General features: G+C 45.0%; 374 protein-coding genes, 3 pseudogenes and 1 riboswitch (2 of these 378 running past the window's edge). Of the genes and pseudogenes, 265 read left to right on the forward strand and 112 right to left on the reverse strand.

Going from position 1 to position 461,373, the window contains the following annotated elements; genetic code table 11:
- The 15 genes and pseudogenes from AC0VYE_RS01475 to AC0VYE_RS01545 all read left to right on the forward strand — a co-directional run.
- Window positions 1-3,148, forward strand: the 3' portion of a protein-coding gene (locus tag AC0VYE_RS01475) for a polysaccharide lyase family 8 super-sandwich domain-containing protein (RefSeq protein ID WP_475445571.1). Its footprint begins 2,141 nt before the window's first position; 3,148 of the gene's 5,289 nt are visible here — the last part of the coding sequence; its start codon lies beyond the left edge, outside the window; it ends in the stop codon at window positions 3,146-3,148.
- 18 nt (window positions 3,149-3,166) lie between these two features.
- Window positions 3,167-4,294 carry a glycoside hydrolase family 88 protein gene (locus tag AC0VYE_RS01480; RefSeq protein ID WP_475445573.1) on the forward strand — a complete coding sequence of 376 codons (1,128 nt, stop codon included), beginning with the start codon at window positions 3,167-3,169 and terminating at the stop codon, window positions 4,292-4,294.
- A gap of 184 nt (window positions 4,295-4,478) precedes the next feature.
- Entirely contained in the window at window positions 4,479-5,993 is a 1,515-nt protein-coding gene (locus AC0VYE_RS01485) for a CehA/McbA family metallohydrolase (protein WP_475445575.1), read from the forward strand.
- A gap of 354 nt (window positions 5,994-6,347) precedes the next feature.
- Window positions 6,348-10,175, forward strand: a complete 3,828-nt coding sequence (locus AC0VYE_RS01490; protein ID WP_475445577.1) for an S-layer homology domain-containing protein — start codon at window positions 6,348-6,350, stop codon at window positions 10,173-10,175.
- A gap of 250 nt (window positions 10,176-10,425) precedes the next feature.
- The gene (locus AC0VYE_RS01495; protein ID WP_475445579.1) at window positions 10,426-12,618 is read left to right on the forward strand and encodes an ABC transporter ATP-binding protein; all 2,193 of its coding nucleotides are present in this window, start codon (window positions 10,426-10,428) and stop codon (window positions 12,616-12,618) included.
- Complete coding sequence (locus AC0VYE_RS01500; RefSeq protein WP_475445581.1) at window positions 12,615-13,148, forward strand: DUF1854 domain-containing protein; 534 nt, start codon at window positions 12,615-12,617, stop codon at window positions 13,146-13,148. Before AC0VYE_RS01495 ends, AC0VYE_RS01500 begins: the two co-directional genes overlap by 4 nt.
- Window positions 13,149-13,320: 172 nt before the next feature.
- Complete coding sequence (locus tag AC0VYE_RS01505) at window positions 13,321-13,833, forward strand: TlpA family protein disulfide reductase (RefSeq protein WP_076270678.1); 513 nt, start codon at window positions 13,321-13,323, stop codon at window positions 13,831-13,833.
- A 13-nt stretch (window positions 13,834-13,846) separates the two neighbouring features.
- A complete protein-coding gene (locus tag AC0VYE_RS01510; RefSeq protein ID WP_475445583.1) occupies window positions 13,847-14,662 on the forward strand; it encodes an MBL fold metallo-hydrolase in 816 nt (271 codons plus the stop codon).
- 157 nt (window positions 14,663-14,819) lie between these two features.
- Window positions 14,820-15,503 (forward strand): response regulator transcription factor, encoded by a 684-nt coding sequence (locus AC0VYE_RS01515; protein ID WP_475445585.1) that lies wholly within the window; start codon window positions 14,820-14,822, stop codon window positions 15,501-15,503.
- Entirely contained in the window at window positions 15,500-16,759 is a 1,260-nt protein-coding gene (locus AC0VYE_RS01520; RefSeq protein WP_475445587.1) for a HAMP domain-containing sensor histidine kinase, read from the forward strand. Before AC0VYE_RS01515 ends, AC0VYE_RS01520 begins: the two co-directional genes overlap by 4 nt.
- Window positions 16,760-16,903: 144 nt before the next feature.
- Window positions 16,904-17,665 carry an ABC transporter ATP-binding protein gene (locus tag AC0VYE_RS01525; protein ID WP_475445589.1) on the forward strand — a complete coding sequence of 254 codons (762 nt, stop codon included), beginning with the start codon at window positions 16,904-16,906 and terminating at the stop codon, window positions 17,663-17,665.
- Window position 17,666: 1 nt separating this feature from the next.
- Window positions 17,667-20,009: an ABC transporter permease gene (locus AC0VYE_RS01530; RefSeq protein ID WP_475445591.1), complete on the forward strand. Its 2,343-nt coding sequence runs from the start codon at window positions 17,667-17,669 to the stop codon at window positions 20,007-20,009.
- A gap of 145 nt (window positions 20,010-20,154) precedes the next feature.
- A complete protein-coding gene (locus AC0VYE_RS01535; protein WP_076270672.1) occupies window positions 20,155-21,111 on the forward strand; it encodes an alpha/beta fold hydrolase in 957 nt (318 codons plus the stop codon).
- Between the two features lie 150 nt (window positions 21,112-21,261).
- Entirely contained in the window at window positions 21,262-21,582 is a 321-nt protein-coding gene (locus tag AC0VYE_RS01540; RefSeq protein ID WP_475449825.1) for a hypothetical protein, read from the forward strand.
- Window positions 21,506-21,711 (forward strand): annotated as a pseudogene (locus AC0VYE_RS01545) (transposase); the annotation flags it as partial. The gene AC0VYE_RS01540 and the pseudogene AC0VYE_RS01545, both read left to right, overlap by 77 nt.
- A 151-nt stretch (window positions 21,712-21,862) precedes the next feature.
- Here AC0VYE_RS01545 and AC0VYE_RS01550 read toward each other — a convergent pair.
- Window positions 21,863-23,956, reverse strand: coding sequence for a GxGYxYP domain-containing protein (locus tag AC0VYE_RS01550; RefSeq protein WP_475445593.1), 2,094 nt, complete (start codon window positions 23,954-23,956; stop codon window positions 21,863-21,865).
- A 420-nt stretch (window positions 23,957-24,376) separates the two neighbouring features.
- Here AC0VYE_RS01550 and AC0VYE_RS01555 point away from each other — a divergent pair, with 420 nt between their 5' ends.
- The 4 genes from AC0VYE_RS01555 (at window position 24,377) to AC0VYE_RS01570 (ending at window position 29,612) form a co-directional block, all read left to right on the forward strand.
- Entirely contained in the window at window positions 24,377-24,853 is a 477-nt protein-coding gene (locus AC0VYE_RS01555; RefSeq protein WP_076268615.1) for a CcdC family protein, read from the forward strand.
- Window positions 24,854-25,129: 276 nt separating this feature from the next.
- Window positions 25,130-26,032: a phosphatase PAP2 family protein gene (locus AC0VYE_RS01560; RefSeq protein WP_475445595.1), complete on the forward strand. Its 903-nt coding sequence runs from the start codon at window positions 25,130-25,132 to the stop codon at window positions 26,030-26,032.
- A 49-nt stretch (window positions 26,033-26,081) separates the two neighbouring features.
- Entirely contained in the window at window positions 26,082-28,355 is a 2,274-nt protein-coding gene (locus AC0VYE_RS01565; RefSeq protein ID WP_475445597.1) for a glycoside hydrolase family 3 C-terminal domain-containing protein, read from the forward strand.
- 258 nt (window positions 28,356-28,613) lie between these two features.
- Window positions 28,614-29,612 (forward strand): LacI family DNA-binding transcriptional regulator, encoded by a 999-nt coding sequence (locus AC0VYE_RS01570; RefSeq protein ID WP_076268612.1) that lies wholly within the window; start codon window positions 28,614-28,616, stop codon window positions 29,610-29,612.
- Between the two features lie 96 nt (window positions 29,613-29,708).
- On the opposite strand, the gene AC0VYE_RS01575 is transcribed toward AC0VYE_RS01570, so the two are convergent.
- Window positions 29,709-29,855 (reverse strand): hypothetical protein, encoded by a 147-nt coding sequence (locus AC0VYE_RS01575; protein ID WP_475445599.1) that lies wholly within the window; start codon window positions 29,853-29,855, stop codon window positions 29,709-29,711.
- 422 nt (window positions 29,856-30,277) lie between these two features.
- Between AC0VYE_RS01575 and AC0VYE_RS01580 the strand changes: the two genes are divergently transcribed.
- From AC0VYE_RS01580 to AC0VYE_RS01605, 6 genes are all read left to right on the forward strand, one after another.
- Window positions 30,278-31,174 carry a carbohydrate ABC transporter permease gene (locus AC0VYE_RS01580; RefSeq protein WP_076268610.1) on the forward strand — a complete coding sequence of 299 codons (897 nt, stop codon included), beginning with the start codon at window positions 30,278-30,280 and terminating at the stop codon, window positions 31,172-31,174.
- Window positions 31,171-32,052 carry a carbohydrate ABC transporter permease gene (locus AC0VYE_RS01585; RefSeq protein WP_076268609.1) on the forward strand — a complete coding sequence of 294 codons (882 nt, stop codon included), beginning with the start codon at window positions 31,171-31,173 and terminating at the stop codon, window positions 32,050-32,052. The genes AC0VYE_RS01580 and AC0VYE_RS01585 overlap by 4 nt, the downstream gene beginning before the upstream one ends.
- Window positions 32,053-32,111: 59 nt before the next feature.
- Complete coding sequence (locus tag AC0VYE_RS01590; protein WP_179089816.1) at window positions 32,112-33,452, forward strand: ABC transporter substrate-binding protein; 1,341 nt, start codon at window positions 32,112-32,114, stop codon at window positions 33,450-33,452.
- Window positions 33,453-33,536: 84 nt separating this feature from the next.
- Window positions 33,537-34,529, forward strand: a complete 993-nt coding sequence (locus AC0VYE_RS01595) for a LacI family DNA-binding transcriptional regulator (protein ID WP_475445601.1) — start codon at window positions 33,537-33,539, stop codon at window positions 34,527-34,529.
- 28 nt (window positions 34,530-34,557) lie between these two features.
- Window positions 34,558-35,529 (forward strand): N-acetylglucosamine kinase, encoded by a 972-nt coding sequence (locus AC0VYE_RS01600; RefSeq protein ID WP_076268607.1) that lies wholly within the window; start codon window positions 34,558-34,560, stop codon window positions 35,527-35,529.
- Window positions 35,530-35,741: 212 nt separating this feature from the next.
- Window positions 35,742-37,067, forward strand: coding sequence for a family 43 glycosylhydrolase (locus tag AC0VYE_RS01605; RefSeq protein WP_475445603.1), 1,326 nt, complete (start codon window positions 35,742-35,744; stop codon window positions 37,065-37,067).
- Between the two features lie 66 nt (window positions 37,068-37,133).
- On the opposite strand, the gene AC0VYE_RS01610 is transcribed toward AC0VYE_RS01605, so the two are convergent.
- The 4 genes from AC0VYE_RS01610 to AC0VYE_RS01625 form a co-directional block, all read right to left on the reverse strand.
- Window positions 37,134-37,526 (reverse strand): carboxymuconolactone decarboxylase family protein, encoded by a 393-nt coding sequence (locus tag AC0VYE_RS01610; protein ID WP_475445605.1) that lies wholly within the window; start codon window positions 37,524-37,526, stop codon window positions 37,134-37,136.
- 72 nt (window positions 37,527-37,598) lie between these two features.
- Window positions 37,599-38,276, reverse strand: coding sequence for a Crp/Fnr family transcriptional regulator (locus AC0VYE_RS01615; RefSeq protein ID WP_475445607.1), 678 nt, complete (start codon window positions 38,274-38,276; stop codon window positions 37,599-37,601).
- Between the two features lie 147 nt (window positions 38,277-38,423).
- Window positions 38,424-39,476 carry an LLM class flavin-dependent oxidoreductase gene (locus AC0VYE_RS01620; RefSeq protein ID WP_430056216.1) on the reverse strand — a complete coding sequence of 351 codons (1,053 nt, stop codon included), beginning with the start codon at window positions 39,474-39,476 and terminating at the stop codon, window positions 38,424-38,426.
- Window positions 39,477-39,941: 465 nt separating this feature from the next.
- A complete protein-coding gene (locus AC0VYE_RS01625; RefSeq protein WP_475445609.1) occupies window positions 39,942-40,697 on the reverse strand; it encodes a class I SAM-dependent methyltransferase in 756 nt (251 codons plus the stop codon).
- Window positions 40,698-40,843: 146 nt separating this feature from the next.
- Between AC0VYE_RS01625 and AC0VYE_RS01630 the strand changes: the two genes are divergently transcribed.
- From AC0VYE_RS01630 to AC0VYE_RS01640, 3 genes are all read left to right on the forward strand, one after another.
- Window positions 40,844-41,632, forward strand: coding sequence for an arylamine N-acetyltransferase family protein (locus AC0VYE_RS01630; protein WP_475445611.1), 789 nt, complete (start codon window positions 40,844-40,846; stop codon window positions 41,630-41,632).
- 570 nt (window positions 41,633-42,202) lie between these two features.
- The gene (locus AC0VYE_RS01635) at window positions 42,203-47,284 is read left to right on the forward strand and encodes an AAA family ATPase (RefSeq protein WP_475445613.1); all 5,082 of its coding nucleotides are present in this window, start codon (window positions 42,203-42,205) and stop codon (window positions 47,282-47,284) included.
- Entirely contained in the window at window positions 47,281-47,934 is a 654-nt protein-coding gene (locus AC0VYE_RS01640) for a response regulator transcription factor (RefSeq protein WP_475445615.1), read from the forward strand. The genes AC0VYE_RS01635 and AC0VYE_RS01640 overlap by 4 nt, the downstream gene beginning before the upstream one ends.
- Window positions 47,935-47,943: 9 nt before the next feature.
- Here AC0VYE_RS01640 and AC0VYE_RS01645 read toward each other — a convergent pair whose 3' ends face one another.
- Window positions 47,944-49,710, reverse strand: a complete 1,767-nt coding sequence (locus AC0VYE_RS01645; RefSeq protein WP_475445617.1) for a sulfatase family protein — start codon at window positions 49,708-49,710, stop codon at window positions 47,944-47,946.
- Between the two features lie 153 nt (window positions 49,711-49,863).
- The gene (locus AC0VYE_RS01650; RefSeq protein ID WP_475445619.1) at window positions 49,864-50,526 is read right to left on the reverse strand and encodes a hypothetical protein; all 663 of its coding nucleotides are present in this window, start codon (window positions 50,524-50,526) and stop codon (window positions 49,864-49,866) included.
- 155 nt (window positions 50,527-50,681) lie between these two features.
- On the opposite strand from AC0VYE_RS01650, the gene AC0VYE_RS01655 reads away from it, so the two are divergent.
- From AC0VYE_RS01655 to AC0VYE_RS01745, 19 genes are all read left to right on the forward strand, one after another.
- Complete coding sequence (locus AC0VYE_RS01655) at window positions 50,682-51,398, forward strand: response regulator transcription factor (RefSeq protein WP_339206184.1); 717 nt, start codon at window positions 50,682-50,684, stop codon at window positions 51,396-51,398.
- A 1-nt stretch (window position 51,399) separates the two neighbouring features.
- A complete protein-coding gene (locus tag AC0VYE_RS01660; RefSeq protein WP_475445620.1) occupies window positions 51,400-52,752 on the forward strand; it encodes a sensor histidine kinase in 1,353 nt (450 codons plus the stop codon).
- A gap of 180 nt (window positions 52,753-52,932) precedes the next feature.
- The gene (locus AC0VYE_RS01665) at window positions 52,933-54,465 is read left to right on the forward strand and encodes a spore germination protein (protein ID WP_475449387.1); all 1,533 of its coding nucleotides are present in this window, start codon (window positions 52,933-52,935) and stop codon (window positions 54,463-54,465) included.
- A complete protein-coding gene (locus AC0VYE_RS01670) occupies window positions 54,462-55,562 on the forward strand; it encodes a GerAB/ArcD/ProY family transporter (protein ID WP_475445622.1) in 1,101 nt (366 codons plus the stop codon). The genes AC0VYE_RS01665 and AC0VYE_RS01670 overlap by 4 nt, the downstream gene beginning before the upstream one ends.
- A complete protein-coding gene (locus AC0VYE_RS01675) occupies window positions 55,559-56,671 on the forward strand; it encodes a Ger(x)C family spore germination protein (RefSeq protein ID WP_475445624.1) in 1,113 nt (370 codons plus the stop codon). Before AC0VYE_RS01670 ends, AC0VYE_RS01675 begins: the two co-directional genes overlap by 4 nt.
- 123 nt (window positions 56,672-56,794) lie before the next feature.
- Window positions 56,795-57,892 carry a LytTR family transcriptional regulator DNA-binding domain-containing protein gene (locus tag AC0VYE_RS01680; RefSeq protein ID WP_475445626.1) on the forward strand — a complete coding sequence of 366 codons (1,098 nt, stop codon included), beginning with the start codon at window positions 56,795-56,797 and terminating at the stop codon, window positions 57,890-57,892.
- A gap of 173 nt (window positions 57,893-58,065) precedes the next feature.
- Entirely contained in the window at window positions 58,066-58,914 is an 849-nt protein-coding gene (locus tag AC0VYE_RS01685; RefSeq protein WP_475445627.1) for an ABC transporter ATP-binding protein, read from the forward strand.
- Entirely contained in the window at window positions 58,911-59,621 is a 711-nt protein-coding gene (locus AC0VYE_RS01690; protein ID WP_475445629.1) for an ABC transporter permease, read from the forward strand. Before AC0VYE_RS01685 ends, AC0VYE_RS01690 begins: the two co-directional genes overlap by 4 nt.
- 197 nt (window positions 59,622-59,818) lie before the next feature.
- Window positions 59,819-61,444, forward strand: coding sequence for a response regulator transcription factor (locus AC0VYE_RS01695; RefSeq protein ID WP_475445630.1), 1,626 nt, complete (start codon window positions 59,819-59,821; stop codon window positions 61,442-61,444).
- Window position 61,445: 1 nt separating this feature from the next.
- Window positions 61,446-63,230: a cache domain-containing sensor histidine kinase gene (locus tag AC0VYE_RS01700; protein WP_076268591.1), complete on the forward strand. Its 1,785-nt coding sequence runs from the start codon at window positions 61,446-61,448 to the stop codon at window positions 63,228-63,230.
- Between the two features lie 15 nt (window positions 63,231-63,245).
- Window positions 63,246-64,232 carry a substrate-binding domain-containing protein gene (locus AC0VYE_RS01705; protein ID WP_475445632.1) on the forward strand — a complete coding sequence of 329 codons (987 nt, stop codon included), beginning with the start codon at window positions 63,246-63,248 and terminating at the stop codon, window positions 64,230-64,232.
- A 29-nt stretch (window positions 64,233-64,261) separates the two neighbouring features.
- On the forward strand, window positions 64,262-65,545 hold the full coding sequence (locus tag AC0VYE_RS01710) for an extracellular solute-binding protein (RefSeq protein WP_475445634.1): 1,284 nt from the start codon (window positions 64,262-64,264) through the stop codon (window positions 65,543-65,545).
- 189 nt (window positions 65,546-65,734) lie between these two features.
- Window positions 65,735-67,102 (forward strand): ABC transporter substrate-binding protein, encoded by a 1,368-nt coding sequence (locus tag AC0VYE_RS01715; protein WP_083682071.1) that lies wholly within the window; start codon window positions 65,735-65,737, stop codon window positions 67,100-67,102.
- 87 nt (window positions 67,103-67,189) lie between these two features.
- On the forward strand, window positions 67,190-68,092 hold the full coding sequence (locus AC0VYE_RS01720; protein WP_475445636.1) for a carbohydrate ABC transporter permease: 903 nt from the start codon (window positions 67,190-67,192) through the stop codon (window positions 68,090-68,092).
- Between the two features lie 13 nt (window positions 68,093-68,105).
- Window positions 68,106-68,951 carry a carbohydrate ABC transporter permease gene (locus AC0VYE_RS01725; RefSeq protein ID WP_475445638.1) on the forward strand — a complete coding sequence of 282 codons (846 nt, stop codon included), beginning with the start codon at window positions 68,106-68,108 and terminating at the stop codon, window positions 68,949-68,951.
- Window positions 68,952-69,146: 195 nt separating this feature from the next.
- Entirely contained in the window at window positions 69,147-70,223 is a 1,077-nt protein-coding gene (locus AC0VYE_RS01730; protein WP_076268587.1) for a copper resistance D family protein, read from the forward strand.
- A 155-nt stretch (window positions 70,224-70,378) separates the two neighbouring features.
- Window positions 70,379-71,476: a polysaccharide deacetylase family protein gene (locus AC0VYE_RS01735; protein WP_475445640.1), complete on the forward strand. Its 1,098-nt coding sequence runs from the start codon at window positions 70,379-70,381 to the stop codon at window positions 71,474-71,476.
- A gap of 18 nt (window positions 71,477-71,494) precedes the next feature.
- Entirely contained in the window at window positions 71,495-72,646 is a 1,152-nt protein-coding gene (locus tag AC0VYE_RS01740) for an MFS transporter (protein WP_076268585.1), read from the forward strand.
- A 327-nt stretch (window positions 72,647-72,973) separates the two neighbouring features.
- On the forward strand, window positions 72,974-73,249 hold the full coding sequence (locus AC0VYE_RS01745; protein WP_475445642.1) for a hypothetical protein: 276 nt from the start codon (window positions 72,974-72,976) through the stop codon (window positions 73,247-73,249).
- A gap of 42 nt (window positions 73,250-73,291) precedes the next feature.
- On the opposite strand, the gene udk is transcribed toward AC0VYE_RS01745, so the two are convergent.
- Window positions 73,292-73,927, reverse strand: a complete 636-nt coding sequence (udk, locus tag AC0VYE_RS01750; RefSeq protein ID WP_076268584.1) for a uridine kinase — start codon at window positions 73,925-73,927, stop codon at window positions 73,292-73,294.
- Window positions 73,928-74,072: 145 nt separating this feature from the next.
- Between udk and AC0VYE_RS01755 the strand changes: the two genes are divergently transcribed.
- The gene (locus AC0VYE_RS01755) at window positions 74,073-74,993 is read left to right on the forward strand and encodes an aldo/keto reductase (RefSeq protein WP_441959073.1); all 921 of its coding nucleotides are present in this window, start codon (window positions 74,073-74,075) and stop codon (window positions 74,991-74,993) included.
- A gap of 66 nt (window positions 74,994-75,059) precedes the next feature.
- Here the strand turns inward: AC0VYE_RS01755 and hflX are convergent, their stop codons facing one another.
- The 3 genes from hflX to AC0VYE_RS01770 all read right to left on the reverse strand — a co-directional run bounded on the left by hflX (window position 75,060) and on the right by AC0VYE_RS01770 (window position 80,922).
- Window positions 75,060-76,325 (reverse strand): GTPase HflX, encoded by a 1,266-nt coding sequence (hflX, locus tag AC0VYE_RS01760; RefSeq protein ID WP_475445644.1) that lies wholly within the window; start codon window positions 76,323-76,325, stop codon window positions 75,060-75,062.
- A gap of 431 nt (window positions 76,326-76,756) precedes the next feature.
- On the reverse strand, window positions 76,757-79,714 hold the full coding sequence (locus AC0VYE_RS01765) for a DEAD/DEAH box helicase (protein ID WP_475445646.1): 2,958 nt from the start codon (window positions 79,712-79,714) through the stop codon (window positions 76,757-76,759).
- Window positions 79,711-80,922 carry an SWIM zinc finger family protein gene (locus tag AC0VYE_RS01770; RefSeq protein WP_475445648.1) on the reverse strand — a complete coding sequence of 404 codons (1,212 nt, stop codon included), beginning with the start codon at window positions 80,920-80,922 and terminating at the stop codon, window positions 79,711-79,713. Before AC0VYE_RS01770 ends, AC0VYE_RS01765 begins: the two co-directional genes overlap by 4 nt.
- Window positions 80,923-81,116: 194 nt before the next feature.
- Between AC0VYE_RS01770 and AC0VYE_RS01775 the strand changes: the two genes are divergently transcribed.
- The 9 genes from AC0VYE_RS01775 to AC0VYE_RS01815 all read left to right on the forward strand — a co-directional run bounded on the left by AC0VYE_RS01775 (window position 81,117) and on the right by AC0VYE_RS01815 (window position 87,347).
- Entirely contained in the window at window positions 81,117-81,434 is a 318-nt protein-coding gene (locus AC0VYE_RS01775) for a thioredoxin family protein (RefSeq protein ID WP_083682069.1), read from the forward strand.
- A 145-nt stretch (window positions 81,435-81,579) separates the two neighbouring features.
- The gene (locus AC0VYE_RS01780) at window positions 81,580-81,810 is read left to right on the forward strand and encodes a hypothetical protein (protein WP_053373130.1); all 231 of its coding nucleotides are present in this window, start codon (window positions 81,580-81,582) and stop codon (window positions 81,808-81,810) included.
- Window positions 81,811-82,060: 250 nt separating this feature from the next.
- Entirely contained in the window at window positions 82,061-82,240 is a 180-nt protein-coding gene (locus tag AC0VYE_RS01785; protein ID WP_076268579.1) for a hypothetical protein, read from the forward strand.
- Window positions 82,241-82,440: 200 nt separating this feature from the next.
- Complete coding sequence (locus tag AC0VYE_RS01790) at window positions 82,441-83,094, forward strand: polysaccharide deacetylase family protein (protein WP_475445651.1); 654 nt, start codon at window positions 82,441-82,443, stop codon at window positions 83,092-83,094.
- 190 nt (window positions 83,095-83,284) lie between these two features.
- Window positions 83,285-83,677 (forward strand): hypothetical protein, encoded by a 393-nt coding sequence (locus AC0VYE_RS01795; protein ID WP_475445653.1) that lies wholly within the window; start codon window positions 83,285-83,287, stop codon window positions 83,675-83,677.
- 136 nt (window positions 83,678-83,813) lie between these two features.
- On the forward strand, window positions 83,814-84,854 hold the full coding sequence (locus tag AC0VYE_RS01800) for a serine hydrolase domain-containing protein (protein ID WP_475445655.1): 1,041 nt from the start codon (window positions 83,814-83,816) through the stop codon (window positions 84,852-84,854).
- A 54-nt stretch (window positions 84,855-84,908) separates the two neighbouring features.
- The gene (locus AC0VYE_RS01805) at window positions 84,909-85,637 is read left to right on the forward strand and encodes a metal-dependent hydrolase (protein ID WP_475445657.1); all 729 of its coding nucleotides are present in this window, start codon (window positions 84,909-84,911) and stop codon (window positions 85,635-85,637) included.
- A complete protein-coding gene (locus tag AC0VYE_RS01810; protein ID WP_475445659.1) occupies window positions 85,621-86,181 on the forward strand; it encodes a nucleotidyltransferase family protein in 561 nt (186 codons plus the stop codon). The genes AC0VYE_RS01805 and AC0VYE_RS01810 overlap by 17 nt, the downstream gene beginning before the upstream one ends.
- A gap of 179 nt (window positions 86,182-86,360) precedes the next feature.
- The gene (locus AC0VYE_RS01815) at window positions 86,361-87,347 is read left to right on the forward strand and encodes a cation diffusion facilitator family transporter (protein WP_475445661.1); all 987 of its coding nucleotides are present in this window, start codon (window positions 86,361-86,363) and stop codon (window positions 87,345-87,347) included.
- Window positions 87,348-87,483: 136 nt separating this feature from the next.
- Here AC0VYE_RS01815 and AC0VYE_RS01820 read toward each other — a convergent pair whose 3' ends face one another.
- From AC0VYE_RS01820 to AC0VYE_RS01850, 7 genes and pseudogenes are all read right to left on the reverse strand, one after another.
- Window positions 87,484-88,317, reverse strand: a complete 834-nt coding sequence (locus tag AC0VYE_RS01820) for a PIG-L deacetylase family protein (RefSeq protein WP_076268572.1) — start codon at window positions 88,315-88,317, stop codon at window positions 87,484-87,486.
- A gap of 36 nt (window positions 88,318-88,353) precedes the next feature.
- Window positions 88,354-89,199 carry a carbohydrate ABC transporter permease gene (locus AC0VYE_RS01825; RefSeq protein WP_475445664.1) on the reverse strand — a complete coding sequence of 282 codons (846 nt, stop codon included), beginning with the start codon at window positions 89,197-89,199 and terminating at the stop codon, window positions 88,354-88,356.
- Window positions 89,200-89,241: 42 nt separating this feature from the next.
- Complete coding sequence (locus AC0VYE_RS01830; protein WP_256710918.1) at window positions 89,242-90,111, reverse strand: carbohydrate ABC transporter permease; 870 nt, start codon at window positions 90,109-90,111, stop codon at window positions 89,242-89,244.
- Between the two features lie 96 nt (window positions 90,112-90,207).
- On the reverse strand, window positions 90,208-91,482 hold the full coding sequence (locus tag AC0VYE_RS01835; RefSeq protein WP_475445666.1) for an ABC transporter substrate-binding protein: 1,275 nt from the start codon (window positions 91,480-91,482) through the stop codon (window positions 90,208-90,210).
- Window positions 91,483-91,611: 129 nt separating this feature from the next.
- Window positions 91,612-92,838, reverse strand: coding sequence for an ROK family protein (locus tag AC0VYE_RS01840; RefSeq protein ID WP_475445668.1), 1,227 nt, complete (start codon window positions 92,836-92,838; stop codon window positions 91,612-91,614).
- Between the two features lie 85 nt (window positions 92,839-92,923).
- Window positions 92,924-93,817 carry a hypothetical protein gene (locus tag AC0VYE_RS01845; protein WP_475445670.1) on the reverse strand — a complete coding sequence of 298 codons (894 nt, stop codon included), beginning with the start codon at window positions 93,815-93,817 and terminating at the stop codon, window positions 92,924-92,926.
- A 42-nt stretch (window positions 93,818-93,859) separates the two neighbouring features.
- Window positions 93,860-94,039 (reverse strand): annotated as a pseudogene (locus AC0VYE_RS01850) (family 4 glycosyl hydrolase); the annotation flags it as partial.
- A gap of 364 nt (window positions 94,040-94,403) precedes the next feature.
- Here AC0VYE_RS01850 and AC0VYE_RS01855 point away from each other — a divergent pair.
- The 3 genes from AC0VYE_RS01855 to AC0VYE_RS01865 all read left to right on the forward strand — a co-directional run bounded on the left by AC0VYE_RS01855 (window position 94,404) and on the right by AC0VYE_RS01865 (window position 97,374).
- Window positions 94,404-95,348: an acetamidase/formamidase family protein gene (locus AC0VYE_RS01855; protein WP_475445672.1), complete on the forward strand. Its 945-nt coding sequence runs from the start codon at window positions 94,404-94,406 to the stop codon at window positions 95,346-95,348.
- A 177-nt stretch (window positions 95,349-95,525) separates the two neighbouring features.
- Window positions 95,526-95,951 carry a MerR family transcriptional regulator gene (locus AC0VYE_RS01860; RefSeq protein WP_339206240.1) on the forward strand — a complete coding sequence of 142 codons (426 nt, stop codon included), beginning with the start codon at window positions 95,526-95,528 and terminating at the stop codon, window positions 95,949-95,951.
- A 4-nt stretch (window positions 95,952-95,955) separates the two neighbouring features.
- A complete protein-coding gene (locus tag AC0VYE_RS01865) occupies window positions 95,956-97,374 on the forward strand; it encodes an MDR family MFS transporter (RefSeq protein WP_475445675.1) in 1,419 nt (472 codons plus the stop codon).
- 42 nt (window positions 97,375-97,416) lie between these two features.
- On the opposite strand, the gene AC0VYE_RS01870 is transcribed toward AC0VYE_RS01865, so the two are convergent.
- From AC0VYE_RS01870 to pyk, 3 genes are all read right to left on the reverse strand, one after another.
- On the reverse strand, window positions 97,417-97,791 hold the full coding sequence (locus tag AC0VYE_RS01870; RefSeq protein ID WP_076268564.1) for a hypothetical protein: 375 nt from the start codon (window positions 97,789-97,791) through the stop codon (window positions 97,417-97,419).
- A gap of 242 nt (window positions 97,792-98,033) precedes the next feature.
- On the reverse strand, window positions 98,034-98,330 hold the full coding sequence (locus AC0VYE_RS01875) for a hypothetical protein (RefSeq protein ID WP_076268563.1): 297 nt from the start codon (window positions 98,328-98,330) through the stop codon (window positions 98,034-98,036).
- Between the two features lie 206 nt (window positions 98,331-98,536).
- Entirely contained in the window at window positions 98,537-99,952 is a 1,416-nt protein-coding gene (gene pyk / locus AC0VYE_RS01880; protein ID WP_076268562.1) for a pyruvate kinase, read from the reverse strand.
- Between the two features lie 105 nt (window positions 99,953-100,057).
- Between pyk and AC0VYE_RS01885 the strand changes: the two genes are divergently transcribed.
- Both AC0VYE_RS01885 and AC0VYE_RS01890 read left to right on the forward strand, forming a co-directional pair.
- On the forward strand, window positions 100,058-100,840 hold the full coding sequence (locus AC0VYE_RS01885) for an AraC family transcriptional regulator (protein WP_076268561.1): 783 nt from the start codon (window positions 100,058-100,060) through the stop codon (window positions 100,838-100,840).
- A gap of 119 nt (window positions 100,841-100,959) precedes the next feature.
- Window positions 100,960-101,589 carry a type 1 glutamine amidotransferase family protein gene (locus tag AC0VYE_RS01890; protein ID WP_475445678.1) on the forward strand — a complete coding sequence of 210 codons (630 nt, stop codon included), beginning with the start codon at window positions 100,960-100,962 and terminating at the stop codon, window positions 101,587-101,589.
- Here the strand turns inward: AC0VYE_RS01890 and AC0VYE_RS01895 are convergent.
- Complete coding sequence (locus AC0VYE_RS01895) at window positions 101,569-102,954, reverse strand: MFS transporter (RefSeq protein ID WP_475445679.1); 1,386 nt, start codon at window positions 102,952-102,954, stop codon at window positions 101,569-101,571. The two genes, AC0VYE_RS01890 and AC0VYE_RS01895, sit on opposite strands and share 21 nt — an antisense overlap.
- A 113-nt stretch (window positions 102,955-103,067) precedes the next feature.
- On the opposite strand from AC0VYE_RS01895, the gene AC0VYE_RS01900 reads away from it, so the two are divergent.
- Window positions 103,068-103,955 (forward strand): LysR family transcriptional regulator, encoded by an 888-nt coding sequence (locus tag AC0VYE_RS01900; protein WP_475445681.1) that lies wholly within the window; start codon window positions 103,068-103,070, stop codon window positions 103,953-103,955.
- 80 nt (window positions 103,956-104,035) lie between these two features.
- Here the strand turns inward: AC0VYE_RS01900 and AC0VYE_RS01905 are convergent, their stop codons facing one another.
- On the reverse strand, window positions 104,036-104,440 hold the full coding sequence (locus tag AC0VYE_RS01905; RefSeq protein WP_076268557.1) for a CBS domain-containing protein: 405 nt from the start codon (window positions 104,438-104,440) through the stop codon (window positions 104,036-104,038).
- A gap of 504 nt (window positions 104,441-104,944) precedes the next feature.
- Between AC0VYE_RS01905 and thrS the strand changes: the two genes are divergently transcribed.
- The 5 genes from thrS (at window position 104,945) to AC0VYE_RS01930 (ending at window position 110,956) form a co-directional block, all read left to right on the forward strand.
- Complete coding sequence (gene thrS / locus AC0VYE_RS01910) at window positions 104,945-106,858, forward strand: threonine--tRNA ligase (RefSeq protein WP_475449389.1); 1,914 nt, start codon at window positions 104,945-104,947, stop codon at window positions 106,856-106,858.
- 293 nt (window positions 106,859-107,151) lie between these two features.
- Window positions 107,152-107,976 (forward strand): MetQ/NlpA family ABC transporter substrate-binding protein, encoded by an 825-nt coding sequence (locus tag AC0VYE_RS01915; RefSeq protein ID WP_076268555.1) that lies wholly within the window; start codon window positions 107,152-107,154, stop codon window positions 107,974-107,976.
- Window positions 107,977-108,049: 73 nt separating this feature from the next.
- Window positions 108,050-109,078: a methionine ABC transporter ATP-binding protein gene (locus tag AC0VYE_RS01920; protein ID WP_475445683.1), complete on the forward strand. Its 1,029-nt coding sequence runs from the start codon at window positions 108,050-108,052 to the stop codon at window positions 109,076-109,078.
- Complete coding sequence (locus tag AC0VYE_RS01925; protein WP_076268553.1) at window positions 109,068-109,742, forward strand: methionine ABC transporter permease; 675 nt, start codon at window positions 109,068-109,070, stop codon at window positions 109,740-109,742. Before AC0VYE_RS01920 ends, AC0VYE_RS01925 begins: the two co-directional genes overlap by 11 nt.
- Window positions 109,743-109,966: 224 nt before the next feature.
- Window positions 109,967-110,956, forward strand: coding sequence for a cache domain-containing protein (locus tag AC0VYE_RS01930; protein WP_076268552.1), 990 nt, complete (start codon window positions 109,967-109,969; stop codon window positions 110,954-110,956).
- Here the strand turns inward: AC0VYE_RS01930 and AC0VYE_RS01935 are convergent.
- Together AC0VYE_RS01935 and AC0VYE_RS01940 are read right to left on the reverse strand one after the other, a co-directional pair.
- Complete coding sequence (locus AC0VYE_RS01935; protein WP_076268551.1) at window positions 110,944-112,731, reverse strand: sensor histidine kinase; 1,788 nt, start codon at window positions 112,729-112,731, stop codon at window positions 110,944-110,946. The genes AC0VYE_RS01930 and AC0VYE_RS01935 overlap by 13 nt on opposite strands.
- Complete coding sequence (locus tag AC0VYE_RS01940) at window positions 112,712-113,968, reverse strand: response regulator transcription factor (RefSeq protein WP_475445686.1); 1,257 nt, start codon at window positions 113,966-113,968, stop codon at window positions 112,712-112,714. The genes AC0VYE_RS01935 and AC0VYE_RS01940 overlap by 20 nt, the downstream gene beginning before the upstream one ends.
- 316 nt (window positions 113,969-114,284) lie before the next feature.
- Between AC0VYE_RS01940 and AC0VYE_RS01945 the strand changes: the two genes are divergently transcribed.
- The 11 genes from AC0VYE_RS01945 (at window position 114,285) to AC0VYE_RS01995 (ending at window position 133,581) form a co-directional block, all read left to right on the forward strand.
- Window positions 114,285-115,214, forward strand: a complete 930-nt coding sequence (locus AC0VYE_RS01945; protein ID WP_218639591.1) for a carbohydrate ABC transporter permease — start codon at window positions 114,285-114,287, stop codon at window positions 115,212-115,214.
- An 11-nt stretch (window positions 115,215-115,225) separates the two neighbouring features.
- Window positions 115,226-116,110 carry a carbohydrate ABC transporter permease gene (locus AC0VYE_RS01950; protein WP_076268549.1) on the forward strand — a complete coding sequence of 295 codons (885 nt, stop codon included), beginning with the start codon at window positions 115,226-115,228 and terminating at the stop codon, window positions 116,108-116,110.
- A 150-nt stretch (window positions 116,111-116,260) separates the two neighbouring features.
- On the forward strand, window positions 116,261-117,724 hold the full coding sequence (locus AC0VYE_RS01955; RefSeq protein ID WP_076268548.1) for an ABC transporter substrate-binding protein: 1,464 nt from the start codon (window positions 116,261-116,263) through the stop codon (window positions 117,722-117,724).
- Between the two features lie 132 nt (window positions 117,725-117,856).
- A complete protein-coding gene (locus tag AC0VYE_RS01960) occupies window positions 117,857-118,966 on the forward strand; it encodes a hypothetical protein (RefSeq protein WP_475445689.1) in 1,110 nt (369 codons plus the stop codon).
- Between the two features lie 52 nt (window positions 118,967-119,018).
- Window positions 119,019-123,644, forward strand: coding sequence for an S-layer homology domain-containing protein (locus AC0VYE_RS01965; protein WP_475445691.1), 4,626 nt, complete (start codon window positions 119,019-119,021; stop codon window positions 123,642-123,644).
- Between the two features lie 244 nt (window positions 123,645-123,888).
- The gene (locus AC0VYE_RS01970; RefSeq protein ID WP_475445693.1) at window positions 123,889-126,114 is read left to right on the forward strand and encodes a GH92 family glycosyl hydrolase; all 2,226 of its coding nucleotides are present in this window, start codon (window positions 123,889-123,891) and stop codon (window positions 126,112-126,114) included.
- Window positions 126,101-128,155 carry a hypothetical protein gene (locus AC0VYE_RS01975; protein WP_475445694.1) on the forward strand — a complete coding sequence of 685 codons (2,055 nt, stop codon included), beginning with the start codon at window positions 126,101-126,103 and terminating at the stop codon, window positions 128,153-128,155. Before AC0VYE_RS01970 ends, AC0VYE_RS01975 begins: the two co-directional genes overlap by 14 nt.
- Before the next feature lie 287 nt (window positions 128,156-128,442).
- On the forward strand, window positions 128,443-129,366 hold the full coding sequence (locus tag AC0VYE_RS01980; protein ID WP_475445696.1) for a PLP-dependent cysteine synthase family protein: 924 nt from the start codon (window positions 128,443-128,445) through the stop codon (window positions 129,364-129,366).
- A gap of 1 nt (window position 129,367) precedes the next feature.
- Window positions 129,368-130,504, forward strand: a complete 1,137-nt coding sequence (locus AC0VYE_RS01985) for a bifunctional cystathionine gamma-lyase/homocysteine desulfhydrase (protein WP_475449391.1) — start codon at window positions 129,368-129,370, stop codon at window positions 130,502-130,504.
- Window positions 130,505-130,590: 86 nt separating this feature from the next.
- The gene (locus AC0VYE_RS01990; protein ID WP_475445697.1) at window positions 130,591-131,718 is read left to right on the forward strand and encodes a copper amine oxidase N-terminal domain-containing protein; all 1,128 of its coding nucleotides are present in this window, start codon (window positions 130,591-130,593) and stop codon (window positions 131,716-131,718) included.
- A 282-nt stretch (window positions 131,719-132,000) separates the two neighbouring features.
- Complete coding sequence (locus AC0VYE_RS01995) at window positions 132,001-133,581, forward strand: ATP-binding protein (protein ID WP_475445699.1); 1,581 nt, start codon at window positions 132,001-132,003, stop codon at window positions 133,579-133,581.
- Between the two features lie 60 nt (window positions 133,582-133,641).
- Here the strand turns inward: AC0VYE_RS01995 and AC0VYE_RS02000 are convergent, their stop codons facing one another.
- Both AC0VYE_RS02000 and AC0VYE_RS02005 read right to left on the reverse strand, forming a co-directional pair.
- Complete coding sequence (locus tag AC0VYE_RS02000) at window positions 133,642-134,463, reverse strand: hypothetical protein (RefSeq protein WP_475445701.1); 822 nt, start codon at window positions 134,461-134,463, stop codon at window positions 133,642-133,644.
- A 176-nt stretch (window positions 134,464-134,639) separates the two neighbouring features.
- Window positions 134,640-135,446 carry a DUF6597 domain-containing transcriptional factor gene (locus AC0VYE_RS02005; protein ID WP_475445703.1) on the reverse strand — a complete coding sequence of 269 codons (807 nt, stop codon included), beginning with the start codon at window positions 135,444-135,446 and terminating at the stop codon, window positions 134,640-134,642.
- Between the two features lie 117 nt (window positions 135,447-135,563).
- Between AC0VYE_RS02005 and AC0VYE_RS02010 the strand changes: the two genes are divergently transcribed.
- The 6 genes from AC0VYE_RS02010 to AC0VYE_RS02035 all read left to right on the forward strand — a co-directional run bounded on the left by AC0VYE_RS02010 (window position 135,564) and on the right by AC0VYE_RS02035 (window position 142,110).
- Entirely contained in the window at window positions 135,564-136,013 is a 450-nt protein-coding gene (locus AC0VYE_RS02010; protein WP_430055861.1) for an SRPBCC family protein, read from the forward strand.
- Between the two features lie 447 nt (window positions 136,014-136,460).
- Window positions 136,461-137,240 (forward strand): Cof-type HAD-IIB family hydrolase, encoded by a 780-nt coding sequence (locus AC0VYE_RS02015; protein ID WP_430055858.1) that lies wholly within the window; start codon window positions 136,461-136,463, stop codon window positions 137,238-137,240.
- Window positions 137,241-137,521: 281 nt separating this feature from the next.
- The gene (locus AC0VYE_RS02020; RefSeq protein WP_475445706.1) at window positions 137,522-139,285 is read left to right on the forward strand and encodes an ABC transporter ATP-binding protein; all 1,764 of its coding nucleotides are present in this window, start codon (window positions 137,522-137,524) and stop codon (window positions 139,283-139,285) included.
- Window positions 139,282-141,072 carry an ABC transporter ATP-binding protein gene (locus tag AC0VYE_RS02025; protein ID WP_475445708.1) on the forward strand — a complete coding sequence of 597 codons (1,791 nt, stop codon included), beginning with the start codon at window positions 139,282-139,284 and terminating at the stop codon, window positions 141,070-141,072. The genes AC0VYE_RS02020 and AC0VYE_RS02025 overlap by 4 nt, the downstream gene beginning before the upstream one ends.
- A gap of 12 nt (window positions 141,073-141,084) precedes the next feature.
- Window positions 141,085-141,621, forward strand: coding sequence for a GNAT family N-acetyltransferase (locus AC0VYE_RS02030; protein ID WP_475445710.1), 537 nt, complete (start codon window positions 141,085-141,087; stop codon window positions 141,619-141,621).
- Window positions 141,622-141,726: 105 nt separating this feature from the next.
- Window positions 141,727-142,110, forward strand: a complete 384-nt coding sequence (locus AC0VYE_RS02035; RefSeq protein ID WP_475445712.1) for a GNAT family N-acetyltransferase — start codon at window positions 141,727-141,729, stop codon at window positions 142,108-142,110.
- 229 nt (window positions 142,111-142,339) lie between these two features.
- Here the strand turns inward: AC0VYE_RS02035 and AC0VYE_RS02040 are convergent, their stop codons facing one another.
- The 3 genes from AC0VYE_RS02040 to AC0VYE_RS02050 are packed head-to-tail and all read right to left on the reverse strand — an operon-like array spanning window position 142,340 to window position 145,592.
- Complete coding sequence (locus AC0VYE_RS02040) at window positions 142,340-142,861, reverse strand: GNAT family N-acetyltransferase (protein WP_475445714.1); 522 nt, start codon at window positions 142,859-142,861, stop codon at window positions 142,340-142,342.
- A 17-nt stretch (window positions 142,862-142,878) separates the two neighbouring features.
- Window positions 142,879-145,038, reverse strand: coding sequence for an ABC transporter transmembrane domain-containing protein (locus AC0VYE_RS02045; RefSeq protein ID WP_475445716.1), 2,160 nt, complete (start codon window positions 145,036-145,038; stop codon window positions 142,879-142,881).
- Between the two features lie 23 nt (window positions 145,039-145,061).
- Entirely contained in the window at window positions 145,062-145,592 is a 531-nt protein-coding gene (locus AC0VYE_RS02050) for a hypothetical protein (RefSeq protein ID WP_256710915.1), read from the reverse strand.
- 175 nt (window positions 145,593-145,767) lie between these two features.
- Between AC0VYE_RS02050 and AC0VYE_RS02055 the strand changes: the two genes are divergently transcribed.
- The 10 genes from AC0VYE_RS02055 (at window position 145,768) to AC0VYE_RS02100 (ending at window position 157,205) form a co-directional block, all read left to right on the forward strand.
- Window positions 145,768-146,586, forward strand: a complete 819-nt coding sequence (locus AC0VYE_RS02055; protein WP_076268529.1) for a protein-glutamine gamma-glutamyltransferase — start codon at window positions 145,768-145,770, stop codon at window positions 146,584-146,586.
- Between the two features lie 147 nt (window positions 146,587-146,733).
- Entirely contained in the window at window positions 146,734-147,414 is a 681-nt protein-coding gene (locus tag AC0VYE_RS02060; RefSeq protein WP_076268528.1) for a response regulator transcription factor, read from the forward strand.
- Window positions 147,411-148,787: a sensor histidine kinase gene (locus tag AC0VYE_RS02065; RefSeq protein ID WP_475445719.1), complete on the forward strand. Its 1,377-nt coding sequence runs from the start codon at window positions 147,411-147,413 to the stop codon at window positions 148,785-148,787. Before AC0VYE_RS02060 ends, AC0VYE_RS02065 begins: the two co-directional genes overlap by 4 nt.
- A gap of 224 nt (window positions 148,788-149,011) precedes the next feature.
- On the forward strand, window positions 149,012-149,878 hold the full coding sequence (locus AC0VYE_RS02070; protein ID WP_076268526.1) for an AraC family transcriptional regulator: 867 nt from the start codon (window positions 149,012-149,014) through the stop codon (window positions 149,876-149,878).
- A gap of 143 nt (window positions 149,879-150,021) precedes the next feature.
- Complete coding sequence (locus AC0VYE_RS02075) at window positions 150,022-150,975, forward strand: ABC transporter permease (protein ID WP_076268525.1); 954 nt, start codon at window positions 150,022-150,024, stop codon at window positions 150,973-150,975.
- A 22-nt stretch (window positions 150,976-150,997) separates the two neighbouring features.
- Complete coding sequence (locus tag AC0VYE_RS02080; RefSeq protein WP_076268524.1) at window positions 150,998-151,891, forward strand: carbohydrate ABC transporter permease; 894 nt, start codon at window positions 150,998-151,000, stop codon at window positions 151,889-151,891.
- 59 nt (window positions 151,892-151,950) lie between these two features.
- On the forward strand, window positions 151,951-153,600 hold the full coding sequence (locus tag AC0VYE_RS02085) for an extracellular solute-binding protein (protein ID WP_339206308.1): 1,650 nt from the start codon (window positions 151,951-151,953) through the stop codon (window positions 153,598-153,600).
- A gap of 149 nt (window positions 153,601-153,749) precedes the next feature.
- On the forward strand, window positions 153,750-154,745 hold the full coding sequence (locus AC0VYE_RS02090; RefSeq protein ID WP_475445723.1) for an N-acetylglucosamine kinase: 996 nt from the start codon (window positions 153,750-153,752) through the stop codon (window positions 154,743-154,745).
- On the forward strand, window positions 154,730-156,034 hold the full coding sequence (locus AC0VYE_RS02095) for a 6-phospho-beta-glucosidase (protein WP_475445724.1): 1,305 nt from the start codon (window positions 154,730-154,732) through the stop codon (window positions 156,032-156,034). Before AC0VYE_RS02090 ends, AC0VYE_RS02095 begins: the two co-directional genes overlap by 16 nt.
- A gap of 184 nt (window positions 156,035-156,218) precedes the next feature.
- A complete protein-coding gene (locus AC0VYE_RS02100) occupies window positions 156,219-157,205 on the forward strand; it encodes an oxidoreductase (protein WP_475445726.1) in 987 nt (328 codons plus the stop codon).
- 52 nt (window positions 157,206-157,257) lie between these two features.
- On the opposite strand, the gene AC0VYE_RS02105 is transcribed toward AC0VYE_RS02100, so the two are convergent.
- A complete protein-coding gene (locus tag AC0VYE_RS02105; RefSeq protein WP_475445728.1) occupies window positions 157,258-157,680 on the reverse strand; it encodes a DUF4395 domain-containing protein in 423 nt (140 codons plus the stop codon).
- 201 nt (window positions 157,681-157,881) lie between these two features.
- Here AC0VYE_RS02105 and AC0VYE_RS02110 point away from each other — a divergent pair, with 201 nt between their 5' ends.
- The 11 genes from AC0VYE_RS02110 to AC0VYE_RS02160 all read left to right on the forward strand — a co-directional run bounded on the left by AC0VYE_RS02110 (window position 157,882) and on the right by AC0VYE_RS02160 (window position 173,037).
- Window positions 157,882-160,497 (forward strand): SLC13 family permease, encoded by a 2,616-nt coding sequence (locus AC0VYE_RS02110; protein WP_475445730.1) that lies wholly within the window; start codon window positions 157,882-157,884, stop codon window positions 160,495-160,497.
- Window positions 160,498-160,523: 26 nt separating this feature from the next.
- Window positions 160,524-162,287 (forward strand): CHASE2 domain-containing protein, encoded by a 1,764-nt coding sequence (locus AC0VYE_RS02115; protein ID WP_475445732.1) that lies wholly within the window; start codon window positions 160,524-160,526, stop codon window positions 162,285-162,287.
- A complete protein-coding gene (locus AC0VYE_RS02120; protein WP_475445733.1) occupies window positions 162,284-164,773 on the forward strand; it encodes a FecR family protein in 2,490 nt (829 codons plus the stop codon). The genes AC0VYE_RS02115 and AC0VYE_RS02120 overlap by 4 nt, the downstream gene beginning before the upstream one ends.
- Window positions 164,774-164,793: 20 nt before the next feature.
- Window positions 164,794-166,257: a stalk domain-containing protein gene (locus AC0VYE_RS02125; RefSeq protein WP_475445735.1), complete on the forward strand. Its 1,464-nt coding sequence runs from the start codon at window positions 164,794-164,796 to the stop codon at window positions 166,255-166,257.
- Window positions 166,258-166,298: 41 nt separating this feature from the next.
- Window positions 166,299-167,120: a class I SAM-dependent methyltransferase gene (locus AC0VYE_RS02130; protein ID WP_076268515.1), complete on the forward strand. Its 822-nt coding sequence runs from the start codon at window positions 166,299-166,301 to the stop codon at window positions 167,118-167,120.
- Window positions 167,121-167,264: 144 nt separating this feature from the next.
- The gene (locus AC0VYE_RS02135) at window positions 167,265-167,864 is read left to right on the forward strand and encodes a TetR/AcrR family transcriptional regulator (protein ID WP_475445737.1); all 600 of its coding nucleotides are present in this window, start codon (window positions 167,265-167,267) and stop codon (window positions 167,862-167,864) included.
- A 231-nt stretch (window positions 167,865-168,095) separates the two neighbouring features.
- Window positions 168,096-168,872 carry an ABC transporter ATP-binding protein gene (locus AC0VYE_RS02140; RefSeq protein WP_475445739.1) on the forward strand — a complete coding sequence of 259 codons (777 nt, stop codon included), beginning with the start codon at window positions 168,096-168,098 and terminating at the stop codon, window positions 168,870-168,872.
- Window positions 168,873-168,919: 47 nt separating this feature from the next.
- Complete coding sequence (locus AC0VYE_RS02145) at window positions 168,920-169,945, forward strand: aliphatic sulfonate ABC transporter substrate-binding protein (RefSeq protein WP_475445741.1); 1,026 nt, start codon at window positions 168,920-168,922, stop codon at window positions 169,943-169,945.
- 79 nt (window positions 169,946-170,024) lie between these two features.
- Window positions 170,025-170,825, forward strand: coding sequence for an ABC transporter permease (locus tag AC0VYE_RS02150; RefSeq protein ID WP_475449393.1), 801 nt, complete (start codon window positions 170,025-170,027; stop codon window positions 170,823-170,825).
- A gap of 26 nt (window positions 170,826-170,851) precedes the next feature.
- Entirely contained in the window at window positions 170,852-171,646 is a 795-nt protein-coding gene (locus AC0VYE_RS02155) for an ABC transporter permease (RefSeq protein ID WP_475449395.1), read from the forward strand.
- A 35-nt stretch (window positions 171,647-171,681) separates the two neighbouring features.
- Window positions 171,682-173,037: an LLM class flavin-dependent oxidoreductase gene (locus AC0VYE_RS02160; RefSeq protein WP_475445743.1), complete on the forward strand. Its 1,356-nt coding sequence runs from the start codon at window positions 171,682-171,684 to the stop codon at window positions 173,035-173,037.
- Between the two features lie 421 nt (window positions 173,038-173,458).
- Here the strand turns inward: AC0VYE_RS02160 and AC0VYE_RS02165 are convergent, their stop codons facing one another.
- The gene (locus AC0VYE_RS02165) at window positions 173,459-173,656 is read right to left on the reverse strand and encodes a sporulation protein Cse60 (protein WP_076268509.1); all 198 of its coding nucleotides are present in this window, start codon (window positions 173,654-173,656) and stop codon (window positions 173,459-173,461) included.
- Window positions 173,657-173,771: 115 nt separating this feature from the next.
- Complete coding sequence (locus tag AC0VYE_RS02170) at window positions 173,772-174,389, reverse strand: carbohydrate-binding protein (protein WP_475445745.1); 618 nt, start codon at window positions 174,387-174,389, stop codon at window positions 173,772-173,774.
- Window positions 174,390-174,843: 454 nt separating this feature from the next.
- Here AC0VYE_RS02170 and AC0VYE_RS02175 point away from each other — a divergent pair, with 454 nt between their 5' ends.
- Together AC0VYE_RS02175 and AC0VYE_RS02180 are read left to right on the forward strand one after the other, a co-directional pair.
- Window positions 174,844-176,193 (forward strand): asparaginase, encoded by a 1,350-nt coding sequence (locus AC0VYE_RS02175; protein WP_475445746.1) that lies wholly within the window; start codon window positions 174,844-174,846, stop codon window positions 176,191-176,193.
- Between the two features lie 20 nt (window positions 176,194-176,213).
- Entirely contained in the window at window positions 176,214-178,439 is a 2,226-nt protein-coding gene (locus AC0VYE_RS02180; RefSeq protein WP_475445748.1) for an asparaginase domain-containing protein, read from the forward strand.
- Window positions 178,440-178,614: 175 nt separating this feature from the next.
- On the opposite strand, the gene AC0VYE_RS02185 is transcribed toward AC0VYE_RS02180, so the two are convergent.
- Together AC0VYE_RS02185 and AC0VYE_RS02190 are read right to left on the reverse strand one after the other, a co-directional pair.
- The gene (locus AC0VYE_RS02185; RefSeq protein WP_475445750.1) at window positions 178,615-180,135 is read right to left on the reverse strand and encodes a glycoside hydrolase family 43 protein; all 1,521 of its coding nucleotides are present in this window, start codon (window positions 180,133-180,135) and stop codon (window positions 178,615-178,617) included.
- Window positions 180,136-180,243: 108 nt separating this feature from the next.
- A complete protein-coding gene (locus tag AC0VYE_RS02190) occupies window positions 180,244-180,945 on the reverse strand; it encodes a peptidylprolyl isomerase (protein ID WP_475445752.1) in 702 nt (233 codons plus the stop codon).
- 401 nt (window positions 180,946-181,346) lie between these two features.
- Between AC0VYE_RS02190 and AC0VYE_RS02195 the strand changes: the two genes are divergently transcribed.
- Window positions 181,347-182,636 carry a histidine--tRNA ligase gene (locus tag AC0VYE_RS02195; protein ID WP_475449397.1) on the forward strand — a complete coding sequence of 430 codons (1,290 nt, stop codon included), beginning with the start codon at window positions 181,347-181,349 and terminating at the stop codon, window positions 182,634-182,636.
- A 103-nt stretch (window positions 182,637-182,739) separates the two neighbouring features.
- Here the strand turns inward: AC0VYE_RS02195 and AC0VYE_RS02200 are convergent, their stop codons facing one another.
- The 5 genes from AC0VYE_RS02200 to AC0VYE_RS02220 all read right to left on the reverse strand — a co-directional run bounded on the left by AC0VYE_RS02200 (window position 182,740) and on the right by AC0VYE_RS02220 (window position 186,200).
- Window positions 182,740-183,237, reverse strand: coding sequence for a MerR family transcriptional regulator (locus tag AC0VYE_RS02200; protein ID WP_475445754.1), 498 nt, complete (start codon window positions 183,235-183,237; stop codon window positions 182,740-182,742).
- 248 nt (window positions 183,238-183,485) lie between these two features.
- Window positions 183,486-183,962, reverse strand: coding sequence for a glutathione peroxidase (locus tag AC0VYE_RS02205; RefSeq protein ID WP_475445755.1), 477 nt, complete (start codon window positions 183,960-183,962; stop codon window positions 183,486-183,488).
- Window positions 183,963-184,141: 179 nt separating this feature from the next.
- Window positions 184,142-184,633 carry a hypothetical protein gene (locus AC0VYE_RS02210; RefSeq protein ID WP_475445757.1) on the reverse strand — a complete coding sequence of 164 codons (492 nt, stop codon included), beginning with the start codon at window positions 184,631-184,633 and terminating at the stop codon, window positions 184,142-184,144.
- A gap of 86 nt (window positions 184,634-184,719) precedes the next feature.
- Window positions 184,720-185,697 carry an aldo/keto reductase gene (locus AC0VYE_RS02215; RefSeq protein WP_475445759.1) on the reverse strand — a complete coding sequence of 326 codons (978 nt, stop codon included), beginning with the start codon at window positions 185,695-185,697 and terminating at the stop codon, window positions 184,720-184,722.
- 53 nt (window positions 185,698-185,750) lie between these two features.
- A complete protein-coding gene (locus tag AC0VYE_RS02220; protein WP_076268501.1) occupies window positions 185,751-186,200 on the reverse strand; it encodes a MarR family winged helix-turn-helix transcriptional regulator in 450 nt (149 codons plus the stop codon).
- A gap of 204 nt (window positions 186,201-186,404) precedes the next feature.
- On the opposite strand from AC0VYE_RS02220, the gene AC0VYE_RS02225 reads away from it, so the two are divergent.
- Together AC0VYE_RS02225 and AC0VYE_RS02230 are read left to right on the forward strand one after the other, a co-directional pair.
- Window positions 186,405-186,641, forward strand: a complete 237-nt coding sequence (locus tag AC0VYE_RS02225; RefSeq protein WP_054026129.1) for a DUF6953 family protein — start codon at window positions 186,405-186,407, stop codon at window positions 186,639-186,641.
- A gap of 224 nt (window positions 186,642-186,865) precedes the next feature.
- Window positions 186,866-187,231, forward strand: a complete 366-nt coding sequence (locus AC0VYE_RS02230) for an IDEAL domain-containing protein (RefSeq protein WP_076268500.1) — start codon at window positions 186,866-186,868, stop codon at window positions 187,229-187,231.
- A gap of 129 nt (window positions 187,232-187,360) precedes the next feature.
- On the opposite strand, the gene AC0VYE_RS02235 is transcribed toward AC0VYE_RS02230, so the two are convergent.
- The 3 genes from AC0VYE_RS02235 to AC0VYE_RS02245 are packed head-to-tail and all read right to left on the reverse strand — an operon-like array spanning window position 187,361 to window position 190,610.
- On the reverse strand, window positions 187,361-188,350 hold the full coding sequence (locus tag AC0VYE_RS02235; protein WP_475445762.1) for a 2,3-diaminopropionate biosynthesis protein SbnB: 990 nt from the start codon (window positions 188,348-188,350) through the stop codon (window positions 187,361-187,363).
- 48 nt (window positions 188,351-188,398) lie between these two features.
- Window positions 188,399-189,346, reverse strand: a complete 948-nt coding sequence (gene sbnA, locus AC0VYE_RS02240) for a 2,3-diaminopropionate biosynthesis protein SbnA (protein ID WP_475445764.1) — start codon at window positions 189,344-189,346, stop codon at window positions 188,399-188,401.
- A 13-nt stretch (window positions 189,347-189,359) separates the two neighbouring features.
- Window positions 189,360-190,610: a phenylacetate--CoA ligase family protein gene (locus AC0VYE_RS02245; protein ID WP_076268498.1), complete on the reverse strand. Its 1,251-nt coding sequence runs from the start codon at window positions 190,608-190,610 to the stop codon at window positions 189,360-189,362.
- 193 nt (window positions 190,611-190,803) lie between these two features.
- On the opposite strand from AC0VYE_RS02245, the gene AC0VYE_RS02250 reads away from it, so the two are divergent.
- Window positions 190,804-191,601 (forward strand): YheC/YheD family protein, encoded by a 798-nt coding sequence (locus AC0VYE_RS02250; protein ID WP_076268497.1) that lies wholly within the window; start codon window positions 190,804-190,806, stop codon window positions 191,599-191,601.
- Between the two features lie 206 nt (window positions 191,602-191,807).
- Here the strand turns inward: AC0VYE_RS02250 and AC0VYE_RS02255 are convergent, their stop codons facing one another.
- Window positions 191,808-193,478 (reverse strand): PucR family transcriptional regulator, encoded by a 1,671-nt coding sequence (locus AC0VYE_RS02255; protein WP_076268496.1) that lies wholly within the window; start codon window positions 193,476-193,478, stop codon window positions 191,808-191,810.
- A 218-nt stretch (window positions 193,479-193,696) separates the two neighbouring features.
- On the opposite strand from AC0VYE_RS02255, the gene AC0VYE_RS02260 reads away from it, so the two are divergent.
- The 8 genes from AC0VYE_RS02260 to AC0VYE_RS02295 all read left to right on the forward strand — a co-directional run bounded on the left by AC0VYE_RS02260 (window position 193,697) and on the right by AC0VYE_RS02295 (window position 203,895).
- Entirely contained in the window at window positions 193,697-194,458 is a 762-nt protein-coding gene (locus AC0VYE_RS02260) for an ABC transporter ATP-binding protein (RefSeq protein WP_076268495.1), read from the forward strand.
- A gap of 41 nt (window positions 194,459-194,499) precedes the next feature.
- A complete protein-coding gene (locus tag AC0VYE_RS02265; protein ID WP_076268635.1) occupies window positions 194,500-195,354 on the forward strand; it encodes an ABC transporter permease in 855 nt (284 codons plus the stop codon).
- Between the two features lie 57 nt (window positions 195,355-195,411).
- A complete protein-coding gene (locus AC0VYE_RS02270; RefSeq protein WP_076268494.1) occupies window positions 195,412-196,485 on the forward strand; it encodes an ABC transporter substrate-binding protein in 1,074 nt (357 codons plus the stop codon).
- Between the two features lie 203 nt (window positions 196,486-196,688).
- On the forward strand, window positions 196,689-198,062 hold the full coding sequence (locus AC0VYE_RS02275; RefSeq protein ID WP_076268493.1) for an allantoinase: 1,374 nt from the start codon (window positions 196,689-196,691) through the stop codon (window positions 198,060-198,062).
- Window positions 198,063-198,090: 28 nt separating this feature from the next.
- Window positions 198,091-199,377, forward strand: a complete 1,287-nt coding sequence (gene allC / locus AC0VYE_RS02280) for an allantoate deiminase (protein ID WP_076268492.1) — start codon at window positions 198,091-198,093, stop codon at window positions 199,375-199,377.
- Complete coding sequence (locus AC0VYE_RS02285; RefSeq protein ID WP_076268491.1) at window positions 199,374-200,600, forward strand: pyridoxal-phosphate-dependent aminotransferase family protein; 1,227 nt, start codon at window positions 199,374-199,376, stop codon at window positions 200,598-200,600. Before allC ends, AC0VYE_RS02285 begins: the two co-directional genes overlap by 4 nt.
- A 129-nt stretch (window positions 200,601-200,729) precedes the next feature.
- Entirely contained in the window at window positions 200,730-201,602 is an 873-nt protein-coding gene (locus AC0VYE_RS02290; protein WP_475445769.1) for a hypothetical protein, read from the forward strand.
- Window positions 201,603-201,888: 286 nt separating this feature from the next.
- Window positions 201,889-203,895 carry a copper amine oxidase gene (locus AC0VYE_RS02295; protein ID WP_475445771.1) on the forward strand — a complete coding sequence of 669 codons (2,007 nt, stop codon included), beginning with the start codon at window positions 201,889-201,891 and terminating at the stop codon, window positions 203,893-203,895.
- A 72-nt stretch (window positions 203,896-203,967) separates the two neighbouring features.
- Here the strand turns inward: AC0VYE_RS02295 and AC0VYE_RS02300 are convergent, their stop codons facing one another.
- The 3 genes from AC0VYE_RS02300 to AC0VYE_RS02310 all read right to left on the reverse strand — a co-directional run bounded on the left by AC0VYE_RS02300 (window position 203,968) and on the right by AC0VYE_RS02310 (window position 207,600).
- Window positions 203,968-206,106 carry an ATP-binding response regulator gene (locus tag AC0VYE_RS02300; RefSeq protein WP_475445773.1) on the reverse strand — a complete coding sequence of 713 codons (2,139 nt, stop codon included), beginning with the start codon at window positions 206,104-206,106 and terminating at the stop codon, window positions 203,968-203,970.
- Entirely contained in the window at window positions 206,084-206,800 is a 717-nt protein-coding gene (locus AC0VYE_RS02305; protein ID WP_475445775.1) for a winged helix-turn-helix domain-containing protein, read from the reverse strand. Before AC0VYE_RS02305 ends, AC0VYE_RS02300 begins: the two co-directional genes overlap by 23 nt.
- A gap of 185 nt (window positions 206,801-206,985) precedes the next feature.
- Window positions 206,986-207,600, reverse strand: a complete 615-nt coding sequence (locus AC0VYE_RS02310; RefSeq protein WP_076268489.1) for a PH domain-containing protein — start codon at window positions 207,598-207,600, stop codon at window positions 206,986-206,988.
- A 273-nt stretch (window positions 207,601-207,873) separates the two neighbouring features.
- On the opposite strand from AC0VYE_RS02310, the gene AC0VYE_RS02315 reads away from it, so the two are divergent.
- Window positions 207,874-209,313 carry an amino acid permease gene (locus tag AC0VYE_RS02315; protein ID WP_475445777.1) on the forward strand — a complete coding sequence of 480 codons (1,440 nt, stop codon included), beginning with the start codon at window positions 207,874-207,876 and terminating at the stop codon, window positions 209,311-209,313.
- A 74-nt stretch (window positions 209,314-209,387) separates the two neighbouring features.
- Here the strand turns inward: AC0VYE_RS02315 and ytxJ are convergent, their stop codons facing one another.
- The gene (ytxJ, locus tag AC0VYE_RS02320; RefSeq protein ID WP_475445779.1) at window positions 209,388-209,726 is read right to left on the reverse strand and encodes a bacillithiol system redox-active protein YtxJ; all 339 of its coding nucleotides are present in this window, start codon (window positions 209,724-209,726) and stop codon (window positions 209,388-209,390) included.
- Window positions 209,727-209,968: 242 nt separating this feature from the next.
- Between ytxJ and AC0VYE_RS02325 the strand changes: the two genes are divergently transcribed.
- Together AC0VYE_RS02325 and AC0VYE_RS02330 are read left to right on the forward strand one after the other, a co-directional pair.
- Window positions 209,969-210,544, forward strand: a complete 576-nt coding sequence (locus AC0VYE_RS02325) for a TetR/AcrR family transcriptional regulator (RefSeq protein WP_076268486.1) — start codon at window positions 209,969-209,971, stop codon at window positions 210,542-210,544.
- A 76-nt stretch (window positions 210,545-210,620) separates the two neighbouring features.
- Window positions 210,621-212,858 (forward strand): YhgE/Pip family protein, encoded by a 2,238-nt coding sequence (locus tag AC0VYE_RS02330; protein ID WP_475445780.1) that lies wholly within the window; start codon window positions 210,621-210,623, stop codon window positions 212,856-212,858.
- Between the two features lie 229 nt (window positions 212,859-213,087).
- Here the strand turns inward: AC0VYE_RS02330 and AC0VYE_RS02335 are convergent, their stop codons facing one another.
- The 7 genes and pseudogenes from AC0VYE_RS02335 to AC0VYE_RS02365 form a co-directional block, all read right to left on the reverse strand.
- Window positions 213,088-213,348 carry an HPr family phosphocarrier protein gene (locus AC0VYE_RS02335; RefSeq protein ID WP_339206371.1) on the reverse strand — a complete coding sequence of 87 codons (261 nt, stop codon included), beginning with the start codon at window positions 213,346-213,348 and terminating at the stop codon, window positions 213,088-213,090.
- Window positions 213,341-215,074: a phosphoenolpyruvate--protein phosphotransferase gene (gene ptsP / locus AC0VYE_RS02340; RefSeq protein ID WP_076268484.1), complete on the reverse strand. Its 1,734-nt coding sequence runs from the start codon at window positions 215,072-215,074 to the stop codon at window positions 213,341-213,343. Before ptsP ends, AC0VYE_RS02335 begins: the two co-directional genes overlap by 8 nt.
- A gap of 5 nt (window positions 215,075-215,079) precedes the next feature.
- Window positions 215,080-216,252, reverse strand: a complete 1,173-nt coding sequence (locus tag AC0VYE_RS02345) for a mannitol-1-phosphate 5-dehydrogenase (RefSeq protein WP_076268483.1) — start codon at window positions 216,250-216,252, stop codon at window positions 215,080-215,082.
- Window positions 216,249-216,686 carry a PTS mannitol transporter subunit IIA gene (locus AC0VYE_RS02350; RefSeq protein ID WP_076268482.1) on the reverse strand — a complete coding sequence of 146 codons (438 nt, stop codon included), beginning with the start codon at window positions 216,684-216,686 and terminating at the stop codon, window positions 216,249-216,251. The genes AC0VYE_RS02345 and AC0VYE_RS02350 overlap by 4 nt, the downstream gene beginning before the upstream one ends.
- 2 nt (window positions 216,687-216,688) lie before the next feature.
- Complete coding sequence (locus tag AC0VYE_RS02355; RefSeq protein ID WP_475445783.1) at window positions 216,689-218,389, reverse strand: BglG family transcription antiterminator; 1,701 nt, start codon at window positions 218,387-218,389, stop codon at window positions 216,689-216,691.
- Between the two features lie 189 nt (window positions 218,390-218,578).
- Window positions 218,579-218,746: pseudogene (locus AC0VYE_RS02360) on the reverse strand (HTH domain-containing protein); the annotation flags it as partial.
- A gap of 67 nt (window positions 218,747-218,813) precedes the next feature.
- Window positions 218,814-220,250, reverse strand: a complete 1,437-nt coding sequence (locus AC0VYE_RS02365; RefSeq protein ID WP_076268480.1) for a PTS mannitol transporter subunit IIBC — start codon at window positions 220,248-220,250, stop codon at window positions 218,814-218,816.
- A gap of 201 nt (window positions 220,251-220,451) precedes the next feature.
- On the opposite strand from AC0VYE_RS02365, the gene AC0VYE_RS02370 reads away from it, so the two are divergent.
- The 26 genes from AC0VYE_RS02370 (at window position 220,452) to AC0VYE_RS02495 (ending at window position 250,067) form a co-directional block, all read left to right on the forward strand.
- Window positions 220,452-221,561: an ABC transporter ATP-binding protein gene (locus AC0VYE_RS02370; protein WP_076268479.1), complete on the forward strand. Its 1,110-nt coding sequence runs from the start codon at window positions 220,452-220,454 to the stop codon at window positions 221,559-221,561.
- Window positions 221,551-222,369 carry an ABC transporter permease gene (locus AC0VYE_RS02375; protein ID WP_076268478.1) on the forward strand — a complete coding sequence of 273 codons (819 nt, stop codon included), beginning with the start codon at window positions 221,551-221,553 and terminating at the stop codon, window positions 222,367-222,369. Before AC0VYE_RS02370 ends, AC0VYE_RS02375 begins: the two co-directional genes overlap by 11 nt.
- A complete protein-coding gene (locus AC0VYE_RS02380; protein WP_076268477.1) occupies window positions 222,353-223,153 on the forward strand; it encodes an ABC transporter permease in 801 nt (266 codons plus the stop codon). The genes AC0VYE_RS02375 and AC0VYE_RS02380 overlap by 17 nt, the downstream gene beginning before the upstream one ends.
- On the forward strand, window positions 223,153-224,226 hold the full coding sequence (locus tag AC0VYE_RS02385) for an ABC transporter substrate-binding protein (protein WP_475445787.1): 1,074 nt from the start codon (window positions 223,153-223,155) through the stop codon (window positions 224,224-224,226). Before AC0VYE_RS02380 ends, AC0VYE_RS02385 begins: the two co-directional genes overlap by 1 nt.
- 95 nt (window positions 224,227-224,321) lie before the next feature.
- Window positions 224,322-225,251: a DMT family transporter gene (locus AC0VYE_RS02390; RefSeq protein ID WP_475445789.1), complete on the forward strand. Its 930-nt coding sequence runs from the start codon at window positions 224,322-224,324 to the stop codon at window positions 225,249-225,251.
- A 326-nt stretch (window positions 225,252-225,577) separates the two neighbouring features.
- Window positions 225,578-226,837 carry a Glu/Leu/Phe/Val family dehydrogenase gene (locus tag AC0VYE_RS02395; RefSeq protein WP_076268474.1) on the forward strand — a complete coding sequence of 420 codons (1,260 nt, stop codon included), beginning with the start codon at window positions 225,578-225,580 and terminating at the stop codon, window positions 226,835-226,837.
- 33 nt (window positions 226,838-226,870) lie between these two features.
- The gene (locus tag AC0VYE_RS02400; RefSeq protein ID WP_076268473.1) at window positions 226,871-227,848 is read left to right on the forward strand and encodes a diaminopimelate dehydrogenase; all 978 of its coding nucleotides are present in this window, start codon (window positions 226,871-226,873) and stop codon (window positions 227,846-227,848) included.
- A 196-nt stretch (window positions 227,849-228,044) separates the two neighbouring features.
- A complete protein-coding gene (locus tag AC0VYE_RS02405) occupies window positions 228,045-228,830 on the forward strand; it encodes a tyrosine-protein phosphatase (protein ID WP_441877746.1) in 786 nt (261 codons plus the stop codon).
- Window positions 228,831-228,950: 120 nt separating this feature from the next.
- Window positions 228,951-231,053 (forward strand): S-layer homology domain-containing protein, encoded by a 2,103-nt coding sequence (locus AC0VYE_RS02410; RefSeq protein WP_475445792.1) that lies wholly within the window; start codon window positions 228,951-228,953, stop codon window positions 231,051-231,053.
- Between the two features lie 160 nt (window positions 231,054-231,213).
- Entirely contained in the window at window positions 231,214-231,981 is a 768-nt protein-coding gene (locus AC0VYE_RS02415; RefSeq protein WP_475445794.1) for a YveK family protein, read from the forward strand.
- The gene (locus tag AC0VYE_RS02420; RefSeq protein ID WP_076268469.1) at window positions 231,962-232,654 is read left to right on the forward strand and encodes a CpsD/CapB family tyrosine-protein kinase; all 693 of its coding nucleotides are present in this window, start codon (window positions 231,962-231,964) and stop codon (window positions 232,652-232,654) included. Before AC0VYE_RS02415 ends, AC0VYE_RS02420 begins: the two co-directional genes overlap by 20 nt.
- A gap of 41 nt (window positions 232,655-232,695) precedes the next feature.
- Window positions 232,696-234,519: a polysaccharide biosynthesis protein gene (locus tag AC0VYE_RS02425; RefSeq protein ID WP_076268468.1), complete on the forward strand. Its 1,824-nt coding sequence runs from the start codon at window positions 232,696-232,698 to the stop codon at window positions 234,517-234,519.
- A gap of 32 nt (window positions 234,520-234,551) precedes the next feature.
- Window positions 234,552-235,184, forward strand: a complete 633-nt coding sequence (locus AC0VYE_RS02430) for a hypothetical protein (protein WP_475445797.1) — start codon at window positions 234,552-234,554, stop codon at window positions 235,182-235,184.
- A gap of 171 nt (window positions 235,185-235,355) precedes the next feature.
- Window positions 235,356-235,988 carry a sugar transferase gene (locus AC0VYE_RS02435; RefSeq protein WP_475445799.1) on the forward strand — a complete coding sequence of 211 codons (633 nt, stop codon included), beginning with the start codon at window positions 235,356-235,358 and terminating at the stop codon, window positions 235,986-235,988.
- Window positions 235,985-236,836 (forward strand): NAD-dependent epimerase/dehydratase family protein, encoded by an 852-nt coding sequence (locus tag AC0VYE_RS02440; protein ID WP_475445801.1) that lies wholly within the window; start codon window positions 235,985-235,987, stop codon window positions 236,834-236,836. The genes AC0VYE_RS02435 and AC0VYE_RS02440 overlap by 4 nt, the downstream gene beginning before the upstream one ends.
- Complete coding sequence (locus AC0VYE_RS02445) at window positions 236,837-238,000, forward strand: CDP-glycerol glycerophosphotransferase family protein (RefSeq protein ID WP_475445803.1); 1,164 nt, start codon at window positions 236,837-236,839, stop codon at window positions 237,998-238,000. It begins immediately after the preceding gene.
- A 25-nt stretch (window positions 238,001-238,025) separates the two neighbouring features.
- On the forward strand, window positions 238,026-238,418 hold the full coding sequence (tagD, locus tag AC0VYE_RS02450; RefSeq protein WP_475445805.1) for a glycerol-3-phosphate cytidylyltransferase: 393 nt from the start codon (window positions 238,026-238,028) through the stop codon (window positions 238,416-238,418).
- A gap of 203 nt (window positions 238,419-238,621) precedes the next feature.
- Window positions 238,622-239,740: a glycosyltransferase gene (locus AC0VYE_RS02455; RefSeq protein WP_475445807.1), complete on the forward strand. Its 1,119-nt coding sequence runs from the start codon at window positions 238,622-238,624 to the stop codon at window positions 239,738-239,740.
- Window positions 239,737-240,891 carry a glycosyltransferase gene (locus AC0VYE_RS02460; protein ID WP_475445809.1) on the forward strand — a complete coding sequence of 385 codons (1,155 nt, stop codon included), beginning with the start codon at window positions 239,737-239,739 and terminating at the stop codon, window positions 240,889-240,891. The genes AC0VYE_RS02455 and AC0VYE_RS02460 overlap by 4 nt, the downstream gene beginning before the upstream one ends.
- A gap of 8 nt (window positions 240,892-240,899) precedes the next feature.
- A complete protein-coding gene (locus AC0VYE_RS02465; RefSeq protein ID WP_475445810.1) occupies window positions 240,900-242,396 on the forward strand; it encodes a hypothetical protein in 1,497 nt (498 codons plus the stop codon).
- Between the two features lie 17 nt (window positions 242,397-242,413).
- Complete coding sequence (locus AC0VYE_RS02470; protein ID WP_475445812.1) at window positions 242,414-243,463, forward strand: glycosyltransferase family 4 protein; 1,050 nt, start codon at window positions 242,414-242,416, stop codon at window positions 243,461-243,463.
- Between the two features lie 186 nt (window positions 243,464-243,649).
- Entirely contained in the window at window positions 243,650-245,071 is a 1,422-nt protein-coding gene (gene wzx, locus AC0VYE_RS02475; RefSeq protein WP_475445814.1) for an O-unit flippase-like protein, read from the forward strand.
- A gap of 201 nt (window positions 245,072-245,272) precedes the next feature.
- A complete protein-coding gene (locus tag AC0VYE_RS02480) occupies window positions 245,273-246,634 on the forward strand; it encodes a mannose-1-phosphate guanylyltransferase/mannose-6-phosphate isomerase (protein WP_475445816.1) in 1,362 nt (453 codons plus the stop codon).
- A gap of 112 nt (window positions 246,635-246,746) precedes the next feature.
- Window positions 246,747-247,799 carry a UDP-glucose 4-epimerase GalE gene (gene galE / locus AC0VYE_RS02485; RefSeq protein ID WP_475445818.1) on the forward strand — a complete coding sequence of 351 codons (1,053 nt, stop codon included), beginning with the start codon at window positions 246,747-246,749 and terminating at the stop codon, window positions 247,797-247,799.
- Window positions 247,800-247,907: 108 nt separating this feature from the next.
- Window positions 247,908-247,992: riboswitch (cyclic di-GMP riboswitch) on the forward strand.
- A 356-nt stretch (window positions 247,993-248,348) separates the two neighbouring features.
- On the forward strand, window positions 248,349-249,083 hold the full coding sequence (locus AC0VYE_RS02490) for a hypothetical protein (RefSeq protein ID WP_475445820.1): 735 nt from the start codon (window positions 248,349-248,351) through the stop codon (window positions 249,081-249,083).
- A gap of 24 nt (window positions 249,084-249,107) precedes the next feature.
- Window positions 249,108-250,067: a copper amine oxidase N-terminal domain-containing protein gene (locus AC0VYE_RS02495; protein ID WP_475445822.1), complete on the forward strand. Its 960-nt coding sequence runs from the start codon at window positions 249,108-249,110 to the stop codon at window positions 250,065-250,067.
- A gap of 99 nt (window positions 250,068-250,166) precedes the next feature.
- Here the strand turns inward: AC0VYE_RS02495 and AC0VYE_RS02500 are convergent, their stop codons facing one another.
- Window positions 250,167-255,314 (reverse strand): S-layer homology domain-containing protein, encoded by a 5,148-nt coding sequence (locus tag AC0VYE_RS02500; protein ID WP_475445823.1) that lies wholly within the window; start codon window positions 255,312-255,314, stop codon window positions 250,167-250,169.
- Between the two features lie 151 nt (window positions 255,315-255,465).
- Between AC0VYE_RS02500 and AC0VYE_RS02505 the strand changes: the two genes are divergently transcribed.
- Together AC0VYE_RS02505 and AC0VYE_RS02510 are read left to right on the forward strand one after the other, a co-directional pair.
- Complete coding sequence (locus tag AC0VYE_RS02505) at window positions 255,466-256,971, forward strand: alpha/beta fold hydrolase (protein ID WP_475445825.1); 1,506 nt, start codon at window positions 255,466-255,468, stop codon at window positions 256,969-256,971.
- Window positions 256,972-257,011: 40 nt separating this feature from the next.
- Window positions 257,012-257,206 carry a hypothetical protein gene (locus AC0VYE_RS02510; protein ID WP_441878029.1) on the forward strand — a complete coding sequence of 65 codons (195 nt, stop codon included), beginning with the start codon at window positions 257,012-257,014 and terminating at the stop codon, window positions 257,204-257,206.
- Here the strand turns inward: AC0VYE_RS02510 and AC0VYE_RS02515 are convergent.
- On the reverse strand, window positions 257,199-257,330 hold the full coding sequence (locus tag AC0VYE_RS02515; RefSeq protein ID WP_256710911.1) for a hypothetical protein: 132 nt from the start codon (window positions 257,328-257,330) through the stop codon (window positions 257,199-257,201). The two genes, AC0VYE_RS02510 and AC0VYE_RS02515, sit on opposite strands and share 8 nt — an antisense overlap.
- Window positions 257,331-257,623: 293 nt before the next feature.
- Between AC0VYE_RS02515 and AC0VYE_RS02520 the strand changes: the two genes are divergently transcribed.
- Together AC0VYE_RS02520 and AC0VYE_RS02525 are read left to right on the forward strand one after the other, a co-directional pair.
- Entirely contained in the window at window positions 257,624-258,151 is a 528-nt protein-coding gene (locus tag AC0VYE_RS02520) for a VanZ family protein (RefSeq protein WP_475445827.1), read from the forward strand.
- A 106-nt stretch (window positions 258,152-258,257) separates the two neighbouring features.
- Entirely contained in the window at window positions 258,258-259,442 is a 1,185-nt protein-coding gene (locus AC0VYE_RS02525; RefSeq protein ID WP_475445829.1) for an acyltransferase family protein, read from the forward strand.
- A 133-nt stretch (window positions 259,443-259,575) separates the two neighbouring features.
- On the opposite strand, the gene AC0VYE_RS02530 is transcribed toward AC0VYE_RS02525, so the two are convergent.
- The gene (locus AC0VYE_RS02530; protein ID WP_475445831.1) at window positions 259,576-260,460 is read right to left on the reverse strand and encodes an AraC family transcriptional regulator; all 885 of its coding nucleotides are present in this window, start codon (window positions 260,458-260,460) and stop codon (window positions 259,576-259,578) included.
- A 162-nt stretch (window positions 260,461-260,622) separates the two neighbouring features.
- Between AC0VYE_RS02530 and AC0VYE_RS02535 the strand changes: the two genes are divergently transcribed.
- The 5 genes from AC0VYE_RS02535 (at window position 260,623) to AC0VYE_RS02555 (ending at window position 267,887) form a co-directional block, all read left to right on the forward strand.
- A complete protein-coding gene (locus AC0VYE_RS02535) occupies window positions 260,623-262,032 on the forward strand; it encodes an MATE family efflux transporter (RefSeq protein ID WP_076268448.1) in 1,410 nt (469 codons plus the stop codon).
- Between the two features lie 101 nt (window positions 262,033-262,133).
- A complete protein-coding gene (infC, locus tag AC0VYE_RS02540; protein WP_475449400.1) occupies window positions 262,134-262,622 on the forward strand; it encodes a translation initiation factor IF-3 in 489 nt (162 codons plus the stop codon).
- Window positions 262,623-262,887: 265 nt separating this feature from the next.
- Window positions 262,888-265,242, forward strand: a complete 2,355-nt coding sequence (locus AC0VYE_RS02545; protein ID WP_475445834.1) for an FdhF/YdeP family oxidoreductase — start codon at window positions 262,888-262,890, stop codon at window positions 265,240-265,242.
- A 57-nt stretch (window positions 265,243-265,299) separates the two neighbouring features.
- Entirely contained in the window at window positions 265,300-266,109 is an 810-nt protein-coding gene (fdhD, locus tag AC0VYE_RS02550; RefSeq protein ID WP_339206430.1) for a formate dehydrogenase accessory sulfurtransferase FdhD, read from the forward strand.
- A 59-nt stretch (window positions 266,110-266,168) separates the two neighbouring features.
- Window positions 266,169-267,887: an ABC transporter ATP-binding protein gene (locus AC0VYE_RS02555; RefSeq protein WP_475449401.1), complete on the forward strand. Its 1,719-nt coding sequence runs from the start codon at window positions 266,169-266,171 to the stop codon at window positions 267,885-267,887.
- A 227-nt stretch (window positions 267,888-268,114) separates the two neighbouring features.
- On the opposite strand, the gene AC0VYE_RS02560 is transcribed toward AC0VYE_RS02555, so the two are convergent.
- Window positions 268,115-269,098 carry an alpha/beta fold hydrolase gene (locus AC0VYE_RS02560; protein WP_475445836.1) on the reverse strand — a complete coding sequence of 328 codons (984 nt, stop codon included), beginning with the start codon at window positions 269,096-269,098 and terminating at the stop codon, window positions 268,115-268,117.
- Window positions 269,099-269,593: 495 nt separating this feature from the next.
- Window positions 269,594-270,241: a YitT family protein gene (locus AC0VYE_RS02565; RefSeq protein WP_475445838.1), complete on the reverse strand. Its 648-nt coding sequence runs from the start codon at window positions 270,239-270,241 to the stop codon at window positions 269,594-269,596.
- A gap of 151 nt (window positions 270,242-270,392) precedes the next feature.
- Here AC0VYE_RS02565 and AC0VYE_RS02570 point away from each other — a divergent pair, with 151 nt between their 5' ends.
- From AC0VYE_RS02570 to AC0VYE_RS02590, 5 genes are all read left to right on the forward strand, one after another.
- Window positions 270,393-270,830 carry an Lrp/AsnC family transcriptional regulator gene (locus tag AC0VYE_RS02570; protein WP_076268444.1) on the forward strand — a complete coding sequence of 146 codons (438 nt, stop codon included), beginning with the start codon at window positions 270,393-270,395 and terminating at the stop codon, window positions 270,828-270,830.
- A 30-nt stretch (window positions 270,831-270,860) separates the two neighbouring features.
- Complete coding sequence (locus tag AC0VYE_RS02575; protein WP_475445840.1) at window positions 270,861-271,964, forward strand: threonine aldolase family protein; 1,104 nt, start codon at window positions 270,861-270,863, stop codon at window positions 271,962-271,964.
- A gap of 270 nt (window positions 271,965-272,234) precedes the next feature.
- Entirely contained in the window at window positions 272,235-272,594 is a 360-nt protein-coding gene (locus AC0VYE_RS02580; protein WP_475445842.1) for a hypothetical protein, read from the forward strand.
- A gap of 117 nt (window positions 272,595-272,711) precedes the next feature.
- Window positions 272,712-273,047, forward strand: a complete 336-nt coding sequence (locus tag AC0VYE_RS02585) for a hypothetical protein (RefSeq protein WP_076268441.1) — start codon at window positions 272,712-272,714, stop codon at window positions 273,045-273,047.
- A 35-nt stretch (window positions 273,048-273,082) separates the two neighbouring features.
- Window positions 273,083-273,493, forward strand: a complete 411-nt coding sequence (locus AC0VYE_RS02590) for a VOC family protein (RefSeq protein ID WP_076268440.1) — start codon at window positions 273,083-273,085, stop codon at window positions 273,491-273,493.
- Window positions 273,494-273,708: 215 nt separating this feature from the next.
- Here the strand turns inward: AC0VYE_RS02590 and AC0VYE_RS02595 are convergent, their stop codons facing one another.
- A complete protein-coding gene (locus AC0VYE_RS02595) occupies window positions 273,709-274,818 on the reverse strand; it encodes an ATP-binding protein (protein WP_475445845.1) in 1,110 nt (369 codons plus the stop codon).
- Between the two features lie 152 nt (window positions 274,819-274,970).
- On the opposite strand from AC0VYE_RS02595, the gene AC0VYE_RS02600 reads away from it, so the two are divergent.
- Window positions 274,971-275,876, forward strand: coding sequence for a DUF4275 family protein (locus tag AC0VYE_RS02600; protein WP_475445847.1), 906 nt, complete (start codon window positions 274,971-274,973; stop codon window positions 275,874-275,876).
- On the opposite strand, the gene AC0VYE_RS02605 is transcribed toward AC0VYE_RS02600, so the two are convergent.
- Complete coding sequence (locus AC0VYE_RS02605; RefSeq protein ID WP_475445849.1) at window positions 275,854-276,606, reverse strand: DUF6843 domain-containing protein; 753 nt, start codon at window positions 276,604-276,606, stop codon at window positions 275,854-275,856. The genes AC0VYE_RS02600 and AC0VYE_RS02605 overlap by 23 nt on opposite strands.
- A 162-nt stretch (window positions 276,607-276,768) precedes the next feature.
- Here AC0VYE_RS02605 and trpS point away from each other — a divergent pair, with 162 nt between their 5' ends.
- Window positions 276,769-277,752, forward strand: coding sequence for a tryptophan--tRNA ligase (gene trpS, locus AC0VYE_RS02610; RefSeq protein WP_475445851.1), 984 nt, complete (start codon window positions 276,769-276,771; stop codon window positions 277,750-277,752).
- A 347-nt stretch (window positions 277,753-278,099) separates the two neighbouring features.
- Here trpS and AC0VYE_RS02615 read toward each other — a convergent pair whose 3' ends face one another.
- The 8 genes from AC0VYE_RS02615 to AC0VYE_RS02650 form a co-directional block, all read right to left on the reverse strand.
- Window positions 278,100-278,840: an ABC transporter permease gene (locus AC0VYE_RS02615; RefSeq protein ID WP_076268437.1), complete on the reverse strand. Its 741-nt coding sequence runs from the start codon at window positions 278,838-278,840 to the stop codon at window positions 278,100-278,102.
- A 1-nt stretch (window position 278,841) separates the two neighbouring features.
- Window positions 278,842-279,570 carry an ABC transporter permease gene (locus AC0VYE_RS02620; protein ID WP_076268436.1) on the reverse strand — a complete coding sequence of 243 codons (729 nt, stop codon included), beginning with the start codon at window positions 279,568-279,570 and terminating at the stop codon, window positions 278,842-278,844.
- Complete coding sequence (locus tag AC0VYE_RS02625) at window positions 279,567-280,478, reverse strand: ATP-binding cassette domain-containing protein (RefSeq protein WP_076268435.1); 912 nt, start codon at window positions 280,476-280,478, stop codon at window positions 279,567-279,569. The genes AC0VYE_RS02620 and AC0VYE_RS02625 overlap by 4 nt, the downstream gene beginning before the upstream one ends.
- Before the next feature lie 83 nt (window positions 280,479-280,561).
- Window positions 280,562-281,920, reverse strand: coding sequence for a HAMP domain-containing sensor histidine kinase (locus tag AC0VYE_RS02630; protein ID WP_475445854.1), 1,359 nt, complete (start codon window positions 281,918-281,920; stop codon window positions 280,562-280,564).
- Between the two features lie 26 nt (window positions 281,921-281,946).
- The gene (locus tag AC0VYE_RS02635) at window positions 281,947-282,621 is read right to left on the reverse strand and encodes a response regulator transcription factor (RefSeq protein WP_475449403.1); all 675 of its coding nucleotides are present in this window, start codon (window positions 282,619-282,621) and stop codon (window positions 281,947-281,949) included.
- A 191-nt stretch (window positions 282,622-282,812) separates the two neighbouring features.
- A complete protein-coding gene (locus AC0VYE_RS02640; RefSeq protein WP_076268433.1) occupies window positions 282,813-284,036 on the reverse strand; it encodes a cation:proton antiporter in 1,224 nt (407 codons plus the stop codon).
- 2 nt (window positions 284,037-284,038) lie between these two features.
- A complete protein-coding gene (locus tag AC0VYE_RS02645; RefSeq protein WP_076268432.1) occupies window positions 284,039-284,530 on the reverse strand; it encodes a cation:proton antiporter regulatory subunit in 492 nt (163 codons plus the stop codon).
- Window positions 284,531-284,578: 48 nt separating this feature from the next.
- Entirely contained in the window at window positions 284,579-284,941 is a 363-nt protein-coding gene (locus AC0VYE_RS02650; RefSeq protein WP_076268431.1) for a hypothetical protein, read from the reverse strand.
- Window positions 284,942-285,152: 211 nt separating this feature from the next.
- Between AC0VYE_RS02650 and AC0VYE_RS02655 the strand changes: the two genes are divergently transcribed.
- Window positions 285,153-285,614: a cupin domain-containing protein gene (locus AC0VYE_RS02655; protein ID WP_441910527.1), complete on the forward strand. Its 462-nt coding sequence runs from the start codon at window positions 285,153-285,155 to the stop codon at window positions 285,612-285,614.
- 76 nt (window positions 285,615-285,690) lie between these two features.
- Here AC0VYE_RS02655 and AC0VYE_RS02660 read toward each other — a convergent pair whose 3' ends face one another.
- On the reverse strand, window positions 285,691-287,238 hold the full coding sequence (locus AC0VYE_RS02660; protein ID WP_475445857.1) for an HD domain-containing phosphohydrolase: 1,548 nt from the start codon (window positions 287,236-287,238) through the stop codon (window positions 285,691-285,693).
- Window positions 287,239-287,376: 138 nt separating this feature from the next.
- Between AC0VYE_RS02660 and AC0VYE_RS02665 the strand changes: the two genes are divergently transcribed.
- Complete coding sequence (locus AC0VYE_RS02665) at window positions 287,377-288,573, forward strand: MFS transporter (RefSeq protein WP_083682029.1); 1,197 nt, start codon at window positions 287,377-287,379, stop codon at window positions 288,571-288,573.
- Window positions 288,574-288,605: 32 nt separating this feature from the next.
- Here AC0VYE_RS02665 and AC0VYE_RS02670 read toward each other — a convergent pair whose 3' ends face one another.
- On the reverse strand, window positions 288,606-290,267 hold the full coding sequence (locus AC0VYE_RS02670) for a PAS domain S-box protein (RefSeq protein WP_076268418.1): 1,662 nt from the start codon (window positions 290,265-290,267) through the stop codon (window positions 288,606-288,608).
- Window positions 290,268-290,549: 282 nt separating this feature from the next.
- Between AC0VYE_RS02670 and deoC the strand changes: the two genes are divergently transcribed.
- Window positions 290,550-291,239: a deoxyribose-phosphate aldolase gene (gene deoC, locus AC0VYE_RS02675; protein WP_083682025.1), complete on the forward strand. Its 690-nt coding sequence runs from the start codon at window positions 290,550-290,552 to the stop codon at window positions 291,237-291,239.
- A 144-nt stretch (window positions 291,240-291,383) separates the two neighbouring features.
- Here the strand turns inward: deoC and AC0VYE_RS02680 are convergent, their stop codons facing one another.
- Together AC0VYE_RS02680 and AC0VYE_RS02685 are read right to left on the reverse strand one after the other, a co-directional pair.
- Complete coding sequence (locus AC0VYE_RS02680; protein ID WP_475445860.1) at window positions 291,384-292,256, reverse strand: aldose epimerase family protein; 873 nt, start codon at window positions 292,254-292,256, stop codon at window positions 291,384-291,386.
- 398 nt (window positions 292,257-292,654) lie between these two features.
- Window positions 292,655-293,791, reverse strand: coding sequence for a peptidylprolyl isomerase (locus AC0VYE_RS02685; protein ID WP_475445862.1), 1,137 nt, complete (start codon window positions 293,789-293,791; stop codon window positions 292,655-292,657).
- Window positions 293,792-294,082: 291 nt separating this feature from the next.
- On the opposite strand from AC0VYE_RS02685, the gene AC0VYE_RS02690 reads away from it, so the two are divergent.
- The 6 genes from AC0VYE_RS02690 (at window position 294,083) to AC0VYE_RS02715 (ending at window position 304,819) form a co-directional block, all read left to right on the forward strand.
- Window positions 294,083-295,528, forward strand: a complete 1,446-nt coding sequence (locus tag AC0VYE_RS02690; RefSeq protein WP_256710908.1) for an HD-GYP domain-containing protein — start codon at window positions 294,083-294,085, stop codon at window positions 295,526-295,528.
- Between the two features lie 109 nt (window positions 295,529-295,637).
- Window positions 295,638-296,633 carry an L-glyceraldehyde 3-phosphate reductase gene (gene mgrA, locus AC0VYE_RS02695; protein WP_076268415.1) on the forward strand — a complete coding sequence of 332 codons (996 nt, stop codon included), beginning with the start codon at window positions 295,638-295,640 and terminating at the stop codon, window positions 296,631-296,633.
- A gap of 167 nt (window positions 296,634-296,800) precedes the next feature.
- Entirely contained in the window at window positions 296,801-300,649 is a 3,849-nt protein-coding gene (locus AC0VYE_RS02700; protein ID WP_475449405.1) for a response regulator, read from the forward strand.
- A gap of 102 nt (window positions 300,650-300,751) precedes the next feature.
- Window positions 300,752-301,480: a response regulator transcription factor gene (locus AC0VYE_RS02705; RefSeq protein WP_076268413.1), complete on the forward strand. Its 729-nt coding sequence runs from the start codon at window positions 300,752-300,754 to the stop codon at window positions 301,478-301,480.
- A gap of 224 nt (window positions 301,481-301,704) precedes the next feature.
- Window positions 301,705-303,018 (forward strand): putative bifunctional diguanylate cyclase/phosphodiesterase, encoded by a 1,314-nt coding sequence (locus tag AC0VYE_RS02710; RefSeq protein ID WP_076268412.1) that lies wholly within the window; start codon window positions 301,705-301,707, stop codon window positions 303,016-303,018.
- Between the two features lies 1 nt (window position 303,019).
- A complete protein-coding gene (locus tag AC0VYE_RS02715; protein WP_475445866.1) occupies window positions 303,020-304,819 on the forward strand; it encodes a methyl-accepting chemotaxis protein in 1,800 nt (599 codons plus the stop codon).
- Window positions 304,820-304,947: 128 nt separating this feature from the next.
- On the opposite strand, the gene AC0VYE_RS02720 is transcribed toward AC0VYE_RS02715, so the two are convergent.
- The 4 genes from AC0VYE_RS02720 to AC0VYE_RS02735 all read right to left on the reverse strand — a co-directional run bounded on the left by AC0VYE_RS02720 (window position 304,948) and on the right by AC0VYE_RS02735 (window position 307,842).
- Entirely contained in the window at window positions 304,948-305,166 is a 219-nt protein-coding gene (locus tag AC0VYE_RS02720) for a hypothetical protein (protein WP_076268411.1), read from the reverse strand.
- A 189-nt stretch (window positions 305,167-305,355) separates the two neighbouring features.
- Window positions 305,356-306,036, reverse strand: coding sequence for a TraX family protein (locus AC0VYE_RS02725; RefSeq protein WP_475445869.1), 681 nt, complete (start codon window positions 306,034-306,036; stop codon window positions 305,356-305,358).
- Between the two features lie 114 nt (window positions 306,037-306,150).
- Window positions 306,151-307,047, reverse strand: a complete 897-nt coding sequence (locus AC0VYE_RS02730; protein WP_076268410.1) for a manganese catalase family protein — start codon at window positions 307,045-307,047, stop codon at window positions 306,151-306,153.
- Between the two features lie 126 nt (window positions 307,048-307,173).
- Window positions 307,174-307,842 (reverse strand): hypothetical protein, encoded by a 669-nt coding sequence (locus AC0VYE_RS02735; protein ID WP_475445872.1) that lies wholly within the window; start codon window positions 307,840-307,842, stop codon window positions 307,174-307,176.
- Window positions 307,843-308,006: 164 nt separating this feature from the next.
- Here AC0VYE_RS02735 and AC0VYE_RS02740 point away from each other — a divergent pair, with 164 nt between their 5' ends.
- Window positions 308,007-308,429 (forward strand): hypothetical protein, encoded by a 423-nt coding sequence (locus tag AC0VYE_RS02740; protein WP_475445874.1) that lies wholly within the window; start codon window positions 308,007-308,009, stop codon window positions 308,427-308,429.
- A gap of 650 nt (window positions 308,430-309,079) precedes the next feature.
- Here AC0VYE_RS02740 and AC0VYE_RS02745 read toward each other — a convergent pair.
- Both AC0VYE_RS02745 and mscL read right to left on the reverse strand, forming a co-directional pair.
- Complete coding sequence (locus AC0VYE_RS02745; RefSeq protein ID WP_475445876.1) at window positions 309,080-309,715, reverse strand: NUDIX hydrolase; 636 nt, start codon at window positions 309,713-309,715, stop codon at window positions 309,080-309,082.
- Window positions 309,708-310,190 carry a large-conductance mechanosensitive channel protein MscL gene (mscL, locus tag AC0VYE_RS02750; RefSeq protein WP_076268407.1) on the reverse strand — a complete coding sequence of 161 codons (483 nt, stop codon included), beginning with the start codon at window positions 310,188-310,190 and terminating at the stop codon, window positions 309,708-309,710. The genes AC0VYE_RS02745 and mscL overlap by 8 nt, the downstream gene beginning before the upstream one ends.
- Window positions 310,191-310,470: 280 nt before the next feature.
- On the opposite strand from mscL, the gene AC0VYE_RS02755 reads away from it, so the two are divergent.
- The 4 genes from AC0VYE_RS02755 (at window position 310,471) to AC0VYE_RS02770 (ending at window position 315,520) form a co-directional block, all read left to right on the forward strand.
- Entirely contained in the window at window positions 310,471-312,273 is a 1,803-nt protein-coding gene (locus AC0VYE_RS02755) for an ATP-binding protein (protein ID WP_475445878.1), read from the forward strand.
- 139 nt (window positions 312,274-312,412) lie between these two features.
- Entirely contained in the window at window positions 312,413-313,180 is a 768-nt protein-coding gene (locus AC0VYE_RS02760) for a sporulation protein (RefSeq protein WP_076268405.1), read from the forward strand.
- A 148-nt stretch (window positions 313,181-313,328) separates the two neighbouring features.
- Window positions 313,329-314,456, forward strand: coding sequence for a DNA alkylation repair protein (locus tag AC0VYE_RS02765; RefSeq protein ID WP_475445881.1), 1,128 nt, complete (start codon window positions 313,329-313,331; stop codon window positions 314,454-314,456).
- A complete protein-coding gene (locus AC0VYE_RS02770) occupies window positions 314,453-315,520 on the forward strand; it encodes an FUSC family protein (RefSeq protein ID WP_441908227.1) in 1,068 nt (355 codons plus the stop codon). Before AC0VYE_RS02765 ends, AC0VYE_RS02770 begins: the two co-directional genes overlap by 4 nt.
- A 111-nt stretch (window positions 315,521-315,631) precedes the next feature.
- On the opposite strand, the gene AC0VYE_RS02775 is transcribed toward AC0VYE_RS02770, so the two are convergent.
- From AC0VYE_RS02775 to AC0VYE_RS02800, 6 genes are all read right to left on the reverse strand, one after another.
- Window positions 315,632-315,931, reverse strand: coding sequence for a transposase (locus AC0VYE_RS02775; RefSeq protein ID WP_076268402.1), 300 nt, complete (start codon window positions 315,929-315,931; stop codon window positions 315,632-315,634).
- Between the two features lie 25 nt (window positions 315,932-315,956).
- Window positions 315,957-316,100 carry a hypothetical protein gene (locus AC0VYE_RS02780; protein WP_179089810.1) on the reverse strand — a complete coding sequence of 48 codons (144 nt, stop codon included), beginning with the start codon at window positions 316,098-316,100 and terminating at the stop codon, window positions 315,957-315,959.
- A gap of 121 nt (window positions 316,101-316,221) precedes the next feature.
- On the reverse strand, window positions 316,222-316,602 hold the full coding sequence (locus AC0VYE_RS02785; protein WP_475445884.1) for a zinc ribbon domain-containing protein: 381 nt from the start codon (window positions 316,600-316,602) through the stop codon (window positions 316,222-316,224).
- An 11-nt stretch (window positions 316,603-316,613) separates the two neighbouring features.
- Window positions 316,614-317,222, reverse strand: coding sequence for a TVP38/TMEM64 family protein (locus AC0VYE_RS02790; protein WP_076268400.1), 609 nt, complete (start codon window positions 317,220-317,222; stop codon window positions 316,614-316,616).
- 15 nt (window positions 317,223-317,237) lie between these two features.
- Window positions 317,238-318,431 (reverse strand): MFS transporter, encoded by a 1,194-nt coding sequence (locus tag AC0VYE_RS02795; protein ID WP_475445886.1) that lies wholly within the window; start codon window positions 318,429-318,431, stop codon window positions 317,238-317,240.
- A gap of 18 nt (window positions 318,432-318,449) precedes the next feature.
- Entirely contained in the window at window positions 318,450-319,613 is a 1,164-nt protein-coding gene (locus AC0VYE_RS02800; RefSeq protein WP_475445888.1) for an MGDG synthase family glycosyltransferase, read from the reverse strand.
- Window positions 319,614-319,746: 133 nt separating this feature from the next.
- On the opposite strand from AC0VYE_RS02800, the gene AC0VYE_RS02805 reads away from it, so the two are divergent.
- Window positions 319,747-320,724, forward strand: coding sequence for an aldo/keto reductase (locus AC0VYE_RS02805; RefSeq protein ID WP_475445890.1), 978 nt, complete (start codon window positions 319,747-319,749; stop codon window positions 320,722-320,724).
- Between the two features lie 59 nt (window positions 320,725-320,783).
- Here the strand turns inward: AC0VYE_RS02805 and ilvA are convergent, their stop codons facing one another.
- Window positions 320,784-322,052: a threonine ammonia-lyase IlvA gene (gene ilvA, locus AC0VYE_RS02810; protein ID WP_076268397.1), complete on the reverse strand. Its 1,269-nt coding sequence runs from the start codon at window positions 322,050-322,052 to the stop codon at window positions 320,784-320,786.
- 122 nt (window positions 322,053-322,174) lie between these two features.
- Here ilvA and AC0VYE_RS02815 point away from each other — a divergent pair, with 122 nt between their 5' ends.
- Window positions 322,175-322,765: a hypothetical protein gene (locus AC0VYE_RS02815; RefSeq protein ID WP_076268396.1), complete on the forward strand. Its 591-nt coding sequence runs from the start codon at window positions 322,175-322,177 to the stop codon at window positions 322,763-322,765.
- Window positions 322,766-322,842: 77 nt separating this feature from the next.
- Here AC0VYE_RS02815 and AC0VYE_RS02820 read toward each other — a convergent pair whose 3' ends face one another.
- Complete coding sequence (locus tag AC0VYE_RS02820) at window positions 322,843-324,105, reverse strand: exosporium glycoprotein BclB-related protein (protein ID WP_475445892.1); 1,263 nt, start codon at window positions 324,103-324,105, stop codon at window positions 322,843-322,845.
- A gap of 374 nt (window positions 324,106-324,479) precedes the next feature.
- On the opposite strand from AC0VYE_RS02820, the gene AC0VYE_RS02825 reads away from it, so the two are divergent.
- The 5 genes from AC0VYE_RS02825 (at window position 324,480) to AC0VYE_RS02845 (ending at window position 328,561) form a co-directional block, all read left to right on the forward strand.
- On the forward strand, window positions 324,480-325,280 hold the full coding sequence (locus tag AC0VYE_RS02825) for a hypothetical protein (protein WP_076268394.1): 801 nt from the start codon (window positions 324,480-324,482) through the stop codon (window positions 325,278-325,280).
- Window positions 325,281-325,310: 30 nt separating this feature from the next.
- The gene (locus AC0VYE_RS02830) at window positions 325,311-325,763 is read left to right on the forward strand and encodes a flavodoxin (protein ID WP_076268393.1); all 453 of its coding nucleotides are present in this window, start codon (window positions 325,311-325,313) and stop codon (window positions 325,761-325,763) included.
- Window positions 325,764-325,788: 25 nt separating this feature from the next.
- Window positions 325,789-326,505: a hypothetical protein gene (locus AC0VYE_RS02835; protein ID WP_076268392.1), complete on the forward strand. Its 717-nt coding sequence runs from the start codon at window positions 325,789-325,791 to the stop codon at window positions 326,503-326,505.
- Between the two features lie 392 nt (window positions 326,506-326,897).
- Window positions 326,898-327,749 carry an AraC family transcriptional regulator gene (locus tag AC0VYE_RS02840; RefSeq protein ID WP_076268619.1) on the forward strand — a complete coding sequence of 284 codons (852 nt, stop codon included), beginning with the start codon at window positions 326,898-326,900 and terminating at the stop codon, window positions 327,747-327,749.
- A gap of 140 nt (window positions 327,750-327,889) precedes the next feature.
- Window positions 327,890-328,561 carry an SOS response-associated peptidase gene (locus tag AC0VYE_RS02845; RefSeq protein WP_076268391.1) on the forward strand — a complete coding sequence of 224 codons (672 nt, stop codon included), beginning with the start codon at window positions 327,890-327,892 and terminating at the stop codon, window positions 328,559-328,561.
- Between the two features lie 480 nt (window positions 328,562-329,041).
- Here the strand turns inward: AC0VYE_RS02845 and AC0VYE_RS02850 are convergent, their stop codons facing one another.
- Window positions 329,042-330,034 carry an electron transfer flavoprotein subunit alpha/FixB family protein gene (locus tag AC0VYE_RS02850; protein WP_475445896.1) on the reverse strand — a complete coding sequence of 331 codons (993 nt, stop codon included), beginning with the start codon at window positions 330,032-330,034 and terminating at the stop codon, window positions 329,042-329,044.
- 1,123 nt (window positions 330,035-331,157) lie between these two features.
- Here AC0VYE_RS02850 and AC0VYE_RS02855 point away from each other — a divergent pair.
- The gene (locus AC0VYE_RS02855) at window positions 331,158-331,478 is read left to right on the forward strand and encodes a hypothetical protein (protein WP_475445898.1); all 321 of its coding nucleotides are present in this window, start codon (window positions 331,158-331,160) and stop codon (window positions 331,476-331,478) included.
- Window positions 331,479-331,579: 101 nt separating this feature from the next.
- Here the strand turns inward: AC0VYE_RS02855 and AC0VYE_RS02860 are convergent, their stop codons facing one another.
- A complete protein-coding gene (locus AC0VYE_RS02860) occupies window positions 331,580-332,428 on the reverse strand; it encodes an electron transfer flavoprotein subunit beta/FixA family protein (protein ID WP_475445900.1) in 849 nt (282 codons plus the stop codon).
- A 233-nt stretch (window positions 332,429-332,661) separates the two neighbouring features.
- Between AC0VYE_RS02860 and AC0VYE_RS02865 the strand changes: the two genes are divergently transcribed.
- The 13 genes from AC0VYE_RS02865 (at window position 332,662) to AC0VYE_RS02925 (ending at window position 349,089) form a co-directional block, all read left to right on the forward strand.
- On the forward strand, window positions 332,662-334,929 hold the full coding sequence (locus AC0VYE_RS02865; protein WP_475445902.1) for a (Fe-S)-binding protein: 2,268 nt from the start codon (window positions 332,662-332,664) through the stop codon (window positions 334,927-334,929).
- A 31-nt stretch (window positions 334,930-334,960) separates the two neighbouring features.
- A complete protein-coding gene (locus AC0VYE_RS02870) occupies window positions 334,961-337,402 on the forward strand; it encodes a 3-hydroxyacyl-CoA dehydrogenase/enoyl-CoA hydratase family protein (RefSeq protein WP_475445904.1) in 2,442 nt (813 codons plus the stop codon).
- Between the two features lie 24 nt (window positions 337,403-337,426).
- Window positions 337,427-338,647 carry an acetyl-CoA C-acyltransferase gene (locus AC0VYE_RS02875; protein WP_475445906.1) on the forward strand — a complete coding sequence of 407 codons (1,221 nt, stop codon included), beginning with the start codon at window positions 337,427-337,429 and terminating at the stop codon, window positions 338,645-338,647.
- A gap of 74 nt (window positions 338,648-338,721) precedes the next feature.
- A complete protein-coding gene (locus AC0VYE_RS02880; protein ID WP_475445908.1) occupies window positions 338,722-340,509 on the forward strand; it encodes an acyl-CoA dehydrogenase family protein in 1,788 nt (595 codons plus the stop codon).
- A gap of 15 nt (window positions 340,510-340,524) precedes the next feature.
- Window positions 340,525-342,309 (forward strand): long-chain-fatty-acid--CoA ligase, encoded by a 1,785-nt coding sequence (locus tag AC0VYE_RS02885; RefSeq protein ID WP_475445909.1) that lies wholly within the window; start codon window positions 340,525-340,527, stop codon window positions 342,307-342,309.
- 5 nt (window positions 342,310-342,314) lie between these two features.
- The gene (locus AC0VYE_RS02890; RefSeq protein ID WP_475445911.1) at window positions 342,315-342,743 is read left to right on the forward strand and encodes a PaaI family thioesterase; all 429 of its coding nucleotides are present in this window, start codon (window positions 342,315-342,317) and stop codon (window positions 342,741-342,743) included.
- Window positions 342,744-342,881: 138 nt separating this feature from the next.
- Complete coding sequence (locus tag AC0VYE_RS02895; RefSeq protein ID WP_076268381.1) at window positions 342,882-343,103, forward strand: hypothetical protein; 222 nt, start codon at window positions 342,882-342,884, stop codon at window positions 343,101-343,103.
- 181 nt (window positions 343,104-343,284) lie between these two features.
- Window positions 343,285-343,473 carry a hypothetical protein gene (locus tag AC0VYE_RS02900; protein WP_076268380.1) on the forward strand — a complete coding sequence of 63 codons (189 nt, stop codon included), beginning with the start codon at window positions 343,285-343,287 and terminating at the stop codon, window positions 343,471-343,473.
- A gap of 448 nt (window positions 343,474-343,921) precedes the next feature.
- On the forward strand, window positions 343,922-344,674 hold the full coding sequence (gene map, locus AC0VYE_RS02905; protein ID WP_475445913.1) for a type I methionyl aminopeptidase: 753 nt from the start codon (window positions 343,922-343,924) through the stop codon (window positions 344,672-344,674).
- Between the two features lie 530 nt (window positions 344,675-345,204).
- Window positions 345,205-345,999, forward strand: coding sequence for an ABC transporter ATP-binding protein (locus AC0VYE_RS02910; RefSeq protein ID WP_475445915.1), 795 nt, complete (start codon window positions 345,205-345,207; stop codon window positions 345,997-345,999).
- Window positions 345,999-346,862, forward strand: a complete 864-nt coding sequence (locus AC0VYE_RS02915; RefSeq protein WP_475445917.1) for an ABC transporter permease — start codon at window positions 345,999-346,001, stop codon at window positions 346,860-346,862. The genes AC0VYE_RS02910 and AC0VYE_RS02915 overlap by 1 nt, the downstream gene beginning before the upstream one ends.
- Before the next feature lie 25 nt (window positions 346,863-346,887).
- Window positions 346,888-347,943, forward strand: coding sequence for an ABC transporter substrate-binding protein (locus tag AC0VYE_RS02920; RefSeq protein WP_475445919.1), 1,056 nt, complete (start codon window positions 346,888-346,890; stop codon window positions 347,941-347,943).
- A gap of 270 nt (window positions 347,944-348,213) precedes the next feature.
- Window positions 348,214-349,089: a pentapeptide repeat-containing protein gene (locus AC0VYE_RS02925; protein ID WP_475445921.1), complete on the forward strand. Its 876-nt coding sequence runs from the start codon at window positions 348,214-348,216 to the stop codon at window positions 349,087-349,089.
- Window positions 349,090-349,182: 93 nt separating this feature from the next.
- On the opposite strand, the gene AC0VYE_RS02930 is transcribed toward AC0VYE_RS02925, so the two are convergent.
- The 3 genes from AC0VYE_RS02930 to AC0VYE_RS02940 all read right to left on the reverse strand — a co-directional run bounded on the left by AC0VYE_RS02930 (window position 349,183) and on the right by AC0VYE_RS02940 (window position 353,565).
- Window positions 349,183-349,359, reverse strand: coding sequence for a hypothetical protein (locus AC0VYE_RS02930; protein WP_475445923.1), 177 nt, complete (start codon window positions 349,357-349,359; stop codon window positions 349,183-349,185).
- A 1,002-nt stretch (window positions 349,360-350,361) separates the two neighbouring features.
- Window positions 350,362-351,099 carry a class I SAM-dependent methyltransferase gene (locus AC0VYE_RS02935; RefSeq protein WP_475445925.1) on the reverse strand — a complete coding sequence of 246 codons (738 nt, stop codon included), beginning with the start codon at window positions 351,097-351,099 and terminating at the stop codon, window positions 350,362-350,364.
- A gap of 222 nt (window positions 351,100-351,321) precedes the next feature.
- Complete coding sequence (locus AC0VYE_RS02940) at window positions 351,322-353,565, reverse strand: AraC family transcriptional regulator (RefSeq protein WP_475445927.1); 2,244 nt, start codon at window positions 353,563-353,565, stop codon at window positions 351,322-351,324.
- Window positions 353,566-353,910: 345 nt separating this feature from the next.
- Here AC0VYE_RS02940 and AC0VYE_RS02945 point away from each other — a divergent pair, with 345 nt between their 5' ends.
- From AC0VYE_RS02945 to AC0VYE_RS02960, 4 genes are all read left to right on the forward strand, one after another.
- Window positions 353,911-355,926, forward strand: a complete 2,016-nt coding sequence (locus tag AC0VYE_RS02945) for a beta-galactosidase (RefSeq protein ID WP_475445928.1) — start codon at window positions 353,911-353,913, stop codon at window positions 355,924-355,926.
- A gap of 256 nt (window positions 355,927-356,182) precedes the next feature.
- Window positions 356,183-357,106, forward strand: a complete 924-nt coding sequence (locus AC0VYE_RS02950) for an ABC transporter permease (protein ID WP_083682713.1) — start codon at window positions 356,183-356,185, stop codon at window positions 357,104-357,106.
- A gap of 43 nt (window positions 357,107-357,149) precedes the next feature.
- Window positions 357,150-358,043 carry a carbohydrate ABC transporter permease gene (locus AC0VYE_RS02955; RefSeq protein WP_339206543.1) on the forward strand — a complete coding sequence of 298 codons (894 nt, stop codon included), beginning with the start codon at window positions 357,150-357,152 and terminating at the stop codon, window positions 358,041-358,043.
- Between the two features lie 64 nt (window positions 358,044-358,107).
- Complete coding sequence (locus AC0VYE_RS02960) at window positions 358,108-359,715, forward strand: extracellular solute-binding protein (RefSeq protein WP_475449407.1); 1,608 nt, start codon at window positions 358,108-358,110, stop codon at window positions 359,713-359,715.
- Window positions 359,716-359,778: 63 nt separating this feature from the next.
- Here AC0VYE_RS02960 and AC0VYE_RS02965 read toward each other — a convergent pair whose 3' ends face one another.
- From AC0VYE_RS02965 to AC0VYE_RS02975, 3 genes are all read right to left on the reverse strand, one after another.
- Complete coding sequence (locus AC0VYE_RS02965) at window positions 359,779-360,759, reverse strand: alpha/beta hydrolase (RefSeq protein WP_475445931.1); 981 nt, start codon at window positions 360,757-360,759, stop codon at window positions 359,779-359,781.
- Window positions 360,760-361,040: 281 nt separating this feature from the next.
- Window positions 361,041-361,745 (reverse strand): purine-nucleoside phosphorylase, encoded by a 705-nt coding sequence (gene deoD, locus AC0VYE_RS02970; protein WP_475445933.1) that lies wholly within the window; start codon window positions 361,743-361,745, stop codon window positions 361,041-361,043.
- A 186-nt stretch (window positions 361,746-361,931) separates the two neighbouring features.
- Window positions 361,932-362,648, reverse strand: a complete 717-nt coding sequence (locus AC0VYE_RS02975) for a Crp/Fnr family transcriptional regulator (RefSeq protein WP_441908194.1) — start codon at window positions 362,646-362,648, stop codon at window positions 361,932-361,934.
- 142 nt (window positions 362,649-362,790) lie between these two features.
- Between AC0VYE_RS02975 and deoB the strand changes: the two genes are divergently transcribed.
- From deoB to AC0VYE_RS03020, 9 genes are all read left to right on the forward strand, one after another.
- Entirely contained in the window at window positions 362,791-363,990 is a 1,200-nt protein-coding gene (gene deoB, locus AC0VYE_RS02980) for a phosphopentomutase (RefSeq protein WP_076271626.1), read from the forward strand.
- 20 nt (window positions 363,991-364,010) lie between these two features.
- Window positions 364,011-365,048: a BMP family lipoprotein gene (locus AC0VYE_RS02985; protein ID WP_339206548.1), complete on the forward strand. Its 1,038-nt coding sequence runs from the start codon at window positions 364,011-364,013 to the stop codon at window positions 365,046-365,048.
- Between the two features lie 72 nt (window positions 365,049-365,120).
- Complete coding sequence (locus tag AC0VYE_RS02990; RefSeq protein ID WP_475445936.1) at window positions 365,121-366,656, forward strand: ABC transporter ATP-binding protein; 1,536 nt, start codon at window positions 365,121-365,123, stop codon at window positions 366,654-366,656.
- Entirely contained in the window at window positions 366,649-367,719 is a 1,071-nt protein-coding gene (locus AC0VYE_RS02995; RefSeq protein WP_441962645.1) for an ABC transporter permease, read from the forward strand. Before AC0VYE_RS02990 ends, AC0VYE_RS02995 begins: the two co-directional genes overlap by 8 nt.
- Before the next feature lie 3 nt (window positions 367,720-367,722).
- Complete coding sequence (locus tag AC0VYE_RS03000) at window positions 367,723-368,676, forward strand: ABC transporter permease (RefSeq protein WP_475445939.1); 954 nt, start codon at window positions 367,723-367,725, stop codon at window positions 368,674-368,676.
- A gap of 15 nt (window positions 368,677-368,691) precedes the next feature.
- Window positions 368,692-369,978, forward strand: coding sequence for an NCS2 family permease (locus AC0VYE_RS03005; RefSeq protein WP_441877947.1), 1,287 nt, complete (start codon window positions 368,692-368,694; stop codon window positions 369,976-369,978).
- Between the two features lie 318 nt (window positions 369,979-370,296).
- A complete protein-coding gene (locus AC0VYE_RS03010; protein ID WP_475445941.1) occupies window positions 370,297-371,538 on the forward strand; it encodes a molybdopterin-dependent oxidoreductase in 1,242 nt (413 codons plus the stop codon).
- 135 nt (window positions 371,539-371,673) lie between these two features.
- Complete coding sequence (locus tag AC0VYE_RS03015; RefSeq protein ID WP_475445943.1) at window positions 371,674-372,531, forward strand: alpha/beta hydrolase family protein; 858 nt, start codon at window positions 371,674-371,676, stop codon at window positions 372,529-372,531.
- A 27-nt stretch (window positions 372,532-372,558) separates the two neighbouring features.
- Window positions 372,559-373,176 (forward strand): sulfurtransferase, encoded by a 618-nt coding sequence (locus AC0VYE_RS03020; protein WP_475445945.1) that lies wholly within the window; start codon window positions 372,559-372,561, stop codon window positions 373,174-373,176.
- Window positions 373,177-373,760: 584 nt separating this feature from the next.
- Here AC0VYE_RS03020 and AC0VYE_RS03025 read toward each other — a convergent pair.
- Window positions 373,761-374,480 (reverse strand): DUF4386 domain-containing protein, encoded by a 720-nt coding sequence (locus tag AC0VYE_RS03025; RefSeq protein WP_475445947.1) that lies wholly within the window; start codon window positions 374,478-374,480, stop codon window positions 373,761-373,763.
- A 156-nt stretch (window positions 374,481-374,636) separates the two neighbouring features.
- Here AC0VYE_RS03025 and AC0VYE_RS03030 point away from each other — a divergent pair, with 156 nt between their 5' ends.
- The 5 genes from AC0VYE_RS03030 (at window position 374,637) to AC0VYE_RS03050 (ending at window position 385,641) form a co-directional block, all read left to right on the forward strand.
- Window positions 374,637-375,638, forward strand: a complete 1,002-nt coding sequence (locus AC0VYE_RS03030) for an AraC family transcriptional regulator (RefSeq protein ID WP_475445950.1) — start codon at window positions 374,637-374,639, stop codon at window positions 375,636-375,638.
- Window positions 375,639-376,710: 1,072 nt separating this feature from the next.
- Complete coding sequence (locus AC0VYE_RS03035; protein ID WP_475445952.1) at window positions 376,711-377,223, forward strand: GNAT family N-acetyltransferase; 513 nt, start codon at window positions 376,711-376,713, stop codon at window positions 377,221-377,223.
- 1,635 nt (window positions 377,224-378,858) lie between these two features.
- On the forward strand, window positions 378,859-379,914 hold the full coding sequence (locus AC0VYE_RS03040) for a DUF4303 domain-containing protein (RefSeq protein ID WP_475445954.1): 1,056 nt from the start codon (window positions 378,859-378,861) through the stop codon (window positions 379,912-379,914).
- Window positions 379,915-380,505: 591 nt separating this feature from the next.
- A complete protein-coding gene (locus tag AC0VYE_RS03045) occupies window positions 380,506-383,646 on the forward strand; it encodes a hybrid sensor histidine kinase/response regulator (protein WP_475449409.1) in 3,141 nt (1,046 codons plus the stop codon).
- 255 nt (window positions 383,647-383,901) lie between these two features.
- Window positions 383,902-385,641, forward strand: coding sequence for an ABC-F family ATP-binding cassette domain-containing protein (locus tag AC0VYE_RS03050; RefSeq protein ID WP_475445956.1), 1,740 nt, complete (start codon window positions 383,902-383,904; stop codon window positions 385,639-385,641).
- A 127-nt stretch (window positions 385,642-385,768) separates the two neighbouring features.
- Here the strand turns inward: AC0VYE_RS03050 and AC0VYE_RS03055 are convergent, their stop codons facing one another.
- Window positions 385,769-386,143 carry a hypothetical protein gene (locus AC0VYE_RS03055; RefSeq protein WP_475445958.1) on the reverse strand — a complete coding sequence of 125 codons (375 nt, stop codon included), beginning with the start codon at window positions 386,141-386,143 and terminating at the stop codon, window positions 385,769-385,771.
- 257 nt (window positions 386,144-386,400) lie between these two features.
- Complete coding sequence (locus tag AC0VYE_RS03060) at window positions 386,401-387,480, reverse strand: NAD(P)/FAD-dependent oxidoreductase (protein ID WP_475445960.1); 1,080 nt, start codon at window positions 387,478-387,480, stop codon at window positions 386,401-386,403.
- A 187-nt stretch (window positions 387,481-387,667) separates the two neighbouring features.
- On the opposite strand from AC0VYE_RS03060, the gene AC0VYE_RS03065 reads away from it, so the two are divergent.
- The 5 genes from AC0VYE_RS03065 to AC0VYE_RS03085 all read left to right on the forward strand — a co-directional run bounded on the left by AC0VYE_RS03065 (window position 387,668) and on the right by AC0VYE_RS03085 (window position 395,988).
- Window positions 387,668-388,693, forward strand: a complete 1,026-nt coding sequence (locus AC0VYE_RS03065; RefSeq protein WP_475445962.1) for a helix-turn-helix transcriptional regulator — start codon at window positions 387,668-387,670, stop codon at window positions 388,691-388,693.
- Window positions 388,694-388,940: 247 nt separating this feature from the next.
- Window positions 388,941-389,891, forward strand: coding sequence for an ABC transporter substrate-binding protein (locus AC0VYE_RS03070; protein ID WP_475445964.1), 951 nt, complete (start codon window positions 388,941-388,943; stop codon window positions 389,889-389,891).
- 86 nt (window positions 389,892-389,977) lie between these two features.
- Complete coding sequence (locus AC0VYE_RS03075; protein ID WP_475445966.1) at window positions 389,978-391,912, forward strand: ABC transporter ATP-binding protein; 1,935 nt, start codon at window positions 389,978-389,980, stop codon at window positions 391,910-391,912.
- Complete coding sequence (locus tag AC0VYE_RS03080) at window positions 391,909-393,648, forward strand: ABC transporter ATP-binding protein (RefSeq protein WP_475445968.1); 1,740 nt, start codon at window positions 391,909-391,911, stop codon at window positions 393,646-393,648. Before AC0VYE_RS03075 ends, AC0VYE_RS03080 begins: the two co-directional genes overlap by 4 nt.
- A 522-nt stretch (window positions 393,649-394,170) precedes the next feature.
- Window positions 394,171-395,988, forward strand: a complete 1,818-nt coding sequence (locus AC0VYE_RS03085; RefSeq protein ID WP_475445970.1) for a family 43 glycosylhydrolase — start codon at window positions 394,171-394,173, stop codon at window positions 395,986-395,988.
- Window positions 395,989-396,172: 184 nt separating this feature from the next.
- Here AC0VYE_RS03085 and AC0VYE_RS03090 read toward each other — a convergent pair whose 3' ends face one another.
- Entirely contained in the window at window positions 396,173-398,449 is a 2,277-nt protein-coding gene (locus AC0VYE_RS03090; RefSeq protein WP_475445972.1) for a preprotein translocase subunit SecA, read from the reverse strand.
- Between the two features lie 830 nt (window positions 398,450-399,279).
- Here AC0VYE_RS03090 and AC0VYE_RS03095 point away from each other — a divergent pair.
- The 7 genes from AC0VYE_RS03095 to AC0VYE_RS03125 all read left to right on the forward strand — a co-directional run bounded on the left by AC0VYE_RS03095 (window position 399,280) and on the right by AC0VYE_RS03125 (window position 407,199).
- Window positions 399,280-400,119, forward strand: coding sequence for a phosphotransferase family protein (locus AC0VYE_RS03095; RefSeq protein ID WP_475445974.1), 840 nt, complete (start codon window positions 399,280-399,282; stop codon window positions 400,117-400,119).
- A gap of 180 nt (window positions 400,120-400,299) precedes the next feature.
- Complete coding sequence (gene trpB / locus AC0VYE_RS03100; protein ID WP_475445976.1) at window positions 400,300-401,460, forward strand: tryptophan synthase subunit beta; 1,161 nt, start codon at window positions 400,300-400,302, stop codon at window positions 401,458-401,460.
- A 265-nt stretch (window positions 401,461-401,725) separates the two neighbouring features.
- Window positions 401,726-402,580 carry a sulfurtransferase gene (locus AC0VYE_RS03105; protein WP_475445978.1) on the forward strand — a complete coding sequence of 285 codons (855 nt, stop codon included), beginning with the start codon at window positions 401,726-401,728 and terminating at the stop codon, window positions 402,578-402,580.
- A gap of 346 nt (window positions 402,581-402,926) precedes the next feature.
- Entirely contained in the window at window positions 402,927-403,472 is a 546-nt protein-coding gene (locus AC0VYE_RS03110) for a 50S ribosomal protein L25 (protein WP_475445980.1), read from the forward strand.
- A gap of 183 nt (window positions 403,473-403,655) precedes the next feature.
- Window positions 403,656-404,249, forward strand: coding sequence for a DJ-1/PfpI family protein (locus tag AC0VYE_RS03115; RefSeq protein ID WP_339206579.1), 594 nt, complete (start codon window positions 403,656-403,658; stop codon window positions 404,247-404,249).
- A 358-nt stretch (window positions 404,250-404,607) separates the two neighbouring features.
- A complete protein-coding gene (locus AC0VYE_RS03120; protein ID WP_475445983.1) occupies window positions 404,608-405,471 on the forward strand; it encodes a CPBP family glutamic-type intramembrane protease in 864 nt (287 codons plus the stop codon).
- Between the two features lie 297 nt (window positions 405,472-405,768).
- Entirely contained in the window at window positions 405,769-407,199 is a 1,431-nt protein-coding gene (locus AC0VYE_RS03125) for a VanZ family protein (protein WP_475445985.1), read from the forward strand.
- 155 nt (window positions 407,200-407,354) lie between these two features.
- Here AC0VYE_RS03125 and AC0VYE_RS03130 read toward each other — a convergent pair whose 3' ends face one another.
- A complete protein-coding gene (locus AC0VYE_RS03130) occupies window positions 407,355-408,158 on the reverse strand; it encodes an AAC(3) family N-acetyltransferase (protein ID WP_475445987.1) in 804 nt (267 codons plus the stop codon).
- 352 nt (window positions 408,159-408,510) lie between these two features.
- Between AC0VYE_RS03130 and AC0VYE_RS03135 the strand changes: the two genes are divergently transcribed.
- From AC0VYE_RS03135 to AC0VYE_RS03170, 8 genes are all read left to right on the forward strand, one after another.
- A complete protein-coding gene (locus AC0VYE_RS03135) occupies window positions 408,511-408,975 on the forward strand; it encodes a MarR family winged helix-turn-helix transcriptional regulator (protein WP_475445989.1) in 465 nt (154 codons plus the stop codon).
- A gap of 73 nt (window positions 408,976-409,048) precedes the next feature.
- Window positions 409,049-409,417 (forward strand): VOC family protein, encoded by a 369-nt coding sequence (locus AC0VYE_RS03140; protein ID WP_475445991.1) that lies wholly within the window; start codon window positions 409,049-409,051, stop codon window positions 409,415-409,417.
- A 38-nt stretch (window positions 409,418-409,455) separates the two neighbouring features.
- Window positions 409,456-410,082: a hypothetical protein gene (locus tag AC0VYE_RS03145; RefSeq protein ID WP_475445993.1), complete on the forward strand. Its 627-nt coding sequence runs from the start codon at window positions 409,456-409,458 to the stop codon at window positions 410,080-410,082.
- Between the two features lie 244 nt (window positions 410,083-410,326).
- Window positions 410,327-411,253 (forward strand): hypothetical protein, encoded by a 927-nt coding sequence (locus tag AC0VYE_RS03150; RefSeq protein WP_475445995.1) that lies wholly within the window; start codon window positions 410,327-410,329, stop codon window positions 411,251-411,253.
- A gap of 92 nt (window positions 411,254-411,345) precedes the next feature.
- Complete coding sequence (locus AC0VYE_RS03155) at window positions 411,346-411,708, forward strand: BlaI/MecI/CopY family transcriptional regulator (protein WP_076268671.1); 363 nt, start codon at window positions 411,346-411,348, stop codon at window positions 411,706-411,708.
- Between the two features lie 2 nt (window positions 411,709-411,710).
- A complete protein-coding gene (locus tag AC0VYE_RS03160; protein ID WP_475445997.1) occupies window positions 411,711-413,675 on the forward strand; it encodes a M56 family metallopeptidase in 1,965 nt (654 codons plus the stop codon).
- 508 nt (window positions 413,676-414,183) lie between these two features.
- A complete protein-coding gene (locus tag AC0VYE_RS03165) occupies window positions 414,184-414,894 on the forward strand; it encodes a lysoplasmalogenase (RefSeq protein ID WP_475445999.1) in 711 nt (236 codons plus the stop codon).
- Window positions 414,895-415,187: 293 nt separating this feature from the next.
- Window positions 415,188-415,628 carry a hypothetical protein gene (locus AC0VYE_RS03170; protein ID WP_076268674.1) on the forward strand — a complete coding sequence of 147 codons (441 nt, stop codon included), beginning with the start codon at window positions 415,188-415,190 and terminating at the stop codon, window positions 415,626-415,628.
- Window positions 415,629-415,849: 221 nt separating this feature from the next.
- Here the strand turns inward: AC0VYE_RS03170 and AC0VYE_RS03175 are convergent, their stop codons facing one another.
- Window positions 415,850-416,173, reverse strand: a complete 324-nt coding sequence (locus AC0VYE_RS03175) for a 2Fe-2S iron-sulfur cluster-binding protein (protein ID WP_076268675.1) — start codon at window positions 416,171-416,173, stop codon at window positions 415,850-415,852.
- A gap of 413 nt (window positions 416,174-416,586) precedes the next feature.
- Between AC0VYE_RS03175 and AC0VYE_RS03180 the strand changes: the two genes are divergently transcribed.
- The 8 genes from AC0VYE_RS03180 (at window position 416,587) to AC0VYE_RS03215 (ending at window position 428,419) form a co-directional block, all read left to right on the forward strand.
- A complete protein-coding gene (locus tag AC0VYE_RS03180) occupies window positions 416,587-417,450 on the forward strand; it encodes an AraC family transcriptional regulator (protein ID WP_475446002.1) in 864 nt (287 codons plus the stop codon).
- 77 nt (window positions 417,451-417,527) lie between these two features.
- A complete protein-coding gene (locus tag AC0VYE_RS03185; RefSeq protein ID WP_475446004.1) occupies window positions 417,528-419,324 on the forward strand; it encodes a sensor histidine kinase in 1,797 nt (598 codons plus the stop codon).
- A gap of 3 nt (window positions 419,325-419,327) precedes the next feature.
- Entirely contained in the window at window positions 419,328-420,968 is a 1,641-nt protein-coding gene (locus AC0VYE_RS03190) for a response regulator (RefSeq protein WP_076268677.1), read from the forward strand.
- Between the two features lie 124 nt (window positions 420,969-421,092).
- Complete coding sequence (locus AC0VYE_RS03195; protein WP_076268678.1) at window positions 421,093-422,679, forward strand: extracellular solute-binding protein; 1,587 nt, start codon at window positions 421,093-421,095, stop codon at window positions 422,677-422,679.
- Window positions 422,680-422,712: 33 nt separating this feature from the next.
- On the forward strand, window positions 422,713-423,669 hold the full coding sequence (locus AC0VYE_RS03200; protein ID WP_441878841.1) for an ABC transporter permease: 957 nt from the start codon (window positions 422,713-422,715) through the stop codon (window positions 423,667-423,669).
- A 16-nt stretch (window positions 423,670-423,685) separates the two neighbouring features.
- Entirely contained in the window at window positions 423,686-424,582 is an 897-nt protein-coding gene (locus AC0VYE_RS03205; protein ID WP_076268680.1) for a carbohydrate ABC transporter permease, read from the forward strand.
- Between the two features lie 38 nt (window positions 424,583-424,620).
- Window positions 424,621-426,642, forward strand: coding sequence for an alpha-L-arabinofuranosidase C-terminal domain-containing protein (locus tag AC0VYE_RS03210; RefSeq protein ID WP_475446007.1), 2,022 nt, complete (start codon window positions 424,621-424,623; stop codon window positions 426,640-426,642).
- Between the two features lie 10 nt (window positions 426,643-426,652).
- The gene (locus tag AC0VYE_RS03215) at window positions 426,653-428,419 is read left to right on the forward strand and encodes a glycoside hydrolase family 2 protein (protein ID WP_475446009.1); all 1,767 of its coding nucleotides are present in this window, start codon (window positions 426,653-426,655) and stop codon (window positions 428,417-428,419) included.
- Between the two features lie 147 nt (window positions 428,420-428,566).
- Here the strand turns inward: AC0VYE_RS03215 and AC0VYE_RS03220 are convergent, their stop codons facing one another.
- Both AC0VYE_RS03220 and AC0VYE_RS03225 read right to left on the reverse strand, forming a co-directional pair.
- A complete protein-coding gene (locus AC0VYE_RS03220) occupies window positions 428,567-429,412 on the reverse strand; it encodes an AraC family transcriptional regulator (protein WP_475446011.1) in 846 nt (281 codons plus the stop codon).
- A 181-nt stretch (window positions 429,413-429,593) separates the two neighbouring features.
- Window positions 429,594-431,129 carry a sulfatase family protein gene (locus AC0VYE_RS03225; protein WP_475446013.1) on the reverse strand — a complete coding sequence of 512 codons (1,536 nt, stop codon included), beginning with the start codon at window positions 431,127-431,129 and terminating at the stop codon, window positions 429,594-429,596.
- Between the two features lie 259 nt (window positions 431,130-431,388).
- On the opposite strand from AC0VYE_RS03225, the gene AC0VYE_RS03230 reads away from it, so the two are divergent.
- From AC0VYE_RS03230 to AC0VYE_RS03240, 3 genes are read left to right on the forward strand one after another with little or no spacing between them, the layout of a single operon-like run.
- Window positions 431,389-432,006: a chromate transporter gene (locus AC0VYE_RS03230; protein WP_475446015.1), complete on the forward strand. Its 618-nt coding sequence runs from the start codon at window positions 431,389-431,391 to the stop codon at window positions 432,004-432,006.
- Window positions 432,007-432,030: 24 nt separating this feature from the next.
- A complete protein-coding gene (locus tag AC0VYE_RS03235; RefSeq protein WP_475446017.1) occupies window positions 432,031-432,561 on the forward strand; it encodes a chromate transporter in 531 nt (176 codons plus the stop codon).
- Window positions 432,562-432,589: 28 nt separating this feature from the next.
- On the forward strand, window positions 432,590-433,564 hold the full coding sequence (locus tag AC0VYE_RS03240; protein ID WP_475446019.1) for a formylglycine-generating enzyme family protein: 975 nt from the start codon (window positions 432,590-432,592) through the stop codon (window positions 433,562-433,564).
- 132 nt (window positions 433,565-433,696) lie between these two features.
- Here AC0VYE_RS03240 and AC0VYE_RS03245 read toward each other — a convergent pair whose 3' ends face one another.
- Window positions 433,697-435,433 (reverse strand): ABC transporter ATP-binding protein, encoded by a 1,737-nt coding sequence (locus tag AC0VYE_RS03245; protein ID WP_475446021.1) that lies wholly within the window; start codon window positions 435,431-435,433, stop codon window positions 433,697-433,699.
- 217 nt (window positions 435,434-435,650) lie between these two features.
- Here AC0VYE_RS03245 and AC0VYE_RS03250 point away from each other — a divergent pair, with 217 nt between their 5' ends.
- The 4 genes from AC0VYE_RS03250 to AC0VYE_RS03265 all read left to right on the forward strand — a co-directional run bounded on the left by AC0VYE_RS03250 (window position 435,651) and on the right by AC0VYE_RS03265 (window position 441,229).
- On the forward strand, window positions 435,651-437,093 hold the full coding sequence (locus tag AC0VYE_RS03250) for an ABC transporter permease (protein ID WP_475446023.1): 1,443 nt from the start codon (window positions 435,651-435,653) through the stop codon (window positions 437,091-437,093).
- A 14-nt stretch (window positions 437,094-437,107) separates the two neighbouring features.
- Entirely contained in the window at window positions 437,108-438,616 is a 1,509-nt protein-coding gene (locus AC0VYE_RS03255; protein ID WP_475446025.1) for an ABC transporter permease, read from the forward strand.
- 222 nt (window positions 438,617-438,838) lie between these two features.
- Window positions 438,839-440,671: an ABC transporter substrate-binding protein gene (locus AC0VYE_RS03260; RefSeq protein ID WP_475446027.1), complete on the forward strand. Its 1,833-nt coding sequence runs from the start codon at window positions 438,839-438,841 to the stop codon at window positions 440,669-440,671.
- A gap of 102 nt (window positions 440,672-440,773) precedes the next feature.
- Window positions 440,774-441,229, forward strand: a complete 456-nt coding sequence (locus AC0VYE_RS03265; protein WP_475446028.1) for a hypothetical protein — start codon at window positions 440,774-440,776, stop codon at window positions 441,227-441,229.
- A 174-nt stretch (window positions 441,230-441,403) separates the two neighbouring features.
- Here AC0VYE_RS03265 and AC0VYE_RS03270 read toward each other — a convergent pair whose 3' ends face one another.
- Entirely contained in the window at window positions 441,404-442,609 is a 1,206-nt protein-coding gene (locus AC0VYE_RS03270) for an S-layer homology domain-containing protein (protein ID WP_076268690.1), read from the reverse strand.
- A gap of 396 nt (window positions 442,610-443,005) precedes the next feature.
- Between AC0VYE_RS03270 and AC0VYE_RS03275 the strand changes: the two genes are divergently transcribed.
- From AC0VYE_RS03275 to lgt, 5 genes are all read left to right on the forward strand, one after another.
- A complete protein-coding gene (locus tag AC0VYE_RS03275; RefSeq protein WP_144376785.1) occupies window positions 443,006-443,332 on the forward strand; it encodes an ArsR/SmtB family transcription factor in 327 nt (108 codons plus the stop codon).
- A gap of 60 nt (window positions 443,333-443,392) precedes the next feature.
- Window positions 443,393-443,926 (forward strand): SRPBCC domain-containing protein, encoded by a 534-nt coding sequence (locus AC0VYE_RS03280; protein ID WP_076268692.1) that lies wholly within the window; start codon window positions 443,393-443,395, stop codon window positions 443,924-443,926.
- Window positions 443,927-444,109: 183 nt separating this feature from the next.
- Window positions 444,110-444,541, forward strand: coding sequence for a BlaI/MecI/CopY family transcriptional regulator (locus tag AC0VYE_RS03285; RefSeq protein ID WP_076268693.1), 432 nt, complete (start codon window positions 444,110-444,112; stop codon window positions 444,539-444,541).
- Window positions 444,538-445,338, forward strand: coding sequence for a M56 family metallopeptidase (locus AC0VYE_RS03290; protein WP_475446030.1), 801 nt, complete (start codon window positions 444,538-444,540; stop codon window positions 445,336-445,338). The genes AC0VYE_RS03285 and AC0VYE_RS03290 overlap by 4 nt, the downstream gene beginning before the upstream one ends.
- 84 nt (window positions 445,339-445,422) lie before the next feature.
- Window positions 445,423-446,208 carry a prolipoprotein diacylglyceryl transferase gene (gene lgt, locus AC0VYE_RS03295; protein ID WP_475446032.1) on the forward strand — a complete coding sequence of 262 codons (786 nt, stop codon included), beginning with the start codon at window positions 445,423-445,425 and terminating at the stop codon, window positions 446,206-446,208.
- 162 nt (window positions 446,209-446,370) lie between these two features.
- Here the strand turns inward: lgt and AC0VYE_RS03300 are convergent, their stop codons facing one another.
- Window positions 446,371-449,838, reverse strand: coding sequence for a galactose-binding domain-containing protein (locus tag AC0VYE_RS03300; RefSeq protein ID WP_475446034.1), 3,468 nt, complete (start codon window positions 449,836-449,838; stop codon window positions 446,371-446,373).
- 751 nt (window positions 449,839-450,589) lie between these two features.
- On the opposite strand from AC0VYE_RS03300, the gene AC0VYE_RS03305 reads away from it, so the two are divergent.
- The 3 genes from AC0VYE_RS03305 (at window position 450,590) to AC0VYE_RS03315 (ending at window position 453,372) form a co-directional block, all read left to right on the forward strand.
- The gene (locus AC0VYE_RS03305; RefSeq protein WP_475449411.1) at window positions 450,590-450,778 is read left to right on the forward strand and encodes a CsbD family protein; all 189 of its coding nucleotides are present in this window, start codon (window positions 450,590-450,592) and stop codon (window positions 450,776-450,778) included.
- 286 nt (window positions 450,779-451,064) lie between these two features.
- The gene (locus tag AC0VYE_RS03310) at window positions 451,065-451,781 is read left to right on the forward strand and encodes an ABC transporter ATP-binding protein (RefSeq protein ID WP_475446036.1); all 717 of its coding nucleotides are present in this window, start codon (window positions 451,065-451,067) and stop codon (window positions 451,779-451,781) included.
- On the forward strand, window positions 451,765-453,372 hold the full coding sequence (locus tag AC0VYE_RS03315; protein ID WP_475446038.1) for a hypothetical protein: 1,608 nt from the start codon (window positions 451,765-451,767) through the stop codon (window positions 453,370-453,372). Before AC0VYE_RS03310 ends, AC0VYE_RS03315 begins: the two co-directional genes overlap by 17 nt.
- A 139-nt stretch (window positions 453,373-453,511) precedes the next feature.
- Here the strand turns inward: AC0VYE_RS03315 and AC0VYE_RS03320 are convergent, their stop codons facing one another.
- Window positions 453,512-453,715: a DUF378 domain-containing protein gene (locus AC0VYE_RS03320; RefSeq protein ID WP_339206614.1), complete on the reverse strand. Its 204-nt coding sequence runs from the start codon at window positions 453,713-453,715 to the stop codon at window positions 453,512-453,514.
- Window positions 453,716-454,040: 325 nt separating this feature from the next.
- Between AC0VYE_RS03320 and AC0VYE_RS03325 the strand changes: the two genes are divergently transcribed.
- Window positions 454,041-454,796 carry a YheC/YheD family protein gene (locus AC0VYE_RS03325; RefSeq protein ID WP_475446040.1) on the forward strand — a complete coding sequence of 252 codons (756 nt, stop codon included), beginning with the start codon at window positions 454,041-454,043 and terminating at the stop codon, window positions 454,794-454,796.
- 51 nt (window positions 454,797-454,847) lie between these two features.
- Here AC0VYE_RS03325 and AC0VYE_RS03330 read toward each other — a convergent pair whose 3' ends face one another.
- From AC0VYE_RS03330 to AC0VYE_RS03340, 3 genes are all read right to left on the reverse strand, one after another.
- Complete coding sequence (locus AC0VYE_RS03330; protein ID WP_475446042.1) at window positions 454,848-455,957, reverse strand: LysM peptidoglycan-binding domain-containing protein; 1,110 nt, start codon at window positions 455,955-455,957, stop codon at window positions 454,848-454,850.
- Between the two features lie 353 nt (window positions 455,958-456,310).
- Entirely contained in the window at window positions 456,311-457,285 is a 975-nt protein-coding gene (locus AC0VYE_RS03335) for a hypothetical protein (RefSeq protein WP_475446045.1), read from the reverse strand.
- Window positions 457,246-457,836, reverse strand: coding sequence for an RNA polymerase sigma factor (locus AC0VYE_RS03340; RefSeq protein ID WP_475449413.1), 591 nt, complete (start codon window positions 457,834-457,836; stop codon window positions 457,246-457,248). The genes AC0VYE_RS03335 and AC0VYE_RS03340 overlap by 40 nt, the downstream gene beginning before the upstream one ends.
- Before the next feature lie 603 nt (window positions 457,837-458,439).
- On the opposite strand from AC0VYE_RS03340, the gene AC0VYE_RS03345 reads away from it, so the two are divergent.
- The 3 genes from AC0VYE_RS03345 to AC0VYE_RS03355 form a co-directional block, all read left to right on the forward strand.
- Entirely contained in the window at window positions 458,440-459,147 is a 708-nt protein-coding gene (locus AC0VYE_RS03345; protein ID WP_475446047.1) for an ABC transporter substrate-binding protein, read from the forward strand.
- A gap of 146 nt (window positions 459,148-459,293) precedes the next feature.
- Window positions 459,294-460,937: a helix-turn-helix domain-containing protein gene (locus AC0VYE_RS03350; RefSeq protein ID WP_475446049.1), complete on the forward strand. Its 1,644-nt coding sequence runs from the start codon at window positions 459,294-459,296 to the stop codon at window positions 460,935-460,937.
- A 125-nt stretch (window positions 460,938-461,062) separates the two neighbouring features.
- Window positions 461,063-461,373: the 5' end (the start) of an ABC transporter substrate-binding protein gene (locus AC0VYE_RS03355; protein WP_475446051.1), read on the forward strand. Its footprint extends 670 nt past the window's final position; 311 of the gene's 981 nt are visible here — the first part of the coding sequence; it begins with the start codon at window positions 461,063-461,065; the stop codon falls past the right edge of the window.

The raw sequence follows: 461,373 nt of genomic DNA on the forward strand, positions 1-461,373 counted from the left end.
GGGCTGGTACACCGGAATCGGAATGACAAATGTGTACAATAGCGACTTGAAGCAGTTTAGTGATCATTATTGGCCAACGATTGATAGCTATAGGCTGCCAGGAACAACAACAGATCGTTCTTACAGAGAGCCCGCAGAATGGGGCAATTATATGAACGGCAAGGATTGGGTTGGCGGTTCTGTAATCGATGATTACTATGGAGCTGTAGGTATGGAATTCTCGCTTGCAGGCAGTACAGGAAGCTCCTTGCAAGGGAAAAAATCATGGTTCTTGTTCGATGATGAAATGGTTGCATTAGGCTCTGATATTGTTAACAACACAGTGAGCATGACTGAAACAATCGTTGAGAACCGTCAACTGACCGAAGCGGGTACCAATAAGCTTATTGTGAACGGTCATGAGATGCCAATAAGCTTAGGCTGGCAGGAGCAAATGACGGATGTAAAATGGGCCCATATGGAGGGCAATGCGGTCGGTTCTGATATTGGATACGTATTCCCTTCGGGAGAAAAAGTGACAGGCAAACGTGAAGCGCGCGAGGGAGCATGGAGCGAAATTAATAAGGGCGGCCCAGCGGATGTAGTGAAGCGTAATTATTTAAGCCTTGCCATTGAGCATGGCATATTGCCGACAGCTGGCACTTATGAATATGTGCTGCTCCCGGGCAAGACGCCGGAGCAAACGGCTGCATATGAAGCGAATCCAGACATCCAAGTACTGGCAAAAACGGAGAAGGTTCATGCTGTAAAAGAAACGAAGCAGCAGGTTACAGGTTTGAATTTCTGGCAGGCGTCTGCTTTCCAGTATGTAAAGACGGATAAACCTATTTCCATGATGATGAAGGAAAAAGGCAGTGAGCTTACCCTTGCGATTGCTGAACCTACACAGAAGCAGGGCATGGTAACGGTTGACCTCGGTAAAATAGGATTGCAGATCATTGCACAAGATCCGAGTATTCAGGTCGTACAAACTTTCCCGTATACTCGCTTGGCAATTCATACGCAAGGAGCCGCAGGAAAAGTCCATACGATTACGTTGAAGGTTGATCCGAGCCAAACGATCGATATGGAAGCCATGCAGCCGGAAGAAGGCAAAACCTTTAAAATTCCGGTGATAGAGGATACCTTCGTTCGTAGTGGAGCAAATCATGCCAATGTGAATAATGGCTCCAAAGATTATGTTGAAGTGCGTGAATATGGCGAGGGGTATACACAACGATCCTTTATGAAGTTTGACCTCAGCAGCATCTCTGGTGATATGGAGTCTGTAAAGCTGAAGGTCTACGGAAAAATAAATGATGGCGATGCCAAATACGATTCTAATTTGATCGGTATTCACCGCGTTGAGGACGATTCTTGGAAAGAGACCGAGATGGTGTGGGGCAATCAACCGGCTTATGGTGATGCCATCTCCACAATTGCTTTCCAAAAGGTTGATAAATGGCGTGAATACGAGCTGACAAATACCGTAAAAGCGGAGCTGCTGCGTGATCAGCGTTTAAGTTTAGCATTGATCGAGCAGCCAGGCGTGAAAGGCTTGAATACACAGATCAAGAGTAAAGAAAACGCTGAGTTTGCGCCATATTTGGAAGTGAAGATGAAGGCATCTGAGGGTGCAAAGGTGACGGAGATTACTGTTACACCACCAGAAGCAGCGCTAAAGCAGGGTAAGCAAGTGAAGCTTGAAGCGGCTGTAAAACCCGATCATGCAAAAAACAAACAAATCGTTTGGACGATGAGCGATGAGCATCGTGCCTTAGCAACGATGCAAGTTAATAATGGACAAGCCGTTGTTACAGGCGTGCTGCCCGGCAAGGTGGAGATTATTGCAGCTTCGGTCGATGGAGGGTATCAAGCGACGGCGACTATTGTAATTGAGGCGGCGGAAGTAAAACCAGATCCGGAGCCAACGCCAAAGCCTGATCCGACACCAACACCAACACCGACTCCTGATCCAACGCCGAGCCCGGCAGTTGGAGGTTCAGGTTCAAATGAGATAACGATAAAAGAACGGGTTCAAGGCATGCTTGGCAGTGAATTAAAAATGGTCAGTACAGACGAGCAATTGGCGGCTGGGCAGATTTTAGTTTCACTACCGAATGGAGCCCAGAGCGTTCAGCTCACCTCCGCTGCCGTTTCGAAGCTGCTGGAGTGGAACCGTGAAGCTATGCTAATTGTGAGCGGGTCCAATATGTTTATTACTTTTCCACTAAAGCAGATGGCTAATCTTCAAGAGGCAAATGGTGTGCGAGTCGGAATGGAGCCTATTGCTGAAGACGCAGTTACAACAATTACAGACCATGCCAAAAAATTAGGTGCTTCACTCGTTCATATTGCAGACCAAGTTGTAGTGGAGGCGGACTCCTTGCAGCGAATGTACGGCAGCTTGATTAATGCTGGAAAGCTGGAAATGAAATGGAAGATAGAAACGAAAGCAAATCCGGCTCATTTGGCGGGGCTGCGTTATGACGAGGAGCGCAAAGCGCTTGTTCCAGTTCCAATGAAGCTAAAAGCGGTTGGGAGCGGTGTAGAAGCAACCTTTGACGGCCTGTCAGGCGAAACCTACCTGTTGGTTGAAGCAAACAAGACATTTGCGGATCTTGGGAAGCACTGGGTCAAGGATGATGCACAATATTTGGCATCTAAGTTTATTATGCAAGGAAGAAATGCAGATACCTTCGCACCTCAAGCGGAAATTACTCGCGCAGAGATGGCTGCTATAATTTCTCGAATGTTGGATCTCGGTGTGAAAGGCTCAAATCTAACATACACCGATGCAAGCGACATGCAGGGCAGTTGGTACGAGAATGATATTATTCGAGTGCATGAGGCTGGACTGATGAACGGTTATGCAGACGGCTCGTTTAAGCCAGAGCAAACCATTACGCGCCAAGAATTGGCGGTGCTGATTGCTCGCGTCATGAGTAAGATTCAACCAGACTGGATGACGGGGGCAGATACTGCTCAACTTCATATTTTTACGGATTCTCAAAATATAGCACCATGGAGCGTAAAGGAAATAGCATCAGCGGTAAATAATAGACTGTTGCAAGGGGACAAGCAGCAAAGATTTAACCCTGCGGCTTTAGCGACTCGTGCGGAAGCAGCCGCTATTGTAAAGAGAATGCTGGATCAGATAAATCGGTAGCTGAGAGGATGGAAGGACATGTGGAAATCGGCAATTGAAGATGCAATGGAGAAGACGAAAAAGAACATCCAGCGTTTTGGGGTTCGCTTCCCGCATGTCAGTGTCAACGACAAGTATGAACTCAATGACAATGAAGATTGGACAAACGGATTTTGGAGTGGAATGCTGTGGTTATGCTACGAGTATTCCGGAGATGAAGCTTACCGTGATGCTGCTCGGCTCACGGTAAAGAGCTTCAAGCATCGTATGGAAGAGCATATTGTGCTTGATCATCATGACATCGGTTTCTTATACACCTTATCCTCGAAAGCACAGTGGATTTTGGAGAGGGATAAGGAAGCAAGAGAGCTGACATTACAGGCAGCAGACGTGCTTTTGCGCCGCTTTAGAGAAAAAGGACAATACATTCAAGCTTGGGGACTGGCTGGAGACGAGAAGCATGGCGGGCGCATGATTATTGATTGCCTCTTGAATCTTCCATTGTTATTTTGGGCTTATCAACAAACGGGTGATGAGCGTTATTATAAGGTTGCCGTTAAGCAGGCAGATCAAAGCCGCCGCTACCTTGTACGAGGTGACGACAGCTCCTATCATACCTTCGTTTTTAATGAAGAAACCGGTGAGGCGCTAGGCGGCGCAACACATCAAGGGTACACAAACGGATCGACATGGGCTCGCGGCCAAGCATGGGGTATTTATGGCTTTGCACTTGCCTATCGCTACACCGGGAATAAGGCATATTTGGATACAGCGAAACGGATGGCAGCTTACTTTCTTTCCCGGCTACCTGAGGATGATGTGGCTTACTGGGACTTTGATGTTCAGGTCGAGGAAGGGACGTACCGAGACAGCTCTGCCTCTGCGATTACAGCCGCGGGCTTGCTGGAATTAATGAGCCATCTGGACGATAACGATCCAGATCGCGCAGAATTTGAACGGAAACTGATTTTGTCGATGACCTCACTTGTTCGTCATTACTCCACGATGGGAGAAGAGGCAGAAGGGTTATTAAAGCATGGTTCTTATTATGTAAGAGGCAATACAGCGCCGGATGATTTTATGATCTGGGGAGACTACTTTTACCTTGAGGCACTTATGCGAATGGAAAAAGGAATAAAAGGTTACTGGTACGAGAAAATGGAGTAAGAGAGCAGGCTCTATTTTAAAATTGCAGTGAGTCCCTTTCTACTTTTTGGATGGGCAGGTTTAATGGTTACTATTTTTGGCATGATCCGCATCGGCGGCTTTAAGCTGAATCGGAAATTAATAGGCACTCTTGGATAGTTACAGAATTACACGAATAAAAGTAGGATATGGAAGGTGAATAACCATGAATAAGGGACAAATTTCCGTTAAGCTGGAGCAGAATAACAGCTATTTTCCGATTGCAGTTGAAGAAGAGTACGACTGGCTTGCGATTCGCTTTACGTATGAGAAGGAAAATTCATGGGGAAGATTGCATTTATTCGATGCGGAGAACAATATTCGCTTCTGCTTCCTAGATGGTGGAAACGAGCGGCTAATCGTCGTTCATAAACAGGTAGAATTTACGAGTCCCATAGCGATGCCGGGTCCCATCGTTCAAGGCATATGGACGCTTGAGGTTTCAAATGAAGAGGGCAGAATGTTCGAAGCAGAATGGGAGCTTGGATATGGCGCTCTGCCGGCAGAATATGAATCAACACAGATGCAGGGTGAGCGCGAATATTGGAGCACTGGCAATTTGAATGCTGGCGTCACGATGGACAAATACGACTGGGCGAAGGTGTGGAAGATGGGGAGCCGCTATTATAAAGGAGATTTCCATACGCATACCATATTGTCCGATGGCAAAATGACGCAGCTAATGAACCGTGAGCAAGCGGTGAAGCAGGGTCTGGATTTCTTTGTAGCGACGGATCACAATGTACTGTCTACATCATGGGCGAAAGGAGATGCACTTGTCATTCCCGGCGTGGAGGTCACAGCTGGTGACGGGCATTGGAATGCACTTGGTCTAAGGAAATGGATTGATTGGAGAGCGACTGCACAAGACGGTGGCTTGACGACGCAGCAGGGAATGGACCGATTGATGAAGGAAGCAGCAGAGCTAGGAGCGGTCTGCTCCATAAATCATCCGATGCTGGCACCTTGGGCATGGCTATATGGGGAGACGCAGCTAAAGGGATTACACTCCATGGAAATATGGAATGATCCAACCTTTTCTCCGAACACTGTCGCTACAGAGAAGGCATTGCAGCTATGGACGGCAAGCTGGAATGAAGGATATCGTATTACGGGGATTGGCGGTTCTGACTCTCACATGCTGCCTACAGATAAATATGAAGATAGCCCTATTCCTTCTTTAATTGGCGACCCTTCCACGTATGTGTGGTGTGATGATTTGAGTGCCGACAACATATTAGAAGGCGTGAAAAATGGTCATGTTTATGTGTCGCGCGGACCCGTGCTTAAAGCATCCATTCAAGTCGGCGGCCGCGATTACCGATTCGGCTGTGATTTGTCTGATGCGTTTAGTTTGGGGAAAAGCGAGGCTGCATTCCATGAAGTGAACTGCACATTAAGTGTAGCGAGTGATGTGTTCGCTCGAGTAACCTTAATTCACAACGGTATTGCTGAATCCGTGAAGGAAGTTTCTGCGGCGGCTGCGGGAGTAGCGCCAGCGGCGCTGGAATGGAATATACCTTTGGAAGAAGGCGCGTATAACTGGTATCGCTTTGATATTCGCGATGAAGCGGGAATGCTGCTCGCCTTTACGAACCCATTCTATTACGGATCTAAGGAGCCGCAGATTACAACTTACAATGAGCTCTTGGCAAGCGCGAATTTGACGCAAGTGAGTTAGAATACTTTTATCTTGTTATTTTGCCATCCTAAATTCAATAACAAAGAAGCCCGTAATGACGGTGATTATGTAAATCACCGAATTACGGGCTTCTTTTCTAATTATCGTTTTGTCCGCGCCTATTGAGGAGGGCTAATCCCTCTAAGTATATCAATATAATTATTTCCATTTTTTAAAAATTAAATTGATATAATTGGTAAAAGCAAATATAATTTATTTTATAATATTAATTGATTTTTTTTATTAAATGTCAATTAAGAGTAGTTTTTAAGAGAAGGTTTAAATCGAATAATTTATTGGAAATGATTCAAAAGATCGTTTGATTACAACTTTATGAGGGAGTGAAAAAATCAATTGTTTTACAAACAAAGCTTTAAAAATAGTTGTTTAATTATGATGTTATTTTTCCTCATTCCATTTGGAAATATTTACGGTAATACGGACCAAATCAAAGATATTAAGGGACATGGGGCTGAAGCGGATATACAAGAATGGCTTGATAAAGGATTAATAAAAGGTTATCCAGATCAAACATTTCGACCGGATAACGTAATATCTAGAGGCGAGTTTGTGGCACTTGTAAACAGGGTATTCAAATATTCGGATAAAAGCACTATTAGCTTTAAAGATTTAAAGCAGACAGACTGGGTATACATAGATGTACAAAAAGCTATTGCACAAGAATATATTAACGGATTTGAAGACAATACATTTCGCCCTAACAAACAGATAACAAGACAAGAAACTGCTGTAATACTATCAAAGATTTTAAAACTCAACGATAAAGGTGCAACAAACCTAACTCCCCCAAAAGACTCGAACCGCATACCTTCTTGGAGCAGATCGGCTATCCATAATATTTTAGATAAAGGTATTATGAGTAATTATTCAGACGGAACGTTTCAATCTCAGCGCCAAATGACTCGTGCAGAATCTGTCGTAGCTATTAAGAAAGCACTTAGCTCAAGTACGGTCATTTATAACAAACCCGGTGTCTTTGGTGAATCTTCTTTAAATATTGTTCATAGTGATGTACTCATCCAATCATCTGATGTCACTCTTAAGAACATGCATATTCTGGGAGACCTCATTTTTTCTAAAGAAATCGGTGATGGCAACGCTTATATAGACCAGGTTAAAGTTGATGGTATGACTCGTATTGAAGGCGGCGGGTCAAATAGTATTCATATCAAAAATAGCCAGTTAGGAACGGTGTCTGTAAATAAGCCAGAATCAGTTGTCAGAGTTGTGGCAGAGGGAACAACAAGGATTCAACTCACACAAATTTTATCTAGCGCAATTATAGAAGAACAGAATGTTTCGGGAGAGGGTTTTGTTAATCTGCATGTTCTCCCTGAAACGAAAGAAAATAAATCGAGGAATATATCAATTGCGGGCGACTTTAACGATATCAACGTGAATGCTAGTCTCAATGCATTAACTGTTCTTTCTGGAACTATAAATAGCTTGTTTATTAAAGAGAAATTAATTATTCCAAGTATCGTCTTGAATAAGGGCGTAACTGTCCAGACACTTGATTTAAAAAGCACTTCGACGGTTTCAGGAGATGGCCAAATAAATAAGGTTATACTTTCTGAAGATGCAAAGGAATCTGTATTACCAGACGTGAAGAAGCCAACTATTCCTTTGCCTGGCGGCGGTGGAGGTGGAGGTGGAGGCCTTCCTGGCGGTGATGGTGGGAGTCCAGAGCCCGAAACTCCTACTTTATCGGTTGCTTCCATAGTTGCCGCTAATGGAAGTATTGATGTTTTGTTCAATAAGAGCTTAACAGATACTCCTAACGCATCGGATTTTATCGTGTCAAGAAAAATCAATAATGGAGCTTTTCAGAGAGTGGACATTAGTCTGGTTAAATTATTGGAGAACAAAACAACGGTTAAATTAACTATCCCATCTATTGGCAGCGTTGATCAAGATCAAGTAGTTGTGTATTCCCTATCTTATAAGAACGCAAACGTTGTGGAAGCTCAAGCCTTTACCGTCGCCAAATCAACTACAATTGTAAAAGGCTCATTATACTATTTGAAATATAACGGGACGAAGCCATTGCCTATAAATGAAATGTTAATTCATTTAACAGGAGTTAATGAAACGACAGGAATCTATAAAAGCATAACAAATAAAACCGGTAGTTATACGTTCAACAATGTATCTTCAGGTACTTATGTTATTAATATCTATATTGGCCTAACCAAATATTACACTGATGAATTCACTGTAGAAGCGGGACAAACTCTGGAGATTCCGGATATCATTATTGAGGAAGACGCTCCATTGCCATCAATAAATGAGACAACATTCTCGGATATTGGATATCTAAGTGGAAGTGTCCAATTTTTAAAAGAGAGATTCTATGTGAAAGTGGAATTGGAGAACGGGACGGAACTTAAAACAGGTCAATTGAAGTTTAATAATACTTTTGGCTTTAATCTGTTTGATTATAATCCAGGCTTGATACTGAGCGGGAATGATAAACTGTTTGTTACTCTCTATACCGACGGAGGTTGGGAAAGTGAGCGGTTCTTGGTCAATGTTGTAGAAAGACCGAAGACCAAGTCTCCAAGTATTACAAGTGTCGTTTACGATGATACTAAATTTATTAAAGGTTCGCTTGAAGACTGGTCCAACCGAATTACTGTAACAAGAATGGATGAAACGTTGATTGGTCAGTTTTACAACCACTTAGGCAACGATTTTAGTGTGTATCTATTTGATGGTAGTGTATTAGCTGTCGGGGAAAAATTAAAAGTGTACGCGCAGGCTGATGGAAAGAGAAAGAGTGACCCTACCTACATTACAGTTATAGCACCCACGGTTGTGACAACTCCCCCTAAAATAGAGGGGATAATCTATGAGGATGCCCTATATATTACAGGTACAGCAGAAGCTAAGTCCCTCATTGTCGTTAAACGATCCGATGGAACGGTTATTGGTGAAGGGCAAGCAAGCGAGGAGTACTACGGAAATAAATTTAGCATTCGATTATCATCACCGCCAATTGCTGGGGAAACGTTATATTTATCCGCTAAAGGGTATGAAAAAATCATTAGCGAGCTTGCATCTGTAGTCGTCGAAAATAGGCCAATTACAGCTACTCCTAAAGTAATTGGCGAAGTTTTCAGTGATTTTACTTATATTCATGCGACTGTTGTATCTAGTCCGCAAGTAAAACTATTTTTGAAAGACATGAATGGTACCATTATTTCAGAGGGGTACCTCCTTCCAGAAGGATCGATGACTTTCTGGGAACTAGATTTAATTCCAAATGCACAATACCAATTGACTGCAATTGCTCCAGAGATGAAAGAAAGTGCTCCATTTATTTTTACTGCGATTGCTCCAACGGAAATTACGTCTGTTCCTGTTATTACCGTGCCCATTTACGCGGATGCAGATTATAAATTGTCTGGAATAACGGATCCTTATGCAACGGTATACTTATATTATGAAGACGGTAAGCTTTATTACAGTGTTCCAGCTAACCAGCTAGGTGAGTTTACCTTCGTTCTGCCAACCTATCCTCCATTGTTACCTGGAGCTAAACTGATCATTAGATCCGATGCAAGAGGTAAATTAATAAGTGAAGAACTTGTCCTTACTACAACGGCACCAATTGAAAAATCTAGCCTGCCTGTGATTAATAATCAGATCTACGGATATACAAATGAAATAAAGGGTACTGCAGCTACAACTGCATTAATAAAATTATTCCATGAAGATGGTCGCCAAATCAATTCAGGCTCTTATCCCGACATGAATACTGGACGTTGGTCCATTGGATTAGTCTATACTATTCTTCGGGGTGGAGACCAAATTTATGTCATTACTGACGAGCCAGGTAAATTGCCAAGTGATCCTTACTATATCACCATACAATCTGCTCCAAAATCAAATGTACCTGTCGTCACAAGTACGGTTAATGCTCAATCCTCAAATATTCAGGGAACTTATGACGGGATGGCAGTAGTTAACCATATTCTTACAACTATTCTGCTTGTCGATGAGAACAATGAAGTAATTGGAGTGGATTGGGTTAAGAGTGATGGCACTTTCTCGCTTGATATTAGGTCCAATCATTTAATTGCAGGTCAAATTATTAGAATCATTGCAAAAGAAGGTCAAAAGGAAGCTGGCGATCCTCTAATTATTACTGTGAATTAATGCATAAGATTAAGAGTATGAAGCTAAAGTCAATATAGGGAACAATGCAGCACACCTAAACAATATCAAAACCCTACAACCGAAAGAGGTTGTGGGGTTTTGGTTTTTCTTTCTCAAAAATGTGAAAGCAAAAGGGAGAGACGCAACGATGCAGAGGAAATGAGCAGTAATAAACAGCTATAGTCATTTTCCATCTTTACCCATATGGAGATATGTGAGTAAATAGGGTGGTAACGAAAGGGGGAAGAATATGACCTTTATTAATAAGCTTCCTAAGGCGATAGAAGCACAACTTAGAGAGAAAACGCTGTTTCATGCCGTATCAGATTTAATGAATGATGGTCAGTTTGGGGAAGAATGGCTGGTACTGACTGAAAAGGAAGTATCGGTGTGGAGTTCGGATGGGGTGTTGGTGACTACACTCGCATTTTCGGATATTACAGATGCCCGGGCTGTTGGCGGAGTAGGCGGCGGCTCATTGCTAGCGGATACCAAGAACGGTCCGATTATCCTTATACGCTACACAGCATCGCTTACTTCTATATTTGGATACGCATCTAAATTAATGGGTGCAGTGGCAAAAGGCGAAGAGCGGCCAACGGTTTCTGAGAAAGAATTCCCGAGAAACTGTCCAAAATGCCGCAATCCACTGCCGGACGATTCTCAAGCTTGCCCCGTTTGTAAAAACAACGGCAAGGTTCTGTTTCGAATGCTGAGCTACGCGAAACCTTACAAGCTGCAAATGGTTGCGGCAGCGATTATGTTGATTTTTACAACATTGGTTGAGCTTATCCCGCCATTTTTGACCAAAATGATTGTGGATGATGTGCTGACTCCGAAGGATATGGGCACCACGCTTTTGTGGATTGTTATCGGCCTTGCAGCGACCTCGCTGGTAGTCACCCTCATGCAGACCGTGCGCGGTATTATTGGCGTGTGGATCGGTTCCAAATTAATGGGCGATCTTCGGCACGATGTCTATAATGCCTTGATGAGATTGTCGTTATCCTTCTTTGACCGAAGACAATCCTCGCAGTTTATTGGACGGGTAAACAATGATTCAGAGGCGATGCGGCAATTCATGACCGATGGTGTCATCTGGGTCTCGGGTGAGTCACTGCGTGTCATTGCGATTTTCATCATTATGTTTAGCTTTGATTGGAAATTAACGCTGCTCGCCATGCTGCCTATGCCGCTTATGATTATTTTGTCCAGTGTATTATGGCCGATGATCGGTCGGCGGTGGTATCAGCAGTGGAGGTCTATTTTCAGACTAAATGCTTTAGTTGGCGATTCTTTGCAAGGTATTCGTGTGGTTAAAGCGTTTGGTCAGGAAAAGACGGAAATGTCGCGTTATACGGCAGCGAATAAGGAACTCGTTCGGCATAATATTCGAATTGAAGGTTTGTGGCAGGGCATGTTCCCCGTCTTCGCTTTAGTCGCTGGAGCGGGTACCTTATTGATTTGGTATTTTGGCGGCAAAACTGTGCTTCAGGGCAATCTATCTATCGGTACTTTGATCGCTCTAGTTACCTATTTGGGCATGCTTCTTGGACCATTGCAGTGGGTAAGCCAAATGATCAACTGGGCAACGCATGCCATTTCGGCAGCTGACCGCGTATTTGAAATTATGGATACCCCGTCTGATGTACCCGATACTGTAAACCCAGCACAGATTGGCCGCGTAAAAGGCGAGGTTGAATTCAAAAAGGTGACTTATGGATACGAAAAGCATCACCCTGTGCTCAAAAGCGTAGACTTAAAGGTAGCCGTAGGCGAGATGATCGGATTAGTCGGACATTCCGGTGCCGGAAAATCGACGTTTATTAACATGATCTGCCGATTCTATGATTCGGATGAGGGTACGATTACGATCGACGGCACGAACATCCGCAATATTAGTCAGAACGACCTGCGCAAGCAGATTGGCGTCGTGCTGCAGGAGACGTTTCTGTTTGACGGGACGATAGCAGAAAATATTGCTTACTCTAAACCGGACGCTACAGAGCTGGAAATTATGCGCGCAGCCAAAATCGCTAATGCACATGATTTCATCGTACAGCTGCCGGATGGTTACGACACGAGAGTAGGTGAACGCGGCCATAAGCTGTCTGGTGGAGAAAAGCAGCGGGTATCTATTGCTCGCGCCATTATTCATGATCCGCGAATTCTCATTCTGGACGAAGCAACGGCCTCCGTAGATACGGTGACGGAGCGTCAAATTCAAGAAGCGATATCGCGTCTGGTTAAAGGAAGAACAACGTTTGCGATTGCCCATCGATTGTCGACTTTGCGCAATGCAGACCGGCTTGTCGTGCTGGATCACGGCAAAATTGTTGAAGTAGGAACACATGAGGAGCTGCTGGCTTCCGAGGGTGCATACTACAAGCTAGTTGAGGCGCAAAAGGAAATGTCCAAGATCAAGGGGGTTGAAAATGCATGATTGATTCCAATGACATTGGTGTTGAAATAAACACGAAGGACCCTTTTGAGATTAATCTATTGGAACCAAGCGCGGTCTCATTTTCCCGCAGCCAAGGCGGCGTTTTTCAAGGCGTTGTAGAAGGAAAGGCTTATGAAGAAATCACACTCTTTCGTATATTTCCTTTCCAATACACGACCCAGTATATATCCGTCCGTGATGCCAAGGGTGAAGAAATCGGCGTTATTCAGGATATTGAGCAGCTGGATGAAGAAAGCCGAACCGAAATGGATAAAGAGCTGAAGCTTCGGTATTTCCTTCCGCTTGTAACTCATATTGATTCCATTAAGCAAAAAGCCGACATGTGGATTTGGGAGCTGCAAACGAATTTGGGACCGACCCGCATCGTCATGCGGAACTTGCATGAGCATATGCAATACCCGAGTGATAATCGCATTATTCTTACCGACATCAACGGCAAAAGATGCGAGGTTCGTGATTGGAAGAAGCTAGACGGTCACAGTCGCGGTCAGTTGAAGGATGTCTTATAAGGCAACGAATATCGTGCTGTCTCTCTTTTTTAAAAAAGAGGGCAGCACTTTTGTATTGTCTTATGTTGCTCGTGTAGAAAAAAAGTAGAATGCATGTGAAAATCATCGTAAGATAGACTGAATATCCACTTTAAACCAACAGCCCTATGATCAATGGAAGGAACATGTGTAAATGAACAAAATAGTTAAAATAACGACAGGCACAATTATTGTTGCGGCGTTTAGCTTGATGGTCTATCTTGGGTATAGCTATCTCAACAAACTCAAAACCGAATTATCCAGTATCGCCTTGTCGGAGCTCAGTACAGGGGAAGAAGTGGCGGTTGATTTTGCGGAGAAACCAACGGTTTTATCCATCTTTACTTCATGGTGCCCTTATTGTAATGAGGATGCCCCAAAAATGGTCGCTTTGCATGAAAAGTATAAGGATAAAATTAATGTATACGGTATAAATGTTACGAATCGTGATGAATTATCAGAGGTGAAAAACTATGTGGAGCAGCATCAAATTACATACCCGGTCCTCCTGGATAAAACGGGGGATGTATACAAGTACTATGGTGGAGATGGCTTCCCAGCTCTGTGCTTTGTGAATACGGACGGGGAAATCATTGATTACATTATCGGATCGCTTGACCAAGATGAAATAGAAGCTTCGTTTAAGAAGCTTCTCGGCGAGACCTAAAGGAGAGATACTTTTGATTCAATACAAAAATGAACAGGTAACCGTGTTCCAAAGTGAGTTATATCAAACGACAGCGACGGTCATTCAGACGGAGGAAATGGTACTCATCGTAGATCCGAACTGGCTTGCGGGAGAAGTTGAGGCGATAAAAGAGTATGTAAATGAGATCAAAGGTGATCGAGCTCTGTATCTATTATTTACTCACGGAGATTTCGATCATATTATTGGTTATCAAGCGTTCCCTGATGCCATTACCATCGGCAGTACCGGGCTGCAGCATCATGCGCAAAAAGAAGAGAAGCTTGAAATGATTCGAGAGTTTGATCGTAAAAACTATATTGTAAGAAATTATCCTATCGCATTCCCAAGCCTTGATATCATAATTAAAGAGGATGGACAGCAGCTGCACGTAGGAGATACGACAATGACTTTCTATCTTGCGCCGGGTCATACGGAGGATGGATTAATAACGATCGTGGAGCCGTTAGGAATCATGATTGCAGGAGACTATTTATCCGATTTCGAGCTGCCTTTTATTTATCAAAGTGCGAAGGCGTATAATCAAACCCTTGAGAAGGCTGGCCGTATCTTTGCAACGCATTCCGTTCACTTGCTTATACCGGGTCACGGAAAAGCGACAGCCGACTCGTCAGAGATGAAGAGACGTTTGGCTAGGGCATCGGATTATTTAAACCGCCTTTGTGAGGCAGTTATGGCAAATAACGAGACTGCTCTTGCTGCGCTTTACCGTGAGCATGCCTTCTTATCCACTTTTACGGAATATTGCCACAAGGAAAATGTATCGATTATACAACGTGAATATCAGTAATATTATAATCAACGAACATTAAAACACCCTAACGAGGAGCCGCTTGCGTGCTGCGCGATAGGGTGTTTTTGGTTTATTTACGTTTAAACTTCCTTTTTCATAGTATATTATGGAAGTGACTAATGTTTACTATTCTATCAACTAACGGAGAACGCATATGAACTATGATTGCTTAATTGTGGATGACGAGACGGTTCTTGCAGAAACGACGAGTGAATATTTTAATATGTTTGAGGTCAAATCGGCGTACGTGACAAGTGCGGAGGAATGTGAGCTCTTTTTACGGGAAAATGAAACATCGCTTATCCTGCTCGACATTAATCTTGGTCATACTTCCGGGTTTGATTTGTGCAAGAAGCTCAGACAAACGACACAAATTCCGATTCTGTTTATTAGCGCTCGGTCTAGTGATAACGATATTCTTATAGCCCTTAACATAGGCGGCGACGATTATATACAGAAGCCTTATACGCTTAGTGTGCTGCTTGCTAAAGTGAAGGCTGTCCTCAAAAGATACGGGAATCAAAGCCCCTCCGAAATGCTGGAGTTTGGTGAAGTAAAAATTGATTGCAATCTTTGCCGCATTCGTGTGAACGGTGTAGATATGAAGCTCAAAACGATGGAATTTAAATTGCTCTGTTACTTGGCGAAAAATAAAAACAGAGTCGTTTCAAAAGAAGAGTTGTTTGACAAGGTATGGGGTGACTCCTTTGCCGGAGATGGAACTCTTAATGTACATATTCGCCACTTGCGCGAGAAAGTCGAACCGAATCCCAACCAGCCGCAATATATTAAAACGGTATGGGGGACGGGATACGTCCTGGAAGATAACAAGTTATGAGAATTAAATGGCTGTTCATCACTATCCTCTTTGTATTTGCAACAGGCAGTGCAGCTTCTTGGCTCGTTATGAATAGCAAGACGGATACCGAAGTGGATATGGTAGCTATAAATGAGGTGTTAAAAAAGCTTGAGAGCCACTGGGGGCAAATCGATCAAGCGGATTTCAGCACGATAAAGCAGCCATTCAGCGTTATCGATACTCATGGCCAAGTACGCTTTCAAACATTCGAGGGGCAATCTCCTGCCATTAATGAAGCAATTAAAAACAGAGATACGATAACAGATGTCGTGGTAGAGGGTACTTTAGTTGGCAAGCTTATTGTGCTAAACGATGATAAAAAAGTAATTCAGCAAATGAAACGGCAGCTTATTATCGTGCTCTTTATCACTTTTACCATGTTTGCAATGCTAAGTGTCATCTATGTTTTGTTTTTAAATTATAAGGTTTTCAAACCATTTCATAAGCTGCAAAGCTTTGCAGTTAACGTGGCGAGAGGGAATCTGGATATTCCTTTGAAAATGAGTCAAAACAACCCGTTTGGCGCTTTTACAGAAAGCTTCGACATTATGCGCGAGGAACTGGCTCTAGCCAGGCAAAGTGAATATGAGGCAAACCGCAGCAAGAAGGAGCTTGTTGCCAGCTTAAGTCATGACATTAAGACACCAGTCGCCTCGATTAAAGCGGTGAGCGAATTGATGCTGCTTCGAGCTGACGATGAGAAAGTAACGAAGCAATTAACGACGATTTATTCAAAGGCAGAGCAGATCAATCTATTGGTGAGCGATATGTTCACGGCGACTTTAGAGGAGCTTAATGAGCTGAAAGTAACGGTGACGGAGGAAGAAAGCAGTGTTTTAAACGGGATTATCGCTAACGTGAATTATGATGATCAAATCAGCTGCTCATCCGTTCCTGCATGCCTAATCCTAACGGATGTATCGCGTTTACAGCAGGTATTTGATAATATTTTGAGCAACTCTTACAAGTATGCGGGTACCTCAGTTACCATTTTGTCTGCAATAAAACACAGCTATTTAGAAATAAGCATTATGGATTATGGAAAAGGTATTCATCCGGACGAGTTGCCGCTCTTGTTCAATAAATTTTATCGAGGAAATAATGCAGAGGGACGAAGTGGATCAGGGCTTGGGCTATACATATCCGAGTACTTGATGCAAAGCATGCAGGGCGATATAACATGCCATAACCGTGAAGATGGTTTTAGTGTAACGTTAAAAATTAAGTTAGCTTAAAGAATTAAGAATTGGCTAAGAATTGAACAAAGCTTAACTAAGAATTGGTTTTGTATGATAGGACTGTAAGCTACATTACAGTCTTTTTTGCTTGGGGCTAGAGCGAAGCAATCATACAATTGCAGGATAAAGGAGATTTAATTTATGCCAAGCCAAATGTTAAGAACCGAAAAATTGTGCAAAACGTTCTCAAGCGGGGGAAATCAGCAGCATGTGCTAAAAAACCTCGACATTAGTTTAATGGAGGGTGACTTTACCGTTATTATGGGAAGCTCGGGCTCGGGCAAATCGACCCTGCTCTATGCGCTTTCTGGAATGGATAAACCGACATTAGGCGAAATCTATTTTGAGGAGAAAAAGATTTCGAAGCTAAATAACGATCAGCTGGCGATTTTTCGAAGGAACAATTGCGGCTTTGTATTCCAAAAGGTTTATTTGCTCGACAATATGAGCGTGCTGGATAATGCGCTGGCAAGCGGTCTGCTTGTTAGCAAAAACAAGCGGGCTATCGTAGCCAAAGCAAAAAAACTGCTTGCCCAAGTGGGATTAAATGAAACCTCATGGGGCAAATTTCCGGAGCAGCTCTCCGGAGGAGAGGCGCAGCGTGCTGGCATCGTGCGCGCGTTGATCAATGATCCCAAAATTGTGTTTGCAGATGAACCAACCGGCGCGCTTAATTCCGCTGCAAGCGACAGTGTGCTGGATGTCATGACGGAGGTTAATAAGAGCGGACAAAGCATTGTTATGGTTACACATGATATGAAAACCGCGTTAAGAGGGAATAGAATACTTTACCTGCGTGACGGCGTTATTTTCGGGGATTTGCAGCTTAGTCCGTTCCTTGTGGAAAATAACCATAAACGGCATGAGCAGCTAAAAGCATTTTTGGCTGAAATGGGGTGGTGAGATGAATATCGTCAACCTAGCCTGGGCCAACATCAGAAAAGGCAAAAGCGCGGCATTTTCCCTTTTTATTTTGATATTTATCGCAGCGCTGCTGCTTAATGTGGGAATGACGGTTATTTTCAAAATCAATACGTTTTTTGATGATAAGGTGGCGGAACTACACGATCCTCACTTGAACATCATCACGGACAGTACAAGCTATACGAATGCCAAGGGCGACTTTTTGAAAAACTATTCTGATGTGAGTGAGTTTGAGCTCGAAAACATCGTGTTGATGAGTTCAGCCAAATTTCGTTATGGAGATAGCGACATGAGCCATGGCGCTGTTATCCTTAATGCGGATACTGATCGCGCGATTGCGCCATTAAAACTAATTGAGCAGATAGCCTTGAGCTCTGAGCCGGATATATACCTCCCTTACAGCTTTAAAGTAAGCGGCGGGTATAAGCTGGCTGACAGCTTCGTCTTTACCTATCAGGACAAGGAATATCGTTACCGGGTTGCAGGTTTTTTTGAGACAACCATGCTTGGCACCACCAACATAACGCTGATGAAATATTTTTTGCCGGATACGGAATATGAGCAGCTGCTCAGCCAGCTCAGCCCCAAAGAGGAAGGCACCTTCATATCTGCCAAGTTAAAAAACAGCGAGCAATCGATTCAGCTGCTTAAAGATTACGAAGAGCAATTTCCCTTTTCCCATAATGAGGCAAGCTCCTTTTACTCTTCATTAGACGTTATGACGATGAAGGGCATAAGTACAATGACGATCAATCTGGTCGCTATGATTATGGTTGCTTTTGCGGCGGTTATTGTTGTGGTGTCATTGCTTGTTATTAAGTTCCGTGTCACAAATAGTATTGAGGATGGCCTTGTTAATATTGGTGTTCTGAAAGCAGTGGGCTATACGAGCCGGCAAATTATTTTATCTATTATGATGCAGTTTATGATCATTACCTTATTGGCAAGCATTATGGGGGTGGCGGTCACTTACACCGTTATGCCTGTATTCGGAGGCATTATTTCTACGCTGTCTGGACTGCTATGGAATCAGAGCTTTAATGCTGTAATTAATCTAGCCAGTATTCTAATTGTAGTTGTACTGGTCGTAACTGTAACCCTTCTCGCTTCAATTCGTATTAGAAAGCTGCATCCAATAGCGGCGCTGCGGGGAGGCATTGTGACACATAGCTTTAAGAAAAACCGTTTCCCTCTAGATCAAGCCAAGGGTGGATTAAGCTTTGTGCTTGCTTGCAAAACCATCGTGATGAACATCAGGCAGAACATTATGATCACTTTTATCGTTGCCGCCGTTACCTTTGCCTCTGTTTTTGCTATCGTTCTTTATTACAATATAGCAACAGATAAAACAGCGTTTATTCACCTCGTTGGTGCAGAAACCTCGAATGTCAATGTTCAGGCTAAAGAGGACGTAGATAGTGAGGCGCTGTTTGCATCCATTAAGCAAATGGATGGTGTTGAAAAAACGGTATTACTGGACTATTTAATAGCGAAAGTTGACGATAAACCGTTTGCTATGACGATTTCCGATGATTACAGCGGGTTGGAAAACCAAATGGTGTATGAGGGACGATATCCGCAATACGATAACGAAATTGTCGTTTCGTGGGCAGTATCGCAGCTGCTTGAAAAAAACATAGGCGATACGGTCAAAGTAGATATAGGGGAAGGAAGTTATTCTTTTTTAATTACCGGTCTGAGTCAGTCTATTAGCAATATGGGGCAAATATCATCTGTCACTTTGGAAGGTGTTCGGCACCTCATTCCAGATTATACAGGCAAGATGCTCAACGTTTATTTAAATGGTATCGATAATGCGAGCTTTATCAAAAATAGTAAAGTACAATACGGTAGCTCAGTAGAGGAATTTGTTGATGTAGACGAGACGATAAACAGCCAAAGCAGCGTCTATATTTCCGCGGTGTTTGCTGTTATGGTGCTTGTTCTCGCTATCACTGTATTGGTAGTCGTTCTCATTCTCTATCTTGTTATTAAAACCATGATTCTCAAGCGCAAGAGGGAGCTCGGAATATTTAAAGCAACAGGATATACGACGAGCCAGCTAATGACGCAAATCATGCTCAGCTTTGTACCGATTGTCATTATAGGGGTTGCTATTGGCGGTGTGCTGGGCAGCCTGTATACCAATTCCATGCTGACCTTGCTCCTCTCTGGAGCAGGAATTCACAACGTTCAGTTCATTATTAAATTTCCCCTTGTTATTGCGCTTTGTTTCGGAATCGTTATGTTGTCTTATGTTGTTTCTATTCTTGTGTCGCGGAGAATTAAAGGAATTTCCGCTTATGAATTAATTACAGAGTGAGAATAAAGATATTGCTTTAATCAAAGCTTTTGCAGGCGGCCTTTCGAGGTCGCTTTTTTGTGTTGTTGCAGGTGTCATTCGTATGCTACCATACGCTAAACGCCTACTTTAATAAATCGATTATATTTGAGAGGAATGAGTGTAAATGCCAGTAGTAGACATGCCGCTTGAGAAGTTAAAAGAGTACCAAGGAATTAATCCTCGCCCAGCTGATTTTGATGCTTATTGGGATCGTGCGATCTCTGAGATGCGTGCTGTAGATCCGCAAATTAAGCTCGTTCCAAGCTCATTCCAGACTCCGAACGCGGAATGCTTTGATCTCTACTTTACGGGCGTTCGCGGGGCTCGTATCCATGCCAAATATGTTCGGCCAAAACATATGGCAGAGCCGCATCCGGCTGTCGTATTATTCCATGGCTATACGGGAAATGCAGGCGATTGGAGTGACAAGCTGGCTTATGCCTCATTAGGCTTCTCCGTTCTAGCTATGGATTGCCGTGGTCAAGGCGGGGAGTCTGAGGATTCCGGCAATGTGAAGGGAAATACACATCAGGGTCATATTATTCGGGGATTAGATGATCATCCGGACAATCTGTTGTTCCGTCATATCTATTTGGATACTGCACAATTGGCGGGCATCGCACTGGGCTTGCCTGAGGTTGATCCAGAACGTGTTTATGCAGCTGGCGGTTCGCAGGGCGGAGCGCTTACGATTGCTTGTGCGGCGCTTGAACCGAGAGTAAAGAAGCTAGCTCCTGTTTTCCCATTCCTTTGCGATTATAAACGCACGTGGGAGATGGATTTGGCGAAGGACGCGTATCAGGAGCTTCGTACCTTCTTCCGTTATTTTGATCCGCTGCATGAGCGCGAGGATGAAATTTTTGAGAAGCTGGGTTATATCGATCTTCAATTTCTTGCAAACCGCATTCGCGGCGAAGTATTGATGTTTGTTGGCCTCATGGACACCATTTGTCCGCCTTCCACACAGTTTGCAGCTTATAACAAAATAACTTCTCCTAAGCAGTTAGCCATCTATCCGGACTTCGGGCATGAGCATTTGCCGGGTTCGTCGGATCGTACGATTCAATTTTTCTTGAACTAATAGGAATGAAATAAAGGGGCTGTCTCAAAAGTCATTTTGCGATTTTTTGAGCACTACTTAGAACTTATTTTCATCGAGAAAAAGGACCTCAAGCTCCACTATACAGTGGAATTTGAAGTCCTTTCATTTGAAAACGGGGATGTTTCCCTGATGCAAAGACTTTTGCGGCAGCGCCTGCAGCAGCTTCATCTAAGTGCAGAAATGCACTTATTTAACCAAATTTTCTTCAAATCTGATCAATTAGAGGTATTAGTACACCTATTTGCAACATTCCAATCTTGTTTGTTAAAAACAGGTGCACTTTTACACTTATTTGCTCTCCACTATTGGTTCGCGCACATTACAATCATACGACGATCATCGATGATGCTGGATATGGTCAGTCTGAGTTATTATGCGCTACAAGCAGCAAGCAAGGGAAAAACTGAGCTGCGAGGAAGGATATTCGCTGTCGGTAAGACGAATGATTGAACCCGAAAGTATTTTAGGACAGATAAAGAATAACCAAGGATTCCGACGTTTCTGCTTCGCAGCTTACCTAAGGTAAGTCTGGAGGTCGGGTGGCTTTCGCTTGCCCATAATCCTATGAAGCAAGCATAGACCAGAATAGAAAAATAGCAGTACAGGAATAGCTCTCCTGTACTGCTACCAATACTCCCGTTCAAAGCGAGCTATTCCTCAGCGAGCTTGATGCTTATGGGACAGCCCCTTTTTGGTTCCACTTTTAACAAAAGCCACGTCCACTTTAAATCTAATCCTCGTTTTCGTCCTCCGCTAGCTGCGATTTGGCTGGCAGTTTATTGTAATCGCGGATAAGTGAGAAGTAGTGGTCAGCCCGTACAGCTTGATATTCCGGTCCGAGCGATTCTGTTATCGCCACAACATCAGAAGGTGTCATGCTCCATGCGAGCAGCCCGAGTGATACGAACAATGGTGATTTGCCATCCCATTTTGCTTTGGCTGCTGCCAAAATGTTTTTCCCGTCTTGTACGGTACTTATGCCTTGAATCGTGGATACGGGCAGTGTACCGTTTATAATTTCGACGCCATAATGATCTTCCCAGCTTAGGAATAGTCCTTTTGCCTTATAAAACTTCTCATAGGCAGCTGCCTTTGATGCGCTGAGCGGAACATTCTCGCTGTTCACACGATTCAGCACATACGGAACGGTCATTCCTGTTTGCTTCATATACGTATAAGACTGCTTAAGGAAATCAGAGAATGTGGCTTCCGGCCATGCTTCGGGATAGAAGTAGCCTGATCCAGAAGGGCCAGCAATGATGAGGTCATTCTCTGTCGCTGTCTTTTGGAAATAGTTCAGAATAGCGGGTGCGCCGTCATAAAGAAGCGGGCTTGATGTCCAGTTGATCGGTGCTTTTCCGCGAGCAGGATCATCCCATAGGATACGCATTCTATGCTGATTGTATTGGAAGTTGTCGCCTTCGCTGAAGGTGTATGTGACGTAAATTTTATTTGCAAGCTTAGGCGCCTTAGGTGTTTTGGCTTTGACTGCCTTTGCCTTTGTACCCGAGAAAACCGTTAAGTTGCTGAACCAGTCGGCCGCAAGCACGTAGACACTATAATTGGATGTAATTTCTACGGAGCTGAATTCGCCTTCAACGTCATTATTGAACCAGCCTAAGTAAGGGGTGCCTGGCTTGACGCCTGATAAGATTTTTTCGAAAAGCGCTTTCTGTTCCGGCACGTTGGAATCAAGCCAGAATACCATCGCTTTGTTCGCAACTGCATAATCACGGAGGTAGCCGTAAGGCTCCTTCTGGTCTGAGGTTGGCGGCTGGATATTGCCTGCCGATACCTTAAATTGATTCCACATAAGAACGGAGGCAGTTAACTGCTTTGTACCTGCAGGCGGCGTAAACTTATAGACGAAGTATCGGCCATTGTCTGCAAATCGGTGTCCGCCTTGGCCTGTTGATACTTGAGAGCTTTGGCGGTCGTACAGAAACGCTTCTTCCTCAGGCGTACCTGGAATGAACTGCGCGATTGTTTGCCCGTCTGCCTTCACGGTTACTTCATGAACGGCGGATCCCCAGCCATCCTGAGGGAAAGCGTCCTCGAAGCGAAGAAATACGGACTCTTTGCCCAAATTGCTCGTCAAATCCAGCTCATACGTATTTTTATTTTTGCCATCGCGCTCCTGCGTGATGTCTTCTGCAATGGTCTTGAACGATTCAGGGAGTCCGGGAGGTATTCTAACGGATGTGTCAGGGCTTAATCCGACTAACATCCGATGTGTCGATTTGGCCCATAGATTCTCATATTGCCATGTGTAAGCATCCAAACGGTCTTTGAATTTGCCTTGTAAATCATCGAGCACTTTTAGGTTGAAAGGTGCTGCTTTCAACTGCGCGGCGAGAGCAGGGCTAGCGACAACGGCATCCTTTAACCCAGCAAGAGTAGTCGCTACATTGACGGTATCAGCAACCTTCGGATCGTAAACAATGATGCCTTTTACTTCTTTTTTATATTTCTTGACGATATCCCAGTAATCTGCATGAACATTGTAGGGAACCTTCAAATCTTTTAGCCAGGTCAGTTTGCCTTCTTCTTGGTTTTCCAGCAGATAGATTCGAGGCTCCTCACGGTTAACGATACCCTGCAGCGTTGCAAGCAGAAGCTTGATGTCCCCTGGCGCATCATAAATATCAGCTACATCTAGTTTTTTTGGGGTTGCAAAGGATGGAAGCGCTTGCTTGTTCGGCCAGCTAATGGAGCTTTTGCCGGATTTGGATTCCGCAGTTGCTGCAGCTGGTGCTGAAGCGCCAAGCGTTAAAGACAGCGTACATACGATAGCCAGACATGTGACAGTAAGTTTTCGAATCACGATCTTACACCTCGTCTCATCTGATTGGGTAATACCATCGTCATAGCGCCTTTTCCATTCCCTCCTTCTTAGGCGGCTTCGCTATTGTGCATACGGCAGTACCTAAACTATATATTAAATATATTTATGTTTAATACAATCGTTTCGACAAAGGTTCCAACAGAAGACAACTCGAGACCTAAAGGATTATAGCGCAAAAGAGATAGACAATAGTCCCTTTTACATAGTCAAATCATAAGAAATGCATACAATAATTGTATATATTAAATATATATAATTGGCGGAAAATAGGCATGCAGCATATACTTCACATAGCGATCCCTTTATATCCAAAGGAATCGTATTGCAGGTATTTCATTCGAATAGGTATAATATAAATTATGGAAATTTAATATTTAATTTTTAGAAAGCGGTGTTGAAATGGATCGTTCATTTTATGTGTTTGTCATTGCCATTGCTGCCCTCGTGCTGTGGAGACGAACAAGGAGCTTTTACCGCCCCATAAGAGGAGACGGCAAAAGGCTGTTGTACCCGATTCTATTTATGCTGCCGGGCCTGCTGTTGATATTTAATTCCAACGTCCATGCGCCGTTTTACGAATTTTTGATTGCTGCGGCTATCGGTATTATCCTCTCGATTCCTCTAATATGGACCACAAACTATGAAATTCGTGATGATCATCTTATATACGCCAAGAAGAACTGGGGATTCATCGTCGCTTTTCTTGTTGTCATTGCTATTCGTTTCGAGCTTCACCATTACATGTCCACAATTGAACCTCAAACGCTGGCTGCTTTGTTTATGATTTTAGCGTTCTTCTACGTCATCCCATGGCGAGTCGTTTCTTATATTAAATTTCGGAGATTAGTACAGCTTCAAACGGTACGAAAAGTATAATCGTTATTCTGCCACTCAAGGAGCCCTTTTAAAGGAGCTCCTTTTTTTCTGTTTTCACGACACCTCATTAAAATACTATTTTTCTAAAATTTATACCATATTTTGTGGAATTGGCATTTTATAATCAACGTATTGGGATGGAACAATGGAGATGAGGGGGAATTTGAAAAAGAGGCATGACCATGCTGGAAGTAATGGTGTAGTCGCAGCTTCTATCTTTTTTGAATAAATGTAAGCGCTTGCTGTAATGTGCATTTTTCGAAAAGGGGTATGGATATGACATCAAAAGGAATGCGTCTCTTTATTTGGGGATTTGCGCTCTTGTGGGTCGCAGTCATGATCGTTTTTAGTTTTGCTGATTTGAGCTTGTCCAAAGCGATATATAACGAGGAACACTCCTTGTTTGGACAGTTTTTTGAAAACTTCGGCGAGCACCCTGCATTTATTGTCCTATTTATCGCGGGCAGCATTCTCTTTAGTACGGCTAGGCATGAGAAAACAGGCAAAAAAATCTTCATTCGTTTTGTGAGCGGTTTGTTTGTCATCTTAGGCGGTTTTGCTTCCACTTCGATTGCGTTGTCACGAGGCTTTGAGCTGAGCGGCGGCGGTGTGATGCTAATTTGTTTGCTTGCCACAATCGTAGTTGCGGCAATTATTCAGCGGTTATTGAATTTGGTGCCAGCTCATACCTTGAAGATGTACAATCGTGCGGCTTGGGCAGGCATAGTCATTATTTTTGTTGAAATCATGCTCGTAAATGTGCTGAAAATATTTTGGGGCAGAATGAGGTTCCGAAATATGGACGGGGATTATTCACAATTTACAAGCTGGTTTATGCCGCAGGGAGTTCAAGAAAATGGTGTCAAATCTGAAGTTTATAAATCATTTCCTTCAGGGCACTCTGCGAATGGATGGACGATGATGGTATGGATGCTGTTTATGCCGTTTGCGAGCAAATGGCGTAATATTATGCTCTCAATAGCGATTGTATGGGGAGGCTGTACCTCATTCAGCCGAATTATTATGGGCGATCATTTTGCAACGGATGTGTTGTTTGGCGCGTTTATTACAATCTTTAGCATGCTCTTCATATGCAAGCTGTTTAAAGTTGATTTGTATCCGGCTTCCTTCTTGCAGCAGCGTTCAGAAATTAGTCCTAATGCTGTATTTAGAGCTTAAGGTGTCTAAACATAAGTGTAATGAGAAACATAATAGAGGAGGATTTTAAATGAAAATGGATATTCAAGCGCTTATTGACCAAATGACTTTAGAAGAAAAAGCAGGTATGTGTTCGGGGCTCGATTTCTGGCATTTAAAGGGTGTTGAACGACTAAATATTCCTTCTATAATGGTAACGGATGGACCTCATGGGCTGCGTAAGCAAAAAGGTTCTTCTGACCATGTGGGTATTTTTGATAGCGTTCCTGCTACCTGTTTTCCATCAGCGGCGGGGCTTGCCGGCTCTTGGGACCGTGAATTAGTTGGAAAGGTAGGCGTGGCTCTTGGCGAGGAATGTCAAGCGGAGGATGTGGCTGTTTTACTTGGGCCAGGCGCGAACATCAAGCGGACGCCGCTATGCGGACGGAACTTTGAATACTTTTCTGAAGACCCTTTCTTATCCTCGGAAATGGCGGCAAGCCATATTCAAGGGGTACAAAGCCAGGGTGTTGGCACTTCACTCAAGCATTTTGCACTCAACAATCAAGAACACCGCCGGATGTCAGTCGATGCGGTTGTCGACGAGCGGACGATGCGTGAAATTTATTTGGCAAGCTTTGAGGGTGCGGTGAAAAAAGGGAAGCCATGGACGGTCATGAGCGCCTACAACAAAGTAAACGGAACGTATGCTTCGGAAAACGAATTTTTGTTAACGGATATTTTGAAGGAAGAATGGGGCCATGAAGGTTTTGTTGTCTCCGACTGGGGTGCGGTAGATGAGCGAGTAGATGCGCTTGCAGCGGGGCTTGAGCTAGAAATGCCTTCCAGCAACGGCAGTGGCGATAAAAAAATAATAGAGGCCGTTCAAAGCGGCAAGCTATCCGTGGAATTGCTCGATCAAGCTGTTGCAAGACTGCTTCGGATTATCTTTATGAGCGTTGATCAGAAAAAAGAGAACGCTTCCTACAATGTGGGAGAGCATCATCAGCTAGCTCGCACGGTTGCTAGTGAATGTATGGTGCTTTTGAAAAATGAACAACAGCTGCTGCCGCTTAGCAAAGGAAAAAAAGTGGCGGTCATTGGCGCATTCGCTCAAAAACCTAGGTTTCAAGGCGGTGGCAGCTCGCATATCGTGCCGACTGCGCTCGATAATCCGCTGCAGGAAATGAAGCAGCTGGCTGGAGACTCGTCATTCATTTTATATGCTGAGGGTTACTCGCTAGATAACGATAATATTGATGATGCGCTCGTGGAAGAAGCGAAGAAGGCTGCTAGCGAGGCCGATGTGGCCGTTGTATTTGCGGGTCTTCCCGACCGTTATGAATCTGAGGGATACGATAGAAAACATCTAAATATGCCGGGTAATCAGAATCAGTTGATTAAGGCTGTAGCGAGTGTGCAAAGCAACGTCGTTGTTGTCCTTATGAATGGTTCGGCTATCGAGATGCCTTGGGCTGACGAGGTGGGAGCCATTTTGGAGGCTTACTTAGGAGGGCAAGCGGTTGGCGGTGCAATTGCTGACGTCCTGTTTGGAGAAGCGAATCCATCCGGCAAGCTGGCAGAGACATTTCCTGTTAAGCTAAGCGACAATCCTTCATTTCTATTTTATCCAGGCGAGGCAGATCATGCGGAATATCGGGAAGGCATTTTTGTCGGATATCGCTACTATGATTCGAAGAGCGTTAAGCCGATGTTCCCGTTTGGGCATGGTCTGAGCTATACAACATTCGAGTACACAAATCTGTTGATAGACAGCAAGGAAATAAAGGATACGGAAACGGTAAACGTTCACGTCACGGTTAAGAACACAGGAACACGCTCCGGCAAAGAAATCGTTCAGCTGTACGTTCAAGATGTCGAGAGCACCGTGATCCGGCCGGAGAAAGAGCTTAAAGGATTTGCCAAGGTAGAGCTGCAGCCTGGAGAGCAGAAGAAGATAAGGTTTACGCTGGATAAACGATCTTTCGCTTATTACAATGTTGCTCTAAAAGACTGGCATGTCGAGAGCGGAGACTTTGTTGTTCTTATTGGGCGTTCATCGGAGGATATTGTCCTAGGCGAGACGCTGCGCGTTCAATCCACTGTCCCTCTGAAAGTTGTGTATCATCGCAATAGCCTTCTCGGTGACTTAATAAGCGATACGGAGAAGGGTCCAATCGTGCAAGGCATTATGCAGCAGGTTCAAGCAGGAATGGGAATCTTGATGTCTGAGGAGAACGAAAATGCAGACATGATGGCCGCGATGATGAAATTTATGCCTCTTCGCAGCTTGGTGTCCTTCAGCCAAGGGGCGTTCACTGACGAAATGCTAAACGGCTTGCTTCACCAATTAAACCATTCATAGTAGGAGCAAAATAGATTTTACAAAAGGACCGTCCTTCCGCGTGACGGTTCTTTTTTTCTATTCAATTAATGCAAAGCTTTTATATGCCGATCCACAATTGAGCAGGGATGTGAGGTGCCTTTTACGGTCAAAACCAGAATATAGACCTGTCAATGGAATAAAACATAAATTTACTCTAATAAAGTCTCAACTTATGTGAAATCTAGTGGTAAATGTGGTATGTTTATGTAAATTGCGTTTAACAGGAGCGGTTCATCAATGAAGGTTAGTATATTCGATGTTGCCAAGAAGTCAGGATTGTCGGTTGTAACGGTATCCCGAGTTCTTAATAAGTCGACATCCGTGCGCCAGAAAAATAAAGAAAAAGTGTTGCAGGCCATGAAGGACCTGGACTATCATCCGAACGCCTCAGCCCGCAGTCTTGCAAGCGGCAAAACCGGTATTATCGGTCTAACTTTGACGACATTGCATGATACTGTTCTTGACGCTGTAGTCAAAGAAATTAATGATAGCTTGGCAGAGCAGGGTTATTTCCTGGCACTCTCCATCTCGCAGGGGGACGAGGATTCATTTGATCGTTCGATGTTTCAAGAGGACCGTGTAGATGGAGTTATTTTGCTCTCGCCAATTAATGCAGATATATATGTGATGGAGCTGAAGAAGCGGAAAATTCCTTTTGTCATCCTTGATAATCAGCAGCGCAATCCGACGGTTCCTTCTGTTATTGTTAATAATTTCAAAGGCGGATATGATGCAACCAAACATCTCATTGACCTTGGACATACCGAAATTGCTCATATTAGCGGACCAGATCCGTTTCTGAGCAGCCGTGAGCGTGAGAGAGGGTTTATGTTCGCGCTCGAAGAAGCAGGCTTGCAGCCTTTTGAAGTGGAGCAAGGATCGTTTGATATTCCTTCAGGCTACGCCATTGCCAAGCGCTGGATCGATGCAGGCAAGCTGCCTACAGCGGTATTCGCAGCAGATGACTTTATGGCACTTGGTGTAATGGATGCTTTCAAAAATGAAGGGGTTCGCATTCCTCAAGATGTATCCGTTGTAGGTTTCGATGACCAGATCTATGCGGAAGAATTTCATCCTGCGCTGACAACCATCCGTTTGCCATTTGAGAAAATAGGGCGGCAGGGTGTAGATATTTTGCTGAAGCTAATCAAGGATTCTCCAAAAAGAAATACGATCATGGAGTTTGATCCGGAGTTAATGGTGAGGAAATCGACGGGAGCGCCTAGAGGGCGTTAAGTTTAAGAATAATGAGCAAAAGAGCCAACGCAATTACTATTTGTATAGTAATTGCGTTGGCTCTTTCTATTTATTTTGGCTGCGTCGCTATTAAGTCTAATAGCAAGCCTGCTCAAGTGATTGAAGCGCGGTTATTAACTCCTGCTTTAATGGGGAATCGGTAATCATGCCTTCTTTATTTAGCTTCAAAGTAATATGTGGAATAATTAATGTCCCGCCCTCGACAATATCAGCATTAATCATTTTAAGAGAACCCGATAATTGAATAGCGCTTTCACATAATAAAGTTAAAACGTTTAAACAAAATATATGACAAAATTTACGTTTGGCACTTAGAAGAGACAAGTAAAGACAAAAACAGAAACCGTACGTTTTTGTACTAGGTAAAGGGAATATATAATCCATAATAAACAAAAAAAATATTAATTGACATATTTTGAATGTCGGTATAAACTCATGTTGAATATTAAAGCGGTTTAACTTTCGTGAATAAAAAGCAATAACAGAGAGAAAAAGAGGTGATTTGAAAAGCGATTTCGAGGAAATGCAGAAGCAAAGTAATGGTGGAAAAAAGGGGACATACAAGAGAGCGATTAAGAGTTTTTTAAATTTGCTTCTTTTAAGGCCAAGAGGAATAGGAAACCAAATGGAAGGGGGCGGTTTTACTGAAGAACAGCAAATTTCAGAGACGGGAAAACAAACACTTTTATTTATTTATTTCGCCATGGATTATTGGTTTTCTCATATTTGCTTTATATCCAGTAGGCGCATCATTGTACTACAGCTTCACAGACTACGATATTATTAACCCGCCTGTTTTCGTAGGATTAAACAATTTCAAAGAGCTCTTTCAGGATGAACAGTTTTATAATTCGATAATGGTTACGCTCAAGTACACGCTTATTAGTGTTCCTATTACGTTGTTTTTATCACTTATGTTTGCAATCTTGATCAATCAGAAAATTCCTTTTAACGGTTTTTTTCGAACAGCGATGTATTTTCCAAGTATGATTTCAGGCGTATCCATGGCCTTGTTATGGTTTTGGGTATTTAATCCACAGGCGGGATTGTTCAACTATGGATTATCTTTTTTCGGAATTGACCCCATTCACTGGTTCCTGGATGAGAATTACGCTTTGTGGGCGCTCATCATTATGTCGTTCTGGGGACTCGGCGCAGGCATGCTTATTTTCTTAGCGGGTCTTCAAGGTGTGCCGGCTCATCTGCTGGAGGCAGCAAGGCTCGACGGTGCTGGCCGGTGGAAAACATTTTGGAATGTAACCTTTCCAATGATTTCGCCCGTTTTTCTATTCCAGCTTATCATCGGTGTCATTGAATCCTTCCAAGTGTTTACACAGGCCTATACCATCACGCGTGGTGGACCGAACTACTCTACATGGTTTTACGTGTACAACATTTACATCAATGCGTTCAAAAATTTCCGCTACGGATACGCGTCTACCATGGCCTGGATCCTACTCGTTGCAGTACTCGTTGTCACCTACTTTATCATGAGGACGTCGAAACGTTACGTTTACTACGAAGGAGGGGGCAGTAAATGAGTGAAGTGACCCATGACGCGAGCTCAAAGCGGATTATTGTCAAAAGAAAGCTAAAGCTTTCGCAAATTGTCGGATTTCTTATTTTATTAGCGGTAACAATTACGATGCTGTCACCGGTTTGGTTTATGCTCTCGACATCCTTGAAGACGACGAAAGAAATGCTTATGTTTCCCCCCACAATTATTCCAAAAGTGTTTGCGTGGGAAAATTTCCGTGAATTGTTTACCAATACCGAAATTAAATTCGGACAGCAATATAAGAACAGCTTGATTGTTGGCATATTCACAGTTATTGGAACGGTGCTGTCTTCATCATTCGTTGCCTTTGGATTTGCTAGATATAAGGGAAAAGGCAGCGGGCTGATGTTCATGCTAGTGCTCAGTACATTGATGCTTCCTTATCCAGCGATTATGATTCCGCAGTTCCTATTATTTATGAATCTTGGACTGCATGATTCGTTATTGCCGCTGATTCTGCCCGCTTTCTTTGGGTCAGCTTATATGATTTTTTTATTGCGACAGTTTTTCTCTACGCTGCCTGACGAGCTTTATAACGCCGGCCGGATTGACGGCTGCAGCGAGTTTAGACTGTACTGGAATATTACGCTGCCTTTAGCAGGACCAGCACTCGCTACGGTTGCTATATTTTCATTCATTTGGAGTTGGAATGACCTGCTCACCCCTGTACTTTACTTAGATTCGCAGGAGAACTTCACGCTTCCAGTAGGGATGGCTGCTATGCTGTCATCAAAGTTTCGTTTAGCGCCTTGGAATTTACTGATGGCCGCTTCGATTCTTTCCGTACTGCCGATTATCGTGTTGTTTGCGGTAGCACAGAAGAGATTCGTTGAGGGAATCGTACTTACAGGCATTAAATAGTTTGTTAAGCGTTTTAGCTTGCTTGTATGAAATCTAATAAAACCAAGGGGGAAATTAGAATGAAGAACAAGAAATGGTTATCCATTACCGCTATTCTCGCACTATCGATGTTTGCAACCGCTTGCTCAAACGGCGGAAACGAGGGTTCCGGCAAAGAAAAGCAGGTAACGATCACGCATTATACGATTGACTCGCCGGACAGAACGTTTGTAGAGAAGCTGATCCCTGAGTTTGAAGCAAAACATCCGAACATCAAAGTAAAAGTGACTAAAGCACCTTATGAACAGTTTGACTCCAAGCTGCAATCGTCTATTGCCGCGAAAAACGCGCCGGACGTAACCTCTCACTGGGGTTATGGCGGTTTTATGGAATATTACAACAAAGATATGCTGATGGATATGACCCCTTATTTTGAAGACTTCAAAGCAGCGGATTACAATATTCCGGAAGACGTAATGAACATCTACAAGGTTGATGGTAAAACCTATGGTATTCCGTTAAATAGCTACGTGACTGTCATGCTTTACAACAAGGATCTTTTTGATAAAGCGGGACTTCCTTACCCTCCAACCGATTATGAGGATAAAAGCTGGACTTTCGACAAAATGGTCGAATATGCGAAGAAGCTGACCGTAGACTCTGAAAATTTGGAGGAAGCTCAATATGGCGTCGACTTTGGATTTGGTGAACGTGACCAACGTCCTCAATATTTTGGTGCAAATGTCTACTCCGATGACACATGGACAAATGGCGGTAAGCCTTCAGAGATCAATCTAACTAAGCCTGATGTTATTGATGCGTACAAAACACTTTATGGTCTCATTCATGATTTGAAAGTGTCGCCAACACCAGCATTCTCCCAATCCGTATCCGGGCAATTCGGCGATCCGTTCCTATCGGGTAAAATCGCGATGTCTGTCGTTGGTTCATGGAGCCTTGCTGCCGCTGCAGATTTCAACTTTAAAGTAGGTGTTGCTGCGGTTCCAGTAAGTCCAAAAGGCGATGTGCGAAGCGTGCTTTACGTTGATCCATTGTTTGTACTTAAGGATTCGAAGCATCCGAAGGAAGCTGCGGAGTGGATTAAGTTCTTGGTTACAACTGAAATTCAGGAGAAATCGATCGAGCTTAGCGGAGGCAATCCTCCGGTCAACCAAGCAGCTGCAGAAAAGTATTACAGCAACTTTGAAGGCATTGATCCAGCAGGCATTAAGCAAGTATTCGAAGGTGCTTATAAATACGGCTTCGAATCGTACAATCATTTGATTTCCAATTACTCTCAAATCAATGAACTGTTCATCAATGAACTTTCAGGGGTAGAGAACGGAAAGCAGAAGGTTGAGGATGTGCTGCCAGTCATTGAACAGAAGCTGAAGGATCTTTTGGCAAGAGTGAATAAGTAATGAGTTAAGGGGAGGGGCGATTGAGGCTGCTCCCCTCCATTTTATACAAAGCATGATTACTACTAGTCTGAGGAAGGCGTTCTTATGAAGGTAAGCATTGTGGACGTTGCCAAAAAATCAGGATTATCCATTGTGACGGTATCAAGGGTATTAAACAATTTGCCAAGTGTCAGAAAGAGCAACCGGGAGCGGGTTCTTCAGGCTATGAAGGAGCTTGATTATCACCCTAATGCGTCTGCAAGGAGTCTTGCACGAGGAAAAACAGGCATAATCGGACTAGCGTTAACAACTTTGCATGACTCATTTCTCGATGCGGTCGTGAAGGAGGTTAATGATCGGCTTGCGGAAAATGGCTATTTTCTTGCTTTATCGATTTCAACAGAAGAAGACGATCACATCCATCGATCATTATTTCAGGAAGGACGTGTCGATGGCGTCATCTTATTGTCACCCATACGTGAGGATGAGTACGTACTAGAGCTTAAGAGAAACCGAATTCCATTTGTCATGCTCGATAATCAGCAGATGAATTCGCCAGCTACCTCTGTCATCGTAGACAATTTTTATGGTGGATATGAAGCAACCAAACATTTAATCGATTTGGGGCACAGGGATATCGCGCATATTAGTGGTCCAGAGCTGTTTCTGAGCAGTCGAGAGCGTGAACGAGGATACTATGCCGCATTGGAAGAAGCGGGCATAACATCCTTCTGTGTGGAGCGCGGAGACTTTGAAATATCTACGGGCTATCGAATTGCTCGGAGCTGGATGGACGCTGGCAGACTGCCGACTGCGGTATTTGCGTCCGATGATAATATGGCGCTCGGCGCTATGAATGCTTTTATAATTGAAGGAATTCGGATACCTCAGCAAATTTCGATCATTGGATTTGATGATCAGATTCTTGCCACGGAGTTTCACCCGAAGCTGACGACGATGCGCCAGCCGGCCGCGCAAATTGGAAGGATGGGGGTTGAACTGCTGCTGAAGAGCATAAGCGGTGCAGCCAAAAGAAATGTCACTGTTCAATTGAGCCCAGAGCTAGTTATTCGGGAGACAACTTCTTTGAGGCAATAACAAACATGAAATCAAGGGAGTGTATCCGTTGAAATATTACTTGGGTGTAGATGGCGGCGGCAGCAAAACGTACACGCTAATTACAGATGAGTCGGGCAGAATTGTAGGAAAAGGGAATAGCGGGAACGGTAATCATCAGGTTGATTATGAGGCGGCTAAACGCAATATACGCGAATCGGTTGAGATGGCATTACGCGAAGCAAATGTAGTACACAGTGACATTCAGTTCGCTTATTTTGGTTTAGCTGGTGCTGATAGGGAAGCGGATTATGAAATATTGAGACCCATGATCGCAGAACTGGGATTTGCGAAGCATGAAGTGAATTGCGATACAGCGATAGCTCTTCGAGCGGGAACGGATCAGCCGTATGGCGTTGTACTGATTTGTGGTGCCGGAACGAACAGCGCGGGCGTTAACTCTCGGAATGAGTTTTATCAGTGTGGAGGCTTCTCTTATGCTTTCGGAGATTTCGGCGGCGGCAGCGACTTAGGCATTGAAGCTTTCCGCTCGGTTATCCGGGCTTGGGATGGGCGCGAGCGGCCGACTATATTGACGAACCTCCTGCTGCAGGACCAAGGCTACGACAGTGTGGAGAGCATGTTCAATGATTATTTGAATCACGATAAAACACCTCCGCTTAGAACGGTAAAGCTGCTGTTTCAAGCAGCAGAACAGGGAGATAAGGTTGCATTAACGATTTTGCGAGTGCAGGGGGAGGAACTGGGCAAGTCGGCGCGGGCTGTCATTCAACGTCTGAGGATGGAGGCGGACAAGTTCGATGTTGTCCTTGCTGGTAGCGTACTTACTAGGGGAGAGGCAAGTTTTATTCACCCGTATATCGAACAGGCTGTCAAAAGCTGTGCTCCAGATGCATCATTAGTTAAGCTCGAGATTGAGCCGGTTGTCGGAGCGGTGTGGCTTGCTTTTGAAGCTGAAGGGAATACGCTGCCGCGTGAAGTCTACGACCGTTTAAGATCCGTGTCGGAATATAGTTATTGATTTTTTGGAGGGCACCGTTGATGGTGCTCTTTTTTTATTTGGCCTTTTAAAACAAATGTAATAAACGTGGGATACGAAGATGCTATTCAAATCGACTAGATTGTTTAATATCGTCTCATGGTGACGTATAGGTAAGTCGAGTTATGCTGGAGTAAGCTAATCATTTGGTTAAGTTTATAAAATATAGGCCGGAGAGCGAGGAGTATATGAACATGATAAAAAATGATGGTATTCCAGTAGAACGTGAACGTGTGAAATTAACATCTCAAAATCCGATAATAACTGCAATATATACGGCTGACCCTTCTGCTCATGTTTGGGAGGACGGCAAGGTTTATATTTATGCTTCACATGATATGGATCCGGCAAGAGGCTGTGATTTAATGGATCGATATCATGTGTACTCCTCTTCCGATATGGTGAACTGGTTGGATGAGGGTGAAATTCTTCGTTCGGACGATGTAGCATGGGGCAGGCCGGAAGGCGGCTTCATGTGGGCGCCCGATTGTGCCTACAGAAACGGAACCTATTATTTCTATTACCCGCATCCCAGCGGATCAGATTGGAATAATACATGGAAAATCGGTGTGGCAACCAGTCAAAAACCAGGAAGCGGTTTTAAGGATCAAGGTTATATCTCGGGACTGGGCGGATTTGCACTCATTGATCCGTGCGTGCTCGTTGACGATGATGGACGTGCTTATATGTATTACGGCGGGGGCAGCAGATGCGAGGGCGGCGAGCTGAACGACGATATGATGTCCATTAACGGCGAGATGCGCGAGATGGAAGGACTGGAGGATTTTCATGAGGCAGCTTGGGTTTTCAAAAGGGCTGACCTCTACTATCTGACCTACGCCGATAATTTAGATGGAAACAACCGCATGAGATATGCTACCAGCAAGCACCCGCTTGGACCATGGACCTATAGAGGTATTTTTCTAGAGCCGACTGGCTGCTCAACTACTCACGGTTCTGTGGCGGAATTTAAGGGGCAGTGGTATTTGTTTTACCACAATCAGGAAATTTCGGGCCAAGGCAATTTAAGAAGCATGTGTATTGATTATTTGTATTTTAATGAAGATGGAACAATCCAGACCGTCGTTCAAACCAAAGAAGGCGTTAAGTCTGTAGGGGATGCTCCGGCTCCCAATACAAATCAGAGAACCTACTCTGCCAGCCGTGTGGACGGAGGAGCGGTTGTTGAAACAAACGAGCAAGGAGAAAGTGTCGTTAATCGTTTGGATATCGCTGGCTCTTATTGCGAGTTTCAAGCTATCGACGGAGAAAAAGGCGGAAGAGCGGCCATTCATATTCGTTATGCAACGGCAGAGCGACTCGCCAAACTAAACCTGACCGTGAACGGTCATGATTATTCCTTGCTTAATGCACTGTCGACAGGAAGTCTGCTGGACTATAGCGGCCTTGCTAGCATTACCGTTCAGCTAGAGCCTGGTGCTGATAATACCATTAGGCTCACAGGCGGCAATGGCGAGATTAGTGTCGAAAGCATAACGGTTAGCCCGTTTCTGGATTAATAGAATATGACGCAGCCCCCACGATGACAAGCGGGGGCTGCTGCTTTTTATTTTGAAGAAATAAACTTAACAGAAGCAGTCCGGTGCTGAGGATGATTGGTCTGCTTTCTTGTGTGATCGTTTGTCATCGTCTTCTTCAAATGAGATTAAGGCATGGGTCGCATGGCTGAGAATGGCGCCTGCTCTTGTGGATGCTGCAATCAAAACAGCCTCTACTATTTCCTCCCGCGTGCCTCCTAGCTCCTTGCATTTCTTCACATGCACATCAATGCAATAGGGGCATCCTGTCACGTGAGCAACGGCTACAGCAATGAGCTCTTTCATTTTTGCAGGTATGGCATCAGAAGCATGATAAACGTCTTTTTCAAAAGCTAAAAAGGAACCTGCAGCCTGCGGAACGAGCTTAATCAGCTCTGGAATCCGGCTTAAATTCGAACGATCATAATAATGAGTCATCATATACCCTCCCGTTAAATAAAATTGATCTCTTATTAATTGTAGGGGAGAGCGATTCAAATCTCAGTGACATTGTCACAAATGCTGTTCTATTATACGGTTTAAGACGCCGCGATCCAATATGGTGATCTTTCCTCTGCTTAATGCAATCGCTCCTTGCTCCGCAAAGCTTTTTAAAATGCGGGTAATGACCTCGCGTGATGTCCCAATTTCTATAGCTAGTTGTTCATGAGTAAGCCGCAAGCAATCACCCTTCACAGATTCCGAAATTAAATAGTCCGCAATGCGATAAGGGAGCGGCTGGAAAGCGACATTTTCCAGCAGCTTTGTCACATTCGTCATTCGATCAATAAATTGTTTATAAATATATTGCCTAATGGGTTTGATTGTGTTCATCCATTCTCGAAATACGGAAACGGGCAGCAGCAACACGTCCGTTTCTTCCTCTATGGCTACCGATGCTTCATATTCAGTCTCACCCAATATGCTTGCCATCATAAGGACGCAGCACTGACCGCTATGCACCCGGTATAAAGTAATTTCTCTGCCTGCTTGACTCAGCTTAAACACTCGAATTTGACCGCTGACAATAAACATAGCATGCTGCAAAATATGGCCTTCGCGAATGGAATGCGAGGTAGCCGGATTAATGGATAATAGCTGCGCAGCTTCCCAGCTCTCTGCAGGAAGATGGGCGAATGAGGGAAACATATGCTGAATTTGCTGTATTTGTTTGCGAGAAAGATGATTCATACAGAGGCTCCTTAAGTGTCGGATTGTGTACTATTTCTCTGTCTTTTTCGTTTTTCCTTTTATTAGAAGATTTACTCAACCTAAAAAAAGAAGTGCACTGGCATCTCAGGCCCGCACACTTCTATTTTTAGATAATGGCTATCTTTATTATTGCTTTCCTTCGCTTCTTGCAAGCTCCTTACGTACAATTGGGGCGACCTTAGTGCCGAGCAGTTCAATGGCTCGCAGTACCTCGCGGTGCGGCATCGTACCTACATTCACATGCAGGAAGAATCGAGTGACCCCTAGATTTTTGCGCAGCAAAAGAATCTTCTCCGCAACATATTCAGAATCACCCACATATAGAGCGCCTCGAAGGCTGCGGGCAGAGTCATAAGCTGCACGGCTGTAATGCTGCCCCCAGCCGCGTTCACGTCCAATGACATTCATCTGTGCCTGAGTTGGCGGGAAAAATAAATCGGCTGCTTGCTCCGTTGTTTCGCCAACAAAACCGTGGGAATGTGTGGCGATTTGCAGCTTGCTGGGATCATGTCCAGCTTTTGCAGCTGCCTCCTTGTAAAGATCGACCAGCGGTGCAAAATTTTCAGGCATCCCGCCAATAATAGCGAAGGCGATAGGAAGGCCGAGCAAGCCTGCGCGAATTGCAGATTGTGCGTTGCCGCCGCTTGCGATCCAAACGGGAAGCGGGCTCTGAACTGGCCGCGGGTATACAGGTAGATTATGAATAGCAGGACGATGTCCACCGCGCCAATTGACCTTTTCGGAATCTCTGATAGCAAGAAGCAGCTCTAGCTTCTCTTCAAACAATTCATCATAATCTTCTAAGCTGTACCCAAATAGCGGGAAGGATTCAATAAAGGATCCCCGTCCTGCCATAATTTCGGCTCTGCCGTTAGAGAGCCCATCGAGTGTGGAAAACTGTTGAAATACACGAACCGGGTCGTCTGAGGACAGAACGGTAACAGCGCTGGTGAGTCTAATGTTTTTGGTCATCGGAGCTGCTGCTGCCAGTACAACCGCAGGCGCAGTGCCGGCGTAATCAGCACGGTGATGCTCTCCAATACCATAAACATCTAGTCCAACTTGATCTGCGAGCACAATCTCCTCAACCGCGTTGCGCAGACGTTCAGCATGGCTCATGATTGCTCCTGTCACAGGGTCAGGTGTCGTTTCCAAAAAAGTACTAATTCCAATTTCCATGTTTGCTGCCAAATCGGCCATAAGCATACGCCTCCTTTATTACCTATAGTTTACTCAATTTTTTATGGTTTCTCAAATTTAGTAAGCAGATAATTTCAGCTAATCACTTCTCTAACGAATCGTATTATGCTTATTAGGTCAAAGACTGCATCTTTTAAGTTTTAACGAACCTTATTAACGTTATGGCATGCTGTATGAGAGGTTAGGTGCTGTTTTTCTTAAAATAGCGACGCTGGAGTTCGTTACAAATTCAAATCATTCCAAATGGCTTAAATAAGAGCTGCTGGGTTCGTTAGCGATAAATCCAATCCAAATTCCGGGCAAAGGACCGCCTTGTTAAAAGCGATTCACTCTGGCATTCGCTTTGTCTAAGCCTCCATAAACAAAACAAGGGCTGTTCCAAATGTAGATTTCTACTTTTGGGACAGCCCCTTACAGATATATAGCAGTACGTTATTACTTGATTTAGACGTTACCCATATAGCTGCGTGTTAGATTCGGCATGATAAGCACATCGTTTTTGCTGTATTTTGCATACAGCTCGGAGAGGGATTGAATAAACGGTTCATATTGTTCGTCAGTCTCTTTTGGCGCATAGGAGCCGGATAAATTACGTCCAATAAAATGGTCTAAATCAAACTCCAAATGGTATTCAAATACTTTAAATTCATAGCGGCCGTTGCGGAAAAACTGCTCATACACGTCAGGAGTCTTATCGATACCGCCGCTAAATCCTTTAAATGCAGGGCAATACTTTTGGCAGATCGCTGCGTTTTCAATAACGAGCTCGCTTGAAGCATCTCTGCTATTCCACACTAAGGCAACGTTAGCATCTGGTTTTAGTATTCTTTGGCACTCGAGCTTAAACTGCTCCTTGTCAAACCAATGAAAGGCTTGGGCAACCGTAATTAAATCTATACTTTGGCCTTGCAGCGGCGTATGCTCAGCAGCGCCATTTATAGAGGTAAACTTAGCATAATGAGTTAATTCTTTTTCTGCGGTGGATCTCATATCCTCATTAGGCTCAATGGCAATGACCTTTAAATCTTGATCCAGCAGCTGCTTCGTAAGTATTCCAGTGCCGGAACCAATATCAGCTACAGTATGATCCGGTGATAGGTTATTGCTCTGAATAAGGTAGTTCATATAAGCCATAGGATAATTGGAACGGTATTCGGAGTAAATCGCGGCTTTGCCTGTAAAGTTATCTTTTGTCCCCAAAATAAATAGCCTCCCGTATATAATTTATTTTGAATACAATAATTTTACTGATTTTCTTTAATTGTAGCGCTTGTCTTGCCATTAGTCGATGCAGGAAGATATGATAAAATAAATAACAAGTCTACGAACAGCGAGGGGTAGATAAAATGGTAGTTGACCACAAGCAATGGAAACCTGAAGTATTGGCGTATCTTGAACGAATAGGTTATAAGGGCCCGATCGATAACAGTTTGGCAACACTCACAGAGCTCCAGAACTGCCATGTACATACCGTACCCTACGAAAACTTAGATATTATAAACCTTGTTCCGCTATCATTGGAAATTCCCGACCTGTTCAATAAAATCGTTACAAAGCATCGCGGTGGCTATTGCTTTGAGTTGAATGCACTGTTTGGTTGGTTGCTAGCCGAGCTCGGCTTTAACGTGACGAACTATTTTGCCCGGTTCTGGCGTGATGAAACACAGACACCGCCAAAACGCAGACATCATATTTTACAGGTAGTAGCTGAAGGAAAGCCGTATCTATGCGATGTGGGAGTAGGCGGTATTGCACCACGAAACCCGATTCTATTGGCTGAAAATGTCGTCCATGAGCAAAAGGAAGAAGCGTATCAGCTGGAGCGGGATGCCTTTTTTGGCTGGGTGCTGCTGGAGAGGAAGAAGGGGGAATGGAGCCGCCTTTATACCTTTACCGAGGAACCGCAGCTGCCGCAGGATTTCATTATGACTTCCTACTGGTGCGAGCATGCACAAGATTCGATATTTGTGAGCACGCCGATGGTGGCCATTCGGACAGCTGAAGGAAGAAATACAATCGCAGGCGAAGAGTTTCGTATATTTACGGCAGAGGGCGTTCAGGTAGTTACACCTTCTACACAAGAGGAATATGCGGAAGCATTACGTAAATATTTTGGAATTGTCATATCCGTATAGCTTGCTAAGCAATCGGATCATCTTTTATATCTCTATCATACTAGCGGGCTGTCTCAAAAGTAGATTAATCTACGGTTGGGACAGCCCATTTTTTACGTATATGCTGACAGATTGTTGTCATATGACAAAAAAATGACAACTCTCACTATATAAAAGGGATAATTTGGATTATACTGTTTATAGGTAATTAGTATCATGTAAATGATAGAAATGCTAAAGGTAAATAGATAATAGGAATTATTTTTGAGGTGAAAACAATGGCTGAGTATATCATGTTTCGAGAGATTTGGACGCCTTTCCGATTGGTAGGCATTCGACTGTTTAAGGATGAACATACTAAATATTGGTATAAAATTGGGGGCAATCATCGAAAACGAATGTTTAAGTGAATGTAACGAGCAGACTTTCCATCGGATGGTCTGTTTTTTTATTCCGAGCACGAACGCGGTATTCATAGTAGAAGAGCCAATGCTATAATGAAGTTAAATTTCTTCGGGGCTTCCTTTAATTGATTACTTTTGTTTAAATAATGAATTCTTTCCATATCTAGCAACTGGGGAGTGCGGCTTCTTGATTGAGATATCAGGTTATCAAATGATCGATGAAATAGGCAGTTATGATGATATAAACCTATATAGAATGATTCGCCAAGCGGATAACATTGCTGTTATCGCCAAAACCACATGTGACATCTATCCAGGACCGAACGTGGTTGCTGCATTTCAGCATGAGTATGAGCTGCTCGTTAAGCTCGGCGGACGAGGAACGTTAGAAGCATATAGTCTGGAAATGTTAGCAGACAGACCTGTTCTGATTTTGCAGGATATCGGAGGCAGTACACTAGATCGGGTATTACGCACGCGCGATAACCCTTTTATGCATGAAGCGTTGCTGGCCATCGCAGTATCGGCAGCAGATAGCCTGATGCAAATACATCGTGAAAAAATAATACTCAATGAAATAACCCCCTTTCATCTCATCGCTAATCCCGATACCTATGAAGTGAAGTTTATTGATATTCGAATGTGTTCAACTGAACTTAACAAGAGTCCGCTTCCATTAACAACAGGCAGGCCTGACTTCATTTTGTCCTATATCTCCCCAGAACAGACGGGCAGAACGGGAATGATCCCCGATTACCGCTCTGATTTCTATTCGCTCGGCGTCACCTTATACGAATGGATGTCGGGAAGCCTTCCTTTTGAATCACAAGATGTAATGGATGTTATATATCGGCATATTGCCAGCACGCCTGAACCTCTGCATAAGAGGTATTCCTCTATACCCGAGATGGTATCTGCTATTGTAAGCAAGTGTATGGAGAAGATGCCTGATGCGCGGTATATCAGTGCATTCGGGTTGAAGTCGGACTTGGAAGAATGTCTGAATCAATTCCAGTTATCAGGAGAAGTAGAAGCCTTTGCACTGGCAAGCCGTGATATTTCAGATCTTTGGAGGACTTCAAACCAGTATTACGGCAGACGCTCCGAGCAGCAATGCTTGCAAGATGCACTGCAGCGAGCGTCGTTAAGCGCTGCGGAGGTTATCTGGGTTAGCGGCAACGGAGGAATAGGAAAAACGTCCTTTGTGAATGAAACGCTTAGAAAATCGATGCCGCTTGAAGTTTATTTTGTTACGGGCAAATTCAATCCGCAACAAACGGCAAAACCCTACGACGTATGGATTCAAGCCATTGATGAATTGGTTAGCCTAATGCTCATGGAGAGCAAGCTGCAGGCAGAGGTTTGGAAGCTGCGCATAATAGATGCCTTAAATGGGTATGGACAGCTGTTGATTGAATTGGTTCCAAAGCTGGAGCTGCTGATTGGAGAGCAGCCAGCGGTACTTTCATTGCCGCCAGTGGAAGCGCAGCGCCGTTTTCACCTTATTTTGAGCCGTTTTATTCATCTCTTCCTTCACCGGGACTGCCCGTTGGTTTTGTTCTTTGATGATCTGCAATGGGCGGATGAAGAATCGCTTCAATATCTTGCTTATCTTCTAGAGGATAGGGACATCAATCATTTACTCATCATCTTGGCTTATCGGGATGGAGAAATTACGCCGCTACATCCGCTGAGCCGTTTGGAGAATCATTTTGAAGAGCACAACACAAAGAACAGCCGTATTCATCTGGAGGCTTTAGAAGCCGCTGATTTAACCTGCCTTCTAAGCGACACCATGGGCTGCGAAGCTGCTGAAACCGATGAGCTGGCTGCTGTATTGCTCCATAAGACGGAAGGCAATCCTTTTTTTCTAAAGCAATTTATTCAGGATTTGGTTGATGATGAGCAAGTTATGTTTGATGAATCGAGCAGGCGCTGGCAGTGGGATTTGCAGCTTATTGCTGAAAGAAACGTTCCGGCCAATACGGCTGATTATATATCGGGTAAGATGAAGCTTTTCCCGGATCAAATGGTTTATGTGCTTGGGCGGGCAGCTGTTCTTGGCACCAGCTTTGATGTAGATATGCTTGTTTCCATTACGAATCTACCCTTGCAGGAGTTTGAAGAAGTGCTGGAGAAAGCCGAGCGTGAACAATTATTGCAGCCAGTTAAGCTCGGGAACGGAAACATTTATCAATTTCAGCATGATCGCATTCAGCAGGCTGCCTATCATCTTGTATCCGAGGATGAGCTTCCCGCACTGCATTGGAGAATCGGATCGCTGCTTGCGGACCGGATAGCATTCACCGAAGATGCGAATATATTCGAAGCCGTCAATCATTTCAATCAGGCATCGAAACAAATAGAACGTCTAGAGCAGAAGCTGTTCCTGGCCGAGCTGAACTTAAAGGCGGCCTTGAAAGCGAAACAGTCGACCGCATATGAGACTTCACTAGGCTATTTGCGTCATGCTGCTGCCCTTATCGAAGAGGAATGTTGGAAAAACAGCTACTCGCTTGCCTTCCCAATATTCAGAGAACGCGCCGAGGCGGAATATTTATGCGGTCATTTTGCGAAAGCACATGATTTATTTAATTTGTTGATCAGCAAAGCGGAAACTAATTTAGATAAAGCGCTCGTTTGCACAATGAAGATTCAATTGGAGGCAACGAATGACAATTACGACGAGGTCCTATCTTTAGGCCGTCAAACGCTGGAGCTATTGGATATTCACCCTCGTTTTGAGCCAAGCACATTGGAATTGACTGTGCAGTGGTTAAAGCTCAGAAGGAAAATTAAGAAACATTCGATAGCATCGCTGCAGCAACTGCCGCCAATGACAGATGAAGTACGGAAAGCGGCTATGACCGCGATGGTCTATACGAGCAATGCCAGTTTTTTTGTAAATCAAAAAGGCTGGCTTGCTACTACGTTTACCATGGTCGAAATGACACTGGATTACGGCATGGCCCCGGAGTCTTCAATCGGTTTTGTCGGTTATGCCATGTTCCTGAATTTTCAGTTTCGGCATTATAAAGAGGCATTTGAATGGGGGATGCTCGCCTGTGAATTATCAAAGCCGTACCCTATACTGCATGTTAAGACGCTTACTTCATTCACCCTTTGTTACGACAGCTGGCGCAAATTTGATCCGATGATGCTGAAGACCTTTACCGAGCATGCTGGGAAAGTAGGATTGGAATCAGGAGATCTGTGGCACAGCAATCAAAGTGTATTGATCAATTGTGCGACTCTGCTGCAATATGGTCATCCGCTTGGTGATATTTATAACCGGTTAATTGCGCATTCAGGCGATTTTTTGCGCCATAATAATACGCTTCATTGGAAGCAAGCCGTTTTGCTTGCTACTCTCCTTGTCCGTTTAACGGGATATCGCGCGCCGAATGATCCATTTATGGAAACGGATATTTTTAGCGAGGATTTCGCCGGGGCGGTGCACGGAGACCAATTTAATACGATTCAAGAGCTGGTTTGCACGCTTCATTATTTGCCTGGCTATTTATTTGGTCAGTATCAGGAAGCAAATGAGGCTTTGAAGAAAGCAGCCGCAATTATTTCTTCGCGTAATGATAACTATGAGAGCACCGTACAATATTTTTATGAATCGTTAGTGCTGGCACAGCTTTATGAGGATGTTTCCGTACAGGAGCAAAAAGAATTTTTGACAACGATTAAGAAACATATGAAAAGAATGAAAGTGCTCACTTCGCGTTGTCCAGAAAACTATAAGCATAAATATTTGCTCATTAAATCTGAAATGGCGCGAATTACACGAAAGAGCCGTCAAGCGGAGGAACTGTTTGAGCAGTCGATTGAGGCAGCGCGTGCTTATGGATATATACATGATCTTGCAATAGCAGCGGAATGTCTTGCGAAATTTGCCCTTCGTCAAGGCAGGCAGCAGCTCGCGAAAATCTATATGACGGAAGCGTATGAAGCTTATATTGAATGGGGGGCGGCTGCGAAAGCGGCTGATCTGGAACAAAAATATGGGCATCTGCTCCACATTAGACGGGAGTCGGGCCTTGAAAGTGTGGATTATCTCTCAGCAGTCATGTCCGCGCAAGCATTATCGGGCGAAATGGAAATGAATCGTTTGCTCGATACGCTGATGCGTATCATGCTTCATAACGCTGGCGCGGAATATGGTGTGCTTATTTTTGGTCACGAAGACAATTGGGTTGTTGAGGCGTATGGAACAGCAGAGGAGCTTCACATTGAAACCGTGCCCCTTGCGGAAGAATCGGAAATCGCCTCAGCGGCGATTATTGGCTATGCAGCACGAACGAAAGAGGAAGTTGTCCTGCATGATGCAGCCCATGAAGGGATGTTCGTCCGAAATCCTTATGTTAAAAATAATGGATTAAAGTCGGTTTTATGTCTCCCTATCATGCATCAGAATAAGCTGATTTGCTTGCTTTATATGGAGAATAAGTTATCGACGAGCGTCTTCACACCGCAGCGGCTTGATGTTCTGAAGCTGCTCGGCTCCCAGTGCGCCATTTCCATAGAAAACGCTAAGCTTTATTCGGGGATACAATATCTCAAAAATAACTTAGAGGCACAAGTCGTGGAGCGGACTCGCAGTCTTGAGAGGTCCATGCAAGAGACGTCTGCTGCTCTTGCCGAAGCTTCTGTTTATGAGGAACGGAGCCGCATTGCCCATGATATTCATGATATTGTCGGCCATTCGCTTACCTCGACGATCCTTCAGATTGAAGCTGGAAAGCGTCTGCTGCACAAGGACATGGAGGGCGGCATGCAGCGGTTGAAAGAAGCGCAGGATCTAGCAAGGCATAGCCTGAATGAGATTCGCGGCTCTGTCCATATGTTGAAGGAGGACAAGTTCGCTGACCTCGGACAAATGCTGAACCGGCTCATTCAAGATACAGAGCGCAATATGGAAGTAGAAGTTCATGCAGTGATGCAGCCTTTGCCGAAGCTGTCGACAGCGCATAAGAAGGCGATCTATCATGCGCTCCAAGAAGGGCTAACCAATGGCATCCGGCATGGGGGGAGCAAGGAATTCCGCTTTAGTTTGCAAACCGTCGGCACCTATTTGCAGTTCAGGCTCGAAGATTGCGGAATTGGAGCACCTGAGATTGCGCTCGGATTTGGGTTAAAGGCGATGAAGGAGCGAGTGGAACAGCTCGGCGGAAGCCTCTCTATTGAATCATGGCCAAATCAAGGCTGTCTGTTAAAGATCGATTTGCCCTACAAGATACGTTTGAATGGAGAGAGGGAATGAATAAGATAACGATAGTAATTGCGGATGATCAGATGCTGACACGGGAAGGGCTTCGAACCATATTGGACTTGGAAGATGATTTCGAGATCGTTGGCGTAGCTAAAAATGGGGAAGAGGCGTGTGAAATGGCAGAGACGCTTCAGCCACACCTTATGCTGCTGGATATTCAAATGCCGATTATGGATGGAATCACCGCTTTAAAACGAATTAAGCAGAGCTCGCCCAACATTTTTATTTTGTTTTTAACGACATTCATAGATGCGGATTATATTGTAGAGGGCATGGCGCATGGGGCAAGCGGCTATATGCTGAAGGATATGGATATCGATAAAATGATTGCCGCGATTCGGGATACGATATCCGGGCAGTTCATTCTTCCAGCCGCGGTTGCAGCCAAACTGGCTGAGAGGATGAACCGGTTTACAGAAGATCACGAGCAATGGCAAAAACCGAGCCGGCGCCACATCCAGCTGACCGATCGCGAGAAAAAATTGGCACAGCTTATTATACGCGGACTGAACAATCGAGAAATTGCTGATGCATTGTTCATAGCCGAAGGTACAGCTCGCAACTACATCAGCAATCTCTATAGCAAACTGGAAGTCGTCGATCGTGCACAGGCGATTATTCGCCTGCAAGGCTTGATTTGATTCATGGCTTTAAGTGATGCCCGTATCCGCTGGGACAAGTCGTTTTTGCATGCGCTGCTCATTCAGCAGCTCCATCATCCATGTTTCAATTTCTTTCGTATGCTGCGTGGCATAGGCTGGATTCGCAAGGTTGCGAGCTTCTAGCGGATCCTCGGTTAAGTTGTACAGCTCAAATTCCTCTGGAGCCGGCTCCGTTTTCACTTGTGTCGCCCACAGCGGGTAAGGTTCACCTTTTGGAGCATCAGCTTGCAAAAAGGTTACATCCTGTACGCCTGGTTGGCTCCAAAATTGCACGTTGTCATAGTAACGGGAGTATTTCCACAATTGTTTCTTGCCATCGGTAATGATCGTCATGAGGACAGACTCAATATGATTAGGCTGAACAACGGATGAATAGGGCTCCCCAAGTGGATTGACTTGGTGCTGGCCTCGTGTCACGTCGTCATCGGTCATGAAATATACAGGACTATCGTCGGTTACCGCCGGTTTTTGTTCCAAAATAATAGGAGTGAGGTCGCGCCCAACAAAAGGGCGGGCTTCGCTGAATCTCTTTTGCAAGCAGCATTGAATGGTATGGATGTCCACATTCGCAAGTCCAAGCATAGTAGGCAGCAAATCAACATGGCTTGTAAGGGTATCCACATTTTTATTACGTGGAAAAAGATGTTTATTATGAATAAGGAAAGGCACATGCAGAAACTCTTCATAGGCACAGTACCATTTCTGATGAAGATTTCCGTGAGATCCGAGCAAATCTCCATGGTCTGAGGTGAAAATAACGATCGTATTGTCATAAAATGATGAGCGAGCAAGCGCCTCGTATACTTTTAACATTTGCTGATCGGCATTTTTTTGCAGCTGGTAATAAAGCTGACGGTAAAATGGATTGTCGATGATCGGCTGCAGCGCTTTAGGGTAAGTATCGCGATAGCTTGCTTGGCAGCGTGGTTTCGTAAGCAGCGATTCGTTCATCGTTGGCGACGGAGAAACGGATGGTACGGTAGGCTCCACTTCGAAACGGAAGGCGGGCAGATGCGCGGTGAGCGCACCGTACAAAACAATATCGTGCGGGTTAACGAAGGAAGCAATGACTAACCATGGCTTGGCATTTTTGTCATTGCTTTTTTGACGATCAAGGGTTTCAAGCAGCATCACAGTTTCCTCACCATAAACCACATCGCGTCCGCTTATTCCGAAACCTGCAGAGGAGGCGGAATTACGCGGATTTTTTCCATTTGGCTCCGGACCAATCCAGTCAGAGAAGCCGAAGTCATCTAGGCGATTAGCTTGGTAATATAAGTCGGTTCGCTCTCTGTCAGGTACGCCTGTCAAAGAATCAAAGCTTGGAATGCTGTTGTGGGTGCCAGGGACGATAATGTCTGCATTGGTTATATGCCATTTCCCTTTGTAGTGCGTCTGATAGCCGGCTTCGCGGAAATAGTCGCCCATCGTAGGAACGGTGTTTTTATCCAGCCAATGCACATCGGAATCGAAAGACTCTTTGGCGATTCCGACCGTTTGGCTGACGCCGTGGAGCGATGGGTAATGTCCGGTAAACAAGGTTGCCCGGCTTGGGCAGCATGCGGAGCTCCCAATGTAGTGCCTATGGAACTCCATAGAGTTTTCTTTCAACAGCTCCTGTACGATTAGATTTTTTTTGCGCCATTTTTTTATTTCGGCGTTCTCATATACAGGGGGATAACGTTCCTCATCCACCAGGATGACAAGAAAATTAGGCTTATCGAGCTTTCGTGAGGCTTGCTGATTACGTTTCATGGCATACACACATCCTTGGCTAAGACTTCACTTTAAATTATGCTGCAAAGCTTAGAAACAGTAATTTTCCACCGTTAGACGCGTAAGCATATGCGAAAAAAGAAACAAGCTCACCTCAACAAGGAGGTGAGCTTGTTTCCTTTTCTATAGGTTTTACTTCTCTGCTTTCCAATCAGCGATTTGCTGTTTGTATTGTACAAGAAGCTCGCTCAGTGATTGCTTTATAGCAGCAGCATCTTCAGCTTGAACCGCTTGCGCCAGCTTAATCTCTGCTCTAATAAACGCCATGTCAGCGCTGTCGGCTTCGCTAATAGTCGCCTCAGTCATTTGAACTGCCGTTCCTGTATTCTTATCAAGCTGAACGACATCAGCTGTTGCAATATTTAGTTTAGTGGACTCTGAGATTTTCACTGTAGCAGTGCTCATTGATAAAGTTCCGACATTCTCCGATTTAGAAATAGAGATCGTTTCCTTGCCAGCTGAAATTGCTGGTATTGCTTCAACAGATGAAATGAGGTTTTTCATCGTGCTGCCGATCGTTTTCTCATATTGGTCTAATGTATCCTGCCAGTCCGCTAGTGTGTCAGGTGCATATTTTTTGGCTAAGTCGAGCGGATTAGTAAAGCTGTTGACCACAGCTACACCAGTCGTTGCATCTGCGGAGATGGAAGTGCTTGCTGTTACGTTTTGCAGCATTGAGAATTTTTCAGGTGCTGGCGCTTTAGACGCTGCATTCGAGATGGCAGGGCCTGCAACAGCGGACATTAATAAAGCAGATGAAAGGACAACTCTGGAAATAATCAACTTATGGTTCATGGTTTCACGCTCCTAATGGGTTTGTCTTACTCGTCTTACTCTACAAGAAGGCTGTGTCAGAACATTGGTGTATTTGTGGAAAAACGATGGCACAACCCCATTGCGATTGTGGGCTTGGTATACTTATAGAAGAAATGTTCAGGGGGTTAGTGAAGGTGAACAGCAATTATCGCATCGCCGTTGTGGATGATGACTTTCATATACGTAATTTAGTCGAGATTTATTTGCAGAAGGAAAATTACCAGACAATCGGTTTGGAAAATGCAGAGGACGCATGGGAGCTGTGGCAAACCAATCCTCCCGATCTGTGGGTGCTCGATATTATGCTGCCGGGAATGGATGGCTATGAGCTATGCAGGCGAATTCGGAATGAGGCAGAGGTGCCTATTATTATGATTTCAGCCAAAGATACAGAGGTTGATAAAATATTAGGCTTGGAGCTTGGGAGCGACGATTATTTAGTTAAGCCGTTTAGTCCTCGGGAGCTAATGGCACGCATAAAGCGGCAGCTCCAACGCTGGTATAAAATTAACCAAGCCGAAGAAAACACGGCGAATGCTGCAACGCCATTGTCACGGCTGGAGCTCGGTGAGCTTCAATTGATGCTGGAGGAAAGACGTGTATTCTGGCAAGGCGAGGAAGTGGACATGACGAGCAAGGAATTCACGATGCTCAAGGTGTTTATTGAGCAGCCGAACCGTGCTTTTGCTAGAGCTGATCTGCTCACACTCGTATGGGGCGACGATTATTTCGGCAGCGATCGTGCAGTCGATCACCTTATTAAACGTATACGAAAAAAAATAGAGCATTTACCGATAGAGTCGGTATGGGGGCATGGCTATCGAATGAGAACGGATCGGGGTGTGTATTAATATGAAGCTCGTTCATCAGATTAATCTCGCATTTGGCATCGCGCTTGTGCTTGTGTTATCGATCACTGCGCTATTAATTCATTATGTGTTATTAGATCACTTTATGGTAGCGCAGAAGGAAGAATTGAAGATGGCAAGCGCAACGCTGTCCGCTACTATGAAGACGGAAATGGTGACCCAATCAGCGAAAGATAGCGGGGTGACTCTATCTGCCAGTGCATTGTCAATTAACCCATCCATTAAAGCCGTCGTTACGGATACCCAAGGAAACATTATGCAAGAGGTATTGCCGATGCAAACCTTGCAGGCCGTTAAAGCATCGAGCACGGAGACAGCAGCCATTACGAGCGTTGGTAAGGTAGTAGATGGTACGGATAAAGGGTTTCTTGTTGAAGTGAACGCCATTCCGCAGGGTACCTTGACGCTCTTTACGCCAGTCAGCAAAATCAAAGAAATTGAACAGGCGCTGCTGAAACGTTTGCTTCTTGTATTCGGTTTAGGCGGAATGCTGATGCTGGTGCTCAGCCATTTGATCACGAGGAAGCTAATCAAGCCGCTCATGAAATTAAAGGAAGAATTAACAAAGGTGAAGAGCCGCCAGTTTTCAAAGGTGAAACGCGTAAAGGCAGGGGGAGAGATCGGTTCTGTTGCACAGGTCGTTTTTGAAATGGCTGATGAGCTTAATCGATTTAACCGTGCGCAAAAGCAGTTTTTCCAAAATGCTTCACATGAGCTGAAATCACCTTTAATGTCCATTGCGGGTTATGCGGAAGGCATTAGAGACGGTGTTTTTGAAGGTGAAAGTGTTTATAAAGGCTTGGACATTATTTTAAGTGAAAGTGACAGGCTGAAAAATCTGGTGACCGAAATGACGTTGTTAGCGAAGCTGGACAGCGAGGAGGATATTTATCAGCCCTCGTTGGTGTGTTTAAAGGATTTGCTCGCTGAGACGATTGAACGTGTAAACCCTATGCTCGTCAAAAAAGGAATTACACTGCATCCAAGCTATGATGAGCATGAACAGCTGATTGTACGAGCAGACCAAGACAAGCTTCTGCAAGCGATGCTTAACGTTGTAACTAACGCGATTCGACATGCGGATAAAAATATTTATATTCATGCTTCGGCTAAGAAAGGCCGCATAGAAATATCGGTGTCCGATGATGGCGGCGGCATTCCGGATGAGCTCCTTCCTTATTTATTTCATCGTTTTGTGAAAGGCAAGGATGGGGAGTCTGGCCTCGGCCTCGCCATATCGCGAGCGATTGTGGAACGATGCGGGGGCCTCATTACAGCAGGCAACCGCAAGGGCGGCGGTGCTATATTTTCTCTTGGATTTCCAATAGCCGCATGAGTAAGAGTAAGCCATAAGGAAGAAGCTTTCAAAACCACAATAGGAGTGGGATTGAGGGCTTCTTTTTATATCCAGTAAGACACGCGGAGTATCTTTTAGTCGCTTTTTGTCGATCCTTGGAATGACTATTTTAAATCCATAGACAGAAACGAGATAGGATGATTCCTTGTGTTTTCATACATGAAATTTTTTAGAGGAAACCGAAAATCAAAATATCGGATACCGACTAATAGTGCCTCATCTCTTCAAGATCCTCCCATTAGCAATAATATGTCAACTAATATTGGTTACCTCAAACAGCTGTTCACATTGACGCCAGATTTGATTATCAGACAGATCCAAACGAATCAAGACGAAAATGGTGCAGCACTTGTCTATTTGGAGGGGTTAGTCAATAAGGAATACATTCACAATAATATTTTGCATGCTTTAATTAACGGCGACTCTGGCCAATATTTCCGATTGCCTGAAGTAAGCATAGGAACAATCCGGGTGGAATCGACCTGGAATCAAATTGAAAATGCCATTTTACAAGGGGATAGTGTGCTTTTTGTCGAGGGTCAAACTAATGTCTACGTCTATGATACAAAAGGTTGGCCGCAAAGAGCAGTTGATGACTCTCGTATCGAAGCCTCCCTTAGAGGAGCGCATCAAAGCTTCGTGGAGACAGGAAGCCAAAATATTGCCTTGATTCGCAGATATATTCCCGATCGTGAATTGAAAATCAAGGAGATGATTGTAGGCCAGCGCGGAAAGTTGAAACTATCAATCTTGTACTTGGCTGACGTGGCTAATCCGGAAATTCTTAAGGAGCTCGAAACACGGATAAACCATATTGATATTGATGCGATTATGAATACAGGGGAGCTTGCTGAATTCCTCGAGGATAATCCATATTCTCCGTTCCCGCAAGTTATTTTGACAGAGAAACCAGATACAACCGCATCGCATATTCTTCAAGGAAGATATGCAGTTGTTGTGGATCGGTCTCCGACCGTGATGATTGCTCCCGTCAATTTTATCGCCTTCTTTCAAAGCGTGGATGACTACAGCAGCCGCTGGCTCATCTCTTCTTTTATACGACTTCTTCGTTTTTTTGCTATGTTTATTGCTTTGTTTTTACCTTCTGCGTATATTGCGTTCATTTCGTTTAATTACGAGGTTATTCCGGTACAGTTCATTCTATCAATTGCGGAGACGAGGTCCCGTGTACCCTTTCCGCCGATTATTGAAGCGATTTTGATGGAAATTATGCTCGAAATGATGAGAGAAGCAGGACTTCGTTTGCCTGCCATGATCGGTCAAACCATCGGTATTGTAGGAGGTATTATTATCGGTCAGGCAGCTGTTCAAGCCGGGATCGTGAGCAATATTATGGTTATTGTCGTCTCTTCTACTGCGATTGCTTCATTTATTATTCCCAACTATGATATGGGCGCTGCTATTCGACTGCTTCGATTCCCTATCATGATACTGGCTTCTATGTTTGGCATTGTGGGCATTGTTATTGGAGCCATGGCTTTAGTTGCTCATTTTGTTTCTATCGAATCGATGGGTGCCCCATATGGAAGCCCATTAGCACCCTTTAAGTTTAGCCAAATGAAGGATGTATTTGTTCGTTTTCCTGTATGGGCAGTGCTTAAGCGGCCCAAGAGCGCGATGCCTGTTCAATCTATTAGACAAAGAGATCATCGGGATGGTGATCAAACGTGAAGGTACAAGAGCGAAATCAGATTTCTATCACGCAGTTTATATTTATTATCCATAGCTGCCAAGTCGGAACGGGGATATTTTCGCTCCCTAGAACGCTTGCGGAGAAAGCGGGGACAGACGGCTGGATATCATTATTGCTCGGCTGGTGTATTAACCTGACTGTTTGTGTCCTCATCGTAAAAATGTTTGAAAAATATCCTGATGATACGATATTAGATTTGTTCATCCGCCTCTTTGGCAAGGTTGTAGGGAAAATCTTAACCATCCCTATTATTTGTTATTTCGCTTTTTTTGGCTGGACGATTCTTTCGATCACGATGTTATTTATTAAGCAGTGGTTTTTGCAAATGACCCCCGATTATGTCTTGATGATTCTGCTTATCGTCCCGGGCTTTTTCATTATTGGGAAAGGGCTGTATATTTTGGGCCGATATTCAGAGCTTGTTTTTTATATGACAATCTGGATGTATTTACTGCTGATTATTCCTTTGAAAGACAGCCACTGGGTTCACCTGCTGCCTCTGATTAAAGAGGGGTGGATGCCTATTTTTAACGGAGTAGGATCGGCTATCTTTTCATTTCTCGGTTTTGAGATTGTATTGGTCCTATATCCGTTTTTGAAAACAAAGCAGTTGGCGGTACGCGGAGTTGTCATTGCCAACACCATCACTTTTATTCTCTACCTTGGGGTTACCTTGATTTGCTACGCCTACTTTAGTCCGGACGGGATTACAGATTATAATGAGCCTCTCTTTAATTTATTGAAAATGATCGAGCTGCATTTTTTGGAGCGGTTTGACATGGTTTTTTTGGCGCTGTACTTGTTTGTTATTTCTACTGCATGGCTTCCGTATCTTTATGGAGCGGTCTATAGCACAAGCCATCTGCTGGGAACGAAGAAAAAGGCGCCATTTGATTCAATTCTACTCATATCCATTGTTGTAATCACCGCTTTTCTTCATCCATCATGGAATCAAACGGGACAATGGATAAAGTTTATAAGTAAAACAGGCATTGGGGTCGCTTATGTTTTTCCTGTATTCCTTTTCCTATACGTGAGTATATATAGTCGATTTCAACGGAGTGGCAGCCAATGAGAGCGGTATTCTTTTTTTGTCTATTGATGTTGCTTACGGTGCTTCCGGGCTGTATGGATACGATCAATATTGAAGATGTATCGCTCGGCTTATTAATAGGGATCGATTTAAATGAGGATGAGAACCTTGTTGTTACATCTTCTAGTCCTGTCTTTTATGAGGAAGCCAAAGATAAGGAAGAGAATACCATCGTTATATCGAATACACTTCGTGAATCAAGAGAACAATTTGATGCCACTGTTACCGCCTTGTCCCGAAGAGGAAAGGTGCAGGTCATATTGATCGGCAAGCGTGTTTTACAGCATAAAGACTGGTTTAATATTTTGGACACGGTGTACAGGGATGGGAAAAACACGACGATGTCTCGGGTGGTCATGGTGGATGGCCCCGTCTCGGACATAGCGATGTTCACGCCTAAGGATAAACCGCGCCTTCCTATGTATTTAGTGAAGCTAGTCGATACGACAAGCGAGCAGAATCTTTCGGTTAAAACGACGATTCAAGAGCTCCATCGTCAGTTCACAGAAAAAGGAATGACGCCGAGTTTGACAGAGATGCATAAGGATGATCAAGTCAAGGTAACGGGTACGGCACTCTTGGATCATTCCGGTAAATATAAATTCACGCTCGATATTAAACAATCGAAGCTGTTAAAAATTTTACAAGGAGAAACAGGCGGCATATTTTCATTTACGCTTAGCCTACCGGAACAGCCGGAGAAGGGATTGGCTCAAAAAAATAAATTAAGCTTTTATCCTACCACTCTCCAGGTAAAGACGAAGGTTGACTTCGCTGATAACCGATTCGTCTTTCATACTGCAGTGAAGATGGGAATTGTGATGACGGAGCGTCTTTTTAAATTTGACGTGGAGAAAAATGCGCCTCTCTTGGAGAAACAAATTGCAGATGAGATACAAAGGCAAATGCAGCAGTTAATTAAGAAAATACAAAAAGCAAAAATTGATCCGATGGGGTACGGGTTATATGCAAGAGGCCACGAATATAATCACTGGAAGAAAGTAAAGGATAACTGGGGTGAAGCTTTAGCGGAAGCGGATGTAAATGTAAAAATAAAAATTAAAATTCAAGATATGGGCTCCAATCGTTAAACGCAATCCACAACCTCACCTGGTTGTGGATTTTTTACATTCATTGCAGTGATTAGGTCATGTATAATAAACAAGTTAAATGAAAAATATGGATTTTAAACTATAGATAAGCTAGGTGATCATATGGCGGTTCTTACCATCAATGAGTTAGAGAGATATACCGAAAACGTACTCGTATTTCCTGCCTTTCATATTGAAATAGCTCGTCATGAAGTGGTCGCGCTTTATTCGAGCATGAATGTCCGAAATACGTTATTAGCGATGCTGACAGGAAAACTACCGATTTCCAGTGGAGAAATTAAGTTGAATGATCTGTCATTTGCAAATAACAGGAAAGGTTTTCTTAGTCAGATAGGTCTTTTGCTGTTGGAAGAAGGTTCTTATGAACGGCTGACGGTCAAAGAAAACTTTAGCTTCTTTAAACAGATATACGGTTCAAGCCTATCCATCGATGAAGCTGTCCGAATCGTCAATCTTGATCTGAAAGCCAATAAGCGCCTAACGAAGCTGAGTCTGTCAGAGAAAAGGCGGGTTCAGTTTGCACGCTTATTATTTCAAGATCCTGCTCTTTACATTTTTGAGGAGCCAGATCAGAACGTTGACCTCGAAACAAAGCTTGTTTTTCATAAAATGGTTCATACGCTCGGGGAAAGCGGCAAAGCGATTCTCGTGCTCACGGGGAATATGGAAACAGCGCTTAGTGTGACAAGCCGTGTCTATCGTCTGGATGAGAAGGGACTCAAAGCTTTTGATGTTCAAGATACAGAAGAGGAACCGAAATCCGTATCTCCAGAAGATGCGGATAAAAAGGAAGAACCTATGCCTTCGCATGCAGAGAGTGATGAGGACCTTGAAGATGATGAACCTATCGTTCAGCACGTCAAATTCGAGAAAATTCCGACACGAATGAATGACAAAATTATATTGTTCAATCCTCCGGAAATTGATTATATCGAAAGCAGTGAAGGACAAACAAATCTCTATATTAAAGGGGAGATGTATCCAACCTCCTTCAAAATTAATGAGCTGGAAGAAAGACTGCAGACGTATGGTTTCTTTCGTTGCCATCGTTCTTACATCGTTAATTTGCAAAAGGTAAGAGAAGTCATCACCTTCACTCGCAATAGCTATAGCTTGGTGCTTGATGATCATTTAAAGACTAACGTACCGTTGTCAAAAACAAAAATGGCTGAGTTAAAGGAAATGATCGGGCTTAAATAAGCGCCATTCACCGAAACCGCTGCTCCAAACCACGTGATTATTGCGCTATTCAGCCCGAAATACGCATCATTCACCCCTTTGTATGCTCCATTCAATGCGATTATAATGCGCCTCTTCCTCCTCTCACCTAAGCTGAAGGTAGACCAGATAAAACAACGGAGGTTGAGAGCGGCATGCAAAATATAATTGAAGTGACTTCATTAGAGAAATCATTTTCGAATTCGAGGGCGTTAAAGGACGTTTCCTTTAACGTAAGGAAGGGTGAGATTTTCGGTTTTCTAGGACCAAGCGGATCGGGCAAAACAACAACCATCAAAATATTAACAGCGCAGTCGAAGCCAACCTCGGGGAGTGCCTACGTATTTGGAGTACCCACGAGTAAATTGCGAGAAGAGAAGTATCGCAAAAAAATGGGGATCATTACCGACAATACGTCTTTGTATGCCCGCTTATCTGTTTACGATAATTTGAAGTTTTTTTGTGATTTATACGATGTGCCCGAAGGCCGGATTCATGTCGTGCTGCAGATGGTGAATTTGGAGCAAGAGAGCAAGAAGATGGTATCTAAATTATCCAAGGGCATGCTTCAACGGGTCATTCTCGCTCGGGCTTTCCTGCATGAACCAGAGCTCTTGTTTCTGGATGAGCCCACTTCAGCGCTTGACCCTGTGAATACGAAGCATATTTATGAAGGCTTGTTACAATTGAAAGCAAAGGGTACAACCATTTTTTTAACGACGCATGATATGAACGAAGCCGAAACTTTATGTGACCGCGTTGCTTTCCTAAACAATGGAACGATTCAATTGCTCGATGAACCAAAGAAGCTGCGAGAGCAACATAGCGATGCAACCATTACAGTAGAGCTAACCGATGGGTCAACGATTATTGTATCAAAGGGAGCTGACGGGGCGCAGAAGGTGTTTGACTATATGAGCAAAAACCAAATTGCATCCATTCAATCGAACTTTCCAACATTAGGCGATATTTTTGTAGAAGTGACTGGGAGGAAACTATCATGACATTTTCAATGAAGCGAGTAAGGGCCATTTTGCAAAAAGACTACAAAGACGTATCTCGAAACATGTATATAACCTCGACATTGTTCCTTCCTTTAGTCCTGGCTGCTTTATATGGGCGCATTGGTGTGAATACCATTGATGTACAATATCTGGTCATCAATATGGCTTTAATTTTAGTAGCTACGTATGTGCAGTCGGCCTTGGTAGCTGAAGAGAAAGAAAAAAATACACTGCGCGGACTCATGCTGTCACCGGCGAGTATTTTCGAGATTTTTTGCGGCAAAAGCTTGCTAAGCTTTATTGCGGGCACGGTCATTATTGTTTTCTCTGCTTTACTTTCTAATTATCATCCGAAAAACCTATTGGTCATTATCATCGCTATATTTTTATCATCCGTTTTTTATTTGGGTTTAGGCACGTTCATCGGTTTGTTAACTAAATCGGTGATGGAAGCCTCCGTTGCGATCATGCCGGCTTTTGTCATTTTTGCTTTTGGGTCATTGATTACACCGTTGATGGATCAGTATCCAATCCTGACCATTGCCAATTATATGCCAAACCTGCAGCTGATTGAACTAGCGAAGCAAGTAGAGGCTGGTGCGGGGCTGGCAGACGTATTGTCCCACTTAGCTATTATTTTTGTGTGGATTGTTGCGATGTATGCTTTATGCTTGTACGTATACAAGAAACGTATGGTTGACGAATAAAGCAAAGCAGTTGATTAAATGGTGGGAGGAGCAGCATGATTTTGCTGCCGCTCAAGCCAAGAAAACCCGAGTCGCTAGCGGCCGGGTTTTTCGACATTTTCCTGAATCAAAGAATTGTAAGCTGGTGTATTCTCATGCATAATTGGAGTATATTGTTACTGCTCGTATATTGGCATTTACAGACTGGAGAGGCTTCGATGTATAAAGTAATTATTGTCGATGATGAAGCGGTTGTCCGAATCGGATTAAAAAATACAATCAATTGGAATGAGCATGGCTTCGAATTGATTGGTGATTACGCTAACGGTCGAGAAGCGTGGGATGCCGTAGAATTGGATAGGCCGGAGCTCGTTATTTCAGACATCAGTATGCCGTTCATGGACGGATTAGAGCTGGCTGGTTTAATTTCCACTCAATTCCCGTATATAAAAATGATTATATTAACGGGCTATGACGAATTTGAGTATGCGCAGCAGGCGATTCGGCTTAAAATTTCTGATTTCATTCTGAAACCGATTACAGCGCAAGAAATACGTCAGCTCCTGGATCGAATAAAAGCAGAGATGGATGAAGAGAAGCAGCGTCGTGAAGATCTGGGCAGGCTAAACAACCAGCTGGAGCACAGTCTTCCGCTGCTTAAAGAGCGATTTCTAGAGCGTTTAGTTGCGGTTGGTTTAGGGAAAGTGGAAATCGCAGAACGTTTTGCTTATTTCAACCTGCCGCCGATATCACCGCTATATTTGGTCATGGTCGTAGATATCGACGATTTTGGCGACCGAGAACTGTCCTCCTATGAGCATGATGTCGAATTTTTGCGATTCGCTGCTTATGATATTTTTAATGAAACGCTGGACCGAGAGCATGTGCTGACCTTCCGAACCCGTGAGGAGCGGATGGTTGCCATCATTTATGGACATGACAGTGAAAGCCTGCTATATGAACAAGGATTTTCGCTTGCTGAGGAGGTCCGCTATCATATTGAGAAATATTTGAAGTTTACAGTGACGATAGGAATTGGACGAACATGTACGCTCGCTGAACAGCTGCCGTTATCTTACAAGAGCGCATTGTCGGTGCTGGACTATCGTTTCCTGCTAGGAAAGAATAGAGTGCTGAGCATCATTGATATAGAAGGAAAACCTTCCGGATACATGCCGCTGAGTCATGACCTCGACCGCAAGCTGGCTGCTGCTGTGAAGACAGGCGCCATTCAAGAAGCCTACCAATTGATTGAACAAGGGGTAGCGGAGCTGAAAACCTCTCTTGTTCCAGTAGAAGCCTGTATGCTGCAAATGCAAAAGGTTGTTCTCTCGCTGATGAACTCTGTGCAGGAGCTAGCCGTTCGAGAGCAGGAATCACCGTTTGAGCAGCAAATGAAGCTGATGAACATATTCAAGTTCAAGACGCTGGACGAGGTTGAGATTTGGCTAAAGGACATGGTAAGCTCCGTTATTTCTACTATAGCGGATAACCGTAATTATTTGACCAACATGCAAATTCATCGCGCGGTGGAGTATATTGATACGAATTACGCGAATGAAAAGATGTCGTTGCAGGACTTATGCCGTCATGTGCTCATGAGCTCAAGCTATTTCAGTCTCGTGTTTAAACAGCATACAGGAGAGACATTTATTGAATATTTGACCGGCGTAAGGGTGGCTAAGGCGAAGGAGCTGCTTCACAATTCGGCGATGAAGCTGTATGAAATTGCGGAGCAGGTGGGGTATAAGGATCCGAATTATTTTAGCATTTTATTTAAGAAGCACACAGGTATAACGCCAAAGGATTATAGAGAGAAACAAATAAAGGGGAGCGGAGCCTAACATGCTCAAAGATCGGTTCTTTCCTTTGTTTCCGCTAAAAAGCATTCAATCCAATATATCTTTGGCGTTTTCTATGCTGATTTTGGCTGCAATTGTATTAACAACTCTAGTAAGCTATCAGGTTTCCGTCGCGGCGGTTGAGCGGAATTCGAAGGGCTACATTGAGGAAATCATTAAGCAAGTCAATTTAAATATTCAATCGTATGTCGACAATATGGAAAATATATCACTGCTCGCTTTAACGAATAAGGACGTCAAGTATTACATATCGGACAATAATTTTATTAGCGCAGAGAACCGCCGCACGTACGAGAAACAAATTTCCGACTTGTTCCAGGCGATTTTGTATACGCGCAAGGACATTGCATCCATCATGGTGTTTGGATACAATGGTCGATTTGTTTCTGACCGCCGAATAACTACCTTAAATCCAAATACGAAGATAGAGGATCAAGAGTGGTATCAGCTGGCAAAAGCGGCAGGCGGCAGGTCCGTCGTTTCTGCACCTCATGTACAAAGCTTAATTGAAAACGAATACCGCTGGGTTGTTTCTCTGAGTCGAGAGCTTAAGAGCACAGATGGGATTAAGGCGGATGGCGTACTCCTCGTTGATCTAAACTTAAGTGTCATTAATGACATTTGCGAAAATATTAACCTCGGCAAAAAAGGTTATCTCTTCATCGTGGATAACGAAGGCCATATCGTTTATCATCCGCAGCAGCAGCTCATCGATAGCAAACTGCGTACAGAGCGTATTGCAGAAGTTTTGCAGGCTCCAAGCGGTCAATCCTTCGTCGTGAACGAGGGTGGAGACAAACGTATTTACTCCGTGCAGGACACAAACTTTGGATGGAGAATTGCCGGGGTGGCTTATTCAGATGATTTGATTGCAAACAAAGAGGGGCTGCGTAATTCCATTATCTTTTATTCCTTATGCGGCTTAGCTGTCACGCTGCTGATTTCTATAGGATTGTCACATCGCTTATCCAAGCCTATTAAAGTATTGCAATCCGACATGAAGCAAGTAGAGAAGGGCAACTTCAATATTCAGACGGAAATTGGCCAAATGAATGAAATTGGACAGCTGGGTCGATCTTTTAACTTAATGGTCAGCAGAACCAAGTTTCTAATGGAGGAAACGATTTTAAATCAGGAAAATAAGCGAAAAAGCGAGCTTCTGCTGCTTCAATCGCAAATCAATCCCCATTTTCTATACAACACTCTCGATTCGATTGTGTGGATGGCCGAGCAGAAGCAGCATGAGGAGGTCGTTCTGATGACATCCGCTTTAGCTAAGCTGTTCCGCGCCAGCATTACGAAGGAAAAAGAGCTCGTTCCAATTCGAGTGGAAATTGAGCATATTACGAACTACTTGCTTATACAGAAAATGCGCTATAACGATGAGCTTAATTATGTCATTGATATGGAAGAATCAATTCTCGACTATAAAACGTTAAAAATATTGCTTCAGCCTTTTGTAGAAAATGCGATATATCATGGCATCCGGAACATGTATGGCATGGATGATGGATTAATTACGATACGTGGAAGGCAGTCTGGCGATCAAATTATTTTTGAAGTAGAGGATAACGGCCAAGGGATGTCAGCGGAACAGCTAGGGAAGCTTCTCTACAGCAACTTGGAGGATAACGCCAACCAGGGCATCGGAATACGCAATGTAAACGAGCGGATTAAGCTCTATTTTGGACATGAGTATGGCATCCAAATTCGCAGCGAAATTGAAGAGGGCACCTGTATTACGATCGTAATACCGAAGCTCGATTAAGGGGGAAGCAAAATAATGCGAAAGCATCGATTTACGCTGCTGCTAGTCGTGGCAATTGCGATGATTGCCATCTATTTTGTATTCAACTTTAATCTGCTTTTTGGCGTTAACCGTGAGGAGAAAAATGTTACGGTCATTTTGAAATCCTTAAATATTCGACTTGATTTCTGGCAGGCAGTCAATCAGGGTGCGGAAGCAGCAGCCAAAGAGACGGGGCTAAACCTAAGTGTAGAAGGTCCGCTTATTGAAGGCGCTTCCAATGCTCAGATTCAAATCTTGGAGGATGCGATCGCACGGAAGCCGCAAGCGATTGTCATAGATATGGTAATGGATAATCGAATGCCAGCTATTCTTGCCAAGGCGCGCGCTGCAGGCATCAAGCTGGTCATTATTAATCATTCTCCGAGTATGAAGCCCTCTCCTATCGTTGTTTCAAGCAACCATAAAGAAGCAGGACAACTAGCAGGACAAACCTCCATTCAGGAAACGGACGGCGATCCGAATATTGCCGTTATTAGTGATTACGCGAGATCGGTTATTTCGCAAGAGAGGCTGGAGGGAATGCGCCTTGCATTAAAGGGCTACAAAGCGAGTGCAATGGAAACCTATTATGCAGATGATTCCGAGGATCAAGCCTATGAAATTGCCAAGCGGCTGCTTCGAAGTGATTCCGGCATTAATACATTTATTACGCTCAATCAATCCGCGTCACAGGGGGTTGCAAGGCTGCTGAAGGAGTATAACAAGGCAGGTGCTATTAATCTTATTGGATTTGATAGCACCAGTGATGAGGTTCAGTTGCTGGAGTCGGGCATTATGACAGCTTCTATTGTACAAAAGCCATTTAATATGGGTTATCTTGGCGTGAAAGCGGCGCTAAAGCTAATTGATGGAGAAAAAACCGAGCCTATCACCTATATCGAATCCAATGTCATTACGAAAGAAAATATGTACACAACGGAAAATCAGAAGCTGCTATTCCCATTTATAACGAGTAAGTAGATCCCTATTCGGAAGGATAATATAACTTTATGCAGCGAAAACGGTATGGAATTAAACCTCTTATGGTTGCTATCAGCCTTTTGTTAATTACAGTAGTTTCCTCTTCGTGCATGAACGAGAACCCAGAGCCCGTTGCAACTCCGAAGGAGGAGCGGGCGTTGATTCGGTTTGTCGCCTCCGAATACAGTACGGAAACGAAGCCGCTGCTTGAGAAGCTGGTAAAAGAGTTTGAGAGGAAAAACCCTCTCATTGATGTAGAGCTGCAAGTAGCCAACTGGGATATACTTGATGGAATCTATACGACTATGATTAGCAAAAACCAGCCTCCCGATCTTCTGAATACGAATGTGTATGCCCATTACGCCAAGGATGGCTTGTTAAATAATATGGATGATATTATATCGCCTGAACTAGCGAATCGGCTGTATCCGAACTTAGTAGATATGGATCAGATAGACGGGGTGCAATACGCAATTCCATACGTTGCTACTACACGGAATTTATACTATAACAAGGAGCTGTTCCGCAAAGCGGGCATTGCTGCCCCTCCGACAACGTGGTCGGAGCTAGAGCAGGCCGCAATGAAAATTAAAGCGCTTGGCGCAGCAGACGGCTTCGGAATTGACCTGTCGGACAATGAGACACAGGCGACTTTGTCTTATATATTTTTCGGTTCGGGTGGAGATTGGATTAAAGATGGGAAATGGGCCATTAATTCACCGACCAATGTGGAAGGATTGACTTTTTTTAAAGAGCTGTTTGATAAAGGCTTGACTGAGCCAGAGCCGAACATAACGACTCGCGACGAGAAGCAGCGAATTATGGGCGGAGGCAATCTTGCTATGATGATATCTGGCAATTATTTCTCGGCAGTCGTCCCCAAAGAGTTTCCGGAGCTGGAATGGGGAAAGGGTCCGATTCCAGTAAAGGATGGTACATCGCCAATTACGTTTGGTGTACATGATCTGCTCGTGTCCTTCAAAACTGATCATACCAATAAAGAAGCGTTGTCCAAGTTTCTTGACTTCCTTTATGAGGACCGAGCTTATGAAGAAATGATTAAACGCGAAGGGTTTCTTCCCGTTACGACGACGGTGGGTACCAAGCTGTCGGAGAAAAGCGAAGTGATCAAAAGCGATTTGGAAGCGTTAAGCAAAGCGAGGTTTTATCCGGCGAAGGAGCCTGCTTGGCAAGCGGTGCTTGATTATACCCGTAAGCTAGGTGAAGCTGTTCTATATGAGCAAATGACGCCAAAAGCGGCATTAGATGAATTGCAGTCTTTTGCAGAAAATAAGAGCAATCAGCAAAAATAAGCGCTATCTTAGCGAAATTACTCGAAAAATAGCTTTATATGCACGGAAGAGAAGATAATAAAGAATATATGGAAGATATTCAATAGAGATTATAGCCCTCCCAATTTATGATGAAATTACACGATGGAGCAGCAAGATGAGCCCCTAGGTACAGTGTAAAAAACATCATTTTTGGGAGGGTTTGCTTTAATGATTATGAAGAAAAAGATTGCAGCGCTTGGTATCGCCGTTATTTTGGCTGCCGTATCGTTAGTTGGATGTGGCTCGAATAGCAATAATGGTGGAGCAGCTACTAATGCACCTACAAAGGAGCCGGCTGCTGAAGCGACGGACGCACCTGCTGCAACCGACACGACGGTTAAGCTGACAGGCGATTTCGAAATTCAATATTTTGTGGGCGGGTATGGCGATAAATGGTGGAAAAAAGTTATTGCTGATTTCCAAGCTGCAAATCCGGAGCTTAACATTAAAGAATCCGCAGGACCTAAAATTAACGATCAAAATAGACCGCGCTGGATCGGCGGCAACCCGCCAGATTTCGTATACATCGATGGTCCGGTATTGAACGATCGCCAAATGGTTGAAGACGGCCAGCTGGAGGATTTGACGGATTGGCTGAAAGATGCCAAAAACGTTGACGGTGATCTAATCAGCGACATTTTGGCTCAACCTGCTCAACAATTTGACGGTAAAGTATACAACATTCCACTCGTACTCAACTCATGGGGTGTTTTCTGGAACAAAGCGCTCTTCAAGGAAAAAGGCTGGGCTGAGCCAACTGACTTCCCATCGTTCCTTGCTGTAAGCGAAAAAATCAAAGCAGACGGCATTACGCCGTTCATTCACACAGGTAAATACCCGTACTATATCAATGGCTCGTTCCTGTATCCAGCTATCGTATCAGCAAACAACAACGATTTCTCTATTCTTCAAGATATGGCAGCTAACAAAGTAGAAGCATTTGAGAGCCCTGCTGTTCTTGCTGCATTGAACAAAATCGTAGAAATGCGCGATAAGGATTACATCGACAAAGCTTCTATCCAAATCAATCACACGGATTCACAAATGCTGTTCCTGCAAAACAAAGATGCTTTCATTGTGAATGGCCTTTGGCTGCCTAATGAAATGGCTAAAGACGTTCCTGCTGGCTTTGACTTTGGTTTCATTCCTTCCATTACGCAAGAAGCAGGCGGTAAAGTGGTTGCGAATACATCCACAGCTACAGTTGCCATTGCGAAAAAAGCGAAAAACAAAGAAGCAGCTAAAGCGTTCCTGCAATTCATTTTCTCGAAAGATCAAGCTTCACAATGGGCTGAGCTAAGCGGCGCGCCTTCCAACATTAAAGGCGACATCAGCAGCTCCAATGCGCCAAGCCATGTTAAAGATGCTGCTAAATATTTGACAGATCCTAACACGGTTGTAATCCCAACAATCACTTACAACGCTGACGTTGATAAAGCGATGATGGATGCAACAGATGCACTGACAATTAGCAAAATTACGCCTGAAGAGTGGGTTAAGCGGGTAACTGACGTGGTGAAAAAGGTTAGCAAATAATAAGCCTTCAAAAGATTGACGGCAGAGATTGATCGAGGCATAACGCCTCGATCACTTTCTGTGAATTTACTCGGAGGGATGGAAGGTATGAACTCAGGGACAGTAAAATGGCAGAGAAATATATTTATCGCATCATTCATCATCCCAACTCTTTTATTTTTCGGCGTATTTACAATCTATCCGGTAGTGCAAAGCTTGTATTATTCATTTTTTGACTGGTCCGGCATGTCGGAGACAAAAACGTTTGTTGGCCTTGATAATTTCAAAGAGATGTTCCATGATCCCATTGTGTGGAGAGCGATCGGCAACGACTATTTTCTTGTTGCTGGCAAAGTAATCGGAATTATGCTTCTCGCGACGTTTTTTGCAGTAGCGCTCACTAGGTTTGGCTTTAAGCTGGCTGGATTTTTTCGGTCGATTTTCTTCATTCCGAATGTAATTTCCGTCGTTGTTATTGGCGTATTGTGGAATTTCATATATAATCCGCAAATTGGCTTCCTGAATGCATTTTTGTCGTTATTCACGAGTGAAAAAGTATCGATAACGTGGCTCGGTTTTTCCGATCATACCATATGGATGCTTCTGCCTCCGGCTATTTGGGCGGGTATCGGCTTTTATATGATTCTTCTCATTGCAGCTATTCAAAGCATTCCTGCTTCCTATTTTGAAGCAGCAAGCATTGAGGGCGCAGGGGAATGGAAACAGTTTTGGAGCATCACGCTTCCGCTCGTTTGGGAGCAGATGAAAGTGTCCATTCTTAACATCATGATGACTACGCTTAACGGTTCCTTCGTAATCGTATGGATTATGACAGAAGGCGGACCAGATAACAGCACACAGGTTATGGGCTCCTACTTGTATCAAATGGCATTCCGGCAATTCCACTTTGGGTATGGTGCTTCGATAGGGTTTATCATCCTGGTCCTGTCCTTAATTACGACAATCGTACTTCAACGGCTTATGCGTCATGATCCCGTTGAGATGAGCTAAGGGGGATAAAGAGATGAATATACAGATTAAAAATCCGGTCGCCAAGCTAATCATCTATGCCATTTTGATCCTATGGGGCATATCGGTATTGTACCCGCTCATTTGGACCTTGCTTGATTCTCTAAAAAATAATGAACAATTTTTCTTGAATGCACCGTGGGCTTTGCCTGAGATTCCGCTTATTTGGTCCAACTTCTCGTATGTGTGGAGCAAATACCACTTTGATACTTATTTCGTGAATTCCCTTGTCATTACGACAGGATCGACGATATTAGCTCTGCTTTTATCCGCAACGACAGCGTATGTGCTGGCGAGATATAAATTTAGAGGAAGCAATGCGTTGTTTCTGCTTTATATTTCCTCAATGATGGTACCGTTTGTACTAGCGCTCATTCCGTTATTTTTCTTGATGAATTCGCTCGGCTTAATTAATACGAAGCTTGGATTAATATTTGTTTATACGTCCAGCTTGCTGGCCTTCGGCATCTTTGTGCTCGTCGGGTTTTTCAAGTCGCTGCCGAAGGAACTGGAGGAAGCAGCGATCGTGGATGGCGCTTCTTATTACGGGACATTTTTCCGAGTTATGCTTCCGCTGGCGCAGCCAGGTTTGATCACGGTTGGCATCGTCAACATCCTGAACATCTGGAACGAATATATCGTGGGTACGATACTTATTAATGATCCGACCCAGTATACGCTGCCGGTGGAAATTGGCGTTATGCAGGCCGAGATGCAGTATCGTACAGAGTGGGGTCCGTTGTTCGCAGCGCTGTTGATCACCATTATTCCGGTTCTTATTATTTATATTATTTTTCAAAGGCAAATCGCAAGCGGGATTACAGCTGGGGCGGTTAAATAAGCTAATATTTGAATAATCCAATAGCAGCTGGCAGCTCTTTTCTCTTCCGAGGAAGGAGCTGTTCGTTTATGGAAGACGTACTCGAGTGCGGGCATTCCTATTTTTCAAACAAATATCATATGAGCATGCATTCATTTGTTTTTATTTATGATATGATGACTTTTGAGTTGAACCCTGTGCTTGGAGTTGATCATATTGTACATTTATTTGTTTGAAACGCTGCTTTATTTGTCCTTTGCTTTGACCGGCGGTTATCTATTGCTTCAATTCATTCCAGAGAAGTCCAAACCGCAATTAAAGAACATCACTGATTTATTTCAATATGCTTTATTGGCAATCCCGCTGTTTTCATTTATGTCGATTCTTCGATCAGCGCTTGTTTTACGCGATTTTGCGCAGGACATGCCCTTTATTCAGGTTTTATTAATAGTTGTAAAAGATTATTCGTACGGCAATGCATGGGTTTGGAATCTCATTATATGTACCGTGATGTACATGATCACACAGTTTAAAGGCATGCAGGGTAAAATGACCAAATGGGTTCTAGCACTCTTATGGTGTGCCAGTATTCTAGCTCATGGCTGGGCCAGCCATCCGGCAGGCTTCTCGCCTTTCTGGGGCGTACTTTCACAATCCGTTCATGTCGCTGCAGTTTCTCTTTGGCTTGGCACGCTTCTTATTGTTGCTTGGTTTACAAATGGGGAATGGAACTGGAAGGCGTTTGTACGATGGTTTACGCCAATGTCGATCAGCAGCATCGTCCTTATTGTAGCGGCTGGTATTGTGATGATGTTTCTCCTAGTCGATGGTTATATCAACTCATGGGGAATCAATTATGGACAAGCGCTTCTACTTAAGCATCTTGTTTTCTTGCCGCTTGTTCTTCTAGGCTTTATGAATGGGTTTCTATCAAAAATTACAGATAATGGTCGGCATAAAAGTAGATTGCAATGGTGGCTTCGAGCGGAAACGTTACTTGCACTAGTCATCCTCATCACAACCGCCTACATGGGTGTACAGGAGCCGCCTCATGAAGGGGAGTTCGAACAGCCTTCTCCATCTCCGTTATTTACTTTTTTGCATGGCGATTTGCAAGACGTGTCGCTGCAGTGGAACTGGAATTTGGTATATATCAGCATGATTGTTATTGGAATTGCAGCACTGGCCTTATTATTTCCCAGCTATAAAAAAGAGAAACGCAGCATGTTTGCTGCCTTTGCTTGCATAGCTGTCTTATTCCCGTTTTTTGGCATACTTTTATCTGTTCAATAGAGCAGATAGAAGGAAACTCGTTTTTGCTTTTTAAGCAGGACGAGTTTTTTTTGTAAGACAGTAGGATTGTATTAGATAAGGAGAGGAGAGTATTGGAACATTTTTTTATTCTCAACTATAATACAGGAAACTAACGAGAGAATAGGGGTTATCACATGACAATTGAAGCGTTTTGGAAGGGAAATAACGACCAGCCGATATGTGCATTTACGTTTGATGACGGGCCTTCACATCTACCACTTGAACTTTGGCTTTCTGTTCTAGAGGAAGAAGAAGCGATTGGCACCTTCTTTTTTACGGGCGAGTGGATAGATAGATATCCAGATAAAGCTAGAGAAATACTTTCACGCGGTCATGTGCTTGCCCCGCATACGTACCATCATCGTCGAATGGCAGAGGTGCCTAAGGCTGTATTTTTGGAGCAGCTTAAGCTGACCGAGCTGGCTTATCAGGATGCGACAGGCCTTGCTTGTCCAACTTTTATGCGTTTTCCTTATTGTTCTTTCCGCGAAGAAAACTTGGATTGGCTGGATGAATGGGGCGGCTACCGGGACATTGAAGGCGTCGATTCAGGAGATTGGCGGGGCGTTTCTTCGGAAGATATAATTGCAAAAGTCGAACCCGTTCTAGATAAAGGGACGATTGTCGTCATGCATAGCAATGATATTGCGACAGGCACTCCGGAGGCTTTAAGAGCACTTATCCAAACCGCTAAGCAAAGAGGACTACGATGCGTCGGTATTCCCGAAATGCTCGAGTCAGCAGGGTTAGAAGTAGGCTACAAGCCTTGGAAAATAACGGTTGAGGTCCCGTCTGAGCTGGATTATCCTTCGGAGGGCTGGGCTCCCTTTGCAAATAAAGAGGAGCTGTCTGCGCTAGCTGCTCAGACCATAGCATGGAACGTTCCACAATATACGCTTCAATTCAATTCCGAGCTGGAATGGCTTGAGCATTTGGAGAATCCAATTCATGAATTCGGTGTTATGGAGAATCGCGAGCTGTTCCATATATGGCAGTTTGAAGGCTCCTATTGGGGTTTCGTACGCGCAGGCGTCGTAGAAGATACGCTTGTACTACTCGACTTTGCGGCTAAGGAAGCGCAAGCGGATACGCTCGTGTATTTGCTTCGGTGGGCTGCTAAGACTGCGAAGGAATTAGGGTTAACCCGCATTGAAGCAAGGCGGGATATTCGCAATATGCATGAGATGTGCAGGCAGCTCGGCTGGCAATCGGAGATTAAGGAAGAGTTGTAGAGAGAAGGTACGTACCCGGTGAAGTCATTAGCAACCTATTATTTTTTATGGTATCTGGCCATTTCTGTCGTTATGCCTTACACCAGTCTATATTTCAGTGATCGCGGCTTTAGCCATACAACGGTTGGTCTCATCCTGTCCTTATGGGCATTGGTCAGCGTCATTGCCCAGCCCGTGATGGGCATGATTAATGACCGAATCAACAACCCGCGCAAAATTATCATGATCTGCGTCATCATTGCTCCGATCCTCGGTCTTGGATTTCAGCTCATGGAGGGACTTGCGGGGATTCTCTTCTTGTCTATTTTCTTTGCATGGTTTCAATCCTCGGGCGGGCCGATAGGCGACGCGATGTCTGTAGAAATTGCCAGCAAAAAAGGTTTTTCCTTTGGCAGCGTCAGGTTATGGGGAGCTTTAAGTTATGCGATAGGTACCTTTGCTACAGGCATTTTATACGAAAAATACGGCTACAACGATATCTTTATTTATTATCTTATTGTGAGTTTAACCGTCTGCTTGGCGCTCATGCTGCTTCCAGCAACGAAGGTTACTCGTAGAAATGTGACGTTATTCGGCCAAATGGGCGAGGTTGTTCGCAATAAGCCGTTTATGATCTTTGTCGCTACAAGCATGCTGATGATGATGTCTGCATCAATTAATATGAATTTTTTGCCATTATACTTTAAGGAAATGGGCTTTGATAAGAGCTGGATCGGCAGTGCTTTTGCGATAGCCGCTATTATTGAGGTGCCGATGTTCTGGGTGGCGACGAAGCTAAGCAAGCGAATAGGCAGATACCAGCTGCTGTGCGTCGCGGCTTTGATCTATGGCATCCAATATTTTGCAATGTTTTTCTTCGACAACGTTTCATTGACGCTGGCGGTGCAACTGCTAAATGGGATCGCATTCGCTTTTGTCGCGGGCACAGCTGTTGAAATCGTACAAAGCTATGCGACTGAGGGCACGAAAGCGACTTTGCAAACGGTATATGCGGCTGTAACCTGGGGACTCGGAGGCATTGTCGGAAATGCGATGGGCGGCGCGGTGGTCGATTACTTTGGAGCGCCATTTCTTTATTTGATTCTGTTCTGTTTATGTCTGACGGCTTCGGTGCTGTTTTTCGCAAACAAGCATCATGAGCGCGGAAGCCAAACAAACTCTATTGTTTAGTGGTTGCTCGCTGAAATAGATTTTGAGAATAGACATATTGCTGCTGAGAGGCAGCCAAATGGCGCAGTATGCGTGCTTTAAGCGAAAATAGCGCTAGAAAAGAGTCTTATTATCATCGGATGAGCTCAATTTGCTGAAATAGAACTAGAAAGTAGTCTTATTGTTGCTGAGAGGCTTCCAAATGTCGCAGTATACGTGGTTCAGGTGAAAATAGCACTAGAAAATAGTCTTATTATCATCGGATGAGCTCATTTTGCTAAAATAGAACTAGAAAGTAGTCTTATTGCTGCTGAGAAGCGACCGGATGGCGCAGTATGCGTGTTTTAAGTGAAAATAAAACTAGAAAATAGTCTTATTATCCTCGTATTAGCTCATTTTGCTGAAATAGAACTAGAAAGTAGTCTTATTGCTGTTGAGAGGCAGCCAAATGGCGCAGTATACGTGGTTCAGGTGAAAATAGCACTAGAAAATAGTCTTATTATCCTCGTATTAGCTCATTCTGCTGAAATAGAACTAGAAAGTAGTCTTATTGCTGCTGAGAAGCTGCCGAATGGCACTTTAAACTTACATTTGCTAAAAAAGGGGCAGTCCCTCATGGTCTGAAATGACCGGAGGGACTGCCCTTTTCCTATGTTTAGAGCGCAATTAACCGAGAATCGGCGGCTCGTGATCTGTCATATATTTTTCAGTCAGTATGGACAGCAACTGGATACCGACCTCATTGTGTCCGCCTTCGGGAATGATTAGATCGGCATATTTTTTGGATGGTTCGATAAAAGCCTCGTGCATTGGCTTAACCGTCTTCAAGTACTGGTCATGAACGGACTGGATCGTCCGGCCGCGCTCCTCAATATCCCGAAGCACACGACGGAGAATACGCACATCGGGGTCCGTATCGACGAATACTTTGATGTCGAGCAGCTTCCGAATGCTCTCTTCCGCGAGCACATGAAGTCCTTCCAATATTACGATATTGTTCGGCTTAAGCTCTACCGTTTCTGTTGTGGATGGAGCATAAGCGGCGAAGTCATAGACTGGCGCGTAAACGGTTTTCCCTTCTTTTAGAAGCAGCAGATCTTGAGCGAGCAGCTCGATATCGAAAGAGAGAGGGTGATCATAATTGATCAATTCACGTTCAGCCATGCTGAGATGCGAATAGGTTTTATAGTAGTTATCCTGAGATATGAAAGTTACTTTTTCCGATCCAAGACGTTCAATGACAGAGCGTGCAACCGTAGTTTTTCCCGAACCGGTGCCGCCAGCGATACCAATAATAAGCATGGTGATTCAGTAAACCTCCCTAATAAAATTGCCATAGCAATTTCAGTATTGTAGCACAGAATACGGAAGCATGCTATTTCTTACTCATGGTTTAAAATGTTAAAATGAAAAGGACAGGCTACATCATTTAGAAGGAGTGTTGATCTTGAAGTATAGAAGACTCGGAAGCACAGAACTAAATGTGTCGGTAATCGGCATCGGAACCTGGCAGTTTGGAGGAGAATGGGGCCGAGAGTATTCGCAGAACGAAGTCGATTTGATTCTCGATAAAGGGCGTGAGCTTGGCATCAATCTGATTGATACCGCTGAATGTTACGGTGATCACCTCTCAGAGTCACTCATTGGAGATTATATCAGCCGCCGCAACCGCGAGGATTGGATCATAGCAACAAAGTTTGGCCATCATTTCCACGAGCGCTTCACGCGTACCGACGTATTTGACGCCGAAGGTGTTGTAGCTCAGCTTGATGCTTCACTGAAGGCGCTAAAGACGGACTATATTGACCTGTACCAGTTCCACTCAGGACCAGACCAAGCATTTGATAATGACGTGCTGTGGACCACTCTGGATAAGCAAATTGCAGCCGGGAAAATCCGTTTTCTTGGGACGTCTATCGGCAGCAATGACAATCTGCATCAGACAGAAGCATCAACAAAGGTGAACTCTCGCGTCATTCAGGTCGTATATAATCGACTCGACCGTCAACCGGAGGAAAGAGTATTTCCAGCATGCGAGCAGCAGGATTTGGGCGTGCTTGCACGTGTTCCGCTGGCGAGCGGCTATTTGAGCGGCAAATATAAGCCGGGGGCCGTATTCGGTGATACCGATGTACGCCACAGGCATGATAAAGAGAACACGCGACTTAAGCTGCTGGAAGTAGAACACATTCAGCGTGAAGAGGTGCCGCAAGGTGTCGATATGGCGAGCTGGGCGCTGGCTTGGTGCTTGAAGCATCCTGCCGTAACGGCTGTCATTCCGGGCTGCAAGGACCCGGCTCAGGTTGAAGCGAACGCAAAGGCGGCAATGCTTGCAGTCGAGCCTCACCCGCAGGATCGCAGCAACTAGATATTTTCGACATAAGAAGAGGCTGTCGCAAAAGGTTATTACCCTTTTGGACAGCCTCCTTTTTTCTTAAAGCACTGTTACTTCATTCCGGTACCTTTCAAAATCAGATACCCGGCATTCCAGCTTCATCCGAGTACCTTCTACTTCGTATTCCGTTGCATGCACATGCGCATGCTCGTTAAAGTAAGCAACCAAGCGCCCTTGGTTGAACGGAATCAACAGCTCGCATTCCATATAGTCGTCAAAGACATGATCGCGAATAAGCTGAATAAGCTCATTTAGTCCAATATTCTTTTTGGCGGATAGATAGACGTTGTTATCACGTACTTCCGGATAAGGATGCTCCGTCAGATCACATTTATTGTAAGCATAAATCGTTGGGAGATTGTAAGCCCCAAGCTCCTTTAACGTCTCATTCGTAACCGCAACAAGCTGCTCATAATCGTCATGGGCGTAGTCGACGACATGTACGAGTAAATCAGCTTCAGTTACTTCCTCTAAAGTTGAGCGGAAGGCCTTCACCAGGTGGTGGGGAAGCTGGCTTACGAAGCCGACCGTATCTGTGAGCAGGAATGATTTGTTGTCAGGCAAATCAATGCTGCGAACCGAGGTCTCCAGCGTTGCAAAAAGCATATCCTTGGCAAATACCTGCTTGGTTGTCTCTGGATTATATTTCTCAAGCAAAGCATTCATCAAGCTGGATTTCCCCGTATTCGTATAACCGACGAGACAGACGACAGGCACCTCGTTCTTCTGCCGCTGCTTCCGCTGAATTTGACGGCGAGCTACCAGCTTCTCAAGCTCGGCTTGCAAAGCAGTGATACGCTCTTCGATGCGTCTGCGATCCAGCTCAAGCTTCGTTTCACCAGCGCCCCTGTTTTTGAGACCAGCTCCGCCGCCTTGCCGCCCCAAGGATGCGCGAAGTCCGACAAGCCTAGGAAGCATATATTGAAGCCGAGCAACTTCGACTTGCAGCTGGGCTTCTCTTGTTTTGGCGCGCTCCGCAAAAATATCCAGAATGAGTATCGTTCGGTCAATGACCGTCCGCTCCAAAGCGGCTTCCAAATTACGAATTTGAGAGTGGGAGAGCTCATCGTTGAAAATAACGACATGCGCGTCATGCGCTTCGAGCAGGGCCAGCAGCTCTTGGATCTTTCCAGTCCCAATATAGTGAGATGGGTTAATGCGTGCTGCCTTTTGGCTTAGTTCATCAACGACCTCGATATAACAAGCGGAAGCTAGATTGCGAAGCTCCTCCATGGAGTATTCAAAGTCGGTTTGATTTTGAAGCTGAACTCCGACGATAATCGCCTTTTGTTTTGGTTGTTCCATTATTCATCATCCTTTTAACGGTTATTTAAAAAATAAAAAACACAGGCAGCTCTGCCTGTGTTCACCGTTATAGGTAAGAGGGTATCAGTAAAAATATCCATAAGGAATCGAGTATCCCTTATCAATATGGATTGATGGCCTTCCATATACGCTGAAATAAACGTATGGAAATTCCGCTCTAAAGGCGAATACGCGAGTTGGGATGCTCCCTACAATAGTCGACGTATTCTGTTTATATGGGTTACCTTCAAAATGGGCAGACCTATCCTGAGTCCCCTGCACACAGGCAGAGCTTTGGCGCTATTCAATTAGCAGCTGCGCAAAGACCTAACTCGGATATAGTCTATCACACGTAACCCTCCGTTCATTTAAATTAGCATCAGTGTAGCACAAAGGGCTATTTCACGGCAAGTCAAAAGGAAAAGAATCCCTTATGAATCGCTCCAATCCTGACGCAAAGTGAAGAGCTCCTTCAGCTCATCGGTTGACAGCTCCGTGATCCAGCCCTCAGAGCTGGAGATGACATTTTCGCTGAGCTGCTGCTTATTTTCGAGCATCTCATCGATGCGTTCCTCCAACGTGCCAAGCGAGATAAATTTATGAACCTGAACGTCACGCGTTTGACCCATGCGGTACGCGCGGTCGGTTGCTTGGTTCTCCACAGCAGGATTCCACCAACGGTCAAAATGGAATACATGATTAGCAGCGGTCAGGTTAAGCCCGACGCCGCCAGCCTTAATCGACAGAATGAACACATTAGGCTGCTCTTCCGGCGGCAATTGTTGCGATTGGAACCGCTCAATCATGCGGTCCCGCGCCAGCTTGGAGGTGCTGCCATTCAAATATAATATCGGCTCCTGCAGCTCCTGCTGCAGCACGCTTTGAAGCATTTCCCCCATACCGAGGTATTGCGTGAAAATAAGGCAGCGTTCGCCTTCATCTCGCAGTTCTCTCACCATGGCGAGCAGCCGCTCAAGCTTAGCTGATCGGCTTATGATCCGCTCTGTATCCATTTGCTCGCCAGCGGGCGCAGAGCTGTCCACCAAAGGTTCTTTTGTTAGCAGCATCGGATGATCGCATAGCTGCTTCAGCTGCATAATGGACGATAAAATGGCGCCTTTACGTTCGATGCCTTCAAGCTTTTGCATGCGATCCATAAGCTGATTAACGGTTTGATTATAAAGCGCGCCTTGCTCGGCTGTGAGATGAATATACGTTTTCATTTCGTTTTTGTCCGGCAAATCAAGCTGGATCGCGGGGTCCTTCTTCTTGCGCCGCAGCATGAATGGCTTAACTAGCTTCTGCAAGTCTGCGGTGCGCTGAACATTGCGTTCCTTTTCAATAGGATTGCTGAAGCGGTGCTGGAAACCATGTGCACTCCCCAGAAACCCCGGATTCATGAAATCATAGATGGACCACAGCTCCGATAAACGATTCTCGATCGGCGTGCCCGTCAAAGCGATACGATGCTTCGCAGTAAAGCTGCGAACGGCTGCGGATTGTTTCGTTTGTGCGTTCTTTATATTTTGTGCCTCATCCAAGCAAATCGCTGCAAAGGTAATATCCTTCAGCATGTCCTGATCAAGTGTAGCGGTGGCGAATGAAGTTAGTATGACATCAGCGTTCCGCATTTCCTCAAGGAAATGTTCTCCTACGAGGCGCCTGCTTCCGTAATGAAGCATGACGCGCAGTGAGGGTGCAAAGCGGCTTATCTCCTTCTGCCAGTTGCCCAGAACAGAGGTTGGGCAAATGATGAGCGATGGCATGTGTTGCTCCGACTCTGCTGCGCTCTCCTTGAGATTGAGCAAATAGGCGATAAGCTGAACCGTCTTGCCAAGACCCATGTCGTCGGCCAAGCATGCGCCAAGTCCGAATCGTCGTAAAAAGGACAACCAAGCGTAACCTTCCTGCTGATAAGGTCGAAGCTCGGCACGCAGCCCGGCAGGAACAGCAAGCATAGGCCATTCGGTTCGTTGATTTAGCTGGCTGACCAGCGTCATCAAATGCTCGTTCAGCTCAACTTCCAGTTGAATACGATGCTCTTGCTCTGCTTCGTTTTCTTGCTCAGGCTGATCTTCCCCATGCTCGTTGCCGCTTCCCAAAAGATGCAGCTGAAGAACATCTTGAAATGATAAACCTTCGGCGCGGTCAATGCCCGACATCGCTTTGCGAATTTGCGCAAGCAAGGCGGGATCAAGCGAAACCCACTGTCCTCGGAAGCGAACGAGCCGCTCATTCCGGGCAACAAGCTCATTAAACTCGGATTCAGTCAGGTCAGTGTCTCCAATGGCAATGCGCCAATCGAATTCGATTAGTGTATCCAGTCCAAATAATGATTCACCGGAGCCCTCTTCTCGTTTACTCGTGCTGACCTTAGCGCGAAGGCGTGGTTTCTTACGGCTGGCGGTTTCCCACCAAGCGGGAAGCAGTACCTGCCAGCCCGCGTCTAATAAACGGGGGCTATCTACGGCAAGGAACCGCCAAGCGGCATCATTTTTCAAGGGGACGTTTAAAATATTGTCACGATTGCCCGCTAGCAGGTTTGTTGGCAGGCAAGCACGCAGACGCTCCAACCAGCCTGAGGAACGCTCACGAATAGAAGGCGACCAAGAAGCAGGCCACGAGCCGTAAGCTTCGCCTGTATCAGACAATTTAACGGGTACAATAACCGCTTGATCGAGCTTGTCCTGCAAAATAAGCTTAAGCTGCCACGGGTCATCCACAGCAACGGGCTCGACAAGCTGAAGCATTGGCCGAAATGGAGCTTGATCGGCTTTCCAGCCAATGGCGATCAGCCATGCCTGTGCATCAAGTCCGGCGGTTATGCCATCCTTGGCAAAGAGGAGCGGGTATTCCCTGCGCAAATCAGCAGCAGTCGTTTCTGTGCCATAATAAGCGTCAAATACAGCAGCAGAAAAAGCAGCAAGCAATCCCGTCTTAAAGCTATCGTCTGTTTGCGTTTTTCTGATCATGCTCTGAATTTGTTCGTTTATTGCAGCATTATCCCAGCTCCATTGGAGCTTTCCTGTACGGAAGGTCGAGAAGCTTGGTATAAAGCGATGCGCAGTTATTTCAGGTGCTAACAAGGGGGCAAGCGCAACAAGCATTCCGGCTTGCTCTTCCCATATCCATTCCACATGCTCAAGCACCGTGTTTTCCGCAAAAAAAGGAATAACCTGCTCGGCTGGAAGCAAAACAAGCTCTAGTCCTTCAACCTGCTGTACTTCGAGTTCTGTGCCGTAAAAGGAAGGCGTATGCCAGGCGAACAAGCTGTGCTTCAAGCTGACGCCGGGCAGGAAGTCGCTCATGCCGCTCATTCCGTATAGGAGAGCATCGCCATGAGTCGTTAAACTAGCGTATACCGTAATTGTTTTTGTAAACTTGCTCATGGTATAAGTTTTCCTTTCCGAAGCTCTTCCTGAAGCGCACGAAGGCGGCTATGGTTAGAAGCGAACGCTGTAATAAACGTTTCCCAGCGCTCCTCGTCTTTCCTTTTCTTGTACAGCTTAGCCAGCCGTTTGAGCAGCTTCACAGCAGTTTTGTAGCCAGGCCTATTTTTGAGCAGCACATATCTTTCCACAGCCTGATGATAAAAGGGCAGCAGCAGCTCCGGCGCATGTTTCTCAATAGGGGCGAACACTCCAACGCGATAGTCAAGCGGCTCGGTTCCCGTGCTGAGCTGATAATCGATCCATTGCTGCCATTTGGCATGACGGAGCAGTTTTCCTTCGTAAATAGAACTAGCGTAGGGAAGCGATTGAATGAGAGGCGCCCACATCAGCTGCTCCGCATCTGGAATATGTTCAATTACATCGTCCCAGTAGCTATAAAAGATTTCCAAGGCGTTAATTCGGCTTTTCTCTATATACGGCTTCGTTTCCACTAACCAATTCGATAACCGCTGCCATTGCTCTTTTTCAGACATTATGGTTAAGACATGGAATAAGTCACTTGGACGAAGCTCGTTACCGCTGCTTATTTCCTTTAGTTTGCTCCACGCTTCTTCGTCGCGTTGTAAGAAGAAGTTCATCCACACCTCGGCAAGCAGAAAAGGGTAGCGGGAGAGAGCTGAGCCGGGCTTTAAAGATGCGGCATTCAATTGCTGCAGCTCTTCTAGACATAGGCTCATATCGTTCTGGTTAGGGATAATCCAGTATTGCCATAACCAAAAATAAGGATCGGAGAAATACGTCTTTGATCCTGATTCCGCCAGCATGAGCCTGCGCAAAAAGGCTAATGTTTCTTCTAGGCACTGCCAATAGCCGGGCCCATCGGCAGGATCGGATTTTTTTTGCATGAGCTCAGCAATAGCAAGCTGTACATCAGAAATAGCAGCATGTGTATGGAAGCCGATAAAGGAGCCGGAATGTCCCTTTTGATCGGGAATAAGATTAAGCAGCAGCATCAGAATATGAAGATGAGCATGCAGCTCGAATAGATTATTTTGTGCAGAAGAAAGCGTAGGCTTTATCTGATTAATTGCTGTAATTGCACGATGTACATATGAGGCATTTCGAGTAAGGTCAGACAGAGACTCGGTACGAGATTTAAACAGTGCGTGCCACTCTGCGACGTTCATTTGTTCAATTGGTTTCATGACGAAGTGGTCTCCCTAACGAATAAAATCATTTTACGAATCAGCTAATTATACCATTTATTTCGTTTATAGCTTGGAGTATAAAGTGCATGTACGCTTCAGTTTGTCTTTCCTAAAGCACCAAAACATTTTACAATATAAATACGGCAACAAATGAACGACTGTCTTTAAACGGCAGAAAGGAAAGATGACAGATGGCAATTCAAGAAATCCAAGAAGAAGACTGGCTAAAGCTTAATCGGATAGGGAATGGTAAGGATGCGCTGCTTTTTTCTTCACCATTTTGCGGAACCTGTAAGGTAGCCGAGCGGATGCTGGAAATTGTGGAAGCTGCTGAGGTTCCAACGACCTTGTATAAAATAAATATAAATTACGCCCCCCAGCTGCGAAATGCTTGGAAAATTACGAGTGTGCCTTGCCTTGTTTTATTGAAGAACGGAGAGCCTTATCAGTTTGAATATGCGATGCGTTCAGTTGATTATTTGTATAAACTTATGAAGAACATGGATTAACGGGGATGATTTCTCCGTAGAACGGCCGAAATATATTTTTATTTACTATAAAATTTTTATCAGGCGAAGATTATAGTGCTGTTCGTGTTATAATTGAGAGGTGCAGTCAATAAAGACCATTGACTATGATAAAGGAGTCGGAAATATGCAGGTAGTATTTGAAGACTGGGATCAAAAAGTAAAAAAAACATTTAACGCAACGAGCAAGCAGGTTGTATTAACCGTTACCGAGGCCGGTGACCTGTTAGGCCTGACTAAGGACCAGATGAAGGTTTATGTGCTTAAGCATAACCTCACTAAGGTTGCGATCAATCGCAGCGTCCACAGATATCTATTACTGAAAAGCGAAATAGATGAGATCCTAGGTAAAGCCTAATAATTGCGATAAACCACAGCCAAATATGGGCTGTGGTTTTTTGTTGTGTTTACATCCCATCTGAGGAGGTGTGGACGTTATATGGAGGATATGGCAGGATGTTTTCGAATGACTGCTGCTCGTTTCCGCTCAGTCCGCCTTAGTCAGCATTATTAGAAATAACGCCACTGGTTGCTGTTTTTCAATAGGAGTCGTATTCGTTATACTTAAAACGACCGATTGGAAAACATTATCTGGAGGGTGATTTTACTTGACTTATATGGACATGTTAGGACGTCGGAGCATCATTTTGAAGCGGAATATCGGCAATTTAATTATTAAAGACAACAAGCAGGGACTCAGCACGCAGGAAAGTCATTTTTACCAAAGCATGCTCAAGGAATGGCATCAGAATGCCAATGAATTGAATTCAGCTAGAAAACATTCTTAGTTGATAGGTAATTATTGAAATTACATGACTTGCAAAAAAAGCCGGGTGTCATTCTGACATTCGGTTTGCTGTGTGTAATTTTTGTATATAGCTACAAATGAAGTTCTTTTAGGAATGAAGAGTAAATGAAAAGGAATGCTTATGGTATACTACATAGATGATAAAGGTTGGCAGCAATAATTAAACGGGGGTTTCTTGCTATGTTGGCGGTTGAAAAAGCGGTGTACCTCACGATAGATGAAGGTCCTGCTGAAGATTTTATGCAAAAGGTCAATTTTCTGAACACAAAAGAGATTCGGGCGATTTGGTTTTGTGTAGGCGAAGCATTGGAAAGCTGTTCTGAGGAAGCGATAGCTGCGATTAAAGCAGGTCATATCATTGGGAATCGCGGTTATGATCATGCAGATTTCTCTGTTATCGGCTTACAAGACGTAAGAGGGCAGATCGAGCGAACCGACCGTATTATAGATGAGCTGTACAATAAAGCAGAAACGATCAGGCCTTCCAAGCTGTTTCGTTTTCCATTTATGCAGCAGTTGTTAGACGAAATGAATGATGATCATTTCGAAGGTATTCAGCGTGTACTGGATGAGCTGGGCTATCAGCAGCCGTCCTTCGAGAATGGCAGCCCAAAAAACGGACTGCATGTGGATTGTACTTGGGATACGTTCGATTTTGAGCCGGCGGACGTTATGGACCAGCATCATGATTTACAAGCAACAAGCGGACAAATTATTATGATACACGACTGGATCTCGGTTGCTCCTTTTCAAGCATTAATGGATAAGCTGCTTGCAAAAAATGTAGTTTTTCAGCTTCCTAAGGAAACGGCTCTTCAAATCGCAGCCATTTAGCAAGCAAATCGCATAATCAAAAAGGAGTACAGCTCGTCTCTATGATTTCATAGCAGCGGCGAACGGTACTCCTTTTTTGCTGCGAGCAGTTATTGCTGAGTTCATGCTGGGCAAACCAGAATGAACGAAACAAAGTAAGCGCTTCATGCGTTTAAGTAAAAAAGAACATTTATTCAAGAGGGGGCAATGGTTGATGCACTGGATTCCCGCTGACAGAAGCGGCAGGTGGTGGCTACTAGCTGGAGCATCCACCTTGCTTGTTAGCCTGTTATTATGGTTGATTCGTTTTGTTATATTAGGCCAGCCTTTCACAGGCATGCACGCTTTCCGATTTATGCTGCTCGCAGCCATAATATCTTTTTTATTCGGTTTTATCGGCTGGCTTGGAGCGAGAAAGCTGTGGCTGTTCTCCAATCTTGGGATGCTAATTGGTCTTATGCTGATGGCTATGTATTCCAAAGGTTTGACTGGATGGGAGGACCTGATTAGTTTCCTCGTATTTTTAGAAGCAGTAGCAGGAGGTTTTATGGCAGGGCTGATTGTTGAGGGCGTTTATTTCTTTAGACGGATATCGAAGAAATAATAGGCTGCCATAAAAATGTTGCAACTGGCTGTTGCTTTTTCCCGTCATACAGAGTGAAATGGAATAATGAGGTAAAAATTATTCTAATTTGTTTGGTGACGGAGCTGATCTTATGTGCCAAGAGGCAATGATAAGTTTGGAAATAGAAGAAAAAATGAAGTTGAATGGTGTTCCGGGATTAGGAATTGCCGTTCTTCAGCATGGACAAATGGTGTGGCAAGGAAGCTATGGCGTACTTGAAGCGAGCATGCAGCAGAAGGTGACAGAGGAAACTTTGTTTCCTGCCTGCTCCATCAGCAAAATGGTTACGGCTATTGGTGTGCTTCGTTTAGTCCAAGAGGGCGTGCTTAGCTTGGAGGAGGATGTTAATCGTTACTTAGTTTCCTGGCAGGTGCCCGAAAACCAGTTCACTCAGCAGAGGAAAGTAACGCTGCGCAGTTTGCTGGCACATCGATCGGGAATTGTGGATGCACGGGGGAGCTATGAACCGTTGCAGAAGCAAGACCCTTTCCCTACGCCTAGAGAGCTGCTCTTAGGAGCAACGAAATATCATTCCAAACCAGTTGAGGTTGCTCACCTGCCAGAGAGTCGATTCTCTTACTCGGATACAGGTTATTCTGTTTTGGAGCAAATTCTTGAGGATGTGTCAGGAGAAGCCTTTTCGGCTGCTATGGAGCGGCTTGTTATGAAGCCGCTTGGCTTAAAACGAACTATTTTCTGGGATGGTATCGCAAATGAGCCACTGAACACACCCATGGGTCATGATAAACGGGGACAGGTGGTTGAAGGGAAGAGAGCGCACTATCCTAATTTATCCGGAGCCGGCTTATGGACAACGCCTTCTGAATTGCTAGTATTGGCACGCGAGATCGTGAAAGCTTGGAATGGCGATCCTAATGGTATTTTACGGCCAGCGATGGCTAGAATAATGCTTACGGGTTATGCGAGCGATAAAGGTGCAGGCTTAGGCGTATTTCTTCCTGATGCTGGAGAGCAGCTCTGCTTCGTTTCTCAAGGCTGGGGAGTTGGTTCTCAGAGCAAGCTGGTTGGATATCCGCGCCAAGAAAGCGGTATTGCAGTAATGATGAATGCAGAGCCAGGTAAACCTCAAAACGAGTCGTTGGTCGGTGAGGTCATTCGGGAGTTGTGCAAGCATTATGAACTGCCGATAGTGTAGGCTGCTTCTTCGAGAATCATATATCAAATTTTATAATTTGATTGAAAGGTGAATATGGAGAATATTTCAGGTCATATCATACACGTCTTTTTACATTTTGTTGTAGGCGCTAGCTTGGCCTATTTAGTTTGCGGGAAAGCGGCTGCATCCACTGTGAATCGCAAGGTTCTCTTCATTTTCGGCGGTGCAGCTGCTATTTCTCCTGATATTTCGAAGCTTTACGGAGACCTGCTTGGCCACTCCATTTGGCTCGTACCTGTGATTGGTTTGTTTTTTGCTGCATGTTATTACGCATTCCAGAAGAAAATTTCGTTTAAGAAGGCTTGGCTGATATTGTCTATATGTGTTTTTAGCCATTTATTTATAGATTTTATCGGCAATGGCGTAGCTCCCTTTTATCCCTTTATTAAAACGGAGTCTGATTTCTTTATTGTAAATAGAAACGACCCTGTTCTTTTAATTACGCTGACCACTGCTCTTATTATCGGGGCATCTACTCGGAGAAGAAGGCGTATTTTTTTATCAGGACTAATCCTTGTTGCTTTGTATCTTGGAGGGTTGTCGTTCTCGAAGCTGCAATTGCAGCATGCATTAGAAAAAAAGTATAAGAACGAAAACATCTATGTCATGCTCACCTTTCCAAGAGAGGGCTTTAAGTGGTCATTCATGGTGAGGACGGATGAAACAAGTGTCGACGGTTATTCGCCAATTGCAGGCTTGGACATACATATTGAACAAGAAATGAACAAATCAGGAGAGTGGATCAATGTTGATAAACAGTGAAGAGGATATTATGCAGCTTGTATATAGAGATGAGTGGATGATGAACATCTTACGAGAGGTTAGTACGCTCGAGCTTCCAGATTGGTGGGTATGTGCAGGTTTCGTTCGCAGCAAAATTTGGGATACCCTTCACGGATTTACGGAACGAACGCCGCTGGCCGATGTTGATGTCGTTTATTTCGATCCTTCCAACATAGACGAGCAGATAGAGAAACAGCTGGAAAACACATTAAATCAGATGAACCCTCACGTACCTTGGTCCGTTAAGAACCAAGCTCGAATGCATGTAATCAATAACAATCCTCCGTATTCCAGCTCCACAGATGCCATTTCCAAATTTCCAGAGACCGTAACCGCTTTAGGTTTGAAAATAGATCAGCATGACAAACTCGTGTTAACTGCTCCTTGTGGGATAGAGGATGTTCTAGAAATGATTGTTAGACCATCACCTTTTTACTTGGATTACGAGGATCGAATCGCCATTTATGAGAAGCGGCTTGAGCAAAAGAGGTTTCAAGAGCGCTGGCCTAAAGTACGCCAATGAAAGCACGGTATTATTTTAAGGACATCGATAACGCAAGAAGAAAATTGTCTCTGACATAATGAAAAGCTTTTGTCCGTTTATCTTATTGCCTGTGTGGGTAAGCATAAAATAGCAGTGCTGGGATTGAAAACAGGCAATAGTGGAATGGTAATGGTAAATAAAATGTTGCGGGGGAGAAAATGGAGCCTAAAGCAGAACGTCAGAGTTTTATGCAGCTTATAAAGAAAGGGAATAAATCTTCCGCTGTAGCGATGATCGGCAATGCGTTTATCGCCGCCATAAAAGGGTTCGCAGCGGCCTTCAGCGGCAGCGGCGCGATGTTTGCTTCCGCCATGCATTCATTGGCAGATGCGATAAACCAAGGGTTTGTTTTTGCCGGAAGCATTCTTGCCGAGAAAAAACCGACGCCGAGGTTTCCAACCGGCTTTGGGCGTGTCATCAATATTTTTTGTATGATTGCCGTCATCGTCGTTACCATTATGGCTTATGAAACGATTCGTGAAGGCTGGCATCTCATTTTGCATCCAGTTGCAAGTGAAGGTTTTTGGCTAAACATTGGGGTTCTGGTTGTTAATCTAGTTATTGACGGGCTTATATTAGTCAAAGCAATGAAGGAAATTATACACGAAGCGGGATCGGAGGGGAAAGGTCTCGGTATTTTCTCAGCTGCCTTCAAAAATGTAGGGCGTTCCGCTCCTGCTACACGATTAGTTTTCTATGAGGATCTTGTCGCCGTTTCGGGAGCTGCCTTGGCGATGATCGCGGTCATTATTGCTGCATTTACCTCGTTTAAAACGGTTGATGGCGTTGCAACCCTGTTGATTGGTCTGTTAATGGTTGGTGTTGCTTATCGTGTGGGATACGACAATATGATCGGACTCATTGGTGTTTCTGCCCCGAAGGAAGTAGCAGACAAGGTGTCCCGTATTATTTTTTCCGAACAGAGCGTAACCGATATTTATCAAATGCGCATTCTACAAGAGGGCCGCTATTACCACGTTGAGGCGTACTTGGAGCTGCAACCTGGTTTAACGCTTGCGGTAGCCGATGATATTAAGTTTCTCGTTCGCGCCAAGCTGCTTGAGGACAAGGATATTGCAGATGTGACGTTAGGGATTTTAGAGGATGACGGCAAAAGAAGCTGGAATCCTATTGAATCCAAATAGAAAAGCTGCACCTCCAAAGTTAGATGGTGTCTAACAATGGAGGTGCAGTTCATAGGAGCTGGCTTTTGCTATTTACATGCATTGCAGCTGCCCTGCAACAACGATCCGTTCACGAAGTATATCAAGGTATTTCCTCTTATTGACTCAGCATGGGAAACAACTGCTTCAGCTCCGTATCACTCGGTCTTCTGCCATAATCTGCAATCTCGAATGGCTCTGCATATTTTGTTTTTTCTGACTTCCCATCTTCGTATAGTCGATCCAGCGTCGGAAGCATCTCCGATGAAACCTCAATAAAGCTGCTCCAATATTGCAAAATATAATCCTTCCTAGCATCCCACGTCTGTGGAACCTGATCTAGCAGATTACGCTGCCATGGCGCAAACTCATAGAATTGGGAAGCGTGCGCATCACAGCCAAGCAGCTTCTTCTCAATAACAGAACCAATATCGACGACCAGATCGGGTGAGTAAGCATGCCTCTTTCCGTAGTCCGGCATAAGCAAGAAAAGAGGGGATTGCTCTAAATATGGGGCATCTGGCACAGAATTAGGTACCTTCGCTATAAAATCCGCAGCATCTCTCACAATTCTTCCTGCATTGCGATTATCTACATGTCCTGCACCTTCAGGATGGAAGGTAATGACGACATCGGCCTTCCAATTGCGAATTTGGCGAATAACTTCTTCTCTCACTTCAAAGCTATTCGTCAGACGGCCATCAGATATATTCAATATGCTATAGTCAAGAACACCCAATCGTCTAGCAGCCTCATAGGCCTCCTGCGTTCTTCTATCCACGAGCTCTTGTCCGCTAATTGAGTAGTGTCCGCAATCTCCATTGGTTAAGGAAACGAATTTCACTCGGTGTCCCATTTCTGCGAATAAAGCAGAGGTTCCTCCCGCATAAATTTCCGGTTCATCCGGATGTGCAGCAATGACAATTATATTTTTTTGTTGTTGTGTAGACATCTTTTTTCTCTCCTCCTGTATGGTAACCCAAAACCATTATCCCTTTACTGCACCTGCTGTCAGCCCTTTAATAACCGTTTCTTGTGAGAACATGTACAAAACAAGCAGTGGTACGATTGAAATCGTGATGGCTGCCATCATAGCGCCATAATCTGTACCATACGCATTCGATACGAGCGACAAGAGGACAGATATAGGCTGCATCTCTCTTATTGGCAGGTAGACGAGTGGTAGCAAAAGCTCGTTGTATGACCAAAGAAAGACCATAATAGACACCGTTGCAAAAATAGGGAAGCAAAGCGGCAGCGTTATTTTATAATATATTTTCCAAATGGTTGCCCCATCCATGACCGCCGCTTCCTCTAGTTCTCCAGGCAAAGAAGCCATGAAGCCTGTTATCATTAGAATAGCAAAGCTCAAATTGCCAGCTACTTGTGGGAGAATAACGGATAAATAGGTTCCATTCAAACCCAGCTTCTCGATGATAACGAAATTCGGAATAATAACAGCGAACTGCGGCAGCAGCATGCAAATAACAAATATAGACGTGAAATACCCTTTAAATGCAAATTGAAATCTCGCTAGTACAAAAGAAGCCAACCCGCCAAAAAGGGAAACACCTAATACAACGGATCCCGAAATGATCATACTGTTCATAAAGCCTTTAACGACGTTAATATTGCCATACTCGTTCAACTTCAAAAAGTTAAATAAAGAGTAGCTTTGTGGGAGAGCGAATGATTGCGTTAAAATTTCTTCGGACGTTTTGAAGCTATTGATCAGCACCCATAATAGCGGGATGATCGTTGTGCATGCCCATAAAAGCAGGAGTGCATATACGCCGAACTTGACCGCACCAGGCTTTACTAGTCTGTTAACCATCTAAAATATCACCTTCTCAATTGGGCTGTTTGTAGTTTATCATCAGTAGCTGACAGCCTCTTTTTTAACTAATTTATTTAACACAACGGTTATGACAATACCGAGTATCATCATCGCAATGACGATTGTGCTGGCATAGCCTGCGTTTTGCCCATTAAATGCCTTCGTGTACATGTAAGTACTGAGCAGCTCACTGGAATTCAATGGACCACCCTTGGTCACGATATATACGACATCAAATACTTTCAATGCTCCTGCCGTGGCGAGCGTAAGGCAAGAAGCAATGACATCACGTAATAATGGAAGTGTAATATAGATGGATTTTCTTATTCCTGTAATACCGTCCAGCATAGCTGATTCATAAATATCCTCTGGAATCTTTGACATCCCGGTCAGGAATATAACAAAATAAAATCCAACATACTGCCATAGAATCGGTATGAGTACCAAATAGATAGCGCTTTTCTCCGTCAGCCATATTTGCTCAGACAGACCGAGCCCTCTCATAATGGCATTTAAGAGTCCATAGTCGTAGTTGTAAATGAGCGAGAACATGAGGCCAATCGCCGTACCTGAGATAACAATTGGAAAGAAAAAGACCGTTCTAAAAAACTTAAATCCTCGTTTGATGCTGTCGGTTAGCAACGCGAGGACCAAACCTCCTCCAGCCTGCAGGAATACGGCACCGATTACCAATATAAACGTGTTTTTTAGCGCTATCCAAACAACGGGGTCGTGAATGAGCTGGTTGTAATTGCCAAATCCTATGAACTTCTTCGTATTTGAGAAGTTATACCATTCGGTGAAGCTATAATAAACGGATTGTACGAGTGGATATAAAAGAAAGGTGAATAATAATAGCATCGTTGGCGCCAGGAAAAGCACAATGTATCTCTTGTCCCTGAATATCACAACTGAACGCCTCCTCTTCATAAGCAATAGCTTGGATTACATACTGCCATTTGCCCGGGAGCCGGTGATCCGATATCCCGGGGCATGTTGAAAGAACTACTTGTTTCTGTTGTTTAATTTTGTGGCTTCATCTAGAATTTCCACGGCTGTTTTTCTTCCTGCTGACACATAAGCAATACCTTTTAAGAACTCGGTATACGATTCCCTAGAAACGTAAGAATCGATGGGCATAACGAAATCCTTTGCCTCACTCACCATCTTGTTGCCGTCAATCAGAAGCTGTGCGGTGCTGCTGGATTGTTGTGTATCGACTGCATAAGTTCCGCCTATTGCTGCAAATTTTCCAGCCGTTTCAGGAGATGTCATGAATTTCACAAAAGCTAGAGCCGCATCATATTTGGCTTGATCGGTATTTTTCTTCATATACCAACCAGAACCAAATCCAGATACAATCATATTCTCACCCTTACCACCCGGTACGAGTGGAAATGGTGTAATTTGAAAAGCAGGATTGGTACTCAGACCAGCAGCTGTCCATGAACCGTTGAACATCATTCCCGCTTTCCCGCCTGCAAATAAAGATTGCGCTTTTTCATCATCCAGCGTGAGTGCGTCTTTAGGAAACGCTTTCTTATCATTCAACTCTTTGAAGATCGTTAGAGCTGGCGCCCATGATGGATCGTAAGCCTTTTGTTGTCCCTCTGGCCCAACCTGTGAAAGAACCAAAGCTTCTTGCAGATATGGAGTTGTGAGCGATGTAGCGAATGGTACAATATTATTAGCTGCAAACGTATCTATCGCTTTTATAAAAGCATCATAGGTTGTTGGAGCTTCGAGTTGATACTGGTCGAATAACTCTTTATTCCAGAACAAGCCTTCATAGAAGCCGATATAGGGGAGAGAATAGAGTTTGCCTTCATACTTGACCTTCTCGATGATCCCGCTATTGAATTGCTTCGCCCAATCTGGATCTTTAGCAAATTCATCTTCCCAGGGAACAATTTCTTTCGATTCGGTTAGAATAGCTGTCTCGCTGCCATTGAAATAAAACATCACATCGGCTAGATTGCCAGTTGCTGCATCCGCTTTCACTTTCGTACGCAATGCTTCTTGATTGACCGGCGTTGACTCATCCGTAATTTTGATGCCCTTGTTTTCCTCTTGGAACTGTTTAATAGCTTCCGTCCAAGCTGGAACCCATGGATCAGATCCAGCGAATGATGTCGCTACCCGAAGCGTTATCTCTTTTGTTTTACTCTCGGATGCTCCATTCTCTTCTTGTTTGGATCCCCCGCATGCTGCCATCAGTGCTGCAAATACTACGAAGATAAGTACTAGTGCTGTTGCCTTGCTTGCCACCTTTTTCTTCATTACTCAACTCTCCTTTTAAAATGAATTCATATATTGAAACTTGAACGCGTTCATTTTAAACGTCCAAGGAACAATCTAATTTATCATTGATTAATAAACTTAATTAACTAATTGAGGAGATAGGAGGCTTTAAGCCTCCTGCTCCTCCAGCAGTTCACTAAACATAGTCTCCAATCCAATGGCAATCCCGCCAATCAAAACAGCTTTCGTCTTGAGCGCTGTATCCACGATAGCCGTATTTCCTAGCCCTAATCGCCTAACTTCATTCCGTATTGTATCGGTGTAAGCCGAACCGAGGGTGACGAACCCACCACCCAATATAACGGTATCCAAATCAAGTAAAAATAGCATGTTTGCTATGAAGGCAGCCATAATCTTTGCACAGCGCTTCACATGCTTTACGCTTAGGGCATCTCCTTCTAATGTCGCCTTTATAATGTCATTAAAATCGACCTTAGCAATGTCACCATTCACAGCTTTAAGCAGTCTGCTTTCGCCCCCAGCCTCCAGCTCTGCTCTAACCGATCTGACCAAAGCTTCTATTGTAACCAAATCGCGCAACCGAGAGCTCTCAAATATCTCATCTTGTCGTTCCGTATTCTCTGCCTCTACGTTTACGATGTAATTTTCTATTTCACCTGCAAGATGAAATTTCCCCGGATACAACGATCCTCCAAGCACAATACCAAGACCCACGCCCACGTCAACGCTTACAAACACAGCATTTGCGTGTCCCTGTGCAGCTCCAAATTTTATCTCACCTAGAACAGCAGAATTGATATCCTTTTGTACCAGTACTCGAACACCGAATTTATTTAGAAGCGGTTCTCTGAAATTCACAGTGCCGAGTCGCTCCAGATACGAGCCACACTTTACGATACCTAAATCATTATCCACTTGACCCGGTATAGAGATAGATATAGCAAGCAATTGATTTACTAATACACTGCTCTTAACAAGAAGTTCATCAATCTTGCTTATGATTAGCTCCATTAACTGGTTGATGTCATATTGTTCAATATCGAATTTCACTTCTTGAATAATGATTGGATTTAGATTTGAAATGCCCACCGTAATACAAGGATTGCTTAGATCAACGGAGATGATATAGCCAAAGTTATCATTCAACCGCAAACGGCTTGCTTTTCTTCCCACACCTGTGAAGCCATCCTCTGTTTCCCTTAGAATGCCTAACCTAACCAATTGATCTGCGTTCGTGCAAACGCTAGGTACACTCAGCTTCAACAGCTTTGACAGCTCACTTCTTGTAGCGCTTTCATCTCTTCTAATCGCATCTATGATTAAATTTTGATTCATGATTCTTACATGTTTCTGCTTTGCTGATACTTTGGACAAACGACAACCTCTCTTCTGAAATTGATTAATAAATAAACTTAATTAAATAATAAGATTTGCCATTATGATTGTCAATAACTTTTATTTACATATTCACAAACACAATGGCGAGCAAGCCAATGCCTATTCCGATGATGCCGCCACGAGACATTTTTTCTTTAAATAAAACAGCGGAGAGGATCGTTAGAAGCACAATCATACTTCCATTGACGAGCGGAAACAAATGAAGGCCTGACATTCGTCCTGACAAATACGTTATTATCGCATTTCCAGTACCGGTTGATCCTGCTATGGCTACAATGTACAGTGTCAAAATACGAAGCTCTCGTGCAGTAGGAATTGCCTTGCTTTGTCTTTGGAATCCCCCAGTGAAAAGAATACCGATAAGTGAAAATAAGAACGCAGATCCAAATCCTACACACATAAAGGGAATCAGCTCATGCCCCGCAAGTAACGTCTGCTGCCATTTCATGATGATTGGCAAGGTACCATTTAAAATAAAGGCAAGAAGACAATAAACTAACCATTTCAGTCCTGCTGCTTCTTGCCCTTTGCTTCCAAACACGTTGATGAAATAGAAGGATAGGATAAAAAGAGCAATACCCATAAATTTCATGCCGGTCATCGGTTCATTCCAAAGTACTACACTTGCAACAACAGGCAGAAGCAGGCTTGCTGAGAAATAAAAAGCAGAGTAAGATAACGGTCCCGTATTCATAGCGCAGGAATAAAACAAAACAGTAAGTACAAAAACAAGCCCATAAAACACTCCAAGCACAAGCGTAGCGGTATGGATGCCATTCAAATCTGACATGAGCCATGATACAAAAAAGCCAATAGCAATTATCGCCGTATAAGCCGAACTCCGTTTAAAAAAGGAGGATAATCCCTCATTGTTATTCGTGCTTCTCATTTGTTTCAAAGCTAGCGTCTGAATAATGAACATCAGAACAGCGCAAAAGGCCAACAATATATTCAATAGATTCCATCCTTTTTATTCATCTACCATGCAGCGGTAACCTAAACCTGATTTTTTGACCATTCTTTTGGCTAGTTCACCAACAATCTCCAGCTTATGGCGGCCTTCTTCACTATCAAACAGTCACAGCCCACGTATGGGCATTTCATCATATTTATTTATAAAAACCTCAATAATCTCAGGAATGTATGAGGAACCGCCTCCAATAATCGCTATTTTCAACCCATTTTTTCTGCTCCGTCATGGTTTGAACTCCTAAATGGTTGTAACACTAAAACATACACATCACTAATCTATATCTGTTTTTTGGTTCACACTCCTATTCAAATCAAAAAGATATTGGCAAGCGCGTGATCTTCATCCCGCTTAGCCTTACTTCTATTGTAAAATAAAAAAAATCGTTCTTCTTATGATAAAGAACGATTTTATAATACTATCTTACTGTATGTAGTTCATGGGGGAGGTTCCAGCCGTATGGACAAACAATGTACTAAATTGAGATGGACCCTCTTAATTTAACTATTAATTTTCCAATTATGGTAATATAAATTCGAAAGGCAATTTAGCTTTTTTGGAGGGATCATTCATGACCGTTCACGAAATTGAATTGGCGCAAGGCTCCCTAATTGGCTCGTTTACAACAGAAGTGACTCCGCTGCTCACGATCGAATCAGGTGATTCCATTCGTTTCCAAACGCTGGATGCTGGATGGGGTACGGGTACAAGCAATCAAGATCGCTATAAACCTTTTTCAAGAAGACAGGATATCGATAGTGGTCATGCTTTAATTGGCCCCTTATTTATTAAAGAAGCAAAAAAAGGAATGACCCTTGAGATTAGATTTAATGATATCATTCCAGGATCATATGGCTTTACAGCAGCAGGCCAATATCCAAATTGGCAAAATCAAAAGCTAAAGCTAACCGAATATAAAGAGATTTCGCTCGATTGGAAATTAGACAAGGAATGGATGAGGGGAACCTGTCTCATTAATGACAAATCGTTTACGGTAGAGCTACAACCCTTTATGGGCGTGATTGGGATGCCCCCTGATAGTCCAGGTATTCATTCCACTTTTCCTCCTCGCGCCTGCGGCGGCAATATCGATTGCAAGGAGCTTGTCAAAGGAAGCACATTATATTTGCCGATCTCTGTAGACGGAGGTTATTTATCCATAGGAGATGGCCACGCTCGTCAAGGCGATGGGGAGATTAGTTGTCAGGCGATTGAGTCTCCAATGGATTTGGTTGACGTAACGATAACGGTGAAGGAAGACATCGTTTTGACGAATCCTAGAGCGAATACACCTTCAGGCTGGATTACGTTTGGCTTTCATGAAGACTTAAATGAAGCCACCGTAGAGGCGCTGGATGGGATGCTTGATCTTATGGGTGAATTATATGGTTTAAACCGAGTGGAAGCGATCGCACTTGGAAGCTCGGTTGTTGACTTAAAGATTACTCAAATTGTAAATGGCATTAAAGGCGTTCACGCTTGCTTGCCGCATGGCGTTTTCAAGTCATCGATATAACTGAGATCAAAAAACAGTTTGGAACATGCAGCTATGTTTCAGATTGTTTTTTTGCTTATGAACGGCAAGTTATATGCACAGCTGCTGCTCCATCACTATTGCACTCCTAAAAGTTAACGTTGACGTTAACTGTCACTGAGAGTATGCTTATTGTAGAAAATTCGGAGGTGCTCGACATTGGATTTGCTAAAAATTGAAGAAGTAGCGAAGCGAACTGGATTAACGAAACGCGCCATTCGGTATTATGAGGATTTTGGCTTAATCTCTGCACCGGAGCGGACGCAAGGCGGTATTCGGTTATATTCAGAGGAAAATATAGAGAAAATTAACAAAATACTGCTCGTAAAAGAGGTGCTCGGCTTCTCGCTTGCAGAGCTTCAGCAGTATATGGAGTTTCAATCGCTCATCGAGCAGCAGAAAAGTGAATATCGTACGAGTGAGGATCGCGAAGCGCGAAAATTGAAGCTTTTCGAAATATCACAGGTGCTCCATAAGGAAAAAACGATGATCGACATGAAAATTAAACGTATGGAGCAGTTTAAAGAAGAACTTACCGAAACAGAGAAGCGGGTACAGAAAGCTTTAGATCAATTACAGGAATAGGAGCATGAATGTGGATACCTCGCAAAAAGCAGCTTCGTCATTTTGGACCATTATGATTGCCGTTTTTTTCGGTAACTTCATGGCCTCTTTGAGTACAACTACGATAAATGTGGCGTTGCCTATCTTTATGGATGATTTCCATGCCAGTTTAAACACGGTGCAATGGATGTTATCCGGTTTTATGATGGCAACAGGTATTATTGCTCCGATTATCGGTTTTATGGGCGATAAGTGGAGCTACAAAAAATTATATGTGATCGCACTAGCCGGTTTTACTTTAACGTCTGCGCTTTGTACCTTCGCTTGGAGTATTGAATCCCTTATTGCGTTTCGGATTTTGCAAGGATTCTTCAGCGGAATTATTATGCCCACTACGATGACAATCATTTACCAGACCATCGAGAAATCAAAACAGGCTGTTGCCGTCAGCTTCTGGAGCGTATCAGCGATGCTTGCTCCTGCGCTTGGGCCGACGATAGGCGGATGGCTTGCTGAAATTTACGGCTGGAAATCATTATTTCTAATGAACATTCCGATTGGCATTATTGCTGTGCTTATTGCCGCCAAGTACATTCCTAATTATCGATTAAGCACGGGGATTAAGCTGGATTGGATCGGATTTGGCGCGGTTCTCATCGGAACAAGCGCGCTGCTGGTCGCATTTAGCGAGGCGCATAATTGGGGCTGGGCAGGATGGCAAACACTCGGAATGATCGCGGCTGGTATAGTCGTGCTTGCTTATTTTGTGGTGCGGACACTGCGAGTCAGCAATCCTTTATTAAATTTGCGAGTACTGAAGATCCCGAGGTTTACTTACGGAGTCATCCTAAACTGCTGTATAACGATTTCCTTATATGCAGGCACGTTACTCGTTCCAATCTTCATGCAAAATATTAAAGGGGAGTCGAGCTTTACTACAGGCATGGTCATGCTTCCAGGTACGCTTGCGATGGTATTAATCTCGCTTGCAGCAGGCAGGCTTTATGGCAAAATAGGACCATCGAAGCTGATCTTCATCGGTCTCCTGCTAATGGGATTAGCTACTTGGGAGCTTAGCCATGCGAATGTGGCGACAAGCGCGGCATTTATTACGGTATGGGTGGCTATTCGTTATATGGGGATTGGCTTCAGCAATATGCCTGTGACGAACGCTGCGATGTCTGCTGTACCAAGCGTGAATTCAGGTCATGCCTCTGCGGTGATGAATTGGATCAGGCAGGGGACATCCGCGCTATCGATTAGTTTGTTCAGCACGATCCTCTCAGCGCAGACGATTGCTCACTTGGAGGACGGTGTATCGTCCAAAACCATTGCGCTGTCGCTTAGCGTTCAGGATGTTTTCCATCTGGGGACGATTATTATTATCTGTTCTATCCCGCTAACACTATTGCTGCGGAAACGAAAGGCAGCTGCAGTACAATAAGAAAGAGCGCCGATTGCGGCGCTCTTTCTTATTTCATGTAAGTTAAAATACATGTGCGCCTTCCAAGGCGACCTTAATTTTGCCGTTAGTCTCCAGCACCTTCACCTTTACTTTGCGGCCAGGCTGATACTGAGGAATATTAACCATATAAATGGCGGTTTTAATGATTGCGCGATAGGGATCTGCATGCTCTCTTGGAATCGTTAATCCGATAAAAACCTCAGGATGACCGTTAATCTCCGTATTGGTTTTTTGTATGGAGCTCACAGTCGCGTCAAAGGATTCGCCATGTTTCAAAATAAATTTAGTTTCCCGAGTATCCTTAAACGATTGCCGAATGACGATGAAGGCAAGCAGGAAAAGCGGCACGGAAATGAGGGTAATGACAACTAAGGTGATACTTTCATTTGTACTCACGAATCACCAACTTTCATGGATCATGAACGGTATAGCTTCATGCTGACTCTAAGCTTTTATAATCCTAGAAGAAGCATAACACAACCAATTCAACATGAAAATATTTCCAAAGCCTTATTAAGGAATAGGTACTTTAGCAGCTGTCAAAGTGGTAAACAGTTTATTTTGTACGATAAAAAAAGGCTGTTTCATGAGGTCATTTGACCTGAAACAGCCTTTCTGCTCCTATTCTAGTAATATTTCTATAGGAATGGCGTCTTTTTTACAAAGCTTTGTGCGAGATGGTCAGCATGTAGATCTTTGTCGTTTTTCTTATAGTTTTCAAGAACGTCGATCAAATAGTCGTCTGCTGGGTTGTTGGAGCGGAAAATAAACTGCTCTTCATTCTCGATATGTACATCATGTCCGCATTGTTTCAGGACTTCTTGATAATCTTGAACAGTTGGTTTTGTGTTTTCTTCTAGGTACATGAGTCCGGTTAGCGTCTTGGTTGCCGAGCCATGCATAATTTTGAAATGAACGGTATGTTCTTTTTTCATACCCATTCCCTCCTAAGTGTAGAAACGATGTGTTGTTATTATTATAATATGCTCCAAAAGGCATAGGAAAGCATGTCATTTGTGAAAGCTTCATGAAAGTATCGTTATGTTGAGTCGTTCGGGCTGCATTTATATGTGTAAAAAGCTGCATCGTCCTTGGACGGCGCAGCTTTTTGATATCATGCCATTTTTGGCGAAATACTTACTTATACTTGTGCTACTTTGATAAGATTGGTTGCCCCGGCTTGGCCGATTGGCACGCCAGCGGAAAGCACGATAATATCGCCTGTATCAATAAGCCCAGTCAGCTTGGCATTGCGGATAGCGGACTCGAACATTTCGTCTGTTGTTGTTACTGCATCGCCTTTAACCGGAATAACGCCGGAGAGCAAGCAAATTTTTGGAAGCACATGATCATGCTGCGTAATTGCGATAATTGGTGACATCGGACGGTACTTGGATACCATGCGAGCTGTAAAGCCGCTTTCCGTTGAAGTAAGGATTGCTTTGGCGCTCAGCTCAAGCGAGGAGCTAACGACACCTTGGCTAATTACCTCCGTAATGTTCGTGCTTTGCTGTGATCTCTTTTTATCGAATTGCTCTTTATAATCGATCATGGATTCGGCTTTTCTAGCGATGGAAGCCATTGTCCGTACGGATGGGATGGGGTATTTTCCAGCAGCTGTCTCGCCGGAGAGCATCACGACGTCAGCGCCTTGAATAACCGCATTGGCTACGTCGCTTACTTCAGCCCGAGTTGGACGCGGGTTAACCTGCATCGATTCGAGCATATGTGTAGCAACGATAACCGGTTTGCCTACAAGATTACATTTGTTAATCATCTCACGCTGCATCATCGGCACGTCTTCGATCGGTACCTCTACGCCTAGATCACCACGCGCAACCATAATGCCATCGGATGCTTCAATAATTGCATCAAGGTTTTGCATGCCCTCAGCGTTTTCGATTTTTGAAATGATTTGTACATGGCTTGCATTTGCTTCTTCAAGAATGTTGCGGATTTCCAAGATGTCCTCTGCTTTTCTTACGAAGGAAGCAGCAATGATCTCAACATTATGTTTGATGCCAAAATGAATATGAACCACATCGCGCTCCGTTACGCCTGGCAGCGTCGTTTTGATGCCTGGCAGGTTAACGCCTTTGCGAGGTTTCAATATGCCGCCGCTCACGATTTTGCAACGAATATCGTTACCTTCAACCGACATTACCGTCAGATCTACAAGTCCATCATCTATGAGAATCCGGTCTCCTGTTTTTACAACAAGTGGAAGCTCGGAATAGTTTACAGGAAGACGAGTTGCATCGCCGAGTACATCCTCCGTCGTGAGAATCAATTCTTCACCGATAACCAGCTCGCAGGATGCTTCCTTCAGCTTGCCGATCCGCACCTCAGGACCTTTAATATCCATCATAATGGGAACAAAAGTGTTCAGCTCGCGTGCAGCCTGCCGTATATTGTTCATTCGCATAACGTGATCTTCTAATTCGCCGTGAGCCATATTCAGTCTACCAACGGTCATCCCTGCTTGGATCATTTCTTTAATCGTCGAAACGGAGTCGCAAGCGGGCCCCATTGTACAAATAATTTTTGTTTTTAGCATGTTGTAGGCCTCCTTATTTTTTTCATTGTAACGTGAAAAGTCGAAAGGAGATAAGAACTATAGTACAATGAATGTACAATAGTACGGTTCTAAGGAGCGTTCATTATGCTGGCAATTATGGATGTGCATCAGGACAACGGGGCGGATTGGTACGAGGAAGGTGAGGGGCGCATGTTATCCTTTCATCTCTCGTTAGTGACTTATGGGAAATGTGTATATTGGGTGAACGAGGAGAAGGTGATTTTGGAAAAAGGAGATTTGCTCCTTATACCGGGACATATTCCATACTATGGGAAAAGCATTCCAACGGTCGTCCACACGAAGTATGTGGTCAATTTTTGCAAAATCGCTACCGAGTGCAGCCTTCCTCTGCTTCAGCTGGAAGAGCCGTTAAAGCAACGGCTCGGGCGCTTTGAAGTGATACAGGAGAGGCTGCGGGGAGTATGGACACAATACAAGGAGAAACCGCCTTACTATGAACTTATGGCAGAGGCGCTGCTTACGGAAGCGCTGGTCTATCTCAATCAAGAGAAGGATCGCGGAATGATTTCCTCGGAGAAGCATCGGCGTGTGGACAGCATGAAGCAATATATTTCGACGCATTATCGCGAGAGGGTGACGAAGGAGGAGCTGGGGGATGTCATTAATACGACACCGAATTATGCGGCTACTTTGTTTAAGGCGGTTACGAACCAGACGATCAGCGAATATGTACACAATCAGCGGATGAAAACGGCGATCTACATGCTGACCGAATCGCAGCTGATGATTAGTGAAATCGCCGACTATTTAGGTTATAACGATGTTTCGTATTTTTACCGCATATTCAAGCGCATTGTTGGCAGCTCTCCATCTGATTTCCTGCATGAGCGCTCTTCAACCGTTTAATGGAAGATCTATATGAGTTCATTGATTTTTATCAAATTTAAAAAACTTCACTGACGGAGAATGTCAGTGAAGTTTTTTTATAATAGGGGTATTCAGATATTACAAAAGGAGTGTTTATTATGCAGACAAAAAAAGTATATCTTTATGTTTTTGATACGATGGCAGATTGGGAAGTAGGTTATTTAACTGCTGAACTTAACTCGGGGAGGTATTTTAAAAAAGAGGCAGCACCTTTAGAAGTTATTACAGTCGGCGTGGATAAAAATCCTGCTACTACAATGGGCGGATTGAAAATATTGCCTGCTATTTCTGTTGAAGAGTGTAGTTTGGAAAGTACGGATGTTCTCGTTCTTCCAGGCGGAGATACTTGGATGGAACCCATTCACGAGTCTATATTGAAAAAAGCTTCAAAAGCATTAGAAGAAGGAAAAGTAGTTGCAGCGATTTGTGGCGCTACAATGGGACTTGCAAAGATGGGAGCGCTCGACTTAAGAAGACATACAAGCAACGATCTTGAATATTTGAAAATGATTTGTCCTAATTATACGGGAGAAAAATATTATGAAACGGAGCCTGCAGTAACAGATGGAAACTTAGTTACTGCATCTGGTATAGCCCCGCTGGAGTTCACGATGCATGTACTGCAGCTGTTGGATGTTTTTGCGCCAAATATATTACAGGCTTGGTTCAAGCTTTATCAGACTCATGAATCAAAATATTTCTTCGAATTAATGGATTCCGTATCGTAATGAATTCCGGCGCCGCCGGTTCAGAAATACCAAAGACAACGCAATGACCGTGAGAGTAATTCCAAGCACGTGAAATCCCTCGAAGCTGAACGTATCGCCCATAACGATACCTATCAGCAATGAGGAGAGGATGGTTCCAAAGTATCTGGATGTATTAAATAATCCGGATGCTACACCGATTATTTCTTTTGGAGAGCTTTGGAACAAGGATGCTTGCATCCCTACATTGTTCAGCCCGTTGCTAATACCGAATGCAGCCAAAGCCAAACATACGCTAATAACCGGTGAATTTTGATTCAATGTGACGAGCCACACTGACCCAAGTGTCATCAGAATGGCAGATACCAGCAATGCTGGTCTTGGTCCTGATTTATCGATCCATCGTCCTGCGATTGGAGAAGTAACTAGCGAGCATAAGCCTAAGCTTAGCATAAGAATTCCGGTTTGGAACTCACTGACATGGCGTACCATTTGCAAGTAGGATGGTAGCCCAAAAAAGAGCGAGTAATATAGTACGTTAACGAGCATGAATTCTACATTAACCCAAGTCATCGCAGGATATTTGGCGAATGTGCGTAGTGGAATAAAGGGTGACGCCGCTTTTAACTCATGTCGTACAAATGCCCCGAGCGCAGCAAGGCCGATCAGCAAGAAAATAACATTTCCGAATGAGAGATGTCCAGATGATTTGGCTGAGAGCAATGAAGCGAGCAGGGTAACCAGACCTACTGTAAAGAGCAGGATTCCTGGCGCATCTATCAAGTCAAACCACATACGAAAAGACATGCCCTTTGGAGTGTGCATTCGAGGTTCATCCTTAGGAATAGTTCTCCAAGCTAATAGAAAGCTAGCCACTGCAAATGGAATATTGACAAAAAAGATAGCCGTCCAATCCCACGAATGAATCAAGACCCCGCCAATAAAGGGGCCAATGGCTGCCGCTCCGGATAGAAAGATGGACAAAACAGACAGCGCAGTCGCTTGTTTCTCCGTAATATGAATGCGCACAATGGCCATTCCAACGGCAACCATCATGCTTGTTCCAATGGCTTGCACAATGCGGAACACAATGAGCCATCCAAAGTTTGGTGACAGCGGAGCTAGTAATGATGCAACGAAGGCTACAATAAGGCCGGCAAGAAAGATCTTCCTGCGCCCGAATAAATCGCTGGCCTTTCCCATAATAGGCTGAGCGATGCTGCTTGCAATGTAAAAGGAAAAAATAATCCAAGAAACACTTGTAAAATCAAGTTGGAATACATGCTGTAGACGTGGAATAGCAACTGAAACCATCGAAGAATTTAATGGGTTCAATAGTATCCCTAGACCAACGGAGATCATTAACCACCTGCTGCGAACACTCATTTTTGAATCGCCCCCAAATCGTATTAATGTCATCGTACGTGAAATTATGTATTCATTCCAACGCATTTGATGCTATAATTTCATTGACTTGAGGGAATGAATGGGGGCGCAAAATGGAACTTCTTCAACTGCAATATTTTCTCACGGTAGCTCGTTTGGAGCATATGACCGAAGCTGCACGCAATCTGCACGTTACTCAGTCTTCACTAAGCAAGACGATTGGGCGCTTGGAGGAGGATTTAGGGGTTCCCTTATTCGATCGAATAGGGAGAAATTTGCGATTGAATGAGTATGGCAGCCTATTCCTCCGCCGTGCAGAAAGGGCATTGTTTGAATTGGAGCAGGGGAAGCAGGAGCTTAGCGATTTATCCAGCCCGGAACATAGCACGCTCAAATTAGCAGTGACCACTGCAAGTAAATTGCCCAATATCCTTCGTGAGTTTCGGAAAAAACGTCCTGATATTCAATTTCATGTGCAAATGCTTGCCACACAGGAAATGGTTACGCTTCTGGATAGAGGAGAAGTGGATTTTTGCTTGTCCTCACCTCCTATAGAAGGAGATGAGATCGAATGTCAAATCGTGTTTATCGACCCGATCCTTGTAGCTGTTCCAAAGGGGCATCGGCTGGCAAATCGAAGCAGCGTATCTTTGGCAGAGCTAAGGGATGAATGGTTTGTTGGAGTGAAAAGAGGCTACGGTACGCGCGATTTAGTTGACTCTTTATGCGAATCGATTGGATTTGTACCAAAATATGTGTATGAGGGGGATGAACCTGCAAGGCTTAGCATGCTTGTGGAGGCTGAAATAGGTATAGCCTTCATACCCAGCACGGCAAGGAATTCGCGGGAACAAATCCATTATCTCCAAATAGAGAATCACGAATTAGTACGGGAAATAGCGCTATTATGGCATAGAAATCGGTATATTTCGCGAGCTGCTCTGGAATTTCGTGAGGTCGTTGCAGCGTATTTTGAAGCGTTATCCAAACAAAGCATTTAAGCACGCTCTACCACTAATTCATCATAAAAGGCTGCCGGCGACGGCAGCCTCCTTGAATTGCATGATCTGGCTTTTCCAAGCTAATCAGAAATATTTCGGGTATAGTATTCGATGATATCTTTGCGGCGAATAATACCAAGAAAGACGCGATCGGTGTCTACGACGGGAACGAAGTTCTGATCGGCCGCCAGCGCCAGCATATCGTCCAAATCGGCGTTGATCGCGACACATTCGACTTTCATCCGTTTTTTGATGGAGACGACAGGAATTTCGTGCATCGTATCGAAAGTGAGGCCAGGAGTGGCTTTCAACTTCCATAACAAATCCCCTTCGGAAAGAGTTCCGAAATATAAGCCATTGTCGTCCAAGATCGGAATGGCGGTATAGTGGCTAGCCTCTAATTTATCTATGGCTTCTTTCATATTAGAGGATGTCATGAGGTAAGAGACCTCGTTTTTTGGAAATAGAAACGATTTGATGTCCATTGAATCACGCTCCTTTGGTATATTAAAGCATATTTTGTCCGATGGTGCATGTGGAAGTGACTGGGCACGTCTAAAATAATCGAATAAAAATGCTAAAAATTATGCTTATTTCCATGAATACTTGGCTGCAGTTGACTTATTGGAATATTCGAATTACAATTTACCCATAAATAGGCTTTGACCAAAGACATGATTACCTTATACGAGCTGTCCAGAGAGAGAAGCTAAGGCTGAGAGCTTCTCCAGCAACCGAATGTGTAATTACCCCTTTGCAGCCGTGTTATTGAACCCGCTGTTTCCATAAAGCGATTGTAAATAACACCGATTCATCCTCGTTACCGGGTGCTCAATAAGGATCTTGCTGTAACTTTAAGTCTGGCGAATAGCCAGTCATATAAAGCAGCAGATCGAATGAGGGTGGAACCACGAGCTGAACGCACTCGTCCCTTGGTGGGAGAGATGTGTTTTTTTTGCGTTCAACTACATTCGATCGGAGGCTGCATGATGAGTATTGCAATTACATTACCGGATGGAACAGTTAAGGAGTATCCACGGGGGACAACCGCCGCGCAATTGGCGGAATCAATCAGTACTGGACTTGGCAAAAACGCAGTCGCGGGAAAAGTCGATGGCAGGCTTGTCGATCTGAACGAGCCCATTCAAGCAAGCAGCAGCGTTGAAATTATAACGCTTGATGGTGCTGATGGTTTAGCGATTTACCGTCACAGTACAGCGCATGTGATGGCACAAGCCATAAAGCGTATCTATGGGGAAAAGGCCGTGAAGCTCGGGATTGGTCCTGTTATTGAGGATGGCTTCTACTATGACATTGATATCGAGAAGCCGTTGTCTACAGATGATCTTGCTGCGATAGAAGCAGAGATGAGCAAGGTTATTCAAGAAAACCTGCCGATTACGCGCCGTGAAGTGAGTCGCGAGGAAGCGACAGCTTTATTCGCACAGGAGGAAGAGCCGCTCAAGCTGGAGTTAATTCGTGATTTGCCGGACGATTCCATTATTTCGCTGTATGAGCAAGGCGAGTTTGTTGACCTTTGCCGCGGTCCTCATTTACCTTCCACAGGACGCATCAAGGCGTTCAAGCTGCTAAATGTAGCAGGCGCTTACTGGCGTGGCAATTCGGACAACAAAATGCTGCAGCGCATATATGGCACGTCCTTCCCGAAAAAAGCGCAGCTTGATGAGCATTTGCACCTGCTGGAGGAAGCGAAGAAGCGTGATCACCGCAAGCTTGGCAAGGAATTGGAGCTGTTCATGTTCTCAGAAGAGGCGCCGGGCATGCCGTTCTACCTGCCGAATGGCATGACGATTCGTACGGAGCTGGAGAGCCTGATTCGCGAGAAGCAGCGGCAGCGGGATTATGAGGAAGTTCGCACGCCATTTATGATGAACCAGCGGATGTGGGAGCAATCGGGTCACTGGGATCATTATAAGGACAATATGTATTTTACAAATGTGGATGATACGGCTTATGCGCTTAAACCGATGAACTGCCCGGGGCATATGCTGATTTTCAAAAACAGTCTGCACTCGTACAGAGAGCTGCCGATTCGGATGTCGGAATTTGGTCAGGTTCATCGCCATGAGTACTCGGGTGCTCTGAACGGCATGATGCGGGTGCGTACGTTTTGTCAGGATGATGCTCATATATTCGTGCGGCCTGATCAGATTGAAGCAGAGATCAGCCATGCGATCGCATTGATCGACCATATCTACGGGGTATTCGGTTTTGATTTCAAAATTGAGCTGTCGACTAGACCTGAGGACTCAATGGGTTCTGAGGAGCTCTGGGATCAAGCGGAGCAATCGCTGCGCAGCGTACTGGACAGCCGCAATATTCAATATCGCGTAAATGAGGGCGACGGTGCATTTTATGGGCCGAAAATCGACTTTCATATCCTCGATGCATTGAAGCGGAGCTGGCAATGCGGCACGATTCAGCTTGATTTCCAGATGCCTGAGAAATTTGATTTGTCCTATATTGGCGAAGACAACCAGAAGCATCGCCCTGTCGTTATTCATCGTGCGGTATATGGATCGATTGATCGTTTTATCGGTATATTGACAGAGCATTATTCAGGAGCATTCCCATTATGGCTCGCACCAGTACAGGTTAAGCTGCTGCCTGTCTCGGAGAAATATATCGATTATGCCTTGCAGGTGAAGGAAGCACTCGCTGAAGCGGGCATTCGCACTAAAGTGGATACACGGAATGAGAAGCTGGGTTATAAAATTCGCGAGGCTGGCCTTGAAAAGGTGCCTTATACATTTGTGCTTGGTGAGAGTGAGAAAAACGCGGGCAGCGTTGCCATCAGGAAAAGAGGCGAAGGTGATCTCGGATCACTAGCGATTGCTGAGGCTGTGCAGCGGATTAAGGATGAGGTGCTGGCTAAATCGTAAGATGGGTAGCGCGGCTGCAGCGTGGTGCAATAACCGAGCGGCAGCCGTTCCACGTTGGAATTGGTCATCCATGGAAGAGCTAGCGCTTGAATGACAAATAAAATCGTTGACAGAAGCAATAAATATAATCTATAGTAAGCTCATCGGAATTATAAGATATTGAGCTGATTAGACGACTAAAAGCTCTTATTTCACGGAACGGCGCAAGCAGCCGGCATCGTGGAATAAGAGCTTTTCTGTTTTTCTAGACATGTAATCAGCTTGAAAAACAAATAGGAAGCAGGGGAGATCATATGAAACAAAAGCTCGTATTGATTATGCTGACACTGGTATTAACCGCTGTGCTTGCCGCGTGCGGCAACAAATCAGAATTGAGTGGTGCAGAGGGAGAAGGAGAGAAAGCAAAGCTTAAGGTAGGCATTTCGGCAGGCGTTGAGGAAGAGATTTGGAAGCAGGTGCAGGAAGTTGCGGCAAAGGATAACCTCGATATTGAGCTTGTTGTATTCAATGACTATGTACAGCCGAATAAAGTGCTGGCGGAAGGCGAGCTTGATGCCAATGCATTCCAGCATGAGCCGTATCTCGATCAATTCAAGAAGGATAACAACCTTGATTTGGTGAAGATCGCGAACACGCTTAATTTTCCAATCGGCTTCTACTCCAAAAAAATCAAAGACGTTTCTGAAATAAAGGAAGGCGATGTTATCGGCCTGCCTAATGATCCGACAAATGGCGCGCGCGCGTTGATTCTATTTGAAAATGCTGGACTGATCAAGTTAAAAGAAGGCGTTGGCATTAAAGCGACTGTTCGCGACATCGCAGAAAACAAGCTCAAATTGAAATTTGAGGAGCTGGATGCAGCATTCATTCCGAAAGCGCTTGGCGATCTGACGGCGGCAGTAATCAACACTAACTATGCGGTAGAAGCGGGTTTTGTGCCAACGAAGGATGCCATTTTTATTGAGCCAAAGGATTCTCCTTGGGTAAATATTATTGCAGTAAGAACCGAGGACAAGGATAAGCCGGTATTCCAAAGATTGATTAAGGCTTATCATTCCGACCAAGTTAAGAAATTCGTAGAAGAAAAATACGGCACGTACATTGTCGCATCTTGGTAACTCGAAAATAGACCTTGGTCTCTTCTTAGATGAAGAGACCTTTTTAACATTTTAGCAGAGGCGGGGTTGTACAGTGATCTGGATCGAAAATGTCAGCAAAACGTATCAACAGGGCAAACAGAACATCCATGCAATTAAGGACGCGAATCTGCATATTCGTAAAGGGGAAATATTCGGCATTATCGGCTACAGCGGAGCAGGCAAAAGCACGCTTCTGCGCTGCATCAACTATTTGGAGCGGCCGACTGCTGGCAGTATACGTATAAACAACACGGATCTGGCATCGCTTAGCGAGCAGGAACTGCGCATTATGCGGCGGAAAATCGGGATGATTTTTCAAAACTTCAACTTGCTTATGTCGAGTACCGTCTATGAGAATATAGCCTCCCCGCTCGTGCTTGCAGGTGTCCCCAAAAAACAAATTGAAGCAAGGGTAAACGAGCTCCTGAAGCTTGTGGATCTAGCGGATAAACGAGACAGCTACCCCGCTCAATTGTCTGGAGGACAGAAGCAGCGTGTAGCGATTGCAAGGGCGCTTGCCAACGAGCCTGAAATCTTGTTATGCGATGAAGCGACATCGGCACTTGATCCGCAGACGACCGATTCGATCTTGCATTTGCTGCTCGACATTCATCGTTCCTATGGAATTACGATTGTGCTTATCACCCATGAGATGTATGTGTTGAAAAAGATATGTGATCGAGCAGCCGTAATGGAGAACGGTATCATTGTAGAGCAGGGCTCTATTTTGGAGCTGTTTACGAAACCGCAAACGGATACGACCAAAAAATTTACGAAAAGCGTGTTTGATGCGGATTTGCCGCAGGAGCTGCTTAACAAAGCCAACCACCCCGCAGAGCCAAAACATCTGCTTCGCATCTCCTTCATTGGGGAAACGGTAAGCGAGCCTATACTCGCAGATTTGACGCTGCGCTATCAGCTTCGGCCAAGCATTTTGTACGGGAATATAACGAAAATTAAAGATACCGTGTTTGGTTTTCTCTTAATTAGTCTGCCGGGCGAATCGACTGCCATAGAAGAAGGAATTGCATACATGGTACAAAACGGAATGCAGGTGGAGGTGCTTAAGCATGCTGGATAGCTTCTTCAGAAGCCTCGCCGAGAACCATGATCTATACACAGAAGCGCTAGGGGAAACGGCGGCGATGGTTGTCTATTCCTTGTTTTTCTCCACTATTATTGGCTTGTTTCTGGGCATTTGCCTAGTCGTGCTGCGCCCAAATCATATTTATGAGAACAAGGTGCTTTACCATCTGTTAAACGCAGTCATCAATGTGCTGCGGTCTGTCCCGTTCATCATTATTTTAATAGCGATCATTCCCATTACGAAATGGATTGTGCATACGACAATCGGGGTGAAAGGAGCAATCGTTCCGCTTGTCTTTTATACTGCGCCTTATATTGCGAGGCTTATTGAATCGGCTTTGCTGGAGGTGAATCCCGGTGTTATTGAAGCATTTCAAGCGATGGGAGCCTCGCGCCGGCAAATCATTTGGCGGGTTATTTTGAAGGAAGCAAGACCTGGGATCGTGCTTGGTTTAACCATCGCAACGATTGGATTAATCGGCGCAACAGCGATGGCGGGTGTACTTGGCGCAGGCGGTTTAGGCGATGTGGCGATTAGGTACGGCTACCAGCGCTGGGAGCCCGACGTGATGTACGTTTGTGTCATTATTCTTATTTTACTCGTACAGCTGATGCAGTCGGCGGGCAACCGCATATCGAAGAAGCTGCGCAAGCACTAGTTGAAACGTTATATCGGCCTGCCCACCTTCTGCGAATGAACTCCTGATATAATCGGGAGTTTTTTTCGTTTATCCTTCGATCCTGCGATTGCAAACCATTTCGCAGCTTTAACGGCTTTTTTATAAGCAGCTTGTATGGTACTATCGATGGGCAATAAAAGAAAGCGCTTCATTATAGCTTGCGTTAAAATAGAAATAAGGACAACTGGGAACGAGGGGATACGGTGTTCAGATCGCTTGATAAGAAAATGAAAATTATTTTGCTATCGGTCATTGTTTTATATGTAATCTTGTCCAGCATGCTCGTATTTCGGACCATGGAGAACAAAAGCTCGGAAATGCAGCGTCAGCTTTCCCTTCAATATACAGGCCAGCAGCACAAAAACGCCCAGCTGTTTATGAAATGGATGGAGGAGATGGCTAGTTTGGTGACAAACAATACAGCCGTTCATGCTTCCCTCACAAGCAGCGAATATGACAATACCATTCCGCCGATATTGGACGGCATGATTTCATCCAACCTCTATATTTTAGATATGGTGATGTACGGGAATAGCGGCAGCGTGTACGCATCAAGCAACGTATCGGCGATACGCTCGTTCCAGGAGACTCAGAAGCTTCCCGAATATACGAAGTTTTTAAGCTCAGATTTAACGTCCGAATGGATTGTACAAGCTTCGAGCTCGCTCGTGTACAAGAACACAGATCCACGCAGAAAGCTGGTTTATGTGGCCAAAATCATCGATACAAACGAGAAGATAACGGGTCTGCTTCTCATGAATGTGGATTTGAAAAAGATGAGCAGCTTCTATCATGCCGACGATCCTGAATTGTATGGCCGTCATCCTACCTATATTATTACGCATGATCATGCGATTTTGAATGCAAATGGCTTGCAGGAAGAGCCTAACGATGTGATTTGGGAAACGCTGCAGGAGGATACACAAGAAGAAGCGAATGAGGAAATGACGATCAATCAGACGGAAGAGGGCATTGTTTTGTTATATCGCTTGTATCATTCCGATGATCGAATCGCGATTCTAATCTCAGGCGAGCCGATCAAAAGCGAACTCCGACTGCTAAGAAATACGCTGATCGGAGTTGGCGCTTTTATTTTGGCACTATTTTTTATACTGATTAAGCGGCTGTCCCGCAGCATTCTAGATCCATTAAAGGATTTGTACAAAAAAATGCGCAGACATCATGAGATTTGATCTAGGCTGAGGCGAATCCGAATAAGGGCAGTCGTTCCTTTTCCGGGTTCGCTCGTTATCGTGAGTCCCGATTCCTTGCCGTATTCGAGCTTAATCCTCTCGTCAACGTTTCTTAGGCCGTAACCGCTTTGAAACAACACATTTTTGTCGGTGCTTTGAATGTTGGATTTGCTTTTAAACCCTACCCCGTCGTCCTTAATTTCAAAATACAGATAGGTCTCGTCTCGCCAGCTTTTAACCTCGACTAATCCTTTTCCTTGTTTCTCACTCATGCCATGTTTAATGGCGTTCTCCACTAATGGCTGAAGAATAAGCTTCAAGATGCGAATTTTCCGAAGCGGCTCTGGGATATCGTAGGTGACATCATATTTGTCTGGAAAACGCATCAGCTCAACCGTTACAAAGCTTTTTACTAAGCGAATCTCTTCCTCAACGGGAATATGCTTGTCCCCTTTATGCAGGCTGATTCGGAAGAAGGTTGCTAACGCAGAAATCATTCTCTCGATTTCAGGTTGTTTTTTCAGCCTGGCCGTCCAAGTGATCGCATCGAGCGTATTGTACAAAAAATGCGGATTGATTTGCGATTGTAACGCGGTTAGCTCCATCACTCGCTGCTTTTCCTTTTCCTCATTGTTTTCGTGAATGAGGTTGTTAATTCGATCAATCATCGTGTAATAGCTGTTTTCGAGCTCACTGATTTCATCGCTCGGTTTGTTTCGATCATTCATGAGCTGCAGCCCGGACTTTCCTATCGCACCCAGCTTCTTTGTTAGATTGAAGACAGGCTCCGTAATTTTGGACGCCAAATAAAAAGATAGAGCTAAGAGACCAACAAAAACGAGCAAAGCGAAATACAGCGCATTGCGGTTTCCTTCCGTAATCGCTGCAAACAATTGTGGCCGCGATACAACGGAAACAAGCTTCCAGCTGACGCCGAATCGGTTCAGGCGGTCGCTCAGCGGATACGTGCTCAAAACATAGTTTTCATGCCCCGATGATACGTTTCGATAACCTGCCGTTTCGCCGGGATGGAACGAATCCGATTCTAGAAGAGTATTGCCGACCACCCGTTTATCCGGATGTGAAATCACTTCATTAGTGACCGAGGCGATATAGGAATAGCCTAGCCCCTCAAACGCTGGCTTATAAAGATTAAACAGCGAAGATTCCTTCACATAGACGAGTATTGTTCCAATGTTTTGGCCTGTATTGAAATTGCGATATTTTTGTCCGAAAACGATATAGGCGTCACCTTTAGCGTTATGCTTCACCTTGCCGATAACAGGCAAAATAGACTCCTCGATTTTGGATAGCAGCAGATCATCCGGATCTTCAAAAATTTCTGTATCGGCGACATATCGGTAACGGGTGCCTTCATTTGTAATGATCACCACGTCGCCGATTAGCTCGTTCTTGGCAACGATGCCTTCCATCAGCGAACGAATACGCGTTTTTTTCTCATCCTCTGCAATGGACAAGTCGCCGATTAGGCGGTAAATGTCTGTATTGACGAGGAAACGGAGCGAAAGCATTTGGATATCATCGACGATCAGCTCTAAGCTGAGCCCGATCTCTTTTTGAATATTGCCAATGTGATTGTACAAATTGTTTTTGAGATACGTGTGCGCGTAAATGTTGAACACACCCAGCATCAAAGTGAGATGCAGCGTCAATCCGGCGATGATGACAAAGACGATTCGGGTTCTAATGTTCATTTTACGCAAAATAGAGGACGACTTGTCGCTGCGATCCTGCTTATTGTTGATATTTGGCATATTCGCTAGGAGACATCCCGGTCATTTTGCGGAAAATTTGGCTGAAATATTTGGAATCGCCGAAGCCAACATGCAGACCGACCTCATAAACGCGGTAGGAGGAGTAGCGCAGCAAACGCTTAGCCTCATCGATGCGATATTCCGTCAGGCACTCATAAAACGTTTTGTTCAGATCCTTCCTAAACAAATGCATCAGATGAGTTGGGCTGACATGAACCTTCTCGGCAACCATGTCGGCTGTAATGTTATCTGCATAATGAAGTCTAATATAGGCGAGCGCGTCCCGAACCTCGCGTCTTGAGCCTAAACGTTCATTTTCTGATTCGAATAAAACGCCACCTAATCCAGAGATGGATTTGCGTGCCGCCTCGCGCGCTTTCACAAACGCAGTGTGTATACCCGCATAGTGGTCAGCAGCTTCAGTGAAGCCTACCGTCAATTGGAAGCCGGCAGAATCTTTTATTTCTTTAATGATAGCGTAACCAAAAGTATACATGGTGGAAGCAAAATCGGTAATTGGCAGGCTCGAAGCCGCGATGACTGTCCATTCTGTCGGTGCACTTTGCAAGAGCGCTATAGTACTCACTGAATGGCTGTTTAAGATCTGGCGAATTTGCTGTTCAATTGCCGACCATTTGGATTGATCAACAAAATCTATCGCTGTAACGGTGTCTGGAATGATAGAGATGACAGCAGCAATCAGCTTATCCTCAGGCGCAATTGCGATACTCAGCCAATCATATTTCTCCTGAATCAATGTGGTGTCAGAGAGTCGCCCGTAAAATAAATCAAGCCAAAATTGCGAGGAGATGGCGCTCTCTTCTTTTTTATATTTTTGAAATTGCATGCGATTTGCTCGTTTTTCAATCGTTTGCCGCCCAATTTGCTGGACCGTTTCTGCCAGCTCATCAATATTTACCGGCTTAAGCAGATAACTGGCTGCGCCATGGCGAAGCGCCTCCTGGGCGTATTGAAATTCATCGTATCCACTGAGCACAATAACGCCGCAATGCAGATTATGCTCTTTTATTTTCTCCAAAAACTCGAGCCCGTTCATATAAGGCATACGCACATCAGTCACAATGACATCGGGCTGATGAAGCAGTGCGAGCTCCAGCCCTTCCACGCCATTGCTTGCATCTCCAATAATCTCTACCCCATATTCGGCCCAATCGATGGTCTCGCGGATTCCTGTCCGAACTAAATATTCGTCGTCGACGATAAGCGCTTTCAACATGGTGTCCGACTCCCCCATAACCCATTGTTGTCGATCCATTTTATTATAATCTATCGTCCTTATTTCGTCAGTGCCATGGAAGGTTCCGACAGAATAATCCACCCTTTCGCAGGATAACAACCTACTGGCAAATCTTTTTACTATGCTACCATGAGCTAAAGCAGCGATTGTCATGAAGAAGGGGAACAACGTTAGCAGCAATCGGCGCTTATATTTCATACCATGTCAAACCATTTCGCAGGGTTGAAGGATGTCGCTCTTCGCAAGGAAGCGTTATCATTTTAATTAAATACATCATTTAGGAAAGGAAGCCAACATGAGCGTAAACGCCGGTACACCCACGTATACTCCTAAGCAGAAAAAATCGACTTTTTTTATGTATTGGATGAAGGAATGGTCCTCGTGGCTTTTAATTATTCCCACGCTGCTTTTTTTCTTTTTCTTTTCATGGCAGCCGTTATTGTCAGGCATTTGGTTATCCTTTTTTAAGACAAAGGGATTTAAAGCGGAGTCATTTATCGGGCTGCAAAATTATATCGATGTCATTACCAATTCGGTATTCCAGCAAACCTTGATCAATACGTTTATGTACGTTTTTTGGTCTCTTGTTATTGGATTTGTCATTCCGATCGTCGTTGCTGTCATGATTAATGAAATGCGGCATTGGAGCTCTTTTTTTCGGTTTTCAGCTTTTTTCCCAAGCATGATTCCGGGAATTGCAGCATCGATGCTGTGGATGTTCCTCTTTGAGCCGAGCGAGAACGGTTTGGTCAATAAAATAATAGGCATGGTCGGCATTCATCCGCAGGGGTGGCTGCAGGACCCAAGCTTGACGATTATTACAATCGTGCTCACGATCACATGGAGAAGCTTCGGGGCAACAACGCTGCTATTTCTAGCCAGTTTGCAGGGTGTGAATAATGAGCTGTATGAGGCGGCTTCAATTGATGGCGCAGGCATATGGCGAAAATTTTGGAACATTACGCTTCCGCAGATATCACCTTTAATAGGCTTAACGCTGATTTTGCAAATTAGTGGTGTTTTCCAAATTTTCAATGAGCCTCTCGTTTTGACAGAGGGCGGCCCTAATAATTCGTCTATGACTCTGCAGCTGCAAAGCTACTTCTATGCCTTCCGATATTTCGAGGCGGGTCATTCGGTGGCACTTGGCGTCATTACCTTTATGATTTTGATGGTTATGACCGTCTACTATTTCAAATTGCAGAAAAAATGGGACAAGGAGTAAGGAGTGAGTAAATGAAAACGGCTAAGTCATCAGGAATTATTGGGGATCTGGAATATAAAACACCTAAGGTTAAAATTATGTATTGGCTATTTTTTGCGATCATGACGATCATTTCACTCGTATGTCTTCTGCCTCCTGTCTGGGTTATTTTGTCCAGCTTCAAGGATGTGAAGGAGTTTTACGAAATTCCGCCTACCATTATTCCGCGGTCTTTTCACATCGAGAAGCTTTGGGACACATGGAATGAGTTCAAGTTTATGCGTTATTATGTGAATACGTCCTATGTGACAATCGGAACGCTTGTATTTACGGTGTTGTTTAATGGATTGGCAGGTTACTTTTTCTCCAAGCTGAAGCCAAAAGGAAGCGCCTTTTTCTTTTTGCTCATACTTTGGACAGTGCTGCTGCCAAGTACAGTCGGAATTGTTCCTTTGTTCGGCAATATTGTCGATTTTCCACTGTTCCATATTAACTTTACGAATACGTATTGGCCATTATGGTTTTTGGCGGCGGTCAATCCCGTTGTCATTCTTATTTTCAAAAACTTTTTCGACACGATTCCAGCTTCCTTGGTCGAATCTGCCCATATTGACGGAGCTTCCAAGCTAAGTATTTTTCTGCGAATTATTTTGCCTTTGAGTGGACCCGTGCTCATCACGATCTCGATCTTAACGATCAACGGCGTATGGAATGACTTTTTCTGGCCGTATATGATTCTGAAAGACCAGTCGCAGTGGACAGTCATCGTTGCTATTTTTAACTTAAAAGCTACGCTGCCTGCAGATATCCAGTTCCTTGGCTTAACGTTTGCCATCGTTCCGCCGGTTCTACTATTTCTAGTCTTCCAGCGCTATATTATGCAGGGCTATTCGATTGCCGGAAGCATCAAAGGTTAAGGAAGCGCGCAGAATATTAAACGGTTTCGCAGATTTGTGCCCTACTGAATGCGATAATGAGTGTGATAGCATTTAGTTGCCGGCAAAATAAGAAAGCGCTTTAAAAGCTCGTAATGTCATCATTCCAAATAGAAGGCTGGGGGATTACAAATGAATTTGAAAAAAAGAAATACTTGGCAGCTTACGTTTATAATGTTGTGCGTGTTTGTTCTCGTTATCGCAGGCTGCGGCAAAAATAGCGGCAATAATGCTGTGGAGCCGACGGCAAGCAGCAATAGCGGTGAAAATAATCCAGCGACGGAAGCGCCTTCCGAAGCTAAGCCTACAACGATCAAAGTCAGCAACTGGCCGAAGCCGAATGAGGAAGCTCAGGTCAAAATTTACACCGATTATGTTGCCAAAATGAAAGAGAAATATCCGCTTATTACAGTGGATAAGGATGAATGGGGCTATGATGTAAGCTCGTTCCTTCCAAAGGCGGCAAGCGGTGAGCTTCCTACCGTGTATGAAACCTTTTTTACTGAAGCAGACAAAATTATCAAGGCTAATTATGCCGCTGATATTACGGATATTATGACTAAAAATGAGTTCGACAAAGCGCTTAACCCAGATTTGCTGAAGCTGGTGCAAAAAGACGGCAAATATTACGGCATTCCAAAAGACGGATACGTGATGGGCCTTATGTACAACGTAAACCTGTTCAAGCAAGCAGGCCTTGTAGATGACAAAGGGGTGCCGAATTTCCCGAAAACCTATGAGGAGCTTGCGCAAACCGCTAAAACGATCAAAGAGAAAACAGGAAAGTCCGGCTTTTTCTTCCCAACCAAAAACAATCAAGGCGGCTGGATGTTCATGAATATCGCATGGGCATATGGCGCTGATTTTGAACAGCAGGTAGATGGCAAATGGAAAGCTGTATTTAATTCCCCAGAGGCTGCTGAAGCGCTTCAATACGTAAAGGATTTGAAATGGAAATATGACGTGCTCCCTGCAAACAATCTAGTTGATGTCGGTACTGATTTATTCCAAATGTTCGGAACAGAGCAAGTGGCGATGAGCTTTGGCATATCCGATTGGGGTAATGCGATCGTTCAAAACATGAAAATGCCAAAGGATAACCTGGCTATGTCTGCACTGCCGACAGGACCAAAAGGAAATGCGACGCTTCTAGGCGGAGGACTATACATGTTTGCGCCGGATGCGACGCCTGAACAATTGGATTCAGCCTTCAAATGGCTGGATGTGAAGGGCTTCTCGCCGCAAACGAGTGAAGAGTCGCTGCTTGGACTTGAAACGCAATCCAAAACAGCTAACGAGCAAGGTTTAATCGTGGGCCCGCACGGACTTCGCGTATGGGTGAACGAGGATCGTATTAAAGCAGAGCAAGCTATTCTTGATAAATACACCAATGTAAATATGGATATGTTCAATGATTACATGACGAATGGTTCGGTTGGTCTTCGCCCTGAGGTGCCAGTCAATGCGCAAGAGCTTTACAAAACGCTTGATGTGGCTATCCAAGCTGTATTAACGAACAAGAATGCAGATCCGAAAGCACTGCTTGAGAAAGCAGCTGCCGATTTCCAAAAGGACTATCTCGATAAAGTGCAATAAGCATCGGAAGTTTTCGGTGAACTCTAAATCCCCAAGGGCAGTCAGCCTTGGGGATTTACAATCAATAGGGCAGCGGCGGAGCCTCTGCGAATGGCAAAGGACAACAGGTGGTGTGGAAGGAGAATGGATGTCGTGAGGAAGCAGAAGGATCAAACTATAAAGGGGCTGCGTGCGAAACAAAAGCAGTTTTTCATTTTGTTTTTATTGATAACGCTTACAGCAGTTTTCTTCTTGGTCGGCGCTTCGCAAAAACGATCGAGCATGGCTTCCGAACCCTTAATCGTTAACGGCCATACAGCTTCAGCAGAACAATTCGGAATGTATTTAGGGTTGAAAAAAGCGCTCGTAGCTGATTATTTCAAGCAAACCTACGGAGCTGAATATACAGATCAGTTCTGGACGACTTCCTACTCCGGCGAAATGCCTTTGCAGAGGTTAATTGATGAAGCTAAAGCGGAGCTGACGAAAACGATAGCTTTGCAGCAGCTGGCGAAAAAGAGTGGAATTGCTGTGGATGGCAGCTACGTATCGTTTCTTAGCGGGATGGAAGCTGAGAATAGCAGGCGCAGCAAGGCTGCAGCAGACGGTGAAATCGTATATGGACCCACTTCCTTCGAAATTGAAGCTTATTACAGCTATTACATGAGCAATTTGGAAAGCGCGACACTTGAAGCAATGCAAAAAAGCGGCAAGCTCTCTGTTCCAGATGACAAAGTAAAACAGGCATATGAAACGGATAAGCAGACGAAGTATTCGCTCTCGGGGCATGTAAAGCTTAAATGGGCGGTGCTGCCCTATGGAAAAGGAGCCGCTTTGATTAATAAGAACGAGGCTCTCCGCGTTATGGAACAGTTGAAAAAAGCAGCTGTAGACCAAGCAAGCTTCATCGATTCTGCCAAGCAGCTTGCGATAGAGGTGATGGATGCAAGCTTAACGAGTGCAACTCGTCGTACCGCGGCTCTAGAGAGTCCAATAGCGGTGCAGCAAGCAGAGCGTATCCAGGAGGATCAATTGAGCGATATTTTCGAAGAGAACGGAGAGCTGCATCTACTGTATTGCATTTCTAAAGGAGAGCCAGGTCTCCAATCCTATGAGAAAGTGAAAGACGCGATAGCAAGCCAGTTGTTGTCTGAACAATTTCGCGAAATCGCTCAGCAGGAATCAAGACTAGCGACGGTTGAATGGGATAGCGAGCGTGCAGAACGTCTTGCACGAGGCTGGTTAGGCATAACGAAATTATAGCTTTTCATTAATAAATGAATTTCTATTCTTTTTTAAGAAGGAGCCATGAAAAATGTTGAAGAAGTGGATGAATGCGATGCTGGTCCTCACGCTGCTCAGCATGCTGGCATTGCCAGCTGCGAGCGTATCTGCGCATGATGCAGTATCGATTGAAGATGCGTTAACGGATAACTCCAAGATGTTTGCGAGTTCGCCAAACTGGACATTTGACAATACGAATCCGCATTTTTTTGGAGGCGATGAATCTAGGGCGGTTAGAACGTCAACGACGACGGAGTATGCTGTGTATAAGCTGGATGGCATTCAGTCCTTTGCCTTGCAAGCTTATTATTTCTCCGGATCAACTGCGGTCGTTACGTTTTATGGCTCAGCGGACGGTTCTGCTTGGACAGAAATTCCTTCCCAATATTCAGATCCTGTAGGAACAGGCTCCGGCTGGTATGGCAAGGAATACAGCTCTTCGGGAGCACTGCCAAGCGGAATCGATTATTTGAAAATTGAAGTGAGCGGAGACATCGATACTTGGCTTATGCAGCTTGGATCGATTACGGTTTCCAATCTGTCAACGGCACCTCAGACGATTGACGATAAGCTTGATGACATTTCCAAGCTTGCTTCGTTTACGGCTAATTGGTCGATTGACACCACCAATCCGGCTTTTTTTGGCGGGGATGCTTCTAGAATCGTGAGAACGGCTGTGTCGGATGAGTCAGTCGTTTATCATCTGCATGGCATTAAGCATTTTGCAGCAAGGCTTCACTCCTTCGCAGGTTCAACGGGCGTTATTACGTTTTATGGCTCGCCGGATGGCGCGGTGTGGACAGAGCTTGCTGCTATACATGATACGCCTGAATCGACCGGGGACGGGGCTTGGTCAGGAGCTACATATACGCCGGCTGATCCGCTGCCCGCAGACATTAATTATTTAAAAGTAGAATTATCTGGCGATCTGGCGAATTGGCTCATGCAGCTGGGCTCTGTAACGCTTGCGAATGTGGTGCCTGGAAACGGCGGCGGCACAGGAGGCGATGGCGATTATTTCGTAGATGCCGCGGCTGGCAGCGACAGCAATGACGGCAAATCGCAAAACACGGCATGGAAATCGTTTGCGAATGTCAATAATACGACTTTTGCAGCGGGTGACCGCATCTTGCTCAAAAAAGGCAGCGTATGGAACGAGCGGCTGTATCCCAAGGGCAGCGGGACAGCGGAAGCGCCGATAACGATTACGACTTACGGCAGCGGCAGCAAGCCAATCATTAACGGCGGCGGCATGGCCGGGGGTGCTGTATATCTTCGCAATTCTTCGAACGTTGTTATTCAAAGTTTGGAAGTAACCAATTACGCCGCTGAACGCGGAACGACATACCGAGAGGGCATTCTTGTTGAAAATGCAAACGCGGGTACGCTGACAAACATTCAGATTTTGGATAACTACGTGCATGACGTATCAAGCAGCTTCAGATATCCGACCGAATCAGGAGCAGAGGGCGGACCCCATGCCTTTGGGGGAATTTCCGTATATGTAGGCGGCACTACCGCAACGGATAAGTTCGATCAAGTGCTCATTCAAGGAAATACGGTGGAGCGTATTGGACGAACGGGCATTGTCGTATGGGATCAGCGCTGGAATGGACAGGATTTCGCTTCAACTGGCGTGAAAATCCGTCAAAACTATGTGAAGCAAGCCGACAGCGACGGCATTCTTACTTTCGGCGTCGATGGCGCGTTAATTGAACATAATGTGGCGGAAGGCGGCGGCAATTACTCTGAGGTCGGTGAGTTTAACGGTTCAGCTGCGATTTGGCCGACTCGTGGCAAAAACAATGTGGTGCAGTTTAATGAATCCTTTAATACGAATAAGCCGGAAGGCGACGGCCAAGGCTTCAATTTAGATATTGATACGAACAACAGCGTCGTTCAATACAACTACAGCCATGACAATAAAGGCGGCTTTATTCTCTTTGTAGATGCGCGCTTAACTCCGGGCGTGCTGGTCGGCTCTTCAAACAATGTGGTTAGGTACAACATCAGCCAAAACGACCTGACTCATACGTTTAACTTTGCGGGCGGAGTTTCGCCTAATACGCAAATTTACAACAACAGCATTTATATCGGAACAGGTCAAAATACAAAAATTATGGATCATGAGTGGAATGAAGCAGGGGACCTGCAGGCTGCTTTTTCATTCAAAAACAATCTCATTTATAATCTTGGAACAGGTGATTATCATGTGCCGGGCATGAATGGCGTTTTTGACCATAACTTGTTTTATGGCAACCATCCAATCAATGAGCCTGCTGACCTGAACAAAGTTACGGGTAACCCGATGCTCGTTTATCAAGGCGGCGGCAGCAAAGGCTGGAACACAGTTGATGGTTACAAGCTAAGAGCCGGCTCTCCTGCTTTGGGTGCTGGTACGCTCATTGCTGACAATGGCGGTCTTGATTATTGGGGTAATCCGGTATCCAGCACGGAATCTCCGAATATTGGCGCTTATAATGGAGCAGGCTTAGATCCGGCGACGCTGCCGGAGCCGCCTGTCGATGATTTGAGATTGTATTTCCAAGGCTTGAAGGTCATACCGAGTATTACCGACGACGATGGCGGCAGCAAGTCGCTCCGTCTTCAGTTCGTAAATAGCTCTGAAAAAGACAGCTTAAGGGTTGGAAAAATTGCTTGGGAGGTTGGTAAAGGTTCGGGCTTTGGCACAATCAGCGGCACGGATACGAAAGTCCCTGTCGTCGCGCCAAGCGGGCAATCGACGTATGTCATTCCTTTGCCGGGCTTGGCTGAAGGGGTTAAATATCCGCTTGATTTGAAGGTTGAAATTGCCGGATATGAGAACATTCATATGACAAGAGAGATTGATTTTAACCGCATATTGCATGAAACGGACAGCCGCCATCCTATAACGATTGATTTGGCAAAAGGCAGCAATGTGATCACAGGTTTTCAAGGCGACGATGACTTAAGCGGTACAGCCAAGCTGCGCTGGGATGAAGGCTTTTTCTATCTCTCAGCAAGCATAAAAGATGATGTGTTTAACCATGCAGCCTCAAGCAGCTCGATTTGGCAAAACGATGGTATTCAGTTCAGCGTAGCGCCTGGTGTTCCCGGCGAGAGCCAGTCCTGGTATGAATACGGCATTTCGCAGACGCCGGACGGGCCGCAAATTTATCGCTGGCTTACGATGCAAGGCAAAGCAACAGGTTCAGTAACGAATGGAACGCTTAACGTAACGCGAAATGAAGAGACGAAGATAACTTCCTATGAGCTGAAGCTTCCTTGGAGCGAGCTTTATCCGATCCAAGCCGCTGCGAATCAAGCATTAAGCTTCTCGATGCTGGTCAACGATAATGATGGCGCAGGCCGCAAAGGATATATCGAGTGGGGCTCGGGTATTGGCGGAGTGAAGGACCCGGCGCTATTCCGTACCTTCCAGCTGCTGGCTAAAGCAACGGTCACTCCACCGACACCAGATGGAAGCACAGGCGGCAACGGCAGCAATGGCAGCTTGAACACGATTAACAAGGGCATCATTACAGCAAAAGGAGCTAGTATCGACAAGGGGATTACTCAAATCAATATTTCCAACGAGGAGCTTAACAAAGCACTCGAAGGGGCGAAAGACGGGCAATTGGTCATTAATGTGGTACCGTCTGGAGCAGATGCTAAGGGTGCTTCCATTCACATTTCCGCAGCAGCGTTAAAGGATGGGAAAGCCGGGGGAAAAGAATTGATCGTCACCGCAAATGGCGCATCGCTTTCCATTCCAGTAGAAGCTCTCTTAAGCCGCCTGCCAGCTGGATCGAAGCAGGTGGAGATCACGATTGTCCAGCAAGGAGACGCTTCGCTTCCGCAAAGCTTACAGCAAAAATGGAAAGGTAATCCGATTTACGATTTCTTCGTTAAGGCTGATGGAGCAGCTGCCCGCAAGTTTGATTCGAAGTCGCCGATAAAGGCGACAATGAAATACGAGCTGAAGCCAGATGAGCAGGCTCATCAGGTTGTTGTATATACGATTCTAGAAGATGGCCGTGTAGAAGCGGTGAAACAAGTAAAATACGATTCCGTTACGGGGACAGTAACTTTCCAGACTAATCTTTCTAGCCGTTACACAGCTGCCTATGCAAATGTACATTTTACAGACGTCAAAGCTGCATCGCGGACAATTATTGAAGCTTTAGCAGCTCGTGAAATTGTGAAATGTGTGGGGGAGAGCAGGTTTGAGCCTAATCGTTCCATTACCCGCGGCGAGTTTGTTCAGCTTCTCGTCAATGCCCTCGATTTGGCATCTGCTGCTGCTGGGTCTAGCAGCTTTACGGATGTCCGTAAGGAAGCATGGTATTATGCTGCGGTTTCCACGGTCCAGGCGCTGGGTATTGTAAACGGAAAAGGAGACGGCTCGTTTGGCGTATCGGATGTCATTACCCGTGAGGAAATGGCTGTCATTGCTTTCCGCGCAATAGAGGCGGTTGTGAAGCTGCCAAAAGCGGCTGGCGAATCGGATATTTTTAAGGACCAGAGCCAAATAAGCGGTTACGCTTTGGAGGGAATTATTGCTTTGCAGCAGGCGGGATTCATCAAAGGGTACGAGGATGGATCATACAAACCAAAAGGCTTTTCTACCCGCGCGGAAGCAGCAGCAGTTATTTACCGGTTGATGGGGTTATAGGTTTGTTGAAAGGACTGCACTCTTGTTGAAAAACAGGAGGGCGGTCTTTTTTTCTATAGTAAAATCGGCTGATTGCTGGAAATTTGCAAGGAGAACAAGGATTTTGAAGGAAATTAAGCAAAAAAGGAAGCCTACTTAACCATTTCGCAGGGTTGTCGGATATTATCCTACGATATAAAGCGCTATCATAAAATGAAAATGGCAGGCCAAATCAACATTAGCCAACTACTCGGAGGTCGTTTCCATGAACTGTTTGTCTTATGTTAATCCGCTGCAAGGAACGGATTCTGTGTATACGTTCTCGAACGGAAATACGCTCCCGCTCGTTTCAAGACCTTGGGGTACTGCTTCATGGAGTCCGCAATCCCATGAGGACGGAGCGGGATGGTTTTACCATCCCTCCCACCGCAGATTTCAAGGCCTGCGGCTAACGCATCAGCCTAGCCCGTGGATAAGGGATTACGGGCATCTTGTTGTCATGCCGCAGAGCGGACCTATTTATTTAGATGCGGATTCCCGTGCTTCCTCCTATAGATCAGATGAAATGGTCGTGCAGCCGCATTATTTTCGAATTCGGCTTCCTCGTTACGAAGCATCGCTGGAGCTGGTTCCGGGAATGAGGAGTGCGCGCCTTACATTTACTTTCGACAGGAGAGAGGACTGCAGAGTTATCGTATCTCCTTTTGAAGGGGAGTCCTCAATTTTAATTGATAGCGCCAATCGCCGCGTGACGGGCTTTACTCGTGCTCATCACGGGGAAGTACATGAGAATTTTGCGATGTACTTTGTTATGGACTTTGATTGTGATTTGCAGGATGAGCAAAGCGGTACATTTAATGGGGATTTCACTGCGCGCGAGCAGCTGGCAGGAGCGGGAGAACGAGTAGGCGCTTTCGCTGGACTTGCTGTCCCTGCGTCTGGGATCGTCAATGTTCGCTTGGGCACTTCCTTCATCAGCCATGAGCAGGCGCTTTGGAATATGCAGCAGGAGCTGGGCGATTTAAGCTTTGCGCAATTGCAGGAACAAGCTGCACAGGATTGGGAGCAACGACTGAGCACAATAAAGGTGGAAAGTGAAGATAAGGATGAGATGAGCACCTTCTATACATGCTTATATCGCACCTGTCTATTTCCTCGGACATGGCATGAATACAGCCCTGCTGGAGAACAAGTACATTTTAGTGCTTATGACGGTAACGTTCATAAAGGCCCTATGTATATGGATATTGGTTTTTGGGATATCTATCGTACGAGCCTTCCGCTGTACAGCCTTTTATTTCCTTCCCTGCTGGGTGAAATGACAGAAGCATGGGTTCATATTTATAAGGAAAGCGGCTGGATGCCCAAGTGGATTTCGCCTGCGGAACGAAGTGCCATGCCGGGTACATTAATCGATGCTGCAATAGCAGATGCTTATGTGAAAGGCATTCAAGGGTTTGATGTGCAAGCGGCATACGAAGGGCTGCGCAAGCATGCCACACTCGCTTCAAGTGATGGGAAGCATGGACGAAAAGGATTGGCAGCCTACATCGAATATGGCTATTTGCCGGATAATCTTTTCCACGAAAGCGTAAGCAACGCCTTGGATTATTATTACGGTGACTTCTGCATTGCTCAGATGGCGAAAGGCCTCGGCAAAGAGGAGGATTATCGTTTCTTTATGGAGAGAGCGGCGAACTATAACAAGCTGTTTGACGCTGGCGAAGGTTTCATGAAAGGCCGCAATGAGCAAGGGCAGTGGCAGGAGCACTTCGATCCATTGCAGTGGGGCAATCCGTTTTGCGAAGGCGGAGCTTGGCAGTGCAGCTGGTCCGTACCGCATGATATAGCTGGGTTAGCAGAGCTGATGGGCGGAAATGATGCTTTTGCGAAAAAGCTCGATGAACTGATGACGATGCCACCTCTGTTCAAAACAGGCACGTACGGCACGGAAATTCATGAAATGTCGGAAATGGCTGCGATAAATTTTGGCCAATTTGCCATTAGCAATCAGCCTAGCTTCCTTATTCCCTATATTTATACCGTAATCGGCAAGCCGTCCCGAACGCAATATTGGGTGAGAAAAGCGATGAAGGAACTGTTCAGCAGCAGGCCGGATGGACTGCCTGGCGATGAGGACAATGGGAGCCTGAGCTCTTGGTATATATGGAGTGCGCTTGGCATGTATCCATTCTGTCCCGGAACTCCGGAATATGTCATGGGCAGCCCCTTGTTCCGCAAAGTGACCATTCAATTGGAGAACGGCAAGGAGCTTGTCATTGAAGCGGAGAACAACGGTGCTGAAAATGTATATTGGGATAAACTAAGTGTAAACGGCGAACCGTGGCATAAGCTGTCGATCAGTCATGATCAGCTGGCGGCTGGAGCGGAGCTTCAATTCCATATGGTGAACGCGCCTTCTGGAAGAGTAACACTGAGTAATGCTTTGCCATACTCGATGAAAAATGAGGCTGCTTATGCGCCCGAATAATTTGATTTTTGCTCCTGGCCGTTATGTCCCTATTAGCCCATTTGCTATTCTTGACGGTACCTCGTCGTTCGCAGATATAAAGGTGAACCCGAAGCTTTTAGCAGCTCTTACGGAAAGCGAAGCAACGATTAAAGCGGCTCGTTATACGGATAAAAAGGTTGATTATTTGGAAGTAGAGCAGGTGGATATGAATGGCGGAATTGTTCGCATACCATCAGTGACAGCGGGTATTTATACCATTGTCACAGAGAAGCTGCATAATGATTTTCCGATTGTGACAAATTGGAATGCCGCATTAAATGGCGGCAGAGGCGGTTCACAGGCAGGCGGCACCGATGGAATCGGCGTTCTTCGACTGCATGAGGAAACGGGCGAATGTAAAGTCGAACTGCCGCTGCAGGACAATGATATCGCCAGTCCTTATTATTACCGGACGGATGCTTATGCTTTGTTCGCAGCGGAAAAGGACGGCGAGCATCAAAGGACGCCAGCCTATGAACGGTATATTGGCGAGACGTATAGCGTGGTTCGCGTGACAGATGAAGCAGCTTTGAAGCTATCGGATGAAGTGATGAAACTTACGGGTTATCCTGTCATTTTCCGCAATCCGGGGACAGCACTTGACGAGCTAGAAGGAGTACCTGCCTTTCAGCTTGTACATGGACGTATTGCGGGTCAAGGCGAGCATCGCAGTATGGTTAGCTACATCCTTCCTCCGGAGTGGTCTCGTACACCTGAAGCACGGTATCCTGCTTTATTCAGCGGGTTTTATGATCAGAATGAAAATGTGTTTGCAAACGTTGGGCCAGCTCTTCTAAACGTGCTTGGCCAGACGTTATTGGACACAGGGAAAGGTGCAGTCGGCATCATATGGAACGGCGGGGGTTCGTTCGGTACGAGAACGATGCACGGCTCTTTGTATGAGAACTTGGACGATCTGTTCCTAACCGCTATAGAACAGTTCGCCGTGGATGGGAATGCCATTGTGACGGTTGGCGGCTCACGCGGAGGCATAACAAGCTTAATTGCGGCGGGTAATCCGAATAGCAGTGTGTACTCCGTTCGTTATGCCATCTGCTATAATGTGCCGCTCGCTTTTGGAGAACCTTTTAAGGAAATGCTTAATCCTACCTGTCCGGTATGCTGGCGCGCGGTTTGCGAGGATACGGGTTATAAATACGCGTGGCAGCCTGGCTGGCAGGATGGGGACGGCCGCCGCGCAGTTGATCTATTTTTCACAACGCTGCTTGGTACTGATGATATGGAGCTTATTGCGAGCGAGCGAAGCCCAGCGTCGAATCAAATCATACATGCCTTGAAGTCCAAAGGGACTAAGGTTTGGCTGACGCACGGAACGCATGACGCGTATACCTCGAGCTGGCTGTCCTTTGAGTGGGCAGATCGCGCCCGCAGGCATGGCGTGGACGTTAGGCATGAAATCGGCTACCGTTACGGACATAACAATTGTACAGATCCATTCCAAAGCGCAAAAACCTGCTTAAAAGCTCTTCTGAATCAAGTGGATTTGCCAATAGAGGGAACATGGCATTATCGCAGGGCTAGCGAAGTGCAGGAAGAGTGGGAGCGATCGGAGCAATTCGAGCCGACACATCAGCCGGTATTTGTGGAAGCGCCTAAAATTGCTGTTGTGGGACTGCCTATTCTTCTTATCGTCTATGGCGAGCCGGGCATGGAATACGAGTTGATCTTGCATCCTTCGAGCGAGGTGGAACGGGCGGAGCCTGTTGTTCTCATGGCAGGTACGATGAGCCAGTTGGAAGGCTATCGCACGACATTTTCCTTTGAGAAAACCGTTCAGATCGTGTCAGAGCAGATTAAGCCGGGGTTGTATGATTACCGTTTGCTTTTTAGAAGAAATGGCTCGGAGAAGTGGGAGAACACGGCTGTATATTGCCCACATCCCGGCTTTGAAGGACAGGCGACGCTTACGGTAACAAAGGACATTCCGAACTTCGCAAGCAATGAGTGGCTTGAACAGACGACAAAACATGCAATTGGTTGGGGACTAAGCGAGGCTTAATAATAAGGGGATGCTCCTTAAGTAGACTTTTCTACTTGAGGAGCATCCCTTTTTTAAAATATAAGAATTTATAAGTTTTTTAGCTAATATAGGGTTTATATTTCTCCGTCAAAGCTGCTTCAGCATCCAGAGGACGCTGAAGGCGTTTTTGCTTGTAGGCTTGAATAACGCCTAAAAGTAGGCATACGGGACATAAACACAAAGAGATGCAGCTTCATATGATGAAGAGTATAGCCTGAGTAAAGGATGCGCGTAGGAGGAAATAGGAGTCGTGGGAGGGAATGCAAATGGCGTTGTATCACAATATCCACGCACTAATTGGCAATACGCCGCTAGTTGAGCTTACAGGTTTTGCGCTGCCAGAAGGTGTAACGCTTTATGCGAAGCTTGAGTATAAAAATCCGGGAGGAAGCGTCAAGGATCGGCTTGGCGTCGAGCTGCTGAATGCCGCGTTCGCAAACGGACAGCTGAAGCCCGGAGGAACCGTTATCGAAGCGACAGCAGGCAATACGGGAATAGGTCTGTCATTGGCGGCGATCGGACGGGGAGTATCGACGATCTTTGTTGTCCCCCATAAATTCAGCATAGAGAAGCAGCAATTGATGAGGGCGCTTGGCGCACAAATTGTAAATACGCCAACAGAGCTTGGCATAGCAGGTGCGGTGCAGAAGGCGGAAGAGCTGATGAAGGAAATCCCCGGTTCCTATTCGCCAAGACAATTTTCTAATGCAGCAAATCCGTTAACCTATTACAAAACGTTAGGACCCGAGATATGGCAAGACTTGAATGGTGCGGTTGACGTTTTTGTTGCCGGAGCGGGAACGGGGGGCACCTTCATGGGAACAGCGCAGTATTTGAAGGAGCAGAGCCCAAAGGTGAAGACGGTTATTGTTGAGCCGGAAGGCTCCATACTTGGCGGCGGAGCACAAGGGCCGCACAGAATAGAGGGAATTGGCGTGGAGATGCTGGCTCCATTTATGGATAGCAGCTATTTCGATGCCATTCATACGATAAAGGATGAGGATGCTTTTGCAAGGGTGAAGGAGCTGGCGCAGCTCGAAGGAATGCTTGTCGGCAGCTCATCGGGCGCCGCACTGCATGCGGCGTTGCTTGAAGCGGAAGCAGCTGCGCCCGGCAGCCGAATCGTTACTATTTTTCCAGATGGCAGTGAGCGGTACTTAAGCAAACAGATTTACAACGGAGGTGCTTAAGCTGAGGCGAAAAACAAAGCTCATTCATGGAGGCAGCCCTTTTGACCCTTTTACAGGTGCGGTCAGCGTTCCCATTTACCAAGTGAGCACCTATAAACAGGACGACATCGGCGTTCATAAAGGGTATGAATATTCACGTACGGGCAATCCAACACGTCATGCACTGGAGCAGTATATTGCTGATTTAGAGGAAGGTGCAAGAGGTTTTGCTTTTAGCTCAGGCATGGCAGCGATTAACGCTGTATTTTCGCTACTGAGCGCTGGCGATCATATTATTTTGACGGATGATGTGTATGGGGGAACGTATCGCATTGTGACGAAGGTGCTGAGCCGACTGGGGATTGAAGCGACCTTTGCGGATACGACGAGCCTAGAAGATATGGAGAAGGCGCTTCAACCGAATACAAAAGCATTGTTTGTGGAAACACCGACAAATCCGCTGCTTAAAGTCACGGACATTGCAGGTGTAGCCGCTTGGGCCAAAGCGAGGCAGCTGCTATTCATTGTGGACAATACGTTCAGCACGCCATATTGGCAAACCCCGATAACACTAGGCGCTGATATCGTGCTGCATTCCGCTACCAAATATATTGGCGGGCATAGCGATGTTGTCGCTGGTCTGGCTGTTGTGAACGACGATAAGCTGGGCGAGGAGCTGCATTTTGTGCAAAATGCGACGGGAGGCGTGCTTGGTCCTCAGGATTCGTGGCTGCTCATCCGCGGGTTGAAGACACTTGGCCTCCGCATGGAAGCTCATGAAGAGAATGCTGAGGCAATCGTCGCTTATTTATCGCGTTTGGAAACCATTCAAAACATCTATTACCCTGGGCTGCCGAGCCATCCGCAGCATGAGCTTGCGAAGAGGCAGGCACGCGGCTTTGGCGGCATTATATCATTTGACGTAGGCAGCGCGGAGAAAGCGTCTGCGATGATCAGAAAGTTGAAATATTTTACGCTTGCTGAGAGCTTAGGTGCTGTAGAGAGTCTTATTTCCGTTCCCGCGAGAATGACGCATGCATCTATACCAAGCGAGCGGCGGAAGCAGCTTGGCATTACGGATGGTTTAGTGCGAATATCAGTCGGGATTGAAGATAGCGAGGATTTGCTTGAAGATCTAGAGCAGAGTCTTAAGTCATGAAAAATTAGCCTATTGCAACTTATATTCATCTTTGTTCGTTAGTTTGGGTACGCACCAAAAGACTAACAACAAAGGATGGTAGACAAATGGCCTTTAAACAATTGTTAAATAAAAACCTCATGATAGCATCTCTTTCGTCCGCTTTATTTCTTAGTGCAGCAGTTAGCGGAGCAACCGCTTATGGCGCTTCAGCCGTTTCGCCTGCTCCTCTTCAATTTCAAATAGGAAGCACCAAATCGATTGATTACCGCGGAGAGCATAAGCTTGCGGTGGCGCCTTATTTACAGAACGGTATTGCGATGGTCCCTGTCAGAGCGCTGGCTGAGGGATTGCAAGCAAACATTCAATTGGATGCGGCAGCGAAACAAATTATTTTAACCCGTGCTGGACTTGCAGTGACTCTTACTCAAAATAGCGATGCGGTAGTTGGGAGCTTCATTAAAAACGTGAAGCTGCCTGCCAAAGTTGTTGTTATTAAAGGCACGACCTTCATACCGGCAAAAATGGTAGCACAGCTGTTAGGAGCAAAAACGAGCTGGGACGCGAAGCAGAAAAAAGTTACCGTGCAAACGAGTGAGGCTGCGCTATCGCTCCATTATAACTTTGACCAGGGCGAGGAAGGCTGGAATGGAGCTTTTGCCGATTTGCCAGTAGACTACAATCCGGATATTTACGAGCTGCAATACGCTAGAGAACTGCTTCCTCTTGCGAATAACAAGACTAATTACGCACTGAAGCTTAAAGGGATGAATCGTAGCGATGATTTGTTTATGTTCGCGACGAAGAAGATCGACGGGCTGAAGCCAAACACGGTATATCAAGCATCATTATCCTTTAAGCTGTATACGGATCAATCGGGCGGCATGATGGGTGTTGGCGGCGCTCCTGGAGAGGCTGTCAGCATCAAAGCAGGCTTTGTAAGCAAGGAGCCTCAAGCTGTCAAGGTTGATAGCGGTGGCGATCATTACTATCGAATGAATTTGGATAAAGGCAATCAGAAGACCGAAGGCAAAGATATGAAGATCGTTGGAAACATGGTGCAGCCGGATGATTCGCTGAAAGGCTTTCAGCCAGTCGCCATGGATTATACGGCAACATTGCAAACCAACGAGAAGGGTGAGCTTTATGTCATTGTGGGCAGCGACTCCGGCTATGAGGGTCTGACAACTTTGTACCTCGATGACATGAAAATTGAGCTTTCGCCAAAGGGCTAATCATAACATTGCATAACATTGCATAACATTGAAAAAAAGCGATTTCTTAATGGTTCTTAACTATTAAGCATCGCTTTTTTTTGTTTTAGGATTGATTTGGTGCAAATTTCGAACGAAGGGCTGTCGCTTTTAGGGGTCTCGACGCTGATTTTGGAGATTATTGTAGATAATAAGTGATTTTTAATGAATTTGGGAAGGAATATGCCAGGTTAAACTAGAATATTGGATAATGTCCAACAAAATGGAAGCTAGCTGTCCTGGAAAGGTTAATTGGTATACCATATGATAAATAACGATTTAATCATAGAATCACATCGAAAATGCGAGCGGTATGGACTTAATCGTGATGAACTACCTGTATTTACCCAGCGGTTTACGGATGCGGAGCTTAAAGCTCAGCAGGGCCATTATAAAGAAACGATTGAAGTTATCAGCGTGTTTGTTGAAAAATTTTTATCGACCGTTGCAGATGACCCTTTTTTCCTTGCCATATCAGACAATGAGGGGTATATCCTTGAGTTCAGAGGCAATGCTTCTATTATTAATCAGGTGCGCCAGCTAGGTATTGTTGAAGGCGTGCGATACTGTGAAGAGATCGGTACGAGCTCGGTTGATCTATGTTTGCGTGAACAGCTGCCTATTCAGCTCGTAGGCGAAGATCATTATCAGAAAGTACTACATCAGCTAGCTTGTTATACAGCTCCTTTTTTTATGGAGGACAGCGGTCAGCTGCTTGGTTCGATTTCGATCATGACGGAAATTCAGTTTGCCCATCCTCATTTGCTTGCACTTTTATGCACAATCGTTGATTCTATCGAGCGAGAGCTGCTGCTCCGTAAACACAATACACAGCTTCAAATCTTAAATCAGGTTCTTCTGGAAACGAATTATTATGGTGTCATTATTGCCGATGCGCAAGGTGCAATTGTAGAAATAAACAAATACTGCGCTGCGATATTGAACAGTTCGGATCATGAAAAAAATGGCTGCTTAGGCACAAGTGTATTTGAAGTCGGCATCATTGGTACTTATTTTGAACGGGTTATGAAACGCAATGAGTCCTGTGTAGGGATCGAGCTATCTATTCTAGTTGAAGAGAAGCTGCGCTACTATATGCTGGATGTGGTTCCTATCTACGACAGCGAGCGCCAGCTTACGCGGGTTGTCGGCAGCTTGCGGGATATAACGGAAATGAAGATCGCGGAAGAACTGCTTCGCAATAGTGAGAAGCTTGTGTTTGCAGGCCAGCTGGCTGTCAGCATCGCGCATGAGATTCGAAACCCTATGACTACAGTAAAAGGCATGCTTCAATTGTCCAGCAAAACGACAAACCCCCATCACTACAACTTGATGATGTCAGAGCTGGAGCGGATGAATGCGATTGTGGGCGAATATTTAATATTGGGAAGACCGCAAGCGATTCAGTATAAGGAAGAAGATTGTGATGTTATTTTGCAAGAGGTCATATCGGTGTTCGAGCTTCAATTTGAGATGAACGGCATTCAAATACGGAGCGCAAAAGTAGGCGAGACAAAAATTCTATGCGACCGCGATCAAGTCAAACAGGTATTTTTAAACATTTTGAAAAATTGCATGGAAGCTCTGCCCTTCGGCGGAGAAGTTAATATTAAGCTCGATGTGGTGGACAATTATCAACGCATTCAATTTATGGATAACGGCGTAGGTATGACGGATGAAGTAATGCGGCGTATTGGACAACCGTTCCATACGACAAGACGGGACGGGAACGGCTTAGGCATGATGATTGTAGATAAAATAGTATCGTCGCATGGTGGTCGTTTATCGTTGTCCAGCGAGCTTGGTGTAGGTACTATTGTTGAGGTATGGCTCCCTACTGTATAAAGATGACGAATCATAGATGGAAGCGCGTTTCGGATGCCGAGACGCGCTTTTTTGCTTTACTTACTTGATAGCTGCTATTTGCGCGTCGACTTTAGCTATAATGCTCATTGTCTGCTGCTCATAGTTGTATGTTTTTTGTTTCTGTTCGTTAATTTGCTTTGTGTAAGCGAGCATGCGAGTAAAAGAGCTTGAGGTTGCTGTTGAATCGCCTTTTTTCAACACTTGGTTCAAAATCGATGTCTCCGTCGTGAACTGTTTCTTTATACTGCTGATGGTGCTCTTGGAAGCTTTGATTTTCACCTTAAGCGGGTCAATGCCGCTCAGCAGCTCGCGCAAATCTTTAATCGTTTTGGCGGTGCTCGCTTTGGCTGTTCTAAGTGCCGTTTCTTTGCTGCGTATATCTAGCTTGGCAAGCTGAACGGCAGCTTTAGTCGTTTCGACCTGCGGCTTCAGCGCATTACTAAGCCACTTATCCTTGAACGATTTAGCAAGGCTCAGCTGTTGATTCAAGGAATCATAAAGGTTGAATAGGGCTTCGTATTTCTTTTTGGTTTGCACGACAGCTGCCTCTAGCTGAACCAGCTTCTCCGCACCAACTTCTTTAATCCGCTTGCGAGTAGCGAGAACGGTCTCCTCATTCTGGTAATGGAGCTTGTCTATCCGCACATCCCAATCAAGGGTCAGCTTCTGAATTTCTTGCAATTCCGTGTATTGAGACGTTAACTTGGCAGAGGTACATTTATCCGCGGTTCCTTTCATTTTGTCAAAAGCTGTTTTGGCAGTCACGCTGAATTCAAACGGTGCGGCAGCAATAGTAGCTGGACTGAGAAACGCAAGCAAGAGCGCAAACAAAACTACGGTTAATTTGGAAGCAGATGGCATGATCGATAAAACCTCCTTTGGTTTTGGGCAAACAACGCAAAAAAAGCACCTGCAAGATAGGCGTAATACGCCTTCTCTTACGGGTGCTTCCATCGTAAGCCGTGCTTATTTTATTGATTTTTATAAATATACAGGATCATTCAAGCCTCAGTCAAATTGGCTAAGCAGCAGGCGAACTACAAAGCTTGTCGCTTTGCATATTCATCTGGCGTTTTCCCAATAATGGATTTAAAGTCCTTAATAAAATGTGATTGATCATAATAGCCAAGCTCTGCTGAGAGCTTAAGTGAATCATAATGAGTGCTCTTATCGATCGCTTCCGCCGCATTTTGCAGCCGGTACAGCTTAATCACCCACTTTGGCGTTATTCCGACATATTGACTGAAGAGGCGCTGCAGCTTCCTTTTGTTAATATCGAAGGTTTCACATAGCTGCTCTACCTTGGTCAGTTCTTGATCCTCGTGTATTCGTAAGATGATTTGATTGACGAGTGTAATCGACTCATCCGGCTGCGGGAGATGACGTAGAAGGAAGGCCTCGGTAAGTTCGATCATGCCGGCAGGATCTGCTGCCAACCTTAGCTGCTGCTCGTACGCGATAGCTTCCGTCCCAAAAACAGCTTGAATCGACAACGCTTGATCTGTGAGGCCAGATAAAGGTGAGTTTAAAAAAGGATAAAAACCGCCAGGCTGAAACTTAATGCCGAATACTCGTCCTTTGCCTTCAATTTTTTTCGTATACATTTGACTGGCAACGCCATAAATGCCGCTTTGGTGGTCTTCGACAACGAGATTGACGCAAGGATTCGGGACGACATCCTGAAAATAAGGAGCATGGCCTTCTAAATCCCAGTTTATTATCCAGTAATGCTTAATGAATGGCAGGAGAGGATCGGAAGGAGCATAACGGGAAAGCTGAAATTTTTTCTCACTCTCACTCCGCTGTAAAATACCCAAACTGCGTTTTTGGTCGATAGTGTTCATTACTATATCACTCCTATTGATCAATTTGTCGCGTTTTTACAATACGATCCTAGCAGATAGTTTTATACTACGAGTAGAAAACGTCAACCATTTTAAATAGAAAAAGGAGTGTAATACATGGAGTTTAAATATGAGTTTTATATTGGTGCAGCTCCCGAGAAGGTATGGGATGCATTCGTATCGCCTGAGGGAACGCGTCAAACGTTTTTTGGCTGTATTATTGAATCAACTTTCGAAGTAGGCTCATCGCTTAAATATGTTGGGCCAGGTACGGAAGGCGATGAAACCGTTCATATCTATGGTACTATTTTAGCATATGAGCCAAGCAAAATACTTAGCTTTTTGGAGCATCCAGGTCCTTCTTATCGGTCGAATCATGCAGAGCTGGAGTCAAGGATCACTTTTACGCTAGAAGAGGTTGGGGCTACGACGAAGCTAACTTTGGTTAATGACCAATTTACTGAGGACCATCCTTCGATTCCAACGACGGATAGTCAGTGGTGGATGATTCTAAGCAATTTGAAAACCTTTGTTGAGACGGGTAAGGGATTGGATTATGGTTGGTAACGATATTAAAAATTTAGTAGCATCAGCAGCCGCTGGTGCTATTTTTTTGTAGAATTCGGTAAACGCTTGTCGAAACTCTTAACAACAAATAAGGTCAACGGACATGAGATGCGTTATTCTGCGAAATTCCCCACTTATTGCTATGCTTACGGACATATAGGCCCTTATTTGGGTTAAAAAGAAGATTTGACACCCCAATCCGCCCGTATAGCGTATCGTATGTCCGTTACCCCGCCACTTTTGCCTTTATTTCATGAAATAGCGGATCCTATGTCCGTTAGATGATAAGTGCCATGCTGTACACTGCGGGCTGTGAGGCAGGTTTTTTGATGGCGGGTCGAGCTTGCAAAATAAGGCGAAAGATTTCTTTTCATGGCTTAATTCTTTATACTGTATAAAAAGGACAGGCGTCATACGTCTGCGACTACGGATAGGAGAGAACAGAGAATGGGGTATAAAATCGTTTTTTTTGATATCGATGGCACGCTGATTAATGAGCATAAGGAAATTCCGGCAGATACGATCAAAGCTATTGCGGAGCTGAAGGAAAGTGGTGTGGAGCCGGTTATTGCAACAGGCAGAGCGCCTTACTTTATAAAGCCGCTTGCTGAGCAGCTTGGCATTGAGTCATTCGTATGTCTAAACGGCGGATATGTTGTGTACAAAGGAACTCCGCTATATAGACGAGAGATCGAAAAAGGCCGTTTGGAGCGACTTGTAAAGGTTGCAGCTGAGCATAATCATGGACTCGTATTTGAAGGGGAGCACAACTTTTTTGCGGACAAAGAGGATCATCCCTTTATTATAGATTCGGTAAACTCATTAAAGGTAGATCTGCCAGGCTATAATCCGGAATTTTGGAAAACGGACGATATCTTTCAAGTGTTTCTACACTGTGAGAGCCACGACGAGCATCTGTATGATGGATTGCATGACGAGCTGAAGCTTATTCGCTGGCATCCACAAGCGATTGATGTTCTTCCCGCAGGCGGCTCAAAGGCTCAAGGAATTGAGGCATTGCTCGAGAAACTCGGCTACACGACTGCCGATGCGGTCGCTTTTGGCGATGGCTTGAATGATATTGAAATGCTGGAGACAGTAGGCCTAGGCATCGCAATGGGCAACTCGCATCCAGACCTGCTGCCATTCGCAGATTATGTAACAACGCATGTGGATGATCAGGGGATTCGCAACGGATTAATCAAGGCTGGTTTGTTAAAGGGATAAGACTAAGATTGTGTGAATATATGCAAAAATAGAATTGAACAAAAAAGCTGACGCATATTTATAGCGTTGGCTTTTTCTTATTAATAGTGGCATGAATCTACATCCTCAGATAGAAACGGCGGAATCCTTTCGTGTCCTCTTTTGCCCCTTCCCCACTTTAATCTTTAACAATCGCTTTCTGTGCTAAGCGGCTATAACTGTTCTTTACCTTGCCACCAGTCCTCTCCTCATTTTAAGATAAATATGAAATATATGGATGGTGTGTTTGGAGGCAATAGAAAATGAATATCCCCATTAAACAATATTGGAGACTGTTAAGCACTTATTTAAAGCATGAGCGGCACAAGCTCGTTCTGCTCTCTATACTGCTGCTTGCCAGCATTGGTTTGCAACTTTGGAATCCGCAGATCATACGGCATTTTATTGATAGCGCGCTGCAGCCTGGCATTCAGATTAATGCTCTTATCGGCAGCGCTTTGCTTTTTATTACAGTTGCGCTACTGCATCAACTCGCTAGTGTTTCCTCAGGCTATATTGGAGAACAAGTCGGCTGGACAGCAACGAATGAGCTAAGAGGTGATTTGGCGAAGCATTGCCTGCACCTTGATCAGAGCTTTCATAAGGAGAGAACGAGCGGTGAATTAATTCAGCGAATCGATGGCGATGTGAATGAGCTGTCGCATTTTTTCTCCAATTTCATATTTGTGCTCGTTGCGAATCTGCTGCTCATAGCAGGTGTACTCGTATTGATGTTCCGCGAGGATTGGCGCTTAGGGGCAGGCATGACGGTGTTCGTTGTATTGACGATATTTGTGCTTCAACGAATACGAACGGCTTTTTCGCCTTTTTGGGTGAAATCAAGCGAAGTGCAGGCGGAGTTTTATGGGTTTGTTGGCGAGCATTTGGCGGGAACAGAGGATACACGCGCAAATGGAGCAAGCGAATTTGTGATGAGGCGATTTCATGGACTGCTCCGCAAAATATTTCCGATTACGCTAAAAGCAAGCATAGGCGGATATTCGATGTGGGTATCCACTATTTTTGTATTTACGCTTGGCCGATCACTTGCGTTATTATATTGCGCATATTTGTGGACAACGGATTCGATGAGCCTTGGCACGATTTATTTGGTCTTTACGTATACCGAGCTGCTCAATCATCCGCTTGAGCAAATCCGTACACAAATTCAAGATTTACAACGGGCGGATGCTAGTATTGTAAGGGTTAGCGGGCTATTCGCTACGGAATCGAAGCTAAAAGAGAAAGAGATAGCGGCTGATATGCCTGAAGGTGCGCTTTCAGTAAGCTTTTCGAATGTCGCATTCGCTTACACAGGTGAGGACGGGGACGGGGAGCGAGTGCTCCGAGATGTCGATTTTAAACTTCAGCCCGGTCGAGTGCTCGGTTTGCTTGGACGAACGGGGAGCGGTAAAAGTACGTTGGCCAGACTGCTTGTTCGTTTCTATGATGTGAAAGCAGGGTCTATTGAGCTGGGCGGAACAGATATTAGGGATTATACGCTAGCTGATCTGAGAGGCCGAATTGCAATGGTATCTCAAAATATTCAGCTGTTTCAAGCGACCGTGCGAGATAATCTCACGCTTTACGATCCATCGGTTTCGGATGAGCGGCTGCATGATGTATTAGAAGATTTAGGGCTGGGCGCCTGGTTAGCTTCGCTTGGCGAAGGGCTTGATACTCAGCTGGCCTCAGGAGGAAGCGGTTTGTCGGCTGGAGAAGCGCAGCTGCTTGCATTTGCCCGTGCTTTTCTCTCTAACCCGGGTCTCGTCATTCTTGATGAGGCGACTTCAAGGCTCGATCCTGCTACGGAAGCGCATATTGAGAGGGCAATCGATAAGCTGCTAGAAGGGCGCACTGCCATTATTATTGCCCACCGGCTTGCAACAATTAAACGAGCGGATGACATCCTAATTTTAGATGCTGGAACGTCCGTGGAATCCGGCAATCGATCGCAATTAGCGGCTGATCCAAGCTCAAGGCTATACCAATTACTGCAAACCGGCGCTGTGGAGGTGCTTGTATGAACAGCAAAGAAATGACAACGGTGCAAGCGATGTGGCGGCTTATTTGCTATCGCCCGGTTCTCTATTCTGCCAATGCGATCCTTTGGGCGACCATTCATCTATTCCCGCTGCTGCCCGGCTTAATCATTCAGCAATTTTTTGATTCGCTCACAGGTCATGCCAGCTGGTCGCTTAGCGCATCAAATCTAGCCATCTTGTTAATGGCTGTAGCTGTCGCGAGAATCGTTACGATCTATGCGGGTGCTTTAACGGATACGATCCACCGCTTTAGCATGGGCTCATTGCTTCGGTGGAACATGCTGCGCTGGATTTTGCGTCAGCCGGCAGCGGCGGCCATTCCGATCTCGCCAGGCGAGGCCGTTACACAATTTCGCGATGATGCCAATCAAGCAGAGGATGCCATCAGCTGGACGCTTGATTTTATTGGCAAATTGTTATTTGCGGCAGCGGCAATCTTCATTTTACTGCGGGTTAACGTCAGCATTACTTGCTATGTATTTCTGCCGCTTATACTCGTTGTATCAGTCACCCAGCTTGCTTCCAAGCGCCTGCAGGCCTACCGTGCTACCAGCCGCGATGCTACGGGCAAAGTTACGGGTATGGTTGGTGAAATGTTCAGCTCGGTGCAAGCCATTCAACTTGCTGGCGCGGAGAAACGGTTTATCGACAGACTTCGCTTATTGAATAAGCAGCGCAGGCAGGCTGCGCTTAAGGATCGATTATTCACATCTATACTTGATTCGGTATTTTCTAATATCGTGAATATAGGAACAGGATTTATTTTGCTGCTGGGCGCTTCTGCAATGCAGCGCTCGGAGCTGAGCGTCGGTGACTTTGCATTATTCGTCTATTATTTAACGTTCGTGACCGATTTCACTGCGTTTTTTGGCAGATTTTTAGCTACGCTGCAGCAAACAGGCATTTCGTTTAAGCGAATGGTGCAGCTGTTGCAAGGCGCATCAACCGAAAAGCTTACCGAGCATACCCACTTGCAGCTGGGCGGTGCATTTCCTGAAAACGATCGCGCTTCAAAGGAGCAGGAGGAGGCTCCATTTCGTACGCTTTCAGTACGGGGACTCAGCTATCGGTATAAGGATTCCGGCAGAGGAATTGAAGATATAAGCATGGACCTGACAAGTGGCAGCTTCACCGTTGTAACGGGACGGGTTGGCTCAGGCAAAACAACGCTGCTTCGCTCTGTACTTGGGCTGCTGCCTCCTCAGGCGGGAGAAATTTGGTGGAATGACGAGCGCGTAGCAGATCCGGATTCTTTTTTTGTTCCGCCGCGCAGCGCCTATACCTCGCAGGTTCCTAATTTGTTTAGCGAAACGCTTGAAACGAATATTTTGCTTGGTATGCCAGATGTACCAAGCCGCACGCAGAAAGCCATTCACACCGCTGTGCTGGACAAAGATATTTTGCAGCTTGAGCATGGACTCGAAACGATGATTGGGCAACGCGGCGTGAAGCTGTCTGGCGGTCAAGCACAACGTACAGCGGCTGCCCGCATGTTCGTTCGTGAGCCGGAGCTGCTCGTATTTGACGACTTATCGAGCGCGCTGGATGTGACGACAGAGAAGCTGCTTTGGGAACGAGTGGAACAGACGCCGCATGCGGCATGCCTCATTGTTTCCCACCGCAAAGCCGCTTTGCAACGTGCCGATCATATTATCGTCATGAAAAATGGGAAAATAGAAGCGCAAGGCAGTCTACAGCATTTGCTTGCGGTTTCAGCGGAAATGAGATTGTTATGGGAAGAAGAAAATATGGAAGCAGCAGAAGATTAAGGGGATGATCGAATGCGTGAAGACATGCAAATAAGAGCGATGGAAAGTGATGATGTCAATGTCATTTTTCATGCGATTGAACATCAAGATATTAGTAAGCGATTAGATTATATTGCAAGATGCTGGGAAGAAAATAAAACGGGACAGCGCGTCACCCTCGTCGCTTTCTACGAGGGTCAGTTCGCTGGATGGCTGCATCTGCTATCACAATCGTATTATCCCTATTTTCAGCAAAGCAACATTCCTGAAATAAACAATTTTGATGTGATCCCAGCCTTGCGGCGCAAAGGGATTGGAAATGCTTTGATGGATGGCATTGAGCAGATCGCATTTGAAAAATACGGAATTGTAGGGATCGGTGTAGGGCTCTACCCTAGCTATGGCAGTGCACAGCGCATTTACGCTCGCAGAGGCTATATTCCTGACGGTAGAGGAATTTCGTACGAGAATGTTATTGTGAAGCCCGGCAGCATGGTTCGTGTCGACGATGAACTAGTGTTATACATGGTGAAGGAAGCGCCTAATTCCTCTTCGGACAATAGCAAATAGATTGCCATACGATTCATTGTTCCTCTATCGGGGTAAGAAGTAGTAGACCGATAGCTTGACCATAAGAAGCTATAACTAACAGCTTTCTAGGAGGTGCAGGCAACAATGGATACAGATAGAGACTTGTATGGCGAAGTAGAAGAGGAAATATTGGCACAAAAGCAAGGCAACAGCTACGTGCTGACTACAACCAAAGGAACTATCGGTAAGATCACTTACACGATGGTCGACGTAGACACCTGGGTCATTGACCACACATATGTGGATGGCGATTATCGCGGCCAGCATTTGGGGCGGCAGCTGCTTGATTTTGTAGTAGAAGAGGCTAGGGAGAAGGGGAGGCAGATTATTCCTTCTTGCTCCTATGCGTTAGCCGAGTTCAAGCGGAATCCCGCATATGAGGATGTATGGGATAAAACAAACACGGAATATTCCGATTCGTACAGCTCCAGCGGAGCGGGTGCAGCAAGCGGCGGTTTGTCCAACTAATAAGCAATAAAAAAAGAGCTGTCTACCTACAAAGGTGGATGGCTCTTTTGCAGCCTATAACGATTACTTCGCAGTAGTTACTCGAGCTTGTTCATTCAGCTTAAGCAGGTTTGAAAATTGAAGAGGTTTGCGGTCGGTTTTATTGTTTAGATCTACTCTTGGGGGATACATGTAAAGACCTCCTTTATTAATAGAATATATTCACAGTAACATATGGAATAAAGTGGCGTCAATTGTCATTTTTTGTTTGATTTAAGTAGTGAAGAAGTTGGTTGAAATCAGTGGAATAGGCATTTTCTAATTCATGGTACCCATCTCTTTGTCCTACTATAGTCGCGAATTTGGAATAAAGTCTGTTCAGATAGGCATGGCTTGCTAGCGCGTGAAATTCAAATGTCCTGACCTTCGGATTCTCAGCGGCGATATGGTTTGCTAGAAAACGAAAGCCGTTAATGAACAATCGGCCGCTTCGATAGGCGTCGTTTATAATGACGGAATCTACGAAAGCAATTTCCCCTTCGCGAACAGGCTCATATTCCGTAGACAAATATCTATAATGCGCCCATCCAATCGTGTCGCCCTCCAGGCTCAGGATTAGCATTACTTTGGATTGCTGTATAGACTGTAAAATATGATATAAAGTATCCGGAAGCGAAAACTTGCTGCTGAAATCGGTGCGATGCCTGATGAAATATAGGGCATACTGTGCTAAATCAGCATCATTTTTACAAACGCGGTACTGCGCAAGCATCGTTAGGCAACCTCCTTCTATTTTCGTTCCTTCAGCGTTTGCCTGACTCGGTTATTAATTTCAGGATGTTTAGATAACACGTAATGAAGCCCTTTCCGCTGCAAGGTAAGGAACACGCAAGGCGTAATGGCTGCGATATCGGCTGTACGCGGCACATTGTTAAGCAAAGCAATTTCGCCAAAATGGTCTCCGTCCTCTAATATGGCAAGTCGAAGCTTTCCATCAATCGCATTTGCGTCCTTGCGTGATACTTCAACCCGGCCGCGTGCAATTAAGTAAAATTTCTCGCCCTGATCTCCGGCATGAATGACAGGTTGGCCTGGGCTAAATGTCTCCGTGTTGAACAGACTTCTAATTTCTTTCAGTACTTCGTGATCAATACCTTGAAAGAAAGGAAGCTTTGCGAGCCTTTCCTCATCAATATCAGCTTCCTGCCCGCTATTTGAAATCAGCATACCATTCTGCTTTTCCCATAACTCTTTATAATAGCCTTCGCGTGCAAGCATTTTCTCGTGAGTCCCCATGTCGACCAGCTCACCTTTATCAAACACAAAAATGCAATCTGCACCTGTAATAGAAGATAAACGATGCGTAACGGTAATAACGGTTCGATTGCGTGATAAATCCCTAAATGTCCGATTAATAGATGCCTCAGCTATCGGGTCTAGCGCAGAGGTAGCTTCATCCAACAATAATAGCTGGGGATCTTTTAATATCGCGCGAGCAATGGCGAGCCGCTGCCGCTGCCCTCCAGACAAATTAGACCCATCATCCAGCACCAGCGTATCGTAACCATTTGGCAGCGTCATGATGAACACATGAATTTCAGCTTGTTTGGCAGCTTCCATGATTTCTTCCCTCGTTGCCGTTGGTTTGCTGATGCGAATATTGTCCATAATGGAACCTCGAAAGAGAAAGTTATCTTGAAATACAACGCCGAGCTGATCTCGGTAAGAGCTTCGACTGAGTTCCTGCATGGGAATACCATTGATTTCGAGCTGACCTGCACTCGGGTCATAGAAGCCCAGCACCAGCTGTACGAGCGTGCTCTTGCCAGAGCCGCTAGAGCCTACGAATGCAGCTGTTGTTCCAGCTTTAATATGTAAATTAATCTTTTTTAGTGCTTCCTGCTCCTCGTTATAGCGAAAGGAAACGTCTGAAAAGCGAATATCCGGCAACTGATTTAGGGGGCTCGTCATAAGTGCTTTACCCGTTGTTTCCTTAGGCGCATGCAGCAGCTTGTTCATTCGCTCAATGCTGACGGAAGCATCCGTAAAGACTGGAATCGTTGCAGTTAAACTAAAAACGGAATTCCCCATTGAAGTATACATCGTGAAAAAGGCAACCAAAGCCCCAATCGTAATATGTCCGTGAAGCGCGAGATAAGAGCCAAGCCCAATAATGGATAAATTGATCAGGAGTAAGCTGATCAGCGGAATTCGCTCGAGCTGAGCGTTAATCACATTTTTTCGATAGTGAATGAGAAACATCGTTTGCAGTCTGCCCACAAATTTATGTGTCATCGCCTGCTGGAGATTAAAACCTTTGACTACTTTTTGCGCTCTAATGTTTTCCTGTATGTCGCCTGTTAAATGATCGAGTTGCTCCTTATGAGCGACGTTAATGGCTTGCGCGCGAGCGCCCAGCAAGTAAGGTCCGGCAAAAATAAGGGCAGCCCCAAGCAATATGGCTAGTGCCATACTCCACTGCAAATAAAACAAAACCGCGGTGCTAATGACTACAACGGAAAATGATTGTATTCCTACCGTCAGAATTGCATTCATTGCTCGCTCAATGGCAGGCAGATCGACTGTGAAATAGGAGAGCAGCTCACTTGAGCGCGTCTTCTGGAAGAAAGCGAGGTTCACTTGCTGCATATGCTCAAATAATTGTTTGCGCAAATCCTGCTGCACCCTTGCACTCAGCTTGGCAAGAGCATAATCGCTGAAAACGCCAGCACTGAGGCAGAATATGCCGCTAGCCGCCAGAATGATGATGATAAGAGAAAAGGCATGCAGATCCTTAGGAAGAATGGCTTTGTCGATTAGAAATTGAAAGCTCAGTGGCGCTAGTGACATGAAGATGAGATCTAAAAATAGCGTAACGAAAAAAAATATAGCCAGAGGCTTGTAGGCACGCATATAGCCTGCTAAGTGCTTAAGAACAATAAATACCATGACGGATTGTGCTCCTTCTGAGCTTAGAAATAAATTTCATGAGGGTATTTCATCACATCATCGTGCCATTGGGTGAAATCCATTACATACTCTTCAATAACGCCATGATCCGTATTCTGAACCGCCACTTTCCTCGCTGACTTCGCGCAAAGGCGTTTAAGATTCGGCTGTGCGGGTATCCAGAACCGAAGCTCTGTAACAGGCTGTTTCAACTGCGCTAAGTATTGAGCGAGAAACTGTGAAGCTTGGAGAAATAATCGGGTGCTACGATATCTTTCCTTAATAAAAACCGTCTGAATCTGAACGATATGCTCATTTTCATAGTTTTGATCTCCGGTGCCGTGTATGTACCCTATTGCGCCTATGATTTCATCATCGGGATTGCGAAATAGAATAGATTCTTTCTCCATAAACAGAGGGCTTGAAAGGTAGCTGAGAGAGACAGGAAAGGAATAGGGCAGGTTTAGCTGCACGAAATGTTCCAGCAAAAAAGCGATGTAGGCCTCTTGATACTTGGCAGTAGAGCAAATGTTGAAATAATAGCTCATAGGCATAATTACCTTCCTTCAAGATATTGGCCAAATTATACCATGATCTGACAATGAACAGAAGATTGATTGTGTATTCGACAATATTTGCAGCGCTCCTATTCCACATCCATACTCACATTTTTTCAATTTACACGTACAATAACCTAATCGATTTGGAATGAAATGGAGGGAAACTAAGGTGATACTTGTTGCGGATAGTCCTACGTTTTCGATTAATCCTTTGACGTTATCGGAGATTGAACGCAAAATATTGCAAGAGAAGCAGAAGAGCCAAGTTGTCTATCGCTATCCATCGGTTGATGCGCTCGAATTTGAGCTGAAGACGCGCATGCATACGGTTGAGGCAGCCAAAGCGCTTTATGCCAGTGGAGTGAGCTTTGCGACCTTTGCAGGGTCAAAATGCAATGAGCAATACTGGACGCGTACGGAAAACGGCGGCTTTCAGCTAAAGGGAGGCGTACTGCCTTCGGTTGGCATTAACGATATTTTTGAAAATGGACATTTGTACGGCTTTGAATGCGCAGGCGCCATTATCATTATCTTTTATAAGGCAGTTCTTGATACGGTTGGAGACGCTGTGTTCAACGCTTATTTTAAAAACCTGTTTTTAAGAGACTGGCAATACGACCGTGATTTAAGCTTAATAACTACCTATGATAAAAATGAAGCCTACCCCGGCGACGCGCTCTATTTCAAGAACCCTCAGCATGATCCGGATACACCGGAATGGCAGGGGGAGAATGTCATCATGCTGGATGATGATTTGTATTTCGGCCATGGCATCGGCATTGAATCCGGCCAAGATATTATTAATGCGCTGAATCGCATGCGCTATGAGAATGCCTCTATATCTGCGTACTTGCAGGATATTGTGGTCCATCCAGATTATGAATACTTGCGCGGCTTAAACGTCAGGGACGTTTGGTGGGACGGGGCAAGCGATTCCGAACAGCTCGGCATTGCGGCAAGAATAGGCACGGGTTCGGCTATTTATTAAAATGATTCGGGTCTTTGAAATTGGTGAAAAGACACCTGTAGGAGATGCGTTTGCTGCTCTCTTATACAGGTGTTTTCGCTTCGCGTGCATGGAGGAGTATAATGGAAGCAGCTATGATAAATATGATTATTTGTAGGGAGCAAGCCAATGAGAATGCATGTGTTAATTGTAGATGATGATCCTTCCATTCGGGAGCTTTTGCGTTTTGTTTTGGGCAAAGACGGCTATGTCGTTCTCGAAGCGGAAAATGGACAAGCAGCGTCCATCTTGCTTGAGAATGAACAGGTACATCTTGCTGTCGTCGATATTATGATGCCCGGTAAAAATGGGTACGAGCTGTGCCGCGAAATCAGAGAGCATTATGACATTCCCGTTATGATGCTGACTGCAAGAGCGGAGATGGAGGACAAGGAGCAAGGGTTTGACTCCGGGACGGACGATTATTTAGTTAAGCCGTTTGAGCCAAAGGAGCTTTTGTTTCGTATAAAAGCGCTGCTGCGCCGCTATCGCCTTGTATCCTCTGAGGTTATTAAGCTCGGGAACGTCTCCATTGATCGAAGAGGCTATGAAATTAAAATAGGCGATGAAGTGATTACCCTGCCGCTGCGGGAATTTGAGCTGCTGTCACAGCTTGCAAGCCACCCGGGCCGCATTTATACACGAGAACAGCTTATTCAGCTCATCTGGAGCGCGGATTTTAAAGGGGACAGCCGCACGGTTGATGTTCATATCAAACGGCTGCGCGAGCGCTTCGCGGATTGTCAGGACGATTTCACGATAACAACGATCAGGGGTCTCGGCTATAAGCTGGAGGTGCATGAGGGATGAAGTCGCTGTATGTGCGAATTGTGTTCACTTTTGTGATGGTCGCAATGATTAGCCTTATTTTAGGCTTGCTATTTACGGGTCTGTACTACCAAAATAATCAGCAATCCAGCAATGAGCAAAAAATGATCGCAATCGCACAAAACATCAGCACCCAATATGAGCAAAATCCGCAAATGGATCTGGACAGCTATCTGACGCATATTGCAGCACTTGGCTTTCAAATTTATTTGGTTCATGACCATTTGCAAGGACAAGCCTATGGCTCGCCGTTCAAGCATGGAAAGCTGAGCGAGCAGCAAATGCAATCGGTGCTGGACGGAGCGGTTTATCGGGGGCTGGAGGAGCAGAAGGGGCGGCTTGAGCTGTTCTCTTATTTCAAAAATAGTGTTTTGAACACAGCGGGTATGAGAGTTCAGACGCAGGATGGGTATGCAGCGCTGTTTATCCGTCCTGACTTGCAGCAGCAAATTGGCGAAATACGTATTATTGCAGCGATATTGATCGGCGCTACCTTCGTCATCAGCTTGCTGTTAATTGTGTTCTTATCGCGCCTCATTGTGAAGCCGGTCAATGAGCTTACGAGAGCAACAAAAAAGATTGTTGCAGGTGATTTTGAAGCGGGGCTGCAGCTCTCGCGCAAGGATGAGATCGGCGAGCTGGCACGTAACTTCTCGGTGATGTCGGTGGCGATTAAGCAGCTGGATCAGATGCGGCAAGAATTTGTGGCGAATGTCTCGCATGAATTTCAGACGCCGCTTACATCCATGCAGGGGTTAGCTCGGGCTGTGCTCGATAAGGAAACGACGCCGGAGCAGACGGATAGCTATATGGCCATTATAGAAAAAGAAAGCAAGCGTCTATCCCGCATGAGCAAGCAGCTTCTAACACTTGCTGCTCTCGACAAGGATAATAAGCCGCTCCATAAGACAAGCTTTCGCTTAGACGAACAGCTGCGCCAGCTGTTAATTACACTCGAGTGGCAATGGACGGAGAAAAATTTGCAATTGGAGCTTGAGCTGCCGGATACGACGATCCATGCTGATCAAGAATTGCTCTATGAGGTGTGGTTGAACCTGATTGCCAATAGCATTAAGTTTTCGGATGCAGGCAAGCCGATCAGCATTAAAATAGTGGAGAGCGACGTCATTACTGTTGTCATCGAAGATCAGGGAACAGGCATATCAGAGGATGATCTCCCATTCATTTTTGACCGTTTCTATAAGGCGGACAAAGCTCGCAATGATGCTGCTTCAGGCAGCGGACTTGGACTTTCTATCGTGCAGAAATTGGTGGCCTTGCATCAAGGCAGTATCGATATTCAAAGCAAGCGGGCAGTTGGAACAACGGTTACCGTTACCCTTCCGCGAGCATAAGTTTTTATATAATTATCGTTGTCAATATAGAAAGTGCCTCATTCCTCTAAATATAAGGGGAATGAGGTATTTTTATTTTGTAAATATGTATCTTTTATGTGAGGTTATTCGGTTGAAAATCTTGTAACATGAATAAAAAAGGTTTTTAATTATTTAATCTTATGTTAGTTTTATGTCATTTACATGCTTTGTGAAGCTCATTTTCATGCTGAGGAGTGGTTTTTATGACAGAGTTGTTAAATATGGATATTCCGAAAGAAAAGCTCATATTGGCTAAGCATTATCCCATTCAAGTATTGGAAACGATAGGCGTCAATGCGACCTATCAGAAGCTTCATTGGCATGATGTGCTTGAAATCAATTTAATTAAATCAGGAACCGGCTATTACATCATTAACGGGCAAACGTTTGAGTTTCAAGAGGGTGATATTTTGCTTATTAACTCGAATGATTTGCACTGTGCTTACGAAACCAAGGATTTGGTCATGCAAGTGATCTGCTTTGATGCTTCTTGGCTGCTTAATATTGTCCGTTATGATTCAGAAATTTTGCATCCCTATAAGGAAATGGGGGTGCATTTCACTAATTTGCTGGACCGCAATGAGCCTCATATGAACGAGCTTAGAAGTCTGCTTCTTGAAATTCAGGATGAACATGATCAGGAGCAAACCTCTTACGGTTCTTTGGTTTATTCAAATTTAATCCGCTTTCATGCATGCGTAAATCGTTACTTCCGCAGAGAAGGGTTAAATCGGGGAAAGGACAGCATCGGCGCAAGGCAGCTGGACAAGATGCGCAAGGTCATTTACGACATGCAAAAAAACTTTGCCTATCCATGGACGCTTGAGGAACTCGCAGGACTTGTTTACTTAAGCCCCTCCCGTTTTAGCGATATTTTCCGGCGTACAGTAGGGACGCCTCCGCTGCTTTATTTGATTCATATTCGCTTAGAGCATGCCGTCATGCTGCTCGAAACCAGCGATATGAAAATTACAGAAATCGCACTGGAATGCGGTTTTCGCAGCTTATCTAATTTCAACCGTTTATTTAAGAAGCACATTGGCTCCTGCCCGAAAATCGCAAGAGGCTAAATTATATGGAAACAGTAAGATAGTGTTAGTTATCAATCGTTTAAGAGGAGAATCAACACAGCGGAAAAGATAAAATAAACACATGACGAATGGATAACACATTTATGTTACATTAACTAACATTAGAAAAAAAGGGGGGGAGCATGCTGCAAACAGATCTAGAAACCAAACAGCATGTGTACAAACAGCCCGGGCAGACGAAACGCTTTATCAAACAATGGGATATTCAGCTCATGGTTATACCAGCGCTGCTCTTCATTTTTGTCTTTAATTACATTCCCATGTATGGGGTGCTGATGTCCTTTCAGGATTACAGCATTTTCAAAGGGTTCATGCACAGTCCGTGGGTAGGGTTTAAACATTTTGAAATGTTTTTTAATGCTCCCGAGTTTTGGGTGGTTATGCGAAATACACTCGTCATCAGTTTGCTGAAGCTGGGCATTGGATTTCCAGCGCCAATCTTACTGGCACTGATGCTGAATGAGATTAATAACCGTACGTTTAAACGAATTATTCAGACGGTTAGCTATTTGCCTCATTTCTTGTCATGGGTTATCGTATCGGGCTTCGTTATATCGATGTTATCCACTGATAACGGAAGCTTAAATATGCTGCTGGAATCCGTGAATCTCATTAAAGAGCCAATCAATTTCTTATCCTTGCCGGAGTATTTCTGGGCGATCCTTGTCACAACCGGTGTTTGGAAGGAAATTGGCTTTGCTTCTATCGTTTACTTAGCTGCTATTGCAGGCATTAACCCGCATTTGTATGAGGCGGCTTCAATTGATGGAGCCAGCAGAGTGAGACAAATTGTTACGATTACGATTCCATCGATTATGCCCGTTGTTGTTGTGTTCTCGATATTAGCAATTGGCAACCTGTTGAATGCCGGATTTGAAGATATTTTGCTGCTAGCTGGGAACCCGGTGCTGCGTGATGTAAGTGATGTTATCGATACTTATGTGTATAGGCTGGGTATTCAAAATTCCCGTTTCTCTTATGCAACGGCTGCCGGTCTATTCAAAGCGATTATTAGCGTCGGCTTATTAGCAGGAGCAAACTATTTGGCTCGCCGATCAGGCAACAGCTTGTGGTAAAGAGAGAAAGGGCGGCGAAACGATGAAATTATCCTTTGGCGACAAAACATTTATGGCAGTCAACTATTTTCTATTGTTTGTGTTAGGCTTCACAGCCTTCTATCCATTCTGGAATGCTGCAGTGATTTCCTTTAATGCGGGAACCGATACGATGCTCGGTGGAATCACATTTTGGCCGCGCGTCTTCTCGTTGGACAATTATGAGGTCGTTTTCAAGGATAAACGACTTATAGATGGATTTATTATTTCTATTCTTCGTACGGTCATAGGTACGCTCCTATCCATTGCAGCAACAGCGATTTTTGCTTACGGAATGAGTAAGCGGAATCTAGTTGGACGAAAGTATTACATGATCTTTTGCGTGTTGACCATGTACTTTAGCGGCGGCTTAATTCCAAGCTACCTGCTCATTCGTGAGCTTCATTTGATGAATTCGTTCTGGGTTATGATCATACCGGGAATTATCAGCGTATGGAACATGATCATATTCCGGACCTTCTTCCTTGGCATTCCCAATGGACTTGAGGAATCGGCACAAATTGACGGCTCCAGCAACTGGGGTATTCTATTTCGCATTGTTCTTCCTCTATCGGGGCCTGTCATTGCAACGCTTTCGTTGTTCACGGCGGTGTATCACTGGAATGATTGGTTTTCACCGAGTCTTTATATTTCAGATATTAACCTATTGCCGATTCAAACGAAGCTGCAGCAAATATTGAACTCCAATATTATGCTGGAGCAAATGTCCCAAATGGATTCAGCGGCACAAGGCCGAATGAGTGCAATGAAAGCGGTGACTTCAAAGTCGTTATCCATGGCAACCATGATGGTGGCGACCGTTCCAATACTTTGTGTGTATCCTTTTGTACAAAAGTATTTCGTGAAGGGTGTTCTCGTTGGTTCTTTGAAGGAATAACCAAGGGTTTAAAGCGTTAGCTTTAACCATAGATAGACAAGCAGAAGGGAGTTTAAGCGATGGCTAAATTCAGTAAAGCTTTTCATGCAGCATTGTCAATCACACTTGTCGTTGTACTTGCATTAACAGGATGTTCAAGCAATAATGGGGCGAATTCCGGGGTAAAGGAAGGAACCGACAACAAGCCGGATTCAAGCAAAGCTGCGTTTGTGCTGGGGGATCAACCGCTCGAGTTTTCTTTTTACGGCCATTATGATTGGTATACGATGCCTCCTTGGGGCGACGATTTATCGACGAAATGGATTAAGGAGAATAAGAAAGTAAATGTGGTGCCAATCAGCTCAGGAGGCAATGCGAAACAAAAGTTCAACACGATGATTGTAGCGGGAGAGCTGCCTGATGTGATCTGGATGGAGCGCAACGCAGACGTAGAGAAGCTGCGCTCGGAAGGAATGCTCGTTGCTTTTGACGATTACTTAGATAAATATCCGAATTTAAAGAAATGGGCTGGTGAGGCTACGCTTGATATGCTTCGCTCATCCGACGGCAAGCTGTATCAGTTTCCGAACTGGTATACGACGCAGCCTAATGGCAATGCAGGTTATTTGGTAAACAAGAAGATCCATGATGAGCTTGGCAAGCCGAGCTTGGAAACGACGGACGATCTTTATGCTTACTTGAAGCTGGTGAAAGAGAAATATCCGGATGTAGTCCCTCTGGAAGTAGGACAAAGCGCTTCGGGTATCGACATTATGGCATCCGCTTTTGCTGAAAACCGTCCTTATACGTACAATGCAATGATGGCTGTACCGTCAGGCGATAAGCTGGTATCGATCTTTACAGATCCTGTCTACCGGGAATCGATTCAATACGCAAGCAGATTATACCGTGAAAGACTGATTTCGCAGGATAGCTTTACGCAAAAGGCTGAGCAGGTTGAGCAGAAGATTGTAACGGGAAAAATAGCGGTTTACGCGGCTTCCAGCCCGACGGAGTATGGTGCGAAGGGCAATGCGCTATTGGCGGCCAAGGACCCAAGTGCGGGATATTTCATCACATGGCCGGTTCATAAAGCGGGACTTGATAAAAACAAAATATTCCCTGGCGATTACAAGCAGCTAGGTTGGAACGTGAGTGTCATTACGAAAGCAGCTAAAAACCCAGAAGCGATCTTCGCATTTTTGGATTGGTTCACGGGTCCAGAAGGACAGCGCCTAAGTATGTGGGGACCAGAGGGGATTTATTGGGACGGAGTGGATGCTGATGAAGCGCCATTGTTCACCGATAAGTTTGTAAATGACGTGGAAGAGCGCGAGGCATTAATGGCTTCAATCGTTAACTTTCAATGGGTAGGAAATACGGTATATGTAGACAACTCGAAGATGAAGTTTGAATCTACGCTGCCTGTGGAGAAACGGAGCTGGGAAACGTACTGGCAATCTGAAATTACGTGGAAAACGCAGCTCGATACGACAGAGTTCGTTAACTTGGACCCTGCTGGAGATACAGATGAGGGCATCGTTGGTTCAAGCGTATTCTCAATCTATGAGAAGTCGAGAGCGAAAGCGATTATGAATGCATCTTCCGATGCAGAAGTTAATCAAATTTTGGATAAGGCTGAAGCCGATGCACAGCAAGCTGGTTATGAGAAGCTTTTGAAATACAAGACCGAGAAGTGGCAAGAAAACGTAAGCAAATTAAAAAAATAGTGTTTTTAATTACAGGCTAGCTGGATTCAACTGCAGCAGTGGGATTGGAGGCTATATTCTCTATTGTTCATGCTTAAGCGATAAGTTTGCATGCATGGCGAGAAGAGAATAGCCTTCAAAACCAAGTATTCGCATGGGAGAGAATATAATTGACATATTATTTGGGTGTGGATGGTGGAGGCAGTAAAACGATCGCTGTTGTATGTGACGAAATGGGGAGGGTTGTGGGCGCTAGTGAGAGCGGCTGCGGCAATCATCAATTAGGAGTAGAGCTTGCTAGAAGCAATATTCAGGCAGCTGTTATCCATGCCATGATGCATGCAAAGGTAACACAGGAGCAAATTGCCTATGCGGTATTTGGTTTGGCGGGAGCAGATCGCGAGGCTGACTTTCAAATATTAAGGCCGATGATCGCGAAGCTTGGGTTTGAAAACTACGAGATCGTTTGCGATACGGTAATCGGTCTGAGAGCCGGTACGAAGCAGCCGGATGGGGTTGTTGTCATTTGCGGCAGCGGGACGAACAGCTTTGGCGTTAATCGCCATGGCGAGAGCTTGCAATGCGGCGGATTCGGTTATGCTTTCGGTGATTTTGGCGGAGGAAGCTTGCTGGCAGTGGAGGTTTTTCGTTCAGTTATACGCTCATGGGAGGGCAGAGGGCAAGCTACCTTGCTTACGGATCTGACCCTTGAACAACTAGGCTACGACACCGTTGAAAATATGTTCCACGACTACTTGAATCAGGGCAGGATGATTCCTCACCAGCTTGCGAAGCTGCTGTTTGAAGCGGCGGAGCAAAAGGATGAGGTAGCTTGCAGCATTCTGCAGAGGCAGGGTGAGGAGCTTGGCATGACGGCGAGTGCTGTCATTTCGAAGCTGAATATGAATCATGATGTATTTGATCTCGTTATGGTTGGCAGTGTGCTGACCCGCGGCGACAGCCGCTACGTTGCGCCTTATTTGGAGGAGCATGTGAAACGGGCAGCTCCAAATTGCAGCTTGACCGTGTTGACGATGGAGCCTGTGGCAGGCGCGATTTTATTAGCTATGGATAAAACGACTTCTTCTATTGAAGAGTCTGTATATGCTTGTTTACAACAATGTTTATCAGTGAAGGAGGCGCAAGCAGAATGGGTGATCGATTAAAGGTAGTCGTTATTGGCGGAGGATCTTCTTATACGCCAGAGTTAATTGAAGGTTTTATATTAAACTATGCGACCTTTCCTGTGACGGAGATTGTGCTGGTAGACATACCGGAGGGACGGAATAAGCTGTCTATTGTCGGTCAACTTGCCAAACGCATGATTGAGAAATCAGGCTTGCCTATTAAGCTGGATTTGACGCTGGATCGACGTTCGGTGCTGGCGGATGCTGACTTTGTAACGACGCAAATGCGTGTCGGCCGATTGGAAGCGCGCGGCTGGGATGAGTCTATTCCACTCAAATACAATATGATTGGGCAGGAGACGACGGGTGCAGGCGGGATGATGAAGGCTCTGCGCACCATTCCTGTTCTTCTTGAAATCTGCAAGGATATGGAGGAGCTTTGCCCAGAGGCATGGCTGCTTAATTTCACCAACCCGGCCGGCATGGTTACAGAGGCTATCCATAAGCATTCACGCATCAAATCGATTGGGTTATGCAACTCTCCAATAGCTGCATATAAATGGCTGTCATCGTTGTACCAAGTACCGGTTGATAGCATTAGATGTGAATTCGCTGGGCTTAATCACCTGCACTGGATTAGCTCCATTACAGTTAATGGTGAATCCAAGCTGGATGAGCTCTTGAGTAACCAAGATGGGTACTCCGCCAAAAACGTACCTCAGTACGCTTGGAATGGCAGTTTGCTTCGTTCATTGCGAGCAATCCCGTCCTATTATTTAAAATATTTTTATTTGCAGCGCGAAATCTTGGCCGAGCAGCAAGCAGCGGCTGCCAAAGGTGAAACGCGGGCGGAGACGGTTCAGCGGCTTGAGGATGAGCTGTTCGAAATCTACAAGGACCCGAATCTGTCGGAGAAACCAAAGCAGCTTGAACAGCGCGGCGGTGCTTATTATTCGGAGGCGGCTGTAAAGCTGATGAACTCGCTATATAACGACAGCGGTGATATTCAAACGTTAAACGTGCCAAATCAAGGGGTGCTGGACTTTCTGCCGGATGACGCTTGTATTGAAGTAAACTGTGTCGTTACGAAGGAAGGTCCAATTCCGCAGCCTGTAGCTATTGTGCCAGCGGCAGCGAAAGGACTCATTCATGCTGTGAAAGTGTATGAGCAGCTGGCTATTGAGGCAGCTGTATCCGGCAATAGGGATACGGCATTGCTGGCACTCGCGCATCACCCGCTCGTTGATTCAACAAATGACGCGCAGCGTATGCTGGATGAAATGCTGGAGCAAAACAAAGCGTATTTGCCGCAGTTTTTTGCAGAGTAAGCAGAATATGAATGAACGAAGACGTCTTCGCCGAATAGGGTGAGAGACGTCTTTTTTTTGCGCTTAGTAAGCTCAGTCGCAATCGCCAGCAATAACTGTTACATTAGAATTAAACTATAAGTTAGGCATAGGTTCCGTATAATTTCAGCTTGTTTATAAGCCTATATAATGGAGGGTTGCGTATATGTCATCTTTTAAAGCGCTTGTGATTAACAAAGTAGAAAATGAGATTATCGCAAATACACAGCAGTTGGACTTAAACGATTTGCCGCAGGGTGAATTGCTTATTAAGGTTGCGTATTCCAGTGTGAATTACAAAGATGCGTTGGCTTGTTTGCTTAATGGCGGTATTGTGAAAAGTTATCCTTTTGTACCGGGTATTGATTTGGCGGGTACGGTTGTATCGAGTGAAGATGAGAAATTCCAAGAGGGCGACGAAATTGTGGTCACGGGATTTGGGCTCGGCGTCAATCATTTCGGCGGTTTTAGCGAATATGCCCGTGTGCCTGCGGAATGGACAATCAAGCTGCCGAAAGGTTTGTCGATGAAGGAAGCCATGATACTGGGGACGGCAGGTTTTACTGCGGCTTTGTCCGTATATGAGCTTGTGCAAAATGGCATTCGGCCAGAGGATGGTCCTATTCTCGTGACTGGTGCAACTGGAGGAGTAGGCAGTATTGCTGCTGCAATTGCGGCGAAGCTTGGATATGAGGTGGCAGCGAGTACGGGGAAACTGGATAAGCAGCAGTATTTGCTTGATTTAGGCGTGAAGCGAATTCTGCCAAGAGAAGAGCTTCTTTCTGGTTCCAAGCAGCCTCTGGACAAGCAGATATGGGCAGGAGCTATTGATTGTGTGGGCGGGGAGACATTAACCGCGGTGCTGTCTCAATTAAAATATGGCGGCGCCGTAGCGGCGAGCGGTTTGACAGGCGGAGCGGGCCTTTCGATGACCGTATACCCATTCATCATAAGAGGAGTACGGCTGATCGGTATTGATTCTGTCATGGCAGGGATGGAGATTCGCAGCAAAATATGGGCGCTATTGGCTGATGCCTATAAGCCAAGTATGATGGGCGAATTATTCTCGGAAATTAGTCTGGACCAGGTGAGCCACCAGGTAGCTACCCTCTTGAATGGGCAAGCTAAAGGCAGAGCCATTGTAAAGCTATAACGACAGAAAAGAGCAATTGCCTGCATGCGGGCAATTGCTCTTTTTGTTAAAGCTAACCTCGTTTTAATCTCCGTGCGCGGAATTGTTTGTATTGAAAATAGATCGTGCAGCCGATGCAAAAGCCGAGAATGGCGGCTAGCGCAGCAGCTCCCATCATCCCAGCAAATATATAACCGGCTGTAGACCAGCCGAGCATAAAGCTAAGCAGCGAGAAAGTGAGGAAACCTACACCTAGGGAGTTGTTGAAGCGCTGCAGCTCAGCTGCTTCTGTTTGTGCGGAAGAAATTCGACCGTTTAGGAAAGGGCGAGCCGCAATAATGAATAAATTAGCTTTGGGACCGAAAATAAGTCCAATTATTTGAATAATCCAAAGTGCTGCAATAAGCCAAGGCAACTGCAGGCCTATCGCAAGAAGAAGTACGGCTACGATACCGACTTGATTACTTCGAACAAATGGAATGGGAATCTCCTTCATTATAAAAACCAACTTTCCGTATTGGATTTATATAATTAATAGTAGATAATTTAAGCTCTTTTGGCAATAACCAAATGATTAATCGATCAAAAATATTATTAAATGACAACTTTCGATAACTACCAATTTTTTTCAATATTCATATATAATAGATTAATAATACTAAAGAACTAATTTCTTTGATAAGAGGTAGATAGATTAGTGAAGCTCACAGGTATCGATATGTTTAAAGGGCTCTCTAATGTAGAGCTTGCGAAGCTGCTGGGGATGCTTGATAAACAACAGATTCCTGCGGGAACGAGGTTGTTCCATCAAGGCGAGCATGGAGATCAAATGTTCATCATAGAAAGCGGCACGATTGAGCTATTCTCAAAAACGGATGACAGCGTTCGGCGTTCACTTGCCGTGCTTGGGCCAGGCGAGGTTTTTGGTGAAATGGCTCTGCTTACTGGGGAAGCGCGGTCTGCTGAGGCCGTAGCTGCGGAGGATGCTGTGCTGCATATCATTGACAACAGGATGTTTGATCGCCTTGTTGCTGAGAATGCAATTTTCTCATCCTATTTCATCAAGCTGCTTTCGCAACGATTGACCGCAACGAATGCGAAGCTTCAAGCATCTAAGAAAACGGAATCCGAGCGAATTGCGTATGAGCTTGGACAATTGCGCGAGCTAACGGCTCGTTTTCTGCAGTGGTGCGCACATGTTCCTCTTATTAGCAGAGGGCTTGTGGAGCATACCTATGGCATGACGATGCAAAGGGAGCTTTCAGAGAATCTCTTCCTTCGGGAGTGCTTTCAAGATGATCCGTTAACATCGGAATGGTTGACTCTTATAAGCGGTATTAAACCAGTTCTTAATGATATAAGCAAGGAGCGTTATGGGTACGAGGAGATGGCTGGTTGGCTGGAAAATGCGACCTCGTGGTATGTTTCTCAAGGCAACTGGGTGGCATTCATCATGATCCAAGCGGATAAAGGGAACTGGCCGGCAGCGCTAGACACGTATGCTCGCATAGAAGGAGAGGTTACGGATCATCAGCGCGCAGAGCTTTTTCGTACCATTAGCCGCTGCCCTAGAGATATACTCGCAGGAAATTACACGGTGCTGCAAACCTATCTTCCTTACTGTGAGAAAAATGCGCCGGAAATTGGGCTTGCTGTTATAGAAGCCTCATTAAACCAGCCTAACAAATTTCAATCGCATGAGCTTTTGTTTTTGTACGAGTGCGGAACGGAGCTTAGCAGACGTGTTGGCAGAAACAATCAAGCGTTGGATTATTTGAAGCTGGCTGATGCATTAGCTAGCACTTTATCCTTCAATAAAGTTGAATTGCCGGATGCTGATCGGGCGTATGGATTAGCCAAACAAAAGCTGGCTAGAAAACGCAGCGAGGTGCTTGTGAAAGGCGCCGGACGTTTATTGAAGGGGAATCGCGCTGCAGAAGCAGGGGCTGTCATGGCGGCGCTGCTCTGCATCATACTTTCTTTCCTATTAGATCCTATTGGCGGTTTATCTGAGGCGGGCATGCGGTTTATCGGAATTGCGCTAGCTGCAGTTATTATGTGGATTGTTCCGATTATGCCGGATTACATTGTGGCGCTTGGCATGATTATGCTGTGGGTGCTGGGGGGCGTTGCCTCTCCGGAAACGGCACTCTCGGGATTTGCATCAAGCTCGTGGCTCTTTATGATTTCTATTATGGCGATAAGTGCGGTAATAACAAAATCAGGCATTTCTTACCGCTTTGCACTCCATGCTTTAAAAAGATTTCCTGCCCATTACCGCGGACAGCTTTGGGGCATTATTGCAGGCGGGGTCCTGCTTAATCCGCTGCTTCCTTCATCCTCTGCCAAGGTATCGCTTGGCGTTCCGATGGCACAGACGCTCGCCGAATCGCTCGGCTTTGAAGAGAGAAGCAAGGGAGCCGCTGGCCTTGGGCTGATTGCTATGATTTTCTTTGGCTTTACCGCGCCTTTTGTTATGACAGGCTCATACACCAATATTATGGCTTATGGCCTTGCTTCTACAGAGCAATCGGTATCGTGGCTGCAATGGTTATTGTATGCGCTGCCAGCGTTTATTATTTTTGGCACTGTGTTGATTATCGTATTGCTCTTTATGTTCCGTAAGATCGAGCCTGCCAAAGTTGTCACAGGCGAAGTGCTGAGTGAACAGTTGAGGCTGCTTGGCCCGCTAACAAAGGATGAGCGTGTATCGCTCTGGACGATTATATGCTGCATTGGGCTTATGGTGCTTCAACCGCTTCACGGTATTGAGAGTACGTGGATTATGCTGATGGGTTTTGCGGTTTTAGTTATTAGCGGCGTGCTCGATAAACAGACGATTTCGACAGGGATAGATTGGACTTTTTTATTGTTTCTCGGGGCTGCATTCAGCTTTGCGGGCGTCGCCGAGCAGCTAGGAATTGCTGAGCTGTTATCCTCCTTTCTTGGAGAGCATATGTCTGTTTTTGTCAGCACGCCTGCCTTATTCCTTGTTGCAGTCATTCTCGTTTCCTTTGTCGTTACGCTAGTCATTCGAGATGATCCAGCTGTTATTTTACTTATCACCGCTATTGTTCCTTTAGGAGAGACAGTAGGCATTCATCCATGGGTGCTCGTATTTGTCATATTGCTTGCAACAGATCCGTTTTTCTTTGCCTATCAGTCCCCTACCTATTTAACTGCCTATTATAGCTCGGAGGGGAAAGCGTTTACCCATCGTCAAGCCGGAAAGCTTGCACTCGGTTATGCATTTGCAGTTCTACTTATAGCTGTGCTCTGTGTTCCATATTGGAAGTGGCTTCATCTCATTTGACGGAAAAGAAGGGAAAGGAGGATAGTATGAAAATAAAGCTTATACATATTATGGCCCTGCTTGCTGTACTGGCTATTTTCTTCATGTATAGAGGAACATTTGATCGAATGGACTATTTTTTCCAAGATCGTTTTATGCAAAAGGAAAGCCCTGTCGAAACTCAAATTGCCATTATCGCTATTGATGATGAAAGTGTGAGTGAATTTGGGAGCTGGCCTTGGAATCGAAATGTTCATGCTCAATTAGTTGGTATGCTCTCCGAAGGAAAACCGGCAGTTATTGCGTTTGACGTCACTTTCCCTGCACCGTCGGCAGATGATCCATCATCGGATGAAGCGCTAATCAGCGCAGTGAAAAATGCGGGCAATGTCGTTTTTCCCGTATATGGAACATTTGAAGCTTCAGCCAAGCAGGGCGCAATTGACGCACTTGAAATATCTGAGCCGTTTCCGGCACTTAAGGAAGCAGCAGCGGCGGTTGGACATATCAACACGATACCGGACCGCGATCACGTTGTACGCAACTCTTTATATCGTTTTATGTATGAAGACGAGCAGGTAGAAAGCTTTTCTTGGACAATTTATAAAATGTACATGGAGCGCCTCGGCAAAAGTGTAAGTGCGGATATGCTTCCGCTTGATGCATTTGGACAGTTTCATATTCCCTATACGGAGCGGCCAGGGCAATATGAAGCGATTCCTTACGCTGCTGTTCTGAACGGGGATGTGCCTGCGGATTATTTTCAGGATCGCATTGTGCTTATTGGACCGTATGCCACGGGCTTTAAGGATGAGTACCTGACGCCATTGCAGGTGAAAAAAATGATGTACGGGGTGGAAATACACGCGAATATTATACAGGCTCTGCTCGAAAATGATCTTAAGCATGAGCTTAATTGGAAATGGAATGCGTTGATTTTGCTCCTTGCGGCTTCGCTTGCCTACTTCTTATTCCGGAAGTGGAATATGCTTATCTCATTTTTGGCGGTTGCGGTTATTCTCGTTGCATTTGTAGTAGGAAGCAGCTACTTGTACGGTCAGGGAATCATTATATCAATCGGCTATGTGGTGCCGCTGCTAATTATTAGTTGCATCATCGTCGTTGGGTTCCATTACGTAGAGGAATTGCTGGAGCGACGCAGGGTGACGGATATATTCGGCAGATACGTGGCGCCCGAGGTCGTTAACCAGATTTTGAAAAATGGTGAAGAGGGCTTAAAGCTGGGCGGAACGCGCCGTGAGTTAACTGTGCTTTTTGTTGATATTCGCGGCTTTACGCCTCTCTCAGAGAAGGCGGAGCCGGAGGAAATCGTTGAAATATTAAATGAATACTTGGATCTTGCCGCCAACTGCATCTTTAAATTCGAAGGTACGCTGGATAAGTTTATCGGCGATGCAGCCATGGCAATTTTCAATGCGCCGCTGCTTCTTGAAGACCATCCAATGCGAGCGGTGGAAGCGGCTTGGGCAATGAAAGAGGGCTCAACCGCATTGGAGCGCAAGTTAATGGAACGATTTGGCTTTGGTGTGAAGTTTGGTCTTGGCATTCATACGGGGCCAGCCGTCTTCGGCAACATAGGTTCGAAGAGCAGGATGGACTATACCGCTATTGGAGACACGGTTAATACGACAGCTAGGCTGGAGAGCAATGCTAAGCCCGGACAAATCATTATGAGCGATGCGGTCTATCAGGAGGTTAAAGATCGTGTTATTGCGAACGCTCTTGGCGAGATCAAGGTAAAAGGTAAAGAACAGGGCATCTCAATCTATGAATTGGAGGGACTAAAATGAAGACGTTAAAGCTAGTTTTTGTGACTTTGCTAGTCATGGCTATTATTATGCCGACATCTGTTTTTGCGAAGGATACGGAAAAGGCGGGGAAAATAACGGCCATTTCAGGCAAAGCGGAAGTGAAAAAGAGCGGCGGGTCCAAGAAATTTAATGCTTTTAAAGGAATGGCTATTACGAAAGGCGATACGATACTAACCGGCAGTGATGGGAAAGTAACGATGGATCTGGACAGCGATAAAGAAGTTACGATTGGCACGGATACCACGCTTGTTGTGAGTGAACTGGTCAAAAGCGCAAAGGCACTGGGCGGCAAAACGAGCCTGAGCCTGCTAAAGGGGAAGGTTCTTGTCACGATTAAGAAGAAGCTTGATGGCGATTCTAGGTTTGAGATCGAGACACCAACTGCCATTATGGGCGTTATGGGGACGCAGTTTACCGTTACGTATGAGAATAACGAGAGCTACTTGGGTGTATTTGAAGGCGCAGTAAAAACGAAGCATGGACAAGTGCTAACGGACGAGACGACTGTTAATCCAAATGAACAGCTGCCACTGAATAAAGATGGGGCAGGAGTAAAGGAAAAGCTGAATTATCTCGATCTTCCGTTGGTCGGCCTGGAGCATTATCTACTGCTACTCCAAAAGGATGCTAAAGCGGATAAGGCATTAATTGAGCAAGTTAAAGCACTAATTGAAGAGAAAAAACAAGAGGAAGCGGCGGCAGCTGCAGGCGGTAGTGGAGGTTCACAATCCAACTCTACTATTGTATATGAGGACAATGCGGGAACAGGCGGCAGCAGCGGTGGAGGCGGCAACCCGGTCGTGACGCCAACACCAACGCCAACGGCGTCACCAACACCAACGCCAACACCAACGGCGTCACCGACGCCAACACCAACGGCGTCACCGACGCCAACGCCAACAGCGTCACCGACGCCAACGCCAACAGCGTCACCGACGCCAACGCCAACAGCGTCACCGACGCCAACGCCAACAGCGTCACCGACGCCAACACCAACGCCGGAACCTGTGCCGCCAACGCTAGATTTAACGATGTTTTATAATCATTTAGAATCGTATATGAAAAATGACAAAACGTTTATTTTGCCATTTACGACAACACTTGCTCTTAATGATTCTAGTGCAAATATCGTCAAATTTGAGGTGCGACAGGATGACGCTGGTGAATTTGAAAGTCTAGATATCGTTGAGACGGTTGATATACATCCTTCTGAACCTAATCAGCTGGTGGTTAAATTAAAAGAAGCTGTGCAGTACGGATCAATCATTCGTATAACGGTCTATGAAAATAAATTAAAAAATTCGGAAACCAATGATGTGCAGACGAATGAACAAGTTACAGCAAGGGGAGAAATGGAACAAGGGTTTCAATTTATAAATAACAGTGAGTACCCGCCAATTGAATTTATTTTAGGGAAAACCAATTACAACAAAAATTTATCCTTTAAAACTTTTGGTTATGGAATGCCGGAATGGCCTTCTGAGGGGAACTCCCCTTACGTTAGAATAACTAGAGTTTGCCCAATTGAAGAAACGGAGGAGTGTTATCCGTTTTTTGAATATAACCTTAGCGGTGCTCTACTGTTTAGCGTAACTGGTCCTGATACGGCGGATGTTATGTTAAAAGGGAATTATTTTGCCGAAGGCAATTTACGGCCTGGAGCATATCGTTTGAGTATTTCTTTAGAAAATGGAAGTAATGGTCTGGTTGAAAACTTTCTAGAGCTTGATATTACGGTACGGGTAGCTAATCCTCCGGAGGCTTTAACCAAAGCGGCATTTATGGAGGATGAGTATACGTTAGTGCTTCCATTTACTACGAGCCTTGCTTTTGGGAATTATTTTCCAAAAGATGGTTTGATAATTTATAAATGCGACGCGGTAGAGCTACCAGAGGGTAGAACATGTAGAAATGCGGAGCTGCCCCTCCTCAACATAACGGATATTGAGAGTGTTGCTGTTGACCAAGATAATCAAACGCAGCTCATTGTAAAGCTTAAAAATCCCATTGCATACAACTCAAATATTGATGTGTATGTAAAACCGAATGCTTGGAAGAACCCAGTTAAAGGTGATTTGCAAGAAAACGAGCAGCATTTCTCTTTAGATAGCAAAGTAACGGCCTTTCCTAGATACGTAGATTTTGAGAACAGGCCCGCTATAGTGAAGGATAAGGAGCTTTTCATCTACACACATGGTTATGAACTGGGAGAGATAATGATTAATGGAAATTTTTGCGTGGAAGAGCCATCTTGCTTTTGGTTTGAAAGTATGCCGCTAGAGAGCGATGCATATGAGCTCGAGAATGATGGTGAATATACAAAACTCATACTTAAAGGATCCTATTTCAGTATGGAACTAGCAAGAGGCGAGGGAAATATTACAATACCCATTATGAAAAAAGAGGAACAAATTGACGAGATAATTATACCCTTCCATATTATAAGGCCAATAACTATAGATTAAATATCGAAAGGAGCAATTCTATGAAAAGCAATATTAAATGGCTAGCAGCAAGCACGGCGCTTGCAACGATGCTAGTTTCGTTTCATGCAACAGCATTCGCAGCTAATGAGCAGCCAGTAGAAATAAGAGAGACGGAGAACGTCGCTAAAGTTGCCAATGTCATCGAGAAAGCAAGCCAACCATGGGGGCTGGCTTCTGCCCCTGATGGGAGCATCATTGTTGTAGGCTCGGGCAGCAATCAGATTAGCAAATGGCAAAATGGGAAGCTTACTCCTGTTACGACGAAGACGGAAGCGGGCTATTTCGATGGGACGATTGCCAATTCAACGTTCAATCAACCGTCTTCTACTGTAGTGAACAGCAAGGGTGTCATTTATGTAAGTGACACCGACAATCACGTTGTGCGCAAAATTGTAAACGATCGAGTATACACGGCTGCGGGCAATGGCAAGCCAGGAAATAAAGACGGCAAATTTGGCGATGCGCAGTTTAACTCTCCAACGGGATTAGCGATAGACAGCAAAGACAATGTTTATGTAGCAGACTCCCTAAACCATGTCATTCGTGTCATTACTCCCGAAGGCGTAACATCTACCTTTGCTGGAATTGCTGGCGAAACAGGCGGGTACAAGGACGGAAGCGCAGCGCAAGCTTTATTCAATGAACCGATGGGGCTTGTATTCGATGATAAGGGCGGTTTATATGTAGCTGACAGCGGCAATCATCTTATTCGTTATATTTTTGATGGCAAGGTCAAGACGGTAGCTGGAAAACCGACAGCTGTCGATGCGCTTACCGGTTATATGGCAGGCGGCTATGGGAATGGCATAAGCGCTGAAGCACGGTTTAATCGGCCGCGCGGGCTGGCATTTGCCGATGGGGTTTTGTTTGTTGCAGACAGCTTGAATAACCGAATACGTGCTCTGCAAGCGGATGGGAAAGTGATTTCAATTGCAGGTCAAGGCGCGCCTGGCGATAAAGTTGGAGAAGTTGAGCAAGCGCAGTTCAATCAACCGTCTTCCTTGTTGTATTTGAGCGGAAAGCTGTACATAGCCGACACGTTAAACAATAGCGTTAAAGTGCTGCCGGTGAACCCTAAGGCTCTCAATCCTATACGTACGAAAGAAGAACTGATTGCAGGTACGGAGCTGCTGCCGGCGAGCAAAGATATTCAAGTATGGCTGGATAACAAGCAAGTGAAATTCACTGCTTTGCAAAAGCCTTTTAAGAGCGGAGAAAAAACATATCTTCCTGTGAGAGCTGTCTTTGGTGCATGGGGAGCGAATATCAAGTGGAATGCTGCGGCCAAGGAAGTGCAGCTGACCAAAAACAACTGGAAACTTTCACTAAAAGTAAATGCGAAGCATACGGTTATTGTTGAAAAAGGCACTTTATACGTAGATGCACAATATTTAGCTGATGCCGCTTCATTTTTGTTTGCTTATGATAGTGAATACAATGCTATTATTATGAGTAGTGAGTAATAAGTAGCAAAATTCCCTATCGCTGGAATAGAGGCTGTACAATGACTTTGGAAAACCGCTCGCAAAATAATGTAGACCGTTTCTCAGGCTTTCAAAACGATTACGACCAGCATCGTCCGAAAGCTCCTGCCGCAGTTGTTAATATTTTGACAAGCTATTTGGGAAGAGTGCCGAGCGTTGTGGCGGATGTTGGATGCGGAACGGGGCTGTCCTCCTTTATATGGCTCGGGAATGCGGAGCGAATTGTAGGTTTTGAGCCAAATGACGATATGAGAAGCAAAGCGCTGGCTCATTTGTCCAAGCTCCCTGAGGATCAGTCAATTTCGTTCATCAAAGGGTATTCTGACCAGCTTAATTTAGATGCGGACAGTGTTGATATTGTAACCTGCTCGCAGTCTTTTCATTGGATGGAGCCCGTCAGCACGCTCTCTGAATTTGCCCGCGTTCTGAAGCCGGAAGGTGTGTTTGCCGCCTATGATTGCGATTGGCCTCCAACGCTGCACTGGGCTGTCGAATTAGAGTATAAGCAGCTTATGGATCGTTCTGAGGAGATTATTGCTGCTCATATCCCAGAGAAGGATCAAGCGAGCAAACGAGATAAGGAACAGCATTTAACACAAATTCATAACAGTGGTCTCTTCCGTTTCTCCAAAGAAATCGTGTTCCATAACATGGAGCGCTGCGACGCAGAGCGTTATATTGGTCTGGCTATTAGCCAAGGCGGCATTCAGGCCGTCTTCAAGCTTGGTTCGATGGCGCTGGAAGAGCAATTGCAAAGCTATCGCAGCAGTGTCGAGCGTTATTTTGCAGGAAGAACGCTTGATGTCATGTTCAGCTACCGCATGCGGATAGGTGTAAAATAGAGCAGCTTTAGCGCTTAAATGGTGCAGAAGGCAGTCTTGTCGTGAGGACAAGGTTGTCTTCTTTTTTTATTGCTAAAATGACCGCGAAACGTTTTTGCATGTATAATGCAGGTTAAGTGCGATTTATTGTAAGGAGGACTCAGCTTGTCACCTAGAAATGTAGAAAAAGATAAAATGATGCGTGAAAAAAAGATGCAGCATATTCTCGACTGTGCGCTGAAGGTTATGGCGATTAATGGTTTTCAATTAACGAGCATTCAAGATATAGCGAAGGAAGCAAAGGTTAGTGTAGGTAATGTCTATCACTACTATGCTTCGAAAGAAGAGATATTCAGCGAGGTGCTGCGCTCGGGGCAGACGAATTATGGGAAGTATGTAACAGATTTAGCGGCCATGGATATGGAACCGATCGCTAAGCTTAGAGTAATGCTTACTTCTTGGCTCTCATTGGAGACGAATTGGGCGTTCACGATTCTTATGCATACGGCAAGGTTATCGGGGTCTACTCCGCCAGACATTAAGAAGGCAATCACGGACCGTTTTACAGTAAACCTAGGCCCTGTCGCTGACATTATGAGTGACGGCATACGTAGGGGGATTATCATTGATGAAGACCCCTTGCAGCTTGCTTTCTATTTTGTAAGCCTTATTCAGGGCCTTACACTCCAGCGTCCGCCCGATTATGAAGTGAAGGTGGAGATGAATGTTGAGGTGATTATTCGATTATTTGAGATCAAAAAATAGCTTTTTTAGGCATACGAAAAAAATGTTGACAAAGTCGATATGATGCCGCAAAATAAGCAACATAACAAACCGAATGAACATTCAAATTGTAGATTGGTTTGACATATGGGCGAATCGACCAGACCACTGGAGATTTAACGTTAGTTATTATACGCGTTAAGTCTTTTTATTTTACCATAATACCAAGTAATCGGGTATTAATAATGCAATATTGAATGGGAGGGGCAGCTTATGGCGGCGGAGATGCTCGTAGTACATGAACTTAATAAGACATTTGCAACACCCTCGGGAGATGTCATTGCGCTTGATCGCATTGGGCTTCAGGTGAAACAAGGGGAATTTATTACGATTATTGGACCGAGCGGCTGCGGCAAAAGCACATTGCTCAAAATTGTAGCAGGGCTCGATACCGGCTATGAAGGCACGGTTTTGCTGAATGGAAAACCGATTGAAGGCCCGAGTATTGAAAAAGGATTTATTTTTCAAGAACCGAGATTGTTCCCTTGGTTGACGGTGGAGAAAAATATAGCCGCAAATTTATCGCTTCGCAAGCCGGAGGTTCGTAAACGAGTAGATGAGCTCATCGAGCTTGTAAGGCTGAAGGGCTTCGAACACTCTTATCCTCGCGAGTTGTCTGGAGGCATGGCGCAGCGTGTAGCTATTGCAAGAGCGCTGCTTCGCAGTCCTGATATATTGCTGCTGGATGAGCCGTTTTGCGCATTGGATGCTTTTACTCGCTCGCATATGCAAGAGGTGCTGCTTGATATTTGGCAGAAAAACAAAACGACGATGTTGTTTGTGACACATGATTTGGATGAGGCGGTATTTCTGGGCGAGCGAGTCGTCATTATGAATCCGCGTCCGGGTCATATTCGAAAAATATTGCCGATTGATTTGCTGTATCCTCGGAAACGAGCAGGCCATGCTTTTCAAGAGATGCGGCACAAGGTACTGGGTGAGTTTGAGAAGGTTGAGGGGCCGGAAATCGATCAAGGCGCGGATATTTAATGAATTATTTTTCACCAAAAATATAGATCGTCGGGGAGAGAATGAAGATGAACAGATTACGCCTTCTTACGGCAGCAATTATTGTATTAGCGGTATTTATTAGCGGCTGCGCGGCTTCTGGCAACGAAAATTCAGACAAAAAAGAAACAGGCAACGCGGGCAACAAAGCAGCAAAGAGCTATGACGGAGTTACTGTAAAGATCGGGTATCAAGGCAGCGGCGGCTTAATGGGCAAAGCGATTGAGGAGAAATGGTTTGAAGATGAATTTGGCAAGCTTGACGTGAAAGTGGAGTATGCGGAATTTCAGAGCGGCCCTCCAATGACAGAGGCAATTGCTTCTAACCGTCTTGATTTCGCTGGACTTGGCAACATGCCGATCATTGCGGCACAAGCTGCGGACATTAAATTCACAGTCATTTCTCAGGCGCTCGAGGGCAAAAACAATGTCGCGATCATCGTTCCTAAAGATAGCCCGTTTCAAACGGTTGCTGACTTAAAAGGCAAGAAGGTAGCTGTTGCCAAGGGGAGCAACGCATTTAACTTCCTTTACCGCGGCCTTGAAGGTGCGGGGCTTAAAGCATCGGATTTGGAAATTATTCAACTGCAACCGGATGAAGCGCAGCCTGCTTTTGAGACGGGGAAGGTTGATGCATGGGCGACATGGGAGCCGAATATTACGCTGAACACACTGCAGGATAAAGCGAAGGTGCTTGCGGACGGCGAACAGCTGGGCGTGCTTTCTCCTTCCTTCAACATTGTTAGAAAACAATTTGCTGATGATTATCCTGAGCTCGTTACCCTGTATCTGAAAGTATGGAACAAAGCGCTTGCTTGGGAAAATGATAATCGTGCCGAATCCACCGAGCGTTATGCGGCTGAGCGTAAAGTGCCTGCGGCATTAATTGAAGCAATCTTCAATCGCTCCAAGACAATTAATATCCCTGTATCGGACGAAATTATTGCAGAGCAGCAAAAGACGGCGGACTTCCAGTTCGACATTAAAGTCATTCGCAAGAAAATCGAAGTGTCCACCGTATTTGATAACAAATTTATTGAAGAAGCGTTGAAATAATACACTGAACAAGAGGAATGGGGCGTTTCTTATGGTTGGAGCTGGCTCAGAAAGCGCATTGCATAAGCCCATCAAAGTAATGAAGAGGCGGCCAAGGAGCCGTCTCTCTATTCAAACGGTTAATCTGCTGCTCAGTTTGCTGCTTCCAGTCGGCTTATTGGCCATCTGGCAAATTGCTGGAATGATGGGGAAGCTTAATCCAACGCTGCTGCCAACACCAGGCTTAATTGTGGAGGAATTCATTCATTTAACTTTATCTGGTGAGCTGTTTTATCATCTCGGTATTTCAGCTCGACGTGCGCTGCTTGGATTTTTGCTGGGCGGAGGATTAGGTTTAGCTGCGGGATTATGGGTAGGATTCTCCTATAAGACGGAAAGGCTCATTGATCCTTCCTTGCAAATGCTTCGTACTTTGCCCCATTTGGCAGTAGCTCCGTTGTTTATTTTGTGGTTTGGCTTTGATGAGACATCTAAAGTGTTATTGATTGCAAAAGGTGCTTTTTTCCCGCTGTACGTCAATACCTTTCTTGGTATTCGTTCCGTAGACGGCAAACTGTTTGACGTTGCTCGTGTGCTGCAGTTTAGCCGCTGGCAAATGATTGCGAAGCTTGTTCTTCCGGCATCGCTTCCTAATATCTTTCTCGGCGTGCGACTTTCTATCGGTGTGGCATGGCTTGGGCTTGTTGTAGCGGAAATGATGGGTTCGAGCTCAGGAATTGGTTTTCTGATTAATGATGCGCGTTATCTCATGATTACTTCGGTTGTATTTGTAGGCATTATTATTTTTGCCGCAGTCGGTAAGCTGACGGATTCGCTTGTTAAGCTGCTTGAGAAGAGGCTGCTGAATTGGCAGGACAGCTACAAAGGGGGCAGCAAGTAATGAGCGAACGAACCGCTTCGCGCGAAATGGGCGCAAAGGCAGCTGGTCGGGACTGGTTAGGCGTTGTTCCGAAGCCGCTTCATGGCTGGATTGTTCCGGCTTTCATTGTGATTGTCTGGCAGGCAGTCAGCGGGCTTGGTTTGTTGTCTGAAACACTGCTGCCTGCCCCGTCAAATATTGTGAAGAGCTTTGTGTCATTGTGTGAATCGGGAGAGATGGGGAAGCATCTCGGTATTAGCATGTACCGCGCTGGTTTTGGGTTTCTTCTTGGCGGAGCGCTCGGGCTGCTGCTCGGTTTATCGGCGGGTCTTGGCAAAGTGATGGAGAGGACGCTTGATCCTTCGCTGCAAATGCTGAGAACGGTGCCGCTGCTTTCCGTTATTCCGTTGTTTATTTTGTGGTTCGGGATCGGAGAATTTTCAAAGGTGCTGCTTATTGGACTTGGCGCTTTTTTCCCGGTTTATGTGAACACATTTCTTGGTATTCGAAATACGGATGTGAAGCTGTATGAGGTTTCGCGTATTTTCCAATATACGAAGCTTCAGCAGGTAACAAAACTTATTATACCAGCGGCCTTGCCGAATATTTTATTGGGCGTACGGCTATCGCTTGGCGCTTCATGGCTGCTGCTTGTCGTTGCAGAAATGATGGGGACGAGTGCAGGTATCGGTTATATGATTCAGGATGCAAGAGCATACTCGCAAACTGAAATTGTTTTTGTGGGCATTATTTTGTTCGCTGTATTTGGCAAGTTGTCGGATACGGCCATTCGGCTGCTGGAAACCAAATGGCTTCGCTGGCGAGATACGTATAAAGGATGACAAAATGAATCGTTTGGAGAGGCGGTTAACGGATTATGGGGAAACGGCAGGAGCAGCTCCATCTCGGAGCATTTATTTATTATACAGGCCATCATCATGCAGGCTGGCGTCATCCGGAGTCGGGTGTTGAAGGAATGTTTGATGTGAAATTTTATCAGAAGCTTGCGCAAACCGCGGAGCGCGGCAAGTTCGATATGCTCTTCTTCGCAGATTTGCTGTATGCCACTAATGTGGGGCAAGCGGTAGCGGGCATGCTGGAGCCTCTTACACTATTGTCCGCATTATCGGCTGTTACGGAGAAGATTGGGCTGACTGCAACCGTCTCAACCACATACAACACCCCCTTTAATGTCGCACGAAAGTTTTCTTCGCTTGATCATATTAGCGGCGGGCGGGCAGGCTGGAATATTGTAACCTCGCAGCTTGATCTGGAAGCTCATAATTACGGGCAGCCCAAACATCCCGAGCACGGCCTGCGCTACAAGATGGCTCGTGAATTTGTGGATGCCACAACCCGCTTGTGGGATAGCTGGGAGGATGGCGCGCTTGTGCTTGACCGGGTGTCGGGTCAGTTTGCCGATGAGTCTAAAGTAAGGCCAGTTGATTACAGCGGGGAATGGTACTCCACGAAAGGACCGCTGAATGTGCCGAGATCTCCGCAAGGTTATCCGGTGCTAATTCAGGCAGGCTCATCAGGTCCAGGTCAAGACTTTGCGGCCAGCATTGGCGAAGTTATTTTTACGGCGCAGCAATCGCTGGAAGCGGCAAAAGTCTTTTACGAGAATGTGAACAGCAAGCTTGGAGATTATGGAAGGGAACGCGGCAGTCTAAAAATCATGCCAGGCCTCTCCCCGATTCTTGGTGCGACAGAAGAGGAAGCGAAGCAGCGTTATCAAGAGCTGCAGGGGCTCATTCCTGCCGCCCATATTGTCGGCTTCTTATCAGGATTTCTCGGCGTAGATCTAAGCAGCTATTCGCTTGATGATCAGCTGCCGGATATTCCTGATCCTGTTGAAGCATCCAACGGCATGAAGAGCCGTGTTCAGCTTATTATGGATATGGCACGCAAAGATAAGCTGTCGATGCGAGAGCTTGGCAGCAGAATGCTTGGAGCGAGGGGACATTTGCAGTTTGTTGGTACGCCCGAACAACTGGCTGACCTTATCGAGCTGTGGTTTGAGGACTATGGCTGCGATGGCTTCAATATCATGGCTCCGGTTCTTCCTGGAGGGCTCGACGATTTTGTTCATTATGTCGTGCCGATTTTGCAGCAGCGCGGACTGTTTCGTGAAGATTACACGGGAGACACCCTTCGTGACCATCTTGGACTTGAACGTCCAAGCGAAGGGCATTTCCGCAAAAAACGTCCTGTGGTACAAGAGCAAGCGTAACAAGAGCTGAGCGGCAATAGTGAAAAAAACGCAAAGAAGCAAGCAGCTGGCGCCATGATTAGGCGACGGCTGCTTGCTTCTTTGCCGTTGTTGCAGAGAAGGGGGGACTAAGGTTTTGTGAATATTCCGCTCTTTAATAAACACCATCGGTTATAAGTAAAATATTTCATGGCAAACCTCCACCTTAAAAATAAGTGATAACGGTTCCAAGACAGCAGCCTCTATTTTATGAAAAATGAATAGGTGACATAGCCGATAGCGATAGCTACCAAACCAAATGCTGCCGTGGAGGAAAGGATACGGAAAAATATTTCCCACTTATCTCTTTTTGTGTTTCGAATGTCCTTGTCCTCATTCCCCTGCGTCTCATGATGTTCTAGATTATCTTGACGAGGCTTAATGATGGGATCACCCGCTTTCTTTATTCCTTCTCTTTGCTTTGCTTATAAACGACAAGTATGGTGCTGCGCTGATAAGTGTTGCCTGAAGTGGCTGTTTTGATCATGGAGCCGTAGCAAATATTAATGACTTGATCGTCGCTCAGTTCTGCCAAAAACTCATTTGCTCTTTTTTCAGCAAAAACAGAATCCGTATCAATAAATTCTTTTACTTGAATCATATTCGTTGTGTCCTCCCTTGCCAAATAAATATACAGATAGGCACCCCGCGTCGATAGCAGAATGCCTTCTGACGTCCACCATAGCATTGCCTACTATAAGTGTCAACAGGCAGATTTAATGATCCATTTTAGACAAAGAAAATAGGGGCAGCTTCGCTAAAATAACGAAGCTGCCCCTATTCGGCTGCATGGGCTGTTTAGCTTTTTTCCAGACGCCGCCTTGATCAGGTATTTCCCCCATCGTCCACCATTTGGCAACATAGGTGTCGCCATTATAAGTGACATATGTCCCTCCTAGATAGGCTTTTGTGCTGTTCCATTCGGGTACAACAAGGCTAAGGAGCTTCCAAGCGCTAGAAGTGTCGGGGCGATTATTTTGCGTCCAATACAGCGCCTCGTAATCTAACCCGGCAAAGCTTGCTTTGTTTCCTTGTACATAAACGGTTGAGGGGCTCCAAGCAGGCAATGTACTGCCTTCATTATTTCCGCCATTGCCCCCGCCTTGACCGGGCTGCTCCACATTTTCCTTCAACGTTCTAACCGTAATTGGTGCGGAAATAGGAGATTTGTTGCCTTCAAAGTCGATCGCGCGAATGGTATATGTATACGATGTGTCAGGTGTTAATCCGCTATCTGTGAAAGAGGTATGTGTCGTTGTGCCGCACCACTCTGCACCGCGGAAAATTTCATATTCCTTAATGCCGCTTCCTGAACCCGGCAGCCACCTCTTCATTTGTTTTGTTCGCCTATTGCGTTTTTTTGTGTAAGGTTGTATCATTCCCTTTTTTTATAAATATAATTATAATTTCGTAAAAAGAATTGAAATAAATAAGGAATGACATTCATTTAAAGAGGGATATAATTATTTTTTTATGTATAAACATTGTCTATCGAATAAATAGAGAATAAAAAACAGTGTATATCTTACTAATTCTTACACTGAAACTGATTTATAGAATCTATTATTATACTTAGCATTAATCTAGTAATCTCGTTAATTCATGTAAATAAAACTAACATATGTTTTCTTCAATTTAGTAAGGATATGAGTACAAATGAATGAAAAATAGAGTTTAACCTCGATGGTTACGCTTTTTTGTCTACTTTAATAATTTGTTAACTTATATAACATGAAATAGACTGATGTAGAAGAAAGAGAGAATTATATCGCATAGGAGGAGTTAAACATGACACAAGTTGTAAAGAGCGAGATAGCGAAAAAGATTTTAATTCCACTGCTTGTACTTTCATTGCTTGCAGCGATGGTAGGGGTACTGACAAAAACGGATTTTGTACGCGCGGAGGAAGCACCGCAGCTGCCGACATTTGATATTCCGGCCCTATCCGCTGAACATCAAGCTTCAAGTCTTCCTAATGTTATTGTTGTTGCAACAGGAGGAACGATTGCGGGTAAGGCAAGCAATAATGATCCTACTAACTTCCAGAGCTATGCGGCTGGTACTTATAAAATGGCAGATATGGTTGCTCAGCTGCCTGGGAAAAATAAAATAGCTGATGTCTCTACCTATCAGTTCGGTAACAAGGGTTCGAGCGGCTATAGTATTAGAGATCTTTATGATCTATCGCTTGCGGTAGACGAAGCTCTTAAGATTTATGATAGTGCAGTTGTAACGACGGGTACGGATACGATGGAAGAAATCGCGTATTTCCTCGATCTAACCGTTCGCAGTGAAAAACCGGTTGTTGTTACAGGCTCTATGCGTCCATGGGATGTTATTGGAACGGATGCGCCTGCCAATCTCTATCAAGCTATTAAACTAGCTGGGAGCGGTAAAACAAAATGGTTTGGCACAGTGGTCATGTTGAATGATGTCATTTATGCGGCGCGTGAAGTTACGAAGTCAAATTCACACCGTACCGATACTTTTGATGCTCCGATGTTTGGTGCACTAGGTTATGTGGATGACCCGGCTGTTCGTATTTATCGTGCTCCTGCTAGAGCAGCAAAAGCAGGTACACCGGCATGGGCTTCACCATTCGATTTGAAAACCATCTCTAAAGATAGTCTTCCGATAGTAGAAATCGTATACAGCTATCAAGAAGCGGGCGGCGGCGCTATTCGCGGCTTGGTGGAAGACGGCGCGAAGGGGATTGTAACCGCAGGAACAGGCGCTGGCGGTATTTCGTCGAAGCTAAGTGCTGCACGTTCCGCGGCCATTAAGGATAAAGGTGTCGTATTTGTATCGACAACAAGAACAGGCTCAGGCTCTATCTATGATAGCGGCAGCGGAAGTGTTATTGGCGGAGACAACTTGAATGCGGCGCATGCTCGTATGATGTTGTTATTGTCCCTAGCATTTACAAACGATGTAAACAAGATTAGAAACTGGTTCACGACTTTTGGCACACAGGATGTAGAAATTTCAGTTGATGAAAATACGGTACTAAGCACGACAGTTGAAGAACCAATCGAAGAGCCTGTTGTGACGGAACCTGTCGTTGTTGTTCCTACACCGGAAGCAGAAGTTCCTGCTGCAACAGAAACAACGCCTGAAACAGCACCAGTGACGCCATAATTAGTGGGAGGAGTACGGTTATGACCATAAGAAGTGAATCAACTACAAAAAAGAAAGTTTTCATTCCCCTCCTCATTATGGCTCTCCTCAGTACGATACTGACTGGCTATGCCAGCTCAGTTCGTGCCGAGACTGCAGCACCTCAGCTGCCTACCTTTGATATCCCGGCATTATCCGAGGAGCATAAAGCTTCTCCATTGCCAAATGTCATTGTAGTGGCGACTGGCGGGACGATTGCTGGCAAAGCGAGTAATAATGACCCTACTAATTTCCAAAGCTATGCTGCAGGAACGTATAAAATGGCGGATATGGTAGCCCAGCTGCCTGGGAAAAATAAAATAGCGGATGTCTCTACTTATCAATTCGGCAACAAGGGCTCGAGCGGCTACAGTATGAAGGACCTGTATGATCTCTCCCTTGCGGTGGATGCTGCGCTTGAAATTTATGATAGTGCAGTTGTTACGACAGGTACGGATACAATGGAGGAAATCGCTTATTTTCTCGATCTAACTGTTCAAAGCGAGAAGCCGGTAGTTGTCACGGGTTCAATGCGGCCTTGGGATGTCATTGGAACGGATGCTCCAGCCAACCTATATCAAGCGATTAAGGTAGCGGGGAGCGGCAAAACAAAGTGGTTCGGTACGGTCGTTATGCTAAACGATGTCATTCATGCGGCACGCGAAGTAACAAAGAGCAATTCGCACCGGACGGATACGTTTGAGACACCGATGTTCGGCGTGCTTGGCTACGTTGATGATACAGCGGTACGTATGTATCGTCTGAATGCTAGGGCGCTCAAAGCTGGACAAGCGGATTGGAAAACGCCGTTTGCTTTGAAAAATATTTCGAAGGACAATTTGCCTATCGTTGAAATTGTTTATAGCTACCAAGAAGCTGGCGGAGGTGCCGTTCGTGCTTTAGTAGCTGACGGAGCCAAAGGGATTGTAACAGCCGGCACTGGGGCGGCTGGTATTTCGTCGAAGATGAGCGCGGCGCGGTCCGCAGCAATTAAGGATCACGGCGTTACATTCGTATCGACGACTAGAACAGGTTCTGGAACGATCACTGGCGGCGGAAACGGCATTATTGCCGGGGATAATTTAAACCCGCAGCATGCACGCATCATGCTTATGCTTTCGCTGGCATTCTCGAATGATTTTGCTACAGTGAAGAACTGGTTTGAAACGGTAGGGACACAAGATATTAAGGTTGATGTACCTGAAACGCCTGTAACGCCTACACCGACTCCTACTCCTACTCCTCCAGTAGAAGGCGGTACAGGTGATTCGGGTGGCAATGTACCAAATAAAGGACAGGTTTCGATTGGTGCAGGCAGCGCAGGTACGCTTGGCTTGGATGATAGCGTTACTGTATCTATTCCAGCAGGCGCGACGAAGGAGCAAATGCTGCTTTCTATTGAGAAACTGACTGAAACGGGCGGCATTGTTGAGCCATCGAGCAAGCGAGTGTCGTCAATTTTTGAAATACTCAAGTCGATACCAGCTGATTTCTTCGTTCCAGTCACGCTGACCTTTAAGTTTGATACCGCTTTGATCAAGAGTGGTCAGACGGCGTCCGTATTCTATTACGATGAAGTGAAGAAGCAATGGGTAGAGATGGGCGGTACGGTAAAGGATAACTTTGTTACTGTACAATCTGATCATTTTACTAAGTTTGCTGTATTCGCTGTAGACAAGAAAGCTGAAGAAGTACCTTCTTTTACAGATATATCAAGTCACTGGGCAGAGGCTGCTATTAAAGAGGCGGTTGCATCCGGAATTGTGAAGGGATATGAAGACGGTACGTTTAAACCGAATAAAACCGTAACACGTGCGGAATTTTCCGTTATGCTGATGGGTGCGTTGAAAGCGGATGGTGCAGGCTCGGTGCTTGCCTTTGCTGATAATGACAAAATTGCGGCTTGGGCAAAGGAAGCTGTCGCACAAGCGGTCAAAGCGGACATTATTAGCGGCTATCCAGATGGAACCTTCCGTCCGGGCGCAAACATTTTGCGAATGGAAATGGTATCAATGATTGCAAGCGGTGCTGGATTAACGTTAGATCCGAACGCGACAACCAGCTTTGCTGATAACAAGGATATCCCAGCATGGGCGAAGGGTGCGGTTAAAGCAGTTAGCGATAAAGACATCATTCAGGGCAGAACGGGCAATATCTTTGCGCCAAAAGCTACAGCAACGCGGGCAGACGCGATTACGGTTATTATGAATATGCTTAAAAATAAATAATGGCTTAAACGGAAAAAGAGCGGTTTTTAAAGGTTGATTAGAACCTTTAAGAACCGCTTTTTTTACGCCATATCCTAATACACCATGCGCCTCTTCCCACCACCCGACAGAGATGATGATTAACGGGGATCAGGCCAAAGAATCAGGTTAGTGACTAGGCAAAGTAATATAAAAGCTACTCTTTGGAGACGTGACTGCCCCAAACGGCAGCTCCTTCTTTGGATAGTGCGCTGAATGTCATCACATAGCTGAGTGTGCCTTCATTCCACTGACGGAGTAAAACGCCGTGATACAGCGAACCATCAATTGTAAGATCGATAGTAGCAGCGCCGGTGCTTTTCCATGAGCCGCTTGCGCTTCCGGAGATCGTGCCGTCTTTGTTGAGAGAAAGCAGTGTTGCTGGTTTCACATCAGCCGTAATGTCTTTGCCATGGTTCACGTATTTGTATTCGCCGATGATTTGCTCGGTCTTAACTTTCTCTGCGGTTTCGCCTGCATAACGATGAGGTGCGACGACAGGCCAGCCTTCCGTGTTCATAAGCATTTGATGGACTCTTACCTCGTGGCTTTCTCCGCGAGATGGAAAACGAGTATGGAAAATAATAAACATTTTACCCGTGTCAGGATCGATATAAGTGGAGTTATGGCCAGGTGAAGTATAACCCGTCCCGATATTAGCAATTTCTCCGTCGACATTGTCCATTTGGAAATTTCCCATGAGCTTCACGCCATAAGGCGCAATAGAAGCATCATCAAACAGCGTACCGAAGGCGCCAAATGCGTCGATCATTTCCTTGCCTTCTGAATCAAGGAACGGGCCGTCGGGATTTTTTGAGCGTGCCACACGAATGTTGTATCCGCCTGTGGAGTCTAGTCCGCCATAGGAAAGGTATAAATAGTAATAGTCCGTTTCTTTGTTGTACATCATATAAGGCGCCTCGATGCGGCTGTGATTGTTGCCGAGCAGTCGTTTGCCGTAGCCTTGATCGGGAAAGGGCAGGCCTGTTTTTGGATTCATTTTCAAAATAAAAATACCGCCGGAGTATGAGCCATAAACCATCCATAGAATGCCGTCTTTATCATAAAACAAATTTGGATCGACTACGTTTGGATGTACTGCCGCGTCATACAACGTTCCATCCTCGCTCGAATCATTCCACATGCCCGATTTGAGAATTGTGCCCTTATTTTTATAAGGCCCTTCAACCTGATCGGCAACCGCATAACCAAGCACCGACCGAGGCGAGTCGCCTTTGCACATGCTGTAATACATATAAAATTTGCCGTCCGGCAATTGGATGACATCGCCTGCCCAGAACGTATCAGTCTCGGCCCAAGCTAGCTCCTCGCTCATTTCTGTCAGTACATCCGGTATGATGGGATTCCCTTCATAGACACTGGAGTTCAGCTGCTCCCAGGCCATGAGATCCTTCGACTTCGCCGCAGCGAGATGCGAGCCGAAAATATAGAAGGTATCACGAACTTTGATAATGGACGGATCATGAACGGACGCGTTAGTGAATAAAGGCTCCTCCACTGTAACCGCTTCCGTTTTTGGTTGGTTTGAAGTGTCATTAGCTGCGGATGGCTGATTGCTCTCTGCTGGTGGAGCTGCATTTCCGCCGTTATTTCCACTGCAAGCGCTCATAAATGTCATCATGCATACCGTTAACAAAATGATGGTTTGTTTTCTCAAGTAGAAAATCCTCCTAGGTTAACATTGGGTAATTTCTAAAAACATTAATTGATTAATAAATATATTATATATTAGGCGGTAAAAAAAGAGAAGGGCTCAGCCCTTCTCTTATTTCGTCTTAACTGGTTCTTCGAACGTCATGCCGAGCGTGTCTACAGTTACTTTTTTCATCGAAATCGGCGTTTCCGGCTTATCGCCCGGGCCAACCTTTTGATTGACGATTTCATCGACCGCTTCCATGCCTTCGGTTACTTTGCCGAAAGCTGCATATCCATTATCGAGTGAAGGTGCATCAGCTACCATGATGAAAAATTGTGATCCGCCGGTGTCTGGATCGTTGGTGCGAGCCATGGAGAGGACGCCGCGAGTGTGCTTCAGCTTGTTTTCGAAACCGTTGCTGAGAAATTCGCCTGGAATGCTGTATCCTGGACCGCCAGTACCTGTGCCTTCTGGATCTCCGCCTTGAATCATAAACCCTGGAATCACGCGGTGGAAAATAACGCCATCATAGAATTTTTTATTAATAAGAGAAATAAAGTTGTTTACGGTATTAGGTGCAACCACAGGGTAAAGCTCAAGCTTAATGATTTTGTCATTGCTAAGTTCAATCGTTACAACAGGATGCTTGTCCGAGCCGAGAAGCTCAGGCCCTTCCTCAGCAGGTGCTTCAGTAGGGGGAGTTGTGCTTATGTTGCCACTGCCTGATCCTGTTTTCTCATTACTCCCGTTTGCGCCGCAGCCTGATGCTACAATGAGCAGAGTTAGTGCAAGAAGAAGCATGATCCCAAGACGTTTGTTCTTAAACAGCATTTCAATATCCTCCTTAAATTTGCGAATGCAAATGACCTTGAGACGATCTGGTTTGCGCAGCATTCACCTTTTATATCCAACTTGTATAATATCATATTGCGTGATTTAAATGCGAATTCATCGCTTTATCATTGTGTTGAATGTCTCTAATAAGTTAAGGTCTTGCGCGACAAGCGCTGATTCGCTATAATCACATTAATTCAGTCGAAGGGATTGGGTCTTATGTACACTTTCCAATTGAATCAGCTTCATCATTTCACCAAGCGTTAGCACCCCTGATCAACATTCAGGGTGGGCTAGCGCTTCTCGCGTTGGCCTCCCTGCAGCATACGATGCGCGCAGGACCAAGAGGTCCTGCGCGTTTTTTTTATTCCAATAATGCAGTGAGAGGAATGATCGTGATGCAAAATGTAAAGGGAACCTATGATTATTACGGCAGGGAGCAAGCGCTTAGAAGAAAGATTCAGGAGACTCTGCGGGAAAAGTTTGAGCTGTATGACTTTGATGAGATGGTGTCTACCGAGCTGACTGATCTTGCTTTCTTGACATCCAAATATGCAGGCGGCGATGAGATTGTTAAGGAAATGTACCAGCTTACAGATCAGCGAAAACGACGATTAGGCTTGCGCTATGATTTGACGATCCCTTTTGCCAAGGTGATGGCATTAAATCCGAGTATTGAATTGCCTTTCAAGCGATATGAAATGGGGAAGGTATTCCGCGATGGTCCCGTTAAACGCGGGCGGCTGCGAGAATTTTTGCAATGTGATGTGGATGTTGTTGGGGTGAAGGGGCCGGAAGCTGAGGTGGAATTGATGCAGCTGGCTGTCGATGTGTTTCGCACCCTAGAGCTGGATATCCAATTAAAATGGAATAATAGGCGGTTTCTTGGCGAAATGCTTGCAGCAATTGGCGTCCAGGGAGAGGATTCGTTGTCGGTTATGCTGACTTTGGATAAGCTCGCAAAAATCGGAATAGACAGTGTGAAGGCGGAGCTTGCTGAGAAGGGTTTGGCTGACGGGGTCATCGCTGCGATTTTAGAATTGATTGAGCTGGAGGAGCCTACACTAGAGACGTTGATAGATAAATATGACCTGCAATATAGTGCTGGGGCGCAGGAAGTAATCGAGGTTCGTGATATTTTGCGCAAGCTTGGATTAGAGTCTGTTTGTGTGTTTGACCCTTTTCTCTCACGCGGGTTATCTTTCTACACAGGTACGGTTTATGAAATATTTGATGCTTCGAACGGCTTCGCATCGAGCCTTGGCGGCGGCGGTCGGTATGATGCCATTATTGGACAGCTTATAGGCAGGGATGATGCTGAGTACGCAGCGGTCGGCTTGTCGTTTGGGATGGAGTCAATTATGGCTTTGCTTGAAGAGCGTTACGCAGCTGCAGCGAAGGCGTCGGTTAACGTAGTGCTCATTCCCGTAAGCGTAACGGCGGCAGAACTGCTGCAAACCGCAGCGGATTTGCGTTCGAGCGGCATTCGAGTGAAGCTCGATTCTAGCGGACGAAAGCTGAAAAATATACTTGCTTCGGTAGCGAACAGCGGCATACGTTACGCTCTTCTGGTGGGAGAGGCGGAATGGAAAGCGGGCTTAGTACGCTTGAAGGATATGGAGGAGCGGGTCGAGAGGGAAATGAGTGTCGATGAAGCCATTTATATTTTAGAAAAGGTAAGTGGATGAGGATCGATAAGTTAATAAGTTTTATATTGGAGCAGCCAAGTTGTACTCGTCTTCTTTAGCTTGGCTGCCCGTCATGACATTACGAGAGCTAGAGGATTAGTCGTTATAGGAATGGGAATAGGATGCTGATCAGCTTGCGTCGTTTGGTGCGATCCTTTGCTGGGAGCGATGCGGCGGCGATATGCTGCTTGGGGTATTGCAGAGCGTCCATGCTTGCGGTTAGCTGAGTCAGAACGAGCCGCAGCTCATCGAGCTCCTGCCGGTGGCTCAGCAGCTGGTAAGTGACGACTTCATCCGCTTTCTGGGATAGGGAAGCTTCCAAACGGCTCAGTCGATGGAGCAGTTCCTCGCGATCCTCGTATACAGGTGCAGATGCCTGCAGATCTTGCGGAACGGGAGAAAGATTGATGTCTTGCAGGCTGATCCCTTCCTCCAATTCTTGCTTAATCAGCTGCAGGTTATGAAGAGCCGTCTCATCAAAGGAATAGTGACCGAGCGTATCCTTGCCGAAAGAAGAGGGGAACTGGGATATCCAACGTCTGACTGTTGTTTCACTGACAGCAAGAAGCTGAGCGGCTTCTTTGGTTTTTAACAACGCCATTGTCATCACCTCGCTTATTAATTACTAGAGTTATTCGTGCCGAAAACATGCTCTCCTGCACGGCTGACAAAGGTAGTGGTTAATCGCTAAAAGAAGTGATCATCCGATTGATTTTTCATGCTCGCAGCAGTAACGCGAATATTGCGGCAATTAAAAAAGAAGCTTTCTTATCCACACTCTGAGTGGGGAAGAAGGCTTCTTTATTTGCGGGATATATTAACTGGAGAGGTTATGACCTTAACAGAACTTTACAGCAGCTTCTGTACATATCGTTCGATTTTCTCAGGCGTATCCTTTGATCCGAAGCGCTTTAATACCTTGCCGTTCTGGTCGACAAGAAATTTGGTGAAATTCCATTTGATCGACCTTGTGCCGAGGAAGCCGCGTGCTTCATTCGTCAGGTGCTGGAATAAAGGGTGCGCAGTGCTGCCGTTTACATCCACTTTGGAGAATAAAGGGAACGATACTCCGAAATTGATTTCGCATGCTTCTGCAACCTTGCTGTCGTCGCTAAGCTCTTGATTGGCGAATTGCGAGGAGGGGAAGCCTAGTACGGAAAAGCCTTGTTTATTATAGGTGTCATGAAGTTTTTGAAGACCTTTGAACTGCGGGGCGAAGCCGCATTTGGTAGCTGTATTCACGATGAGCATGACCTTGCCTTTATAAGGGGCTAGAGTCTGTTTTTCGCCTCTAATAGTCTTTACTTCAATACTGTATAAGGACATAGGAACAACCTCCATTAACCGATTTTATATTTTTTATAATTTAATTGTACTCAATCTATATAGAGGTGTCAAATGAAATAAATAAAGGTGAGTTAGCATGTGGCCAGAGGCTGTTTTCATTGGTCTTTAAATGAATAAGAGGCCGCCCCTATTTGATAGGGACAGCCTCTGGCTTGCTTTTAATAAAGAACTTTATATGCACCCGACTGAAGTAGCAAGGCTCCTGCTGCGGCTTCGTTATCGGTGTCAGCCACTAGCAAGTAGTAGCCTTGATCGATAGCTTCTTTGCAAGGTTCGATGAATTTGTCTTCTATGCCAATATCATGGAGCACGTCTTTAGTGTCAGGCTCATTATCGAGCTTCACTGCGCCTGCGGCTATGCCGGTAGGGCCGCCGTTTATGCCCGTGCTTCCGGCGGTATAACCTGAACCTGCTGCAAATGGTGCGGCGCTAAGCGGAGTGATTGTTCCGGCTTGGTTCACCTCTTGCGCTTCTCGAATTTCATAAACTTCCTCAATAGGGATGCTTGAATCGGAAACAAGAAGCGGAGCCGATTCCTTGTTCTTCAGAACGATTCTAAGATTATGTCTATTTGTTCTCGCTGCTTGAAACCGTTTGATCGCTTCCAAGACACCTTCTTCTTTGTCAAATACTCCAATGGCTGTCGTCATAGGGGAGTTCTCCTCTCGTATCTAAGCTAGAATGAGGTTACATCTACTTATACCCTGCATTCCTTGCTTTGAATCGAGAGGCGGGATTAGCGAGCTGCAAGTGCTGAAGCTTCGCTAATTTCGTTAATTTCATCTATTGTCAGCTTAAACCGCATAGCTTTCACGTTTTGCTCGGCGTGGTGAATTTTTGATGCTCCGGGAATCGCGAATACAGTATCTCCATGAGCATGGATGAGCCAATTTAACGCGATTTGTGTTGCGGTAGCCTCATAACGAGCAGCTACCTGCTCTAGTGAATCAATAAGCGGCTTAGATCGTTTTAGGCTGTTTGTTTGAAAAGCGGAGCTCCATTTGCGCGGACCGCTAATTGCTTTAATCAGAGAAGGATCATGATGAAACTTCCCGCTTAATATACCCTGTTCAAGCGGAGAATAAGCAATGATTGCACAACCGAGTTCTTGCGCCGTCTCGAGAATACCATTTTTCTCGATGCGGCGGTCAAGCAGGCTGTATTTTACTTGATTGGAGGCGAGCTGCAAGCCATGCTCTCGCAGAACGCGATCGGCCTCGCGCATTTGTTTGGCGGAGAAATTGCTTACCCCTATATTTTTGATTTTTCCGGCAGCGGCCAGCTTCGCCATTGCCTTCATCTCACTGCTCACTGAAGAGAAGGAGAAGGGCTGATGCACCTGATAGAGGTCGATTGTACGCCCCTCAAGCTGTTTAATTCTCACATCAATTGTACGGCCAATGTTGCTGGCGGTACGCATTGCCGGCCACCACTTGGTCGCAATATAGACTTTATCTTCTGCTGGTAGGGTTTCACGCAAAGCGCTGGCGAGCAGCTGCTCGGATTGGCCGTTTCCGTAAATTTCAGCGGTGTCAAACCAATTAATGCCGCCTTCGTAGCTTGTTTTTACGATATCATTGATGATTTCGCCCTTCAGAGCGGGCCAAAACTTTCCGACGAGCCCTTTGCCATTGCTGAATTGCCAGCAGCCAAGGCCAAGCGGGGATAACTGCAAACTCGTTTGGCCAAATGGCCTAACCGTAGATAATGTCATGGCTTGCTCCCTTCGGAACTTCAGAATAAGTAATGGGCAGCTGTCTTTTTCCGTTATGCTCTAGCTGATCCTTGCTGTATTCGGTCTAGGAACTGATGCATTTGTTCCAGCAATGCAGCACCTTCTTCAGGTGTGCCGTCAAGCTTGCATGCGAGCTGATGAGGAATATCGACGGCTTGTTCCTTTAATGCTCGGCCTTGCTCTGTGAGTTCCACCAATACGCTGCGTTCATCGTTGCGGTCACGCGTACGCGTTATATGTCCTGCAGCCTCCAGCTTCTTAAGAAGAGGGGTCAACGTGCCTGAGTCCAGATAAAGCTTATTGCCAAGAGCGGTTACCGTGACATGATCCTGCTCCCATAGGGCGAGCATTGTAACGTATTGCGTGTAGGTAAGGTCGATCTTCTCGAGCATTGGGCGATAAAGCTTAGTAATCTCTCGAGAGCAGGCATAAAAAGCGAAGCATATTTGATTGTCCAGTTTTAAAATTTCGTTGCTGTCCATGTTGTTGTCCTCCGTGGGAAGGTGAATTTGTTTGTTTAAAAGGCAAGGAGCTAATGTTCTAAGTTTAACAAAATTAAATTGTGATAAATATAATATAGAGGAATGGACAATACACTGTCAATGCGCACAGCGGCTCCTTATATTGTAGAGGAAGGACGAAGTGTGCTATAGTTACAGCGTTTATTTAATGAAGGAGTGAGAGCGATGTCGCATACTGCTAATGAGGTTGCAGAATGGATGCTGAACGAATTGAAGGAAAAAGGGATTTTGCATCAAAGCGCCGCAGTTGAGCATATAAAAAGCCATTTTGGCGAATCGTTTATATATGTGAATGAGCACGGCAACGCTTCAATCGACAAAGAAGTGAAAAAAGTGTTCCGTAAGCTTCATAAGGGGAAAGCCGCTTGGGAGAGAGACGGGTTCTTCTGGGGCTGGAGCTAAACCGCATATTATTGTAGTGGGAAGCTGGGCGTTAAAGCCAAAACGTCCATTTCTCATGAACAACTTGACAAAGGTAACTGTAATTATTAAACTTACAGTATGGAAGTCACCAATAGGACGTAGCTTAATCATAAAAGAAGCGTCTACTTTTTTAAAGCAAGTGTACCAAAAAAAGTTACAGTTAACGGGGTATTCTTACTATTAGGGATAGGTGGTGTTTGGAGATGAAATTCAACATAAGCGATTGGGTACAAGGTAAAACAAAAGATGGCGAGCTCATTCATGGTTTTGTCGAAACCATCGATATTTTGCAAGGATTTGTAACCGTGAGCGTTGTAAAGTCGGATAACGTAGAGGTTATAGGGAAAACCGTAGCCGTTCGTTCATCATGGCTCAAAAACGTATCCGAAATTACTATAAATGATGCGCAGGTTTTTCAAAATGCAATTGACTTAGCTTTAGATACATGGGACGAGGCTTGGTTTATGGAGCTGACCAATGCGAAGAAGGCTAGCGAAGAAGCGGCTGAGGCTGGAGAACGTTCGAAGGTATATTCATTTCCAGTCAATCGACTTGGTCAATCTGCTTGATCGAGCAGGCTTGCCTCCTATCACATCATAGCACCGACGAAAAAAAGGATGATGCCATGCGTGCCGCTGGTGTCATCCTTTTTTTGTATACCCGAGAAGCGGCTTATAGCCATTTTGCTGCTGGGAGCATTACTTCAGCTGTAGTCCGATTCCAAGCGCTTGCGCTCGCTGGACGAAATAATCGGCTATCGCCATATCAAACACGGCCATACCCATCGGACAAAATAATATAGGCTCCGAATCGGAGATGCTGGCAAGCGCTCCGCGGCAAATCACATCGGTTAGGGAGCTGGTTTGTGCTTCTGTTAAGCCGCTCTCAAGATGCAGCAGCTCAATGTCAGTATTTTCGCGGCAAACCTCATTCCAATCGTCGACGATAATCGCGTTAATGCCGCTTATAGCTGCTGCTGTATAATCCCGTAAAGAAACATCGAGCAGAAGAGTGCCTTCAGCGGGAGGAGTATCGATATAACGCTGAGAGCTTACTGTGCAATTAATAATGAGATTGCACTCGTTATATAACTGCTGCCAGCTGCTGGCGAGATGCGTACGATGGCGCAGTGCGGCGTCCACAGCAGAGAGGTCAGTGTTATCCAGCTCGCATCCGCGTATATCATACACCTGTATATCCTCTAAAAGCTCCCCGAATAAGCGGCAGCACATATCATAATGAAGGCGGCCTACAGGCCCGAAGCCGATGATTCCAACCTTTAAGCGTTTTGATGCATTGCGTGTTTTTAGATAATGGCGGATGAATAAACCGCTGACTGCAGCTGTCCGGGCAGCGCTCGGCAGCGGGGTGCCCAGCATGGCGTAAGGAATGCCTGTTTCTGCGTTGTTGAGCAGTGTGACGCTGTGTGCCCTTGGCAAACCGGAATCGATATTGCCTGGGAAGCTGGCGATCCACTTCATACCGGCAGTCTTTACCGATCCGCCGATGTAAGCCGGCATAGCTATGATACGATTAGCTGGATTGCGATAACGCAGGTAGGGCTTTATCGGCTGTGCATAATCGCCTGAATCGATAATTTGCACCGCAACCTCTATGCTGTCAACAAGCTCTTCCCAGTGCAATCCGATCGTGCGAATATGTTCATCGCCGAGATATAGCACGGTCATGTTCCTCTCGTTTTTGGATTAGGGAGTGTGCTAAATTTCAGAGCGAATTCAGCCGAATTGCTGCTTTACCCACTCATCGTTGAATACGGTATCCATGTATCGCTCTCCGCGATCATGTATAATAACGACGCATATGGCATCATCGGGCAGCTCGTGCTCGATCGATTTTAAGGCATGGATAATCGCGCCAGAGGAAGGTCCTGCCAAAATCGATTCCTGCGCAACGAGCAGTCTGCAGCCATCGACCATGTCTTTATCGGCTACCTTTATAGCTTTATCCATAAACCTCGTCTGGGCAAAGGGCGGTATGATTCCTGTTCCAAGTCCCGGGAAGCGGCGGTTGCCGTTCACTCCTCCGAAAATAACGCTGCCTGCCGCATCAACAGCAACCACTTTCGTGGATAGCTTATGCTCGCGCACATATTGCGAGCAGCCTAACATGGTGCCGCAGGTACTGACGCCGCCGACAACAAAATCGACATGGCCTAGCTCTTCAACAATCTCGTGCATCGTACCCTCATAGTGAGACAAATAGTTGTTTTTATTCGCATATTGATTCGGCCAGAAGCTATTGGGAATGCGCTCTAATAATTGCTGTACTCGATTTAACCTTGCGGGCAGAAACTCACCTGTCTCAATATCAGGCTCTTCAACCAGTTCGATCTCTGCGCCATAAGCACGCATGATGCGGATATTTTGCTGCGTCGCCTTCGGATCAATGACGCTTACGAATTTCATGCCGAGGTAGGAGCTGATGGCAGCGAGACTAATCGCCATATTCCCTGAGCTGGACTCAATGATGACGGAGCCGGGCCCGATCAAGCCTTCATCCCATGCTTTATTAATAATACGGGCGGCGGAGCGGTCTTTCGCGCTGCCTCCTGGGTTTAGCAATTCAAGCTTTGCGAATACTTTAATGCCGCGATCGTTCGCAAACAGCTTCGAGAGCTGAACAAGCGGCGTATTCCCGATGATGGACAACAAATTTCTCTCCAAAGGCCAGCACTCCTTAAAAATAAATTTTTTTGGATTTCACCGTCCCGCGTTCAAGTTGTTCATTTTCCGCTGCGCGTGTTACCGTAATGCCCTCAAGCATGCGATTTTGAATCATTTGTCCAATGTCCCCAATTTTATGCTCGATGGCATGCTTAATATGGACAAGCATTTCATCTTTCAGCGATTTGCTTTGAATATGAACATGCAGCTTATTCTCGCGGAGTCTTACTCGAAGCTGAGCGTCATGGATGTATTGGTGCACGACATTTTCGATATCGTATAGGCTGATTTTTTCCCCATGCTTCAGATCTGTACCGATTCGCTTGGAGATACAGCTGAAGCATTGCCGCTGCTTGCCGTCTATGCAGATGGTTTGGAAATCACGCACGACGTCGTAGGTGACATACCTCACGGCTGGGAACAATGAACGTACAAAAGAGGTCAATACGAGAACGGCTTCGTTCTCTGTAAGCGGCTCAAAGCTGTCGTCGATTTGCTCCGCCGGTATTGCCTCGGCATAGATGCCATCAGCGATGACATATAGCCCAAGCTCATGTGAATAGGAGGCGATCGCTCCAACTTCAATCGAGCCATACGTGTCTAAAATATGCTGCGGCTCGATTCCGAACCGTTCGGCTATGTTGTGCTGCCACTGGAGCGGGGCGATTTCGCCGACCACTATAATTTTTTTGATGCCAAACTGCTTTGGTTCCTCCGCGTGAGAGACGATAGCATCCAAAATCGATGGCATCGTATATAGAAGCTCTGGACGATAGGATTCCAGCCTCGCAATATGCTCTTCAATCGGGAGCGAGAACGACAGGGAGTCTGCCGCTAGGCCGAGCTGGTCAAAGATGGTCAGCGCTGTATTTGCTGCATGCCCTGTACCCATGTCGGCTAACGCTCTGCGAATAGGAACGGGAGGTTCAGCGTCAGTGCTGGCTATGCTGGCGCTGGCGGTCAGCCAATCCTGAAAGCAGGCTGTTTTTGCATCGATATAACTCTCGTCATCTTCCTTTGAATAATAAATCGCCTTGCGAACGCCTGATGAAGTGCCTGAGGTTCTGTAAACGGACAAACCTTCCTCTTCTCGAGCTCTCCCCGTAAAATAATGCTGCTCCAAAATGTCCGACGTGATGAGCGGAAGATCAGACAACTGGCAAACTTGCGGATCTATTCCATCCTGTTGAAGAAGGGTGATGTACCAGGGGTGATGCTGGACGATTCGCTTGATATGCGGATGAAGCAGAGCTAATGGTGACATTTGGTGTTGAGCCTCCTGTAGGACAAATATCTCGAATGAATGCGTTAATTAAGCATATGTCGTTTGCGCCTCTAGGTTCTGATTATGGGGACAAACGCCTAAATCCATTTCGTTCAAGCTTCGTATGCTATTAAGAGTGAATCATGAGGCAGTAGTATCTTGTGAGAGAGAGAGGGTGGCTGCTATATCGTTTATGAAAAAACATCGTCGTACGGTTGCGGATAAGTGGGCCAAATCGGAAGTGATGAGACGTGACTCGGTGTTAAAGAATCATTTGCCGGAAGCGGAGATGATGACAAGGAAGAGTCTGCGTAAAATGTTGAAACAGTGGGGGATGGTGTATGTAAAGCCGATCAGAGGTGGACAGGGCAGAGGTGTGATGAGGGTAGAGCTTGACGAGGAGGGCTTTCGGCCCTATTCGTACCAGCTTGGAGAGAGAAAGTTGGCTTTTTTCACCTATAAGGCGGTTTATCGGTCTATTTTGAGAGATTCAAAAAGGAAGGCTTACCTAGTACAAAAAGGGATCCGCTTGCTGAGGCATAAGGGACGTCCGTTTGATATAAGGCTCGTGGTGCAGCAGTCGCCGCACGGGGTTTGGGAGGCGACGGGAACTTTGGGCAGAGTAGCTCATCCTCGGAAAATTGTAACGAATGGCAGTCAGGGAGGAACAATTTATCCAACGGGCTATTTGCTGAAGCGATATATGAGTGCGCCAGTGAGGCGGCGGATGCTGAGTGGGATGGATAAGCTTGGCGTTCTCACCGCGATGAAGCTCCACCAGACGTATCCCGGCATTAAGGAATTAGGTGTTGATCTTGCGCTTGATCGCGAGCTTAAGCCATGGATACTTGAAGTTAATACGCTGCCTGATCCATGCCCGTTCTTACTGCTTGACGACCAATCGATGCTTCGTAAAATCGTACGCTACGGCAAGGCGTACGGAAAAACCTACAAGCTGAACTGTAAAAAGGCGAAGCGCGGGGTTAGGTAGAGCGGTGCGGTGGGCAAGCTCGACTAACCGCTTTAAGGGCGCGGATGCTCTTGCAGCACCTAAGTGCCAGAGTTAGCACCTAATAAGCACATATATATGCTTATTAGGTGCATTTGGCATACGAGGCAGCTCAAAAACTTGCTGGTAAGCACAAATATGCCCTTACAGCGTGGAAAGTAATACGAGTCGAGTGCTCAAGTTTGCACTTAGTCTGTCATGAACATCGACTGCATCGAAAATGCGGTGCGGAAGCGAAGGCTCTCCACGGGATCGCGCAAATCGCGGCCGGTGAGCCTTTCGCATTTTTCGAGGCGATAGGTGACGGTGTTGCGATGCACGAACAGCTGCTTTGCCGTTTCGGCAAGCTGACAATGCGTATCGTAGAAGGTGCTGAGCGTCTTCATTAAATCGCTGCGCTCCTTGCCTTCAATGCTTAATAAATCCTTGAACGTCTCCTCGTAATATTCCTTGAGCTCCTCCTTTGGGATCATCCGCAGCAAGTTGCTGAAATCTTTGGCGCGGTAAGGTTGGACAAACTGCTTCTTTCGCGCGTCGTAGCCTGTTTGCAGCGCTTCGATCGCTTCCTTATAGGATAATGGGACATGTGTAAGCTGTGATACCGGATTCCCGATGCCAATCGAGATGGGGATGCCGTGCTGCTCGCTTAGGCAAAGCACCATTTGCTTCAGCTGCCCTAAAAACTTATCTTCGGTGCCTTTGGCAGCATCTTGATTTGCCTTAAGCGCGATAAGGAAGCAGAAGTATTCGTTTTTCGTAAAAAGTACAAAACGCAAATCAAGCTTCGAAAACTCGCCTTTCAGCACATTGTAATGGCGGTCGCGCTCGGATATAAAGCGGCCATCAGATTCGAGTGTGCTGGGCGGACGAAAAGAATCAAAAGAGGTGTCGCGCTTAGCGACAATGCTGACGTAAACGGGATGATTCAACAAATCATAGTTTTTGCTGCGATGAATAAGCTCTTGCTCAGAGGTGATGAGGCCGTCAACAAAGTCGGAGAAAAACTCATTTTTATAACGCCGCGACCGCTCTTTGACCGCTTGCTTCTTGATAAGCTCGAGCCCGATAACGTTGGCGGCTTGTTCCATTGCATGTTTCGTTAAGTTGCTGAAGTGTTTGCTGCTGTCGCTCGTCAAAGCGACCAACAATCCTTCTAGCTGAAAGGTAACAATGGGGTACAGCTCAACGGCTGTAAAAGGTGCGCCAATGAAAGCTTGAGAAGTAAATGGGATGCTGTAAGAGCTGTGCAGCGAGGGTGAGATCAGCTCCGCTTGAAGATCGGACGACAATGCAAGATACAATTCCGTTGTCATAGCGTTTGAACGATGTAGAAGTCCGCCTTGTGGATTAATCAGCATAACCGGAGAGTCGATAAGAAGCGACAACGCTTCGATGACGTCGACGGTGCTTTTGCCCTGCATGATCATTTGTGAAAACTGTTTATGTGTCGTCAAGGCATAATGCAGCTCATCCGTGCGCTTCTCCAAAATATGGCTAAGCGAGTCGTTGCATATATCACCCAGCGAATGCGCCAGTGACAGCTCGATAATCGGGAAATGCAACTTTTCCGCACACTGAAGCACGTCGCTTGGCACCTCCTGCAAAAAACGTTTGGTCTTAATCGCTAGACCGGCACATCCGAACTCAGCCATGCTTTTGACGAGTGAGAGCAGCGCCTCTGGTTGATCCTTCATCGCATAACCGGTCGTGAGAAGCAATTCCTGCGGTTTCAAATAGTTAATAATATCTGGAGCGTCCATGATGTTGACCGATTGGACGCTATTTGTCATGCCATCATGTCCGGCAAGTATTTTTGCATTCGCATATACCGGGAGAGATAAGAGTTCTTTTAGGAGCATAACCACACCGCCAATGCTATTTATGTTAGATTATATGACACAATATATCATCTATGCAACGGGGTGTAAATATATGATTGTGCGGATTATGCAAGGAATACGGGATATTTTTAGCTACTATGCACAATGACAATGACATGGATTCGGATTATGATGTAGCTACAAAACAATTTTATGTTATATAACCTGACAACAACAAGGGATTGGGGTTGGTACAAATGAAATTAGTAGTGAATCAGGTTGGGAAAAGCTTTGGAAGCAGAACGATTTTGAAAAATGTAGATCTCACAGTTAACTCGCATGAGTTTATTTGCATACTTGGCCATAGCGGATGCGGCAAATCGACGCTGTTAAATATGATTGCGGGTTACCTTCTGCCTGATGATGGTGCGATTACGGTAGATGGAGAAGAAATTAAGGGTCCTTCCAAGTCGAGAGGAATGGTATTTCAGGATCATGCCTTATTCCCTTGGATGACCATAAAGGACAACATTGCCTTCGGCCCAGAAGTGCAGAAGATGCCAAAAGCGCAAGCGAAGGAAACCGCAATGGAGTTTCTGAAGCTGGTAGGGCTGGAACAATACGCCGGACATTATCCTGGTGAATTGTCGGGGGGCATGAAGCAGCGGGTAGGCATTGCAAGGGCGCTTGCGAGCAAGCCGGACATTTTGCTAATGGATGAGCCGTTTGGCGCACTTGATGTACTGACGCGAGAGACGATGCGAGTAGAGCTGCAAAAGATTTGCAGCCAGCTCAAACCAACAATTCTGTTCGTGACACACAGCATAAGCGAAGCGGTTTATCTCGCGGATCGTGTTGTCGTGATGAAGCGTGGTGAAATTGCAGAAATTTTTGAGGTCGGAATTAAACATCCGCGATCTTCCCATTCTGCTGGTTTTGGCGAAATGATGAGCCGCATTGAACGGGTTCTTATGGATGAGGAGCATCTGGAGCTAGCGCAAGCAAAGGTGGGGTCATAATGAACGGAGCCAAATTATCTACCGTGAAGGACACAGGAAGCATGCAGGCTTCACGGACGGGGACGACGGTAATAAGCAAGCAGGCGCGAGGCAAGCGGCCATCGGCGATGAATCAGTTCTTTCAGAAATATAACATTCTCCCATCCATTATGTTTTTCGTTTTTTGGGAGCTGTTCTCTAGAGTGAATGAAACGGCAAAGTTTTTTAATCCTAACTTTCTTCCTGCACCGACCGTGCTGCTATCGGAGGGCTGGGAGCTCGCGAAGACGGGGATTATTACAGACAGCTTGGTCTCTAGTACGATTCGAATTGCACTTGGGTTTGTCATCGGAAGTGCGGTGGCGGTAGGGGTTGGCGTCATCATGAGCAAGTTCAAAACGGTTGAACGGTGGTTTTCGCCCATTCTCAACTTAGTTGGCCCGATTCCGACCTTAGCGCTGCTGCCATTGTTTATTATCTGGTTCGGGATCGGTGAGTTTCCGAAGGTACTGCTTATTGCGTGGACGACGTTTATTCCGGTGCTGGTGTACACGCTGGACGGCTTTAAGTCGGTGCCTTCCACGCTGATCCGATCTGCGCTCAGCTTGGGTGCGACGGAGCGGCAAATTTTTACGAGAGTGATGCTGCCGTCGGCCATTCCGAATTTTCTCGTTGGCGCGCAGGTGAGTCTGGGCTTATCCTTCTCGGCGCTCATCGTCTCCGAGATGATGGGGGCCAAATCAGGGCTTGGCTATATCATCGTAGATGCGAGAAATTATTTTAAAATATCGAATATGTTCATTGCCATCATTCTGATTGGCCTAGAATATAGCTTGTTCTCTTACCTGCTGAAGCTGGTTGAGAAGAGGGTAATGGCTTGGCGTAAAGGCGGACTTCGAGATGCCATCGAGAAGTAACGCTACATACGAAGCTGAAGCAGTACAACTAAAAAGAGATAAGTGGAGGGAATACCAATGAAAAAATCGGGAAAATGGTTTAAATCTGCAATTGTCCTTACGTCGTTAACTTTTGTGCTTGCTGCGTGCGGCGGCAATGAGAAGGCGCCGGCAAATGCAAATGCAAATGTGCCGGCATCCACTGAGCTTGAGATGAAAGATCTAACGCTAGTTGGTGTTCGTGATGCACAAATCTCATCGCAGCAAATTATTGCCGACAAGCTTGGTTATTTCAAGGAAGAAGGACTTAATGTAACGAGTCAACTGATCGAGAGCGGGCCGGATATCGGACCGATGGTTGCCGGCGGCAGCGCACCTGTAAGTATTCAAACGAACTTTATGGATATTATTTTGAAATCAACAGACATTCCGGTCAAAATCATTGCGCCGCTCGCACAAATTGCTGGCACGCAAGCGGTTGTAGGTTCAAGCAAGCTTGAGCTGAAGAGCGCGAAGGATCTTGAAGGAAAAACGATTGGTATTCCAAGCGGTGCTGACGTTACGATTGCAATCAATAACATGGCTAAAGAGCTTGGCGTAGACGCAAGCAAAATCAAATATGTAAATCTTGCACCGAGCGACGCGGTTGTCGCTTTGGAGAAGGGTGACATCGATGCGCTGGCTGCTTGGGAGCCGTTCATTACGAAGGCGATCCAAGGCGGCGGCAAGTTCCTCTTCAGCGGTACGAAGAGCGAGCTTCCTGATAAGCAAGGTGATGTGAATTGGATGAGCGTGCATACGACGATCCAAGTTTCAGATGATTTCCTTAAGAAAAACCCGAACACTTTAAAAGCTGTCCTGCGCGCTTTGAAGAAAGCGACGGATTATATCAATGACAACCGTGAGGAAGCGATTAAAACATTAGCGCCTGAGCTGCACCTTAGTGAGGAAGAACTGACACAAATCATGTCACGGAATGTGTATTCCATGGAAGTCGGCGATACTTATGTGTTTGGAAGCAATGGCCCGGCTGTCGGAGAATATCTAAAGTCGGTTGGCAACATTAAATCGATCCCTGCACCAGCTTCCTACCATGACCTAAGCCTGCTAAAAGAGGTAGATGCAAGCTTGATCGTGACTGAGCTGAAATAGAAGTAGAGCTGAAAAAGTAATAGAGTGCGGCTAAAACATGTTCATATCCTTGAAGATTAGTTTTACACAAATAGGTAGTTAATAGGGCCGCGGACCTCGTTGTCCGCGGTTTATTTCATTAGCAGCGCAGCTGCTTTGCGATTTGGCAGATTCGGCTCATAAACGGCATAAAAGTGACTGGGCAATGAAAGGCGGAGGGTGAGATGGTCGGACGAGAGAAACTGGATGTATTGATCAAAAACGGCAGCGTCGTATTGAAGGATGAAGTGCGAATGCTGGGCATAGGAATCAAAGCGGGGCGTATTGTTGTGCTTGGCGAGAATCTCGATGATATAGAGGCGAATTTGGTAGTGGATGCAGCGGGCTTAACGATTATGGCTGGCATGATTGATGTACACGTCCATTTGAATGAGCCGGGCTTGGGAGAGTGGGAAGGCTTTGAGACGGGGTCTGCTGCTCTCGCTGCTGGCGGCTGTACCACCTATGTGGATATGCCGCTAAATGGCATTCCGCCTACAGTCACTGTGGATGCTATGCACCAGAAGCTGGCGGCTGCAGAGGGGCGTTCCTATGTGGATTATGCCATCTGGGGCGGTTTAGTACCTGGCAAGCTGCATGAGCTTGCGCCTTTGGATGAAGCTGGAGTGGTTGGTTTTAAAGCATTCATGTCATCGCCGGGTGATCCGAGTGAGGATGCGTTTCGAGAGGTGGATGATTATACGCTGCTCGAAGGCATGAAGATCATCGCGGGTCTAGGCAAGGTGCTAGCTCTTCATGCCGAGAGTGAGCCGATTGTAGCTAAGCTTGGTCAAGCGATGCGGGCGGAAGGACGATTGACGCCTGCTGACTATGTGGCCTCGCGGCCTATTATTGCTGAGCTGGAGGCTATCAATCGGGCACTCTTTTATGCGGAGCAAACGGGCTGTGCGCTTCATTTTGTTCATATTAGCAGCGAGGCGGGCATTAATCTGATTACGGCTGCGCGTGAGCGCGGGATGAACGTTACGGTTGAAACCTGTCCGCATTATTTAGCTTTAACGGCGGCTGATTTGGATCATAAGGGAGCGGTGGCGAAATGCTCTCCGCCGCTGCGAGATGCCAAGGAGCGGGCGAAGCTGTGGAATGCCGTTGCCGAAGGGCGAGTGGATATGATTTCTTCGGATCATTCGCCTTGTCCAGCCTCGATGAAGGAGGCGGACAACTTCTTTAATGCTTGGGGCGGTATCGCCGGAGCGCAAAGCTCGGTAGAGCTCGTTGTGGGAGAAGGCCATGTGAAGCGGGGGATGCCGCTCACGCTGATCAGCGAGCTGCTGGCAAGCGGGCCGGCAAGACGATTTGGACTGCAAGATTCGAAGGGTGAAATACGCATTGGCGCAGACGCTGACCTTGTGCTGATTGATTTGAACAAATCTTATACGCTGGAAGCAGAGCAGCTGTATCAACGTCATAAGCATAGTCCGTATGTCGGTGAAGAGCTTCATTGCAAAATAAAGGCTACCTATGTAAGGGGTCGCCTTGTCTATGAAGAATCGGAAGGGTTAAGCGAGAGTATGCAAGGCGAGTGGGTTAGGCGCTAGGCTTAAGTTAATGGAAGGAGGAGCAGCTATGATGCGAAGTGTACTTTCCCATCCGAGAGAGAAGGAACGGCTATTATCGTATTTCGAGACGCAGGTTATGCAAGTATTAAATTGGCTGGCAACATATAGCCCGGATGAAGAAGGCGGCATAACGCGGCTGCTATATACCGAGGGATGGCTGGAGACGCAGCAAGCGCTTGCGCTCAAAATGGAGGGCTGCGGCCTAACGACGGAGTTTGATAACGTTGGCAACTTATTTGGAAAATTACAAGGCGACGATCGGGATGCGCCTTCTATTATAACGGGCTCACATATTGATACGGTTATTCAAGGCGGGCATTATGACGGAGCCTACGGCATCGCGGCGGGTTTGCTGGCACTTGATTATTTGCAAAAGCAATTCGGCAAGCCGAAGCGAACGCTGGAGCTTGTATCTCTCTGCGAAGAGGAAGGCAGCCGATTTCCGATGGCTTACTGGGGATCGGGCAGCATCGCCGGCAAACGAAACTTTGAGCAAATTGTACATTTGCAGGATGCTCAAGATGTATTTTTTGCGGATGCAATGCAGCAATGCGGCTTTGGCGAAGGAACGGGCAGGGATAGCCGCCGACATGATATTGGTGCGTTTATTGAGATCCATATCGAGCAAGGGGCGGTGCTGGAGCGGGAAGGCGTCGCTATCGGTGTAGTGGAAACAATTGCTGGCCAGCGGAGACTGAAGTTTGAAGTCATTGGCGAATCGAATCATGCGGGAACAACTCCGATGCATATGCGCAGGGATGCGCTTGAGGGGGTTAGTGCGATGATTGGGGCACTGCGTCAAGAGGCTATGCGGCTAGGATCGCCATTAGTGGCGACCGCTGGCAGGCTGCAGGTGTTTCCGAATGTACCGAATGTCGTTCCGGGAAAGGTTGTATTTACTGTAGATGCGCGTCATGCCAATGAACAGGCTCTCGATAGCTTTTGCCGATGGGTCGTACAGCGTTTTGCGGCATTGGCTGGTGAGAGGCAGCTGCAGATTCATGGAACGGAGTGGTTTAGGGAAGAACCGGTTCCGATGAATGACGTGCTTAAACAGCATATGGATCATATTTGTGGTGAAATGGGCATTTCTTCGAAACGAATGGTTAGCGGAGCGGGGCATGATGCACAAATGTTTGAGCATATTTGTCCGACTGCGATGTTATTTGTTCCAAGTAGACGAGGCATATCGCATTCACCGGAGGAGTATACAGAGCCTCGTGAGCTTGCGGTTGGTGTACTCGTGCTGACAGAGCTGCTGTATCGACTAGGCTATGAGGGGGAAGAGCTATGAAGCTATACAAAGATTTGGCGCCGTCACCGCGTACGATTATGACACCAGGCCCAGTCGAGGTGGATCCGCGGGTGCTGCGGGCGATGTCGTATCCGATATTGGGACAATTTGACCCAGAGTTTACGGCATTAATGAATGAAACAATGGAGATGCTGCGCCAATTATTTAAGACCGATAATGAATGGGCATTCCCTGTGGATGGGACGTCGAGGTCGGGGATAGAGGCTGTTCTCGTAGGCTTGATCGAGCCTGGCGATAAGGTGCTTGTGCCGATTTATGGACGCTTCGGCCATTTGCTGACCGAGATTGCGAAGCGCTGCGGTGCTGAGGTTGTAACGCTGGAGAAAGATTGGGGCAGTGTATTTTTAACGGAGGAAATAGTTAATGCCATAAAGGAGCATCAGCCTGATGTCGTAGCTCTTGTGCATGGCGAGACATCAACGGGAAGAATGCAGCCGCTCGAAGGCATCGGGCAAGCGTGCAGGGAAGTGAATGCGCTCTTCGTTGTGGACGCTGTTGCGACAATTGGCGGTATTGAGGTAGCGACTGACCGCCTGCTCATCGATGCGGTAATTGGCGGCACGCAGAAGTGTTTATCCGTACCGGCAGGCATGGCGCCGATTACGTACAATAAACGCGCAGAGGTGAAGCTGCTCAGCCGCAAAAAGGTTGAAAGAGGGCTGCTTCTCGCTGACGACGAGGATGACCCGCTGCTGCGACCGATTCAAAGCAACTACTTGGATTTGAGTCAGCTGCAGGATTATTGGAGCTCTGCTCGGCTCAACCATCATACGGAAGCGACATCCATGCTTTATGCGCTTCGTGAAGGGCTGCGGCTTGTGCTGGAAGAGGGGCTTGAGGCGCGTTTTGCGCGGCATCGTGAGCACGAAGGGGCGTTGATTGCTGGTTTGGAGGCAATGGGCTTGCGTCTCTACGGCGACCCGGCCTGCAAAATGACCGTCGTTACCTGTATTGAAATTCCGGCTGGCATAGATGGAGAATCTGTACGTTCGATGCTGCTTGATCATTACGGCATCGAGATCGCCAGCTCCTTCGGTCCCTTGAAGGGGAAAATATGGCGCATCGGCACGATGGGCTACAGCTGCAGCAAGCGCAACGTGCTGCTTACGCTCGGCGCGCTGGAAGCCGTTCTGCTGCGACACGGTCATCAGTTGGTTGCAGGCCTGGCACTGCAGGCGGCTATGGATGTTTATGGGATGTAGAATGTAGGACTTGGGATGTCGCTACATTTTATAAAGACTTTACTTTAACTTTACTTTGCTGTGGCTTTAGATTTACCCCGTACCTATACAATGACCACATAGTGATGTTATCGAAGTGGGGGAATGGGTATGGCGAAGCACAAGTGGGCAGTTATGATGACGATGCTGCTGATTGCTTTTGTGACGGCGTTTCTGCTGCAAGAGGTGAATTGGTCTAATGCATCGGGAGATTTGTCAGACCCCTTTCTTGATCCTTATGCGTTGTCATTGGGTCATCGACATTCGGGAGCTGGCATGGAAACGGCGGCGGAGAAAGCTGTGAAGATGAACGTTGCATGGCCGCAAGGGACACCTTCCGCGGGTGCCTCTTCGATGCTTTCCATCTCTATTGATGACGGAAATGGGGCAGCCGTTGAAGCTTATGAGATTACAAACGAGAAGCTGATGCATCTTATTGTTGTAAGTGGGGATTTGCAGCATTTTCAGCATGTTCATCCTGTGTATAATGGCGGTGGACAATTCGAGGTTCCAATTTCATTGCCTTCGGGAGGCGGATACAAGCTGTATGCGGATTTTTTGCCGAAGGGAATGAATGAGCTTACGCGCATAGGAGAGGTAGAAGTGCAGGGTGCAGCGTCCGAGGCAACCGTCTTGGTGCCAAGCGAAGATCTGACAGCAAATGTTGATGGTATGAGAGTGGAGCTTGCGTTTGCTGAACCCATTCTAGCTCAGACGATGTTAACGATGACTTATACGTTTACGGATGAGAAGACGGGGGAGCCGATTAAGGATCTAGAGCTTTATCTTGGTGCAGTAGGTCATGTTGTGGCGATTGATCAGACTACGCAGCAATTCATTCATATCCATCCGCTTAACTGGGCATCATCGGGTCCACAGGCCGTTTTTGGCGTTAGTTTTCCGGTAGAAGGGCTGTACAAAGTTTGGGGCCAATTTCAAAGAAATGGTCAAATCATTGTAGTGCCGTTCGTCATCCAAGTTTAAATAAATGATTTTTTATAAAAGTCTACCTGCATGAGCGATCTCCTGTTTCCTGATGGAAGCGGGAGATTGCTGTTTATGCGGATAGGCTTTTTTTGCTAAAAAGCTTTACCGAAATGCGGGTAACTTATTAAGTTTCTTTTACCTTGATGACCATGATTCATTACCTTCAAATGTTAGAGTGTATACCATAAACAATAGAGAAAGAGGGATGCGATGAGAGATACGTGGGGAACTGCTGGCAGGTCTAGTAAAGAAATAGTAGAGAAATAATAATTGGAGGGAAACGATGAGAAAGAAAAAAATGATTGTATCCGTTATTGCAGCGTCCGTTGTCATTGCTTCTATTAATATCTTTCCAGGGGCGCTCGGCCTAGGTCGATTAAGCGCTGCAGAGATCGATAAGATCGTCTACCATCCGCTTAATCCGCTAAGCCCGCAGGAAATAGAAGAAGCAGCGAATATAATTAAATCGTCGCAATATGGCAGTAAGGATATGTATTTCTCAGAAATTAAGCTGGAGGAGCCTGATAAACAGCGGGTATGGGCTTGGGATGATGCTGGCGGTTCTAAGCTGCCAAGGGAAGCAACTTTCACGCTTATAAAGGGAAATAAGCCGTATGAAGGAACAGTCAATTTGGATACAGATAAAGTGGTGTACTGGAAAGAAGTGAAGGAAGGATGGCCTTTCTACACGGAATGGGGTCAAACGGAAGCAATAGTTGAAAAAGATAAGGAAGCTGTAGCTGCTCTAGCAAGGCATGGCATAACGGATCTAAGCAAGGTCTCATTCGCAGATGGGCCGCTTGGCGATTACGGTCCAGAGCTTACGCCGCCAGGCTCGCGCTTAGCGATGTCAGTTCCGCGTCCGAAGATTGAAGGTGCGGTTAACAACTTTGCGCATCCGATGGATGGTCTAGCTTTCCTCGTTGATTTGAATACGAAGAAAGTGTTGAAAATTTATGAGTCAGGCAATCCTCCAGTTTCGAAAGACCCTAATGATTATACGAAGGTAATTAAGACGAAACGGACTGACGAGATCAAGCCTCTCATTATCAGCCAGCCTCAAGGTGCGAGCTTCTCAGTCAAAGGAACGATGGTGGATTGGCAGAATTGGAAGTTCCATTTCCGTCTAGACCCGCGTGTAGGGCCTATGGTATCTACTGTATCTTACACAGAGAATGGGAATAAGCGAAAAATTATGTATGAAGGCGGTCTTGGCGGCATGATGGTGCCGTACGGCGATCCGGATGCGGCGTGGCTGTACAAAATATTTATGGATGCTGGTGAATATGGCGTTGGTTTGTCGACAAGGCCGCTTAATATAGGGTCCGATGTTCCGAAAAATGCGACTATGTTTGATGCGGCCCTTAACGGCACAGACGGAAAAGCGCAAATCATTAAAAACTCTTTTGCTTTGTTTGAAAGATATGCAGATCCGGAATGGTCTCACAATGGCGATGCAAGAGAGCGTCGTGAACTCGTTCTTCGAGCTATAGCTACGATTGGCAATTATGATTATGTCTTAGATTGGGTGTTTTTACAAAATGGTTCGATTAAGCTTATGGCTGGTGCAACGGGACTCGCTCAGGTAAAAGCAGTCGATTCGAAAACCATGGCGGATAAAACCGCTGAAAAGGATACGCGCAATGGTAAACTCGTAGATGCGAATATTGTGGCGCCAACGCATCAGCATATTTTCAGCTACAGGCTGGATCTAGATGTGGATGGAGAATCGAACTCCGTAGGGGAAATTTTGCCGAAAGCTATCACGGTAAAAAATCCGGAGTTTGCACGGAGCGAGATGATCACGGTGGAGAAGACGTACAAAGTTGAACAGGATGCGATTCAGAAGTTTGATGCAGACAAAATCGTGCTAGTGACGAATACATCCAAACAAAATAAGCTGGGCTATGCAACAGGTTATCAGGTTATGCCTTACGCAGGGGGCACTCATCCATTCATGGAGGAGCCGCTCTTCACGAAAACGGACTATGTATTGAAACGTGCGGAATTTATAAATAATCATATTTGGGTAACGCCTTACATGAAAGATGAGCTTTATTCTGAAGGCAAATATACCACACATAACAAAGACACTGGACTTGGCCTATGGACACAGCAAAATCGCAGTATTGAGAACAAGGATACGGTCGTATGGCTGACGACAGGGACGACGCATGTCATGCGGGCAGAAGAATTCCCGATCATGCCTACGGAATGGGTAACGGCGATGATTAAACCTTTCAACTTCTTTAATGAAACGCCTACGCTTGATTTGAATAAGACAGAGTAGCATTATAACTAAAACGAGCCTGTTCATTTGCCGCAAAGGGCGAATGAGCAGGCTCTTATTATTGTGGAGTCATTAGTTGGATAGAGGAAGAGTTAATGAGAAAACACAACCATGGCCTTCTTCTGCGTTTGGAATAACGGTTAGCTGGCCTCCATGAATGTCGGCGATTTCTTTGGCGATGGATAAGCCGAGACCGCTGCCGGGGATACCGCTGTTTCTTGATTTATCCACACGGTAGAAGGAGTTGAAAATATAAGGCAATGCGTCATCGGGTATGCCTGAACCGATATCGATAACTCGAAAGATTACAGTATGACTAGTGAGTTCATATGTAAAAGTAATGGGGCTGCTGGCGGTAGAATATTTCAACGCATTATCTATGAGATTGTCGATAACGCGGCTAATTAGGTGTGTGTCGCCACGCAATCGCCCGCCGCTGGCATGCTTTCTTGTATGGAAGGGGCGCTGCTCCAGCTTCATGAAGGGCTCCCATTTGCTGACCATCGCATGAAAGAAATAATCTGCTGCGAAAGAAGTGAACTTAGCTTCAAGCTGTCTCGTTTCCAGTAAGCTTAGCTCATTTAAGTTGCGAACGAACTGATTAATCGTCTGAATGTCCTCATAAATTCTGCTCAAAAAGATACCAGTATCTTCTCCGCTAATGGTGCCATCGTTAATAGCCTCGATATAACCGCGTATTAACGTTATCGGCGTTTTTAAATCATGTGAAATATTCATGAGCAGCTCCTTGCGCCAATGCTCTAGTCGAAGCAGCTCATCAACACGTGCTTCCAATTCATTATTCATATCACGAAGCTCTTCCGTTCGCAGCTCGACCTTGTACTCAAGCTGATGATTTAATTCGGTCTGCTCCTCCATGAGCTCCTGAATTTTGTGCGACATGCGGTTGAACGCGCGCAGCAGTTGATTGAATTCGAGTGACCATGTGTCTTCAAGTGAGGAGGTGAACTGTCCCTCACTCATCTCAGCGAATGCTTCGGCAAGCATATTGACGGGCCGTGAAATCTTAAATCGTAAATAGAAAGAGAGTAGAACGCTCAAGCATACCGCGACTAAGCCGAGCAAGGAAAGCTGGACGATAAGCTTGTCGCTTGTCTGGGCAGAGAGCGTAAGGGTGGCTGAGTGGATTGGTTCAAGCAGTTTATGTTCAGGGATGATATAGCCAAGTGTCCAATTTGTTGATGGGATAGATCGGCTGAAGACGACCTTCTGCTGACCATCTAGCTGCATGCTGCGAAAGCTGTTTAGCGTATCGTTACTGAAGAGCTGGGCTAAATCGAGCTGTTGAATCTCGTTGGCGCCATGCTGCTGGGCAGCGATAAGCTCGTGATCCGTATCTAGCAGCAATGCAATGCCGTTCTCGTCGGCGAATCTGGTATCCAGCACATTATTTACGAAACGCTCAATCGTCACGTCTGCCGCTACGACTCCTCTGAGGACTCGATTCTCATCATAAACAGGCGTCGTAGCTGTAAACATCCAGCCTCTTGGCGTGATGTCGAGGTAGGGCTTTGTCCATGCCACCCGGTTCGACTTTGGCCTGACGTTAAGCGCATCGGAATAAAAGTTGTATGAAGTTAGAAGATGAATAGGCTTCGAGGGAGCATCGGAATCTTGAGCAATAAATTCCGGATAATAATAGGAACCGGATTTGGGATGAATATAGTAAATCGAAACGATGTTTTGCTTCCGTGACGATTCAGACTTAAAAAGTGGAAATAACGCCTTGCTGCGTGCTAAATCATAAGCCTGCTCCGGTGTTGGATATTGCAGCGGGTTGTCTGTACGGATAGAAACGACCCCCATGCCATCAGGCTGCTTCTCTATAAATCGCTTTTGCGCTAAATCATACTTGAAAACGAGAGGCCGAACCTCAGCATGATTCTCCGTGGAAAAAATAGATTCTGCGAGTGCTTTGGCCAGCAATACGGCATCCTCGACAAGGCGCAGCTCGGTATCGATCGCCCGGACCTGTTCTTCAATGTTGGCTTCATACATGCTGAAATAATTTTTCTCAATCATGGCGGTATTCAGCTCATTGAAATGATTGAGCTGTGAAGATACGGTTTGTCCGGCGAATACGGATAAAAGCAATAGCGGGATGAGGGAGACGGTCAGCATAGCCGCAAGCATCTGGAAAGCGAAGGTGCGCGGCTGGAGGAGAGACTTAATGCTCTTTAATCGGTTCATTGAATTTATATCCAATACCGCGAATCGTAATGATGCGCGAAGGAGTGGAAGGGACTTGTTCTATTTTTTTGCGCAAATGCCCGATATGTACCTGCAAGGTTTTGGTGTCGAGGCTGCTCTCGTAGCCCCAAATATGACTGAGTAATCGTTCTGTTGTAAGCACCTGCCGCGCGTTTTGCATCAGGTAGGCAAGCAGTTGAAATTCTTTGGTGGACAACTCGATTCGCTTGCCTTCGACGTAAACCTCATGTGCATCGATGCGAAGCTCGACATGTGCAGAGGAAATGACAGAAGAGGGAATGATGTCAGATTGCCGATGGTTGACGATTCGATTTCGACGGAGCTGCGCTTTGATGCGGGCGATTAGTTCTATGGGGCTGAAAGGTTTGCTAACGTAATCATCCGCACCGACGCTCAAGCCAACAACCTTATCGATTTCAGTATCCTTGCAAGTGAGGAATACGATCGGGACATCGGTTGTTTGTCTCAGCCTTGCACAAAGCTCGTAACCCTCCATATCTGGAAGCAAAACGTCCAGTACGATCAGTGAAGGCTGTTCATTCTCCGTTAACTCAATCGCTTGCTTGCCTGTCGTTGCGTTCAGATGGCGGAAGCCGTCCTTGGATAAATACATGCCCACGAGCTCGCCGATTCTAACTTCGTCGTCAACGGTTAATATGAGTTCACCTGGCAAGTTGAATCACCTCTTCACATGTGATATGTATGGTAACCATTTCTTTAAATATATACTTGAATGATGGGTTTAGGCAATATTTGTGTCAGGTAATATTACACGGAAGTGATGTGATTGGTATTAAAAAAGCAGATCGGCTCAAATGAGCGGATCTGCTTTGTGATGATGAGGTCTAAACGTCCGATTTAATTATTGATATAACGCTCAAAAATAGCGCCAAAATCCTTGATGCGATATTGCTTATGTGTGTTAACTAGCCAGTTGAACGCAGATTTGTTCAGTCCGTCGAATTGTTCGACGACGTTGAAGTCGCCTTTATGGATTTGCTGCAACGTTGTGGATGCGAGATCCAGACTCCGTCTTGCATATTCAAGCGAGATTTCGTTCTCGCGTGTAATTTCTGAGATTTTGATAAGTGCTTTATAAAGGTCTTTCAGCTCTTCGATATGCTTCTTGTTGACATCAATGGAGAATGGCACTGAGCCAATCGTGAACTTGATTTCAACATCGAGATCGACTGTTCCAGCTGTTTCTAATGCAACTTGTGAAATTTGATTAGCACTGTAAGAGTAGCGCTTCAATGTCCGTTTTTTGCTCAAGGCGCTTTTGCCGTCTAGATGAATGAGTGCTAGGTTTGTGAAGCAATATTCGTCGGTTTTTGACTTAATGAGAAAATAAATTTTCTCGTTATCCTCATGCATGACGTAATCGTCAGAATCGGCTTTGCTGAAATCTTCGGGCTTGATGATCGCGCCAATATCACTTATTCCAAGGGCATCTGCTGCTAATTTACCAAACATTTTACCATTCCTCTCATCGTTGCGTGGAATTCACACCTACTCATTATATATTAAAAAATGGAAATTATGATAGTCCATTTGTCGTATTTTAGCGTTGTGTGATACTGGATAATCATCTGTTTTATTAGCGGCTTATTCACAAACTTTTGCTGCGTTTATATAGAGATGCTTATCTTACTATTTTTCAATCAATTGTCTTACTAAACTTTTTATCGGATGGATAAAATACGGGAAATTCAACAAACTGAGGAGATGGAAAGGAGGAACGTGACGATGAGTGAGCGACGAGAGGATTCGAACACGCTGCGCAGAGGTTTGAAGGCTCGGCATATGACCATGATATCGCTTGGAGGTTCTATTGGTACGGGTTTGTTCCTTGCGAGTGGCGGTGCCATTCACTCTGCTGGGCCGGGAGGAGCGGTGCTTGCTTATACGCTGATTGGCATAATGGTATATTTTCTGATGACAAGCTTAGGGGAAATGGCTACCTATATGCCTGTGTCTGGAACGTTCAGCACCTATGCAGCACGTTTTGTTGATCCTTCGCTTGGTTTTGCACTTGGCTGGAACTATTGGTACAACTGGGCGATAACGATTGCGGCGGAGCTGTCTGCAGCCACGCTTATTATGAAGTTTTGGTTTCCGAACAGTCCGTCTATTTTGTGGAGCGGTCTATTTCTATTGTTAATGCTTAGCCTTAACCTTCTGTCTGTTAAGGGTTACGGCGAATCGGAATACTGGCTTGCTATGATCAAAATTGTAACGGTAATCGTGTTTATCGCTATCGGCTTGATGATGGTGATCGGCATTTGGAATGGGAAAGCGGTGGGCATAAGCAATCTGACGGACAATCCGTTTCCTGCTGGTTTTCTAGCTACGTTAGGCGTATTTATGGCTGCGGGCTTCTCTTTTCAAGGAACGGAGCTAATTGGAGTCACGGCTGGCGAGAGTGAGAATCCTAGAGAGAATATCCCGCGTGCTATCCGTTCTATTTTTTGGAGAATCCTCTTGTTCTACATATTGGCGATATTGCTAATTGGCATGTTAATCCCTTATTCAAATGCGCAGCTCGCGAGCGGGGACATTTCAACGAGTCCATTTACGATCATTTTCGAGAGAGCAGGTCTTGCCGTAGCGGCTTCAATTATGAATGCAGTCATATTGACCTCGGTATTGTCAGCGGGCAATTCTGGCATGTATGCCTCTACGCGGATGCTTTGGGTGCTGGCGAAGGAGGGGAAAGCCCCTCGTTTTCTGGCTAAGCTGAACATGCGCGGGGTTCCTGTAGCGGCGCTCCTTGCGACGGGGGCTCTTGGCATGCTCGCTTTCTTAGCTTCCTTCTTCGGTGATGGCGTCGTCTACGTATGGCTGCTGAATGCTTCGGGGATGTCTGGCTTTATCGTTTGGCTTGGCATTGCGATTAGCCATTACCGCTTTCGCAGAGCCTATGTATCACAAGGCCACAAGCTAGAGGATCTGGCCTATCTGGCGAAATGGTTTCCGTTTGGTCCTATTCTCGCTATGCTGCTCTGTATTGTTGTGATTGGCGGTCAGTTTATCGGCGCTCTCAAGGATGGGCGTATTGATTGGGCTTATATCTTCGCCTCCTACATCGGCATTCCCCTTTTCCTTGCCATCTTTATCGGACACAAATGGAAGTATCGTACTCGAATGCTGACGCTGGCAGAATGTAAGTTAGATCCGGAGGAATAGTATGAAAAAAAGCTCCCAACCGTTATGCGCTGAGGCATAAGGCTGGAAGCTTTTTTTAAAAAAATTATAAAAAATTAGTCGAGTACAGCTGTAATATGAGCTTTAGTAATCGACCAGTGGGACGTCGTCCACACTTTTTCTTTTTTCTCGATAAAAATAATTTGCGGGGACTCATGCTTAACGGAAGTATCTTCAGCGATTTGGTTGGAAACCGGACGCGATTCGATAACTTTTACAAGCACGTATTCCACATCTTCTCTTGGTTTCCCATCAAGATATTGATTGAATTCTTGGTAAGCGTTAGCGCTGACCGGGCAAGTGGTGCTGTGCTTGAATACAACGAGTGGACGAGTAGCTGAAGCTTCATAGACGTTGTTCCATTCTTCAATGGACGTGATTTCTTTGTATGACATAAGGGGAACACTCCTTTTAATCTGCTGTGCAGAAATTAATTAAACCGTACATATAGTATAGCGCTTTTTGACGTGTAAAGTCATTTTTTTGTCGTTATGTCCTGAGCCATATTGCTATTGTATGAATCGGGTATTGCAATCGGAATTGGAGCGTGCTATGATAACGGAAGTCGAAATGACCGTTTTAGTTTTTTGGTCAGTTTTTAAAGTGATAAAGGAATGAAATGCTCGGAGGTGAAGGAATGGCCATTGATCGACGACAGCAGATTGTGAATGCTGCGGGGAAGTCGTTCGCGCTGTTTGGGTATAAGGCGACGACCATGGATCAGGTAGCGAAAATTGCGAATGTAGGCAAAGGGACGATCTACACGTTTTTTACGAATAAAGAAGAGTTGTTCCACGAAATTATGAAGAAGCTTATTATTGAAATGAAGCAGGTTGCAGAAAAGGTTGTTGATCCTAATCGGTTATTCTTCGATAATTTGAACGCTGCGCTCGAGCAGCTGCTCGATTTTCGCGAGGAACATGAGCTTGCACTTAAGCTATCGCATGAGGTACGCGAGATTGGTACGCCCATGGCGCTGGAGGGTATACAGCAAATAGAGAAAGCAGTCGTTGGTTATATTCAGCATCAAATCCAGCTGGCGATCGATAAAGGCGAGATTAAGCCTTGTGATCCAGAAATGACTGCGTTTGTTATGCTCCGCTTGTATATGGCGCTTACGGTAGAATGGAAAAAAACGCATGAACCGCTGAACAAACAGCAAGTAGCGGAAAAATTGCGATTCTATATGCAAGTAGGATTGGCTCCGGAATAACCTGGATGCCTTTTTTTACACAAAGAAATGACCAAATGAGAGAAATGGTCAATCAGTAACTGGGAGAGTGGACGATTTGAAGTTCAAAGGTTTAAAGCAGTTTGGTAAAGAATTGTCCGGAATCGGCCGCAACAAAATGTTGTTGATATCGGTAATTGGCGTGCTGATGATTCCCGTTATGTACTCATCGATGTTTCTAGGGGCGTTTTGGGACCCGTATGGAAATTTGGATAAGATGCCGGTAGCCGTCGTTAATGCGGATAAAGGGTATGAATTTAACGGCGAGATGATGCATATTGGCGATGATTTTGAGGCAGAGCTAAAGGAAAATGAAAAATTTGAATGGCATTTCGTAAGTAAAGAGGAAGCCGAGGCGGGAATGGAAGATCATAGCTACTATTTGGCCATTGAGATTCCTTCTGATTTCTCGGAGAAAACAACTACTTTAACTTCAGATAAGCCAACACCGGCTAAGCTTACGTATTTAGCTAATGAGAGCTATAACTTTTTAGCTTCTCAGATTGGCAGCAAAGCAGTCGACACCATGAAAATGGAGCTTAACAAAGAAGTGACGTCGGCTTATACGCGCACTGTGTTTGAGCAAATGGAGGAGCTCGTGGATGGCATAAGCAAAGCGAGCGATGGTGCAGGTGAAATTGCTGATGGGACGACGAAGGCGAAGGACGGAGCCGTACTCATCGAGAAAAACTTAGCGAAGCTGGTCAGCGGATCGCTTACGCTCAAAGAAGGAGTCGCTAAGCTGAACGATGGCGGCAAGGCGCTTGGCAAAGGCAGTGCCGAGCTTAGCACGGGCACGAATAACTTGGCTAGCGGCCTGGCACAGCTGCTAGCAGCGCAGAAGGAGCTTGGCGCGGGAGCCGCATCGCTTGGTGAAGGCGCGGGCTCGCTTGGAGCTGGAGCGGTGAAGCTTAGCGACGGCTTGTCGCAATTAGCCGGAGCGAGCGGACAGCTGGCGGGAGGCGCGTCGGACGCGCAGCAGGCTGCGGGGCAGCTAGCGGGCGGTCTTAAGGAATCAGCTGCGGGCGAGGAGCAGCTGAAGGCAGGAGCGTCGCAGCTGGCGAATGGGCTGACGCAGCTGGGTCAGGCGAATCCCGAGCTGGCGGAGAGCGAAAGCTTTGCGTCTTTGCTCAAAGCGAGCCGAGAGCTTGCGGCGGGTTTGGAGAAGTCTTCAGAAGGACAGAAGCAGCTGAGAGACGGGGCGTCGAAGCTTAATGAAGGCCTAGTCAAAGTATCTGATGGACTTGGAACCTTCGATAAGAAGGTCGAGGAAGCAGCGGCCGGCGGCAAGCAGCTTGGTGCAGGGGCAGAGCAGGTAGTCGCTGGTGCGAAGAAATTTTCAACCGGCATGAATCAGTTCGGCTCGAAGCTTGCTGAAGCAAGTGCCGGCGGAACAAAGCTTGCAACAGGTGCCAAACAGCTGAACAGCGGGGCAGCAACGCTTACGTCTGGACTTTCACAGTTGTCCTCAAGCATTACGCCATTCGTTAATGGTTCGGTAGAGCTGGAGGATGGTGCGCAGCAAGTAGCTTCAGGTTTGTTGAAATTGGAGGATGGCACTCAGGAGCTGTCAGGCAAGCTGAATGAAGCGTCGGATAAGACGTCTGATCTAAAGCTGACCGATACGATGGTGGATATGTTCTCCGATCCAGTAAAGCTTGATGTAGAGAAAGTAACGAAAGTAGATAACTACGGTACAGGTCTTGCGCCGTATTTCCTATCGCTTGGATTATATGTCGGAGCTATGCTATTAACGATTGTATATTCGGTTCGTGAACCGGCTGTTCGTCCAGTTAACGGCTGGAGCTGGTTTTTGAGTAAAGCACTCACTTTAGCGCTAATCGGCACCATTCAGGCATTGATTGCGGATGCTGCTCTTATTTATGTGCTGAAGCTGGAAGTGCAAAGCATGGGCTTGTTCGTCATGTACTCCATACTAACCAGCATTACGTTTATGATGATTATTCAATTCCTAGTTGCTTCAATGGGCAATCCGGGACGATTTATCGCAGTTATTTTGCTTATCTTCCAATTAACGAGCTCTGCGGGCACATTCCCTATCGAGCTTGTACCTGGATGGCTGCAAAAAGTATCGCCGTTCCTGCCAATGACTTACTCCGTCAAAGGCTTTAGAGATATTATCTCAAGCGGAGATTACAGCTCGATGGCTGGATACGTTGCAATTATGGCGGGTATTGCTATTCTGTTCGCAGTACTTTCTTATCTGTACTTTACGTTGTCCCATCGGAAAACGAAGGACGATCAGTTGGAACCGGCAGTTCCGGCATCTGTTTAATTTAAAAAAGGGCTAGTCTCGGATAATCCGTGACACAGCCCAATATGCAAAGACGCTCTCAAACACAATGAAAAGTGGATGAGAGCGTCTTTTTTTGTATGCAATTGTATCGCAAGGGAGTGAGGTGAGTCTGATTAACTTGGCACAGTCATATACAAAAACGACTGACCATCTTGGAAGCGATCAATTAAGATGATCTCTTCTCATTCGGTCAGCCGCTAATTATCTGCTATTCGTGAATTTCAGTGAGCAATTGACCAAGCGTCTCGAGCGCTTGCTCTTCCTGTTCGCCGTCAATTTCCAAAGTCACTTCTTCATTCATCGCAATACCAAGTGTCAGCATGCTAAGCGAACTTTTGCCGTTTACTTTTTTACCTTTGGCAATGACGCTGATTTTACAAGGAAAGGTGTTTGCTGTTTGGACGAAGGTTTTAGTAGGGCGTACATGAAAGCCCGTCGGATTGATGATAGTGTAAGTTTTGCTAATCATGATGAATCACTCCGTTTCTTGTGCGTTCTACGAATTGTGTAATTTCCTGAGTGCTCCGCATAGTCAGTGCTTGATTGGCATGAACCGACCATTCGGACTGGTCAAGCTGTCCGATCAGCTCTCTTGCTTGCAGAATCGAACCTGCGCTCATGCTGAATTCATGCAGGCCAAGGCCAAGAAGCAAGGGGATTGCCGTCTGATCGCCTGCCATCTCGCCGCACATGCCCACCCATTTGCCTTCCTTCTCTGCCGCTTGAATAACGAAGCTGATGAGGCGAAGCAAGGATGGATGCCATGGCTGGTACAGGTACGATACCGTTTCGTTCATACGGTCTGCCGCCATTGTATATTGAATCAAATCATTAGTGCCGATGCTGAAGAAATCAACTTCAGGAGCGAAAAGATCGGCAGCGACTGCCGCGGCTGGAATTTCGACCATCATGCCAATTTCGATATGCTCGGCAAGCTGTACGCCTTCGGCGATGAGCTTCTGCTTTTCTTCCTCAAGCAGCTTCTTTGCCTCGAGGAGCTCTTCTAATACGGCAATCATCGGGAACATGATTTTCAAATTGCCGTAGCGGCTGGCGCGGAGAAGTGCCCGCAGCTGTGTACGGAACAAGTCCTGTCTATCGAGACATAGGCGCAGCGCGCGCTGTCCGAGGAAAGGATTGCTTTCTTTCGGCAGCTCCATGTAGGGGAGCTCCTTGTCTCCGCCTATATCAAGCGTCCTAATGACGACTGGCTTAGGGTTCATTTTCTCAAGCGCATATTTGTAGCTGGTGAACTGCTCCTCCTCCGTTGGGAGGGAGCTGCGCCCCATATATAGAAATTCGGTACGAAAAAGTCCAATTCCTTCGGCGCCATTGTCGATTGCCCGCTGAATATCTTCCAAGCTGCCGATGTTGGCTGCCAGCTCAACTTGCTTGCCATCCTTGGACAAAGTGAGCTTATCCTTCAGCTTGCTTAATTCCGCTCTGCGCAGATCATCCTTTTGTTTCTTTTCTTGATAGGCTGCCAGTTCTTCTTCCGTAGGCTCAATTAGGACAATGCCTTCAGCCGCATCAACGATAATAACAGCTTGCTCTTTCATATCTTGAACCGCTTGACCGATCCCTACGATTGCTGGTATTTCCAATGACCGCGCCATAATGGCAGAATGCGAGGTGCGGCTGCCTATCTCTGTGACAAAACCGCGTACGTAGTTCAAATTAAGCTGAGCAGTATCTGAAGGCGTCAGATCGCGCGCGACGATAATACACTCCTCCGACAGATTGGCTAGGTCGGTATGTGGGACGCCTCGCAAATGACTCATGATACGTCCGGATACGTCCTCAATATCAACGGCGCGCCCTCTTAGCAGTTCATCGGTCATCGATTGCAGCAGGTCGATAAAATAATTGGAAATCTCATGGAGCGCAAATTGAGCATCTATGGATTCTTCGGCTATTTTCTGCTCAATCGCTTCAATGAAATCAGGATCTTCCAAAATCATCAGATGACCTTCAAATATTTCGGCTTTGTCTGCTCCGAGGCGCTCCTCTGTTTTTGTGCGAATCGCTTCAACCTCTTCACGGGTGCTTGCAACAGCACGGCGGAACGTTTCTATTTCCTGCGCACTGTCTTGCACAGATTGCTCAGTCGGTATGAAACGCTCGGAAGCGAGATGGAAGACCGGGGCAATGGCGATACCCGGTGATGCTGCTATCCCTTTAAGTGTTAATGTCATTAACTTCAGACTCCTTTCGCCGCAGATTGAAGTGATTGCTCCAGCTTGCGGTATTGCTCTGCCGCTTGTATATGAAGCGGATGCTGCTCATCTAAACCTGTATATTTTGTTATCGTAGAATGAAGGCCTAGTTCCTTAATGGAAGCTTGCAGCTCGGCAGCCTCGGGATCATCTACAGCATTAAAATGTAAAGCCGCTGCCATGGCCGTGGTCAAATGAATGGCAGGCATGCCATATTTATAAGCTAATGAGGCCGGTCTAACTAGACGGTCATTCGGAGAAATCTTGCGAATAGGCGAGCGGCCGATTCGAACAACCTCGTCTACCAAGTAAGGATTAACGAAGCGCTCCAAAATTTGCTCAACATAAAGCGCATGCTCTTTCTCATCGAATTGATACGTTTGGATAAGCGCAGCTCCTGATTCCTGCAATGCGCCTCGTACCTCTGCCAATATCTCTTTGTTGTTCATCGCTTCTTGAATCGTCTCGCAGCCTTTAAGGAAACCGTGATACGCTGCAACGCAATGCCCTGTATTAACAGTGAACAGCTTGCGCTCGATATACGGCTCCAGTTGATCGACGTAGTGTACTCCGTCAATTTCCTTAAGCGAATTAAGCAATGGGGAGCGCTCTACAGTCCACTCATAGAAAGGCTCGACCATAACTTCAAGTGGGTCTTCATTTTGCTGCAGTGGAACGATACGGTCAACGGCGGCGTCAGGGAAAACGATATGCTGATCGGCCTTCGCCTGTACATCCGCAGATAGATGGCCATAAACGAATTGCTTCAAAATCGTGCTGCCGCCAAGGGCATTCTCGCACGCAATAACCGGAAGAGCGGCTTTGCCGCTCTCGATTCTAAGCTCAATTCCTTTAGCGACCGCAGCGGCAATGTGCTTCAGTACCGATACGCCAACAGCGGTTGTGACGATATCCGCTTCCGCGATAGTCTTAGCGACTAAATCTATATTTTTGCCGTCAATAGCAGTTATATGGTCAACAAGATACGTGTCGCCCTGCTCGTTTGCAATCTTAACCGCATATTGCCCTTTTTCTTGCAGCTGCGAGACAAGCGTATCATTAACATCAACAAAACATACCTCGTAGCCCGCGTTATGCAGCAGCAAACCGATAAAACCTCTGCCTATGTTGCCTGCGCCGAAGTGAACGGCCTTCATGATTCCATCCCCGATTCAAAGATAGAAATCAATTCTTGCTCCGACGAAGCGTTCAAAATGCGCTGCATATCTTCTTCCTCAGACACGAGCACAGCAACATTGGTCAAAATATCAAGGTGATCGTCGCCGACAGCCGCTAGGCCGATAATTAATTGAGCAGGCTCTTCGCCGCCGAAGTCTACGCCTGCCGGTACGGTAATAATGGCCATGCCTGTAGATTGAATAAGTGCTTTCGATTCGTTCGTGCCATGAGGCATGGCAAGCCCTCCGCCAATATAGGTGGATAGAGACTCCTCGCGCTCAATCATTTTGTCGATATACGACTGCGGAGCATGCCCTGCGTCAACAAGCATTTGTCCAACCATGCGGATCGCTTCGTATTTGTCCTTGAGGTTAACGTTTAATTTTACTTTCTCTGTAGATAGAATGGTCATGATTATTCTCTCCAATCCAATTTGGTTTTTATATATTGTTCCAGCTTCTTTGAAATAAACAGCTTAATGCTTGCCGCATCATCATGCGCTAATAAAGTAAGTAGATCCGGCAGCAGCAGCATTGCGCTAATTTCACTTAGCAGCTCAAGGCTATAGGAATCAAGCTTGAGAGGGCCGAGCATCATCAACAGGTGCTTGGCCTGCGCATCTTCATCCTCGCCTAGCTGCAAAGATCGATCATATCGATATAAAGCAAGCAGAGGCTCTTTAATCCATTCGCTGCGTGTATGAAGCAGAGCAAGCTCGGTATCTGGTATGACCAGACTTCCTTGCAGCTCTCTTGCGAGCAGCTGATCGGCTATTTTTTCGCGATTTGCATCGATATATGGCTTTCCAATTAAGGAAAGCATGCTCGGCAGCTGGTGATCCAATCGATCTTGATCTGGCAACAGCGTTAAATCATGCACATGGAAGCCGTCAAGCAGCTGAAGAACGATGCCGGAATACAGCTGAAGCTGCAGCAAACGATCCAGAGGAGACTGGCCTGCCGTGTCTTCATTTGCTGATAGGGAGGGAGCGGCCTTCTTCAAGGTTGTGCCCTCTATATAGCTGCGAAGCTTATTGGTTTCTTCCGGTGTGAGCAGGGGACTCAGCTTAATATAGCGATCCGGCTCTAGCGGCAAATCAACAGTTGAAATGATCAAATCATAGCGGCTAGGCGGAAGCCTTGTCGCTTCATACCATGAATAATGACCGATCAGGTCGATTTGCGGCAGTACGTTAGCAATTTTGACAGCTAAAAGCTTGGAGGAACCGATGCCGCTCGTACAAACGAGAACAGCTCTTATTTTTCTTGGAAAAGGCTTTAACCGCTCAAGGGAAGCTCCGAAATGCATAACGATATAACCGATCTCCTCGTCAGGCACTTGTAGAAGCGGATAAACCTGTTGTACAGCGCTTTGAACAATGGAAAACAATATAGGGTAATCTTTTTTGATCGGCACTAACATCGGATTGCGGATGGCGATGCCGTCCTTAATGCGCTGAAAGGCTGGTTTTATATGCTGAATAAGTCCTTCTTCTAGCGATCGATCCTCCATGAGCGACATGTTAAGCTGATCCTCGACATAACGGATGAGCAGCCTGACACCTTCAATGGCCTTCATATCTTCATGATGAATTAACAGACCGTTATCTAGAAAAGCTTCGCTATTCAGCAGTTGTGAAAGATACGTTTTTTCTTCTATTGGGAGCTGTAGATTGAGCGCATCGAGCAAGCTTCGCAGCAATGGAATGATTTCATCAGAATGACGATATTCGCTTGCTGTGACATAGCAGTTGTTCTCTATTCGGGTTAACGCAACCGACAGCTTAATAAGCAATCTTGTATAGTTAGATTCGGACAACGTGTGTGGCCATTCGTCATTTAGTTCCCATAGCGCATGCTCGAGCCGCTTAAAGTTTTCTTTGCCGATCATGTCGAGCAGCTGTGCTGTGATCGGGTTTGAGACTGTAAGGTTCTTGAATTGACCGAATAGATCGGAATCGTCGAGATGATTTATGGCAAGCAAGCTAATCGAATGACGCTTATCTTCTTCAGATCCAATAATTTCAACGCCATATCCTCTTCTGCGAACAAGGGTCATCCCCTGTTTGATGATCAGTTCCTCCAGCTCATCTAGATCATGGCTGATGGTCGGCATCGTAACGCGCAGCTCATGGGCGAGTGCAAACAGCTTTATCGGCTCGTCATGCTCAAGCAGTCTGCAGAGAATAACGATTTTTCGTTCTTCAGCCGAATATTCAAAGTAATCAGAAGGCTCAAACGATTGTTTGAATCGCTCAAGAGTATCCGAGTCTGCTTCTACTTGAATACCAAGCCCTGCTATTTTGTGAAGTACAATGCCGTTTGCGGCAAGTAACGATTCGATATCGACAAGCTCGCGATGGATCGTCCTTGTGCTCGTACCGACAATGGACGCGATATCGGCTGCAGTAATTTCTTGCTTTTGACTCAGCAGCAGTTCGATAATTCGACGTTGCCTAGTTGAGGCTTTGATAGGCTATCCTCCTTAGCAGAAGAATGGACTTAACGCCGACAGTAAACTGTCAGCGTTAAGTATGAAGTCATGAACTTAGTCTTTGTACGAGCAAGTCATACTCTGGACTTTTAAGGAAATTATCAATGGAAATATGCTCTGCGTTAGGCGCCTTTAGGCGTGCGCGGTCAGTCAATGTTTTATGGGTGATCACGATGTCGGCATCGCCTGGAATATCGTTTATCGCCGTGTTGATAACAGTAATCGGCAGCTCAGCTGCATTTATTTTTTTGCGTAAAATGGAAGCGCCCATCGCGCTTGAGCCCATGCCCGCATCGCAGGAAAACACAATTTTGTTCACTTGCTCTTTCGTTAGCTGTACTTGCTCTGTGGAAGGTGAAGCAGCATTGCCTTTGGATTCAGCTTTCATTTGCTGAACTTTTTGCGCGGCTAGCTCAAGCTCGTTGTCGTTATCTCCTGCCTGCTTGCTTGTTTTAAGAAGAACAGCAGAGACGAGGAATGAAACGATTGTTGCGACGACTACGCCGCTTAGCATTGCTAGTAGTCCGCCTTTTGGCGTCATGGTGATATAGGCGATAATACTGCCCGGTGATGGCGCGGCGACAAGACCAGCTCCGAAGATGGAGAAGGTGAATGTACCAGCAACACCCCCAGCGATAGCTGCGATAATCAAACGCGGATTCATTAGAATATACGGGAAGTAAATCTCGTGTATACCGCCGAAGAAATGAATGACAACAGCGCCTGGCGCCGATTGCTTAACCATTCCTTTTCCGAATACCCAATAAGCAAGCAGAATGCCAAGACCAGGTCCTGGGTTGGATTCCAGCATGTAAATGATGGATTTACCGGCTTGTGATGCTTGATCCAGCGCGAGCGGGCCTAATATGCCGTGGTTAATCGCGTTGTTGAGGAACAGTACTTTAGCTGGCTCGATCAAAATGTTCGCAAGCGGCAGGAAACCAGTGTTGATCAGCCACTCTACGCCTGAAGCAAGTACTTTGCTTAATGCGGCTACGACCGGTCCAATGCCTTTAAAGGCAATCAGTGCAAGACCGCCGCCAATAATGCCGGACGAGAAATTGTTGATGAGCATTTCAAAGCCCGAAGGAATCTTTCCTTCAATAGATTGATCGAATTTCTTCAGCACCCATGCGGCTAGCGGGCCAACGATCATGGCTCCGAGGAACATTGGAATGTCCGCCCCTGCAATAACGCCGAGTGTGACGATTGCGCCGACTACGCCTCCGCGTACGCCGTGAATCATTTGACCACCGGTATAGCCGATGAGTATAGGGAGCAAGTAGGTAATCATCGGTCCAACAAGAGTTGCTAGGCTTTCGTTCGGAAACCAGCCTGTTGGAATAAATAGTGCCGTAATGAGTCCCCATGCAATAAAAGCGCCAATATTCGGCATGACCATGCCGCTTAGAAAACGACCAAATCGTTGTACGGAAACTTTAACTCCGCCGGATACCGGTTGCTCGGATGTCAGTTTACTCATGCTTAAACCTCCAATTTATAATAATGTTCACTAACTGAACCTGAATTAATCGTAATGTATAGCGCTTTCATATTCAATGAATTGAAAAACAGGTTGCGTCATGAGCATTGTTGACATCATTTTTCCTTTTAGTATTGCTGATTTTCGGGGATGCTGTATAATCACTATTGTTTCTTCTAAAACTGCAAAGGGGAATGCGATATGCAAGACCAAACGATTATTCGTTTTGAACATGTGACAAAACAATATGCTCATAATGCTGCTGCTGTCCTCAAAGACGTCAGCTTTACAATAGAGCGAGGCAAATTTTATACGCTGCTTGGTCCGTCCGGCTGCGGCAAGACGACGGTGCTCCGGCTTATAGCTGGCTTCACTGAACCCTCAGAGGGTCAAATCTATTTCCATAATAAAGTGATAAACCGGGTTCCTGCGAATGAACGACAAGTAAATACGGTTTTTCAGGATTATGCTCTTTTTCCTCATCTCAATGTGTTCGAGAATGTTGCCTTTGGCCTGCGAATCAAGAAGATGAAAAACGCGGATGTGACGAATAAAGTGAAGGATGCGCTTCGTTTCGTCAACTTGGACGGTTACGAATCACGGGAGATTTCGGAGATGTCCGGCGGTCAGCGGCAGCGTGTTGCCATCGCGCGGGCGATCGTGAACGAGCCGGAAATTATTTTGCTGGACGAGCCGTTATCCGCGCTTGACCTTAAGCTTCGTACGGAAATGCAGTACGAGCTGCGCGAGCTGCAGCGCCGACTTGGCATCACATTTATATTTGTAACGCATGACCAAGAGGAAGCGCTGGCGATGTCTGACGAAATTTTTGTTATTAATGAAGGAAAAATTCAACAAAGCGGAACGCCAACAGATATTTACGATGAGCCGATCAATCGCTTTGTTGCGGATTTTATTGGTGAATCCAATATTGTACCAGGCCGAATGGCACGCGACTTCGAGGTGGAGTTCGCTGGTCGTTCATTTGAATGCGTCGATCAAGGGCTCACGCCAAATGAGGCTGTTGATATTGTAATCAGGCCAGAGGATTTGGAAATAACTTCTTCAGAGAATGGTAAGCTGCAAGTGCGTGTAGATTCGCAATTGTTCCGGGGCGTACATTACGAGATTTGCTGTTACGATGAATCAGGAAATGAGTGGCTTGTCCATTCCACTCGCAAAGCTACAGTAGGGGAGCAGATCGGATTAACCTTTGACCCAGAAGCCATCCATGTTATGAGACTGGGTGAAACGGAAGAAGAATTCGATAAGCGTCTTGAAGCATACAGCGAGGCCGCAGATGTCGAATAAATCACGTAGTTTTTATCTCATACCGTATATGGCTTGGATTGTGTTATTTGTTATAGCGCCGATCGTGTTAATTGCCTATTACTCCTTCTTTGATGTAGAGGGCAACTTCACGCTGGACAATTATGTGAAGTTCTTTACGCCGGTTTATATGAAAATGACGCTTAGCTCCTTCTGGTACGCGTTTCTGATAACCGCAATATCATTGCTTGTCGCGTATCCGGCAGCTTACTTATTGACAAAAACTAAGCATAAACAGCTCTGGCTGCTGCTTATTATACTTCCTAGCTGGATCAATTTGCTGCTAAAGGCTTATGCGTTTATTGGCTTGTTCGGTACATACGGCTTTGCAAACTCCGTGCTGGAAGCGATCGGCATTCCGAAACAGCAAATTTTGTTTACGGACTTTAGCTTTATCTTTGTATCCGTATATATCTTTATTCCTTTTATGATTTTGCCGATCTTCAATGCATTGGAGGAAATGAATCCGACGCTCGTGTATGCGGCGCGTGATCTTGGCGCATCGGCGTGGACAACGTTCCGGCGTGTTATTTTTCCGCTAACGATCAGTGGTGTGAAGTCCGGCTGTATGGCTGTATTTATACCTGCATTATCTCTGTTCATGATTACGAGGCTTATTGCCGGCAATCGGGTTATTACGCTAGGTACGGCAATCGAGCAGCATTTTCTCGTGACGCAGGACTGGGGTATGGGTTCGACGATTGCTGTGTTCTTGATTCTAGCGATGGCGGCGATGATGCTGTTAACTGGCAATCGAAAGCGAGGTGCGGCAGATGCGCGGAAAAAATAAATGGTCGAACATCTATCTCGTACTCGTGTTTGCAGTACTCTATGCGCCTATTTTCTATTTAATGTTTTATTCGTTCAATAGCGGCGGCTCGATGCGTAATTTCGAGAGCTTCACGCTTGATTATTACAAAGAGGTTTTCGCGGATACGCGTTTACTCATCATTGTCCTGAACACGTTCGTTATTGCGCTGCTGTCCGCTGCAATTTCGACGATTCTTGGTGTTATTGGTGCGATAGCTATTCATCATATTCGCAGCAATCGACCGAAACAATCGCTTTTGACGCTCAATAATGTATTGATCGTAAGTCCCGATGTTATTATCGGTGCGTCCTTTCTGATCCTATTTACGATGATTGGCATCAAGCTGGGCTTTGTGTCCGTCTTGCTGTCGCATATTGCGTTCAGTGTTCCGATTGTCGTTATTATGGTGCTGCCGAAGCTGCAGGAAATGAGCTCAACGTTGATTGATGCGGCGCATGATCTTGGTGCCAGCTCGTGGCAGGTGCTGACGCGCGTTGTGCTTCCATTCATCAGACCGGGCATATTCGCAGGGTTCTTCATGGCGCTGACGTATTCGCTAGATGACTTTGCAGTAACGTTTTTTGTAACCGGCAACGGCTTCTCTACGCTGTCTGTTGAGATCTATTCACGGGCGCGCCAAGGTGTGTCGTTATCGATCAATGCGTTGTCGACACTTATTTTCTTATTTACGATCATTCTGGTCGTTGGTTATTATTTCATTAATCAACGAAATATGAAGCCGTCAAGCAAGGAGGGGCACTAATGACACAGCTTGTACGTATGTTCGTAATCGTGTTTGTTGTCTCATTTGGCCTCATCTATCTGACTTCGTACTTGAATGATAGTGAAGGCTACAGCGGAAGCAATACACTGACGATTTACAACTGGGGCGATTATGTTGATCCCGAGCTGCTTGACCGCTTTGAAGATGAGACAGGTATTAAGGTCATTTACCAAACCTTCGATTCGAATGAAGCGATGATGACCAAAATTGGACAAGGCGGTACGACGTTTGATGTGAGCATTCCTTCTGAGTATGCGATTAGCAAGATGAAAGAGGATGGTTTGCTCTTAAAGCTCGATCACTCGAAACTCCCGAATTTAAAATATATCGATCCGCGTTTCATGAATTTATCATTTGATCAAGACAACGCTTATTCCATTCCTTATTTTTGGGGGACTGTCGGAATTGTGTTCAATCCAGAGCTAGTCGGGGATCTGACCTTCTCCAGTTGGAATGACCTATGGGATAAAAGCTTGCGCAACCAGATCCTGCTGCTGGACGGTGCTCGCGAGGTTATGGGCATGGGGCTGAACTCTTTGGGTTATTCGCTGAATGATACGGAAGAGGCTCATTTGCAGGAGGCGAAAGCGAAGCTCCTCCAGATGACGCCTAACGTGAAGGCGATTGTCGGTGACGAAATCAAGATGCTGCTTGCAAACGAAGAAGCGGCAGTCGGTCTTGTTTGGTCGGGTGATGCATCGGAAATTATGGATGAGAACGATAAGCTTGATTATATCGTGCCAGAGGAAGGCTCGAATCTTTGGTTTGATAATATGGTTATTCCGAAGACGGCCAAAAATATCGAAGGCGCGCATCAATTTATCAACTTCATGCTCGACCCAGAAGTGGCCGCTCAGAACGCGGAATATGTCGGTTACTCGACTCCGAATGAAGCGGCGCTGGCGCTGCTGCCTGAGGAGATTGCGACTGATGAGCGTTTTTACCCAGATGAAGAGCTGACTGAAAGGCTTGAGGTTTACGACAATCTCGGCAAAAGAATGCTGGCTCACTATAACGAGTTGTTCCTCGAGTTTAAAATGCATAAGAAATAAACAAAAGAGATAGCATTTTTCTAATGATTCCCATGCTATGCTGGATGAGATATTTCCAGATGAGGCGGCAAATGCGAATAGATGGGGCGGAGAGTATGAATAGCAGATGGATGAATTACGGCGGTCTTATACTAATCGCTGTTGTGTGGGGAGCGAACTTCGGCATATCGCGGTTAGCTATGGAGTCGTTTAATCCCATCGTTTTCTCGTTTTTGAGATTTGGATTGGCTATTCCGTTTTTCTTTCTCATTCTTAAGCTAAGAGAGGGCAGCGTGGGCATTCCGTGGCGAATCGTGCCGAAGCTTGCTGTCATTGGGTTGGTTGGCATTACACTGCTTGAAATCACGGTGATGTACTCGATTAAATATACGACCTTAGCCAATGCGTCGCTGCTGAACGTAGCGCCGTGGCCGATCTTCGCTGCATTGTTTGCTCCTTTATTCATGCGCGAAACCATCACGAAGAGACTCATTGTTGGCGGAGCGATATCCATCGTTGGGGTATGCTTCGTCATACTGGGCGGCGGTGAAAGTTTCAGTCTCTCATCTGACAATATGATCGGCAACTTGATGGCGCTTGGAGTCAGCATTGTCGGTCCGTTATTTAATCTAAGCTCCATGTCGCTTATGAAGCAATACTCTGCTCTGCGTGTAAGCACGTGGACGATAGCTTTTGGGTCGTTGTTTATGCTGCCGCTCACCTTTGGGGCTTGGGGGCAAACCGATTGGTCGTCTCTTCAGGCGGGGCATTATTTATCCATTGGCTATAATGTATTGATTTGCACCGTTGTCGCTTTTGTCGTTTGGAATGCATGTATGTTCAAGGTTGGCGCAACGCGCTCTAACTTTTTCCGTTATGCGGTTCCGGCGGCGGCTGTTGTAGCTGGGTATGCGATGTTCGATGAGAAGATCGCGCTGCTGCAAATGTGCGGCGCAGGCTGCATGGCCGCAGGACTGATATGGATCAGCATCGAGAGCAAACCGCGAAGCAAATCGTCCGTGAAGACAGTGGAGTCGAATGGTTAATTCTTGTGATTCATAATTGTGGTTGATAGTTTATGAGATCGAATTCTAATTGTATAAAAATGTATCATGTGAGGGTTTCGTACTAAGTTGGACTAACTTAGTACGAAACTCTTTTGTTTTTTACATAAAAAGGATTATTAAAGAACAGTGTGTGTTATGGTAACTCCCATTACGTGAAACCTAACATGACAATGGATAAAAATGTAGAATTTTTGCACTAAATAACGAAATTTTTCTTTTAAAATAGTGATGAAAAAGGTAAAATCAAAAAAGCGGCTAATCCATGGAATGGGAGTCGGACTCTACGAAGAAGGACTGAACTTAAAATGACAGTGAGTATAGTAGAAGAAACGTTAAATCCGTACCAAATCGCACAACAGCAAATCGATACTGCAGCGGCCCATCTACAATTGCCTAAGCATGTTACAGACATCTTGAAGCAGCCGAAGCGCGTGCTGTCGGTTAACTTCCCAGTTCGTATGGATGATGGCTCAATTCGAGTGTTCGAAGGTTACCGTTCCCAACATAATGACGCGATTGGACCGACTAAGGGCGGCATTCGCTTTCACCCTGATGTAACGCTTGATGAAGTAAAAGCACTTTCCATGTGGATGAGCTTTAAATGCGGCGTTGTTGGCCTTCCTTACGGCGGCGGCAAGGGCGGAGTTATTTGTGATCCACATCTTCTAAGCAAAGGCGAGCTAGAGCGTGTTAGCCGTGCTTTCATGGAAGCTATCGCTGATTTTGTAGGTCCTGACAAAGATATTCCTGCACCGGACGTATACACGACTCCACAAATCATGGGTTGGATGATGGATACGTACAGCAGACTAAAAGGCGTTAACTCACCTGGCGTTATTACAGGTAAACCGCTTATTCTTGGCGGATCCCAAGGTCGTAATGAAGCAACAGCGCAAGGCTGTGTGTACACAATCTTGGCAGCACTTCAAGATAAGAATATTCCTATTGAAACGGCTACTGCAGCGATTCAAGGTTACGGCAACGCTGGTCGCATTGCTGCTCGTTTGCTTAGCGAAGCAGGCATTAAAGTTGTAGCAGTCAGCGACTCCAGAGGCGGAATTTACGATCCGAATGGATTGGATATCGAACAGATCTCCATACTAAAGGATACGACTTCCATCCGTGAGTATGGCGAGAAGTACTATATTTCTAATGAAGATTTGCTTGAGCTTGATGTTGATGTTTTGGTTCCAGCTGCTCTAGAAAACGTAATTACTGCTAAAAATGCTGATCGCATTAAAGCAAAAATCGTTGCAGAAGCTGCAAACGGACCTACAACACCAGAAGCGGATCGCGTACTTTGGAGCCACGGCATCACAGTTATTCCAGACGTACTTGCAAATGCAGGCGGCGTTACGGTTTCGTACTTCGAGTGGGTACAAAACTTGGCTAACTACTACTGGAGCGAAGCGGAGGTTCTTGAGAAGCTTGAGACGAATATGATTCTTTCTTACGTAGCTGTTCGTGATCTTGCTAAGGAACATGACACTGACCTTCGTACAGCTGCTTATATGATTTCGATCAAACGGATCGCAGCAGCGATGGAAGCTAGAGGCTGGATCTAATATATTTATAAAACAAGAAGAGGTGGCGGCGTCATGACAGAACAGATTCGCATCGGTATTGTTGGTTACGGCAATCTTGGACGCGGCGTAGAGCTTGCAATTAGACAAAGTGCAGATATGAGATTGGATGCGATATTTACTCGCAGAGACCCAGCATCTATTCCGTCTGAAACAAAAGCATATAAAATTGAAGACGCTGAGCGCTTTGTCGATGATATCGACGTTATGATTCTTTGCGGCGGCTCAGCAACAGATTTGCCAGAGCAGGTTCCTGCATTTGCCCGCTTGTTCCATACGGTTGACAGCTTCGATACGCATGCGCGTATTCCTGAATTTTTTGATCAGGTTGATGCAGTTGCCAAAACGAGCAATAAAGTAAGTGTAATATCCACAGGCTGGGACCCAGGCTTGTTCTCATTGAATCGTTTGCTTGCTGAGGCAATATTGCCAGAAGGCAAGGAATATACATTCTGGGGCAAAGGTGTAAGCCAAGGCCATTCAGATGCAATTCGCCGCGTGAAAGGTGTAAAGAACGGCGTTCAATACACCATTCCTAGTGAAGAGGCAGTAGCACGAGTTCGTAACGGTGAAAATCCAGAGCTTACAACGCGTGAGAAGCACGTCCGTGATTGCTACATCGTAGCAGAAGAGGGCGCTGATCAAGACGCGATTGCTGAGGAAATCCGTACGATGCCGAACTATTTCTCCGATTATAATACGACTGTTCATTTCATTGATGAAGCAACATTGAAAGCCGAGCATTCCACAATGCCTCATGGTGGTATGGTGCTTCGCAGTGGCAAAACAGGCGAGAACAGCACTCAAATTATTGAGTTCGGTTTGAAGCTTGACAGCAACCCTGAATTCACGGCTAGCGTGCTTGTTGCTTATGCTAGAGCAGCTTATAAATTTGCTCGTGAAGGACAGTCTGGAGCCAAAACCGTATTCGACATTCCATACGGCTACCTATCACCAAAATCCGCTGCAGAATTGCGTAAAGAGCTTCTATAGGTTCTGAAACTTTTCTGAACATTCCCCTCCGTTTTACAATTTTTTACTTACACTTTTGGAAATAGTAGGATATAATGAAAAAGTGAGAGTAATTACTGTCGAATTATAGGGAGAAGTGCTGAAAGATCCATTTTCCTATGGTAGAATAGGTTCAAACCTACCTAACAGGTAAATTCTACTAGGAAGTGAACTCAGCATGATAGACATCCATACGCATATTTTACCTGGATTGGATGATGGTGCGGCAAGTTTCGATGATACTCTGAATATGGCCCGGGCAGCTGTATCAGAGGGGATTACAACGATCATCGCCACTCCGCACCATGCCAATGGAACCTATACCAATACAGCAATCGACGTAGCTAAGCACACTCTCTCTATTAACGAACAGTTAATAGCTGCGGGTGTGCCTATTGCTATACATACAGGTCAAGAAATTCGCGTTCATGACGATCTGCTCGATGCTTGGTATAGAAAAGAATTGCTTCCCTTAGCCGGCTCTAGTTATGTATTGATTGAGATGCCATCCTCCCGTATTCCGAAGGCGATGATTGAGCTCGTACATGAGCTTAATGTATTGAAGTTGAAACCGATTATCGCTCACCCAGAAAGAAATGCAGAAGTTGTGAAGCACCCCGATCGATTAGCTGAGCTTATTGAAGCAGGCGCATTCGCACAGGTTACGACCCACTCACTGCTTGGGGGATTTGGTAAGCGCATTGAACAATCCGCATGGTCATTATTGAAGGCGGGCCATATTCATTTTGTATCTTCCGATGCTCATCATATTGAGCGCCGTGGATTTCGTTTGGGCGAAGCCTATGCGTCCATTGAGAGGCGGATGGGAGAACAGTGGGTTACCTATTTGCAATCCAACGCTCAGTCTGTGTTAGACGACAAACCTATACATAACCAGCCTATTACTATAGTTTCTTCAGACGGGGTTTTGCGTCGTTTTATTTCCTATTTCTACAAAAAATAGTGCGCGCTAGAATGATTGGAAGTTGAAGAAAGCGCATACTAAAAATGATATTATTGGCGTTATTAGTCATTCATCTATTAGATGAATGCAACTATTATCATATAATTAGGAGTGAAGAAAGTGACATTAAGAAAAAAATTAGCAGTTTCTACAATTGCGGCAAGCGTAGCCCTTACGGCTTTCGCTGGCATTCCGCTAAGTAGCAAAGGTTTGGCAGAGAAGCTTGGAGTAAATGGGGTTGTTTATGCATCCTCGTCATTGGCTGATTCAGCACTTGTAGCTGATATTAAGAAGCTACATGCCGCTCTTATTAGCACAAACGGATTAGCTGCAGTTGAAGCATTCCAGCTTGAACTTGATGCGTTGGACATTCATGTAAAAGGCGACATCGTAAAACCGATTGTAAACAAGTTTAATCCAACGGACAGTGAAGAAACACAGTTGGAAAATCTTTTCCACGATGCTGTGAAGCTTTCTTATAATCCTTCAGTTGCTGGACTTGAAGAACTGCGCACAAAATATGGAACATTGCTACAATCTTTTGCCACTAGAGCAGAAGTAAATGATCTTACAGTGGATGATATTGCTCAATATTTCCTTGATATTCAAAAAGAGCTTATTAAGCAAGTTGATTCCAAGGATCTGGCTGGACTTATAAGTCTACTAAAGGATTCGAATGCCCTTAATAAACTATTGCAGGATGTGCTAGCAGCGCTGCCTGGTGATTATGCAGTTGAGAAGATCTTCCGTCACTATGGTGTAACGACTGAAGATGTACTTGAAGTATTATCTCAAGCAAAACTAGCAGTAAAAGATGATACTAAATTCCTTGCTGCAGCTGGCGCGTTGTACACTGCTTATAAATCACTAAACACTACACCTCCAATCACTCCGGGTGGTCCAGGTGGCACAGTAACACCATCTACACCGCTTCCTGAATCAACTGACAAATTGCTAAACGATTTGAAAGCAGCGCTTGATAAAGCAACTGATGCTGAGAAAGCTGCTATTATTACTAAATTTGTTGCTGATGCAAAAGCAGAAATTGCTAAGCTTGCAGCAATCAGCGCAGCTTCAAGTGTTACTACAGTAAATGGACAAGCTGTTCTTCAATTGGATGAGAAGAGTGTATTGTCAGCAATTGCTGGTATTAACACGGTTGCTTCTAAGGTAAAAGAACTAGCACCAGCTTCTGCACTTGCAAAGACTGCTTTGCAAATCAATCTTGGTGAAGTGGCACAAAAGGATGTAGTTCTAAACCTTTCCGATGCAGTGGTTAAAGCTGCGGCAGCTGGAAATGTATCCGGTGCAACATTCACGATTGGCAAATTTGAAGTAACTGTACCTGTAGGCGGTTCATTCTCTTCTGCAATTGGTCTTACTATTAAGAAGAGCGATGTATCTGCTGACGTTGTAGGCACGTTGAAATCAGTATCTGAAGTTTATGACTTCAACCTAACGGTTGGCGGCACTGCAAAAACTTCATTCGATCAACCGATTGTAATCAGCATTCCGCTGGGCGATACAACTGGTCTTGATAAAGAGCTTCTTTCCGTAGCGAAAATCGTTGATGGCAAGCTAGTTTTCCACGGTGGACGTGTATCGGGCAACTCTATTATCGAATCTCGTGATTCGTTCTCCTCTTATGTTGTTGTAGAAAACAAAGTTTCGTTCAAAGACATTGCTTCTGTAGAAGCATGGGCTGGCCGCGAAATTAGCGTTGTAGCTGCTAAGGGTGCAATCGAAGGTAAATCAGAAGGTCAATTCGCACCGAAAGACAAAGTAACTCGCGCTGAATTCGCGAAAATGCTTATCCGTGCTCTTGATCTTGAGAATGGCTCAGCTACAGAAGGTTTTGCTGATGTCGATTCAGCTGCTTGGTATGCACCATACGTAGCTGCTGCGGCACAACTCAAAATCATTAACGGCCGTTCAGATACTAAATTTGATCCAAATGCAACGATTACTCGTGCTGAGATGGCAACGATGATCGCTCGCGCATTGAAAGTATCGCAAGGCGCTTCTAACGTAGCTGATGTAAATGCTGCACTAAAAGACTTTGCGGACGCTGGAAAAATTAATGCGTCATTAAAAGATGGCGTTGCATTTGCGGCAACTCACAAAATCGTAGTTGGAAATGCAGGCAAGTTCTTGCCAAATAACAATGCGACTCGTGCAGAGGCAGCAGTAATTATTTACCGTGCACTAAACTTCGACAATTAAGTAGAAATATATACAAAATCTTCCTCTCATGTGGATGAGAGGAAGATTTTTTTCGGGAATATATAGGATATTGTAAGATTATAGATTATTATGTAGTAAGGTATAGTTCTTGAGGATTATATTCTCATTCTAAATAACTATATCCCATGGAGGAATATGCATGTCTAACGAACTAGACTTACGACAGTATATGGCAATCATAAAGAAGAGAATGGCGCTAATATTAGTATTTGTGTTCCTCTGTACAGCAGCTGCGGCCGTTATTAGTATGTTTTTTAAAGATCCGGTCTATGAGGCATCTACTAAAATAATCGTAAATCAAACGACGACACAAATGGCAACCGGCCAGCTTGATCTTAATCAAATCAACTCCAATATCAAAATGATCGATACGTACAAAGAGATTATTAAAACACCAGCTATATTGGATAAAGTGGCTGAGCAATATCCACAGCTTGGATTAACTGCAACTGAGCTCTCACGTAAAATCCAGGTTAGCTCTGTAAATAATACACAGGTCATGACATTAGTCGTGCAAGATGTGGATTATAAGCAAGCAGCACAGGTTGTGAATGCGGTGTCGAATGTTTTCCGCGAAGAAATCCAGCATATTTTTAAAGTGGAGAATGTATCGATTCTGAATGAAGCTGTGGTCGATGCGCAGCCAAGTCCGGTTTCACCGAATGTTTCTCTTAATGTTGCGATCGCGTTTATCGTATCTTTAATGATTGCTGTAGGTATTACATTCTTACTTGAGTATATGGATGACACGATTAAAACCGAGGCAGATGTGCTGCAGTTTTTGGGTCAGCCCACGCTTGCTATGATCTCAAGAATGAATACGGAGGATGCTAATTCTAGCCAAACCAGCAAAACAACTCAAACTTACAAGGCAGGTGAATTAGAGGGTGTCTCGATTGAAAAATAAGCGTCAGATCATTACGCTAACGAATCCTCGTTCTCCCATATCAGAATCCTATCGCGCTCTGAGGACGAACATAGAGTTCTCATCAATAGATGAGAAATTGCAGGTGCTAATGGTCTCTTCAGCAGGCCCTGGTGAGGGGAAGTCGACAACGATAACGAATCTGGCTGTCACTTTCGCGCAATCCGAGAAGAAAGTTGTTCTTATTGATGCCGATCTTCGTAAGCCTACTGCCCATCATACATTTTCTATCTCTAATCGTTATGGGTTGTCGTCCATTATTTCACAGCAGTGCTCGCTCGAGGAAGGAATACAAGTTACAGACATTCCTAATCTAGATGTGATTACATCAGGCGCCATACCGCCAAACCCGGCAGAGATGATGGGTTCAAAGCGGATGACGGCAACAATTGAGCAGCTTAGACAAATGTATGACATTGTGCTCATTGATACACCGCCGCTGCTTGCAGTAACGGATGCACAAATTGTAGCTACGAAAAGTGATGGCGTAATTCTTGTTGTTGATCAAGGGAAAGTAAAGCGGGATATTGCCAGCAAAGCTGTAAAAAACCTTGAGAGTGTAAATGCGCGAATTTTGGGAGTAGTGCTGAATAATGTGAAGCGTAAGGCAAATGAAGAGGCTTACTACTATTATTATGGTGTTCAAGAGAAATGAAAAAATACAAGTAGATGTCTTTTGGCGGAGGGATGAGTTAGTTGAGTAATAGAAATAGAATGCTGGTCATACTGGTGGTAGATATTTGTATTATATGGATAGCGATTGGGGTATCCTATCTCTTTCGTTTTAACGGAAACATCCCTCCCATCTACGTGAGACAAATGCTTGAATTCGCATGTTTAACCACCATTATTTGTGGCAGCAGCTTAGCTTTTTTTCGAATGTACAGACGAATGTGGCAATATGCCAGTATTGGTGAAATTATTGAGCTGGCCAAAGCCATAGTGATTGGACTTGTTTTATCGTACGGAGCAACTTATGCATTAAATGGGGAACGAGTCCCTATCTCCATTAGCTCTCGAACACTTGAACTCATGCTCCTATTAATGGGAGGCTCACGGTTCCTCTGGCGCTTAATCCGAGTAAATAGAACCAAAAAGACCGCTTTGACAAACAATGTACTTGTTGTTGGCGCTGGAGATTGTGGGGCGTTAATTGCAAAGGAAATCATGACAAGCAACAGCTTTTTAGGCAATCGTATCGTAGGGTTTATTGATGATGATCCACATAAACGCAATATGCAGGTAGTCGGTTTATCAGTTCTGGGAACTAGGGTGAACATTGAAGAGATAGTACATAAACATCACATCCATGACATTATTATCGCGATGCCGTCTGCAAAGCGAGTGCATATAACGGAAATTATTAATATTTGCAAGCTGACTGGAGCAAAGGTCAAGATTATCCCTTCTATTAATGATTTTATCAAAGGGCGCCTTGCGGTGAAGGCTTTACGAAATGTTGAAGTAGAGGATTTGCTAGGTAGAGAACCTGTTATGACAGATTTAGAGGGTATAGCCAATTATGTATCCGATAAAGTTGTTCTAGTAACAGGTGCTGGAGGATCGATTGGTTCAGAGCTATGCAGGCAGATTTCTTCATTTAGACCTAAAACCTTGCTTCTGCTTGGACACGGTGAGAACAGTATTTATACGATTGAAATGGAGCTTAAGACGAAGTTCCCTAATGTACATTTGGAAACGGTTATAGCGGACATTCAAGATCGAAGCCGTTTAGATGATGTATTTCGCAGGTTTAGGCCACAGGTTGTGTTCCATGCAGCAGCACATAAGCATGTGCCGCTTATGGAACGAAATCCATCGGAGGCAGTTAAGAACAATGTTTTCGGCACGAGAAACGTAGCTGATTGCGCGGATAAATATAAAGCAGAACGGTTCGTCATGATCTCCTCCGACAAAGCCGTTAATCCTTCCAGCATTATGGGAGCGACCAAGAGAATTGCAGAGATGTACATACAAAGTATTAATACAATAAGCGAGACCCAGTTCGTGGCAGTACGTTTCGGTAATGTACTAGGCAGCCGTGGAAGCGTTATTCCAAGGTTCAAGCAGCAAATTGCTGCAGGCGGTCCGGTTACTGTTACACATCCCGACATGGTCAGATATTTCATGACGATACCTGAAGCGGTACAGCTCGTTATTCAAGCGGGATCATTTGCCAAAGGTGGAGAGATATTTGTTCTAGATATGGGAGAACCGGTTCGTATTCTTGATCTAGCGCAGGATCTCATTCGGTTATCAGGTTATGAACCAAATATAGATATCGAAATAAACTTTAGCGGTATGCGCGAAGGCGAGAAGCTGTTCGAAGAGCTGTTAACGGATGAAGAAGCAGTGTCATCGACACAACATGAGCGAATTTACATAGGCAAGCCAACACAAATCAATAGAGTAGAACTCGAGCTTCAATTCAAACGAATCGAGAAAGCTATTGGAGATAATCAAACGACAATAAAGGATGTTATCGAGCATCTTGTTCCTTTTTATTCACATGTATCTTAGCAGACAGATTACCATAACGGAGGAGATTACACATGCGTAAGAAAAAGTGGAAGAAGATATTAATTTGGGTCGCATCAATCATTGTCATTCTAGGAGTAGGGGGCTTATTTGCAGCTAATTATGCTGTGGATAAGCTTATTTCTACGTTGGCTGCTGACCTTGAGGGTGATTTGTTGAATGAAGTGACAACACCGGAAACGAAGACAGATGAGCAGGGTACGGATACGACGGGGAAGGATGATCCTTCTTCAACGACTGATACGGGTAAAACGGAACCTAAATCCACAAATAATGATGATAAGTCAGAGCCGGGAGATTCTAACAAAAACAATAGCGGTTCGAATGAATCCATAGAGGTCGATAAATCAAAGGATGATTATAACCCTGAGGTATCGCTAGAAAAAGCAAAGGATCTTCAAGAAAAAATAACGGTATCTGAGAAGGCACAAGTTTCAACTGTATTGCTCAAAGAGCTTAGTATGTCGGATATAAAAGAGCTGCAGGCACTAGCGAGTGGTGGAATGAGTGTTGAGGAGAAGAAGAAAGCTCGTAGCATTATCCTAAACAAGTTATCTGCTGAGCAATATGATGAGTTGATTCAGATTGCTAAAAAGTATGGAATGAGCCAAGGGAAATCTTATGATCAGGTCGTAAAAGAAAAGTAAATACCTTATCCAGTGTTTTATTTCGAATCATATGCCATGATGACACACATTGAATAAGTCTATTTGATTATATAATGGCGGGAATAATCAGCAAGGTTAGTTACAGATTGGATAAATTGATGTTTGTAAAAAATAGTTGAGTTATTCTTTTTTGAGGTTGGTGATTAGTTCATGTTCTACTTAAGAATTAAGCGAGTCATAGATATATTTCTTTCCGTTATTGGGCTAATAGTGTTATCGCCATTATTCATCATTCTTATTCTTGCTATTAAGGTTGATTCAAAAGGCCCAGTCCTCTTTAAACAAAAACGCGTAGGAATTCATAAGAAGCATTTCAATATCCTTAAATTCCGGACTATGAGACTTGAAGCGCCAAAGGATATGCCTACACATTTGCTTGAAAGTCCAGATCAGTATATAACAAAAATAGGGAAATTCATGAGAAGGACTTCACTTGATGAACTTCCACAAATAATCAATATATTCACAGGTGAAATGTCCATTATAGGGCCTCGTCCAGCATTATGGAATCAATACGATCTTATAGAAGAACGTGATAAATATTCTGCAAATTCGGTACCACCAGGACTAACTGGCTGGGCCCAGATAAATGGCAGAGATGAACTTTCTATAGAAGTTAAGGCGAGATTTGATGGAGAATATGTCGAGAATATGAATCTCTGGATGGATGCAAAGTGTTTCTTTGGAACTATCATGAATGTGGTTAAGAGTGATGGAGTTGTTGAAGGTGGGACGGGAAGAAAAAGTCAGGATAGTTATACTAAGGAGACAGTATCACGATGAAAAAAATACTTATAACTGGGGCTAACAGTTATATTGGTACTTCCCTAGAAAATTGGTTGAAAAAATACCCGAATAAATATTCAATAGTTACATTTGAATTGAGAAGTGGTTCTTGGAGGGAAAAAGATTTTTCTAAATATGATGTAGTGTTTCATGTAACTGGAATAGCTCATTTAAAGGAAACTAAAGAAAACTCAGAACTATATTACAAGGTTAATCGTGACTTGGCATATGAAATTGCTCAGAAATCAAAAAACGATGGTGTGAAGCAATTCATATTTATAAGTTCAATGAGCGTATACGGTATTGAGTATGGATCGATTGATGAATTCACTCCAATTAATCCTAAGAATAATTATGGTAGGTCAAAGTTTCAGGCGGAAGAGTTAATAAAACCTTTGGATGAACACGACTTTAAAGTGGCAATTCTACGTCCACCGATGATTTATGGGAATGGATGTAAAGGTAATTATCCTAAACTTTCGAAATTGTCTAAAAGTATTTCTTTTTTTCCTGATTTTAAAAATGAGCGTAGTATGATATATATAGAAAATTTTTGTGAGTTCGTAAGGTTATTGATTGATAACTATAGTAGTGGACTTTTTTTTCCGCAAAATAAAGAATATGTATGCACTTCTGAAATGGTTAAAATAATAGCAGAAGTTACTGGAAAGAAGGTTAGGATGATTACGTTGTTTAATCCCCTTTTAAGACTTATTAAGAAAAAGACACCTATAGCAAATAAGGTGTTTGGTGACTTAGTGTATGAAAAAAAACTATCTGTATTTAATGAACAATATTGTATTTATAATTTGGTTGATAGTATTAGAAACACTGAGGTGAATTAATTGGTCGATTTTAGAAGTAGAGTGGATTATATTTTAAAACATAGTTTAATAATTCAACTTTTGTATAAATATGTTATGAGCTTGGTTTTTAGATTCATAGGAATTTTCATAAGTATTGATGAGAAATTGATATTATTCAATGCACATGGAAGAAAATACAACGACAGTCCAAAAGTAATATATGAGTACATGATAAGTAATGAGAAATATCGGGACTATAAATTTGTTTGGGCATTAGATGAACCTGAGAAGTATGATATCCCAGCTTGCAGTAACAAAGTAAGGATGGATACATTTAAGTACTTCATTACAGCTCTTAAGGCGAAATATTGGGTATCTTGTGTGAATATTGAAAGAGGTCTCCGCTTTAAGAAAAGAGAAACAGTTTATCTTAATACTTGGCATGGTACGCCATTAAAACTAATAGGAAATGCTGTAAGTGGGAGAAAGGATTTTGATTTTTCCGATATTGATATTTTTTGCTGTGCGGGTGACTACGAGAGTGAAATTTACAAAAGGGATTTTAACGTGTTGGAAAAAAATCTGCTTTTATCAGGCTTGCCGAGAAATGATGAATTATATCATGTGTCTAATGAGCAAATTATGAAGTATAAAAAGCTATTAAATATCCCGAATGATAAAAAAGTTATATTATACGCTCCTACATGGAGAGATAGTACGGATAATGGTAAAAGCTATTCAATTGAACCTCCGATAGATATGAAATATTGGCAAGAGGAATTACATAATGATTTTGTGCTTTTATTAAGAACCCATGCTTATACAAATAAAACTTTGGGGATCGAATTCAACGATTTTGTACGTGACTTTTCTGCATATGCCGAAGTTAACCATCTGTTAATAGTGGCAGATATTTTGATTTCAGACTATTCTGCTACAATATTTGATTACTCCATTCTTGAGAGACCTATAATATCTTTTGGTTATGATTATGAAGAGTATTCTTCCGAAAGAGGATTATATATAGATTTAAAAAATGAACTACCAAGCAATTTAGTGAAAACCGAAGAGGAAGTCTTAGGAATTATTAAAACGATGGATTATCAAAATGAATGTCAAAAGACGAAAAAATTCAAAAACAATTACCTTGAAGTAGGAGGAAATGCTACTGAGCTATGCGTGAAAAAGCTATTTGGTAGTTAAATTAAATTAAAGGGGCCGAAGTAATATGAAGAGAGTTATCACATATGGAACTTTTGATTTGTTGCATTATGGGCATATCAATTTACTAAAAAGGGCTAAGGCTCTGGGAGACTACCTAGTTGTAGCTTTATCAACTGATGAATTTAACTGGGATGAAAAACAGAAAAAATGCTATTTTACATATGAAGAGAGAAAAGGGCTTTTGGAAGCAGTTCGCTATGTGGATTTAGTAATCCCTGAGAAATGCTGGGAACAGAAAAAAACGGATGCCTTAGAATATCATATAGATACCTTTGTCATGGGAGATGACTGGGCAGGGAAATTCGATTTTCTAAAAGATAAATGTGAAATAGTATATTTACCAAGAACACCTGAGATTTCTACTACAAAAATTAAAAATGAACTAAACTCTATTTGAACTGTTTGAATAAATGTCACCTAGAATATGATGTATTATGATTCATATGAAAACTACAAGTTAAGAATATGTTTTAGCAGACTCACTTTGCACGGATTGTTTGAGGGAAATTAAGTTTATATCAATAATGGCAATAAGCATTGACTAGATGAAGACAAGTTTAGCTAGTAAATATATTAAACATTATTTAAGGGTGTGAGTAATTGCGGGCAGTAATTGTTACTAATCGGGTAAAGAGATATGTTAATGGCTTTAAGTCAATGATTGAACCTTTGATGGAACTTGGATATGAGGTAGTATGGGCAGCAGATTTTTCTCAATATAAAGAAGATTTATCTGCAATACCTTGTAAAATACATCAAACAAACTTTAGAAGTAATCCTATTGATATTAATAATTTTATTGCATACACGCAACTGGTTGAGTTGCTAAATCAAAAACCGGTGGAGATAATTCATTGTAATACACCTATTGGTGGATTAATTGGCCGTCTTTGTGCAAAACGAGCAAAAGTAAAAAAAATTGTTTATACTGCTCATGGTTTTCATTTTTATAAAGGTGCACCACCAATAAATAAAACAATATATAAATGGGGAGAGAAATATTTAGCTCGGCATACAGATATATTATTAACAATTAATCAAGAGGATTATCAAGTTGCTCAGAGTTTTAAACTTCGAAGCAATGGAAAGCATTTTCTTATTCATGGCGCGGGAATAGATACTGGGTTTATTAGCAAATCTGATCCTGAAAAAAAACGTAATGAGCTAGGAATTCCATCTTCAGCTACTATGATATTTTCAGCAGGAGAACTTAATACGAATAAAAATAATGAAGTGATTATTAAGGCGATTTCAAAAATTGATAGAAATGATATTTACTATGTAATTTGTGGAGAGGGTAAAATTAGAAGGAAATTAGAAAATTTATCATTAGATTTGGGGGTTTCTAAGAGAATCAAGTTTCTGGGATTTCGAACAGATGTATTAGATATTCTTCCGGCAGCTGATATTTTTGCAATAACATCTTTTAGAGAAGGTTTGCCTCGTTCACTAATGGAGGCTATGGACGCCGGTAAACCTTGTATAGTATCGAATATTCGTGGGAACTCAGATTTAATACATGATGGAATAGGTGGCTTTTTAAGAAGCCCAACAGATGTTAGTGGTTATGCCGGAGTAATTGAAAAATTAGCGAATGATAAGGAATTAAGACATTCCTTGGGTACATTAAATAAAGAAAAAGTTAAAATTTATGACTTTATAAATGTGAAAACAGAAATGAAGGAAATATATAAAGCGATAAAGGAGGGGGAGATATGAGAGTAGTTATTACAAGATCAAATCCGATATCACCAGATTCCAGAGTCGAGAAAGAAGCAGATGCTTTAAATAAAGTAGGTCATGAAGTAATGATATTAGCATGGGATCGTTCAAATAAATACAAAGAGAAAAAAGAAAAGATAATCGTTCCTAGCGGAGAAATAGATATCTTTCGAATGGGGGAACCTGCAGATTTTGGAAGTGGATTCAAAAAAAATCTAATTCCGATGATTAAAATCCAATTAAGATTTCTTATATGGCTTTTATTAAATAATAAAAAGTATGATGCAATTCATGCTTGCGACTTTGAAAATGCTCTCACGGGTTTTTTGTGTGCGAAAATATTAAGGAAAAAAATTATATATGATATCTTTGACTATTATACAGCTTCTCATAAATTACCTTATAAAGTGAGTAAAATTGTTGAACGAATAGATAAAAAGCTTATTAACGAAGCAGACTGTGTAATAATATGCTCAGAGCAAAGAATAGAGCAAATAGGAAAAACGCACCCAAAAATGCTAAAAGTAATACATAACTCACCATCAAAAGCACATATGTCAACTCAGATATCGTCATTGAAATTCGATTCTAATGATAAACTCACACGAATAGCGTATGTGGGTATATTAAGTAGAAATCGCTTATTAAAAGAATTAATAGATTGTATAGCAAAAAGAGATGATTGTGAATTACATATAGGCGGATTTGGTCAATTGGAAAATTATGTTTCTGAAAACGCGGATAAATATAATAATATTTATTATCATGGTAGAATCCCGTATCACGAAACACTGCAGTTAGAAGAAAAATGTGATATATTGACTGCGATTTATGATCCTTCGATCGCTAATCATCGCTATGCAGCTCCGAACAAATTTTATGAGGCATTATTACTGGGAAAACCCTTAATTATTGCTGAAAATACAGGTATAGAAAAAGATGTGAGAGAGTACGATCTTGGAGAAGTAATTTCCTATGACGAGGAAAGCCTAGATTTAGGAATAACGAAACTTATATCTCGAAAAAATGAGTGGGATGAAATTGCAACTCGAATGCAAAAAAGATATATAGAAAACTATTCATGGGATATAATGGAAACAAGACTTCAGGGAATTTACAATAATATTGAAAAGCAGTTGAGTAGGTGATGTATAGTATGACAGATACTATGTATAAAGAAACCATGAAATATAGCATTATTTCAGCCCTGATTTTTATTTTGAATAGCGCGTTTACAACAAACTACAACATAATGCTGATATTGACAACGGTACAGTTGCTCGTCCTTTTTATATGTTTTATTAAAGGTAATGACATGAGTTACGTTTGTTATTACATAATATTTATTACTGCAAGTATGGAGTTTAGTGAGTTTGTAGGTACTTCCTCATTTTATGGTTTTAAAAATTTTAAACTACTGGGAGTTAATTTGGCTGTATGGTGTATTTTACCGCTATTTTTAAAATATATTATTAAAAGTGATATTTTTTCTGTATATAGCAAAAGAATGAGTTATGTTAGAAAGTTCTCAATTTCTATTAGTTTATTAACGATGATTGCAACAATTGTGGGATTGCTCAGTATAATGATCAATGATAATGGTATTAGTAGTATTGATGGAGTATTTAGTCGTTTTTTTGATGCAGGTTATATCTTCTTTTATATTATGATATGTATTTTAGTGGTAGGGTCAGTTATAAATAAACACAAGAGTGATAAAGTGAAGTTAAAAGCGTGTTTATTGAGTATATTTTTAGGTTCAGGAGCAAGTATTATTTTTTCACTAAGCACTAATACATTTGGAAACTATGGTGGACTTGAATCGTTACGAGTCTCAAACGTAGTTATGCTTATTCCAATTTCACTAATAGTCCCTTTTTATTGGGGTTTTAAGAGGAAAATAAGCCTATTATTCTTATTTATAAGTTCTATTGCTGTTGGTTTGACATTATACTATAACGCAAATGGTAAAATAATACTACTAACAATAGCGGTACCTATTCTGATTTTAATTTTACTTCAAAGAAGAAGGAAAACGATATCATTTCTATTATTCATATTAATCTCTCCTGTATTTTTATTAATTATAATGTCATATGTTGCATTTCGCGGTGAAACGAGCAGGTTACTTCTTATCAAAATTGAACAAACTTTTTCTTTTATAGCAATTTGGAGACCCAATTGGTTGGAGATGATGAATATGTCTCCACGTACAAGAATTTCAGAATTTCTAAATATCGGGATTGAGTATTATTTAAAACCATATTTTTTATTAACGGGTAAGGGCTACTTAGGATCGATTAAAGACCATTTAAATATGTTTGGAAGCTGGAGTTTAACAGGATTTTCATATTTAGAATGGAATCTTGGAGCATTTAATAAAATGCATGAAACGCTTAATAATCTTTTTCTGACTAACGGGGTATTAGGTATAATATTCTTTTTGTACATAATTAAGTTGATGGTTACTAAGTATCATATCTCGGTATTTTTAATGATTGGTTGCATTTGGTTTCTATTATTCTACGGTTATTCAGTTACCATAGCAATGTTTGGAATCTCATGCTTAATTGTAGGTCTTGATGAACTAGATGAGTATTCGACCACAAACAATATATTATATAATTATGGATATAAAAAAGAAAACTTATAAAAAGAGAGGTTACATAAATGCGAGGAGCAGTGGTGGATTATCTCTTTCCAAGAGGACATAAAGACCTGAATCAGAAACTAATTTCAATTCTGGCTCAAATATCTGATGTTACTGTCATGACAACTAAAGATTATTTTGATAAGAGTTTAAATGAAATTAATGGTATATCAATTCAGGAAGTGGAAAAGTTAATACCGAAAAAAAATAAATTTTCGAGCCGTATATTTGCATTTAAAAATATGTTAAATGTGAATAAAAAAATAAAAATGAAGGAATATGATTATGTTTGGATAAATACATTTGAAACTATTACTTTTGCTCTTGGAAGAACATTAATTAAAAACAAACGTGTGTTTATAGTACATCATAACAATACAGATGAGTTAATTAATAAAGTGAAAAAGTTTTTTTTTAACAGATATAAAAATAAAGTTTATCATATTGTATTCGAAGAGTTTATCAGAGAATATCTTATTAATGAGATAGGGGTCGATCATAACCGTGTTTTTGTAATACCTCATCCTTTAAACTGCAAGGAAGAAATAAATAACAATTATATAGATCCGAATTTATGTATTGGTTTAAGTAACAGTAATGACGAAGCAATAATAGCTGATATCGTTAATGAGGAAAATGAGAATAAATTATTTTCAAATAGCAATATTAGTATTGTACTCAAATCTAAAAAGGAATACAAAAAAGGGGGGGTGAATGTAGTTAATGAATATTTAGATAAAAATGAATATGAAAAATATATTAATCAGTGCACATATGTTCTAGTACCTTTTAGTTTAAAGTATAAGTTTAGAACCAGTGGTTTTATTGTTGATGCTTTATCTCAAAATAAAATTATAATCTCTTCTAATATTCCATTAATAAGAGAATATGCCAAACAATATCCGCATATTTGTTATTATTTTAATAACGCAAATGAAATTCCAAATATTATTTTAAGAGCTGCTAGTCATAGACAGATGATGAGAAATCAGTTCAATACTTTTAAATATTCTCATAGTAACTCAGTCATTTTTGAAAAAATTAAAAGAATGTTAGTAGAATTGAACTAATAACTCAATTTTCAAAGTATAGATGCGACATGATTTAGTTATGTAAGCTAGTATTAATGGAAGTAACTTTTTTTTTTATAATCGTTTCATTTTTATCTAACCTTAATTTGTGCTGGATTTTTTTTGATAAAGAAGCCCTCATTACTAGAATCTCAAAAAGAAAAAGAGGACTGGACTGAATAGAAAATGAAAGTAACTAAACGAGATATCATATGGAATTACATTGGAACATTTATGTCTCTAGGTAGCAACTTTTTGCTGTTACCATTTATGCTATATTTTTTGGATGGCGAGATTTTAGGTTTATGGTATGTGTTTTTAAGTATTGGAGGAGTTGTAGCCTTGTTTGACTTTGGCTTCAATCCAACACTTGCAAGAAATGTTGCTTATTGCTGGAGCGGAGCATCGGAATTAAATAAAACGGATGTTATGTTTGTTGAAAATAGTGAGCCTAATATTAATCTATTAAAAAAGGTTATTTCTACCTGCAAAGTAATTTATTTAATTATTTCTATAACAGCGATATCTATATTACTAACAATAGGAACATTTTATATAATTCATATTTCAAGTGGGATAAATGGGCATTCTTATATGCTTGCTTGGATTATTTACTGTATAGCAGTCTTTATGAATCTTTACTATGGATACTACACTACTTTCTTGCGGGGTGTAGGTGCGATATTACAAATAAATATTGCGACGGTATTGGCTAGAACATTTCAAATAATTATATCTATTGTATTTCTATTTCTAGGATTTGAACTTATTGCTGTTGCTTTAGCATATTTGGCGTACGGAGTTCTTTTTAGACTTATATCGAAGAGATCGTTCTACAAATATGAAAACATTGGTGAACGCCTGAAAGATGACAATGAAGTTGTAGTTTTTGGTGATATTAAAAAGACATTTACATTAATATGGCATAATGCTTGGCGTGACGGATTAGTTTCATTATCCAGATACCTTTCTACACAAGCAAGTATTGTAATTTGTTCCTTCTACTTAAGTTTAACATTAACAGGAATTTATTCGATATCTGTACAGTTAATATCGGCAATATCAACTATATCAGGTGCTCTATACACTACATATCAGCCATCATTGCAAGCAGCACATATTAATAAAAATGTTGCAAGATCGAGAGAACTCATGTCAGTTGCAATGACTGTTTTTTGCATAGTCTTTTGGATTGGAGTAGTTCTTTTAATATTTATTGGAAAACCAATAATTGAATGGGTTAAACCTGACATAAATCTTAGCGTTACTATTTTGTTGGGAATTTCAATATATGAATTTTTGTTTATTCATCATTCTTATTATGCATCTTATATATCTAATACGAACAATGTACCCTACATGAAGGCATTTTTTATTTCGAGCTTTTCTGGCATATTAATAGCATATATCTTAATGAGAACAACAAGCATGGGGATTTGGGGATTGATCGCTGCTCAGATCTTCGTTCAAGTTGTATATAATAATTGGATGTGGCCTTTTAAGGTAATGAAGTCATTAAATACACACCCTTTTGGGATGTTCCGTTTAGGCTTAAAAGAAATAAGTAAATTAAAAGGTATAAGAACTCAAAAAAATAGAAGTGTATAAATGATTAAACGAGAAAACGAGAGTTGAAATAAATGCAGATAAATATCCAATGAAAACATTGGTATTTGAGACGGTGAAGTATATTGTGTTAATTTGGCGGATTAACAAAATGCGCAAATGCACACTGATAGAATTTATATAGAGATATGTTAATAGATATTCGAATTAAGTGAATACAATATAATAATTAGGGGTAATAAAATGAAAGTAATAATTTTAGCCGGTGGAAGTGGCACGAGGTTATGGCCTCTTAGTAGAGAACGATTTCCGAAACAATTTGTAAAACTACAAGTTGATGAACCTTCATTGTTTCAAGATGCATTTAATAGAAGTTTATTGTTAACAGATATAGACAATATTTATGTTGTAACTAATAAATATTATAAATACTTAGTCATGGGTGAAGTTGAGGAGTTGGGTTATGACTATAATGAGAAAAATATTTTAGTTGAACCTGAAGCGAAAAATACGTTACCAGCGATTTATGCCGGCGTACATGAAATAGCAATAAAGGGAAATGACTCGGTAGTAGTCTTTCCATCCGATCATATGATTAACAAAACTGAAGATTTTATTAAATTAGTTACGGCTTCAGAAGAGTTAATGAAAGATTCATTAATTACTTTTGGGATTCAACCTGAGGGACCTAATATAGGATTTGGTTATATTTCTCCTGGAGATAAAAAAGGTAATGGATTTGTCGTTAATGAGTTTAAAGAAAAACCTGATCATGTTACGGCATTAGAGTATATTAGATCTGGGTACTACTGGAATAGTGGGATATTTATGTTCAACACTAAGGTTTTTATGGATGAAGTGAATGTACTGGTACCAGAGATATATGAAGCTTTTGAATCGAGTTTAAATCTAAAAGAAGCTTTTTCAAAAATCAATACGAATATCTCTATGGACTATGGAATTATAGAGAAGAGCTCAAAAGTTACTGTAGTACCTGCAGATATAGGTTGGAATGATCTTGGAAGTTTTGATTCATTTTACGAAGTTTTTGATAAAGATGAAGCAAATAATATTTCCAATAGTAACAACATTCTGCTAGATTCAGTTAATAATATTGTGTATTCAGAAGTCGGGAAATTAGTCGCTACAGTTGGTATTGAAGATTTAATTATTATAGATAATAGAGATGCACTACTTATTTGCAAAAAAGAACAGTCTCAAAAAGTAAAAGAAATTGTAGAGATTTTAAAAGCGAGAAGAGATATAAGGACTAATTATCATGTCGAGGATTATCGTCCCTGGGGTCACTATAAAGTTTTGGAGGAAGAAAAAGGTTCTTATAAAATTAAGAAAATCACTGTTAATCAAGGGAAAGGGTTAAGTTATCAATTACATCATCATAGAAGTGAACACTGGATTGTGGTAAATGGGATGGCAAAAGTAACTATCGATAAAGATGTAAAATTTGTACGAGTTGGAGAGGGTATATTTATGAAGGCTGGACAAAAGCATCGTCTGGAGAATCCAGGGAAATTGCCGCTTGAAATCATTGAGGTTCAAATGGGTGACTATCTTGAGGAAGACGATATTGTAAGATTTGATTAGGATGATATAAAATAATGATTGAGCTCAGAGAATAAATAACCATTTGAATACATTTTATAGAATCATCTACAAAATCACATAAAAAATTGTATTTGAGAAAAGGAGTGAGTCGGTGACAATACTTGTAACTGGAGGAACCGGATATATTGGTAGCCATACCTGTGTGGAATTATTAAATGAAGGCTATGATGTAATTATATTAGATAATTTGGCTAATAGTAGTATTGTAACCGTGCATCAAATGCAAAAACTCACAGGAGTAAATATAAAATTTTATAATACTGATTTATTAGATATAAAGGGTTTAGAAACTGTTTTTTTAGAAAATAGGATTGATGTAGTTATCCATTTTGCTGGATACAAAGCAGTTGGTGAATCAGTTGAGGTGCCACTCAGTTATTATCAGAATAATATTATGGGAACACTTAATCTTTGTCAGGTTATGCAGAAATTTAATGTCAAGAAAATGGTATTTAGCTCTTCTGCTACGGTATATTCTCCTACCGCATCTGGAGCAATATCTGAGGATTTTCCTTTGGGAGCGACTAATCCATACGGACGTACAAAATGGATAATTGAAGAGATACTGCGGGATCTTTATGTTTCAGACAATAGTTGGGGTATCTCATTACTACGATATTTCAATCCTGTAGGTGCGCATGTAAGTGGTCAAATTGGGGAGAATCCGAGAGATATTCCAAATAATTTAACACCATATATTACACAGGTAGCGGTAGGGAAATTGGAACAACTTCGTATTTTTGGAGACGACTACTCTACAATTGATGGTACAGGGGTTAGGGATTATATCCATGTTGTGGATCTAGCGATAGGACATTTGAAGGCGATTGATAAAGTAATGTCCAAATCTGGTATAGAAGCATATAATTTTGGCACTGGCAAAGGTTATAGTGTGCTGGAAATGGTTCATGCGTTTGAAAAAGTATCTGGTAGGAGTATTCCCTATTCTATAGTTGATAGAAGACCCGGTGACGTAGCAGAGTGTTATGCTGACCCTACAAAAGCTAAGCGTGAATTAGGTTGGGTTGCAGAGAGAGGAATTGAAGAAATGTGTGCCGATGCTTGGCGTTGGCAGCTAAATAACCCAAATGGCTATGAGGATACTGAAGATAATGCGAATATTGGACAAAGTATCTTAGGCTAAAATAATATTGCATTTAATGGTATTAGTAAGACTAGATAATTGTGATAAACCCTATACACCCTTCAACAATTTTGTTACCATACCATTAAACAAAACAACCGCATAACCACACGATAAAGGCAAAACCATTGAAAAGTGGTGACGCAAAGCTATAGGGGCTTATCTTTTAAAAGACTGCCAGCCAGCTACCGAATATCGTGCCTCCCGCGTGGTTTATGTGGAAACATGGAGGTTATTATTATGTTCATGCGCGCAAACGTTGTACGTGAATGGCATCAGCTCTGTATGGGATTCAATGAATTGCTATGAAAAGATTGCTTAGATGAGAAAAAGCGCATGGAGATTTATTTGAGGATTGTTTATCACAAAAATAAACTAGCGGCTGTCTCATGAATAAGCACGTAGCGTGTCATTAACAAGGTCTGAAAACGCTATATCCGCAAGCTGACGCCCCGTCACTATGAAGCGTCAGCTTTTTTATTTTAAATTCTAAAAAGGAGATTCATATGCAATCATTGCTTCTTTAGTGGCTCATATGAAACCAAAACAATGAAAAAAACGAACAAAACACTAATGATTATCGCAGGTGCTCTCGTTGTTATCGGTATTGTCATTTATGGAAGCATGAGTCTCTATTCGAAGTTAAATCAGGTAGATGAACTGAATGGGCGTCTTGAAGAAGCTGCAGATAGTAATGCAGGACAAGAGTCGCCGAAGATTACGGAGCAGCCCAATGAACAATCTACTAATCAGACAGATCAGGCTTCAGAACCTGATGCTACTCCATCACAAGAGCCTGATCTAGTTCCAACGACGCAGCCAGATGAAGTCCTTAAACCTAGTCCGAGCGCAACTTTGCTGCCAGATGAAGCGTCTAATAATGTAGACAAGGGACAAAAGCCGGATAAGGGATCTACAAACTCCGAAAATAAGTCCCAGAAGAAAAAAGAGATTGATGCATCGGTTACAGCAAAGCTGGAAAAGCTGAAATCTTCGTGTCAAGCAACTAGCAATAGCTTGGTTAAGCAAATTGCGAAAGAGCTTAGCGGAGATGAAGAAGCTACGCTTGCTACTATTCAAAGTAAATATCTGAATAAGGTATTTTCTGCGGAAGCCGATTGTGATGCCAGGTTCAATCAATTAATAAGCAATGCCAAGAGCGAGTATAAAGCAGCCGATCTAGGTGAGCAAAGCTTTCCGGATTGGAGCGCGCAATACGAGAGTGCGAAGGCTGGTGCTAGAGCCAATGCGCTTGCAGTAATTGCAAACTCGCTAAACAAGTAAGCTTTACTATTCTGAGGAGGCTCTATGAAAAAGTCACGTATTCTATCTATTTTTCTGGTTGTAATGATGTTGTCATCCGTACTTGCAACCGCTGCATCCGCAGCAACCGAAACGATTAAGACAAAGACACAGCCCATTAAGCTGCAATTTGATGGACAAGCGCTTAAACTGCCCGATGGACAATATTCATTTATTCATCAAGGAAGTACATATGTACCGATTCGTTATATTTCTTACGCGCTACTAAAAACAGTAAATTGGGATGGGGCTAAAGCGACAATCTCCGAGCCAACAGAGAAAGAGCTTGCGGCTCTGAAGAAACAATTGCAAAGTGCCGCTACGGGCAGCCAGAAGCCACAAACGAGCGTTACGATTGCGATACAGCCAGTGAAAGCAACTCTTGTGTTTAATGGAAAGACGAAGGCATTGCCGGCTGGTCAATCCCTCTATGCCTATAAAGGCTCGATCTATGTGCCCATTCGTTTCTTGTCAGAATCGGTAGGCACTCAGATTAGCTACGATCCGGTGACGAAAACAGTTAGCGGTGAGTCAGAGGCATATCGAGCTGAGCAAGGTGGCGGCGGAGTAGTCCTTCCAGGCACGGGTGGCGGAACTGGAGGCTCTGGTGGTACAGGCGGTACGGGTAATGCCGGCGGTGGTGGCGTACCAGTTAAACCGACGTATGAGCAAATTACGGCAGAAGCAGAGAACAAGCTCGCTGCGCTGAAAGAAAGCTGCAAGGTAACTCTTATGGATATTGGATTGCAGTATGTAGCGGCAACGGATAAGACGGTTCAAGCTCAGCTTAAAGCTAAAGGACTTCAAGAAGTAGACAATTGCTCTGCAAAATTTGAAGTTATCATGACAGATACGAAAGCTAAGTTGACGACGAATGGGTATAGCACAGACGTTCTTGCTTCCTACAGAGAAGCCTTTAACAAAGAGCTTGAAGCAGGAAGAGCTATTGCAGAGGGTTTGATGTAGCATTGCTTCTATACGGATATAGTTTTAATTAGCCTAAAAGAACAGAAAAGAGGCAGTAGCGAAGTCTAATTGACTTCTCTACTGCCTCTTTAGTTTGTGTTATTGACCCGTGTAAATGCGGTAGATAAGTGCTGCCGCTTCCGCTTTGGTCGTGGTTTGGTTCGGCTTATAAGTACCGTCTTGGTAGCCTGTTACTAGCTTCTGCTGCATAAGAAGTGCAACGCCATCTTTTGCCCAGCTGGCAATAGATGAGCTGTCCTTGAAGCCTTTAAGCTGTTCAGTGCTTGTGCTAGTTAGTTTCTTGCTGTTGAAAATTGTAAGTGCTCTGGATAAGAATGTAGCAATTTCTTGACGTGTAATTTCTGCTTTTGGTTCAAAGGCAGTTGCCGATTTACCTTGAATTAGGCCTTGTTCGTAAGCCACAGCGATTTCATCGTAATACTCGCTATCCTTAGCTACGTCTTTGAATGGGAGGCTTAGGCCGGTCCCATCAAGACCGTAAGAGCGAACGAGCCATGCAGCGAATTGCTCGCGTGTTACTTTTTTGCTTGGACTAAATGTAGTCGTTTGATCAAGTACACCTTTGTTAAGAAGGCTATTTACAGCTGTCGCTGCCCAGTGTGTTGTTGCAATATCCGTGAACGTTTGGCCAGCCTTCATAACTGTGTATTTACTGAAATGTCCACGATTTACGTTAACGGTTTTTGTAATCGGATCATAAAGACCGCCTACAGGCTCCCAAGTTAACGTTTTTTCATTCAACAAGTAAACGGTAAGGTTTGCTAGATCCGCTTCCGAGTATTTAGTCGTATCAATATTGGATACATCAAATGATACTGGAATTGGTTTGTTGAATGCTTCTACCTTCTTGCCATCTACCGATGCATTAAACTCCATAACAGGTATGTTTGCTACTTGCTTGGCTGAAGTTGGAGCAGTTACGGTTAAATTATGCACGACTTCTGCTGCTAGTGAGATCGTTTGGCCGCTAGCTACGTTTCCGAATGTTCCTGGTTCAACAGTGAAGCCGACGTTGCCCATTGAGAGCTTAAGTCCCGCAAGACCGCTATCCTTCACAGCTTGGTAAATCTCAGAAGGCAGCTCAGCAGCGAGTTTAGTGACGTTCTCGCTTTGTTTTGGAATATTAATGGTTACAACTGGATTGATGCTCGTTGCTTTGTCTGCTCCGACTGCGCCTGTAAGGACTCTCATCGTTTCATCCAAAGCTTTTTTCGTTGTTTCTAGCTGTTGTCCGATTTTCTTCGCATCAAGCGATGTCGTAAGCGCATTGCCATCTACTTTGACATCCTTGTTATCCAGAGTGACGGTTGCAGCTTTTTCTACTGCTTTTTTGCTAAGTGAAACAAGCGAATCTTTAAGTGCATCGATCTGTGCTGCATCTATGTTACCTAGGTTTTTCAGAACAGAAGCAGTGTCTTTGATGATAACTTTAGCTAGTTCGATCGCTTTCGGACCATTCTCAACTTGTTCAAAAGCATATTTTGTATTGTTAACCATCTCTGTAATAGTTGCCGCTACTTTAGCTTTCTCACTAGCTGTTTGCATAGATTCAAGCAGTTTAGATGCCGAAGCAAGCGTTGCTGATACATTCTGAACAGACTTTTCAGCTTCTTTGCTATCCTTGACATCCTTTACTGAGTTAACAAGAGTGTTAATGAGATCCGCTGCTTTGTCAGCTTTGTCTTTATCGGTCTTGCTGTTCTCTAGCAGATCTTGTAAACCTTTGTCTACATTTACTGGTGTTGGAGATGGTGTTGGGATAACTCCTGGTCCAGTTCCCGGTCCAGGTCCAGTGTCTGGAGTTGGTTTCGTTTCCGGTTCTGTAACTTCTTCACCAACAGTGCTCACTTTAATTGTTTTATTTAACGTGAATGTCTTACCTTCCATTGTCACGGATGCGGTTATTGTATACTCGCCGTCCGCTTCAATATATATCCACTGAGGAAGGTATTCATTTTCTGTACTGTCTTGAACAACTGTTCCACTGCTGTTCTTAATGACAATTTTTGAAGCCTCCGGCAAAATATTATTTGAGCTTTTGCTCCAGCTATTGTTAAATACGATAAGCTCTGGCGTACTGTACAGCTGTACTTCATTTCCATTCTCATTAACCAGTCCGAGTTTAATCCAGCGTTGATTTACAGGAAGCATAATTTTTCCGGATTGGTCGAGACCGAAAATATCAATTCCTTTAAGAGCGGATGTTGTGATTTCTTTTTGTGTACCCGCCTTTAAATCATCCTTCGTCAAACGCACATCATATTGATATTGCTTCGAACCGTCAAATCCATTAATGGAAACGGCTACGTTGCCCGGCGTCAAATTAACGAAGTTTTCCTCAAAATGTACATATCCGCTTAGTTTGGTTTGCTTATCTGTAATATAGGCTACAGAATTAATTGTTGCGTCTCCAAGCACCTTTACTCGGGCGAGGGAGCTTGATTGGGTTGGAATATCAAGTGTATTCACATCTTGGTTCAGCTCAACGTTTTCCAAATAAATGATATTGCCTTCCATGGTTCTTGCTACTACATTATAAGTTCCCTTTGTTGCATAGAAACGGTTGTTTTCTCCTTGGTTATCGTCGATGAGGTAAGGTAGATATTCGACACCAGAGAGTTCTTTGCGTGCAATCGTTACTTCGTCCATTTGTTTGGTTAAATTGACGGTAGACACCTGCTGAAGAGGTTGCCTTGCATCGAGTACAACATTGTAGTCTTTGCCTGGTTCGGTCTTCACGGAGCCCAGCATATAATAGCCAAAAGGTGAACCGCTATTGCTGCTGCTCATATTAACCCTGCGAACAAAATCCAAGTTTACGGTTGATGGTGATGGAACAATCAAATAGCTTACCGTTTCATCTTCATTAAGATAATCTTGTTGTTTCTGAACGGTATCACCAGACTGAATAGTAGCAAATACGGTAGCATCCTTCATTGGCACTCCACCAACTACATTCAGCTTATCGCTTTCTTCACGCTTATCGAGCCCAGAAACACGGATAACAGCTTGCTTCTCTGAATTAATAGCCATGAGATCAATGGTTTTGTCCAAATAGCCAGTTTTGCTGAATGTGAGATCATTGTGACCACCGGCATAAATTTTTGATAAAGTTATAAGGCCGTTAGCATCTGACTTGCTTGTATGTTCTTGGCCATATAAGAAGAGGGACACACCTTCAACGGGATCTCCGACCATACCGGATTTATGTTCACGAACAGTAATGGATAATTTCTCAACAATATCAGATGTGAGATAAGGCTTGTTAACCATATCTACAAGGTTGCCATTCTGATCGCGAATTTCTAAGTCGAATTCATGCTTTGGTCCAACAGTAAAGCCAGTGCTGCTGCGTTCAATCCAATTTTCTTGATTACTTCTTTGCATAATTTTAACTATATAATTTCCCGTTTCCGTAGGACGGAATTCGTTATTATATACTTGAGTCAATTTACCGTTTTGCTTGTCACTAGACCAGCTCAGGTAGTTATACTCCAGGTACGATGCATTGTTTTTCGAGACGAGTATTTTGAGATCACTTCTACGGTCAATGGTTTGACCATTTTCATCTTTTAGTAGTGCTTTGAGCTTGAACGTTTCACCTAAGATAAGCTCGGTACGCTCCTCCAAAATGTTTCTCTTTTCTACGCCTGCAGTTATCTCTGTGTTAATGCTTTTACCGGATTTGTAGGAATAATTATTATCCGTCGGTGTAAAGTAGGAGTCGAGAATAGCCTCATCTCTATTGCTGTTAATCGCAGCGTTCAGCTTATAAATTTGCTTATTCTTCTCTACATAAAGCTGATTATTGCTTGCAAGATTTATGGTCTGTTCTTGATAGTTGTATCTGTCATTTAAATAAGCAATACGCAGTGCGGTAATGTCAGCTGCGGTTTTATAATCAGCAGCGATGCTGAGTGCAGAAAAGTTATCTTTATTCAGTTGATTTGCAAATGTATGTGATGCCTCATTCGTTTTAAGCAAATCCTTCACAACCGCTTTATCGCCATTAGGGAGATTAAGGGTAGCAATGAATTGGTAGGCAGTTCCTTTTGCAATATAGAGTGAATCTACATTTGCAAGAGTATCGTCTTTTTGATAGTAAACCTGCTTAAAGCCGCTGTTATTAATGAGGCTAAGCGATTCTACTCCTACAGGCTCATTGTTCCAGCTATAAGCGAAAGATTGCTTGCTGTATGCAGCCGCGTTGAGGATAGTCGTTTTGCGCTGCTCACCTGTTGCAGGCGTGAGCTCTTCATTGCTCAAATTATACAAATAGGTTTCTGTGATGGATTGCGGCTTAATCATTACTTGATAGTTGCCGAACTTTCCATTCGTCAAGGCTACCATAACGCTTGGGGCAGAGAATTCTGCGCGGTCTCCTTGGCTATTACTAAACCAACCGCGGATGTTGGTTCCTTGGAACAGCTTACTGTTCTTATCCAAATAGCGCAGCTCAGTTACTTTATAATTCGGATAGCGATCATCTAGAACGTCTTGAAGATAGACGGTACCAACTGTGTAAGTATCTTTATTTTGATCCACCTGCAAGAAGAGTACCGGGTTGAAATTATTTGGTTTGATTATAGAGGATCCGATTAAAGGGAACTGCCCCTCAGCATTCGTTGTATGGGTAGCATGGTTAAGGACGCTAACTTGCTTCCCGGCAACCGGCTTACCATATTCATCAAGCAGCGTTACCATAACTTTATCGTCATCCGAACGAATTGTGTCATTGATGGCCATAGTGGATTTGGTTTCGCCTTTCGGCGTGCGCTCAATCTTGAAGCTGTAGCTCGAAGGTAAAATGTTTACGGTTTGCTCCCATGCAAGCGGCTTTACATTACTGTGGAAAGCCGCTTTTAGTGTATAGGATGTGCCAGGCTTCAGACTGGAAAATTCCAGTCCAGAGAAGGGGATGGAATACGTCGAACCAGAAACCGTAACCTCATTCTCCTGGATTTGTTTTGTGATAGCACTACCGACTTTTTTATCCTCGGCATCGATCAACGTAAACTCGATGGATTTTCCACCCATCATTGCTCCGAAATCTTCTTTCTCAACATCGATTGTACTATTTAGTACGACATTTTTGGTGCCGTCCTGCTGTGTAGTCGTCGAGATGATTTCTACAGAGCTTGCTGCCATAACGGTAAAAGCATTACCCAAAGCAAGCAGCATTGTCATCAGCAGCAGAAAGCCGCTTTTGAACATCTTGTTTTGCATGTTTTTTGTCTCCCCTTACAAGAATTTGTTGTAAAATGTAAAAAAATGACTCATTTCACTAGCAAAGCCACTACCATAGTACTAAAATTTGCATTACACTAGCATTACAGACTAACCTAAAATCATACAGTAGTGGTAATGTAGGGGGACTATGGACATATTTAATTTGTTCTACCAATTCAATCAGTGCACTTCTGATCCTGATGCTGAAGTTGTAGTACTCTTACACGGTTTAGGTCTAAATGCTCGTGTGTGGGAGCCGCTGGCTGCTGTGCTAACTGAACGCTATCATGTTGTACGGTATGATTTGCGCGGGCATGGGGAGCGATCACATGACGGTTCTCAGTTAACATGGGAGCTGCTTTGCAATGATCTTGATGAAATTTTCCACTTATATAGCATAACGGAAGCACATTTGGTCGGTCATGGACTTGGCGGTAATCTTGCTGCAAGGTATGGAATGAGCCGCCCGGAGCGAGTGAAGTCGTTTGTTCTTATTTCGACGATTGGGTTTTATCCTCCGGAGGCAATGGAGCGTTCGGTTGAGCTGCGCCGGAGCTATGCTGAGAACGGTGTGGCAGCTGCACTGGCGGAGCAGATGGCTAGTTTAGTAACCTGTTTGCCTCAGGATAGGGAAGAGACAAGATGGGTAAAAGAGGCGTACTTGCAGTGCGACATGGATGTGTACTTTAAATTAATTGAGCTCTTTGCAGCCGAGAATCCTTTGGATGACTTATCCGCAATGAATAAACCTTGCCTCGTTATGGCGGGGGACAAAGATACGATATATCCATCCTATATGTCGAAGATTACGGCGCAGTTTATTCCGCATGCGTTCTCGGTAACGGTGCCTGATGCAGCTAGCTTGGTGTTTATAGATAATCAGCCCTATGCCGCTCAGAAGATATTAGATTTCCTCTCCAACCCCTTAAGTGGCACGGAGAGCACTAATGTCGGAGATCCGCTGCTTGGGTTAATGAGGATCGATGCCATTAAAATGTTTGGCGATGCCTATAAGAGTACTCCAAGCAAGGATGTGCTGCTCGAGGTCAAGCTAATTGGAGCGTTTCGTGTATTTATTAATGGCCAGGAAATACCGAGTGGCTGGCAGCAGCGTAATGCGAAGAGATTGCTTGTTTATTTAATGTTTTACCCGAATCCGACCAGAGAACAGTTATGCGATGCGTTATGGCCACTTGCAGAGATTAGCAAAGCAAGTAATTTGCTGCGAGTTAGTCTTTCTCATTTAAAGGGATTGTTCGATACGGCGGGGACGAATCCGATTGTTGCTAATCGCAGCCATGTTAAGCTGAACGCGGTTGTCGTGTGTGACTTGCTGAAATGGATTCAGTCGCTTGAAGAGGCTCATATGGAGAAAAGAGCATTAAGGAAATTTATTCTTATTAAAGAATTGCTTGTCTATCCTGTAGAAGAAATGCTCGCAGGCTTGTACGATAACTGGGCGGTTCAGGAACGAAGCAGGCTGGAATACATGCTGCTGGGACTTGTTGAATCGCTCGCGGATAGCTATAAAAAAGATGGCGATTTTGCAGCGGCTAGTCAAGTGATGAGAAGGATAAGCAATATGTATAGCGAGGAACTAAATGGTGATACCGTTCGTAATACGCATGCTCAGGGAGAGGTGAGGGACCATTAATAGAGATACTGTTCTACACAAAATAAAGCTAGAGCAGACGATTGAGCTGCTGCGGCAGGAAATGATCGATAAGCTATTAGTGTGCCAGTCTTATCAAGCTGATGAAGTGTTGGGAGCAAGCAGGGCGCTTGATCTTGTTCTTAATTGCTATGATTGCGTAAGATTTGAGAGAGGCTGCATGAATGAGGAAAATTGTGCATCACGTACACTATTAGATGACGATAGCTCTATTTAAAAATACGTTTACGTTTATTTTGTTTGTATTTATACCAGTAGCTGCCGTTCTCATCCTTGAAAATCCGAATTCCAAACCATTTCAATGGCGTTGATAGCTCAGTAAACATTAAATAACTAGACATGTCTATCGCCCTCATTTCACTTCTTTTTAGTTATAATACCAAACTTTAGGCTTATTGACTATATTGAAATAGGACTTTTATATCATTTATTCTGATAAATGATGGATTATATTTCTTTATTTTTCAGTTAAAAATTTCAGCGCCGCCGGCTGCTTCGCTTTTACGAGCAAGCCGTTCTTTGGCATGCCTAATTTAGCACTCCTATGCTCGCATTTTGTTTGAGCGTTTTTTTCAAGTATGATAGAGGGATAATAAATTGGAAGCTGGTTGCTTTACAGGAGGTGCAATTGAATATGTATAGACCTGCTAGATGGAAGCCGACTATTTTGTGGGGGCTATTATTAGTAGGGTGGCTCGGGCTTTTATTCCTATTTTCATCCCAAACCTATGAGCAACAAAGTATTCAGCCGTTTTTGCGCAGTCACTTTACATACGATCAGCTCGTGAGATGGCTGCCGGATGTTACGATTACCTATCGAACGAGCATCGTTAATTCACATGATCGGCCTTATAGCTTTATCGAATTTTTGTTTCGAAAGGGCGCACATTTGTTTGTGTATGCGACTTTTGCTGCGTTGATGTTTATGTTTCTGCGAGCACTGACCCGTGGACGCTGGTTCCTTTCCATTATACTTACACTGATGGTTGCCATTGCTGTACCGGCTATGGATGAATGGAATCAATTAGGCTCTGACGAGCGTACGGGTAACGCAACAGATGTCGTTCTTGATTTTGTAGGGGGATGTGCGGGACTACTTATCTGTTTATGCATTTTAGGAGTGGTGAAGCTGTGGCGATCAAGGTCAAGGAATAGATCTTAATACCGTTTGTAAGTGATGCAAAAATAGTTGCGGACAAAGCAGGCTGCTATCCATTATAATCGTCTTTGACATTGTATAGATTCGGTAAATGTGGGGGAATTGCAGCTTGCAGCGCTATGAGGAATTAGATTCACTTAGGGGATTGGCGGCATTAGCCGTAATGATTGGTCATTTCTTATTGGTATTTGCGCCAATTGCGCAAAATACGTCGGATCTCAGCTTTTTTGATTACCCGCTTAACCTGTTTAAATACACGCCGCTGCATGCGATATGGGGCGGTCATGAAGCGGTCATTATGTTTTTTCTGCTCAGCGGGTTTGTACTTTCCTTGCCGTTTTTCAACAACCGTCAGCAATCCTATTCAAAATATGTAATTAAGCGGATTTGCCGTATTTACATTCCTTTTCTCGTCGCATTACTGATCGCCATATTAATGAGGGAAATCGTCTATGTATCGAAGCTGACGAATTTAACGAGCTATTATAACAATCTGTGGGTGATCCCCCCTAATGTGACCTCAATCATTCATCATTTGCTGTTTGTAGGAAACTACAATACGACGAGGTATGATCCGATTTTGTGGACGCTCGTTCATGAAATGCGTATCTCGTTGTTGTTCCCGTTTATTATGTTCATCATTGTAAAAAGCAGCTGGAAGGTAGGACTGCCGCTGGCACTCGTCTTATCCATTGGCGCTGAAATTATGCTTGAAAATTTTGAAACGAAATATATGACAAACTTTGTGATCTCGCTGCATTATGCCTCTTTCTTCATTATAGGGGCGCTGCTGGCCAAATATCAGAAAGAGCTGAAGTCAGCATTTTCACGGTTGCATGGTTGGCGAGTCATGTTGATGCTTATTATCGGATTGTGCTTCTATTCGTTCAAATGGATCGGTTATGGCGAGGACTTCCATGACATGCTCATGCCGCACAGCGGCGATTGGATGACCGCTATCGGCGCTTCGATCTTCATTATCACAGCGCTATCATCCGTTCGTTTATCGAGGCAGCTGCAGCGAAAGCCGTTATTGTTTTTGGGTAAAATCTCATACAGTCTCTATTTGTATCATATGATCATCCTGTTGTCGCTCATCCATCTGCTGAATGGCGAGCTGGAAACAACGTTTATTGTGATACTCGCCTTTGTTGCTTCCTTCGGAGCCGGGGCGCTAAGCTACTATTTCATAGAGCTGCCATCCATTCGGTTAGGCAAGTGGCTTACTGGCTGGGGCAAGAAGCCAAGTACGGCTGCTGTAAGCGGCAGTGATGGCGTATCGACCGGTGCATAATCAATAGGGCATAAGGAAGGAACGGTTCCCTTAGTGGGAGCCGTTCCTTTTTTATGAGCAAGCAGGCAAGTGACTGATGTCGAAGGAAAAGCCTGATGTTCGATGTAATGTTTTGGAGGGAATGCACCCATCCTTACCCATGAGAAAATCGTTGTCTATATTTGCGCGGCGATATGCTCTCGTATTTGGCAAAGCAAGAGGTGAAATAGGCAGCGTGATTAAAGCCGACCTGTTCTCCTATGCGGGCGATAGGCAGATCCGTTTGAAGCAGCAGCAGCTTTGCTTGTTCAATCCGGAAACGCATGAGGTAATCGAATGGCGCGCAGCCAAACTCCTTCTGCATGCATCTTGCGATATAAACGGGATGAAAGTTAATGCTGTCTCCCAGCTCCTGCGCGGTTATGCTATCACGATAATGCTCTCGCAAATAGGAAGCTGCCTGCTCTGCACACAAAATAGAGGGAGAAGGCCCCTCGGCTTCCATTGATGCGGATAAATGCTCGATAACCTCTTGGAATACAAGCTGCTGCTTCCATTTTACGCTGGGAATATGATCATTCATATTAAGCTGAACCAACTGGCGCAGCAGACTGTCCATCTTGGAGGGCTGCAGCAGTTTAGCAAACTGGGGAAGCTGTTTGGCGAAGGTTTGTGCCGTATAAATGTTGGTGCTCAGTATTCTTGTTTTGGAACTGTCAGGCGGTATCTCAGGCATGGATTGATCTGTTATACTCCACATCCCTGTCGTCTGAAAATGAATCCAGTAATAAGCAGTCTGCTCCTCGCATGCACGCGTTGCGTAATGATGGGCATCCGGTCTGAGAATAAGTGCGTGCCCTGCGCTCACTTCATAATGCTGATCTTCTTCTCCCATGTATAAGCAGCCCCGCGTTACGACAAGCAAATCAAACACATTAATGTTGCATCTGCTTGGATGCTTGCGGCCAGAAGGGGCAACCGTATAACCCCCAATGATATAATGCGGCAGCGGTGGAATCGTCATATGAATGATGGTCATGTTAGGATTTTCTCCTTCAAAAATTGAAGTTTGAATCGTTATACTTTCAGTTGTAAAAGTGATACATCAAGCTCAGTATAGCATCTATAATTTGATATGACGATTGATGATAAGACAACGGATACGGCCGCTATTAAGCAGCCGATGCAGGAGGACAACAGGATGGCTTTATCTAACAAAAAGATTTCGCTCTGGATGCTGGCGTGGCCAATATTTATAGAGCTGTTTTTACAATTTTTGCTCGGTGCGGCGGATACGCTGATGGTGAGCCGGATATCGGATGATGCAGTAGCGGTAGTAGGCTTCTCTAACCAGCTGTTTCAAGCGTTGACGACTTTATTTATAACAGTCGCGAGTGGAGCGGGCATACTCATTGCACAAAAAATAGGCTCCAAAAATGGCGAGGACGCTCGCACGATCGCGATAATGGCGGTGAAAGTAAGTGCCATCATTGGGCTTTTGCTTAGCGGGCTGCTCATCCTCATTCCAGGCGAGATCGCTGCGGTGCTGCAGCTTCCAGAAAATTTGATTCCACTGGCCAAGACGTATATCTCGATAGTCGGCGGCGGAATGGTATTGATTGCATTGATGTCGGCGCTTAGCACATCGATTCGGAATACGGGAAATACAAAGGGACCTATGTATACGGCAATTGGAATGAACGTTGTGCATGTTTTTTTCAACTATGCGTTCATCTTCGGAGCATTCGGTTTTCCAAAATGGGGCTTGATGGGCGTAGCCATTTCAACCGTGTTATGCCGCTTGCTCGCTACGATTGTGCTGTTCATCATGTTCCTTAGCTCTTTTGAACGTACGATTGCTCTTCGTGACTTTAATGTATTTAATCGTAAGCTGTTCGGCGAAATTCTCCGTATTGGATGGCCGCTTGGCGTAAATATGTCTTGCTGGGTATTTACGCAGCTGCTTATTTTCACCTTTTTGGCTATTCTCGGCTCGAATGAGCTGGCGGCACGGACGTATATGAATACGTTGGAATCGTTTTGCTTCATGCTTGGTTATTCGATTGCACTGGCAGTTCAAATTCAGATTGCCCATCTATTTGGAGCGGGCAAGGTCAAAGAGGCGTACCATATCGCCTTCCGAGCGATGTGGATTGGGCTTGCGGTGGTGACGGTTAACGCGTTTCTTATTTATTTGTTTGGCAAGCAGCTGCTAGGCATGTTTACTGAGAACAAAGAAATCGTAGCGCTTGGCGTGTCCCTCCTTGGAATGAATTTACTGCTGCAGCCGGGCAAAATGATCAATATGGCGCTCGGCAATTCATTAAATGCGGTAGGCGATACCCGTTTTACGATGTGGACTTCGGTATTCTCGATGTGGCTGATTGCGACGGGATTAGCTTATTTTGTGGGAATTCAACTTGGCTGGGGCTTGATCGGGATATATGCCTGCATGATCTTAGATGAGTACATCCGCGGTATACTGTCATTAATTCGCTGGAGAGGCCAAAAGTTTCTGCGCAGAGCAGAGCGGGATGAGGCCGAAGCGAAGAGAAGTGCAGAGAGCGGCATTAGTGGAAAAACACATAAACAAACCGCGCTGGATATCTAATAAAAGCGTATAATAGAGGAAGGAATAGACAGCGGCTTCGCAAGTGAAGGCTGCTGTTTTCCGTATTCACGGCAAGGGAGCGATTAACGGATATGGCATCGATGGTTATTATGAATGAAAAAATACGCGCCTCCGAGGTGCACTTGACTGGCTTGCGAGGCGAGGATTTAGGCATTGTCTCGCGTGATGAAGCGCTGGCAAAAGCAAAGGAATTGAAAGTGGATTTGGTCTGCACCTCGCTTATGAGCAGTCCTCCGCCATGCCAGCTGGTAGCCAAAGGGCAAGCGAAGAAACAGGCTGACCAAGAGAAGCGCGGGGCAAAAGTAAAGGAGCAGCCTAGCAAAATAAAAGAGCTCCGCTTGACCGCGCATATAGAGGATCATGATTATGATACGAAGCTGCGGCAGGCAGCGAAGCTTCTTGGTTCAGGCAACGGCGTGCAGCTCGTTGTAAAAATTCAAGGCAAGGAAGGTCCCAAAGCGAAGGAGCTGCTGGAGCGCATGCTGAAGGATCTAGAGGAGAGCGGCAAGAAGCAATCCGGCATACAAGTAAGCGGGAAGCAAGCGGCGGTGCAGGTGCTGCCTTTATAAAGGTAGGTTGAAGGTGACAGGTTAGTAGCGGAGTATCTATTGCGTATAAAGCCTTTCTGAAGGCGGCGACAACAGGGACTAACAGGAGGAGGCAATAGCTTTCTCCTAAGGCTGCATATAGGTTAGCTGATAGGGTGATTGATGCGAAGGCTTCTTGGCTTGCATCTATTTTCAAAATTGAAATGTATGCGCTTACTCATTTGTGGTAGCTTAGTAAGTAGATTGGCAATCGTTCCATAATGATCATTAACGGGGTGAATCATTAATGAAGAAAACATTGCATACAGGACCGATCAAGCTGCCGAGGCTGCCAGACCCTAAGCTGTGGGTGAGCAAAGCACCGTTTGGGCTAGGACGCATTAAGCCGCATCATATTCGTGACACGCTCAAGGTAGCGTGGGATAACCGAGACAGCTTGCCGTATGCGTATCGGATTTTGACGCAGGGTGTATGTGACGGCTGTGCGCTTGGCGTGTCCGGTTTATATGATCAGACGCTGGAAGGACCTCATATTTGTACGACAAGATTGAATGTCCTGCGGCTGAATACGATGCCTGCTATCAAAGGCGATGTGCTGCATGGCGATATTGAGGAGCTGCGAAAGCTCGATAGCACGCAATTGCGCAAGCTGGGAAGGCTGCCTTACCCGCTTATAAGAAGCAAGGGAGAAAGAAACTTTCGCAGAATTTCATGGGATGAGGCATTAGACCGCATCGCTGCCAAAGCGAGGGCAATAGACCCGAAGCAGATGGCTTTCTACTTAACTGCGCGCGGGATAACGAATGAATCCTATTATGTGGCGGCAAAGGCGGCTCGCCTCATTGGGACAAATAATATCGACAACGCCTCCCGCATTTGCCATTCTCCATCCAAAACAGCGATGAAGCGCTCTATTGGGGTAGGCGCCTCTACCTGCAATTATAAGGACTGGATTGGTACGGATGTGCTCGTTTTTTGGGGCAGTGTAGCAGCGAACAATCAGCCTGTATCGACCAAGTATATGTACGCAGCTAAGCGCAAGGGTACCAAAATCATCGTGATCAACCCCTATCGCGAGCCGGCAATGGAGGGCTACTGGATACCATCTATACCGGAATCAGCTCTCTTTGGCACGAAGCTGGCAGACGATTTCTATCAAGTGAATATCGGCGGTGACATTGCTTTCATGCACGGCGTCATGAAATGCTGGTTTGAGATGGAGGAGGAGCAGCCAGGCTCAGCGATTGATCATGCTTTTGTAAGCGCGCATACGAATGGGTACGAGGAGCTAAAGGCTCATATTCAGCAGCAGGACTGGGAGCTGCTGGAGAAATCATCCGGGCTGACGAGAGAGCGGATGCAGGCTTTCGCTGCTTTGCTTGCCGCGGCGAAGTCAGGCGTATTCGTATGGAGCATGGGACTGACGCAGCATCGATTCGGAACGGACAATATTTCGCAGGTTGCCAATCTTGCGCTGCTCCGAGGTTTTCTCGGGCGGGAGCATTGCGGTTTGATGCCGATTCGCGGTCATAGCGGCGTTCAAGGCTCAGGCGAAATGGGGGCTGACCCCTTTAGTCTGCCTGGCGGTGAGTTCAAAGGAGCGGATATCCGCCGTTTAGAGGAGCTTTGGGGCTTCAAGCTGCCGGATTGGCAAGGGGACATTGTAGGCGTGTCGCTTGAAAACGCAATGTTGAAAGAGCATGCCGATCGTAAGCTGAAGTTATTCTATACATCAGGAGGCAATTTTATCGAGACGATGCCTGATCCTGATTTTGTGAAGCGCTGCTTAGAGAGCGTCGAATTGCGGGTGCATCAGGATATTGTGCTGAACAGCTCGACACTTGTAGATGCGCAGGAGGAGGTTATCATTCTTCCTGCCATGACAAGGTATGAACAGCCAGGCGGAGGTACATCAACCTCAACGGAACGAATGGTTTATTTTTCACCAACTATTGAAGGTCCGAGGATCGAAGAAGCGCGTGCGGAGTGGCAAATCTATGCGGATTTAGCTGCACGCATTAGGCCGGAGCTCAAAGCGGCTATCACGTTCAAAGATGCTGCTGCCGTGAGGGAAGAGATTGCGATGGCTTCACCGAACTACGAGGGCGTAGAGCTGCTGCGGAATCAAGGTGACGTATTCCAATGGGGCGGGGCATGGCTGTGCGAGGGTGGTTTTTGTCCAACTTCTGACGGGAAGGGCAGCCTGCTGCCTATTGAATTGCCAGAGCTGCGTATACCGGAAGGGCATTTCTATGCAACGACAAGGCGCGGAAAGCAGTTTAACTCTATGATTTATGGCGAGAAGGATGCATTTAACGATGCAGGGCGCTACGACGTGCTGATGAATGAAGCGAATTTATCGGAGCTTGCGATCGCCGAAGGAGATGCGATTGTTGTATATAACCGAAGCGGGAGCTTCCATGGCAGGGCGAAAGCAGCGGATATTGCGCCAGGCAATATCGAGTTGTATTGGCCGGAAGGAAATAGTCTATTTCCAAAAGGAGTATATGAGCCGTTTGCAGGCATACCGGAGTATAATGCTTCCGTTATCGTAGAGAAGGCTGAAACCTATCATGCCTTTAAGGATACCAAGTATATGGAGAAGCGGATTGTGGAGCTGGAAATCGAGCCGCCGGCGTAGAACTGCTGTGGTCGTAATGATGCATAAGCAAGCTGAGCGTGGAAGGGGAGTATTCGAATGGATCTTTCGAACACGACAAAATGGCGCATACTCAAATACGATAGCAGCGGCCACTGGGAGAAGGATGACGACATCGCTGCGGAATATCCGCTTACTCTGAAGCTAGGCGGTGAGGAATTTGCAACGATGGTATGCTCGCCATCACATTTGCAGGAGCTGGTCATTGGTTTCCTTGCTTCTGAAGGGGTTATACGTGCTGCCGGTCAGGTGAAATCGCTGCGGATTGAAGAGGATACGGGTTTTGCCTATGTCGAGCTAGAGCATAAGCATACGTTAAGTCAGGATCATTACGCGAAACGTTTTATCGGATCATGCTGCGGCAAGAGTAGGCAGTTTTATTTTCACAATGATATGCTGACGGCCAAAACGATCATGACCCGCACCAAAATATCGGCTGAGCAATGTATTCGCTTTATGCGCGAGCTTCAGGAGGCATCCTCGGAATTTCGCAGCACGGGCGGTGTTCATAATGCAGCCATTGGAACGCCATCGGAGCTGCTTGCAGTAAGAACGGATATTGGCCGCCACAATGCGCTCGATAAGCTCTTTGGCTATTGTTTGCTGCACCGTGTTCGGACATCGGATAAAGTGATTGCATTCAGCGGCAGGCTCTCCTCGGAGGCGGTGCTGAAAGCGGCCAAGATCGGCTGCGGCATCATGCTCAGCAAGTCGGCGCCTACTGATCTTGCTCTTCGTTTGGCAGAGGATTTAGGCATTACCTGCGTCGGTTTTATTAGAGGCGGAGAGATGAATGTATATACCCATCATGACCGAATCGATTTCGGCGATGGATTGACAGCATGGTAGTGATTGTATATCATTTTAAATGAAAATGATTATCACCATGTGTCAAGAAGGAGTTTATGATGCTTTTACGCTTTTTTTCCTACTACAAGCCTTACAAGAAGCTTTTTCTGCTTGATTTCTGTTGTGCAGTAGTGCTGGCGATTCTTGAGCTGTGCTTCCCCTTGGCAGTCAGCTATGTAATAGATACGCTGTTGCCTGACGAGAACTGGGGGCTTATCGTTACAGCCTGTGCTATCTTGCTCCTGATTTATATTATTAATACGATTTTGTCCTATGTGGTCACCTATTGGGGCCATATGCTTGGTATTAATATTGAGACGGACATGCGGAAGAAGCTGTTCGACCACGTACAGAAGCTGTCCTTCCGTTTCTTCGATAACACGAAGACCGGTCATCTAATCTCGCGTCTAACGAATGATTTATTCGAGATTGGCGAGGTTGCCCATCATGGCCCAGAGGATATGTTTATAGCTGCGATGACGCTCGTCGGAGCGTTCGGCATTATGGCGTATATTAATTTGGAATTAGCCATTCTTACTTTTGTTATTGTGCCAATTATTATCTGGCTCGTTCTGATGTTCAACGGTAAAATGACGAAAGCTGCGAATCGGTTGTTCTCGGATATGGCCGATTTTAATGCTCGGGTTGAGGATACGGTTGGCGGGATTCGTGTTGTTCAAGCTTTCTCGAACGAAAGCCATGAGAAAAAGCTATTCAAGGTGAACAACCTGCGTTTCCGTGAAGCGAAGCTCATTTCCTACAAAATCATTGGTTTGAACTCTTCGATTACCTACATGCTGATGAGACTTGTATCTGTGTTCGTATTGATTGCAGGCACTTGGTTCGTTATTAAAGGTGATCTGAAGTACGGCGAATTTATTAGCTTTGTTTTGCTTACGAACATCTTCTTTAAACCGATTGAAAAAATCAATGCAGTTATCGAAAGCTACCCAAAAGGCATTGCCGGCTTTAAACGTTATGTTCAGCTGCTGGAGACAGCACCTGATGTTGCGGATAAACCCAATGCGAAAGAGGTTAACCGCTTAAGTGGGAATATTGAATATCGGAATGTTACGTTTGGTTATGAAGGCGAAGCGAAGGTGCTTCAAAATATCGATCTTACTATTCGTGCAGGTGAGACAATTGCCTTTGTTGGACCTTCTGGCGCCGGCAAAACGACGCTTTGCAGCTTGCTGCCGCGTTTCTATGAAATTGAAGGCGGAAGCATCTCCGTCGATGGCTATGATACTCGCGATTTGAAGCTGGATTCGCTGCGGAAGCAGATCGGTATCGTACAGCAGGATGTGTTCCTGTTTGCAGGTACGATTAGAGAAAACATCAGTTACGGCAAGCTTGGCGCATCGGATACAGATATCTGGGAAGCCGCGCGCAGAGCGAAGCTGGAAGAATTCATCCACGCGCAGCCGGACGGACTGGAAACGGTAGTAGGCGAACGCGGCGTTAAGCTGTCTGGCGGACAGAAACAGCGGCTTGCGATTGCGCGGATGTTCCTCAAAAACCCGCCTATTCTTATTCTCGACGAGGCAACTTCGGCGCTCGACACTGAAACGGAAGCAGCAATCCAGCAGTCGCTGGCTGAACTGTCCGTAGGCCGCACAACGCTCGTTATTGCACATCGCCTCGCTACGATCAAAAATGCGGATCGCATTGTTGTTGTAACGGAGCAAGGAATTACCGAGCAAGGCCGTCACGAAGAACTCGTATCGGCGGGTGGCATTTACAGCCGCTTGCATCATGCGCAGTTTGGCAACAGATAATTTAAAAGGAAGGCTGCCGATATCGATGAATCGGCAGCCTTTTTTTAAATGAGCATCTTGCATTAATTTATGCCCTTGATGCACAAGGAATTTTGGTACAAAAAAGGACTTCACACCAACTATCAGGCTCTTTTTTTAATTTTTGAACGGATGTCGTAGATTCCATAAATCGCATAGTTTCGTGATAATGGTATCACTTAAGTTGAAGGAGCTTGTTCCCTCATGATTCACTCTAAAACAGCGGAGTTCTTTAAGAACATGTTCACGTCAGCAGATATTTGCTTATACTGGGTCCAATGCAGATAATGATGCCCTTTTAAGATTATGAGCTGATGCTGATCCAGCTTACGGAGCTGATCCTCATAGAAGGATAAATTAGATTTTCCATCGGCACTCACTTTATCACTTGGGGGTGTAAATATCATTACAGGCAGACTTGGCGGAAAGACCATATCCTTTGTAGCAGCAATATTGTTCTTTATTTCCCTTGCCTCATTCACTACATTCTTATTATAGGCTTTCCATGAGGTAATGATTTGGGTCATCTTTAGATTTTCATCAGTATAAGTACCTTCATCGGCCAGTGGTAAAACATTGTTCGGGCTGATATAGGATGCAAGTCTTGCCAATCCGCTCGGCACGACCAAGCTCATATATTTGAACATAGTGGGAATGGGTTCCTTAAAATAGTCCACGGCTTGCGGTAAGGTGATATCGATTCCAACAATAGCTTTGATTTCGTCAGGATATGTATTGGCGTAATACATACTATAAATACCGGAAATAGAATGAGGCATTAGGATATAGGGACCATCTATCTTTGCTTTTTGCAACGCGCTCCGAAGTTCCCCTACGATGTTCTCCACCGTTCGTTCTTTATCGGTCATATCACTCCAGCCATATCCAAAGGGTTCTACAACGACTACTTTGTGATGGTTGGCCAACTCGTTAATTAAAGGTTCGAAGTCCAATACAGGTGAAGCCGTCCCCAGTCCGCTTAACAAAACAATGGCGCTGCCCTCCGTCCCCTTTGTGTACACATGCATTTTCTTTCCATCTATTTCAACATATTGACCCCATGGAGGGTATTTCTTGTGTTCGTACTTTGACAGTACTTGATTCACTAGCACAACTATTAACATAATTGCGGTTAAACCCAGCACGATGTTTCGAATCATCCTTGTAAATTTAAACGTTTTCTTCGTTTTCATTTTAGAGTTGCTCCCTTTTACAAAAGATTGAATTAGTAGACATCCTTGTCACTCATCTTCTTCTTAATTGTAGAAGGTAAAGGTTAAATAGCGGTTCATGGATTGTTTAAATTCTGGTTAAAAAATCTGGTTATCTTGTCTTTCGTCTGATTAAGAGTGAGACGATCCTTTCTCTATCATCAGCAACTTATCATCTAAAACCTACCAAGAAATCGATATTTTTCATTGTAGAATTTCAACGCCTATCTACGCCACCACTACTGTCCGCCGCTTAAAATTTCAGCTTCACCTAAATTCTGCCCATCTGCCCATTTTATCGCTCAGCTCTCACAAAACTGAGATTTCGCTGAGGACTGATCATGCCGCTTTATCAAAATATGAATTATGCAAAATGCTCAAATATAAGAATTTATAAGTTTGTTAGCTTATACAGGGCTTATGTTTCTCCGTCAAAGCTGCTTCAGCATCCAGAGGACGCTGAAGGCGTTTTTGCTTCTATAATGTGGTAGTGGCGCCTGACAATACTTCTTGTTTGTCTTTCTCTGCGCCTGTTTTCCTTCTCTTATAAAACGACAAGAAGGCCGATGTAACCGCAATTGATAAGGCAGAGTACAATCCGCTTTTAAGCGAAAATACGGATAGGCTAGTGAGGACAACTAGAAAATCGAATGCGAAGTTGGTAATGCCGGGGTTGACGCCATGTTTTTTGTGCAAATAGATGGCCAGTATCGTCGCGCCTCCGAGTGAAGCACCGTTGCGGAACAAGGCAGTGATGCCTGCTCCGATGAATAATCCTCCGACGATCGCTCCGATTAGCGGCGGAATCGTAAAGGCAGGCAAGATATCGTTTATTGCACTTAACGAGGAAAGCAGCGCGATCGCACCAATGGTTTTGAAGGTAAAGGATTTGCCCATGTAAAAGTAGGAAAAAATTAGAAATGGAAGATTGAGCAATAAAAACAAATAGTGGAATGAGACTTGCAGCTGGGGTGATAAGCTTAAAGAGAGTCCTGCTGTTCCTCCAGTTACGATATGTGAATGCTTTAAAATGACTAATCCGCCCACAGTAACGAAGCAGCCTATTGCAATATGAAGCCATTTGCTGATATTTTCCTTCATTTTGTTATCCAATATCCGTAACATCGCACATGCACCGCCTGCTTAAGTTTGTTACTATAAGAATACAAAACAGCATCAATCGTATATATGATAAACAGAATGAAATTGATGTGAATTTATATAACATTGAACGAATTTTTATTGTTTTTCCTGCAAAATGAAGGAGGTTGTGATAATGGATCAATTGGACCGAATGCTTCTCCAATTGCTGCAGGAGGATGGCCGAGTCACGGTGAGCGAGCTGTCCAAACGATTGTCTCTCAGCCGCCCCAGCATATCTGAGCGTCTGCTGCGCTTGCAGGAGAAAGGCATCATTACTGGATTCGGTGCTCGAGTATCGCCTGCTGCTATCGGGAGAAACATACAGGTCATCATTCAAATGAGCGAATTGAAAGTATTTCCGATGGAGTTTGAGAAGCGCATCATGAATGATGATGAGATTATAGAATGCCACCGGGTTACAGGAACGGTCAGCTATGTTCTTAAAGCAGCGATAACGGGGATGGATGGTCTAAGCGAGCTTGTAGAGAGGCTTATGCCTTTCGGCAATGTCAACACGTCGGTCATTCTCTCTTCTCCTGTTATGAACAAAACCATACTGCCTAAGGAATAAACGATTAACGGAGTAAAGGGGACTTATAGGATGGAACAAACGAAAACATTAATTGAAGCATATAATCAAGCCAGCTATCCGTTAATCGGTCATGGAAAGCGGAATGTACAAGTTCTGAAAGAAGCGCTAGAGCAGTGGGACGCAGAGCAGGATAGCGATATGTACGGAAATGGAGCGATAATTGAGAATTTTGAGGAAAAAATGGCTAAACTGCTAGGCAAGGAATCGGCTGTATTTTTCCCCAGCGGTACAATGGCTCAGCAAATTGCACTTCGTATATGGTGTGACGAAAAAGGAAATAAGAAGGTCGGTTATCATCCCTTAAGCCATCTAGAGATTCATGAGAAAGACGGCATGAAAGAGCTGCATCACCTTGAAGCTGTCCTGCTGGCGGATGTAGAAAGGCCTGTCCTCCTCTATGATTTGATTGGTCTAGAGGAAAATATCGCTTGTTTGCTGCTGGAGCTGCCGCAGCGCGAAATTGGCGGACAGTTGCCGGAATTTGAAGAGCTTAAGGCTATGTCGGCATTTTGTCGTGAGAGAGGAATTAAGCTTCATCTGGATGGAGCGAGGCTGTTCGAGATACTTCCGTATTATGAAAAGTCTGCTCAAGAGGTGTGCGCACTCTTCGACAGTGTATATATTTCGTTCTATAAAGGAATTGGCGGTATTGCAGGAGCGATATTAGCCGGAGATCGCAGCTTTACAGAGAAATCGAAAATTTGGAAAAGACGCCACGGCGGTGATCTCATCAGCTTATATCCCTATATTATTGCTGCAGATTATTACATGGAGCGGCGACTTCCGCATATGAAGAAGTACTACAGGGAAGCGCAGGAGCTTGCTGCATTATATAACGGGTGCGAGGGTATGAAGACCATCCCGGAGGTGCCTGTTTCCAATATGTTTCATGTTCATACCACAGCAAAGAAGGAGCAGCTTGATTCAATCCTAATCGATATCGCAGCGAAAACAGGCATCGGATTGACGCAGTCTGTCCGTGATAAAGGCGAGGAAGGCTGCTATTTTGAGGTTAATATTGGCGATCGATATGATGCGGCTCCTAAAGAAACGCTATTTGAAGCTTTTCGATTGCTGGACAATAAGCTGCAACAGAATGGGGAGAGGGAATAGCAGTAACACTTTTAACTCGATTATGTCTGCACAACATGCTAAGTTATAAATAGTGGATAATGAGATAATATTTGATAAAACGTGGCAATCCATGATGTTAGCACATAATGTGAAATGACGCTAAAGAAGGAGTGATCCATTCTGAAAAAAATCATTTTACTCATTGTTTGCTGTTTCCTCGTATTTGGTGGTTCTTATGTCTACTCGAAAGCGAAGCCGCCTTTAACAGCACAGGCGTTCTCTTCAACAAACGATAGACAAATTGTTTTAGTGATAATCGGCAATAAAAGTTTAGTTGGATCTATCGATATTAATGAAGTATTAATAAATGATGGCGCCGTGCCTGAGCGAGTCAAAATACAAGTTAGCAGTCCTGCTAAAGGTTTTATTGTAACCGACCGCTTCGATGAGACGGAAGAAAAGGATTACTCATTTAAGGATCTGAATGAAGTGACCATTCCAACAGGAACATCTCCACAGGCACAGACGGCCAAAGAGAATAAAGGCAAGGTCAAGCATACCTATGCCCTAACAATAGGGGATAAGCAAACGATTGAATCAATCACGATCAAATATAACCACCTCGGGATTTCGCATAAAATAACGATTTCGACGATAAAGGTTCAGTGAGCTATACTACGTACAACATAAAGAATGATTAACGAGGTTAGTTTTTGATGAGGCTAAACGTTGGATAGCAATAGGGGTTCCAATTTATAAAATAGTACAGAGGAGGTATGCATTCATATGAAATATTCCTTTTGTGCAGGGGCGGCATCTGTGGGATGTATCATGTTGAGCTGCCTTTTATTGTTTTGGAACCCTTACACAGAAATACCGGTGAATGATAAAACGATTCTTATCGTGTTTATGATGTTGATCCTTCCAGCTTGTATAGGAATTTTAGCTGCAATTTTGAGAAACCGAATGTTAATGCTAGTGGTACTCATCTGGTCGCTGCCGTATGGCATTTATTTATCTGCAGCATCTATACCGAGTATTTGGAATCTCTATGCAGCGGTTCTCATTTTATATGTCATTTCCCTAATAAGGAAAGAAACCGCATATAAAGGGGCATTATAAAGCAAAAAAAAGACATGAAAGGACGAGACGAAACAATGGAGAAAGCAAATCAAAAAATTAAAACATTTTTTATGTTTGAAGGCAGAGCGGAGGAGGCTATGAACTTCTACACTTCATTATTCGATCAATCCGAAATCATAAGCATCCAGCGATACGGAGCGAATGAGACAGGCCCTGAAGGAACCGTGATGAAAGCTACATTTTCTCTAAAAGGACAACAGTTTATGTGTATCGATAGCGGAGTCAACCATGGCTTTACGTTCACACCTTCAATATCTTTGTTCGTTACCTGCGATACGGAAGAGGAAATAGACCAGGTTTTTGAAAGCCTATCACTTGAGGGCAGTATACTCATGCCGCTGGCCGCTTATCCGTTTAGTGAGAAGTTTGGCTGGGTTGCAGATAAGTTTGGCGTTTCATGGCAATTAAGTCTTGAGAAAAGCTAAAGCAGGCAAGAGAGAGATTCGAAGAACGTAGAGTTGAAATTCAACATATTCTGTACCCTGAACGATACATAAGTGCACATTTTAATTTTGAGGTAATGTTTCCCCGAAGAAGTTGATGTTTATATTCCAACTCATGAATAGTGCTGATGCAGAAGATAGTGGACATATTCCACCGTCTTCTGCATCTCGCTAGCGCAGCTTCAAGTTTGAAGCAGCTATAGCATCTCAACCTTTAGGTCAGGGAAACGACCTTGCAGATCTGCTAAACGATCTAGTAGTGCAGCCTTATCAAATGGATATTTAAAAATGTCCGGATTCGGCTTAAAGGTAATGCTTGTGCCTGTTTCCTTCGTCATGCCTAAGACAAGCAGTTCACTTTGAGGTATGCCATGTTTAAAGTCTTGACGAAATACTTTTCCATCACGGCGTACTTCTACAGAAAGCTGTTCAGACAAAGCGTTAACTACAGGCATGTTTATGCCTTTTAACCCTTCGGAAGCTACAACGGATGCGCTTTTATTGTAATGCCCAAGCTCCGTAAGCACGGTTTGTACTGGAGTTGTCTTCGACTGAGGGAAGGCTTGAATCGGAATGCCTCGACCATTATCAGAGACGGTTATACTTGTATCGCTGTGAAGTACGATACATAGCTCCGTACTATAGCCTGCTTGGTGTTCTAACACCGAATTATCAATGACGGACCATAAAAGATGATTCGGATCGTACCCCTCTTTATTTTCGCCTAAATACTCTTCAACGTTATTTCTAGCCTCAGTAAGCTCCATATAATGGCTCGTATCGAGCAGATCAGTAATAGCGGTCAACAAAAGCAGCAGCGGAAGCGTTCGATGAGCAGGCAGAGAATACTTGCCACCACGTTCCTCTTGAACCAAAAGGTCAGCCCCGAGTAAGGCTTTGGTATGGTGGTAAAGCTGCCCCGTCGTTCCGAGGTTTAGTCGTTCTACGATATCTGAGCCGGAGAGAGGCTCCAGCAATACAGCAAGCAGGATGTCGAGCCTCTGCTTATTCCCGAGTGCTGCCAAAACTTTTGCTGCTTTATCGGTGTCAAGACCAAGTAAGTGATGGACTTCTTGCTGCCTAGGGTCCCACCTGAAGCCATTGTGCCCGCGATATTGCCCGGAATAAAAGAGGCTGCCCAAATCATGCGGGGCTTCATCGTTTAATGAGTTCTCATTTACATTCATGGTTAATGCTTGTTTTGGAGAAGGACGAGTATTAATGACCTGAGTTAACATTTGTTTGAGCTCGTTCATCTCTTTGGTAAGTAAATCAAGCTCAGTACCGTAGTCTCTAGAAGCTGACAAATAGCATCACCTCTTAATGTTATTGTTTTACGTAATTACGTTATACGATAAATTTAACATAAGTTCAGTCCATTGTAAACATAGCCCAAAAACTTTGTGGTACGATGAAGAAATATTTTAATAGCAGGCCTAACACTTAAGGGGGTAAGGGATTGTTTTCGAAAAAGAGGCATGTGAGGATAGATTGGGAATGCTCCATTGAGGACGAAACAGATGCTAGCGTCTGTGTTTATGTCACATTTCCAGATTACTCCCGGTGGGTAGCTAATTTTTATACGATAAAATGTATCGAATCCATCCGTAACGATCGGCTGAGCAGAGGGGAAAATACGTTCGTCTGGTCAGAAGAAAATTTGATTATTGTCGATCAAGTAAGTCGAGCACATATTGAGAAAATTATTGATGAGAGTATGGAACAAAATACATTCGAGTATTTATTTAAATATTTTGGCTCGGTTCAGGCACCGAATGTTAGACAATATCCTGACGGTTTCTTCGAAAGCAGGTCCACAATTGATCCGATTATAATCGGCAGCCAAGCGAGCACACTCAGGGAAATGTTGGAGCATGCCAGCGACGAATTGAAGGACAATATAAAGCGTTTTTTGTTTGATGATCGTAAGGTGCGAATCGAGCATCTAAAGCTGGTACCTAAGCTTGAAGCTAAGTCTATGATTGTGGCTGAGGCAGAGCTTGAGGGTCGTGACATGAAGCGCGAGTGGGAAGACGTTTTTGCAGAGGGTTTGGATGCCCAAGAAAAGACGAACATTTATATGGAACAATATTTGTGGCATGTTTTCAGCTATGCAAAAAAACCATGCTTAAGCGATGAACAAGCGGTCGAAGCATTCCGTAATGAGCCTAAAAAGGCATGTTATGTCTTCTATCAGCAGCATGATTTAGTGTTGTTTATAGAAGATGCAGCACATTTAATGCCTGAGGATGTGGAAGGCGAGCAGGACATCTATATTGTAGATGAGCATTTTAAGTGGACCTATGTGGTAACCCATGAGTCTGAATTAGGGCCTTATTTTGTTAAGGCACAGTATACTCGCTAATCGTTACTCCAGGATCGGAGCCGTATTTCATGGTTTCGCCAGAGATCGAAATTTCCTTTACTTCATTGCCCAGTTCATCTACTAATACATGCCTAATGCCTCGCACAGGCCGAGGACTAGAGGTTTTATAGATACCATTTTCCGGAATATTAATGACTTCATATCCTTTTTTCTTAGAGATAGGCGGAAAGCTTGAATCGCCAAAATGAATGACAACAGTGCCGTGAAAGCTTTGCGGAATGTGATGGATAACCGGTCTGCTTTTCTCAACCTCTGAGACTAGCATGTTGATCGGCAGATATATGATTATAAGTGAAGCAAGCAAGAAGATGAGATAGCCCTTCTCTTTTATAGCAACAAGAGAACCTACAGAGAATACAATTGCAGAGCTGGCAAATAGTAAAATAAACAGTCCGAACTCAGGAGAAAAGAGATCCTGTATTCCCCATATTCCTAAGCCCATCATAACGGTAACGGAAGCTGCGGCAATGATACTTAGAACAATTAGCAGGGTAGTGCGCAGCAAAATAGCCGACTTTCTCCAGCGGAACATCAGGGTGTAAAACGGGAGAATAAGGAATAGATACGAAGGAAGCGTCCAGCCGATAAGCTTGCTCGAATCACTTCCGAGGCTCTGATCGTACACGAGCGCCAAATAACCTAAATAAGCGAGTACACCTGCAAAATAGCTGGCTATAGCAACTAAAACGTAAAATAGCTTTTGTTTCATGGGGACAACACCTCTTCTGTGTGTATGGAAGCTTTGTACCCCTAAAGCATAACGTCATACCGAATATCGCAATAGTTCTATCTTTTGTAGTACCGACCTCACGATGCGCTTGGAGCAAGAACATCTCCAATAATGATTAGCCGCAAATAAGGAGGAAGTAACATGAAACGCATCCTTTCAGGAATAAAACCAAGCGGGGAGCTTAATATAGGCGGTTATGGAGGTGCCTTGCATCAATTTGTGAAAATGCAGCATGACTTTGAATGCTTTTTCTTTGTGCCGGATCTTCATGCGGTGACTGTTCCTCAGGACCCGAAAGAATTATTTCAGCGTTCAAAGGACATTGCTGCATTTTATATTGCTGCTGGAATTGATCCTAAAAAAGCGACGATTTTTATACAATCGCATGTGCCTGCGCATGTTGAGCTGGGATGGATAATGGAGACTCAGGTTCACTTTGGAGAGCTGAGCAGAATGACGCAGTTCAAAGAGAAATCAGATGGGAAAGATTCTGTCAGCTCTGCTTTGTTTACGTACCCTGCCTTGATGGCAGCGGACATTCTCCTTTATCAAGCGACCCATGTACCTGTCGGGGAGGATCAGAAGCAGCATTTAGAGATGACTAGAGATTTAGCTGCGCGATTTAATAGTCGTTTTGAAAAAACATTTGTAATTCCTGAACCAATCATCCCCACTAATGGCTCCCGTATTATGGGGCTTGATGATCCAACTAAAAAAATGAGCAAGAGTAACCCCAATAAAAATAGCTACGTGCTGCTACTTGACTCGCCAGCTGATATTCGTAAAAAGCTCGCAAGAGCTGTTACCGATTCAGAAATGTCTGTGCGATATGATTGGGACAATAAACCTGCGGTCAGCAATTTGATCGAGATCTATGCGGTGTTCTCAGGAGAGTCCACCGAGACGATTGAAAGGCGATACGAGGGCCAAGGATATGGCGGGTTTAAGAAGGATTTAGCCGAGGTCGTCGTCGAGAAGCTTGTGCCTATACAAGAGAGATATAGAGATATTATCGATTCAGACGAGCTGATCCGTATCCTTAAAGAAGGAGCGATGAGAGCCTCGGAAACGGCACAAATAACGCTTCTTCAAGCGAAACGCGCCATGGGATTCATAACCTTTTAATAGAGCAGGCTGGGATTGCAGGTAGAAATCATAATGAACAGGAAAATCTCCAGCTAATTTTACGATTATGCCCGTATATGCTGAATTAGAAGGAATTTGTACTGTTAAATCAATGGAAATGGGCTGTTTCCTAAAATATTGCCTGGTTTAGCTGGAGAATTTCCCGTTAACTTGGTTTTTATCGGAAAAGAGCGAATGATAGCGGGAGAAATTCCTGTTAGCTTGCTTCTCTAGGAGCCAATAAGGCAGGACGCCGTACAGAATGAGTTGATTGAATACAGTAATAAAAAACGGTCAATCCCGCCTCAGCAGTGGGATTGACCGTTTTTCGTTTGTATCTAAGCCCCTTACACTTCTTTGCGAGTAAAATAAAGGAGACCAATTGCAAAAAACAAAACAAAGCTGCTCGTTATCGTAATGAGCAAGTTTTCTAAAGGGAGCGCAAAAGCGCCGAAATTGTCGCCTTCGAAGCTTAGCATCGCCAGCATTGGTTGTGCCCATGGGTAGAAGGGAGCGAAGCGTTCAGAATTAACGATAAGCATATTAGGCAGCGTAAGCATCACATTAATGACGAGTGGAGCGGCAAAGCTGCTCCAGCTTACAGATACGAGCAGCTGAAGCGCGGCAAGCGGAAGGCAGGCAAGCCAGCCGCTGCCAACTCCTTTCAGGAGCATCGCCCATGGAAGCGGGCCGTCGATGCCTTGATAGGTCGCTGCAATAATAACTGCTCCTAGAAACAGCAGCTGCGTTATGGCTAGGAGAACGGCGACTACGCTAAATTTGGCGAAGTAGAGTCCGATTCTAGACACAGGCAGCGTAAGCAGCTGCTTCCACCCTCCTCCTACATGCTCATATCTGCATACGAAAGCGGAGAGAATGCCCGTTAATATAGGTAAGAACAGCATGGCGTGGAACGAAGCCATCGAAGCAATGAGTAAGGCATATTGTGCGGACGCATCCGGCGAATCAAACGATATTAACATGCCAAGAGCAAGTGACAGCAGCGAGCTGAGCGGGATGAGTATCCAAATAAACGTTTTGAATAACTTAATCCGTTCCGCAGCGACTAAACGTAGGAAACCCATCATTTCAATTCACATCCTTTTTGATGAAATGAAAGGCTCCAACAAGTAGAAGGATGCATCCGAGCAGAAAGCCTCCACCTACGAATAGCTCTCGCTGGGGGTCCATATAACCTAGCATTGGCCAGTTTAAGGGCAGCAGCTTTGACCAATCCTTTGAAATCAGGCCTGTGAATATGGAGCTGATCGCGATCAATACGCCAAACGTAATAGGAATGGCTTGATTTTTCATGGTCATGCAAAGCCATACAAACAGCGCAAGCGCCGGGAGCGATGCGATAAACGGCAGGAAGCAAAGCCGCAAAATATCGATTACTGGCATCTCTTTAAGCCCGAATCGCAAAGATAAACCGAGCGCAGCGGTACCTATTGCCAGCAAAACACATGACGAGAGCAGCAACAAGAAGCTTAATGCAAATTTGGAGCGGAACACGGCACCCTTGGAAATAGGAAGGGCGAGCAGCTGCTTCCACGCATTTGTGTTATGTTCGATATTTGCTAGCAGGGAAGAGACAAGTGTCACTCCAAGGAATAGCGAGATTGGAACAAACATTTGGATGTCCTGAAGCAAGACCTCCCAGAGTCTCCCTGCATATTTGTTCGTTAAATAATCATATCGAAGTCCGTAATTAAGAGCTTGCATAGCAATCAATCCGATAGGGCCAATAAAGATAAGAAACCATAGCCCTTTGCCGCGTATTTTCAAAAAATCAGCTGAAAGTGCTTTGAGCATCATAGCTTACCCTCCCCGACAATTTGCAGGAAGAGATCCTCCAGTGATTTGCGTTTCTCCTCGACACGGTAGATAGAGTGATCTCGCTCTACGAGATTTTTGATAATGCGTGCAAGCGCAGGGTTATCGGTATGCTCCAGCATAATGGCGGAACCATTTTGTACAGCGCCCACACCTTGCCGCTGCAAGGCAGCAAGTGCTAGCTCTGGCTCAGACACGACCAGCGATATTGTGCCTTGTGCCTGTGCATGCAAATGGCTGATCGTATCTTGGAAGACAAGCTCCCCCTGACGAATAATACCGACGGTTCCTGCTGTAAGCTCAACCTCGCTTAACAAATGGCTGGATATAAGGACGGTAATGCCATGCTGCTTAGGCATTTCTTTAATTAATTCACGAATTTCCAATATGCCGGATGGATCTAGTCCATTTGTCGGCTCGTCGAGCAGCAGCAGCTCCGGGCTTCCAAGCAATGCGCTTGCGATACCTAGTCGCTGCTTCATTCCAAGCGAGAAGCCTTTCACTGGACGCCGCGCTTCCTTGGTCAGTCCAACGATGTCGAGCACTTCAGCAATTTTGGAGACAGGAGCACCGAGTATGCGGCGAATAGCTTCTAGGTTGTCGACGGCGCTTAAATGACCATAATACGAAGGGTATTCAACGAGCGAGCCGACCCGGCGTAATATTGATAACCTTTCCTTATTCAATGACTTCCCAAAAATATGGACCGATCCGCCCGAGGGCTGGATTAATCCGAGCAGCATGCGGATTGTCGTCGTTTTACCAGCGCCATTCGGCCCAAGAAAGCCATATATATCTCCTTTTGCAATTTTCAAATTTAGATTGGACACCGCATAACGCCCTTTATAACGTTTGCTTAGTCCTTTCGTTTCGATTACCCATTCATTCACGTTAATCACCTCAGTACTTACATTAACGGGTGAAGGTTAAACGAAGGGCTCCCCAAGTTTAAATTTTGTTTAAAAAATTAAAATCAATTTGAATAAATGTATATGGTCGTTCCACTAGCTTGGGTATCCCTATGCCATTCGAGCTTCATTTCTTTCAGAAGATAATCGACAATGGCTAGCCCAATGCCTGCACCTTTGCCCATCGGAGCAGTCTCTAGCCCGTTGCCATGATCGCGAATAATGAGCGCAGATTGGCCTTGGTAATACTCAACGGTAATGCCGATGTATTTGCCGCCGCTCGCATGCCTCGTCACATTTTGAAATAAATTATCCAGCACGCGGCGGAAACCTGCCTTATCGACAACACGAAGCATAGCGCCATCAGGCAGCTCCACATCAGCGACGATTCCTTCCTGTTCCCAAAGAGGATACCAAGACGCGGCGCTTTCACGAACTAATCGCAGCAGATCCAGTGGCTCCAGCTTAAGCGGATATCGTCCGCTTGTCATGAGCGTGTAGGAAAGCAAATTTTCAATGAGACTGTCTAGGCTGGTTATTTTTTGCTCCATTTGCTTCACAGCTGCTTGCGCATTCAAGCTTAACGGTTCCTTATGCAACGAATACAGATGGCTGTTCATAACGGTTAATGGCGTCCGCAGATCATGCGACAGGCTGGCGATGAGCTGCTTGCGAAGCTCCTCCTCTGCACGCTCGCGCTCCTTGCTTTCCTTAAGCTGTTCAACCATTTGATTAAAAGCTGTCTCCAGCTGCCCGATCTCATCATTTTTGTTAATAAGGATTGGCATCGGAAGACCGTTGTCGCCATGCAGCGTCATCGCTGATTGCAGACTGAGCAGACGTTTGCGAATATGCCGGAAGAACAGCAGCGATATCAAGAAGAAGAAGGCGAACATAATAAACAGAAACGCCAAATAAAAGGGTGTGCCTGAACCGATCGGCTTATCGAGCTGAATGATGGAGCGCTGCAGCTGCATCACCATAAACCCAGGTTCCTTATGGCCCGCTCCAAGGAAGGACACGACCGTAAAGGGATCGCTGTCGATGCTTGCTTTCATAAATTGAATGGAGCTGGCAGGCGTCCACTTGCTTGGAAGCTGCTCTTGTACAGGAAGCTGCAGCCTTGTTGATCCAGCAGAGTCAACCCAGAAGAGGGAAGCCTCGGGGTAAGTTTGTTTTAGCTCGCGCAATCTTTTGTCGATTTGAGCGGGATCCTTCTCTGTTAATTCAGCAGCCTGATTATGCCAAATTGTAGTTAATTCTTTCCCGCTGCCATACTTTAAATAGTCCATATTAGCGGTTTGCGTATTTTCTTGAATAAGCATATAAAGAATAGAAGCTACCGGAAATATGATTGGAATAAACAGAAAAGCAAACAAAATGATAAGCAGGTAGCGAGACAACAAGGTTTGGCGAAACTTCATGCCTCCCGTGTGTGGTTTGGACTTCTTCATGCGCGCACCCGATAGCCGATGCCGCGTACCGTCTCAATAATTTCAGGAGCAGCGGGGTTTCGCTCGATTTTTTCCCTCAAATAGCGGATATGAACCATCAACGTTTTATCTCCATCAATAAAAGATTCTCCCCATACGGCCTCATAGATTTGCTCTTTCGTAAGCAATTGTCCCAAATGGCGCAGTAGATAGCTGAAAATGTGAAACTGTTTGCCTGTCAGCATAATTTCTTCCCCGGTCTCGCGGTTTTCCACCCGGTTTTGCTGCTCATAGACAAGCAGATGCTTAATAGCCAAAGGTTCTGCAAGCCGTGCGCCTGACCTGCGAAGGAGCACTTCGATGCGTGCGGTCAGCTCGTCGGGATGGAATGGCTTGGTGAGGTAGTCGTCAGCGAACTGCAGCCCTTGTAGCTTATCATCGATGGAGGTGCGCGCTGAAAGCATAAGAATCGGGACATCCGGTGCTGCTTTTTTCAGCCGTTGCCCAATAGTAAAACCATCGAGTCCCGGCAGCATAACGTCTAGGATGACGAGTCTGCAGCCTGCAGCGGCCTCGAGTGCATGCTCGCCGTTTTTTAACCATTCAACCACATAGCCTTGCTCTTGCAAATGCTGTGAGACAAAGCTTCCGATTTCGATATCATCTTCAATATATAGCAGTGATGCCGTCATTTTTATAAATTTCCTTTCGTTCATTCATTTTGATTCCTTATTTTAACTGGTCTGCTTCGATTATACGGCAGAGCTTGGCGGAATGCATACCATAAGCAGCGTTTGATGTGGATCAGCAATAGGAATTTATTTAAAAATAAAGAAAGGGACCTAGCCGACAACGGCTAGATCCCTTTATATTCATTGCGTGGTCAGCCCTTGCTTCCAGGCTCCCGTGCTTTCTTTCCTTTTTCCCACCTAAATACTTTGTTTAATACTTTGAATACCCACTTCGACTCCTTAGTCAGAAGTGGTCCCAATATCGCCAGAATGAGTACATACAAGGCAGCGAATGGCTGCAGGAGCTCAAGCAAGCCGCCTGCTTTGCCGAGGTTCGCCATAATGATGGAGAACTCGCCGCGAGATACGATGGTCAAACCTATATTAGCCGATGCCTTCGGCGTTAAGCCAGCACTTTTACCGGCTAACATGCCTGCCAAGAAGTTACCGAATAGTGTAACGGCAACCGCACCAAGTGACAGCCATACGGCTCCGCCAAGTGCGAATGGGTCGATGGTCAGTCCGAAGCTAAAGAAAAATAAAGCGCCGAAGAAGTCACGGAAAGGCAAAATCATATGCTCAATCCGCTTCATGTGAACAGTCTCAGCTAGTACTAAGCCTACAAGCAAAGCACCGATCGCCTCAGCTACGTGAATCGTTTCGGAGAAGCCTGCTACGAGGAACAAGAAGCCGAATACGAGCAGCAGAAACAGCTCATTCGAGCGAATATTGAGAATTTTGTTCAGAAGCGGTGCAGCCTTCCTGCCGATAATCAAGAAGAGCAGCATGAATCCTAATGCATAGGAAGCAGACAGGAGTACTCCGCCTAAAGACGATGAATCACTGAGCACGAGTCCGGAGAGCACGGAAATATATACAGCAAGGAAGATATCCTCGAACATAATGATGCCGAGAATCATTTCTGTCTCCGGGTTGGCAGTCCTCTTTAAATCGACGAGCACCTTCGCGACGATAGCGCTCGATGAGATCGTTGTAATGCCGGCGATGACCATGGTTTCCGCTACAGGGAAGTCGTTGATCCAGCCAAATAATAAGCCAAGTGAAAAGTTGATTAGAATATAGATCGTTCCGCCTACCGCTATTGAGCGACCCGATTTCATTAATCGACCCACAGAAAACTCCAGACCTAAATAGAACAGGAGGAACAGCACGCCTAGCCGCCCCATGAATTCAATTAGTTCTGCACTATGAATAAACCTAAAGTCCAGTATGCCTACGTGCGGAGCATGTGGACCTACGGCCATGCCGATTAATATATAAAACGGGATGACGGAAAACCGAATTTTTGCAGCTAACAGCCCGACTAAGGCGATGAGTATAACAGCAAGACCGATCTCCAGCACCATGTGATCCATAATTAACGGCTCCCATTTTGCAGCATCAGCTTAAGAAGCTTCAGATGCTGGCGTTCACCTGCAACAATGAGGGTAGTATCCGCTTTGAATATATAGTCGGGGCCGGGATTAATATGTTTTTCTTCCTTCTCAACCGCAGCGATAATGGTCGCTCCAGTCGTTTGGCGAATATCGGCCTGACCGATCGTTCTGCCAATGCATGCAGCATTTGGTTCAATCTTGTACCACTCAATCGTTAGATCATCAAGTGCGACTTCAATCGTTTCAAGCGCTTTCGGCTTGTAGGTCATACCGCCAATGATGGCAGCGACTTGTCTTGCTTCTTCATCCTCTAAGGTAACCATGGAAATGCTATCGTCTGGATCCTCATAGTCAAAGTGATACATCTCACGGCGTCCGTCATCATGAATAATAATGACAAACTTATCGCCGCTCCTCGCCATAACTTGATACTTTCGGCCAATGCCGGGCAGATCGGATTCTCTAATATTCATTGTGTATGCCTCCTCATTTGTTGTTAGTATACGAACAAAATGAGAGGATTAACCAACGAAATGAGAAGTGAATTTAATCGGAGTCATGAGCAGATCGCGCAATCTCTGTCGATAAGTAGTGACGAGTGCGGATAGGGTTGTGGAACGCCAATAGATAAGCATGAGAGCATGCATATAGGCGGCAACGAGTGCGTTTTCAGGTAAAAATGTTGTGGCAGTGGTGCTCTGTTTGCGTACGGTTGACGTCGCATATTTGGCTGCCGCAGTAATGCGGCTTGCACCAGCTGTTAACTCAAACATATTGCCTGCTTGGTAGGCGAACAGCGCTGCGAGCAGCAGCGGAACAATAAGGAACAAGTTCATTAAATGCTTGCGGCTAATAGGGCTGAAATCATGTACGCCATTGTTCATCTGTCCACCTCCAAAGATTTCGTTAATATAAGTATAACTTATAAATTGAAAATTAAAAAGGCGATGTTACATATTAACAAAGAAAAATTGGTTATTGCCCTCTATTCCCAGCTGTTTAATAAATTGACGATAAACCATAAGCGTTATAAAATAAGTAAACGATTTTTTTAAGGCGAATAGAACGAAAAAGAGAGAAAGAAGGTTGAAATGGATGGGAGCAGAAGTGAAACAATTGTCACCGCTCGTACAAACGCTTGGTTTGAAGGAGCATATCGAGGGTGGCTGGTACAAGGAAATTTGGAAGGCTGGTTTCACAATACCGCAGGAGGTGCTTGGAGCTCCTTATTCAGGACCACGCTTCGCAGCATCATCAATTTATTTTATGCTTCATCCAGGTGAGTTTTCAGATTGGCATAAGGTTTATTCAGACGAGCTGTGGATGTGGCATTCGGGCAGTCCATTAATGCTTACGCTTGGCGGTACCGAAGATGCGCCGGAAACTAGAAAAGAAATTATTGTTGGACCTGATGTGCTGGCAGGTCATCAGCCGCAAGCCTTAGTGCCGGCTAATGAATGGCAAATGTCCCACCTGCTAGGGGACGAGCCTGTACTTGTTTCATGTGTCGTTGCTCCGGGTTTTCATTACGATGACTTTCAGCTTATAAAGAAATAAATTTCTTTTATGAAGTAAACGATTAAGAGCCATCCGAGCAGGGACACTCCCTTGCCGGATGGCTCTTATATTGCAATTAATAGGCTTCTTCCTCAACCTTCTGTTTCTCTAAATGAATGGATTCAATAAACAGCGTTGTAAGCTTAGGGTCCCATTGTGTGCCTTTGCCGTCTTCAAGAATGGAGAGTGCGCGCTCATACGTCATCCCCTTCCGGTATGGCCGATCGGAGGTCATCGCGTCGAAGGCATCAGCAATAGCGATTGCACGGCCAAACAAAGGAATATCAGTGCCTGCAAGACCATCGGGATACCCTTTGCCATCATAACGCTCATGATGGGAGCGTACCCCTGGCAGCAAGGCAGCCATTGCATCCGCAGGCTCAATTTGCTTCAATATATTTTCTCCGAGTACAGGGTGGAGCTTGATTTGATCAAACTCTTCATCGGTCAGCTTACCTTCTTTGAACAAAACATCGTCACGAACACCGATTTTTCCGATATCATGAAGGAGTGCTGCTTTGTGCAGCAGATCAATCTGCTGCTCAGACCATCCGTCGAGGCGGGCGATTTGAACAGAAAAATGGGCTACTCTCGTTGAATGGCCTGCCGTATAGGCATCGCGCGCGTCGAGTGCTGCCGCGAGTGTCATAAAATAGCTCTGAAGCAGCTGATTGTTGCGCTGCTCGCGTTCCTTTAGGCCGTTAACCATATGGTTGAAACCAGCAATAAGCTTGGAAAATTCATCGGAATACACATCAGCTGCGCTCGCTTCAAAGTTGCCAGATTCTACGCTGATCATGCCGGCTTGGATCGTTTGTATCGGATCTTCGATGCTGCGTGAGAGCAGTGAAGCTCCAAGAAGTGAGTAGAGAACGCCGATAATAAGAATAATGCCTGCCCATTGCCAATAAGCTAAGCTGCTGCCTGCTTGCGAGCTGTCAAGCCTTATTTGCGAAGCTAGTCCGAATAACAATAAGGGCAGCGCTCCAATTAGAAAAGCACTCAGTCGAAACTTCGTGCGGATGGATACAAGCACTTTGCCGCTCAGAGTAATTTCTTCTTTATATCGTTCACGATGTTGATTGCTGATATGTATGATAAGAGGTCGAATGGCTTTGGCTGTCAAGAAAAATTCAATCATGGCGTGCATGCTGGCAATCATGAAACATACAGCGACAGCGATTCCGATATAAAAATAGGGAATGCTTATAAAGCCAAGCTTAATAAAAAGGAAGGCTAAACCGACTGCTGGAATGACTAGGCCGAGAAGATGTGGACCAAATGTACGTTTAACAGATAATATCGGAAACGTATGTGTCTGGAGATAAGCTGTTTTTAGCTGATCAGAAGTTGGCTGCTGTCCTTGAAAGAGGAGCTGAATGGGTCTGAGATGCCGATAGAAGACGAAAAGTTCACATACAAGCATAATAATAAGAGATATAATCATGAGAGCGCCTATCGCTACGCTTTCATTAGAAGGAATCGAAAGTGTAGAAAACACGATGACTCCCCCAACTCCGACTACGGCGAGCGTGGATCCGAAGAGATAATTACGCAGGAGCTGGGAAAGAAAAGTGGCATATACAGGGTCTCTCATTCGTTCTTGCTTCGTAGATGTATTCATAAACCGAGACCTCATTTCCGCGGAATCATTAATACTAGTTCACAGTACCTACAGTATAGATCGGTATTTTTAAATTTGTAGATTAGCGATATGGGAGAATTAGGCACGACTATTAGCAACAAGAGAGGAATTAATAAGGTGAAGGAATCACTCTGGACCAAACCGTTTGTTTTGTTGATTTTATCTAATTTATTTTTGTTCTTATCACTGGAGATGCTGCTGCCTACACTTCCGATGTTTGCGGCAAATAAAGGCGGCTCGGATGCTGAGATCGGACTCATTATTGGTTTATTTACTTTTTCAGCTGTTTTATTAAGACCTTTTGTTGGTATGGCTTCAGATAAGTTTGGCAAAAAACTGCTTCTCCTCGTCGGTGTAGCCATTTGTTTAATCGGTACGGCCAGCTATTACGCCGCAGTGACGATTACGATGATGCTTATGCTGCGTATCGTACATGGTGTAGGCTTCGGTATTTCAACAACCCTGTACGGGACGGTTGCATCAGACATAATACCTGCCTCCCGCAGAGGAGAGGGCATGGGGTTTTTCGGTACAGGAAATGCTGTAGCCATTTCGCTCGGGCCCTTCCTTGGCATATGGTTGATGGAGGAGTTTGGTTTCTCCGTATTGTTCATTGTTGGCGCATGTATACTGCTGATTGCGATGGTTTGTACGGCCTTCGTCAAAGGTGACACCAAAGAGGAGAGGGCAAAGGCGCAAATCGCGTCCGCCACGGAAACCTCATTCATGCTGCGGTTTATTGAGCCGAAAGCACTTATGCCTTCTTTATTAGGACTGCTTGTAGGTTTGTCCCTGGGCGGTGTTATCAGCTTTATCACATTGTTCGGCAAAGAAACAGGCGTGCAAAATATAGGATTTTTCTTCCTTGTCCTTGCTATAAGCGAATTTTTAATACGTTTTATCAGCGGACGGATTTTCGATTCGAAAGGGAGATTCTGGGTACTGTTTCCTGCGGCAATATCTTGTATCGTGGGCTGCATAATCCTTTATATGACGAAATCTACTGGAACATTGCTGCTTGCAGCGGTGTTTTATGGAGCAGGCTTCGGGGCTATTTTCCCAGGCTTGCAGGCTTGGGTGATTGACAGGGTGGAGCCGCAGCGAAGAGGGGTGGCGACTGCAACTTTTTATAATGCATTCGATATCGGAATCGGAAGCGGAGCCATGCTGCTTGGTCTAGTCGCGACATGGTCGAATTATGCGACGATGTATCTCGTATCCAGTCTGTTCTTCGTCATTTACTTAGTTGTATATTTCATATATGAGAAGCAGCTTAAGCAAGCGGGTTTGGCGAAAATAGTAAAGCGATCGTAGCCGAGAAGAACAGCAGCGACGATCGCGTGGAATTAGTGTGATACGTATCGATCTTTTCCTTCGCGCTTCGCCTGGTACAGCGCTTTGTCCGCATGGGTAAACAGCTCATCTTGCTTAGCGGAGCAGCCAGGCTTCCATGTTGCTGAGCCCAAGCTTATCGTAACCTGTTGGCAGCCGGATAATTCTGCATGCGGTATTTTCAATTGTCTGACCGCTTCCAGAAGTCTAGATGCAATATTGGCGGCACGTTCTTCACTCGTTTGAGGTAAAATAAATCCAAATTCCTCGCCCCCATAGCGGGCGACAATATCAAGCGGACGCTTCAGGGCGCTTCGCAATGCGGCGGCGATTTGTCTGAGACATTCGTCGCCTTTTTGATGCCCGAACGTATCATTGAATAATTTGAAGTTGTCGATATCGCCAAGCATCAGCGTGATCGGCATATGGTGATGCTGTGCTTCCAGCCATTCCTTGTTCCAAGACTCATCAAACACTCGCCGATTTGCAATATTAGTCAACTCATCCACATGCGAGAGCTTATGCAATAATTGATATTTCTCAATCATTTTCAACTCATTTTCTTTGCGAGGGGTTACGTCTCTGGAGACAGAAACGATCGTCTGCGTGCGATCACCATCATGATAAATGACGCGGGAGGTCGTTTCGAGCCAGCGATAAACGCCTTCCTTGCGGCGCATGCGATACGTAATGGTATTGGCTTCAACGTTGCTGTAAATGAGCTCCTGATTTTCGAGCATTCTCCCTCTGTCATCAGGATGATACAAAACAAACGGTGACGATCCAATCAGCTCGTCATCGCGAAAGCCTAGCAGCATATAGCAAGCAGGGGATACATAAGTAAATAACCCATCTCGATCATGCTTGGAGATCATGTCGCTTGAATTCTCAGCTAACAGCCGGAAGCTCTTCTCGCTCTCCAGAAGCTTGTCAGCGATTCGCTTCCTCTCAGTAATTTGGCGAAAATGAACGGAGAGCCCAAATTCGGACGGGTATAAATTCGACTCAAACCAATTATTAAGCCGTGGAATAAATTGCTCGTACATGCGGTGCTGATTGGTTTCCATAGACAATCTATATTCTAGATGGCTTATGGACTCTGCGAGCCAAGGGAATAGCTCCCATATGCTATAACCAATCATTTGTTCCTTGTTTCGTTTAAATAGTTCTTGAGCCGCATTGTTCGTATAGATAAACCTAAATTCATGATCCAGTGAGAAAAATGCATCTGAGATACTCTCCAAAATAGTGGAGATACGCATCGTAAGCTGCCTTACTTCCGACACGGCTTGCGTCTTCTCTGTAATGTCCATCATTTGCGATATAAAATGACGTGGGGCGCCATGCCTATCATATACAAGGGATACGGAAAGAAGCACGGTTACAATGTCGCCGGTCTTTTTGAAGTATCTCTTCTCCATTTGAAAGGTGTCGATTTCGCCCTCGAGCAGCTGTTTCACGTAGCGGTAATCCTCTTCCAAGTCATCCGGATGGGTAATTTGGCCAAACGTAAGATTGATAAGCTCTTTCTCCTCATAACCCAGCATCGTTTGAGCGGAAGGGTTGGCTACGATAAAACGACCATCTAAATCTACTAATGCCATGCCTATTGAGGCATAATGAAAAGCGCTGCCGAATAAATCAGCTTCGCGCTTTGATTTCGAAAACAAGGTCAAGCTGCGCACCTCTCTGCGGTTCAGACTGGATAAGTTTGTTAGTACATAGTAAAGAATAGAACACAACCATCCGTTTGTCCACATGACTTCTGTAGGAAAGATCGTCTGCAAAAAAGTAAGCATGTGGTATTTTCGGCGCTATATTATTGTTGTTTTGAACAAAGCTTCGTATAATGAAACGTATCATGCGTATCTCGCCCATTCGTTTGGATAGGATAGGGATGAGACGTACCGGCAGAGCAATATTTGGGTCAATCAAAATGATAGAGGGGGAGCAGCAAAATGAGCAACGATATGAATTTATCGCCAGCGCAAATAGCGGCGATGATCGATCATACAATACTTAAAGCCGATGCAACAAAGGATGAGGTACTTCAAATTTGCCGCGAGGCTAAGCAGTATCAATTTGCGACGGTTTGCGTAAATGCAGGCTGGGTAGCAACAGCTGCTGAAGAACTAAAGGGATCGGGAGTAGGCATAACGACAGTCGTTGGTTTCCCATTAGGAGCGACGATGACGGCATCTAAGGCAGCAGAAGCGAAGTTTGCTATTGAAGCTGGAGCAACGGAAGTGGATATGGTACTAAATATCGGCTTGATGAAATCAGGCGATCTTGAAGGCGTGAAGCGTGATGTTGAGGGTGTAGCTGCGGCGGTTAAAGGACAAGCCCTGCTTAAAGTTATTCTTGAAACGGGACTTCTAACGGATGAAGAAAAGGTTGCCGCATGTGAAATTTGCAAACAGGCTGGCGCAGATTTCGTGAAGACATCGACAGGTTTTGGCAAGGGCGGCGCTACGGTAGAGGATATCGCGCTGATGCGCCGTACGGTAGGTCCTGACCTCGGTGTGAAAGCATCGGGCGGCGTACGCGACCGGGAAACTGCTCTGCAAATGTTCGCAGCGGGCGCAACACGTATTGGAGCAAGCTCTGGCATCGCTATCGTTACAGGCGGTCAAGGCGAAGGCTATTAGTTCGTAGCTCATAAAAAACAAAGAGGGAAGCCTTGCACCATGGAACCGAACCCATGGCTTGCAAGGCTTCCCTCTCTTTTTTGCTTCATGATTCCAATGTTACACGAGCTAAATGGCTGAATCGTTCGTCCAAAGCGAAGGGGCTTAACGTTCGCAGCTAATCGTCATGTTGGCATGCAGCTCTTCGCCAGCGTTCAGCATGACAAGCTCCTCTTGACGGTTAAGCTCGCCATTTTCAGCCATCCATGGCTCTACACATACGAAAGGCCGATCCTTAACGGACCAAAGTACCATATATTTGAAGATGTCATCGTAAGTTAGACGAACGCGAGCGCCTTGCAAAGCGACGAAGGAGATTTCGCTTTTCTTCGCATCGAGCAGGCATACGGATTCCACAAGTCCTTCCAAGTCGATAACTCCATCAAATGGTTTTTCTACATTATCGTTATAATCGACATAACGGGTAGCATCGCTTTCATAAGCGATCTTCTTACCCGAATCAATGGCGAAATAAGGATGGAAGCCAGCATAAAAAGGCATCGCAGCAGCTTCGCTTTGATTGCGGTACAGCTGACGCGTATGTAATTGACCATCCTGCAGTACATAGGTAAACAACAATTCGAATGCAAAGGGGTAGGAGCGCAGCGTTTCTTCATTGCTTTGCAGGCGGATTGTAATCGAAGCCTCACCATCCGTTTTTGTGCTGACAACATCCCATACCGCAGTACGGGCAACGCCGTGATTAGCCATCGTGTACGATTGACCGTTCCACTCATAAGTTTGGTTAGAAAGCTGCCCGCTAATTGGGAACAGGATCGGATTGCCGCCGCGAATATTGGCGGTTGGGTTCTCAAACGTCGATTTGTCCAAATAAAAGAGCTCTAGTCCATGCAGCTGGCAGCCGATAACGATACCGCCGCGCTCTGGACATACGATGATGCGGGATTGCGTGCTTTCTTCCGTTAATTCATACAAGGTATACGTATCCTTATAGCTGCGTACTTCGTAGTTGCTCACTTGTTTCCCTCCAATAATAGGTACATGACATATTTCACCATCATATCATATTCGCAATACACGCTACCTCACTATTTATGTCCTAAATCACGCCTACAGAGTCATTTCGCCCTCCCCGTCATCCGTACGACTATCCCTAACCGATCGATTGCCTGTTTTAAAATGGTCGAATCTAGTAAAACAATCATCTACGCCAATTGATAGTCATAGAATAATATATATTAACTTCAGAAGAATGACATAAAATTGAAGAGGCTCATCTGTCCTTCTGAAGCCAGAGCCTCCCTGAAGCCCATCCCTCCGGGCGAAAGGGGGGCTTTTTATTGTGAAAAAAGGACTGTGCCCATAGGTTATAAATAACCTATGAAGCACAGTCCCCTTTAAGAAAGCATTAGCTATTATTCAGCTTTTGGAGCGTCAGTAGCTGCTGGAGTCAGTGTGTTCGTGATTTTTGCTTTTGCACGAATTTCTGTCATCCAAGCTTCGGATAGCTCATTTGCTTCTGTAGCAACAAGCTGGTTCTTAATTTCTTCTTTTTTCTCTTCGAAGGTTGGAACAACAGCCGCTTGCTCAGCTGTCTTCTTAATAATGTGGAAGCCCATCTCGGATTGAACAACACCGCTGATTTCATTGATTTTTAGAGCAAAAGCAGCAGCTTCGAACTCAGGAACCATTTTCCCTTTTCCGAATAGGCCAAGATCTCCGCCATTATCTTTCGAACCTGGGTCGATCGATTTCGCTTTGGCAATTGCAGCGAAGTCGCCGCCTTGCTTAAGCTCAGCTAGAATAGCGTCAGCTTCTTCTTTTGTTGCTACCAAAATGTGTGAAGCTTGAATTTGCTCAGGCGTGCCAAGCGCAGCTTTGTTCGTATCATAGAACTGTTGAATTTCTTCCGCAGTTACGTCTGTTTTTGGCTCCAAAACTTTACGAATCGTTAAATTGATTTTTGTATCGCTTTTCAAGTTTTCAAGCGTCATGTTGTACTGAGCAAGCGCAGCATTGAACTGCTCGTCCGTACCGAAGTTCTTCTTGATCAGCGCAATTTCAGCATCTACGTCAGCGTCTGTAACTTTGACGTTATTTGCTTCTGCTTCTTGGACGATCAGCTCTTGTGTAATGATGTTCTCAAGTGTAGCCGGACCGCCTGCTTTAACTAGCTCATCGTAAAGTCTGTCTTTCCCTATGTTGACACCGTTGACAGTTGCCACGGTTTCATTGCTTGATCCAAATGGCGGTTTAATTAATACGACGATCAGCAAAATAGCTAGTACTGCTGAGACGATCACCCATGCTTTACCGCTTCCGCCTTTGGGAGCCTGATGAACGCTCTCCGAATTTAGGGCAGCAGCACGAACCTCGTCGTTTGAATCTTCAGGAAGCTCTTCGTTTAATTCTTGTTGAAGCTCCTCTTCGATAGCTGTATCTTGATCCGAAAGCTTGTCCTGCTCTTCTGTCTGTTCGAGCTCGTAACGTTCTTCCTTCGCAGTCAATTCGTTTTCTGCGTCTTTGTTTGGCTGCGATTCCTTGTTATTCATTCCATAAACTCCCTTCAATTTACCTGTCTTCAACTACTATAACAAAACAAGATTGAAAAAACCTTAATCTAAAATAAAAATATATTTTGTCGGTTTGAATTATCCGTATTTCCGCGAAATTTCACTATTTATAGGTTGACTGCGTGATGATATGATAGTAAAAGACGAATATCCAACATTATCCTACAAGTTTCATGTTGGTTTTTGATGAAGCTTTACATTTTGCGCCTCCCACAGGCGGTTTGTTTACCAGCAAATACATATAAAGAACGACATCTAGGAGGAATAAGCTTGCGCAAAAATATGTGGGTATACACACGTTTAGTTTTATTAATGCTTTTGCCGTTGGCAGGCTATTTTGCGCTGCGAGGTTCGGAGCTTGATAAGAGCATTAACGCACCTCAAGAGCATTTTTATATCGTCAGTCTCGTAGCCATGATCTCACTGATCCTTGCTATTGCTGTAGGTTTCGTCGCGATTACCCTTCGCAATATTAAGATTAGTTTTCTATCGTTATCTTATGTATCATTATCTGCATTGTTTGTTCTGCATGGCTTATCTACCCCTGGTTTTTTAACGCATCACTCAAGTACTGCAGGCAGCACTGCTCAGCTTAGCGTTATACTGGCCGTTGTATGGTTGTGGTTGTCCTCTATATCTGTAGATCGTCCTCTCATCAAATGGTTTGCGCAGTTGCAGCGAATGCTTTTGCCCTTATGGATATCCTTGCTTCTTGCCCTTTGCACCATCCTTTGGTTTCACCCGAATCTTATTCTATTTCTACATTTTAAGGAATTGCCAATGAAATGGGCCGCAAGCCTATTTACGATCGCTTTGAATGGCTGGACAATATATCGGTATTTGCAAGCGTACATATCCTCTCGTTTTCCATTGCAGCTCGCCATCGTGTACAGCTCAGGCTGGATGATTATTGCACAGCTGATTATCGTTAGTGGCGAGGCTTGGAATATAAGCTGGTGGCTTTACCATTTCTTATTGCTTGCTTCAGTTGTCGTCATGGTTTGGGGTATTGTAAATCAATATGTCAGCTCCAAATCCATTACAGCCTCTATTAAGTTGATGTTCCGAGCCAATCCGCGGGATTGGATTAACACCTATATGTCTTCAAGCGTTCGAGAGTTGGTGATGACAACGGAAGCACGTGATTCTTACACAGCAGGCCATAATTATCGGGTAGCCCTCTATGCTTTGAAGCTGGGAGAGGAGCTCTCACTCAGCTCAGCTGAATTAAGAGCGATTGCACAAGGCGGATTAGTTCATGATGTTGGCAAATTGCGAATACCGGATACGATTTTGAACAAGCCAGGCAAGCTTACACCTGAGGAACGTGAAATTATTGAGGTGCATCCTATATCGGGCTACGATTTGTGCAAAAGATTAGGTTTTATGCCGGAGGAGCTTTCTGTTATAAGGTCTCATCATGAGAAGTGGGACGGCAGCGGATACCCTGATCAGCTTGCAGGTGAACAGATACCGCTGCTTGCACGGGTCACTGCCGTAGCAGATGTTTATGATGCCTTGACCTCGTCACGTTCTTACCGAAAGGCGATGTCGCATGAGGCAGCTATGGAAATTATCCTAAAGGAGAGCGGGCGACATTTCGACCCTGTGTGCGTTCAGGCATGGGAGCGTCTTGTTCGGGAGCAAACGAGCTTTTTCGAGGAAACCGTCCGCAACAGTCCGCATTTGAAGCTGGAGAAAAGGATGATCAAATAGTTGCATTTCCATTTGGCAAGCTGCAGTTGTACAATATACGGGAAGCAGCTTGTTGTTGATTAATTAGCACAATAAGCGATTCCAATAACGGTTTGGGGGAATATTGAACATGACTTATTTAGCGGCTAATAATCGGTATGAGAGCATGAAGTATAACCGTGTCGGACGAAGCGGCTTAAAGCTGCCGGCAATTTCCTTAGGATTGTGGCATAATTTCGGCGGCATTGACCGTCATGAGAATGGGCGTGCCATGGTACGCCGTGCATTTGATTTAGGCATTACGCACTTCGATCTTGCGAATAACTATGGACCGCCTGCGGGCTCAGCGGAAGAAATGTTTGGCCAAATACTTAAACAAGATTTTGCAGCATATCGTGATGAGCTTATTATATCAACCAAAGCTGGCTACTATATGTGGGAAGGCCCTTATGGCGAATGGGGCTCACGCAAATATTTGATTTCCAGCTTGGATCAGAGCTTGAAGCGGATGAACCTTGACTATGTCGATATTTTTTATCACCATCGTCCAGATCCGGATACACCGCTTGAAGAAACGATGGGGGCTCTTGATCATATTGTGCGCCAAGGAAAAGCGCTGTATGTCGGCGTTTCGAATTACAATCCAGAGCAAACAGCTAAAGCGGCCGCTATTCTGAAGGATCTAGGTACGCCTTTCCTTATTCATCAGCCATCCTATTCGATGTTCAATCGCTGGATCGAGAACGGCTTGCAGGATGTTTTGGATGAAGAAGGCATTGGTTCGATCGTATTCTCTCCGCTTGCTGGAGGCTTGCTGACGAATCGTTATTTGAACGGTGTTCCTGCTGATTCACGCGCTGGAGGACCAAGTGTGTTTCTGAAGGCGGATCATATTACAGACAGCACATTGAATAAAATTAAGCAGTTGAATGAGATTGCACAGCATCGTGGACAATCGCTTGCCCAAATGTCTCTTGCTTGGGTACTCCGAGGCGGAAGAGTAACTTCGGCTTTGATCGGAGCAAGTCGTGTTGAACAAATTGATGATAATGTCGCAGCATTAAGCCGTCTTGATTTCAGCGATGAGGAGCTTAGCCGGATTGAATCGGTGCTTGCAGCCGAATAACTTAGTATAAATTATTATGAGACGCTAGAGCAGCTAACCGCAGTGTTGCGGCATGCAGGCTCTAGCGTTTTTTTATTATCCAAATAATAGTTGAAAGAGATATAATAGTGTCAAAGTCAGGCAGATTTGGCTCATGCGTAGCGGAAGGTGGAAGTGGTTTGAAAAAAATGTCGTTGCGTACAAAAGGTTTGATCCTGATTGTTCTCATTTCTTTTTTTCCGTTGTTAATTGCCGGAATAGGCAACTATTCTGCGGTCAAGGATGCAATGCTTAAATCCGAAATCGAGAAAACAAGCAGTATGCAAAACAAACGTGCAAACGAATTGGCGTCATGGATGGCTATCCGCAAGGCGGAGGTTATTGTGATGAGCCGAACAGAGGTTGTCCGTTTTGGCACAGATGAGGAGCGTCTTCATTATTTTGGACGTGAGCTCGTTCGTGGTGGCTTTATCTATCACTCGATTGGGTATATTGATGAATCGGGTATAAGCCTGCGTACCGATGGTATTAGAAGAGATATGAGCATGGAGTCATTTTTTCAGGAGTCGATTACAGGCAAAGTGGTCATTACGGACCCATTTAAGCCTTCTTTTTCTGATGCTACGCAATCATTTATTGTTGTACCTGTATATGGGGCTACGAATGAACTCAAAGGAGTTGTGTATGCCTCTATTGTCATGGCGACACTTCGGCCATTCATTGAATTTACAGGCGATCAAACGATTATACGCTTGTTCAATGATGAAGGCGGCATCATCTATAGCTCTGATAACCAAGAGATCATTAGCAAGGGCTTATTTCATGAGAAGTCTTCCTTGTCTCCGATTGCGGAGAAGATGCTTGGCTCCTATGAGGGTGTTTCGGAAATTAATATAGCGGGAAGATCGTACGCGGTTTTTCATACAAAGGTGAGTGAAACGCCATGGCGTTTTGCATTGCAAGAGCCAATGTCCAAGCTGGAAGAAGAGGTAAAGCCGATCTTTTGGCGTATTTTCACGACGATTGCCGTCTCAGAAGTGATTATTGTTATCTTCTTCTTTCTCTACTTCGAACGTATTGTGAAGCGGTTAGAACGTATTTTGGGCGTTACGGAGCAGGCTGCTGCGGGGAGCTTCGAGGCTGAGCATCTTGAAGTTGAGCCATATGACGAGATTGGTCAGCTTGGTCATTCTGTGAACGGCATGATGGAGCATTTGCAAGAAATGTTCGATCGCCTTGAGGCAATCATTAATCAGAATCAATATGCATTTATCGTACTCGACGATCAGTATAAGGTCACTTATCTGAATAAAACAGCTGAAGAGATGCTGGGCTATAAGACTTCGGAGCTGGCTGGAAGCGCTACACCGCTGTTGTTCATGGATCTAGATGAGGTTCGCTTGGAAGCTGAGAAGCTTAGCGAACAGCTTGGCAGAACGGTTCAGCCTGGTCTTGAAGTATTCAAGGAGCTCCGCAGCACGAGCTTCTCCTATGAGAGGGAATGGACCTTTATTCATAAAAACGGAACAAGAATTCCAACGCTGCACAGCTCGAATGGTTTGCGTGACCGCAATGGGCGGTTCTCTGGCGTTGTAGGCATGGTGCTCGATATATCCGACCGCAAGCATGTAGAGAAGGCACGCAACCGGTTGCTCGACATCGTTGAATCAGCCAAGGATTTAATAGCTTCAGTCAGCTCAAGAGGCAAGCTCGTCTATATGAATGGGGCAGGCAGAGAAATGCTGGGCTTGCAAAGCAATGCGGATCAGGTGCATATGGTAGAGGAATATTCTCATCCAGAAATGTATTCGGAGCTTGTGAGAGGAGCTGCGCTCGCCAAAGAGTTTGGTTACTGGGAAAGCGACGCGCAGTTGATGAAGCGAAATGGCGAGGCGCTGTACGTTTCCATGGTCATTGTGCCGCATAAGGATGAAGATACGGGTGAGCTGTTTTTCTCTTGTATAGCAAGAGATATTTCGGAGCAGAAGATGGTGCAGGAGAAGCTTGTTCGTGCCACGCTCGAAGCGGAAGAAGCGAATCAAGCGAAGAGCCGATTCCTGGCACTCATGAGCCATGAGATACGCACGCCGCTTAATGGCATTATCGGCTTGACGCAATTAATGCGCAAGACAGGGCTGTCTTCGTCACAGAAGGATTATATGGATAAGATGAATACATCCTCGGAGACACTGCTGCGGATTATTAATGATATTTTGGATTTCTCCAAAATTGAAGCAGGCAAGGTCGACATCGAACGTCAGCCGTTCCAGCCTGAGGAGCTGATGCACCGAATCACCGATCAATTAAGCGTATTTATGGGCGGTAAAGAGCAGTTTGAATTCATTATTGATACGCCAGAGGAACTGCCGCAAACGATTATTGGCGATGCGCTGCGTCTTGAGCAGGTGCTGCTCAATTTATGCATGAATGCGATCAAGTTTACGAATAGAGGAAAAGTAAGGCTGAAGCTGGAGATAGTGGAGCAGACGGATAAAGGGGTTAACGTGAAGTTTATCATCTCGGATACGGGGATTGGGATGAGCGAGGCGCAGGTCCAGAAGCTCTTTAAACCGTTTACGCAAGCGGATGGATCAACAACACGGAAATTTGGTGGAACAGGACTTGGACTTGTCATATCCAAATCATTTGTTGAATTAATGGGAGGCAAGCTAAAGGTTACCAGTAAAGCGCTTGTTGGAAGCGAGTTTTACTTTACGCTGCCATTTACTATTATTCATAAGTATACCGAACCGCGTTTGCAGGTACATCAGGATTTATTGGAGCAGCCCGTATGGATCGTAGAGGATGATGACGAAATGCGGGAGCACTGGAGCGATATTATCGAATCGTTTGGCTTGACACCTATTCCATTTCACTCTTGGAAAATGGCTAGAGATCGCCTGCGCCGCATTGGAGCTGGCGCACTGCCGAAGCTTATCGTACTGGATATGGAGATGCCGGATATGTACGGTGCAGAAACCTGGCTTGAATTCCATCGTGATGCGGAACTAGCCGGTGTCAAAACCATTGCTATGACGACCTCTTATGGACGCGACGAAATGATGCAGCTTCCTGCTGAGCAAAGACCGGTCACATTGTTAATTAAGCCTATCATGAGGACGGCTATGCTTCGTGCAATTGAAAGTGTTCTCGATCATAAAGGCACGGATGGGAAGGAACAAGAAATCGAGTCAGTAGCAACGATTCAACAAAATGTGACAAATACGCGGATTTTGTTAGCAGAGGACAATAAAATTAATCAGCTGGTTGCAATCGAAATTTTGAAGGAGCGGGGCTACGAGGTCGGCTTAGCTGAGAATGGCGAAGAAGTGCTGATTAAGCTGGGTGAAGAGCGCTGGGATCTTATATTAATGGATATTCATATGCCGATAATGGATGGATCGGAAGCGGTTCGCATCATTCGCACACAAGCTAAATATGATCATATTCCGATTATTGCCGTAACGGCAAACGTGCTTCGCAATGATCACGAGCGTTATTTGAAGCTGGGGATGAATGATGTGGTAACGAAGCCTATTTCCTCCGAGCGAATTCATAATGTCATTTCCTATTGGCTGAAGGAAATCAACGGTTCGACTATTCAGCCGGTCGTCAAATCGGGTCTAAATGATCGTTCACGTGCATTAGAACCAGCAAATATAGATAGTTTGCCGTCTATTGACGGCATGGACGTTGAAAGCGCACTAGCAAGAGTGAATGGAAAACTGCCGATCTTGCTGCATATGATGGAGCAATTTATGCTTGATTACGATTCATTTGCAGACCAGCTGCGAATGATGGTTAAGCAATCGGAGCTAACAATTGTCAAACGAATGGCTCATACACTTAAGGGGGCTGCCGGTTATTTATCCGCCTATGAATTGTTAGAGGCGGCTTGTGAGGTTGAGCGAATCGTGAAGCTGCCGGAGCTTGAGTCGGACAATTTGCAAAAAGCTATTAATCAGTTAGAGGTGACGTTAAAGCGGCTTTTGGATGGGCTTCGGAAAGCGAAAGATGTATTCGACAATAAAACCTAACAAATTTCTAACAACTTGTTGTTCCTTTAATAACGTTAAGGTATAGTAGAGATACAAAAAATATTCGACAGAAATCTTCAATCCTCAAAAAGGGTGACGACAATGTATAAGGTTTTAGTTATTGAAGATGACGTCATGATGAGTGATATGCTGTCTATGTATTTATCCGAGGAAGGCTATTCTGTCATGCAAGCTTATAGAGCGGACGATGGATTAAGACTCGCATCAGAGTTTAATCCGGACTTGGTGCTGCTTGATTTAATCTTGCCCGATCTGGACGGAATGGAAGTGTGTGCGCTAATTAGAAAGCGCTCTAACGTACCGATTATGATTCTATCCATGAAGAGCGAAGTGTCAGAAAGAGTTCAGGCTTTAAAGGCTGGAGCGGATGATTACATGTGCAAACCATTCAGCATGCACGAAATGACAGCTAGGGTAGAGGCGTTAATTCGTCGATCGAATACGATGCAGACAGAGACAGCGCAGCAGGTTTCAGCAGCAGTGGAAGCGACCGAAGAGGGGGAGCTCATTCAGCTTGATTTTGAGAGACGCCTATTGCTGGTTCGCGGGAAGTTAGTTGAAACAACCTTCTCGGAATATGAGCTGATGAAATTATTTCTTGCACATCCGGGCAAGGTGTTTAGCAGGGAAGAACTTATAAATACGATTCGCGGCTTTGATTCCTTCGTAACAGACCGTGCGATAGACGTACATATCGTCAACCTTCGCAAGAAGATTGAACAGAACCCGAAGGAACCGCGGCTCATTCGAACGGTTTGGGGATTCGGCTATAAGTATACCGCTCAGCATACGAGCAAGAATCAAAGCTGAATAAGCTATTATGTAAGAAGAATCACTCTATAACATGGAGTGATTCTTTTTTTTTGCCCAGCAGTACTTTGAATATTCGCTGCCATTCTCCTAATTGTAAGGTTGTTAGAACGGGTATTAAATTATCTAACAATGTTCTAAATATTGCTCATTAATTTTTCTAATAGTTGTATGGCAAAATGAGTGTATATTACGGAAATGGAAAAGGATGGTGGTCGAACAACATGGATGCGTTGACCGGTTTGCCTTGTCGCAAGGAGGCTTTTGCACAGCTGGAATTGGCCGTAAATGTCGTACGTGCAGCAGGCAAGCGGATGGTGGTGGCGTTGGTGGATTTGGATAAATTTTATCGCTTAAATGAAACCAAAGGAACAGAGTTTGGCAACCATGTACTCCTCATGATGGGGCAGCGTTTGGCTGAAGCTAGAAAGGCTGCTACAACGGTGAGTAGAGTTGGTGGAAACAGATTTATGGTAGCTATGCCTGTAGAACATGATGAATGTCAAAGCATGCAAGCTGTGGAGGCTATCAAAAATGCGATTGAGCGTCCCATCGATATTAACGGAGCTGAGCTGTATTTGACCTCGAGTATTGGGGCTACGTTATACCCGAAGGATGGACGAACAAGCGAACAGCTCATATGCCGAGCGGAGTCTGCCCTATACCAATCAAAAGAGCAGGGCGGCAATCGAGCAAGATTTTATAATTTGGAAGATACGAATAAGCTTAACCGACGCATCGCTATCGAAGCGGCGTTAAGACCGGCATTATATTTACAGCAATTTCACCTCAGCTATCAGCCTATCTATCGCATGGAGGACGGCAAGCTTAGAGGATTTGAAGCGCTGCTGCGCTGGCAGCATCCTGAGCTTGGCGATATTTCACCTACAGAATTTATACCTATAGCAGAGCATAGCGGTCTCATTGTACCTATTGGAGAATGGGTGCTTAGAGAATCGTGCAAAACGCTCGCGAACATGAGCAAATATGGTTTGAATAGTCTTAACATGTCAATTAATATATCTTCTCTTCAGCTGCAAGATCCGACCTTTTCACAAACGGTGCTGCATGTGTTAAAGGAATATGAGCTTGCGCCCTCCTCATTTGAGCTTGAAATAACGGAAAGCTGTATGCTTCATACTTCAACTACAGCCATGACTACACTTAGCTGGCTTCGAGCAGCTGGCGTTCGAATCATACTAGACGATTTTGGAACAGGCTTCTCTTCCCTCACCAACTTGAATCAATTGCCGATTCATTGCCTTAAGATCGATAAGTCATTCATTAGAAACATTGATCTACAAAGCGCGGATCGCATTATCGTTGAAGGCATCATTAATCTCGTTCATAAGCTTGGTCTTGAAGTAATTGCCAAGGGAGTAGAGTACAAGGAACAATACGAATTATTAGGCGAATGGGGTTGCAATTATGTACAGGGATTCCTTCTGGGCAAACCACAGGAACCTGACGTGCTTGATATATCCATGATACGACGTTCGGAATACACAGCAAAGAAGATGACTAAAGGAGAACTGTAAAGTGAGTCTATTGAGCAAGCTAAAAAATCTTCGATCGATCAAACCTACGATTCGTATAAAGCTAATGGCGTTATGCTTGTCGCTTCTTTTAATTCCTAGCATTCTAGTTAGTACTTTAAGTTACAATACTGCTGTTAGCGAACTGGACAACGGCGGCGAGAAGCTGCTTCAAAATAGCGTTAAAAGCACCATCGGTTTAATTGCATTGCTTGACACACAGGTGAAAGCAGGAGCGATTGACCGTGCCAAAGCAGAGGAGTTCGTCAAAGTCTCTATGCTTGGGCCAAAAAATGAGGCAGGCAAACGGCCTATCAATAAAAGCATTGATCTCGGCGAAAACGGTTATGTTTTTGCATTAGACAAAGATTCACTCACGATTGCCCATCCCACGATGGAGGGCAGCAGTCTTGCTGGACTTAAGTACGGCGATGGAGAACCTGTGCTCGATTCTGAATGGGGCCTCCCTGTTGCGGATGCTTTCATGAAGAAAGCGGAGTCGGGTGGCGGTTTTGTTTATTATACCTGGGCGCTTCCGGGTACAGAGAATGAACTGGCGTCGAAAATTACTTACTTAGAGAAGGACCCTCACTGGGGCTGGATTATTGCCTCGGGAACATATATGCAGGATTTTAATAAGGGTGCTGAACAGATTGTGACGGTTACAATCGTTACCTTATTAATTACGATAGCGGTCGGTATGGCAGCGACAATACTGTTTACGATCCGCATGACACGGCCAATCAAGCAGGTTTCTGCGCTTTCGATGGAGGTTGCAAAAGGTAATCTTCAAATAGAACCAATTATTTGCCATTACCGAGATGAGACAGGTGTACTTGTTGTAAGCTTTAATGAAATGGTAAAGCAGCTTAAAACGCTTGTGCACGAGGTGGGGAGCAGCGTCGATCAGGTAGCCGCTTCCTCGGAGGAACTTATGGCTAGTGGTGAGCAAACCAGTCATGCAAGCGAACATATCGCATATACAATTCAGAAGGTAGCAGATGGGGCTGAGAAGCAATCGGCTAGTGCTGAGCAGAGCTTTCAGGTTATACATGAAATGTCGGCAAGCGTTCAGCAAATTGCGGTCAGCACGGAGCAAGCGTCACATGCAGCCAAAAAAACTTCCCGCCAGGCAACAGAAGGAAACGAGACGCTGCAGCAGGCAGTTGTTCAAATGGAATCAATCCAGCTATCTTTTAATAGTTTGGCTGCAGCCGTACAAGGACTTGGGAATCGATCCACGGAAATCGTTAGAATGGTGCAGGTTATATCAGACATTTCTGCTCAGACGAATCTGCTAGCACTGAACGCTTCAATAGAAGCGGCGAGGGCGGGCGAGCATGGCAAAGGCTTCGCGGTTGTAGCTGGCGAGGTTCGCAAGCTGGCAGAGCAAACGAAGGAATCAAGCGATCATATTACGAAGATTGTTATGGCTGTTGGCACGGAGACGGAACGTGTGGTGCTGGCGATGAATGATGCGGGCACTGTCGTATCCGGCGGCATCCAAGCAGTTGAAGGAGCAGGCCGCATGTTTGGCTCTATACGGGACGAGGTTATGCAGGTCGCTGAGCAAATTGATGAGGTTTCGCAAGCAGCAAATGGTATTGCAGCAGGTACGGAGCAGGTGATGCTGACGATTAAAGAGGTCGTTGATATCGCGGTTGAAGGGGCTTCTGGTACGCAATCTGTAGCTGCAGCGGCGCAGCAGCAGACGGCATCGATGGAAGAAATTGCAGCGGCATCAGCTATGCTTGCCAATATGGCAGAGCATTTGCAGAAGGAAATTATGAAATTTAAGGTTTAGCTTAAAGGAGAATGAGTAATGCCCTAGCAGCGATATGCTGTTGGGGCTTTTTTTAGGTGAATGGGATTGATAAAAACACAAAAAGACCTGACGGGCACTTTGCCTGCAGGTCTTTCTTTACGAGTTATCTAACATACTTCAAGGTAGAGCTTTGTGCCGTCGTTATACTGGAAAATAGCGACATCACGCACCATTTCAACAGATTTGATTCTTCTCCACTTTTTGCGGAAGTCAAAATCGAGTTCTAGTTCGTACAATTTATGATGAAGCAGATCTATGGATGCCGATTGTTCATTAGGGTAGTAGACTGGGACAGAACGACTTTTAAAGGTAACGATTTTCATCATTTCCTATAACACCTCCGATCAATTTCCTCCATTCTAACGTAAATATTTTAGCCCCTTATGAATATGTGGTCAGAATTTTGTTTACTTTATTTACACTTTTCTAACATGTTCGACAATTACTGCACATGCTTGAGAGGTGTAGCAGCTGCAATCTCATGTATGAAAGCCATAGAAAAACTGGCGGAATGATCAACTGAATGATAGCTTACGAAATATTTCCTTAAAGCTTTCGCTGCTGGTTGCATAATAAACGATTGCGATGAGCGTCAAGTGAAGCGGATAAAAGCTGCGCCAAACGAAGCGCGGTACTTTGATGGTTTCGAGGCTGCGCATGAAATCAGGCACATAGACCATAAGAATAGTAGCAAATATGCTAAAGGGCTGTATGAACCATTCCTTTATAAAGATGCTTACCACTTCCAAGGAGAAGTGAAACACAACAAAGGATTGATTTTGAGCATAGCGATAAATGAGTACGAGCAGTGCAGCATATGCGCCATAGCTGAAGGGCATAAACTCGAGAAGTCCAGCGAGTGAAAGGCAAAGCAGAACTTGCAGAAGCGGCTTGCCGTTCCATTTATCTAGAAGGCGCAGAAGCAGCAGGCAGACGAATAAAGTGCCTACCGTATTGACTTCAAGCCGGTAAAAAGCAAATTGATAAGGCAGCTGTGATAAAAGCGCGATCCATGCTACCCGTTTCAGATAACGATCCAGATTGCTCGTTCGGTAATAACCGAGGACAATAGCGAGCGCATAGAAGGGGAGTGCCAGCCGTCCAATGATTCTCCAAATGACGTTCTCAGGGAACCACAACAGACCAATATGATCAATAAGCATAGTAAGCATAGCCAAAACTTGAATCGCAATCACCTTCGTTCCCTCGCCTTTTGTTTAGTATAACATAGGAAAACGAGGGAATAGGAGCAGGAAGACCTCCAAGCCGCTTTGCGCGCATAAGGAGGTCTTCCTTGAAGCATGACTTGATTATAGTCCAGCGTTTTTTTGCAGCCGACGGGCAATTTCAATAAAATCCTCTTGCGAGATGCCTGGCGCAAACTCTTCTGGAAGCTCGCTCAAATCAGGCATAGGTGCGCCTTGCGGTGCGCCCTGAATGACCTCAAGCTCAGCGCCGGTAAGCGGATTTTGTCCATTCCAAATGAGGACAATATCCTTGTAGTCGTTCTGGCTGAATGTGTACAGCTTGTTGCCAAGCCCCATTGCTTCGTATTTTCGAGCCGTTTCGAAGCTGTTGTTGCTAAGGTCGGGAATAGGGATAAGCTTCTTCACATCAACACCCGTTGCGATTTCGAGCGCTTTGGCATAGGCAAGGACATGGACGCCGCCGCGAACGAGCAAATAGCCAATCATTGCCCTTGCTGTAGGATGATCCGTCATCTCAAATACTCGCATTTTATGCGTTCGTGCTCCGCACTCCAAGAAAAAATTATGCAGCAGATCAAGCACGAGATTGCCGCTGCTAAATACATTATCACCAGTCCATGCGCGTCCCATCGAATCACCTGGCAGCGAGGTTTGACCGGTTTGTATAAAAAAATAGCTGTTGCGCTTATTTATGCCTTCCTTTAGTGGAGCAGAATTTGGATCACCGGGACTTGTTGTCCCTGTTAACACCATATTAATAGCTGTCGAAACAAGCTCCACATGGCCAAATTCCTCTGCTGTTATGCTGGATACTAGGTCGTAGAACGGTTTAAGCTTCTTTTTCTCGCGGAAATTAAAGGACTGATACATGTAGTTGTTTAAGGTGGACATTTCACCAAATTTTCCTCCAAGCAGCTCTTGCACTGCTGCCGCGGCGTTCGCATCCGCGTAAGGTGATGGCGGGAGTTCTATTTGAAGCCGATTTATCCGTTCAATCATGAGTCTACTCCCCTCATTTCATCGACGTTTCATTCTATGCATATGTATGACAGCTTTCGCAGTCATAGACCGTCGATGTCAAAAGGGACATGCTTTTGTCGAATGTATCAAAGCCTAACTTGATACTTAGAGCAGTGTGATGACAAGAAGCTCATACAGAACGAGTGGCAGCACCGCATTGTACGGGTTCATGAAAGCGCGCGGGTCTCGCATCGTACATTGCAAATAAAGAATGCAATGATCGATATGCATAAGCTTGCCTTCAAATACATGTCCATCGATGGTCTGGACGCAAACGTATTTATGCATATGTCCGCCGCACATGTTCATAATCCTATCGCGTACCTCCATCACCATTGCCGTGTGCTGCGCTTCGGCTTCATAGATCACTGGAGCGGGTTTCTCCATGCCTGCCATGTTGCTCATATTGGGCATTCCGCCCATGCCTGCGTTTTGCATGTTGCTCATATTGGGCATTCCGCCCATACTGCCTGCGTTTTGCATGTTGCTCATATTAGGTATGCCACCCATACTGCCAACGTTTGGCATATTGCCCATATTGCTCATATTGGACATGTTGCCCATATTGCCTGCTTTCGGCATACTGCCCATGTTGCTCATATTGGACATGCTGCCCACATTCCCTGTATTCGGCATACTGCTCATGGTGTTCATGTTTGGCATGCTGCCCGCGTTCCCAGCGTTCGGCATATTGCTCATGCTCCCCAAGTTGCCGGGGTTTGGCACATTGCCCATATTGCCGATATTGCCCATGCTCATCATATTTTCTGCCAAGCCAAAGACCTCCATTCGTATGGTATGTCATATAGGTATGCAGGAAGCGAGCGGGTCATACAACAACGGAAGGTTAAATTCAACATATGGAGGGCGATACTCGTCCATGCAACTCTCTTAAATTTACATAGAATAGAGTATGTTCGAGAGGGAGGTGGAGTAATATGTCTGCTAAATCAATACTGAAAGTTAGCAATGTGAAAGCGGCTCGTAAAACAAGCAAAACAAATAGCCGAGCTCGGATCTCTTCTGAGTGCATAAGCCCAGTGGAGCAAAAAAGCTGCGGCCGCAGAGAAGACCCGGCAGTTGAAGCGATGCAAGAAGCAGGAGCTGAGTTAAGTGATATTTTTAAACAGTTGAAGGATGAGCGCACTGCTGCAAAACTTGTGAGAGCGATACGATGTCGTGATGCAAGAGCCGTTCAAAACTTAATCGATTGCCATTGCCGTGTAGTTAACTTCTTCTGCACACGCGACAAGGACTGTGTAAGAATTTTCTGTGCGTTCGGAAGAAATCATGATGTAACCGTCTCATTTGATATTTGCGTCAAAAGAGAAGTAGATGAATGCCGTCGTCATTTTTGGTAATTTCAATTTAATAGGAAGGGCTGTCAATATTCTATGTTGGCAGTCCTTTTTGTTATTTAAAAAGGAGGCATATCACAGGAGTTGTATGGGCTGCATACGTTATAGGAGTGAGAGACGAGAATCATGTATAAGTTTGGAGGGAAAGAGGATGCCGCGAATACCTAATTTTCCGCAAGCGTTGTTAGATGAGCACCGCGTATGGCATCATACGAATCATTTGGTTCCGGGAACGATACCGCCGCCGGGTTATGGCGATCGGTTTCTGAAATTTCATCGAGATTTTATTAATAGGGTATACAGCTGGCATGATTCGATGGGTTATGACCGCAGCTGGATTGCTGGCTGGAACCAAGTGCCTGAGGAGATCAGGCGTTCCTCCTGCTTTAATCCAGGCGCAGAGCAGCGAGTACAGAACAATCCGCGTTCATTCGCTACAGCCGATCAGCTGGGCAGCTTTATTGAGTACAATCTTCACGGGTGTTTTCATGAAATGGCGGCGAGGTTGTACAATCAGCCCGAGCTGAATGATTTTGACCTAGCGCCGCGCAATACCGAATTTTATAATATCCATGGCTTAATCGACCAGTGGTATAGCAATTGGGAGCGAACAATGGGCGTTCGCGATCCCGCTAGCAAAAGCAGGGCATCCCTTAAGTACAACCGCGCAGAGACTGAAGTACGCTCGTATAATAAGAAAACTCGCGAGGCACGAATTGCTTCGCCGAAACGGAGCGATGGACAATCGTCAGCTGCTCGTTCTGATCGCCGAGCTCAACACCTGACGCAGAAACCGCAGATAAAGAGCCTTCAAACAATGCAATCAGCTCATCTAGATCAGCCTCATAAACGCCGGCCACTTCTTCAGGCTGCAGCAGAAGTTCTGTCAAAGGCAACTCGCACACAAGGCCAAAAACGTCACTGACCTCACGGTCGATAAAGGGTTTTCCATTTACTTCACCGCTAACATTTTCCCTGATTTGCCCGAGGGGTATGAGCTGTTCGAATGAGGCGGAAACCCCTAGTTCTTCCTCAAGCTCACGAATGGCCTCGCGAATCGTTTCGCCAGCACTCAAATGACCGGCCGCCGTGATATCATAGCAGCCCGGATTTGTATCCTTGCCTGCCTGACGCAGCTGAAACCGCACGAACCTGCGGTTTCCTTCGCGGCGCGTCAGCCAGCAATGGAAGCTGCGGTGCCAATAACCATTCGCATGCGTCTCTGCGCGTGTTGCTGTGCCCAGCGGCCGAAGCTGCTCGTCATAAATGTCAAAGAGCTCATCAGCCATGTGCAGCAGCCTCTAGCTGGGATGTGCAGTGCTTGCAGCGCGTAGCCTTCACAGGTATTTTGGACAAGCAGTAAGGGCAATCCTTCTCGGTCACTTCAACAGGTGGAGCTTCCTTCTTCTCATTGCGGCGAAGCACGTTGATTACTTTTACAAGCAGAAAGATACAGAATGCAACGATAATAAAGTCCAGCATTACGTTTATGAATTGGCCATAATTAATGGTAGGCAGCAAGGTTTCATCAATCTTATCTTTGCTACTAGCGGCGACTTTGGCGGCATGTTCTTTGGTATAGAGAGGGATTTTTAAATCCTTAAAATCGACTCCTCCCAAAACCACGCCGATCGGCGGCATAATCACATCGTTAACCAGAGAAGTTACGATTTTACCAAAAGCTCCTCCGATAATGACCCCGACCGCTAGATCGATGACATTGCCTCTCATTGCAAACTCTTTAAACTCTTTAATGATTTTCATTGCTTTTCCTCCTACACATTTTAAGAAGCGGTAATAATGTCTGACGTAAGCCTCGTGCTATTACGAAGCGAAATGATCAAATCTAGCAATGCCTATTAGACTATTATCGCCTGTTTCTACTAAGGTCATTCTAACATAATAGCCGAAGATGAGCAGAAGAGAAACTCACTCTCGATTTCTTACAAAAAATTGAAATATTGCCGGGACAAAGAGAGGTTTTTAAAGGATTTTGTCGAATTTTACTATTTGAAAGCAAATTAATGGTTATTTAAGGAGTTCTATGAGCGACCTAGTTATAGAGGGAAATTGGTTTTATTTAGTTTTATCGCTCTTCATCATGTGTTTTGCATCCTATACGATGCTGAAAATGATTGAAAAGCCTCTGCCAAAAGAACAGACACACGGCATCAATTGGATCATTGGCGGTGCTGCCGTATTTGGACTTGGCCTATGGACGATGCATGTTGTTTTATTGCTTGCATCCCATTATAGATTGGTCATGAATTGGAGCATGCTCCCTATAGTATTCGCATGTGTCATTATCATTTATGTCTCATTAGTTGTTATGCAAAAGAAAAATCTCTCATCGGTACGCATTTTATTCGGCGCTCTATTAATGGCTTTTGGAGCGACTATGCTTCATTACCTGTCGATGCTTTCCGAATCGGTCATCATCCTAAAAATGGACTGGCTGCTATATTGGATTTCGTTTGGAGTCAACTTTATTGGCGCATATTTGGCTTTTTATTGGCTGGAAACAAAGGGGTTAAGGTATAAGATAAAAAGCTGCTTATCACTCGGATTGTCTAATATAGTCGTTCATCAAGTTGGCATGCACGCGCTGCAGGTTGATTATAGCGATGTTTTATCTACAGATCTTCTAAACCAATATTTGCTGATTCTTGCATCTTTACTTGGTTTATCTACTTTATTTATCCTCAGCTTCAGTCTTACCACCTGGTTTGCATCCAACAAATATACTCAAATGAATGAGCGTTATAAACTTCTAGTGGAGAACTCCATAGATACGATAGCTTTAATAAGCGACGGCAAATGGGAATTTATGAACCGTGCTGGCTTGCGTTTATTCGAAGTAGATTCAGCGGATAAAATAATCGGTTCAAATATTTATAACTTATTGGCCGAACCCTATCATAATGAATTGGAAGCATGGCTCACGGCAGGTCAAGCAGGAGATGATGCGCCCAATAAGCCAATCGAGCTGCAATGGATGTCCACTCAAGGGACGCTGCTTCATACAGAAATGGTAAGGGTGAGCTCTACCTTTTCGGGTAAACAAATTGAACAAGTCATTATTCGGGATATTTCTGAGAGGAAGAAGAATGAGGAGCTGCTCATTAATTCTGAGAAGCTTTATGTTGCAGGTCAATTAGCGGCGGGCATTGCACATGAAATCCGAAATCCGCTTACCTCGTTAAAAGGGTTTATGCAGCTGCTTTCGTCGGGCCGGGGCAATATCAACCATTTTTACGACATTATGAAAACAGAGCTCATCCGTATCGAGTCAATCGTCAGCGAGCTACTTATGCTCTCCAAGCCGCAGGTTTATGAATTTGTGCATAAAGATTGCCGTCAATTAATGGCGGACACGGTTAATTTACTGGAAACACAAGCTATTTTGCACAATGTGATCATTGAATTCCATTCTGACTATCGCCCATTGTGGGTATACGGCGTTGAGAATCAATTAAAGCAAGCGTTTATTAACGTGCTTAAAAATGCGATAGAAGCGATGCATAATGGTGGCATCGTCATGATTAATATGTCCCTTGATCCTGATCGCGGAGTATTGATACGCATTAAAGATGAAGGATCAGGCATGCCTGCGGAGCAGCTGTCGAAGATTGGTCAACCCTTTTATACAACAAAGGATAAAGGGACCGGACTTGGATTAATGGTCACTTTCAAAATTATTAATAATCATCAGGGACAAATTACGGCCGAAAGCAAGCTAGGAGTCGGGACGACCTTCATCATCCAATTGCCGTATATGGAGCAGCCGAATTTGCCGATGGATCAGAAGCAGAGCGAGCTAGGCCAATCAGATGATTCAGACCATTAGAGACGGGTTCACACCATTCATAATCAACGATTTTTCACGCGCCGAAGGATGAGTTTTTGAATTTGAAACTTAATTTTGAAGACATCGTAATACGGTTATGCAGTTCGGAATGAAGATAATATGAGTGGAGGTCGGTTTGATGTTTAATCGTTTTTTGGCAAGCATCGGTATTGGCTCAGCAAAGATTGATACACTATTAGAAAAAGCACGTTATGCACCAGGTGAAGAGGTTCGAGGTATCGTCAAAATGCAAGGCGGCAACGTAGAGCAGCGAATTGAAACGATACAGCTATCGGTCATGACAGAATATATACGTGAGAGCAATGACAGTAAAATAACGCAGCAGGGAGTGGTCGGACGTTATCACGTGAGCGCTCCCTTCACATTGCAGGCAAATGAAAGTCGCGAGGTGCCTTTCTCCTTTCAGCTGCCTCATCAAACACCGCTTACAATTGGCCGCGCGCCAGTATGGGTGAAGACGGAATTAGACGTTCGCGGAGGCGTCGATCCCGGTGATAATGACCGAATCGAAGTTGTTCCGACTCACGCCATGAACACGGTGCTGGATGCGCTGAATGTGCTCGGCTTCCGGTTGCGCAAGGCAGAATGCGAGTACTCTTCCCGTCTTGGCGGCAAAATGCCATTTATTCAAGAGCTGGAATTTGTACCGACCTCGCAGTTCCGAGGCCAGCTTGATGAGCTGGAAGTGATGTTCTATCCATCGGATCGCGAGCTTGAGCTGGTGCTCCAAATCGACCGGCGCGCACGCGGTTTATCATCCTTTTTTGCAGAGGCTATGGATATGGATGAGACATTTGTTCGGGCTCGCTTCACGAATGAGCAGCTGTCAGCAGGGCCGAACGCAATTGCGCAGCAATTGTCTGGTATCATAGCGCGCTATATTTAATTTTTATAAATAAAACAAGCTCGGGAGCGCTCCTGCAGGGGCGTTTCGGAGCTTTTTTGCTGCTTGCAGCGCCGTTATAAATGAATAACGGATGCAAGTAGTGATCGAATCGGTTTTTTCGGTATAATAACTGGAGGAGGGGATTAATTTGGCAGAACCGCTTAAGGCTATGTACGATGGATTATTTTTGGAGAAATTTGTGGGTTTGCTGAAGTCAGCATGGAGTCCTTTTGACGCCGTTCTTTTCGCAGAGCGTGTAAGGGATGGTGACTGGGAGCAATTAGAGTTAAAGGCTCGAACTCGAAAAATAACAGAAGCGCTGGGTGCTACATTACCGCAGGCATATGATAAAGCGCTGGCTGTTTTATATCAAATAGATGAAAAATGCACAGGGCTGCCTTTTATCATATTTCCGGACTTCGTCGAGGTGTTTGGACTGGAGCCGCAAAACTGGGAGCTGTCTTTGGACGCGCTGGAGCGCTTTACGAAATACTCGACCTCAGAATTTGCAATAAGAGCATTCATTCTTGCCGATCCACAGCGTATGGCTAAACAAATGCTTGTATGGGCAGATCATCCGAATGAGCACGTACGGCGGCTTGCGAGCGAAGGCATAAGACCTCGTCTGCCGTGGGCGCAGGCGCTGCCGCTCTTTAAGCGAGACCCATCGCCGATTGTTCCGATTTTGGAGAAGCTGAAATGTGATGATTCCCTTTATGTGCGCAAGAGCGTAGCTAACAACTTGAATGATATTGCCAAAGATCATCCCGAGCTTGTCATATCGCTTGCGCAGGCTTGGATCGGCAATGATGCGAAGACCGATTGGATCATTCGTCATGGCTGCCGTACGCTGATTAAGCAATCAAGTCCGCAGATCATGGAATTGTTTGGGTATGCGAAGCACGCATCTGCAGAAGAAGAGGAACACCCGCTTGTTGCTTTTGCTGCAATCGAGGTAGATCCAGAGACGGTTGCTATTGGCGGTGAGGTATCTTTACGCTATCGCGTACAGCTGCGTGAGGGTGAGCCGGCCAAGCTGCGTATCGAATATGGAATTGCATTCGTGAAGTCTGGAGGCAAAACTTCATTGAAACGTTTCCTGCTATCGGATCGCGAGTATGCTGGAGGAGCGTCAGCTTCAAGTGTTCGCACTCATCGTTTTGCTGATCTAACGACGCGCAAGCATTATAGCGGGCTTCATCTTGTGACGCTTTGGGTAAATGGAAGAGAGGTGGCTTCAGCCGAACTTCTGGTGACGGAGGCAGAATCAACATGACGATTGGTGCAAGGGTTTTAAAAACGGGGATGGCAGTTGCATTAGCGATTTACTTGAGCAGCTTGTTCGGCTTCGCTTCCCCGCTTATTGCTGCCGTGGCAGCTATATTTACGATTCAACCTTCTATTTACCGCTCATGGCAGCGTGTAGCGGATCAAGTGCAAACGAATCTGCTGGGTGCTGTAATGGCGATTGTAGCCGTTCGGTTATTCGGTCATACGCCGATTGCGGCTGGTCTTGTATGTATCCTTGTCATTCTCATCAGTATTCGCTTGAAGATGGAGAGCACGATTAGTCTGACGCTGGTTACGGTCGTTGCCATTATGGAAGCGAATGGACAAGGCTGGGACGTGGCAATAGGAAGATTTTTAATGGTGCTAACGGGGATTGGAGCTTCATTTGCGGTTAACGTGCTCGTATTTCCTCCGCGGCCAAGGAAGCAATTTACCGAACAGGTTCATCATGCCTATTCACAGCTTTCTCTGCTGCTTCGCACAGCCATTTCGAATGAGATGAAGGAGCAGGTTTTCCGCCAAGAGAAGAACAAGCTTCACGATACGCTGCACAAGCTGGAGGAACGCCACACCGTATTCGAAGAGGAGCGCAAAGTGCTTGCGAAGACGAAGACGAGCCATGCCCGTCAGCTGCTTGTATCGAAACAAATGATTAAGTCTCTGCAAAAAGGGGCTGATCTGCTCGATGTGGTGGAGGAGCATTATTTTTCCTCCCAAAGTGCCAGTGAGTGGGCGCTGCGCTTCGATCGGCAAATTGAGGATTTATCGAAGTATCACGAGCACATCCTGTTGAAAGCTGAAGGGAAAATGAAGCCTAATGCGCTGATTGAGCCTGAGGAAGAACGAGAAGCGCGGTTTGTGAAGGAATTGACGGCGTATATTTTGGAAGATCCGGACGAGCATAAACGTCTCGTATTTGTCGCTTCGGCATTGTTCGAATATGCCTACCATTTGCGGCGACTGGAGAAGCTGCTCGATCAAGTGACGCAGCGCGAGGAAAACGCGAAGCGCTGTGCTGAAGAAGCCGAGAATGGACCAAAGTCATCATGAACGGATTTAGCTGGTTAGTTTAGCAAATAAAACAAAAACAGCAGGTTAGAACGCCGCTTAAGAGCGTTTTTGCCTGCTGTTTTTCTGCTTATATTACAGCATGCTCAATGTTTACTGATCATCGTCAGTTTTGTTGCTGCCTTCATGACGCCTTGGATGCTGCATATGAGCCTCTGGGTTATTGTCATCATCATGCGGCACCAATCTCGGATCAGTATGCCCCTCATGATGATTATTGAAGAAGAGCTCAACGAGCTGCCACTCGGTTGATCCAAGCATCGGATCTGCTGGGAATACATCTCCGCGTTCGAGCTGCTCTTCACGTCCCCATTCGTTGCGGTAGGTGCCTTTTACTTCAACAGGCTCACCAGATAGAGGATTCATCTCATTATGGTTATTATCATTGCTCATATGGTGTCAACCAACCTTCCTGTCCTTATAATCCGTGCTTCGGCACAGCTGAACGATCGGCATCTGACTGCAGTTCGCTCGCTGACGACTTGCTGGCTAGATTGCGGTCTGCTCGGGATTGCGCCTTGCTTGCTGCCTTCTGTTGATCGGATGGCTGTTTGCCTGACATGTGGTCACCCTCCTCGAGAATCTCATCGTTTTTATATTTTCTTTATCTTCAGAAGAAGATCCTCAACAGTGTGCCACAAAAGGATGAAATGTATGAGTACAGGTGGAAGAACAGGAGCAATCTATAATAACTGGAGTCCGCATGAGGGGCAAACCGAATCACGTTCAGTGACGATCTCATCGCAAGCGGGACATGGTTCGGAAAATGGTGCTTTAGCAGCAGCGGCATCATGTATGAGCTCGCTTTTGCTTTCTTTTATGGCGGAGGATTGTTCGGGATTCGGACGGAGATGGGCAGGCGTTCCGAAGATCGTCTCCACCATCTCTTTCATGTCCTTAAATTTATCTGAGTCATCTGTAACAATTCGAATGAACATAAACATGCCAGCGAGCAGAGCAAACGCAATGATCAGCACGATCGTCGTAGCCCCAACATCAAACCATGTGAGGAGAGGGAGAGGCGTATGTACAGGCAAGCTAGTCAAGATGGTCCATGTAAACATACTCCATCACCTCACCCATTCAGCTGATAGCGGGATTCGAGACGTTTGCCACCGAACCACATGACCAGAACAGCAGTAATTGAGACAAATATACGCCAAGGCTCATTGACTAAATTGCCAATATCGAAACTAATCAATGAAATGCAAAATATCATAACTGCCTTCCCAAGCAGTGTAGCGAGCATAAAAGTAGGAAATGGCACCTTGCTAAGTCCGGATACGACAGTTATGACGACTGAAGGTGTAAAAGGGAAGCAAGCCAGCAGGAATAGCGGCGTGAAGCCGCGGCGTTCAACCCAATTGAAGAAACGCTGCGACTTTGGAAATCTTCGCTCTAGTTTCCCTTTTACATTGCGTCCGAGCTTTCGGCTGATCCAAAATACGCAGAAGGCACCAGCGCTTACACCGATCCATGAAAAAAGAAAACCAAAGCCGAGGCCGTAAATGTTGGCATTAGCCGCAATGATAAGAATTAATGGGAGGAAAGGGAGAAACGATTCAAGCATGGGAAGCAAAATGCCGGGAAAAGGCCCCCATTGCGAATAGCTTTCCAATGTCCATTGGATTGAATCGAGATCCAAGTGTTTTAAGTATTCAAGCCAGTTGCGCCAATCATCCATAGATCTAACCCCGTTCTACTTGTTTGTAGCTTTTTCATTTGTAGCGAATGCCGGAAATGGGAACCATAAATAAAATAAGCCGATCAATCCAAAGAGGATTGCGCTTGTCCAAAAAACGGATGCTTCTCCGTTCCAAGCAGCGATTAGGCCGCCAGCAGCTGGACCGATCATTACGCCAATGCCTTCAAAGGTGGATAATACGCCCCAGCCAAGCCCTTCTTGATTAGGTGGAACATAGGCAGCCAGCAGCGCATTCCAAACAGGCAAAATAGCAGAATAGGATAATCCAAGAGCAGCCGCTATTAGTAAACAATACCAGAACGAAAGTCCTGATGCCAGCATATATAAACCAAATGCAAACGCTCCAAATCCAGTCACGAGGAACCATTTTTTATTAACCAGCTTATCGGCAAGCTTCCCCATGGGAATGAGTCCGCCTGCAGCAAAAAGTCCTCCGGCCGTTAAAAGAATGGAGTACTGCGTACCTGAGATACCCAGCTCCTGATTCGCGAAGCTTGGTAAAATGGGAACGAGCATGCTTGCGCCTGTCGTCTGCAATATCATCCCCGGCAGAAGCATCTTCATATGGCCGAGTCGTTCCTTCAGAATGACGAGCTGCTTTCGAAATGGCATACGGTTTGATGCAGCAGCCCTTTCTTTGCTCATGAAAAGCGTTAATATGCATGCAGCCACAGACATGCTGACAAGCAGCTTGTACGTAAAAGATACGCTGAAATCGAGCAGAATATTACATACGATCGGACCGCTTCCTAGTCCCACCATCCAAATGGTGTAGAGCGTTCCCATTTGGGTTGCACGCTGCTGCTCGGTTACTTTCGTTAAGCATACGATCCAGATCGGTGACATCCCGATGCCATATAGTGCGGCTGCACCAATGAACATCCATGGCAGCTCGGAAAATTGCAGCAAATATATGCCGATCAGCGAAATAATTAAACCTGCTTGAACGACGATTCGCGTTGAGAAACGATCCAGCAAATAGCCAATAGCCATTTTGAGCAGCGTATCGGTTAAATAGTGAGCTGAAATCGCAGCGCCAATTACATCAGGTGATAAACCTAAAGTCTTTGCCCCAAAAATAGGCAGCAAACTAACAAGAACAGCACCTCTTACAAACTCCACAATAAACAAAATAACGGAGATAAGTCGCATCTCCGCTCCAAACCAACTTTTCTGATTTGTAATCACGGGCAAGCCCCTTATCCATTATAAAGTGATTGCTTTCTCCATTATACGCAAGTTGGATAAAATATCCAAAACGATGCTGTCTGCTGCGGTTTGTGAGGCTTGAAGCTGTTTGGTGGATTGTCTGCTATTAGTAAGACGTAATGGATCATGAACGAGTTTCAAAATTTGTTCCGTCAGCTCGTTCACCTCATAGGCAACAACAGCTGCGCCTTTGGACTTAAGATACAATGCATTTTGTTTTTCTTGTCCAGGAACTGGCTTGTAAATGAATATGGGCAGCTCAGCAGCGATTGCTTCTGATAATGTAACGCCACCTGGCTTAGTGATGAGACAATTAGATATAGCCATGAGCTCATGAATAGACTCAATAAACCCGTACACCTGCAGGCGAGAAGCTCCTTCATGCGCTTGAAATTGTTGCTCAATTATATTTTTCATAAAAAGATTATGTCCACATACGAGCGCGATTTGAACCTCAGCGTTTTGCAGCAAGCTGCTGCAAATTTGCGATACATCAGGCAAAACGCCCTGCGCTCCCGCCATGATTAGGACGATAGGTTGATTAGGATTTAGTTTATATCTCTCGTAGAACTCGCTTGAGGCGGCTGTTGCACGGAAGCCGCGTTTGAGCGGAATGCCGCTCACTTGAATTGCCCTCTCCGGTATTCCCAGCGATGAAAGCTCTAATCGGAGATCCTCAGTAGCGACATAATAGCGGTCGACGCTTGGATGAACCCAGCGCCTGTGAAGATCAAAATCGGTAATGACAGCATAGGAGGGGGGATGAACGCTTTTACGTTTCTTAAGCTTCGGCAGAGCAAAGCTGGGGAAAGTATGCACGACGATATCCGGTTGCTCGACTGCAAGAATACGCCTGATTTTTTCTGTACCAAAGGAATGAAGAAGCCCGCCAAATAATGAATCATGCTTCATTAGCCTTGTGAAATCATACACCCAGCCATATAGCGAGGGCATATGCGTATAGCTCTTTAAGTAAAAGCGCTTAGCAAACTCATTTATCCAAGGGTGAGATTCTGCCATGAGATCGACCATTACCGTACGATAATTGCCATGCTCCTCCCAAGCGCTCTTAATCGCACGAGCAACCTGAAGATGGCCTTCTCCATATGAAGCGTACAAAATTAACAATTTCGGCTGCGTTTTTTCCTCGAAACGTATCATAGACACACCTCCTGCCGTTAGTGTAACGAACATTTGTTATGCGATTGTGAACGGCGTTTGGTTACTTTGTGTATTTTTAGTATAATGAATACGCAATCCATCCTATTTCAAAATTGAAGGAGCGATGATTAGAGTGCAATACACGAAACTAGGAAGATCTGGACTTCGAGTTAGCCGTTTATGTTTGGGCACAATGAATTTTGGCGTGGACACAGACGAGAAGGAATCATTTCGTATATTAGACGCAGCTCTAGATGCAGGCATTAATTTTATCGATACCGCTAACATTTACGGTTGGGGCGAGAACGCAGGCCGTACAGAAGAAATTATCGGAAAATGGTTCAAGCAGGGCGACGGACGCCGTGAACGTACGGTGCTGGCTACAAAAGTATACGGCGACATGCATGATAATCATGACGGTCCGAACCGTGAAGCGGGACTTTCCGCATATAAAATTCGCAGACATTTGGAAGGTTCGCTTAAGCGTCTTCAAACGGATCATATCGAGCTGTACCAAATGCATCATGTGGATCGCAGTGCAAATTGGAATGAGCTTTGGGGAGCATTCGAAACAGCAGTAAACCAAGGCAAGGTTGGCTACATAGGCTCAAGTAATTTTGCCGGCTGGGATATTGCAGTTGCGCAAGGCGAAGCGAAGGCAAGAGGATCGATCGGTCTTGTATCTGAGCAGCACAAATATAATTTGTTATGCCGTTTGCCGGAACTGGAGGTATTGCCAGCTTCGAAGGAATTAGGACTTGGCGTTATTCCGTGGAGTCCGCTTGACGGCGGCTTGCTTGCAGGCAATCATCGTCGTAAAGACGGAGGCCGCCGCAGCGGAGATTCGAAACGATTGGATCAGCATCGTGATCAATTAGATGCCTATGCTGCATTTTGTGACGAGCTTGGCGAGCCTGAGGATCTGATTTCACTCGCATGGCTGCTTGCAAATCCGGCAGTAACGGCTCCGATTATCGGTGTCCGCACGCTGGATCAATTCGAGCGCTCGCTTCGCGCAGTTGAAATCTCATTAGATGAATCTGCACTGAAACGTATTGATGAAATATTTCCTGGTCCTGGCGGAGATGCACCGCGCGCCTACGCCTGGTAATGACAAACGCCCCGTATCCATTCATGGATACGGGGCGTATCTTATTCACATCATGCCGATCAAATCAACAAGTTAAACAAAACAGGATCCTTGTTCAGCTCAAGAAATTGAAAGCCCTTCTTGCTCATACGAGCAACGAGCGGATCGTAATCCTCACGGTGAGTAAGCTCGATGCCGACGAGTGCGGGACCGTTGTCTTTGTTTGATTTTTTGGTGTACTCGAATCGTGTAATATCATCATTAGGACCAAGCACGCTGTCGAGAAATTCGCGAAGCGCTCCTGCGCGCTGCGGGAAGCTGACCATAAAGTAATGCTTGTAGCCCTCATAGATGAGAGAACGTTCTTTGATTTCCTGCATCCGATCGACATCATTGTTGCCGCCGCTTACGACACAGACGACCGTCTTGCCTTGAATTTGATCACGATAGGCTTCTAGCGCAGCGATGGGCAGTGCGCCAGCCGGCTCGGCTACGATGGCATTCTCATTATACAAATCGAGCATCGTCGTACACACTTTTCCTTCAGGCACGGAAATAACATCGTCAAGCAGGTCTCTGCATAGCTCAAATGATAAATCACCGATACGTTTAACAGCTGCGCCATCGACGAATTTCTCAATTTGATCAAGGGTAACGACTTCACCTGCATCAAGCGATGCTCTTAGTGATTGCGCGCCTTCCGGCTCCACGCCAATTACCTTTGTTGTCGGGGAGACGATTTTTACATAAGAGGAGACGCCGGCTGCAAGCCCGCCACCGCCGACAGTCACGAATACAAAGTCAGGTACAGTATCCGCGGCTTCCATTAATTCTTGTCCTACCGTTCCGTTTCCTGCGATGATTTTGGGGTCGTCAAAGGGATGTACGAAGGCAAGGCCATTGCGGTTGCTCTCTGCGACTGCTTCGGCATAAGCATCGTCAAAGGTGTCTCCTGTAAGGATGACCTCAACTTGCGATCCGCCAAAAAAGTTAACCTGTGTCACCTTCTGGCGAGGAGTTGTGCTGGGCATATATATTTTGCCGGGGATGCCAAGTGTTTGACACGAGTAGGCTACGCCTTGCGCATGGTTGCCGGCGCTGGCGCAAACCACCCCTTTAGCGAGCGTTTCTGGTGACAGAGAACGCATCATATGGTACGCTCCGCGTATTTTGAAGGAACGAACGATTTGCAGATCCTCTCGTTTTAGAAGAACATGGCATCCAAACCGCTCGGACAGCACACGGTTATGTTGAAGTGGTGTTCGTGTAATGATATCCTTTAAGTGCATTTGAGCTTGAACGATTTCTTCAAGCCCAATACGATGCAGCGGTATAGGATTTGTGTTCATAGGTGACCATCCTCTCGGCATTTTTTTGATCAACAGTAAAAATGATTGGATTCATTATAGCACTATCATTATGAGTTGGCGTAATAGAAATCGTTTATTTGTATAGCAAGGAGAGGATTCACATGGGAAAAACCTTAAAAAGACTTCTGACGAGCTTCATTGTTATTCTGTTGCTGCTTGGCGGCGCACTATGGTGGTTCCTGTCTTACATTGCACCGGATGAGCCGCTGGACATGAGCTACGCGCCGATTGATGTGAAAGAGAAAGCGCTGGATATGGTCAGAAAAATGAAGCTGGAGCTCGTCCTGACGGAATCCGATATTAACCATTTGATCAAAATGAATATGAAAGATGAGCTTGCCATCAGCAGACCGGAATCCGCTGATCAAGAAATGGCGAAGGCTATTCATCTGGATGGGGCAAACTTTGACCTCGAAGAGAACAGGCTGACAGCACAAATGAATATAACCTATAAGAACAAAATTCCTGCAAGACTGGATGCGGTATATTCAATGGACTGGGAGTCTCCAAACATTATTCTTAAACCCCAATCGCTTTCTGTCAAAGCTATTCAGCTGCCGCTAAGTATGCTAGAAACGATCGTCATTCCGCTAGATTTGCCGGCGCAGGATGTTGTAACGGTGAGAGATGTACAGTTCGAGAATAATCAGATAAAAATTCGTTTCAAGCTCCAAATTCAATTAAAGCTGTAATGAACGATGAACCTTGGAAAAGAAAACGACAGATTAAGGACGAATCCTTAATCTGTCGTTTTTCATAATTTCGTTTTTTAAGAGATGCCTAATCCAGCGCTAGCATAGCCAGCTACAAGATTGACAAGTGATACACCAGTAGCTGTAGCAGAGAAGACAAGAAGAAGGCGTGTTCCAGCAGTAACAGGAATAGATAAACCTGGAGTAATGCCGCTGCTAATAGTGCCTAGAGCCAGAACGCCGGTAAGTGGAGGAGCTAATGTTACAACAGCGCCTGGAACTGCAGTAAACGAGTTGTTTGGAGCCGTTGACTGGTAAAGCTGGGCAGTAATAGTTACTGTAGAGCCGACAAGTGAAAGCGCTAATGTTGTACTGAAGTAAGCTGCAAGAGAAGTGATCGTACCATCGCGCGGCACAGAGAAAGCAAAGTTGAGAAGTGTTCCTGCAGCGCCTGTGAGGTCGATTATACCACCAAGTATACTAACGCCTACAGCGGAGGAACCAAAACCTACCAGACTCGAAGTACCTACCAAACCGCCTAATACTGTCGTTAATTCGGTTGGAATGCCTGAAGCAAAAGGAATAATAGCGCCCGCACCATCAATACCAGTAGCACCAGTAGCGCCAGTACCACCAGTAGCACCAGTAGCACCGGTAGCGCCAGTAGCGCCGGTAACGCCAGCAGTACCAGTAGCCCCAGTAACACCCGGATCTCCTGTAACCCCAGTAGCACCGGTAACGCCAGCAGTACCGGTAGCGCCAGTAGCCCCAGTAATACCTGGATCTCCAGTAGCCCCAGTAGCACCGGTAACACCAGCGGTACCAGTAGCGCCAGTCGCTCCTGCAACACCTGGATCTCCAGTAGCCCCAGTCGCTCCAGTAACGCCAGCACCAGTGGCCCCAGTAGCACCAGCAGCACCAGCAGCCCCTGGATCTCCAGTAGCACCAGTCGCTCCTGTAGCTCCTACTCCTGGTCCTGTAGGACCTGCTGGACCAGTAGCACCGGTTACGCCGTTAATACCATTTGCACCAGTAGCGCCAGTCGCTCCCGTAACTCCAACTCCAGTAGCGCCGGTAGAACCCGCTGCCCCTGCAGATCCTGTTGCACCTGTAGGGCCAGCTATTCCTTGAGGCCCTTGAGGACCTTGTGGTCCTTGCGGTCCTCTTCTGCCTTTGTGACCGTCTTCTCCTCGCTCAGCTACGACTTTAACTCTTTGAGATATAATTTTTTTCTTTACAACAATTATTTTGTCATCGTGTTTCTTCCTTCTTGGACTGCAACCTGCAGACGGTTTTCTGACACAACGTTTCTTATAATAATAATGACTCAGCGAAAACACCTCCTTGTTAGATGCCTTATTATACGGCTCTACTCTATCTATTGATTGGGTATCTATCTGCTATGGTCATAGTCCTTCAACTATATTTGCGGATTTGTGTGTTTGTATGGGATGGATGATCGACTACTAAATGATAGAGAAGTAGAAGAGCATGAATGAAGAATAAATGAAGAACAGGATTGACATTATTATTGAGAATGGTTATCATGTATACGAAAGTGATAATCATTATCACTGGATGGTGTTGTTCTTTTACTACTGCCATGAAAGAGTTTGGATAGACATCCCCAATAACGCCTTATAAGAAACGAAACATATTGCATTATTAGTGAATGGATAACGATATAACGATTATTTTTATAGGAGTGAGAGACATGCAGACTGAAACGAGCAAGCCTTGGAATTGGCTGCTCTTTCCCTTCTCGTCCGTTAAAGCAGGAGCTGATAGCTTGTATGCCGCTTCAGTCGGTCACGGGATTTACCAAATCGATGCTGAAGGAGAATGGAAGAAGCTTGATCAAGGCATGGAAGACCAGACTAATGTAAATCGTCTGCAGTTGCAGCATGATTTGCTGCATGCCTGTTCAAGCAGCGGCTTATATGAATGGAACGGAGAAGCATGGGTCAATGATGGCATATTGATTCCTAGTTATCAGTACCGCAAGATCGGTGGAAGCAGCTACGTTGCAACGGAATATGGGCTTTGGTCCAAAGCCAGCTCCAAATGGGAGCAAATAGCATGCCAAGATAAACGTGTATATGATTTTATGAACTTGCCTCAATATTTGATCATTTCGCATGAGAGCGGCATCTCTTTATATGATCGTTTTATGGATGATTGGGCTCATTTTGAGCTGGGTGCAAGTGTAACAAGCTTAGCGGTATTCAGAGGCCACTTAATTGGAACGAGCGATCAGGGCGAGCTGTTTATTGGCGATAAAAAAGGAAGATTTGACCGGATAAGATTCGGTAAACGTTTTATTTTTTCTGTGCAGGCGAAGGGCAATGAGGTTTATGTATGTACGGATCGCGGATTATTCCAGCTTACTTATTTGTGTAATCAAGTAACTCTACTATCCGTTCAACTTGGTTATCCTGTAACAGATATTGATATGCAAGATGGAAATCTGTATCTCGCTACGCTTTTCCAAGGCATTCAAACGATAAATGTCTAACGACAAAAAATAGAAAGCGGAGGAAAGAAGATGCCCAAAATACTTGTGGTGTATGCTAGCATGACCGGAAATACAGAAGAAATGGCCGAGGCGATAGTAGAAGGAGCTAAGGAAGCGGGCGCGGAGGTTGTTTCTAAAGAAGCCTTCGATGCCACCGCGGATGAGCTGAATCATTATGACGCCATTATTATTGGCGCGTACACATGGGGAGACGGTGAGCTGCCGGATGAATTTCTCGATTTCTTCGAAGAAATGGATGGACTTGATCTTAGCGGCAAGAAAGCAGCCGTATTTGGCTCAGGCGATACATCATACCCAATCTATTGCGGCGCTGTAGATACAATTGAAGCGAAGCTGAAGGAGCTCGGCGCAGAAATTGCGGGCGAGTGCATTAAATTTGAATATAACGCGTCTGAGGAAGAGAAAGAGCAAGGAAGAAAATTAGGACGCCAAATTGCGGGTCTTGTAGCGGTAGCCGGATAGTGGAACGAGAAAGGCGGACTTTGTAATGGAGCAGTTGCCAGCGATTTTGAGAGTTGAAGACTATAAGCTAGAAGAGCTGCTGCGTTGTCCCGAACGGTTCGCTCGAAGAAAGTCCGGTCGCAAGCAGGAAAGTGACGTGAATTGGCGGCAGCTTGTTCAATATGCAGCCAGCCACACGGTAAACGACTTTTATCGTCAGTCCAAAGAGACACGCGGAGTAGAAACGATACATACTTCCGTTGAGAATTGGTGGACAAATCGAAATTATAAGTTCCATTCCGATGAGCATTTCTTGCAAATGAAGCAAACCATTAAGGAGCATTTGGCAGCCTTCTTGCTTGGCGGCGGAGCACCGAGTATGCCGATTATATTTTATGAACAAATGACGGCTTATGTAGAGGAGCTCGATTTGGAGATTTCACAAATCTTTCATTTGGTTTCTGCCGAGCAAGAGGCTTCGCTTGATCATTATATTGTTCAAAAGCTAGCAGTAGATACAGATGAAGATGCTCTTAATCTATATTTTCATATGACATCGGTATTTTGTATGAGTGCATTCGAGAAGCTCCCTGACCGAATCGAAGTGTTCTCCCTTTTAAGCGGCAAGCAGGTCGTGTTCGTGCCTGACGAGCAATCGCTTGAGCTTTCTTATGATTATATGTTTTTGGTCAAAAGCTTGCTGCCGGACGTAGATTTCTTTAAGGTTAATCCGGGCTCGGATGATGTACAGCTGGTGATGTGAAATTGCTGCTGAAAATAATACAAAATTTGCAAATCCCCCAAGTCATTTCCGGAAGCGGAATGGTGGGGGATTTCTTTTGTTGTAGACAAATGAAATGGTTTTCAAGTAACATGAGCAGTAGTCATTTTTTGCACATTTACACATGATTATTAATTGCGAAGTTTATTTTACTGTGAAAAAGTAAGCGTATGCTTTTTGAAGCTAGTTTTGCTAGGTAAAATGAGCATAGGCTAGGATGGCAGGCTTTGTTGTGCAAAACTGGATTAATGCTTATGAAGAGAGATTTGCTGAGCAAAACTTATGCTTACGAAGAAGGTTTTGCTATGCAAAACAAAGCTCATGCTTACGAAGTGAGTTTTGCTATGCAAAACTCTAGAAGGAGAGAGATTAGGTTGTCAGAGGAGCTATTACTAACGTTTCGTTCACCACCATTGCCATTTTTCATAGAATCCAACCGTTTGGTTTATCGTGCGGGCGAGGAGCATCCGAATCGGACAAACCTCGGCGTATTTGATTTGTTGTATGTAAACAAGGGAGCACTGCATGTAGCAGAGGATAATCGCAGATGGACGCTCGGTCCTGGAGATGTGCTTATTTTAAGGCCGGACCGCTGGCATTATTCTACACGTCCATGCGAGGAAGAGACCGTGTTTGATTGGATTCATTTTCAAACAGTAGGCGCTTGGGAGGAGACGGTAGGCAATCAAAGCGGATCGCTTAGAGGAGATTACTACACTTATGCCATTCGTCTGCCTAAACAAATGAAGCTTACCTACACGGATGAAGCGAGTCTTATTTTCTCACAATTGCATGAGGCTTCCAAAGGCTCGTCACATGGCGCGTTCTGGGATCGGCAGCAGCGGTTTCTGCATTTGCTTCAAATGCTGGACGAAGGCTGGCGCTCGGATGCGGCTAAAGCTGCCGTATCGGTAGCAGAGCGTGCGGCTGCGTACTTAAAGCTGAATTATCGTTCACCAATCAGCAATACGATGCTGAGCGATGTGCTTCAATTACATACGAATTATATTACTCGCTGCATGAGTGAGGTTTTTGATTGTACGCCGCAGCAATATTTGCTTTATTATAGACTCGATCAAGCAAAGCTGCTGCTTATTAAGACAGATTGGACCATTGCAAAAGTAGCAGAGGAAACAGGCTTCCGGCAGACGCCGCATTTCTCTAGGCTGTTTGCATCCCATACGGGAATGCCTCCTCTTAAATTCCGAAAACGATTTACGATGTAGACGGGCGGATTTTGAAGAGTAGAGGAACTATTTTCGGAAAGCTGTTGTTTAGGTCTTTCTAATATTCTGACTAGAAACGTTGCATAAATATCGCGACTTTAACAAAAACTGGATTCAACAACGTGAAAAGGGTGGTCGCGATGATTGAACGGTTTTCGTTAACAGCAGATATTGGCGATATAGTGGATATGTTTCAGGTAGGAAAAGTAATTCGGGGGCATACAAACCGATTTAATGCAGCTCCGACTCAGATGGTTTCGATTGTCATGAATGATCGATTTGATCAGCGGACGATGGAGGAATCGAGATGGGGGCTGTTTCCTTTTTGGGCAAAGGATGCGGTTAATGCAGACCATATGACGTTGTCCGAGAAGCCTTTCTTAGAAAGAATGCTTCGCAGACAAAGATGTGTGCTGCCATGCAGCGGCTTTTTTGGTCAAAAGCAATTCGGCAAAGAGCGTGATCCGAGGGCGATGCACATCGTTGTTCCAAGCCAGCAGCTTTTTGGCATAGCGGGCATTTACGACTGCTGGAAAAACGTGAGCGGTAAGGAAGTACGTGCCTTCACAATGATTACCGCAGCATCGACAGGAGCGATGTCGGTGTGGCAGCCTCGAGTTCCGGTTATTTTGGACGAAGAGGGTATGGAAGATTGGCTCAATCCGCGTATTACCGAATTCAGCGGATTGCGGAAGCATTTAGAGGCTATGGACACTTACCTCATGCGCGCCTACCCGGTAACGAATGCGGTGCATGATGATCTGTACGAATCGCCGGATTGTATTCGTGAAATCCGTCCTGATTTTGCATAAGTGAGTGATTTAATAAGTGATATAGGTTAAATCAAAAGGCGTTCTATCTCTGACTCGGCTTTATGCGGCCGAAACAGGGTAGACGCCTTTTTTTGATTTTTTAGTGGACAGGGTTAGGGGCTTGAATCAGATGATTTAGTTGATTGTAGATGGAATCAACTTTGGTGAAAAAATTTTAAGTGCGATTCAGATGAAAGCTAGGACATTTAAGCGCGATTCGGGTGAGAGGCAATTAGATGAAAGCTAGGATGTTAAGCACGATTCGGGTGTGAGGTAATTAGATGAAAACTAGGATGTTAAGCACGATTCGGGTGAGAGGCAATTAGATGAAAGCTAGGACATTTAAGCGTGATTCGGGTGAGAGGCAGTTAGATGAAAACAAGGACAATTAAGCGCGCTTCGGGTGAGAGGCAATTAGATGAAAACTAGGACAATTAAGCGCGATACGGGAGAGAGGCAATTAGATGAAAACTAGAACAATTAAGCGCGAGCGCGTTGGAGCTCTGTAGTCAATAGCGGTACGACCTCGAATAAATCGCCTACGATGCCATAATCAGCAACGCTGAAAATAGGTGCATCGGGGTCTTTGTTGATAGCGACAATGACGCGAGATTGGCTCATGCCCGCCAGATGTTGAATAGCGCCGCTGATTCCGCAAGCAATATAGAGCTGAGGCGTGACAACTTTGCCGGTTTGCCCGATTTGGAGGGCATAATCACAGTAGCCGGCATCGCATGCGCCGCGAGAGGCGCCGACTGCGCCCCCAAGCGCTGTTGCCATCGCTTGCAGCGGCTCAAAACCTGCTGCGCTGCGAACGCCTCGGCCGCCGGACACGACGACGTCGGCTTCGGCAAGATCAAGCTGCCCTCCGGCGCGGCGCACAACGCTGCGCACGGCGGTATAAAGCGGCGGCACCGTGAACGGCAGCTCCGCTGCGGTGCCCTTTATATCGGCGGCGTCCAGCGGTTCCGCCGCCGGCAGGTTGTTCGGGCGCACCGTGATGACCCACGTCGCGCCCGAAACAAAGCTGCGCCGCTCGAACGCCTTGCCGGCGTAGAGCGGGCGGGTGAATAAGACGTCATTGCCATCGTCAGATGTTTCGATGGCAATGACGTCAGCAATGTGGCCGGCGCCATTGGCAGCGGCCACTCGGGGCGCGAGCTCGCGCCCCAAAGCGGTGTGGCCGAGCAATAGCGCGTCCGGCCGCACCGCAGTTATGGCTGCGCCGAGGGCGGCGATGTACGCCTCGGGCGCAAAGGCGCGAAGGGCCGGATCGTCGGCGATATGCACGACGTCCGCGCCCCGCGCGATCAGTGCGGCGGCTTCATCCGCCGCACCGCCGAAGCAGGGAAGGACGGCGTGGACATGGCCGTCCTTCCCTGCGAGCCGGCGCGCTGCGCCGAGTGCCTCCAGCGCCACTCGGCGCAGCGCGCCATTCCGGCTTTCTGCAAATACGAGAATGGTTTTGGACATAGGATACAGCTCCTCTTCCACAGCTTTTACGAATAAGCGTAGCTCTTTGTGCGTTCAACTCTATATTCAGTGCTTGACCTGTTTAGGTATCGTCTTAATGGACATTAGAGCCGCTATTTGTGAATTTAGTGGTTAATTACTCTCTAACGGACATGAGATCCGTTATTTCCGAATTTAGGGGCATAAATTACTTTCTAACGGACATGAGAGCCGTTGTTTCTGAATTTAGGGGCATAAATTATTATCTAACGGACATGAGATCCGTTATTTCTGGATTTTAGGGCTAAATTACATTCTAACGGACATGAGATCCGTTGTTTCTGAATTTAGGGGCATAAATTACTTTCTAACGAACAGGAGAGCCGCTGTTTCTGAATTTAGGGGCATAAATTATTATCTAACGGACATGAGATCCGTTATTTCTGTATTTAAGGGCTAAATTACAATTTAACGGACATGAGATCCGTTATTTGCCCTAAATGGCACCCTAACGCTCGATATTTTATGAAATAAGGGAACCTATGTCCGTTAGATCGAGAAATAGAAGGTTTTTCAGCAAATAAGGTATCTGATGTCCGTTAATTGGGAAGGTTTGATTAATTACCAAAGTCCAATGTTAGTCAAGCAATGTTTTTGATTTCGAGCCACTCTATCGACAAGAAAACTAACTAAATTGTCTAGTAACCAGTAACTATTCAGTTCTTGTTAAAGTCTCTGCATCATTCCTGCTCCTATACCCACATTCCTCAGCACACGTCCACTGCCAGCTCCACTTTCTAGATTCCTCAATACACGTCCACTAGCAGCCCCACTATCTACATCTCTCAGCACAGCCCCACTACACGCTCCACTATCTACATGCCTCAGCACAAATCCACTACCTGCCCAATACCAACATGCCTCAACACAAATCCGCTAAATGCCCAATATCAACATGCCTCAATACAAATTTACTACCTGCTCCACTACCTAAATCTTGAACACTTCAACTACACTAAATAAGTCATGTTCCTATAGAAGCTTTCCTTGCTCCTGCAGGGGCTAGTCAAGTGCTGCTGCTTGCTAGGTCGACTCGCCGGGAAGCCATTTGCCCGCAGTGCACGGGGGTGGAGGGGGTAGCTGCGTGCACGTAGTATGGCGAAACTCGCTTTCTAGTGAAAGCTCGCCACTGGCGCTCAGCTTCAAATCCAACTTCCCCCGGCCAAACTCCACTACCCCTGAACAGCTCCCAACTATAATAAAAAGTCGCGTTCCTATAGAAGCTTCCCTTCCTCCCGCAGTGGCGAGACAATTGCTGCTGCTTGCTCTGCTTGCTCTGCTTGCTCTGCTTGCTCTGCTTGCTCTGCTTGCTCTGCTTGCTCTGCTTGCTGCAGCTTACTCGGTCGGCTCGCACGGGGAGCCATTTGTCCGCAGCGCGCAGTGCATGGCGAAACTCGCCTACTAGTGAAAGCTCGCCACTGGCGATCATCTCAGCCCCACTACCTAAATCCCCCCAACCATCCCCACTACCTCTAAACCGCTCCCAACTATAAAATAATCACGAACTCAAAGAAGCTTCGCTTCCTCTCGCAGTAGAGAAACAAGAGCTGCGGCTTGCTCGGCCGGCTCGCCGGGGAGCCGTTTGCCTGCTGCGCGTGGAGGCGGCGGGAGCAGCTGCGTACGCGCCGTGCGAGGCGATACGCTTTCAAGTGAAAGCTCGCCACTGGCGATCAGCTCAGCAGCGGTTATTGTGCGAAGCGGCTTGCGCTTCGCCTTCATAATGCCTGGCAGCGACGGATAACGCGGCTCGTTTAGTCCTTGCTGAGCGGTAATGAGCGCAGGGAGTGGAATCGATACCGTTTCGGTATCTCCTTCAACATCGCGCTCAACTAATGCGTAACGCTCAGCGCTCAGAGCAGTAGGTGAGCTGAGAAGCCCATCGGCAGGCAGGGAGCCAAGCTCCCCAGCAGTCAAGATGGTGACCTTCACAGCTGAAGCTGCATGAGGCAAGTGAAGCAGCTCGGCAATTTGCAAAGCTACGCTTCCAGCGCCGCTGTCTACTGCAAACAAGCCGGCTAGCAGCAAGTCAGGGGCAAGCGGTCCAATTACGGCAGCAAGAGCAGCAGCGACGGCTGAGCTGTCATCGGACAAATCTGCGCTATCAAGCCGAATAGCTTCATCTGCTCCGATAGCCAGAGCGGTTCGGAGCGCCTCTTGCGAGCGCTCGGCACCGCAGGTGATCACGATGACCTCGCCGCCGAGCTGGTCCCGCTGGCGAATGGCTTCCTCGAGTGCGTATTCATCGTAGGGATTGATTACAAATTTGGCGTCTCTTTCGTCAACGCCAGCGGGTGTTACAATGATTTTTTCCTCGGTATCGAACGTTTGCTTGAGAAGCACAACTATTTTCGGCATAGAAGCTCCCTCACTTGTACCGCTAATTTGTTGACACTGTCCATCAGTGCTAGGATATGCTGTCTTGGAATTGAATAGACCGTGTGCAATTGCCCGCTGTGCGGCATGTTCAAGGCCGAAAGCTCATATACATGGAGCACCGCGGCTATTTTTGTAAGCGCTTCAATACTTGTCCGACTACTGCGCGCGTAGGTGCTCGGTTATATAGCCGGCATATAAGGGGGGCGGGGCGTATGCCATCTTTTTTGGCACTTAGGAATGTCGATCACTGGTTGATAGGGGGAAGATGGGCATTATTCGCGGCGGTTGTGCTGTTTGCTATTACCATGTTCGCGATGGTTGTACAGCGGCGCATCTTGTATATGAGGCTTGGGGTGCCGGCGGTTTTTTCGCGGTATCGACGCAAGTCAGGCAGTAAATCCGGTTTTACCACACAAGTGCTAGGCCATCGTAAGCTGCTGAACGATGTGAGAAGCGGCGTGATGCATTTGGTTTATTTTTATGGCTTTATTGTGCTTCAGTTTGGTGCGGCGGACTTGGTTTGGAAAGGGCTGAACCAAGGTGTACCGCTGCCGCTGCCCTATTATAATTGGTTTTCGCTGACGCAGGAGATGACCGTTACGCTTGTTTTTGCAGCTGTGCTGTACGGTGCATTCCGGCGTTATGGGGAACGGCTCCCGCGGCTTAAGCGGGGGTGGAAACCTTCGCTCGTCATGTGGTTTATTGGCTCGTTGATGCTGACTGTTTTATTCTCATTAGCATTCGAGAGATTGGCTGCGGAAGAGCGCGTGAGCCAGAATGCTTCGGTACATGGATCCACTGCAGCCATCGTTGAGGCGAAGTTCGCACCAGTGAGCGTTCCCCTGGCAACTATGCTTGAGAGTGCAGGTGTAGAGCCGCAAAGCACCGCAGCCCATGCGGGGTTTGAATTGTTTTGGTGGCTGCATCTTCTGGTTCTGCTTAGCTTCCTTGTGTACGTGCCGCAATCAAAGCATTTTCATTTATTGACAGCGCCTGTGAATCTTTGGTTCAGACGCAGCACGCCTCCTGGCCGACTTGTGCCACTTAACCTAGAGGATGAGGAAGCGGAGTCCTTCGGTGCAGGGAAGGTTGAGCATTTCTCGCAAAAACAGATGCTAGATTTGTATGCATGTGTGGAATGCGGACGCTGTACGAATGTTTGTCCGGCATCGAGCACCGGCAAGCTGCTCTCGCCGATGCATCTTATTGTGAAGCTGAGGGATCATTTGACCGAAAAAGGCGCTGCCATAACGTCCAAGTCACCATGGCTTCCAGCCAGCCTGCTGCATTCGAAATCGCGTGAGCCTCAGGCCCATGTGATGGGAGCGGTGCTTCCTGCTTGGGAAGCTGAATCTGAATGGGGCACAAACATAGCGCCAACCATGGCTGCGCAGGCTGGGGCATGGAATATAAAAGAGAGTGCTAAGCCAGAGGAGGTCGAGCTGATCGGCGAGGTGTTGACCGAAGAGGAGCTTTGGGCATGTACGACCTGCCGGAATTGCGAGGAGCAATGCCCGGTTGGCAATGAGCATGTCGACAAGATTATCGATATGCGCCGTTACTTGGTGCTGATGGAAGGGAGGCTGCCGTCTGACGGACAGCGCGCGCTGCAAAACATCGAGCGGCAAAGCAATCCTTGGGGTTTGCCGCGTGCCGAGCGGGCGGCTTGGATTAAAGATTGCGAGAACAGAACCGGCATTCAAGTGCCGACGATGCTGGAGCTGAAGAAGCAAGGCAAAAAAGCAGATGTGCTGCTCTGGGCGGGATCAATGGGCGCGTATGACATGCGAAGCCGCCGTGTTTTGTACGATGTGGTTAGGCTGCTGGATCATGCGGGAATCAACTTCGCTACGCTGGGATTGGAGGAAAAAAGCTCTGGCGATACAGCTAGACGAATCGGCAATGAACTGCTTTTCCAAGAGCTATGCCGCGAGAATATAGAAACGCTTAACAAATATGGCGTTACACAAATCGTGACCGCTTGCCCGCATACGTATAACACGTTCAAAAATGAATATCCTGACTTCGGTCTTAATCCTAGCATCCTCGTGGAGCATCATACCGAAATGCTCTCTCGCCTGCTTGAGGAAGGTTTATTGAAGCCGGAGCATAAGATTGATGAGCGAGTAACCGTACATGATTCTTGCTACCTCGGCCGTTACAACGATACGTATGAAGCGCCGCGCAGCCTGCTTCGCTCCATTCCAGGCGTATCGATTGAAGAGATGGAGCGCTCGGGCTCGAACGGCATGTGCTGCGGGGCGGGGGGCGGTCTCATGTGGATGGAGGAGCATTCTGGAACTCGCATCAACCATGCTCGAACCGCTCAGGCACTTGAAGTAAAACCATCGGTTATCAGTTCCGCCTGCCCCTATTGCCTAACGATGATGGAGGACGGTTTAAAGGCGCTGGGCGCGGATGAGAAGGTAATCGCACGTGATGTGGCTGAGCTGCTTGCCGAAAGTGTTTTTGGCGAATAAGCCGCTGTTTGTCAAAAAGGAGGAGGAGGCTATGACGACACAAGCATCGCAAAATAACTCAAGCGCGATTCGCAGAGCCGCAGTGATCGGCTCCGGCGTAATGGGGGCCGGCATCGCTGCACATTTAGCCAATGCGGGGATGCGAGTGACGCTGCTGGACATTGTTCCGCATTCGCTGACGGCAGAGGAAGAACGACAGGGGCTTACGCTCTCTGATGCCAAGGTGCGCAATCGCCTCGCAAATGGGGCGATAGCAAAAATGGGCAAGTCACAACCCGCCCAGCTCTACGATCCAGCTTGGTCATCACGCATTACGCCGGGTAATTTGACCGATCATCTAGAGTTGCTGGGCGAGGCGGACTGGATTGTAGAAGCGGTTGTGGAGCGGCTCGACATTAAACGTGATGTGCTTGCAAAGGTTGAAGCCGCACGCCGCCCAGGCAGCATCGTTTCTACGAATACGTCGGGATTATCAGCGGCGTCCATGGCAGAGGGGAGGAGCAGGGAGTTTCGGCAGCATTTTGCGGTAACCCATTTTTTCAACCCGCCGCGGTATATGAAGCTTGTTGAGATCGTGCCTACCGAAGACACCACTTCCGAGGTTGTTCAGCTGTTGATGGAGGTGTGCGAGAAGCGGCTTGGCAAGGGAGTCGTACTGGCGAAGGATACGCCTAACTTCATTGCGAACCGAATTGGTACTTACGGCATGCTGGTTACGCTTGAGGATACACTGGCATTTGGGCTGACGGTAGAGGAAGCGGATGCTTTGACCGGCCCGGCGATGGGAAGGCCAAAGACGGCGACACTGCGCATGCTCGATTTGGTTGGGTTAGATACACTGCTGCATGTCGTGGATAATGTGCGGGAGAGGAGCAGCGATCCAGCGGAGCAAAAGGTTTTTGCAAGGCCGCCCCTGCTTGAGAAGCTTGCAGCATCGGGACGGCTGGGTGAGAAAACGGGTGCGGGCTTTTACCGAAAGGTGAAGGGGAAAGGAGGCAGTGAGATTGAGTCGCTTAAGCTGGATACGCTCGAGTATGGACCTAAGCGGTCAGTCAACTCACCTGTTATTGATGCATCTAAGGCTGCGAAGGGGGCGGCGGCAAAAGTGAAGGCGCTGCTTCGCACAGACCCGCAGGACCGCTACGCTAAATTTGCATGGTCCATTATCAAAAAAACGCTGCTTTATGCAGCGGCACAAGTCGGTGTCATTGCGGATTCAATCTCGGATATCGACCGCGCAATGCGCTGGGGCTTTAACTGGGAGCTTGGACCGTTCGAGCTGTGGGATGCGATAGGGCTTCGCAAATCGGTGCAGCAAATGCAGAAGGAGGGCGATGCGATCCCAGAGTGGGTGGCGGCTTGGCTGGAAGCCGGACATGAAAGCTTCTATAAGGTGGAGGGAACGGAGCGGGTTTATGCTGCAAGCGGAGCATACAAGAGAGAGATGGAGGAAGCAGATTCGGTTTCCTTAATGGCATTAAAGGCTGCCGGAAAAACGGTATTGTCCACCTCAGGCGCTAGTCTAATCGATATTGGCGATGACGTTGTACTGCTGGAATTCCATTCGCCTAACAATGCCATCGGGGGTGATATTTTATCGGCGATTCGGCAAAGCACAGAGGAGGTATCACAAAATTGGCGCGGGCTTGTGATAGCGAATGAGGGGAAAAACTTCTGTGTAGGAGCAAACCTGATGCTGCTATTAATGGAGGCGCAAAGCGGCGAATGGGATGAAGTGGAGGATATTATTCGTTTCTTCCAGAGCAGTATGCTTGGGCTCAAGCGGCTTGACCGTCCTGTCGTAGCTGCTCCGCACCGAATGACGCTGGGCGGCGGAGTAGAAGCATGCTTGCCTGCTGATCGTATTATTTATTCGCCAGAGACATACTTTGGGTTAGTGGAAACGGGAGTTGGCCTTATTCCTGCGGGCGGGGGCTGCAAGGAAGCGGCTGCGATGGCAGCTGAACGGGCCTTTATTGCGAATGGCGGCAAGCCAGGCGGAGACCTGCAGCCGCATTTGAATGCGCTGTTTGAGACGATTGCGCTGGCCAAATCATCAACCAGCGGCTATGAGGTTCGCCGTTTGGGATTGATGCGGCCGCAGGATAAGGTCATTATGCGGCAGGAGGCACGGATAGCCGAAGCGAAGCGGGCGGTGCTGGAGCTGGACCGGGCGGGCTACTCGCCGCCAGCGGAGGAACGTATTCGCGTTGCCGGACGAGAAGGCAGAGCGGTGCTTAAGGTAGCGGTGCAAGCGATGCAGCTTAGCGGCCATATTAGTGAGCATGACGCGCTTATCGCCGGCAAGCTTGGTTCTGTACTCGCGGGTGGGGACATTCAGCCGGGCGCTGAAGTGAGCGAGCAATATTTGCTTGATTTGGAATGCGAAGCATTCCTCAGCCTATGTGGCGAGCGCAAGACACAGGAGCGTATGAGCCATATGCTCGCGACAGGCAAGCCGCTGCGCAACTAGTCTAAAACGAAGGGGGAGAGTGAAATGTCAGCTTCATCACCGTTTGAAGATCACGCTCTTGATGCCGTTATCGTAGCTGCGGTGAGGACGGCGGTCGGCAAAGCATCAAAGGGGAGCCTTGCGGAGACGAGGGCAGAGGATCTTGGGCGAGCTGTGCTGCAAGGTGCGCTTGAACGCCTGCCCGGCTTGTCGCCCGAGCTTATAGAGGATGTCATCATTGGGTGCGCGATGCCCGAAGGCGAACAAGGCTTGAATATGGCGCGCACGATCTCGCTTTATTCGGGATTGCCGGTGACGACGCCAGCAGTAACGATTAACCGTTTCTGCGCATCAGGCCTGCAAGCAATCGCCTATGCAGCGGAGCGAATTAGGCTTGGCGATGCGGACGTTATTGCTGCTGGCGGAGTGGAGAGCATGAGCCATGTGCCGATGACCGGCTTCAGGCTGTCGCCGCATCCTGCGATTGTCGATGCGATGCCAGAGGTTTATATGGGGATGGGACATACGGCTGAAGAGGTTGCCCGCCGTTATGGGGTGACGCGTGAGGAGCAGGACGCGTTTGCAGCATCGAGCCATCGCAAGGCGGCAGCAGCTATTGAAGCAGGACGCTACCAAGCTGAGATCGTGCCAATAACGACAAGCCGCTCCGGCGTGAACGATGCTGGCCGTCCATGGTCGAAAGTGATCACTTTCGATACAGATGAAGGCGTCCGGCCGGAGACGACGGTTCAGACGTTGGCGCCGCTCAAGCCCTCTTTTGCAAGAGAAGGTACGGTTACAGCGGGCAATACGTCCCAAATGAGCGATGGAGCAGCTGCGGTAATCGTGATGAGCAGGGCGCGTGCGGAGGAGCTTGGCTATCGTCCGCTTGCCGTATTCCGCGGTTTTAGTGTAGCTGGCGTTGCTCCTGAGGTTATGGGTATCGGTCCCATCGAAGCCGTGCCTAAAGCGCTTAAGAAAGCGGGAATTACGCTTGATCAGGTTGATCTATTTGAGCTTAATGAAGCTTTTGCGGCGCAGTGTGTCCCAATAATTAAAGAGCTTGGCATTAATCCTGAAATCGTCAATGTGAACGGCGGAGCTATCGCACTCGGGCATCCACTTGGTTGTACAGGAACAAAGCTGTCGGTATCACTTATTCATGAGCTTGGTCGCAGAGGCGGCGGTATTGGCGTTGTCACGATGTGTATAGGCGGAGGTATGGGAGCAGCAGGCGTAATTGAGGTGTATAACTCAGATCAATAAGGTCGGCAGGCGGATAAGGGAGTTTGGCAGCATCCTGAAATAAAATAATCGGTTGGCTGAAAGGAGAACTGCGCATGACGGAGACGATACGTTTTGGCGGTCGGTTTGTCGTGGAAGACAGTGTGCCGGAATCGGTCGTGACGCCCGAGGATTTTACGGAAGAGCAACGAATGATGGCGGATGCGGCGCAGCAGTTCATGGATGCGGAAATAACGCCGCGCGATGTGGAGCTGGAAGCTTTAAATTATGATCTGACCGTAGAGCTGATGCGCAAAGCAGGCGAGCTTGGCCTGCTGGGCGCAGATGTGCCGGAGGCTTACGGCGGACTGGGGCTCGACAAGGTAAGCACGACGCTGCTCGCAGAAACGTTGGCAAGATCCTCCTCGTTTGCGCTTTCGGTAGGCGCTCATACGGGAATCGGCACGCTGCCGATCGTTTTTTTCGGAACACCAAAGCAAAAAGAAACGTATCTCCCGGCACTTGCAACGGGGGAGCGCATCGCTGCTTATTGTTTAACGGAACCAGCATCGGGCTCAGACGCTCTAGGGGCGAAAACGACGGCAAGATTATCGCCTAATGGGAAGCACTACGTGCTCAATGGATCAAAGCTCTATATTACAAACGCAGGTTTTGCTGACTTATTTATCGTTTATGCGAAAGTAGACGGTGAGTATTTTACAGCATTTATTGTAGAGAAAGGCATGCCGGGGTTCAGTATTGGACCGGAGGAGCATAAGATGGGCATCAAGGGTTCTTCAACACGCCCTTTATTTTTTGAAGATGTGGCGGTACCGGTTGAAAACGTGCTTGGGGAGGTTGGAAAAGGGCATCAAATCGCATTTAACATTTTGAACATAGGACGCTTTAAGCTTGGAGCAGCTTGCCTCGGTTCGTCGAAGGAGACCATTGAGCTTGCATCGGCCTATGCCAATACGCGGAAGCAATTTGGGAAGGCAATTTCCTCCTATCCGTTAATAGGCGCCAAGCTGGCTGATATGAACATTCGTACTTATGTGCTGGAGAGCATGGTTTACCGAACTGCGGGCTGGATCGATTCGATGCTGCGGACGACGGAAGAAGGCGGGGCGGCAGTTGAAGGCATGACGGTCGCTAAGGCAATCGGAGAGTATGCCATTGAATGCTCGATTATAAAGGTTTTTGCATCTGAGGCGCTTGATTTTGTAGCGGATGAAGGGGTGCAGATTCACGGCGGCTACGGCTATATTCGCGAGTATAAGGTGGAAAGAATTTATCGGGATTCGCGAATTAATCGGATTTTTGAAGGCACGAATGAAATTAATCGGATGCTCATTCCTGGCACGCTGATGAAAAAAGCGTTAAAGGGCGAGCTCCCGCTGCTGCGCAAAGCTCGTTCATTGCAAGCAGAGCTGCTGCAGCCGATGCCGATTCCACCTCTTGAAAAGCCGCTTAGCAAAGAAGCGTTCCGCGTAGGTCAAGCGAAAAAAATCTTCCTCGCCATCGGCGCGCTTGCTGTTCAGAAGCTGGGACTGCGGCTGGAGCAGGAACAAGAGGTGCTGTGTTCTCTTGCAGATCTTATGATCAACATCTTTGCCATGGAAAGCGCACTGCTGCGCTCACAAAAAATATGGAAGGCTAGCCGCGGAGTCGCTTCGGAAAAGACGGAAAATGTTTTAGCGATGACGACAGTTTTTGTGCAGGAGGCCATGGAGCGGGTCGAGTCACTAGCGAAGTTGGCGCTTGCTGCGCTAGAGACGGGAGACGGGCTGCAAATGCAGCTGTCCGTCCTCAAAAAGCTGATGCGCGCGCCTATCTCAGATACGGTTGCTTTGAAGCGAACAATTGCCGCTCGTGTCATTAATAGTGAGCATTATGTCGTGTGAAGGGGGAGAGCATGAATGGATTCGCTCAGACCGGAAGATCCGTCTTTGCCCGAGCAACCGTCCACTCAATCTGAAGAGCAAGCGCGCCCATGGCTTCAACATTACCCGAAAGAGGTTTCACCTTCACTGGACTATCCCGATCAGAGCATCGTCCAGTTTTTAATTAATGCGGCTAATCATCATCCAAATCATCCTGCCGTGCATTTCCTTGGCAAAATATTAACATACCGCGAGCTTCACGAGAATGCGATTAATCTCGCTTATGGACTCCTTTCCCTTGGCATAGCCAAAGGAGACCGGGTGGCAATCATGCTGCCGAATTGCCCGCAGGCAGTGGCTGCTTTTTATGGCGTGCTGCTTGCAGGCGGCGTCGTCGTTCAGACGAATCCGCTTTATGTGGAGCGGGAGCTTGAGCATCAGTTGGCAGATAGCGGAGCTGTTGCTGTTATTACGGTTGATCTGCTTTATGCACGCTTGTCTCGGGTTCGAGGCAAGCAGCCGGAGTCGGGTCCGCTGCCGCAGCTGAAGCATGCCATCATCACATCGATTAAGGATGGGCTGCCGTTTCCGAAAAACTTGCTTTATCCTCTTAAGCAGCGAAAAGAAGGCTTTCGTGCAGATATTCCATATGGCAGCTATGGTGTCGTTTCTTATAAGAAGCTGCTTGCAGCAAAGCATACGGATATGAGCCTGCCTGATTCGGCAAAAGGGGCTGATCTCGCGGCACTGCAATATACAGGCGGCACAACAGGAACGCCAAAAGGTGTGATGCTGACTCATCGCAATCTCGTTGCCAATACGATACAAATATCTACTTGGTGCTATAAAGCGGAGGATGCTAAAGAGAGATTTTTAGCGGCACTGCCACTGTTTCATGTGTTTGGATTAACGGTATTAATGAATATGTCGGTACTGCGTGCGGGAACGCTTATATTACTTCCGCGCTTCGAAGTGGAGACGGTATTGCAAACGATTAATCAGCAGAAACCTACCATTTTTCCAGGCGCGCCAACGATGTATGTCGCACTCATCCATCATAAGTCCGCTGCAAAAATCGATTTTTCTTCTATTAATGTGTGTGTTAGCGGATCAGCGGCTTTGCCGCTAGAGGTGCAGGAGAAGTTCGAAGCTTTAACTGGCGGAAGGCTCGTTGAAGGTTATGGCTTGTCGGAATCTTCTCCCGTCACACATGCCAATCCGGTATGGGAGAAACGGAAAATCGGTACGATCGGCATACCTTTTCCGGATACCGATGCGGCAGTAATCGATCCTGAGAGTGGTGAGAGACTGCCTAGCGGCCAGCTTGGGGAATTAATTGTTCGCGGTCCACAGGTCATGCGAGGATATTGGAATAAGCCTGCTGAAACGGATCAGGTATTGCGGAATGGTTGGCTCCATACTGGCGATCTCGCTACGATGGATGAAGATGGTTATTTTACAATTATGGATCGAATTAAGGATGTTATTATCGCTGGCGGCTTTAATATTTATCCGCGTGAAGTGGAGGAGGTACTGTTCGAGCATCCGGCTGTAAGGGAAGCGGCAGTGATTGGTGTGAAGGATGAGTACAGAGGCGAAACAGTAAAAGCTTTTATTGTGTTTAAGGAGGGCTGGCAAGTATCAAGCAGTCAGCTTGACCGTTGGTGCAGAGAGCGGCTCGCTTCCTATAAGGTGCCACACCACTATTCCTTTAGGGAAACGCTTCCAAAGACGATGGTCGGAAAAGTGCTTCGTCGAAAACTGCAGGAGGAGGAGGCGGAGGCTGAAAAGGCGAGAAAGGCGGAGAAGAAGGGAGAGTGAGCGGTATGGATGAGGATTGGTTTGTTCAACAGGCAGATCAAGCCGGTCATCTGACAAGGCTCGCAGAACGTGCGCAAGCCACCTTTTGGGGATTGCTTGGCTGTGAAATCGTGCAGGCAAACGCAAGCAAAGCGGCCATTTGCCTAGATGCAACGGAGCGGCATCTTAATCTGCTAAACATCGTTCACGGCGGAGTGCTGATGTCTTTGATGGATAATGCGATGGGGCTTGTGGTTATGCTAGCAGCACCTGAGGAAAGTGCGGTAACGGCAAATTTGAACACACAATTTCTCGCCAGCGCCAAGGGAGGCGTGCTGCTTTGCGAAGCAGAGCTGGTTCACCGAACAGAACGTACACTGACGCTGCAAGCGCAGGTCAAGGATGACGCAGGCAAGCTGCTCGTTTGCGGGATCGGCGCGTATCGGATCATTTAGTTCACATTTTCGTAAGTTGATTGCTTGCTTCTAGTACGATATAATAATACCTAATTATGGAAAAAAAGCTTGTGTGGAACTGAACTAATAATTAAGCGTAATATACCGATAAAAGTAATAGGGGAAGGAGGCGAGGACATGGTTCAGGGCTGGGTAACGACATTGGTTTTAGCATTCGGAATTTTAGTCGCTATTATTGGAGTAATCGCATATTTAAGAATGTTTCGTAAAGATCGGCTTTCTTCTACGTCTCACCAGTCAGCTGATGTCTCGCCTCCAAACGTAATTAGCATAACAACCGCAAGGGATTCTGAGCATAAGAAGCCGCCCAAATCCAAAAAAGCCGCGCCAAGAGATTAATAATTGTTAACTTTCATATTCTGAACCTAAATGTTATAATAGTAAGAAAAATGCGAACATTGTGACTCATTGGCCATGGAGTTGCCTGCACCGAGTGGGGGTTCTTGCGGTGTAATCGCCGCATGCGGTCTCGTATAATGCTGTTTAGGACGACCATCCAACGTAAAGAGGAGGAGATTTCATGGCGAAGCATAGCCAGAATGAAGTCAAGGAAAGCCTGAAAGAACTCACGAGAATTTTTCAACCCAAGGACCCGCGTAAATTTGTTAAAGAGTATATTCGAAAGTACCGGATTACCGGGGGCTACGAAGATGAATTAACGACATTGGTGGAAAATGAATTGTGCAGAATCAACTCCTCGGTCAGCTAGACTCATCATGAAGGATACGGCTTTGTAAACTGTCTATAGGCAGGATGCAAAGTCTTTTTGTTTTTTACAGGAAGTGCAAACTTAGGATGCTAGGTTTTTCTGAAAACGGATTAAGCACCAATCCAACTAACCCCAGATTATTTTTGGTCACTCGCGAGTGCCACGAATATTTCTCCTTCCAAATCATAATTTCGCCATATCTGATGGGCATGTGTCTCCCTTTTCTCGAATAAGTTATACATAGACAAATCTACTCGTTGTCATAGGCGGGGTATGTTTGCGAAGTGGATTTTACTATCGTAAAACCTGGGTCTATGCTTTCGAAGTGGATTTTACTACGTAAAACCTGGGCTTATGCTTTCGAAGTGGATTTTACTATCGTAAAACCTAGGTCTATGCTTTCGAAGTGGATTTTACTACGTAAAACCTTAAGGAGGTACGTACACACATGGCAGTGGATTTGAAGACAAAGGAACATATTCGGGGCATTCGTAAAGCTGGCCGTATTGTCGCTGCCTGTCACAAAGCGCTTTCGAAACGGATAGCGCCGGGTGTCACCACGCAGGAGATTGACCGGTTTGTTGAGCGGTTCATGCTGGATCGAGGGGCGACTCCGGCGCAGAAAGGCTATAAAGGATATCCATTTGCTACGTGTGCCTCCGTTAACGAGGTTGTTTGCCACGGCTTTCCAGACTCTGAGCCGCTGGAAGCAGGTGATATTGTTACGATTGATATGGTGGCTGATTTGGACGGATGGAAAGCTGATTCAGCATGGACTTATGCGATTGGCAAGACGAATATAGCCACAGAAAAGCTGCTCCTTGCAGCAGAGCAATCGTTAAAAGATGGAATAAAGCAAGCTGTGCTAGGCAATCGACTGGGAGACATCGGATACGCGATTCAAAGAAGAGCGGAAAGAGCTGGTTTTGAGGTAGTAACAGCTTTTGTTGGTCATGGCATCGGCAGAAGCATGCATGAATTTCCTCAGGTTATGCATCATGGCTTGCCTGGTCAGGGGATTTTGCTTGAAGAAGGTATGGTGATAACAATAGAGCCGATCCTTACAGCAGGAAGAGCCGACGTATATATAGCACAGGATGGGTGGACGGCTCGGACTAGAGATGGGGCATGGGCGGCGCAATTTGAGCATACCGTGGCGATTACGAAGGAAGGTCCAATCGTGTTGACCCGCTGGGAATAATGATATTAGTTTTAACTGACCATAATCAAAAGTCGAGCCTGTGCAGGATCTAACTGCTGCTCGGCTTTTTTAGTTTGCTTATTTTCGTGTTTGGGTTGAATATGCGCTGCATAAATTCAATGAAAATGCCAAAAACAGCCATGGATTAAGAGTTCTTTTCTGTGGAACGCGAACGGGAAGAGGAGTGGAAAAGAAAGCTTGTCCATCTCCACAATCAACGCACATATTGGACATGTTAATGCTGCTAATTAATTAGAAGTGATCATCTGATTTTTTTGGATGATCACTTTTTTTGTTTGCATTTTATAAAAGTAGTCAGTTTGAGTTAGATTTTCTAACATAAATTACTTTATGATCACCATGAATATAACGCATTCAAGTTAGTTTTATTAGGATTGCACAATAATGTGCGGTCAATTTTAGCTAACTTAGCTATTGTTCCTAGGTATTTCGAATGATAATATGTCATATAAATTAACATAAAAACCAATATCATTTGACGATTGTTAAGCGGAAAAGGGGGAGACGATGTGAATGATGTGGCAGGGAAAGAAATCGTAGCCTTTAACCAAGTAAGTAAAATATATAATACCGGAACCATCGCGCTAAGTGATGTTCATTTCTCCATAAAAGAGGGAGAGTTTATCAGCTTTCTAGGACCGTCTGGTTGTGGAAAGTCTACTGCGCTTCGAATGGTAGCGGGGCTGGAGGAGGCTACCTCTGGTGGTGTGCTGGTGAATGGCAAGGAGCCGAAGCAGTTGATCCGTGAGTCGAACGATATTGCCTATGTATTCCAAGAAGCTAATTTATTGCCGTGGCGCTCTGTGCTGGACAATGTCATTTTACCTCTGGAGCTCAGAGGTGGAAATATGAAAGAAAATAAAGAAGCGGCCAAACAAGTGCTGGAGATGGTTGGTTTAAAGGATCATTTTAAAGCATATCCAAGGCAGCTTTCTGGGGGCATGAGAATGCGAGTTTCCATTGCCCGCGCTCTAGCAGCGAAGCCAAAACTTCTGCTCATGGATGAGCCCTTTGCAGCGCTTGATGAAATTACAAGGCAAACCCTCCAAATGGAGCTGTTTGATATATGGGAACGTGAGAAAATGACCGTTTTGTTCGTGACGCACAATGTGTTTGAAGCGGTTCTGCTATCCTCCAAGATTGCCGTCATGTCGGCACGTCCTGGAAAATTATCTGCTTTAATTAATGTGCGGCTGCCTTATCCAAGAACGCTTGGCATGCGAACCGAGCGGGATTTCGGTAAATATGTTGAGCTTGCCTCAACTTATTTGGAGCATGGCACTCATCGGAAGGAGCTGGGTTAATGTCGATCTCATCATTCGAAACCTTGCAGCCTAAGCTTGAGACGCCTGTTGTTGTGAAGAAAACAAGCCGAAATTTCGGATATACATTCAAACATTATTATCTAGGACCGATTGTGGCCTTTGTTCTTGTCGTGGCGCTCTGGCAGCTCATTCCCGCTTGGCTTGGCATGAAGCCTTTTATTTTCCCTAAACCGACGGATGTGTTGAAAGCAGCAATCGAGGACTGGTCCATTTTGTGGGAAGCCGTTCGCATTACTGTTTTGGAGTCGGTAGTAGGCTTTTTGCTTAGCGCGGTGATCGGTATCTTCATCTCCATATTGCTGGCCAGCTCACTCATTATGGAGCGAAGCATTTATCCATACGCCATTATCCTTCAGACCATTCCCGTTGTTGCTGTAGCTCCACTTGTCGTAATCTGGTTTGGCGCCGGCTACAATTCTATCGTCGTTATCTCCTTTTTAATCGGATTTTTCCCTGTTGTCTCCAATACATTAATGGGATTAAATTCAGTGGATTCCAATATGGATGAATTGTTCACGCTTTACAATTCGTCAAAGTGGCAGAAGATGTGGAAGCTTCGCCTACCTGCTGCAATGCCTTACATCATGGCTGGTTTGAAAATATCGTGTACCCTATCGATTGTTGGAGTCATTGTAGGGGAGTATGTGGCAGGAATCGGGGGAGGCAAAGGCGGGCTCGGATACGCCATTACGATAGCTGCTGTACAGATGAAAACACCTTTTTTATTTGCTTGCGGTATTGCTTCAGCTATTTTAGGCATCAGCTTCTATCTCATCGTCAGCATGATCTCTAAGCGAGTACTGGGCTCATGGCATGAGTCCGCGATGAAGACAAGAAAATAAATAGAAAAAGTGGAGGAGAGACAAAATGAAGAAATGGATGAAATTCGGGGGAGTTGCTTTATCGCTAACGCTAATGATGGTCTTGTTCGCAGCATGTGGAGGGAAGTCTGGAAATAACACACCGGCAAATACAACAGAGAATTCACCAACTGCAGAAACGGCTACTACAGAAGAGCCCAAAGCTCCTGTAGAAACGAAGAAAGCAAAGCTTGTTCTGAACTGGTTCCCAAAGGCACAGCATGGCGGTGTATATGCGGCCAAGGAGCAGGGGATTTTTGAGACGCATGGTTTTGATGTTACACTTGAGCCGGGAGGCCCGCAGGTTTCGGCTGTGCAAATCGTCGCTTCTGGAAAAGCGGAGTTCGGTCTTGCTCATGCGGATCAAATCGTTATCGCCAAAAATCAGGGGATTGATTTGGTTGTCGTAGCAGCGGCGCTTCAAGGCAGTCCGCAAGCATTCATGTTTCAAGAAAGTGCAGAGGTAAATAGCTTCGAGGACCTCAATGGCAGAACCGTATTTATTCAGCCGGGCATTACGTATTGGGACTTTTTGAAGAGCAAATATGATTTGAGCGGAGCAAAAGAAATGACCTACACTGGCCAGCATGTCAATTTCCTTGCTGATCCAGAATCGGTCACTCAAGCATTCCTAACTTCAGAGCCGTTCTTCATGGAGAAGGAAGGCGTAAAAACAAAAACATTGCTTATTTCCGAATCTGGTTATAATCCATACAATGTCGTATTGTTCGTCACAAAAGAGTATTTGGAGAAAAACAAAGAAACCGTCGGAAATTTTGTCGCTGCCTTCTCCGAGGGCTGGATGTCTTATAAGGATACTTCTAAGGAAGTGAATGCCGCTATTCATGCAGCTAATCCGAATATTGATCTTGATGCGATCGATTTTGAGGATCAAGCTCAGAAGGAATTTGTTTATGGCGGGGATGCTGCTGAGCATGGATTTGGCTATATGACAGAGGAGCGTTGGTCGACGCTGATCAATCAGCTTGCTGATCTAGGGCTGCTCAAAAATAAGTTCGACGCCAAGGAGATATTTACGACAGAGTTTTTGCCTGGTAAATGATAAAGGACTAGTTTTTTTGGAAAAGGGATGCAGACACGTAGCCGTGATCTGTAACTCTTTTTTATGTGAGGATATATAGTTCTTCCATACGAAGCTTCAACTATTTTGGTAAAGTTTAGTTTAAATGATTTTTTCCGTGCACATGCGCCGCTGTCGGTATTGACTGAAGGGATTTACAGTAATAGGATATAAGAACTGGAATAAAAACAATCTGTTTATATAGATGAAAGTTCATTTAACTGCACCAAGTATTGGTTAGGAGGTCTCACATTGTCTGTGATACACGAATTTTCACAATCCATTCCTGAATGGAATAGAGGCAGTCTGCATGCTGACTGCGAGAATTGTTTTGGTTTATGCTGTGTTTCATTGCCGTTCACAGCTTCTATAGATTTTGCGATCGATAAAGACGCCGGTCAGCCATGCAGCAATTTGCAATCGAACTTTCGCTGCGGCATTCATCAAAGTCTTAGGGAGCGGGGATTTAAAGGTTGTACAGTTTACGATTGTTTTGGAGCTGGTCAACAGGTTTCACAGGTAACCTATAACGGACAAGATTGGCGGCAGGTACCAGATACCGCGGAGCAAATGTACGAGGTATTCCGGGTCATGCGGCAACTCTATGAGCTGCTTTGGTATTTAAACGAGGCGCTTGCACTGGAAACGACACAATCGATTCACGATGAACTTAAATTTATGCTCGAAGAAACAGAACGGTTCACTCGCCTGAGCCCGGATTCATTGGTGGAATTGAATGTGTCAGCACATCGTTTGGAAATCAACAAGCTGCTTCTTAAAGCAAGTGAGCTTGTACGCGAGGAAGCCATTCGTGCGAATAAGCAGAGTAACACTCGAGGCCGTAAGAAGACCTACGAAAGAGGCGCCGATCTCATGGGAGCTAAGCTTAGAGGTGCTGATCTTATCGGAGCAAATCTAAGAGGGTCTTATCTGATAGCTGCGGATCTCAGAGATGCCGATCTTAGAGCGGCGGACCTTATCGGAGCTGATTTTCGAGACGCTGACCTCAGTGGTGCAAACCTCTCAAAAAGTCTCTTTCTCACGCAATTTCAGCTTAACGCAGCCAAAGGGAATGCAGATACAAAACTTCCGCCGACGCTTACTCGTCCAACACACTGGTTAGCATAGAAAATGAACGAATGCCCAAGTGTACTATTGCACATTACATTAAAAAGGCCAACCAGAAGATTCTGGTTGACCTAATTATACGAATGGCTGCCGTTAGGCAGCCATTTTACTTTTATGGTTTGTTGCCGATGGAACAATTGCCTCCGCAAACCACAAACCACAAACCACAAACCACAAACCACAAACCACAAACCACAAACCACAAACCACAAACCACAAACCACAAACCACAAACCACAAACCGAATGCTTCAGAACCATCCATCATCATTCAAAGATGAATTCTGAATTATACAATCGGCTAACGAACACCAGACACCTTATTTGCGATAAATCTGCCTGTTTTTCAACCTAACGAACTCAGCGCCACTTATTTTGCGATTTTCCACACGGATGAAAGCAATTTTGTGTAAATAACGTGCTCTGAGTTCGTTAGAAAACAAATTGGTCTCAAAAGTAACAAATAACGTCATCTGAGTTCGTTAGCAACACCGTGTCGCTTATTTCGCAATTTCCCATACGTTTGAATGTTATGACACACTCTGTAAAAACGAATGCCTCAGAATCAACCATCATCATTCAAAGATGAATTCTGTATTATACAATCGCGTAACGAACACCAGGCACCTTATTTGCGATTAATTTGCCTGTTTTTCAATCTAACGAACTCAGGGCCGCTTATTTTGCGATTTTCCACATGTTTGAACGCAATTTTGTGTAAATAACGTGAATTGAGTTCGTTAGAAAACAAATTGGTCTCAAAAGTAACAAATAACGTCATCTGAGTTCGTTAGCAACGACGTGCCGCTTGTTTCGCGATTTCCCACACGTTTGAATGTTAGGAAACAATCTGCAAAACGAATGCCTCAGAATCAACCATCATCATTCAAAGATGAATTCTGAATTATACAATCGCGTAACGAACACCAGACACCTTATTTGCGATAAATCTGCCTGTTTTTCAATCTAACGAACTCAGCGCCGCTTATTTCACGATTTTCCACATGTTTGAACGCTATTCTGTGTGAATAACGTGAACTGAGTTCGTTAGAAAAGAAATTGGTCTTAAAAGCCACAAATAACGTCATCTGAGTTCGTTAGCAACAATGTGCCGCTTATATCGCGGCGATTTTCCACACGTTTGAACGTAATATTGTGTAAATAACACCATCTGAACTCGATAGGGTGAAGCCAACGCGACTCAAGCGCCCATTACACCGAAAAATCGAAACAATCGGCGATTGAGTCGTATCATAAATGCGATGTTTGTATGTTAGTTGGAAGCTTTTTGCGCTGAGATAATCAGGAACATTGGTCTGCGATTCTCATCAAACATCAGCGGGTTATTCATCATTTCCTCCGAAGGCATAGGTTCCTTAATGGCTTTTAACTCAAAGCCAGCACTAATTACGTCGTTCATATATGTTGAAACGGTGCGATGATATTTAATCACATTATCGGTTAGGAAGGAGGTTTTGCGTAAGCCTTCTGACTGATATTGATCAACTGGCCAGTGCAGACGGTTTCCATGGTCATCATAATGCCAATCTTGTTCATCACGGGAAGTGAATATAGGATGCTCCACTGAAAAAATGAAAGAGCCTCCCGGCTTTAGACAAGCATGTATCTTTTTGCACAGGGTATCAAAGGATTCGATATAGTGAAAAGCTAATGAGCTGATAACGATATCAAATTGAGAATCTGAGAATGCGATATCTTCAATCGGCATTTGTATGTAGGTAATGGCGGCGTCATTCGTTTGATCCCGAGCTTTTTGCAGCATGTTCTCAGAAATATCAACACCTACGACTGAGCTTGCTTGCTGTTCACGAGCGTAGAGGCAATGCCAGCCGAAGCCGCAGCCTAAATCAAGCACGCTTTTACCATTTAAGTCTGGCAGTAAGGATCTGAATACATGCCACTCTCCCGCAGCTTCAAGTCCATGGGTGGAACGAGCCATTTCCTTATATTGTGAGAAAAAAGTTGAATCATCATATTTATTTTGTTTCATTCCATTGGACCCCCATATACTAAAATAGCCTTCACCAACATGCTAACTGAACTTTACTCATATATCAATAAACTTGGCTTTACACTACTGCTCTATGTTGAAATGACGCATTACTAATCTAATATAATAAAATACCCCTTTCTGCTCTATATAAAGCAAAGGAAAGGGGCACTTTATAAATAATCTAACTGTGTTGGGATTATTCGCAGAGAGCAGAAAGTTTTAGCCAAGCTTCGTTTTACGATAATCGGAAGGCGTTACGCCAAAGCTTTTCTTAAACATTCGGTGGAAGTAGGAGCTGCTCGTATAGCCGCTCTTCACCGCGATATCTACGATCGACAAATCGGTATTCTCCAAATGCTCCTTCGCACGTTCCATGCGTACATTATTAATGACATCAACAATAGTAGCCAGCGTCTGCTGTTTATATACCCGGCTCAAGTAGATAGAGGACATGTCTAATTCATCAGCAATCCAGTTCAGGCTCAGATTCGGATTCGCGTATTCCTTTTGGATAAGATCGTTAATCTTGCGAATTAGATCACCTTGTTTGGTGGAGCGCTTCATGGAAAGCTTCATTTGAATGTCATCGAACAAGGAGAAGAAAACTTCATTAAGCTCATTAATCGTTTCAAAATGATCCGGCGTTGGAATATGGATGCTTAGGCTTGCTTCAACGTCCAAGCTGTTGTTTTTTTGGATCGTGAACAAAATATTGTTGACGGTCATCGTTAGATGCGAGATGGCGAGCTGAACGACATGGATCGGATATTGCGCCGTTTCCTGTACGATTTCTGCAAACAGTTTTTTGGCTTCCTCGGTCTTTGAGGTCATTAAGGCATCGGTTAACTTCCGCTCTTTGTCAGCGGGGAAGATATATTCCTTCGATTTCAGAGCTATGATATCCTGTCCGTTAATTAGAGAGCCAAGACCATAGAACAAGCGATGCTGCGATGCCTCCTTCACCAGCTTGTAATGGGTAGAGAGCTGCTGTGCCTGATAGGCCTCAGGGCTATACGTAATTGAGAGACCAATTTTCAAAAAGTCCAACGAGGAACGCTGAATTTTGGCAAGCATGTTTCGAAGCATCTCGTCATCAAGCTCATCGGATTCGTCGGGCCGGCCTAGAAGCATAATGACATAATCGGCATCCATATCGACGGTTTCTACACGATAATCGTTATGAGCAATCTCGGAAGCGATATTCATAATGGCAAACTTATAGACATGCAGATCGTCTCCGCGATTTTGCTTCAGAGCTGCGAGCTCGTCAATTTTTAAGAGGACGACGCGGTAACGCGCATGAAAGTCGAAAGTGATTCCGCTGACCATCAGCTTCTGCAGCTGTGCGTTTGTTTGCAGCGATTGCGAGCCTTGGATAAGGCTGCGCAGCATATTTTGCCTAATGGTATAGGAGCTGTTGCGTTTTTCTGTTTCGAGAATATTCATCTTATTCATAATTTGATGAATAGGACGATACAGCATTAGAGAGAGCAGCCACGAGATAAGCAAGCCGATGACCAAAATGATGACAGCAATCATGATCGTTGTATTTCGGATGGAATAAATAGCTTTAGTTACATGCTTGTATGGTGTCACACGTACGTATTGCCAGTCCAAGGAGTCGGGAGAAGTATACGAGATAAGAGACTTCTTTCCGTCAAAGTCGGCAACAACATAACCAGATTCTTTGTTTTTAATCTTTTCATTAATGATGCGGTTATCCTCGTTGCTTAGTTTTTTAGGTAAAAGGGTATCGCCGGACAACAGAAGGTTCTGATTGTCGAGAATATAGGATTTACCCTCGCTGTCGCTCTTATTGACGCCAATGTCCTTGTTGATCCAAGCGGAAGAAATATTAATAATAACAGCAGAATTAATCGTCTGCGTACGACCGATAGCATCATAACCTAAATAGGTATAAGCCTTCGTTAACTGCTCACCGGTGAGATTAACCGTTTTATACGTTCTCGGAATAGGCGTGAACGGACGATACTCCTGGTAGTTATCGAGAATATCAAGTATCCCTTTATCCGCAAGCTCCTCTTTATTGAACGTGCCCCCTTCGGCTTGACGGCTGGCAGTGTAGAACAAGCCATTGGCCGAATTGTACACATAAATGGATTCAATGAACGGCATAGAGTTCAAATAGTTGTTCAATTCGTTCATCGCTGCCGTAACATCATAGATGTTAGGGTCATTGTAGAACATTAGCTTAGATACACTGAAGGTTCGATAGATTTGAAAGGAGAGGGACTGTGCGCTCTCGGTCATGCTGATAACTTCTTTACTGGTTTGGGTTAGATTGCTGACGTCTGACTGGTAGGCTTTCTTCAAATCAATCTGCATGTAAGTGAAGAAATTAAACAAGGAGGATACCATTAGAGTAAGTACGATGCACAAAGTGATCGTGAACAGCAGCTTACTGTATAGTTTTCCGTTGTTTTTCAATTGAACAGCTGGCATGTTGGCTCCCCCTTTATATATGTAGAACATTTTGGAATTAACATGGTTAACTGTATTAGCGTAAGCGCTTCCCTAGATAGCCAAACGTTGATCGTGTGCCTTTTAGGAATTAGTTTGAATATTTCACTAGTCAGCTCGCTGATACAAGGAACATTATAATCTTCACTTGCATCTTGGTGCAATGAACCAAATAAATGAAGGTGAATGAACTTGATTTTATGGAGTGAACAATATAAACCACAGTGAACTTATCGGCGAAACGCTGGAAGTTGGATGACAACGGGGTGCTTTATCCGTTAGAATGTCACGGAATTCGACGCTAATGGCAGAAGGGACCGTGAAGATATGATTAATACGAAGCTGAAGCAGATTTGGTATGGAGGAGATTATAATCCGGATCAGTGGCCGGAGGAGATATGGCATGAGGATATGCGTCTGTTTAAAGAAGCGGGAATTAATGTAGTAACGCTTCCTGTATTCAGCTGGGCGAAGCTGCAGCCATCGGAGGATACGTATGATTTTGGCTGGCTGGACAAGCTGCTGAACCTCATCGCGGAAAATGGGATTTATGCTTGTCTCGCCACATCAACCGCTGCACAGCCGGCATGGATGTCGCGCAAATATGAGGATGTGCTGCCTGTTGATGTGGATGGAAGGAAGCGCACGCATGGCGCACGTACGAACTTTTGTCCAAACAGCAAGACCTACCGCAGATTATCGGGTCAGCTGGCAAGTAAATTAGCCGAGCGATACAAGGATCATCCGGCACTGCTCATTTGGCATATTAACAACGAATACGGCACGCATTGTTATTGCAGCGGCTGTGCGGCGGAATTCCGCGAATGGTTGAAGGTGAAATACGAGACGATTGAGCGGCTGAACGCGGAGTGGAATATGAGCTTTTGGGGACACACTGTCTACGAATGGGAGGAAATCGTACCGCCATCCAATTTAAACGGAGATAACCGTAATTTCCAGCCCATGGCGATTGATTATAAGCGATTTATGTCCGATTCTATACTCGGCTGCTACCAAGTTGAATATGCGGAGCTGAAGGCGGTTACGCCGGATATTCCGATTACGACGAATATTTGGGGCTTATTTAATGGTCTTGATCTGAAAAAATGGGGCGAAGCGATGGATGTTGTCTCTTGGGACAGCTATCCGCAAATGAATGAGCCTATGGGCAATGTGGCGATGCGCCATGACTATATGCGCGGCTTAAAGGACGGCAAGCCCTTCATGCTGATGGAGCAAACGCCGAGCCAGCAAAACTGGCAGCCTTATAATAGCTTGAAGCGTCCCGGCGTGATGCGGCTTTGGAGCTATCAAGCCGTTGCGCATGGCGCCGACACGGTTATGTTCTTCCAGCTTCGCCGCTCATTCGGGGCATGCGAGAAATATCATGGTGCAGTTATCGAGCATGTCGGTCACGAGGATACGCGAGTATTTCGTGAGTGCGCTGTGCTCGGTCGTGAGCTTGATGAGCTTGGCGATCGTTTGCTTGATTCGGAGGTTCATGCCGAGGTCGCGTTATTGTTCGATATTGATACATGGAACGCGGTAGAAATTACGAGCGGGCCCAGTGTTGATCTGAATTATTTGGATCAAGCGCAAAAGTATTACAAAGCATTTTACGATCAGAATGTGGCGATCGATGTGCTTAGTCCGCTGAGCGATTTCTCCAAATACAAAATACTTGTAGCTCCCGTGCTATATATGTTAAAGCCAGGTGTTGCTGAGCGAATTGAAGCATTTGTACAAAATGGAGGCACCTTCATCACCACCTTCTTTAGCGGCATCGTCAACGAGAACGACTTGGTTACGCTAGGCGGATACCCGGGCAAGCTCCGCAATTTGCTGGGACTATGGGTGGAGGAGATTGACAGCCTGCTGCCTGAGATGCGCAATAGTATTGAAATTGGCGAGGCATTTGGCCATGTAGCAGGAACGTATGAGTGTGGTTTGCTATGTGATCTTCTTCATCTTGAGGGAGCGAGAGCAATCGGGACGTATGGCAAAGATTTTTACGCGGGCATGCCAGCGCTGACGGTAAACGCATTTGGTTCAGGTGAAGCCTATTACGTAGCTACAGCGCCGGAACAAAAGCTGTTAGCGGATTTGATCCAAACGTTGTGTGCAAAACATCAGATTGTTGCTCCGTTCACAGCGGCAGCAGGTGTAGAACTCGCACAGAGAGCCAAAGGGGATCAAGTATATACGTTTGTTTTGAACCATAACAGCCATCAATCGACGATTTCTCTCGAAAATGTGAGCTATTTCGACCTATTAACTAATCGTCAGGTGAGTGGAACGGTAGACATAGAGCCGCATGGCGTTATGATTTTGCAAAAAGCATAAGCAATGATTTTAAAAACCACGATTTCGTTCGTCTCGAATGACACTTCGAGCAGACGATCTTGTGGTTTTTTTGACGCCTATTCCGAGTGAAATGGCTTGTTAATACATAAAAGTTTAAATCGTTCACTGTTCATTTCGCTAATTCGTTCACTGACTTTGCAATCTTACTCTTTCTCCCAAAACAGGGGCGGCGTACAGTGAGAACAGCAGACAACACGAAATAGAAAAGAACGCTTTGAGAGGAGACATCATCTGCATGTTGAAAAAAAATGGAGTGCTTAGGGAGCTTGTAACGAATCGTATACTCTTCCTTATGTTATTGCCGGCGCTTATCTTCTTCCTAATTAACTCGTATGTTCCAATGGTGGGTATCTACTACGCTTTCACAAGGTTCGACTTCAACACAAGCTTGTTCAATAGCCAATTCGTTGGACTCGACAACTTCAAGTTTTTATGGAAATCGGGGGTTCTCGCAAGACTAACCTTAAATACAGTCGGCTATAACATCGTATTTATTCTACTCGGAAACGTGCTCGCCATCGCGCTTGCCATTCTATTAAGCGAGCTGCGCTTGCAATGGTTTAAGAAGCTGACGCAATCGATCATGTTTCTACCGTATTTCGTGTCCTTCGTTATTCTAAGTGTCATCGTTTACAACGTGTTCAACTATGAGAGCGGATTTCTGAATTCGACGCTGAAGTCATTCGGATACGAATCATTGGACGTATACAATACGCCATGGGTGTGGGTGTTCCTCATTATCATCTTCTACCTATGGAAAAATATCGGGTACAGCATGGTTATCTACCTGGCATCGATTACTGGAATTAGCGAAGAGTATTATGAGGCTGCCAAAATCGACGGCGCGAACATTTTCCAGCGTATCTGGTACATTACCGTTCCGATGCTGAAGACAACATTCGTTATGCTCCTGCTGTTCGCACTCGGCAGCATTATGAAAGGTCAGTTCGACTTGTTCTACCAGCTGATCGGCAATAACGGCGTGCTTTACAATACGACAGATATTCTCGATACGTATGTGTACCGCTCACTGAAAGTGACGTTTGATATCGGTATGTCGACAGCCGCTGGTCTTTACCAATCGCTATTCGGCTTCGTTCTCATCATGACCGTCAACTATATCATCAAAAAAATTAACGACGAGTACGCATTGTTCTAAATGATCTAAAGCAACCGCTATCAGCTAACTGTAGGAGGTACCCATGAAAATCAAAGACGACAATTATATGAAATGGTTTAGACTCATCGCTTTTATAGTCATCCTCATTTCAACCGTAGCATGTTTGTTTCCGTTCCTGCTCATTATATCTGCTTCTTTTACGCAAAATGAAGCCATTATAAGAGATGGCTACCATCTCATTCCAACCGTGTTTTCTTTTGAGGGTTATGCGACGGTGTTCCGTTTTCCGAAGCAGGTATTGCAAGCCTATGGCGTGACCACGCTAACTACGGTTATCGGGACGACGCTTGGATTGTTCCTGATGACGATGGCTGGATACGTCCTGCAGCGCAAGGATTTCAAATATCGCAATTTCTTTGCTTTTATGATTTATTTCACGACGCTGTTTGGCGGCGGACTGGTGCCTTGGTACATCCTAATGACCAAGTATTTGAAGCTGACTGACAAGCTTGAAGTGTTGATATTGCCGGGTCTTATGACGCCTTTCCTTATTATACTGATGAAAAACTTTATCCGCTCCGCAGTACCGGATGAGGTTATTGAATCGGCTAAAATTGACGGCGCAAACGACTTCACCATATATAGCCGGATTGTGCTTCAGCTATCGATGCCGGGCATTGCAACCGTAGGTTTGTTCCTGGCGCTTCATTATTGGAATGACTGGTTCACTTCCTCGTTGTTTATTAACGATACGACGAAGTACCAGCTGCAATATTACTTGTACAACGTTATTAATGCAATGAGCTTCGTTGCGCAAATGGGCTCGGGAACTGGCGTCTCGCTAGGCTCCGATATGCCGACAGAATCAACGAAGATGGCGATGTCCATTATCGTTACAGGACCAATCCTGTTCCTGTATCCGTTCGTGCAGCGTTATTTTGTAAAAGGATTGACGATTGGTGCGGTTAAAGGTTAGAACTAGACAAGGGATCAATCATTCCGCGTTTAGCTAACATAGATAAGAACTTATTAAAGGGAGGATTCACATGACTAAGAAAGCAGCAAAAGCGGTCTCCATGTTTCTATCCATCATCGTGCTTATTACAGTACTAGCAGCTTGCGGATCGAATAACAATGGAAACAGCGGCAGCAATGCTACCGATGCTCCAAAAGACACAGAGGGTACAACTAACGAAGGCGCAACGAATGAAGGCGGCGAAAAATCAGGTATCGATACGTCGAAAAAAGTGGAATTGCAATTTTATATGTTAGGCGATGCTCCTAAAGATATCGCTTCTATTCAAGAGCAAGTCAACAAAATGGCATTGGAAGATTTGAATGCTACTGTTAAATTCAACTATACTTCTTGGACAGATTGGGATCAAAAGTACAAACTATTGCTTGGATCAGGCCAACAGGTTGACTTGATCTTCACAGCGGATTGGACGCAATACCAATCGTATGCGAAGAAAGGCGCTTTCCAAGCGCTCGACAAGATTCTTCCCGTAGCAGCGCCTACGCTTAACTCTTACGTGCCAGCAGATATGTGGGAAGCTGTAAAAATCGACGGTCAAATCTACACGGTTCCAGCTACGTACAAGGAGTATGTAACGGATGGTTTTGTATGGCGTGAAGATCTTCGCGAGAAATACAATCTGCCTACACCAGTAGATATTGCAACGTTCGAGCAATACCTAGATGGAATCAAGAAAAATGAACCAACGGTTACACCGCTTTCGATGAACTCGGATGTGAAAACAAACCTAATGGATCGTTTCATTGGTATTTCCCACTCTCCAGTTGGTGCGCTGCCATACGGTATCGGCATCGACTATGCAACACCTAATGAAGTACATTCCTACTGGGGTTCAGATGAGCAAGTTCAAGATTTGACGGTAATGAAGCGTTGGCAGGATAACGGCTACATGGTGAAAAACGTGCTGGCTGTTAAAGATACGCTGCAGGATCAAATCACAAGCGGCAAAGCTGCAGCAATTATTGGGGACAACCCGACTCGCTATAATGATATGGTAATCAAAATTCAAGCAACTCACCCGGATTGGAAGCTCGGCTACCACCCATTCCCAAAAACAAATGGAATTGCAACGCCAGTTCACCCAATCCACAACGGTTTCGCTATTCCAGCTAGCAGTAAAAACGCTGAGCGCGCGCTTGCGTTCTACGAGAAGCTGGTTACGGACAAACGCTACAACATGCTTACGCAATACGGTGTAGAAGGCAAAAACTATGAAGTAAAAGACGGCTATTACTCGATGATCGGCGATTCCAATTCCAACGGCTTCCCTCGTGAGGGCATGAATGGTTGGGCATGGAGAAACCCTGAGTACATGCTGTTCGACAAAAACTATGATGGCGTAAAAGCGATCTTCGACGAGCTTGATAAAATTCAAGTACCTGATAAATTCACAGGTTTCGCAGAAGATTACACACCTTACCAAGCAGAGAGAGCAGCACTTGAGCAGGTAGAGAAACAATACCTGTTCCCGCTGAATGCAGGTCTCGTGAAAAACGTAGAAGATGGCGTAAAAACGTTCATGGAAAAAGCAAAACAAGCAGGCCTTGAGAAAATTCAAGCGGAATACACGAAACAATGGCAAGCGTATGTTACGGAGCAAGGCATTAAATAAGACAGTTTATGAAAACAGATCATTCCTCTTAGGAGGATGATCTGTTTTTTTGTTATAGCAAATCTATTCTAATGCTTCAGCATGACCCGCCAATTGAAGCAGCTCATCAACAACAATGCCTGGCTGGTAGCTATGAAGGGAATGGGAGCTGCCTTTCACGATGGTTTGCTTGCCTGAAACAGACCATGAAGGAAGAGCAGCTTCACTGTCTGCCCATGACTGATCATCGTCCAGCTTGCCAAAATAGTCCGCAGTCAATACGGTAATGGGAATTTTCAGCGGTTTTCCTCCCTCAAGCACCATTTTGGCATTCTCTCGGCTTTGGCTCATTTCATCCGTCATATTTCGGTTTCCAGTCCTTAGCAGCAAGGCTTTGCGGTTTAGTTCCTTCAGCTCCTGAGGCAATAGCTTCTCCCCGTTGCTTTCATCGGATAGCCATTTGGCGAAGCCATCCACATGATACAAAGCCCGCAGGATGCCAAATGTCCGGAGCCCTTTTTGCATCCAAGGAATAAGAGTAAGCTCCGGGCTGGACTTGTAATATTCAGGGCTTCCGCCCTCTATAAGCAGAATGCCTTTCACTTCTTCTGGAAAGCGTTGCGCGTACCGGATGGTTTCCAGAGAGCCCATTGAATGGGCGGCAAAAATATAAGGTGGCTTCTGCCCAGAGGCCTGAAGCAGCTCATGAATCTCGTCGGTAATCATGTTGATGTCCCGCTTTCTGTCTGTCGTATCACTGTATCCGTAACCGAAACGGTCATAGACCGCAATCTTCACATGCTGCTTCAGTCCTTCATACAAAGGATAAAAATCGGCATAGGGATTCGTCGTTCCCCACCCTGAAGCAAAGACGATTGTTGCATCACCTGAACCTTCCGAATAGAGATGCATTTTGCTGCCTGCTACATTATACAGTTTCCCGGTAGGTCTATATGTTTTTCGGTCCTGCTTGGAACCGTACCATTGATAAGCGGCTCCGAGACCTGCCAGCACCACAAGAATGACGAGCAGGTATAAAATAATTTTGCGAACCAGCCTCCACATGTTCGGCTTCTCCCTCCAAATATAAAATTCCATATTTTTCTAATATACAGAGATCTAGCAGAATTTAATACCGCCTTTGGTAAGGGGGATGCCCCGTCTTTGGTCTGGTCAGCTGGCTATAAGAGCTAAGAGACGTAATGTAGTATGAAAGAATTGAATTCATCGCCATGTAGGCTTTATACAGAGAAAGAGCTCGATTCCGAAGTGGAATCGAGCTCCTTTTTTTAATCCAATGTATAGGTTGATGAGCTGTGACAGGTTTCTGATTGTTAGTAAAAGATCTATTTAGCTACGGTTTCTAGTGCGACTTCAATCATATCGTTGAAGGTCGTTTGTCTCTCTTGTGCAGTCGTTTGTTCTCCAGTGAGAATATGATCACTTACCGTTAGGAGGCTGAGACCTTTTACGCCGAATTTAACTGTTAAATAATAAAGTGCGGCTGTTTCCATTTCTACTGCCAATACGCCATGGCGGCCTAGCTTGGTCACGGCATCTTTGTCTTCCGTGTAGAAAACATCAGAAGATAGTACGTTACCTACGCGCAGGTTAAGGCCTTTGGCTTCTCCAATTTCATAAGCGGTTTTAATTAGATCAAAGTTTCCAATCTGAGGGAAATCAAACCCAGGGAATTGGTTGCGAATGATAGCCGAATCGGTAGCCGCTGCTTGCGCAATAAGAACATCGCGGAGATTCACATCATTTTGAATAGCGCCGCATGTTCCGATACGAACGAGATTTTTGGCACCATAATCGTTGATCAATTCTTGAATATATATGAACGCAGAAGGCATACCCATTCCTGTACCTTGAATCGATACACGGTTGCCCTTATATGTGCCTGTAAAGCCTAACATGCCACGTACATTGTTGTAACAGACGACATTTTCGAGGAAGGTCTCCGCAATATACTTTGCACGCAGCGGATCTCCAGGTAATAAGACGGATTCTGCAATTTCGCCAATCTTTGCTTCAATATGAAAACTCATGTGAATTCCCTCCAATGTTTCTTATCGTGCATCACAAAAAAGAATGCACGAGAATCATAGCATGATTCGATATCCACATTATGTTAAAGGGATTACTATACTTTTGTGAACTGGTTCACAAAATAACTGTTAGCGCAGTTACGGAAATAAAGCGCTGTCATTTGTATTATTAGGTGCACGGCATCGTTAAATGTTATGCCACTTACGCATTGCAGGAAGCTCTTCTGTTTCATTACAGATCGATTCTATCATTTCCTTATCAAGGAGGTATAAGTACTTATCACGAATGTCGATCAGTCCTTCGGCTTGAAACTCACCCAGCGTTTTGGAGATGGATTCTCGCGTGACTCCGAGCATGTTGGCGAACAAGGATTGATTAATTTTTAAATCGATTTTGTATGCGTTATCACTGGCGACTCCATAGTTATAATAGAGATCCATAATGAGATTAACTACTTTTCCACGTACGTCATGGAAGGTCAAATAACGAATCATGCGATTGAGCATCCGAGTTCGCTCTACAAGAATTTTGTAAGCGTTTCGCAGGATGGAAGGATATTGATCCACAAGCTGCAGGAAATCCCGTTTTGACAGCAGCCAAACGTTGACGTCTTCTAAGGCTTCTATGGATGAGATCCGATGATTGTCGCTGGAGAGGGCTTCTACTTCTCCAATGATATCGCCGGCACTAGTAATACTCAGAACGACTTCTTTTCCTTCGTACATGCGATAAATCTTGATCATACCTGAGCGAATAAGATAAACCTCGTCACTTTGGTCATTTTCAAACATTAGAACATGGTTCTTTTTGAACCGTCGTTCTTTGAGCAATGGGGTTATTTTTTGCCATTCATCCTTAGGAATGTCCGAGAAAATCGAGATGTCTGAGATGTTGTCGATCATAAGAATTTTCCTTTCGCATTTCAATATTTAAGCAACTCTTAGGTAAGAGATTGCGAAACGGCTAGAAACGTATTGTAGCATGGATTGGGTGGAAAATAGCAATGCATGGCCTTAGCTTTTTTTTGAGAAATGAGGTGTATTTATGAAATTCGAGCGAATAAGCGTGATTGTGCTGGATAGTGTTGGTATCGGTGCATTACCGGACGCTGCAGCTTTCGGAGATGAAGGCAGCCATACCTTAGGACATATTTGCGAGCAAGTACCAGACATGAAATTACCAAATCTTACAGCTTTGGGTCTAGGTAATATTGCACCGCTCGCTACCATCTTGAAAGCGGTTAAACCTCTAGCATGTTATGGCAAGATGGCGGAGGTATCGGTAGGCAAAGATACGATGACGGGTCATTGGGAACTCATGGGACTCGAAGTAAAGGTGCCCTTTCAAGTTTATTCCGATGGATTTCCAGCGGAATTGATTGAGAAGTTCGAAGCCATGACCGGTCGCAAGGTGATTGGAAACAAGCCGGCTTCTGGAACTGAAATTTTGGACGAGTATGGAGAAGAGCAGCTCCGAACGGGCGCATGGATTGTTTATACTTCCGGAGACAGCGTATTCCAAATCGCAGCTCATGAGGATGTTATTCCATTAAATGAGCTATATCATGCATGTGAAATTGCGCGTGAGCTAACCTTGAATGATCCTTATGTAGTTGGCCGAGTCATAGCGAGGCCTTACATCGGTGAGCCGGGCGCTTATAAACGCACACCTAATCGGCATGATTATGCACTCAAGCCTTTTGGAGAAACCGTGCTTGATCATCTGAAGAATGAAGGCCTCGATGTTATTTCGGTCGGGAAGATCAACGATATTTTCACAGGGCAAGGAATTAGTGAATCCTATCCAACAAAGAGCAATTTGGATGGCATCAAGGCAACGATTAAGCTGCTGAATCGGCCTTTCCACGGATTGTTATTCACAAACTTAGTTGATTTTGATTCTTTATACGGCCATCGCCGCGATCCTAAAGGATACGCTGCGTGCCTTGAAGAGTTCGATCAATATGTACCAGAGCTTATGCAGCAAATGAGCGACAACGATTTACTTATTATTACGGCTGATCACGGCAACGACCCAACTGCGCCAGGAACGGATCATACCCGTGAATATGTACCCATCTTGATCTATAGCCCATCGTTAGCAAAGGATAGCGTTTCTATTGGCATAAGAAACACATTTGCTGATTTAGCTGCAACGATTGCAGAAAATTTCATGGTCACTAAACCAGCTATCGGGGAAAGCTTCTTGGATTTGTTAGTAAAACAAACCAATAACGAGGAATAAAACATTAGGGGGAATTCACAATGAAAAAAACAATGAAAGCATTATTGCCTTTAATACTGATTTTTACGTTAGTCATAACTGCATGCGGTCAAAAAAGTGATACGGGTAACGCAGGGGCTGCAGGTACAGATAATAAACAAGAGCTTAAAAAGCTGAAAGTCGGAATGGTTACTGACCTTGGCAGTGTGAATGATAAATCCTTTAACCAAAGTGCTTGGGAAGCGTTGCAGAAATTAAAGAAGGACTTTGGTTTTGAAGTGAAGTACCTGGAACCAAAAACAGATGGCGATGTTGTTCCTAACTTAAATCAATTTGTCAAAGCAAACTATGATTTAACATGGGCAACTGCCTTCACTTTAGCTGATGCAGTAACACAGCTATCCAAAGAAAATCCAGATAAGATGTTTGGAATTGTCGATTCTGACCTTGTGCTCCCGAATGTAGCAGCTATCTCTTTTAAAGAGCAAGAAGGCTCGTTCCTAGTTGGTGTTATCGCTGGTTTAACGACAAAAACAAATAAAATCGGCTTTATCGGCGGCATGGATATTCCCGTTATTAAACGATTTGAAGCGGGCTTCCGCGAAGGGATAAAAGCTGTAAATCCAGATGCAAAATTGATCGTTAACTATACAGGGCTATTCAACCGGGTAGATATGGGGAAATCTGCAGCCTCTACCATCTATAACGATGGTGCAGATATCATATTCCATGCAGCAGGACTAACAGGCAATGGTGTATTTAATGAAGCGAAGGAACGTAACAGCAAGGGCGGAAAAGTATGGGTCATTGGCGTGGATAAAGATCAATCTTTAACCTTCGGAGATGATGTTACATTAACTTCGATGATCAAAAAAGTAGATGAGGCTGTTTACCAAGCATCAAAAAAATTAGCTGAAGGCGATTTCCCGGCGGGTAAAGTGACATTAATGGGCCTCAAAGAAAACGGAGTCGATATTGCTCCAAATTCGAAAACGAATGTAGCGCCGGAAGTTCTTGCCAAGGTCGAGGAATATCGCACGAAAATCATCAATGGCGAGATCGTCGTACCGGAAAAATAATGCGATTTCGTCCCCTCTTCTATCATTGTACTTGATAGAGTGAGGGGACGAATATTTTGGGGAGGGTCTTATATGACTAAGACAGATGTCGTGTTAGAGCTGAAAGGGATAACCAAAAGATTCCCCGGCGTAGTCGCTAACGATTCGATTAGCTTGCAGCTAAAGCGTGGAGAAATTCATGCTTTGCTCGGGGAAAATGGATCAGGGAAATCCACCCTAATGAGTATCGTATTCGGATTATATCAGCCAGACGAAGGCGAGATTCATGTAAATGGGAAGCATGAGCTGATGGATAGTCCAAACAAGGCAATTGAGCTTGGAATTGGAATGGTGCATCAGCATTTTAAATTGGTAGAGCCTTTTACAGTAACGGAAAATATCATTCTCGGAATGGAACCCAAAAAGGGGATGAAGATTGATATTAAAGGAGCAAGTAAAAAGGTAAAAGAACTATCTGAACGTTATAAGCTTGATGTTGATCCAATGGCAACCATCGAATCGATCAGTGTAGGGATGCAGCAGCGCGTAGAAATTTTAAAAACACTATACCGCGGAGCAGATATTCTAATCTTTGATGAGCCTACTGCTGTGTTAACTCCGCAAGAGATCACAGAATTGCTGGCTATTATGAAGCGTCTTGTCGCTGAGGGCAAATCTATTATTCTCATTACTCATAAGCTTAAGGAAATTATGGAAATAGCAGATACTTGCACGATTATTCGGCGCGGTAAGCGAATTGAAAGTGTGGAAGTAGCATCGAGCGATGCGCAGCAATTAGCGGAAAAAATGGTCGGTAAAGAAGTTAGTTTTAAAACTGCCAAAAGAGCAGCTAACCCGAAAAAAGCGCTATTAGAAGTGAAAAATTTGGTGGTTACAGGCAGTAACGGCAAGGCTGCTGTTAATGATCTCAGCTTCTCCGTACGGGCGGGCGAGATTGTCGGTATTGCTGGTGTAGACGGCAATGGCCAGTCTGAGCTAATCGAAGCATTAACGGGTATGCAAAGCATACGATCAGGTGAAATTTGGCTGCAAGGCAAAAGCATCGCCAATCTTGCTCCGCGTACGATTTCTGAAGCGGGAATGTCACATATTCCGCAGGATCGGCATAAACATGGACTCGTTCTGGACTTTTCTGTCAGTGAAAATACAATTTTGCAAACGTATTATCAACCAGAAATAAGCAAGCATGGTTTTATTAATAAGAAAACGATGGATGACATGGCAACGCGGTTAGTGAACGAGTTCGATATACGAACACCAGGCATTGATACATTCGTTCGTTCGATGTCAGGAGGAAACCAACAAAAAATCATTATCGCACGCGAAATCGATAAAAATCCGCAGGTCTTGATTGCGGCTCAGCCCACGCGAGGGCTGGACGTAGGCGCGATTGAATTTGTGCATCAGCAGTTAATCGCAGAACGAGATCAAGGCAAGGCTGTTTTGCTGATTTCGTTTGAGCTGGATGAAATACTCAATGTAGCAGACCGTATTCTGGTCCTATTCGGCGGACAAATTGTTGGAGAAACCACGCCAGAAACAACAAATGATCAGCAATTAGGAATGATGATGGCAGGCAAGCATGAAGGAGAAGGCATCCATGAATAAAATAATGAGTATTTTCAAACGGGAATCTGCACTTATCCCTCTTGTTGCCATTGTTATGGGTTTGCTATTAGGCGCCATTATTATGTGGATTGGCGGCTACGACCCCGTGCTGGCCTATAAATCGCTAATCGATAAAATATTCGGCAGCCGTTACGATTTTGGAGAAGCTATGCGTACGATTGTACCGCTTATGATGAGCGGCTTGGCCGTAGCGATCGCTTTTCGTTCTGGCATGTTTAATATTGGCGTAGACGGCCAGATTATTATGGGATCGCTCGGCGCATTAATAGTAGGCACACAGTTTAGCCTGCCACCTGTACTGCATGCGCTGCTGGCTGTCCTAGTTGGCGCCTTGCTTGGTGGGATGTGGGGAGCGCTAGTGGGTTATATTAAGGCAAAACGTGGTATTAATGAAGTGATTACCAGCATCATGCTTAATTTTATTGCGCTTTATTTGGCGAATTACATTATTCGGACGTTCATGCCGCAAGCAGGTACACAACGATCTGCCTTGATTCATGAATCCGCGAGTATTCAGATTAGCTGGCTCTCTGAGCTGATGGATGGCGCACGTATCCACTGGGGATTTGTGATTGCGATTATTGCGGTAATTTTCTACCATATCTATTTAACCAAGACCACATGGGGTTATGAGCTGCGGGCAGTTGGACTTAATTCTAATGCTGCAAAATATGCAGGAATGAAGGTTTCGAATGTTATGGTTCGTACCATGTTTATTTCAGGCGTATTTGGCGGTTTGATTGGTACCTTTGAAGTGTTAGGCGTGTTCAACTATGTGGCTATCAACTCGGTTTCATCTGGTCTAGGTTTTGATGGTATAGCTGTAGCTTTGCTTGGCGGCAATAGCGCACTTGGCGTATTCCTCTCCGCGTCCCTGATTGGGGGCCTTACCTATGGTTCGCAAGGCATGAGCTTTGGTGCAGAGGTGCCAGGCGAAATTATTCGGATGATTATTGCATTTATTATCTTTTTTGTTGCTGCACCAGGCATCGTTAAGTTGCTTTTCCGGACGATTAAACTAAAATCAAAGAAGAAGGTGTGACAGATGGAGGTAATTGGCAATTTACTAAATGGGACGCTCGTATTCTCAACTGCCCTTATCTTTGCTGCACTCGGTGGACTCATTTCCGAACGCTCGGGAGTCATTAATATTGGACTGGAAGGGTTTATGGTATCGGGAGCCTTCTTCTCTGCAATCACGACTCATTATGCGGAAATAGCGGGCTTTGGCGGTTTCTCCCCTTGGTTAGGCTTACTTGGAGCCTTCCTATTTACCATTATCTTTTCTAGTATTCATGCGGTCGCCTCAATTACATTTAAGGCGAATCAGGTTGTGAGCGGGGTTGTTATCAATATTCTCGCAGCAAGCTCAACGTTCTTTTTCGTAAAATTACTTTTTGACGGCTCAGCAGAAACACCGCTTCTAACGACTGTATTTCATAAGGTGACGATTCCTTATTTAAGCGACATTCCGTTCATTGGCAATGTGTTCTTCAATGCCTATCCGACTACGTATATTGCCATTGCATTAGTCATCGCCTTATTTACTTATTTGTTTAAGACCTCAGGTGGACTAAGGCTTCGTTCTGTTGGTGAACATCCAAGCGCAGCAGACACGGTTGGAATAAAAGTGAATCGCACGCGCTACATCGCTGTTATTTTAAGCGGCTCACTTGCAGCTCTTGGCGGAGCAACGATTGTACTTACCTCAAATGGCAACTTTGCTTTTAATACCATTTCAGGACAAGGCTATATTGCGCTTGCGGCTGTTATTTTTGGAAAATGGAATCCGATAGGTGTGATGCTGGCTTCACTATTTTTTGGTTTAGCTCAAGCAGCGAAGGACCAATTGCAAATCTTTGATTTTGCTGCTAGCATTCCAAATGAGTTCTTCTATATGTTTCCATACGTCTTGACATTACTCGTATTAATTGGAGCAGTAGGGAAAGCTCGTTCACCCAAAGCATTAGGGGAACCCTATGATGTTGGGAAACGATAAAAGGTGGTTATACACTTGGGAAGTCGATTGCAGAAAATGTTCCATATTGAAAAAGAAAACACGACGGTACGTACGGAGTTAGTTGCAGGAACAACTTCATTTATGACGGTTGCCTATATCATTGCGGTGAATGGAGCCATCTTGCAGCTAGCCGGCATGCCTTATGAAGCAGCTACGATTGTTACAGTAATCTGCTCTTTTATCGGTTGCATGCTGATGGCACTTTGGGCGAAGTCACCGTTAATTCTCGTCCCTGGGATGGGAGACAATGCATTTTTTGTTTTTACTTTGGTATTCTCGTTAGGACTTACGTGGCAGCAAGCACTTGCAGCAGTATTTTTGGCGGGCATTGTATTTATGTTAACTGCGGTAACGAAAGGAGCCGATTATCTATCGCGCTCGATCCCGACGTCGATGATTAATGCCATGACCGCCGGTATAGGTCTCTTTATCGCATTTCTAGGATTAAAAAATGGGGGGATCATCGTTGCGAGCGAAGGAACTTTCGTTACTTTGGCGAAGCTTAGTGATCCTTATGCCTTAACGACGATATTGACTTTATTGATTGCGATACCGCTTTTCATGCGAAATGTAAAAGGGAGCTTCTTAATTGCCATTATCGCAGGCACAGGCATTGGCGCGCTGCTTGGTATCGTCGATTTTTCAACTTTACGTGATTTTAGTATTTCCTTTAATGGGTACGGAGAGTTGTTTTTTGCCTTGGACTTTAGTGGAATTGGCACGCTTAATTTTTGGACAGCCGTTTTTTCGTTATCGATGGTCATTATTTTTCAAAATATGGGCGCTCAGCTGGGGATGCTTCCAGACAAGGCGAAGTTCCGCAGGTCTTTTCAGGCTAACTCTGTTTCGGTTATAAGTGCAGGGCTTCTGGGTTGCAGTCCGATGACGACAGCAGCTGAGTCTGCGACTGGCATTGCATCAGGCGGGAGAACGGGGCTAACCTCTTTTACAACGGGAATTTTGTTTATTCCAGCTTTGTTTATGATCCCTCTTTTCAAAATAATCCCAAACAGCGCGATTGCACCTGTACTCATCATTGTTGGCTGCCTTATGTTTCAGAGCATAAAGGAGATTCCGTTCAATGATTTTACAGAAGCTTTTCCCGCTTATCTGATGATGGCAGTTATGCCGCTATCCTTTAGTATCGCGAATGGGATTGCGTTTGGTTTCATTGCGTACCCGATTCTGAAGCTGGTCACAGGCCGAAGGAAAGAAGTATCAATAACGATGTACGTCATCGCATTTTTCTTCTTGCTTTATTTTATTTTGGGTTCGATTTAAGAGGGAATTAAGGAAACAGTGGAGATACGATATAGGTTTTGAATACACCGCTAAGTAGGCAATAGGCCTTGAGCGGTGTATTTTTTTATGCTCTGAATCAACAGGGAGCTATTGCTTAAGCTAGAGTCGTATCGGCGTCTCAACAGCGCTATAATAGGGATATAAGTTGTAATACAAAAAACGATACGATACATAATCACCATTTGAAGGTTTGTTAGTCAGATTGGGGACGGGACTAGTCGATTTGTGCTTGGCGAGCGGAGCTGCGGGTAAAGTCTTTTCGAAAAATGATATAGAACAGAATGGGAGGATTAGCCGATGAGTGGACTGTTGGAGCGTCTTCGCAAGGGTTATGGTAAAAAGCTCGTTTCGCTGCATGCTTGGAACGGCTGGATTGTCGTTATTTTGGCATTAACCGGGCTTATACTGGTGGGCGGCTTCTGGCGCGGCGTTCTTGGAGAGGTTCGCGTTTGGATAAAGTGGGCACATGTCGTTGTTGGTATAGCATCCATCCTGCCTGTAGTCTATTATCTGGCGCTGGCCGGCAAGCATTGGAAGCAGCTGAAGCAAAAACCATGGCAAAGATTTAACGTACTCGTCGTTTTAGGCTTGTTGCTGGGTTGGTTCGGATCGGGCGTGCTGCTATGGCAGTTTAGAGCCGTCGGGCCAAGCGTGTCTAATGTGGCATTAGTTATCCATGATCTCCTTACATGGGTTGGGCTTCCTTATATCATTTATCATTCCATCACGCGGGTCAAATGGCTGAAGGAGCCGAATCGCCGTACCGTCAAAAACGAGCAGAAGGAAGAAGGCGTCATCCATCCAGCGGGAGCGCCTCAGCCGGTGTATACGCGCAAAGCGTTCATTCGCGGTGCAATTGGCATAGGCCTGGCTGTTACGATCGGGCCTTCTTTTCTGAAATGGCTCGGGAACTCGCTTGGAAGTGTAGGCGGAAGCCAGAGCATCGATAAGCTGATCGAAAATGATGCCAATATGCTTCTGCCAGCGCCGGAGCCGCTGCCTGCTTCAGCCCCGCCAACGGGTGGCGGAGCTGTTGGACAGTTCCGTGTATACACGGTAACGCCGATTCCCTTTTTTACAAATGCGGATTGGAATTTTACGATAGACGGGTTAGTCGATAAGACGTTTAAGTGGGATTGGAAACAGTTTGTGGCGCTGAAGCGAACGGTGCAGGTCAGTGATTTTCACTGTGTGACCGGTTGGTCCGTTTACAAAAACACATGGGAGGGTATTCCACTTAAAGAATTGCTGAAAATGGCGGGTGTGCAGTCCGGTGCGGAAACGGTGAAGCTTTACTCGGGTGATGGTGTATATACAGATACCCTTACACTTGAGCAGGCCGACATGGATGATGTAATGGTGGCGGTCATGCATGACGGGAAGCCGATCCCAAGTGATCTCGGTGGACCAGTTCGTCTCATTGTGCCGAAAATGTATGCCTATAAGTCCGTAAAATGGTTAAACCGAATTGAGCTGATTAAAGGCGAGCATGTGGGGTACTGGGAAGCGCGCGGATATGCGAACGATGCGTGGGTGTAGTTTTTTTGTACTATTTTACAGGTAATTCCGCCTCTATCATGCACGTTGGTGATATGATCAGGGTAGATAGATATGGTATAAACCGAGTGAATAGCTGCTATAGAATGAAATATGGTGACGGGGAAGGTGCTGTTATTGAGTAATGGGAGTATTTTGCATCAGACATTTACGTTGGAACTGGACCCGGGAGTGTATGTAAGAGGCGATATAAGAGTGAAGGGAGATGGGGGACGAAAGCCGGTCCTCCTCTTTGTGCATGGTTTTAAAGGGTTCAAGGATTGGGCGTTCTTCCCTTATGCAGCCGGGCAATTCGCGGGTCAGGACTTTGCGGTAATTACGTTCAACTTTTCGTTTAACGGCGTTAATGAACATGATTTTGACGAGCTGGATAAGTTCGGGATGAACACCTACTCGCAGGAGCAAAAGGATTTGTCAGCTGTGCTTGCAGCCTTGCTCGAGGGCAGACTTCCGCTTGATGAACAGCTGGATAAGCAGCAAATTTTCATAGTAGGGCATAGTCGCGGCGGAGGGAATAGCGTAATATTCGCAGCTGAGCATCCTGAAATTCGCGGCGTAGTAACATGGAACGGAATAGCGAAAGCCAATCTGTTTGGAGAAGATTTCCGCGAGCAGGTATTGCGGGATGGGGTAGGCTATGTAACGAATGCAAGGACAAAGCAGGAAATGCCGATTAACGCTGCATTTTTTGAGGATTTGGATCGAAATCGCATGCGCTTCGCTATCACAGCTAAAGCGGCGTCACTTCGAACGCCTGTGTTATTCATTCAAGGAACGGGGGATGCTGGGCGATTACTTACAGGATACTATCTGCTCCAAGCTGCTGCTCCGCAGCATCGTTTTTCATCGCTGGAAGGAGCGAACCATACTTTTGGAGCGGTGCATCCTTTTGCAGGGACGACGGATGATTTGGAGAAGGCGATTGAAATAACGGGAGCGTTTTTTGCTTTGTTGCTGCAGCGACCGTCGGAGTAATAGAGCGGAGCAGGCGGTCGTCATCCATTGCCGGAACCGCGGGTGTTAGCAGATATTTTTGAACGGATTGGCATTGGCAATCATACGACAGTTATCGCATATGACGATCAAGGCGGCGCGATGGCATCCCGTTTGCGCTGGCTGCTGCAATGGCTGGGGCATGATGGACAAGTCTATTTAATAGAAGGTGGATTCGCAGGCTGGCAAGAAGCGGGATATCCGGTTAGCACGGATGTCCCTTCTTTAATAGAAGGAATTAATTTTAATGTAAATGTTCGTAATGAGATGCTGGTTAGCCAAGCCGATGTAAAGGCACGAGTCGGCAAAGCGGGAACGGTGGTCATCGATTCCCGTGAAGCCCTTCGCTATCGCGGCGAAGTAGAACCTCTTGATCCTAAGGCTGGACATATTCCAGGCGCGATCAATCGCTTTTGGAACGAGAGCAAACGAGCCGACGGCAGCTGGAAATCGCCGGAGGAGCAGAAGCTTCGCTTCAACGGATTGTCACAAGATGATGAGATTATCGTGTATTGCGGCTCAGGCGTGACGGCTACACCGAACGTATTCGCATTGCAAGACGCAGGCTTCCGCAATGTGAAGCTGTATGCGGGGAGTTGGAGTGATTGGAGTTCTGATTCATCTTAGCGACCGGCGAAGAATAAAAACTGATAGCTGTTTAGCAGTATGTAAGAATTGAATACTTCACATTGAAGTCAACACTCAATATGTGCGTGAGTGGAATCAACATGGAGCCAACAAGTTTTTGTATCAACCGTAGAGAGTCATTGAAATTACATCTGCTATTCATGTAGAAGTTCTAACGTTCGATAGGGATTTATCTATTTTCTTACAAAAAGCTGTCAGCAGTAATTTGACTAATGGCAGTTTAAGATCAAAAGCGGTGATGCGTATCGGACGTACTGGTACAGCATAAAGTAGAATTGCGAGTAGAAGCGGAAATGTTAAATTTGCATATTAGTGTTTAAGATACGGGAGTTTGCGCACGTTGAGTGCTGTGTGTCGGTAGTAAGAACGCATACTCCAGCAGTCCTGCAGAGTGGGAATTGATGTTCGTGAGAGATAAACTGCGGCTTCATTTGTTGAAAAGCTTTAGGCAATACATACGCTTTGTCCTTCGTTCCTCAGATGATGGAAGTATTCATTGAGGTAATGAGTTTTCCAATGTTCGCCTATATTTCCTGCGCCTAGTATGCCGACTATTAATCAACTCAATTTTGAATAAGTGCCTGGCTATGCTTATTTTTTCGTATCAGTGTGAATCCCAGTGCGATCATCCAAAGTAGCCAAAGTGTGCTGCCAACAGCGGCTGCCCATCCGATTACCGGGAAAGTTGGAATGACTGTGGCGAATAGCTCGGTTTGACCTAATAGATAAATCAAAGAGGAGATAATTCCGAACCAACCGATGAAGGGATGAACGGTTTTGGATTTGAGAAAATGGCGGCAAACAATCAAAGTCCATATAATCGAAAATAGTTGGCCCAAATGCTCTCCAAGAATGACTCCGCCGTATTGGTGAACGACTTGAAATATAATAGAAATGGTCTCTTGTGAAGTATCGGGATGATCAGCGTAATAATTAGAAAGAACTGGCACAACAAATACCCATCTCAATAATCCTGCAATCTGGGTTATTCCTCCAATGATCATAAAAGTTGTTGCAACTCTTACATTTTGGTATTCTTCTCCAATGATCTTGCCTAGAAAAACAACAGCCCAAAACAGCGGCAGTCCGGCTAGTGAAAATATCCACCAAACCAGGATTAATGATGTTCCTCCATCATGAAATTTTGTTAGAATCTGATCTATAGGCATTCTTAGTATTTCAGGGTAATCAAAAATAAAAACAAGAGCAATGTAAGGAATAAAAAGCAATAAAGATCCTAAAATAAACAATTGTCCTGCTTGACGGTGTAAATGATGATTCATTTGAACAACGCTTCCCTTCTTCTTCAAATTAACTACAGGCTGCTAACTTCGATTACGGAATAAGCATATGACAGCAGACTAAAGTCCACCATAATAAAACATGCAATAAAGCTAATAAAGTACGAAAATATATATAGATAGAGGAGTTAATCCAAAATGTCTAAAGTGTCGGTGCAGTTGGCCAGGCCAATAGTGCATGCCGTATTAAGTAAAGGACACACCATAGAATCATTGTATAAAGACCTCTATATCCAAGAGGATTTTATGACAAACCCCGACAACTATATCGATTCGGACAAATATGACCTTTTGTTGGAAAGAGCAGCTTCTATTAGTAAAGATCCCTTTTTCGGCTTTCATGTAGGAGAAGGATTTTCATTAGACAATTTGGGTTTAATTGGATATATTTTGCTCAATTCCAACACTCTAAAACAAGCGTTCAAAAACTATCAACGTTATAATATTCTCTTATGCAGTGGTATAGTTTACGATTTGCAGGTTATCCATGGTGAAGCAAAATTCAGCTTTTGGGCAGGCGATTCTTCTAGAAAAACAACCTATCATCTTATGGATTCAATCCTCTCTTCGACCTATAAATTTATTCAAAAGCTAACAGGGGATCCACTTAAACTGAGAATGGTCTCATTCATGCAAAATACCCCCTCAGATATACAGCCTTACGCCAGTCTTTTTGAAGCGAAGCTTGTTTTCAATCAAAAGGAAACTGCTCTTATATTCGATGCAAATTTATTGGATTTATCCCTCGTATATCGCAATCAGCAGCTGTTACAAATTGTGGAGAACCATGCCATACAGATGATGCGTGCTTTGAAAATGGAACACACTTTCTCGGAGGTGGTTAGTCTTGCTATTATCAAAAGCTTTGATGGAACTATTCCTAGAATCCAAGACATTGCTAGAATTCTAGGATTTAGCGTCCGTTCCATTCAACTTCAATTAAAGAAAGATAATACTACCTTCCAGGATTTGCTTACCGTTATTCGTAAGAACACGGCGGAAAGTTATTTGAAAAACCCTTCGTTTTCAATTAGTGATATTTCTTATGCACTTGGATATTCTGATCCTGTATCCTTCCATCTCGCCTTTAAGAAATGGACAGGGCAAACGCCAGGGGATTATCGGAAACAATACACCTGATCATACAGATGTTTGCACATTTCATTAATCCCTCTGCGCTTTTGATAATAGCCGCAGTCTCTATACTTCTTTATGATAATCATATGAAGATTGTATGCCAGAAGTTATTATTTCAAATAATAGGTCAGGATGGGAGGAGCAGACGGAAAGAGTCGAAAAGTCTTTTAGGGGAAAGAAAGATTTACAAATAATTATTCAGTAAGTAATACTGGGGTAACTATGACTATACATGAAGGTAGAGCTGGAAAGAACCTCCCGATATTATCAAATACCTATGAATTAGTTGAGGGGAATTTAGAGGAAATTTTTGGTAAGCTATAAAACGATTAATAAACACCCTATTGGTTAGCAATATTTTGTCCTTAATTATGCAGCGTGAACCATATCATAAGTTAATTCGCGAAAAAATAGGCCTGGATTAATAATTGCATTCTTGAAGGCAAATTGACAGTTGGAGTGATTGGAGTTCCAGACCTGAGAATCCTGTAGCGACGGGGGAAGAGTAAGGGCTGAGAGGCATATGATAGTATATGGCTGGGAGTACATCGCACAAGTGGCGATGTACTCCTTTTCGTTTTACTCAGGGCCGTCGAAGCCAACACGGAGTCAACAATCGCTCTCTAAAACCGCTTTCAGGAAGCCGTGAACCGAGCGCACTCTCGTATTGTTTATGATGTATCGTACAACCTGTTGAGCATACGAATCTTCGACGCTGTACGCACACAAAGAAGGCTGGACAGCCCTTCTCTCTCGAGGTAGCTGTGACCGGCCCGTTGTGTGCAGACTGTTACATGGTACATGGTATTGATCAAGTCAACAAACTCGAAAGTCAAAAGTGCTCATTCAACAAGGAGTCAACAAAATGGTGATCCGAGTTGATCTTGGCGTAAGTCAGCCGTTCGTGTGTTACTTTCGCTGTGGGCATATGGATCGCTCCTCTCAAATGGATGCAAAAAAGCTACCAAAGCTGTGGTGGCAGTGATTCAATACGGATTTTATAAAATTAATAAACCCAAGCGAACAATATGTAGAAAAGATAGAGCGGGTCAATCTGTTTTGATAGAGGTGTTTTATGAATAATATTGAAATAAGGTGGGCAGAGCTTAATGATTGCAAAGAAATAAGTTTTGCACACTTGAACTCATACCGTGCCGCATATAAAGGGATAATACCAGATGAGTATCTGGATAAAATCAAACTTGAAGATCGAGTTTATTATTATCAAAACTTATTAAAATCAGCGATTAAAAAAACAGCTGTGATGACGATTGACAAGCGAATTATCGGTAGTATGGAAGTTGGCGAGTCTGTAGATGATGATCTGAATGCAAGCTTCATAGAGATATTTGCAATATACTTAATGAATGAACATTCCGGTAAAGGGTTTGGAAAACAACTTATGGGTTGGTTTTTAAACAATATGATTGAGTCAGGTTATCAAAATGTCTCACTATGGGTACTTAAAGAGAACAGAGATGCAATAAAATTTTATGAGAATCTAAGTTTTGTATATGATGGAGCAGAGAGAACGGTTGAGCGGGGTAGGAGCTTAGTTCAATTACGATTTAGAAGGGTACTCCGCTAAGATTATTATTGCAAACAACTATTCAACAGACTGCAAAAAGCCTCATCCGTCCACATCCCGGCCCGTTCTCCTCTTCCATGCGCTACCTTGCTCCAGAACAATTCAAGAATAGGGGTTCGTGGCGGAGTAAGAAGCTAGGATGATTCGATATATGTGGAGAGAAATGCTGTGGAGGTGGGGGAGGAGGAGAAGGAGAAGGCATAGTAGTATGTGACTCGGAAGTACATAGCTCATGTAGCGATGTACTTCTTTGCGTTATGCTCAAGGGTGTAGAAGTTACCACGAAGTCAACGGCTGGCCCAATGAAAAGACTTTTATGAGGCTTCGAATTGAGCATCTGCTCGTTGCAATGTATGCAGTTACCGCGCTTGAAGCGGTTGCCAGCCTTTGTGTGCGGGCTGTCATATGGAATCGATCAATCCAAGTCAACAACTCAACAGCCAAAAGTACTCATTCAACATGGAGTCAATAGAATGGTGATTATGGTGACTATGGCGATTTAGAGCATTAATAATCTATTGCAAACAAACGCCAATAAGCTGCAAACAACTGCGTTGCAACCTGTTCTAAATTAGCCACAGGAGTATACCTCGCCTTGGCTCAAACCGCATTTTTCGCCAGCCCCTTTCATCTATGGGCTTCTTGCTCCACAAGTCCTCCCAAGCGCGTAGCCAAGGGGTGTCGTTGCACATATACGCTGGCATATCCTCCGAGACATTCCCACCGCGTTCATAGGCCCCCCCGACTGTTCAGGGCTGAAGCCCTCCGAATATAGGAATGCTTGGGGAAAAGAAGCTGAAGTGATTGGAGTTCTCTGGAGAGTAATCCGGTTGCGGTGGTGTACAAAGAGAAGGCTTAATCGGCAAAATAGTATGTAATATGGAGTACATCGTTCATGTGGCGATGTACTTCTTTGGATTGTGTCTAGCGACCCCTAAGTCAACAAGAAGCCAGCATTCGCACTTTGAATATATTTTCAGGAAGCTCCGAATCAAGCGGTTGCTCTGCTGAGAATCGATACATTAACATCTCTCTGTAGATCATAAGAATCGTGCTCATAATTGGCAACCGACCTTTTTGTTGTAGGGTTCTTCAGAGTAAGTCGACCACAAAAGAGATTTTCGAAAATCGACCAACATTAATTCAACAAGCATGTTGCAAAGAGATAAAATTAAAATCCAACGACCTACTTATTGCAAAATATGATATATTATGACAAGCAATTAAAGTGTTTGCAGGCTGGTTGATTACCTTACCGAAAAGGAAACTATTTTCTGTGTAGGCTATAGATGCTTTGGTGCCGAATATCGGTTTTGGTGTGCTAATAGTGGCGTTGAGGAGGCTGGTTATTGCCATTATTATAGTAAGTATTAACCAACAAAAATAGACAGCACCATTGCAAGGAGTGCGATCTTTTTCTGTAATATATAGCTTCCGGTTCGAACGCCTTAGAAGCGGCCTATCGTGCTTTCGGAGTCGTGCTGGCACACGGGGTCTTCAATAGTTTTATTTTAACTTTGTTGGTTCATACATGCTCTTAATTCAAGTAAAGGGGAATACCCAATGAACTTATACTATTCCATGTTAGGTCGATTGTTGGACGGGAGGACACCGATTCGCAACGAAGGATATTACATGATAAACAATCAAGATGAGGTTTGGTTTAGCAAAAAACCACCAATCCAAGCACCAATTGTGACAGTTGAGGATTTTACAAATGCATTGGCTGAGGGTTGTAAGAATATTGTTCATTCCTTTGTTGAAACCTCAAATAACAATGAAGTGTATGCTTTCAGTTTATATGCAGATGAGCACAACAGTATTTATGTTTATATTAACACGATCAATTGTTTTAATCAGACATTGATGAAGTATCAGGATAAATACCCTCAATACCATAATCAGGATGAGATCCGATCACTCAAATATAATTGTGGAGACTTTGATTTTCAGTATTGGTATGACCATATGGGGCAGGACGGACGGTACGTATCACTTTTTGAATCAATCGCCTCTCGTGCTTCGGAAACCAACAAAGAAGAATCCGAGCAGCCTAATAAAGGTGAGTCGGTCGTAGCTTTTGAAGCGGGAATCATCGAAAATGGATATTATGTTTGTGCGCTTAAGGCAATGCAAAGTCTAGTGACTGAGGGCGCGTTTGATATTTTGAATAAAACAGATGATTTTATTGCCTATGCTTCTACAGGCGATGATTACTTGGATTATGGAATCGTTATGAGAAAGACAATTGATCAAAACCTATTTTACTCGGTCTTTCCAGATATTCAAGAGTCGGATGAGCAGTTTCGCGAGGTAATGATCCAGAATAGGAAATTGCCTGTGGCCGATGCGATCGCTTATTGGTCTGATGCTATTCATAGCGATTATGGCTTGGAATCACCGTTTACCTATAATAAGCCTGCAATGGATGCATTTGTACAACTTGAGCATTTTGGCAACGAGTTGGCGAAGGAATGCCTACAAAGACTGAAGGAATTGTCGACTCTGAAGAGTTTCGAGAGAAAAGATCACGAGAGAATCCAATTCTATATCGAGGCTCTGCATTTCTGTGGTCCATTAGTATTAGAGCAAAAAGAACGTTGCGTTGAAATCGGACAACAATTAATCAAAGAAGAGGATAAGGATATTCTAATCGAATACGCCAAGGAACTGGCAGAGATAGCAAGCTGACGGGTTAATAGCAGATAGCTGGAGTGATTGGAGTTCTGACGAGGGGAATCCGGTTGCGGTGGGGGACGAAGCAAACCCAAGGAAGGTATAACAGTAACTTAACGACAAATAAGCCGCCATGTAGCCCGAGGGTCATGGCGGCTTATTGTATATATCCGAATTCAACCTCAAGTCAATAATGCCGTTCTGACAGCTGCCTTGAAAGTACTTACGTAATTATAGGAAAGTAACCTTGACTACATCCCTGCCGATGAGAGTCCCACAACTGTCATAAACCAATGCGAGAATATTGTAAGTTTCGCCTGCCAGCACGAGCTTCGTACTGATTGTTAACGTATGATGAATGTCGTATCCGCTGGGCGGCACGTTGAGGTCGAATGATATGCCTTGTTCATTCTTTTTTTTATCCGAATTAAATAACCGAAATTTTCCAAGTAGGTATTGCTATATAATAGACATAAAGGCCTCTCTCTCGTCCGTTTCTCTGCTATGTTAACTGTGGTAAGTTATGGAAAGGTCTTTACTAAATGTCTTAAAAGAAAATGACTAGGGGAGAAATACTTCTTGGAAACTCACTCATCCAAATATCAAATGAAAAAGAGCTATATTATATTATTGCTAATGTTGATATTAGTTGTTTTAACCGGTTTGCGCATTTTATGGATGGGAACGTTTCATGATCCCAAACAGGCGTCAATTCATAATGGGCAATTCGATTTGCGCAATTGGAATGCAGAAGATGGTAGTATTCTCTTACTTGATGGGGAATGGGAGTTTTATCCCTCGCAATGGTTAATAGACGGTAGTCGGCAACAATTGTTAGGTGATAATTCGCCAATGCATATTCAGGTACCGGGAGGATGGAGTAAAGCTTTGCATGCTGACAAGCCATCTCCATACGGGTATGGTTCTTATCGTTTGCGTCTTTATGTAGACCCGGCAAAGAACCTTAATTATAGTATTCGTGTACCCAGCGTACGCACTGCATCAGAATTATATGTAAACGGTCGATTGCTTATGAAATCCGGACAGGTGGCGACAACAAATGATGAATATATTTCGAAGGACCTACCTTATTCTACAACCTTTACAGCAGACGAAAACGGTGTAATCGAACTCGTCATTCAGGCGGCAAATTATGTGGATGGTCGAAGCGGGGGCATTGTCCGATCCATTAAATTTGGTTCAGAAGAAGCCATTGCCAAAGAGATGAAAGCTTCCGTTTCTATGCAGTTTTTGGCAGCGATTATATTCATTATGCATGCAGTCTATGCACTTATTTTGTATTTACTAGGAAATAAGGAAATGAAGCTGCTTTATTTCAGTTTGCTTGCATTATGTGTAACAATCACGAGTGTATTTAGTGTTGATGAGAAGTTGTTCCACCAAATATTTTATATTGGAAGTGTTTGGGATTTCCGGATAACGAACATTGCTCTCATTATGGCAGCCTATGCTTTGCTCCATTGTACGAATCATCGCGAGCTTCCATATTGGCGTAGGATGTACCCTGTCTATAAAGTAATGAATCTAGGGACTGTCGGCATCACTTTGTTTTTAGATCCATCTCAAGTGATTATGCTCTTTCCGGTTTATTATCTATTAATTGGTATTGCTGCAGTTATCACGTTGATTACAATGTTTAAAAAAGTAATCAAAGATTTAAAGAGCAATCTTTTACTGCTTTTCTCTTTACTTGCGTTGATGAACCATTCTCTTTGGTCGTTTATCTTGATAGATAGCAGTTTGAGTCTTGTCTACTATCCGTTCGATATGATTATTGCGATGGGTTGTTTAGCCTCTGAATGGTTTAAGGGATACTTTATCATGCATTCGAACACCAAAGAGCTTGCTGCAACCTTGCAAAGAATGAATGACCATAAGGATCAATTTCTGGCAAACACATCGCATGAATTTAAAAATCCGCTGCATAGCATGCTTAACATGTCACAATCCGTTTTAAAAAGGGAACAGCATTTATTGCAGGAACGGAGCATTAAGGAGCTTGAAACGGTATTATCCGTAGGACGTCGGTTGACATTGATATTGAACGATTTGATTGATGTGATGAGTTTACGGGAAGGCAATCCGCGTCTTCAGAAAAGAGCCGTATTTATCCAGTCAATCGTATCCGGAGTGATGAATATGCTGCAATTTAATGCAGAAGTAAAGTCTGTCCAAATTGCAAATCAGATTTCGGAAGATTTCCCTCCAGTCATTGCGGATGAGAATAGGGTAATCCAAATCGTGTTCAATTTACTTCATAATGCTGTGAAATATACGAATGATGGGGTTGTTTCGATTCAAGCTTTTGCAAAGGATGGACGAGCTTATATCGTTATTGCCGATACCGGAATCGGAATGGACGATGTCATGCTTAAGCGCCTCTTCCGCCCATACGAGCAAGCGAGCGCGAGTGAGACCATGATTGAAGGTGGTTTTGGATTAGGTTTAAGTATAAGCAAGCAACTGGTTGAGCTTCATGGAGGTGCGTTAGATGTGTCCTCTGCTTTAGGAGAAGGCTCAACATTTACGTTTTCATTAAAGCTAGCAGACTTGAAAGCGGAAGAAGAAAATGATGTATCCAACTCATTCAAACCGTATACGTTACAATCTATGGCGATTCAAGAAATGGCCTCCTCGGTCGATTTGGACAAAGTGGGAATCCCGCAAGCTGCGAAACAACCAACTTTACTAGAAATGGATCGCGATCGTCCACACCTATTAATTGTTGATGATGATCCTATCAATCTTCAAGTGCTTGAATCCATACTACCGCCAGACGAATATGAGGTAACGATGGCAACGAGTGGTAAAGAAGCGTTGGCTTTACTGGATACAAAGGAATGGGATCTGGTCATCTCCGATATCATGATGCCGCAGATGTCCGGTTATGAGCTGACGCGTTTGATCCGCGAGCGGTTTACACTCACGGAGCTCCCTATATTGCTCCTTACCGCAAGAAGCCAACCGAAAGATATTCAGAGCGGTTTTATAGCGGGGGCTAACGATTATGTGACGAAGCCAGTGGAAGCAATAGAAATAAAATCGCGAATCGAGGCGCTAACTACGATTAAACATTCTGTTCGGGAGCAACTGCGATTAGAAGCTGCATGGCTGCAAGCGCAAATCCAGCCTCATTTTTTATTTAATGCGTTGAATGCTGTAACAGCTCTAAGCGATATTAATTTGGATAAGATGCGTAATTTGCTCGATGAGTTCAGCAATTATTTGAGAAATAAATTTAAATTTCAAAATATGGATGGGCTTGTTCCGATCGAAGAGGAGCTAAGTCTGGTGCGTTCTTATCTATATATTGAAAAGGTTCGGTTTGAAGAAAGGTTACAGGTTATTTGGGAGATAGATGGCTGTGAGGAAATAAAAGTCCCATTTATTACGATCCAGCCTCTCGTTGAAAATGCGATAATACATGGTGTTATGAAGCGCATTCGTGGGGGAAAGATTTTTATTCGGATTTCTGTCTATGAGACGCATGTAGAGATAACCGTTGAAGACGATGGAGTTGGAATGGACGAAGTTCAATTGCAACGAATATTAGAAAGAAAAGCAAATAGTTCAGGTGTCGGATTGATAAATACGGATCAGCGATTAAAACGGCACTTCGGAACAGGACTTCATATCAAAAGTACGTTAGGTATAGGGACAAAGGTAACTTTTCATGTATATAACAGGTTGAATAGCGGAGATAAAGCTAGCCTAGGTGATAAATAAGTGATTTAAAGAGGAGCATCCTTGGCTGCTCCTTTAGTAATGTTCACCGATAGATCCGTTAAGTTGAACCGTATCATAAGTAACGGCACGTTTTTATTGTACAACATGGAACTTTGACCCCCGCCCAGGGATGGTAATACAAATCAATTGTAGTTGATTGTAAACAGTGTTACTCTAACAAAGGTAAACTCAAAATCTATGCTCTTCAATACATTCAATAATAGTCACCATTTTAGTTATAAGAAAGGTAATACTATGATAAAAGTGGATAACTTATCCTTCTCATTTCCGCAAAAAGAACTATATAATAACATTTCATTTACGTTAGAAGAGGCACAGCATTGCGCTTTTATAGGAACAAGTGGCAGTGGGAAAAGTACATTGATTGATATACTGATGGATCCAGAAAGATATATGTTCGAGGGCATATTAGAAATAGACCCGACTTGCAAAATAGGGTATGTAAGTCAATTCTCACAACTAGACAGAACGAAAGAAACAACAGTTTTTGAATATATAGGGGAAAAATTTATTAAGATACAAAATGAAATAACATCTATTTGTACTGAAATGGAAACATCAGCGGATATTGATTCGTTATTAGAACAGTATCAATTAGCTTTAGACGCATTTGATGCAATCGGTGGGGATGATTTTGAAAGCAACATTAATAAGAAACTAAATCAAGCAAACCTCATGAAGCTAAAAGATGTTAGGGTATCTGACCTGAGTGGTGGAGAATTCAAACTTATTCAAGTGATGAAGGAAATGCTTAATAGTCCAGACTTAATGATTATGGACGAACCAGATGTATTTTTAGACTTTGAAAACCTAAATGCGCTTAAAAATCTTATTAATTCTCACAAAGGAATACTGCTAGTCGTTACGCACAACCGATATCTATTGAATCATTGTTTCAACAAAATTATACACCTTGAAAACACGGAAATCCAAGAGTTTGATGGGCGATATATTGATTATAACTTCTCATTACTTCAGACTAAAGTTGAGTTGCAAGAACTCGCAATCGCTGATGATGAAGAAATTAAAAGAAACGATAAAACAATCGTTAATCTTAGAGTTATCGCAACTTATAATTCACATGCATCTAGAGGGAAAGCGTTAAAAGCTAGAGTTAGGTTTCAAGAAAGATTGGAAGCGCGTAGAATTAAAATGCCATTTGTTGATATTAAGCAACCGAATATTAGTTTTGGTATTGATAATGAAATGGAAGACACCATTGTTGTAAATGTTAATAATTATAGTGTTGCCTTTGATGAGTTGCTTTTAGACAATGTTAACTTTGAGATAAAATCGACAGATAAAGTAGCCATTATTGGTGCGAACGGTACCGGGAAAACGACTTTACTCCGAGATATCTTTAAAAATAATCATGAATCAATTGAAATAAATGCTGATGTTAAAGTGGCTTATTTAAGTCAGATTCAAGGCGAAATGCTAAAGGATTCTAATACCATACTAGAAGAATTCATCGATGCTGGGTTTAAAACGTATGATGAGGTTAGATCGTATCTTTCAAACTATGGTTTTGAAGGAGAAATCGTTAATCAAAAGATAGAAGCTTTATCTGGTGGAGAAAAAAACTTGCTTCAATTAGCTAAAGTTTCAGCAAGTAAAGCAAACGTATTGCTTCTTGATGAACCGACAAGCCATTTAGACACCTATACACAAATCGCACTGGAGAAAGCCATTGAAGACTATAAAGGCGCGATTCTCATGATTTCTCACGATTTCTATACTGTTGTAAATGGTATGGATTATGTTTTAATCATTGACGATAAGTCGATTAGAAAAATGAGTATGCCAGAATTTAGACAGATGATTTATGCTAGTCATTTTGATAAAGACTATCTAGAAAATGAACAAAATAAAAAATCAGTTGAAATGAAAATAGAATTAGCTTTAAAAGATACTAATTTTGAACTTGCAAAAGTATTGGTTGATGAGCTTGAAGAGCGAATTAAGTTGCTTTAAATGAAAACCCTTTGATTGAATAAGCCGCCATGCAGCCCGAGGGCCATGGCGGCTTATTGTTTTTATTCGAATTCAACCTCAAGTCAATAGCGGCGTTCTGACATTTGCCTTGAAAGTACCTACGTAATTATAGAAAATTAACCTTGACTATATCCCTGCCGATGAGAGTCCCCCAACGGTCATAAACCGATGCATCAATATTGTAAGTTCCGCCTGCCAGTACGAGCTTTGTACTATTTGTTAACGTATGATTAATGTCGTATCCGTTGGTCGGCACGTTGAGCAAACCCGAATAGTAGGTCCTTGATCCGTTGTTTATCTCCTGTATGCGGAACTCGTACTGGTAACCTCCGGTCGGCTTCGTAATACCGATATAATTCGGAACCGCGCCGAAGCTATTCGGATACGGGTTAAACACAAAGACCCCATTGGCCGCGCTCGCTTGGGAAGCGATCCCGAGCAGCAACCCGATGACCATGACAAGCGAAAATATCTTCTTCATTATTCATTCCTCCTAGTAAGGTTCGTCTTACCCGTTCCGGCCGAAATGGGTATGTACCTTTGCAGAGAGCTCTCGCAATGAATATATCATCAATGAACAGAAGTAACTATATTTAGAATTTTGAATTGTATGTCTATTTCTATCGGATTTTTTTCTATTACCTCGCTCATGTGGCGACGTACTCTTTTGCGTTGTGCTCTTACAAAACAGTAACGTTGATTTTGGAAAGCTCTGTATACTACATTCTAGCACCCAGCTCACGCGCGAGAAGCATCGGGAACATCCTTCGAGTGGTCCAAAAATCGGGAGAGTCGACAAGGGTCTAATTCACTTCTAGATTCCCGATAGATTATTTCACTTGCAGCCAGATGCGCAATCAGCGGCGCCAGCGTAATCGCAGAATGCATCACGGTCAGATAAAGTTCCTTTATGTGGTCGTGGAAGCCCACGATCGGATAGCCGTCTTCAGGCATGGGTCTCATCCCGACCTTTATGCTTTCCAGTTCCAGTTGATTTCCGTCCTTCAGACTGCGACGCAGCGTGTCGAACGCTCGCTTACCGACCGCCTCGGGTCCGTTTTCCTCCGACTCGTCGATATAATCTTCCGCAGCCAGCAGTATATGAGCTGTCAGTTGACGCGCTTCAAATTGCGCATTTGAGATTAATGTGCGTATCAGTTTATTTGTAGTTTTCATCTGAATTAGAATGGAAGGCGATGACGTTACCGGCACGTGACAACCTAAGGGGGCGCAAAGTTCGGGTATGCCTGTTCCTGCTGCCAATACTACGACATCCGACTCCAGAAAACCCTTGGATGTATGGACGCCGACTAAGCGGGAATCTTCATGCTGCAGCTGTGTAACGTTGGTGTCGAACTGAATCTTTGCTCCGTACTCCCGCGCTTTGCTGAGCAACAGCTCCGTTACCCCTATAGGGTCCACCGCACCTTCTTCGCTAACAAAGATCGCTTCATCCGGATATTCTTTCAGATTCGGCTCCAATGCCTCAAGCTGCTCTCGGTTTAATTTTTGAACGTGGAGTTGCTCCCTTAGGGGCGGAGTGCCCCAAGTCAGCGCTCCATGCCAATGAATTTTCAGTTCGGGCAGCTCTTTCTGAAGCGCATGATATTCTTCCAAAGCTGCATCGTACAAATGCCAGTATTCTGGAGCTACCCTATGAGTTGTATGTATCCAGGCAAAAGATTTTTCCGTGACTTCACGCGCCGCGGCGGGGTGTCGTTCTATTACGGTTACATCTTGATTTCGTTTAGCCAGATGATAGGCCATTGACGCGCCAACAATCCCTGCGCCAATAATCACGATTTTTTGTTTATGCAATTTTGACTCCCCTTCTATCGCTCTAGTTTAACATAGGCGTCATGATAATCAGGCGTTATAACATATTCATGCAGCTGGAGTGATGGGAGTACTAATTCTAGTAAGCCGGTTGCTAACGCTTTTCTTGTTTAACTTCTCGAACCAAACGAATATAATAGAAAAAAAGTATCGGAGGGGGTAAACCAGAATGGAGCACATCCAACGACACTGGTGTGAAATTGAAAATAAACGAAATAGAAGCTGTGAATTGACCGCTCATTTGAATCGCATGTACAGTGCAGATGCTCTGGAGCATCAAGTGAAAGTTCCATTCGAGATTGGAAATGGCTCTTGGCAGCGTATGCGGCCTCTTGCTGCTGTCGAGTTGGTGCTTTGCGATGTGCGTTTTCACAAACATATGGTGATGAGCAGCAAAGAAGCAGAGGATTCGGCCGTTATTGGTTTTTGTCTGGGTGATCCGATCTGGTGGAATGTCGAGGGCAACAAGAAGGAGTTCGGACTTGCTTCTGGCGAGGTATCGGCCTTCTTCAACACAGAGGACAGCCATTGCTGCGAGTACGATGTTCACCGCCATTTTCAGGGCTTAACCTTAAAGCTGAACCGGCAAATGGCCAGCCAATCGTTGCAGCAGCTTCCCATCGATAGGGTAATGCATGCTTTTTTTGAGAATAAGGGACAAATATTCAGCAGTAAGATGACGCCAGGCATGAAGCAAATTACGCACGAGATTTTACACTGCCGGTACACGGGCGATGTGAAGCAGATTTATTTGAGTGCCAAGGTATTGGAGCTTATTGCCCTATACGTTAGTGAATCGCTGCTTCAGAAGCCGCTAACTATGCCGGATTTGTCTAGAACCGATCTTGCTGCCCTCCACCTCGCCAAAGAAATTTTGGATGCCAATCTGCTGACGCCTCCAGGGCTAGGCGAATTATCAAAGCAAGTATGCCTGAACGAATACAAGCTAAAAAAAGGTTTTAAGGAGCTGTTCGGTTCCCCGGTCCATGCCTATGTGATTGATTGCAGACTGACGGCGGCCTATTACATGCTGGAGGCGGGAGTTGTAAATATAACGGAGGCTGCTTATGCTGTGGGCTTTAGCAAGGCAGGTCATTTCTCTGAACAGTTTAAGCGCAAATATGGGATGAAACCTTCTGAATATTTCCCTCATCACCGGAAGCTGAGTGGAGAACGTGTACTTCCATTACAATAATCCGGATTTGTCCTTTTCCCTCCCGATTTGGGTAGCAGCTGGCAGGGCTGGTATGAGATAGTAGGGCATATCGGCTGAATGACATCCTAACGTGAATTGAAACTCTTTTTTTTCAGCTTAATTGATAATGATAATCGTTATTAATTTAAGTGGAAATTGAGAAAAGAATACTTCGTATAGGGACGGAATTCATTCAGTTGGCAACTACGCTAGAGCGTGCTCAATACTGGAAAGGGTGGATTACGAAATGAAGAAGGTTTTAGTTTTGGCCATAGTATGCATGGTGTTCGTACTGTCAGCTTGCAGTAGTGCGAAGACAACAGGAGAAAAGGGAGAGAACGGTCAAGCAACATTCAAAATGATTGAGAATGCTAAAGGAGACAAAATCAAATTGCCGCTTCATCCAAAGCGGATTGCAGATTTATCGGGATCAACGGAAGAACTGCTGCTTCTGGGGATTAAGCCGATTGCATCAGCAAATGCGGATTATGGAACCCGGGGAGTATTCACGCCTACAATTAAGGACAATCTCGACGCCGATACGATCAATTTGGGCTGGTATGCCGAGCCGATTAATATAGAGCTTGTTACAGCCGCTGAGCCGGACTTGATCATATTAGGGTCACTGTTCAATGAAGACTTGTACGAACAGTTGTCGCAAATTGCGCCAACGGTGGTTGTTCCGCATCCTTATTATGCCTGGAGGGAACGATTTGCCTTTCTGGCCGATCTGTTTGAAAAAAAGGATGTAATGGATAAATGGCTTGTGGAATATGAACAGAAGGTATTGGATTGGAAGGAGAAGCTATCGCCGATTATACAGGATGAAAGCTTTGCTATGATTGAGACCTATCCGAAAAATCTGGTGGCCTATTCATCTACAGGCAGTGCGGAGTTGATCTATAAAGACTTTGGCTTCAAACGCACAGAGGGGATTCCCGATCCTGAACATTGGGGAGGCCGGGAGATGAGTTTGGAAGGACTCACTGCTATTAACCCGGATAATCTGCTGCTCATGGAGAACAGCGAGAACAAAATGAGTGATAGTAAAGTATGGAGCAATCTAAAGGCCGTTCAGCAGAACAATGTATATCGGATTACAAATATTGATAACTACAATTATTCCTATACTGCCATGGGCAGGATGCATCTGCTCGACATGATTGGGTCACTTATTTTGGAGAAGCACAAGAAGTAAGCTGATTCGTTCTCATTTTGGTCAAGTCGGCGGGTAATAATGAACCCAGTCAGGCTGTTCAATCCTAACGTAAAGGAGTTATTGCCATGGATTTGAAATCTGAATTATCGGGATTGCTGCAAGTTACCGCAGAGAAAAAAGGGCTTCTGTCCGTGGCCGTCATTTTCTCGACGATCTCCAGCTTGCTGCAGGTGGCCCCTTTTGTTGCGGTATATCAAATTGTGCAGGAGCTTTTTCTCCATGCTAACGATCCGTCAGGTATAGACAAGAGCCTCATTATGTATTGGGGATTTGCAGCATTGGCAGCGTTAATCGGAGCTCTCATCACGCTCTATATTGGCGGTATGTGTTCGCATATTGCGGCCTTCGATATTTTATATCGATTAAGAGTTCGTCTTGCTGATCATGTGGCCAAAGTTCCCATGGGATATCATACAAGAACTGCGACCGGAGAATTGAAAAAAATCATCGAGGTCAGTGTCGAGAAAATTGAAAAATTCATTGCGCATCAGCTTCCGGATACGGTCAGCGCCATCATGATTCCTTTGCTGTTAATTGGTTATTTGTTCTGGCTGGATTGGAGGATGGCATTGGTACTGCTCATACCGATAAGCTTCGGCTACTGGCTGCAAACCCGAATGTTTGCAAGCGAAAGCGGGCGGAACACATACCGTGATTTTCAACATGCGGTGGAGGAAATGAATGCAACTGGTGTTGAGTATGTACGCGGCATGCCTGCTGTCAAAGTGTTCGGTATTAAAGCGGACAGTTTTCTGACCTTCAGGTATGCAGTCGAGCGCTATCGGGATATATCACTTCGGATAACCGACCTTTACAGAAGGCCGTACGGTTTGTTTTTTCTGGTGGTTAGCTCGCTGTTCACATTCATCATTCCAGCGGGACTAGCGTTTGCTTCCAATACGCCCGGCAATCTGGCGTTTACGGTTACCTTTGTACTGTTTCTGCTTATTACTCCAGGAATGGCAGTGCCGCTGCTGAAGCTGATGCAAGCTGGGAGTGGCTTGCGGGAAATTGTGGAGGGCTACAAGCGGATTGAGACTGTGCTTGAGGAAGGGATTGTCGAAGAGCCTGCTGTTCCGAAAGACCCATCTTTCTATGATATTGTGTTTGAGCAGCTTTCTTTCGCCTATGAGCGGAGCGAGAGCAAACATTATAAGCCTGTTCTCAAGGATATTGGTTTTGTGGCCAAGGCTGGCGAGATGACTGCACTTGTTGGTCCTTCGGGCGGCGGCAAATCTACAATTGCCCAATTGCTGCTGCGATTTTGGGAGATCAACGAAGGTCTTATTACGATTGGCGGCGTTCCGATTCAAGAGATCGGAACGGAGAAGCTGATGGACCTCGTATCATTTATTTTTCAGGATGTACATCTCTTCTACGATACAATCGAAGCCAATATCCGAATGGGCAATATGACGGCATCCAAGGAAGCTGTTACAAAAGCCGCGACCATGGCTCGATGTCATGAGTTTATTGAACAGCTTCCGCAAGGCTATGACACCATGATTGGGGAAGGAGGCACTTATCTATCAGGGGGCGAAGCCCAGCGGGTCTCTATTGCTCGGGCACTGCTCAAGGATGCTCCGATTTTAGTACTGGATGAGGCAACCGCCTATGCGGATGCCGAAAATGAGTACCTAATTCAGCAGGCTTTGGCTAAGCTGGTGCAAGGGAAAACAGTGCTTATTATTGCTCATCGGTTATCTTCTATACGGGCGGCAGAACAGATTCTAGTTATTCGACAAGGAGAAATTGTAGAGCGTGGGACTCATGACGAGCTTCGTGCTTTACAGGGACTATATGAGCAAATGTGGAAATCCCATATTAGTGCTGCTTCATGGAAGCTAGGGGCGGGACGGGCCACAGCTAGGGACTCAGCAACTGCAGAAGCTTCTGGAACAACCGTAATTGCTGAGAGAGCTGTAGCTGTTTCTGCATCTTCCAAAGATACTATTGCGGAAATACATCATGCTTCTGATGGAAGGAGGGGGAAGCCGTGAAGCAATATCTGATGAATCTGTCAGGTGGAAATCCACGTACCCTTATCCCTTCGGCACTTGCCGCTATGTTGGATGGCGTGGTCAAGATTGTCCCCGCTGCCCTGCTGGCAGATCTATTTCATACGTTGTATACCTTCTATACGGAGCCGGGTACTGCGTGGAATACCTGGCGGCTCTGGATGGTGGCGGCTGTACTGATTGTTTGGCTGCCTGTCTCCTATGCTGCATATTCATTGCTGTACAACAAAGCATATAGAGCGGCGTACAGCCTGGCTGCTACGGGTCGGATGAGTCTGGCTGAACATTTGCGTCGTCTCCCATTAGGTTATTTCGGTAAGCGCGATCCGGCGGATATGACTAATCTGCTTTTAAGCGATTACGCTCAAGTCGAGCATACGATATCGCATAATGTGCCTCAGTTAATCAGTGCAGTGATGCTGCCTTTGCTGGCGTTTGGCGGCTTGCTGCTGTTGGATTGGCGGATGGCACTGGCGATGTTCCTGGCAGTGCCAGCTGGCTTGCTGCTGCTTTGGCTGACGGACGCGCTGCAGGTGCGTTTGAGCGAAGGGCACATCCGAGCTAAAAATGAGGCGGCCAACCGGCTGCAGGAATATCTGAGCGGCATTCAAGAAATCAAAGCCCATAACATGGGGGGCAAGCGATTCGAACGTTTGCGTCTTGCCTTTGACCAGCTGAAGCGGGCTTCGATTCGGCTTGAAGGGTTAATGGGCCCGCTCATTTTGGGAGCGACACTGCTGACCCGCTCGGGCATGACGATCATGATTGCAGCAGGAAGCGCTTGGCTTGCCGGAGGGACGCTTTCTTTGACCGCCTTCCTGCTGTTTTTACTTGTAGGCACCCGCATCTTCGACCCGCTGACCGCCGTATTGATGAACTATGGGGAGATTCGCTATTCCGCTTACAGTGCCCAGCGCATTATGGATATTCGGCGGGAGCAGCCGATGCCGGGAACGGGAAGTATTGACGAGAATGGCGCGATTGTATTCGACCGGGTTACCTTCGGTTATCGGCCAGAAGCACCTGTTCTGAAGGAGCTGTCGTTTAGGATTCCGCCGCAAAGCATTACAGCCTTAGTGGGACCGTCGGGCAGTGGGAAAAGCACAGTTTTGCGCTTAATCGCTCGCTTCTGGGACGTCCAGCAAGGTGCTATCCGCATTGGGGAGCAGACGCTCGAACAGGCCAATGCTGAGCAGTTGTTATCGCATATGTCGATGGTCTTTCAGGATGTATACCTGTTCCAAGATACCATTGGAAACAATATACGCATCGGCAAGCTGGATGCAACGCAAGCAGAAATTGAAGCAGCGGCCAGACGTGCCTGCTGCCATGAGTTTATTTCAAGGTTGCCGCAAGGGTACGACACCCCGGTTGGCGAGGGCGGCTCCACCTTGTCCGGCGGCGAGAAGCAGCGTATCTCCATTGCTCGCGCACTGCTCAAGAATGCATCCATTGTGCTGCTCGACGAAGCAACGGCTTCGCTTGATCCGGAAAATGAAGCTGAGGTTCAGCAGGCCATTAATGAGTTAGTCGCAAGCAAGACGGTCATTATGATCGCCCACCGTCTGATGACCGTTCAGCATGCAGACAAAATTCTGTTTCTCGAGCAGGGCAGGCTTGTAGAGGAAGGCACGCATGACGAGTTATGCTCCAAGGCTGGACGCTATGCTAGCTTATGGAGCCTGCAGCAGGAAGCGGCAGGCTGGCAGCTCAAATAAGAAAAATTCGGAGATTTTCTGATATAGGCAGCTCGCAGGCTTATTGATTTTTGCTTATGAGTGCACTGCTGAGTAATGAGCAACTAGAATTTTTGAAAATCTATTTTATTCTAGGCGATTTGATATGCTATCAAACAGAAATCCCCTTCAAAGGAATTGAAGGGGATTTGATGATTTATTGGTAGTTTTTAAACACATAGTTCGGTCCAACTGAGAGAAGGAGTTGTTAAATGAAATTCAAACGGATGAATTGTTTTACGGTTGCCTTTGCGAAGAAGGCATTGGAGCTGCAGCACTCATCGATTTTAATGAAAACGGTTCCAAAAAGCTAAGAATGACTGTAAAAGTTTAAAAATGTCTCACTACATACTAGGTTACTCATACGGTAAGCTAATGGTAGTCCTTATATTTACAGTTCTTCCATTATGAATATTTAGGGGTGATGTTGGAATCCTCTTCGCTGTCTGGTTGCCAAGCAAGCTAATGGTATAAGCCGAACCTAAGAAATGGGAGGTAATAATTATGCGTAAAAGGTTTTTAAGTTTGTTCTTGTCAGCAACGATGCTGCTGTCCGTCCTTATTGTATTCAATTCCTCTACATCAGCCGCGGATCCAATCATTAGTTCTGGAAATCCCATTTTTACTAGTATTTTCACCGCCGATCCTTCTGCTCGTGTGTGGAATGACGGACGTATTTACGTGTATGCGTCACACGATATCTTTCCTTCCAGAGGAAGCGATTTGATGGATAAATATCACGTCTTCTCGTCGGACAATATGGTCGACTGGGTGGACGAAGGAGAGATTCTGAGCGCGGACGATGTGCCGTGGGGACGGCCGGAAGGGGGCTTTATGTGGGCTCCGGATGCCGCATACAAGAACGGAACCTACTACTACTATTTTCCGCATCCTAGCGATACGAATTGGAATAGCTCTTGGAAGATCGGCGTGGCAACAAGTGACAAGCCCGCCAAGGATTTTGAGGTTCAAGGGTATATACAGGGGCTTCCTGGCAGCAATTTGATTGATCCTAACGTATTCCGCGACGACAACGGAACCTATTACCTGTATGCCGGGGGAGGAGGTGCCAGCTACGGGATGAAGCTTGGTGCCGACATGATGTCGATAGATGGTCCCGTCAAGCAGTTCACTGAGCTGGAGGATTTCCACGAGGCTACTTGGGTGTTCAAGCGGGGGAGCATTTATTATTTAATGTACTCTGATAACAATCCTGGCGCGAACCGGATGAGGTACGCCACCAGCAGCAATCCGCTTGGACCATGGACCAACCGCGGCGTCATATTGGATCCGGTATTCGGCAGTGAAACTTCGCATGGGTCCGTTGTGGAATACAAGGGGAACTGGTATATGTTTTATCATAATGCGAAAATCTCCTCGAACGGTACGCTGCGTTCCGTCGCCGTGGATCGGTTGTATTTCAATTCTGACGGGACAATCCAAAAAGTCATACAGACGTCCGAAGGTGTACCAGCTGTTGGACCGCGATCCACCGCTACCGAGGTCAAGTACTACGATTTGATTAACGAAAGCTTTGACGCATATACACAGAAAACGGAGTATGCCATGAATATGAGCAACGTATCCATAGGAGGAGGGGCGACCCGGTCCGGTGCAAATGTTGAAAATATGCATACTCAAGGCTCCTACATTCAGTTGAATGGAATTAACGGCGGCGCAGGCGGGAAAGCGCTTCTTACCGTGCTCTATTCTTCCGGGGACAGCGGGTCAGCCTTTAAGGTAGATGCGAGCGGCGACACGGCCGGAGACGGTTATTTTCTTTCTCTTCCTGGCACGGGAGGGTGGGGCAATTACACCGGCCGAACAAACCGTCTCATTGATTTGAATTCGGGCACGAACAATCAAATCCGGCTAAGGGGCGGTATGGGAGGAGTCAACGTATCGCGCGTCATCGTTTCCTTGATCCCGCAAACGACGCAGGAAGCGGAATATCCGATGAGCGGAGCTAACGTGTCCGTAGGGGGAGGGGCGACGAAGTCGGGTGGAAATATTGAAAATATGCATATCCCGGGCTCCTACTTCGAGTTGACTGGGGTTGCCGGTGGTATGGGCGGTCAGAAGCTTTTAACCGTGGTTTATGCTTCAGCGGACGCCCAAACAACCTTTAAAGTGAACGCCAGCGGCGACCAGTCGGGGAATGGCTATTCGCTTACTTTGCCTGGCACGGGAAGCTGGAGTAACTACACCGGTCGGGCCAGCCGCATCATAGATTTGAACACAGGCAACAGCAACGTTATTCGGGTGAGCGGGGGCATAGGCGGAGCTAACGTGAGCCGAGTCATCGTCTCGTCGATTCCGTAAACAGGAGTTCGCTAAAATAACAAAATAATTGCTTAATCAATAAGCAGGATGGGGGCTGTGATAGGTTACTGGTTGGTGACCTGTTGCAGCCCTCTTTGGGCTTTACGTTCAACATTAAAATTAAGCAAGTGTTGTAATCGAGAGTGGGTGGCAACGCAATTATCCTTGAAAAAGCAACGCTATATCAAATTTTTGACCACCCGAATACCGGCTGTAAAATCTTGCGAATATAATAAGCCATTATCGTCATTGGGGTCCAAGAGCTGCGCTTGTTCTGGATGTATTGATCATTGATAATATAAGTCCGAGTGGAAGTAGGGCTCTTCAGACCAAACGTTTCCCACTTCGCCGGATCATTCGAACCTTCGAGTCTTGCAAGCATATTCTCCGACTCACTATTTATTTTAGCCGGAATTTGCTCGTAGGCTTGGGCGATTTGCACATGAAATTCGTCGATCGGATTGCGGCTAGCAAGGCTCTCCAAGTGGATGCCTTCGCGAATGTAAGAAACGTATGCTAGATGGTCAGCCCAGCACTCGTCGATATAAAAAAGTCGTACACGCTGCTCCGAAGGGCTCATCGGCTTCTCGCCTTTCAAAATTCCGAGCCTCTCCTCGTATAGAATTCGCCTCTGATCCTCCACCATATCCGAATAACAGTTCAGTTCCTGGCGGATATGAAAGTTTTGCCCCATAGCAACGCGCTGAATATGCGCGATTTTGCTGCGGAGCCCCGGCTTTTCGAGAGCCTCATCCTGCCTCAGATTGCGAAACGCTTTATCGATGCCGAACTGAAGCAGCAACTCGTCCTCCAAGCTTACGAAAATTACGGAAGCTCCCGGATCGCCTTGGCGGCCAGAACGTCCGCGCAGTTGGTCGTCGATCCGAACGCTTTCGTTCACATGTGTACCAATCACGTACAACCCACCTAGCTTGGCGACAGCTTCTGCTTGCGTGGGGTTGCCGCCGCCGAGCCGAATGTCGACGCCACGGCCTGCCATATTCGTAGACACCGTCACGGCCCCGATTTCTCCTGCTTTGGCTATGATCTCAGCTTCTTTTGCATCGTTTTTCGCATTCAGAACATGGCAAGGTACATTGGCAGCGGCTAACGCCTCCGCCAGCATGTCAGACTCCTCGACGCTTGATGTACCAATGAGAATCGGACGACCCGTCGAATGGACGGATATGATTTCTTTTACAAGTGCCTTGAGTTTGGCTAATTTATGAGTATAAATCCGGTACGGATGGTCAATCCGTATGTTTGGCCGGTTCGGCATAATTTGTACGACCTGCAGCGCATAAATTTCTTCGAATTCCATTGCGGAAGCGTACGCGGTAGCCGTCATCCCGCAAATCTTCGGGTATAGGCTAAGGAAGTGTTGAAGGGTGATCGTCCCGAGAATTTCCCCGCCGGATATCGACTGCAGCCCTTCTTTGGTCGCAAGTGCAGCTTGCAGCCCGTCCGGCAAATGCCTGTTCTCCGCCACGCGGCCGGTATATTCGTCGATCAGCTCGATTTTACCGTTCCGGACGATATAATCGACGTCTTTTTTCAATAACAATTCCACATGCAGCGCGCAATTTAATGACGTTAACAAATGACTATTATGGCTATCGTACAAATTGCCGCATCCGAGCAGCGACTCCGCTTTCGCAGAGCCTGCTTCATTTAAATATACGTTCCGCTCGAACTCGTCGAAGTCGAAATGCTCTGCTTGCTCGAGGTGCCGAGCCACTTCTGCGAAACGAATGCCGTCGTTGCTGGAAGAGCCCGACTCGCCGGCGATGACTAGCGGCACCCGCGCTTCGTCGAGAAGCAGTGAATCCGCTTCGTCGACGATGACGTAGTGGAAAGGACGATGTACGGTATCGGCTTCGCCCAGTGCGATCGTGTCTCGCAAATAATCAAATCCCGCCTCCTTGGCTGTAACATAGGTTATATCCGCGGCGTACGCTTCACGTTTCTCGGACAGGTTCATGCCCGCTTGAACCGAGTTTATCGTTAACCCTAGGAAACGATAGATTGGGCCCATCCACTCCGCATCTCGATTTGCCAAATAATCGTTGAAAGTCAGCACATGAACGCCTTCGCCTGTCAGCGCATTTAGATAAGCAGGCATAACAGCAGAGAGCGTTTTTCCTTCACCAGTATGCTGCTCGATCAAAAAACTCTCGTGCAGAGCAATGGCAGCGATGATTTGGACGTCGTAAGGCTGTAAACCGAGCGTTCTTTTTGCTGTCTCACAGACTAACGCATAAGCATCAACAAGCAGCTCATCCAAAGGCGTACCCGATTTTGCTTTCTCTCTCAGCCGGAGGGATTCTGCTTGAAGCTGCCCATCGTCCCATGCTTCCAAATTCCGTTTCCTAATGAGCTCCACTTTGTCCTGATAGACTTGTAGCTTATGCTGGGTATCGCGGTCTTTGAATTTTTGCATCAGCTTGGCGGCTATATTCATAGAAATTGGATCTCCCCTCGGTAGAAATTCGATTAGTTTTGGATAATATTTGTGCTGATCTGTCACCTAATAGGTTTAAATCCACTTCATATAAGCAAAACCATATACTGCACTTACCGTCATCACCGTACTCCAAAAAGCAAAGCTGACCGCCATCCAGCAGAGGATGAGTTTGGATAAGCTTTGAGCGTGACCCATTGCTGCCACTCAGACCAGACACTTGGAGTAGTAATATAATCGAAATAAATGGCTGATTGTAAGTTACGGCAAATTTGAGAGCAAACGTAATCGAAGGGGAGTAGTCTCCTTTCTCGATAACCCTACTGTCTGTGGAGTCGCTCCAATGACATTTGTTAAGTCTTGCTGCAACCGTCTGAAGCGCGCCCTCAGTCCACGATCGTTGTTAACAAGCATACGAGGGACCGTCTCTAGTTAACGGTTAGGAAATATTGTAATTTGTGTATTGCAAAATGTAAATCATATATTGCATTCCAGTGGCGTAGTGTGTCTGAAAATACTTTGATTAAGCTTCGTGTTGAGTACGAATATAGTACATATTTTTCTGCTAACCTTCCACTGAGTTTTTTATTTCATGTGATTACATATTTATCCCCCTTAATTTGTTCGCATTCAACTAGCTGCGAAAATCGATGGCATTTTGGTAGGCAGATTCCCCTTTTAAGTAGACAATATGCTCAACAATGAATGGAATACTATCGTCTCTATTTTTATATTTTCAGGTTAATGGAAGCATGGTAATATAACGAATAATAGGCTTTATTTCAATTATTTTACAAAAATAGATTGAGTGAAGGGGGCAACGATTTATTATGCTAGGCAAATGCATAGGCATTGGCTCCAGCTGTGAGGTGCATGAGTGGGGCGAGGAGGGAAAAGTAGTAAAGTTGTTTCATGCTGGCACGCCATTGGAGGCTGTTCAGCTCGAATATCGGAACAGTTCTGCTGCTTGGGCAAGCGGACTGCCGGCAGCGCGCCCGTTCGAGCAAGTCGTGTGGGATAACCGCCTTGGTATCGTCTTCGAGAAAGTAGTGGGATCGACCTTTGTGAATCGTTTTTTTGAACAACTGCATGCTTTTCATGAAATTGATTTTGACGATGTAGATAGCGATTTAAGAAAATTTGCTCGCGTCCTGTATAATATTCATAAAGGAGATATCAGCGGGATCGTTACTGAGCAAAAGGAGCATTTGAAGGTAATCATCGGTAGACCCTCCTTGCTGACGGAAGACGAAATAACTGCCCTCCATGCTTATGTGGATCAGTTGCCTAATAAACGAATGCTATGCCACGGCGACACGAACGTCAATAATCTCATTTTACGAGAAGGTATACCAGTTATGATCGATTGGATGCATACCGTAATCGGCAACCCGGCGGCGGATATCGCGGAAGTATGCGTGACGATCCTGTATGCTGTGCTGCCCCCAGAAACGCCGCCTGACGTTAACGCATTCTTTGAATTCTCGCGGCAGACAGCTTACCGTATATTCGTCGATGAATATTGCAAGCTGTCTGGCGCGACAGAAGATGAAATATTCCCTTGGTACGTTCCCGTCGCCGCTCGTCAGCTCGCATCGGGCGCCTTATCAGACGTACAAGCGGAAAAGCTTGTTGCTTTGATTAGGGATAAGCTCAGTATCGTGCTTTAGCGAAGAGGGCTGTAACAGGTTAAGGACAAGTTTACGATTGGAAGTCATTTTCAGAGCATGACTGCAAGCTAGAGTGTTATTATTCTATCGTGTGACAATACACGTATATAAAATATTGCAGAAAATTATGGTAATATAGTTTTGATAGATTACCATTTTAATTTATGGAGGCGCTTACTTATGGACCAACAGTTGCAGCAAGAGGGGTACTTCGGGGAGTTCGGAGGAAGCTTCGTTCCACCGGAATTGCAGGAAGTGCTAAACTATTTGAGCGAGCAATTTTACAAGTTCAGGGAAGATCCGGACTTTCAGGAAGAGCTCAGCTATTACCTGCGTGAATATGTTGGCCGCAAGAGCCCGCTGACGTATGCGGAGCGGCTGTCCAAATCATGGGGAGGACCCAAGATCTACTTAAAGCGCGAAGATCTGAACCATACTGGTGCGCATAAGATCAACAACGCTATTGGCCAGATCCTACTAGCCAAGCGAATGGGCGCCAAGCGGATTATCGCCGAGACTGGTGCGGGTCAGCACGGAGTTGCGACGGCTACGGCTTGCGCAATGTTTAATATGGAATGCGTCATCTATATGGGAGCTGAAGATATGCGCCGCCAGGCGCTCAACGTGTTCCGGATGGAACTGCTCGGTGCTACTGTTGTGCCGGTTGATAAGGGGCAGGGTCGACTGAAGGACGCCGTGGACGAAGCGCTGGGCGATCTGGTTCGCAATTATAAAAATACATTTTATTTGCTCGGTTCTGCGGTTGGTCCACATCCGTTTCCGACGATGGTTAAGCATTTTCAAGCGGTCATCAGTGAAGAGTCGAAGCAGCAGATTTTGGAGAAGGAAGGTCGTTTGCCTGATGCGGTAGTAGCCTGTGCGGGCGGCGGCAGCAATGCGATTGGAGCGTTCGCTCATTACATCGACGAGCCTAGCGTTCGTTTAATCGGCGTTGAACCCGATCAAGCACCGACCTTAACGGAAGGTGTTCCGGGCATGATTCACGGCTTCAAATGCTTGGTACTGCTGGACGAAGAAGGAGAGCCGCGGAAGACGTATTCGATCGCCGCGGGGCTCGATTATCCGGGTATCGGGCCGGAGCATAGCCACTTGAAGGTGACAGGGCGCGCCGAATATGCGACGGTTACCAATGAGGAAGTGCTGGAAGCATTCCAAGAACTTTCTCGTACGGAAGGAATTATTCCTGCACTGGAGAGTGCGCACGCAGTTGCCCATGCCAAGAAGCTGGCGCCAACGATGGATCAAGATCAGATCCTGATCATTAACCTTTCCGGACGTGGAGACAAAGATGTCGAGCAAGTATTTCAGATGATTAAATAATAACAACTGTCGGCTGCATCTATGCAAGATCGGCTGCGGCACGATGAAAACAATCATGATTATAAGGATGTCATCTAGAATTTGGAATAGCAGACCGGGAGCCTCCTAAGTGGAGAGACTCCCGGTCTTTGTTATATAATTGGCAGAAGCGCTCCATTGAAGATTGGAATCACACCATATACTATAGATATGAAGGCTAATAGAGCAATCTAAGGCTAAAGGTTCCATAATGGATTACATAAATGAACGAAAGAGGCGAGTCAAAATGAATAACATCGTATCGTTGGAATGGCTAAAGGAGAAACTCGGTGAGCCAAAACTTGTCATCGCGGATTGCCGTTTTCGTTTGGACGATCCCGATGCGGGGCCCAGAGCGTACGAGGAGTCCCATATTCCGGGGGCTGTTTATATGGATCTGGAGAAGGATCTATCCGGTGAGGTCGAGGAATATGGCGGACGCCATCCGCTTCCCGATATTTTTGCAATGACAGTGACGTTCGCCAGGACGGGCATAAGCAACGATTCGATTGTGGTCGCATATGACGATCAAGGCGGAGCGATGGCTTCTCGGCTGTGGTGGCTGCTGAAGTATATGGGACATGAGCAGGTCTATGTGCTGGATAAAGGCTTCTCTGCTTGGGTCAAAGAAGGGTTGCCTGTATCGACTGAGAACAAAGTGGCGCAGCCTGCGACATACCTTGCAACGGTGCAGCACAATATGCTAGTTGAAATGGATGAGGTTAGGGAGCTGCTTGGCAGCGAGGGAGTAACGCTTATCGACTCGCGCGAAGCTCCTCGCTACCGCGGAGAGGTCGAGCCGATCGACCGCGTTGCTGGCCACATTCCAGGCGCGATTAACCGTTTCTGGAGAGAGGGTCTAACGGAATCCGGCGGTTGGAAGGACGTCGCCGCTCAAACCGATCGGTTCCATGATCTGGACAAGAACGGCGAGCTGATCGTGTATTGCGGATCAGGCGTCACAGCCACACCAAACGTCATTGCGCTGCAGGAAGCAGGCTTCACGAAAGTGCGCTTGTATGCGGGAAGCTGGAGTGATTGGATTAGTTTCTCTAACAACCCCATCGCCATCGGGGACGAAGAAGAACGGTTAGAAGGATAACAGTACTCATTCGATGAATACATCGCCTTGCAGCTTGTAAGCTGCGGCGATGTATTTTTATATTGTGAACGCAACACGAGGAACCTTTGTCCGTAATTGGCCAGCGTCTTGATTAGACAACGTGACGTTTCTATGATATGGTGTGGTTTACAGATAGGCATTCCACTTTCCGAAGTGGGGTGCCTTCCTGTATATTTACGGAGGTTTTACATTAAATGTATTGTGCCGTAATCGGCAGAACATGGAGGTGGTGATGCTATGTTTCGCTCTTTATCCCCTATCGGGGAAGATTCTGCGACCAAGGAACCAGCGCAAAGATCTTTTAATAAAGAGGAGAGAGTTAAGCATGACAACATTTATGCAAGCAGAGAAACGTACACATTTGAATACATCAGGGCTTCGTAATCTACGTAAATCAGGACGTCTGCCTGGTATTGTGTTTGGTAGAAATGTAGAAAATAAGATGGTTCATATTTCAACGATAGAATTTCATAAGTGGTTGAAGCAAGGTGCATCTGGTTTTATCGATATACAGCTTGACGGGAAAGATTCGGTGTCCGTATTGCTTGAGGATCTCCAGCGAGATCCGGTAACGCGTGATTTGATTCATGTTGATTTCCAGCAAGTGCAGAATAACGAAGTCGTATGCACAAAGATTCCGGTAAAATTCATAGGCAAGCCAATCGGATTGAAGCAGGGCGGGATTGTACAACTTCAGTCCGAGTTTATTGAGGTAGAAGCATTGCCAAGGCATTTGCCGTCGGTGATAGAATATGATATCAGCGGCATGAATATCGGTGAATCCGTCTATGTGAAGGATTTGGATTTGTCATCAGAAGTTACACTTATTTCCGGTAAAAACGAGTTTCTCGTATCTGTAGTGAAGCCTTAACTCATCCTATTAGGGGCTTCAACTATTAAAAACACGTCGTATCTGCAGCTTACCTGCTGGTACGACGTGTTTTTGCGTAATTTGACATCTTCCTCCCGTTCTTAAGGACCATTGACGGCGCTTGCAGATTATCCCCATAATAGAAAAAGGTGTTACATAATTTTACAGTTGGGAGAGGGTAAAATGTCCAAACGCGTGCTTATTCTAACCGGCGACGGCGCAGAGGTTCTGGAGGTTTATTATCCATTCTATCGGTTGAAGGAAGAGGGCTACGAGGCGGTGATCGCTTCGCCGAGAAAGAAGACATTGAATACGGTATGCCACGACTTCATCGAGGGATGGGATACTTATTCGGAGAAGCCAGCTCATCTGCTGCCGTCTGATATAGCCTTTGCGGACGTGGAGCCTGCTGACTACGATGCCTTGATCATCCCAGGCGGACGCGCTCCTGAGTTCATCCGCAACGATCAAGATCTTCCGCGAATTGTCCAGCACTTTCTGGATGCGGACAAGCCTGTAGGCGCGATTTGTCACGGTGCTCAGGTATTCTTGGCGCTGCCCGATCGTTCCTACTTCAAAGGCAGAACGTTAACGGCATACAATGCATGCAAGTTAGAAGTTGAATCACTCGGCGCAGAATATGCAAGTGAGACACTGCATGTAGACGGAAATTTAGTATCGGGTCACGCATGGCCTGATCTTCCTGGATTTATGCGGGAATTTCTAAATCTGCTTGGCCGGACGTCAAACAAGGAACTAACCTCAACCACGAACTAATTCTTAATACAGCGAATATGCATTGCCTTTCAAGTGTTGGCTTGCATACGAATAGAAGAAGGAAAAGACACCGTTGGGGTGTCTTTTTTGACATATGCGCGCCTAGCCAGCGACGAGTAATTGCTGAGAGGCATAACAGTATGAATGATTTAAATACATCGCCATGTGGGCCTTGAGCCTTGGGTGATGTATTTTTTTGTGCTCCAAGACTACTCGACCCAGACGCACTAAACTATAGTCCTGTTTTTACTTGGCTTGGGTCTGGGACAAAGACTAGGCTTGGGTTAGTTCTTATGGAGGCGGCCCCATTGCTATACTTCTAAACAGACTTACATACTTAGATTAAGGGGTTATTGTCATGGGAACATACTTTAGCAACATTTTAACTACCGGATCAGACGAGGAGAAGGCGCGTATTCGTTTGGCTAGGCGAGGACTTCTTGTTTTCTTCGCTATGCTCGTCCCACTCTCTATACTTAGTTATGCGTTATTGATGACATCGCCGATTTTTGTCCTGCTGCTCATGTGGGCACCAGGCTTGTCCTCCATATTCGCCAGAATTGTGCTTCGTGAAGGGATATCGGATATTTCCTTGCGTATTGGGGGGAAGCAAACACTCAAGAAATTGCCGATGATTTTACTGCTTCCAGTCATCATTGGTTTGTTTGCTTACGGAATAGCCTGGGTGACAGGGCTGGTGCAATACGTTACACCGGACACATTTATTAAAGCACCATCTGCAGTTATATTTGTGGGAACTGTACTTATGCAAATGTTATTTGGCACGATAATAGGTGTGATCAGCAGTGCTGGTGAGGAGCTTGGCTGGAGGGGATATATGCTTACACGACTAATAGACGCCCGCATTCCTAAACCAGTGCTTACCAGCGGAATGATTTGGGGCTTATGGCATCTTCCCGTCATGCTTGTAGGGAATTATTATTCTGGTCCATACCCTGCTTTGTCTGTTGTTTTATTCATGATTTCTGTTACTTCCTTCAGTTATATTCTTAGCCGTTTACGCTTATCAACGGGAAGCGTATGGGCTGCTATTCTCCTGCATGCCTCATGGAATGCTGTGATTCAGGATGCGTTCGATTTATTTTCCAGCGGTGAGAATGTGCTGCTATGGACAGGAGAATCGGGAATATTTGTAGCTCTCGCCTTGTTAATAGCGGCATGGATGACATCAAGAAAACCGCTCGAAATTAGAAGGTTATGAGCGACGGAGTGGTTACAGGGGAAGAGGATAAGGCTTAAATAGCATAGCGACATCACATTTGAATACATCGCCTTCTGAGGTATTTTCCTTGGGCGATGTATTTTTGCGCTCGAAAGATCATCGCTATATTTTTCAATAAAGCCCTGTCGAGGACAGATCTTTTAAATTATAAACCTTAAATATTATTAAAGGTTTTTTAAGGAATTAGAAAAAGATGATTTATAGTGCCGTGTTATAATGAAAAACCACAAGAGAGTAAGACAGTACGATTTTGTGTTCGGTATGAGGAGGAATAATGTGAGCATTACAGATATGTTCAATTACTTACGCGTTCTGGGATTGCCAGTGGTCATTGTCGTTGGAATCGAGCTGCTTCTAATTGCAGGTTATTATACATTTTATTATCGCAAAAGAAGGCGAGAGGAAGAGCCCTGGCTGCCTATGAGTAAGCTTATCCTCGGTGCGCTTTTCATCGGTTATATTGTTTTTGTTCTCCAGTTGACCGTTATCGGCCGAGGTACGTCACATTTCTTGGAAATGAACTTATATCCTTTCGGTGGTTATATCGTTGCATGGCAAAAATACTCGCTAAGAGAATTTCAGAACGGCATTTTTAACATTTTAATGTTTGTGCCTTTGGGGATTTTGCTGCCTTGTTTGAGTTACAAGTTTAGAGCGTTCAAACGGATTCTTCTTGTTGTTGTATGTGCGACATTAGCTATCGAAACGTATCAGACGCTTACTGGCGCAGGTCTATTTGAGGTTGATGATCTTATTAACAATACACTTGGCGGCATTATGGGCTACCAGTTGTACAGACTTGCTGCTTCTATCATGGAGCACAAAAAAGTTAAGATCAAGAGCCTGCTGGGCAATCTGTCCATCCCCATAGCAATCGGTTTGATGTTTTGTGCAATGAATATCGTCTATAATCAGCAGGAGTTTGGTCAACTAGCCATTAATTCGTATCACAAATGGAATATGAAGGGCGTTGAGCTTAGCGCTTCACTCTCGTTAAGCCCAGAACCAAATGCTGCTGCGGTATACAAAAGAGTCGTAAATAATGATGAGATCGCAGCGCTGCTGCTGCAAAAACTAGCATTGACTGAGTTAAGCGTCAAGAAGTGGGGAAGTGATCGTGAAAGTGTGTTAACGAGTAATAGCGATACACACTACACGTTATTCCAATCCGAGGGGGGTAACTGGTCGTTAACCGAAAATGATTACGTCCCAGGGCAAGCCTCGCTAACTGATTCGGAATCTATGTTAGAGAAGGCGAAAACGATTGCGGATGATTTGAGCTTGCCTACCGAGAAGGCTGAATTGCGAGGAGTAGATGACGGTGAGTATGCATGGTCACTCTCGCAGATCCCAGGAATGAACGAGGATTACTGGACAGGCGATTTCTCCATTGGCCTAAAAGAGGATGGCAGCATCTACGCGATCAATAGCGGAATTAAGCACAATCAGTTTGTGAGGACGATGGATCTATTATCTCCAGCTGAAGTATATAAACGCATAGAGGATGGGGAATTTCAGCAGCTGAAAAGAAATGCTTTATTAACAAAGGATCAGCTTGAAATAAAAAAGGGTGACCATCTAGAAATAAAAGGAATAGAACTAACCTATATGTATGATTCAAAAGACTTTTATCGGCCTGTATATCAGGTTAATGGAACATATAATGGTGATCCCAACTGGTTTACCTTAATTGATGCAAAGAATTAAAAAAGCTGATTTGGACTTATTTTATTTTGATCCCATATCCTTGGAAGCTCAGCTGGTATTTATAAAAGGGTACCCATACAAACAGACACTTTTAAAAGAGTGTTTAGCGTATGGGTACCTTTTTGTAAGCTAGCGTGAATAGCGGGGGCGAGCCGTCATGCTCTATTTTTCTCCATCCAAGGAACGGTCCAGTCAATCAGGGGTCTTACTTCCATAAGTCGCACATCAGCATTTCCTACTTTATGAATTTTCATATTTTTTTGTTGATCATATTCGTTTCCTAATCTACTAAAATCTTCGTCGTCGACTGCTTGAGTAGAATAAGTAACCCACGTTCTCTTGCCATCAATCATGACTGCACTGCTCTCATCTGCAAATCTTTTAGAAGAAAAATTTGCTCTCGTTTCCGCTAAATGCAGGGATGTATTTTTTTCATAGCCAACACCAATTAATAGTACATGCCCATCTAATTTATACAATTTATCTACAGGGGAGTCGCTGCCAAAAATATTGCTTAAATCATGTTTCTCTGTTATATATTCCGCGTGTTTCCCTACTGCTGCTATCGACCTTGCCGGGTGATCAGATCTTGTGGCCCCTGGCCACTGTCTAAACATTTCAGCCACGACACCCATACCGATCGCAGGTGTTATTTCTTTATCATATGCAGGCCAGTTTTCTCGAATAATAGGCCACCATTCCTTCGGTTCATTCCAATGAACTCCAGTAGAGGGATCAAGGTTTTTCCATGTCTGAGAAGGCATCATCAATGTTCCTTCTTTTCCTACGATTTCAAGAAGTGACCTAATCAATGTTTCAGCCCCGCCTACAACAAATCCCAAGCTTTTTAATGAAGTATGTACGAATATGGTTTGCCCTTCCATTAATCCGCAGTTTTTGAATTGTGTAATTAAATCCTCTTTCGTTAAAATCATTCTCGTTTCTTCGTTTCCAGTCATTGTGCATCCTCCATTTCATTTGGAAAACAAAATAACCCCGCTACAGGTAGCGGGGTTGTCTCTAGCATTGCCAGAAAAGCATAGCCCTTGAATTACTCAAAATGGAATTATTTTTCAATAGTATACCAACAAAAATGACAGTCTACAATGGTCAGCAGAAAAAAATGCTGATGAAGACAGCACGGACAATTCCGCTAAATTGTTATTTTGCGAAGTGGATGGTTAGCACAGAACCATTGCTTCGAGCGCGTAAAAAAATGTATAAATTTTTACAAAAAATAGTTGCGATAGCATTCTATATTTCATATACTGATATTAGTTGCAATGACATACTATTTAAGGGGTGAGAAAAATGAGCGAATATAGGAAGCTTGCTGAGAAGCATGAATCGGAATCTCACGGACAATACATCTCTGCCATCTATCGCCATATGCAAATCTTGATTTCAGCCGAACTGGCACCTTATCGAATCGGCAGCGGGCAGTATATTTTTCTAATGGCCATAGCATCTCAGCAGCCCATTACTCAAAAAGCTTTAAGCGAGAAGCTGCTTATTGACAAGACGACTACCGCTAAGGCGATTGCAAAGCTAGAAGCGGAAGGATATGTGCGCAGGGAAGTTGACCCCGCGGATAACCGCTATCAGCAGCTTTATTTGACAGAATCGGCACAGGACGTGGTGCCGAAAGTACAGGAAGCGTTAGACAGGGTCAAGAGTAGAACCAAGCAGGGGATTTCCGATGAGGATTATGATCTATTTATAAGCCTGTTGAAGGTTGTGCTTAGCAATCTGAGCAGGCAGGATGAAATGCTCTAATGAAAAATGTCACATAAGCGATAGAAATTGCAAATGCTGCGTATGACCAAACGAACCTTAGGAGGGTGTAAAGATGATAGCATATCCGTTTATCGTAGTGGACAACTGCAAGGATGAAATGAAGTATTATCAAAGCGTTTTTGGCGGCGAAATTGTGATTCTACGCAAGCATGGGGAAGAGGTACTCAATGCGGACCTGCAGGTGGGGGATGCAATCCTTAAGTTTGCAGATACTCAAGCAGCGAAACCTACGCTGAAGGGCGATTATGTAAGAGTCTTTCTGAAAATCGAGACGGAGGAGGCTTATCGAGGGATTTACAATGAATTTGCCTCCAACGGGACAGTTAATACGGAAATGTACGAAGCTCCATTTAACGGTCTGCTGGCTATCGTTACCGACCGGAACGGCATATGCTGGGTGTTGTCCTTTTATCGAAGCTGATGCTAGATAATAGGGAATGGAACGTTAGTGTTCACTCTGTGGAACGGGAAGAAATCTGCTTTGCCCCAAGTACTGATTGGCAGGTGCAAGCACAGGGCTATCGACTATATGTTAATACGGATCTGTCAGCAGAGCTACGTGCGCAGGATCAGGTTCGAATGACTGTTGGCGAATTAGGTAAACCCGACTGGGCTGCTTTTATCGGAACGGTAGTGAATTGCAGTACTGATTCTATCCTGCTTTATACGAGTCCCCAATATGAGTCAAGTCTAATGAACACAAGGCAGCTTGAACGCCTGTTCTCACCGCTCACTTCTATAGTGGGAGCCCAAAATGTTATTGATAAATTTGGCGTCTTCCCCCCGTTTCATTACGATGAAATAACGAAGGTCCGTATGGAAGCTGCAGAACTAAATGCCAATCAGAAAAACTTGTCTGTAACGATCAGGCATACAGCCGCAGGTGGGCTGGAGCAGCCTATTGCATTGTATTTCGAAGACATCCAGCATGAGAAAATAAGTCCCGCCGAGGAGTGCAATATCTGTTTGCAGCTGAGTCTCGCCTATGAAGGCGATCAAATTCGCGTCGAATTGGATGCCGTGTCTGGGTTTGAAGCATCGTTTCTATGCCGAAAAATGATTGTTCAATTACACGATGAGAGTTAGAGCTGAGAAACTTCATAGGTCAGACACTAAAAATACAGTGCATAATGGATCTTTGATTCATATGCGCTGTATTTTTTGATGCCTAAAAAACAAACCTTGCTAAGGTCAGGTTTACATGACCTCATTTAACACATTTTCCTTTGCCATACTTTCGCCATGTTCAGGAGCGTTCTTCTCAGACATAATTCAGTTAATAAGTACAGAATTTAGTTTGTTTTATAACTGTCTTTAAGGAGGAATAGGCATGTTTAATAAAACGGTGGCGCTTCAACCTTTTGCTGATATTTCTGCGTATACGGAGGGGTTCAAGATTGTCTCGGCACAAATTGGCTCCGATGGCTGCATGTATGTTTTGCTCATTAACCAGATCCCTGAACGGGAACGGGGCATGTTCGTCCCATCGACTCTAAAGAAACCATATACCTACAAGGTGCTGCTCGTAGAAAAAGATTATGTTGATGAAGTAGTGTTTGCGGATCAACATTTCAATTATCATTATGTTCAGCCGCTTCATAATCGTCTACTGTTAGTCGGAGCGCGCTGCTCTTACTATGGCGTAGGCAAGTATGATCTGAACGCTAAAGTGTGTGATTTTAAAGGGAATACGATCCGAGAATTTTTGCTTGGAGACGGCATTCAAAGTGTTCAGGTGACGGAGAAAGGGATCATTTGGACCAGTTATTTCGACGAAGGTGTGTTTGGAAACAACGGTTGGGATAAACCTGTAGGTGCGCAAGGTCTTCTAGCTTGGGATGAGAACGGCAATAATTTGTATGAGGATCAAGTGTCGGATATCGCCGATTGTTATGCGCTCAATGCAGCTAACGATGAGAAAGTTTGGTTTTATTATTATACAGACTTTTTGCTGGGCTGTATTTCCGGCGGAATCGAGCAGCCCAAGGTCACCTTTATAAATCCTGAGATTTCCGGCTCTTCGGGGTTTTGTACGGATGGTTATCACTTTCTGTTCGACGGCGGTTACGGAAAACACGGAACTTATATTCTTAAGAAAAATGAAAAACCGGGGAGCTTATCCGCAGGGTGCAAGATCCATTTTCTGAATGAAAAAGCTGAGCCGCTTGTCCCGTTAACACAGGATTTTCGAGAGAATCGAGTGCTTTTCAGTGAAGGAAGCTTGTTGTACCTGGTGTCGGTTGAAGAAGTGGTTTAGCCTTGCTCTCCTACTTTCATTGACTAATTCGGTTTATAGTTATAAACTCGTTACATAGGTTTATGATTATAAACCAGATAGGGGAGGTTATTATGAGTAACTTGAAGCTGTGTGAAAGTGATTATCGCTTTATGCTTGTTGTGTGGGAGAGCGAGCCGGTGGCATCCGGAAGGCTCGTAACTCTTTGTTCAGAGAAACTCGGCTGGAAGAAGCCAACCACCTATACCGTACTTCGGAAAATGTGTGAAAAAGGACTTCTTAAAAATGAGGATACAATGGTAAGCTCCATTATTCCAAAAGAGCAGATCCAGGCGTACGAAAGCGAGCATTTTATTGAGCGGACTTTTGAGGGCTCGCTGCCCCAGTTTCTCGTCTCTTTTTTCGGCAATAAAGCTCTCTCCAATAAGGAAGCTGATGAGCTAAAGCGTCTAATTGATGAGCATAAGGAGGGTTGAGTATGGAAACGTTGTTTCTAAAAATACTCAATATGTCTCTCACGGCGTCTTATGTCATTATCGTCGTGCTTCTCATCCGTCTGCTGTTGAAACGGGCACCAAAAAAATATTCCTATTTGCTATGGGCGATTGTACTGTTCCGCCTAGTTTGTCCGGTGTCTATTTCCTCTGAGCTCAGCCTCTTTAATGCTCCCCCCTTTGACATGACTGCAGCGCAAAAGAGCGGCGAAGCGGCACTGAGCTATGTCCCAGCAGACATCGGCTATATGGAGAAGCCGGGGATGACGGTAGGCATACCGACCGTAAATGTCATGATAAGCGACACGCTGCCGCAAGCGGACCCGACTGCTAGCGTAAATCCATTGCAAATATGGATACAGATCGGTACAGTTTTATGGTGTATAGGTGTACTTGCGCTGCTTGTTTACAGCTTGGTGACCTATTTCCGTTTGAAACGCCGCATGGCTACAGCAGTCCGTTTGGATAAACATATATTTGAGTCCGACAGCATCCGGTCGCCATTTATTCTTGGCTTTATCAAACCGCGAATTTATATTCCCTTTGGGCTTCAGGAGCAAGAACGAGTTTACATTCTGAAGCATGAAGCCTACCATTTAAAGAGGAAAGATCACTTAATCAAGCCGCTCGCCTTTGTGGTTCTTGCTTTTCACTGGTTTAATCCGCTTGCTTGGCTTGCCTTTATATTAATGGCCAAAGACATGGAGATGAGCTGCGATGAAAAGGTGCTGTCGGAGACGGGTTCGGGAATCGCGAAGGATTATTGCACGTCATTGCTAGCCTTTGCAGCAAACCGCCGCTTACCGTCTGCTAGTCCGCTAGCCTTTGGAGAGACAGGCATCCGTGAGCGCGTCAAAAATATACTACGCTTTAAGACGCCAAATAAACGGGTAATCGTGTTCTCAGCCGCAGCTTGTATAATCGCTGTTGCCGTCTGTGCAACAAATCCGATCGTGAATGGGGCGCTGCAAGAGACTGGAGAACCGTATGGCAGCTATCGCTTTGAGGAACAGGTATATATGAATTTACTGAGCTCGTTTGTAGCTGTCGATGGGTTTAAGGAGTACTATACTTTTACCGAAAACTCGCTAATTATAACCGACGGAGCCGGCAATCAACAGAAAATGAAGGCTGTTTATGAACGGAAAGCTTTAGATGTGCAAAAGTTTAATGAAAGCTTTATGCCTAGTATTAATGTTCCTAATATTTTAGGTTATAAAGAAAGATACGAGTATGTGCTAACCGATTCGGCCGTTGATCCTGAATATCGTCTTTTTCTGCTGGATGATGAGATATGGCTGGCAAAAACACATAAGGATAACGTCAATACTCTAAAGAGCGAATATATTTGGAGCATCTACAAAATTTCGAAGCTAGACGAGGAGATAGTAGAATCTGAATCTATAGTGGGAACTCAGAACGGTGTTGATGCTTTTTTAGCTTTGCAAAAGGATTTTAATTCAGGCTACGACTCAGATAAGTGTTATAACATCACACCGCAATCTATTAGTGAAAACTCTGAATATAGCATTTTCAAATATGACAAATCTGCCGCTTCATTTTTGTTATATAAGGGAGTTGTATATCCGCTTGGCGAGTGGTTTGGTGGGTTTGGCGTAACAAGTATGGCTCTAGCCGACATGGACAACGATGGGGATTCCGAATTGTATTTTACATACTCATGGGGTTCTGGCCTTCATCGCTCTCATGCGGCTTATTTTAACCCGTCTACCAAAGAAATTGTAACCTTACCCTACACAAATATGAATAAGGACATGACCCTCGTGGATCATGGTGACGGCAGTCTGTCTCTATATGGCGCAGACATATCAAATCTAATAGATTTTGCTCATTTTGATAGGAAGAAAACTGATTTTATATCGGATATTGTTTATGAGAAAGGGCAGACCTTATTAAGTAAAGCTAGAAGCTCAGATCACGGTAATTGAGGATGCAGCTTTCACTGCTATGATCCAATTTCCATTCCAAAATCATTTTTCTAACGAACCGTATTGCCCTTATTGTGCATTAAAGTACAACTATTTCATTTTAACGAACCTGGATAACGTTATAACATGCTTTATTAGAAATTATGAGCTGCTTTTCTCGAAATAACGATTCTGGAGTTCGTTACAATTTTAATCGACTACCAATGGCTTAAATAAGAGCTATAAGGTTCGTAAGCTAAAGGAATGGTAAGAGAAGGACGTCCTTCTGCCTAAGCTCCATCGAAAAACAAAGCGGGGTCTGTTTCAAGCGTAGGTAATTCTACTTTTGGGGCAGCCCTTTTTAAAATTAAAGGAATGGCGATAAGTTACGAAAAAAGGCTGCTCGTTCTCTATTTTCGTTTATTTCATTCCTTTGTTCTACTTTAGAGAAGCAAAAATATTCATGTTTATGTCAGCGTTTACATTGTAACTGGGTTCGAGTAAAGTGATGAAATAAGGGGGATCGCATATGCGTAGAAGTTGGCTGCTGGGACTTATTGTGTGTACAGGTTTAATTCATCTTGCGACGTTATCAGTGGACAGTACGGCGCTGCATTGGATATTCAAGCTTCTACCAATGGCACTCATGATTACGCTCGTTGCTCGCAGTGTACCAGATGGACGCGGCCAAGCGGTTTATAGGAAGCTGATTCTGACAGGGCTGCTGTTTAGCCTATTGGGAGATGCGTTCCTGCTGCTTCCCGATGATCCGTGGTTTGTGTTCGGATTGGGTGCGTTTCTAACGGGGCATTTGTTTTATGTGGCCGCAATGGTTTCTCGTTGGTTTAAGCAGCAATCGCGAATGAGCTGGTACGGTGTGCTTGCGGGCTTAGTTATCTTCATTTACTCGGTGCTGCTGGGCAGTCGCTTTTATGAGCGTATTTCGGGGGATGAAAGCTTAAGCGGGTTATGGATTCCCGTCGTTGTCTACATTACCGTTATTGGAGCGATGTGCTTTACGGCAATTATGAGCCGCAATGCGTTTGCGATTGTTGGTGCGATACTATTCGTTGCATCGGACTCGATACTGGCTTGGAATAAGTTTGTCGCAGATGTGCCTTATTCAGATCTCCTTATTATGTCTACTTACTTCGCTGCTCAATTGTTGATTGCTTCAAGCGTACAGAAGGTCAAGAATGTTGGAGCGGCGGCCGCTAAGCCTAAGAACATCCCTCTGTGATTAAGAATACGAACTTGATAATTGTGAATCAAATTGGATCGAGAACAAGTGTCGCCTGACACCTGATCGAACTTGGAGCATTCTTCAAATAAGCAGCGAGTGGTATAATCTCCTGCGGTAAATACAGAAAAAGGGCTAGGAGCCCTTATTGCCGTTGATATAGCCTTATGTCTTATTCTCCTCATGAGCAGTTTATATGCCTTCCCAACCCATTGAGCTGCCGTATACACACCAAAATCTATTAATCTCCATATGATAGTAGTAATTCTACTAATATTAAGGAGATGATAGGAATGATGAGAACAGGGGGAAGCAAGAGCGGAGGAGACCGAAGCTCAGGTTGCAAATGCTCAAAAAACCAGAGCCATGGCGATAAAAGCGAAGGCCACAAGAGTGGAGGACACAAAAACGAAGGACATAAAAGCGAAGGCCACAAAAATGAAGGTCACAAGAGCGAAGGCCATAAATGCTGCTGCGGTAAAAGCAGTGGAAGCAACAGCAATATTTTAAAAATTCTTTTGCGAATTGGTGTAGGAACACCCAATGTTCGGATTCATTTTGATGGAACATCGCATGTAGGTGTTTATTTGGGCATTTCAGATGGCAGCGTCATTCTTAATGTAAGAGGTGTCGTAGCATATATTAAAATAACTTCTATAACGGCTGTAGAGTTAGGTGTTAAAGTCAATAGAAAGTGTAAGAGAAAACAGTCGTGGAAATGCAGAAAAACATAAGCTAAATGTGTGTACTCATTGGATATAACAGCCGTACTGTTAGCAAGAAGGCCGTGTTCATTTCCTTGTTTGGGTGGCACGGTCTAATCATTATTCCTGCCAATATAAACAAAAAAAGGGCTAGAAGCCCTTATTGTTGTAGATATGACCCAGATGGAGTTAGTTCACTTAATGTTATGATCGAATCTGCTTTTCCATCACCATATAACGCGGGAAAATGATTAATCTTGGGGACGAGTGCCGGGCTCCAGACCAGTAGAGGTTGCTGTCTTAATAAGCCGGACCGATAGGTCGCTATGCAGCCGAATTTGGCAGGATAGCCGAATAGCTGCATCCTCGATTCCTTTATTGCGAAGAACTGTCGCTTCTGCCTCACTCATCTCGCCTGCATCTCCAGAGAGCACTTCTACAGCACAGGTCGTACACTTAACATTCCCGCCGCATCGGTGCAGGACGTCGACTCCATTATCCTCTAACATTAGCACAAGCTTTGTGCCTTCTACTGCCTGAATGGCGTTTCTTCCTTCTACTTGAACCGTTGGCATTTGCCATTCCTCCTCGAATTGTTCATCCTTATATTACCTAACCAGCTTATATTAAACCATTATCTTGATGAATAAGTCCAATTCTATAGCCCTTATCAGAATAAAGACCCACAAGAGGGGGGCTTTTTTCAAAGTATCCTTCTTATGGGTAAATAACCAAAATGAAAAGAACCGAAACCCATTCATTCAACGGGTTTCGGTTCTTTAATGCCGCCAGCTTAGCTGGTTGCAACGGCCACCCAGTGGCCTTTTTTCACATCCAATAAAATTAGCATTATGTTAGGTGAACTAGACAAGAACAATCCACTACTATTATTATAATTCTTATAATAATTCGATTTATTTTTAATTTGAGAAATAAGATAGTTGTCATTATGTTAGATGTCTGTGGAAATGATTATGGGATGGGAGTGATGGCTGCGATGCAGGAATACGAGTATGAGTTTGCTGATTTCATTTACTATACGCCTGGGCAACTGGAAAAGGAATGTCGTATATGGCCGGTTCGAGCGGGTCGCTGTTTGGCCAAGCCTAACTATAAAGTGGGACCCAAGAGGATCGAGTGCTACAGTCTTCACTTTGTGCAGGAGGGAATGGTTCGGCTGCAGTACGAAGGCAAGCAGGTGGAGCTGGAGAAGGGCGACGTGTTTTGTTTATTTCCTTATCGTAAATATTTCTACGACATGCTTCCCACTGATCGGCCGCTTCAAATGAGCTGGTTGGCGGTGGATGGCGATAGGGCAATGGCGTTGCTAGAGCTTGCGGGTTTAACGCATGAGCATCCGTTTCGCAAGAAGGCGCTGACCTCACGAGTCAGAGCATCGGCAGACCAAGTCATTCATACGCTTGAGGGCGCTCAGAGGTGGAATCCGGCAGGTGCACTTGAGCTGCAAAGTCATATTTGTGCATTATTCGCCGGGTTGATTCCGGATTCGGTACCAGTTCAAGAGGCCGAGCTTGCAGGTTGGATTCATGAATGCATGAAATACATAGAGCTGCACGCCTCAGAGGGAATATCCGTCCAACAGGTAGCGGATTTCGCGGGTGTTCATCGTTCCTACTTTACCCAAGTGTTTACAAGCCAAGCGGGCATGCCGCCAATGAAGTACATGCAGAAGATCCGTATGGACAAGGCGAGGCAGCTGCTAATGGATACAGATGCAACGATAACGGAGATCGCTCTGTCCCTTGGGTATCCGAATTTGTATACGTTCACCAGAGCATTCAAGACTTATTTTAAGGAATCCCCCTTAACTCTAAGAAAGACAATTGGATAATCTCAAGTAGGTGCAATATATTTGAAAACGATTACACGATAAACACTTCCTTATGTTCAAAAAGGAGATTTCTCGATATGAAGTTATCCACCCTTCAACGATGGATTTCGCCCCGTTTAAGCATTCAAGGGAAGATATTCATCGCATTCAGTCTAGTCGCCCTGCTTTCCATATTATCCGTATCTGGCATTGTCTATTTGAATATGCGCGAGACGATAAAGGATAACGCAGTTACTTCGGTATCGGATAGTATTCGCCAGGCGGATGAATCCCTAAATATTATGCTGGAAGAGATCGACCGGCTGAACACGGTAGTAGTGACTAACAAAAACACGGTGATCGATACGCTGCTCAGTCCATCGGAAGAGATCAGCTACGAATGGTTTTTAGAACAGAAGCGGATTGAAGAATTTCTATCGGTGCTGATCGATTATAAGCCCTACATTTCTAGGATTGCCGTTGTTGGGTTGAACGGAAAGGTTTTTTTCTCCGGTGGTCCATGGCTGGACCGGACAGTCCTTGGGTCACAGATGATGGATTATACGCTTGGAAACGGATCGCGCCATGCCTATTTGAAGCAGACCGGCGTGTCGGATGCCATTACCGTAGGCAGAGAAATCCGTTATAACCGCGAGACAATCGGCGTAGTTATGGTGGATTTAAACTATGATTTCATCAAAAAAACGTATGGAGTGAAGCCGACCGCCGATAGCATGCTGTATGTGCTCGATAAAGAAGGCGGATTCGTGTATCAGTCCGAATCGGCGCCGTCTTTTGCTCCTCCTATTGAGAAGATTGTAAGCATTAAGCAGGAGTTCAAAGGCCCTGGCGATGCGGCGGAAATGATTATAGATGGAAGAACCTACACCGTCGTTAGACGTTCATCGGAATATACGGGCTGGACTACACTGGCGCTAATACCGATGGATTCACTGCTTAGTGAATCTGCGAATCTTCGCAAGCTGATGGCTGAAGTATCGGTATTTGTTTTGGCCATCGTGTTAATCTGCTCACTGCAGGTGTCCTCCCGGATCACCATAAATATTCGGCGTCTGAAGTCCATGATGATGCGGGTGAAGGACGGGAATTTGGAATTTCCAATGAAGGAAATCAAAACGAAAGACGAGGTAGGCCAGCTGTACCACGTCTTTATCGGTATGGTGGAGGAATTGAAACGGCTGCTGGAAGGAATTCGAATCAGTGAGAAGGAGAAGCGCGAAGCGGAGTTGACGGCTCTTCAGGCGCAGATACGTCCACATTTCCTATACAATTCCCTCAATACAATCAAATACTTGGCCAAGCTGAACGGGGTGCCCAATATCGAGGAGGTATCCGGCTCTTTAATCGAGCTGATGCGCGGGGTTTTAGGTAATTCCAATGAATATCTTACGGTTCGAGAGGAGCTGGACTATGTAAGAAGTTATATCTCCATCGTGAAATATAAGTACATGCAGCCAATTCCAGTGTATGAGGAGATTGAGGATGAAGCCCTGCTGGAATGCCGGGTACCCAAGCTTATGCTGCAGCCTATCGTGGAGAACGCCATCATTCATGGGATCGGCTCGCTGGAGGAAGGGGGAGCGGTTATGATTCGCGTTTGCGAAGAGAATCACAACCTAAAAATCGAAGTGACGGACAACGGCAAAGGTATGACCCTGGAGCAGATGGATTTGCTGCTGGGCGAGCATAGCAAAGGAGAGGCTCCATCACGTTTCAGTGGTATGGGAGTGCGTAATGTGCATGAACGAATTGTTCGCATAAATGGAGAACCTTACGGTATAAAGCTGTACAGCGAGCTGGGACTATATACGAAGGTCGTAATTACACTTCCCGTTCTACGGGACACGGAAAAATTAGATCATGAGGTGATATAGGTTATGTTTCAAGTGCTGTTGGTTGATGACGAGCCGCTGGTCCGCAACAACTTATCGACGCTAATCAATTTCCGGAAACACGGCTTTGAAATAAGTGGTGAAGCGCACAACGGAGTCATGGCCTTGGCATTGATCGAGCAGTCTCCGCCGCATATCGCCATTATAGACGTAAATATGCCCGAAATGAATGGTGTGGAGCTAAATCGAACGATCAAAGAAAGATATCCTGCCATTAAGACGATTATGCTTAGCAGCTTTGACGACTATGATTATGTGCGAGATTGCTTGAAAAATGGCTCCATTGATTATTTGCTAAAGCATCGTCTCGACGGAGCAACGCTGATTGACATGTTGAACAAAGCGGTTCTTGCGCTTCGGCAGGAGGATCGGCTGTTGGAGGACCGCAATGATCAGAAAGCGATGGCAGAACGAATGAATCCCGTGCTCATCCGTGGTTATATAGCCGATTTGGTAAGAAGGAAATCGCAGTCCGCTCAGGAGATTGAAACCTTTGCACGAAAGAATGGGCTATATTCTCAAACGGTGAGCTACGCTGCAGCGTCTCTTCAGATTGTCCCTTTCCTGCTGCTGACGCAATCCTGCAGCGACGTACAGACCAATCGGCTCGTCCAGCAGGCTGTTGAGATCATGCAGCAGAGTCTGGGTGATATACAAGAACGTACAGCCGCCTACCTTGAGAACGGACGTATGGTTGTCGTTTTTTCGTTCAAGGAACGAAGCGAGCATGCAGCCGCAAGCGAGGCTGACCGAATGATGAGCAAGCTTCGCCATGCGCTGGAGCTATTCCTGAATTTAAAGTGCGTTTATGCCGTCGGACATTTATGCAGCAGCCTGTCACTTCTTGGAACGAGTTACGGTTCCGCAGAGCGATTGCTTGACTTTTCACCCGGCGAGGAACTGACTGGCCAAGTGAATGGAGGGGGAAATGGCATATACGGTCAGCGGGTCTCTTTAACCATCGAGGAGCAGAAACAGCTGCTGCTCTCAATCGAGATGCTCGATAAGGACGGCATGCAGCGGCTGATCTTGTCCGTATTCGATTCGATTAAGGGGCAGCCCATTCACTCTCATTCCGTGCAAATGATCATCAGCGAGCTTCTGCATATCGCGGATAAAGTGTTGAAGAAATGGCTGCCTCAGCATGGCTCTGCGATGGACAAGCTTCCTGCAAGGAGCGAACTGGGTAGATTAGACAGCGTTGGAGAGATGGAGCATTGGCTGCAAGCCTTCTATGCCAGCCTGTTGAGCCTGCTCAAGGAGACACATGCAGTGGGACCGTATTCACGGCATGTATCGCAAGCGATAGGATTCATTCTGGAAAGATATTCAGGCAGCGTCACGCTGGAGCTGGCAGCGGACGCCATCAGCCTGAATCCATCGTATTTAAGCAGAATATTCAAAGAAGAGACGAAGTCGACGTTCTCTGAATATTTAAACCGGATCCGAATCGATGCAGCGCGCAAGCTGCTAGAGAACGGTCAATACTCGCTCAAGCAAATCAGCAGTCAAGCGGGCTTTTCTTCCTACAATTATTTTTTTAGAGTGTTTAAGGAAATGACCGGCGTGACGCCCCAAACGTATTTGAACGGTTTGGGAGGCGGGGGAGCTGAAGCGAAGTTGTAAAATATGTGGAGTAAATAGTCATATTATTATAACTTTGTGGCGAAACGGGTGAATTATAATGAGTGGACACCGCTGGCAAACGGTTACACCATTCGGTGAATAGAACATTGGAGGTCACAGATTTATGCGTAGACACTGGGGAAGAAACGCACTTACTACGATGATCGTTTCCGGTCTGATCCTGACCGGCTGCAGCAACAACAACGGAGGCTCAAAGACAGAGAATCAGCCTTCGCCTGCTTCTGAAAGCGCTGTTAAAGCGGAAGGGTTCCCGATCGTGGAGCAACCGATCAAGCTCAAGATGTTCACGCGAATCGCGCCTGCTAACGGGCCGTTCAAAGATATGCCGGTGTTCCAAGACTATGAGAAATTAAGCAACATTCAAGTAGCATTTACCGAAGCTCCTACAGACGGCTTCGCAGAGAAAAAAAATCTATTGTTCGCTTCCAACGAGCTTCCCGATGTATTGTACCGATCGGAACTCAATCCGCTTGAGACTATTCGCTACGGGACGGCCGGACAGCTTATTCCGCTGGAGAATTTAATTGAGCAGTATGCACCAAATTTGAAAAGCCTAATGGAGCAATATCCAGAGATCCGCTCGGGCATTACGACTCCGGAAGGACACATTTACTCGATTCCCGGCATCGTAACGACAGGCTCGGCGCGTACGGACAAACGCTGGATCAATAAAGCTTGGCTCGAGAAGCTGAACCTGGAAGAGCCCAAAACGACGGATGAGCTATATAAAGTACTCCTCGCTTTCCGGGATGGAGATCCGAACGGAGATGGCAAATCAGATGAAATTCCTATGACTGCGCGTAAGGCGGCAGCGGGGATACCTATCGTAAACATGATGGCCGGATCGTTTGGCCTCGATTTGCAGCTCGGCTATAACATCAACATCGAAGACGGCAAGATCAATATTTGGAGCAGCGACGAGAAGCACAAAGAGCTGCTTATGTACTTGAACAAGCTGTATAAGGAGAAGCTTCTGGATCAGGAAATCTTCACGCATACGGAAGCACAATATCTTGCTAAGCAAGGCTCAGGCAATACGGGTCTTTTCTTTGACCAGACGAACAACAACTTCTTGCCGATCCAGGATCAATATGTCGGCACCGCTCCTCCAGTCGGTCCGCATGGCGACCAGATGCAAAGCCCGGTAGCGCCGGTGCCACGCGACTTCGGAGCGTTCGCTATTACATCTGTGAACAAATATCCGGAAGCGACAATACGCTGGATCGACTATTTCTACAGTGACGAAGGCTCCACCCTGCTGCGCTTTGGCAGAGAGGGCGAGCATTACGAGCTGAAGGACGGCATGCCATATTACAAAGAGGATTTTCTGGCAATAACAGGCGCGCAGGGAAAAATGACACCGTACGCAGGCGGCGGCGCGCCTCACTTGATCAGCGACAAGGTAGCGTCTTTCATTAATCCACCGCAAGTTCAAGAGGCATACGCGAAGCTGGAGCCGTACATGCCGAAGATTCGTTATGCTGCTCCGATGTTCAATGAAGAGAACGCTCAGAAGGTTAATATTCTGCGCAATGACATCGACAAATATATCGACGAGCAAAGCACGAAGTTTATCGTTGGCGCGATCAGCTTCGATAAGTGGGAGGAATTCCAGTCTACTTTGAAAAAAATGAAGATCGACGAGCTGGAACAGCTCTATCAAGAAGCTTACGACAAGATGGAGAAATAAGACCGAGACCGTATGAATAAGGAGTGAATGCTCATGAAGAGCGCGCAAGAAGGTGCAGCCGCTCTGTCCCATATCCAGCCGAGGCGCGGATCCAGCCTGATCAGGAATATAGCCAAACGGTATGATCTGTATCTTATGCTGCTTCTGCCGATAGCCTGGTACTTAATCTTTAACTACGGTCCACTGTACGGCCTGCAAATCGCATTCAAAAACTTCAATCCGGCAAAGGGCATTTTCGGAAGCCCTTGGGAAGGCTTCGGGCATTTCGAACGGTTTTTCGACTCGTATTATTTCTGGAGGCTGTTATGGAACACGGTGTCCATCAACTTGTTCTCTCTGCTCATCGCATTCCCGGTTCCGATTATGCTCGCTCTAATTGTTAATGAAATCCGAAGCAAAACCTTTAGCAAATGGCTGCAAAATATTACGTATATCCCTCATTTCATTTCGGTTGTCGTTATCGTAGGCATATTGAACGTATTCCTATCGCCGACAGGACCGATCAATATGATGATCGAGGCATTCGGCGGCACTTCAGTCCGATTCATGGAGGCAGCCGGCTGGTTCAAGACGATCTTCATCAGCTCAAACATATGGCAAAACATGGGGTGGCAATCGATTATCTACATTGCGGCGCTTAGCGGAGTGAATCCGCAGCTATACGAAGCGGCCAAGATGGACGGAGCGTCGAGGCTGAGGCGCATATGGCATGTCTCGCTTCCAGGCATAGCTCCGGTCATCGTGATCCTGCTCATTCTGGATATCGGCCATTTCATGAACGTCGGCTTTGAGAAAATTTTGCTCATGCAAAACAACTTGAATTTGGAATCAAGCGACGTCATCTCCACGTTTGTCTATACGACAGGCATATTGAAGGGAGAATACAGCTACACGGCGGCTATCGGACTGTTCAACTCGGTCATCAATCTCATCCTGCTGCTGATGGTCAACCGATTTGCGCGCAAGACGTCAGAGACGAGCTTATGGTAAAGGAGGGAACCCAGGCATGTCGAAGCAACAAGCCATAAGAAAACCGTCGGATGAACGGGCGTTCGACTTCGTTATATACGTGATCGCCGCAATCATCATTATTATTGTGCTGTATCCGCTGCTCTTTATTGTCAGCGCTTCGTTCAGCGATCCGTCCAAGGTGTTGAATGGAGATGTATGGCTGCTGCCGAAGGGTGTGACCTTGGAAGCGTACAAGAGCATTTTGCACAACGATAAAATTTGGACAGGGTACCGCAATACGATCGTTTATACCGTGGTCGGCACGCTCATCAATATTATCATGACGATACTGGCGGCGTATCCATTGTCCAGGCCAGATCTTCCCGGGCGCGGCAAAATTATGGTCTTGATCACGCTCACTATGTTTTTCGGCGGCGGATTGATTCCAACCTATATGCTGGTTAAGGAACTGGGGATGGTGAATACCATGTGGGCGCTGATCGTCCCGGGGGCGATCGCCACGTACAATTTAATCGTTATGCGGACTTACTTTCAATCAAGCATTCCATGGGAGCTGCAGGAGGCAGCTCACATGGACGGCTGCTCCAACTGGCGATTGCTGTTTAGCATTATATTGCCTCTATCCAAACCGATACTGGCTGTTATGGTTCTATTCTATGCGGTGGGTCATTGGAATTCGTACTTCGCCGCGCTGATCTATATCCGTGACGAGGCTCTGCATCCGCTCCAGCTTGTGCTGCGTGAAATTCTCATGATCAGCCAATCCGCAGGCATCGACGGCGGAAGTGTCGGGCTGGAGGATCAAATTCTGCTTGCCGAGAGCATTAAGTTCGCGGTCATTATCGTCTCTACTTTGCCGGTATTAATCATGTATCCATTCGTGCAGCGGCATTTCGTAAAGGGCGTTATGATCGGATCGCTTAAAGGTTAACATCGTAACCATTATGACAAATCAGTTGGAGGTTTATTTTGAAAACTAACGCAAAGATTACGATTGATTGCAGCCACGCGAGCGAGCATGCGGTAAACCCTTACCTGTTCGGTCATTTCGTTGAAGATATTCGGGATCATATGGAAGCGATGCTCGCATTCCCGCTTAAAGATATGGACTTCGAGAGCGAGGCCATGTCAAAGAAAGAGATTTCCGGTAGCTGGTACGCCTATACGAATGGGCGAAATACCAAGTACGCGTTGGAGGCGCCTGCACCGAAGCATTCGGGGCGCGCCCAGCGCATTCGCCTTCTGAGCGATGATGAGGCCTATGCGGGAATCGCGCAAAAGACGGCGCTCAAGGGGCCAGCCAATTATACGGTCAAGCTTGTGGCCCGTGCCTCCGTCGAGTTGAAGACTATTATCATTGAAGCTGTCGATCGGCGCTCGGAAGAGCTCCTTGGACAAGTCCGGATCGAGCTCGAAAGTCACAATTGGCGTGAGTATGAAGCGCAGCTGCCTATTGCTCGCGAGTGCGTCGACGCCGAACTCAGGGTATACATTCCAGCTGACCACCAGAGATGGAGCGATCATGTGTCCACCGGTATGCTATGGATTGACCATGTATCTGTATTGCCGATAGATAGCATTGCCATGGTGAAGCATGAAGTCATCGACATGACGCGTGATTTGAACGCGGGGATGATGAGGCTTGCCGGCAACTACATCAGTGCCTACCATTGGGAGCACGGTATAGGTCCTGTTCTCGAAAGACCAGTCATGTACAACGAAGCATGGGGTGGCTGGACCAGTAAATATTTTGGCACGGACGAATTTATTCGGTTTTGCCGGGAACTTCAGGTGGAGCCGCTCATCTGCGTAAATGACGGATCGGGTACGCCCGAGGAAGCCGCTCAGTGGATTGAATACTGTAATGGCGGCATCGATACGCCAATGGGTGCGAGGCGTGCGGCAAACGGAAACCCCGAGCCTTACAATGTCCGCTATTGGGAGATTGGCAACGAGGTATGGGGACAGTGGCAGGTAGGTACGTGTTCTGCAGATCAGTTTGCACGGCGTACGGTTTCCTTCGCAGAAGCTATGAAGGCAACAGATCCCTCCATCGTCCTGCTGGCTTGCGGACACTACGAGCAGGAGTGGAACAAGACCGTCCTAGATCTAGCTGGTGAACATTTTGATTATCTTACTTTACATTTGTACCACGGCTATGGACCATTCGGCATGAACCAGAATACGCCGTCGGAGGATCGATATAAAGCGATTGCTGCTTATCCCGAGTTTACCCGTCACCACATAGCAAAGACGACAGAGCATATTCTTGCGAATGCAAAGCATAGCCATGTGAAGCTGGCGATTACCGAATACAACACGATGTATTATCCGAACACGATTCGTAAAGGGCTGCCGAATGAGCATACCTTAGGTGCGGCAGTAGCCAATGCTGCTAACCTGAACGAAATGATACGCTGGAGCGATATGGTTCATATCGGCAGCTTCTCCGATCTGGTAAACGGCTGGCTCGGCGGATGTATTCGCGTTGGCGATTATTATGCCGATCAATATTGCGGCAAGGAACCCGGCTGGAGCGGCTTACCCCTTACCGTTTACGGAACGCCATCTTATGAAGTAATGAAGCTTTACGCGAATCGGGATGTTCGGCATCTTGTTCACGCCACAGCCGAGTGCGGAAAGTTTGCTGTTCCGTCACTCAGGCAGACGCCTATCTCTCTGGAGGCGCTGCCTGATCTCGATGTTGTGGCAGGCACGAACAGCGGTCGCACCTCCGTCACCGTGTTTATCGTAAACCGCAGCTTAAATGAGGTGAAAGCGACGCTTGACCTGCAAAATTTCGAGGCTTCGGAAGAAACGATTTTATATGAAATTACGGGAGATTCCTACGACGATATTAATTCCGTGTTTGAGCCGGAACGGATTATAGGCAAGAAAAAAGTCGTCCCTGCCGAAGAATGGAAGCTCGGCTATCCGCTGCGCCCTACATCTGTTTATGTACTGGAAGTTTTGGCGAAGCACAAGAATTAGGAGGTACGGCATGACAACAAAGGCATATATCAAAGACTATCCCAGACCACAATTTGTACGCGACAATTGGCTAAGCTTAAATGGCGAATGGAACTTCCGCTTCGATGACCGCGGGATGGGAGAGAAAGAAAAGTGGCACGAGAAATTCGCAGAGACCCACAAAATAAATGTGCCCTTCACGTACGAAACCAAAGCGAGCGGGATTGGAGTTGAAGAATTCCATCCGCAAGTGTGGTACAACAAAGCTGTTCACATCCCGATGGAAGCTGAAGGGAAGCGGGCTATCCTTCATTTCCAAGCGGTGGATTACGAAGCGAAGGTGTGGGTGAATGGAACGTTAGCAGGGCAGCACATAGGCGGATACGCGGCTTTCTCGTTCGATATTACTGATTATCTCGCATTCGGAGCTGATAATCTAATTACGGTGAAGGTGGTAGACAGCAATAGCTGCTATCAGCCTCGAGGCAAACAGCGCTGGACCAAAGACAATTTCGAATGCTTCTATGTCCAGACGACCGGGATATGGCAGACGGTATGGATGGAATACGTGGAGGAACAGAGACTTGATGCCGTCAAAATCACGCCGGATTTCGACCGTTCCATCGTCCGTTTCGATTATGAGGTGCAAGGGGTGGAGGAAGCCGGAGCCGGTGATTTAAGGCTGGAAGCTATCATTACCTTCAAAGGCAAGCTTGTGAAACGGGTTAGTCTAGCGATCGACCGCCCTTGCCTAACCGTTGAGGTTGATCTGCTGCATGAGGCAAACGGGCCTTGGAAAAGAAGCTTCTGGTCTCCGCAGCATCCGAACTTATACGACGTGGAATTTGTGCTGTATGTGAAGGATCAGGCCGTAGACAGGGTGTTCTCCTATTTTGGCATGCGAAAAGTGTCTATTAAGAACGGAATGGTGCTGCTGAACAATGTTCCCATCTACCAGAGAATGATTCTGGATCAGGGCTATTGGACAGAAAGCCATCTGACTCCACCAAGCGAGGAAGCCTTAATTGAAGATATCGATCACATTCTGGCAATGGGCTACAACGGCGTGCGCAAGCATATGAAGATCGAGGATGCCCGCTTTCTCTATTGGTGCGACGTGAAAGGTTTGCTTGTGTGGTCGGAGATGGCGGCCACCTTCGAGTTTCATGACCGAGCGGTCGATGCGTTTACAAAGGAATGGCTGGAGATTGTGAGGCAGCAATATAATCATCCAAGTATTATTACTTGGGTGCCGTTTAATGAATCATGGGGCATCCCGTCTATTCTGCGAGATAAACGGCAGCAGAAGTTTACCGAGGGCATCTATCATTTGACTAAGTCCATTGATCCTTACCGTCCAGTCATCACGAACGACGGCTGGGAGCATACGGTATCCGACATTTTAACGCTGCATGACTATGTAGCTACAGGTGACGGTTTCCTGAAGCGTTATGCGGACAAGGATGCGATTTTGGCCAATGAAACGACTTGCAATCAATGGAAGTACGCGTTAGCCGAAGGATACGAATATCAAGGTCAGCCGATCATCATCAGCGAATTCGGAGGTATCGCGTTCCAGTCGGACAAAGGCTGGGGCTACGGCGATCAAGTGGTGTCGGAGGAGGATTTCATTAAGCGTTTCCGCGGCATTACCCAAGCGATTAAGGACGTTAAGTATATTAGTGGTTACTGCTATACGCAGCTTGCCGACGTTCAGCAGGAGATTAACGGGCTTCTGACTGAGGATCGAAAGCCGAAATTACCTTTGGATACAATTAAAGCTATTAATTTAGCCTGAATGAACCTATAAAGCTCAGCCATTATCAAATATTTCCTTCAATTATATATAAATCAATGAATATTTGCTGCAGTCAGTTAGATTGTCGAGAAACCCGAGTCTTATGGAGGACATCGGGTTTCTCTTTTTAGGCTGTAAGTTAGGTTATTATGATTTCCGGTAAGAGCTTGGCGAGTGTCCATGGTATCTTTTAAAAGCATGTGTAAAGGAGTACACGTCTGAATACCCGAGGGATAGGGCGATATGAGAAATCGGCAGTGCTGTCGTTTGCACTATTTTCATAGCTTCCGTCATGATTAGATTCGTCAGGTACCGATGCGGCCGGATGCCGACTTTCTGGTGAAAGACATTTGAAAAATGCGAGCGATGGATCCCGACATGTTCAGCAATGTCTGCAACGGTTATCCCTTCCTTATAATACAAATGAATATAGTCGATGCTTGTTGCTACCCAGTCATCAGTGGGTGAGGCTGCTTTCATCGGTTTGGATAATTGAATGATCTGATTTAGAAAAGAGTAGAATTCTTGCGTTAACGAGAAGTCATCCTGTCTCACGAGCTGCTTCCATTCGGAGGCGAATTGAAAAAAGGATCGCTCAAGATCCTGGTTGAAAAAATTTTTAATATAGGGGTGTTTGAGCGTAAGCCCAAGGCGGCGAGTGACCAGCGGCATTTGTTTACCTTCGGCAGCAACCCAAAACATCTTTAGAGCGGGTTCTTCACAGGAAGTAATGTAATATTCATGAATGCTGTGAGGGAATAAAACGAAAAGATCGCCTCGCGTAAGTGTTGTCTCTTCCTGATTCATGCACAGTGTAACCTGGCCTGCAAGAACGAAATGCAAGCTATAGTAAGCAATAAAGCGCGGTCCTATATGATAATTTGGCTTTGCCTCGTTATAGCCAATACGGATGGGTATAACTCCGTTATGCTTCTCCAAGGCATTTGGGGTGTGGTACAAATGTTCCGCATATTCATGGGTGAACTCTATCATGCAGACGACCTCTTCCGAAGTTAAAGTTGATGAAAGTCACTATCATTTTAACATCGCCCGACATAGGTGAATAGTAACCGTCATTCATGAGAAGGGCCTCAAGTCTGCCTGCGGCCTAGTACGATGATGCAAATAGTACGTACCCACTTGGTAACAGACTTGAGGCTTCGTGATGGACAGGCTAAGCGTGACAAATTCTAGGCATCGGCATAGGTTCTTTACCAAGCTCAGCCCATACATATTTCAGCAGGAGCTCTGTTTTTAAGCTGGAGTAATTAGGGTTATCCCACAAGTTGTGAAGTTCGTTGGGATCCTCTTGCAGGTCAAAAATTTCACCGTATATCTGGTTATAATAAACCGTGATTTTATATCGTTCATTTACGAACGTTTTCTGATGGATGGTCGTTGCCTCGTGCCGGAATTCACAAATGGCATGGTCTCTTGCTTGATCGGACCTGCCAAGCCACACTTCCTTCTGGTCTACTCCTGTCATTGCATGAGGGATAGGCAGATTTGAGAACGACAGGAAGGTAGGGGCTAGATCAACAAGTGATTGAAAGGCTGTAGAGGTTTTGCCGGCCGCAACGTGCCCTGGGTACCTCACGATGAACGGCAGCTTTATCAAATCCTCATAATGGAAGCCGCCCTTAGCTTGCAAGCCGTGCTGTCCAAAGAAATGGCCATGGTCGCTTGTGAATACGACTAGCGTATTATCAGCTAATCCGAGTTGATCTAATTTATCAAGAATAGTGCCAATATATTTATCCATCATGCTGACCATGCCATAATACACAGCGACCAGCTTTTTCTTGTCTTTTTCCGTCAGCCTGAGTTTGCTGCCGTACTCATAATAATGATGGGAGCGGTAACCGTGAATGTCGAATTCGCTCTCTCGCAAGAACGAGAAGTCTGGCGCCTCTTCTTGAGTCATTCGAAAATGCGGCGGATTATTATCGTGTTCACCCGGAACCATGGCAGGAATGGTTAGCTTATCGGGATCATACATCCTGTCCCATGGCTCAGGAACCAAGTATTCTGGGTGAGGGTCAAAAAAGCTGGACCACAAGAAAAAGCTGTCATCATTCTGTTTGTATTGTTCCAATAACAGATTCGTTCGTTCGGCGATCCAGGTATTATAGTGGTATTTCTCAGGAATTGGCCATGTGTAAGTCTGGTTAGGATCCATGGTGCCTGTCGGCGGCAAAAAATAATCTCGCCAATTGGTGCATCCTTTATCCTCCAGCCATGCTGCATAGTGCTGCCCAACATGCGCTTCATTGGTGTGATTTCGTGCTAGCTCAACATGAGAGAAGCCGTAAAAAGAGTCCTTGTTCGTTCTCCAGTAATCCAAATCCTGCAGTATGGGATACGATTCGAGTGATGGATATTGTTCTGTTGAACGCAAGGGTTGAAAATGTGCCTTACCAACCAGCGCAGTTTTGTAACCAGCCTGTTGAAAGTCCTCGCCAATCGTATGACGATCTTCGAGCAGCTTCGTGCCAAGCGTCCAAGCTCCGTGTTGGCTTGGATACATGCCGGTAATAATGGATGCACGGCTAGGTGTACAAGTAGGGTTGGGACAATAAGCTCGGCTGAAGGTTGTACCTTCACGAACTAGCCGGTCCAGATTGGGAGTATGCACTTCATTGTTAAATGCGCCTATCGTATTCCAATGCTGCTGGTCGCTCGTAATCAATAGAATATTTGTCTTTTTCATAGATTCATCTCCTTTCTGCTTTTCATTATAGACAATAATGGTAATAAGAAGGATGCTCTAATGTGTCCTTAGTATTTGTTATTTTGTGAGGTAAATCGAAAGGATTGTTTTTATCATATTGGGATTAAGGTGTAAGATAAAAGCGTGAGAGATGCTTTGAAATCACTCCCTCATTTCGGATTTAGCTTATGCTTATTTCAGATTGGAATAAACAAAGCTGCGAATAGAATGTTAATGATTAGGAAGGTAGTGTTGCGAAGTGAATCGTTCTGAGTCGAGTTCTCCTCGATTAACATCCCTATTTTGGAGCTTTCTAAAACTTGCGCCTGTTTCTTTTGGCGGTGGATACGCCACTTTTCCTGCGTTGGAAAGGGAGATTGTTGCGAGCAGGAAATGGATGAATGAAGAGGAATTACAAGAAACGCTTTCGCTTGCGGCAGCGGCCCCAGGAGGCGTGGCAATCAATGCTTCTTTATTGATCGGGTATCGTCTAGTCGGGTTGAAGGGGGCGGTCGCAGCTGCAATTGGTGCAATCTTACCGACCTGTCTCATCGTAATCGGCCTTTTTCTACTCTATTACAAGTTCAGTGACAGCTTGAAGGTAATTGGAGCGTTAAGAGGAATCGGCTGGGGAATTGTTGCAATGATCCTCTATACCGTTTTTAGGCTGGGGAGGATATCAATTAAGGATACACTTTCGTTAGCAATTGCGATTATAAGCCTTGTACTTCTTTTTTTGGAGACACATCCGATTTGGCTTATAACCGGAGGTGCTGCTGCCAGTGTCGTTGCAACACATAGCAGTCGGAGTGCAAAAAGCTCGAAGGCACGCCAATTCAAGGATGGTGCCGACAATTCATATATGTATTTTATTTAAGTCATTCATCTGGGAGCTGAAGTCATGGCGCAGTTATTTTGGTTTTTTCTGCAAATGGGATTTGTGTCGTTTGGCGGAGGGTATGCTTTGATCCCATTAATAGAGAGGGAGACGGAACGCCAAGCATGGATGAGCAGCGATATGCTTGTAGACGTTATCGCAGTCGCAGGAATGTCTCCTGGTCCCATCGCCGTTAATTTGGGTTTGCTTGTCGGCTATCAAGCCTACGGGGTGATTGGCGCCATTGCTGGTGTGCTAGGATTACTGCTGCCTTCCATACTGATGACTGCAGGAATGATTTACTTCATTACCCGTGATCATAAAAATTATCTGGGGCGCTGCATGTATGGCGTGCAGCCTGTTGTTACAGCTCTTATACTTTTTGCCGCTTATCAACTTTGTGTGGTCCATTTATCCGCTAGCTTGTCTATCAATGAGCTGCTGCCGGCCTTCCTTATTGTAGCTGCATGCTTATACATGTTATTTCGTTTACGATTGCATCCATTTACGATTCTCTTATTCTCGGGGATTAGCGGGGCAGCATTCTATGCTTAATAGGCCGGGAGAGGGGCAAAATAATGATATGATACCAGGAAAATCTTGTTGTGCGGCAGGCAGAGAACAGGTAGCAGCCGCCAAAATAAAACGAATAGACTATCCATTGCTTCCCACACGATCCACTCGCGCACGAGGAATCAGTCAGTTGGTAACAATTGATGGGGGCACTTTCAGGATGGGGACGAGTGAAGGGGGCGGGGTCGCGTCGGACGGAGAGGGACCGGCTCGTGATGTGCATGTCGATTCCTTTCTTATCTCTCCGTATGCCGTTACAAACGGTGAATTTCGCTCCTTTGTTGAAGAGACGGGCTACGTTACAGAAGCCGAACGGTTCGGTTGGTCATTTGTGTTTCATTTGCTGGCCTCCGAGCCGACACGGGAGCGGGTCAGACAGGTCCCGCAGCAAGTGCCATGGTGGCTTGCTGTGGATGGTGCCTTTTGGGCGAAGCCGGAGGGGCCGGATTCAACTATTGATGAACGGCTTGACCACCCAGTTGTTCATATCACTTGGCACGATGCGATGGCATATTGCGCCTGGGCCGGGACTCGTTTGCCGACGGAATCCGAATGGGAATATGCCGCAAGAGGCGGGCTCACAGGCAGAACCTACCCTTGGGGGGATTTGCTGAAACCAGAAGGAAAGCACATGTGCAACATTTGGCAAGGCAAATTCCCCGTGAAGAACAATGCCAGCGACGGTTATGTAAGCACCGCGCCCGTTGATGCTTATGAGCCTAATGGGTATGGATTGTTCAATTTGTCCGGTAATGTATGGGAGTGGTGCTCTGACTGGTTCAGCTCTGAATATCACCGAGTGACATCCGATAGAAATCCGAGGTTCATGGAACCGACAGGCATACGTGCCATGCGCGGCGGCTCTTATCTATGCCACCGTTCCTATTGCAACCGTTACCGTGTAGCAGCCAGAAGCGGCAACACGCCAGACAGCTCTACCGGCAACTGTGGTTTCCGTGTGGCAGCGGACATAATGGATGGATAAACAAGGGTAATCGATGGGGTTGTGTATCCGTCGTGAGGTTGCAATTGAAAGAAGCTCAACGTATTGATAACCAAAATGAAAAGAACCGAAACCCGTTCATCCAACGGGTTTCGGTTCTTTAATGTCGCCAGCTTAGCTGGTTGCAATGGCCACCCAGTGGCCTTTTTTCACTTCTACGAATTCGGAGTGTTCGAGCTCGTAGGGATCAGCCTTGGCAGCTTCCTCATGCACTACCAGCTTCTTCTGCGATTCAACCTTGGGATCGGGTACTGGGATTGCCGCCAAAAGCGACTTCGTATAAGCATGGATCGGATTCGTGTAAAGTTCCTCGCTTTCGGCAAGCTCAACGATCTTCCCTTTATACATGACCGCGACGCGGTCGCTAATATGCTTCACCATCGATAAATCATGGGCGATGAAAAGGTAGGTCAGACCAAGTCTTTGCTGGAGCTCCTCGAGCAGCTTCACAATCTGTGCTTGAATGGAAACGTCGAGTGCGGACAATGGCTCGTCGCAGACGATAAATTCAGGCTCTACAGCGAGCGTCCGCGCAATGCCGATCCGCTGCCGTTGGCCGCCGGAAAACTCATGCGGGTAGCGCATGGCATGAGATGGATCTAGCCCAACCATCTCAAGCAGCTCCTCGACACGTTTCTGGCGATCCCGTTTGGAGGTCGTTATTTCGTGTACGTCAAGCGCTTCGCCAATAATATCAATGATGCGAAGCCTTGGATTTAGTGACGCGTACGGGTCCTGGAAGATCATGCCCATATGGCGTCTCATCGTCTTCATCTCCGAGCGATTTAATTGCTGAAGCGGTATTCCTTTGAAAAGCACTTCGCCGCCCGTCGCCTCATTTAAGCGAAGAATTGTACGGCCGGTCGTTGACTTTCCGCTGCCCGATTCACCGACAACTCCGAGTGTTTCACCAGCCTGTATATCGAAGCTGATATCATTAACGGCCTTAACAATTTGCCCTTTGCCCATATCAAAATATTGCTTCAATGAACGAACCTGCAGCAAAGGCACGCCTTCTTCCCGCTGAATAATCGCAGGGATGGGCTTCTGTTTTTTCTTCTCGTCTAAACGAGGCAATGCATGGAGAAGCTTAACAGTGTAAGGATGCTGGGGACTAGCAAAGATTTGCTCCGTTGTTCCCGTCTCGACGATTTCTCCGTCCTTCATGACGACGACGCGATCACACATGCCGGCTACGACGCCTAGGTCATGCGTAATTAAAATAATGGAGGTTCCCAGCTGCTTCTGTATATCCTTCATCTGGTTAAGGATCTGTGCCTGTATGGTAACGTCAAGCGACGTTGTCGGTTCATCTGCGATTAGCAGCGAAGGACGGCATGCCAGCGCAATGGCGATCATGACCCGCTGACGCATCCCGCCAGAGAATTCATGAGGGTACTGATGATAGCGGGCTTCACTATTCGGAATGCCTACGAGCTTCAGCATCTCGATCGCTTCAGTACGGGCTTGCTTCTTGTCCAGCTTTTGATGCTTGATCAAGCTTTCTTCAATTTGGTTGCCGATCCGCATGGTCGGATTGAGCGAGGACATGGGATCTTGAAAGATCATCCCGATATCTCTTCCGCGTATGGCTTCCATTTCTTTATCGGTTTTAAAGGCTAAATTTTGTCCTTGAAAAAGCACCTCACCGTTCTTCACCATGGAAGGGGGAGAGGGCAGAAGCCTCATAATTGTACGCGCAGTAACGCTCTTTCCGCTGCCGGATTCACCTACAATGCCGAGCGTTTCGCCTTTACGGACCTCAAAGCTGACGTGACGTACCGCTTCTATTTCTTTGTTACGGGCGAAAAAAGAAACCGATAAATCGTTAACTTGTAATAATGTATCCATATATGCACCTGCAATTCTGTGGTTTTCCAATTGAGATTAGGGTAATTTAAAGAGAGATTCTTATTTATACCTGATATTCCTTATATCATGTATAATGAAAAAAAGTAAGTAACAAAGTTATAAGTTATTGACATATTCCAGTCCATAAAATAAAATCTACTATATTGATCGGAATAATGCAATTTAAAATTACTAGATGGAAAGGAAGCGGACTAGCTTGAAAGGGCACGCAACTGCTATGGGTAATGGCTTTATTGATCATATCGCCGCCATCTACCGCAAAATGTTATTACATCCAGCCTACAGTCTGCTTATATTGCTGTTAGGAGCTCCTGTATCTGCCATCGTGTATGGCGTTCATCAATATCGTAAGTCTAAGTACGGCTACAAAGCAATCGCCGCGGAGACGAGGAGCAAGCTGCTTGCAACTGGGCACCTTGATAAGCTGCGTATCGAGGCTAAAGAACAGCTTGTCCGCAAGCATCGTTTCTTCGGGCAAACCGTCAGCGCAGAGCAAACCGAGCAGGAAGCGCACCGGTTGGCTGAGATCAAATTTAATGAATCGTTCAACCATGAGCTGGATAAACGGCTTGCCAGCGAAAACGGGCTGAAGTTTTCATTTGGCGATACGTATCATGCGTTAGCCTTGAATCCGGCTTTCTTCATCTTATCACTCATTATCGGTTTTCCAATGTATGTGTTGATGGCCATTTACTCGATGCCTTACTTGAAATACGTTGCGGAACGTATCGTGATGTCATTATTCGTTATTTTGGGCGTCGCTTTTCTCGTTTTTACAATCCTGTATATATCGCCGATGAATCCAGCGGCTAACTTATTAGGGGAGACAGCGACTGCCGAGCAGATCGCAGCCTTCAACCATTTGTACGGATTGGATCAACCTTATCTTGTCCAGTTATGGGACACAATTAGAGGTATATTTACATTCGATCTTGGCAAGTCATTTGCAGGCAACGAGAATGTTACTGCAGCTATCGCGAATAAGTTTCCGGTGACGCTCACGTTAACGGTTATCTCGACGCTGATCGCAGTATTGATCGCTTTGCCAATCGGCATTATTTCGGCTACGAGACCGAATTCCTTTTTTGATTATACCTTTATGTTCATTGCTTTGCTCGGATTGTCGATTCCGAACTTCTGGCAGGCGCTTATTTTTATTTTGAATTTCTCAATTAAGCTTCCATGGCTGCCTGCAACGTATAACCCTGAGAACTGGCTGTCTGCGATTATGCCGATTGTCGTTCTAGGCACAGGGCTAACGGCTGCCGTAGCCCGAATGACCCGTTCATCGACGCTTGAAGTTATTCATGAGGATTACATTACGACTGCAAGGGCCAAAGGGCTTGCCCGCAAAAGTGTTATTTGGAAGCATGCCGTTGGCAACGCGCTTATCCCAATCATTACTGTCATTGGCTTGCAGTTCGGCGGTATGCTCGGGGGAGCGGCGGTTACAGAGAAAGTTTTCAATATTAGCGGTATCGGCAGTTATATCGTTGATAAGCAGTTCATTCCCGACATTCCTAGCGTGATGGGCGGGGTCGTGTATACAGCCATTACCATCTCGATCGTGAATGTTATCGTCGATTTGATGTATGCGTTTTTTGATCCAAGAATCCGCTCGAAAATGAAACAATACTAAAGCAGGTGCTACTCTTGACGAATCCTACTATCAGCAAGCAAGAAGTCAAGTTCAGGCTGAAATCGAGCCAAGAATACAGTCAGGCAAGCTTCGCTGGCATTGTATCCCTGGCGCTTGGTCTTGTACTTCTGCTAAACAGTTATGTTCCCGGTGACGGGTCATTTAAGCCTGCAGTACTCATTGCAAGCATTGCATATTTTGCCTTCGCTCTGCTCGAGCTGGCGGTATGGGCGCTCATTCGAAGCGATCTTATCCGTTTGGGCGCGATCAGACGTTCCACAAGGATGCTTGGTTATGTACTTCTGTTAAGCCTTCTAACCGCGAATGTATTCGTGGCAACTACGGCGTTCCAGCTCATCAAGCAGAAAAAAAGCGCGGCGTATACGTTAGCTGTTTACTCGCTCCTTACGACTCTGCTCGTATTCGCAGTATCTGCTCTTAACTTGTTCAAGCCATATGTGGCTAACGGGTTTATGATCGGTATGTTTCTATTGATTGTTGCAGCGGTCCTGCAGCTCGCAGCATTGCTGCTGGTCGCTAAGTATGCAGATCAAGCAGCAATGCCTCGCTGGATGGGAATCGTTGCTGGCATCCTTATTTTAACTTCGGTATCCGGCAACTTGTTCGCATTATTTCTAGGGTTATTATTGATTGCGAAGCTGCGGGACAAGGGATATTCATCCGGCTCTAAGCTTGGAGAAGTTGTGGAGCGTTTGTCGAGAAGCTCGACTTCTATGCTGGGACTGCTCTTTATCCTGTTCCTGCTCACACTGTCCATAACAAGTTACCTGACCTTTGATTACGGCCTTGCGGTTGAGAACAACTACAGCTTAATTCTTCAATCTCCTGAGCTGGCTTACCCGCTAGGAACGGACAACTTTGGAAGAGACCTGTTCTCGCGTATCGTCTTCGGCGCACGAATCTCGTTGGCTGTCGGCTTGTTGTCAACGCTCATCCCCGTCTTGATTGGGGGCGTTCTAGGTGCAGTTTCTGGCTATTACGGGCGGCATACGGACAATATTATTATGAGGATATTAGATATCCTCTATGCGATTCCTGGCATTCTGCTTGCCATTGCGATCATTGCGGCATTTGGCGCAAGTACGGTCAATCTAATTTTGGCATTAAGCGTAGGTGCGATTCCAACTTATGCCCGGACAATGAGAGCCAATGTCATGCTCGTATCTACGCTGGAATATGTACAGGCTGCTAGAGCTTTCGGCTCCAGTGACCGAACTATTTTGTTCAAGCATATCGTACCTAACTCCATCGCGCCGATGATTGTAAAATCTACGCTGACGATTGGTACTGCGGTCATCTCCACAAGCAGCTTGAGTTATTTGGGGCTTGGCGTCGAACCGCATATTCCGGAGTGGGGAAATATATTAAAGCTCGGAAGCGCATATCTCGAAACGCATGCCTATACGGCTGTTTATCCGGGACTTGCGATTATCGCGCTTGTACTCTCATTCAACTTTCTTGGCGACGGCTTGCGCGATGCGCTGGATCCGAAGCTGGATTAAAGATTTCATCCCTTTTTTAAAATATAGGAAAGTATAAGCTTCACATTTATACTCCGCCTATATTTTGCGAGAAACTTCTTGTCCTTAAACAAGGACGACGAAGTCGTTTCTTCTTAACCTCATTCATATTCCATCGACTTCTACGTTACGAGACCGGAATGGGCGATAACTGAATGTGAGTTAACATACAAGATAAAGATAAAACAGGAGGAGACTACTATCATGAAGAACAAAGGCAAATTCGCCGCATTGTTGCTAATCAGTCTTTCGATTATGCTCAGCGGATGCAAATTAACAACAAAGAACGACGTGAAGGAATCACCAGCACCAACGCAAGGAACAGAGGCAGTCGTTGACAGTAACCCAGTAGATATAGAATTGCTTGGCATGAGCTCAAACGAGGCTGACCTTAACATTGTTCGCGATCAGCTTACAAAAAACGGCTTTAAAGTGAAATTGAATCTACAAGCTGATTACGGCAGCTTCAAATCACAGCAGGACGCTGGCAACTATGACATCGCATTGTCCAGCTGGACTACCGTTACAGGTAACCCCGACTATGCAGTACGCTCGCTCTTCAAAACAGGCGGTGACTACAGCATCCTTGCTGATCCAGAAATCGATAAATTGATTGATGCGGCTGGAGCTCAAACGCCAGAAGAGTATACCGAAACGTACAAGCAATTCGAGCAGCAGCTTGTCTTTGACAAGGCTTATATCGCGCCGCTATACAACTCCTTGAAAGCACAGGCCTTGAATCAAGACGTACTGAACAAGGATTCCGTACGCATCTCGAAGTCACGTTCCCTTCCTTGGGAAGATGTTGATTTTAAAGACACTTCAAAGCGTGCAAAAGATGCGCTAGTGCTTCAATCGACTATGCCGACGCTGACGTCGCTTGATCCAATCAAAGGCAACGACGGCTCCATCAACATTATTAATACGAATATGTATGTGCGCCTAGTGAATCTTACAGATGATGATAAAATCACTTCTGAAGGTTCCCTATCGTTGAATCATGCGATTGCTGAAGGCAATTCCGATTATTACTTTATCCTAAGAGATGATATTAACTTTGCTCAAATCAAAAACAAGCTCGCAGTAGATACTGGCGAACGCGTTGGTGCTGACGATGTAATCTTCTCGCTGGACCGCGCGAAGAACAAAAACTCTGTACCTGACCACCGTACGTTTACTCTTCACGAGCATATCAATAAAGTGGAGCTGGTAACGGATGCAGCAGCACTAGAAGCTGTTAAGGTTTCCGGTGGCAGCGACACTGTAAAAGCCGCTCTTGAAAAAGGTCTTGGTTCAAAAATATCCGCACTCGTATCGGATAAGAAGGAATCGAACAACAAAGAGGGTAAATACCAAGTCGTTAAGCTTACGACGACTGAGCCTTTCCCGCAAGTACTGAACTACTTGGCTCACCAATCGGCAGGTATCGTGTCCAAGAAACAAGTAGAGAGCATCAACACGTACGATGTAGCTAAATTCGATGTGAACAAAGATATTCCTTACGGCGACCAAAATACGGTAACAGAAGGCAGCGCGTATAACAACACATTGTTTACAAGCGGTCCTTACATCCTGTCCTCCAAAAATGATTACGAAGCGATTTTCTACAAAAACCCTGCGTATATGAAGGGTACAGAAAATGAGCCGAATATCGCTAATATTAAAATCCGCTTTATCAAAGATGCAGACAGCAGCTTGTCCGCGCTTCGCAGTGGTGAGATTCACATCTACTACGGCGTATCCGAGACGAAATTTGACGTTGTGAAGGGTGACAGCAAGCTGGCGCTTCAAACCGTACAAAGCAATGCTGTTTCTTACTTGCTGTTCAATACAAAAAACCGTCCAGTTGCGGAAAGCGCAGACCTGCGGAAAGCAGTTCTATACTCCATCAACCAGGATGAAATCTTGGCATTCTACAATGGCAACAAATTCAAAGCCGTTTCCACGCTTAGCCCGCTTGTGAATACAGGCATGGAGCTGAAAGCTGATCCGGCGAAAGCGAAAGAATTCCTAAACGCCTACAAAGCAAGCAAGTAACTTTTAATATTGGCAAGAGGCTGCCTCCGGTTATCCATGATGACCGGGGCAGTCTCTTTCACATAGGACTGCTCACATGCGAGCATAAAGGAGAGATTACGAATGGCTGACACACTCAAGCCCGAAACGAAGCTTTCACAATGGGATGCCTTGATGCTGGAATCGCTGAAGGCTTACGGCTGGCCAAATGATGAACTGATTAGCAAAGTGCAGGCTGGCAATTTGCCGACAGATGAAAGCAAGTTCCATTTCGAATACACTGCTTTAACTGCTTTGGCGAATGAGGAGCAAGATACTTTCGTACAAGCTGTAACAAACGGCTATCAAATCAAGTACAACACGATACGCGGCATTCACAGCTGGATACTTGTCGCACTGAAGCAAGAAGCAGAGCTTATTCTGGAGCCGGAGAACGAAGCGGTCATCGCCCATTTGTCAGAAGCTGAAGCACAGCGCCTCGCTTTCGTACTTTCATTCGGCTGGGGAGTATCCCCTCATGAGGGAGAGCAAGATTCAGACGGTAGAGCCGCGTATAAGGTGGCACCTGTTAGAGCATAAGGGTTGGCTGGAATTAAAAAGGAATCATTTATGATTATGGTTTCGGTGAACAGAATTGTGACCGATAAGAAGGATGCTTTTTTTAAAAATGCTCTTCGTTTAGGGTTTTGGAACGAATGTTATACCTATACAACAAACCCAGTACCGCATCGGTACTGGGTTTGTTGTATAACATTAAACATCTTCCCATCCAAAATAAGAATAGGGGAACCAAGAAGTCGAGACATAGACAACAGCATGGCTCTCCTTATCGAATATGAACGATATTGAATACATATTATCAGGGTTGTTAAGCTTATCATGAATGGAAATGTCGCGGTAATTTCCGTCGCTGGTCTTCTCGTAGAAATAGGTAGCTGATTGGTCTCCATAAAATCCAAAAGTTCCATATAGGCGAAGGACATCGAACATGGTGCTTTCTCCGAGGACAATCCCCTTATATGTACGTAATGACGGATTTATATTGGTAGGTTCAATAGTGTCTTGATCTATTTTCCAAGAATCAATCAGCCCATCTTTGTTGTAGTGTGCTGAGAATAAAGGGTAAATGTTATTATTAAAGACATCCTTTTCATCCGAAACCTCGTATAGATCCTCTATTGTTTTTTTTGAATCTCCTATCTTCACCTCAGTAAAAGGACTATTTCCAAATAAATTGAAGTCATTTCTCGTGACGGGTTCGGCGCTGAAATCTGGAATACGCTGGATGGCTGCAGATGGTAAAGACGGTAGAAGTGTGCGATCCGATGGAGCGGTTGGCCTTTTTTCTATATCCAGTACTCCTTTAAAGGTGAGCTGTCTAATCCACTGAATGGCTTCTGCTCGTGAAAAAGAGTCCTGTCCATTGAATTGCTCTGGCGTTATAGCGTCACTGTTAGCCATACCGTTTCCAATGAGGTAAACAACGGCGTCTTCACCTTCAAAATGAACCCCTTGCACGGCACAAATGATTTCTGAAGCTCGTGACTTCGTGAGTGGCTCCATTCTCAGCTTATGGTTCGAAGCGCCGGATGTAGGATGATTAAAGCTCTCTGCCATGCGATAGGGACCGCCTGTCCAATCATCATTACCCTCAGGGGAACTTGCGGATGGCAAAGCCATACCCAAGGCTCTATAAAGAGCTTTTAAAAACTCTGCTTCAGTTATTGGCTCGTCAGGCTTTAAGCTGCTGTCAGGGTATCCATTTATAATATTTTGTGCCATAGCCCATTGAAACAAACGCTCAGCCCAGTGTCCTTTCATTCCATAGGGCTTGATAATGAGAAAATCGTATTTTCCGTCATCTTTTTGATCCTGAGCATGCAAAGTTGCTGTTGTTGTTAACCAAAATAATGAAGATACGATGATCAGACATGTGACTATACGCTTAATCTTAAACATAAAATTCATCCTTCCGAATCCAAATAAGTACTGTTTTTTTATATTGTTAAAAACTTCCTAATGTTATATCGGAAAGTATAGTATTTTAACTGATAGCTGCGAGTGAAAACGGCGATTTGATTCATTTTACTTTAAACTGAATTAGATGAGGCGATGTAGGATGAATAAGAACATCGATGATATCGATGGTTCTTAAATCCGCTGCTAGGTTGATTCATGGAACATAAGCAAGCTTTAAAAAAAATTTGAATATTCCTTTACAGGAATATTCCCGTTGTGGTATATTTAATTCAACAAAAGGAAATACAAGGAGGGAGGGCTTAAAGGATTCGATAAAGTAATGATTGCTTTAGAGAAGGCTTATTTAATTAAATCAAGTGAATGGATGTTTTTCTTATGAATGCTAACGTTATGAGTGCCTTGGCTGAGCCTAACCGCCTGCAGATTGTTGACCTATTGCGAGCGAGTCCTCTAACGGTTGGGGAGATTGCTGAAAGGCTTGGCCTACGCCAGCCCCAAGCTTCCAAGCATTTGCGCGTCCTTAGCGAGGCCGGTATTGTTGAGGTGCAGGCGATTGCTAACCGTCGTATTTACAAGCTGCGTCCTGACCCGTTTAAGGAATTAGACGCTTGGCTGGAATCATACCGACGTATGTGGGAGGAACGCTACGATCGGCTGGACGATTATTTACTGGAGCTGCAAAACAAGGAAACAGATAAGTAAGATTAGCTATAAGAAATCAACGGATTAATGATATAAACAAATTTGAGGAGGATGTTTATTATGACTAACCCTAACCTAACTAATCAATTGGTATCGAAAGTAGAAGGCAGCACACTTATATTGGAGCGTGTGTTTCAAGCACCGCGCGAGCTTGTATTCAAAGCTTTCTCGGAGGCAGAGCATTTAAAACATTGGTGGGGACCAAAAGGCTGGACTTTACCTGTATGCAACGTCGACTTCCGTCCAGGTGGAACTTGGCATTATTGCATGAAGTGTGAAGATAAGAACCAAGGCGACTTCTACGGTATGGAATCGTGGGGTAAAGCATTCTATCAGGAGATTACAGCACCGGAGCAGATCGTCTATAAAGATTGTTTCTCGGATGCGGAAGGCAATATTGCGGAAAATATGCCGCAAATGATGGTTACACTCGATTTTATTGAGCAAGATGGCAAGACGAAACTAATTAATACCGCGAAATATGCATCGCCAGAAGCTTTGCAAACGGTGATCGATATGGGAATGATTCCAGGTATAACGCAAACGTTTGAAAACTTGGATGTTCATTTGGAAAAGCTGCAACAAAGCAATTAAGGAATAAAGGCGTAGAATGAACCTAGGTTCATTTTACGCCTCTTTTGTTATTTATGGAGAAATAAACGAGATGGAATAGTGATTTAATATTACATTGCTCCGAATAACCCTTGAATAAAGATACAAATATTGACATGAACGTCCTAACATACTACACTGTGTAGTATGTTAGGACGTGATCGCATGCAAATAAAAAGATTGAACGTGAGCGGTGAGGGACTAAATCGATTTTTTGGGTCGCTTGAAGCTAAAATTATGGATATTCTATGGTCTTCCGATGGTTTGAGTATCAAAGAGGTACAGGCAATTTTAAATCAGGATAATCCGATTTCTGTTAACGCAGTGATGACAGTGATGAACCGATTGCTGGACAAAGGCCATCTTACGAAAAGGCAGACTGGAACGGGTAGAAACCAAGCTGCACAGTTCAGCACGGTGCAGTCAAGGGAACAATTTTTATCGGAACAGACGAAAGCAGTATCACAAGGACTTATACAGGAGTATGGCAGTTTAGTCGTGAACCATATGATCGATGCGCTGGATGACGTTGATCAGGAAACGATCGCGAAGCTGGAACGCAAACTAAGCGAAATCAAGAGAGGAAAAAAAGAATGAACCCTCCGGTTAAGCTGAAATGGATCTTTGCACTGATGATCTTCTGCATGGCTTTGTTTAGCATGCAGATGGGGATTTTTGTTGCTCGCCAAATGGAAGACGAGAGGCTGCATGGTTTTACTTTGACTTTTGCCCTGCTTGTCATGGTCGCCTTGTATACGCTCATAAGGGTGATCTGGCGAATGATAACGCAGACGTATTTTTCGAGGAAATGGCTAAAGCTGTTTTATGCTATTAAACATGACAGACTAACGAAACGCTTTAACTATAAGTACCGCAGCTTAAAAACAGAAATCATCGTGGTGAAGGATGATGCTTTTGTCGCGCTGGCGATCGGCATGCGACGGCCGAAAATTGTGGTCTCAACAGCGGTTCTCGCTATATTCAGTGATGATGAGGTAAAGGCGATATTGCTGCATGAATGGCATCATTGTCTCAATCGTGATAATTACAAGCTGTTTCTGATGACCATGCTGACGGAAGCTTTCGGGTATTGGCCCATTATGAAGCCGATTTTTCGCTATTATCAAACATGGACTGAGCTGCTCGCCGACCGCTTTGCGATCCGCCAAATGGGCTCGGAGTTGCATTTGGCTAGTGTACTATTGAAGTTGTCAAAGCTGGGGGGAATGAAGCAGCATGCGGCATCGGTTCATTTTGCAAATACAACGATGCATTATCGCATCATGCAAGTTCTAGAGCCTGACAAAACAGTGAAGGTAAAGATAGCCTTGCGCAGACCACTGCTTGCCTCTTTATCGTTGCTGCTGCTATTTATGTTGGGCGGAGACTCATAAATTTTTTTATGCAATCATACTACACACTGTAGTATTGAGGAAGGCGACAGGTCATGGCGATATGATCCCAGGGAGGATAAGTGAATGAGAGTTATTTTATTTTCAATTGGAGAGTACCAAGTACATTCTTACGGAGTAGTGGTGGCTTTGGCGGTTCTGCTAGCGCTTGGGATGGCTCGTCATTTGGCAGCCGGTACTTTGTATCAGGAGCATATACTGAACATGGTTCCATATCTATTCGTTGGTGCAATCTTGTCTGCGCGAATCTGGCATGTTTTCTTTTTTCAATGGGAGTATTACTCGAAGCATCTTATCGAAATCATGTACATATGGCATGGCGGAATTTCGATTCAAGGAGCATTGATTGGCAGCTTCGTGGCTTTGATCGTCTATACGAGGAAGCATCGTTTATCTTTTTGGGAGCTGGCCGACATAATGGCTCCAGCAATCGTCTTGGGGCAGTCGATTGGCAGAATTGCCTGTTTTCTGAATGGAGATGCGTATGGTTCGCCAACTAGCTCGGGCTTCGGTATTGTTTATCCAGAAGGAACGATGGCTTACGACGTTTACGGCTCACAACCGCTGTGGCCTGCGGAAATATGGGAGGGACAGTGGGATCTCATCGTATTCGTCTTGCTAATCTTATTGAAAAGCAGGAAGTGGGGAGCCGGGGTATTATTCTTAACTTACAATATCCTGTATTCATTCGGTCGTTTTAACTTGGAATGGCTGCGGGGAGATTCGCCGCGCTACTTGTTTAATTGGACAGCCGGTCAGTGGACTAGCTTCAGCGTTATAGCGGTTAGCTTAAGCTTAATTGTTTTCCTTGTTATGCGGGAGCGGAAGAAGATGCGTATTTCTATCCAATAGCTCCAATGTACTGAATTTATAAAATTAAAAAGTTGTGATTTATTCTGATGAAAATGTTTTTACATTCCGTCAGCCGCAGCAATCATTCGAATCGTATACTACTAGAAAAAAACAGCGTACTCAGTTACCCGAGTACGCTGCTTCCTTCTTCATTGCACTAGATTACCAGTTGTTTCCGGATACTCTTGTCACTGTAAAGTTCGGGCTGCCGCTTTCACCATAAATGGCTGCGACACCTGGGTTATTCACTTTCACATTCGTAAAGCTTGCTCCGCCGACAGCTGGCCCTTGGCCTTGTTCTCCTCTAACCACGAGCTTGATGCCGTAGCGGGAAGGGTTGTTGATGTTAACGTTCTCTACGCGAACGTTTTGCATAGCAAGGTTCTCTGGCGATTTTGTCTGGAACATTAGACCGAAGTACACGGGATTATTAATGTCCACATTTTTTACGAGAATGTTTTTGAAGGTTCTGTCTCCGCCGAAGAACCAGATAGCGCCAAAGTTTTGATATTCATTAATTTTGTCATCAGCGCCGACGCTGGTCCAGAAATCTCCACCCGTCCGGTCTAATGTTACGCCATCAATTACAGTATCCTTATCGCCAAATCCTAATGTGTTGTAACCAAAGCTTAAGCTGCTGATGGTAATGCCTGGATAAGTCAACGTATCTGCACCATAGAGGTTTTGATATAGGTTATCCGAGCCGCCGTATACGGCGAAAGCTGCTGCGCGTCTTACACAGGTTGCTGTAAGATTCGTGTATTTGTTGCCTACATTGTAGGAACCGCCAGCATCAACTGCACTGAATAAGGCGAAGGCATCGTCACCGGCGCCTCTTGAGTAGTTGTTGTCAATCACGTTATAGGATGAGCCGTTGGTCATATTAATTCCATCTGCGAATGTGTTTTTGATACGATTGTCTTTGAACGTGTTGTTGGAGGAATTCACGCCCCAATACAAGCAGATGAAGTGCTCAACCCAGACGTTCTGAACGGTTACATTCTGCATGCCGTTGCCATCGATGAATTTACCAGGACCGTCAGTTCTGTATACATAGTTGCCCCATGCAGACAGGTCTTTAATCGTTGAACCGTTAGCGGTAGAACCAATATTAAAGCCTACATCCGTATTGGATTGGTTCTGTGGCGCAACCAATTTGGTATGCCATGGACCAGCACCAATGATTTCGGTTGCACGTCCATAAAGAAATATTTTACTGTTGATCACCCATTCGCCTGCAGGGATGTAAATACCTTTTTTCGTGGAATCCTGTCTAAATTCATTAAGCGCTTGCTCTATGGATTTGGAAGAAGAAACCGAAATATATTTAGTCGTGTCAGGGTTGGCGGCTGGAGGAGCGACATTTTCGGTTTCAATCATGTCAACATAGATTGCCGAAACGTCACCAGCATCCTTTTGAATTTTGATCTTCGTTCCTGCCGGATACACTTGGTCAAGCAGCAACTGGGAATCTTCATACAGCCAGTAAGCTGTTAATCCTGCCCCAGGCGCATTGTCGTAACCCAGGCGGCCAAGCGTACTTGGTGTTGCATATACGTAAGAAAACTTGGAGGTTACCGTGAATTTGCCTTTACTCACACCGTTAGCATAAATGCTAATCGTTCCGGTCGTATTTTCTGCAACTGCGTTGCGAAGGACAAAAGCGTTAGCAGAAGAAGTCAGCGTAAACTCTACATATTCGCCTGTTGCATCAAGATGCACGGCGGAGCGTCCAGAAGCTTCGCCCGCATAATCGCCAGGCTTGAAGTTCGGAGCTAATTTTGTTCCGTTCGTTGTATTGGAAGAGGACTCAGCTTCAATAATGGTAAACGGCATATTAGCGCCGCGGCCGGAATAAAGGCTTGTTGTATTTGAGTTGTTAGCTTGCTTAATGAGTACTTCGTTTGTGTCAGCTGCAACAGTGGAAGTTACTGTGTAGCTGCCATTGACAGCGGTCCAAGTCCCCAGGCTGACATTGACGGATTGGTCTACAGCTAATGAGCCATTATAGGAACCATTTAAGGTTTGAATGGTTGCACCAGCAGCATTTTTAAGAACTAATGTTATGGCATGAGCACCACCGGCGGAAGCAATGTTTCCTTGGTTTTTAAGATTTACGGTAAAGGTTACTGTATTGCCGGCACTTGGATTGCTAGGATTCCAAGAGGCGGTTGCGATTAGATCGGAGCTGGACACGGCAGCTACGGTTAATGCAGACGGGCTGCTATAGCTGTTGTTAGTCTCGTTCTGCTCAATAATTGCATTGCTTTCGTCGACCTTGGCGCTAACGGCGTAGGTTCCAGCATTTTTTGCTCCGGCATTCAGCGATACGGTAGCTGAAGCGCCAGCCGTCAATGCGGCTACTGGAGCAGATCCTGCCAGCTCGTTGCCGAGATAAAAATTGACTGTAGTCGCAGGGGCGTTTGCAGTGCCGATATTTTTAACGGTTGCGTTCAGGGTAATCGCATTCGTCTCTACCGGAGATGTAGGCGTCCAAGTTATTCCTGTAATCGTAAGGTCCGGATTTGGAGCTGGAGCGCCATAGATTTCAAATTCGGCTACTTGGCCAGCAGGAGCGCCGGAGTTGTTCGTTATGTTCAATTGGACCTGTTTCGCCGTAGCGGTTACCGGAATCGTTACCGAGTTGCCGTTAGCGGGGTTAAACGTGTAAGATGCCGCGGAAACCAAGCTGCTGAATGTGGAAGAGTTCTGAGTATTGCCTAACACTTGAATCGTTTGGGTTCGCGTACCCCATTCGCTAGACGGGTTTAGCTTCACAACAATCGATGTGATGTTGTGATTGGAACCGAGATCGACGGTTAATTGGCTAGGATTGCTGCCGCCTTCCCAGTATGTAGCCGTATTGCCGTCGTTGCCGTTCGTTGCTACGAATGTGTGGACGGTAGAACTGGAAGTGATTGATTTACCTAGAGCTAAGTTGCCGCCAGCAGGTGGCGTTGGTGTAATGGTAGGCGTCGGTGTAATTGTAGGTGTAGGTGTAATCGTCGGTGTAGGAGTTGGCGTTGGCGTTTGTGTAGGCACAGGTGTAGGGGTTGGAGTAACTGTTGGTATAGGAGTAGGAGTAGGTGTTGGCGTTACTGTGGAACCGTAAATTTCGAATTCAGAAATTTGTCCAGCTTGCCATCCCGTGTTAGCCGTAAAGTTTAAGCGAACATAACGGGTGCTGGTTGCTGTAAAGTTGATTGTCACGGTGTTGCTGCTCACTGCTGGATTGAATGTGTAGGATGCAGAACCAACAATAGTAGAGAACGTTGTGCCGTTTGTGCTGCCTTGTACAGCTAAGGTTTGTGAACGTGTTTCCCAGCCCGCAGGCAGCTTTAGTTTAACTTGATCGATGCTCGTATTCGCACCAAGATCGATTTGGAGCCATTGTGGAAATGCATTATTTACGCTCTCCCAATAGGTACCCTGGTTGTTGTCATTAACGTTGCTCGCTACATACACATCGGCATAGCCACTGGCTGATACAACTTTGCCCAGAGCAAGATTAGGGCCTCCGGCGGCTGAAGATACGGAGGGGTACAGCGTGAGCTGCGACAGCAATAAAACAAATGCCAAAGACATGATGACGAATGGATTTCTTTTTACCAATTCGTTCATTGATAACATAAAAAACCTCCTAGTCAGATGTTTTAACCTCGAATTAATGCGCTTTCAATTTTGCACATCATTACATTCTTTCTTAATCACCTCCTTAAATGTGTGAAGTCATCGCGATTCTAGACCGCAATGCAATAAAACCAATATTGATTTAATATTGGTTTACTAAATAAGCGGATAATGTTGCACGATCAAACGATATTGCAAACAAACTTATAGTACTAGCATAAATCAGTTACACAGCTTGCTGAATATGCATTCCTACGATTATCGTGTGTAATATTATTGTTTAGATAAACGGGGTCTATATATTAGAGGTTTTCAGTTGAAAATAAGCAACTGCGCTTTATGAAAAAACTTGCCAAGGCACTGTCTAATGAATTTAACACTGCAAAGCAAGTTAGCTAAATGTGCACATCAGTCAGTGGTAGCTGAATCTAAGAGCATAAATGCACTTATTTAACTAAATATTTTTCAATTTTGTTCAACTAGATGCATTTATACACTTATTCGAATCATTTTCATTTCGTTTGTTAAAAACAGGTGCACTTCTGCGCTTATTTACACTCGACCATCGATTCACGCACACCACTAATCTCTATATCGATATCAAAAATGACATTGTAAACGAGCTTTATTATGAGTATTTAATAGACTAAATAAAGGGTAATTCATCCGTAAAACTATCGCCTTCCAATATAGCCCTGTTTCAAAATCACCCCTTGGAGGTAAGAAGAAGCATACAATTATCGAGGAGATGATGAAGATGAATACAAACGGACTGAAAGATAAAGTGAAGGGTATTGCGAACCAAAGCAAAGGCGAAATGAAGGATAGCTACGGCAAAGCGACAGATAACAAGAAGCTGCAGGCTGAAGGCAAGTTGGATAAGCTGAAAGGTGCTGCACAGGAGAAGCTTGGCGAACTGAAGGAAAAAATCAGCGAGTAGCGAAAGGACGATAATGTATGCATCTGAGCCAATAGGTTTGCGGCAGGGCTGCCTAGCGGTGTTCAGGTACCAATCATTATCAGCCGCTTATAATATTTTGCAATGAAGAGCAGTCGGCTCTCCCGTCGAAGGGAGGCTGGCTGCTCTTTTTGTGCTTACTCCCTGCAAGTCATTCTACGTATTTACTTATAATTTTCCTTCAGCAGCCTTACAATTCGAGACCTTTCGTTCTCATTATCGTACAAAATAGGAGATGAAATTAATGGGATGAATGGAGGAGCTGTAATTGCGTCTGATTATTGAAGATATCGTTAAGCGATTTGAGGATAAACAAGTGCTCCAAGGAGCCGGATTTACTTTTGAGAAAGGAAAAATATATGGTCTGCTTGGCCGAAACGGTGCAGGCAAGACGACGCTATTCGACTGTCTGAGCGGAGAGAAGGACATGGATGGCGGGCAAGTGCTGTTGGAGGTGGATGGCCACACGAGGAAGCTAAGCGAGCAGGACGTCGGATACGTGTACTCGCTGCCGATTCTTCCCGAGTTTCTTACGGGCTATGAGTTCGTGAAGTTTTTTATGGATATTAACAAAGGCAAGCTGCAAATGGATAAGAGCATTGATTATTATTTTGACATGATGAGCATGACAATGGAGGATCGCCATCTGCTGATCAAAGGGTACTCACACGGCATGAAGAACAAGCTGCAAATGCTGCTATTTCTCATAACGAAACCGCCCATTATACTGCTCGATGAGCCGCTTACCTCCTTCGATGTTATTGTTGCTCTGGAGATGAAGAACATGCTGAGGGAGATGAAGAATGATCACATTCTTATATTCTCTACGCATATTTTGCAATTAGCTTCAGATCTATGCGATGAGCTGGTTGTTTTGAACAAAGGGAAGTTGTCTGCCGTACCGTCAGAGCTGCTGCATAGCGCGGAATTTGAGCAATCCGTCATTAACCTGCTGAAGGATGAAGCCCATGCTGAGAACGCTTAACACGCTGCTGGCCATTCGAACCTCCATTACGGCAAATATGCTCATTTATTATATTCAGAAGCTGCCGCTGCTCGGCAAGCTGGTGCACAATAGCTTCTACGCCAATTTGGGGCTCAAGAAGGCTGTTTCTATAATAGCGCTCATCATTACCCAGCTGTGGGGATTCATGCTTCGATTCGCATATTTGGGGATACTTATCTACTTGCCTATAGCGGAATTCGTTGTGGGATTGTCTGAGGAAGAAAAGCACCAGCAGTTTGTACATATTTTTGCAATCATCAGTTTTGTTGTGGCAGCGATCAGCAGCGCGACTGTGCTCGAACCAAAGCGAGAGAAGTACGTAGCGGTGAAGCTGATGAGGCTGTCTGGAAAAAGATATATGCAGGCGTCGCTTGCCTATCGTTATACAACCTTTTTGCTATATCTGCTGCCAGCCATGCTTTTGTTCGGATCACTCGCGGGAGTTTCCATATTGCAAGCGGTTTTGCTTACCATTATGGTCACAATGTGGCGAGTTCTTGCGGAGTATGCACATCTCAAGCTTTTTGAGAAAACGGGCATTGTACTGATTAAACAAACAGCTCTCGTATGGATGATTATTTTGATTGGTTATGCCGGGGCGTATTTGCCATTGCTGCTCGGCAAGGTTCCGTTTACTAGTACGTTTCTTCTGAGTCTGCCGGCTTGTATTGTCATTATAGCTGTAGGCTTGATTGCTGTCTTTCAACTGGCCCGTTATACCGGTTACGGCGGAGTGGTTGATGCGGCAACTAAGAGGGATGACCCTCTGCTCGATCTGGGTCGTATGGTGACAGAGTCACAGAAGAAGAGCGTTAAATCAAAGGATAGCGATTATATCATAGATGTAAACGAGCAAGGCAAGTTAGACGGCAAAAAGGGTTATGCTTATTTAAACGCTATATTTTTTCTCCGGCACCGCAGCCTGATCAGCAGCCCGGTTAACAAACGATTAGTTATCGTTGGTGCTTTTGGCGTCGTGGGTGTTCTGCTTACCTTCCTATTCCGAGAGCAGCTGCAGAGTCTAAAATGGAATGCGGGAATGGTATTTCCGTTCTTAGTTCTGATTATGTATTACATGTCCGTTGGAGAAAACATTTGCAAGGCTATGTTCTACAACTGCGATCTTAGTCTAATGCGTTATAGCTTCTATCGCGGCTCGGCATTTGGTCATTTCCTCATTCGGCTAAAAAAAATGATGGGTTTGAACCTGAGTATTGCCGCCGCTTTTGGGGTGTCACTAACAGCAATTATCGCAGCAGCGGGCGGGGAGTGGCTAAACAGCGAACTGCTCATGCTTTGGATCTGTGTTATTTCGTTGGCCGTGTTTTTCACTATACATCATTTGTTTATGTATTATATTTTCCAACCGTATTCTACAGAGCTGAATGTGAAAAATCCGCTATATTATATAGTGAATATGGGGATATCAGCAGCTAGCGGGGCATGTATCTTTTTGCGAATTCCGATAGTGCCATTTACGGTGAGTATAGCTGCTCTGACGCTGATTTACTTAGCTGCTGCGCCAGTGCTTGTCCGCAGGTACGGGCCGAGAACGTTTCGAGTGAGATAAGAATGATGATGCTCTTGCTTGCAGAATGAATTTTTAAAAAAGGAGATGCAAGTTTCTCATACATCACAAGATTATAGTAAACAACGACAGGCCACGTCTGGCTTAGCCAGGCGTGACCTGTGGTTACTGCCGTTGTTCCTTAGTCCTCGCTTGTTACTTTTCCAAAAAGGGATAGAGCGTAAAGCGCAGCGACACCGACGACGATATATACAATTCGCGATCCAACTTCTTCTGTTCCCCCAAAAACCTCACTGACGACGTCATAGTTGAATAAGCCCACGGATAACCAATTTAAGCCGCCTAGGATGATCAGAATAAGACTAATTACGTTAAGTGCCTTCATCAGAAATAACCTCCTTAATGGGGTTTCCTAACTTTTTTGCTGAAAAGCCGGATGGATGTACGCTGATTCTTAGTTGTTTACTATAGGATTATGAGTATCTGCCGCATGATATGCCATACAAGCCTCATCCTTTAAACACATGTATCGCATTTTTTACAGTGCTTGACCAAGTTAGAACGGATAGATTTTCTTCGCTCCCCTATTAAATTATGGAATCATGCTTCCATTAAAGTGAGCTGCATACATATCTATCACCGACTAGACAAGAGCACGATCAGACAATCATACCTCCTCATATGTTAGGGATAAGGAGGGAATGTACATTATGAGCTACAAGAGTACCACGATAAAGAGCAAGTGGACAAAAACGAAATGGCTGCTTAAAAATGCAGATGTAAGAGCGTATGTTCCTAAGACGCTGCGCTTTAACCGAAGGAATCTTAGTATGATCCTTTCTCAATATCCTACTGTCTATTTCAAGCCGACCACTGGTTCAGGCGGCTTTAATATTATACGGATAAAGAAGCAGGGAAATGGTTATCAGATCCAACACAACTCCGAAAAAAATCATTGCTCCACGCTCGACAGCCTTTATGGAAAATTGAAAAAGCATGCGAGGAAGCGTTCTTATTTGCTGCAAAAAGGCATTCATCTTGCCACTGTGAATGGCAACTCTTTCGACATACGGGTCATGGTTCAAAAGACAAACAACGGCATATGGAAGAGCAGTGCGCTCTTCACGAAAATAGGCAAGCGGGGGAAAGTTACAACAAACTATCACCAAGGCGGTCAGATCGGATATTTCAAGAATACACTTTCTCAAGCAGGGTTCAGTTATGCTAGAGTACAAAGAAAGGAAGCAGAACTGAAGCGGCTTGGCAGATCAGTTGGACGTATATTTGATAGACATGGAAGTAGATTTCGTGAGCTGGGTCTCGACGTCGCCTTGGACAAAACCGGAAATGCTTGGATTCTTGAGGTAAATACGAGACCGCAGTTTTATCCGCTGAAGCATTTAAAGGACAAAAGCATGTATCGACGCATCACATCTTATGCCAAGCAATATGGAAGGAAGAAATAGATAAAAAACGACGCCTCTCGCGAAAGAGGGCGTCGTTTTTCGTTTAGCTAATCATTTAGGGATTTTCAATACCGTGCCGGCTTTTACATTATCAATATCTATGATTTGATTGAAGTCGGCAATGAACATCGCGTATTTGTTGGAACCATAATAGGTTTTGGAAATGCTGTAAAGCGTCTCGCCGTTTTTAACGGTATGATCAACTGTCTCAAAACCTGGAGATACACCCCATGAGTTATCATCTTCCTCTTTTTTGTAATTTTTAAGAGAAGGAATGATGAGATTGCTGCCTGCTTTTAATCCGGCGTTTTTGTCAATTTTGTTTTCCTGCGCAATGTAACTTACATATTCCGCGGATTTATAAAACATTTTGGATATGCTGGAGAGGGTATCGCCAGCCTGTACCAAATAGGTTGCTGGCAGGGTGATTTTGGAATAATCCTTTGACCCTTGCGAGCCGCCTGTTGATCCAGTGCCAGAGGATAATGCAGGAATAGTTAGCTTATCTCCAGCTTTCATATCATTAATAAACAAAATATGGTTATGCTCTGCAAGCAGTGCATAGTGGTCTTTCGATTGATAAAATTTCTCTGATATTGAGCTTAAGGTGTCGCCTTTTTGAACGATATAGGTAGTTGGAAGCTTTATCGTCTCATTGGAGGAGCCTGTTGTCTTGTCGCTGTCCTTTGGTTCTTGTACAGGTTTTTCCACCTTGTCGGGCTTTTCTGTCACAACGGGCTTAGAAGTGTCAGGTGTTTTTACAGTCTCTTTGACCGGTGGATTTGGATTATTAGTCTCAACAGGTTTGGAACCCGTATGGGTATCCTGCTTTTCTTCAGTTGGTTCTTGTTTTTCTTCCTCGTCTACAGATCCTGCGGGGATAAGCTCGTCTACAATCGTTTCAAGCCCGCCATTTTCATTTTTGCTTGAATTCGAGTTAGCGGTTTCATTATTGAGCGCTTGCTCATTTGATTGCTCTAGCTTATTAGCAACAGCGGATTGCAGGTTGAAATCAAGCGCACTCAAATATTTGCCGTACAGAACGCCGCAGACTCCAATGAGAATAATGACGATTGCCAAGTAGATGATGAGAGTCGTTTTTTTCAAAGATACAAAGCTGCCTTTTTGACGGTTATTGCTGCGTGTAATTTTCTGATTCAAAGCACGTTTTCCCCTTTATTCTCAACTTGATTCTATTTTATCCGACATGTTCCAACATGTGGAATGGGACTAAACAGCCATTTCAACAGTATGCAAAATGCTCCGGATGCAACTCGCATAGACTACCAATTTGTGCATAGCGCCAAAAAATGAAGTATTTAATAGAACTTAGCTCAAAAAGACCAGTTTAAATGGCAATATACATACAACAATGGTTATTTTACACTATGCTTCTATACAAGATCTAAACATACGATTCAGTGGAATGAATAGAAAAAAAACCGCTCGCCTCCCAGTGAAAACTGGAAAGAGAACGGCTATTACACTTGCTTTATCTAACCCTGTCTCTAGCCCTAGATCAAGCCTTTCACGACGAGCTTAAATTGCTCTTCTGTCAGGTCTACATTGCCTGATGCTGTCACCTGATAATGTGTTTTTTGCACTTCGTCATACCATATCGCTTGATAGCTTTGAAAGCCGTGTATACTGCCGCTTGCAAAAATAGTTTCTATGCCGTTTATAGCGACTGTTTCTTGTGTATATTCAGCGGAGAGAGCAACCTCCATGCCAATCATGTCTTTCATGGCTTGGATTCGAATGCTCATGTTGTTTTTCGTGTATTCGAGCTCCGATATATTTGCTTTTGTCCAGTTGACCTCTTCGACGAATAAATCCTGATCCGGCTCCGCCGCAGCCCTTTGTTTGAACAACGCGAGCAATCTAGCGTATTCTTCAGCTAGGGAAGCGTCATGTTCATTGGGAGTGAGCGGCATAACGCTGCCGTACTTGAACGTGAAGCCATCTGGCAAGTAAACTGGCTCCTTAATGACAGGAGCGGAAGTACGATCGAGAAGCTCCTTGAAATCGTTGTAAGAAGTGTTCGTATTTGTGTTGTGGAGGTACTGTATAGCTAGAGGCGAACTATCATTCCTAACATAATAGGCGAGCATTTGTCCGGGCTTAACCAATTCCAGTACGAGATCTCTATAAGTTGGAAGCGGAGGGTCATTTTGAAGCGTATAAGGTACAATTTTCGATTCTGACTCTAGCACAATGGATTTAATTTTGATATCTCCCGCACGATCGCGAATTTGAATCAGCTCACTTGCAGCATATACGGATGCAGATGTTAGAAGCACAATGAATAGAATCGCGGCGTAGATCGGAAATCGCTTTGTTGGGTTGTAGCTTCGGACTTGTATGCCTGATGGCGAAGCAGAAATATGGTTCATTACAGCATCTGATAAATTAATAGTATTGATCTGTTGATTGGATATGGAATGCTGCCTTAAGTTTTTATATGGATCGTCTGATTGTTCTCGTCCCATTTTAGCTCCTCCTGCCATTCCGCCATTTTTTTTCTAACTTTTTCTTTCATTCTGCTTACTCTTTTTTTGGCAGCCTCCGGTTTGCATCCCATAATCTCACCCAGTTCCTCGAAAGTTCGTTCTTCAAAAATGCGAAGAATGAGCATAGATCGATCCTCTGGAGATAACGCAGTCAGTGCATACATTAATTGCGGGCTGAATAATCGGTTGTCCAACGTTTGTTCTGGACTTTCTGCTTTCACTTCTGGAGTAAACAATCGAAGCAGCAGACGAAGCTGGTATTTACGCTTACGCAATAGGTTTAAACAATGACGATAGGCAATTTTGTACAACCATGAAGAGAAGCTGACCGTGTTCTTATATTGCATAATAGACTCGAACGCTTTTATGAAAATATCTTGGGCTGCATCTTCAGCATCCTGCTGATTCCCAAGTAACCGCAAGCAGTAGCGGTAGATAGCCTGCTGATACTTTTGAACGACCACGACATAGTAACTCGAATCGCCTTTTTGCACCCGTACGATGAACTGCTCAATGGTCTGGTCTTCGATGAAATCTCCTCCCTTCGCGAATGGTGCTTTCTAATCTATATAACACTTGATAACAGTCAATCGGGACATTTAATATTCTCCACAATATATCGTACAGATGGCTATGTGTATACATAAAAGGAAGGGAGTCCCAAATGTTAATAGGGTTATAAAACAGCGCGGAAATATACCCAATATATTTCATTGACGCTTCTAATTAATAATGATAATCTTTATCAATAAAAGGGGCGGATGAGAACTTTTAGACCAGTATTACTGGGGAAAAGTAAGCTTAGCTGCGTTCAAAAATATAGATAAACATTACTGGGGGATATCATCTTGAAGAAAAACGTATTCATATGCATGAGTATGCTTTTATTTGTATTAGCATTAGCGGCATGCGGGAAGGCAGAAACGAATCCATAAGCAACGTCAAACCTTGAGCAGAACGACGCGGCTTCACAGAATGAGAAGGCATCTAATGAAAGTACGACCGAAACGCGGGTTTATAATCATTTCTTTGGAGAAACGAAGGTCCCGGTCAACCCGGAGAAAGTCGTTACACTCCAATATGCCAGCCATATGCTTAAAGTAGGACTTAAACCAATCGGAGCTTCAAGCCATTTGCTTGAAACAACGGATGCGGACTTTAAAGGTATTGAAGACGATGGAAGCGCAGATCAAATAAACTACGAGAAAATCGTATCATTGCAGCCTGACTTGATTATTGCTGGTGACATTGAGAAGGAGGTTTATGACAAGCTTACTAAAATAGCTCCAACGGTTGTTGTTCCATGGATGGATTACGATGTGTTCGGCCACGTTGAGGTTATAGGAGATATTCTGAATCGTAAGCAGGAAGCAGCAGCATGGAAAACGGATTTCGATGAGAAAATGAAAACAGCAAAAGATGAAATTATCGGTAAAATTGGCGAGGGCAAAACTTTTGCTATTTATAGAGTGGACCCGAAACAATTTTACGTTTACGGCGTTCGCAATATGGGCTTTACGCTTTATAAAGCGCTTGGACTTACTCCGCCTGCTCTCGTTCAGAAGGAAATAGAGAAGGATCCGAATTTGTGGGCAGTTCCGATCTCATTGGAGGTGCTTCCGGATTACGATGCTGACTATGTGTTTCTGACTTTGCTTGAGGGAGAGGATACAACTAAGCGTTTGGACGAAATTAAGCGAAGCTCGTTGTGGAAAAATCTCACGGCCGTTAAAGATAAACATATTTACGATATTAGCATGGACACTTGGTTAGGCTACACGCCTCATGATATTGAAGTTCAAATAAAGGAAGCTGTTCAATTATTGACACAGGATAAGTAGAAGCAGCGAAGGAAAGCTAGAGAGCTATTGCTCTTCCTTTAATATCTGTAAATTAAATGAACGCAGCATCTGGTGTTTCCAGAAGGGTTGCGTTCTTTATTTATTCCGCAATACTATAGAGAGCAAATAAATACGAGATGCAGGTGATGAGCGGTATGTACGATGACCAGCAAAAGAGTGATTATAAGCAGCTAGAGGGCATATGGTTCAAGCTTAGAGCAGTCGAAAAAAACAATAGTCTGACTAGCAATTGGTCTCTTCGAATGCAATTCATCGAGTCGCATATGCTGCTCATCGCAGCATCAGGCAAGGGATGGATTACTGTAGATGGTCGATATTACGAACTTCGGGCAGGCAGTGCCTATGTATGCACGCCTGGCCAGCTCGTTGAGGCATCAATGAAGGATTTAGGAGAGCGAGGGCTATACATTGTGCGCTTCGATGTATTTGAGCAGCCTCAATTGCCCGCAAAACAAGAACATAACTATCCACTTGGCCGAAATATGAGGTTTCCGATCACTGGAGAAGTTGTTATATCCTCGATGATCGTCATAAGTGCACTCTGCGAAGCGATGGCGAAGTCTATGCGAAGCGATAATGATATACAGCGGCTGCGCGGGCAAATCGAATTTTATGAACTGGTATATAGTCTGTTGAGAGATGGCCGGCGCTTACTGGACAATAACTCTGAAGCGGATTTGGAACGTGCTAAAACGTACATCGAGCAGCATTATCGGGAGGACCTTACCATCGAGCAGTTAGCGAAGGAAGCTGGAGTCAGCTCTCGGCATTTTATTAGACTGTTTAAGCAAAGATATGGCTGCAGCGCTATCGAATATTTGTCTAGATATCGAATTGGACAAGCTCAAGAATTGATGAGGCCTCACCATGATTATCAGCTCAAGGATATATCCAGTTATGTAGGTTATCAGGATGAGGTTTATTTCCGCCGCAAATTTAAGCAAATAACAGGTACTCCCCCAGCGGCGTTTATGAGAAATGCGAGGCAAAAGATCGTGGCGTTCCACGCAGATATGATTGGCATTCTTCTCGCGCTTAACATTACTCCTCATGCGGCTCCCGAGGATCATCCTTGGGTCGAATATTACCGAAGGAAATATGATACAAGTTCGGTGTTGTCCCTTGCGAAAGATGATATTGTGAAAATAGAACAGATCAGAAGCATGAGCCCTGACTTTATCGTTGGGCTAGAGAGTTTCACGAGCTTGGATATGCAGAAGACGCTTAATGGGATAACATCAACTTATTTCTTGCCGTGGGAACACGATTGGCGCATGCATATGCGATTAATCGCAGAAAAGCTAGGTAAAACTGCAGAAGCAGAGGTGTGGCTGGATCGGTATGAAAGGAAGGCGGCAGCAGTTCGGGAGCAAACCAAAAACATATTGTATAATGAGCGTCTGCTTATTGTGAGAATTTCCCAAAAAAATATTAGCGTACTGGCAAATCGGAGTCTTGGCGAGGTGTTTTATGATGATCTTCATATGCTGCCTGCAAGGGAGGTAAATAGGGATATTAATGATCAACACTTGACACAAGAGGAGCTTGCGCAGACAGATGCGGACAGATTGCTGCTTATCGTGGATGAAGATGCTCAGTCGCAGGCAGCCTGGCAGGACCTCAAGCAATCAGCGTTTTGGGGGAAAATGAGGCCAATTAGAAATAATCGTATCGATTATCTTCCACCCTACCCTTGGACAGAATACACGGCGTTCACGCAGGAGCTAATCTTGGACGAAGTGTTAAAGCTTTGGCGTAATCGTGCATAAAATGTTGGCGAGATCGTCGATAGGCGTATAGACGTATTTCATTTATACTGCTAGAAGTGATAGTGATTCTCATTTTCAAATGAGAATCAATGAACATCGAGCGCTCAGGGGGAGTATAGAAAAAAATGAAATATTCAAAAATAGGTTCTTTCATCGTTTTGGCCGTGGTGTTGATGGTACTTATGGTCGCTTGTTCAGGGAATAATGAGTCAACTAAAGGAACGGTGAAAAATTCAGAAACAGAAACACCATCGAATAATGTTCGTGTCGTAGCAAGTGAGAAGGGCGAAATTACGATTCCGTCAAATCCGAGCAAGGTCATTGGGCTTTCTGTTGTTTATCCGGAATTTCTACAAGCATTAGGGGTTACTCCGATCGCGGTGCAAAATTATCATGCCGATTTCCCTTCATACCTGGAAGAAGCCTTTAAAGATGT

The organism is Pristimantibacillus sp. Z349TD_6 (assembly GCF_056173205.1).

What these genes read in the sequence shown, in the direction of transcription:
- AC0VYE_RS01480 (WP_475445573.1), top strand. Translation starts at nt 3,167, where the DNA reads ATGTGGAAATCGGCAATTGAAGATGCAATGGAGAAGACGAAAAAGAAC.
- AC0VYE_RS01485 (WP_475445575.1), top strand. Translation starts at nt 4,479, where the DNA reads ATGAATAAGGGACAAATTTCCGTTAAGCTGGAGCAGAATAACAGCTAT.
- AC0VYE_RS01495 (WP_475445579.1), top strand. Translation starts at nt 10,426, where the DNA reads ATGACCTTTATTAATAAGCTTCCTAAGGCGATAGAAGCACAACTTAGA.
- AC0VYE_RS01500 (WP_475445581.1), top strand. Translation starts at nt 12,615, where the DNA reads ATGATTGATTCCAATGACATTGGTGTTGAAATAAACACGAAGGACCCT.
- AC0VYE_RS01505 (WP_076270678.1), top strand. Translation starts at nt 13,321, where the DNA reads ATGAACAAAATAGTTAAAATAACGACAGGCACAATTATTGTTGCGGCG.
- AC0VYE_RS01515 (WP_475445585.1), top strand. Translation starts at nt 14,820, where the DNA reads ATGAACTATGATTGCTTAATTGTGGATGACGAGACGGTTCTTGCAGAA.
- AC0VYE_RS01520 (WP_475445587.1), top strand. Translation starts at nt 15,500, where the DNA reads ATGAGAATTAAATGGCTGTTCATCACTATCCTCTTTGTATTTGCAACA.
- AC0VYE_RS01525 (WP_475445589.1), top strand. Translation starts at nt 16,904, where the DNA reads ATGCCAAGCCAAATGTTAAGAACCGAAAAATTGTGCAAAACGTTCTCA.
- AC0VYE_RS01530 (WP_475445591.1), top strand. Translation starts at nt 17,667, where the DNA reads ATGAATATCGTCAACCTAGCCTGGGCCAACATCAGAAAAGGCAAAAGC.
- AC0VYE_RS01535 (WP_076270672.1), top strand. Translation starts at nt 20,155, where the DNA reads ATGCCAGTAGTAGACATGCCGCTTGAGAAGTTAAAAGAGTACCAAGGA.
- AC0VYE_RS01540 (WP_475449825.1), top strand. Translation starts at nt 21,262, where the DNA reads ATGCAAAGACTTTTGCGGCAGCGCCTGCAGCAGCTTCATCTAAGTGCA.
- AC0VYE_RS01555 (WP_076268615.1), top strand. Translation starts at nt 24,377, where the DNA reads ATGGATCGTTCATTTTATGTGTTTGTCATTGCCATTGCTGCCCTCGTG.
- AC0VYE_RS01560 (WP_475445595.1), top strand. Translation starts at nt 25,130, where the DNA reads ATGACATCAAAAGGAATGCGTCTCTTTATTTGGGGATTTGCGCTCTTG.
- AC0VYE_RS01565 (WP_475445597.1), top strand. Translation starts at nt 26,082, where the DNA reads ATGAAAATGGATATTCAAGCGCTTATTGACCAAATGACTTTAGAAGAA.
- AC0VYE_RS01570 (WP_076268612.1), top strand. Translation starts at nt 28,614, where the DNA reads ATGAAGGTTAGTATATTCGATGTTGCCAAGAAGTCAGGATTGTCGGTT.
- AC0VYE_RS01575 (WP_475445599.1), bottom strand. Translation starts at nt 29,855, where the DNA reads ATGATTAATGCTGATATTGTCGAGGGCGGGACATTAATTATTCCACAT.
- AC0VYE_RS01585 (WP_076268609.1), top strand. Translation starts at nt 31,171, where the DNA reads ATGAGTGAAGTGACCCATGACGCGAGCTCAAAGCGGATTATTGTCAAA.
- AC0VYE_RS01590 (WP_179089816.1), top strand. Translation starts at nt 32,112, where the DNA reads ATGAAGAACAAGAAATGGTTATCCATTACCGCTATTCTCGCACTATCG.
- AC0VYE_RS01595 (WP_475445601.1), top strand. Translation starts at nt 33,537, where the DNA reads ATGAAGGTAAGCATTGTGGACGTTGCCAAAAAATCAGGATTATCCATT.
- AC0VYE_RS01605 (WP_475445603.1), top strand. Translation starts at nt 35,742, where the DNA reads ATGATAAAAAATGATGGTATTCCAGTAGAACGTGAACGTGTGAAATTA.
- AC0VYE_RS01610 (WP_475445605.1), bottom strand. Translation starts at nt 37,526, where the DNA reads ATGATGACTCATTATTATGATCGTTCGAATTTAAGCCGGATTCCAGAG.
- AC0VYE_RS01615 (WP_475445607.1), bottom strand. Translation starts at nt 38,276, where the DNA reads ATGAATCATCTTTCTCGCAAACAAATACAGCAAATTCAGCATATGTTT.
- AC0VYE_RS01620 (WP_430056216.1), bottom strand. Translation starts at nt 39,476, where the DNA reads ATGGAAATTGGAATTAGTACTTTTTTGGAAACGACACCTGACCCTGTG.
- AC0VYE_RS01630 (WP_475445611.1), top strand. Translation starts at nt 40,844, where the DNA reads ATGGTAGTTGACCACAAGCAATGGAAACCTGAAGTATTGGCGTATCTT.
- AC0VYE_RS01640 (WP_475445615.1), top strand. Translation starts at nt 47,281, where the DNA reads ATGAATAAGATAACGATAGTAATTGCGGATGATCAGATGCTGACACGG.
- AC0VYE_RS01645 (WP_475445617.1), bottom strand. Translation starts at nt 49,710, where the DNA reads ATGAAACGTAATCAGCAAGCCTCACGAAAGCTCGATAAGCCTAATTTT.
- AC0VYE_RS01650 (WP_475445619.1), bottom strand. Translation starts at nt 50,526, where the DNA reads ATGAACCATAAGTTGATTATTTCCAGAGTTGTCCTTTCATCTGCTTTA.
- AC0VYE_RS01660 (WP_475445620.1), top strand. Translation starts at nt 51,400, where the DNA reads ATGAAGCTCGTTCATCAGATTAATCTCGCATTTGGCATCGCGCTTGTG.
- AC0VYE_RS01665 (WP_475449387.1), top strand. Translation starts at nt 52,933, where the DNA reads ATGAAATTTTTTAGAGGAAACCGAAAATCAAAATATCGGATACCGACT.
- AC0VYE_RS01675 (WP_475445624.1), top strand. Translation starts at nt 55,559, where the DNA reads ATGAGAGCGGTATTCTTTTTTTGTCTATTGATGTTGCTTACGGTGCTT.
- AC0VYE_RS01680 (WP_475445626.1), top strand. Translation starts at nt 56,795, where the DNA reads ATGGCGGTTCTTACCATCAATGAGTTAGAGAGATATACCGAAAACGTA.
- AC0VYE_RS01685 (WP_475445627.1), top strand. Translation starts at nt 58,066, where the DNA reads ATGCAAAATATAATTGAAGTGACTTCATTAGAGAAATCATTTTCGAAT.
- AC0VYE_RS01690 (WP_475445629.1), top strand. Translation starts at nt 58,911, where the DNA reads ATGACATTTTCAATGAAGCGAGTAAGGGCCATTTTGCAAAAAGACTAC.
- AC0VYE_RS01695 (WP_475445630.1), top strand. Translation starts at nt 59,819, where the DNA reads ATGTATAAAGTAATTATTGTCGATGATGAAGCGGTTGTCCGAATCGGA.
- AC0VYE_RS01700 (WP_076268591.1), top strand. Translation starts at nt 61,446, where the DNA reads ATGCTCAAAGATCGGTTCTTTCCTTTGTTTCCGCTAAAAAGCATTCAA.
- AC0VYE_RS01705 (WP_475445632.1), top strand. Translation starts at nt 63,246, where the DNA reads ATGCGAAAGCATCGATTTACGCTGCTGCTAGTCGTGGCAATTGCGATG.
- AC0VYE_RS01710 (WP_475445634.1), top strand. Translation starts at nt 64,262, where the DNA reads ATGCAGCGAAAACGGTATGGAATTAAACCTCTTATGGTTGCTATCAGC.
- AC0VYE_RS01715 (WP_083682071.1), top strand. Translation starts at nt 65,735, where the DNA reads ATGATTATGAAGAAAAAGATTGCAGCGCTTGGTATCGCCGTTATTTTG.
- AC0VYE_RS01720 (WP_475445636.1), top strand. Translation starts at nt 67,190, where the DNA reads ATGAACTCAGGGACAGTAAAATGGCAGAGAAATATATTTATCGCATCA.
- AC0VYE_RS01725 (WP_475445638.1), top strand. Translation starts at nt 68,106, where the DNA reads ATGAATATACAGATTAAAAATCCGGTCGCCAAGCTAATCATCTATGCC.
- AC0VYE_RS01735 (WP_475445640.1), top strand. Translation starts at nt 70,379, where the DNA reads ATGACAATTGAAGCGTTTTGGAAGGGAAATAACGACCAGCCGATATGT.
- udk (WP_076268584.1), bottom strand. Translation starts at nt 73,927, where the DNA reads ATGCTTATTATTGGTATCGCTGGCGGCACCGGTTCGGGAAAAACTACG.
- hflX (WP_475445644.1), bottom strand. Translation starts at nt 76,325, where the DNA reads ATGGAACAACCAAAACAAAAGGCGATTATCGTCGGAGTTCAGCTTCAA.
- AC0VYE_RS01765 (WP_475445646.1), bottom strand. Translation starts at nt 79,714, where the DNA reads ATGAGCAAGTTTACAAAAACAATTACGGTATACGCTAGTTTAACGACT.
- AC0VYE_RS01770 (WP_475445648.1), bottom strand. Translation starts at nt 80,922, where the DNA reads ATGAAACCAATTGAACAAATGAACGTCGCAGAGTGGCACGCACTGTTT.
- AC0VYE_RS01775 (WP_083682069.1), top strand. Translation starts at nt 81,117, where the DNA reads ATGGCAATTCAAGAAATCCAAGAAGAAGACTGGCTAAAGCTTAATCGG.
- AC0VYE_RS01780 (WP_053373130.1), top strand. Translation starts at nt 81,580, where the DNA reads ATGCAGGTAGTATTTGAAGACTGGGATCAAAAAGTAAAAAAAACATTT.
- AC0VYE_RS01790 (WP_475445651.1), top strand. Translation starts at nt 82,441, where the DNA reads ATGTTGGCGGTTGAAAAAGCGGTGTACCTCACGATAGATGAAGGTCCT.
- AC0VYE_RS01805 (WP_475445657.1), top strand. Translation starts at nt 84,909, where the DNA reads ATGGAGAATATTTCAGGTCATATCATACACGTCTTTTTACATTTTGTT.
- AC0VYE_RS01810 (WP_475445659.1), top strand. Translation starts at nt 85,621, where the DNA reads ATGTTGATAAACAGTGAAGAGGATATTATGCAGCTTGTATATAGAGAT.
- AC0VYE_RS01815 (WP_475445661.1), top strand. Translation starts at nt 86,361, where the DNA reads ATGGAGCCTAAAGCAGAACGTCAGAGTTTTATGCAGCTTATAAAGAAA.
- AC0VYE_RS01820 (WP_076268572.1), bottom strand. Translation starts at nt 88,317, where the DNA reads ATGTCTACACAACAACAAAAAAATATAATTGTCATTGCTGCACATCCG.
- AC0VYE_RS01825 (WP_475445664.1), bottom strand. Translation starts at nt 89,199, where the DNA reads ATGGTTAACAGACTAGTAAAGCCTGGTGCGGTCAAGTTCGGCGTATAT.
- AC0VYE_RS01835 (WP_475445666.1), bottom strand. Translation starts at nt 91,482, where the DNA reads ATGAAGAAAAAGGTGGCAAGCAAGGCAACAGCACTAGTACTTATCTTC.
- AC0VYE_RS01855 (WP_475445672.1), top strand. Translation starts at nt 94,404, where the DNA reads ATGACCGTTCACGAAATTGAATTGGCGCAAGGCTCCCTAATTGGCTCG.
- AC0VYE_RS01865 (WP_475445675.1), top strand. Translation starts at nt 95,956, where the DNA reads ATGAATGTGGATACCTCGCAAAAAGCAGCTTCGTCATTTTGGACCATT.
- AC0VYE_RS01875 (WP_076268563.1), bottom strand. Translation starts at nt 98,330, where the DNA reads ATGAAAAAAGAACATACCGTTCATTTCAAAATTATGCATGGCTCGGCA.
- pyk (WP_076268562.1), bottom strand. Translation starts at nt 99,952, where the DNA reads ATGCTAAAAACAAAAATTATTTGTACAATGGGGCCCGCTTGCGACTCC.
- AC0VYE_RS01885 (WP_076268561.1), top strand. Translation starts at nt 100,058, where the DNA reads ATGCTGGCAATTATGGATGTGCATCAGGACAACGGGGCGGATTGGTAC.
- AC0VYE_RS01890 (WP_475445678.1), top strand. Translation starts at nt 100,960, where the DNA reads ATGCAGACAAAAAAAGTATATCTTTATGTTTTTGATACGATGGCAGAT.
- AC0VYE_RS01895 (WP_475445679.1), bottom strand. Translation starts at nt 102,954, where the DNA reads ATGAGTGTTCGCAGCAGGTGGTTAATGATCTCCGTTGGTCTAGGGATA.
- AC0VYE_RS01900 (WP_475445681.1), top strand. Translation starts at nt 103,068, where the DNA reads ATGGAACTTCTTCAACTGCAATATTTTCTCACGGTAGCTCGTTTGGAG.
- AC0VYE_RS01905 (WP_076268557.1), bottom strand. Translation starts at nt 104,440, where the DNA reads ATGGACATCAAATCGTTTCTATTTCCAAAAAACGAGGTCTCTTACCTC.
- thrS (WP_475449389.1), top strand. Translation starts at nt 104,945, where the DNA reads ATGAGTATTGCAATTACATTACCGGATGGAACAGTTAAGGAGTATCCA.
- AC0VYE_RS01915 (WP_076268555.1), top strand. Translation starts at nt 107,152, where the DNA reads ATGAAACAAAAGCTCGTATTGATTATGCTGACACTGGTATTAACCGCT.
- AC0VYE_RS01925 (WP_076268553.1), top strand. Translation starts at nt 109,068, where the DNA reads ATGCTGGATAGCTTCTTCAGAAGCCTCGCCGAGAACCATGATCTATAC.
- AC0VYE_RS01935 (WP_076268551.1), bottom strand. Translation starts at nt 112,731, where the DNA reads ATGCCAAATATCAACAATAAGCAGGATCGCAGCGACAAGTCGTCCTCT.
- AC0VYE_RS01940 (WP_475445686.1), bottom strand. Translation starts at nt 113,968, where the DNA reads ATGTTGAAAGCGCTTATCGTCGACGACGAATATTTAGTTCGGACAGGA.
- AC0VYE_RS01945 (WP_218639591.1), top strand. Translation starts at nt 114,285, where the DNA reads ATGAGCGTAAACGCCGGTACACCCACGTATACTCCTAAGCAGAAAAAA.
- AC0VYE_RS01950 (WP_076268549.1), top strand. Translation starts at nt 115,226, where the DNA reads ATGAAAACGGCTAAGTCATCAGGAATTATTGGGGATCTGGAATATAAA.
- AC0VYE_RS01955 (WP_076268548.1), top strand. Translation starts at nt 116,261, where the DNA reads ATGAATTTGAAAAAAAGAAATACTTGGCAGCTTACGTTTATAATGTTG.
- AC0VYE_RS01965 (WP_475445691.1), top strand. Translation starts at nt 119,019, where the DNA reads ATGTTGAAGAAGTGGATGAATGCGATGCTGGTCCTCACGCTGCTCAGC.
- AC0VYE_RS01970 (WP_475445693.1), top strand. Translation starts at nt 123,889, where the DNA reads ATGAACTGTTTGTCTTATGTTAATCCGCTGCAAGGAACGGATTCTGTG.
- AC0VYE_RS01975 (WP_475445694.1), top strand. Translation starts at nt 126,101, where the DNA reads ATGCGCCCGAATAATTTGATTTTTGCTCCTGGCCGTTATGTCCCTATT.
- AC0VYE_RS01980 (WP_475445696.1), top strand. Translation starts at nt 128,443, where the DNA reads ATGGCGTTGTATCACAATATCCACGCACTAATTGGCAATACGCCGCTA.
- AC0VYE_RS01990 (WP_475445697.1), top strand. Translation starts at nt 130,591, where the DNA reads ATGGCCTTTAAACAATTGTTAAATAAAAACCTCATGATAGCATCTCTT.
- AC0VYE_RS01995 (WP_475445699.1), top strand. Translation starts at nt 132,001, where the DNA reads ATGATAAATAACGATTTAATCATAGAATCACATCGAAAATGCGAGCGG.
- AC0VYE_RS02000 (WP_475445701.1), bottom strand. Translation starts at nt 134,463, where the DNA reads ATGCCATCTGCTTCCAAATTAACCGTAGTTTTGTTTGCGCTCTTGCTT.
- AC0VYE_RS02005 (WP_475445703.1), bottom strand. Translation starts at nt 135,446, where the DNA reads ATGAACACTATCGACCAAAAACGCAGTTTGGGTATTTTACAGCGGAGT.
- AC0VYE_RS02010 (WP_430055861.1), top strand. Translation starts at nt 135,564, where the DNA reads ATGGAGTTTAAATATGAGTTTTATATTGGTGCAGCTCCCGAGAAGGTA.
- AC0VYE_RS02015 (WP_430055858.1), top strand. Translation starts at nt 136,461, where the DNA reads ATGGGGTATAAAATCGTTTTTTTTGATATCGATGGCACGCTGATTAAT.
- AC0VYE_RS02020 (WP_475445706.1), top strand. Translation starts at nt 137,522, where the DNA reads ATGAATATCCCCATTAAACAATATTGGAGACTGTTAAGCACTTATTTA.
- AC0VYE_RS02025 (WP_475445708.1), top strand. Translation starts at nt 139,282, where the DNA reads ATGAACAGCAAAGAAATGACAACGGTGCAAGCGATGTGGCGGCTTATT.
- AC0VYE_RS02030 (WP_475445710.1), top strand. Translation starts at nt 141,085, where the DNA reads ATGCGTGAAGACATGCAAATAAGAGCGATGGAAAGTGATGATGTCAAT.
- AC0VYE_RS02035 (WP_475445712.1), top strand. Translation starts at nt 141,727, where the DNA reads ATGGATACAGATAGAGACTTGTATGGCGAAGTAGAAGAGGAAATATTG.
- AC0VYE_RS02040 (WP_475445714.1), bottom strand. Translation starts at nt 142,861, where the DNA reads ATGCTTGCGCAGTACCGCGTTTGTAAAAATGATGCTGATTTAGCACAG.
- AC0VYE_RS02045 (WP_475445716.1), bottom strand. Translation starts at nt 145,038, where the DNA reads ATGGTATTTATTGTTCTTAAGCACTTAGCAGGCTATATGCGTGCCTAC.
- AC0VYE_RS02050 (WP_256710915.1), bottom strand. Translation starts at nt 145,592, where the DNA reads ATGCCTATGAGCTATTATTTCAACATTTGCTCTACTGCCAAGTATCAA.
- AC0VYE_RS02060 (WP_076268528.1), top strand. Translation starts at nt 146,734, where the DNA reads ATGAGAATGCATGTGTTAATTGTAGATGATGATCCTTCCATTCGGGAG.
- AC0VYE_RS02065 (WP_475445719.1), top strand. Translation starts at nt 147,411, where the DNA reads ATGAAGTCGCTGTATGTGCGAATTGTGTTCACTTTTGTGATGGTCGCA.
- AC0VYE_RS02070 (WP_076268526.1), top strand. Translation starts at nt 149,012, where the DNA reads ATGACAGAGTTGTTAAATATGGATATTCCGAAAGAAAAGCTCATATTG.
- AC0VYE_RS02075 (WP_076268525.1), top strand. Translation starts at nt 150,022, where the DNA reads ATGCTGCAAACAGATCTAGAAACCAAACAGCATGTGTACAAACAGCCC.
- AC0VYE_RS02080 (WP_076268524.1), top strand. Translation starts at nt 150,998, where the DNA reads ATGAAATTATCCTTTGGCGACAAAACATTTATGGCAGTCAACTATTTT.
- AC0VYE_RS02085 (WP_339206308.1), top strand. Translation starts at nt 151,951, where the DNA reads ATGGCTAAATTCAGTAAAGCTTTTCATGCAGCATTGTCAATCACACTT.
- AC0VYE_RS02095 (WP_475445724.1), top strand. Translation starts at nt 154,730, where the DNA reads ATGGGTGATCGATTAAAGGTAGTCGTTATTGGCGGAGGATCTTCTTAT.
- AC0VYE_RS02100 (WP_475445726.1), top strand. Translation starts at nt 156,219, where the DNA reads ATGTCATCTTTTAAAGCGCTTGTGATTAACAAAGTAGAAAATGAGATT.
- AC0VYE_RS02105 (WP_475445728.1), bottom strand. Translation starts at nt 157,680, where the DNA reads ATGAAGGAGATTCCCATTCCATTTGTTCGAAGTAATCAAGTCGGTATC.
- AC0VYE_RS02115 (WP_475445732.1), top strand. Translation starts at nt 160,524, where the DNA reads ATGAAAATAAAGCTTATACATATTATGGCCCTGCTTGCTGTACTGGCT.
- AC0VYE_RS02120 (WP_475445733.1), top strand. Translation starts at nt 162,284, where the DNA reads ATGAAGACGTTAAAGCTAGTTTTTGTGACTTTGCTAGTCATGGCTATT.
- AC0VYE_RS02125 (WP_475445735.1), top strand. Translation starts at nt 164,794, where the DNA reads ATGAAAAGCAATATTAAATGGCTAGCAGCAAGCACGGCGCTTGCAACG.
- AC0VYE_RS02130 (WP_076268515.1), top strand. Translation starts at nt 166,299, where the DNA reads ATGACTTTGGAAAACCGCTCGCAAAATAATGTAGACCGTTTCTCAGGC.
- AC0VYE_RS02140 (WP_475445739.1), top strand. Translation starts at nt 168,096, where the DNA reads ATGGCGGCGGAGATGCTCGTAGTACATGAACTTAATAAGACATTTGCA.
- AC0VYE_RS02145 (WP_475445741.1), top strand. Translation starts at nt 168,920, where the DNA reads ATGAACAGATTACGCCTTCTTACGGCAGCAATTATTGTATTAGCGGTA.
- AC0VYE_RS02150 (WP_475449393.1), top strand. Translation starts at nt 170,025, where the DNA reads ATGAAGAGGCGGCCAAGGAGCCGTCTCTCTATTCAAACGGTTAATCTG.
- AC0VYE_RS02155 (WP_475449395.1), top strand. Translation starts at nt 170,852, where the DNA reads ATGGGCGCAAAGGCAGCTGGTCGGGACTGGTTAGGCGTTGTTCCGAAG.
- AC0VYE_RS02160 (WP_475445743.1), top strand. Translation starts at nt 171,682, where the DNA reads ATGGGGAAACGGCAGGAGCAGCTCCATCTCGGAGCATTTATTTATTAT.
- AC0VYE_RS02165 (WP_076268509.1), bottom strand. Translation starts at nt 173,656, where the DNA reads ATGATTCAAGTAAAAGAATTTATTGATACGGATTCTGTTTTTGCTGAA.
- AC0VYE_RS02170 (WP_475445745.1), bottom strand. Translation starts at nt 174,389, where the DNA reads ATGAAGAGGTGGCTGCCGGGTTCAGGAAGCGGCATTAAGGAATATGAA.
- AC0VYE_RS02175 (WP_475445746.1), top strand. Translation starts at nt 174,844, where the DNA reads ATGACACAAGTTGTAAAGAGCGAGATAGCGAAAAAGATTTTAATTCCA.
- AC0VYE_RS02180 (WP_475445748.1), top strand. Translation starts at nt 176,214, where the DNA reads ATGACCATAAGAAGTGAATCAACTACAAAAAAGAAAGTTTTCATTCCC.
- AC0VYE_RS02190 (WP_475445752.1), bottom strand. Translation starts at nt 180,945, where the DNA reads ATGCTGTTTAAGAACAAACGTCTTGGGATCATGCTTCTTCTTGCACTA.
- AC0VYE_RS02195 (WP_475449397.1), top strand. Translation starts at nt 181,347, where the DNA reads ATGCAAAATGTAAAGGGAACCTATGATTATTACGGCAGGGAGCAAGCG.
- AC0VYE_RS02200 (WP_475445754.1), bottom strand. Translation starts at nt 183,237, where the DNA reads ATGGCGTTGTTAAAAACCAAAGAAGCCGCTCAGCTTCTTGCTGTCAGT.
- AC0VYE_RS02205 (WP_475445755.1), bottom strand. Translation starts at nt 183,962, where the DNA reads ATGTCCTTATACAGTATTGAAGTAAAGACTATTAGAGGCGAAAAACAG.
- AC0VYE_RS02210 (WP_475445757.1), bottom strand. Translation starts at nt 184,633, where the DNA reads ATGACGACAGCCATTGGAGTATTTGACAAAGAAGAAGGTGTCTTGGAA.
- AC0VYE_RS02215 (WP_475445759.1), bottom strand. Translation starts at nt 185,697, where the DNA reads ATGACATTATCTACGGTTAGGCCATTTGGCCAAACGAGTTTGCAGTTA.
- AC0VYE_RS02220 (WP_076268501.1), bottom strand. Translation starts at nt 186,200, where the DNA reads ATGGACAGCAACGAAATTTTAAAACTGGACAATCAAATATGCTTCGCT.
- AC0VYE_RS02225 (WP_054026129.1), top strand. Translation starts at nt 186,405, where the DNA reads ATGTCGCATACTGCTAATGAGGTTGCAGAATGGATGCTGAACGAATTG.
- AC0VYE_RS02230 (WP_076268500.1), top strand. Translation starts at nt 186,866, where the DNA reads ATGAAATTCAACATAAGCGATTGGGTACAAGGTAAAACAAAAGATGGC.
- AC0VYE_RS02235 (WP_475445762.1), bottom strand. Translation starts at nt 188,350, where the DNA reads ATGACCGTGCTATATCTCGGCGATGAACATATTCGCACGATCGGATTG.
- AC0VYE_RS02245 (WP_076268498.1), bottom strand. Translation starts at nt 190,610, where the DNA reads ATGTCACCATTAGCTCTGCTTCATCCGCATATCAAGCGAATCGTCCAG.
- AC0VYE_RS02250 (WP_076268497.1), top strand. Translation starts at nt 190,804, where the DNA reads ATGAAAAAACATCGTCGTACGGTTGCGGATAAGTGGGCCAAATCGGAA.
- AC0VYE_RS02255 (WP_076268496.1), bottom strand. Translation starts at nt 193,478, where the DNA reads ATGCTCCTAAAAGAACTCTTATCTCTCCCGGTATATGCGAATGCAAAA.
- AC0VYE_RS02260 (WP_076268495.1), top strand. Translation starts at nt 193,697, where the DNA reads ATGAAATTAGTAGTGAATCAGGTTGGGAAAAGCTTTGGAAGCAGAACG.
- AC0VYE_RS02265 (WP_076268635.1), top strand. Translation starts at nt 194,500, where the DNA reads ATGCAGGCTTCACGGACGGGGACGACGGTAATAAGCAAGCAGGCGCGA.
- AC0VYE_RS02270 (WP_076268494.1), top strand. Translation starts at nt 195,412, where the DNA reads ATGAAAAAATCGGGAAAATGGTTTAAATCTGCAATTGTCCTTACGTCG.
- AC0VYE_RS02275 (WP_076268493.1), top strand. Translation starts at nt 196,689, where the DNA reads ATGGTCGGACGAGAGAAACTGGATGTATTGATCAAAAACGGCAGCGTC.
- allC (WP_076268492.1), top strand. Translation starts at nt 198,091, where the DNA reads ATGATGCGAAGTGTACTTTCCCATCCGAGAGAGAAGGAACGGCTATTA.
- AC0VYE_RS02285 (WP_076268491.1), top strand. Translation starts at nt 199,374, where the DNA reads ATGAAGCTATACAAAGATTTGGCGCCGTCACCGCGTACGATTATGACA.
- AC0VYE_RS02290 (WP_475445769.1), top strand. Translation starts at nt 200,730, where the DNA reads ATGGCGAAGCACAAGTGGGCAGTTATGATGACGATGCTGCTGATTGCT.
- AC0VYE_RS02295 (WP_475445771.1), top strand. Translation starts at nt 201,889, where the DNA reads ATGAGAAAGAAAAAAATGATTGTATCCGTTATTGCAGCGTCCGTTGTC.
- AC0VYE_RS02300 (WP_475445773.1), bottom strand. Translation starts at nt 206,106, where the DNA reads ATGAACCGATTAAAGAGCATTAAGTCTCTCCTCCAGCCGCGCACCTTC.
- AC0VYE_RS02310 (WP_076268489.1), bottom strand. Translation starts at nt 207,600, where the DNA reads ATGTTTGGTAAATTAGCAGCAGATGCCCTTGGAATAAGTGATATTGGC.
- AC0VYE_RS02315 (WP_475445777.1), top strand. Translation starts at nt 207,874, where the DNA reads ATGAGTGAGCGACGAGAGGATTCGAACACGCTGCGCAGAGGTTTGAAG.
- ytxJ (WP_475445779.1), bottom strand. Translation starts at nt 209,726, where the DNA reads ATGTCATACAAAGAAATCACGTCCATTGAAGAATGGAACAACGTCTAT.
- AC0VYE_RS02325 (WP_076268486.1), top strand. Translation starts at nt 209,969, where the DNA reads ATGGCCATTGATCGACGACAGCAGATTGTGAATGCTGCGGGGAAGTCG.
- AC0VYE_RS02335 (WP_339206371.1), bottom strand. Translation starts at nt 213,348, where the DNA reads ATGATTAGCAAAACTTACACTATCATCAATCCGACGGGCTTTCATGTA.
- ptsP (WP_076268484.1), bottom strand. Translation starts at nt 215,074, where the DNA reads ATGACATTAACACTTAAAGGGATAGCAGCATCACCGGGTATCGCCATT.
- AC0VYE_RS02345 (WP_076268483.1), bottom strand. Translation starts at nt 216,252, where the DNA reads ATGAAGGCCGTTCACTTCGGCGCAGGCAACATAGGCAGAGGTTTTATC.
- AC0VYE_RS02350 (WP_076268482.1), bottom strand. Translation starts at nt 216,686, where the DNA reads ATGACCATTCTATCTACAGAGAAAGTAAAATTAAACGTTAACCTCAAG.
- AC0VYE_RS02355 (WP_475445783.1), bottom strand. Translation starts at nt 218,389, where the DNA reads ATGCCGACCATCAGCCATGATCTAGATGAGCTGGAGGAACTGATCATC.
- AC0VYE_RS02365 (WP_076268480.1), bottom strand. Translation starts at nt 220,250, where the DNA reads ATGAGTAAACTGACATCCGAGCAACCGGTATCCGGCGGAGTTAAAGTT.
- AC0VYE_RS02370 (WP_076268479.1), top strand. Translation starts at nt 220,452, where the DNA reads ATGCAAGACCAAACGATTATTCGTTTTGAACATGTGACAAAACAATAT.
- AC0VYE_RS02375 (WP_076268478.1), top strand. Translation starts at nt 221,551, where the DNA reads ATGTCGAATAAATCACGTAGTTTTTATCTCATACCGTATATGGCTTGG.
- AC0VYE_RS02380 (WP_076268477.1), top strand. Translation starts at nt 222,353, where the DNA reads ATGCGCGGAAAAAATAAATGGTCGAACATCTATCTCGTACTCGTGTTT.
- AC0VYE_RS02385 (WP_475445787.1), top strand. Translation starts at nt 223,153, where the DNA reads ATGACACAGCTTGTACGTATGTTCGTAATCGTGTTTGTTGTCTCATTT.
- AC0VYE_RS02390 (WP_475445789.1), top strand. Translation starts at nt 224,322, where the DNA reads ATGAATAGCAGATGGATGAATTACGGCGGTCTTATACTAATCGCTGTT.
- AC0VYE_RS02395 (WP_076268474.1), top strand. Translation starts at nt 225,578, where the DNA reads ATGACAGTGAGTATAGTAGAAGAAACGTTAAATCCGTACCAAATCGCA.
- AC0VYE_RS02400 (WP_076268473.1), top strand. Translation starts at nt 226,871, where the DNA reads ATGACAGAACAGATTCGCATCGGTATTGTTGGTTACGGCAATCTTGGA.
- AC0VYE_RS02405 (WP_441877746.1), top strand. Translation starts at nt 228,045, where the DNA reads ATGATAGACATCCATACGCATATTTTACCTGGATTGGATGATGGTGCG.
- AC0VYE_RS02415 (WP_475445794.1), top strand. Translation starts at nt 231,214, where the DNA reads ATGTCTAACGAACTAGACTTACGACAGTATATGGCAATCATAAAGAAG.
- AC0VYE_RS02430 (WP_475445797.1), top strand. Translation starts at nt 234,552, where the DNA reads ATGCGTAAGAAAAAGTGGAAGAAGATATTAATTTGGGTCGCATCAATC.
- AC0VYE_RS02435 (WP_475445799.1), top strand. Translation starts at nt 235,356, where the DNA reads ATGTTCTACTTAAGAATTAAGCGAGTCATAGATATATTTCTTTCCGTT.
- AC0VYE_RS02440 (WP_475445801.1), top strand. Translation starts at nt 235,985, where the DNA reads ATGAAAAAAATACTTATAACTGGGGCTAACAGTTATATTGGTACTTCC.
- tagD (WP_475445805.1), top strand. Translation starts at nt 238,026, where the DNA reads ATGAAGAGAGTTATCACATATGGAACTTTTGATTTGTTGCATTATGGG.
- AC0VYE_RS02460 (WP_475445809.1), top strand. Translation starts at nt 239,737, where the DNA reads ATGAGAGTAGTTATTACAAGATCAAATCCGATATCACCAGATTCCAGA.
- AC0VYE_RS02465 (WP_475445810.1), top strand. Translation starts at nt 240,900, where the DNA reads ATGACAGATACTATGTATAAAGAAACCATGAAATATAGCATTATTTCA.
- AC0VYE_RS02470 (WP_475445812.1), top strand. Translation starts at nt 242,414, where the DNA reads ATGCGAGGAGCAGTGGTGGATTATCTCTTTCCAAGAGGACATAAAGAC.
- wzx (WP_475445814.1), top strand. Translation starts at nt 243,650, where the DNA reads ATGAAAGTAACTAAACGAGATATCATATGGAATTACATTGGAACATTT.
- AC0VYE_RS02480 (WP_475445816.1), top strand. Translation starts at nt 245,273, where the DNA reads ATGAAAGTAATAATTTTAGCCGGTGGAAGTGGCACGAGGTTATGGCCT.
- AC0VYE_RS02490 (WP_475445820.1), top strand. Translation starts at nt 248,349, where the DNA reads ATGAAAAAAACGAACAAAACACTAATGATTATCGCAGGTGCTCTCGTT.
- AC0VYE_RS02495 (WP_475445822.1), top strand. Translation starts at nt 249,108, where the DNA reads ATGAAAAAGTCACGTATTCTATCTATTTTTCTGGTTGTAATGATGTTG.
- AC0VYE_RS02500 (WP_475445823.1), bottom strand. Translation starts at nt 255,314, where the DNA reads ATGCAAAACAAGATGTTCAAAAGCGGCTTTCTGCTGCTGATGACAATG.
- AC0VYE_RS02505 (WP_475445825.1), top strand. Translation starts at nt 255,466, where the DNA reads ATGGACATATTTAATTTGTTCTACCAATTCAATCAGTGCACTTCTGAT.
- AC0VYE_RS02515 (WP_256710911.1), bottom strand. Translation starts at nt 257,330, where the DNA reads ATGTCTAGTTATTTAATGTTTACTGAGCTATCAACGCCATTGAAATGG.
- AC0VYE_RS02520 (WP_475445827.1), top strand. Translation starts at nt 257,624, where the DNA reads ATGTATAGACCTGCTAGATGGAAGCCGACTATTTTGTGGGGGCTATTA.
- AC0VYE_RS02530 (WP_475445831.1), bottom strand. Translation starts at nt 260,460, where the DNA reads ATGACCATCATTCATATGACGATTCCACCGCTGCCGCATTATATCATT.
- AC0VYE_RS02535 (WP_076268448.1), top strand. Translation starts at nt 260,623, where the DNA reads ATGGCTTTATCTAACAAAAAGATTTCGCTCTGGATGCTGGCGTGGCCA.
- infC (WP_475449400.1), top strand. Translation starts at nt 262,134, where the DNA reads ATGGTTATTATGAATGAAAAAATACGCGCCTCCGAGGTGCACTTGACT.
- AC0VYE_RS02545 (WP_475445834.1), top strand. Translation starts at nt 262,888, where the DNA reads ATGAAGAAAACATTGCATACAGGACCGATCAAGCTGCCGAGGCTGCCA.
- fdhD (WP_339206430.1), top strand. Translation starts at nt 265,300, where the DNA reads ATGGATCTTTCGAACACGACAAAATGGCGCATACTCAAATACGATAGC.
- AC0VYE_RS02555 (WP_475449401.1), top strand. Translation starts at nt 266,169, where the DNA reads ATGCTTTTACGCTTTTTTTCCTACTACAAGCCTTACAAGAAGCTTTTT.
- AC0VYE_RS02560 (WP_475445836.1), bottom strand. Translation starts at nt 269,098, where the DNA reads ATGAAAACGAAGAAAACGTTTAAATTTACAAGGATGATTCGAAACATC.
- AC0VYE_RS02565 (WP_475445838.1), bottom strand. Translation starts at nt 270,241, where the DNA reads ATGTTACGGATATTGGATAACAAAATGAAGGAAAATATCAGCAAATGG.
- AC0VYE_RS02570 (WP_076268444.1), top strand. Translation starts at nt 270,393, where the DNA reads ATGGATCAATTGGACCGAATGCTTCTCCAATTGCTGCAGGAGGATGGC.
- AC0VYE_RS02575 (WP_475445840.1), top strand. Translation starts at nt 270,861, where the DNA reads ATGGAACAAACGAAAACATTAATTGAAGCATATAATCAAGCCAGCTAT.
- AC0VYE_RS02585 (WP_076268441.1), top strand. Translation starts at nt 272,712, where the DNA reads ATGAAATATTCCTTTTGTGCAGGGGCGGCATCTGTGGGATGTATCATG.
- AC0VYE_RS02590 (WP_076268440.1), top strand. Translation starts at nt 273,083, where the DNA reads ATGGAGAAAGCAAATCAAAAAATTAAAACATTTTTTATGTTTGAAGGC.
- AC0VYE_RS02605 (WP_475445849.1), bottom strand. Translation starts at nt 276,606, where the DNA reads ATGAAACAAAAGCTATTTTACGTTTTAGTTGCTATAGCCAGCTATTTT.
- trpS (WP_475445851.1), top strand. Translation starts at nt 276,769, where the DNA reads ATGAAACGCATCCTTTCAGGAATAAAACCAAGCGGGGAGCTTAATATA.
- AC0VYE_RS02615 (WP_076268437.1), bottom strand. Translation starts at nt 278,840, where the DNA reads ATGATGGGTTTCCTACGTTTAGTCGCTGCGGAACGGATTAAGTTATTC.
- AC0VYE_RS02620 (WP_076268436.1), bottom strand. Translation starts at nt 279,570, where the DNA reads ATGATGCTCAAAGCACTTTCAGCTGATTTTTTGAAAATACGCGGCAAA.
- AC0VYE_RS02630 (WP_475445854.1), bottom strand. Translation starts at nt 281,920, where the DNA reads ATGAAGTTTCGCCAAACCTTGTTGTCTCGCTACCTGCTTATCATTTTG.
- AC0VYE_RS02635 (WP_475449403.1), bottom strand. Translation starts at nt 282,621, where the DNA reads ATGACGGCATCACTGCTATATATTGAAGATGATATCGAAATCGGAAGC.
- AC0VYE_RS02640 (WP_076268433.1), bottom strand. Translation starts at nt 284,036, where the DNA reads ATGGATCACATGGTGCTGGAGATCGGTCTTGCTGTTATACTCATCGCC.
- AC0VYE_RS02645 (WP_076268432.1), bottom strand. Translation starts at nt 284,530, where the DNA reads ATGAATATTAGAGAATCCGATCTGCCCGGCATTGGCCGAAAGTATCAA.
- AC0VYE_RS02650 (WP_076268431.1), bottom strand. Translation starts at nt 284,941, where the DNA reads ATGAACAATGGCGTACATGATTTCAGCCCTATTAGCCGCAAGCATTTA.
- AC0VYE_RS02655 (WP_441910527.1), top strand. Translation starts at nt 285,153, where the DNA reads ATGGGAGCAGAAGTGAAACAATTGTCACCGCTCGTACAAACGCTTGGT.
- AC0VYE_RS02660 (WP_475445857.1), bottom strand. Translation starts at nt 287,238, where the DNA reads ATGAATACATCTACGAAGCAAGAACGAATGAGAGACCCTGTATATGCC.
- deoC (WP_083682025.1), top strand. Translation starts at nt 290,550, where the DNA reads ATGAGCAACGATATGAATTTATCGCCAGCGCAAATAGCGGCGATGATC.
- AC0VYE_RS02685 (WP_475445862.1), bottom strand. Translation starts at nt 293,791, where the DNA reads ATGAATAACAAGGAATCGCAGCCAAACAAAGACGCAGAAAACGAATTG.
- mgrA (WP_076268415.1), top strand. Translation starts at nt 295,638, where the DNA reads ATGACTTATTTAGCGGCTAATAATCGGTATGAGAGCATGAAGTATAAC.
- AC0VYE_RS02700 (WP_475449405.1), top strand. Translation starts at nt 296,801, where the DNA reads ATGTCGTTGCGTACAAAAGGTTTGATCCTGATTGTTCTCATTTCTTTT.
- AC0VYE_RS02705 (WP_076268413.1), top strand. Translation starts at nt 300,752, where the DNA reads ATGTATAAGGTTTTAGTTATTGAAGATGACGTCATGATGAGTGATATG.
- AC0VYE_RS02710 (WP_076268412.1), top strand. Translation starts at nt 301,705, where the DNA reads ATGGATGCGTTGACCGGTTTGCCTTGTCGCAAGGAGGCTTTTGCACAG.
- AC0VYE_RS02720 (WP_076268411.1), bottom strand. Translation starts at nt 305,166, where the DNA reads ATGATGAAAATCGTTACCTTTAAAAGTCGTTCTGTCCCAGTCTACTAC.
- AC0VYE_RS02730 (WP_076268410.1), bottom strand. Translation starts at nt 307,047, where the DNA reads ATGATTGAACGGATAAATCGGCTTCAAATAGAACTCCCGCCATCACCT.
- AC0VYE_RS02740 (WP_475445874.1), top strand. Translation starts at nt 308,007, where the DNA reads ATGTCTGCTAAATCAATACTGAAAGTTAGCAATGTGAAAGCGGCTCGT.
- AC0VYE_RS02745 (WP_475445876.1), bottom strand. Translation starts at nt 309,715, where the DNA reads ATGGCTGATGAGCTCTTTGACATTTATGACGAGCAGCTTCGGCCGCTG.
- mscL (WP_076268407.1), bottom strand. Translation starts at nt 310,190, where the DNA reads ATGAAAATCATTAAAGAGTTTAAAGAGTTTGCAATGAGAGGCAATGTC.
- AC0VYE_RS02755 (WP_475445878.1), top strand. Translation starts at nt 310,471, where the DNA reads ATGAGCGACCTAGTTATAGAGGGAAATTGGTTTTATTTAGTTTTATCG.
- AC0VYE_RS02760 (WP_076268405.1), top strand. Translation starts at nt 312,413, where the DNA reads ATGTTTAATCGTTTTTTGGCAAGCATCGGTATTGGCTCAGCAAAGATT.
- AC0VYE_RS02770 (WP_441908227.1), top strand. Translation starts at nt 314,453, where the DNA reads ATGACGATTGGTGCAAGGGTTTTAAAAACGGGGATGGCAGTTGCATTA.
- AC0VYE_RS02775 (WP_076268402.1), bottom strand. Translation starts at nt 315,931, where the DNA reads ATGAGCAATGATAATAACCATAATGAGATGAATCCTCTATCTGGTGAG.
- AC0VYE_RS02780 (WP_179089810.1), bottom strand. Translation starts at nt 316,100, where the DNA reads ATGTCAGGCAAACAGCCATCCGATCAACAGAAGGCAGCAAGCAAGGCG.
- AC0VYE_RS02785 (WP_475445884.1), bottom strand. Translation starts at nt 316,602, where the DNA reads ATGTTTACATGGACCATCTTGACTAGCTTGCCTGTACATACGCCTCTC.
- AC0VYE_RS02790 (WP_076268400.1), bottom strand. Translation starts at nt 317,222, where the DNA reads ATGGATGATTGGCGCAACTGGCTTGAATACTTAAAACACTTGGATCTC.
- AC0VYE_RS02800 (WP_475445888.1), bottom strand. Translation starts at nt 319,613, where the DNA reads ATGATACGTTTCGAGGAAAAAACGCAGCCGAAATTGTTAATTTTGTAC.
- ilvA (WP_076268397.1), bottom strand. Translation starts at nt 322,052, where the DNA reads ATGAACACAAATCCTATACCGCTGCATCGTATTGGGCTTGAAGAAATC.
- AC0VYE_RS02815 (WP_076268396.1), top strand. Translation starts at nt 322,175, where the DNA reads ATGGGAAAAACCTTAAAAAGACTTCTGACGAGCTTCATTGTTATTCTG.
- AC0VYE_RS02825 (WP_076268394.1), top strand. Translation starts at nt 324,480, where the DNA reads ATGCAGACTGAAACGAGCAAGCCTTGGAATTGGCTGCTCTTTCCCTTC.
- AC0VYE_RS02830 (WP_076268393.1), top strand. Translation starts at nt 325,311, where the DNA reads ATGCCCAAAATACTTGTGGTGTATGCTAGCATGACCGGAAATACAGAA.
- AC0VYE_RS02835 (WP_076268392.1), top strand. Translation starts at nt 325,789, where the DNA reads ATGGAGCAGTTGCCAGCGATTTTGAGAGTTGAAGACTATAAGCTAGAA.
- AC0VYE_RS02845 (WP_076268391.1), top strand. Translation starts at nt 327,890, where the DNA reads ATGATTGAACGGTTTTCGTTAACAGCAGATATTGGCGATATAGTGGAT.
- AC0VYE_RS02850 (WP_475445896.1), bottom strand. Translation starts at nt 330,034, where the DNA reads ATGTCCAAAACCATTCTCGTATTTGCAGAAAGCCGGAATGGCGCGCTG.
- AC0VYE_RS02860 (WP_475445900.1), bottom strand. Translation starts at nt 332,428, where the DNA reads ATGCCGAAAATAGTTGTGCTTCTCAAGCAAACGTTCGATACCGAGGAA.
- AC0VYE_RS02865 (WP_475445902.1), top strand. Translation starts at nt 332,662, where the DNA reads ATGCCATCTTTTTTGGCACTTAGGAATGTCGATCACTGGTTGATAGGG.
- AC0VYE_RS02870 (WP_475445904.1), top strand. Translation starts at nt 334,961, where the DNA reads ATGACGACACAAGCATCGCAAAATAACTCAAGCGCGATTCGCAGAGCC.
- AC0VYE_RS02875 (WP_475445906.1), top strand. Translation starts at nt 337,427, where the DNA reads ATGTCAGCTTCATCACCGTTTGAAGATCACGCTCTTGATGCCGTTATC.
- AC0VYE_RS02880 (WP_475445908.1), top strand. Translation starts at nt 338,722, where the DNA reads ATGACGGAGACGATACGTTTTGGCGGTCGGTTTGTCGTGGAAGACAGT.
- AC0VYE_RS02885 (WP_475445909.1), top strand. Translation starts at nt 340,525, where the DNA reads ATGGATTCGCTCAGACCGGAAGATCCGTCTTTGCCCGAGCAACCGTCC.
- AC0VYE_RS02890 (WP_475445911.1), top strand. Translation starts at nt 342,315, where the DNA reads ATGGATGAGGATTGGTTTGTTCAACAGGCAGATCAAGCCGGTCATCTG.
- AC0VYE_RS02895 (WP_076268381.1), top strand. Translation starts at nt 342,882, where the DNA reads ATGGTTCAGGGCTGGGTAACGACATTGGTTTTAGCATTCGGAATTTTA.
- AC0VYE_RS02900 (WP_076268380.1), top strand. Translation starts at nt 343,285, where the DNA reads ATGGCGAAGCATAGCCAGAATGAAGTCAAGGAAAGCCTGAAAGAACTC.
- map (WP_475445913.1), top strand. Translation starts at nt 343,922, where the DNA reads ATGGCAGTGGATTTGAAGACAAAGGAACATATTCGGGGCATTCGTAAA.
- AC0VYE_RS02915 (WP_475445917.1), top strand. Translation starts at nt 345,999, where the DNA reads ATGTCGATCTCATCATTCGAAACCTTGCAGCCTAAGCTTGAGACGCCT.
- AC0VYE_RS02920 (WP_475445919.1), top strand. Translation starts at nt 346,888, where the DNA reads ATGAAGAAATGGATGAAATTCGGGGGAGTTGCTTTATCGCTAACGCTA.
- AC0VYE_RS02930 (WP_475445923.1), bottom strand. Translation starts at nt 349,359, where the DNA reads ATGATGATGGATGGTTCTGAAGCATTCGGTTTGTGGTTTGTGGTTTGT.
- AC0VYE_RS02935 (WP_475445925.1), bottom strand. Translation starts at nt 351,099, where the DNA reads ATGAAACAAAATAAATATGATGATTCAACTTTTTTCTCACAATATAAG.
- AC0VYE_RS02940 (WP_475445927.1), bottom strand. Translation starts at nt 353,565, where the DNA reads ATGCCAGCTGTTCAATTGAAAAACAACGGAAAACTATACAGTAAGCTG.
- AC0VYE_RS02945 (WP_475445928.1), top strand. Translation starts at nt 353,911, where the DNA reads ATGATTAATACGAAGCTGAAGCAGATTTGGTATGGAGGAGATTATAAT.
- AC0VYE_RS02950 (WP_083682713.1), top strand. Translation starts at nt 356,183, where the DNA reads ATGTTGAAAAAAAATGGAGTGCTTAGGGAGCTTGTAACGAATCGTATA.
- AC0VYE_RS02955 (WP_339206543.1), top strand. Translation starts at nt 357,150, where the DNA reads ATGAAAATCAAAGACGACAATTATATGAAATGGTTTAGACTCATCGCT.
- AC0VYE_RS02965 (WP_475445931.1), bottom strand. Translation starts at nt 360,759, where the DNA reads ATGTGGAGGCTGGTTCGCAAAATTATTTTATACCTGCTCGTCATTCTT.
- deoD (WP_475445933.1), bottom strand. Translation starts at nt 361,745, where the DNA reads ATGAGTTTTCATATTGAAGCAAAGATTGGCGAAATTGCAGAATCCGTC.
- AC0VYE_RS02975 (WP_441908194.1), bottom strand. Translation starts at nt 362,648, where the DNA reads ATGATCGACAACATCTCAGACATCTCGATTTTCTCGGACATTCCTAAG.
- deoB (WP_076271626.1), top strand. Translation starts at nt 362,791, where the DNA reads ATGAAATTCGAGCGAATAAGCGTGATTGTGCTGGATAGTGTTGGTATC.
- AC0VYE_RS02985 (WP_339206548.1), top strand. Translation starts at nt 364,011, where the DNA reads ATGAAAAAAACAATGAAAGCATTATTGCCTTTAATACTGATTTTTACG.
- AC0VYE_RS02990 (WP_475445936.1), top strand. Translation starts at nt 365,121, where the DNA reads ATGACTAAGACAGATGTCGTGTTAGAGCTGAAAGGGATAACCAAAAGA.
- AC0VYE_RS02995 (WP_441962645.1), top strand. Translation starts at nt 366,649, where the DNA reads ATGAATAAAATAATGAGTATTTTCAAACGGGAATCTGCACTTATCCCT.
- AC0VYE_RS03000 (WP_475445939.1), top strand. Translation starts at nt 367,723, where the DNA reads ATGGAGGTAATTGGCAATTTACTAAATGGGACGCTCGTATTCTCAACT.
- AC0VYE_RS03010 (WP_475445941.1), top strand. Translation starts at nt 370,297, where the DNA reads ATGAGTGGACTGTTGGAGCGTCTTCGCAAGGGTTATGGTAAAAAGCTC.
- AC0VYE_RS03025 (WP_475445947.1), bottom strand. Translation starts at nt 374,480, where the DNA reads ATGAATCATCATTTACACCGTCAAGCAGGACAATTGTTTATTTTAGGA.
- AC0VYE_RS03030 (WP_475445950.1), top strand. Translation starts at nt 374,637, where the DNA reads ATGTCTAAAGTGTCGGTGCAGTTGGCCAGGCCAATAGTGCATGCCGTA.
- AC0VYE_RS03035 (WP_475445952.1), top strand. Translation starts at nt 376,711, where the DNA reads ATGAATAATATTGAAATAAGGTGGGCAGAGCTTAATGATTGCAAAGAA.
- AC0VYE_RS03040 (WP_475445954.1), top strand. Translation starts at nt 378,859, where the DNA reads ATGATAAACAATCAAGATGAGGTTTGGTTTAGCAAAAAACCACCAATC.
- AC0VYE_RS03045 (WP_475449409.1), top strand. Translation starts at nt 380,506, where the DNA reads ATGAAAAAGAGCTATATTATATTATTGCTAATGTTGATATTAGTTGTT.
- AC0VYE_RS03050 (WP_475445956.1), top strand. Translation starts at nt 383,902, where the DNA reads ATGATAAAAGTGGATAACTTATCCTTCTCATTTCCGCAAAAAGAACTA.
- AC0VYE_RS03055 (WP_475445958.1), bottom strand. Translation starts at nt 386,143, where the DNA reads ATGAAGAAGATATTTTCGCTTGTCATGGTCATCGGGTTGCTGCTCGGG.
- AC0VYE_RS03065 (WP_475445962.1), top strand. Translation starts at nt 387,668, where the DNA reads ATGGAGCACATCCAACGACACTGGTGTGAAATTGAAAATAAACGAAAT.
- AC0VYE_RS03070 (WP_475445964.1), top strand. Translation starts at nt 388,941, where the DNA reads ATGAAGAAGGTTTTAGTTTTGGCCATAGTATGCATGGTGTTCGTACTG.
- AC0VYE_RS03075 (WP_475445966.1), top strand. Translation starts at nt 389,978, where the DNA reads ATGGATTTGAAATCTGAATTATCGGGATTGCTGCAAGTTACCGCAGAG.
- AC0VYE_RS03085 (WP_475445970.1), top strand. Translation starts at nt 394,171, where the DNA reads ATGCGTAAAAGGTTTTTAAGTTTGTTCTTGTCAGCAACGATGCTGCTG.
- AC0VYE_RS03090 (WP_475445972.1), bottom strand. Translation starts at nt 398,449, where the DNA reads ATGAATATAGCCGCCAAGCTGATGCAAAAATTCAAAGACCGCGATACC.
- AC0VYE_RS03095 (WP_475445974.1), top strand. Translation starts at nt 399,280, where the DNA reads ATGCTAGGCAAATGCATAGGCATTGGCTCCAGCTGTGAGGTGCATGAG.
- trpB (WP_475445976.1), top strand. Translation starts at nt 400,300, where the DNA reads ATGGACCAACAGTTGCAGCAAGAGGGGTACTTCGGGGAGTTCGGAGGA.
- AC0VYE_RS03105 (WP_475445978.1), top strand. Translation starts at nt 401,726, where the DNA reads ATGAATAACATCGTATCGTTGGAATGGCTAAAGGAGAAACTCGGTGAG.
- AC0VYE_RS03110 (WP_475445980.1), top strand. Translation starts at nt 402,927, where the DNA reads ATGACAACATTTATGCAAGCAGAGAAACGTACACATTTGAATACATCA.
- AC0VYE_RS03115 (WP_339206579.1), top strand. Translation starts at nt 403,656, where the DNA reads ATGTCCAAACGCGTGCTTATTCTAACCGGCGACGGCGCAGAGGTTCTG.
- AC0VYE_RS03120 (WP_475445983.1), top strand. Translation starts at nt 404,608, where the DNA reads ATGGGAACATACTTTAGCAACATTTTAACTACCGGATCAGACGAGGAG.
- AC0VYE_RS03130 (WP_475445987.1), bottom strand. Translation starts at nt 408,158, where the DNA reads ATGACTGGAAACGAAGAAACGAGAATGATTTTAACGAAAGAGGATTTA.
- AC0VYE_RS03135 (WP_475445989.1), top strand. Translation starts at nt 408,511, where the DNA reads ATGAGCGAATATAGGAAGCTTGCTGAGAAGCATGAATCGGAATCTCAC.
- AC0VYE_RS03140 (WP_475445991.1), top strand. Translation starts at nt 409,049, where the DNA reads ATGATAGCATATCCGTTTATCGTAGTGGACAACTGCAAGGATGAAATG.
- AC0VYE_RS03150 (WP_475445995.1), top strand. Translation starts at nt 410,327, where the DNA reads ATGTTTAATAAAACGGTGGCGCTTCAACCTTTTGCTGATATTTCTGCG.
- AC0VYE_RS03155 (WP_076268671.1), top strand. Translation starts at nt 411,346, where the DNA reads ATGAGTAACTTGAAGCTGTGTGAAAGTGATTATCGCTTTATGCTTGTT.
- AC0VYE_RS03160 (WP_475445997.1), top strand. Translation starts at nt 411,711, where the DNA reads ATGGAAACGTTGTTTCTAAAAATACTCAATATGTCTCTCACGGCGTCT.
- AC0VYE_RS03165 (WP_475445999.1), top strand. Translation starts at nt 414,184, where the DNA reads ATGCGTAGAAGTTGGCTGCTGGGACTTATTGTGTGTACAGGTTTAATT.
- AC0VYE_RS03170 (WP_076268674.1), top strand. Translation starts at nt 415,188, where the DNA reads ATGATGAGAACAGGGGGAAGCAAGAGCGGAGGAGACCGAAGCTCAGGT.
- AC0VYE_RS03175 (WP_076268675.1), bottom strand. Translation starts at nt 416,173, where the DNA reads ATGCCAACGGTTCAAGTAGAAGGAAGAAACGCCATTCAGGCAGTAGAA.
- AC0VYE_RS03180 (WP_475446002.1), top strand. Translation starts at nt 416,587, where the DNA reads ATGGCTGCGATGCAGGAATACGAGTATGAGTTTGCTGATTTCATTTAC.
- AC0VYE_RS03185 (WP_475446004.1), top strand. Translation starts at nt 417,528, where the DNA reads ATGAAGTTATCCACCCTTCAACGATGGATTTCGCCCCGTTTAAGCATT.
- AC0VYE_RS03190 (WP_076268677.1), top strand. Translation starts at nt 419,328, where the DNA reads ATGTTTCAAGTGCTGTTGGTTGATGACGAGCCGCTGGTCCGCAACAAC.
- AC0VYE_RS03195 (WP_076268678.1), top strand. Translation starts at nt 421,093, where the DNA reads ATGCGTAGACACTGGGGAAGAAACGCACTTACTACGATGATCGTTTCC.
- AC0VYE_RS03200 (WP_441878841.1), top strand. Translation starts at nt 422,713, where the DNA reads ATGAAGAGCGCGCAAGAAGGTGCAGCCGCTCTGTCCCATATCCAGCCG.
- AC0VYE_RS03205 (WP_076268680.1), top strand. Translation starts at nt 423,686, where the DNA reads ATGTCGAAGCAACAAGCCATAAGAAAACCGTCGGATGAACGGGCGTTC.
- AC0VYE_RS03215 (WP_475446009.1), top strand. Translation starts at nt 426,653, where the DNA reads ATGACAACAAAGGCATATATCAAAGACTATCCCAGACCACAATTTGTA.
- AC0VYE_RS03220 (WP_475446011.1), bottom strand. Translation starts at nt 429,412, where the DNA reads ATGATAGAGTTCACCCATGAATATGCGGAACATTTGTACCACACCCCA.
- AC0VYE_RS03225 (WP_475446013.1), bottom strand. Translation starts at nt 431,129, where the DNA reads ATGAAAAAGACAAATATTCTATTGATTACGAGCGACCAGCAGCATTGG.
- AC0VYE_RS03235 (WP_475446017.1), top strand. Translation starts at nt 432,031, where the DNA reads ATGGCGCAGTTATTTTGGTTTTTTCTGCAAATGGGATTTGTGTCGTTT.
- AC0VYE_RS03240 (WP_475446019.1), top strand. Translation starts at nt 432,590, where the DNA reads ATGATACCAGGAAAATCTTGTTGTGCGGCAGGCAGAGAACAGGTAGCA.
- AC0VYE_RS03245 (WP_475446021.1), bottom strand. Translation starts at nt 435,433, where the DNA reads ATGGATACATTATTACAAGTTAACGATTTATCGGTTTCTTTTTTCGCC.
- AC0VYE_RS03260 (WP_475446027.1), top strand. Translation starts at nt 438,839, where the DNA reads ATGAAGAACAAAGGCAAATTCGCCGCATTGTTGCTAATCAGTCTTTCG.
- AC0VYE_RS03265 (WP_475446028.1), top strand. Translation starts at nt 440,774, where the DNA reads ATGGCTGACACACTCAAGCCCGAAACGAAGCTTTCACAATGGGATGCC.
- AC0VYE_RS03270 (WP_076268690.1), bottom strand. Translation starts at nt 442,609, where the DNA reads ATGTTTAAGATTAAGCGTATAGTCACATGTCTGATCATCGTATCTTCA.
- AC0VYE_RS03275 (WP_144376785.1), top strand. Translation starts at nt 443,006, where the DNA reads ATGAATGCTAACGTTATGAGTGCCTTGGCTGAGCCTAACCGCCTGCAG.
- AC0VYE_RS03280 (WP_076268692.1), top strand. Translation starts at nt 443,393, where the DNA reads ATGACTAACCCTAACCTAACTAATCAATTGGTATCGAAAGTAGAAGGC.
- AC0VYE_RS03285 (WP_076268693.1), top strand. Translation starts at nt 444,110, where the DNA reads ATGCAAATAAAAAGATTGAACGTGAGCGGTGAGGGACTAAATCGATTT.
- AC0VYE_RS03290 (WP_475446030.1), top strand. Translation starts at nt 444,538, where the DNA reads ATGAACCCTCCGGTTAAGCTGAAATGGATCTTTGCACTGATGATCTTC.
- lgt (WP_475446032.1), top strand. Translation starts at nt 445,423, where the DNA reads ATGAGAGTTATTTTATTTTCAATTGGAGAGTACCAAGTACATTCTTAC.
- AC0VYE_RS03300 (WP_475446034.1), bottom strand. Translation starts at nt 449,838, where the DNA reads ATGTTATCAATGAACGAATTGGTAAAAAGAAATCCATTCGTCATCATG.
- AC0VYE_RS03305 (WP_475449411.1), top strand. Translation starts at nt 450,590, where the DNA reads ATGAAGATGAATACAAACGGACTGAAAGATAAAGTGAAGGGTATTGCG.
- AC0VYE_RS03315 (WP_475446038.1), top strand. Translation starts at nt 451,765, where the DNA reads ATGCTGAGAACGCTTAACACGCTGCTGGCCATTCGAACCTCCATTACG.
- AC0VYE_RS03320 (WP_339206614.1), bottom strand. Translation starts at nt 453,715, where the DNA reads ATGAAGGCACTTAACGTAATTAGTCTTATTCTGATCATCCTAGGCGGC.
- AC0VYE_RS03325 (WP_475446040.1), top strand. Translation starts at nt 454,041, where the DNA reads ATGAGCTACAAGAGTACCACGATAAAGAGCAAGTGGACAAAAACGAAA.
- AC0VYE_RS03335 (WP_475446045.1), bottom strand. Translation starts at nt 457,285, where the DNA reads ATGGGACGAGAACAATCAGACGATCCATATAAAAACTTAAGGCAGCAT.
- AC0VYE_RS03350 (WP_475446049.1), top strand. Translation starts at nt 459,294, where the DNA reads ATGAGCGGTATGTACGATGACCAGCAAAAGAGTGATTATAAGCAGCTA.